Annotated in this window: 403 protein-coding genes, 1 tRNA gene, 1 other RNA gene, 3 pseudogenes and 2 riboswitches (2 of these 410 running past the window's edge); of the genes and pseudogenes, 202 read left to right on the top strand and 206 right to left on the bottom strand. The window is 60.0% G+C overall.

The features are described 5' to 3' along the window. Together nuoN and D8779_RS06450 are read left to right on the top strand one after the other, a co-directional pair. Positions 1–1,127, top strand: the 3' portion of a protein-coding gene (gene nuoN, locus D8779_RS06455; protein WP_136663615.1) for an NADH-quinone oxidoreductase subunit NuoN. Its footprint begins 349 nt before the window's first position; the window shows 1,127 of its 1,476 coding nt (coding positions 350–1,476); its start codon lies off the left edge, out of view; the stop codon is at positions 1,125–1,127. A gap of 22 nt (positions 1,128–1,149) precedes the next feature. After that, the gene (locus tag D8779_RS06450; protein ID WP_136663614.1) at positions 1,150–2,004 is read left to right on the top strand and encodes an SDR family oxidoreductase; all 855 of its coding nucleotides are present in this window, start codon (positions 1,150–1,152) and stop codon (positions 2,002–2,004) included. Between the two features lie 16 nt (positions 2,005–2,020). On the opposite strand, the gene D8779_RS06445 is transcribed toward D8779_RS06450, so the two are convergent. The 6 genes from D8779_RS06445 to D8779_RS06420 all read right to left on the bottom strand — a co-directional run bounded on the left by D8779_RS06445 (position 2,021) and on the right by D8779_RS06420 (position 7,412). Then, entirely contained in the window at positions 2,021–2,755 is a 735-nt protein-coding gene (locus D8779_RS06445; protein ID WP_136663613.1) for a putative periplasmic lipoprotein, read from the bottom strand. 48 nt (positions 2,756–2,803) lie between these two features. After that, positions 2,804–3,184, bottom strand: a complete 381-nt coding sequence (locus D8779_RS06440; protein ID WP_136663612.1) for a RidA family protein — start codon at positions 3,182–3,184, stop codon at positions 2,804–2,806. A 148-nt stretch (positions 3,185–3,332) separates the two neighbouring features. After that, positions 3,333–5,441 carry a bifunctional GTP diphosphokinase/guanosine-3',5'-bis pyrophosphate 3'-pyrophosphohydrolase gene (gene spoT / locus D8779_RS06435; protein ID WP_136663611.1) on the bottom strand — a complete coding sequence of 703 codons (2,109 nt, stop codon included), beginning with the start codon at positions 5,439–5,441 and terminating at the stop codon, positions 3,333–3,335. Positions 5,442–5,501: 60 nt separating this feature from the next. Continuing rightward, the gene (rpoZ, locus tag D8779_RS06430; protein ID WP_090240710.1) at positions 5,502–5,765 is read right to left on the bottom strand and encodes a DNA-directed RNA polymerase subunit omega; all 264 of its coding nucleotides are present in this window, start codon (positions 5,763–5,765) and stop codon (positions 5,502–5,504) included. 114 nt (positions 5,766–5,879) lie between these two features. Then, positions 5,880–6,500: a guanylate kinase gene (gene gmk / locus D8779_RS06425; RefSeq protein WP_136663610.1), complete on the bottom strand. Its 621-nt coding sequence runs from the start codon at positions 6,498–6,500 to the stop codon at positions 5,880–5,882. A 48-nt stretch (positions 6,501–6,548) separates the two neighbouring features. Then, positions 6,549–7,412, bottom strand: a complete 864-nt coding sequence (locus D8779_RS06420) for a YicC/YloC family endoribonuclease (RefSeq protein WP_136663609.1) — start codon at positions 7,410–7,412, stop codon at positions 6,549–6,551. A 140-nt stretch (positions 7,413–7,552) separates the two neighbouring features. Between D8779_RS06420 and rph the strand changes: the two genes are divergently transcribed. Next, positions 7,553–8,275 (top strand): ribonuclease PH, encoded by a 723-nt coding sequence (rph, locus tag D8779_RS06415; RefSeq protein WP_136663608.1) that lies wholly within the window; start codon positions 7,553–7,555, stop codon positions 8,273–8,275. A 38-nt stretch (positions 8,276–8,313) separates the two neighbouring features. Further along, complete coding sequence (locus D8779_RS06410) at positions 8,314–8,685, top strand: DUF4870 domain-containing protein (RefSeq protein ID WP_136663607.1); 372 nt, start codon at positions 8,314–8,316, stop codon at positions 8,683–8,685. Positions 8,686–8,743: 58 nt separating this feature from the next. Here the strand turns inward: D8779_RS06410 and D8779_RS06405 are convergent, their stop codons facing one another. After that, positions 8,744–9,523, bottom strand: a complete 780-nt coding sequence (locus D8779_RS06405; protein WP_136663606.1) for an exodeoxyribonuclease III — start codon at positions 9,521–9,523, stop codon at positions 8,744–8,746. Between the two features lie 92 nt (positions 9,524–9,615). Between D8779_RS06405 and pyrE the strand changes: the two genes are divergently transcribed. Both pyrE and D8779_RS06395 read left to right on the top strand, forming a co-directional pair. Beyond that, positions 9,616–10,257 carry an orotate phosphoribosyltransferase gene (gene pyrE, locus D8779_RS06400; protein WP_136663605.1) on the top strand — a complete coding sequence of 214 codons (642 nt, stop codon included), beginning with the start codon at positions 9,616–9,618 and terminating at the stop codon, positions 10,255–10,257. Between the two features lie 22 nt (positions 10,258–10,279). Then, positions 10,280–10,873, top strand: a complete 594-nt coding sequence (locus tag D8779_RS06395; protein WP_136663604.1) for a DUF4124 domain-containing protein — start codon at positions 10,280–10,282, stop codon at positions 10,871–10,873. Between the two features lie 121 nt (positions 10,874–10,994). Here the strand turns inward: D8779_RS06395 and argB are convergent, their stop codons facing one another. The 4 genes from argB to coaBC are packed head-to-tail and all read right to left on the bottom strand — an operon-like array spanning position 10,995 to position 16,267. Next, entirely contained in the window at positions 10,995–11,900 is a 906-nt protein-coding gene (gene argB / locus D8779_RS06390; protein WP_136663603.1) for an acetylglutamate kinase, read from the bottom strand. A 32-nt stretch (positions 11,901–11,932) separates the two neighbouring features. Next, positions 11,933–14,530 (bottom strand): phosphomannomutase/phosphoglucomutase, encoded by a 2,598-nt coding sequence (locus D8779_RS21045; protein WP_136663602.1) that lies wholly within the window; start codon positions 14,528–14,530, stop codon positions 11,933–11,935. Between the two features lie 44 nt (positions 14,531–14,574). Then, the gene (gene dut, locus D8779_RS06380; protein WP_136663601.1) at positions 14,575–15,030 is read right to left on the bottom strand and encodes a dUTP diphosphatase; all 456 of its coding nucleotides are present in this window, start codon (positions 15,028–15,030) and stop codon (positions 14,575–14,577) included. A 28-nt stretch (positions 15,031–15,058) separates the two neighbouring features. Continuing rightward, a complete protein-coding gene (gene coaBC / locus D8779_RS06375; RefSeq protein WP_136663600.1) occupies positions 15,059–16,267 on the bottom strand; it encodes a bifunctional phosphopantothenoylcysteine decarboxylase/phosphopantothenate--cysteine ligase CoaBC in 1,209 nt (402 codons plus the stop codon). A gap of 203 nt (positions 16,268–16,470) precedes the next feature. Between coaBC and radC the strand changes: the two genes are divergently transcribed. Then, positions 16,471–17,145 (top strand): RadC family protein, encoded by a 675-nt coding sequence (radC, locus tag D8779_RS06370; RefSeq protein WP_136663599.1) that lies wholly within the window; start codon positions 16,471–16,473, stop codon positions 17,143–17,145. On the opposite strand, the gene D8779_RS06365 is transcribed toward radC, so the two are convergent. Further along, complete coding sequence (locus tag D8779_RS06365) at positions 17,142–18,731, bottom strand: ABC transporter substrate-binding protein (protein WP_136663598.1); 1,590 nt, start codon at positions 18,729–18,731, stop codon at positions 17,142–17,144. The genes radC and D8779_RS06365 overlap by 4 nt on opposite strands. Before the next feature lie 346 nt (positions 18,732–19,077). On the opposite strand from D8779_RS06365, the gene rpmB reads away from it, so the two are divergent. Next, complete coding sequence (gene rpmB / locus D8779_RS06360) at positions 19,078–19,314, top strand: 50S ribosomal protein L28 (RefSeq protein WP_090240685.1); 237 nt, start codon at positions 19,078–19,080, stop codon at positions 19,312–19,314. 10 nt (positions 19,315–19,324) lie between these two features. Further along, a complete protein-coding gene (gene rpmG, locus D8779_RS06355; protein WP_007894709.1) occupies positions 19,325–19,480 on the top strand; it encodes a 50S ribosomal protein L33 in 156 nt (51 codons plus the stop codon). A 202-nt stretch (positions 19,481–19,682) separates the two neighbouring features. Here rpmG and D8779_RS06350 read toward each other — a convergent pair whose 3' ends face one another. After that, positions 19,683–20,048, bottom strand: coding sequence for a cupin domain-containing protein (locus D8779_RS06350; protein WP_136663597.1), 366 nt, complete (start codon positions 20,046–20,048; stop codon positions 19,683–19,685). A 228-nt stretch (positions 20,049–20,276) separates the two neighbouring features. On the opposite strand from D8779_RS06350, the gene D8779_RS06345 reads away from it, so the two are divergent. Together D8779_RS06345 and D8779_RS06340 are read left to right on the top strand one after the other, a co-directional pair. Next, a complete protein-coding gene (locus D8779_RS06345; protein ID WP_136663596.1) occupies positions 20,277–21,770 on the top strand; it encodes an aldehyde dehydrogenase in 1,494 nt (497 codons plus the stop codon). Positions 21,771–21,907: 137 nt separating this feature from the next. After that, entirely contained in the window at positions 21,908–23,056 is a 1,149-nt protein-coding gene (locus D8779_RS06340) for an MFS transporter (RefSeq protein ID WP_136663595.1), read from the top strand. Here D8779_RS06340 and D8779_RS06335 read toward each other — a convergent pair. Beyond that, a complete protein-coding gene (locus tag D8779_RS06335) occupies positions 23,046–24,506 on the bottom strand; it encodes an aminotransferase-like domain-containing protein (RefSeq protein WP_136663594.1) in 1,461 nt (486 codons plus the stop codon). The two genes, D8779_RS06340 and D8779_RS06335, sit on opposite strands and share 11 nt — an antisense overlap. 180 nt (positions 24,507–24,686) lie before the next feature. Between D8779_RS06335 and D8779_RS06330 the strand changes: the two genes are divergently transcribed. Continuing rightward, positions 24,687–24,932: a DUF1127 domain-containing protein gene (locus D8779_RS06330; RefSeq protein ID WP_136663593.1), complete on the top strand. Its 246-nt coding sequence runs from the start codon at positions 24,687–24,689 to the stop codon at positions 24,930–24,932. Between the two features lie 65 nt (positions 24,933–24,997). Here the strand turns inward: D8779_RS06330 and D8779_RS06325 are convergent, their stop codons facing one another. Next, positions 24,998–26,323, bottom strand: a complete 1,326-nt coding sequence (locus D8779_RS06325; RefSeq protein ID WP_136663592.1) for an NAD(P)/FAD-dependent oxidoreductase — start codon at positions 26,321–26,323, stop codon at positions 24,998–25,000. A gap of 175 nt (positions 26,324–26,498) precedes the next feature. On the opposite strand from D8779_RS06325, the gene D8779_RS06320 reads away from it, so the two are divergent. After that, the gene (locus D8779_RS06320; RefSeq protein ID WP_136663591.1) at positions 26,499–26,852 is read left to right on the top strand and encodes a YkgJ family cysteine cluster protein; all 354 of its coding nucleotides are present in this window, start codon (positions 26,499–26,501) and stop codon (positions 26,850–26,852) included. A 95-nt stretch (positions 26,853–26,947) separates the two neighbouring features. Here D8779_RS06320 and D8779_RS06315 read toward each other — a convergent pair whose 3' ends face one another. Continuing rightward, positions 26,948–27,436, bottom strand: coding sequence for a winged helix-turn-helix transcriptional regulator (locus D8779_RS06315; protein ID WP_136663590.1), 489 nt, complete (start codon positions 27,434–27,436; stop codon positions 26,948–26,950). 155 nt (positions 27,437–27,591) lie between these two features. On the opposite strand from D8779_RS06315, the gene dadA reads away from it, so the two are divergent. The 6 genes from dadA (at position 27,592) to D8779_RS06285 (ending at position 33,869) form a co-directional block, all read left to right on the top strand. Next, positions 27,592–28,890: a D-amino acid dehydrogenase gene (dadA, locus tag D8779_RS06310; protein WP_136663589.1), complete on the top strand. Its 1,299-nt coding sequence runs from the start codon at positions 27,592–27,594 to the stop codon at positions 28,888–28,890. Beyond that, the gene (locus D8779_RS06305; protein ID WP_136663588.1) at positions 28,865–29,215 is read left to right on the top strand and encodes a RidA family protein; all 351 of its coding nucleotides are present in this window, start codon (positions 28,865–28,867) and stop codon (positions 29,213–29,215) included. Before dadA ends, D8779_RS06305 begins: the two co-directional genes overlap by 26 nt. 128 nt (positions 29,216–29,343) lie before the next feature. Beyond that, positions 29,344–30,417 carry an alanine racemase gene (alr, locus tag D8779_RS06300; protein ID WP_136663587.1) on the top strand — a complete coding sequence of 358 codons (1,074 nt, stop codon included), beginning with the start codon at positions 29,344–29,346 and terminating at the stop codon, positions 30,415–30,417. A 101-nt stretch (positions 30,418–30,518) separates the two neighbouring features. Continuing rightward, a complete protein-coding gene (locus D8779_RS06295; protein ID WP_136664441.1) occupies positions 30,519–31,067 on the top strand; it encodes a cupin domain-containing protein in 549 nt (182 codons plus the stop codon). 110 nt (positions 31,068–31,177) lie between these two features. Beyond that, positions 31,178–31,600, top strand: coding sequence for a c-type cytochrome (locus D8779_RS06290; protein WP_136663586.1), 423 nt, complete (start codon positions 31,178–31,180; stop codon positions 31,598–31,600). 124 nt (positions 31,601–31,724) lie between these two features. Beyond that, positions 31,725–33,869 (top strand): acetyl-CoA hydrolase/transferase C-terminal domain-containing protein, encoded by a 2,145-nt coding sequence (locus D8779_RS06285; RefSeq protein ID WP_136663585.1) that lies wholly within the window; start codon positions 31,725–31,727, stop codon positions 33,867–33,869. Between the two features lie 13 nt (positions 33,870–33,882). Here D8779_RS06285 and D8779_RS06280 read toward each other — a convergent pair whose 3' ends face one another. After that, the gene (locus tag D8779_RS06280; RefSeq protein ID WP_136663584.1) at positions 33,883–34,455 is read right to left on the bottom strand and encodes a xanthine phosphoribosyltransferase; all 573 of its coding nucleotides are present in this window, start codon (positions 34,453–34,455) and stop codon (positions 33,883–33,885) included. A 259-nt stretch (positions 34,456–34,714) separates the two neighbouring features. Then, positions 34,715–36,724, bottom strand: a complete 2,010-nt coding sequence (rep, locus tag D8779_RS06275) for a DNA helicase Rep (RefSeq protein ID WP_136663583.1) — start codon at positions 36,722–36,724, stop codon at positions 34,715–34,717. A gap of 265 nt (positions 36,725–36,989) precedes the next feature. Here rep and D8779_RS06270 point away from each other — a divergent pair, with 265 nt between their 5' ends. Then, positions 36,990–38,663, top strand: coding sequence for a putative bifunctional diguanylate cyclase/phosphodiesterase (locus D8779_RS06270; protein ID WP_136663582.1), 1,674 nt, complete (start codon positions 36,990–36,992; stop codon positions 38,661–38,663). Between the two features lie 49 nt (positions 38,664–38,712). Here the strand turns inward: D8779_RS06270 and pbpG are convergent, their stop codons facing one another. Further along, positions 38,713–39,618: a D-alanyl-D-alanine endopeptidase gene (gene pbpG / locus D8779_RS06265; RefSeq protein WP_136663581.1), complete on the bottom strand. Its 906-nt coding sequence runs from the start codon at positions 39,616–39,618 to the stop codon at positions 38,713–38,715. Positions 39,619–39,759: 141 nt separating this feature from the next. Here pbpG and chrA point away from each other — a divergent pair, with 141 nt between their 5' ends. Then, on the top strand, positions 39,760–41,103 hold the full coding sequence (gene chrA, locus D8779_RS06260) for a chromate efflux transporter (RefSeq protein WP_136663580.1): 1,344 nt from the start codon (positions 39,760–39,762) through the stop codon (positions 41,101–41,103). Between the two features lie 144 nt (positions 41,104–41,247). On the opposite strand, the gene D8779_RS06255 is transcribed toward chrA, so the two are convergent. From D8779_RS06255 to D8779_RS20540, 10 genes are all read right to left on the bottom strand, one after another. After that, positions 41,248–42,594 carry a glutamine synthetase family protein gene (locus D8779_RS06255; RefSeq protein ID WP_136663579.1) on the bottom strand — a complete coding sequence of 449 codons (1,347 nt, stop codon included), beginning with the start codon at positions 42,592–42,594 and terminating at the stop codon, positions 41,248–41,250. 169 nt (positions 42,595–42,763) lie between these two features. Further along, the gene (locus tag D8779_RS06250; RefSeq protein WP_136663578.1) at positions 42,764–43,321 is read right to left on the bottom strand and encodes a helix-turn-helix domain-containing protein; all 558 of its coding nucleotides are present in this window, start codon (positions 43,319–43,321) and stop codon (positions 42,764–42,766) included. 72 nt (positions 43,322–43,393) lie between these two features. Continuing rightward, positions 43,394–44,683, bottom strand: coding sequence for an NAD(P)/FAD-dependent oxidoreductase (locus D8779_RS06245; RefSeq protein WP_136663577.1), 1,290 nt, complete (start codon positions 44,681–44,683; stop codon positions 43,394–43,396). A gap of 157 nt (positions 44,684–44,840) precedes the next feature. Next, positions 44,841–46,493 carry a diguanylate cyclase gene (locus D8779_RS06240; RefSeq protein WP_136663576.1) on the bottom strand — a complete coding sequence of 551 codons (1,653 nt, stop codon included), beginning with the start codon at positions 46,491–46,493 and terminating at the stop codon, positions 44,841–44,843. Then, positions 46,486–46,872, bottom strand: coding sequence for a response regulator (locus D8779_RS06235; protein ID WP_136663575.1), 387 nt, complete (start codon positions 46,870–46,872; stop codon positions 46,486–46,488). Before D8779_RS06235 ends, D8779_RS06240 begins: the two co-directional genes overlap by 8 nt. Beyond that, positions 46,865–49,756, bottom strand: a complete 2,892-nt coding sequence (locus tag D8779_RS06230; protein ID WP_136663574.1) for a CHASE domain-containing protein — start codon at positions 49,754–49,756, stop codon at positions 46,865–46,867. Before D8779_RS06230 ends, D8779_RS06235 begins: the two co-directional genes overlap by 8 nt. Then, positions 49,753–51,708, bottom strand: a complete 1,956-nt coding sequence (locus D8779_RS06225; protein ID WP_136663573.1) for an ATP-binding protein — start codon at positions 51,706–51,708, stop codon at positions 49,753–49,755. The genes D8779_RS06230 and D8779_RS06225 overlap by 4 nt, the downstream gene beginning before the upstream one ends. Beyond that, positions 51,705–56,162, bottom strand: a complete 4,458-nt coding sequence (locus D8779_RS06220) for a PAS domain S-box protein (RefSeq protein WP_136663572.1) — start codon at positions 56,160–56,162, stop codon at positions 51,705–51,707. The genes D8779_RS06225 and D8779_RS06220 overlap by 4 nt, the downstream gene beginning before the upstream one ends. 40 nt (positions 56,163–56,202) lie before the next feature. Next, entirely contained in the window at positions 56,203–57,336 is a 1,134-nt protein-coding gene (locus D8779_RS06215) for an HDOD domain-containing protein (RefSeq protein ID WP_136663571.1), read from the bottom strand. A gap of 30 nt (positions 57,337–57,366) precedes the next feature. After that, on the bottom strand, positions 57,367–57,534 hold the full coding sequence (locus D8779_RS20540; protein ID WP_167492532.1) for a hypothetical protein: 168 nt from the start codon (positions 57,532–57,534) through the stop codon (positions 57,367–57,369). Positions 57,535–57,702: 168 nt separating this feature from the next. On the opposite strand from D8779_RS20540, the gene desA reads away from it, so the two are divergent. The 8 genes from desA (at position 57,703) to D8779_RS06175 (ending at position 65,668) form a co-directional block, all read left to right on the top strand. After that, positions 57,703–58,890, top strand: a complete 1,188-nt coding sequence (desA, locus tag D8779_RS06210; RefSeq protein WP_136663570.1) for a delta-9 fatty acid desaturase DesA — start codon at positions 57,703–57,705, stop codon at positions 58,888–58,890. A gap of 75 nt (positions 58,891–58,965) precedes the next feature. Then, complete coding sequence (locus D8779_RS06205; RefSeq protein ID WP_136663569.1) at positions 58,966–59,937, top strand: GGDEF domain-containing protein; 972 nt, start codon at positions 58,966–58,968, stop codon at positions 59,935–59,937. Positions 59,938–60,391: 454 nt separating this feature from the next. Then, positions 60,392–61,657, top strand: coding sequence for an OprD family porin (locus D8779_RS06200; RefSeq protein WP_136663568.1), 1,266 nt, complete (start codon positions 60,392–60,394; stop codon positions 61,655–61,657). A gap of 217 nt (positions 61,658–61,874) precedes the next feature. Further along, complete coding sequence (locus D8779_RS06195; RefSeq protein WP_136663567.1) at positions 61,875–62,198, top strand: ArsR/SmtB family transcription factor; 324 nt, start codon at positions 61,875–61,877, stop codon at positions 62,196–62,198. Further along, on the top strand, positions 62,198–62,629 hold the full coding sequence (locus D8779_RS06190; RefSeq protein WP_136663566.1) for a YeeE/YedE family protein: 432 nt from the start codon (positions 62,198–62,200) through the stop codon (positions 62,627–62,629). Before D8779_RS06195 ends, D8779_RS06190 begins: the two co-directional genes overlap by 1 nt. Before the next feature lie 2 nt (positions 62,630–62,631). Continuing rightward, a complete protein-coding gene (locus D8779_RS06185) occupies positions 62,632–63,066 on the top strand; it encodes a DUF6691 family protein (protein ID WP_136663565.1) in 435 nt (144 codons plus the stop codon). 27 nt (positions 63,067–63,093) lie between these two features. Beyond that, the gene (locus D8779_RS06180) at positions 63,094–63,957 is read left to right on the top strand and encodes an MBL fold metallo-hydrolase (protein WP_136663564.1); all 864 of its coding nucleotides are present in this window, start codon (positions 63,094–63,096) and stop codon (positions 63,955–63,957) included. Further along, positions 63,947–65,668 (top strand): SulP family inorganic anion transporter, encoded by a 1,722-nt coding sequence (locus tag D8779_RS06175; RefSeq protein WP_136663563.1) that lies wholly within the window; start codon positions 63,947–63,949, stop codon positions 65,666–65,668. The genes D8779_RS06180 and D8779_RS06175 overlap by 11 nt, the downstream gene beginning before the upstream one ends. A 7-nt stretch (positions 65,669–65,675) precedes the next feature. Here the strand turns inward: D8779_RS06175 and mgtE are convergent, their stop codons facing one another. The 6 genes from mgtE to D8779_RS06145 form a co-directional block, all read right to left on the bottom strand. After that, complete coding sequence (mgtE, locus tag D8779_RS06170; RefSeq protein WP_240789687.1) at positions 65,676–67,298, bottom strand: magnesium transporter; 1,623 nt, start codon at positions 67,296–67,298, stop codon at positions 65,676–65,678. A gap of 121 nt (positions 67,299–67,419) precedes the next feature. Beyond that, positions 67,420–68,526: an agmatine deiminase gene (gene aguA, locus D8779_RS06165; RefSeq protein ID WP_136663562.1), complete on the bottom strand. Its 1,107-nt coding sequence runs from the start codon at positions 68,524–68,526 to the stop codon at positions 67,420–67,422. Positions 68,527–68,635: 109 nt separating this feature from the next. Further along, positions 68,636–69,517, bottom strand: coding sequence for an N-carbamoylputrescine amidase (aguB, locus tag D8779_RS06160; protein ID WP_136663561.1), 882 nt, complete (start codon positions 69,515–69,517; stop codon positions 68,636–68,638). Between the two features lie 293 nt (positions 69,518–69,810). Beyond that, positions 69,811–70,020, bottom strand: coding sequence for a ribosome modulation factor (gene rmf, locus D8779_RS06155; RefSeq protein WP_136663560.1), 210 nt, complete (start codon positions 70,018–70,020; stop codon positions 69,811–69,813). Positions 70,021–70,180: 160 nt separating this feature from the next. Beyond that, a complete protein-coding gene (gene gshA / locus D8779_RS06150; RefSeq protein ID WP_136663559.1) occupies positions 70,181–71,761 on the bottom strand; it encodes a glutamate--cysteine ligase in 1,581 nt (526 codons plus the stop codon). Positions 71,762–71,985: 224 nt separating this feature from the next. Further along, positions 71,986–74,313, bottom strand: a complete 2,328-nt coding sequence (locus D8779_RS06145) for a Tex family protein (protein ID WP_136663558.1) — start codon at positions 74,311–74,313, stop codon at positions 71,986–71,988. Between the two features lie 224 nt (positions 74,314–74,537). Between D8779_RS06145 and ompR the strand changes: the two genes are divergently transcribed. From ompR to D8779_RS06130, 3 genes are all read left to right on the top strand, one after another. Then, positions 74,538–75,272 (top strand): osmolarity response regulator transcription factor OmpR, encoded by a 735-nt coding sequence (ompR, locus tag D8779_RS06140; protein ID WP_136663557.1) that lies wholly within the window; start codon positions 74,538–74,540, stop codon positions 75,270–75,272. Between the two features lie 439 nt (positions 75,273–75,711). Beyond that, the gene (locus tag D8779_RS06135) at positions 75,712–77,025 is read left to right on the top strand and encodes an ATP-binding protein (RefSeq protein WP_136663556.1); all 1,314 of its coding nucleotides are present in this window, start codon (positions 75,712–75,714) and stop codon (positions 77,023–77,025) included. A gap of 66 nt (positions 77,026–77,091) precedes the next feature. Next, complete coding sequence (locus tag D8779_RS06130) at positions 77,092–80,862, top strand: bifunctional diguanylate cyclase/phosphodiesterase (RefSeq protein WP_136663555.1); 3,771 nt, start codon at positions 77,092–77,094, stop codon at positions 80,860–80,862. Between the two features lie 50 nt (positions 80,863–80,912). On the opposite strand, the gene rimK is transcribed toward D8779_RS06130, so the two are convergent. Beyond that, complete coding sequence (rimK, locus tag D8779_RS06125) at positions 80,913–81,818, bottom strand: 30S ribosomal protein S6--L-glutamate ligase (RefSeq protein WP_136663554.1); 906 nt, start codon at positions 81,816–81,818, stop codon at positions 80,913–80,915. Further along, positions 81,815–82,282, bottom strand: a complete 468-nt coding sequence (rimB, locus tag D8779_RS06120) for a retropepsin-like aspartic endopeptidase RimB (protein ID WP_136663553.1) — start codon at positions 82,280–82,282, stop codon at positions 81,815–81,817. The genes rimK and rimB overlap by 4 nt, the downstream gene beginning before the upstream one ends. Before the next feature lie 146 nt (positions 82,283–82,428). Here rimB and D8779_RS06115 point away from each other — a divergent pair, with 146 nt between their 5' ends. The 3 genes from D8779_RS06115 to D8779_RS06105 are packed head-to-tail and all read left to right on the top strand — an operon-like array spanning position 82,429 to position 84,142. Then, positions 82,429–82,740 (top strand): metalloregulator ArsR/SmtB family transcription factor, encoded by a 312-nt coding sequence (locus D8779_RS06115; RefSeq protein ID WP_240789686.1) that lies wholly within the window; start codon positions 82,429–82,431, stop codon positions 82,738–82,740. A 32-nt stretch (positions 82,741–82,772) separates the two neighbouring features. Beyond that, a complete protein-coding gene (locus D8779_RS06110; protein WP_205895783.1) occupies positions 82,773–83,741 on the top strand; it encodes an acyl-CoA desaturase in 969 nt (322 codons plus the stop codon). Positions 83,742–83,746: 5 nt separating this feature from the next. After that, positions 83,747–84,142 carry an RNA-binding S4 domain-containing protein gene (locus tag D8779_RS06105; protein WP_136664438.1) on the top strand — a complete coding sequence of 132 codons (396 nt, stop codon included), beginning with the start codon at positions 83,747–83,749 and terminating at the stop codon, positions 84,140–84,142. A 38-nt stretch (positions 84,143–84,180) separates the two neighbouring features. Here D8779_RS06105 and D8779_RS06100 read toward each other — a convergent pair whose 3' ends face one another. Then, positions 84,181–84,975 (bottom strand): phosphatase PAP2 family protein, encoded by a 795-nt coding sequence (locus D8779_RS06100; protein WP_136663552.1) that lies wholly within the window; start codon positions 84,973–84,975, stop codon positions 84,181–84,183. 216 nt (positions 84,976–85,191) lie between these two features. On the opposite strand from D8779_RS06100, the gene hslO reads away from it, so the two are divergent. From hslO to D8779_RS06085, 3 genes are all read left to right on the top strand, one after another. After that, complete coding sequence (hslO, locus tag D8779_RS06095) at positions 85,192–86,079, top strand: Hsp33 family molecular chaperone HslO (RefSeq protein ID WP_136663551.1); 888 nt, start codon at positions 85,192–85,194, stop codon at positions 86,077–86,079. Between the two features lie 322 nt (positions 86,080–86,401). Then, on the top strand, positions 86,402–87,943 hold the full coding sequence (locus D8779_RS06090; protein ID WP_136663550.1) for a phosphoenolpyruvate carboxykinase: 1,542 nt from the start codon (positions 86,402–86,404) through the stop codon (positions 87,941–87,943). Between the two features lie 758 nt (positions 87,944–88,701). Further along, a complete protein-coding gene (locus D8779_RS06085; protein WP_136663549.1) occupies positions 88,702–90,624 on the top strand; it encodes a RecQ family ATP-dependent DNA helicase in 1,923 nt (640 codons plus the stop codon). 10 nt (positions 90,625–90,634) lie between these two features. Here the strand turns inward: D8779_RS06085 and D8779_RS06080 are convergent, their stop codons facing one another. The 13 genes from D8779_RS06080 to D8779_RS06020 form a co-directional block, all read right to left on the bottom strand. Continuing rightward, entirely contained in the window at positions 90,635–91,321 is a 687-nt protein-coding gene (locus tag D8779_RS06080) for a TadE/TadG family type IV pilus assembly protein (RefSeq protein ID WP_136663548.1), read from the bottom strand. 6 nt (positions 91,322–91,327) lie between these two features. After that, the gene (locus D8779_RS06075; protein ID WP_167492531.1) at positions 91,328–91,759 is read right to left on the bottom strand and encodes a tetratricopeptide repeat protein; all 432 of its coding nucleotides are present in this window, start codon (positions 91,757–91,759) and stop codon (positions 91,328–91,330) included. After that, a complete protein-coding gene (locus D8779_RS06070) occupies positions 91,747–92,094 on the bottom strand; it encodes a DUF192 domain-containing protein (protein ID WP_136663546.1) in 348 nt (115 codons plus the stop codon). The genes D8779_RS06075 and D8779_RS06070 overlap by 13 nt, the downstream gene beginning before the upstream one ends. Continuing rightward, on the bottom strand, positions 92,091–92,969 hold the full coding sequence (locus D8779_RS06065) for a type II secretion system F family protein (protein ID WP_136663545.1): 879 nt from the start codon (positions 92,967–92,969) through the stop codon (positions 92,091–92,093). The genes D8779_RS06070 and D8779_RS06065 overlap by 4 nt, the downstream gene beginning before the upstream one ends. 3 nt (positions 92,970–92,972) lie before the next feature. Further along, positions 92,973–93,836 (bottom strand): type II secretion system F family protein, encoded by an 864-nt coding sequence (locus D8779_RS06060; protein ID WP_136663544.1) that lies wholly within the window; start codon positions 93,834–93,836, stop codon positions 92,973–92,975. Continuing rightward, positions 93,829–95,475 carry a TadA family conjugal transfer-associated ATPase gene (locus tag D8779_RS06055; RefSeq protein ID WP_136663543.1) on the bottom strand — a complete coding sequence of 549 codons (1,647 nt, stop codon included), beginning with the start codon at positions 95,473–95,475 and terminating at the stop codon, positions 93,829–93,831. The genes D8779_RS06060 and D8779_RS06055 overlap by 8 nt, the downstream gene beginning before the upstream one ends. Before the next feature lie 7 nt (positions 95,476–95,482). After that, positions 95,483–96,976, bottom strand: a complete 1,494-nt coding sequence (locus D8779_RS06050) for a type II and III secretion system protein family protein (protein ID WP_136663542.1) — start codon at positions 96,974–96,976, stop codon at positions 95,483–95,485. Positions 96,977–97,042: 66 nt separating this feature from the next. Beyond that, positions 97,043–99,079 (bottom strand): Flp pilus assembly protein CpaB, encoded by a 2,037-nt coding sequence (gene cpaB, locus D8779_RS06045; protein WP_136663541.1) that lies wholly within the window; start codon positions 99,077–99,079, stop codon positions 97,043–97,045. 90 nt (positions 99,080–99,169) lie between these two features. Beyond that, positions 99,170–100,162 carry a hypothetical protein gene (locus D8779_RS06040; RefSeq protein ID WP_136663540.1) on the bottom strand — a complete coding sequence of 331 codons (993 nt, stop codon included), beginning with the start codon at positions 100,160–100,162 and terminating at the stop codon, positions 99,170–99,172. Beyond that, a complete protein-coding gene (locus D8779_RS06035; protein WP_136663539.1) occupies positions 100,162–100,833 on the bottom strand; it encodes a hypothetical protein in 672 nt (223 codons plus the stop codon). The genes D8779_RS06040 and D8779_RS06035 overlap by 1 nt, the downstream gene beginning before the upstream one ends. Then, positions 100,826–101,776: a hypothetical protein gene (locus D8779_RS06030; protein WP_136663538.1), complete on the bottom strand. Its 951-nt coding sequence runs from the start codon at positions 101,774–101,776 to the stop codon at positions 100,826–100,828. The genes D8779_RS06035 and D8779_RS06030 overlap by 8 nt, the downstream gene beginning before the upstream one ends. Next, the gene (locus tag D8779_RS06025) at positions 101,773–103,794 is read right to left on the bottom strand and encodes a Tad domain-containing protein (protein WP_136663537.1); all 2,022 of its coding nucleotides are present in this window, start codon (positions 103,792–103,794) and stop codon (positions 101,773–101,775) included. Before D8779_RS06025 ends, D8779_RS06030 begins: the two co-directional genes overlap by 4 nt. Before the next feature lie 26 nt (positions 103,795–103,820). Beyond that, a complete protein-coding gene (locus tag D8779_RS06020; protein WP_167492530.1) occupies positions 103,821–104,075 on the bottom strand; it encodes a Flp family type IVb pilin in 255 nt (84 codons plus the stop codon). Between the two features lie 391 nt (positions 104,076–104,466). Between D8779_RS06020 and D8779_RS06015 the strand changes: the two genes are divergently transcribed. The 3 genes from D8779_RS06015 to D8779_RS06005 are packed head-to-tail and all read left to right on the top strand — an operon-like array spanning position 104,467 to position 107,476. Beyond that, positions 104,467–105,033 carry a putative pterin-binding protein gene (locus D8779_RS06015; protein WP_167492529.1) on the top strand — a complete coding sequence of 189 codons (567 nt, stop codon included), beginning with the start codon at positions 104,467–104,469 and terminating at the stop codon, positions 105,031–105,033. A 20-nt stretch (positions 105,034–105,053) separates the two neighbouring features. Beyond that, on the top strand, positions 105,054–106,106 hold the full coding sequence (locus D8779_RS06010) for a response regulator (protein WP_136663535.1): 1,053 nt from the start codon (positions 105,054–105,056) through the stop codon (positions 106,104–106,106). Next, positions 106,103–107,476 carry a sensor histidine kinase gene (locus tag D8779_RS06005; RefSeq protein ID WP_136663534.1) on the top strand — a complete coding sequence of 458 codons (1,374 nt, stop codon included), beginning with the start codon at positions 106,103–106,105 and terminating at the stop codon, positions 107,474–107,476. Before D8779_RS06010 ends, D8779_RS06005 begins: the two co-directional genes overlap by 4 nt. 9 nt (positions 107,477–107,485) lie before the next feature. Here the strand turns inward: D8779_RS06005 and D8779_RS06000 are convergent, their stop codons facing one another. From D8779_RS06000 to D8779_RS05980, 5 genes are read right to left on the bottom strand one after another with little or no spacing between them, the layout of a single operon-like run. After that, complete coding sequence (locus D8779_RS06000; protein WP_136663533.1) at positions 107,486–108,097, bottom strand: ABC-type transport auxiliary lipoprotein family protein; 612 nt, start codon at positions 108,095–108,097, stop codon at positions 107,486–107,488. Then, positions 108,094–109,011, bottom strand: a complete 918-nt coding sequence (locus D8779_RS05995) for an MlaD family protein (protein WP_136663532.1) — start codon at positions 109,009–109,011, stop codon at positions 108,094–108,096. Before D8779_RS05995 ends, D8779_RS06000 begins: the two co-directional genes overlap by 4 nt. Continuing rightward, positions 109,012–109,800, bottom strand: a complete 789-nt coding sequence (locus tag D8779_RS05990) for an ABC transporter ATP-binding protein (RefSeq protein WP_136663531.1) — start codon at positions 109,798–109,800, stop codon at positions 109,012–109,014. Further along, entirely contained in the window at positions 109,797–110,942 is a 1,146-nt protein-coding gene (locus D8779_RS05985) for an MlaE family ABC transporter permease (protein WP_136663530.1), read from the bottom strand. Before D8779_RS05985 ends, D8779_RS05990 begins: the two co-directional genes overlap by 4 nt. A gap of 60 nt (positions 110,943–111,002) precedes the next feature. Beyond that, on the bottom strand, positions 111,003–111,929 hold the full coding sequence (locus D8779_RS05980; protein ID WP_136663529.1) for a DHH family phosphoesterase: 927 nt from the start codon (positions 111,927–111,929) through the stop codon (positions 111,003–111,005). A gap of 189 nt (positions 111,930–112,118) precedes the next feature. On the opposite strand from D8779_RS05980, the gene D8779_RS05975 reads away from it, so the two are divergent. Further along, positions 112,119–112,460: a cupin domain-containing protein gene (locus D8779_RS05975; RefSeq protein ID WP_136663528.1), complete on the top strand. Its 342-nt coding sequence runs from the start codon at positions 112,119–112,121 to the stop codon at positions 112,458–112,460. A 40-nt stretch (positions 112,461–112,500) separates the two neighbouring features. Here the strand turns inward: D8779_RS05975 and D8779_RS05970 are convergent, their stop codons facing one another. After that, the gene (locus D8779_RS05970) at positions 112,501–113,442 is read right to left on the bottom strand and encodes a class I SAM-dependent methyltransferase (RefSeq protein WP_136663527.1); all 942 of its coding nucleotides are present in this window, start codon (positions 113,440–113,442) and stop codon (positions 112,501–112,503) included. Between the two features lie 163 nt (positions 113,443–113,605). Here D8779_RS05970 and D8779_RS05965 point away from each other — a divergent pair, with 163 nt between their 5' ends. The 4 genes from D8779_RS05965 (at position 113,606) to rhtB (ending at position 116,936) form a co-directional block, all read left to right on the top strand. Beyond that, a complete protein-coding gene (locus D8779_RS05965; RefSeq protein ID WP_136663526.1) occupies positions 113,606–114,208 on the top strand; it encodes a nitroreductase family protein in 603 nt (200 codons plus the stop codon). Positions 114,209–114,382: 174 nt separating this feature from the next. Continuing rightward, positions 114,383–115,873, top strand: a complete 1,491-nt coding sequence (locus D8779_RS05960; RefSeq protein WP_136663525.1) for a flavin-containing monooxygenase — start codon at positions 114,383–114,385, stop codon at positions 115,871–115,873. 172 nt (positions 115,874–116,045) lie between these two features. After that, a complete protein-coding gene (locus tag D8779_RS05955; RefSeq protein WP_136663524.1) occupies positions 116,046–116,225 on the top strand; it encodes a hypothetical protein in 180 nt (59 codons plus the stop codon). Between the two features lie 84 nt (positions 116,226–116,309). After that, complete coding sequence (gene rhtB, locus D8779_RS05950) at positions 116,310–116,936, top strand: homoserine/homoserine lactone efflux protein (RefSeq protein ID WP_136663523.1); 627 nt, start codon at positions 116,310–116,312, stop codon at positions 116,934–116,936. A gap of 15 nt (positions 116,937–116,951) precedes the next feature. Here rhtB and D8779_RS05945 read toward each other — a convergent pair whose 3' ends face one another. Further along, entirely contained in the window at positions 116,952–117,725 is a 774-nt protein-coding gene (locus D8779_RS05945) for an SDR family NAD(P)-dependent oxidoreductase (RefSeq protein ID WP_136663522.1), read from the bottom strand. A gap of 249 nt (positions 117,726–117,974) precedes the next feature. Between D8779_RS05945 and D8779_RS05940 the strand changes: the two genes are divergently transcribed. Further along, positions 117,975–118,436 carry a YaiI/YqxD family protein gene (locus tag D8779_RS05940; RefSeq protein WP_136663521.1) on the top strand — a complete coding sequence of 154 codons (462 nt, stop codon included), beginning with the start codon at positions 117,975–117,977 and terminating at the stop codon, positions 118,434–118,436. Here the strand turns inward: D8779_RS05940 and D8779_RS05935 are convergent. The 3 genes from D8779_RS05935 to elbB form a co-directional block, all read right to left on the bottom strand. Further along, complete coding sequence (locus tag D8779_RS05935) at positions 118,421–120,544, bottom strand: putative bifunctional diguanylate cyclase/phosphodiesterase (RefSeq protein WP_136663520.1); 2,124 nt, start codon at positions 120,542–120,544, stop codon at positions 118,421–118,423. The genes D8779_RS05940 and D8779_RS05935 overlap by 16 nt on opposite strands. Before the next feature lie 89 nt (positions 120,545–120,633). Beyond that, complete coding sequence (locus D8779_RS05930; protein ID WP_136663519.1) at positions 120,634–121,104, bottom strand: thioesterase family protein; 471 nt, start codon at positions 121,102–121,104, stop codon at positions 120,634–120,636. Between the two features lie 173 nt (positions 121,105–121,277). Continuing rightward, the gene (gene elbB / locus D8779_RS05925; protein WP_136663518.1) at positions 121,278–121,940 is read right to left on the bottom strand and encodes an isoprenoid biosynthesis glyoxalase ElbB; all 663 of its coding nucleotides are present in this window, start codon (positions 121,938–121,940) and stop codon (positions 121,278–121,280) included. Positions 121,941–122,210: 270 nt separating this feature from the next. Between elbB and D8779_RS05920 the strand changes: the two genes are divergently transcribed. The 3 genes from D8779_RS05920 to ppk1 all read left to right on the top strand — a co-directional run bounded on the left by D8779_RS05920 (position 122,211) and on the right by ppk1 (position 126,929). After that, entirely contained in the window at positions 122,211–123,446 is a 1,236-nt protein-coding gene (locus D8779_RS05920) for a sterol desaturase family protein (protein ID WP_136663517.1), read from the top strand. 246 nt (positions 123,447–123,692) lie between these two features. After that, a complete protein-coding gene (gene hemB / locus D8779_RS05915; RefSeq protein ID WP_136663516.1) occupies positions 123,693–124,706 on the top strand; it encodes a porphobilinogen synthase in 1,014 nt (337 codons plus the stop codon). Positions 124,707–124,724: 18 nt separating this feature from the next. Beyond that, positions 124,725–126,929, top strand: coding sequence for a polyphosphate kinase 1 (gene ppk1, locus D8779_RS05910; protein ID WP_136663515.1), 2,205 nt, complete (start codon positions 124,725–124,727; stop codon positions 126,927–126,929). 24 nt (positions 126,930–126,953) lie between these two features. Here ppk1 and ppx read toward each other — a convergent pair whose 3' ends face one another. After that, complete coding sequence (gene ppx / locus D8779_RS05905) at positions 126,954–128,456, bottom strand: exopolyphosphatase (RefSeq protein ID WP_136663514.1); 1,503 nt, start codon at positions 128,454–128,456, stop codon at positions 126,954–126,956. A gap of 279 nt (positions 128,457–128,735) precedes the next feature. On the opposite strand from ppx, the gene trxA reads away from it, so the two are divergent. The 4 genes from trxA to D8779_RS05885 all read left to right on the top strand — a co-directional run bounded on the left by trxA (position 128,736) and on the right by D8779_RS05885 (position 133,322). Continuing rightward, the gene (gene trxA / locus D8779_RS05900; protein ID WP_090241426.1) at positions 128,736–129,062 is read left to right on the top strand and encodes a thioredoxin TrxA; all 327 of its coding nucleotides are present in this window, start codon (positions 128,736–128,738) and stop codon (positions 129,060–129,062) included. Between the two features lie 256 nt (positions 129,063–129,318). Then, a complete protein-coding gene (gene rho / locus D8779_RS05895) occupies positions 129,319–130,578 on the top strand; it encodes a transcription termination factor Rho (protein WP_090254678.1) in 1,260 nt (419 codons plus the stop codon). Positions 130,579–130,887: 309 nt separating this feature from the next. After that, the gene (gene ubiD, locus D8779_RS05890; protein WP_136663513.1) at positions 130,888–132,354 is read left to right on the top strand and encodes a 4-hydroxy-3-polyprenylbenzoate decarboxylase; all 1,467 of its coding nucleotides are present in this window, start codon (positions 130,888–130,890) and stop codon (positions 132,352–132,354) included. After that, positions 132,354–133,322, top strand: coding sequence for a CDP-6-deoxy-delta-3,4-glucoseen reductase (locus D8779_RS05885; protein ID WP_136663512.1), 969 nt, complete (start codon positions 132,354–132,356; stop codon positions 133,320–133,322). Before ubiD ends, D8779_RS05885 begins: the two co-directional genes overlap by 1 nt. 51 nt (positions 133,323–133,373) lie before the next feature. Here the strand turns inward: D8779_RS05885 and D8779_RS05880 are convergent, their stop codons facing one another. Continuing rightward, positions 133,374–134,351: an NADPH:quinone oxidoreductase family protein gene (locus D8779_RS05880; RefSeq protein WP_136663511.1), complete on the bottom strand. Its 978-nt coding sequence runs from the start codon at positions 134,349–134,351 to the stop codon at positions 133,374–133,376. Between the two features lie 203 nt (positions 134,352–134,554). On the opposite strand from D8779_RS05880, the gene D8779_RS05875 reads away from it, so the two are divergent. Continuing rightward, the gene (locus tag D8779_RS05875) at positions 134,555–134,929 is read left to right on the top strand and encodes a flagellar basal body-associated FliL family protein (protein ID WP_240789717.1); all 375 of its coding nucleotides are present in this window, start codon (positions 134,555–134,557) and stop codon (positions 134,927–134,929) included. Positions 134,930–134,953: 24 nt separating this feature from the next. Here the strand turns inward: D8779_RS05875 and D8779_RS05870 are convergent, their stop codons facing one another. Further along, positions 134,954–135,403, bottom strand: a complete 450-nt coding sequence (locus D8779_RS05870; RefSeq protein WP_136663509.1) for an EVE domain-containing protein — start codon at positions 135,401–135,403, stop codon at positions 134,954–134,956. A gap of 173 nt (positions 135,404–135,576) precedes the next feature. On the opposite strand from D8779_RS05870, the gene D8779_RS20910 reads away from it, so the two are divergent. Then, the gene (locus D8779_RS20910; protein WP_276605881.1) at positions 135,577–135,711 is read left to right on the top strand and encodes a hypothetical protein; all 135 of its coding nucleotides are present in this window, start codon (positions 135,577–135,579) and stop codon (positions 135,709–135,711) included. A gap of 51 nt (positions 135,712–135,762) precedes the next feature. Here the strand turns inward: D8779_RS20910 and D8779_RS05865 are convergent, their stop codons facing one another. The 4 genes from D8779_RS05865 to D8779_RS05850 form a co-directional block, all read right to left on the bottom strand. Further along, positions 135,763–136,359 (bottom strand): 5-formyltetrahydrofolate cyclo-ligase, encoded by a 597-nt coding sequence (locus D8779_RS05865; RefSeq protein WP_136663508.1) that lies wholly within the window; start codon positions 136,357–136,359, stop codon positions 135,763–135,765. Between the two features lie 49 nt (positions 136,360–136,408). Then, a non-coding RNA gene (gene ssrS, locus D8779_RS05860) (6S RNA) lies at positions 136,409–136,587 on the bottom strand. Between the two features lie 42 nt (positions 136,588–136,629). Next, the gene (locus D8779_RS05855; protein ID WP_136663507.1) at positions 136,630–136,935 is read right to left on the bottom strand and encodes a cell division protein ZapA; all 306 of its coding nucleotides are present in this window, start codon (positions 136,933–136,935) and stop codon (positions 136,630–136,632) included. After that, positions 136,935–137,141: a TIGR02449 family protein gene (locus tag D8779_RS05850; RefSeq protein WP_136663506.1), complete on the bottom strand. Its 207-nt coding sequence runs from the start codon at positions 137,139–137,141 to the stop codon at positions 136,935–136,937. Before D8779_RS05850 ends, D8779_RS05855 begins: the two co-directional genes overlap by 1 nt. A gap of 301 nt (positions 137,142–137,442) precedes the next feature. On the opposite strand from D8779_RS05850, the gene D8779_RS05845 reads away from it, so the two are divergent. Genes D8779_RS05845 through D8779_RS05825 form a run of 5 tightly spaced genes read left to right on the top strand, consistent with a single transcriptional unit; the run spans position 137,443 to position 142,267 of the window. Beyond that, on the top strand, positions 137,443–137,997 hold the full coding sequence (locus tag D8779_RS05845; protein WP_136663505.1) for a YecA/YgfB family protein: 555 nt from the start codon (positions 137,443–137,445) through the stop codon (positions 137,995–137,997). Positions 137,998–138,030: 33 nt separating this feature from the next. Beyond that, on the top strand, positions 138,031–139,365 hold the full coding sequence (pepP, locus tag D8779_RS05840) for a Xaa-Pro aminopeptidase (protein WP_136663504.1): 1,335 nt from the start codon (positions 138,031–138,033) through the stop codon (positions 139,363–139,365). Between the two features lies 1 nt (position 139,366). Then, complete coding sequence (gene ubiH, locus D8779_RS05835; RefSeq protein WP_136663503.1) at positions 139,367–140,554, top strand: 2-octaprenyl-6-methoxyphenyl hydroxylase; 1,188 nt, start codon at positions 139,367–139,369, stop codon at positions 140,552–140,554. A gap of 3 nt (positions 140,555–140,557) precedes the next feature. Next, positions 140,558–141,040: a DUF4442 domain-containing protein gene (locus tag D8779_RS05830; protein WP_136663502.1), complete on the top strand. Its 483-nt coding sequence runs from the start codon at positions 140,558–140,560 to the stop codon at positions 141,038–141,040. A 9-nt stretch (positions 141,041–141,049) separates the two neighbouring features. Further along, entirely contained in the window at positions 141,050–142,267 is a 1,218-nt protein-coding gene (locus tag D8779_RS05825; RefSeq protein WP_167492528.1) for a 2-octaprenyl-3-methyl-6-methoxy-1,4-benzoquinol hydroxylase, read from the top strand. A gap of 86 nt (positions 142,268–142,353) precedes the next feature. Here D8779_RS05825 and dctM read toward each other — a convergent pair whose 3' ends face one another. The 5 genes from dctM to D8779_RS05800 all read right to left on the bottom strand — a co-directional run bounded on the left by dctM (position 142,354) and on the right by D8779_RS05800 (position 148,855). Beyond that, the gene (dctM, locus tag D8779_RS05820) at positions 142,354–143,637 is read right to left on the bottom strand and encodes a C4-dicarboxylate TRAP transporter large permease protein DctM (protein ID WP_136663500.1); all 1,284 of its coding nucleotides are present in this window, start codon (positions 143,635–143,637) and stop codon (positions 142,354–142,356) included. Further along, on the bottom strand, positions 143,634–144,266 hold the full coding sequence (locus D8779_RS05815; RefSeq protein ID WP_136663499.1) for a TRAP transporter small permease: 633 nt from the start codon (positions 144,264–144,266) through the stop codon (positions 143,634–143,636). The genes dctM and D8779_RS05815 overlap by 4 nt, the downstream gene beginning before the upstream one ends. A 96-nt stretch (positions 144,267–144,362) precedes the next feature. Next, positions 144,363–145,352 (bottom strand): C4-dicarboxylate TRAP substrate-binding protein DctP, encoded by a 990-nt coding sequence (gene dctP, locus D8779_RS05810; protein WP_136663498.1) that lies wholly within the window; start codon positions 145,350–145,352, stop codon positions 144,363–144,365. A gap of 297 nt (positions 145,353–145,649) precedes the next feature. Beyond that, positions 145,650–147,044 (bottom strand): sigma-54-dependent transcriptional regulator, encoded by a 1,395-nt coding sequence (locus D8779_RS05805; RefSeq protein ID WP_136663497.1) that lies wholly within the window; start codon positions 147,042–147,044, stop codon positions 145,650–145,652. After that, entirely contained in the window at positions 147,041–148,855 is a 1,815-nt protein-coding gene (locus D8779_RS05800) for a sensor histidine kinase (RefSeq protein WP_136663496.1), read from the bottom strand. The genes D8779_RS05805 and D8779_RS05800 overlap by 4 nt, the downstream gene beginning before the upstream one ends. 67 nt (positions 148,856–148,922) lie before the next feature. On the opposite strand from D8779_RS05800, the pseudogene D8779_RS21040 reads away from it, so the two are divergent. Together D8779_RS21040 and D8779_RS21035 are read left to right on the top strand one after the other, a co-directional pair. Beyond that, positions 148,923–149,786: pseudogene (locus tag D8779_RS21040) on the top strand (MCP four helix bundle domain-containing protein); the annotation flags it as partial. Beyond that, complete coding sequence (locus tag D8779_RS21035; protein WP_405121189.1) at positions 149,787–150,650, top strand: methyl-accepting chemotaxis protein; 864 nt, start codon at positions 149,787–149,789, stop codon at positions 150,648–150,650. Here D8779_RS21035 and rfbD read toward each other — a convergent pair. From rfbD to D8779_RS05770, 5 genes are all read right to left on the bottom strand, one after another. After that, positions 150,647–151,525, bottom strand: a complete 879-nt coding sequence (gene rfbD / locus D8779_RS05790; protein WP_136663494.1) for a dTDP-4-dehydrorhamnose reductase — start codon at positions 151,523–151,525, stop codon at positions 150,647–150,649. The genes D8779_RS21035 and rfbD overlap by 4 nt on opposite strands. Continuing rightward, the gene (gene rfbC / locus D8779_RS05785) at positions 151,522–152,067 is read right to left on the bottom strand and encodes a dTDP-4-dehydrorhamnose 3,5-epimerase (RefSeq protein ID WP_136663493.1); all 546 of its coding nucleotides are present in this window, start codon (positions 152,065–152,067) and stop codon (positions 151,522–151,524) included. Before rfbC ends, rfbD begins: the two co-directional genes overlap by 4 nt. 2 nt (positions 152,068–152,069) lie before the next feature. After that, on the bottom strand, positions 152,070–152,936 hold the full coding sequence (gene rfbA / locus D8779_RS05780) for a glucose-1-phosphate thymidylyltransferase RfbA (protein WP_136663492.1): 867 nt from the start codon (positions 152,934–152,936) through the stop codon (positions 152,070–152,072). A 10-nt stretch (positions 152,937–152,946) separates the two neighbouring features. Beyond that, positions 152,947–153,999, bottom strand: coding sequence for a dTDP-glucose 4,6-dehydratase (gene rfbB, locus D8779_RS05775; protein WP_136663491.1), 1,053 nt, complete (start codon positions 153,997–153,999; stop codon positions 152,947–152,949). 100 nt (positions 154,000–154,099) lie between these two features. Then, positions 154,100–154,753 (bottom strand): histidinol-phosphatase, encoded by a 654-nt coding sequence (locus D8779_RS05770; protein ID WP_136663490.1) that lies wholly within the window; start codon positions 154,751–154,753, stop codon positions 154,100–154,102. Between the two features lie 142 nt (positions 154,754–154,895). Here D8779_RS05770 and D8779_RS05765 point away from each other — a divergent pair, with 142 nt between their 5' ends. From D8779_RS05765 to D8779_RS05755, 3 genes are read left to right on the top strand one after another with little or no spacing between them, the layout of a single operon-like run. Then, positions 154,896–155,375, top strand: a complete 480-nt coding sequence (locus D8779_RS05765) for an RNA pyrophosphohydrolase (RefSeq protein WP_108487934.1) — start codon at positions 154,896–154,898, stop codon at positions 155,373–155,375. A gap of 18 nt (positions 155,376–155,393) precedes the next feature. Continuing rightward, positions 155,394–157,673 carry a phosphoenolpyruvate--protein phosphotransferase gene (gene ptsP / locus D8779_RS05760; protein ID WP_136663489.1) on the top strand — a complete coding sequence of 760 codons (2,280 nt, stop codon included), beginning with the start codon at positions 155,394–155,396 and terminating at the stop codon, positions 157,671–157,673. 13 nt (positions 157,674–157,686) lie between these two features. Further along, positions 157,687–158,553 carry a DUF6929 family protein gene (locus D8779_RS05755; RefSeq protein ID WP_136663488.1) on the top strand — a complete coding sequence of 289 codons (867 nt, stop codon included), beginning with the start codon at positions 157,687–157,689 and terminating at the stop codon, positions 158,551–158,553. Positions 158,554–158,559: 6 nt separating this feature from the next. Here D8779_RS05755 and D8779_RS05750 read toward each other — a convergent pair whose 3' ends face one another. Next, positions 158,560–159,306: an NRDE family protein gene (locus D8779_RS05750; protein ID WP_136663487.1), complete on the bottom strand. Its 747-nt coding sequence runs from the start codon at positions 159,304–159,306 to the stop codon at positions 158,560–158,562. A 3-nt stretch (positions 159,307–159,309) separates the two neighbouring features. Then, positions 159,310–159,678 (bottom strand): hypothetical protein, encoded by a 369-nt coding sequence (locus tag D8779_RS05745; protein ID WP_136663486.1) that lies wholly within the window; start codon positions 159,676–159,678, stop codon positions 159,310–159,312. A 121-nt stretch (positions 159,679–159,799) separates the two neighbouring features. On the opposite strand from D8779_RS05745, the gene D8779_RS05740 reads away from it, so the two are divergent. The 4 genes from D8779_RS05740 to D8779_RS05725 are packed head-to-tail and all read left to right on the top strand — an operon-like array spanning position 159,800 to position 163,315. Then, on the top strand, positions 159,800–160,582 hold the full coding sequence (locus D8779_RS05740; RefSeq protein ID WP_136663485.1) for a sulfite exporter TauE/SafE family protein: 783 nt from the start codon (positions 159,800–159,802) through the stop codon (positions 160,580–160,582). Between the two features lie 10 nt (positions 160,583–160,592). After that, the gene (gene lgt, locus D8779_RS05735) at positions 160,593–161,396 is read left to right on the top strand and encodes a prolipoprotein diacylglyceryl transferase (RefSeq protein ID WP_136663484.1); all 804 of its coding nucleotides are present in this window, start codon (positions 160,593–160,595) and stop codon (positions 161,394–161,396) included. Beyond that, the gene (locus D8779_RS05730; protein ID WP_136663483.1) at positions 161,393–162,187 is read left to right on the top strand and encodes a thymidylate synthase; all 795 of its coding nucleotides are present in this window, start codon (positions 161,393–161,395) and stop codon (positions 162,185–162,187) included. The genes lgt and D8779_RS05730 overlap by 4 nt, the downstream gene beginning before the upstream one ends. A gap of 60 nt (positions 162,188–162,247) precedes the next feature. After that, a complete protein-coding gene (locus D8779_RS05725) occupies positions 162,248–163,315 on the top strand; it encodes a transporter substrate-binding domain-containing protein (protein WP_136663482.1) in 1,068 nt (355 codons plus the stop codon). Between the two features lie 23 nt (positions 163,316–163,338). On the opposite strand, the gene D8779_RS05720 is transcribed toward D8779_RS05725, so the two are convergent. Together D8779_RS05720 and D8779_RS05715 are read right to left on the bottom strand one after the other, a co-directional pair. Then, on the bottom strand, positions 163,339–164,715 hold the full coding sequence (locus D8779_RS05720; protein ID WP_136663481.1) for a DUF3482 domain-containing protein: 1,377 nt from the start codon (positions 164,713–164,715) through the stop codon (positions 163,339–163,341). Next, the gene (locus D8779_RS05715; RefSeq protein WP_240789685.1) at positions 164,708–166,102 is read right to left on the bottom strand and encodes a DUF2868 domain-containing protein; all 1,395 of its coding nucleotides are present in this window, start codon (positions 166,100–166,102) and stop codon (positions 164,708–164,710) included. The genes D8779_RS05720 and D8779_RS05715 overlap by 8 nt, the downstream gene beginning before the upstream one ends. A 171-nt stretch (positions 166,103–166,273) precedes the next feature. Between D8779_RS05715 and D8779_RS05710 the strand changes: the two genes are divergently transcribed. The 3 genes from D8779_RS05710 to D8779_RS05700 all read left to right on the top strand — a co-directional run bounded on the left by D8779_RS05710 (position 166,274) and on the right by D8779_RS05700 (position 168,833). After that, complete coding sequence (locus D8779_RS05710) at positions 166,274–167,449, top strand: GGDEF domain-containing protein (protein WP_136663479.1); 1,176 nt, start codon at positions 166,274–166,276, stop codon at positions 167,447–167,449. 58 nt (positions 167,450–167,507) lie between these two features. Further along, a complete protein-coding gene (locus D8779_RS05705) occupies positions 167,508–168,020 on the top strand; it encodes a dihydrofolate reductase (RefSeq protein WP_205895782.1) in 513 nt (170 codons plus the stop codon). 165 nt (positions 168,021–168,185) lie between these two features. Further along, positions 168,186–168,833, top strand: coding sequence for a YitT family protein (locus D8779_RS05700; RefSeq protein ID WP_136663477.1), 648 nt, complete (start codon positions 168,186–168,188; stop codon positions 168,831–168,833). A 69-nt stretch (positions 168,834–168,902) separates the two neighbouring features. Here the strand turns inward: D8779_RS05700 and ilvD are convergent, their stop codons facing one another. The 7 genes from ilvD to D8779_RS05665 all read right to left on the bottom strand — a co-directional run bounded on the left by ilvD (position 168,903) and on the right by D8779_RS05665 (position 177,548). Further along, positions 168,903–170,750, bottom strand: coding sequence for a dihydroxy-acid dehydratase (gene ilvD / locus D8779_RS05695; protein ID WP_136663476.1), 1,848 nt, complete (start codon positions 170,748–170,750; stop codon positions 168,903–168,905). A gap of 269 nt (positions 170,751–171,019) precedes the next feature. Continuing rightward, the gene (locus D8779_RS05690; protein ID WP_136663475.1) at positions 171,020–171,877 is read right to left on the bottom strand and encodes an ABC transporter permease; all 858 of its coding nucleotides are present in this window, start codon (positions 171,875–171,877) and stop codon (positions 171,020–171,022) included. 6 nt (positions 171,878–171,883) lie between these two features. Then, positions 171,884–173,116: an ABC transporter permease gene (locus D8779_RS05685; RefSeq protein ID WP_136663474.1), complete on the bottom strand. Its 1,233-nt coding sequence runs from the start codon at positions 173,114–173,116 to the stop codon at positions 171,884–171,886. Positions 173,117–173,231: 115 nt separating this feature from the next. Beyond that, on the bottom strand, positions 173,232–174,305 hold the full coding sequence (locus D8779_RS05680; protein ID WP_136663473.1) for an ABC transporter substrate-binding protein: 1,074 nt from the start codon (positions 174,303–174,305) through the stop codon (positions 173,232–173,234). A gap of 33 nt (positions 174,306–174,338) precedes the next feature. Further along, the gene (locus D8779_RS05675; RefSeq protein ID WP_136663472.1) at positions 174,339–175,457 is read right to left on the bottom strand and encodes an ABC transporter ATP-binding protein; all 1,119 of its coding nucleotides are present in this window, start codon (positions 175,455–175,457) and stop codon (positions 174,339–174,341) included. Between the two features lie 277 nt (positions 175,458–175,734). Next, entirely contained in the window at positions 175,735–176,931 is a 1,197-nt protein-coding gene (locus tag D8779_RS05670) for a class I SAM-dependent rRNA methyltransferase (protein WP_136663471.1), read from the bottom strand. 77 nt (positions 176,932–177,008) lie between these two features. Continuing rightward, a complete protein-coding gene (locus tag D8779_RS05665; RefSeq protein ID WP_136663470.1) occupies positions 177,009–177,548 on the bottom strand; it encodes a type 1 glutamine amidotransferase domain-containing protein in 540 nt (179 codons plus the stop codon). A gap of 182 nt (positions 177,549–177,730) precedes the next feature. Here D8779_RS05665 and D8779_RS05660 point away from each other — a divergent pair, with 182 nt between their 5' ends. The 4 genes from D8779_RS05660 (at position 177,731) to D8779_RS05645 (ending at position 180,495) form a co-directional block, all read left to right on the top strand. Then, complete coding sequence (locus D8779_RS05660; RefSeq protein ID WP_167492562.1) at positions 177,731–178,540, top strand: HDOD domain-containing protein; 810 nt, start codon at positions 177,731–177,733, stop codon at positions 178,538–178,540. Between the two features lie 72 nt (positions 178,541–178,612). After that, positions 178,613–179,425, top strand: a complete 813-nt coding sequence (mutM, locus tag D8779_RS05655) for a bifunctional DNA-formamidopyrimidine glycosylase/DNA-(apurinic or apyrimidinic site) lyase (protein WP_136663468.1) — start codon at positions 178,613–178,615, stop codon at positions 179,423–179,425. Between the two features lie 76 nt (positions 179,426–179,501). Continuing rightward, positions 179,502–180,080 carry a lysophospholipid acyltransferase family protein gene (locus D8779_RS05650; protein WP_136663467.1) on the top strand — a complete coding sequence of 193 codons (579 nt, stop codon included), beginning with the start codon at positions 179,502–179,504 and terminating at the stop codon, positions 180,078–180,080. Between the two features lie 76 nt (positions 180,081–180,156). Next, positions 180,157–180,495, top strand: coding sequence for a multidrug transporter (locus D8779_RS05645; RefSeq protein WP_136663466.1), 339 nt, complete (start codon positions 180,157–180,159; stop codon positions 180,493–180,495). A gap of 82 nt (positions 180,496–180,577) precedes the next feature. Here D8779_RS05645 and ggt read toward each other — a convergent pair whose 3' ends face one another. From ggt to D8779_RS05610, 7 genes are all read right to left on the bottom strand, one after another. Then, positions 180,578–182,290, bottom strand: coding sequence for a gamma-glutamyltransferase (ggt, locus tag D8779_RS05640; protein ID WP_136663465.1), 1,713 nt, complete (start codon positions 182,288–182,290; stop codon positions 180,578–180,580). After that, the gene (locus tag D8779_RS05635; RefSeq protein WP_136663464.1) at positions 182,287–182,538 is read right to left on the bottom strand and encodes a YfhL family 4Fe-4S dicluster ferredoxin; all 252 of its coding nucleotides are present in this window, start codon (positions 182,536–182,538) and stop codon (positions 182,287–182,289) included. Before D8779_RS05635 ends, ggt begins: the two co-directional genes overlap by 4 nt. 114 nt (positions 182,539–182,652) lie before the next feature. Next, a complete protein-coding gene (coaD, locus tag D8779_RS05630) occupies positions 182,653–183,132 on the bottom strand; it encodes a pantetheine-phosphate adenylyltransferase (RefSeq protein ID WP_136663463.1) in 480 nt (159 codons plus the stop codon). Between the two features lie 78 nt (positions 183,133–183,210). Next, complete coding sequence (locus tag D8779_RS05625; protein WP_240789684.1) at positions 183,211–183,594, bottom strand: phosphopantetheine adenylyltransferase; 384 nt, start codon at positions 183,592–183,594, stop codon at positions 183,211–183,213. 19 nt (positions 183,595–183,613) lie between these two features. Beyond that, positions 183,614–185,206, bottom strand: coding sequence for a GMC family oxidoreductase (locus D8779_RS05620; protein WP_136663462.1), 1,593 nt, complete (start codon positions 185,204–185,206; stop codon positions 183,614–183,616). A 153-nt stretch (positions 185,207–185,359) separates the two neighbouring features. After that, positions 185,360–185,905: a twin-arginine translocation pathway signal protein gene (locus D8779_RS05615; RefSeq protein WP_136663461.1), complete on the bottom strand. Its 546-nt coding sequence runs from the start codon at positions 185,903–185,905 to the stop codon at positions 185,360–185,362. Between the two features lie 60 nt (positions 185,906–185,965). Continuing rightward, positions 185,966–187,408: a coniferyl aldehyde dehydrogenase gene (locus tag D8779_RS05610; protein ID WP_136663460.1), complete on the bottom strand. Its 1,443-nt coding sequence runs from the start codon at positions 187,406–187,408 to the stop codon at positions 185,966–185,968. Between the two features lie 232 nt (positions 187,409–187,640). On the opposite strand from D8779_RS05610, the gene D8779_RS05605 reads away from it, so the two are divergent. Together D8779_RS05605 and D8779_RS05600 are read left to right on the top strand one after the other, a co-directional pair. Continuing rightward, on the top strand, positions 187,641–188,300 hold the full coding sequence (locus tag D8779_RS05605; RefSeq protein ID WP_136663459.1) for a TetR/AcrR family transcriptional regulator: 660 nt from the start codon (positions 187,641–187,643) through the stop codon (positions 188,298–188,300). 80 nt (positions 188,301–188,380) lie between these two features. After that, positions 188,381–189,256 carry a substrate-binding periplasmic protein gene (locus D8779_RS05600; RefSeq protein WP_136663458.1) on the top strand — a complete coding sequence of 292 codons (876 nt, stop codon included), beginning with the start codon at positions 188,381–188,383 and terminating at the stop codon, positions 189,254–189,256. Between the two features lie 22 nt (positions 189,257–189,278). Here the strand turns inward: D8779_RS05600 and D8779_RS05595 are convergent, their stop codons facing one another. From D8779_RS05595 to D8779_RS05580, 4 genes are all read right to left on the bottom strand, one after another. Then, positions 189,279–190,268 carry a hydrolase gene (locus tag D8779_RS05595; protein WP_136663457.1) on the bottom strand — a complete coding sequence of 330 codons (990 nt, stop codon included), beginning with the start codon at positions 190,266–190,268 and terminating at the stop codon, positions 189,279–189,281. Between the two features lie 162 nt (positions 190,269–190,430). Next, the gene (gene rsmD, locus D8779_RS05590) at positions 190,431–191,036 is read right to left on the bottom strand and encodes a 16S rRNA (guanine(966)-N(2))-methyltransferase RsmD (RefSeq protein ID WP_136663456.1); all 606 of its coding nucleotides are present in this window, start codon (positions 191,034–191,036) and stop codon (positions 190,431–190,433) included. Then, complete coding sequence (locus D8779_RS05585) at positions 191,036–192,523, bottom strand: M16 family metallopeptidase (RefSeq protein WP_136663455.1); 1,488 nt, start codon at positions 192,521–192,523, stop codon at positions 191,036–191,038. The genes rsmD and D8779_RS05585 overlap by 1 nt, the downstream gene beginning before the upstream one ends. Continuing rightward, positions 192,516–193,871: a M16 family metallopeptidase gene (locus D8779_RS05580; RefSeq protein ID WP_136663454.1), complete on the bottom strand. Its 1,356-nt coding sequence runs from the start codon at positions 193,869–193,871 to the stop codon at positions 192,516–192,518. The genes D8779_RS05585 and D8779_RS05580 overlap by 8 nt, the downstream gene beginning before the upstream one ends. 204 nt (positions 193,872–194,075) lie before the next feature. Here D8779_RS05580 and ftsY point away from each other — a divergent pair, with 204 nt between their 5' ends. The 5 genes from ftsY to D8779_RS05555 all read left to right on the top strand — a co-directional run bounded on the left by ftsY (position 194,076) and on the right by D8779_RS05555 (position 198,829). Next, on the top strand, positions 194,076–195,503 hold the full coding sequence (gene ftsY, locus D8779_RS05575) for a signal recognition particle-docking protein FtsY (protein WP_136663453.1): 1,428 nt from the start codon (positions 194,076–194,078) through the stop codon (positions 195,501–195,503). Position 195,504: 1 nt separating this feature from the next. Then, positions 195,505–196,176, top strand: a complete 672-nt coding sequence (ftsE, locus tag D8779_RS05570) for a cell division ATP-binding protein FtsE (RefSeq protein ID WP_136663452.1) — start codon at positions 195,505–195,507, stop codon at positions 196,174–196,176. After that, complete coding sequence (gene ftsX / locus D8779_RS05565) at positions 196,173–197,189, top strand: permease-like cell division protein FtsX (RefSeq protein WP_136663451.1); 1,017 nt, start codon at positions 196,173–196,175, stop codon at positions 197,187–197,189. Before ftsE ends, ftsX begins: the two co-directional genes overlap by 4 nt. A 112-nt stretch (positions 197,190–197,301) precedes the next feature. Next, positions 197,302–198,156: an RNA polymerase sigma factor RpoH gene (rpoH, locus tag D8779_RS05560; protein WP_136663450.1), complete on the top strand. Its 855-nt coding sequence runs from the start codon at positions 197,302–197,304 to the stop codon at positions 198,154–198,156. A 61-nt stretch (positions 198,157–198,217) separates the two neighbouring features. After that, positions 198,218–198,829 carry a hypothetical protein gene (locus tag D8779_RS05555; protein ID WP_136663449.1) on the top strand — a complete coding sequence of 204 codons (612 nt, stop codon included), beginning with the start codon at positions 198,218–198,220 and terminating at the stop codon, positions 198,827–198,829. A 1-nt stretch (position 198,830) separates the two neighbouring features. On the opposite strand, the gene mtgA is transcribed toward D8779_RS05555, so the two are convergent. Continuing rightward, a complete protein-coding gene (gene mtgA, locus D8779_RS05550) occupies positions 198,831–199,568 on the bottom strand; it encodes a monofunctional biosynthetic peptidoglycan transglycosylase (RefSeq protein WP_136663448.1) in 738 nt (245 codons plus the stop codon). Positions 199,569–199,635: 67 nt separating this feature from the next. On the opposite strand from mtgA, the gene D8779_RS05545 reads away from it, so the two are divergent. From D8779_RS05545 to D8779_RS05525, 5 genes are all read left to right on the top strand, one after another. Next, a complete protein-coding gene (locus tag D8779_RS05545) occupies positions 199,636–200,007 on the top strand; it encodes a DUF423 domain-containing protein (RefSeq protein WP_136663447.1) in 372 nt (123 codons plus the stop codon). A 116-nt stretch (positions 200,008–200,123) separates the two neighbouring features. Further along, positions 200,124–200,324, top strand: a complete 201-nt coding sequence (thiS, locus tag D8779_RS05540) for a sulfur carrier protein ThiS (RefSeq protein WP_136663446.1) — start codon at positions 200,124–200,126, stop codon at positions 200,322–200,324. A 47-nt stretch (positions 200,325–200,371) separates the two neighbouring features. Next, positions 200,372–201,166, top strand: coding sequence for a thiazole synthase (locus D8779_RS05535; protein WP_136663445.1), 795 nt, complete (start codon positions 200,372–200,374; stop codon positions 201,164–201,166). Positions 201,167–201,186: 20 nt separating this feature from the next. Next, positions 201,187–201,906 (top strand): tRNA (guanosine(46)-N7)-methyltransferase TrmB, encoded by a 720-nt coding sequence (gene trmB, locus D8779_RS05530; protein ID WP_136663444.1) that lies wholly within the window; start codon positions 201,187–201,189, stop codon positions 201,904–201,906. Positions 201,907–202,090: 184 nt separating this feature from the next. Continuing rightward, positions 202,091–203,431: a DUF1329 domain-containing protein gene (locus D8779_RS05525; RefSeq protein WP_136663443.1), complete on the top strand. Its 1,341-nt coding sequence runs from the start codon at positions 202,091–202,093 to the stop codon at positions 203,429–203,431. Positions 203,432–203,762: 331 nt separating this feature from the next. Here the strand turns inward: D8779_RS05525 and D8779_RS05520 are convergent, their stop codons facing one another. The 14 genes from D8779_RS05520 to D8779_RS05455 form a co-directional block, all read right to left on the bottom strand. Continuing rightward, a complete protein-coding gene (locus tag D8779_RS05520; protein ID WP_136663442.1) occupies positions 203,763–204,293 on the bottom strand; it encodes a type II secretion system protein N in 531 nt (176 codons plus the stop codon). A 66-nt stretch (positions 204,294–204,359) separates the two neighbouring features. Continuing rightward, positions 204,360–206,156 (bottom strand): biofilm-associated metzincin protease Mep72, encoded by a 1,797-nt coding sequence (mep72, locus tag D8779_RS05515; protein ID WP_136663441.1) that lies wholly within the window; start codon positions 206,154–206,156, stop codon positions 204,360–204,362. A gap of 35 nt (positions 206,157–206,191) precedes the next feature. Next, entirely contained in the window at positions 206,192–206,872 is a 681-nt protein-coding gene (bamI, locus tag D8779_RS05510) for a biofilm-associated metzincin protease inhibitor BamI (RefSeq protein ID WP_136663440.1), read from the bottom strand. Positions 206,873–207,095: 223 nt separating this feature from the next. Continuing rightward, the gene (gene gspD / locus D8779_RS05505) at positions 207,096–209,345 is read right to left on the bottom strand and encodes a type II secretion system secretin GspD (RefSeq protein WP_136663439.1); all 2,250 of its coding nucleotides are present in this window, start codon (positions 209,343–209,345) and stop codon (positions 207,096–207,098) included. 296 nt (positions 209,346–209,641) lie between these two features. Next, positions 209,642–209,965: a DUF3392 domain-containing protein gene (locus D8779_RS05500; RefSeq protein WP_136663438.1), complete on the bottom strand. Its 324-nt coding sequence runs from the start codon at positions 209,963–209,965 to the stop codon at positions 209,642–209,644. Between the two features lie 32 nt (positions 209,966–209,997). Beyond that, positions 209,998–211,158, bottom strand: coding sequence for a radical SAM family heme chaperone HemW (gene hemW / locus D8779_RS05495; RefSeq protein ID WP_136663437.1), 1,161 nt, complete (start codon positions 211,156–211,158; stop codon positions 209,998–210,000). After that, positions 211,155–211,751, bottom strand: a complete 597-nt coding sequence (gene rdgB / locus D8779_RS05490) for an RdgB/HAM1 family non-canonical purine NTP pyrophosphatase (RefSeq protein ID WP_136663436.1) — start codon at positions 211,749–211,751, stop codon at positions 211,155–211,157. The genes hemW and rdgB overlap by 4 nt, the downstream gene beginning before the upstream one ends. Beyond that, complete coding sequence (locus D8779_RS05485; RefSeq protein ID WP_136663435.1) at positions 211,748–212,167, bottom strand: DUF4426 domain-containing protein; 420 nt, start codon at positions 212,165–212,167, stop codon at positions 211,748–211,750. Before D8779_RS05485 ends, rdgB begins: the two co-directional genes overlap by 4 nt. A 54-nt stretch (positions 212,168–212,221) precedes the next feature. Further along, entirely contained in the window at positions 212,222–212,827 is a 606-nt protein-coding gene (gene metW / locus D8779_RS05480; protein WP_136663434.1) for a methionine biosynthesis protein MetW, read from the bottom strand. A gap of 2 nt (positions 212,828–212,829) precedes the next feature. After that, complete coding sequence (metX, locus tag D8779_RS05475; protein WP_136663433.1) at positions 212,830–213,969, bottom strand: homoserine O-succinyltransferase MetX; 1,140 nt, start codon at positions 213,967–213,969, stop codon at positions 212,830–212,832. A gap of 97 nt (positions 213,970–214,066) precedes the next feature. Beyond that, complete coding sequence (locus D8779_RS05470) at positions 214,067–216,049, bottom strand: dynamin-like GTPase family protein (RefSeq protein ID WP_136663432.1); 1,983 nt, start codon at positions 216,047–216,049, stop codon at positions 214,067–214,069. 345 nt (positions 216,050–216,394) lie between these two features. Continuing rightward, complete coding sequence (locus D8779_RS05465) at positions 216,395–216,985, bottom strand: YggT family protein (RefSeq protein WP_136663431.1); 591 nt, start codon at positions 216,983–216,985, stop codon at positions 216,395–216,397. A 9-nt stretch (positions 216,986–216,994) separates the two neighbouring features. Further along, entirely contained in the window at positions 216,995–217,813 is an 819-nt protein-coding gene (gene proC / locus D8779_RS05460; protein ID WP_136663430.1) for a pyrroline-5-carboxylate reductase, read from the bottom strand. Between the two features lie 28 nt (positions 217,814–217,841). Further along, positions 217,842–218,528 carry a YggS family pyridoxal phosphate-dependent enzyme gene (locus D8779_RS05455; protein ID WP_136663429.1) on the bottom strand — a complete coding sequence of 229 codons (687 nt, stop codon included), beginning with the start codon at positions 218,526–218,528 and terminating at the stop codon, positions 217,842–217,844. 63 nt (positions 218,529–218,591) lie between these two features. Between D8779_RS05455 and D8779_RS05450 the strand changes: the two genes are divergently transcribed. Next, positions 218,592–219,626 (top strand): type IV pilus twitching motility protein PilT, encoded by a 1,035-nt coding sequence (locus D8779_RS05450; protein ID WP_136663428.1) that lies wholly within the window; start codon positions 218,592–218,594, stop codon positions 219,624–219,626. 106 nt (positions 219,627–219,732) lie between these two features. Continuing rightward, positions 219,733–220,878, top strand: coding sequence for a PilT/PilU family type 4a pilus ATPase (locus D8779_RS05445; RefSeq protein WP_136663427.1), 1,146 nt, complete (start codon positions 219,733–219,735; stop codon positions 220,876–220,878). On the opposite strand, the gene D8779_RS05440 is transcribed toward D8779_RS05445, so the two are convergent. Then, on the bottom strand, positions 220,844–221,722 hold the full coding sequence (locus D8779_RS05440; protein ID WP_136663426.1) for a TIGR03915 family putative DNA repair protein: 879 nt from the start codon (positions 221,720–221,722) through the stop codon (positions 220,844–220,846). The genes D8779_RS05445 and D8779_RS05440 overlap by 35 nt on opposite strands. After that, positions 221,722–222,933: a putative DNA modification/repair radical SAM protein gene (locus tag D8779_RS05435; RefSeq protein WP_136663425.1), complete on the bottom strand. Its 1,212-nt coding sequence runs from the start codon at positions 222,931–222,933 to the stop codon at positions 221,722–221,724. Before D8779_RS05435 ends, D8779_RS05440 begins: the two co-directional genes overlap by 1 nt. Before the next feature lie 158 nt (positions 222,934–223,091). Here D8779_RS05435 and D8779_RS05430 point away from each other — a divergent pair, with 158 nt between their 5' ends. Beyond that, positions 223,092–223,490, top strand: coding sequence for an NINE protein (locus D8779_RS05430; protein WP_136663424.1), 399 nt, complete (start codon positions 223,092–223,094; stop codon positions 223,488–223,490). Positions 223,491–223,544: 54 nt separating this feature from the next. Here D8779_RS05430 and D8779_RS05425 read toward each other — a convergent pair whose 3' ends face one another. The 7 genes from D8779_RS05425 to gshB all read right to left on the bottom strand — a co-directional run bounded on the left by D8779_RS05425 (position 223,545) and on the right by gshB (position 229,376). Further along, a complete protein-coding gene (locus tag D8779_RS05425) occupies positions 223,545–224,816 on the bottom strand; it encodes a dihydroorotase (RefSeq protein WP_136663423.1) in 1,272 nt (423 codons plus the stop codon). Beyond that, positions 224,816–225,826, bottom strand: coding sequence for an aspartate carbamoyltransferase catalytic subunit (locus D8779_RS05420; protein WP_136663422.1), 1,011 nt, complete (start codon positions 225,824–225,826; stop codon positions 224,816–224,818). Before D8779_RS05420 ends, D8779_RS05425 begins: the two co-directional genes overlap by 1 nt. A gap of 10 nt (positions 225,827–225,836) precedes the next feature. Further along, positions 225,837–226,343, bottom strand: a complete 507-nt coding sequence (gene pyrR, locus D8779_RS05415; protein WP_136663421.1) for a bifunctional pyr operon transcriptional regulator/uracil phosphoribosyltransferase PyrR — start codon at positions 226,341–226,343, stop codon at positions 225,837–225,839. A gap of 32 nt (positions 226,344–226,375) precedes the next feature. Further along, the gene (gene ruvX / locus D8779_RS05410; protein ID WP_136663420.1) at positions 226,376–226,819 is read right to left on the bottom strand and encodes a Holliday junction resolvase RuvX; all 444 of its coding nucleotides are present in this window, start codon (positions 226,817–226,819) and stop codon (positions 226,376–226,378) included. Continuing rightward, entirely contained in the window at positions 226,819–227,388 is a 570-nt protein-coding gene (locus D8779_RS05405; protein WP_136663419.1) for a YqgE/AlgH family protein, read from the bottom strand. Before D8779_RS05405 ends, ruvX begins: the two co-directional genes overlap by 1 nt. 72 nt (positions 227,389–227,460) lie before the next feature. Then, positions 227,461–228,357, bottom strand: coding sequence for an energy transducer TonB (locus D8779_RS05400; RefSeq protein ID WP_136664435.1), 897 nt, complete (start codon positions 228,355–228,357; stop codon positions 227,461–227,463). Positions 228,358–228,413: 56 nt separating this feature from the next. Continuing rightward, entirely contained in the window at positions 228,414–229,376 is a 963-nt protein-coding gene (gene gshB, locus D8779_RS05395) for a glutathione synthase (RefSeq protein ID WP_136663418.1), read from the bottom strand. 239 nt (positions 229,377–229,615) lie between these two features. Here gshB and pilG point away from each other — a divergent pair, with 239 nt between their 5' ends. From pilG to D8779_RS05355, 8 genes are all read left to right on the top strand, one after another. Beyond that, on the top strand, positions 229,616–230,026 hold the full coding sequence (gene pilG / locus D8779_RS05390; RefSeq protein ID WP_136663417.1) for a twitching motility response regulator PilG: 411 nt from the start codon (positions 229,616–229,618) through the stop codon (positions 230,024–230,026). Positions 230,027–230,073: 47 nt separating this feature from the next. Continuing rightward, positions 230,074–230,439: a twitching motility response regulator PilH gene (gene pilH, locus D8779_RS05385; protein ID WP_090240420.1), complete on the top strand. Its 366-nt coding sequence runs from the start codon at positions 230,074–230,076 to the stop codon at positions 230,437–230,439. A gap of 45 nt (positions 230,440–230,484) precedes the next feature. Beyond that, positions 230,485–231,021 carry a chemotaxis protein CheW gene (locus D8779_RS05380; protein WP_136663416.1) on the top strand — a complete coding sequence of 179 codons (537 nt, stop codon included), beginning with the start codon at positions 230,485–230,487 and terminating at the stop codon, positions 231,019–231,021. An 84-nt stretch (positions 231,022–231,105) separates the two neighbouring features. Then, complete coding sequence (locus tag D8779_RS05375; protein ID WP_136663415.1) at positions 231,106–233,151, top strand: methyl-accepting chemotaxis protein; 2,046 nt, start codon at positions 231,106–231,108, stop codon at positions 233,149–233,151. 68 nt (positions 233,152–233,219) lie between these two features. After that, positions 233,220–234,077 (top strand): protein-glutamate O-methyltransferase, encoded by an 858-nt coding sequence (locus D8779_RS05370; RefSeq protein ID WP_136664434.1) that lies wholly within the window; start codon positions 233,220–233,222, stop codon positions 234,075–234,077. A 177-nt stretch (positions 234,078–234,254) separates the two neighbouring features. After that, positions 234,255–241,685: an Hpt domain-containing protein gene (locus D8779_RS05365; RefSeq protein WP_136664433.1), complete on the top strand. Its 7,431-nt coding sequence runs from the start codon at positions 234,255–234,257 to the stop codon at positions 241,683–241,685. Beyond that, positions 241,682–242,701: a chemotaxis protein CheB gene (locus tag D8779_RS05360; RefSeq protein WP_136663414.1), complete on the top strand. Its 1,020-nt coding sequence runs from the start codon at positions 241,682–241,684 to the stop codon at positions 242,699–242,701. The genes D8779_RS05365 and D8779_RS05360 overlap by 4 nt, the downstream gene beginning before the upstream one ends. Before the next feature lie 13 nt (positions 242,702–242,714). Continuing rightward, positions 242,715–243,185 carry a chemotaxis protein CheW gene (locus D8779_RS05355; protein ID WP_136663413.1) on the top strand — a complete coding sequence of 157 codons (471 nt, stop codon included), beginning with the start codon at positions 242,715–242,717 and terminating at the stop codon, positions 243,183–243,185. A 126-nt stretch (positions 243,186–243,311) separates the two neighbouring features. On the opposite strand, the gene D8779_RS05350 is transcribed toward D8779_RS05355, so the two are convergent. After that, on the bottom strand, positions 243,312–244,031 hold the full coding sequence (locus D8779_RS05350; RefSeq protein WP_136663412.1) for a 16S rRNA (uracil(1498)-N(3))-methyltransferase: 720 nt from the start codon (positions 244,029–244,031) through the stop codon (positions 243,312–243,314). A gap of 146 nt (positions 244,032–244,177) precedes the next feature. Next, the gene (locus D8779_RS05345) at positions 244,178–245,584 is read right to left on the bottom strand and encodes an adenosylmethionine--8-amino-7-oxononanoate transaminase (protein ID WP_136663411.1); all 1,407 of its coding nucleotides are present in this window, start codon (positions 245,582–245,584) and stop codon (positions 244,178–244,180) included. 296 nt (positions 245,585–245,880) lie between these two features. Here D8779_RS05345 and D8779_RS05340 point away from each other — a divergent pair, with 296 nt between their 5' ends. After that, positions 245,881–246,426, top strand: coding sequence for a cytochrome b (locus tag D8779_RS05340; protein WP_136663410.1), 546 nt, complete (start codon positions 245,881–245,883; stop codon positions 246,424–246,426). A 60-nt stretch (positions 246,427–246,486) separates the two neighbouring features. Beyond that, positions 246,487–247,065, top strand: a complete 579-nt coding sequence (locus D8779_RS05335; protein WP_136663409.1) for a YceI family protein — start codon at positions 246,487–246,489, stop codon at positions 247,063–247,065. Between the two features lie 107 nt (positions 247,066–247,172). Here D8779_RS05335 and D8779_RS05330 read toward each other — a convergent pair whose 3' ends face one another. From D8779_RS05330 to ahcY, 4 genes are all read right to left on the bottom strand, one after another. After that, positions 247,173–249,071, bottom strand: a complete 1,899-nt coding sequence (locus D8779_RS05330) for an RNA helicase RhlE2 (RefSeq protein WP_136663408.1) — start codon at positions 249,069–249,071, stop codon at positions 247,173–247,175. Between the two features lie 228 nt (positions 249,072–249,299). Then, positions 249,300–250,673 carry a nucleotide 5'-monophosphate nucleosidase PpnN gene (ppnN, locus tag D8779_RS05325; RefSeq protein WP_136663407.1) on the bottom strand — a complete coding sequence of 458 codons (1,374 nt, stop codon included), beginning with the start codon at positions 250,671–250,673 and terminating at the stop codon, positions 249,300–249,302. Between the two features lie 226 nt (positions 250,674–250,899). Next, on the bottom strand, positions 250,900–251,745 hold the full coding sequence (gene metF / locus D8779_RS05320; RefSeq protein ID WP_136663406.1) for a methylenetetrahydrofolate reductase [NAD(P)H]: 846 nt from the start codon (positions 251,743–251,745) through the stop codon (positions 250,900–250,902). 158 nt (positions 251,746–251,903) lie between these two features. Beyond that, positions 251,904–253,298 carry an adenosylhomocysteinase gene (ahcY, locus tag D8779_RS05315; protein ID WP_136663405.1) on the bottom strand — a complete coding sequence of 465 codons (1,395 nt, stop codon included), beginning with the start codon at positions 253,296–253,298 and terminating at the stop codon, positions 251,904–251,906. A 22-nt stretch (positions 253,299–253,320) separates the two neighbouring features. Beyond that, positions 253,321–253,418, bottom strand: a riboswitch (S-adenosyl-L-homocysteine riboswitch). Positions 253,419–253,609: 191 nt separating this feature from the next. Here ahcY and D8779_RS05310 point away from each other — a divergent pair. Both D8779_RS05310 and D8779_RS05305 read left to right on the top strand, forming a co-directional pair. Then, the gene (locus D8779_RS05310) at positions 253,610–253,996 is read left to right on the top strand and encodes an MAPEG family protein (protein WP_136663404.1); all 387 of its coding nucleotides are present in this window, start codon (positions 253,610–253,612) and stop codon (positions 253,994–253,996) included. Positions 253,997–254,088: 92 nt separating this feature from the next. After that, complete coding sequence (locus D8779_RS05305) at positions 254,089–254,538, top strand: c-type cytochrome (RefSeq protein WP_136663403.1); 450 nt, start codon at positions 254,089–254,091, stop codon at positions 254,536–254,538. Between the two features lie 5 nt (positions 254,539–254,543). Here the strand turns inward: D8779_RS05305 and D8779_RS05300 are convergent, their stop codons facing one another. The 4 genes from D8779_RS05300 to D8779_RS05285 all read right to left on the bottom strand — a co-directional run bounded on the left by D8779_RS05300 (position 254,544) and on the right by D8779_RS05285 (position 259,001). Then, entirely contained in the window at positions 254,544–254,933 is a 390-nt protein-coding gene (locus D8779_RS05300) for a DUF1090 domain-containing protein (protein ID WP_136663402.1), read from the bottom strand. A 63-nt stretch (positions 254,934–254,996) separates the two neighbouring features. Continuing rightward, complete coding sequence (gene ligB, locus D8779_RS05295; RefSeq protein ID WP_136663401.1) at positions 254,997–256,664, bottom strand: NAD-dependent DNA ligase LigB; 1,668 nt, start codon at positions 256,662–256,664, stop codon at positions 254,997–254,999. A 118-nt stretch (positions 256,665–256,782) separates the two neighbouring features. Continuing rightward, positions 256,783–257,973, bottom strand: coding sequence for a methionine adenosyltransferase (gene metK, locus D8779_RS05290; protein WP_136663400.1), 1,191 nt, complete (start codon positions 257,971–257,973; stop codon positions 256,783–256,785). Then, positions 257,970–259,001: an ArsR/SmtB family transcription factor gene (locus tag D8779_RS05285; RefSeq protein WP_136663399.1), complete on the bottom strand. Its 1,032-nt coding sequence runs from the start codon at positions 258,999–259,001 to the stop codon at positions 257,970–257,972. The genes metK and D8779_RS05285 overlap by 4 nt, the downstream gene beginning before the upstream one ends. Positions 259,002–259,199: 198 nt before the next feature. Between D8779_RS05285 and tkt the strand changes: the two genes are divergently transcribed. The 6 genes from tkt to fba all read left to right on the top strand — a co-directional run bounded on the left by tkt (position 259,200) and on the right by fba (position 265,400). After that, the gene (gene tkt, locus D8779_RS05280) at positions 259,200–261,200 is read left to right on the top strand and encodes a transketolase (protein WP_136663398.1); all 2,001 of its coding nucleotides are present in this window, start codon (positions 259,200–259,202) and stop codon (positions 261,198–261,200) included. Positions 261,201–261,303: 103 nt separating this feature from the next. Next, complete coding sequence (gene epd / locus D8779_RS05275; protein ID WP_136663397.1) at positions 261,304–262,359, top strand: erythrose-4-phosphate dehydrogenase; 1,056 nt, start codon at positions 261,304–261,306, stop codon at positions 262,357–262,359. Positions 262,360–262,362: 3 nt separating this feature from the next. Further along, positions 262,363–263,526, top strand: coding sequence for a phosphoglycerate kinase (locus tag D8779_RS05270; RefSeq protein ID WP_136663396.1), 1,164 nt, complete (start codon positions 262,363–262,365; stop codon positions 263,524–263,526). A 121-nt stretch (positions 263,527–263,647) separates the two neighbouring features. Next, complete coding sequence (locus D8779_RS05265) at positions 263,648–263,836, top strand: hypothetical protein (protein ID WP_136663395.1); 189 nt, start codon at positions 263,648–263,650, stop codon at positions 263,834–263,836. Positions 263,837–263,848: 12 nt separating this feature from the next. Continuing rightward, entirely contained in the window at positions 263,849–264,175 is a 327-nt protein-coding gene (locus D8779_RS05260; protein WP_136663394.1) for an MliC family protein, read from the top strand. Between the two features lie 160 nt (positions 264,176–264,335). Then, positions 264,336–265,400 carry a class II fructose-bisphosphate aldolase gene (gene fba / locus D8779_RS05255; RefSeq protein WP_136663393.1) on the top strand — a complete coding sequence of 355 codons (1,065 nt, stop codon included), beginning with the start codon at positions 264,336–264,338 and terminating at the stop codon, positions 265,398–265,400. An 87-nt stretch (positions 265,401–265,487) separates the two neighbouring features. On the opposite strand, the gene D8779_RS05250 is transcribed toward fba, so the two are convergent. Continuing rightward, positions 265,488–266,162: a polysaccharide lyase family 7 protein gene (locus tag D8779_RS05250; RefSeq protein ID WP_136663392.1), complete on the bottom strand. Its 675-nt coding sequence runs from the start codon at positions 266,160–266,162 to the stop codon at positions 265,488–265,490. A 378-nt stretch (positions 266,163–266,540) separates the two neighbouring features. Here D8779_RS05250 and D8779_RS05245 point away from each other — a divergent pair, with 378 nt between their 5' ends. From D8779_RS05245 to D8779_RS05230, 4 genes are all read left to right on the top strand, one after another. Further along, complete coding sequence (locus D8779_RS05245; protein ID WP_136663391.1) at positions 266,541–267,080, top strand: hypothetical protein; 540 nt, start codon at positions 266,541–266,543, stop codon at positions 267,078–267,080. Between the two features lie 168 nt (positions 267,081–267,248). Then, positions 267,249–267,704: a hypothetical protein gene (locus D8779_RS05240; protein WP_136663390.1), complete on the top strand. Its 456-nt coding sequence runs from the start codon at positions 267,249–267,251 to the stop codon at positions 267,702–267,704. Between the two features lie 31 nt (positions 267,705–267,735). Then, positions 267,736–268,836, top strand: coding sequence for a PQQ-dependent sugar dehydrogenase (locus D8779_RS05235; RefSeq protein ID WP_136663389.1), 1,101 nt, complete (start codon positions 267,736–267,738; stop codon positions 268,834–268,836). A 74-nt stretch (positions 268,837–268,910) separates the two neighbouring features. Further along, entirely contained in the window at positions 268,911–269,435 is a 525-nt protein-coding gene (locus D8779_RS05230; protein ID WP_136663388.1) for a YgjP-like metallopeptidase domain-containing protein, read from the top strand. On the opposite strand, the gene D8779_RS05225 is transcribed toward D8779_RS05230, so the two are convergent. From D8779_RS05225 to D8779_RS05205, 5 genes are all read right to left on the bottom strand, one after another. Further along, entirely contained in the window at positions 269,418–269,651 is a 234-nt protein-coding gene (locus D8779_RS05225) for a DUF2789 domain-containing protein (RefSeq protein WP_136663387.1), read from the bottom strand. The genes D8779_RS05230 and D8779_RS05225 overlap by 18 nt on opposite strands. A 48-nt stretch (positions 269,652–269,699) precedes the next feature. Next, the gene (locus D8779_RS05220; RefSeq protein ID WP_136663386.1) at positions 269,700–270,182 is read right to left on the bottom strand and encodes a GreA/GreB family elongation factor; all 483 of its coding nucleotides are present in this window, start codon (positions 270,180–270,182) and stop codon (positions 269,700–269,702) included. A gap of 45 nt (positions 270,183–270,227) precedes the next feature. Next, positions 270,228–272,399, bottom strand: coding sequence for a YccS family putative transporter (yccS, locus tag D8779_RS05215; protein WP_136663385.1), 2,172 nt, complete (start codon positions 272,397–272,399; stop codon positions 270,228–270,230). Between the two features lie 162 nt (positions 272,400–272,561). After that, positions 272,562–274,391, bottom strand: a complete 1,830-nt coding sequence (locus D8779_RS05210) for an SLC13 family permease (protein WP_136663384.1) — start codon at positions 274,389–274,391, stop codon at positions 272,562–272,564. A gap of 85 nt (positions 274,392–274,476) precedes the next feature. Further along, complete coding sequence (locus D8779_RS05205; protein WP_136663383.1) at positions 274,477–275,661, bottom strand: BaiN/RdsA family NAD(P)/FAD-dependent oxidoreductase; 1,185 nt, start codon at positions 275,659–275,661, stop codon at positions 274,477–274,479. A gap of 132 nt (positions 275,662–275,793) precedes the next feature. On the opposite strand from D8779_RS05205, the gene D8779_RS05200 reads away from it, so the two are divergent. Then, the gene (locus D8779_RS05200; protein ID WP_136663382.1) at positions 275,794–276,531 is read left to right on the top strand and encodes a substrate-binding periplasmic protein; all 738 of its coding nucleotides are present in this window, start codon (positions 275,794–275,796) and stop codon (positions 276,529–276,531) included. Positions 276,532–276,718: 187 nt separating this feature from the next. On the opposite strand, the gene D8779_RS05195 is transcribed toward D8779_RS05200, so the two are convergent. From D8779_RS05195 to D8779_RS05185, 3 genes are all read right to left on the bottom strand, one after another. Then, complete coding sequence (locus D8779_RS05195) at positions 276,719–277,954, bottom strand: diguanylate cyclase domain-containing protein (protein ID WP_136663381.1); 1,236 nt, start codon at positions 277,952–277,954, stop codon at positions 276,719–276,721. Positions 277,955–278,014: 60 nt separating this feature from the next. Then, positions 278,015–279,394, bottom strand: coding sequence for an ATP-dependent RNA helicase DbpA (gene dbpA / locus D8779_RS05190; RefSeq protein WP_136663380.1), 1,380 nt, complete (start codon positions 279,392–279,394; stop codon positions 278,015–278,017). A 234-nt stretch (positions 279,395–279,628) separates the two neighbouring features. Further along, entirely contained in the window at positions 279,629–281,848 is a 2,220-nt protein-coding gene (locus D8779_RS05185) for a primosomal protein N' (protein WP_136663379.1), read from the bottom strand. A gap of 154 nt (positions 281,849–282,002) precedes the next feature. Here D8779_RS05185 and rpmE point away from each other — a divergent pair, with 154 nt between their 5' ends. From rpmE to D8779_RS05165, 4 genes are all read left to right on the top strand, one after another. Continuing rightward, positions 282,003–282,218 carry a 50S ribosomal protein L31 gene (gene rpmE, locus D8779_RS05180; protein WP_136663378.1) on the top strand — a complete coding sequence of 72 codons (216 nt, stop codon included), beginning with the start codon at positions 282,003–282,005 and terminating at the stop codon, positions 282,216–282,218. 26 nt (positions 282,219–282,244) lie between these two features. Then, positions 282,245–283,045 carry a thermonuclease family protein gene (locus tag D8779_RS05175; RefSeq protein WP_136663377.1) on the top strand — a complete coding sequence of 267 codons (801 nt, stop codon included), beginning with the start codon at positions 282,245–282,247 and terminating at the stop codon, positions 283,043–283,045. Beyond that, a complete protein-coding gene (locus D8779_RS05170; RefSeq protein ID WP_136663376.1) occupies positions 283,042–284,481 on the top strand; it encodes a M48 family metalloprotease in 1,440 nt (479 codons plus the stop codon). Before D8779_RS05175 ends, D8779_RS05170 begins: the two co-directional genes overlap by 4 nt. Before the next feature lie 102 nt (positions 284,482–284,583). After that, the gene (locus D8779_RS05165) at positions 284,584–285,852 is read left to right on the top strand and encodes a malic enzyme-like NAD(P)-binding protein (RefSeq protein WP_136663375.1); all 1,269 of its coding nucleotides are present in this window, start codon (positions 284,584–284,586) and stop codon (positions 285,850–285,852) included. A gap of 93 nt (positions 285,853–285,945) precedes the next feature. Here the strand turns inward: D8779_RS05165 and D8779_RS05160 are convergent, their stop codons facing one another. Further along, positions 285,946–288,360, bottom strand: coding sequence for a penicillin-binding protein 1A (locus D8779_RS05160; protein ID WP_405119177.1), 2,415 nt, complete (start codon positions 288,358–288,360; stop codon positions 285,946–285,948). 184 nt (positions 288,361–288,544) lie between these two features. Between D8779_RS05160 and D8779_RS05155 the strand changes: the two genes are divergently transcribed. The 10 genes from D8779_RS05155 to D8779_RS05110 all read left to right on the top strand — a co-directional run bounded on the left by D8779_RS05155 (position 288,545) and on the right by D8779_RS05110 (position 302,864). Then, positions 288,545–289,609 carry a pilus assembly protein PilM gene (locus tag D8779_RS05155; RefSeq protein WP_136663373.1) on the top strand — a complete coding sequence of 355 codons (1,065 nt, stop codon included), beginning with the start codon at positions 288,545–288,547 and terminating at the stop codon, positions 289,607–289,609. After that, the gene (locus D8779_RS05150) at positions 289,609–290,178 is read left to right on the top strand and encodes a PilN domain-containing protein (RefSeq protein WP_136663372.1); all 570 of its coding nucleotides are present in this window, start codon (positions 289,609–289,611) and stop codon (positions 290,176–290,178) included. The genes D8779_RS05155 and D8779_RS05150 overlap by 1 nt, the downstream gene beginning before the upstream one ends. Beyond that, positions 290,178–290,798: a type 4a pilus biogenesis protein PilO gene (pilO, locus tag D8779_RS05145; RefSeq protein ID WP_136663371.1), complete on the top strand. Its 621-nt coding sequence runs from the start codon at positions 290,178–290,180 to the stop codon at positions 290,796–290,798. Before D8779_RS05150 ends, pilO begins: the two co-directional genes overlap by 1 nt. Then, positions 290,798–291,319, top strand: coding sequence for a type 4a pilus biogenesis lipoprotein PilP (pilP, locus tag D8779_RS05140; protein WP_136663370.1), 522 nt, complete (start codon positions 290,798–290,800; stop codon positions 291,317–291,319). The genes pilO and pilP overlap by 1 nt, the downstream gene beginning before the upstream one ends. A gap of 55 nt (positions 291,320–291,374) precedes the next feature. Beyond that, on the top strand, positions 291,375–293,459 hold the full coding sequence (locus tag D8779_RS05135) for a type IV pilus secretin PilQ (protein WP_136664432.1): 2,085 nt from the start codon (positions 291,375–291,377) through the stop codon (positions 293,457–293,459). A 4-nt stretch (positions 293,460–293,463) separates the two neighbouring features. Beyond that, positions 293,464–293,982 (top strand): shikimate kinase AroK, encoded by a 519-nt coding sequence (gene aroK / locus D8779_RS05130; protein WP_136663369.1) that lies wholly within the window; start codon positions 293,464–293,466, stop codon positions 293,980–293,982. 51 nt (positions 293,983–294,033) lie between these two features. Continuing rightward, a complete protein-coding gene (gene aroB / locus D8779_RS05125) occupies positions 294,034–295,137 on the top strand; it encodes a 3-dehydroquinate synthase (RefSeq protein ID WP_136663368.1) in 1,104 nt (367 codons plus the stop codon). A gap of 10 nt (positions 295,138–295,147) precedes the next feature. After that, on the top strand, positions 295,148–296,722 hold the full coding sequence (locus D8779_RS05120) for an SPOR domain-containing protein (protein ID WP_136663367.1): 1,575 nt from the start codon (positions 295,148–295,150) through the stop codon (positions 296,720–296,722). Positions 296,723–296,962: 240 nt separating this feature from the next. Further along, the gene (gene gltB / locus D8779_RS05115) at positions 296,963–301,411 is read left to right on the top strand and encodes a glutamate synthase large subunit (protein WP_136663366.1); all 4,449 of its coding nucleotides are present in this window, start codon (positions 296,963–296,965) and stop codon (positions 301,409–301,411) included. Between the two features lie 34 nt (positions 301,412–301,445). Then, the gene (locus tag D8779_RS05110) at positions 301,446–302,864 is read left to right on the top strand and encodes an FAD-dependent oxidoreductase (protein ID WP_136663365.1); all 1,419 of its coding nucleotides are present in this window, start codon (positions 301,446–301,448) and stop codon (positions 302,862–302,864) included. 99 nt (positions 302,865–302,963) lie between these two features. Here the strand turns inward: D8779_RS05110 and D8779_RS05105 are convergent, their stop codons facing one another. After that, positions 302,964–303,725, bottom strand: a complete 762-nt coding sequence (locus D8779_RS05105; RefSeq protein ID WP_136663364.1) for a COG4705 family protein — start codon at positions 303,723–303,725, stop codon at positions 302,964–302,966. 248 nt (positions 303,726–303,973) lie between these two features. Here D8779_RS05105 and hemE point away from each other — a divergent pair, with 248 nt between their 5' ends. Beyond that, positions 303,974–305,041 carry a uroporphyrinogen decarboxylase gene (gene hemE / locus D8779_RS05100; RefSeq protein WP_136663363.1) on the top strand — a complete coding sequence of 356 codons (1,068 nt, stop codon included), beginning with the start codon at positions 303,974–303,976 and terminating at the stop codon, positions 305,039–305,041. A gap of 278 nt (positions 305,042–305,319) precedes the next feature. Here hemE and D8779_RS05095 read toward each other — a convergent pair whose 3' ends face one another. The 22 genes from D8779_RS05095 to D8779_RS04990 all read right to left on the bottom strand — a co-directional run bounded on the left by D8779_RS05095 (position 305,320) and on the right by D8779_RS04990 (position 324,514). Beyond that, positions 305,320–305,649, bottom strand: coding sequence for a c-type cytochrome (locus D8779_RS05095; RefSeq protein WP_167492527.1), 330 nt, complete (start codon positions 305,647–305,649; stop codon positions 305,320–305,322). Further along, the gene (locus D8779_RS05090; RefSeq protein WP_136663361.1) at positions 305,639–306,076 is read right to left on the bottom strand and encodes an excinuclease; all 438 of its coding nucleotides are present in this window, start codon (positions 306,074–306,076) and stop codon (positions 305,639–305,641) included. The genes D8779_RS05095 and D8779_RS05090 overlap by 11 nt, the downstream gene beginning before the upstream one ends. 78 nt (positions 306,077–306,154) lie before the next feature. After that, a complete protein-coding gene (locus D8779_RS05085) occupies positions 306,155–307,390 on the bottom strand; it encodes a beta-ketoacyl-ACP synthase (RefSeq protein ID WP_136663360.1) in 1,236 nt (411 codons plus the stop codon). Then, on the bottom strand, positions 307,390–308,118 hold the full coding sequence (gene fabG, locus D8779_RS05080) for a 3-oxoacyl-ACP reductase FabG (protein WP_136664431.1): 729 nt from the start codon (positions 308,116–308,118) through the stop codon (positions 307,390–307,392). Before fabG ends, D8779_RS05085 begins: the two co-directional genes overlap by 1 nt. A gap of 14 nt (positions 308,119–308,132) precedes the next feature. Continuing rightward, positions 308,133–308,597: a hotdog family protein gene (locus D8779_RS05075; protein ID WP_136663359.1), complete on the bottom strand. Its 465-nt coding sequence runs from the start codon at positions 308,595–308,597 to the stop codon at positions 308,133–308,135. Then, complete coding sequence (locus tag D8779_RS05070; protein ID WP_136663358.1) at positions 308,594–309,877, bottom strand: beta-ketoacyl-[acyl-carrier-protein] synthase family protein; 1,284 nt, start codon at positions 309,875–309,877, stop codon at positions 308,594–308,596. The genes D8779_RS05075 and D8779_RS05070 overlap by 4 nt, the downstream gene beginning before the upstream one ends. After that, positions 309,877–310,377 carry a hypothetical protein gene (locus D8779_RS05065; protein ID WP_136663357.1) on the bottom strand — a complete coding sequence of 167 codons (501 nt, stop codon included), beginning with the start codon at positions 310,375–310,377 and terminating at the stop codon, positions 309,877–309,879. The genes D8779_RS05070 and D8779_RS05065 overlap by 1 nt, the downstream gene beginning before the upstream one ends. Continuing rightward, positions 310,374–311,102, bottom strand: coding sequence for a class I SAM-dependent methyltransferase (locus D8779_RS05060; RefSeq protein WP_136663356.1), 729 nt, complete (start codon positions 311,100–311,102; stop codon positions 310,374–310,376). The genes D8779_RS05065 and D8779_RS05060 overlap by 4 nt, the downstream gene beginning before the upstream one ends. 11 nt (positions 311,103–311,113) lie before the next feature. Continuing rightward, complete coding sequence (locus D8779_RS05055; protein WP_136663355.1) at positions 311,114–312,358, bottom strand: NAD(P)/FAD-dependent oxidoreductase; 1,245 nt, start codon at positions 312,356–312,358, stop codon at positions 311,114–311,116. Continuing rightward, positions 312,345–313,496 carry a cation:proton antiporter gene (locus D8779_RS05050; protein ID WP_136663354.1) on the bottom strand — a complete coding sequence of 384 codons (1,152 nt, stop codon included), beginning with the start codon at positions 313,494–313,496 and terminating at the stop codon, positions 312,345–312,347. Before D8779_RS05050 ends, D8779_RS05055 begins: the two co-directional genes overlap by 14 nt. Continuing rightward, on the bottom strand, positions 313,493–315,847 hold the full coding sequence (locus tag D8779_RS05045) for an MMPL family transporter (protein ID WP_136663353.1): 2,355 nt from the start codon (positions 315,845–315,847) through the stop codon (positions 313,493–313,495). The genes D8779_RS05050 and D8779_RS05045 overlap by 4 nt, the downstream gene beginning before the upstream one ends. Next, positions 315,837–316,472, bottom strand: coding sequence for an outer membrane lipoprotein carrier protein LolA (locus tag D8779_RS05040; RefSeq protein WP_420875596.1), 636 nt, complete (start codon positions 316,470–316,472; stop codon positions 315,837–315,839). Before D8779_RS05040 ends, D8779_RS05045 begins: the two co-directional genes overlap by 11 nt. 92 nt (positions 316,473–316,564) lie before the next feature. Beyond that, complete coding sequence (locus D8779_RS05035; protein WP_136663352.1) at positions 316,565–316,990, bottom strand: acyl-CoA thioesterase; 426 nt, start codon at positions 316,988–316,990, stop codon at positions 316,565–316,567. After that, complete coding sequence (locus D8779_RS05030) at positions 316,983–318,524, bottom strand: HAL/PAL/TAL family ammonia-lyase (protein WP_136663351.1); 1,542 nt, start codon at positions 318,522–318,524, stop codon at positions 316,983–316,985. Before D8779_RS05030 ends, D8779_RS05035 begins: the two co-directional genes overlap by 8 nt. After that, positions 318,505–319,440, bottom strand: a complete 936-nt coding sequence (locus tag D8779_RS05025) for an LpxL/LpxP family acyltransferase (RefSeq protein WP_136663350.1) — start codon at positions 319,438–319,440, stop codon at positions 318,505–318,507. The genes D8779_RS05030 and D8779_RS05025 overlap by 20 nt, the downstream gene beginning before the upstream one ends. Continuing rightward, positions 319,437–320,171 carry a glycosyltransferase family 2 protein gene (locus D8779_RS05020; RefSeq protein WP_136663349.1) on the bottom strand — a complete coding sequence of 245 codons (735 nt, stop codon included), beginning with the start codon at positions 320,169–320,171 and terminating at the stop codon, positions 319,437–319,439. Before D8779_RS05020 ends, D8779_RS05025 begins: the two co-directional genes overlap by 4 nt. 107 nt (positions 320,172–320,278) lie before the next feature. Next, on the bottom strand, positions 320,279–321,961 hold the full coding sequence (locus D8779_RS05015; protein WP_136663348.1) for an acyl-CoA synthetase family protein: 1,683 nt from the start codon (positions 321,959–321,961) through the stop codon (positions 320,279–320,281). Continuing rightward, the gene (locus D8779_RS05010; protein ID WP_136663347.1) at positions 321,958–322,503 is read right to left on the bottom strand and encodes a COG4648 family protein; all 546 of its coding nucleotides are present in this window, start codon (positions 322,501–322,503) and stop codon (positions 321,958–321,960) included. Before D8779_RS05010 ends, D8779_RS05015 begins: the two co-directional genes overlap by 4 nt. Next, positions 322,503–322,763, bottom strand: coding sequence for an acyl carrier protein (locus tag D8779_RS05005; protein WP_136663346.1), 261 nt, complete (start codon positions 322,761–322,763; stop codon positions 322,503–322,505). Before D8779_RS05005 ends, D8779_RS05010 begins: the two co-directional genes overlap by 1 nt. 11 nt (positions 322,764–322,774) lie before the next feature. After that, entirely contained in the window at positions 322,775–323,035 is a 261-nt protein-coding gene (locus D8779_RS05000; protein WP_090249897.1) for a phosphopantetheine-binding protein, read from the bottom strand. Continuing rightward, positions 323,010–323,825 carry a lysophospholipid acyltransferase family protein gene (locus D8779_RS04995; protein ID WP_167492526.1) on the bottom strand — a complete coding sequence of 272 codons (816 nt, stop codon included), beginning with the start codon at positions 323,823–323,825 and terminating at the stop codon, positions 323,010–323,012. The genes D8779_RS05000 and D8779_RS04995 overlap by 26 nt, the downstream gene beginning before the upstream one ends. Next, positions 323,798–324,514, bottom strand: coding sequence for a beta-ketoacyl synthase chain length factor (locus tag D8779_RS04990; RefSeq protein ID WP_136663345.1), 717 nt, complete (start codon positions 324,512–324,514; stop codon positions 323,798–323,800). The genes D8779_RS04995 and D8779_RS04990 overlap by 28 nt, the downstream gene beginning before the upstream one ends. Before the next feature lie 228 nt (positions 324,515–324,742). On the opposite strand from D8779_RS04990, the gene D8779_RS04985 reads away from it, so the two are divergent. Next, on the top strand, positions 324,743–325,516 hold the full coding sequence (locus D8779_RS04985) for a ParA family protein (protein WP_136663344.1): 774 nt from the start codon (positions 324,743–324,745) through the stop codon (positions 325,514–325,516). A 108-nt stretch (positions 325,517–325,624) separates the two neighbouring features. Here the strand turns inward: D8779_RS04985 and D8779_RS04980 are convergent, their stop codons facing one another. From D8779_RS04980 to D8779_RS04960, 5 genes are all read right to left on the bottom strand, one after another. Further along, positions 325,625–326,425: a universal stress protein gene (locus D8779_RS04980; RefSeq protein ID WP_136663343.1), complete on the bottom strand. Its 801-nt coding sequence runs from the start codon at positions 326,423–326,425 to the stop codon at positions 325,625–325,627. A gap of 88 nt (positions 326,426–326,513) precedes the next feature. Beyond that, a complete protein-coding gene (locus tag D8779_RS04975; protein WP_136663342.1) occupies positions 326,514–326,957 on the bottom strand; it encodes a YiiD C-terminal domain-containing protein in 444 nt (147 codons plus the stop codon). A gap of 105 nt (positions 326,958–327,062) precedes the next feature. Beyond that, positions 327,063–327,497, bottom strand: a complete 435-nt coding sequence (trxC, locus tag D8779_RS04970; RefSeq protein WP_136663341.1) for a thioredoxin TrxC — start codon at positions 327,495–327,497, stop codon at positions 327,063–327,065. A gap of 70 nt (positions 327,498–327,567) precedes the next feature. Further along, entirely contained in the window at positions 327,568–328,848 is a 1,281-nt protein-coding gene (locus D8779_RS04965; RefSeq protein ID WP_136663340.1) for a bifunctional O-acetylhomoserine aminocarboxypropyltransferase/cysteine synthase, read from the bottom strand. Positions 328,849–328,970: 122 nt separating this feature from the next. Next, entirely contained in the window at positions 328,971–330,767 is a 1,797-nt protein-coding gene (locus D8779_RS04960) for an SLC13 family permease (RefSeq protein ID WP_136663339.1), read from the bottom strand. Between the two features lie 238 nt (positions 330,768–331,005). Here D8779_RS04960 and D8779_RS04955 point away from each other — a divergent pair, with 238 nt between their 5' ends. After that, the gene (locus D8779_RS04955; RefSeq protein WP_136663338.1) at positions 331,006–331,704 is read left to right on the top strand and encodes an aspartate/glutamate racemase family protein; all 699 of its coding nucleotides are present in this window, start codon (positions 331,006–331,008) and stop codon (positions 331,702–331,704) included. 192 nt (positions 331,705–331,896) lie between these two features. Here the strand turns inward: D8779_RS04955 and selO are convergent, their stop codons facing one another. From selO to D8779_RS04925, 6 genes are all read right to left on the bottom strand, one after another. Then, positions 331,897–333,357: a protein adenylyltransferase SelO gene (gene selO, locus D8779_RS04950; RefSeq protein ID WP_136663337.1), complete on the bottom strand. Its 1,461-nt coding sequence runs from the start codon at positions 333,355–333,357 to the stop codon at positions 331,897–331,899. Between the two features lie 77 nt (positions 333,358–333,434). After that, on the bottom strand, positions 333,435–336,794 hold the full coding sequence (gene mscK, locus D8779_RS04945) for a mechanosensitive channel MscK (protein WP_136663336.1): 3,360 nt from the start codon (positions 336,792–336,794) through the stop codon (positions 333,435–333,437). A gap of 165 nt (positions 336,795–336,959) precedes the next feature. Further along, positions 336,960–338,705, bottom strand: a complete 1,746-nt coding sequence (locus D8779_RS04940) for a potassium/proton antiporter (RefSeq protein ID WP_136663335.1) — start codon at positions 338,703–338,705, stop codon at positions 336,960–336,962. 141 nt (positions 338,706–338,846) lie between these two features. Continuing rightward, the gene (locus D8779_RS04935) at positions 338,847–340,649 is read right to left on the bottom strand and encodes an acyl-CoA dehydrogenase (protein WP_136663334.1); all 1,803 of its coding nucleotides are present in this window, start codon (positions 340,647–340,649) and stop codon (positions 338,847–338,849) included. 196 nt (positions 340,650–340,845) lie between these two features. Next, positions 340,846–341,889: an NAD(P)H-dependent flavin oxidoreductase gene (locus D8779_RS04930; RefSeq protein ID WP_136663333.1), complete on the bottom strand. Its 1,044-nt coding sequence runs from the start codon at positions 341,887–341,889 to the stop codon at positions 340,846–340,848. A gap of 4 nt (positions 341,890–341,893) precedes the next feature. Then, complete coding sequence (locus D8779_RS04925) at positions 341,894–343,078, bottom strand: YbfB/YjiJ family MFS transporter (RefSeq protein WP_136663332.1); 1,185 nt, start codon at positions 343,076–343,078, stop codon at positions 341,894–341,896. Positions 343,079–343,185: 107 nt separating this feature from the next. Here D8779_RS04925 and D8779_RS04920 point away from each other — a divergent pair, with 107 nt between their 5' ends. The 3 genes from D8779_RS04920 (at position 343,186) to D8779_RS04910 (ending at position 346,641) form a co-directional block, all read left to right on the top strand. Next, positions 343,186–344,076, top strand: a complete 891-nt coding sequence (locus D8779_RS04920) for a LysR substrate-binding domain-containing protein (protein WP_136663331.1) — start codon at positions 343,186–343,188, stop codon at positions 344,074–344,076. A 45-nt stretch (positions 344,077–344,121) separates the two neighbouring features. Beyond that, complete coding sequence (locus D8779_RS04915; protein WP_136663330.1) at positions 344,122–344,967, top strand: 23S rRNA (adenine(2030)-N(6))-methyltransferase RlmJ; 846 nt, start codon at positions 344,122–344,124, stop codon at positions 344,965–344,967. 63 nt (positions 344,968–345,030) lie between these two features. After that, positions 345,031–346,641: an FMN-binding glutamate synthase family protein gene (locus D8779_RS04910; protein ID WP_136663329.1), complete on the top strand. Its 1,611-nt coding sequence runs from the start codon at positions 345,031–345,033 to the stop codon at positions 346,639–346,641. Between the two features lie 37 nt (positions 346,642–346,678). Here the strand turns inward: D8779_RS04910 and D8779_RS04905 are convergent, their stop codons facing one another. Both D8779_RS04905 and D8779_RS04900 read right to left on the bottom strand, forming a co-directional pair. Further along, positions 346,679–347,935, bottom strand: a complete 1,257-nt coding sequence (locus tag D8779_RS04905) for an HD-GYP domain-containing protein (protein WP_136663328.1) — start codon at positions 347,933–347,935, stop codon at positions 346,679–346,681. Between the two features lie 93 nt (positions 347,936–348,028). Continuing rightward, on the bottom strand, positions 348,029–348,565 hold the full coding sequence (locus D8779_RS04900) for a PadR family transcriptional regulator (RefSeq protein WP_136663327.1): 537 nt from the start codon (positions 348,563–348,565) through the stop codon (positions 348,029–348,031). A gap of 127 nt (positions 348,566–348,692) precedes the next feature. Here D8779_RS04900 and D8779_RS04895 point away from each other — a divergent pair, with 127 nt between their 5' ends. Beyond that, positions 348,693–350,345 carry a phytoene desaturase family protein gene (locus D8779_RS04895; protein WP_136663326.1) on the top strand — a complete coding sequence of 551 codons (1,653 nt, stop codon included), beginning with the start codon at positions 348,693–348,695 and terminating at the stop codon, positions 350,343–350,345. Here the strand turns inward: D8779_RS04895 and D8779_RS04890 are convergent. The 3 genes from D8779_RS04890 to D8779_RS04880 form a co-directional block, all read right to left on the bottom strand. After that, the gene (locus D8779_RS04890; RefSeq protein WP_136663325.1) at positions 350,342–350,539 is read right to left on the bottom strand and encodes a putative motility protein; all 198 of its coding nucleotides are present in this window, start codon (positions 350,537–350,539) and stop codon (positions 350,342–350,344) included. The two genes, D8779_RS04895 and D8779_RS04890, sit on opposite strands and share 4 nt — an antisense overlap. Positions 350,540–350,563: 24 nt before the next feature. Next, positions 350,564–351,211, bottom strand: a complete 648-nt coding sequence (gene msrA / locus D8779_RS04885; RefSeq protein ID WP_136663324.1) for a peptide-methionine (S)-S-oxide reductase MsrA — start codon at positions 351,209–351,211, stop codon at positions 350,564–350,566. Between the two features lie 65 nt (positions 351,212–351,276). Beyond that, on the bottom strand, positions 351,277–353,919 hold the full coding sequence (locus tag D8779_RS04880) for a sensor domain-containing protein (RefSeq protein WP_136663323.1): 2,643 nt from the start codon (positions 353,917–353,919) through the stop codon (positions 351,277–351,279). 131 nt (positions 353,920–354,050) lie between these two features. Between D8779_RS04880 and D8779_RS04875 the strand changes: the two genes are divergently transcribed. Then, on the top strand, positions 354,051–354,527 hold the full coding sequence (locus D8779_RS04875) for a hypothetical protein (protein ID WP_240789682.1): 477 nt from the start codon (positions 354,051–354,053) through the stop codon (positions 354,525–354,527). Between the two features lie 98 nt (positions 354,528–354,625). Here the strand turns inward: D8779_RS04875 and aceF are convergent, their stop codons facing one another. Together aceF and aceE are read right to left on the bottom strand one after the other, a co-directional pair. Continuing rightward, on the bottom strand, positions 354,626–356,293 hold the full coding sequence (aceF, locus tag D8779_RS04870; protein WP_136663321.1) for a dihydrolipoyllysine-residue acetyltransferase: 1,668 nt from the start codon (positions 356,291–356,293) through the stop codon (positions 354,626–354,628). Between the two features lie 11 nt (positions 356,294–356,304). After that, positions 356,305–358,950 carry a pyruvate dehydrogenase (acetyl-transferring), homodimeric type gene (gene aceE, locus D8779_RS04865; protein ID WP_136663320.1) on the bottom strand — a complete coding sequence of 882 codons (2,646 nt, stop codon included), beginning with the start codon at positions 358,948–358,950 and terminating at the stop codon, positions 356,305–356,307. Between the two features lie 267 nt (positions 358,951–359,217). Here aceE and glnE point away from each other — a divergent pair, with 267 nt between their 5' ends. From glnE to D8779_RS04790, 15 genes are all read left to right on the top strand, one after another. After that, positions 359,218–362,163 carry a bifunctional [glutamate--ammonia ligase]-adenylyl-L-tyrosine phosphorylase/[glutamate--ammonia-ligase] adenylyltransferase gene (gene glnE, locus D8779_RS04860; protein WP_136663319.1) on the top strand — a complete coding sequence of 982 codons (2,946 nt, stop codon included), beginning with the start codon at positions 359,218–359,220 and terminating at the stop codon, positions 362,161–362,163. Positions 362,164–362,233: 70 nt separating this feature from the next. Then, entirely contained in the window at positions 362,234–363,157 is a 924-nt protein-coding gene (gene ilvE / locus D8779_RS04855; protein WP_136663318.1) for a branched-chain-amino-acid transaminase, read from the top strand. Between the two features lie 199 nt (positions 363,158–363,356). Then, on the top strand, positions 363,357–364,391 hold the full coding sequence (gene waaF, locus D8779_RS04850) for a lipopolysaccharide heptosyltransferase II (RefSeq protein WP_136663317.1): 1,035 nt from the start codon (positions 363,357–363,359) through the stop codon (positions 364,389–364,391). A 1-nt stretch (position 364,392) separates the two neighbouring features. Further along, entirely contained in the window at positions 364,393–365,394 is a 1,002-nt protein-coding gene (gene waaC, locus D8779_RS04845; RefSeq protein ID WP_136663316.1) for a lipopolysaccharide heptosyltransferase I, read from the top strand. Beyond that, on the top strand, positions 365,394–366,515 hold the full coding sequence (locus D8779_RS04840) for a glycosyltransferase family 4 protein (RefSeq protein WP_136663315.1): 1,122 nt from the start codon (positions 365,394–365,396) through the stop codon (positions 366,513–366,515). Before waaC ends, D8779_RS04840 begins: the two co-directional genes overlap by 1 nt. Next, positions 366,512–367,318 (top strand): lipopolysaccharide core heptose(I) kinase RfaP, encoded by an 807-nt coding sequence (gene rfaP, locus D8779_RS04835; protein ID WP_136663314.1) that lies wholly within the window; start codon positions 366,512–366,514, stop codon positions 367,316–367,318. Before D8779_RS04840 ends, rfaP begins: the two co-directional genes overlap by 4 nt. Next, the gene (locus tag D8779_RS04830; RefSeq protein WP_136663313.1) at positions 367,319–368,284 is read left to right on the top strand and encodes a glycosyltransferase family 9 protein; all 966 of its coding nucleotides are present in this window, start codon (positions 367,319–367,321) and stop codon (positions 368,282–368,284) included. Then, positions 368,281–369,015, top strand: a complete 735-nt coding sequence (locus D8779_RS04825; RefSeq protein ID WP_136663312.1) for a lipopolysaccharide kinase InaA family protein — start codon at positions 368,281–368,283, stop codon at positions 369,013–369,015. Before D8779_RS04830 ends, D8779_RS04825 begins: the two co-directional genes overlap by 4 nt. Continuing rightward, positions 369,012–369,758, top strand: a complete 747-nt coding sequence (locus tag D8779_RS04820) for a lipopolysaccharide kinase InaA family protein (protein WP_136663311.1) — start codon at positions 369,012–369,014, stop codon at positions 369,756–369,758. Before D8779_RS04825 ends, D8779_RS04820 begins: the two co-directional genes overlap by 4 nt. Further along, positions 369,755–371,215, top strand: a complete 1,461-nt coding sequence (locus D8779_RS04815) for a lipopolysaccharide kinase InaA family protein (protein ID WP_136663310.1) — start codon at positions 369,755–369,757, stop codon at positions 371,213–371,215. The genes D8779_RS04820 and D8779_RS04815 overlap by 4 nt, the downstream gene beginning before the upstream one ends. A gap of 14 nt (positions 371,216–371,229) precedes the next feature. Next, positions 371,230–372,984, top strand: coding sequence for a carbamoyltransferase family protein (locus D8779_RS04810; protein ID WP_136663309.1), 1,755 nt, complete (start codon positions 371,230–371,232; stop codon positions 372,982–372,984). Further along, the gene (locus D8779_RS04805) at positions 372,971–374,113 is read left to right on the top strand and encodes a glycosyltransferase (protein ID WP_136663308.1); all 1,143 of its coding nucleotides are present in this window, start codon (positions 372,971–372,973) and stop codon (positions 374,111–374,113) included. Before D8779_RS04810 ends, D8779_RS04805 begins: the two co-directional genes overlap by 14 nt. Next, a complete protein-coding gene (locus D8779_RS04800; protein ID WP_136663307.1) occupies positions 374,100–375,140 on the top strand; it encodes a hypothetical protein in 1,041 nt (346 codons plus the stop codon). Before D8779_RS04805 ends, D8779_RS04800 begins: the two co-directional genes overlap by 14 nt. Before the next feature lie 122 nt (positions 375,141–375,262). Beyond that, complete coding sequence (locus D8779_RS04795) at positions 375,263–376,225, top strand: glycosyltransferase family protein (RefSeq protein ID WP_136663306.1); 963 nt, start codon at positions 375,263–375,265, stop codon at positions 376,223–376,225. A 29-nt stretch (positions 376,226–376,254) separates the two neighbouring features. Further along, positions 376,255–377,352, top strand: coding sequence for a glycosyltransferase (locus D8779_RS04790; protein WP_136663305.1), 1,098 nt, complete (start codon positions 376,255–376,257; stop codon positions 377,350–377,352). Here the strand turns inward: D8779_RS04790 and D8779_RS04785 are convergent. Then, entirely contained in the window at positions 377,349–377,957 is a 609-nt protein-coding gene (locus tag D8779_RS04785) for a BUD32 family EKC/KEOPS complex subunit (RefSeq protein WP_136663304.1), read from the bottom strand. The two genes, D8779_RS04790 and D8779_RS04785, sit on opposite strands and share 4 nt — an antisense overlap. A gap of 837 nt (positions 377,958–378,794) precedes the next feature. On the opposite strand from D8779_RS04785, the gene D8779_RS04780 reads away from it, so the two are divergent. The 7 genes from D8779_RS04780 to D8779_RS04750 all read left to right on the top strand — a co-directional run bounded on the left by D8779_RS04780 (position 378,795) and on the right by D8779_RS04750 (position 388,196). Beyond that, entirely contained in the window at positions 378,795–379,952 is a 1,158-nt protein-coding gene (locus D8779_RS04780) for an O-antigen ligase family protein (RefSeq protein ID WP_167492525.1), read from the top strand. A 12-nt stretch (positions 379,953–379,964) separates the two neighbouring features. Next, positions 379,965–381,794 carry a lipid A export permease/ATP-binding protein MsbA gene (msbA, locus tag D8779_RS04775; protein WP_167492561.1) on the top strand — a complete coding sequence of 610 codons (1,830 nt, stop codon included), beginning with the start codon at positions 379,965–379,967 and terminating at the stop codon, positions 381,792–381,794. Next, the gene (locus D8779_RS04770) at positions 381,794–382,690 is read left to right on the top strand and encodes a GNAT family N-acetyltransferase (RefSeq protein WP_136663302.1); all 897 of its coding nucleotides are present in this window, start codon (positions 381,794–381,796) and stop codon (positions 382,688–382,690) included. The genes msbA and D8779_RS04770 overlap by 1 nt, the downstream gene beginning before the upstream one ends. 2 nt (positions 382,691–382,692) lie before the next feature. After that, positions 382,693–384,093 (top strand): PIG-L deacetylase family protein, encoded by a 1,401-nt coding sequence (locus D8779_RS04765; protein ID WP_136663301.1) that lies wholly within the window; start codon positions 382,693–382,695, stop codon positions 384,091–384,093. Between the two features lie 65 nt (positions 384,094–384,158). Then, positions 384,159–385,580: a bifunctional D-glycero-beta-D-manno-heptose-7-phosphate kinase/D-glycero-beta-D-manno-heptose 1-phosphate adenylyltransferase HldE gene (gene hldE / locus D8779_RS04760; RefSeq protein ID WP_136663300.1), complete on the top strand. Its 1,422-nt coding sequence runs from the start codon at positions 384,159–384,161 to the stop codon at positions 385,578–385,580. A 110-nt stretch (positions 385,581–385,690) separates the two neighbouring features. Continuing rightward, entirely contained in the window at positions 385,691–386,974 is a 1,284-nt protein-coding gene (locus D8779_RS04755) for an acyl-CoA dehydrogenase family protein (RefSeq protein WP_136663299.1), read from the top strand. 13 nt (positions 386,975–386,987) lie between these two features. Continuing rightward, positions 386,988–388,196, top strand: a complete 1,209-nt coding sequence (locus D8779_RS04750; RefSeq protein WP_136663298.1) for an acyl-CoA dehydrogenase family protein — start codon at positions 386,988–386,990, stop codon at positions 388,194–388,196. Between the two features lie 206 nt (positions 388,197–388,402). Here the strand turns inward: D8779_RS04750 and D8779_RS04745 are convergent, their stop codons facing one another. From D8779_RS04745 to D8779_RS04730, 4 genes are all read right to left on the bottom strand, one after another. After that, complete coding sequence (locus D8779_RS04745; protein WP_136663297.1) at positions 388,403–389,278, bottom strand: metal ABC transporter ATPase; 876 nt, start codon at positions 389,276–389,278, stop codon at positions 388,403–388,405. Positions 389,279–389,341: 63 nt separating this feature from the next. Then, the gene (locus D8779_RS04740; RefSeq protein ID WP_136663296.1) at positions 389,342–390,157 is read right to left on the bottom strand and encodes an aldo/keto reductase; all 816 of its coding nucleotides are present in this window, start codon (positions 390,155–390,157) and stop codon (positions 389,342–389,344) included. Continuing rightward, positions 390,157–391,329 (bottom strand): NAD(P)/FAD-dependent oxidoreductase, encoded by a 1,173-nt coding sequence (locus tag D8779_RS04735; RefSeq protein WP_136663295.1) that lies wholly within the window; start codon positions 391,327–391,329, stop codon positions 390,157–390,159. The genes D8779_RS04740 and D8779_RS04735 overlap by 1 nt, the downstream gene beginning before the upstream one ends. A 115-nt stretch (positions 391,330–391,444) precedes the next feature. After that, positions 391,445–391,777 (bottom strand): DMT family transporter, encoded by a 333-nt coding sequence (locus D8779_RS04730; RefSeq protein WP_136663294.1) that lies wholly within the window; start codon positions 391,775–391,777, stop codon positions 391,445–391,447. A gap of 87 nt (positions 391,778–391,864) precedes the next feature. On the opposite strand from D8779_RS04730, the gene D8779_RS04725 reads away from it, so the two are divergent. Both D8779_RS04725 and waaA read left to right on the top strand, forming a co-directional pair. Beyond that, on the top strand, positions 391,865–392,749 hold the full coding sequence (locus D8779_RS04725; RefSeq protein WP_136663293.1) for a LysR family transcriptional regulator: 885 nt from the start codon (positions 391,865–391,867) through the stop codon (positions 392,747–392,749). A gap of 53 nt (positions 392,750–392,802) precedes the next feature. Beyond that, a complete protein-coding gene (gene waaA, locus D8779_RS04720; protein ID WP_136663292.1) occupies positions 392,803–394,095 on the top strand; it encodes a lipid IV(A) 3-deoxy-D-manno-octulosonic acid transferase in 1,293 nt (430 codons plus the stop codon). A 184-nt stretch (positions 394,096–394,279) separates the two neighbouring features. On the opposite strand, the gene D8779_RS04715 is transcribed toward waaA, so the two are convergent. Continuing rightward, positions 394,280–395,725, bottom strand: a complete 1,446-nt coding sequence (locus D8779_RS04715; protein ID WP_136663291.1) for a TolC family outer membrane protein — start codon at positions 395,723–395,725, stop codon at positions 394,280–394,282. Between the two features lie 218 nt (positions 395,726–395,943). Next, a riboswitch (TPP riboswitch) is annotated at positions 395,944–396,050 on the top strand. 125 nt (positions 396,051–396,175) lie between these two features. Here D8779_RS04715 and thiC point away from each other — a divergent pair. The 11 genes from thiC (at position 396,176) to D8779_RS04660 (ending at position 409,063) form a co-directional block, all read left to right on the top strand. Further along, positions 396,176–398,041, top strand: a complete 1,866-nt coding sequence (thiC, locus tag D8779_RS04710; RefSeq protein ID WP_405121181.1) for a phosphomethylpyrimidine synthase ThiC — start codon at positions 396,176–396,178, stop codon at positions 398,039–398,041. Positions 398,042–398,327: 286 nt separating this feature from the next. Further along, on the top strand, positions 398,328–399,614 hold the full coding sequence (gene cytX / locus D8779_RS04705; protein WP_420875595.1) for a putative hydroxymethylpyrimidine transporter CytX: 1,287 nt from the start codon (positions 398,328–398,330) through the stop codon (positions 399,612–399,614). Positions 399,615–399,782: 168 nt separating this feature from the next. After that, positions 399,783–400,385, top strand: a complete 603-nt coding sequence (locus D8779_RS04700) for an NUDIX domain-containing protein (RefSeq protein ID WP_136663289.1) — start codon at positions 399,783–399,785, stop codon at positions 400,383–400,385. Then, entirely contained in the window at positions 400,376–400,828 is a 453-nt protein-coding gene (locus tag D8779_RS04695) for a DUF1249 domain-containing protein (protein WP_136663288.1), read from the top strand. Before D8779_RS04700 ends, D8779_RS04695 begins: the two co-directional genes overlap by 10 nt. A gap of 173 nt (positions 400,829–401,001) precedes the next feature. Next, positions 401,002–401,808 carry a 3',5'-cyclic-AMP phosphodiesterase gene (gene cpdA, locus D8779_RS04690; RefSeq protein ID WP_420875594.1) on the top strand — a complete coding sequence of 269 codons (807 nt, stop codon included), beginning with the start codon at positions 401,002–401,004 and terminating at the stop codon, positions 401,806–401,808. 63 nt (positions 401,809–401,871) lie between these two features. Beyond that, positions 401,872–402,483: a YqiA/YcfP family alpha/beta fold hydrolase gene (locus D8779_RS04685; RefSeq protein ID WP_136663287.1), complete on the top strand. Its 612-nt coding sequence runs from the start codon at positions 401,872–401,874 to the stop codon at positions 402,481–402,483. 15 nt (positions 402,484–402,498) lie between these two features. After that, the gene (parE, locus tag D8779_RS04680; protein WP_136663286.1) at positions 402,499–404,403 is read left to right on the top strand and encodes a DNA topoisomerase IV subunit B; all 1,905 of its coding nucleotides are present in this window, start codon (positions 402,499–402,501) and stop codon (positions 404,401–404,403) included. Beyond that, positions 404,403–405,386: an esterase-like activity of phytase family protein gene (locus D8779_RS04675; RefSeq protein WP_136663285.1), complete on the top strand. Its 984-nt coding sequence runs from the start codon at positions 404,403–404,405 to the stop codon at positions 405,384–405,386. The genes parE and D8779_RS04675 overlap by 1 nt, the downstream gene beginning before the upstream one ends. Then, positions 405,383–405,937: a retropepsin-like aspartic protease family protein gene (locus D8779_RS04670; RefSeq protein ID WP_136663284.1), complete on the top strand. Its 555-nt coding sequence runs from the start codon at positions 405,383–405,385 to the stop codon at positions 405,935–405,937. The genes D8779_RS04675 and D8779_RS04670 overlap by 4 nt, the downstream gene beginning before the upstream one ends. 7 nt (positions 405,938–405,944) lie before the next feature. Continuing rightward, positions 405,945–408,203: a DNA topoisomerase IV subunit A gene (gene parC, locus D8779_RS04665; RefSeq protein WP_136663283.1), complete on the top strand. Its 2,259-nt coding sequence runs from the start codon at positions 405,945–405,947 to the stop codon at positions 408,201–408,203. A 155-nt stretch (positions 408,204–408,358) separates the two neighbouring features. After that, positions 408,359–409,063: a PqiC family protein gene (locus D8779_RS04660; protein ID WP_136663282.1), complete on the top strand. Its 705-nt coding sequence runs from the start codon at positions 408,359–408,361 to the stop codon at positions 409,061–409,063. Between the two features lie 48 nt (positions 409,064–409,111). Here D8779_RS04660 and D8779_RS04655 read toward each other — a convergent pair whose 3' ends face one another. Next, on the bottom strand, positions 409,112–410,647 hold the full coding sequence (locus tag D8779_RS04655) for an AhpA/YtjB family protein (RefSeq protein WP_136663281.1): 1,536 nt from the start codon (positions 410,645–410,647) through the stop codon (positions 409,112–409,114). Between the two features lie 174 nt (positions 410,648–410,821). Here D8779_RS04655 and serB point away from each other — a divergent pair, with 174 nt between their 5' ends. Further along, complete coding sequence (gene serB, locus D8779_RS04650) at positions 410,822–412,036, top strand: phosphoserine phosphatase SerB (RefSeq protein WP_136663280.1); 1,215 nt, start codon at positions 410,822–410,824, stop codon at positions 412,034–412,036. 51 nt (positions 412,037–412,087) lie between these two features. On the opposite strand, the gene D8779_RS04645 is transcribed toward serB, so the two are convergent. The 5 genes from D8779_RS04645 to D8779_RS04625 form a co-directional block, all read right to left on the bottom strand. Then, positions 412,088–414,157 (bottom strand): EAL domain-containing response regulator, encoded by a 2,070-nt coding sequence (locus tag D8779_RS04645; protein ID WP_136663279.1) that lies wholly within the window; start codon positions 414,155–414,157, stop codon positions 412,088–412,090. Between the two features lie 64 nt (positions 414,158–414,221). After that, the gene (locus tag D8779_RS04640) at positions 414,222–416,027 is read right to left on the bottom strand and encodes a molecular chaperone (RefSeq protein WP_136663278.1); all 1,806 of its coding nucleotides are present in this window, start codon (positions 416,025–416,027) and stop codon (positions 414,222–414,224) included. Between the two features lie 231 nt (positions 416,028–416,258). Further along, on the bottom strand, positions 416,259–417,119 hold the full coding sequence (gene asd, locus D8779_RS04635) for an archaetidylserine decarboxylase (RefSeq protein WP_136663277.1): 861 nt from the start codon (positions 417,117–417,119) through the stop codon (positions 416,259–416,261). A gap of 38 nt (positions 417,120–417,157) precedes the next feature. Beyond that, on the bottom strand, positions 417,158–417,973 hold the full coding sequence (locus D8779_RS04630) for a rhodanese-like domain-containing protein (protein WP_136663276.1): 816 nt from the start codon (positions 417,971–417,973) through the stop codon (positions 417,158–417,160). Between the two features lie 45 nt (positions 417,974–418,018). Further along, positions 418,019–419,533 carry an HDOD domain-containing protein gene (locus tag D8779_RS04625; RefSeq protein ID WP_136663275.1) on the bottom strand — a complete coding sequence of 505 codons (1,515 nt, stop codon included), beginning with the start codon at positions 419,531–419,533 and terminating at the stop codon, positions 418,019–418,021. A 119-nt stretch (positions 419,534–419,652) separates the two neighbouring features. Here D8779_RS04625 and motA point away from each other — a divergent pair, with 119 nt between their 5' ends. Both motA and motB read left to right on the top strand, forming a co-directional pair. After that, positions 419,653–420,504 carry a flagellar motor stator protein MotA gene (gene motA / locus D8779_RS04620; protein WP_136663274.1) on the top strand — a complete coding sequence of 284 codons (852 nt, stop codon included), beginning with the start codon at positions 419,653–419,655 and terminating at the stop codon, positions 420,502–420,504. Positions 420,505–420,512: 8 nt separating this feature from the next. Next, the gene (motB, locus tag D8779_RS04615; protein ID WP_136663273.1) at positions 420,513–421,535 is read left to right on the top strand and encodes a flagellar motor protein MotB; all 1,023 of its coding nucleotides are present in this window, start codon (positions 420,513–420,515) and stop codon (positions 421,533–421,535) included. Between the two features lie 110 nt (positions 421,536–421,645). On the opposite strand, the gene rsgA is transcribed toward motB, so the two are convergent. Then, positions 421,646–422,677 (bottom strand): small ribosomal subunit biogenesis GTPase RsgA, encoded by a 1,032-nt coding sequence (rsgA, locus tag D8779_RS04610; RefSeq protein ID WP_136663272.1) that lies wholly within the window; start codon positions 422,675–422,677, stop codon positions 421,646–421,648. 119 nt (positions 422,678–422,796) lie between these two features. On the opposite strand from rsgA, the gene D8779_RS04605 reads away from it, so the two are divergent. Next, positions 422,797–423,570 (top strand): class I SAM-dependent methyltransferase, encoded by a 774-nt coding sequence (locus D8779_RS04605; protein ID WP_136663271.1) that lies wholly within the window; start codon positions 422,797–422,799, stop codon positions 423,568–423,570. 95 nt (positions 423,571–423,665) lie between these two features. After that, on the top strand, positions 423,666–424,208 hold the full coding sequence (gene orn, locus D8779_RS04600; RefSeq protein WP_136663270.1) for an oligoribonuclease: 543 nt from the start codon (positions 423,666–423,668) through the stop codon (positions 424,206–424,208). A 51-nt stretch (positions 424,209–424,259) separates the two neighbouring features. Here the strand turns inward: orn and queG are convergent, their stop codons facing one another. Then, complete coding sequence (gene queG, locus D8779_RS04595; protein ID WP_136663269.1) at positions 424,260–425,321, bottom strand: tRNA epoxyqueuosine(34) reductase QueG; 1,062 nt, start codon at positions 425,319–425,321, stop codon at positions 424,260–424,262. Between the two features lie 60 nt (positions 425,322–425,381). On the opposite strand from queG, the gene D8779_RS04590 reads away from it, so the two are divergent. The 14 genes and pseudogenes from D8779_RS04590 (at position 425,382) to D8779_RS21025 (ending at position 440,406) form a co-directional block, all read left to right on the top strand. After that, a complete protein-coding gene (locus tag D8779_RS04590; protein ID WP_136663268.1) occupies positions 425,382–426,881 on the top strand; it encodes an NAD(P)H-hydrate dehydratase in 1,500 nt (499 codons plus the stop codon). Then, complete coding sequence (gene tsaE / locus D8779_RS04585; RefSeq protein WP_136663267.1) at positions 426,869–427,336, top strand: tRNA (adenosine(37)-N6)-threonylcarbamoyltransferase complex ATPase subunit type 1 TsaE; 468 nt, start codon at positions 426,869–426,871, stop codon at positions 427,334–427,336. The genes D8779_RS04590 and tsaE overlap by 13 nt, the downstream gene beginning before the upstream one ends. A gap of 19 nt (positions 427,337–427,355) precedes the next feature. Then, the gene (locus tag D8779_RS04580) at positions 427,356–428,774 is read left to right on the top strand and encodes an N-acetylmuramoyl-L-alanine amidase (RefSeq protein WP_240789681.1); all 1,419 of its coding nucleotides are present in this window, start codon (positions 427,356–427,358) and stop codon (positions 428,772–428,774) included. Continuing rightward, entirely contained in the window at positions 428,771–430,648 is a 1,878-nt protein-coding gene (gene mutL / locus D8779_RS04575; RefSeq protein ID WP_136663265.1) for a DNA mismatch repair endonuclease MutL, read from the top strand. The genes D8779_RS04580 and mutL overlap by 4 nt, the downstream gene beginning before the upstream one ends. Before the next feature lie 31 nt (positions 430,649–430,679). After that, positions 430,680–431,657 carry a tRNA (adenosine(37)-N6)-dimethylallyltransferase MiaA gene (gene miaA / locus D8779_RS04570; protein ID WP_136663264.1) on the top strand — a complete coding sequence of 326 codons (978 nt, stop codon included), beginning with the start codon at positions 430,680–430,682 and terminating at the stop codon, positions 431,655–431,657. A 101-nt stretch (positions 431,658–431,758) separates the two neighbouring features. Beyond that, entirely contained in the window at positions 431,759–432,025 is a 267-nt protein-coding gene (hfq, locus tag D8779_RS04565) for an RNA chaperone Hfq (protein WP_136663263.1), read from the top strand. A gap of 14 nt (positions 432,026–432,039) precedes the next feature. Then, complete coding sequence (gene hflX, locus D8779_RS04560; protein ID WP_136663262.1) at positions 432,040–433,341, top strand: ribosome rescue GTPase HflX; 1,302 nt, start codon at positions 432,040–432,042, stop codon at positions 433,339–433,341. Positions 433,342–433,437: 96 nt separating this feature from the next. Continuing rightward, positions 433,438–434,595: an FtsH protease activity modulator HflK gene (gene hflK, locus D8779_RS04555; protein ID WP_136663261.1), complete on the top strand. Its 1,158-nt coding sequence runs from the start codon at positions 433,438–433,440 to the stop codon at positions 434,593–434,595. Next, positions 434,595–435,464 (top strand): protease modulator HflC, encoded by an 870-nt coding sequence (gene hflC, locus D8779_RS04550; protein ID WP_136663260.1) that lies wholly within the window; start codon positions 434,595–434,597, stop codon positions 435,462–435,464. Before hflK ends, hflC begins: the two co-directional genes overlap by 1 nt. A 100-nt stretch (positions 435,465–435,564) precedes the next feature. Then, positions 435,565–435,749: pseudogene (locus D8779_RS04545) on the top strand (DUF2065 domain-containing protein). A gap of 37 nt (positions 435,750–435,786) precedes the next feature. Beyond that, complete coding sequence (locus D8779_RS04540; protein ID WP_136663259.1) at positions 435,787–436,974, top strand: ATP phosphoribosyltransferase regulatory subunit; 1,188 nt, start codon at positions 435,787–435,789, stop codon at positions 436,972–436,974. A 64-nt stretch (positions 436,975–437,038) separates the two neighbouring features. Beyond that, entirely contained in the window at positions 437,039–438,334 is a 1,296-nt protein-coding gene (locus D8779_RS04535; RefSeq protein WP_136663258.1) for an adenylosuccinate synthase, read from the top strand. Between the two features lie 284 nt (positions 438,335–438,618). Continuing rightward, a pseudogene (locus D8779_RS21030) lies at positions 438,619–439,548 on the top strand (HAMP domain-containing protein); the annotation flags it as partial. Continuing rightward, positions 439,522–440,406 carry a methyl-accepting chemotaxis protein gene (locus D8779_RS21025; protein WP_405121178.1) on the top strand — a complete coding sequence of 295 codons (885 nt, stop codon included), beginning with the start codon at positions 439,522–439,524 and terminating at the stop codon, positions 440,404–440,406. The pseudogene D8779_RS21030 and the gene D8779_RS21025, both read left to right, overlap by 27 nt. A gap of 104 nt (positions 440,407–440,510) precedes the next feature. Here D8779_RS21025 and D8779_RS04525 read toward each other — a convergent pair. Further along, positions 440,511–440,597 (bottom strand) — tRNA-Leu (locus D8779_RS04525). 215 nt (positions 440,598–440,812) lie between these two features. Here D8779_RS04525 and rnr point away from each other — a divergent pair. From rnr to dnaB, 7 genes are all read left to right on the top strand, one after another. Continuing rightward, positions 440,813–443,359 carry a ribonuclease R gene (rnr, locus tag D8779_RS04520; RefSeq protein ID WP_136663257.1) on the top strand — a complete coding sequence of 849 codons (2,547 nt, stop codon included), beginning with the start codon at positions 440,813–440,815 and terminating at the stop codon, positions 443,357–443,359. Beyond that, positions 443,356–444,111, top strand: coding sequence for a 23S rRNA (guanosine(2251)-2'-O)-methyltransferase RlmB (gene rlmB / locus D8779_RS04515; RefSeq protein WP_136663256.1), 756 nt, complete (start codon positions 443,356–443,358; stop codon positions 444,109–444,111). Before rnr ends, rlmB begins: the two co-directional genes overlap by 4 nt. A 248-nt stretch (positions 444,112–444,359) precedes the next feature. Further along, complete coding sequence (gene rpsF, locus D8779_RS04510) at positions 444,360–444,782, top strand: 30S ribosomal protein S6 (protein ID WP_136663255.1); 423 nt, start codon at positions 444,360–444,362, stop codon at positions 444,780–444,782. A gap of 28 nt (positions 444,783–444,810) precedes the next feature. Then, the gene (rpsR, locus tag D8779_RS04505) at positions 444,811–445,041 is read left to right on the top strand and encodes a 30S ribosomal protein S18 (RefSeq protein WP_069519637.1); all 231 of its coding nucleotides are present in this window, start codon (positions 444,811–444,813) and stop codon (positions 445,039–445,041) included. 36 nt (positions 445,042–445,077) lie between these two features. Next, on the top strand, positions 445,078–445,971 hold the full coding sequence (locus tag D8779_RS04500) for a hypothetical protein (protein ID WP_136663254.1): 894 nt from the start codon (positions 445,078–445,080) through the stop codon (positions 445,969–445,971). 21 nt (positions 445,972–445,992) lie between these two features. Continuing rightward, complete coding sequence (rplI, locus tag D8779_RS04495) at positions 445,993–446,439, top strand: 50S ribosomal protein L9 (RefSeq protein WP_136663253.1); 447 nt, start codon at positions 445,993–445,995, stop codon at positions 446,437–446,439. A gap of 114 nt (positions 446,440–446,553) precedes the next feature. Beyond that, the gene (dnaB, locus tag D8779_RS04490; RefSeq protein WP_136663252.1) at positions 446,554–447,948 is read left to right on the top strand and encodes a replicative DNA helicase; all 1,395 of its coding nucleotides are present in this window, start codon (positions 446,554–446,556) and stop codon (positions 447,946–447,948) included. A gap of 29 nt (positions 447,949–447,977) precedes the next feature. Here dnaB and D8779_RS04485 read toward each other — a convergent pair whose 3' ends face one another. Beyond that, positions 447,978–448,679, bottom strand: a complete 702-nt coding sequence (locus D8779_RS04485) for a helix-turn-helix transcriptional regulator (protein ID WP_136663251.1) — start codon at positions 448,677–448,679, stop codon at positions 447,978–447,980. Positions 448,680–448,736: 57 nt separating this feature from the next. Beyond that, positions 448,737–449,102: a VOC family protein gene (locus D8779_RS04480; RefSeq protein ID WP_136663250.1), complete on the bottom strand. Its 366-nt coding sequence runs from the start codon at positions 449,100–449,102 to the stop codon at positions 448,737–448,739. Between the two features lie 253 nt (positions 449,103–449,355). On the opposite strand from D8779_RS04480, the gene alr (D8779_RS04475) reads away from it, so the two are divergent. Then, complete coding sequence (gene alr / locus D8779_RS04475; RefSeq protein WP_136663249.1) at positions 449,356–450,435, top strand: alanine racemase; 1,080 nt, start codon at positions 449,356–449,358, stop codon at positions 450,433–450,435. A 1-nt stretch (position 450,436) separates the two neighbouring features. Here the strand turns inward: alr (D8779_RS04475) and D8779_RS04470 are convergent, their stop codons facing one another. Continuing rightward, positions 450,437–452,353: a diguanylate cyclase domain-containing protein gene (locus D8779_RS04470; RefSeq protein WP_420875579.1), complete on the bottom strand. Its 1,917-nt coding sequence runs from the start codon at positions 452,351–452,353 to the stop codon at positions 450,437–450,439. Between the two features lie 196 nt (positions 452,354–452,549). On the opposite strand from D8779_RS04470, the gene D8779_RS04465 reads away from it, so the two are divergent. Then, the gene (locus D8779_RS04465; protein WP_136664423.1) at positions 452,550–454,865 is read left to right on the top strand and encodes a YgiQ family radical SAM protein; all 2,316 of its coding nucleotides are present in this window, start codon (positions 452,550–452,552) and stop codon (positions 454,863–454,865) included. Positions 454,866–455,120: 255 nt separating this feature from the next. Here the strand turns inward: D8779_RS04465 and D8779_RS04460 are convergent, their stop codons facing one another. From D8779_RS04460 to D8779_RS04450, 3 genes are all read right to left on the bottom strand, one after another. Further along, positions 455,121–456,392, bottom strand: coding sequence for an Hsp70 family protein (locus tag D8779_RS04460; protein WP_136663248.1), 1,272 nt, complete (start codon positions 456,390–456,392; stop codon positions 455,121–455,123). A gap of 208 nt (positions 456,393–456,600) precedes the next feature. Next, entirely contained in the window at positions 456,601–457,053 is a 453-nt protein-coding gene (locus D8779_RS04455) for a YqaA family protein (RefSeq protein WP_136663247.1), read from the bottom strand. Positions 457,054–457,076: 23 nt separating this feature from the next. Beyond that, positions 457,077–457,805 carry a VC0807 family protein gene (locus D8779_RS04450; protein WP_136664422.1) on the bottom strand — a complete coding sequence of 243 codons (729 nt, stop codon included), beginning with the start codon at positions 457,803–457,805 and terminating at the stop codon, positions 457,077–457,079. 334 nt (positions 457,806–458,139) lie between these two features. On the opposite strand from D8779_RS04450, the gene D8779_RS04445 reads away from it, so the two are divergent. Beyond that, entirely contained in the window at positions 458,140–459,090 is a 951-nt protein-coding gene (locus tag D8779_RS04445) for a substrate-binding domain-containing protein (protein ID WP_136663246.1), read from the top strand. Between the two features lie 104 nt (positions 459,091–459,194). Next, positions 459,195–459,376, top strand: the start of a protein-coding gene (locus tag D8779_RS04440) for a substrate-binding periplasmic protein (RefSeq protein WP_136663245.1). It continues 580 nt past the right edge of the window; the window shows 182 of its 762 coding nt (coding positions 1–182); the start codon lies at positions 459,195–459,197; its stop codon lies off the right edge, out of view.

The raw sequence follows: 459,376 nt of genomic DNA, 5'->3' as shown, positions 1-459,376 counted from the left end.
CGGCTGCCGGTGGCCTGGTGCTGGTCAGCGCGCAGCATCTGGCCGGGCTGTTTATCGGCCTGGAGCTGCTCTCAGTGCCGACCTACGGCATGATCGCCTACGCCTTCTTCAACAAACGCTCGCTGGAAGCCGGCATCAAATACATGGTGTTGTCGGCCGCAGGCAGCGCGTTTTTGCTGTTTGGCATGGCGCTGCTGTATGCCGAATCGGGCAGCCTGACGTTCGCCGGCATCGGCGCCCAGTTGGCCGCCGATGGCCTGCCGAGCATGCTCGCACAGTTAGGCGTGGGCATGATGCTGATTGGTCTGGCCTTCAAGCTATCGTTGGTGCCGTTCCATCTGTGGACGCCGGATGTCTACGAAGGCGCGCCAGCGCCGGTGGCAGCTTTTCTCGCCACGGCCAGCAAGGTGGCGGTATTTGCCGTGCTGCTGCGCCTGTATCAGATGTCGCCGGCGATGGCGGGTGGTTGGTTGAATGACCTGCTGACACTGATCGCCATTGCCTCGATCATCTTCGGCAACCTGCTGGCGCTGTTGCAGAACAACCTCAAGCGCCTGCTCGGTTATTCCTCCATCGCCCACTTCGGCTACCTGCTAGTGGCGCTGATCGCCAGTAAAGGCCTGGCCGTTGAAGCGGTGGGTGTGTACCTGGCGACCTATGTGCTGACCAGTCTCGGCGCCTTCGGCGTGATCACCCTGATGTCCACGCCTTACAGTGGCCGCGACGCCGATGCCTTGTTTGAATACCGTGGTTTGTTCTGGCGCCGTCCGTACCTGACCGCTGTGCTCACCGTGATGATGCTGTCGCTGGCCGGTATCCCGCTCACGGCCGGTTTTATCGGCAAGTTCTACGTGGTTGCAGCCGGTGTGCAATCGCAGCAATGGTGGCTGCTGGGTGCCTTGGTAATCGGCAGCGCCATTGGCGTTTTCTATTACCTCCGGGTGATGGTCACCCTGTTTATGGCCGAAGCCAACATGCATCGCCACGATGCGCCGTTTAATTGGGCGCAACGGGCTGGCGGGATCATGTTGCTGGTGGTGGCGGTATTGGCCTTCGCCCTTGGCGTGTATCCGCAGCCGCTGCTGGAGCTGGTGCAGCAGGCTGGATTGGTAGCTGTGCTGCCGTGAGTGACCTCAACAAGGAATGCGCATGACGCTGGGTAAAACGCTGCTAATCGCCGGTTGCGGTGATGTCGGTGGCCGTCTGGGGCAGCAGCTGAATACTGTGGGTTGGACGGTGTATGGCCTGCGCCGCTCGGTGGCGTTGCTGCCGGAGGGCATTCGTCCGGTTGCCGCTGATCTGCATGCTGACGCCTGCCCGGCCGCCTGGCCGAGCGAGGCGCTGGATTACCTGGTGTATTGCGCGGCGGCTAGTGAGCACGACGAAGCCGGCTATCGCGCGGCTTATGTCGATGGCCTGCGCCATGTGCTCGGCTGGCTGGCGCAACAGGGCCAGCGGCCTAAGCGGCTGCTGTTTGTCTCCAGCAGCGGCGTGTATGGCCAGCAACTAGGTGAGTGGATCGACGAAACCTCCCCGGCAGAAGCCGAGAGCTATTCTGGGCGGATCATGCGTGAAGCCGAGCAGATGGCCTTGCACTGCGGTCTTCCAGCCAGCGTGGTAAGGCTCACCGGCATCTACGGGCCCGGCCGCGAGTGGTTGCTCAAGCAGGTGCGCCAGGGGTGTCGGGTGGTCAGTGAGCCGCCACTGTACGGCAACCGCATTCATGTCGATGACGCGGCCGGGCTACTGGCTTATCTGCTGCAGGCCGATGCCGGTGGGGTGCTGCTGGAGGATTGCTACATCGGCGTCGACAACCAGCCAGCGCCGCTGCATGAGGTGGTGGCATGGTTGCGCGAGCAGCTGGATGTCAGCCATTGGTCCGAGCAGTCGACGGTGCGCCGTTCTGGCAGCAAACGTTGCAGCAATGCGCGCGCGCGCGCCCTGGGTTGGGCGCCACACTATCCAAGCTACCGCGAGGGTTACCGGGCGATTCTGGCGCAGTAGTAACGTTCAGCGCGGCTTAGCGCTTGACCAGCAGCCAGCGCTGCTGGCCTTTGTAGAAGTTAGGCACTTCATCGATCTGTGAACGATTGAGTGCCTGGAAGATGCGCAGCTGATTGCCTTCGCGCTCGAACAACCAGCTTTGCCCTTGGTCGCCCAGTTGCAGCCAGAGGCTGTCGAACTCACCGCTCATGGCCGCGCAATCACCGGCTAAACACAACGCATAGCGCTCGGCGCCCGGCAGACCTTGCAAGCCACCATCGGCTTGGAACACCACTAAACCGCCTTCGCCAAGCCCCTCCTTAATCAGCCAGGTGCCACCCAAGTAGGCGCTGTATAAAGCGTGCTCGAAGCTGCTGCCAAGTGGCGCAATGGGGTCGGCCGCTGCCGCTACACGGACAAAACGCTGCTCGGGCCAGGCATCACTTTGCGCCTGCAGCAGTTCGCCGTCCGTGACGCTCAGCGACTCGTGAAAATCACCTTGGAAGTGCACGCTTAGATGGCCGTCAGCCTGACGTTCAAAGGTGCCTTCGCCGCGCTCAAAACCGTTGCTGAACCGAGCCTGTTGGCGCTGGCTGTCGATCTGCCATTCCAGGTTTGGACCATAGGCGAGCAGGGCTTCACGCAGATTGCCATCGTCGACAGCCGCGTCGATAACCGCTTGGTTAACCCATGTTCCGCTGGGGTCTTGTGGCGTGCTGGCGCACCCGCTAAGCAGGGCGCTGGAGATCAAGGCAACAAATAGACCGCGCATGGGCGCATCCTCAAAAAGAGCGGGGCGGTTATGACCCCGCTGAGGGACTTATTCGATAACCAGAATAGCGTCCATTTCCACCTGTGATCCGCGCGGCAGCGCGGCAACGCCGATGGCGGCGCGGGCAGGGTAGGGTTGCTCGAAGTAACGGCTCATCACTTCATTGACCGTGGCGAAATTCGACAGGTCGGTAAGGAAGATGTTCAGTTTGACGATGTCCTTGAACGAGCCGCCGGCCGCTTCGGCAACGGCTTTGAGGTTCTCGAACACCTGCACGGTTTGGGCTTCGAAGCCTTCGACCAGCTCCATGGTTTTCGGGTCCAGCGGGATCTGCCCGGACATGTAGACGGTATTGCCCGCCTTGATCGCTTGGGAGTAGGGACCGATGGCGGCCGGGGCTTTGTCGCTGGTGATAACGCTCTTGCTCATGGGAACTCCTACAAAACGGTTTAGGGAAACGTGGCAATGACGCATTGAGTGCGTACTGCCAGTTAGATTGCCTAGGGTGGGGGAAAGCCACAGGTACTGTCAAAGTACAGCTGGGTTGAAAGTCGGCGAATGTGAGTGGTGTGATGTATCAGCCGCGGGCGCGGGTGATGCGTATAACCCCAATCAGCCCGCGCAGCTTTCTGATCACCCGTGCCAGGTGCACGCGGTCATGCACGCTAACGACGAGCTGTACGACGCTGATGCGACCATCGCGCTCATCCATGCTGATCTTCTCGATGTTGCCATCGGCGGCATTGACGCTGCCGGCTAACAGGGCGATCAGGCCGCGCTGATGCTCCAGCTCGACGCGCAGCTCGACATTGAACTCGCCGGTAACATCTTTGGCCCAGGACAGCTGAATGCACTTTTCTGGGTTATGGCGGATTTCGCCAATGTTCTTGCAGCTATCCAAATGCACCACCATGCCTTTACCGGCAGACAGATGGCCGACAATCGGGTCGCCTGGGATCGGTGTGCAGCACTTGGCGTAGCTCAGCACCAAGCCTTCGGTGCCACGAATCGCCAGTGGACCTTCACTGCTCGGCAGGGTCTCGTTGCTGTCGCTGAGCAGGCGGCGCGCCACCACATAAGCCATGCGGTTGCCGAGGCCGATGTCTTCCAGCAAGTCTTCAATGACTTCTTGATGGTATTCGCTGAGTACCGCCTGCACCCGCTCGGGCGAGAGCTTGTCGACACGGCTGTCGAAGCTGGCGAGCACTTTGTTCAGCAGGCGTTCGCCGAGGCTGATGGATTCTGAGCGGCGCTGCAGTTTCAGTGCGTGGCGAATGTGCGTACGCGCCTTGCCGGTGACGACAAAGCTCAACCAGGCCGGGTTTGGCCGTGCGCCAGGGGCGCTGACGATTTCCACCGTCGAACCACTTTCCAGCGCTTGCGACAGCGGCGCCAGGCGACGGTTGATCCGGCAGGCGATGCAGGTGTTGCCGACATCGGTGTGTACGGCGTAGGCGAAGTCGACCGCGGTGGAGCCTTTCGGCAACTCCATGATGCGGCCCTTGGGCGTGAACACGTAGACCTCGTCGGGGAACAGGTCGATCTTCACGCTCTCAATAAATTCCAGCGAGTTGCCGGCGCGTTGCTGCATTTCCAGCACGCCCTTGACCCATTGCCGCGCGCGGGCGTGGCTGCCCTTGGGCTGGTCTTCCTCGTTGGATTTGTACAGCCAGTGCGCGGCGATGCCGTTGTTGGCCAGCTCTTCCATCTCGCGGGTGCGGATCTGAATCTCGATCGGCACACCGTGCATGCCGAACAGCGTGGTGTGCAGCGACTGGTAACCGTTGGCCTTGGGTATCGCGATGTAATCCTTGAAACGGCCGGGCAAGGGCTTGTACAGGTTATGCACGGCGCCGAGTACGCGGTAGCAGGTGTCGACCTTGTCGACGACGATGCGGAAGGCGTAGACATCCATGATTTCGTTGAATGCCCGACGCTTGCCGCGCATCTTCTGATAGATGCCGTAGAGGTGTTTCTCGCGGCCCGACACCTCGCCTTCCATGCCTTCGCGTGTCAGGCAATGGGTGATCGACTCCTCGATCTTGTTGACGATTTCCTTGCGGTTGCCCCGAGCGCGCTTGACCGCTGCGCGAATGCGCTCGGAGCGCATCGGGTGCATGGCTTTAAAGCCCAAGTCCTCGAACTCGATGCGCATGCTGTGCATGCCCAAGCGGTTGGCGATCGGCGCGTAGATTTCCAGGGTCTCTTTGGCGATGCGTCGGCGTTTTTCACCGGACAGCACTTCCAAGGTGCGCATGTTGTGCAGGCGATCAGCCAGCTTGACCAAGATCACGCGGATATCGCGGGCCATGGCCATGGCCATTTTCTGGAAATTCTCGGCCTGGGCCTCGGCTTTGGTCTCGAAGTTCATCTGGGTCAGTTTGCTGACCCCGTCGACCAACTCAGCCACAGATTCACCGAACTGAGCGTCCAGGGCTTCTTTGGCGATGCCGGTGTCTTCGATCACGTCATGCAGCATGGCGGCCATCAGGCTCTGATGGTCCATGTGCATATCAGCCAAGATGCTCGCCACCGCTAGGGGATGGGTGACGTAGGCTTCGCCGCTGCGGCGGCGTTGGCCGTCGTGGGCTTGTTCGGCGTAGAAATAAGCACGACGGACCAGGTTGACCTGGTCACCGTCGAGGTAGGTCGAAAGTCTGTCGGCGAGGGCGTCTATGCTCGGCATGGGATTTCCCCTTGCCGATTCAGATAGCTCTGCGCCTGACGACGTCGACCCGGCATAGGCTTACAGAGGCTCGTTCGCCTCGTCCTCGAATGCAGCAAACAGCGGCTCTTCTTCGACGATTTCGTCTTGGGCGATGACGTCGTAGCTCATCAGGCCAGCGGCGATTTCACGCAGCGCGACCACGGTTGGCTTGTCATTTTCCCAAGCCAGCTTCGGCTCTTTGCCACCGGTAGCCAGTTGGCGCGAACGCTTGGTGGCGAGCATGACCAGTTCAAAGCGGTTCTCAACGTGATCCAGGCAATCTTCGACGGTAACGCGAGCCATGGTGTTCCTCGTAGCAAATGCGTAATAGAGCTAGGCCCAAATGGGCGAGCGGACTGAATAGTCTAAAAAATCACCAGCATTAAGGGAAGCATTGATTTGCCGGCGAGTGATAAGTCAGACCAGTAACTCGCTGAGCAGGCCACTGTGGCGCTGCTGTTGCGGGCTTTGCAGCAATTGATTGGCGCGGAAAATCGCCTTCAGATCACTCAACGCGTGGGCGAAGTCATCATTGATCAGCAGGTAGTCGTATTCGACGTAATGGCTCATCTCGCTGACGGCCTCGCGCATGCGCTGTTCGATGATTTCGCCACTGTCCTGGCCGCGATTGGTCAGGCGGTGGCGCAATGCCTCCTGGGTCGGCGGCAGGATAAAGATGGATTTCGACTCTGGCATTAGCCGGCGCACTTGTTGGGCACCCTGCCAGTCGATTTCCAGAATCAGATCAAACCCTTCGCGCAGGGTTTGTTTAACCCATTCCTGCGAGGTGCCATAAAGGTTGCCGAAGACTTCTGCGTGCTCAAGGAACTCGGTCTTGTCGAGCATGGCGTGAAACTGCTCGCGGCTGGCGAAGTGGTAATTCACCCCGTCCACTTCACCTGGGCGCATGGCGCGGGTGGTGTGCGAGACAGAAACGCGAATCTGCGCTTCGCTGTCGATCAGCGCTTTGACCAAGCTGGTCTTGCCCGCGCCAGAGGGGGCAGAAATGATGTAAAGGGTGCCGGTGGTTATGCTCATGGATCAATCCTGGAACGCGTTGTTCGAAGAGTAGCAGTGGCGTTTGGCTTACTCGATGTTCTGCACTTGTTCACGCATCTGTTCAATCAGTACTTTGAGGTTGACCGCTGCCTGGGTGCTGCGGGTATCGAAGGCCTTGGAGCCGAGAGTATTGGCTTCGCGGTTGAGTTCCTGCATCAGGAAGTCCAGGCGGCGCCCAGCTTGCCCGCCGGTTTTCAGTACGCGGCGCACTTCTGTGACGTGCGTATTGAGACGGTCGAGCTCTTCGGCAACATCGCTTTTCTGCGCCAGCATGACCAGTTCTTGCTCCAGTCGCTGCGGGTCAAGTTCGGCGTGCATTTCTGCGCAGCGGTCGAGAATTTTCTGGCGCTGAGCGGCCAGCATCTGCGGCACTAACTCGCGTAAGTCAGCTACTTGGTCAAGGATGCTGTCGAGGCGTTCGTTGAGCAGCTTGGCCAGCTCGGTACCTTCGCGTCCGCGACCGTTTTTCAATTCATTCAGTGCCTGGGTGAACAGGCTCAGAGCGCTTTGGTTGAGAGCTTGCGGATCAGCTGCGTCGGCCACTAGCACGCCTGGCCAGCCAAGCACTTCCAGTGGATTGAGTGCGGCGGGCTGCTTGATCAAGTTGGCAACGCTTTCGGCAGCGGCGACCAGCTGCGCCGCGCGCTCCAGGTCGACTTGCAGCGCTTTGCCGGCGTTGTCATCGCTAAAGCGCAGGGTGCATTCGACTTTACCGCGTGACAGGCCATTGCGCAGGGCTTCGCGCACTGCGCCTTCGAGGTCGCGAAAGGCTTCCGGCAGACGCAGGTGAGGTTCTAGGTAGCGATGGTTGACCGAGCGCAGCTCCCAGCTCAGGGTGCCGTTGGCGCTCGCCTGTTCGGCGCGGGCGAAGGCAGTCATGCTGTGGATCATGGAGCGAACCTCGCGAAAAGTCGGAATGAAAGGCGCAAGATTGTAGCGCAGTGCGTCGGTCGCTCCCAATTCGGCATGTCAGCGCAGCCTTACGGCCCTATAATGGCCGGCAGATTTTTATTCAAAGTAGGTATTTCTAAATGAAACGTCCCAGTGGCCGCGCCGCCGATCAGTTGCGCTCGATTCGTATCACCCGCAACTACACCAAGCATGCCGAGGGTTCGGTTCTCGTGGAGTTTGGCGATACCAAAGTGATTTGCACGGTCAGCGTCGAGTCGGGCGTACCGCGCTTCTTGAAAGGGCAGGGCCAAGGTTGGTTGACTGCCGAGTACGGCATGTTGCCGCGCGCTACCGGTGATCGTAACCAGCGCGAAGCCAGCCGTGGTAAGCAGGGCGGTCGTACCCTAGAGATCCAACGCCTGATCGGCCGTTCGCTGCGCGCTGCGCTGGATATGTCGAAGCTGGGCGAAAATACCCTGTATGTCGATTGCGATGTGATCCAGGCCGATGGCGGTACCCGTACCGCATCGATTACTGGTGCCATGGTGGCCGTGATCGATGCGCTGAAAGTGATCAAAAAGCGTGGCGGCCTCAAAGGCGGTGATCCGCTCAAACAGATGATTGCCGCTGTTTCGGTGGGCATGTACCAAGGCGAACCAGTATTGGACTTGGATTATCTGGAAGATTCGGCCGCCGAAACTGACCTTAACGTAGTGATGATCAGCACCGGTGGTTTCATCGAAGTGCAGGGCACCGCCGAAGGCGCGCCCTTCCAGCCCGCTGAGCTGAATGCCATGTTGGCGTTGGCGCAGAAGGGTATGAATGAGCTGTTCGAACTGCAACAAGCAGCTCTGGCTGACTGATTGAGCTTTACTACAAGCCATCACGCAGGAGAAGCACCATGAGCGAAGAGTCCCAAACGCCACAACCGGTTCCCGGCCCTGAGGCCCGCCAGTGGGCGATGTTCTGCCACTTCGCAGCCTTTCTCGGCCTGGTTTTCCCCTTTGGCAATCTACTCGGACCTTTGATCGTCTGGCAGATCAAGAAAGATCTCGATCCGTTTGTCGATGCACAGGGCAAGGAAGCGCTGAACTTTCAGATCAGCGTGGCCCTGGCCGCGTTGTTGTGTTTCCTGCTGATGGTTGTGGTGATCGGCTTTCCGCTGCTGGTGCTGGTCAGCATTGCGGCCTTGGTGTTGACCATCATTGCCGGGATCAAGGCCAATGAAGGCCAGGCCTATCGTTATCCCTTTGCTTGGCGCTTGGTCAAATAGCGTTGCGCAGATACAAAAAAGCCGGCGTTCAGCCGGCTTTTTTGTGGTCGCTAATTGGTTATACGCTGAGAATCCAGTCGTAATCGGCGATCAGCGGTGCGTGCTGCGAGAAGCGCGGCTGACGCGGCAGGCGCGCGCTACGGATGCTGCGACGCATGCCCGGTGTGAGCAGTTGATAGTCGAAGCGATAGCCCAGGTTGAGTAGCTCGGCTTGCTCACTGTCTGGCCACCAGCTGAACTGGTCGCCTTCGCGGCTGACTTCACGCAGCGCGTCGACATAGCCCATGGTGCCGACCACTTCGTCCAGCCAGGCGCGCTCGGGCGCCAGGAAACCGGGCGATTGCTGGCAGTCGCGCCAGTTTTTCACGTCGATTTTCTGGTGTGCCACGTAGAGCGAGCCGCAATAGATGTATTCGCGGCGCTTGCGGCGCTGTTTATCCAAATAATGGGTGAAGTCGTCCATGAACTTGAATTTCTGATTCAAGCTCTCATCACCCTGTTGCCCGGAGGGCATAAGCAGGGTGGCAATACTTACTTTGTCGAAATCGGCCTGCAGGTAGCGCCCATAGCGGTCAGCCGTTTCAAAACCCAGACCACTGATTACCGCCTTGGGTTGCAACCGCGAATACAGCGCCACACCACCTTGGCTTGGTACTTCAGCATCGCAGGCATAGAGGAAATAGCCATCCAGTTGGAGGGCTTGGTCGTCCAGTTCAAAGGCGGAGGCGCGGGTGTCCTGCAGGCAGATGACGTCGGCATTCTGTGCTTGCAGCCAACTGAGCAAACCACGCTCGACTGCCGCATGAATACCATTCACGTTCACACTGATGATCCGCATAAATGGCCCCAAAAATCACGTGCGTGTATGATACCCGAGCTCATCCCTATTAGCTAAATTCCTAGTAAAGCCGTGCCGTCCGGGACTTTTTCATGCAAGCGTACCAACGTGATTTCATCCGTTTTGCCATCGAGCGTGGGGTTCTGCGCTTTGGTCAGTTCACTCTGAAGTCCGGGCGTATAAGTCCCTATTTCTTCAACGCTGGGCTGTTTGATAGCGGTTTGGCCCTGGCGCAGCTTGGGCGGTTCTACGCGGCGGCGATAGTCGACAGCGGGATCGATTTTGATGTGTTGTTTGGTCCGGCTTACAAAGGTATTCCGTTGGCGGCGACCAGCGCTGTTGCGTTGGCGGAGCACCATCAGCGCGATATGCCTTGGTGTTTCAACCGTAAGGAAGCCAAAGCCCACGGCGAAGGCGGCACCCTGGTTGGTGCGCCGCTGGCGGGTAAAGTGCTGATTATTGATGACGTGATCACCGCCGGTACGGCGATTCGCGAAGTGATGCAGATCATTCAGGCGCAGGGCGCACAGGCAGCCGGTGTGTTGATTGCGCTGAATCGCCAAGAACGTGGCCAAGGCGAGCTTTCTGCTATTCAGGAGGTTGAGCGCGACTACGGTATGCCCGTGGTGAGCATTGTGTCGCTCGAGCAAGTACTGGAATATCTGGCAGAGAATGCTGAACTCAAGCAGTATCTGCCAGCGGTACAAGCCTACCGAGCTGAATACGGAATCTAACCTGTCGATAAGGTGCAGCATTGTGCATAGATCTGTCTTGACCCGCTGTTCGCTGTTGCTTGGCCTACTGTTGCCGGTTGTGGCAGGTGCGACCGAGCTGTACCGCTATGTCGATGACAAGGGTATCACCGTACTAAGTCGTCAAGGTGTGCCGCCGGAGCACATCCGTAGGGGCTATGAAGTGTTGAATGAGCAGGGCCGGGTGGTCAAAGTCATTCCGCCGGCCCCCAGTGCCGAAGAAATGAAGCACATTCTTGCCGAGCGCGCGCGCGCCAGTTCTGATGCGCAGTTGCTACGGTTGTACAGCACCCCGGAAGACGTCGAGCGTGCTCGTCAGCGCAAATTGGCCGAGCTTGATGGTCTGATTGGCGTGGCGCGCAGCAATCTGCAATCGGTGCGTACTCAGCAAGCCAACCTGCAGAGCCAAGCCGCCGATCACGAGCGCGCGGGGCGTGAAGTGCCGGCGCACCTCTTGGCGCAGATTGACAACCAAAAAGCTGAACAAGCGCGCCTCAAAAGCGACATTTTGCGCTACCAGGCTGTGCGCAAAGAGGCTGATGTCAGTTTCAATGCCGACCGTGATCGGCTCAAGGTATTGCTGGGCCGCAACCAGTAGCTCATCGTCCGCTGGCGCAGCGTCGCGTATTCGCTCTCAAGCAACTTGTCAGTTTTTGCCGCAGGCATAAGGCGTGCGAGTCAGTCGCGATCACGGCCTGACTCGCGGTTATGCCCGTGCCTTAATGACGTCGGCGGTTGCAGATCAAGGTGCCTACGCCGCTGTCAGTGAAGATTTCCAGCAACACGGCGTTAGGGACGCGCCCATCAATGATGTGTGCGCTGGTGACGCCACCCTGTACCGCCTCCAGAGCGCAGCGAATCTTCGGCAGCATGCCACCGTAGATAGTGCCATCGGCGATCAAACTGTCGACCTGCTCGGTGTTCAAACCAGTGAGAACTTCGCCCTGCTTGTCCATCAGGCCGGCAATATTGGTCAGCAGCATCAGCTTCTCGGCTTTTAACGCTTCGGCGACCTTGCCAGCCACTAAGTCAGCGTTGATGTTGTAGGACTCGCCATCCGCGCCAACACCGATCGGTGCGATCACCGGAATAAAGTCGCCCTTGACCAGCATGTTAAGCAAATCGGTATTGATCCCGGTGACTTCACCGACATGACCAATATCAATGATCTCAGGCTGGGTCATTTCCGGTGTTTGCCGGCTGACCGTGAGTTTTTTGGCGCGGATCAGCTGGGCATCTTTACCGGTCAGACCGATGGCGCTGCCGCCGTGTTGGTTGATCAGATTGACGATGCTCTTGTTGACCTGGCCGCCGAGGACCATTTCCACCACATCCATGGTCGCCGTGTCAGTAACGCGCATGCCATCGATAAAGTGACTTTCGATAGACAAGCGTTTGAGCAGGTCGCCGATCTGCGGACCGCCGCCATGCACCACGACCGGATTAATGCCCACGGCCTTCATCAGCACGATGTCACGGGCGAAGCCTTGCTTAAGCTCTTCGCTTTCCATGGCGTTGCCGCCGTATTTGATCACCAGGGTCTTGCCCACGAAGCGGCGGATATACGGCAACGCTTCGGACAGTACTTTGGCGACGTTGGTGGCGGCATCACGTTCGAGGGTCATGCAGGACTCCAGTGTAGGTATTCGCTAATCAATCAAAACGGTAGGTTGAGGTCTGGCGCCGCGCTGTAGAGCTGCGCACGAAAGACCTCCTTGATCCGCTCGAGCTCTTCTTCGGTTTCCGCCTCAAAGCGCAATACCAGCACCGGTGTGGTGTTGGAGGCGCGCACCAAGCCCCAGCCCTTGGGGTAATCGACGCGCACGCCATCGAGGTTGGTGATATTACCTTCACCCCATACGCCGTCGCGTTGCAGGCGTTCGATGATGCTGAACTTGCTCTGCTCGGTGACTTCGATGTTGATTTCCGGGGTGGAAATATCGTTAGGGAACGCGCTGAACACATGGTCGGCGTCGCGGCGGTCCTGGCTAAGGATTTCCAGCAGGCGGGCGGCGGCATAGATGCCATCGTCAAAGCCGAACCAGCGCTCCTTGAAGAAAATATGCCCGCTCATTTCACCGGCCAACAGCGCCCCGGTTTCTTTCATTTTCTTCTTAATCAGCGAGTGACCGGTCTTCCACATCACCGGGCGGCCGCCATAGCCACTGATCAGCGGGGTCAGGCGGCGCGTGCATTTGACGTCGAAGATGATGTCAGCACCGGGGTTGCGCGACACCACGTCCTTGGCGAACAGCATTAGCAGTCGGTCCGGGTAGACGATGGTGCCTGTGTTGGTCACTACCCCGACGCGATCGCCGTCGCCGTCGAACGCCAGGCCAATATCGGCTTTCTCGCTTTTAACCTTGGCGATCAGATCCACCAGATTCTCCGGTTTGCCGGGATCTGGGTGGTGGTTGGGGAAGTTGCCGTCGACTTCGCAGTACAGCGGAATCACCGAGCAGCCCAGTGCCTCAATCAGCTGAGGAGCGATCACCCCAGCCACGCCATTGCCGCAGTCGACTACCACGCGCATGGGTTTGGCCATGGCGATGTCGTCGCGAATCTGCTTGAAGTAGCGATCCAGCACGTCAACCTGCTCGACGGTGCCCACGCCGCTGGCCAGGTCATTGTTGTCGATGCGCGTTTTCAGCGCTTGAATCTGCTCATTGGCCAAGGTGTCGCCGGCGATGACGATCTTGAAACCGTTGTAGTCGCGCGGGTTATGGCTGCCGGTGAGCATCACCGCCGATTTACCAGTGAGGATGTGCCCGGCGTAATACACCACGGGTGTGGGTACCATGCCGACATCGCTGACATGGCAGCCGCAATCGAGCAAACCTTGAATGAGTTGTTGCGCCAGCTCTGGGCCGGACAGGCGGCCGTCACGGCCGACCGCGATGTTTGGCTCACCTTGGGCGATGCTTTGCGAGCCGATAGCGCGACCGATCCAGTAAGCGGTTTCAGCACTCAAGGTGCGGCCGACCACGCCACGAATATCGTAGGCGCGGAAGATATCGGCCGGCAGCTTCGGTGCTTTTACCTGCGCGGGGGCGGGAGTCGGCTCATGGAGGCCGAGTAGGTCTTGGTCTTCGTCGAGAATGTCGATGTCGAGGATGTCCGTGTCTTGAAACAGTGGGTCAACCATGGCGCTTACAGGCGCCTGCATGGCTGCGCGTTCGGGGTTCGCTGTGCCTGAACTCGCGGGTGCCGGGGCTTGTTCGCTAGCGCGGCGTGGCAGGCGTGCCAGGCTCTGCGCGAGGATATCCAGGGCCGGTAGGCTCAGGCTGAAAGCTTTGACGGCCTTACCGGCGGACAGTTCCTTGAGCATCTGGCCCAGTTGCAGCACATCGGCGTGTAAGTGACTTTGCAGGCGGCTTAGCACCAAGTAGAGGCCGACAATAGCCCCGACCAGAGCCAGCAGTCCGGCTATAGCCAGCAGCAACGGTGATAACACCGAGTTGGTTAGCGACGAGCCGGGGATGAAGCTGATCGTCCAGTTGGGGTTGCCGGTGCTGAATACCTGCGCGGTGCCCTGTGCTTGGCCGCGCTCTGCGAGTACCTGAGCGGCGGTATTGTTGAACTGCTGAATCAGCTGGATCTGGCCGATCTCTGCGGGCATTACCGGCAGGCTAGTGAGCAGGCGCTCCAGGTCTACGGCCAGCAGCAGGGTGCCATGCAGCGGCTCGCCTTCACTCAGGCGCAGTGGCGCGGCGCTGTAGACCAGCCAGCGTTGGCCCACCTTGTAGGCTTCTGGTGCGGGTGTTTGCCCATTTTCGACGCGGCGCAGCATATCCAGCGCCGCAAAGTTCATCGGTGCGCTGCGGCCCATGTCCTGCACGGCCTGGCTGCGCGCGTTGAGGTGGGCGTCGACAACCCCGTTCCAGTATGTGAGGTTGCGTTCGGCCGCGCGGATTTGCTCGATATCCTGACTTTGCACCGCCTGCAGCAACTGTGGGTTACGCGCAGCTGCCTGGGTGTCTGCGCTCAGTTGCTGCAGGGCCGACTGCAATACAGTGGCTTGGCCGCCGCCCCAGGCCTGGCTGAGCTGTTGCAGCTGTTGTTGATTGGCACTGTTGAGCGGGCCAAACCAAAGCAGTGCGCCGGCCAGGATAATGCCGAGTAACGCCGCCACCACGCCAGGCAACAGGGCATTTAAGCGGGAGTTGCGTGCTTTCGGGGCAGCGGGGGCACTGGTCAGCTGGGCGCTTGGTGTCAGCGTTTCAGCATCCTTGGCAGTGCGCTTGAAGAGTTTCATGCAGCGTCTCCTCGGCAATTCATCCTGGAATTAGGGTGGGGCAATCAGTGGCTGCCGGAGTGGCCAAAGCCACCTGCGCCGCGCTGGCTTTCATCGAACTGTTCGACCAGCTCAAAGTGAGCTTGCACCACCGGTACCAGAATCAGTTGGGCAATACGTTCGCCAATCGCGATGGTGAAGGCGCTTTGTCCGCGGTTCCAGCAGGACACCATCAGCTCGCCCTGATAGTCAGAGTCGATCAAGCCGACCAGATTTCCGAGAACAATGCCGTGTTTGTGTCCTAGGCCCGAGCGCGGCAGGATCATCGCAGCCAGGCCAGGGTCGCCGATGTAGATCGACAGGCCGGTAGGGATAAGCACGGTTTGCCCCGGCTCGAGTACCAGTTCCTGTGTGAGCATGGCGCGTAGGTCAAGGCCGGCGGAACCTGGAGTGGCGTAGTGCGGCAGGGGGAATTCGTTGCCCAGGCGCGGGTCGAGAATTTTGGCTTGTAAGGCGTGCATATCAGGCTCTGTGGTCAGTGAGTAGGCGTCAGTCGCGCGTGCAGCGTTCTGCAATAAAGCTCACCAATTGGCGAGCGATTTTGCTTTTGCTGGTCTGGGCGAAGCTGCTCTGCTGCAATTCACGGTCGATGATGGTGATGGCGTTTTCTTCGCTGTTGAAGCCGATGCTCGGGTTGGCCACGTCATTGGCAACAATCAGGTCAAGATTCTTGTCCTTGAGCTTGCGCGAGGCGTACTCCAGCAGGTTTTCGGTTTCGGCGGCAAAGCCGACGCTGAATGGCCGGTCGGCGCGGGTAGCTAGGGTGGCGAGAATATCGGGGTTGCGCACCATTTGCAGGAGCAAGCCGTCGCCGCTGCTGGGGTCTTTCTTCAATTTGTGTTGTGCGACCACTTCTGGGCGGTAATCGGCGACAGCCGCGGCGGCGATCAGGAGGTCACAGGGCATTGCCGCTTCACAGGCCGCGAGCATGTCGCGGGCGCTGGTGACGTTGATGCGGGTAACGCGTTCGGGTGTGGGCAGGTGCACCGGACCGCTGATCAGGGTGACCTTAGCGCCCGCCTCTGCGGCTGCTTCAGCCAGGGCAAAACCCATCTTGCCGGAGCTGTGGTTGGTGATGTATCGCACTGGGTCGATATTTTCTTGGGTGGGTCCGGCGGTAATCAATACATGCTTGCCGGTTAACGCCTGGTGCTGGAAACAGTCGGCGGCGCATTGCACCAGCTGTTCGGCTTCGAGCATGCGGCCCAGACCGATATCACCGCAAGCCTGACTACCAGCCGCAGGGCCGAACAGGTGCAGGCCGCGCTGTTGCAGCAGGTGCGCGTTGGCCTGGGTGGCGGGGTCGCGCCACATGGCCTGGTTCATCGCAGGTGCCAGGGCGACGGTGGCATCGGTGGCCAGCACCAAGGTGGTCAGCAGGTCATCCGCCACGCCTTGGGCCAGGCGCGCCATCAGATCAGCCGTGGCGGGGGCAATCAGGACCAGGTCGGCCCAGCGCGCCAGCTCGATATGGCCCATGGCGGCCTCGGCCTCAGGGTCGAGCAAGTCAAGGTGTACCGGATGCCCGGACAGGGCTTGCAACGTCAGCGGAGTGATGAATTCACGGCCGCCTTTGGTCATGACCACGCGCACGTCGGCATCCTGGTCCTTGAGTCGGCGAATCAGCTCAGCACTCTTATACGCGGCAATACCACCGCCTACGCCAACAATGATGCGTTTCCGATACAGCCGCTGCATAGGCCTGCCTTTTATAAAGTTGGCTTTTGTCAAAGAAGGTTATAGCGCAGCGCCGACACCTCCCCAGGCCAGGCGCGACGCAAAAGTTGGGCTACGATAGCACAGAGCCTGCAGCGGAGTAGCGCTGCCAAGTGCCTGCCAGGCTTGGCTTTGCGGTGCTTGGGTGCGACGACTTGGCGCTCGGTAATGCACAAGGAGGTGTGATGAGTATTCGTGACTGGCCGGCGGCAGAGCGCCCGCGGGAGAAACTCCTGGCCCAGGGCGCGGGCACCCTGACCGATGCCGAATTACTGGCGATTTTTCTGCGCACCGGGGTGGCCGGGCAGAGTGCGGTCGATCTGGCGCGCCATCTACTGGGCGACTTTGGCAGTTTGCGCGCGCTGTTGCAGGCGGATCTGCCGTCGTTCAGTCAACGTTTGGGGTTGGGCCCAGCTAAATTTGCTCAGTTGCAGGCCGTGCTGGAAATGGCGCGACGCCATTTGGCCGAGCAATTGCGCCGAGATTCAGCATTGGAAAGCCCACAGGCCGTGCGCGATTACCTGAAAGCGCTGCTACGGCATGAGCCGCATGAGGTGTTCGGCTGTCTGTTTCTTGATGCCAAGCACCGCGTATTGGCCTTTGAGGCCTTGTTTCATGGCTCCATCGACAGCGCCAGCGTTTATCCCCGGCAGGTGGTCAAGCGGGCGTTGGCACATAATGCTGCGGCGCTGATTTTGACTCACAACCACCCGTCCGGCGTCGCTGAGCCCAGTCAGGCGGATCGGGTGTTAACCCGTCGCCTGAAAGAGGCTCTGGAATTGGTGGATGTGCGCGTAATCGACCACTTTATCGTTGGCGACGGTGAGCCGCTGTCGATGGCCGAGTACGGTTGGCTCTAAGGCGTAAGGCGCACCTTGGAGAAGTCCTGGCGGCCGAACGGGCTGACCTGATACCCCTCGACCTGCTTGCGCGTCAGTGCGTAAGCCGTCGGGTGAGCCAGCGGCAACCATAGTGCTTGTTGCTGGATGATCTCTTGCGCTTGCTTATACAGCTGGCTGCGCTGGGCTTGATCGCTGGTGCTCTTGCCATCACTGATGAGTTTGTCCAGTTGCGGGTCGCAATAGCGGGCGAAATTCAGCCCAGACTCGAGTGAGGCGCAGGCAAATTGCGGTGTGAGGAAGTTGTCTGGATCACCGTTATCGCCGGCCCAGCCCATAAATAGCAGGTCGTGCTCGCCGGCTTTGGCACGGCGAATCAGCTCGCCCCATTCGATCACGCGAATTTCTGCCTTGATGCCGATCTTGCCCAGGTCCGCCTGTAGCAGTTGTGCGCCCAGGCTCGGGTTAGGGTTGAGCACGCTGCCGGTGGGGCGGGTCCAGATGGTGGTGCTGAAGCCATCGGCTAGGCCGGCCGACTTCAGCAATTCGCGGGCTTTTTCCGGGTTGTGGGGGTAACCGGGCAGCTCGCTGGCGTAGCTCCAGGTATTGGGCGGATAGGGACCATTGGCGGCCTCGGCGCTGTCCTCGAACACCGCCTTCAAATAGCTACTTTTATCGAAGGCCAGGTTAATGGCCTGGCGCACGGCGGGTTGGTCGAGTGGTGGGTGCTGGCTGTTGATGCCGACGAAAGCGGTCATAAAGGCGGCGGTGCGCGCGCTCTGCAGCGTGTTATCGCCGCTAATCGCCTGCACATCCTGCGGTTTCGGCGAGAGGGCTATATGACACTCACCGCGGCGCAATTTCTGTAGGCGCACATTGGCGTCGGGGGTGATGGCGAACACCAGGTTATCCACCGCGGGTTTACCCGCGAAGTACGTTGGGTTGGCGCTGTAACGCACGCTGGCATCTTTCTGGAAGCGTTTGAAGACGAATGGCCCCGTACCGATTGGCTGGCTGTTGAGTGTGTCCGGCGTGCCGGCAGCTAGCAGTTGCGCGGCATACTCGGCGGAATAAATAGACGCGAAACCCATGCTCAGGGTGGCGAGGAAGGTCGCATCTGGGCGATTGAGGCTAAAGCGCAGGCTATGTTCGCTGGTTTTCTCGATGCTGTTGATCAGGCTTGGTAGCTGCATCGACTGAGCATGCGGGTAGCCGCTCTGCGCGACCTTGTGCCATGGGTGCGCCGGGTTGAGCATGCGCTGAAAGCTGAACAGCACGTCATCTGTATTCAGCGGGCGGCTGGGGGTGAAATAGTCGGTGCTGTGAAAGCTCACATCTGGGCGCAGGGTGAAGCTGTAATGCAGGCCGTCCGGACTGACCTCCCAGCTTTTGGCAAGGCTTGACTGTAACGTGCCGCTGATCGCGTCGAAGTCCACTAGGCGGTTCATCAATACGTCGGCAGATGCGTTAGTGGTGGTCAGGGAGTTGTACTGCACCACATCGAAGCCATCCGGGCTGGCTTCGGTGCAGACGCTGAGCGTGCTGGCTTGGGCCAGAGCAGGAGCCAGTAGCGGAACCAGCAGTAGCGGTAGGAGGGCGAGGCGCATGACAAGCTCCTGAAATGAGGTGGCGCGTGTGCGAAAGCTTTACCCTAGGCCATTACTCGCTCGCGGGGCAATCAATCTTGGCGACGAGTGGTCGATGAGCGTGACCCCCCTCAATGCCTGGCTTGAGAGTGGAATACGGTGGTCGAGCGTGATTAGGTAAAGTGCGTTTAATCTTGTTGCGCCTTGAGCTTTCTGGTATAAAGCAGCGCTCTTTTGTAGGGGCCCGGTTCTTGCGCTTTCAGGTACGGCCGGTAAGACCCTCGAGATACGCGGCGCTGAGCGCCAAGATTGAATATTAGCGGCCAACCCATGCCGGGTTGGGCATGTGGTTTTAGAGGGCTGAGGCATGTCGAGAGTCTGTCAAGTTACCGGTAAGGGTCCGGTAACTGGGAATAACATTTCCCACGCAAACAACAAAACCCGTCGTCGTTTCCTGCCGAACCTGCAGCATCACCGCTTCTGGGTCGAGTCTGAGAACCGTTTCGTCCGTCTGCGCGTTTCTGCCAAAGGCATGCGTTGCATCGACAAGCGTGGTATTGACGTCGTTCTGTCCGAGCTGCGTGCTCGCGGCGAAAAGGTTTAAGGGGAAAGTCATGCGTGAATTGATCCGTTTGATCTCGAGTGCCGGTACTGGTCACTTCTACACTACCGACAAAAACAAGCGCACCACTCCGGACAAAATCGAAATCAAAAAATTCGATCCGGTTGTGCGTAAGCACGTGATCTACAAGGAAGGCAAGATCAAGTAATTGATCTGGCTCCTTGCCGAAAAAGCCCGCCTTCATGGCGGGCTTTTTCTTGCCTGCGATTTAGCGTGATAAACCTAGGTGATAAAAAACGCCGGGAGCCATTTTTTGCGTTGCGCAGTGATGGTCTGCAGAGTGGCCGCCAGGGATGGTCGGCGATAAAAAGCCCGCGCAAGGCGGGCGAAGGGTGACGCATGAATCGCTATCAGTTGCTGGTCTGCTCGAAAATCACATAGACCTTGCGGCAAGCTTCCAGCACTTCCCAGGTGCCGGAGAAGCCGGCCGGGATCACGAAACGGTCACCGGCGCGTAAGGTCTTGGCATTACCGTCTTGGTCACGCAGCACTGAGACACCCTGCAAAATTTCGCAGTACTCGTGTTCGGTGTAGCTGATGGTCCATTGGCCGATAGCGCCTTCCCAGATACCTGCATTGAATTGACCGCACGGGCTGCCGTAGTGGTTGCGCACGCTTTGTTCGGGGTCACCCGCGAGGACTTTTTCTGCAGCTGGGCGGTAATGCTCAGGGGCGGTGGTGGCGTGGGCGAAGTCGACGATCTGCTCAATGTTCATAAGAAGGTCCAGTCAGGCGTGTTGTCAGTTAAATGCTAATTTCGGCAGTCTATGTTTAATAAAGCGCACATAACAAGGTGGATTAGCCTGTATTTGTAAAAAATATTGGAACTACTCAGGCCTCTGGTTTAGTGTTGCCGGCACGATTGGGTTTGTTTAACCCATGCAGAATAATTGACAGCGCAGCGGCCGACCTGCGGCGCTTTACTAGCGATAGAGGATGTTCGAATGACTAGCCTGACTCGTGCCGATTGGGAGCAGCGCGCCAACAATCTGAAGATCGAAGGCCGTGCCTTTGTGCATGGTGAATACCGTGCGGCGGTTTCGGGTGACACTTTTGAGTGCATCAGCCCGGTCGATGGCCGCGTGCTGGGCCAGGTGGCCAGCTGTGACCTGGCTGACGCCGAATTAGCGGTAAGCGACGCCCGCGCTACCTTTGAGTCTGGCGTGTGGTCGCGGATGGCGCCGGCGCAGCGCAAGCGCATCATGATTCGTTTCGCCGATCTGATGGATGAGCACGCCGAAGAGTTGGCGCTGTTGGAAACCCTCGACATGGGCAAGCCGATCAGCGATTCACTTGGCGTTGATGTACCGGGCGCCTCGCGCGCGATCCGCTGGAGCGGTGAAGCGGTCGACAAGATCTACGACGAAGTAGCCGCCACCCCGCATGACGAACTGGGCCTGGTGACCCGTGAGCCGGTGGGCGTGGTTGCGGCCATCGTGCCGTGGAACTTCCCGATGATCATGACCTGCTGGAAGCTCGGCCCGGCGCTGTCCACCGGTAACTCGGTAATCGTTAAACCCTCCGAGAAATCGCCGCTCACGGCGTTGCGTCTGGCTCAGCTGGCCCTTGAGGCGGGTATTCCCGCCGGAGTACTCAACGTCTTGCCGGGTTATGGCCATACCGTGGGTAAAGCGCTGGCGCTGCATATGGATGTCGACACGCTGGTGTTCACCGGTTCAACCAAGATCGCCAAGCAGCTGATGATTTATGCAGGCGAATCGAACATGAAGCGTGTGTGGTTGGAAGCGGGCGGCAAGAGCGCCAATATCGTCTTCGCCGACGCCCCCGACCTCAAGGCGGCGGCAGAAGCGGCGGCGGCGGCGATCTGCTTTAACCAAGGCGAGATGTGTACCGCGGGTTCACGTCTGCTGGTGGAGCGCTCGATCAAGGATCAGTTTATGCCGATGGTCGTGGAGGCGATGCAAGGCTGGAAGGCCGGTCATTCGCTGGACCCTGAGAGCAAGGTCGGTGCGCTGGTTGACGCGGGGCACCTGAACGCGGTGCTCGGTTATATCGACGCCGGCCACAAAGACCAAGCCACGCTGCTCTGTGGTGGCAAGCGCACCCTCGAAGAGACCGGCGGCCAGTATGTTGAGCCGACTATCTTTGATGACGCACACAATGCGATGCGCATCGCCCAGGAAGAAATCTTCGGCCCGGTGCTGACAGTCATTGCCTTCGACAGTACTGAGGAAGCGATCCAGATCGCCAACGACAGCATCTATGGCCTGGCGGCTGCCATTTGGACCAGCAACCTGTCCAAGGCTCACCTGGCGGCCAAAGCGCTGCGTGTCGGCAGCATGTGGGTCAACCAGTACGATGGTGGTGACATGACCGCGCCGTTCGGTGGCTACAAGCAATCGGGCAACGGCCGTGACAAGTCGCTGCATGCGTTCGATAAGTACACCGAGATCAAAGCCACCTGGATCAAGCTATAAAACGAAGCGTCTGGGTCGGCCAGTGGTCGACTCGGTAGCGTCAAACTGGCGGTCGAGCCTCTTCTCAGAGGCTCGGCCGTTGTTTTTTCTGCGGTGTTAACGCTGGTGATTCGCTCCACGGGATGGGAGTTGGGCAAATGAGATGGGCAACCTATTTCGCCGTCAGTGCGGCTGTTGTGGTCGTTGGGCTGTCGCTGGGGGTGACGCTGCCGCTGGTATCGTTTCGGCTTGAGTCTTGGGGTTATGGCCCTTTTGCTATTGGTGTGATGGCAGGGATGCCGGCCGTTGGCGTTTTGCTGGGAGCGCGGTTGACCGGGCGCCTGGCCGGTTGGTTCGGTACGCCGCAGACCTTGCGGCTTTGCCTGGTGGCCAGTGCGGTGTCGGTGGGCTTGCTCAGTGTGATGCCGAGCTATCCGTTGTGGCTGCTGCTGCGCCTGCTGATCGGCATCTCCCTGACCGTGGTGTTTGTGCTCGGCGAAAGTTGGATCAATCAGCTGGTTGAAGACCGCCTGCGCGGTCGCCTGGTGGCGCTGTACGGCACCGGTTTTGCGCTCAGTCAGCTGTGCGGCCCGCTCTTGCTGACCCTGCTGGGTACGGAAAGTGATCGGGGTTTCTGGTTCTCGGCGGGCTTGTTGATCTTCGGTAGCCTGCTGTTGTTGGGGCGTGATGGCGCGCCCAAGGTTGATGCGCAGAGTGCGTCCGGACGCGGCATCTTGGCGTTCTGCCGCACCTCGCCGGCAATCGCCTGGGCGGTGGTGCTGTTTGCCGCCTTTGAGGCGATGGTGCTGACGCTGCTGCCGGTGTACCTGGTGCGCGAAGGTTTTGCCCAGCAGCTGGCGTTGATCATGGTCAGTGCGGTGGTGGTCGGCGATGCCGCGTTGCAGCTGCCGATTGGCTGGATGGCTGACCGTGTACCCCGGCAAACGCTGTTTCGCTGCTGCGGGGTGGTATTGCTGCTGTCGAGCCTGAGCATTCCGTCATTGCTGCACACGCCGCTGATCTGGGCGGTGCTGGTGTTGTTCGGTGCCAGCGCAGGCGGTTTGTACACCTTGTCGCTGATCCTGGTCGGCCAGCGTTACCGTGACGATGCGCTGGTGCGCGCCAACTCGCATATCGCCTTGCTCTGGGGCGCCGGCTGCCTGCTCGGGCCGCTGTCGACCGGCGCTGCCAGCCAGTGGGTCAGTGGGCATGCCCTGCCGATATTGATGGCGATTGGTGCGGCAGTGTTTGTTTGGCTGGCGTTTAAGCGCGGTGCGTTCAATGAGGTCGTGGCCGTCAGGGCGTGAGGCTGGTCTCTTCGCCGCTATGCACGAGTTGCTGCTCGGTCAGTAAAGCGGCCACGCATTCGCCGACCTGACGTATCGCCTGTTCAAGCTGCGGCGTGGGTTTGCCGGCGTAGTTGATGCGCAGGCAGTTACGGTATTTGCCGGCCGCCGAAAAGATGCTGCCGGGCGCAACCTGGATGGCATGCGGCAGCAGTTCGCGGTTCAGGCGCTGGCTGTCGAAGCCGGCTTCCAGCTCAATCCATAGCATAAAGCTGCCCTGCGGCCGGCTGACCCGCGTGCCGGCGGGGAAGTAACGGCTGACCCAATCGATCATCACATCACGGCTGCGCTGGTATTGCGCGCGCATGCGCCGCAGGTGAGGCTCGTAGTGGCCTGCTGCAAGGTACTCAGTGAGTGCTAGCTGTGGCAGTTGCGCGGTGCTGCCAGTGCCCATGTATTTCATGTGCAGCACTTGTTCCAAGTAGCGCCCGGGGGCGATCCAGCCAATGCGCAGCCCTGGAGCCAGGGTCTTGGAAAAAGAGCTGCAGAGCAGCACACGGCCATCTTCGTCATAGGATTTGATCGTGCGTGGGCGTGGGTAGCTGTAGGCCAGATCGCCGTAAACATCGTCTTCGATAATCGCCACGTCATAGCGTTGAGCCAGGGCCAGCAGGGCGCGCTTGTTGGCGTCGGGCATGATGTAGCCCTGCGGGTTGTTGCAGGTCGGAGTCAGCTGAATGGCTTTTATCGGCCATTGCTCTAGGGCCAGTTCTAGGGCTTCCAGACTGATTCCGCTGATGGGGTCGGTCGGCAGCTCCAAGGCTTTCATGCCAAAGCCTTTGAGTGCCTGCATGACCCCGTGAAAGCTCGGCGAATCCACAGCAACAATGTCGCCAGGCTGGCAGACGGCGCGTATGGCGGCGGAGAGTGCCTCGTGACAGCCCGTAGTGACGATGATGTCCTGAGGCGACAGGTTGCAGCCGGAGTCGAGCATCAGTCGGGAGATCTGCTCGCGCATGCCCAGGTGGCCGTAAATGCAGCCGTAGGTCAGGCTGTTGGCGTCCTGACGACGGCTCAGGCGTGACAGCGAGCGCAGCAGCGGTTTAAGCGTTGGGCTGTCGATATCCGGTCGGCCGCGGCTGAGCTGAAGCATGCCCTCGTGTCCGGGTTGCTGGCTGATCAGCTCCAGCACTTGATCCCACTGCGACACATCCACCGGGCGCTGAGCCATACGGCTGACCTTAGGCAGTGCCGGCATTTTTCGCGCGGCCGGCACGAAGTAGCCCGACTTCGGCCGGGGCGTGGCCAGGCCCTGATCTTCCAGGTGGCGATAGGCTTGCTGCACCGTACTCAAGCTCACGCCATGTTCAATGCTTAGGGCGCGCACCGACGGCAAGCGATCGCCAGGGCGGTACAAGCCCTGCTCGATGCGGTCGCTGAGTAGCTCGGCAAGATTGATGTAGAGCGTCATGACAGCTACCTCGCAATGCTATCGGTGTTGGTAAAACCAGTACAGATGGGCTGTAAATCTGTCATTCAGACTGTGTTATGACAAAGCTGTATGGATTTAAAAGTAGTTATTTGAATCTGTCATGCTTTTATTGGCGCGTTCATCATGAACACCTACCAGGCTTTCGGGCAGGAGCAGGCGATGAACGGGTTAAGTGATGCAAGGCTGGTGCTGAAACCAGAAGCGCTGCGGCAAGGGGCCGTAGCCGAGCATCTGTATGGTCAGAAAGATAAAAGCACTTCGGCTGTCGGCCGCTGGAGGCTGTTCTGTCGGCGCTTAGCGACGCGGCGCGCGTTGCTGACGTTAAGCGATGAGCAACTGAAGGATGTCGGCTTGAGCCGCGCGCAGGCGCAGCGTGAAGCCTTGTGTCCGTTCTGGACACTCTAAGTTGAGGCCACGCGGCCCTGAGTTGACGAGCAGCAGGGCGCAGACGGCCTGCTGGGTTGCGTGGGTTAGACCAGCTCTTTCATCCGATGCCAGAGCATGCCCAGCGCCAGCAGCGGCGAGCGCAGGTGTTTGCCGCCGGGGAAGGTCATGTGCGGCACCTTGTCGAAGAGCTCGAAGCCGCCGCCTTGCTGGCCGCTGATAGCCTCGGCCAGAAGCTTGCCGGCCAGGTGAGTGGCGTTTACGCCGTGGCCGGCGTAGGCCTGGGCGAAGAACACGTTGCTGTGCTCCGCAAGTCGACCAATTTGTGGCAGGCGGTTGGCGCCGATGCCGATCATGCCGCCCCACTGGAAGTCGATTTTCACGTCTTGCAGATGTGGGAAGGCTTGCAGCATTTTCGGTCGCATATAGCCGGCAATGTCCGCAGGATCGCGCCCGGAATAGTGACAGGCACCGCCGAATAGCAGGCGGTTGTCGGCGGACAGGCGGAAGTAATCGACCGTCACGCGCTGGTCGCACAGGGCCATATTCTGCGGGATCAGGTTGCGCGCTTGGGCTGCGGAGAGCGGCTCGGTGGCGATCACGTAGCTGCCGGCGGGCAACACCTTGCCGCCGAGTTTGCTGTTGAGACCATTGAGGTAGGCGTTGCAGGCCAGCACCAGAGTTTTGGCGCGGACCTTGCCGCTGGTGGTGTGCACCTGCACTTCGCTGCCGTAGTCGATATGCGTAACCGGCGAATGCTCGTACAGGCGCACGCCCAGGCTGGCAGCGGCTGCTGCTTCGCCGAGGGCCAGATTGAGCGGGTGCAGATGGCCTGAGCCCATATCGATCATGCCGCCGGCGTAGCGGTCGGAGCCGACCACCTGGTGCATCTGCTCGGCTTGCAGCAGGCGCAGTTCGTGGCGATAGCCGAGGCTTTCGAGCTCGGCCTTGTCTTCGGCGAAGTCGTCCAGGTGCGCCGGTTTGTTGGCCAGGTCGCAGTAACCCCAGGTCAGGTCGCAGTCGATGTTGAACTGCTCAACGCGGCCGCGCACGATTTCCACCGCCTCCAGGCCCATCAGCTTGATCTGGCGTACACCTTCGCTGCCAATCACTGAAGCGAACTGCTCGACGCCGTGACCGACGCCGCGAATCAACTGGCCGCCATTGCGCCCGCTGGCGCCCCAGCCGATCTGGTGCGCCTCCACCAGCACCACCGAGAAGCCCTTCTGGGTCAGTTCGATGGCGGTATTCAGGCCGGAGAACCCGCCACCGACAATGCACACATCGGCCAGCTCCTCACCCGCCAGCGGCGGATAGGCCAGCTGCTGGTTGGCAGTGGCGGCGTAGTAGGAGGGGGCGTGCTGATCGTTGTGCACGGCTGGCTGTTGCGGCTGGTGAACGCGGGCGTTCATGTGCGAAATCCTGTTTTATGTGTTGTTAAAATTTGACGCAGGATAAGCGCGCTACTTGTCACAAGCCAAGGGGGGAGGCGGTAAAAACTGTTTTTCCTGGGCGCCGATCGTCGTTTGCCGGCGCAGAGCAGGGGTTGGCGGTTAAGATGCGCGAGTTTTCTACCGAGCGCTGTTGATGAGCTGTACTAACCGCAAGATCGACCAACTACGTTTGCAGATCCCCAGTTTCGCCTGTGTGCCGGGCTGTCACGATTGCTGTGGCCCGGTCACCGCGTCGTCCGAAGAAATGTCGCGCCTGCCGGTGAAAAGCGACGCCGAGCACGACGCCGCCCTGGCCGAGTACAACTGCGTGCACCTCGGCCCGCAAGGCTGCACGGTGTACGAGCAGCGGCCATTGATCTGCCGGTTGTTCGGCACCACGCCGAGCCTGCCGTGCCCGCGTGGTCAGGGGCCGGAGCAGATGATCGAGCCGGCCGTGGAAGCGCATGTACACCAGTTGATCGCCAGCACCCGCCAACGTCTGGTGTAGGTTACGTCGCTGCTCTTGCGGGAGTGGCTTCAGCTACGAAAGCCCGGCAGCGCATCGCGGCTAAAGCCGCTCCCACAGAAACCGATTGCCGAGGGTTACTCGGCAATCGGCAGGCTCAGGCTCTCTTTCACTTCTTCCATAACGATATAGCTCTTCGACTCGCGCACATGCGGCAGCTTGAGCAGGATATCGCCGAGCAGCTTGCGGTAGCTGGCCATCTCGTTAATCCGTGCTTTCACCAGGTAATCGAAATCCCCCGACACCAGGTGGCACTCCAGCACGTGCGGCAGCTTGAGCACGGCGCGGCGAAACTCTTCGAACGTGTCGCCGGACTTGTAGTCCAGGCTGATCTCGACGAATACCAGCAGGCTGGCTTTGAGCTGCTGTGGGTTGAGGCGCGCGTGGTAGCCCATGATGATGCCTTCGCGCTCCAGGCGGCGGACCCGTTCGGTGCACGGCGTGGTCGACAGGCCGACGCGTTCGCCCAGTTCGGTAAAGCTGATGCGCCCATCGTCTTGCAGGATACGCAGGATGTTGCGGTCAATCTTGTCCAGTTCGCGGCGGCTCTGATGCTGGGTGCGCATGGTGGATACCCCTCTATAGAAAGCGATATTGCCAATAATTGTCGCCAAATATAGCTAGTTATATAGTGAAAAGCACTGGTCATCTCTTCCTATACTGCGATCAATTGTGATCTCAAGAATTATCCGTCGTGCTCGGTCGCGACGAGGAGAGTGACATGCGGGTTCTGGTTCTCGGTAGCGGTGTGATTGGCACAGCCAGTGCGTATTACCTGGCGCGTCAGGGTTTTGAAGTGGTGGTGGTCGATCGGCAGAACGCCCCGGCCATGGAAACCAGCTTCGCCAACGCCGGCCAGGTCTCCCCTGGCTATGCCTCGCCATGGGCAGCGCCAGGCGTACCATTGAAGGCCATCAAATGGTTGCTGCAAAAGCACGCGCCGCTGGCGATCAAGGCCACCGCCGATATCGACCAATACCTGTGGATGGCGCAGATGCTGCGCAACTGCACCGCCAGCCGTTACGCGGTGAACAAGGAGCGTATGGTGCGTCTGTCTGAGTACAGCCGTGACTGCCTCGATGAACTGCGTGCGGAAACTGGAATCGCTTATGAAGGCCGCAGCCTGGGCACCACCCAGCTGTTCCGCACCCAGGCGCAACTGGATAACGCCGCGAAAGACATCGCCGTGCTGCAGCAATCCGGTGTGCCTTATGAAGTGCTCGATCGCGCTGGCATTGCCCGCGTTGAGCCGGCCCTGGCGGCGGTGACCGACAAGCTGGCCGGTGCCTTGCGCCTGCCGAATGACCAGACCGGCGATTGCCAGCTGTTCACCAACAAACTGGCCGATATGGCCAAGGCGTTGGGTGTGGAGTTCCGCTTCGGTCAGAACATCCAGCGCATCGAGGCGGTGGGTGACCGGGTCAATGGCGTGTGGATCGACGGCAAGCTGGAAACTGCCGACCGCTATGTATTGGCTCTTGGCAGCTTCAGCCCGCAACTGCTCAAGCCATTGGGCATTAAGGCGCCGGTGTATCCGCTCAAGGGCTACTCGTTGACCGTGCCCATCACCAATGCCGCGATGGCGCCGACTTCGACCATCCTTGATGAAACCTACAAGGTCGCGATCACCCGTTTCGACAACCGCATCCGCGTCGGCGGCATGGCGGAAATCGCCGGCTTTGACCTGAGCCTCAATCCGCGCCGCCGCGAAACCCTGGAAATGATCACCGCCGATCTTTACCCGCAAGGCGGCGATCTTAGCCAGGCTGAATTCTGGACCGGCCTGCGTCCGGCCACCCCGGACGGCACCCCGATTGTGGGGGCCACCGGCTTGCGCAATTTGTTCCTTAACACCGGCCACGGCACACTGGGCTGGACCATGGCCTGTGGCTCCGGTCGCCTGCTTGCCGACCTGATGGCGAAAAAGCGCCCGCAGATCAGCGCCGAAGGCCTGGATATTTCCCGCTACAGCCGCACCCAGGAGACTCATAAACATGTCAGTACAGCGCCTGCACACTGAAACACGTCATAGCGAGATCGTGATCCATAACGGCACGGTCTATCTGGCCGGCCAATTGGCCGATGATTACAGTGGCGACATCGTGCAGCAAACCCGCGAAACCCTGGCCAGTACCGACCGTTTTTTGGCCGAGGCCGGCAGCGATAAGTCGAAGATCCTCTCCGTGACCATTTACCTGAAGGACATGGACCGCGATTACGCCGGTCTCAATCAGGTCTGGGATGCCTGGGTCGCGCCGGGTGCAGCACCGGCGCGGGCCTGCGTCGAGGCCAAGATGTACAAGCCGGAAGTTTTGGTGGAAATGACCATCGTGGCCGCTCTTTAGTCGGCTGCCCCATTTGCAATAGGTGTTTGCCCGGCGATCACACCGGGCTTTTTTATAGCCGACCATCTCTGGCGGCGATTCTTCGGGCCATTTTCAAAGCCTAAACACTGCTGATAGCCGAGAACATCATGCGTCCTGCTCGTGCCCTGATCGACCTCAACGCCTTGCGTCACAACTACCAACTGGCCCGTGAGGTGACTGGCGCGCGGGCGCTGGCGGTGATTAAGGCGGATGCTTACGGTCATGGTGCGGTGCGCTGTGCGCAGGCGTTGCAGAATGATGCCGATGGTTTTGCCGTGGCCTGTATCGAAGAAGCGCTGCAACTGCGTGAGGCCGGCATCCGCGGGCCAATTCTGCTGCTGGAAGGCTTCTTCGAGATCGATGAATTAGCGCTGATTGAGCAACATGATTTGTGGTGTGTGGTGCATTCGTTGTGGCAGCTGGAGGTGATCGAGCGCAGCCCCCTGCGCACGCCGCTGACGGTGTGGCTGAAGATGGACAGCGGCATGCACCGTGTCGGCCTGCATCCAGCGGAATATCAGGCTGCTTATCAGCGCCTGCTGGCCAGCGGCAAGGTGGAGAAAATCGTTTTGATGAGCCACTTCGCCCGCGCTGACGAGCTGGATTGCCCGCGTAGCGAAGAACAACTGGCCGTCTTCCAGCAGGCCCGTCAGGGCCTTGTCGCCGAGGTCAGCCTGCGTAACTCGCCGGCTGTGCTCGGTTGGCCGGCCGTTCCAAGTGACTGGGTACGCCCTGGCATCATGCTGTATGGCGCTACCCCGTTTGAGCAGGCGCAGGCCGTGGCCGCGCGCTTGCAGCCGGTGATGACCTTGGAGTCGAAGATCATTAGCGTGCGCGAGCTGCCGGCTGGCGAGCCGGTGGGTTATGGCGCGCGTTTTGTCAGTGAGCGGCCGACCCGTGTGGGTGTGGTGGCCATGGGTTATGCCGATGGCTATCCGCGCCACGCACCGACAGGAACGCCGGTGGCGGTGGACGGCCAACTGACTCGCTTGATCGGCCGGGTGTCGATGGACATGCTCACGGTGGACCTGACCGACGTACCCCAGGCGGGCTTGGGCAGCCGGGTCGAACTCTGGGGCAAGCAGGTGCTGGCCAGCGACGTGGCCACTCAGGCAGGCAGTATTCCTTATCAGTTGTTTTGCAATCTGCGTCGAGCACCGCTGCTCTATCTCGGGGGTTAAACGCGCGTTTGTAGATGAGTTTGAACACGAGTGTTGTAAATTCCGAACGCTATGCGATGATACGGCGACTTTTCCGTATCTATCCCAAGGGGGCTCCAGCATTGGACGTCGGTGTACGACTGCAATCCATTCGCAAACTCAAAGGCCTTTCCCAGCGTGAACTCGCTAAACGGGCGGGCGTCACTAACAGCACTATTTCGATGATCGAGAAGAACAGCGTAAGCCCCTCGATCAGTTCGTTGAAAAAGGTGTTGGCAGGTATCCCCATGTCGCTGGTGGAGTTCTTCTCCCTGGATGTGGAACCGGATAACCAGGCCCAGGTGGTCTACCGAGCCGCCGAACTTACTGATATCTGCAGCGGTGCTATCACCATGAAATTGGTGGGCAAGGCGCACCCGAGCCGGGCTATTTCCTTCCTCGATGAGACTTACCCGAGTGGCTCTGACACCGGTGACGAGATGTACGCCCATGAAGGTGAAGAGGCCGGCATGCTGGTCTCCGGCAAGCTAGAACTGACCGTCGGCAGTGAGGTGTTTATTCTCGAACCAGGCGACAGTTACTACTTCGAGAGCAGCAAACCGCACCGTTTTCGTAATCCGTTCGAGCATCCGGCACGCCTAATCAGCGCCACCACTCCGGCGAATTTCTAGATAACCCTGCGACAATACGGGTTGTTTCGGCGGCCGCAGCTTGCCGTTATACTGACCCCCGCTCGCGAAACCGTGGCCGCGAGCGAGACTAGCCACGATGAGGGTGTACCGTGAACCTGATAAAAAAGATCCTGGTAGCTCAGGCTACCGTGTTGGCCCTGTGGGCAGTGACTGCTCAGGCCACGACCGACGATGCGATTGCCGAGCGACTGAAGCCGGTAGGTCAAGTCTGCGTAATGGGTGAAGAATGCAAAGGCGTGGGTGCAGTTGCGGTTGCCGCTGGCGGTGCTGCGCGTACTGCTGATGACATCATTACTAAGCACTGCGGCGCTTGCCATACCCCGGGTATCTTGGGTGCGCCGAAAATTGGTGACACCGCTGCCTGGAAAGCTCGTGCTGATGCAGAGGGCGGTCTTGACGGGATCCTGGCTAAAGCCATTTCGGGTATCAATGCGATGCCGCCGAAAGGCACCTGCGCCGATTGCTCGGATGATGAGCTACGTGGCGCGATCCAGAAGATGTCTGGCCTGTAAGCCGACCCTGCTGATGAAAAAGCCGCCCTCGGGCGGCTTTTTGCATTTTCTGCCCGGCAGTGCAGCAACGTGGAGGACGTGATGGTCCAAACTGCATTCGCCATAAGGCCGCCAGGAGAGCCAAATGCCCAAGGTCTGTTCGATCGAGCACAGTATTGACCATGTCCTCCAGACCCTTGAGGGGCCAATACACCTTGGCTTACCGCTGGGTTTGGGCAAGCCGAACCGCTGGGTCAATGCACTGTATGCACGCCTTAAACGCTTGCCCGAGCGCCAGCTGACAATTTATACCGCTCTCTGCCTGGGGCGTCCCCGTGCGCCTGAAGGGTTGCAGCAGCGGTTTCTTGAGCCGTTTGTTGAGCGAGTCTACGGCGATTACCCCGAGCTGGACTTTCTCGCCGACCTGCACGGCAACAGTCTGCCGGCCAATGTGCGTGTCGAGCAGTTCTTTCTGCAGCCGGGTAGCCTGCTCAACAGCGCACCGGCCCAGCAGGATTACATCAGTAGCAACTACAGCCATGTGGCGCGCGATCTGAATGACAAAGGCTTGAACCTGATCGCGCAACTGGTCGCGACCGACCCCGCACACCCTGGCTACTGGAGCCTGAGCTGCAACCCGGATATCACCCTCGACCTGTTGCCCCTGCTGGAGCAGCGCCGCGCCGCCGGTGAAACGATTCTCTGCGTGGCGCAAGTGCATGAGGCGTTGCCTTACATGGCCGGCACCGCCCAAGTGCCGTGCGCTACGTTCGACCTGCAGATTGCCGACAGCGAGTGCACTACGCTGTTCTCCACCCCGAACCTGTCAGTGAGCGTGCAGGATCATTGCATTGGTTTGCACGCCAGCACCCTGGTCCGAGATGGCGGTACGTTGCAGATTGGTATCGGCGCCATCGGCGATGCCCTGACCGCTGCGCTATTGGCACGTCAGGCTGACAACGCCGGCTACCGGGCGGTGCTGGAAGCACTGCAGAAGGGACACTGGGCGCAGATGATCAGCAAAGTTGGTGGTCTTGAGGCATTTGCCCGGGGCCTGTATGGCTGCAGCGAGATGTTCGTCAACGGCCTGTTGGCGCTGGCCGAGGCCGGTGTAGTGCGGCGGGCGGTTTACCCCGATTTGCGGGTGCAGCAGTTGGCGGCGGCCGGCGCGCTGGATGAGCAAGGTCGCCCTCACAGCGTGCAAGCCTTGCGCGCAGCTGGCATCGCAAAGCAGCTGGATGAGCCGCTGCTGACATGGCTACAGAGCAGCGGTTTGCTTAACGGTGCTATTGCCCTGGACGGCGCACAGATACGTTTGCCTGATGGTCGACAGCTGTCATGCGATCTTGACGACCCTCGCACGCAGGCTGGCTTGGCCACCTATCTGGGCGCGGCGCGAGAGGGTGCGGTGTTGCACGGTGGTTTTTTCCTCGGCCCGCAGCAGTTTTACCAACGGCTTCGGGCGCTGCCGCCAGAGCAACGAAGCCGCTATGCCATGGCCGGCATCCGCTTTATCAATGAGTTGTATCAACAGGAAGAGCTCAAGCGTTTGCAGCGCCGCGAGGCACGGTTTATCAACACAGTATTCACCGTCACGCTGTTGGGCGCGGCGGTGTCCGATCAGCTGGAAGACGGCCGCGTGCTCAGCGGCGTAGGCGGGCAGTACAACTTTGTCGCCCAGGCTCATGCGCTTGATGATGCACGCTCGATTCTGCTGCTGCGCAGTTGGCGTGAAAGCGCCGGCACGGTCAGCTCGAACATCGTTTGGGATTACGGCCACGCCACCATCCCACGGCACCTTCGTGACATCGTGGTCACTGAGTACGGCATCGCCGATTTACGCGGTAAAACCGATGCTCAGGTGATTGAGGCCTTGTTGTGCATCAGCGACTCGCGCTTTCAGGCGCAGCTGATCGAGCAGGCGCAGCAGGCCGGCAAGTTACCCGAAGATTTTCAGTTACCACCGCGTTTCTGCGATAACCGGCCTGAACATCTGGATGCGTTACAGCGCAAGCACGCCGCGCTATTTAGCGAATACCCGCTGGGCAGTGATTTCAGCGCTGAAGAGCGTGACTTGGTACGGGCGTTAACCTGGCTCAAACGGCATTTCAAGCTCAGCGAGGTACTGGAGTTGGGCAAAGCCACGCTCGATGCGCCAGCGCCCGAGGCCTTTCCTCTGCACCTGACCCGCATGGGGTTGGAGGCGCCCGAGGGGGTGCGTGAAGCCCTGTATCAGCGCTTGATTCTAGCGGGCCTGCAGGCCACCGCGTCGGGGCAGCCCGCTTCGTGAGGCGCGCAGTGGGTCAGTCAATAAAGCTGACCTGGCCGTCTTTGAGCGAGCCGATGCGCGCCAACGACTCAACCCGATAGCCCTGGGCGTCCAATTCGGCGCGGCCACGCTGAAAGGACTTCTCAATCACCACGCCGATGCCAGCGATGCTTGCGCCGGCCTGGCCGATTAGGTCGATCAGGGCGCGGGCGGCGTGACCGTTGGCGAGGAAGTCATCAATCAGCAGTACGTGATCCTTGGCGGTCAGGTGCTTGGCCGAGATGGCCAAGGTACTTTCGGTCTGCTTGGTGAAGGAAAACACCTTGGAGATGTACAGGTTGTCCGTGAGCGTGAGCGATTGGTACTTACGCGCGAATATTACCGGTACACCCAGCTCCAGACCGGCCATCACGGCTGGGGCAATGCCGGAGGCTTCAATGGTGACGATCTTGGTGATGTTCTGGCCGGCGAAGCGCTGGGCGAACTCATGACCGATCTGCTGCATCAGCGCGGGATCGATTTGATGGTTGAGAAAGGCATCGACCTTGAGCACGTGCTCAGAGAGTACGGAGCCTTCATCGCGAATCTTCTGTTTCAGCGTTTCCACGCGTGTTCCTCTCATCATCAACGTAGCCCGGATGCAATCCGGGGCGGTTTTTCTGGCTTGCATCCGGGCTACCAGAGTTATGTAGGGTGGATGGCGCTTCATCCATCCACCCTTGCGATTTGGTGGATGGATGAAGCGCCATCCACCCTGCGACTGCTCGCTCTGCGTCGGGTTACTGAACAAGCCTATTTTTTATGGCCTGCCATCCTTGGCGGCCACCCTACGGGCCGTCGCAAGCGACGTTAAAAATAGCTCCCAGCTATTTTTTAAGCATGGCGCGCATATTTGCTAGCGCCGAGTTGCCGGTGGCGGCTTTGACCTCGGGCGCGGCGTCTTCCAGACCTTCCCAGGCGAGATCCTCGGGTGGCAGTTCATCGAGGAAACGGCTCGGCGCGCAGTCGATGATTTCGCCGTATTGCTTGCGTTTGGCGGCGAAGGTCATGGTCAGGTTGCGCTTGGCGCGGGTGATCCCGACGTAGGCCAGGCGCCGCTCTTCCTCAACGGTGTCGGCTTCAATGCTGGAGCGGTGCGGAAGAATTTCCTCCTCCACGCCGAGGATGTAAACAGAGGGATACTCCAGGCCTTTGGAGGCGTGCAGGGTCATCATCTGCACGCCGTCGGCACCTTCTTCTTCCTCTTGTTGGCGCTCAAGCATGTCGCGCAACACCAGTTTGCCGATGGCGTCTTCGATGGTCATGTCGCCGTCTTCGTCGCGCTCCAGGGTGTTCTTCAGCGCTTCGACCAAGAACCAGACGTTACCCATGCGCGCGTCGGCGACCTTGTCGTTGGAGGCGTTCTGGCGCAGCCAATTCTCGTAATCGATGTCCATCACCATGCTACGGATCGCCGCAATGGGATCGTTCTGCGCGCACTCCTGGCGCACCCGGTCCATCCACTTGGTGAAGCGCGCCAGGCGCTCGGTAAAGCGCGCGTCCAGGCTTTCACCCAGGCCCATCTCGCCGGCGGCGGCGTACATGCTGATCTTGCGGCTGGTGGCGTAGTTGCCGAGTTTTTCCAGGGTGGTGGAGCCAATTTCGCGGCGCGGTACGTTGATCACCCGCAGGAAGGCGTTGTCGTCATCGGGGTTAACCAGCAGGCGGAAGTAGCTCATCAGGTCCTTCACCTCCTGGCGGGCGAAGAAGCTGGTGCCGCCGCTCAGGCGATAGGGAATCTGGTGATGCTGCAGTTTCAGCTCCATCAGCTTGGCTTGGTAGTTACCGCGATAAAGGATCGCGTAGTCGCTGTAGGGGCGTTCGGTGCGCAGGTGCTCGGTGAGAATCTCCAGGGCTACCCGTTCGCACTCGGCATCTTCGTTTTTGCAGCGGATCACGCGGATCTCATCGCCCATGCCCATCTCGCTCCACAGCTGCTTTTCGAAAGCGTGGGGGTTGTTGGCGATCAAGGTGTTGGCGCATTTGAGGATGCGGCTGGTGGAGCGGTAATTCTGCTCCAGCATCACCACTTTTAACGACGGGTAATCATCCTTGAGCAGCATCAGGTTTTCCGGGCGCGCGCCGCGCCAGGCGTAGATTGACTGGTCATCGTCGCCGACCACGGTGAACTGGTTACGCATGCCCACCAGCAGCTTCACCAGCAAATATTGGCTGGCGTTGGTGTCCTGATATTCGTCGACCAGCAGGTAGCGGATGCGGTTCTGCCACTTTTCCAGGATGTCGGGGTGTTCCTGGAACAGCTTCACCGGCATCAGGATCAGGTCATCGAAATCCACCGCGTTATAGGCTTTGAGCGTGCGCTGGTAGTGCAGGTAGACGATGGCGGCGGTCTGTTCCTTGGGGTTGCGCGACGCAGCCAACGCCTGCTCGGGCATGATCAGCTCGTTCTTCCAGCTGCCGATGTAGTTCTTGATCTCGTCGGCGCCGTCATCACCGGAATACTCTTTTTGCATGATGTCCGACAGCAGCGCCTTGATGTCGCCTTCGTCAAAAATCGAGAAGCCCGGCTTGTAGCCCAGTGCCGCGTATTCCTTACGGATAATGTTCATGCCCAGGTTGTGGAAGGTCGATACGGTCAGGCCGCGCGCCTCGGGGCCTTTGATCAGGCTGCCGATGCGCTCCTTCATCTCGCGCGCCGCCTTGTTGGTAAAGGTCATGGCCACGATATGACGCGCCTGGATGCCGCAGTTCTGCACCAGATGGGCGATCTTGCGCGTGATCACGCTGGTCTTGCCGGAGCCTGCGCCGGCGAGCACCAAAAGAGGGCCGCCGACATAGTTCACGGCTTCCTGCTGCCGGGGGTTCAGTCGGGACATTGAATCAATCGTCAGGCGGAATGGGCGCGCATTTTAACAGGCCTGAGGCTTTCTGCCGCGACCATCTGGAAGTGTGTTGCAGTGCACATAATGGCAAACCGCCAGGCTTGGTTAATTTTCCTAATCCAGTACTCTGGTGCCACTTTCGGGGCCTGCCATGCCGCAGGGCGCGCGCCACTGACACAAGGATGTGCGTGATTAGACGTCGATTACGACGCATCCGAGCGGTTTCAATGCTCTTTATTTGTGCTGTGGGGGAAGTTGTTTGTCCGCGTTCGTCGAACCATTACGCTTGCTCCTGCTGGCGGAAACGCCGGGCTGGGCACAGTTGCTGCGTGAACGCCTGAGTGCGCTCGGCAGTGGCTATGCACTGATTACCGCACCGTCATGGGAGGCAGCTAGCGCGCTGTTCGATAAGCCCAGTAACGCCATCCTGCTGACCACCGCCAAGTACCTGCCTTCTTCCGGGCGCTGTGCGCTTCCTACTGTGTTGCTGTTGGATGCTGAGCCCGAAGCGGTCCCTGAGGGCGTGTGCGACTGGCTGGTGCGCGACCAGCTCAGCGGCGAGGTGCTGCGCCGCTGCCTGCGTTATGCGCGTGAGCGCGGCCACCTTAATGACACCTTGCACCGCCTGGCCGAGCAGGATGCGTTGACTGGGATTGCCAACCGTCAGGGTTTTCAGACCCTGCTCGCTGCGCGCCTGGCCGAAAACGAAGGCCGTGGCCTGACGCTTGGGCATCTTGATCTGGATAATTTCCGCCACGCCAACGATGCCCTCGGTTATCAGGGTGGCGATCACCTGATGTTGCAAGTGGTCGCGCGGATCAAGGCGCAGTTGCAGGCCGGCGATCAAGTGGCGCGCCTGGGTAGCGATGAGTTCGCCTTGTTGCTCGACAGCCGCCGTGATCCGCAGCGCGCCGAACGCCTGGCGGTGCAGATTACCGAGGCTCTCGGTGAGCCTTACTGGATTGACGGCGAAAGCCTGCTGATCGGCTGCAGCCTGGGCCTGGTCCATTCCCGTGCCGAGAGCCGCGCCGACCCATTGATGTGGCACGCACATATCGCCATGCAGCAGGCCAAGAGCCAACAGGGCTGCACCTTTCATATCTATGACGAGCGGATCAACCGCAGCGCCCGCAACCAGGCTGACCTGGAGAGTGAGCTGCGTCGTGCCCTGCGCCGTGATGAATTGGAGCTGCATTATCAGCCGCGCCTGTGTTTACAGACCGGGCGTATCGTCGGCTTGGAAGCGCTGGTGCGTTGGCAGCACCGCGAGCATGGCCTGCTGGGTCCAAACGAATTCGTGCCGTTGGCCGAGGAGAGTGGCCTGATCGTGCCACTCGGCTACTGGGTGATCTCGCGTGCCTTGCGTGACATGCAATGGCTGCGTGGGCGCGGCGTGCCGGCGCTGCATATGGCGGTTAACCTGTCATTCCGCCAGTTTCAGGACAGCCAGTTGCTGCCAACCCTGAGCCGCCTGATCGAAGAGCGCGGTGTGGACGCGCAGTGGTTGGAGTTCGAGTTAACAGAAACCGCAGTGATGCGCCGCAGCGATCAGGTGCAACAAACCATGTTGGCCTTGGCTCGTCTCGGGGTGCGTTTTTCCCTCGACGATTTTGGCACCGGCTTCTCGTCTTTCGTGCACCTGAATAACCTGCCAATCACCTTGCTGAAAATCGATAAAAGTTTTGTCGGCGGCATGAGTGAGCGCCCGGAGAATCGGCAGCTGGTGCGGGCGATGATCAACCTGGCGCACAACCTCAATCTGCAGGTGGTCGGTGAGGGCGTGGAGAATGCTGAACAACTGGCGCTGCTGCGCCAGTACGGTTGCGACCAAGTGCAAGGCTACTTGATCAGCAAAGCCTTGCCGCTCCCAGAGCTGGCGCGCTTTCTGGTATTTGGCATGCGCCAGCCGTTGCTCGGGCTGAATAACAGCTGAGCGGCGCGCTGATAGCAAAAAGGCCCGCACCTGTTGCGGGCCTTTTTGTTTACTGCGCGGCCTGGGCCTGGCGTTGCGCCAGTTTCTGCTGGCGGTAGCTGATGGCGGCGGGCGGCACGGCGGTGACTTTGCCCGTTTCCAGCCAGCGCTTGAGGCGGTTGGCGTCGGCCATGTGGGTGTATTTGCCGAAAGCATCCAGCACCACGAACGCCACTGGGCGGTTATTCATCACGGTATTCATCACCAGGCAGCGGCCGGCTTCGCCGGTGTAACCGGTTTTGCTCAGTTGCACGCTCCAGCCGGGTTTGCGCACCAGGTTATTGGTGTTGCGAAAGCCCAAGGTGTAGTTGGGTTTGCGGAATGCCTGGGTCTTTTCCGAGGTGGTGCTGAATTGGCTGATCAGCGGGTACTGCCGGGCGGCCTTGAGCATCAGCACCAGGTCGCGGGCGCTGGAGACGTTGTGCTCTGACAACCCGGTGGGCTCGACAAAGCGCGAGCTCTTCATGCCCAGGGCGCGGGCCTTGGCATTCATCGCCGCGACAAAGGCCGCGTGGCCACCCGGGTAGTGGTGCGCCAGGCTGGCTGCGGCGCGGTTTTCCGAGGCCATCAGGGCCAGCAGCAGCATGTCGCGGCGGCTCAGTTCACTGCCTACCCGTACGCGGGAGAACACCCCGCGCATTTCTTGGGTGTCGCGAATCATGATCGGCAGTATCTGATCCAGCGGCAGCTTGGCATCCAGGGTGACCATGGCGGTCATCAACTTGGTTACCGAGGCAATGGGCACCACGCTGTCGGCGTTGCGCTCGAAAAGCACTTGATTGGTCTGCAGGTCGACCAGCAGGGCGCTTCCGGCCGCCAGCTCCTGTTGCTTGGGGGCGGCGGCTTGGGTGTTCGATGCAACTACAACGCAACTGCAGATCAGCAGCAGGCTTACTATCGAGTGGCGGATTTTCACAGAGGGCTTCACGGGCAGGTTGAAGGAGGGCGTAGCGCTGCCAAGTATACGGAAATCCGCGTCTGAGCTTGAGCGCAGCAGGCTTAAATTGTCATCAAGGCGCGCTATAGTGCGACCGCTTTTATGGCTGCGAGTTGCCCCATGTCCGAATCAGCTACATCCACTGCGCCGCCAGCGGTGAGCCTGCGCGAAGCGTTCTGGTTCTGGCTCAAGCTCGGCCTGATCAGCTTTGGCGGTCCGGCCGGGCAGATTGCGATCATGCATCAGGAATTGGTGGAGAAGCGCCGCTGGCTATCCGAGCGGCGTTTTCTGCATGCGCTGAACTATTGCATGCTGCTGCCAGGGCCGGAAGCGCAGCAGCTGGCCACCTATATTGGCTGGCTGCTGCACCGCACCTGGGGCGGAGTGCTGGCCGGGGTGCTGTTCGTGCTGCCGTCGCTATTTATCCTGATTGGTTTGTCCTGGCTGTATATCGCCTATGGCGATGTGCCGCTGGTGGCGGGGATTTTCTACGGAATCAAACCGGCGGTTACCGCCATCGTCATGCAGGCGGCCTGGCGCATTGGCTCGCGGGCACTGAAGAACAACTGGCTGTGGGGCATTGCCGGCGCGTCTTTTGTCGCCATTTTTGCCTTTAATGTGCCGTTCCCGTTGATCGTGATCGGCGCAGCGCTGCTCGGCTACCTCGGTGGTCGCTTGCTGCCGCAGCAGTTCAGCCTGGGCGGCGGGCATGCGGCGTCGGATAAGTCGTATGGGGCGGCGTTGATTGATGACGACAGCCCACCGCTGGCGCACACGCGTTTTCGTGCGTCGCGCTTAGCGTTGTTACTGCTGGTCGGCGCGCTGCTCTGGTTGCTGCCGATGGGCCTGCTGACGGCGCTTTACGGCTGGGATGGCACGTTGACGCAGATGGCCTGGTTCTTTACCAAGGCAGCCTTACTGACCTTCGGCGGCGCCTATGCGGTGTTGCCCTACGTGTATCAGGGCGCCATCGGCCATTACGGCTGGCTGACGCCGACGCAGATGATCGATGGCCTGGCCTTGGGCGAAACCACGCCGGGGCCGCTGATTATGGTGGTCGCGTTTGTCGCCTTTGTCGGCGCGTACCTGCAGCCAGTGTTCGGCGGCGACTCGGGCTTTGTCAGCGGCGCGGTCGCGGCGGCGCTGGTTACCTGGTTTACCTTTCTGCCGTCCTTTCTATTCATCCTTGCCGGCGGGCCGCTGGTGGAGTCGACTCACGGCGAGCTGAAATTCACCGCGCCGCTGACGGCGATTACCGCGGCAGTGGTGGGGGTGATCCTTAATCTGGCGCTGTTCTTTGCCTACCACGTGCTCTGGCCGCAGGGCTTTGCAGGCAGCTTTGATTGGCCTTCGGCGTTAATCGCAGCGGCTGCGGCGCTAGCCTTGTTGCGCTTTAAGCGTGGGGTGATGGAAGTGCTGCTGGTATCGGCCTTGGCGGGGCTGGCGGTGTATCTGTTGCGTTGAGTCGCGCGTCCGCTGCTGAGGCAATGGGCACGCGGCACAATCGCGGTCTGACAGCCTGTAGCCCGGATAAGCTCCAGCGTAATCCGGGGCAGTTCCCGGATTGCGCCAGGGCTTATCCGGGCTACGACATGGCTGTGCTGTCCGCTAGAGAAACCAGCGATATTCCCGCGCACTGACTTCCTGCATAAAGGCCAGATGGTCCTGGCGCTTGTTCTCGCAATAGACCATCACGAACTCGCTGCCCAAGCCCTGGTTGACCACAGGGTGGTCGCGCATGGCGCTGACGGCGCTGAGCATGTCTTGGGGGAAGTCGATGCCACTGCTGCGATCTTCGTTGAGCGGGGTGATCGGCTCTTTACCGGCATCCAGACCATGCTCCATGCCGGTGAGAATGGCCGCCAAAACCAGATAAGGATTGGCGTCGGCGCCGGCCAAGCGGTGCTCGATGCGCAGGTTCTTGCCGTCTGATTCGGGAATACGGATGCACGCATCGCGATCTTCATAGCCCCAACTGGCGCGGCTGGCGGCGTTGACCATGGCGCCATAGCGGCGGAAGGCATTGTGGTTAGCGGCAAAGATCGGCATGCAGTGCGGCAGTAATTCCAGGCAGCCAGCGACAGCATGGCGCAGTGGGCGCTGCTCGTCGGCGGCCAGCAGGTTGTGGCCATTGTCGTCATACAGGCTGACATGCACATGCATGCCGCTGCCGGGCGCGTGCAGGTAGGGCTTGCTCATAAAGCTGGCGCGCTGGCCGTGCTTGAGTGCGACGCCACGGGTGCTGCGGCAGAACAGGGCGGCCCAGTCGGCGGCGCGCAGGCCATCGTCGCAGTGGCCGAAGTTGATCTCGAACTGGCCGGGGCCGAGTTCGGCGGTGATCACGTTGGCGTCCACGCCCTGTTCATTGGCGGCGTCGACGATCTCATGCAGCACATCGGAGAAGCGTGACAGGCGCTCGATGTGCATATTCGGCTGGTCATCTTCATCGCCGCACAGCGGGTCGCGGGGGAACTGCGGCAGGCCGTCTTGCAGCTTGCGGTCGAACAAGTAGAACTCCAGCTCGAAGGCCACCACCGGGCGAATACCCCGCGCGGCCAGACGCTTGAGTACGCCGGCCAACACCTCGCGCGGCTCGAATTCGATCGGCGCCTCGGTACCATCCGAGCTGATCAGCATCTGCCCCAAAGGCTGATTCTCCCAACGCATTGGCTTCAGCGTGCCGGGGATCAGACGGCGCGGTGCGTCTGGGTCACCGTCGTTGAAGCAATAGTCGCCAATCGGGTGCAGGCCACCCTGAACGCCCAGCAGCACACAGTTCTGCGGGATTTTCAGCGGGCCGCCGGCGGCCACTTTCTCCAGCATGTCGAGGGGGTAGCGCTTGCCGTAGAAGTGGCCGGGTATATCCAGGCTGATCAGGTCGACATAACGCACGTCTGGGTGAGCCGCGCGAAAGGCGCGGACTTCGCTAAGCAGGTCGGGAAATGCTGTGTTCATGTTTTGCTCTTGCTTTCATAGATACTTAAAAATTCAGATCAAAACCGTCACGAGCGAAGGTCAGGCAAGGCGAAAGCAGGCGAGGACGCGGAGTTTACAAATAGTAAATGAGCAGTCCGAGCCTGCTTTCAACGCAGCCTGGCCGAGCGCAGTAGGTTTTGGCTGAATTTCAGTTGAAGACCCAGAGGACTCGTGTGGGGGAATCGGTCAGGTTGGCGTAGCGGAACTGCGCATGCGGCGGCAGCTGGAAGCTGTCATTCGGGCCGAGGGTGACCGGCTCGGCGGCGTCGCCGTACCAGATCGTCAGTTCGCCTTCGAGGACAAAGCCGCCTTGCTCGTCGCTGTCATTCAAGTGCCCTTCGCCGCTGCTTGCGCCCGGTTGCAGAAAGCTTTCGAGCATGGAGAACCCGGCCGCGATGCTGGGGGAGACCAACACGTCGGTGATGCCGCCGGCGTAGTAGAGGGTGCGGCGCTCATCTGGGCGGGTCACCCAGGGCACGGCGCGCGGCTTGCTCAGGCTATAAAAATAGGTGGTCGGCACGCCGAGGGTTTCACTGATGGCGGTGAGGTCCGCCACGGTAGGCCGCGACAGGCCGCGCTCGACCTGGGAGAGAAAGCCCACCGAACGGTCGATGCGCGTAGCCAGCTCACCCAGGGTGAGGTTCTTATGCTTACGCAGATCGCGTATCAGGATCGCCAGACCTTCGACTTCTTCCTGCATGTCCATCGTGTGTTCCTTATGGCGTAGCCCGGATGTAATCCGGGGAGGGTGGTCCCGGATTGCATCCGGGCTACGGGATCAAATCACATCGCGCAGTCGATACCAGGCTTTGCCGACGGCTTCGATAGGCGCCGCCAGCAAGTCGCCGCCGGGGAAGCGCGGGTTGTGCAGGCCTTGATAGAGGTCGAGTAGGCTGGTGTCGCCGAGAATCGCGTCGCTGACGGCGCGGGCGGCGGCCAGAGTCGGCAGGATGCCGTGACCGGAGAAACCCTGCAGCCAGTACTTCTGCCCGCTGCGGCCGACATCTGGGGTACGGTGCATGGTGCAGTCGATATGCCCGCCCCAGCCGTAGTCGATCTGCACGCCGCGCAGTTGCGGGAACACTCGCTCCAGATATGGCCGGGTGGCTGCCGGCACATCCTTGGGGATGCCGCCCAGGTAAGTGCAGCCGCCGCCGAACAGCAGGCGGTTGTCCGGGGTGACGCGGAAGTAGTCGGGTACGAACTGGTTGTCGATGGCGCAGGTGCCACGGGGGAACAGCGAGCGCGCCAGTTCGGGGTCGAGCGGCGCGGTGGCGACTTGGTAAGAACCGACCGGCAGCAGGCGCTTCGCCAACTGCGGGTCGAGGCGGTCGATATAGGCGTTGCAGGCCAGTATCAATACGTCGCTGCGCACTTCGCCGTGCTCGGTGCGCGCGACATAGCCGTCTGTGCTTTCGCGGTATTCCAGCGCCTTGCTCTGCTCGAAAACCTGCCCGCCAGCCGCTTCGATGGCCGCTGCCAAACCCTGGGCCAGTTTCAGCGGGTTGAGGTGAGCAGCACCAGCGTCGTGCAGGGCAGCCAGATAGCGTGGGCTGGCGATCCACTCCGGCAGCTGTTCTTTAGGGATAAAGCTCAGCTGCGAATAGCCGTATTTCTGCTCGGCTTCTTCGAGGCTCTCTTGCAACTGTTTGACCCGGCGCGGCAGCACGGCGGTGTAGATGGCGCCGGTGCGGTAGTCGATGTCGAAGTTGTGACGCTTGGGCAGCTCGCACATCTCCTCGGCGGCCCAGACCATGCTGTCCCACAGGCGACGGGCGCGCTCCAGGCCGAGGGCTTTCTCGAACGGCGGCATGTCGCAAGACCAGCCCGGCAGTGCCTGGCCGCCGTTGCGTCCGGAGGCCGCCCAGGCCAGGCGGCTGGCCTCCAGCACGACCACCTTCTTGCCGGCCAGCGCCAGGCGCAGCGCGCTGTGCAGGCCGCTGAAGCCGCCACCGATAATCAGCACGTCGCATTGCAGCGGCTCCTGCAGGCGCGGGCGCAGGGGGATCTGCCCTGGGTAGGTGCCGGCGTAGTAGGTGCTGATGTGCTGGGCGGATTGCTTGAACATGGCGCGCCTCATGAAATTCTATTTAGATAATTTCATGAAAATCTACGCTATAAATTTCACAAAACCAAGCGGCGACGCCTATTAACCGCCCAGGTAATAGGTTTAGCTGACCTCAAGGCGTAAGCATCGTGCTCTGCTGCAGCCATAGCGGGCGGGTCTAACGCACTTGATTACGACCGCCATGTTTGGCGGCGTAGAGCGCGCGGTCGGCCTTCTCCAAGAAATCACCTGAGCTGGTGGGGGCGTCTGCGGTGGAGGCGATGCCGGCGCTCAGGGTGACTGAAAACTCACTGCCGCTGGCGATGAAGTTCAATTCAGCGAAACGTTGACGAATTTCATCGAGAATTCGTTTTGCCTGATCTGCTGGGCAGTCCGGCAATACCACCAGAAATTCTTCGCCGCCGTAACGGCCCAGGCTATCAATGCGGCGCAAACGCTGGCGCAGCAGGTTGGCCAGGGCACGGATAACATTGTCACCGGCGGCATGGCCGTAACTGTCGTTAACCTTCTTGAAGAAGTCGATATCGAGCATGGCCACGCTGGCGGGTTTGCCGCTGCGTTGGGCGCGCTCCAGCTCGACCGCTGCCTGCTCCTTGATGTCGGCGTGTTTGAGTAGGCCGGTCAGGCTGTCGCGCGACAGGGCGTTGCTCAGCAGACGTGCACGTTGGGCGCGGGAGAAGACGGCGGCGACCAAGGCATTGTCGGAGATTGGTTTGGTGACGAAGTCGTCACCGGCCTTGATCAACGCGTTCATCTGTCGGCCGATATCGGTTTCCGCGGACAGATAAATGATCGGCACGCGCAGCCATTCGTCGTTCATGCGGATGATCTGTGCCAGCTCCGGGCCGGTGCAATCCGGCATGCTGACATCCAGCAGTACCACTTCGGGGTTGAAGTCACGCATGCATTCGAAGATATCGGCGGGCTCGTGGAGCATTTCCACCAGCATATTGGCCCCGCGCAGGATCAGGCTGAAGCGGCTGGCCAGTTCGCGGTCATCGTCGATGATCAATACCCGGTAGGGTTCACCCTGTTGTTGGGAAAAACAGCGCTCCAGACGGTTCTCCAGCTGGGGGATATCCACCGGTTTGGTGAAGAAGCCCATGGCTCCGACCCGCACCGCTTCCAGGTGGGTGGCGAAGTCGTTCTGGGTGGTGATCACCAGCAGCGGCAGGGGTTCGTCCAAGCGCTGTTGCAGGCTGGCGGCATATGCCAGGCCGGTAAGTTCTTCGTCGGGCAAATTAACGTCGACGATCAGTGCGTCCGGCAGTTGCTGTTGCAGTGCCGCGTCGAGGTCGACGATGCGGGTGAAGTGCTCGGCCTGGTAGCCGAAGTTGTTTAGCGTTAGGCGCATGTTCTCGCCAATCGCCAGTTGATCTTCGAGGATGTAGATGCGCCGGGCATTGCTGCTGGGGCGAGGGGCTTTGGCGGCTTGGGTAGCGGGCGCCTGGGTGCTTTCGGCCTGGTACTGCTGGGTGGCGAGTTGCTGCAGGTTGCCAATGAAATCCTGCAGGCTTTGCTGTTCTTGCTGCAGGGTTTGCAGCCATTGATCGGCCTCTTGCTCCAATTCGCGAGCGCGTTGGCCGAGGCTGCTGAAACCGAAGGTGCCGGCGGCCCCGGCGAGTTTGTGTAACTGGTCACGCAGGCTTTGCAGGTGTTGCAACTGTTCGTGCTGCTCGGCGGCATGCAGCAGGCGCTCGGCGTCCTGCCCCAGCGCCGGCAGCTCTTCCTGCAAACGCAAGGCAAAGGCATTACTCAGCCGTTGCAGGTGTTGTTGCAGCTCATCGGCCGCGCTCTTGCCTTCACTCATGGGCCTGGCTCCAGATTTTGCGCACTTGTGCGGCCAGCTGCATGGGGTCGAAGGGTTTTATGATCACGTCGCGAGCGCCGAGGCTGCGGTAATGAGCGATTTCTGCGGGCTGCACTTTGGCGGTCATAAAGGCGACCGGCACGAGGTTGATATCGATCAGCCGAGCGATGCGCGCCAGGGTTTGTGGGCCATCCATGTCCGGCATCATCACATCCAGCAGGATAAAGTCCGGGGCAAAGCCCTGCAATTGATCCAGCGCGTCTTGTCCGGATGAGCAGCTGAGTACCTGAAAGCCACCCACGGCTTCTAGGGCAACTTTGGCCACAGCCTGGATCGAAGGGTCGTCCTCCACATGCAGGATGCGCTTGAGTTCAGGCATGGTGACTCTCCTTGGTTGGCAGCAGGCGGGCCAGTACGTCGAGGAAGTGCTGTGTATCGGTGCGAGATTTGGCCAGGGCTGCCTCGACCCGATTGAGTTGTTCGGTGGACAGTTCTGCGGCAGACAATATCACCACCGGCAAGCCGGGATACAGGCGATGAATCTCCTCGATCAGCTCCAAGCCGTTGCCATCGGGCAGTTCAATATCCAGCAACACCAAGTCTAGACCGCCTGCGGCCAGATGGTTGCGGGCTTCGGCCAAGTTAGACGCAGCAATGAAATCGGCCAGTGGGCGGCCCTGCTCGGCGATCACCCGCTGCAGATCAGCATCATCCTCAACATGCAGCACTCGGGGTCTGTCCGTCAGGCCCTTGAGTGACTGGTGCAGGCTAGTGAGCAGGCGTCGCGGGTCAATAGGTTTGTCCAGCCAGTCGATGCCCTGCAGGCCGCCTTGCAGGGTCAGGCGTCCCTGCTCGCTGGCGGCGGAGATCACCAGAATGGGCAGCCCTTGGCAGGCCGGATCTTGACGCAGTTCTTTGATCAGCTGCAGGCCGTTGCCATCGGGCAAACGCAGATCCAGGGTAATGGCGGCAATGACTTCGCTGGCCAGCAACTGGCGCGCCTGGGCCAGGCTATGGGCCTGTAGCACCCGATAACCGGCGCGCTGCAGTAGCAGCTGCAGCAGGTGGGAGATGTCCTCCTCGTCCTCTACTACCAGAATGCTCGGTTGTTGCCGGCTGAGCGCTGGCAGGTTGTCGGCCAGCACGGGCAGCTCAAACCAGAAGGTGCTGCCTTGGCCTTCTTTGGAATCGAAACCGACCTGGCCCCCCATGCGCTCGATCAGTTCCTTACTGATGGCCAGGCCCAGGCCGCTGCCGCCTTTCTGCCGCTGGTCACCGCTCTCGGCCTGGGAGAACTTTTGGAAAATATGGCCACGAAAATGCTCGGGTATTCCGCGCCCCTGGTCGCTGACGCTGATCCTCACTCGGCCATTACGCAAGGTGCTGTGCAGATGCACCTGGCTGCCTGGGCAGGAGAACTTGATGGCGTTGGAAAGGAAGTTGGCCAGCACTTGCTGCAGGCGCATGGCGTCGGCGCGAATGGTGGCGGGGAGGGTGGTATCCAGAATCAATTCAACCTCATGCTGATTGGCATAGGACTGGTTAGCCTGCAGGCTTTCGTGCAGCTGTTCTTCGAGGTCAAGCCTGCCCAGCTCGAAGTTGAGCTTGCCTGCTGCGAGCTTGTCCATATCCAGTAGGTCGTTGATCAGATGGCCGAGGCGCTGACTGTTCTGCTGAGCAATCTTCAGCATCGGCCGCATGGCCTCGGGTACCGCGCCAAAGGCGCCGCCGTTAATCAGGCCCAGGGAGCCTGCGATGGAGGTCAGCGGGGTGCGCAGTTCGTGGCTGACGGTGGAGACAAAATCATTCTTCAACTGCTCGATGCGCTTTTGCTCGGTGAGGTCCATGGCTGTGCCGCTGATCCGCAGTACCTGACCCTCGCTGGTGCACTGCACCAGGGCGCGCAGCAACACCGTCAGGCTCTGGCCGTCTTGGCGCAAGAGGCGGCACTCATGGTTCAGGTGGTGCTCCTGCTGGCCGGGTGGCGGTTGCAGCTGGTGCTGCAAGGCGCGCAGGTCATCGGGGTGCACAAGCTGTTGCAAGCTGCCCAGGGGCGGTTGCGGTCCTTCGTCGGGGTAGCCGAGCATCTGCCAGGCGCGGGCCGAGGCGAAGAAGCTGCGGCGGGTCATATCCAGATCCCACCAGCCGTCATGGCCACCCTGCAGTACCCGATTCAGACGCGCATCACTGCGGCGCAGCTCGTCTTGCTGTGCGCGCAGTTGAGCCGTCATGTCATGGGCGAGAGCCAGGGCTTGTTGCTGCCCGATGGCCAGGGTGCGGGCGAGGAAGAACAACAGCAGGCTGATGGCGCCGCCGAGAATCAGCAGGCTGCTTTGACCCTGCTGAAAGCTGGCGTAGTAGCCAGGCTGGGCATAGAAGGCCGCAGTCCAGGTCTGGCCGAAGAGCTGAAGCTGGGCCTGGCTAGGGGGCGCTTCGGTTTGCTCCAGGCGTGGGTGGCTGAGGTACAGGCGCTGCTCGGGGTCGAGCTGGGGGCCGGCGAACAGGGCGAAGTCGAGCTCCAGCTCGCGGCCATCGAGTATGCCGCTCATCAGGTCGTTGACCCGATAGGGACTGTAGACAAAGCCCTGTAAGGCTTGCAGCCGCTCCTGCTCGCTGCGCAGCGGGCTGCCGGGCTCATAGATGGGCACATACATCAGTAGCCCGGCCTGCACTGGGCCGTGTGTCTCCTGAACCAGGGTGACTCTGCCGCTAAGTTGGGCCTGGCCGCTGCGTGCAGCCTTGAGCATGGCGGCCTGGCGCACCGGCTCGGAAAACATGTCATAGCCAAAGGCGGCCAGGTTACGTCCGCTAAACGGCTCCAGATAGAGAATTGAGGTGTACAGCTCGCGAGGGCCTGGCGGGCGTACGGCGAAGTTGAGGAAGCCCTCGGCGCGGCGCGCTGCCTCGAACTCGGCCAGCTGGTGGGCGCGGATCACCTGGCTGTAACCCACACCCTGAATGCCGGGATAGTTGCTGCTCAACTCCAGGCGCTGGATATAGCGCTGCCACTCCTCGCGGCTGACCGCCTCACTGGCCTCGAACAAGCTGGCGCCGCCGAGCAGGATCTGCTGGTGGTTGCCCATACGCTTTTCGATGGCTTCGAGTACCTCCACGCTGAGCTGCTGGAAATGCAGCTCGGCGGCAGCCTGTTGGCTCTGGCGCAGACTGTACCAGGCAAACAGGGTGGCAATGCAGCTGCACAGCAGTACCAGCAGGGGCAGCAATCGTGGTCGGGCCTGCAGCGGTTTAATGATGCGTTTCATGCCTCAGCTGCCGCGTCGAGAGGCAGTTCGATCCAGAAGGTACTGCCCTGGCCGGGTGCTGAATCGAAGCCGATGCGTCCGCCCATATGTTCGATCAGCTCTTTGCTGATGGCCAGGCCAAGGCCGGTACCGCCCTTCTGTCGACGGTCGCTGGCATCGGCCTGGGAGAACTTCTCGAACATGCGCCCGGCAAAGTCCGCTGGTATGCCGGGCCCCTGGTCGCTGACCTGGATACGTACGCAATTGCCGTGCAGCTGGCTGAACAGGCGCACCACGCCCTGGGCCGGGGAAAATTTCAGGGCGTTGGACAGCAGGTTGCTCAGCACCTGCTGCAGGCGGAAAGAGTCGGCCACGATCTGCAGGGGCGGCCCGGGCACCTGCAGCAGTTGCACACCGTGATGCTGGGCAAAGCTTTGGTGGCTGGTGCTGCATTCGGTCAGTAGGGTGTCGAGTTCCAGCAGCTGCAGGTTGAAGTCCATCTTGCCGGCAATCAGCTTGTCCATATCGAGCAAGTCATCAATCAGCTGGCGCAGGCGCTGGCTGTTCAGCTCGGCGATGTGCAGCATTTCGGCCATGGCCTGAGGCACCTGGCCCAGCGCGCCGCCATTGACCAGGCCAAGGGAGCCGGCGATTGCGGTCAACGGGGTGCGCAGTTCATGGCTGATGGTCGAGACGAACTCACTCTTTAGCCGCTCCATATGCTTGCGTTCGCTGATATCGTTGATAAAGCCGTGCCAGATGATTGCACCATTGTCCAAGAGCTGTGGCGTGGAGCGGCCCTCGACCCAGATGAGCCCTCGTTGTGGGTGCAACACGCGGTACTCGCGGTACCAGGGCTGCAGGGAGACCGCCGACAGGGCGACGCTCTCGGTCACTACCTGCAAATCATCGGGGTGAATCAGGGCGAATGCCGGCGCTGCATCCTGGCTGACCGCTTCCGGCGTCAGGCCATAGATTATCTCGATGCCTCGGCTGGCATAGGGGAAGTAGCTGCTGCCATCGGCGCGCTGGATAAATTGATAGACCATGCCGGGTAGGTGGGCCGCTACTTTGTGCAGACGTTGCAGGGCTTCTTCGCGGTCGCTCAGGTCATGGGCGATGCACAGGTAACCCATAGGAGCTTGAGCTTCCAGGCTGATCGGGGCCAGGGTCAGCAGCACCGGCACGCTTTGACCGTTGCTGTGGCGTAACTGCACCTCATGCACCTGGCCTTGGCCTGCCAATGTTGCTAGTTGTGGGCGCTGCGGATCATCGGGCAGTTGATCGCTGTTCTGAGCCAGTAGCAGCTCCAAAGGCTGGCCCTGCAATTGCTCGGGGTTATAGCCGAGCAGGGTGGCCACGCCGGGGCTAGTTTGTTGGATCAACCCGTCCAGGTCGGTGACCAGCACGGCGGTGCCGGCGCTGCGGAACATGGCCTTGTGCAGGGCGGCTTGCTCGCGCTGGCGACGGGCTTGCAGGCGTAGCTCGAACAGTTGCACAGTCTGCTCGGCCAGCAGGCGCAGGGCGTGGCGTTGCTCGTCATTTAGATGGCGTGGCTGACGGTCGATCACGCACAGGGTGCCCAGGTTGTGGCCCTGACCATCGCTCAGGGGCATACCGGCGTAGAAGCGAATATCCGGGTCGCCGGTGACCAACGGGTTAGCGCAAAAGCGCGGGTCCAGCAGGGTGTTGTCCACCTCGAACAGGCGATCGCCGTTGATCGCATGGGCACAAAAGGCTATTTCTCGCGGCGTTTCGCTGGCATCCAGACCGACCCGGCTCTTGAACCACTGGCGTTCGGCGTCGATCAGCGAGATCAGCGCGATGGGCGTGCCGCATATCTGCGCGGCCAGTGCTGTGATGGTGTCGAACATCTGCTCGGCGGGCGTATCCAGCACCTCGAAGTCCAACAGGGCCGCCAGGCGACTGGATTCATTATGCGGGGTTAGAGGGTGACCCGGACGCCTATTCATAGGCTGGCTTCCTGTGTTGTGGCGACGCTGATGGGAAGGTCGAACCAGAAGGTGCTGCCCCGGCCCTCAATCGAGTCAAAGCCGATCTTCCCGTCCATGCGCTCGATGATTTCTTTGCTGATTGCCAGGCCCAGGCCGGTGCCGCCTGTTTGCCGAGTATCAGTGGCGTCGGCCTGGGAGAATTTGCTGAATATTCGCGGTTGGAAGTTTTCCGGTACACCGGGGCCGTGGTCAGTCACGCTGACGCGTACGTACGCGTCGTCGTGTTGCTGCACGCGAACGTCCACACGTTGGCCTCGGGGTGAGAACTTCGCCGCATTGGACAGCAGGTTGGCCAGCACTTGGGCCAGGCGCAGTTTGTCGACCCGCACGCGCGCTGGGGTCGCAGGGCCGTGCAGCTCAAGTTGAACGTGGTGGCGGTCGCCGTAGGGCTGATTTTCTAAGATGGCCTTCTCGAGCAGCGGCTGCAGCGCCTCATCCTGCAGTTCGAAGAACATCTTGCCGGCCACCAGTTTTTCCATGTCGAGCAGGTCGTTGATCAACAGGTTGAGACGCTGACTGTTGTCCTGCGCGATCTGCAGCATGTGTTGCATGCCCGCTGGCACCTCACCCAGTGCGCCGCCATTGATCAGACCGAGGGAGCCTGAGATGGCGGTCAATGGGGTGCGCAGTTCATGGCTGACGGTGGAGACGAATTCATTCTTCATTCGCTCGGTCCGTTTGCGTTCCTCGATATCGCGGATCACCGCAATAAAGCGTCGCTCGCCCTGGTAACTGATCTGCGAGACGGCCAATTCGATGGTGAAGGATTCGCCATTGCTGCGCATGGCGGTGAGCTCAACCTCTTTGCCGAGCATTTTTTGAATGCCGGTTTTCAGGAAGTGGCTGAGGTAGCGGGCGCGCATCGAGCGCTGCGGTTCCGGCAGTAGCAGGGTGGCGCGGTGCCCGGAAACTTCTAGATGGCTGTAGCCGAAAATGTGCTCGGCGGCGCGATTAAAGGTTTCGATATAGCCCTGTTGATCGACGGTGATGATGGCGTCGAGCACGTTGTCGAGCAGCGTACGCAGGTAGTCCTCGCGCTCGCGCACGGCCATTTCACTGGCAATGCGTTCACTGAAATCTTGAATCTGTGAGACGAAGTGCACGGGTTGGTTATCGCGGTTGCGTACCAGCGCCACACTGAGTAAGACCCAGATGATGCGGCCTTGGCTGTCCAGGTAGCGTTTTTCCATCTGGTAGGTATTGATCTCTCCGGCGAGCAATTCTTCGATGTGCTGCAGGTCTGCATCCAGATCGTCGGGGTGGGTGATCTGTTGGAAGGTGCTGCTGAGCAGTTGTTCGCGGCTGTAGCCGAGCATGTCGCAGAGCTGGTCGTTAACTTCCATCCACTCGCCCTGCAGTGACACCAGGGCCATGCCCTGGGGCGCAATGCTGAAGGCGTTGCTGAAGCGCTGTTGACTGAGTTGTAACTGGTCTTCGACGGCCTTGCGGTCGCTGATGTCCCAGATAAACCCGGAAATCCACTGCAGCTTGCCGTGGTTGTCGTATTCACCGCGGCCTTTTTCCCGCACCCAGACGCTGTGACCATTGGCGTGCAGCAGACGGTAGGTCAGTTCAAAAGATTCCTGGCGTTCGATGGCGGCCACCGCGCGGAAGGTGATCGGCAGATCGTCGGGGTGCACCACGCTGGAGAAGCTGCGCACGCGATTGTTGATGAACTCGTGCGCGGGGTAGCCACACAACAGCTCAATCTCATCGCTCAGGTAGCTCATGGTCCAATCCGCATCACTGCGGCAGCGGTATACCGCGCCTGGCAGGTTGGCCACCAGGCCACGGAAGCGACTCTCGCTCTTCTGCAGTGCGCGCGTGGCCTGTTGCAGTTCATTGATGTCACTGGCGATACCCAGGTAGCCACTGATGTTGTTGTGGTTGTCACGCATGGCGCTGACAGTCAGGTTGACGATGCGCGGTTCGCCGTTCTTGCGCACATAGGTCCACTGCCGGGTTTCCGGTTCGCCCTTGGCCGGTATCCAGGTGAGTGCTTCAAAATTCTTGATCTCACAGCCTTCCTCGAAGCTGAGTTGGGCGCTGCGGGCTTGAGTTTCCTCCGCTAGGTGGAACAGCGCCGGGCTGTGCTGGCCGATCACTTCGTCGCTGCGGTAGCCCAGCAGGCGTTCTGCTCCGGTGTTGAATAAGGTAATCAGGCCCTCGGTGTCGGTAGTAATGATGCTCACCCCCGTGGCCGAATCGAGCACCGCTTGCAGGAAACGCCGCGCCTCACGGGTTTGCTCTTCGTGCTGCAGGCGTTCCAGCGTGGCGCCGACCCAGCGGGCGAACAGCCGCATGAACTCTTCATCCGCATCATCGAACGCGGTGCTGCGGGCCTCACTGGCGGCATAACACAGGGTGCCGAAGCGTTGGCCGGCGACCCAGACACTGGTGCCGATGTAGCTTTCCAGGGCGAATAGCGGGTAGCAAGGGTGCGCGGCATATTCACTCTCTCCCATGGCCGCGATGGTCAGTACATCATTGCTGTGCATGGCAATGCTGCAGTAGGTGTCGCCCAGGGCAAAACACTGGTCGTCCTCTAGGCTGCCGGGCGGTGAAACGTTGACCATCACCCGATAGGTTTGCGCGTCGATCTGGCTGATGATGCCGATCGGCATGCCATAGAACTCTGCCCCCAGTTGCAGGGCCTGACGCAGCTGCTCTTTGGTACTTAACCTAGGTAGCGCGGCGATTTCGTTGAGTGCGCGCAGGGCGGCCTGCTGGCGTTGCCAGCGTTGCTGGGCCAGTTCGCGTTGGCTGTCACGGCGTAGCGCGTCAAACAGCTGGCCCAGGGTAATCAGTAGGGGCTGCAACTGGGTGGCAAAGTCGGCGTTGTACCCGCCTTCGCGATTGGCCAGGCCGAGCATGCCGAGCAGCTCGCCGTTGGCGTGAATCGGCAGGCCAGCAAAGGCTTTTAACGGCGGATGCCCGGGCGGCAAGCCGGCGCGCTTGGGGTGGTTGGCCGGGTCGTTAGTGATCAACGCCTCACCGCTGCGAATAACCTGGCCGAACAGGCTGTCGAGGCTGCGAAACTCCAGGCCCTGAGCTGCGTGGGTATCATAGAACGCGCGGGTTTCTGCATCCCAAGCGATGTTGCTAATGGCAAAGGTGCGCAGAAAGGGCGCACCGGCATCGTCTTGTAAAATTTCACCGATAAAGCCGAACTGGCTGGCACTGACGTCGAGGATTCGCCCGAGCAGTGACTCGAAGGCTTCGCGCTGGTTATGCCGGTTGATATAGGCCGCTTGCGCCTCGGCGATCAGCCCTAGCAGCTGACGCGACTCTTCAGTTTGTTGCTGCTTATCCTGCAGCTCAGCGTTATGGCGCCGCATGACGCGTTGGCTGCTGTGTTGCGTGGCCTGCAGCAGCAGGAGCAGCAGCGCTTCGGCAGCGAGCCAGGCTAGCAACCATTTGCCTACCAGCCAGCGCTGGTCTTGTTGGTGAAGGCTGTAGAGGTCGCTGATATCACGCCACGTCAGCGCCAGCACGGGGCTGTCGGTGCCGTTTGCGCCGGGTGAGTAGCCACTCAGGCGCACTTGATTGAGCAGGAAGGTGCGGCCTTGATCATCGAGCAGCTTAAAGGTGTCACCGGCTTCGGGAGCCGGCAGCTGGTGCTGCGCGTGCCAATGCTGCACCTGCACTTGGGAAAAGCCTGCCAGTTGCCAATACTCATGGCCCTCTACAGTGGCACGTAGCGCCTCACCGCCGCGGCCTGGGCCCTGTGTCAGCTGCTTGAGCAGTAAGGCAACCCCGGCACCCAGCTCGTTGTCCAGTTGTTGCAAGTTGCTCAGCACGTCAAGACTGACCTCCAGCGCACCGACATTAAGGCGGCCCTCTGCGCTTTCCACGTACAGCGGCACAATGGCGCGCATGCTCAGGTTCTGGCCATTGGCTGCCAGGCCTGCGGTAGGTGAGGATTGGCCCAGGCTGTCGAGCAGCATAGGCCGTTGCGCAGCGGGAAAGTCGGCAAACCACTGGGGTTCATGTACCCGCAATAGCACTTCGGCTGTCGGCGCCAGGTGCACATACAGGGCGAACGGACGCATGCCTTGCAAGTTGCGCCAGCGCGGCGCCAGGCGGGTGAACAACTGGTTGCGTATAGCCGTCAGGCTCAGCTCATCGGCCTGCTCGCTGCTGCGCTGTACGTAGGCCTGGCGCACCAGCTCGACCAGCCAGGCGTCGGCGGCGATGGTTTCGGCCAGCAATTGTGCTTGCTGTTGCAGCTGCTGCTGGCTGTTGCGCAGGGTCAGGCTTTGCAGCTCATGCTGTTTGGTGATTTGCAGGTTCCAGAAGGTGTCCTGCTGTTTTAGGGCAACGTTGCCGAGCACGCTAAAGAAAACCGCCAGCCCCAGGCTGCCGAGCCCCACTATCCAGTGAATCGCCGTGGCCTTGAGCGGTTTAGCCATCAGTCAGCCCCATTACAGTTGGGCGCAGCAACATGGGCGCTCAAGCCAGCCCCGCCAGCCGCCGCAAGCGTGCACATTCCGGATCGTCGGGTTCTGTGTCGAGTTCGCAGGCCGCTAGACGCATCAGGATATTTTCGCGTTTGACGTTATGGCTCGGCAGGTTGTAGCACGCGCCGATCAGTTCGCGCAGGTGCATCGGCAATTGCCATTGCGCCTTGATGCTGATGGCGAAGGGGCCGCTGAACTGATCAATGGCCTGCATGACCTGGTCTTCGCTGAAACTCTGGCCGCTGTCTTGCCACACCTGTGCTTGGTACAGCACGCACAGTTCGCCCATGCGGTGCAGCAGGGCCGCGCAATGGAACGGCGCCGGGTCAATGGCGCATTGGCGGGCAAGGTTGGTGCTGCGCTCGATCAATTGCTCAGTGCTGTCCAGGTGGGCCTGGGCAAATAGGCTCAGGATCGGGTTTTCCAATGCGCTGGATTGGCGCAGCGCCAGGCTCATGGCCAAGTTGAGGCTGTTGTTCGCCCCCAGCTTTTGCAGGGCTTCGAGCAAGTTAGAGCAAGGCTTACCGGCTGCGTTGTAAGCGCTGCTATTGGCTACGCTGAGCAGGCGCGCACTCAGCGCAGGGTCTTGCTGCCATTCGCTGGCCAGCTCACGTAGATCAATGGGCTCGCCTTTGAAACTCTGCACCAGACGATCGCGTACATGCGCCTTGAGGGGGAGTTGCAGTTCGCTACTGGGCAGACTGTGCAAGTGCGTAAGTAAGTCGTCCTGCGTGGTCTCAGGCAGTGGTTGTTGCTCATCCATGTCTGGCGGCAACAAGGCCTCCAGGCTGGTGGCCACATGCGCCGCCTGGAACGGTTTACTGATAAAGGCGTTGATCTTCAACGCGCGGACTGCCAGCACGCTGGCGCGGTCCGAACGGCCGGTGATCACCACCAGCGGGGTGCTGCTGTTGTCGCGGCGAACCTGTTCGAGCAAGCGCGTGCCAGGGCCATCCGGCAGGTTCCAGTCGGATATAACCATGTCGACCGGGCGTTGCTGCCATTCGTGCAGCGCGGCGCCGATGTTGTCCAGGCATACCACTTGGCAGCTGGGGCGCAGGCTGAGAACGATCTGCTTGAGCAGGTCGGCGATCCAGCTGTCATCCTCAAGAATCATTACACGCATGTGTTATGCCTTAGTCCGTCGTCGCGACGCTTAGCGCTCATGGGCTGCCCCGTTGTTCGGGTTTTGTCGGTTGAGCATGCCCGAAATAATGGTCATGAGCACGGTCGCCGCCGGCGGGTAGGTACCCACCAAGCGGTTCAAGGCCGTAGTCAGCCGACAGCGGCAGCCCAGGCGCCAAGCGTGTTGCGGAGTATTCATGGGGTTAGGGTCAGTCCCTTGCCTAAGACCGGCAGTATAGATGCTGCTAAGCACACGGCATTCTTATGCGAAAGACCAACTGGTTTTCTGACCCGGGTCAGGGATAATGGCTCTCGGCGTGTGCTAAAAATCAGCGGCGTCCTTCCTTCTGCACGAGGCACACGATCCATGTGGTACAACGGTTTACTTGACCTGTCGGTCTGGCAGTTGATCGCAGTCACGCTGCTGATGACGCACGTGACCATCGTCAGCGTCACGGTCTATCTGCACCGCTACTCAGCGCACCGCGCGCTTGAGCTGAACCCGGCGCTTAAGCATTTCTTCCGTTTCTGGCTGTGGTTAACCACGGCGCAGAACACCCGTGAGTGGACGGCCATCCACCGTAAACACCACGCTAAATGCGAAACCATCGATGACCCACACAGCCCGGTGGTCAAAGGCCTGCGTACTGTGCTGCTGACCGGTGCCGAGCTGTACCGCGAAGAAGCGCAAAACCCGGAAACCCTGCGTATCTACGGCAAGAATTGTCCAGATGATTGGCTGGAACGTAACCTTTACTCGCGCTTTCCGGTGGGCGGTATCGTCATCATGGGCGCGATCGACCTGGCCCTGTTCGGTGTGCTCGGTATGACCGTCTGGGCGATCCAGATGATGTGGATTCCGGTATGGGCGGCGGGCGTGATCAATGGCCTTGGTCACGCGGTCGGCTACCGCAACTTCGAGTGCCGTGATGCGGCGACTAACCTAGTGCCCTGGGGCATCTTGATTGGCGGTGAAGAGCTGCATAACAACCACCACACCTACCCGAACTCAGCCAAGCTGTCGGTGAAGAAGTGGGAGTTCGACATGGGCTGGGCCTGGATTCAATTGTTCAGTGCTTGTGGATTGGCCAAAGTGCAGCGGGTTGCGCCCATCGCCCACCGAGTTGAGGGCAAGCGCAGTCTGGACATGGACACCGCCATGGCGATCCTCAACAACCGTTTCCAGATCATGGCGCAGTACCGCAAATTGGTGATTGCGCCGCTGGTGCAGCAAGAGCTGGCCAAGGCCGATGCCTCAGTGCGCCATCACTTCCACCGTGCCAAGCGCTTGCTGTCGCGTGAACCGAGCCTGCTCGATGAAGGCCACCACGCACGCATTCAGCGCATGCTGGAGCAAAGTCAGGCGCTCAAAGTGATCTACGAAAAACGCTTGGCCTTGCAGCAGATCTGGGTCAAAACCAGCAGCAATGGCCACGACATGCTGGAAGCCATCAAGCATTGGGTCAGTGACGCCGAGGCCAGTGGCATCCAGTCGTTGCGTGAATTTGCCGAGCAGTTGAAAACCTATTCGCTGCGGCCGGCTGCAACTATGTAACTGTTCGCCTTGTCATAAGAGCCCGCCTATTTGGCGGGCTTTTTTGTGAAAACTCTGAGTAGCTCGGCGGTACTTATGGACGAAATCAGCAAGCATCAGCTTGAGCATGAAGAGCTGACCCTGGCGTTGTTACACACACGGGGTGAGGTCGCGCGCTTGCAGGAACGTGAGCAGTTGTTCAGTACCCTGCTAGGTGGCGTAAATGCAGTGTTGTGGGCGCTTGATTGGAATGCCCAGCGGATAATTTATGTCAGCCCAGCCTATGAGCGGATTTTCGGTCGTTCCGCTGCGATGCTGATGGCCGGCTATGAAAACTGGCACAACAGCATCTACCCGGATGATATGGAGTACGCCGCCGAAAGCCTGGCCCAAGTGCTGGAAACCGGAGCGGTTGAGGCGCGCGAATACCGCATCATTCGCGCGGATGGGCAATTACGCTGGCTGAGCGACAAGTGTTTTGTCAGCCGTGAAAGTGCCCCGGGCAAGCCGCCTATCATTGTTGGGATCGCCGAAGACATTACTGAGAAGAAGCTACTGGAAGGCGAGCTGCACCGTCTGGCCACCACCGATGTGCTGACCCAGAGCAGCAACCGCCGGCATTTCTTCGAGTGCGGGCAACGTGAGTTCGAGCAAGCCCTTGAATACGGCAGTCCGCTGGCCTTTTTGCTGCTCGATCTGGATGACTTCAAGCAGATCAACGACCGCCATGGTCATCAGATGGGCGATCAGGTGTTACAGCGTTTGGCTTATAGCGGTGTAACCACGTTGCGCCGTGGCGATCTCTTCGGCCGTATCGGCGGGGAGGAGTTTGCCGCGTTATTTCCGCGCTGCGAGCCGGCCTTGGCCGAGCAGATTGCTGAACGCTTGCAACGTGATGTGCGCCGCCTGAGTTTTAACCATGAGGGCGCGACCTTTGGCGTGACCCTGAGTCAGGGCCTGACCCATCTACGGCCTGAAGACACCAGCCTCGATGCCTTGTATGCCCGCGCCGATGCAGCCATGTACCAGGCCAAACGTCAGGGCAAGAATCAAATCGTAGTCGATTGATGGCGCGCGCTGCTGCAGCGCGAGAGGGCTGGCGATAACCCGCCTATGTGTTTTGCAGCATCGGCAAGAAACCGCTCATCAGCGCTTCCCCGTCCGCTCCAATCCTTCCCTTGTTAGTCATGAGAGCCGCGTAACAACGGGCTCTGCAAGCAGTTTGGGGAGGCTGGCACAGTATCTGCGTAGGGCTCCGTTCATAACGGCCAGAATCATCGGCCGACAATAAAAATGAAGAGACCTGCGCCATGACCTGTATCTGCCCGCTGTTATGTCCTCATTCCTCAGTTCGCGCTGACTGTCTTCACCTACGCCCCTGATTTTGGCCAGTGCAGGGCCGCCGCTGAGCTGCGGCCTGGCCCTGTACTGCCTCCCCGAATTCGGTGTGCGCCTGCCGCTTCATGGGCTGAAGACAGTACCCGCACCGATGTGCAACCCACACACAACTGGAGAAATCATAATGAGAAAGACCTCCCTCGCCCTGGCCGTCGCAGCCAGCACCCTGTCTCTGAGCCAGGCGGCGTTTGCCGATTTTATCGGTGACAGCAAAGCCACCCTTGAAGCGCGTAACTTCTATTTCAATCGCGACTTCCGCGAAGGCACTGGCCAGTCCAAAAGCGAAGAGTGGGCACAGGGTTTTATCCTGCGGGCTGAGTCGGGGTACACCGAAGGCACCGTCGGTTTCGGTCTCGACGCCATCGGCATGCTCGGTTTCAAACTGGATTCCGGCGACGGCACCGCAGGCAGTGGTCTGCTGACCCCGGATCGTTCCTCGGGCGGTTCGCAGGATTATTCGTCCGACCTGGCGGTCGCTGCCAAAGTCAAAGTCTCCAAGAGTGTGTTGAAAGTCGGCAGCATGCAGTTCAAGAACATGGCTATTGCGTCCAGCGACAGCCGTCTGACCCCGCAGGTATTCTCCGGCGGTCAAGTGCTGTCCCAGGAAATTGAAGGCCTGACCTTGGATGCCGCGCGCATTCGTGAAGTGAACGACCGTAACTCGGGCGACTTCCAAGACATGCGCATCAACACCAGCAGCGGCGCTAACGGCGGTACCCGTGGTATTACCACGACAGGTGGCGTAACCACTGACAAGTTCAGCTACCTGGGCGGCACCTATAAGATCAACGCGGATCTGACGGCGGCTTACTACCACTCCGAGCTGGACGATCTGTACAAGCAGAACTCGTTCAACCTGGTGCACGTGCTGCCGCTGGGCGACAAGCAATCCCTGAAAACGGATGTGCGTTATGCGCGCTCCACCGATGACGGCCGCAGCAACGTCGACAACAATGCGTTCGGCGCCATGCTGACCTACGGCATCCAAGGCCACAGCTTTGGTCTGGGTTACCAGAAAATGAGTGGCGACACGGGCTTTGCCTACATCAATGGCACCGACCCGTTCCTGGTCAACTACGTGCAAATCGGTGACTTCTCCAACAAAGACGAGAAGTCTTGGCAGGCGCGTTACGACTTCAACTTTGCCTCCGTCGGCATTCCTGGCCTGACCTTTATGACGCGCTTCCTGAGCGGCGATAACATCGACCGCGGCAGCAACGTTTCCGAGGGTAAGGAGCGCGAGCGCAACACCGAGCTGATGTACGTGTTCCAGGAGGGTTCGCTAAAGAACCTGGGTGTGCGCTGGCGCAACGCGACCATGCGTAACAACTTCGGTCGCGACATCGATGAAAACCGCCTGATTGTCAGCTACACCTTGCCGCTGCTGTGATGGCAGCTTCTGCCGGCTAAACAGCCGGCAAGCAGAGCATAAAAAACCCGGACCCTGTTCCGGGTTTTTTATGCTCTGAAAACGCTGATGGTTAACGTTTAGCGTCGTCCTGAGGTTTGAGAAATGCGCCTGAGCAAGGCTATTGAGTTGGGTATGGATGCTTGTTATTCAATATATAAAAGAATAGATTGTTTTTGTCTTAATTGAGCAGTGCGCCATGCAACCAAACGACCCTCTGTTAGATATTCAGCAGCTGCGCAGCAATGCCGATGCGGCAGGGCAGCTGCTTAAAGCCTTGAGTAATCCGGACCGTCTGCTGCTGCTGTGCCAGCTTTCTCAAGGCGAGCTGAATGTGAGCGAACTGGAAAACCTGTTGGGCATTCAGCAACCGACGTTGTCTCAGCAATTGGCGGTGTTGCGTCGCGAGGGGCTGGTGGAAACGCGTCGCGAGGGCAAGCAGATTTATTACCGTATCTGCAGCCCGGCCGCGTTGGCGGTGATCAACACGCTCTATCAGCACTTCTGCGCAGGTACCGAATGATGAGTATTGATTGGTACAACTTCACGCCCTGGAGCGCACTGCTCGGCGGCGCGTTAATTGGTCTGGCTGCGAGTGTGTTCGCGGTTATGAATGGCCGTGTGGCGGGTATCAGTGGCCTGCTTGGCAGTCTGTTAGCGCCCGGTGAGGGGCGTGGGGAAAAAGCCCTGTTTTTACTGGGAATACTGCTTGCCCCCGTGCTGTGGCAGTTGTTTAGCCGGTTGCCTGAAATACAGATCAACAGCGGCTGGCTGGCGCTGACAGTGGCCGGCTTCCTGGTTGGTATTGGCACCCGCTATGGCTCAGGCTGCACCAGTGGTCATGGCGTTTGCGGGCTGTCACGGCTATCGCCGCGCTCGCTGGCTGCCACCCTGAGTTTTATGGGCGCCGGCTTCGTCACGGTGTTTGTTTTACGTCATCTCTGGGGGGCTTGAAGATGCGCAAACTGACGGCTTTTATCGCCGGAATAATCTTCGGTATCGGTTTGTTGGCGGCGGGCATGGCCAACCCGGCCAAGGTCCTGGCCTTTCTCGACCTGAGCGGCGCTTGGGATCCTTCGTTGGCGTTTGTGATGGTGGCGGCCATTGGCGTGGCGTTTTTGCCGTTCAGTTGGGCACGGTTTCAACGTAGCAGCCTGCTGGGCGCGCCTATGCAGTTACCGGTCAAGCGTGAGCTGGACCGCCGACTGATCGGCGGCAGCTTGTTGTTTGGTATCGGCTGGGGCATTGCTGGTATTTGCCCAGGGCCGGCTGTGGCAATTTTGCTGACTGGGCGTTGGCAGGTGCTGCTGTTTGTCCTTGCCATGCTCGCCGGCATGCTGCTGTTTGCGCTGTTGCAGCGCCGAACCGCTGCGCGTGAGTCGGCATCCTAAACCTGTATCAGTCTCTCTGGAGGTTCTATGCCAGCCACTATTGAAGCGTTCTTCGATGATGCTACGTCGACCTACAGTTATGTTGTCAGCGACCCTGCCACCGCTCAGTGCGCCATTATCGACTCGGTGTTGGATTATGACGCGGCGGCCGGCCGCACTGACTACAGCAGTGCCGATAAGCTGATCAGCTATGTGCGTGAGCAGTGCCTAAGTGTGCAGTGGTTGCTGGAAACCCATGTGCATGCGGATCACCTCTCGGCTGCGCCTTATCTCAAGGCGGCCCTGGGTGGCCGACTGGCCATTGGTGAGCAGATTCGCGTGGTGCAAAACACGTTCGGCAAGCTGTTTAACGCCGGCAGTGAGTTCGCCACCGATGGTCGCCAGTTTGATGAGTTATTCATGGATGAACAGGCCTTTCAAATCGGCTCCTTGAACGCTCGTGCTATCCACACACCGGGGCATACTCCCGCCTGCATGACGTATTTGATCGGCGATGCTGCGTTTGTCGGCGACACCCTGTTTATGCCCGATTACGGCACCGCGCGTTGCGACTTCCCCGGCGGTGATGCGCGGATCCTGTACCGCTCGATTACCCGATTATTTGCCTTGCCAGCCAGCACCCGGCTGTTTATGTGCCACGATTACCTGGCTCCAGGTCGTGAGCAGCATCGTTACCAAACTACGGTGGCGGAGCAGCGTGCGAACAACGTGCACGTGCATCAGGGCATTGATGAAGACGCGTTTGTTGCCATGCGCGAGGCCCGTGATACGGGCCTGGGCATGCCTGCGCTGATGTTACCGGCAGTGCAGGTGAACATGCGCGCCGGCCACCTGCCGCCCGCCGAAGACAATGGCGTGCGCTACCTCAAGGTACCGTTGAATGCGTTATAAGTGGCCGCTACTCAACACCGTGCGCAACTACGACCGTGGTCAGGCAGGCCGCGATCTATTGGCGGCCTGCCTGATCTGCCTGTTACTGGTGCCGCAAGCCTTGGCCTATGCGCAATTAGCCGGTTTGCCAGCGGTGGCGGGGATGTACGCGAGTATCTTGCCGTTGGTGGTGTATGCGTTGATCGGTGCAAGCCCTGGGGTGGCCATGTCATTCGGGCCGGTGGCGGTCTTGTCACTGATGACCGCGGCGGCATTAGCGCCGATCGCGGTGGCCGGTAGCGAAGCTTACAGTGCGGCCGCGATCGGGCTGACGCTGCTGGTCGGTGCGCTGCTGTTGTTGATGGGGCTGTTGCGCCTGGGCTTTATTGCCAACTTTCTCAGCCATCCAGTGATCTCTGGGTTCGTCAGTGGTGCGGCAGTGCTGATTGCGGTGAGCCAGCTGCGTTATTTACTGGGGGTGTCCGTTGACGGTCTGACCTTGCCGCAGGTGCTTCCCGCGTTATACGCCCAATTGCCGGCGCTACATAAACCGACCCTGCTGCTGGGCGTGGTGAGCTTGGTGGCGCTGGTGGTGTTGCGCAATCTGAGCCTGTTGGGCGTGTCAGTTGCTTGGGCACTGCGGCTGAAGCAGCTCAGTGCCTTGTTGGTGATGCTGTTGGCCATGTCCGTAGGCGGCCTTTTGCAGCTGGAGGCCTATGGGGTCAGAGTTGTGGGGCAGGTCCCGTCGGGGCTGCCGACGTTGGGTTTACCGAACCTGGAGCTGGGCCTGCTACGTGAGCTGCTACCGGCCGCGTTGTTGATTGCTCTGGTGGGGTTTATCGAGTCCATCTCCATTGCTCAAAGCCTGGCTATGCGCAAGCGCCAATTGATCCGCCCTGATCTGGAACTGCTGGGCCAGGGCGCAGCCAATGTGGCCTCGGCCTTTAGCGGCGGGATGCCGGTGGCGGCGAGTTTTTCCCGTTCTGCGGTGGCCCGGCAAAGCAATATGGCTACGCCGCTGGTGGGTATTTTTGCGGCGGGTTTGATGTTGGCCGCGGTGCTCGGCCTGGCCCCGGTATTGCGCCATCTGCCACAGGCGGTATTGGCGGCGAGTATTCTGGTGGCGGTGCTTGGCCTGATTGATGTGCCGACCTTCCGCCACACCTGGCGCTACTCGAAAGCGGAAGGCTGCGCGCAGTTAGCCACCTTCTTCGGCGTGCTGTTACAGGGTGTGGAAGCCGGCATTATGCTCGGCGTCGCCCTGTCACTGTTGCTGTTCCTCTGGCGTACCAGCCGGCCGCATATGGCCGTTGTCGGGCAGGTGCCGGGCAGCCAGCATTTTCGCAATGTGCAGCGCTATGACACAGTGCAGAGCTCGAGTGTGCTGTCGTTGCGGGTTGATGAAAGCCTGTATTTTCCCAACGCACGCTACCTGGAGGCCCGCATCGGCGAGTTGATTGCCGTGAGTCCTGAGGTCCGTCATCTGGTGTTGATGTGCTCAGGGGTCAATCAGATTGATGCCAGTGCGCTGGACGCCCTCGAAGCAATTGCCGAACAGTTGCAAAGTGCCGAGGTGCAGCTGCACCTGTCTGAAGTCAAAGGGCCGGTGATGGATAGGTTGCTGCGTTCGGACTTTCTCGAACGCTTTGGCGGGCAGGTGTTTATCAGCCACTATCAGGCGCTGTGCACGCTAGACCCCGTGTGTGCAGTGCGTGCACTGACGCCGCAATAGCAGGCGCCTAGAGCAGTAGAATGGTCGCCAGGCCAAGAAAGGCAAAGAAGCCGATCACATCAGTGACCGTGGTCAGAATCACGCTGCCGGCCAGCGCGGGATCAATGCCCATGCGGTCGAGCAGGAGCGGAATCCCCCAGCCAGCCAGTGTGGCGCAAAGCAAATTGAGCAGAATGGCGGCGCCGAGCACGGCGCCAATTCCCCAGTTGCCGAACCACAGCACGGCCAGCAAGGCGATCACCACTGACCAGAGCATGCCGTTGAGGATGGAGATGCCCAGTTCGCGGTTGAGCAGAATGCGGATGTTGCCTTTCTGCACCTGCCCTAAGGCCAGGCCGCGGATGACCAACGTCAGGGTTTGGCTGCCGGCGATACCGCCCATGCTGGCCACAATCGGCATCAGCACGGCGAGGGCCACCAGTTGCTCCAATGTCGCCTGAAATAGGCCGATAACCCAGGCGGCGCCGAAGGCCGTGAGCAGGTTAATGCCCAGCCACAGGGCGCGGCGGCGTGCACTAACCAGTACCGGCGCGAAGATGTCGGCCTCATCGTCGAGGCCCGCCATGTGCATCAGGGCGCGGTCGGAGTCTTCGCGAATCAGGTCGATCACATCGTCCACGGTGATACGTCCGAGCAGCCGATTATGCTCATCGACCACCGGCGCGGAGAGCAGATCGTGGTCCTGAAACAATCGGGCCACTTCGTTACCGCTGGTAGTAACGGCAATACCGATGATGTCGTGGTGCATCAACTCGCTGACGCGCTGGTCGAGTTCCGCCGTGACCAACTCGCTCAGGCGCAGGGCGCCTTGGTAGTGGCCTTTACGGTCGACCACCATCAGCAAGTCGGTTTGCGGCGGCAGGCGTTCGAGCAGACGCAGGTAGCGCAACACGGCCCCGGCCTGGACATCGGCGCGCACCTGAATCGGGTCGGCGTTCATCAAGCCGCCGGCCGAATCTTCAGGGTAGGACAGCATCGACTCAAGCTGCTGACGTTGCGCCGTGCTGCTGGCATGCAGTAACTGGTTACCCAGTTTGGCCGGCAAGGCCTGGATCAGGTCGACGCGATCATCCAGTTCGAGCTGGGCTGTGGCAGCGATCAGGTCCTCAGGATCGAGTTCCAGCGCCAGCGCGGTGCGGATCTCGTCATGCAGATAGGTGAGCACTTTGCCCGCGCGCTCGGTCTCGACCATGCTCCAGGCGCGGTTGCGCTCTGCAGGTGGCATGGCTTCCAGCAAGCCGGCGACTTTGGCGGGATGCATACGGTGCAGTAACTTGCCTAACCGCTTGAGTTTGCCCTGGGCCAACGCCTGGCGTACGGCTTCCAGCTGGCTGTTGCCTGGCTCGTCACTGGCGGCAAGGCTGGCCTCGGCAGAATCACCGGCTAACTGCGCCCTGAGGCTAGGGCTCAGGTGATGCAGGGTACGTTCTTCCAGCTCGGGGCCAATCTGCTGCCACAGCGTCAGACGTTGCTCGGTGTCCAGCCGCTCCAGCAGCGCGGCAATTTTTCCGGGGTGCATGCGCGCCAGCAGTTTACGCGCGCGTTTATTCTTGCCGCCGCCCAGCGCCTGAATGATGGCATTGGAGTCGGAGAGGCTGTGTTGGGAGACGTTGTCGCTGGAAGAGGGCAAGGGTGATTTCATGGGTGCGAGAATAACACTCGCACCCTAACGCGGGAATTTGCTTGCGCGCGGGCACCCTCGCCGCTTGCTGATAGGTTGTTAAATGCCCAGCGTAGCCGGGCATCTGCGCTTAGCTGTGCTGCGGCGCGGGTTGCTGTTGGGTGATGCAATGGATGTTACCGCCGCCCAGCAGAATTTCCCGGCCCGGCACCATGACTACGCGGTGCTGCGGGAACAGGCGCTGGAGGATTGCTTCGGCTTCGGCGTCTTTGGGGTCATTAAACGTGGGCGCGATAATGCCGCCGTTGACGATCAGGAAGTTGACGTAAGAGCCGGCCAGGCGGATCGATGGGTCACGCTCCTGAGTGCCTGCGGCCAAGTCGACCCCGGCGCATTCTTCATCGCTGGCATGCAGCGGCCCGGGGATCGGCATCTTGTGCACGATCAGCTGGCGGCCCTTGGCATCACGCGTGCTTTCCAGCACGCGCATGGCGGCCTGGCAGCGCGGGTAATTGGGGTCAGTGGCGTCGTCGGTCCAGGCCAGTAGCACTTCACCCGGGCGTACGTAGCAGCAGAAGTTGTCGACGTGGCCGTCGGTTTCGTCGTTAAACAGGCCGTCTGGCAGCCAGATCACCGTGTCGATGGCCAGATGCTCGGCCAGGTACTGCTCAATCTGCTCGCGGTTCAGGTGCGGATTGCGGTTGGGGTTGAGCAGGCATTCCTCGGTGGTGATCAATGTGCCTTCGCCGTCGACATGGATTGAGCCGCCTTCGAGGATCAACTCATCGGTGCGATAACGCGCGCAGCCTTCGATCTGCAGAATCTTGCGCGCCACCTGATCGTCACGCACCCAGTTGGCGTACAGGCCGCCATTCAGGCCGCCCCAGGCGTTGAACGCCCAGTCCACACCGCGCACTTCGCCGCTGTTATTAGTGACGAAGGTCGGCCCGGTGTCGCGTACCCAGGCGTCGTCGGTGCTGATTTCGACCACGCGGATATTGGCGTGAGCGAGGCGCTCGCAGGCGTTCTCGTACTGGCCGGCGGACACGCCCACGGTGACCGGTTCAAATTCAGCAATCGCCCTGGCCACTGCGCTAAAGGCAGCCTGCGCGGGTTTGCCGCCCAGGCGCCAGTTGTCAGGGCGTTCGGGCCAGACCATCCAGGTTTGGCTGTGGCTCTCCCATTCGGCGGGCATGCGGAAACCGTCGGCGCGAGGGGTAGTGGTCAGGGTTGTCATAGGTTCACCAAAAACATTGAGCAGGGGCGGATGGAGCGAGCGTCGATACCCATCGAGGGTAATGATGGGTATCGACGCTGCGCGTCTCAACCCATCCTACGAGGCGTTTTTACTCGCAGGCCAGATGGCCGTCGAGGGTTTTTAGCGGGCCGTAGAGGTTCGGACGGCGGTCACGGAAGCTGCCCCAGGCGCTGCGGATATGCTCCAGCTGGTCCAGGTCGAAGCTGTGCATTAGCACGGCCTCGTTGGTTTCGTTGGCTTCCTGCACCTTGGCGCCGAATTGGTCGGCGATAAACGACGAGCCATAGAAGTTGATGTGGTAGTCGCCCTGGTCTTCACGGCCGATGCGGTTGCTGGCGATCAGCGGCATCAGGTTGGCTCCGGCGTGACCCTGCTGCACGCGCTGCCAATGGTCGCGCGAGCTGATGCTCGGGTCATGCGGCTCGGTGCCGATGGCGGTCGGGTAGAACAGAATCTCGGCACCGAGCAGCGCCATGCTGCGCGCGCACTCGGGGAACCACTGATCCCAGCAGATGCCCACGCCGATCTTGGCGTAACGGGTGTTCCACACCTTGAAGCCGGTGTCGCCGGGATTGAAGTAGTACTTCTCGTGGTAGCCAGGGCCGTCCGGGATGTGGCTTTTCCGATAAATCCCGAGGTTGCTGCCGTCGGCATCGATGATTGCGATGCTGTTGAAGCGCGCACGGCCGGCCAGTTCATAGAAACTGATCGGCAGTACCACTTGCAGCTCCTTGGCGATTTTCTGGAAGTGCAGGATCGCCGGGTTGCTCTCGGCGGGAGTGGCCAGTTGCAGGTAATCCGGGTTGGGCTTCTGACAGAAGTACGGGGCCTCAAACAGCTCTTGCAGCAGGATGATCTGCGCGCCTTTGGCGGCGGCTTGACGCACCAAACGCTCGGCATTGGCAATATTTGCGGCGGCGTCCCAGGAGCAAGCCATTTGGGTGGCGGCGACGGTAACGATACGGGGCATGGTTTGGCACCTCAAGAGCAGTTGGGGCGGTCATCTGACACTAGCAGAGGCCTGCGACTGTGCCATGCCTCGCGGGCGAGTCATGGCAGTGAGTGGCCTATTTATATCCGATAAAAATCGGCTTTTAAAGCAGAATTTCAGTCTGATAATGATTATTTGTCGATTTATGTCGAATAAAAATCGAATTAACGCGATGCGAGGGGAGTACAGAGCTAAGGCAAGGCGATACGCCGCTGCGCAGCTGAAGGGCCACGGGCGTGCAGGATGTGTGCAGGTGAGGGTAAGGCGAGGGATCAGGCGCTGTAGCGTTTGTGCAGCTCGAATTGCTCGTGGCCGTCGTCCCAGCCGGCTTCCCAGGCGGCAACCAGCACATCGGCGGCGAGTGCACGCGGGGTGTTGGTTTGCCCGGTTAGCCCTGCCATGTAGCCTTGTTGGTAAGCCTTGTTAAGGCTTTCCAGGCTCCAGTGCTGGTCATCTTCCGTGTTGAGGTCGGCGCAGGCCATGGTGGCAGCTCGCAGTGGATATACCTGTGCAATGCTAGCCGCATAGGCCGCGCAGGGCTGCGCCGCTGATCTCGCTTTTGCCACCGCTGGCAGTTTATGTGATGCAGTTGGCGAAATACCGGCCTGGGGGGTAGGCCGGTTATGTTCGCCAGTCGCCTGATTAGTTAGCCGGGGCGAGGATGCTGGCTTGGTAGGCGGCGGCAAAGCAGTCGAAGTCGCCTTCTTCCTGCGCCTCCAGCTCGGCCTGGTTCAGCAACGATTGGGCGGCGCTGGCCTCGAAGGCCGCTTGTTGCTCGGCGCTCAGAGGCTGGCTGCGGAAGTACTCGGCGTGCAGCTTGCTCTGGCGCAAGGCGAACTCGGTAAAGCTCAGGCCTTGCTGTAACTGCGCAAGTACCTGCGCAGACGGCGTCAGGCTGACGTCGTCGACCTTAGCCTGTTGCGCCTGCATGGCCAGCTTGTGGGCGTTGCCACCCTGGCTTTGGTCGAGCAACTCAGCCAGCGGCATGATCTGTTCGAGTAGTTCGCTGGCCCAGGTTTGCAGTGCTACGGGCTGGCCATCACGCTGCAAATGCAGCGCTGGGCGGCGACCCTCTTTGACCACGGCGAGGAAGTTGTCGGTGCAGGCATGGCACTCGGCACTTTCCAGCAGCGGGCTGTCTTGCAGCGTGCAGAACAGCAGGAAGGCGTCGAGGAAGCGCGACTCGGTGAGGTCGATACCCAGCGGCAAGTAGGGGTTGATGTCCAGGCAGCGCACTTCAATGTACTGCACGCCACGGGCCATCAGGGCTTGGATCGGCCGTTCACCGCTATGGGTGACTCGCTTGGGGCGGATATTGGAGTAGTACTCGTTTTCGATCTGCAGGATATGGGTGTTGAGCTGCAACCATTCGCCGTCCTGCTTTGCGCCGATCTCCACATAAGGCGGGTAGGGCGTGCCGACGGCTTGGCGCAGGCTGTCGGTGTAGCTGGTTAGGTCGTTGTAGCACGGAGTCAGGCCAGCTTGGGCATTGCTTTGGTAGCCCAGGTCACTCATGCGCAGGCTGGTGGCGTAAGGCAAGTAGAGTGTCTCGGCGTCCAGCTCCAGCAGCTGATGCGGGTTGCCGCGCATAAAGCCTTTGTGCAGCGCCGGCGAAGCGCCGAACAGGTACATCAGCAGCCAGCTGTAGCGGCGGAAGTTGCGGATCAGGGCGATATAGCGCGCCGACTGATAATCTCGTGCACTGCAGGTATTGCCTTCGGCCTGCTGCTGTAATTGCCACAGCGCTTCCGGCAGCGAGAAGTTGTAGTGGATGCCGGCGATGCATTGCATGGTTTTGCCATAACGCAGGGCCAAGCCTTTGCGGTAGACGTATTTGAGTTCGCCGATGTGCGAGCTGCCGTAACGGGCGATCGGGATCGTCTCTTCGTCCGGCAGGGCGCAGGGCATCGACGGGCTCCACAGGTATTCACCGTCCAGTTTGCTATAGGCAAAACGGTGAATCTGCTCCAGCTCGGCCAGGGTTGCCGCCGGATCGGCTTCGGCTGGGGTGATGAACTCCAGCAGAGATTCGGAGTAATCGGTGGTGATCTGCGTGTGGGTCAGTGCCGAGCCCAATGCAGCCGGGTGCGGGGTCAGCGCGAGCTGGCCGTCCGCATCAACGCGCAGGCATTCGCGCTCGATACCGTGCAGGCACTGGGACAGCAGGGAAAGGTTGGCGCATTCGCCAAGCTGGGCCAGGCGGCGGGAGAACAGGTCGCTCAAGATTGCATTCCTTCACGCATCGGTCGCCTCAATATGGGGGCGCCACACGTGCTCTACAAGGGGGCGAGAAAACCGGATTGAACCGGCCGATAGCGCTTTATAACCCGAGGCGGGCGAGGAGGGTTATAGCTGAGCGCTGCGCTTGTGCGTCAGGGCGACGCGCAGGCCGTAGGGCGAGTATCGGTGCTGCGCACCTCAACCCACCCTACAGGATTGGCGCGAACCTACTTTTTCAGCTGCTTGGCATTGGCAAACAACGCCGCCATGCCGCCACTGGCCGGCGCGGGTTTGTCCTGGCTGGAGTGACGTTCAGTGCGTGGTGCATTGCTGCCCGGTTTGCCGTTGCCGCGTGAGCCGCCACGTGGCCCTTCGACCTTCTCGCCGGGGGTGTCGCCCATGCGCATCGACAGGGCGATGCGGTTACGCGGGATGTCGACTTCCATCACCTTGACCTTGACCACTTCACCGGCCTTGACCGCTTCGTGTGGATCTTTGATGAATTTTTCCGACAGCGCCGAAATGTGCACCAGGCCGTCCTGGTGTACGCCGATATCGACGAAGGCGCCGAAGTTGGTGACGTTGGTTACCACGCCTTCGAGGATCATGCCCAGTTGCAGGTCGTTGAGGGTTTCTACGCCTTCCTGGAACTCGGCGGTCTTGAACTCCGGACGTGGGTCGCGGCCGGGTTTTTCCAGTTCGCTGAGGATGTCGCCGATGGTCACCAGGCCGAACGTGTCGTCGGTGAACTGTTTCGGGTCGAGGCGCTTGAGAAAGCCCGAGTCGCCGATCAACGAGCGGATATCACGACCGGTATCGGCGGCGATGCGCTGCACCAGCGGGTAGGTCTCCGGGTGCACGGCGGAGGCGTCCAGCGGGTTGCTGCCGTTCATCACGCGCAAAAAACCTGCGGCCTGTTCGAAGGTTTTGTCGCCCAGGCGCGGCACCTTGAGCAGCTCGGCACGGCTATTGAACGCGCCGTTGGCATCGCGGAACGCCACGATGTTTTGCGCCAGCGTGCTGTTGAGGCCGGAGATACGTGCCAGCAGGGCGGCGGAGGCGGTGTTCACGTCCACGCCCACCGCGTTTACGCAGTCCTCGACGACTGCATCCAGGCTGCGCGCCAGTTTGAGCTGCGACACATCATGTTGGTACTGGCCAACACCGATGGATTTCGGGTCGATTTTCACCAGCTCAGCCAGCGGGTCCTGCAGGCGGCGGGCGATGGACACGGCGCCGCGCAGCGTCACGTCCATGTCCGGAAATTCTTTGGCGGCCAGTTCCGAGGCGGAATACACCGAGGCACCGGCCTCGCTAACCATGACTTTGGTCAGGTTCAGGCCCGGCAGCTTCTTGATCAGCTCCAAGGCCAGTTTGTCGGTCTCGCGGCTGGCGGTGCCGTTACCGATGGAGATCAAATCGACGGCGTGCTTGGCGCACAGCTTGGCGAGGATCGCCAGGGTGCCGTCCCAGTCATTGCGCGGTGCGTGGGGGTAAACCGTGCTGGTTTCCAAGACTTTGCCGGTGGCATCCACCACAGCGACCTTGCAGCCGGTGCGCAGGCCTGGGTCCAGTGCCAGGGTGGCACGTGGGCCAGCTGGGGCGGCTAGCAGCAGGTCGTGCAGATTGCGCGCGAAAACGTTGATCGCCTCGTCTTCCGCCGCTTCGCGCAGTTCGCCGAACAGGTCGGTTTCCAGGTGGGTGTAGAGCTTGACCTTCCAGGTCCAGCGCACCACTTCGCCCAGCCATTTGTCCGCGGCGCGGCCACGGGCGCTGATGCCGAAGCGCTCGCCGATCATGCCTTCGCAGGGGTGCATGCTGCCTGGCAGCTCATCGCCGACTTTCAGGCTGGCGCTGAGAATACCCTCGTTACGCCCACGGAAGATCGCCAGGGCCCGGTGTGACGGCGCGCCCTTGAGCTTTTCGTCGTGTTCGAAGTAATCGCGGAACTTGGCGCCTTCGTTTTCTTTGCCAGCGACTACGCGGGCGCTGAGAATGGCGTTGTCTTTCAGGTAGCTGCGCAGGCTGGCCAGCAGGTTGGCGTCCTCGGCGAAGCGTTCCATGAGGATGTATTTGGCGCCTTCGAGCACGGTCTTGATGTCGGCAAAGCCTTTTTCCGCATCGATAAAGCGTTCGGCTTCGGTTTCGGGCGTCAGGGTCGGGTCGTTAAACAGTGCGTCAGCCAGCTCGCCGAGACCGGCTTCCAGAGCGATTTGGCCCTTGGTGCGGCGCTTCTGTTTGAACGGCAGATACAAATCTTCCAGGCGGGTCTTGGTTTCGGCCAGGTTGATTTCGCGGCTCAGCTCGGGGGTCAGTTTGCCCTGCTCCTCGATGCTGGCGAGGATGCTGGTGCGGCGCTCGTCCAGCTCGCGCAGGTAGCGCAGGCGTTCTTCCAGGTTGCGCAACTGGGTGTCATCCAGGCTGCCGGTGACCTCTTTACGGTAACGCGCGATAAACGGCACGGTGGAGCCTTCATCGAGCAGCGCTACGGCGGCGGCGACCTGTTGTGGGCGTACGCCCAGTTCTTCGGCGATGCGGTTGTTGATGCTGAGCATATAAAAAGCTACCCACACTGAAACGAAAAACCGGCCACGCAGACCACGGGCCAGACACGAAAGCCGCGCATTATAAACACTGCCCGGCAACGCACCGGGAACCGCTCGGGAAAAATCTGCTAACAATGGGCTGCACGTCGGCTGCGGCTCCTGAGCCATAATGCCGACACTTGCACACCGCCAGCGCGCCCGCGCTCGGTGGGTGCCCGGTCAAGGAGCCCTGAATGAGCAGCACTGCACTTCCTGTTGAAGGCGAAAAAATCCTGATCGTTGACGACGATGCGCGTCTACGCCGCCTGCTTGAGCGCTTCTTTGACGAGCAAGGCTACCGCGTGCGAGCGGTCGAGAACGTCGAGCAGATGGACCGTCTGCTGTCGCGCGAGCTGTTCAATCTGGTGGTGCTCGACCTGATGTTGCCAGGTGAGGACGGCTTGTCTGCCTGCCGCCGCCTGCGCGAATCCAACAACCAAGTGCCGATCATCATGCTCACCGCCAAGGGCGATGAGGCCAGCCGCATTCAAGGGCTGGAATTGGGCGCTGACGATTACCTGGCCAAGCCGTTTAATCCGCGCGAGTTGCTGGCGCGGATCAAGGCCGTGTTGCGCCGCCAGGCTCCGGTCGTACCTGGAGCGCCAGGCGCCGAGGATGAAAGCGTGAGTTTCGGCGAGTACGAACTGTCCCTGGCCACCCGTGAGCTGAAGAAGGGTGATGAGGTGCATATGCTCACCACCGGGGAGTTCGCGGTGCTCAAGGCGCTGGTGCAGCATGCTCGCGAGCCGCTGACCCGCGACAAGCTGATGAACCTGGCCCGCGGCCGCGAGTGGGACGCCCTGGAGCGCTCCATCGATGTGCAGATCTCGCGTCTGCGCCGGCTGATCGAGCCGGACCCGTCCAAACCGCGCTATATCCAGACGGTCTGGGGCGTGGGCTATGTGTTTGTGCCGGATGGCAATAAATAGTGAGGCAGGTGTGAGGCTGCGTTGCTTAACAGTCGCCCAGGTTCTGTTAATGAGCGTTGCGTCTGTTTTGTTGTTCTTAGGGCTGCATGACTCTGCCGTTGTAATCGCGGCGGAGAGAGGGCGGACGCTACGTGACGGCGTGGGCTGGGGTATTGCGGTCTATCTTGCGACCTACATATTTGCCCTGTTGGTGCTGTTGCAAAATGTTGTCGCGTTGTATTGGCCAGCGAAGCGCGTTAGGTCGGCGATACTGGCCTGGTTGGTTTTCGCCATGGCTCTCACGGCACTGTTCAATCCATTCGGTTCTTGGGCTCACCCATACCGCTTCATGCTCTTGCTGTTATGTGCTGCGATAGGCTTTTTCTTGTCGTGGATGGGCCAAAGCCTATGGCATCTCTGGCGACAGCGCTGTCTCTCCGACTCGCCGGTAGGCTGATCAATGAAAACCCCCCTCTGGTTCCCGCAAAGTTTCTTCGCCCGCACGCTGTGGCTGGTGTTGATCGTGGTGCTGTTCTCCAAGGCGCTGACCCTGGTTTACCTGATGATGAACGAGGACGTGCTGGTCGACCGCCAGTACAGCCACGGTGCAGCGTTGACCCTGCGCGCCTACTGGGCGGCGGACCTAGAAGACCGCGCCACCATTGCCGAGGCGGCAGGGCTGACGCGGGTGCCGCATGAGCAGGTGCCGGCTACCGAGCAGCACTGGCCTTACAGCGAGATTTTCTCCCGGCAAATGCAAACCGAGCTGGGGCCGCAAACCGAGGTGCGGGTGCGTGCCAAGAGCCCGCCGGCGCTGTGGGTGCATGCGCCGGCATTGGGTGATGACTGGCTGCGGGTACCGTTGTATCCGCATCCGCTGCGCGGCCAACGTATCTGGAGTGTGCTCGGCTGGTTCCTCGCCATTGGCCTGCTGTCGACGGCGGCGGCGTGGATTTTCGTTCGTCAGCTCAGTGCGCCACTCAAGCGCCTGGTATTCGCCGCCCGGCAGATCGGTAAAGGGCGGAGCGTGCGCCTGCCAGTCAGCGATACGCCGAGTGAGATGGCCGAGGTGTACCGGGCGTTTAACCAGATGGCTGAGGACGTCGAACAAGCCGCGCGCGAGCGTGAGCTGATGCTCGCCGGGGTGTCGCATGACCTGCGTACGCCGCTGACCCGTCTGCGCCTGTCCATGGAGTTCCTGCACACCGACTCTGAATTGACCGAAGATATGGTGCGCGATATCGAGGACATGGACGCGATCCTCGATCAGTTCCTGGCCTTTATCCGCGACGGGCGTGACGAACCGCTGGAACAGCTCGATCTGCTCGAACTGATTCGTGAGGTGGTCGCGCCCTACAACCAGAAGCAGGAAATGGTGCGCCTGTGCCTAGAGCCTGTGCCGGTCTTTCCGCTGCGCCGGGTGTCGCTCAAGCGCCTGCTGGTCAACCTGATCGAGAACGCCCTGCGCTACGGCGGCAATGCCGTAGAAGTGGCAGTTTCCCTGGCGGGTGATCACAGCGCACCTTACGTCGTACTCAGCGTACTGGACCGCGGCGCGGGCATTGCCCCCGCCGAGCTGGGCAGCATCATCAATCCTTTTATCCGTGGCGACCGTGCCCGCGGCGGACAGGGTGCTGGGTTGGGGTTGGCCATCGTCAAGCGCATCGCTGCGCTGCATGGCGGCAGTGTCGAGCTGCGCAACCGTTCTGGCGGCGGGCTGGAGGCGCGGGTGTGTCTGCCATTGGGGCTGTTGCTACCGCGCGACGCGGCCTAGCGCGCACGGCATACTGTTGTCACGACGCTGAACTATGCTTTATCAGCGCGATGACATGAGGTCAGCATGCCTGCAGTTCCCCACCGTCTTCCTCTATGGACTTGGCTGCTGCCGCTGCCATTACTCCATCTGACCACCTGGCTTTCCCTGGCGTCTCAGTTCGCCGATGGGGCTGCGCTCTGGTATCCGCCATTTGCGCTGGCGCTGGTCTTGACCCTGTGGTGGGGCCCGCGGGTGCTGCTGGCAGTGCACCTCAATGCCATGTTGTCCACTCCGCTCTGGGGCCTGGAGTGGCAGTGGGCTCCGCTTTATGCCCTGCCAGAAACCCTCGGCGTAGCGTTGGCCTGGCTGCTGCTGCGGTTGCGACCATTTGATCCGGCCTTGCCCGACCTCAGCCATTTACTGCGCTTTGTGCCGCTTGGGGTGTTGGTGCCGGTTATTCCCATGGCGCTGGGGGTGCAAGGTAATCTCTGGTTGTCGGGGCACGCGACGCTGCAGAGTTTTTCCTCGGGCAGCGTGACGTTGTGGCTGGCCGATAGCCTGACGACGTTAGCCATCGCCACCCCCATGCTGGTTTACCTGACGCCCTGGATGCGTCGTCGCAGCTGGTTAGCCGCGCCGGTACTCAGTGGGTGCGAGCAGGTGCCCGAGGCACTGCGCCAGTTACCGCCCTGGCCGCTGCTGTTGCTATTGCTACTTGGCTTGCCCTGGCTGCTTGGTTCACTGCCGCTGATCTTAAATTTGCCGCTGGTGGGCGTGATGATGCTCGCCCTGGCGCTGGTGTGGGGTTTTGCCGGCGGCCTGTGCGGTGCGGTGTTGAGCGTGACGATTGTATTGATTCTGCCGTTGCTGCGCGGCCAGGGGGACTCCGAGGCCTGGCTCGACCCGCAGCGCTTGGAGCTGCACTTCAGTGTGCTGCTGTTTATGCTCGCCACCTTGCTGGTGGGGCGCAGCCTGAGTGACCTGCGACAGGCGCTGGCGCGCAGTGCGCAGATGCAGCAGCAATTGGCGCTGGCCAATCTGGCGCTGGAAGCCAGCCCGTTAGGCGTGATCATCGCCGATGCCCGCCAGCCCGCTTTACCCCTGATTTACTGCAACCCGGCCTTCGAGCAGATTACCGGCTACAGCCGTGAAGAGACCGTGGGTAACAACTGGAACTTTCTGCTCCGTGATGACCAGCAACAACAGGGCCTTAGCCGCTTGCAGCAGGCGGTGCGCGAAGGCATCGGTTGCGATGTGGTGTTGCGCAGTTACCGCAAGAACGGCCAGCAGTTTTGGAATGAGTTTACCCTCGCGCCCATGCGTGACGACCAAGGCATCAGCCATTTTGTGGCCCTGCAGAGCGATGTGACGGCGCGCGAGCAACTGGCGACCCAGGTGCGCTCACAGAGTGATGAGCTGCTTAAGCAGAGCTACCTGTTCAGCCAAACCGAGCACATTGCCAACCTGGGTGGGTGGGTGCTGAACGTGGCCGACAAGAGCATGGACTGGAGTGCTGGTTGCTTTCGAATTTATGAGTTGGATCCAAAAAACGGTGCGCCTGACATGGATGGCGCCTTGAGTTATCTGGATGCCAGCGGCCGTGTACTGTCTGAGAAAACATTGCAGCAGTTGATTGATGGCCTTGAGCAATTTGATATCGAAGTACGTTTGTTAACCGCCAAGGGTAAAAGCCGTTGGCTGCGTATTCGCGGCATCGCCGAGCGCGATGGTGCGGAGTTGGTACGGGTGTATGGGGCGTTGCAGGATGTCAGCGCACGTAAATACGCCGAGCAACAATTGCGTGAGCGTGATGAACGATTACAGCTGTTCTTCGAAGCGCCGTTGATTGGCATGGCCCTGACCAGCCAGAGCTTTGCCTGGGAGGAGGTCAACGACAAGCTGTGCAGCATCCTCGGGCGCAGCCGCGAAGAGTTGCTGGCGTGCACCTGGGAAACACTGTCGCTGGAAGATGATTTGCAGGTTGAGCATTCGTTGCTTGATCAGGTACTGAGCGGCAGCCGAGAAGGTTTCGAGTTGGAAAAACGCTTTCGCCGCCCCGACGACAGCCTGGTGCACGCGCGTGTCAGTTTGCGCGTGGTGCGCCACAGTAACGGGCGGGTGCGCATGTTCCTGCTACTGGTCGAGGACATCAGCGAGCGTTTGCAGGCCGAGGCGCGCTACCGCACCATCGTCGAGCATGCGCCCGAGGCCATCATGCTGTTTGACCTCAACGGCAACCTGATGGAGTGCAATGAGAACGCCCTGCGCCTGCTGCGCTACAGCCGTGAGGAGATAGCCAGCAAGCGGGTGTTTGACCTCAGCCCGAGCAAACAGGCCGATGGCCAATTGACCGCTGAGCTTGGCGAAGTCTATCTGCGCCGGGCGCTGGCGGGTGAAGCCCCGGTATTTGAGTGGCTACACCGTGACAGCGCGGGCCGGCAAATACCCTGCGAGGTGCGCCTAGTGCGTATGCCCGGTGAGCCGGTGCTGATTCGCGGCAGTGTCACTGATATTTCCGAGCGCCAGCGTTATCAGCGCGAAATCGAACGGCTGGCCTTCAGTGACGAGCTGACCGGTTTGCCCAACCGTCGCTTGTTGCTCGACCGCCTGCAGCATGCAATGGACCGCGAGCAGCGCGAAAACACCTTGGGCGCGCTGCTGTTTATCGACCTGGATCACTTCAAAACGGTTAACGACAGCCTCGGCCATCTGGTTGGCGACAGCCTTCTGCGTGAAGTCACCACGCGCCTGGCCAGTGGTTTACGCGCCGAAGACACGTTGGCGCGGATGGGCGGCGATGAATTTGTGGTGCTGCTCGAAGGGCTCGACAGTAACCCGCAGCTGGCCGCCAAAGCGGCCGCGCGCACGGCGGAAAAACTGCTGAAAAGTCTGGTAGGCGCCTGCTGGGTGGATGGTCATGAGCTGTCGATTAGCGCCAGCATTGGCATCGCCTTGCACCCCTTCGGCGCGCAGGTGGCCTCTGATGTGCTCAAACAGGCGGATACCGCCATGTACCGGGCCAAGCAGGGCGGACGCAATGCCCTGCACTTCTTTGCGCCAGAGATGCAGGCCGCCATCGATCAACGCCTGCAATTGCAAAGCGAGCTGCGCCAAGCGGTGCAGCGTAACCAGCTGTGCCTGGTGTTCCAGCCGCAGCTGGCGCTGAGCAACGAACGCGTGACTGGGGCTGAGGTGCTGTTGCGCTGGGTGCACCCGGATCGGGGGGAAATCATGCCCGGTGATTTTATTCCGCTGGCGGAAGAAACCGGGTTGATCGAAGAGCTGGGTACTTGGGTCTTGGAGCAGGCCTGTGCTGCGCTGGCGCGCTGGTTACCGCAATGGCCGCAGATGATGTTGGCGGTCAACCTCAGCCCGCGTGAGCTGCGTCAGCGCAGTTGTGTGGCGCGCATCAGTGAGTGCCTGCAACGCCATCAAGTGCCGGCCACGGCGCTGGAACTTGAGATCACCGAAGGTGTGCTGCTGGAGGACGTTGAGCAGTGCATCAGCAATATGCAGGCGCTCAAGACGTTGGGCGTGCGTTTCGCCATCGATGATTTCGGCACCGGCTATTCCTCGCTGACCTACCTCAAACGCCTGCCACTGGATCGCTTGAAGATCGATCGCAGTTTTACCTGGGACATGGACGGTGAGGACGGTAGCGGCCTGATGTTGGTGCAAACCATCCTAGTGATCGCCCGTAATCTGGGCCTTGAATGCATTGCCGAAGGCATCGAAAGCCAGTGGCAGCTTGATTGTCTGCGTGAGCATGGCTGCTCACTGGGGCAGGGTTATCACTTCAGCCGACCGTTGCGGGAGGCGGATTTCATGACCTGGATGCAACAGCATCAGCTATAGGTTTGAGTCTGCGTTTCGGCATCCTTGCTCTGTGTTCGTCTATAGCCGGCTCAGCCCTTGCCCTTGGTTCGCGTCAGGTGTGGGCCGCCGTTTTTTTCGATGTACTGAATAATCATCCCGGCGACATCTTTGCCGGTGGTGGTTTCGATGCCTTCCAGGCCCGGAGATGAGTTCACCTCCATCACCAGCGGGCCATGGTTGGAGCGCAGAATGTCCACGCCCGCCACGCTCAAACCCATGACCTTGGCGGCGCGAATGGCGGTCATGCGCTCTTCCGGGGTGATCTTGATCAGGCTGGCGCTGCCGCCGCGATGCAGGTTGGAGCGAAATTCGCCGGGCTTGGCCTGACGCTTCATCGCCGCAATCACCTTGTCGCCGATGACCAAACAGCGGATATCCGCGCCGCCAGCCTCCTTGATGTATTCCTGAACCATGATGTTCTGCTTAAGGCCCATAAAGGCCTCGATCACCGACTCGGCAGCCTGCTGGGTTTCGCACAGCACCACGCCGATGCCTTGGGTGCCCTCCAGCAGTTTGATGATCAGAGGCGCGCCGTTAACCATGTCGATCAGGTCGGCGATGTCATCCGGGGAGTGGGCGAAGCCGGTTACTGGCAGACCTATGCCGCGCCGCGAGAGTAGTTGCAGTGAACGCAGTTTGTCGCGTGAGCGGCTGATGGCCACCGACTCGTTGAGCGGGAACACGCCCATCATCTCGAACTGGCGCAGTACGGCGCAGCCGTAGAAGGTTACCGACGCGCCTATACGCGGAATCACCGCATCGAAACCCTCCAGCGGCTTACCGCGATAGTGGATCTGCGGCTTGTGGCTGGCGATGTTCATGTAAGAGCGTAGGGTATCGACCACCACCATTTCGTGGCCCCGTGCCTGACCGGCTTCGACCAGGCGTCGGGTGGAATACAGGCGCGGGTTGCGCGACAGCACGGCGATCTTCATTGGGCACCAGAAAGGTCAGCAAGGGTGGGTTTGTTCTGCACATAAGTCAGTGCCGGGTTGACCAACAACTGCCCATCGACCAAGGCTTTGGAGCCAAGCAATACGCGGTAGCGCATGGTCTTGCGGCACGTTAGGGTGAACTCCACCGGCCACTCGCGCTCACCCAAGGTCAGGAGGGTGCGGATTACATAGCGTGACTGCGTGTGGCCATTGGAACTCTTGATGGATTTGACCGAAACCAGTTGCGCTTCACAACGATGGCGGCGTTGCACCAAGGTGCCAATGTGCGCGGTAAAACGCACCCAGGGTTCACCATCACGGTCGAACGGCTGGATATCGCTGGCGTGCAAGCAGGAAGTGCTGGCCCCGGTATCAATCTTGGCCCGCAGGCCGACCATGCCCAATTCCGGCAGATTGATCCATTCACGCAGGCCGATTACGCCAAGTTGGTCAAAAGTTTTCAAAGGTAAGCGGTTCTCCAGATGTTGCGGGCATTCTAGACAGGTCGAGTGACAACCGCATCACTACGCTGCGACCAATCCAAAAGGATTTGTCAGGTCAGAGTTAATAGAATATAAGCATTTAACTCATTGGTTAAATGAACTATTCGATGATGACTGCAGACCGCGTTTTTGAAGCGTTGGCGTCTACGCCGCGCCGACAGATATTGGCTTTCCTCTCGGCCCAAAAGTTGACGGCTGGAGAGATCGCGAGCCGCTTTGAAATGAGTGCTCCGGCGATCTCTCGACATCTGTCGATTCTCGCAGCCGCCGGCTTGGTAGTTAGTGAGCGCAAGGGGCAGTTTCTGCTCTATCGGCTTAATCCGGACAGTCTGCTTAATACCCTTCTTGGCTTTGCCTTTGAAGTCTGCCCCACGGGCAGTCAGTTGAAGCGTGAAGGCGAGGACTTGAGTAAAAAATAATCTACTGCGGCCGTTCAGGCCGAGAGGTGCATATGGATGTGGTACCAGAAAGTCTTAAGAGCCATCGCGTGCAGCAAGGGGCTGATGTCGTGCACGGCGAGGTGCGCTGGGAGCCGATCCGCTCGCTATGGTTCACCGGCATGGCTTTAGCGGCAATTGTGGGCGGTTCACTGACCTTTACTTGGGCCGCGTTTGCCTTGTTTGCAAGCTCGACTGTGCTTGTGTTGTTGCTCGGGCATTCACTGGGAATGCATCGCAAGCTGATTCACGACAGTTTTCAGTGCCCCAAGTGGTTGGAGTACTTTCTTGTTTATTGCGGAGTATTAGTTGGCCTGTCCGGCCCATTGGGGCTTTTACGTACCCACGATCTGCGAGACTTCGCGCAGAGGCAGAAAGATTGTCACGATTTTTTTGGCCACCGTCGTTCACCGCTGCTGGATGCTTGGTGGCAATTGCATTGCGAGCTGCGTCTAAGTAACCCGCCGACTATTTGCGTCGAAGCGCGTGCTGGTGATGATGTTTTCTACCGTTTCCTGCAACGCACTTGGATGGTCCAGCAACTGCCCTTGGCACTACTTTTTTATGCTCTCGGCGGTTGGGGCTGGGTGTTCTGGGGCGTGTGTGCGCGAGTTACGGCCGGGGTCTTTGGCCATTGGTTAATTGGTCATTTCGCTCATCGTCATGGCGAACAACACCATGTGGTCGATGGGGCCAGCGTGCAGGGGTTCAATGTGCCATTCGCCGCCTTTCTGACTATGGGGGAGAGCTGGCATAACAATCACCATGCTTATCCTGGCTCTGCCCGCCTTGGTCTTCACTCTGGGGAATGGGATCCGGGCTGGTGGGTGCTTCTTGGTCTACAGCGCTTGGGGCTGACTTGGGATTTGAAGACTCCAGATGATCTACCCCATCGTGCGGAGTTACGTAGGGTTGTGGTGCCGGCGGAGAGTGCTTGTGATTGTCGGGTATGGGCGTGGTTAAAACGACAGGTATGGGGCTAATGGGGTTGCACGATAAAGACGACGATAAGATTCGCCTGGATAAATGGCTGTGGGCGGCGCGCTTTTTTAAGACTCGGGCGCTGGCCAAGGCCGCCATCGAGGGTGGCAAAGTGCATCATCGCGGTGAGCGCTGTAAGCCGGGTAAAGAGCCGAAAGTCGGTGATGTTTACGTGATACGCACCGGCTTCGAGGAGCGCAGTGTGGTGGTCCAGGCGTTATCTACTGTGCGCCGTGGTGCACCCGAGGCGCAGGCGCTGTATACCGAGACCGCTGACAGCATCGAGCGCCGTGAGCTGGCTGCCGCGCAGCGCAAAGCGGGGGCGTTGGGTATGCAAACCGATGGCCGGCCCAGCAAAAAGCAGCGCCGGCAGTTGCATCAATTTCGCGATCATCAGGAGTAGTACGGCGGTTGGCTCAGGCAAACCGCCGTGGGGCCAGGTTAATGGCCGCGGATAATGCTCAATCGGCCGAGTAGCGGTACCTTGGCCAGCAGGCGAGTAATCGGCAGGGTGACTTTTTCCAGCCATTCACTGGCCTTGTAGGCAAAGGGTGTGAAACAGGCCCACGCAAGGCCCAGCAGGGCGAGGAATACGCCACCCACCAGGGCGTCCGAACCCCAGTGCGCGCCGGCCACCAAGCGCGGCAGCATAAAGACTACGGCCATTACCCAGACCAGCAGCAAATTCCAATTGCGCGCAAACAGGCTGATAAACATCGCCCATATCAACAGCACCGAGGCGTGATCGCCGGGGAAGCTGCGGGTGGCGCTGTCTTTCATGTCCCAGCGCTTTTCCCAGCCCGGGAAAATTTCGGTCAGGCGCGCGGCGCCTTCTACTACCAGCGATGCACTCGGACGCTGCCAGCCCATCAGTTTGACCAGCTCCGCGAAGCCAACGCGAAACAGCAGCATGACAACCAACGTAGCCAGGAAGGCATACAGCGCTTTGCGCACCTGTACGCCGCTGAACACCCAGTTGGCTTTTAGCATCACGGCCAACATCAGCACGCCAACGCCCATATCCACTGGGCGCATGCTGCCAATAGCCCAGGTTTTGGCCCACAGGCCGGCGGCATGCACGGGCTGATTGAGCAGGCTAAACAGTTGCAGATCGAACTGGTCCCACAGGGCACGACTGGGTGCCCACAGCCAGCTGGTCAGCAGGAGCAGGGCGACAATATGGCTAGCCAGCAATGGGCGTACACGCCATTGGTCGTTGATAAAAGAGCGGGGCATGCAATGGCATCCTTGTCATCTGTAAGGGATTAAGGCGGCGGGCATGCTAGGTATTCCCTGCTTATATTGCAAAGATTCGCCCTACCTTTTGTCGCTAACTGTGATGCCGATGGCTATCGATAGCCTTTCCCCGCAAGGCTGATAGATAAGAGGCGCTTGGTCGGAGGGGCGTTTGCGCCTAAAATCGCGGGCCGAATCACATTCAGTGAAGTTGGCATGCCTGATTTTTCCCAACGCTTCTTGTTCGATGACAGCGATATACGCGGTGAACTGGTCGGCTTAACCGACAGTTACAGCCACGTGCTGGCCAAACATGCCTACCCCCAGCCCGTTGCCCAGCTACTCGGTGAGTTGCTGGCGGCCGCCGCGTTGCTGATCGGCACCCTGAAATTTGAAGGTCTGCTGATTCTTCAGGCGCGCTCCTCCGGTGCTCTGCCGTTGCTGATGGTCGAATGCTCCAGCGAGGGCGAGTTGCGTGGTATCGCCCGCTATCACGCTGAACAGATTGCCGCCGATGCCAGCCTGCGTGGGCTGATGCCTGATGGTGTGCTGGCCATCACCGTCGACCCGAAAGCCGGGCAGCGTTATCAAGGGGTTGTTGACTTGGAAGGCGACACCCTGGCGGATTGCCTGACCAATTATTTTGCCACCTCCGAACAGCTGCCCACGCGTTTCTGGTTGAGCGCCGATGGGCAACGTGCTCGCGGTTTGCTGCTGCAACAACTGCCGGCCGACCGCCTGACCGAAGCGGATGAGCGTGAAGCCAGCTGGCAACACACCATTGCCCTGGCGGACACGGTGAAGGCTGAAGAGCTCTTGGGTTTGGATAACGAAACCTTGCTGCACCGCTTGTACCATCAGGAAGCGCTGCGCCTGTTCGACCCTCGCGCCCTGCAGTTTGGTTGCAGCTGCTCGCGGGAGCGCTCCAGTCGTGCGTTGATCAGCCTCGGCCAAGCCGATGCTGAGGCGCTGATGCAGGAGCATGGGGGCCAGGTGGAAATTGATTGCCAGTTCTGCAATGAGCGCTATCTATTCGATGCCGCCGATGTGCTGCAACTGTTTATCGATGGCAGCAGTGATGCGCCATCGGATACGCGCCACTGATTACGATCTGCTGCGCGTCGGCCCTGCTGCGTTAAAAATAGGCTCGGCAAGCCGCTTGCGGCTAACGCGCTTTAGCGCGACCCGAAGGGCGAGTGAAGCGAGTTATGCTCGTTTTTTGCCTTGCAGGGCTCTAGCTCGCTAGATCGTAAGCAGATTAGTGGGCAAATCGCACGTAAACCGTGCCGGAATGATCTGATCAGAGGCTGCACCCGCAGTCGGCTTTTTCTGGCATAATCCGGCGCACTTTTTTCGCTGTAGTAGTGCTCTACTTTCTACTACAAAACGTTCGGAAGACTCGGCCATATGGCCGACGGGGACCCACATGACGCAAGCCAACAACGCCGTGCACACCGACATCAGCGCCGCCCAACTGGTCGAAGAAGCCCTTCGTCGCGGTGAAGGTGAACTGGCCGCCAACGGCTCCCTAGTCGTTCGTACAGGCCATCGTACGGGTCGTTCTCCGGCTGATCGCTTCATCGTGCAAGAGTCGAGCACCGAGGCGAAAATCGCCTGGGGCGCGATCAACCGTCCGTTCCCCGCCGACAAGTTTGATGCCCTGTGGGACCGCGTTCAGGCGTTCTCCGACGCGCAAGACAGCTTCGTTTCCTACGTTCATGTAGGTTCTGCTGACGCCCACTACCTGCCGGTCAAAATGACCACCGCTACCGCCTGGCAGAACCTGTTCGGCCGTTGCCTTTTTATCAATCCGGAGCAGTACAACCCGGCGGGTAAGGACGAGTGGCAAGTGCTCAACGTCGCCAACTTCGAGTGTGTGCCTGAGCGTGACGGCACCAATTCTGATGGCTGCGTGATCATCAATTTCGCCGCCAAGAAAGTCCTGATCGCAGGCATGCGTTACGCCGGCGAGATGAAGAAAGCCATGTTCAGCGTGCAGAACTTCCTGCTGCCAGATGCTGACGTGCTGCCAATGCATTGCGCCGCCAACATCGGTGAAGATGGCGACGTAACCCTGTTCTTCGGCCTGTCCGGCACCGGTAAGACCACCCTGTCGGCCGACCCGAGCCGTTACCTGATCGGTGACGACGAGCACGGTTGGGGCGTTGGCGTGGTGTTCAACATCGAAGGCGGCTGCTACGCCAAGTGCATCGACCTGTCCGAGAAGAACGAGCCGGTGATCTGGAAAGCCATCCAGTTCGGCGCCGTACTGGAGAACGTGGTTCTCGACGAAAACCGCGTACCGAACTATGCCGATGACAGCCTGACCCAGAACAGCCGTGCGGCTTACCCGCTGGAGCTGGTTGAGAAGCGCAGCGAGAAAAACCTCGGTGGCGAGCCGAATGCAGTGATCTTCCTGACCTGCGACCTGACTGGCGTACTGCCGCCGGTTTCGATCCTCAGCGAAGAACAGGCGGCTTACCACTTCCTGTCGGGCTACACCGCGCTGGTTGGCTCCACTGAAATGGGCAGCGGCGGCGGCATCAAGTCGACCTTCTCCACCTGCTTCGGCGCGCCGTTCTTCCCGCGTCCGGCTGGCGAATACGCTGAGCTGTTGATCAAGCGTATCCGTGGTTTCGGTTCCAAGGTTTACCTGGTTAACACCGGCTGGACCGGCGGCGGCTACGGCGTTGGCAAGCGCTTTAACATTCCGACCACTCGCGGAGTGATCGCGGCCATCCAGAGCGGCGCGTTGATCGGTACCGAAACTGAGCAGCTGCCGATCATCAACCTGAGCGTGCCGAAGTCGGTACCCGGTGTTGAAACCAACTTGCTCAACCCGCGCAATACCTGGGAAGACAAGAACGCCTACGACGAGGCTGCTAAAGGCCTGGCCAAGCTGTTTATCGAGAACTTCCAGAAGTTCGATGTCAGCGATGCCATCAAGAGCGCCGGCCCACAGCTCTAAGCTGTAACAGCTGCGTTGAAAAAACCGCCTTAATCGGCGGTTTTTTTATGTGTGAATAATTAAGCAGCAATCTATTGGGGGCGCTTTAGCGGCGTGCTATTGAGGGTTTTCGCGGCTAAAGCGCCTCTCTAACGAATAGGGACGGCAAATACGGAAAAGCCGCCCGAAGGCGGCTTTGGGTGCGTATCTGCTTAGAGATCAGGCACGTTTGCGAGTATTGCGAGTATTGCGTGTTGCACTCTTGCTCAGGTGGCCGCTCTGCACGGCCTAAGGTGTGGCTATATGGCTGTCTCGGGCCACAGGGCTAACGGGGTTGGCAACTCAGGCGATTTCCAGGGCCTTTGTCTGCGACTGTCGACTTCAGCATGACTGGCTAGTGCCAGGTAGGTGTCGATATGTCGTGAGTGGCCGCTGGCGCTTTCGAGTTGTATGGCAGCGTTAGGTCTATGGTCTGGCACAACTTACGGCGAACCTGAGTTCTTCCGCCAGATTGCGCATCGGCCCGTTGTTCGCGTCAGCTACTCCGGTTCGACCGGGGTCTATGCTGCGCGGCCATCTGGCCTTGGTGGTGAGCGATCTAGTGGATAACCGGCAAGCTGCCGCTGAAACCAGATACCTGCATACTCATCTCCTTTTTTATTTGCATGGTTTGACTGTACGCCTGTGTTGCACGCGCTGTTAGTTGGATTGGTAATAGCTCGTCAGGTTGTAGGTCTTAATTGTTTTTTACCGCAGTGGCGGTCAATGGAGTGGCAGGTATGAGTACCCTTGAGCGCGTGTTTGGTTTTCAGCAACTGCGCCCCGGCCAGGAGCGCGTGGTGAGTGCCGTGTTGGCGGGTCGTTCGGCCGCGGCGATCTTTCCCACCGGTTCGGGCAAGTCCTTGTGTTACCAGTTGCCGGCGTTGCACCTGCCGCACCTGACCCTGGTGATCTCGCCGTTGCTGGCATTGATGCAGGATCAACTGGCCTTCCTGCATGCCCGTGGCATCAGCGCGGCCAGCATCGATTCGGCGCAGAGCCGCGAGCAGACCAACGAGACCATGGGCAAGGCTAAGAGCGGCGAACTGAAAATTCTGATGATTTCGGTCGAGCGTCTGAAAAATGAGCGTTTTCGCAACTTCATCAGCCAGGTGCCGATCTCCCTGCTGGTGGTCGATGAGGCGCACTGTATTTCTGAGTGGGGTCATAATTTTCGGCCCGATTACCTCAAATTGCCCGACTATCAGCGCCAGTTTGGGATTACTCAGGTGTTGCTGCTCACCGCCACAGCCACGCCGCCGGTGATCGCCGACATGCAGCGCAAATTTGCGATTGCCATGGACGACGTAGTCACCACCGGCTTCTACCGCGCCAACCTCAATCTACTGGTCGAGCCGGTGGCTGGGCGCGACAAGCAGCGCCGGCTGAGCGAATGGCTGGGGGCCAAGCCCGGGCAACCGAGCATCGTTTACGTTACCCAGCAGAAGACCGCCGAGCAGGTGGCCGAGCAGCTCAGTCAGCGTGGCTTTGCCGCCAGCGCTTACCACGCCGGCATGCCGCATGAGGCGCGCGAGGCGATCCAGCGCCAGTTTATGGCCGGGCAGATTAACTGCATCGTCGCCACCATCGCCTTCGGCATGGGTATCGATAAGTCAGACATTCGCAACGTGGTGCACTTTGACCTGCCCAAATCCACCGAGAACTACAGCCAGGAAATCGGCCGCGCCGGGCGTGACGGCCAGCCATCCGACTGCCTGGTGCTGGCCAACCGCGACAGCCTCAACGTGCTGGAAAACTTCGTCTACGGCGACACGCCGGAGTTGGACGGTATTCGCTGCGTGCTGAATGAGCTGTTGAGTAGCAGCCAGAATGGCGAATGGGAGTTGATGCTCAATCCGCTCTCGGAGCAGAGCAATATCCGCCAGCTGCCGCTGAAAACCTTGCTGGTGCAGCTGGAGCTGCGCGGCATTATTGCACCGCGTTACGCCTACTTTGCGGAGTATCGTTTCAAGTACCTGATTGAGCCTGAGGCGTTGCTGGGCAAGTTTGACGGTGAACGCCGCCTGTTTATTGAGGCCATAGTCGCCAGTTCGAATCGCGCGCGAACCTGGTGCTCGGTGGATTTCGACGCGCTGTACAGCCAGCATCAGGCCGAGCGCGGCCGGGTGGTCAAGGCCCTGGATTTCTTCCAGGAGCGCGGCTGGATTGAACTGGAAAGCAAGCAGATGACCGATGTCTATGCGCTGCTCGACCCGCACTTCGATCCGCTCGCGCTGAGCCAGGAGTTGCACGCCTACTTCAGCCAGCAGGAAGCCAGCGAAATCGCCCGGATTCAGGCCATGCTCGACTTGTTTGCCAGCGAGCAGTGCCTGAGCCAGCGCCTCGCCGCGTATTTTGGCGATGCCAACGCGCCGCAGCAGTGTGGGCATTGTTCGGTGTGCCGTGGGCAGGTCGCCCATCTGCCGGCTCCACCGGTTTTGCCGCCGCTGGCGGACAAGGATGCGCAGAGTCTGTGCAGCGGTTTTGTGCAGAAATACCAGGCGCTCAAAGGCGGCGAGCCCAGCGCCGAATGCCTGACACGGTTTCTCTGTGGCATCAGAGTGCCGTTGTTTACCAAGCTCAAGGCGCGCCAGCTCGGCGGCTTTGCCGCGCTGGAAGATTATCCCTACGCCGAGGTGCGGGAGTGGTTGGCGCAAGCGTAGCTCGGCTCGGTCAGGGGCAGCGCATTCTCGCGCCTGTTGAACAGTAGTCAGCGTCATTGATCGCCGCCGACTGCATGCGCACGGTCGCTTCGGATGTGATGATGAAGCCATTGCGCGCTGCGCAAACGCTGCTGTAATCCGCGCTTAGTTTTGAAACTTCACTGAAGCTGCCAACGGTTTGATCGGCATTGAACCGCGAAGCCGAACTGAGGATGTGCTCGACCATTGGCACGATCAGGCGCATGCAGTACTGCACGCGTATTTTCAGTAAGTTGGCGTCTTGAATCGACACCGGCGATTGTTGAGTCGAGCGGAACATCAGGTTGTCATTGGGGATAGCGTCTACCCCGAGGGCATCACTGGCTTCGGCAAAGGCGCCGAAGCTGGCTTGGTCGGGACTAATGCGGGTGATGAGGATAAAGTTATCCACTTCGCTGGCGGTGTGCTGCATACGGTCCTGCTGCGGGTATTGCGAGAACATGGGGTACATCCCGCGCGTTAACCCGCGGCGCATATCGCTGTATTGCGCATGATTCATCGCCCCCAGGCGGGCGGCCTGAAAGGTCGCGTAGTTCAGCCCATTCTTCGCCGAATAAATCAGAGCAGCTTGCGCTGCACCGAATATCAGCAAAATCAACACAGGAATGATGATCAGGAACTCAACCATCGCCTGAGCGGACTGTGGACGCCGGTTCATGTTGGACTACTCCGTTTCAGGGAAGAGTTCGAGTAGCTGTTCGGCGCGGCCGAGGGCTTGCTCGGCATAAGGTGTTTGCGTATTCAGATAACGCTGCATTTCGGCGGCGGTCAGTGTGGCTTCACGCAACTGCACTTGCAGTAGGTTATGCCAGCTGCGGGCGTGTTGCGGGTCGCGCACTAGCGCATCGCGGTAGCTGGCGATGGCCCCGGTGTTGTCGCCGTTGCGGGCGAGGCTGTTGCCCAGTTGATAGCGCACGCCAGCGTCGGTGGGTAATTTCTCGGTCAGGCGGCGATACAGTTCACTCGCTTGCGCATAGTTAGCTTGAGCGTAAGCGGCGTCGGCCTGCTGTTGCAGTTCGATAATCTGGTTCTTCGGTTGTAGGCCGGCGCAGCCACTCAGGCATAGGGCTAGTAGGGCAATACTCAGGACTCGCATTGAATCTGATCTCCGATGGTGAGGCCGAGCCGTTGGCATTCGCCGGCGGCCAGCTCGATCACACTTTTGGCTGGCCAGCACAGACTCATGCGCCATGGTTTGAGGTCTGCGCGGATGGCGATGATGCGTTGCGCAGAGTCGAGGTAGAGCACGTCGATGCTGAAGGCCATGAACAGGCAGTGCACTGAGTTGCAAGGTTGCAGCCAAATGCCCTGGGCGGGTGCCAGGCCGCGCCAGCCGAGCAGCCCCTTGAGGCGTGGCCACAGACGGTCAGCCTGCTCAAGCGTCAGCGTCTGACGGCTGCCATCGGCGCGGGTTACTTGGCAGGGAATCATGTCTCGCCCATGAACTTGACTACGATGGGGAACAGCAGGATCACGAAGGTCAGCGGGAAGATAAACATGATCAAGGGAATGACCAGCTTGACCGGCGCCTGCATGGCGGTTTTCTCTGCGCGCTGGAAGCGTTCTTCAAGACGCTGCTGAGCTTGGATCTGCAAGGTGTTGCGCAGGCTGCTGCCCATTTTTTCCGCTTGAATCACCGAGCGCACGAAGGTCGTCACGTCCTTGAGATTGACCCGTTGCTCCATGCGCGACAGCGCTTCGGCGCGCGGCAAACCGGAGCGGATATCGCGCAGCACGATGCGAAACTCGTTCTTCATCGCGCCGTTCGGACCTTTGTCGACGGCCTGCTGCAGGGCACCGAGGAAGTTCAAACCGGCATCCACGCACATGGTCAGGTATTCGAGGAATACCGGCAGGTTGCGCACGATGTCGCGGTCACGGCGTTTGTGCGTATCACTGATCCACATCACCGGTAGGGCGGCGCCCATGCCGGCCATTAGTAAGACCACGGACCAGAGAATGCCGCTCTGGCCGCTGGCCATGGGCAAAATGGCCAGAATCGGGAACAGCAGGGCCATGGTGATGCACAGCGCCAGGAAGTCTTCAGCGGTCAGCACATACAGGGCGCCGGTTTTCTGCAGGCGGATATCCAGCCAGTCCATAAGTCGCGGCGACAGGTTGCTGCAGAAATGATGGCTAACCAAACGCACCAATGGCCAGACCGGCCGAATCCAGCCGGGTACCGGGTCCATGTAAGCGCGGTTTTCTTCCGGCAGCAGGGACAGCAGCGAGATCAACAGTAGCAGGCTGCAGGTAACGGTGATGCCCAGGCTGGCGCCACTGAGCAGAACAAGGATTTCGTTCATGGTCTAGGCGTCGATCCGGGTGATTTTTCTGATAAAGACGAAGCCTAGAACTTCCATGATGATCATCACGGTCAGCACGAGTAGGCCGTTGCGTGTGGTGTAGAGCTGGCTCATGGCTTCAGGTTCGATAGCGCTGAGGATCCCCGCGAGGAAGATGGGCAGCATGGCCATAAAGGTGCCCTGGGCCTTGCCTTGAGCCGTGAGGCTATCGATCTTGCCTTCCATGATGCGTTTGCGCCGCAGCATGGCGGCCATGGTATTGATGGTTTCCACCAGATTGCCGCCCACCTCGCGGCTGATGCGGATCGCCGAGCTGGCCATGATGAACGACGGCAGCGGCAGGCGTTTCTCCAGCTTGAGCAGGCCATCTTCCAGGGTTACACCCAGGCGGATGTTCTTAATCAGCAGGCCGAACTCCTGATTCAGCGGCGCGGGCGACTGTTGCACCACATTCTCCAGTGCCATGTTCAGGCTGGCACCCGATTGCAGGCTGCTGGACAACAGCATGAATGCGTCGGGTAGCTGTTCTTCAAATTTCTTCAGGCGGCTTTTGCTCATCTGGTTAAGCACCAGCTTGGGCACGAATAGCATCAGCACGGCCCCGGCCACGGTAACCAAGGTGATTTGAAACACCACGTGCAGAAACAGTGGCACCAAGACCATCAGCATGGCATTGAGAATAAACATCTTGCGCCCACTGCCACTGGAGAAGATGAACATGTCGGCCATGTCCAGTTCAGCGCTGCGCGAGAACTGGCTGCGATAGAACGCCAGGTTGTTGCCGATTTTATCGGTCAGCAACATGGCCAAGGCGAAGACGGCTATGGCGATCAGCCCTGCGCAGAGGTACAGCAGTAACTCAGACATGCAGGGCCGCCGGCCGGAAGATATCCATGTTGACGTTGATCCCGCGGCTGCTCAGCGCTTCGTAGAACTCGGGAACCTGCCCAGTGGCCTGGTAAAAGCCTTTGACCCGCCCGTTCTCGTCGAAGCCTTGCTGTTGGTAGTTGAAGATCTCGTTGAGCAGAATAGTGCTCTGTTCCATACCGGTGATTTCGGTGATGCTGGTAATACGCCGTGAACCATCACCGAAGCGTGTTTGCTGCACGACAATCTGCACCGCTGAGGCGATCTGTTCACGAATCGCCTGTACCGGCAGATCCATGCCGGCCATCAGTACCATCACTTCAAGGCGTCGCATCATGTCGCGCGGGGTGTTGGCGTGGCCGGTGGTCAGCGAACCATCGTGGCCGGTGTTCATCGCCTGCAGCATGTCCAGCGCTTCACCGCCCCGGCACTCGCCGACTACGATACGGTCGGGGCGCATCCGTAGGCAGTTACGCACCAAGTCACGGATGGTTACCTGGCCCTTGCCCTCCATGTTTGATGGGCGTGCTTCCAGTGACACCACGTGCGGCTGCACCAGCTTCAGCTCTGCCGCATCCTCGATGGTAACCACGCGTTCTTCTATCGGGATGAAGTTGGAGAGAATATTCAGCAGGGTGGTCTTGCCCGAACCGGTACCGCCGGACACCACGATGTTCATGCGCTGTTCAACGGCGGTGCGCAGAAACTCCACCATCGGCTCGTTGATCGAGCCGTATGTGAGCAGATCATCCGTGGTGAGCTTTTTCTCTGAGAATTTTCGTATCGTCAGGCAGGGGCCGCGCAATGCCAGCGGTGGAATGATGGCGTTAACCCGCGAGCCATCTTTCAGGCGCGCATCGACCATGGGCGAGCTTTCATCGATACGCCGGCCGAGGGGCGAAATGATCCGCTCGATGATCGACAGTACCGCCGCATTCGAGCTGAAGTTGATCGGGGTTTTCTCAAGACGACCGCTGCGTTCGACATAAATGTCGTCATGGGCGTTGACCATGATTTCGCTGACGCTTCGGTCGGCCAGCAGGTCTTCCAGTGGGCCGAGGCCGACGGCCTCATCCAACACGATTTTGCGCAGCACCTCGGTTTTGACGCTTGCTGGCAGGCGGCTGAGCACTGGTTCAATCAGTCCGTCGATCAGCTCGGAGAGAATCACCCGAACCTCATCCGGGCCCATGCTGTCGAGGTTCATGCGGCGCAGGTCGAGCGCTCGGAACAGCTCGGCCTGGATAAACTGCGACCACTCCATGTAAGCCAAGTGGCTGTCGTTATTAATTTCTGGCGTATCAGGCGCCAGCACGACTTCCGGCATGTCGTCGCTGACGGGGAAGGTTTGCGCGTGGACCCGGATCAGGTAACCACCGATGGCGATGGCGTCTTCCGGTGCTAGCGGGCCGTGACGGCTAATCGGCTTGTCGTTGACCCGCACTTCGTAACCACGGCTGACATCTTCGACGAATAACCCGGCCAGCGATTGCTCGATACGCGCATGGATAGGCGCAACCGTCCAGCCGCGCAAGCGCACCAGCCCGGTGCGAGCTTTACCCAGTTCGCAGGAGGCGCTGGTGCAGGTCAGCTTGTCGACCGGCTTGCCGTCCTTGTAGGTGATTTCGATCTCGAACATGGGTGCCTCAGTCGATAAGCTCAATGGTGCCGAAGGATTTTTGATACTTCTCGATCATCTTGTCACTGCGCAGCTGCGCTTGTGCGCTTGGCGAGTCCGGGCCATTGGTCATCAAGCGAGGGGTGATGAAAATCACCAGTTCGGTGCGGTTGCCCTTAGCGCTCTTGTTGCGAAAAAGCGAACCAATAATGGGCAGATCCATGAGCCAGACAATGCCCTCAACTGTGGACTGACTGTCCTCGGCCACCAGACCCGAGAGCACCAAGGTTTCGCCGACTTTCAGCTGCACTTCGTTCTCGGTGCGGCGGGTTTTGAAGGCCGGGTATTCGCCGATCTGGTTGGCTTTGTCGACCTGACTGATCTCGACCAGTACGTGGGTGGAAACTTGGTCTGTGCCGTACAGTTGTGGCGCGATGTTGAGCAGCACGCCATAGTCTTTGTACTCGACAGACGGGCCGTTGATGCTGCTGGTGACCACCGGAACCTGACCACCCACGGTCAGTTCGGCTTTGCCGCCGCTGCGCGCGCCGAGGCGTGGCGACGCTAGGGTCAATGCCGAGCCGTTTTTCTCCAGCAGGTTGATGCGTGAGGTCAGCTCACTGGCAATCCCCCAGTAGGCATGCGAACCAGCGCCGCCGACAACGGAGTTCAGCGTTTCGAAGGTGCCACTTGCACTGTCGAATTGACCTCGGTATAGATTGTTGGTCCCGCCATCAGCATTAAATGCCAGGGTCGGGCCATTGATGCTGGTGCTCCAGTTAACCCCCAGTTCTTCTACATCGTCTTTGGCAAACTCAGTGATGCGCACATCGAAGTAGATCATCGGTGCGAGGAACTCAGACATTGGCTGGGCCAACACCATCACATCCGGGTAGCGCTCCTTGAGCAGGTCAATACGGGTGATATCGACCTGATTGAGGTCGCCGTCAATGACGATCTGACGACCTATCGCTTTGATCTTGATTCCCGGAATTTGTCCAAGCATGGCCTGAACTTCAGCCAGTACCTGGGCCGAGTCAGCCTTGGTGGCGGCGCCGCTCTGTTCTTCAGCAAGTACCAGCACGTTGTCGTAGAACTTCGCAGCTTCCTTAACGCGGGTGAGGTACTCCTCACTGAGGCGACCATCCAGAACAACTTGGCGGCCTACGGTGCGTATTTTCAGTCCTGGGATGTCGGACAGTAATGCCTTGAGCTCACTGATCTGGCGATAGCCATTGGCCTTGGCGACCACCACGCTCACTTGTTGGCGAGTGTCATCGTCGAACCAGATTTGCACGGTGGTTTCACCAGGCTGCTGGGCGGTGATCACCACTTCCTCGTTCTTGAGCATGGTGGCGCTAATGATTTCAACGTTACCCACAGCCACTCGCTCGACGCCGGGTGCATTGAGCACGCTGACATCACCGTCATACAGCACGATGGCTGATGGGATATCAGCGGCTTGGGCGGCGGCACCCAGACTCATGGCGCAGAGAATCTCCAATACACGTCGAATGATCATTATTGCCCCAGCGAATTTCGCAAATTTGTGTTGTTCCGCTCCGGGTACCCGGAGCGGTGCTCCAAGTTATTCCAGCCGCAGCGTTTGAATCGGGATGACCCCGTCCTTACCCGTGCCGCCGGGGATGAACTGGATCATCCGCGAGGCATCGCTACGTTTATTTTTATTCGGTGCGTTGGCTTGTGGCGGCTCCAGGCCCACGGTCACACCGCGGTACAACACGTTGCCGTTGGCGTCGACGATCTTGCCGTCGACCAGCGTGCCGAGCACCTTGCCATCGGTGCCATACACGGTGTTGCCGCGCCGGGTGCCGATGATGTTGCCGTTCGCATCGCGTACAACCTGAGCGACATCTTGTTGCAGGCTGACATTGGCCCCCTCAATGCCTTGGCCGGACAAGTCACGGATCTGACCATCTTTGACCGTGCCGACTTTGCGGCCTTGGGCATCGATGATGTCGTCGCCGACTACGCTGCCGATCACCTTGCCGTCCGCATCACGTACCACGCGGGCTGCATCGGCGATGACCTTGCCGTCCTTATCGAGCATGGCTTGCTCAACCTTGCCGATGACCTTGCCGGTACTGTCCACGACTTGGCCGTCCTTGACCGTGCCCAGCACTTTGCCGGTGCTATCCACCAGCTTGCCGTCCTTGATGGTGCCGATGACGTTGCCGTCGGCATCGCGAGCCACCTCGCCCAATGTGCCGATGACATTGTTGTTGGCATCCAGCAGCGCGGTGCTGACTTCGCCGAGCAGCTTGCCGTCCAGGTCATAAGCTTTGCCATCGCGGTAATAGCCAATCACCTTGCCGTTGGCATCGTGGATTTCGTCACCGACGCGGTAGCCAATCACCTTGCCATTAGCGTCGAGTACCACCTGGCGTTCGCTACCTTGACTCGGCGCTTGGGTCTGCACCTGCGAGCTGCGCATGTCGATCACTCGGCCATCGGCATCCAGGGCTACGTCTTTTTCCACCCGGCCCAGGCTGGCGCCATCAAGGCCCACGGCTTTGCCGTCGACGACGGTGCCGATGGCATTGCCATTGGCGTCGACCACCTTGCCGTCGACCACCCGGCCAATCACGTTGCCTTGGGCGTCACGTACAACCGTGGCTTTTTCATGCATGCGCAGAATGGGATCGTCCGGTGACAGTCCGCGCACGATACGACCCATGACTTTGCCGTCGAGGTCGACGGCCTGGCCGTCGACGATCTTGCCGATGATGCGGCCATTGGCATCCACGATATTGTCGCCAACGATACGGCCGAGCAGCGTGCCATCGGCAGCCAGCACCACATCAACGGTTTCCACCGGTGGCGGGTCGAGCAGGCTGGAGACAGTGGTCTGGCCGAGGCTGGCGCTGCTGGTGTCTTTGGGGTGGCGTAATACGGCCACCAATTCGCCGGATTTCTCCGCCAGCTCGACCCGTGCCACTTGGGCTGGGGTGAGCATCAGCGAGAGGGTGGAGAAGTTCATGTTGAAGCCGTCTGGCGTCGTACGGTCGTAGTAGTTCTCGTACTTGTGACCGTTGGCGTCTTCGCGGCCGGCGGCCAGCACGGCAATGTCTTCGAGCACGGTCATGACCACGTCGTCGGCATAATTGGGTTGCTGTTGCAGGCCCACGTCACCGGCGGAAAAACTACCTAACAGGTCAATCCGATCACCGGGGCGCAGCATGCCGTCGAAGGAGTTGATCTTGCTGACTTTGACCGTCTTGACCCGCTTGCCCAGCTCGACGTTTTCTGAAAAGCGTGACACGCCGTCCTGCTCAATCGCATCCCAAGTGATGGGGCGGCCTTTTTGCAGCGCCATGATGGTCATGCGGCCTTCCAGGCGTGCCCAATCTTCGGCCATTACGGCGTTGGACGGCAGGTACTCACTGGGCACATCGAGCGCGGCAACCTGCTCGCGCTTGAGCGTTTGCGACTTGCCAATATCCGTGTTGGGCACCACCACCGAAACCTTGACCTGGTTAACCGGGCGGTACGCGGCCTTGTACTGAGACTCCTTGGCCTTGAGGTAGGCCCAACCTAGCAAGGCTGCGAGCACGCCACAGACGATGGCAATGATCAGCAGCTTTCTTCCTGAAACAGATGACATGTCGCTCCCCGTCACTCGCCAATGCCCGTAGAGGGTGGCGTGAAGTGTTGTAAGTGTTGGCCGCGCCTGTGTTGGCCGCGTGCGTGTGGTTTATTTGCTTAACGTCCAATTGCTGGTCGAGGAATCGAGCGTGACCGTACTGCGGCCTTGGCAACTGGCGGCTTCGCTGTTGATGTAACTGGTTCCGGGTTGCGGATTGTTGAAGTTCGCGGCTTCGCCCGCCGACAGCGTGGCGCCGGAGCTGAAGTTATTGCTCCAACCCAAGGGCACTACCAGACAGGGTTTGTATTGGCTCCAGGTGGCGCTGGGCGCTGTCTGGTAAACAACACCGACCAACTCGCCGCTGGCGACCATCGCGGTGCTGAAGTCTTTGCTAGCGGGGGACAGGATGGAGCTCTCGGAATAGATCAGTCCGTTGATGGCATGCCCGGAAGAAAAGGCTTTGCCATTCTCGTCGTAGCTGATTACCGGGCGTGTTTGCACCGCCGTGAGCCCGCTGGGTTGTGGGTCCAAGCGTTTGCGCGAGCTGGCGTCGTGATACTGCCCGTTGTACAGGTAGGCGAAGCCCATCACCTGCCCGGCGCTGTTGGTCAGGGCTTGTAAAACCAGCGGCTTGCCATCGTCATCCACCCATTCGGTGTTGGTCGTGGCGCCGTTGAACACGCTATTACCATTGGCATCGACAAAGCTGCACTGGCCGCTGGCGGAGCGCATGCAGGTGGCGACTTGCTCACCACTGGCATCTACCAGGTAGCCATCTTTGACATGGCCGATGAGGTTGCCGAACTCGTCGAACACGCTTTCAACATAGGGTGGGTATTCTTGCTCGGGCACCGGTACCGGGGTGTCGGGTATCTCGTCACCGTCATCGCCGTCGTCATCTTCGCGTACGACTTCATTCTCTTGCAGCTTGGGGTTGCTGTAGATCTGCACCTTGTTCATTTCACTCGACTGCGTGCTGTAGCTTCTGTGCACGTTGTCGAACAGCGTGCTGACATCCGTGGTGGCAGCCAGCAGGCCGGCACCGGTGACGCCAACCACAACCAGGTACTCGGTCATGGATTGACCTAGTTGCTTTCTCATCAGCGGTCCATCCGGTTGAGCAGCACTTGAGTCTTGTCGGCGTGGCGCAGCAGGCCCACCGTCATCAGCTCGCGGCCTTTGCTGTAGGTGAGCACCACGGCGTTGTCCTGCTGGCTGCGGTGGTCCAGGTTCCAGTCCTGGTTGAGCAACTCGGCTTCGTACCAGGCGCGTGTGGCGTGGATGTTTTCATCATTGAGAATCAGCACCAGGCGCCCTTCGCGAATCACATCGTCGCTGCGCATGTCACTGATGACCTGGGCATCGGGCGGCACGGGCATGCCACTGCCCAGCGGCTCACCACCGCCGCCTGCTTGCGGCGGATTGGTGATGCTCATACGGCCGTAGCTGTAGCGGTCGTTTTGGGCTTTGACCTGAATCATCATGATGCAGCGTTCGTTGATGTGCAGGATCTGATCCCAGTCGTTGAACTCGCTGAAATCCACCTCGTCCGGCCACTGCTGCGCGTAGAACTCTTTCACCCGGGGGACGGTGGCGGACACCCGAAACGTCCGGCCCTGCAACGGCGTGTGGTTCCACTGCACGCTGGCGCCCAAGCTGCTGACCAGCATGCCGTCCATGCGTGGGAAGTCGTCGTAGTCGCAATCGGCGTAGGCCAGGTCGGCGCAAGCGATCAGCAGAAGGAGAGGGAGGCTGTGCCTAAGCTTAATCATCGTAGTAACAGAATCCGCTGGTCACATTGCATTTCACACCGGCATCCGGGATCGGGTCGGTGTTGACATAGCCCAGGTCGAGACTCTTGAACGACGGCTCGAAGATGCCAATAAAGCTCTGCACCGTTTCAAAAATAGGGTTTTCGGCGATCAGGTTGCCGAGCACGAAATCGTTGGCTTTCTGATCGAAGTGACTGTCTTCTCCGTCGGCGGTCTGGGCCACCCAACCGTCGGCCAATACCGCTGAACGGGCGCCGACGTTCAGTCCGTTAGTAAAGCGATCACCGAGTAACGGCTGGCCGCCCAGCTGGCTGCCGGCCATGGGCACTGGAATATTGACGGCCGTGGCATAGAAGTTATGGGTCGGATGAGCAATCTGCAGAAAGTCCTCATCGCCCTTGCCGAAGCTGAAAATGTTGACCACTTTGGCGATGCCGCCCATGGCCGAGTTGTACACATCAATCACGTCGTAGGCGAATGAAGGGGTTTTGCTGCTGGCGAGCGTCGAGCCGGCGGCCATGGCGCCTGGGGCATTCATCGACAGGCCGCCGTTGCCGTGAGTCCAGCGCCAATAGCGGTTGGCATTTTCGGTGTTCGGGGTGTCGATATCTTGCGGGGTGAACAGCTCGGGGGTTTGGGTAAAACCGAGGATGCGCCGTTCGGCGGAGTTGAGCACATCTTCGTCGCTGCGGCTCGCCAGGTAGCCGTCAGTCAGGTCAATTTGGCTCGGCAGCATTGCGTCGTCGCCGTTGGTTTTGTACCAAACGGTGCGCTCCCAGGCGGTATAGCGCGCGGCCTCCTGAGCCTTGTAGGACATGTCCGAAAGCTTGGCCACCACCGGCACCAAGACGAACAGAAGCAGCAGGCAACCGGCGGTCATGACCACGAATTCGGCCATGGCCTGGCCTTTCTGACTATTGCTTGCGTAGGCTGAACGGGTCATTCCAGCGCCCCTTTAACACTGTCGGTCATCTTGTCGAGAACCGTGTCGGTGACGCCTTCAATGGCCGGTTTTGCCACTGGCTGGATCAGCGGTGGCAGCTTAGTGAGCAGTCGGTCGCGGCCGGGCTTGATCACATAATCCAACGCCAGATCCATCAAGAACCCCACGACATAAGAGGGGTTGAGGCTGTTCAGCCCGAGGATTTGCTGGATGTCGATTTGGCCTGCGGCCACGAATTGCACGAACTTGCTCGGCTCGCGCAACCGCGCATCCCAGAACGGGCTGTATTGGTTGGGCGATTCATCGCGCCCGGACGGTGGCGCAAAATATGTCTCAGCCGAGGAGACGGTCATCATCCGTTCGCCATCGCCCCACAGGAACACCAACGGGTTATCGTCCACGCCATGGGTGTCGAGGCCGAACTTGCCCTGGGTAATGTTTAGGCTCTTGGGGTTATCGCTGGTGCGTACGCTGCTCAGCGGTTTGGCCACCGCAATGGTGAATTCCTTGCTGCGCCCAGTTTCCGCATGGTCGGCGCCTAGGGTGAAGAACGAAGGTGAGCCGCTGTAGCCCACATTCACGTCTTCCGCGGTGTTAATCCCGTGCACCGGCAGCACATTACCCCACGCCCACGTCACGGCATGCACGGGGTGCATGGCGTCGCCATAGGGGGTGTTTTCTTTCAGTAACATGCCTTGAGCGGGGTTGCCCCACTGGGGCGCAAACAGAAACTGGTCGCCAGCCTTGGTGACTAGCTGATGGGTCGCGCCGCCCAGCGGCAACCCAAAGCCGAAGCCCAGCGCTCCGTCAAAAATACTTACGCAACCAACAAGTGGCAGGCACAACTCTATCGCCAGAGTGACGTCGAGCTTGAAGCCCATGGAGCTGTAATCCAGCGAGGCCCAACCGTAGGTCGGAATGCCCTTGCTGGCGTTGGCGATGCTCAGTGGGTTGTAGACGTAAGCGGTGCCGCCGTTGTTGAACACCCCGACTTCGAAGTTGAAGCCCAGCTTGATATTGATAAAACCCAGGTAAATCGGAATTTCCGGGACGCCAAAGCCCACGGTTGCGTCGAAGTTACGCGCGGCAAGCCAGTCATTACGGTTGCTGTTGATCAGCGCTGCAAACTCCCGCCCGGCGTTGCGTGAATCAATGGTGGAGGGTGCATTGGTTTTCTGGCCGTGCACTTCGGGCGCGTTATTGACCAGCATTGAGGAGGGCACGTCCGCCCCTAGGAAGTCGTTAATGACGCTGGCTGGGGTCGAGTCGCTCTCTTCATACGCCTGGCCGCCCGGCGCCGGGCCGGGTGACGAGTTCGGGGGTGGTTCAGCTCCCGCCACTGCATCGAGCAAGGCGTCGAGCGGCAAGTAGTCGGCAAAATAGGTGAGGATAAAGTTCTGGATCAAGAACAGTTGCGAAAGCGTCGCGACTTCCAGTTCATCGTCGCTGCGGTGGGCCATGCGGTGCTGTTCAACCACCGCTTTTGGCACGGAAACCTGCGCCTCGAAGGTGGCCAGCGCAAAGGCTTTTTGGAAAAAGCCCATGATCAAGTTGAAGCTGGAAACCACCGTGGGGTAGATCGTAACCACTGGGGCCGAGACTGTGCGCACGACTTGGCCGAGAATTTGATACGGCAAGGTCACGGAGGACAGGATGTCGCTGATCATCGGCTTGGGCGGGATCAGCGCAACCGGAATCTGGTAGGCCGGGAAGCTGTTAACCCAGCGCGGGATGTTGGCGTAACGCTTAGACCATGACATGAGCGCTACAACCTGGCCGATCGACAACTCGTTGGCGATGATGGCGCGGTTGGTATAGGCGATTAGGTTCTGGTGTCGGGCAAACAGTTTGGCTTGCGAGTAGACGGCGGCGTCGGCGGCGTTCTCCACCTGCACCCGATCACGGGTGAGGACGCCCTGATTGAACATCACGATCAGGGCAATCAAGGTAATGCCGATAAAGAGCAGGCCAAACACCATGGCCTGGCCACGCTGCCGCTGTCGACTTCCCTGAATCATCGTCACCGCCTCCGTGCTGACTTAAATCAGCGTTCGGATTGCTGGTAATTGCTCAGGTTGTGAGCATCTGCTGCGCGCGTCTGGGCTTCGGTGCCTGTTGTGGCTGCCGCTTGGTTAGATTGACCACCGCCTAGCTCCGCTGCCATATCGCCGACCTGCTCGCGCACGGTGCTGCCGAACAGGTTGTAAACCACGATGGCGGAGATCGCGATCAGGGCCACGATGATGATGTATTCGGTCATGCCTTGGCCAAGTTGACGGGTACGCGATTTGATCGACATGGAATTGCCCTCGAGACTCTGCAGAGTCGTGTGTGTTTTTAAGTACAAGTAAGCGCGATAAGCGCCTGCTCGTTATTGACGAGCAAGTGCTATCGGCGGCCGATAGTTGCGCGACTTTCTTGGTCTCGAAAAGTTGCAGCCTCCCGTCGGTTTTTGACAGTAGCGCAGGCCGACATACAGCGCCCCCCCTGTTCAGATAGGTTCGGCAAAGATGGTGTGTTGGGGTGCGCGCGGGCTTATCGTGCGGCATGCTTTTTGCGCATGTCATGCCGTAATCGAGGTGTCGCGCAACAATAATGCGTTACCCTCGGCCCGCTTAAGCCAAACCAATATCGGCTGCGGTCATCACGCTATGCGCGTTACAGCACTGCATTTATTTCCTGGGGGGAGTATGTTTGGACTAAGCAATTCTCGATCAATTAAAAATCGAGATAATAGGTTTTTGGCAGCTAATTCAGCTATTTTTCGCCGATTTTCACTGATTTTTTTCCTGTGCCTGCCGTCTTTCGGGGCCGTGTCCGCGGCGCTGGATGAGAGGGGGGCGACGGCTCCACTTTTGACCCTTCGCACAGATGGACAAACGCTCGAACTGACTCAGGAGCAGCTCTTGGCATTGCCTCAGCAGCGGGTTGCCACCACTGCAGCTTGGTTGCAAGGCGCCAAGGTGTTCGAGGGGCCGCTGGTGCGCGATGTACTGGCGCTGTTGGATGTTGAGCTGGGTGCCGCGACGACTGTGACGCTGCGGACACTGGATGACTACGAGATAACGGTCAGCCTGGAGGATTATCTGAGTTGGGATGTGATCATCGCCCATAGCATGGATGGCGCTGCACTTTCGTTGCTCGACTATGGCCCTCTGTGGGTCGTTTATCCTCGCGACGACCATGCTGTATTGCAGGATTCGCGCTTCGATCATCGCTGGGCTTGGATGTTGAACAGCATCACCGTTAAACCTTAAGGAAGAGGCAGAGCGCCCCTATGTCAGCCTGTATTTTGTGCATTGAAGATGAAGCCACGCTATTGGCTGACCTGGTTGAAGAATTGAATGCTGCCGGTTACCAGGTCATCGCTGCACACTCGGCTGATGAGGCATTGCTACTGCTGGAGCAGCAGCGCCCTGATTTGGTGCTGTGTGATGTCATGCTCGGTGGTGACAGTGCGCGTGACGGTTATTTTATTTATCACTACATTCGTGAGCAGCGGACTGACTTGGCAGATCTGCCGTTTATCTTCCTTACGGCGCTGGGGCAGCGCAGTGCCTTGCTGGACGCCAAGCGCATAGGCGTCGACGACTATCTGGTCAAACCCGTCGATTACGACATGTTGCTTGCTACCGTCAGTTCGCGGCTTGCACAGGTCAAACGATTGAATGGGTATTCGCTAAGCCGCCAAGGCAGTTTTCGTGAGCGTCTGCAAAGCATCTTCGCCCAGCTGCCGGGCGCGGTGTTGTTGTGTGATCCTGCGGGCCAGTTGCTGTATGCCAACCCGATGGCGCAGCGCTTGGCACAGGATGAGGGCGTTTGGACCCAGGACAGCCGTGGGCGATTGTGTTGGTTGGACATCACGCCCGGCTCTTTGCATACCTTTCAGCAGTACGCCACAGAGCTGAGTGCTGCTGCTTCCGGCGAGCGTCGGGTGCTGGCACTTGAGCGCTACAGTCACACAGGTGCGGTGTTTATCAGTGTGTTGAGCTTGACTTCGGAGGTGCAGGCGCTGACTGACTCGACCGACAATCTGTTGGCGGTGTTTGTGTCCTGCGCGCAAAGTCGTTCGTTGCCAGAGTTGGAGACATTGCGCCTGATCTTCGCCCTGACGCCAACTGAGGCGCGGGTTGCCTTGCTGTTGGCGCAAGGGCAGCGCACGGATGAGGTGGCGTTTGCGTTGGGAGTCTCGGCCAGTACGGTGGCGTTCCACTTGCGTAATCTGTTCTCGAAAACCGCAGTGACGCGTCAGGCGGATCTGGTCGCCCTGGTGCTGAGCGCCGGTTGGGCGCTGCCGGATTTGTCCGGTGCGGTGGCCCTTACGCCATGAGTCTGGAAGCTCAAAGTCGACAGCGGCTGCAGTGGGCGGCGGTAGCTGCCGTGCTCTGTTTTGTCGTGCTACTCGGCTATACGCTCTACAAGCTACAGCGCTTGCAGGTGGAGTTGAGTACTGATGTTGGCGAAAACATGGTGTGGGCATTAAGCCAGGCGGTTTATCAAGGAGGCATGCTGCACCAGGCAGCACTGATTCCACCTACTGCTGCCAGTCATACCGCGCAAGTTTTGCATCGCAACCTGCTCAAGGCTCGGTTAAAGATGCTCACCAGTGGTGGGCAGCGCGACTACATGACGCGGGCGGGGGTTTTATCAGAATTGCAGCGTGCGGTGAGCATGCTTGAGCAGCCGCAGCTGGACTATGGCGGCGTGCAGAAGCTGATACAGCAAGTCGGTAATAAGGTGATGCTATCTGAGCGGGATATCGCCGGTGCGCGGCGTGATGCTCACCGCACATTGATGGTTCAGGTCATGCTTGCCGTGGTGGGGGTATTGCTTGCAGGCACCTTGCTGGGCTGGCAATTGCTGAGCAGCCAGAGGCGCGCCAACGCCAGTTATGTAGAAATTGCCCGGCAACATGCGCAGGCGCGTGAGTTGCTTGAGGCATTACAGCAGGAAAGGGCGAACAAGCTGCGTTATCGCGACTTCGTTTCATTGATGTCGCATCAATTGCGCACGCCCTTGGCGGTAATCGATTCAAGTGCGCAACGTCTGCTGCGGCAGTTCCATAGCGATGGACAGGTGCAAAATGTGAGTGATCGCTCTTTGCGCATTCGCAAGTCGGTTTACCAGCTCAATCAGCTTATAGGGCGTGTACTCGAAGGGTTGCGATTGGATGAGGGGCTGGTTAGTAGCGGTGATCTGGCTTCTCTGGAGTTGCGCCGTTGTGATTGGCGAGAAGTGGTTGCAGACGCATTGGAGCGCTTCACTGAGTTGCCAGTTTCGCGCTCTATTGAGTTGAGTGGCCTAGCTGTAGCTCAGGGGGAAGACACGCTGTGGGTCGACTGCGATCGAATGTGGTGCGTGGAAATTCTTAATAACCTGTTGTCCAATGCCGACAAATACAGCCCAGCTGGGCTGCCAATAAACGTGGCGGTTGAGGTGTCTGAGGGCATCTTGTATTGCCGTGTACGCGACTACGGGCAAGGGATTGCTGAGGGTGAGTTGGCGCGTGTGTTTGAGCGTTTTTATCGGGGTGAGCAGACCCAGAACAGCGTCGGAGTCGGCTTGGGCCTCTCGATAGCGCAAACGCTTGCACACTGGCATGGCGGTAGTTTGACCGTGCGTAATACCGAGCAGGGCGGCGCGTGTTTTACCTTGGCACTGCCCGTGAGCACTGCTGAGTCAGCGCTTTTGCCGTCCTAGGTTCTGGGGTTAGGGCCTTTGTGCCGCTTGGCCTTGTTCTAAGGTCCAAGTTAGCAATTTGTCAGACAGTTTATCGCCAGCTAACCCGAAGGCGTGGACCACGGCGGGCACTGAGGTGTCGGTGGCAGCCTGGCTGACCTCGAAGCGCCGGCTGGCGAGGATGCGCAGGCTGCCGCTCTGCACCAGGCGGGCTTCGAACAGAATGCGCACCGTGGGGCGACCGTTCTGGTATTCGCTGTGGAAGGCGCGTAGGTCGCCATCCAGTTCCAGGTCGGCTTGCAGGCGGCTTTCATCGCTGCTCACGGCCTTGAGGCGACCGTCGTCGAGGAAGGCGTCGATCAGCCGGTCGCGCAGCAGCAACGGCGCGCGGTCGCTCCAACGCACACCCTGGTAGGCGCTGATCTGATCGCCGGGCGGTAAGACGGCAATCCGCGTGCTGTCGAGCAGCTGGCTGCTGTAGGGCTTGTTCACCCGCAGCGCCCAGTCGGCACTGGCGTCATGGCTGGGTAGGCTGCTGGCGGGTAGGCGGTAGATGCTCAACACCTGGCTTTTCGGCAATACCGAGCAGGCGGCCAGGCTGCCGGTCAGCAGCAGGGCGGCGAACAGGCGAAGACGACTCATGGTTGAAACTCCTTGATGGTATCGCTGCGCAGCAGGTAGCCGGCGGGGTCCTCCTCCAGGCGGCGGGCAAAGCTGCGCAGGGAGCTGAGGGTTTCGCGCAGTTCAACAATGGTCGGGCCCAGCTCGGCAACGCCCTGCATGCCGCCGTCGAGTGCGCTGCGGTTATCTGTCAGCAGTTGTTCAACCGTGTGGCTGCTGCGCTCCAGTGAGGCCATCAAGCGTTGGGCACTGTCCATCGCCTCACGGCCTTGGCCGCTGAGCAGTTGGTTGGCGTTGCGCATCAACTCAGCGGCTTCCTGGCTGGCCGTGCTCATCTGTTGCAAGGCTTGGCGCAGCTCGTCGCGCTGGTCGGCGACGCTGGCGCTGGTTTGTTCGATGTTTTCCAGGGTGCGCGAGATGCGTCCGATGTTGTCGCGCGAGAACAGCTTGTTGGCGCGGTTGAGCAGGCGGGTGACGCTGATGACCAGGTCTTCACCATTGGCCATGAGGCGTGACAGCGGCGAGCGGTCGGCGATGATCTCCGCGCGCTGATCGCCCTGGCTTTCGAGAATGGGGCTGTCCGGGGTGCCGCCGTGCAGTTGGATCAGCGCCGCGCCGGTGATTCCGGTGATCGACAAGCGTGCGCGGGTGTCCTGTTTAATCGGTGTGGTGGCACTGACGCGGATGTGTGCGCGCACTTTGCGCGGGTCTTCTGGGTCGAGGCGCAGGCTGATCACATCACCCACCTTGATCCCGCTGTATTGCACGGCGCTGCCCTGGGACAGGCCGCTGACGGCTTCGTTGAAGATCACATCAAAATCGCGCAACTCCTGATCTGAGCTGGCTTTGCTCAGCCACAGGGCAAAGCCCAGCGCGGCGGCGACCATCAGCACAGTAAACAGGCCAATCAACACGTGGTGGGCACGCGGTTCCATTCAGTTGCTCCCTGGCGCGCGGTGGGCGGCCTGTTCGGCTGCGCGTCCGCGCGGGCCGTGAAAATACTCGTGGATCCATGGATTGTCGGTGGCGGCCACTACGTCCAGGCGGTCGGCCACCAGCACGCGTTTTTCCGCCAACACCGCCACCCGGTCGCAGATGGTGTAAAGCGTGTCGAGGTCATGGGTAACCAGAAACACGCTAAGACCCAGCGCATCGCGCAGGGTCAGGATCAGTTGATCAAAGGCCGCCGCGCCAATTGGGTCGAGGCCGGCAGTGGGTTCGTCGAGAAATAGAATATCCGGCTCCAGGGCCAAGGCGCGGGCTAGGGCGGCGCGCTTGACCATGCCGCCGGACAGTTCAGTTGGATACTTGTCACCAGATTCGCGCGGCAGGCCGACCAGCGCCAGTTTGACCTGAGCCAGACGCTCAGCCGCTGCACGGTTGAGGCCGGCGTGTTCGATCAACGGCAAGGCGATGTTTTCGGTCACCGTCAGCGAGGAAAACAGCGCGCCGCGCTGATAGAGCACGCCGAAACGCCGTTCCAGTTGTGAGCGCTGCTCGGGCGGCAGGCTCAGCAGTTCCTCGCCAAATACATGCACGGTGCCGGAGTTGGCGTGGCGCAGGCCGAGAATGCTGCGCAGCAGCACCGACTTGCCAGTACCCGAGCCGCCAACCACGCCGAGCACTTCGCCACGGTAGAGGTCCAGGTCCAGGTCCTGATGCACGGTCTGGCTGCCGAAGCGGTTGACCAGGTTGCGTACCTCGATAATCGCTTCGCCCGTCACCAGCCCATCTCCATCAGAAACAACGCGGCCAGGGCATCGAGCACGATGACTACGAAAATCGACTGGACCACGCTGGAAGTGGTGCGCTCGCCCACCGACTGTGCGCTGCCGGTGACCTTGAAGCCTTCCAGGCAGCCGATCACGGCGATCAGGAAGGCGAATACCGGTGCCTTGGCCATGCCGACCAAGAAGTGCTTGAGGGCGATATTTTCCTGCAGCATGGCCAGGTACATGGCCGGCGAGATATCCAGACTCAGGGCGCAGACCACGGCGCCGCCAAGGATGCCGCTGAGCATGGCGATAAAGGTCAAAATCGGCAGGGCAATCAGCAGAGCAAACACCCGTGGCAGTACCAGCAGCTCCAGCGGGTTAAGGCCCAGGGTGCGGATGGCGTCGATTTCCTCGTTGGCCTTCATCGAACCGATTTGCGCGGTAAAGGCGCTGGCGGTGCGCCCGGCCATCAGAATGGCGGTGAGCAGCACGCCAAATTCACGCAGGAAGGAGAACGCGACCAGATCGACCGTGTAGATGCTCGCGCCAAAGTCGGCGAGCACCGTGGCGCCGAGGAAAGCCACCACCGCGCCGACCAGAAAGGTCAGCAGGGCGACGATGGGCACGGCATTCAAACCGCTCTGTTGCAGGTGCGCAACCAGCGAGGTGATGCGCCAGCGGCCGGGGCGCAGAATGATGGCGAACATCGCCGCCAGGGTCATGCCGATAAACCCGAGCAGGGCCACGCCTTGCTGCCAAAGCTCTGTCATGGCTTGGCCAATCTGCCCGAAAAATTCGCGCCAGGCAGGGATGTGTTTGACCGGCAGGGCATCGCCGGCATCGGCGATGGCCGTGCCCACCGCCTGCAACAGCGCGCGACGTTCGCTGGCCAGCCCTGGCGCATCGCTGGCCAGTTGCGCCAGGCGTTGGCTGCCAAGCAATTCCACCAGTAGCGCTGCACCTGCAGTGTCGAGCGCGCCGAGGTCATGTAGGTCAATGCTGGCGGCGTTGTTCAAGGTGCCGCGTAGTGCCAGCACCTCGGTTTCCAGCTTGGCGTAGTGGGGCAGTGTCCAGTCGCCGCCGATGCGCAAGCCCGCGGGCGCATCCGTGCGGCTGGATTCAAGCGGGGAGATGTAGGGGGCTGTGCTCATGGCCCACAGCTTAACCTTCTCGCTGGCGTTACGCTCAGTTTGGCGGCGCGGCTGCGCGCGTTAGCCGTCAGCCGTGATTTCGGCGATCAGTTCACGCAGCGCGGCTTCGGCATCTTCGTTGGCCACCTGGCACGTGCCGGCATTGGCGTGACCACCGCCGTTGTAGCTCAGGCATAGCTCGCCAACATTGGTCTGCGAGCTGCGGTCGATGATTGATTTGCCGACGGCGAACACGGTGTTCTGCTGCTTCACGCCCCACATCACATGGATGGAGATGTTGCACTGCGGGTACAGGGCATAAATGACGAAGCGGTTAACCGCGTAGATGGTCTCCTCGTTACGCAAATCCAGTACCACCAGGTTGTTGTAGACCGTCGCGCAGCGCTGAATCTGCGCTTTGGCCTCGCGCTGGTGCTCCAGGTACAGCGTCACGCGCTCATCGACATCTGGCAGCTCGAGAATTTCAGCGATGCCGTGGGTCTGGCAGAAGTCGATCAGCTGCATCATCAGCTGGTAGTTGGAGATGCGGAAGTCGCGAAAGCGCCCGAGGCCGGTGCGCGCATCCATGATAAAGCTCAATAACTCCCAACCTTGTGGGTCGAGGATGTCGTCGCGGCTGAATTGCGCGGCGTCAGCCTTGTCCACGGCTGCCATCATCTCGTCCCACTCTCGCGGGAAGGCGTCGTGGCCGCCGTAATGCTGCCACACCACACGGGCTGCCGAGGGCGCGTCGGCATCGATCAAATGATTGCTCGCCGGTTGGTTGCGAATGGTCTCGCTGAGGTGGTGGTCGAAGGCCAGGTAGCAGCCAGGCACATAGGGCAGGTTAGTGGTGATGTCGTTGCTGGTGATCGCTACCTTGCCGTCCTGCATGTCCTTGGGGTGTACGAACAGAATGTCGTCGATCAGATTGATGTGTTTGAGCAGGGCGGCGCACACCAGGCCGTCAAAGTCACTGCGGGTCACCAAGCGGTAAGAGCTGGACATAGAGCATCTCCGGAACGGACAAGCGGCGGTAAAACCACCAGACCCCCTTCAAAGTAGCACGCGGTTTCGCTCTCAGCCTGGGCGAGGCAGCTGCGCTTCCAGGCAGCTGAGGGTCGACCTCAGGACAGTGCCGACGCAGTAACGATCCTAGGCTGGCGCCTGTTGTTTTATTGCCCACAGGAGCCTTCCATGTCACCGATTACCGTACTGCGCGACACTCACCCGATTCCGTTGCTGGACGCCTGCAAGTGGACGCGCATCGCCGGCGAGCCGCACACCGTTAACCTGAATGCTTACACCTCGGCCGATGGCAGCAAAATCATGGGCACCTGGATCTGCACGCCCGGTAAATGGCAGGTGGCTTATGAAAAATGGGAGTACTGCCACTTTCAGGAGGGCTATTGCATCATCACCCCAGAAGGTCAGGAGCCGATCCACCTGCGCGCCGGCGATATTTTTATCGTCGAAGCGGGGATGAAGGGCACCTGGGAGGTGATTGAAACGGTGCGTAAATACTTTGTTTTTGCCTGAGGTCGCGCAAGCGTCAGCCCATCAGGGGGAGGTAGTTGCCCTATACCGCGTTGCTGAACACCAACGCTTTTAAGGCGCTGTCAGGCTGGCTGTCGGGGAATTCCGGTGGGTTTTCCAAGCGCTCGATAAAGCCCAGGCTCGGCGCTTCACTGGCCATGGCCTGGGTCAGGTAATCCGGGCCGATTTCCGGTTCGTTGCTGCAGGCCAGCACCACACCCTCCGCGCTCAAAAGCTCTGGCAGACGGCGTAGGACCTTGGGGTAATCCTTGCTCAGCACGAAGCTGCCGCGCTGGAAGGAGGGTGGGTCAATGATGATCAGGTCATAAGGGCCGTATTTGGCGACTTTGCCCCAGGACTTGAACAGGTCGTGGCCGAGAAACACCACCTGGCTGAGGTCATGCTGGTTCAGTCGGTGGTTGTCGCGGCCCCGGCTGAGTGCGGCCCTGGCCATGTCCAGGTTGACCACCTGCAGTGCGCCGCCAGCCAATGCGGCTACCGAGAAGCCGCACGTGTAAGCGAACAGGTTGAGCACGCGTTTGCCCTTGGCCTGTGCTTGCACCCATTGGCGACCATAGCGCATGTCGAGAAAGAGCCCGGTGTTCTGCTTTCGGCCCAGATCGAGCCGGTAGTGCAGGCCGTGCTCGCATATATCCCAATGCTCCACAGGCTCGCCGAGCAGCCATTGGGTAGGGCTGTCCGTGAGGTAACGCTGTTGCAACAACAGGCTGTGCGCGCCGCTTTGCTGCCAGGCCGGAGTATGGCTGAGGTCCATTAGCATCTCGTGCAGCGCGATCAGTGCGCTCTCGCTCAGCGGCTTGAACAGCGCGACCAGCAATATGCCTTGCAACCAGTCCACGGTGATTTGCTCCAGCTCTGGCCAGCAGCGGCCACGGCCATGAAACAGGCGGCGGGTCTCCTGGGGGGGCGTGCTGAGAGCGGCAACAAGGTGCTGGTGCAGGGTCGCGAGTGCGGCGGGAGTCATGGGTTCGGTCGCTGGGGAAAAACGGAAATGTTAACAGGCAGTCACCGTTGCCGTGTGCTGGAATCGCCTGCGTCGATGATAGGTATCGGTAAAGGCGGTTGGTATTGAGCGAAACAGATGCCTAGCATTGCCGCCTTTCTGACCATGCTCTGAAGGAGCCCCCATGCATATCGACGAAGCCATTCGCAGCCGCCGCGCCGTCAAAGGTTATGACCCCGCCTTTACCCTGAGTGATGCCGAGAAGGACGAGCTGCTGCAACTGGCACTGCTCGCGCCGTCGGCGTTCAACCTGCAGCATGTTCGCCTGGTTGAGGTCAGTGACCCGGCACTGCGCCTGCAGCTGCGCGATGTGGCTTGGGGGCAGGCCCAGGTGACCGACGCCTCAATGCTGGTGGTGGTGTGCGCCAAGCTCAACAGCTGGGAGCAGGATGTCAGCCGAGCCTGGGAGGGCGCGCCTGAGGAAGTGCAGGCCTATATGACCGGTGCTATCGACACCTACTACCGTGACAAGCCGCAAGTGCAGCGTGATGAAACCATGCGCAGCTGTGGCCTGATGGCACAAACCCTGATGCTCGCTGCGCGCGGCAAGGGCCTGGACTCCTGCCCGATGGATGGTTTCGACTTCGACGCCGTGGCCAAGCTGATCAAATTGCCGGCCAACCATGTGATTGCCCTGATGGTCGCAGTTGGCCAAAAGACCATCGAGCCGAAGCCGCGTATTGGCAAGCTGCCGTATAACGAAGTGGTACTGCGCGATACCTTCTGATCGCGGTCGAGGTTTCGGCGCGGTTTGTTCACTCTGCGCAAGAGTTGTGGTCAGCCTGGGCCTGTCGCACCACTAAAGGCGGGATGACAAAACGCTAGAGTGCGCAGATTCTGACGGGCAGGCCCGGCCGAATATTATTGGCCGGGCGCCCTAAGACGACGCGCGAGGAGCCCCATGTCTGCCGAACATCTAGATGTATTGATCATCGGTGCCGGGCTATCCGGCGTCGGTGCGGCCTATCACTTAATCAAGCGCTGCCCCGGCAAGCGCTTCGCCATCCTCGAAGGCCGCGCGACCCTCGGCGGTACCTGGGACCTGTTCCGCTATCCGGGCATCCGTTCTGACTCGGACATGTTCACCCTCGGCTACAACTTCAAACCTTGGACCAACCCGCTGGCGATTGCCGACGGCCCGTCGATCCGCAGCTATATCGAAGAAACCGCGCGGGAAAACGCTATCCAGGACAAAATCCGCTTTCAGCATAAAGTGCTCAAGGCCGACTGGTGCAGCGAGCGCGCCACCTGGACCCTGCAGGTACAGCGTGGTGATGAAGCCGAACCGATCAAACTAAGCTGCCAGCACCTGCTGATGTGCACCGGCTATTACCGTTATGAGGCCGGCTACACCCCAGAATTCAAAGGCCGCGAACAGTTCGAAGGCGAATTTATTCACCCGCAGTTGTGGCCGGAAAACTTCGATTACAGCGGCAAGAACGTGGTGGTGATTGGCAGCGGCGCCACGGCGGTGACCTTGGTGCCGGCGATGACTGACAAGGCCAAGCACGTAACCATGCTGCAGCGCTCGCCGACCTACGTGGTAAGCCTGCCGCAGAGCGATCCGATTTCCATTTTCCTGCGACGCTTTCTCCCCGAAACCTGGGTCTACCGCCTGGCGCGTACGCGTAATGTGGCGATACAGATGATTTTTTACACCCTCGCCAAAGCCTGGCCGAGCCTGGTGCGTAAGGTGTTGTTGGGGCTGGCCAAGCGTGAGCTCGGTGCGGATTTCGACATGCGCCATTTCAGCCCGAGCTACAAGCCTTGGGATGAGCGCGTCTGTGCGGTGCCCAATGGTGATCTGTTCAAGGTACTGCGTGAGGGCAAGGCCTCGGTGGTGACCGAACACATCGATGGGTTTACAGCCAAGGGCATCCGTTTGAAAACCGGTGAGGAGTTGCCGGCCGATGTGATCATCAGCGCCACCGGTCTGGAGTTGCAGTTGTTTGGTGGTATGCAGGTGGCGGTGGATGGCGTGCCGTTCGATGCGGCCAAGAGCATGGGTTATCGCGGCATCATGCTGCGTGACCTGCCCAACGCCGCCGTGGTGCTGGGTTACACCAATGCCAGCTGGACCCTCAAAGCGGACCTGTCCAGCGAGTATTTCTGCCGTGTGATTAACCATATGGACGCCACCGGCATGCGCCAATGCACGCCGCGTGATAGCGCGCGGCAGGTCAAGGATGCGCCGTTCCTCGACCTGGCTTCCGGCTATATCAAGCGCGCCGCTGACAAGATCCCCACGCAGGGCGATCGCGCGCCGTGGAAGCTCTATCAAAACTACCTACTGGACCTGGCGCTGTTGCGTTACGGCAAGGTCGAGGATGCTTACTTGGTGTTCAGTTCACCACAGGTCGGTGAACCTACCGAAGCTGCCACCGCGGTCTAAACTGCTAGGTGATGTAAGTCAAACGCTATGACTTGTTCGAGCGTTATGCCTACAAGCATATGGCCATTCAGCGCTTTTGATGAGGGCATAAGGCCACTAAGCTTTGTGACAGGAATCACGGATGGGTAAGCCAGGTTTCCCTGGCTGCTGTTACAAAGGAGTCCTGCAGAGGATGAGCAGAATGGAATCGCTTCAGCAAGAACAACGCTACCTCCCGGCACTAAGGGCACATATCGACAAGCTACTGGCCAAGGGCTGGGTGATTGCCGAGCGCAGCCCTCTGACCCTTCAGTCTGGGCGCAAGACCTATAGGGTTGTGCATGGAATGTTGATTGGAGATGCGATTTTCTGAATGCATAATCCTCGTTTCCCGGGCCGCTGCGGATCATGACTGATCGGCAGCGGCCTTTTTGGTTGTTCTGTTTGAGGTTTCGTCATGGCGCTGGAAACGTGGCTTGCATTCTTTCTCGCCTGTTGGGTGATCAGCCTGTCGCCGGGCGCTGGGGCGATTGCTTCGATGTCGGCGGGTTTGCAGTACGGTTTCTGGCGCGGGTACTGGAACGCCCTGGGCCTGCAACTGGGCTTGGCGTTGCAGATCGCTATTGTGGCTGCGGGTGTCGGCGCGATTTTGGCGGCTTCGGAGCTGGCCTTCAGCCTGATCAAGTGGTTTGGCGTGGTGTACCTGGTGTACCTCGGCTATCGCCAGTGGCAGGCGCTGCCCAGTGAGATGACGGCGCAGGCCGAGCGGCCCATTGGGCGGCCGCTGACCTTGGTGCTGCGCGGCTTTTTGGTCAATTTCAGCAACCCCAAGGCGATTGTGTTTATGCTCGCGGTGCTGCCGCAGTTCCTCAACCCGCAGGCGCCGCTGCTGATGCAGTACCTGGTGATGGGCGTGACCATGATCTGCGTCGATTTGATTGTGATGGCCGGCTACACCGGTTTGGCGGTGCGGGTGCTCGGTGCGCTGCGTTCACCGCGGCAACAACTGCTGATGAACCGCACCTTTGGCGCCTTGTTTGTCGGCGCCGCCGCCTTGCTCGCCAGCGTGCGCCGCGCGGCTTAACGGGCGATAAGTGCGTTACCAGGCAATCGGCTCGCCATCCCATCCCCAGAATGTGCCGGTGTGTTCGGGACCATGCCGCTCAACCTGGGCCAGTAGGCATTCTGCGCTATAGCTTGGGCTGAATAGCTGAGCTGCCGGCACATTGGCCTGAAAGGGCTTCGACAGCTCGGTATCGGTGGTGCCGGGGTGCAGGCTGAGTATGCAGCTGTTGGGGTTTAATCGGCTTAGTTCGATGCTGGCGGTGTGCAGCAGCTGGTTAAGCGCCGCCTTGCTAGCGCGGTAGCTGTACCAGCCACCGAGGCGGTTGTCGCCAATCGAGCCCACTCGCGCTGACAGCGCGGCTATTGTGCAGGGGTGCCGACCGCGCAGCAGGGGTAGCAGATGTTTGAGCAGTAGGATCGGTGCAAAGCTGTTGCGCTGAAACGTCGCGAGAAGCCCTTCAAGGCTTACCTGCGCTAAGCCCTTCTCGGCTTTTGCTGCACCGTCCTGCAGAACACCCACCGTGCACAGCAGCAGGTGCACGCGTGGCAACGCCTTACGCAGCTGGGTGGCCATCTCGCTCAACGCCTGCTCATCGCATACATCCACATCCAGGCAGTGCAAACGCTGGCCATGCAGTGCGGCCAAGGCGAGCAACTCTGGGTTTTGGCTGGCGTGACGAGCGATGGCCCAAACCTCGGCTACCTCAGTACGGGCCAACAGCTGCGTGGTCAGCGCCAGGCCTATGCCGCGGCTGGCACCGCAGACCACGACATGGGCTGGTTCTTCCAAACGTTGCCAAAAGTTCATCGCGTCACTCCTGCGGCGTTGCACGACCTATCGCGTGCCAGGGTTGATCAAAGGGTGAGGGAAGTCGTTAGGACGATCGCTATCTAATCCCATCTATCCGTATTTGAAGCCAGCGTTTGTACGACAGCCGTGCTGTTTACGGCGCGTGGCTGCAGTCGCCCACTTAGCGCCGTGCCACCTATCTAAGCACACGGCAAAGCGGGCATGGCTTAACATGCCCGTTTTGCTAGCTGCGGAGAACAGTGCGCGATGCGAGTCTGGATCGATGCCGATGCCTGCCCTAAACCGGCCAAGGATCAGGTGGTCAAGTTTGCCTTGAAACGGCGTTTCGAAGTGCTGCTGGTGGCCGGCCAGGCTCAGGTCAAGCCGGCGTACAGTTGCGTGCGTTTGATTGTGGTGCCCAGTGGTCCGGATGCCGCCGATGATTACCTGGTCGAGCACGCCCAGCCCGGTGAATTGGTGATTTGCAGTGACGTGCCGTTGGCTGATCGTCTGGTGAAGAAGGGTGTGGCCGCCCTCGATCCGCGTGGTCGCGAGTTTGATGAGCGCAACATGGGTGACAAGCTGGCGGTGCGTAACCTGTTTACCGAGCTGCGTGAGCTGGGCCAAGTGGGGGGCGGTCAGCCGCCTTATGGTGAGCGCGACAAGCAGGCGTTCGCCAACTCATTGGACCGAATCCTCACGCGCTTGCAGCGTCATACCGAAACGTAGCGCTGGCGGTAATGACCGCTGCCGAGCCAGGTGTGCAATTGGTTTAATGGCAGCGGTTTGCTAAACAAGTAGCCCTGCAGCAGGTCGCACTGTTGTTCTTGCAAAAAGCGCATCTGTTCGATGTTTTCCACGCCCTCAGCCACCACCCGCAGATTGAGCTTGTGTGCCATGGCGATAATCGCCGAGGTAATCGCCATATTGCTGCTGGATCCGGGGATTTCACGGATAAAGCTGCGGTCAATCTTCAGACTATCCACGGGCAGACGGCTGAGGTATTGCAGCGACGAGTAGCCCGTGCCGAAGTCATCGATGCTGATGGTCATCCCCATCGCGCGCACTTTATCGAGCTGTGCTTGTGCTGCACCCAGGTCATGCATCAGGGCGTTTTCCGTAACTTCCAAGGTCAGTGAACTGAGCGGTAGGTCGGCGCGCTGCAACTCGATCTGAATGGCCTTGACCAAGTGCGGTTGCAGCAGACTCAGCGCTGAACAATTGACCCCAAGGTGCAAGTGGCGATGACCGTTGTTCTGCAGCCACTTGAGGTCGCTACAGGCACGTTTCAGTACCCAGATATCCAGCTCGTGAATGAAGCCGTGTTGCTCGGCAATTTTGACGAAACGCTCTGGACTGATGCTGCCTAACTCTGTGTGCTGCCAGCGTACCAGGGCTTCGAGGGCGACTACCTGTTCGCCGTTGCCCGCCAATATGGGTTGGTAATGCACCTCCAACCGATCGCTGTGCAGCGCCAGGCGTAGCGATTGCTCAAGGTTCAGTTCCTGTTGCGCATCTTGCTCCAGTTGCGTACTGAAACCGAGGTTCTGGTTACGACCCTGGCGCTTGCAATGACCAAGGGCGATCCCTGCTTGTTTGAGCAACTGGCTGGCGTTGGTGGCGTCCTGTGGGTAGCGGCTCATGCCGATGCTGGCCGTCAGGCTCAGTTGACCGCTTTCCAGGCTAAAGGGCTGGCGAATCTGGGTGAGAATCAGCTCGGCGAGCTGCCCGCTGTTTTGCAGCGGCACATTTAACGCAAACGCGCAGAACTCATCACCGGAAAAACGCGCGAGGAGGTCTTCGCGTCCCAGAACACTGCGGATGCGTTGGCCAACCTGTTGCAGCAGCTCGTCCCCCCGGCCGTGGCCGAGGCTGTCATTGATGCGCTTGAAGTTGTCCAGGTCGATAAACAGCAAGGTCGCACCGTGCGGCGGTGACGTGGCCAAGGTGGTGTTTAGCATTTGGCTGAACGCCTGGCCGTTGAGTAAGCCGGTCAAGCCATCGTAGTGAGTCAAGGTGTCCAGTTGTTCGGTGAGGTGCCGCAACTGCCCGCGCTCTTGGCGCAGGCGCTGGTCGGCCCAGCCCGCCAGTACACCAATCAGGATGATCAGCAGAGCAATCAGCGCAATCGTGGTGCCGAGCAGCTGATGCCCGTCCTGGCTGGCGGCTATTTGCAGCGGGTGATTCAGCGGAACCGCCAAGGTCAGGGCCGCCATGCCAGTAAAGTGCATTGAAGCAATGGCGCCGCCCATGATCAGGCTGGCCAGCAGCCGCAACCAGTTGGCCCGATTGCCGTGCTGGCCTCGGAAATAACCGGCCAGCAGTAACGCGGCGAGCGAGGCGGCGATGGCGATCAGAATCGATAGCACGAACAGGCTGGGGTCGTAGTGTTGAGTAGCCGCCGATCGGATGGCCGCCATACCGGTGTAATGCATGGTAGCGATGCCACAGCCGGCGACGATAGCGGCTACCACGGTTTGCCAGAGGCGCAGCCGATCATGGCCGATGACCCGCATCACCACGTAGGACACGGCAATGGCGATCAGCAGGGAGAAGAGGGTGATGCCGGTGTCGTAGCTGAGCGCCAGCGGTGCAGAGAAGGCCAGCATGGCGACAAAGTGCATCGCCCATATGCCGCCGCCCAGTGCCCAAGCGCCCACCCAACGCCAGAGTTCGCGGCTGTTCTCGCGGCTGACACGCTCGGCCATGTTCAGTGCGGTAAAGCCCGCTGCACTGGCAATCAGGTAGGAGAACAGAACCAGCAACGGGTCATGGCTGCAATTAAGCAAGGCCATCTGGTCGGCCCCTGGCGGGCTGAAAAAGGGCAGTGAAAGCATGCGCGGCTCCAACTACAGACGATTATTTCGCCATTGGATTTGCTCACCAGTGTAGGCCTGCCGTGGATGGATGCCCACTGGTGTCTGCCTTAGCCGCAGAGGTAAGTGCCAGTGCCGACCGCGACCAGGGTGCCGTCATCGCTGTGTAGCTCGCTGCGCACCACCGCCACCTTATTACCGCTGCGAAGCAGCACGGCGGTGGCAGTAAAGCGTTGACCGCGGCCGGGGCGCAGGTAATCGATACGCAGGTCGATGGTGCCCAGTTTGGACAGCCGTGCCATACGCTCGGCGCTGGACAAGTGTTGATGCTTATCGAACGCACCAATCAACGCCATAGCCCCGCCGGCCACATCCAGCAGCGAAGAAATTACTCCGCCATGCAGGATGCCGTGCATAAAGTTGCCGATCAGTTCGGGCTTCATGGGCAGGTGCATGGTGACGCGCTGGGCGCTCAATTCATCCAGCTCGATGCCGAGCATTTGGTTGAACGGAATCCGCTGGAAAAAGCTGCTCACCGCTTGCTGCAACTCAGCGGTCAGTTCGAAAGGGGGTTGGCTCATGGGGTGCGCCTTGGTTGAGGAAGGCTCAACCTGACGTACTGGCGGCAATCTGGCCAGTGGCGCGGCCGGAGTACCGCGCGCATTGGCATGATTGGCTTGCTGTGAGGTTGTTTCCACCGATTAAGCGGTCGGGTTTACCGCGGCGGTGGCCCCCCAATTAATGTTTCGCGGTCTCAGGCGGGATGACTAAGCGCCAGCACCCGATCGACTAATTTATTGATCCCTGAAGCGGCTTCGCTGATCGATTGCGCCAGCATATAGGCCGGGGTGCTCACCAGTTTTCGTTCACTGTCTTCGACAAGCTCGCTGACGACGCACTCATGATGCTCCACGCCCATCTGCACCAAGGCTGCAGCGGTGTCAGGGTCGTTGCCGATGGTGCAGATTACGCCTGGGCCGAAGATCTTGGCTGCCAGCGCCGGCGCGATACACATCAGGCCAACCGGCTTGCCGGCACTGACGAAAGCCTGGGCAGCACTCAGCACATCGGGCTGCACCGTGCAGTTGGCGCCGCTGATGGCAAAATCGGAGAGGTTTTTCGCCACGCCGAATCCGCCGGGCATGATCAGCGCATCGAAGTCGCCAACATGCAGCGCTTTGACGTCTTTGATGTTGCCACGAGCAATGCGCGCGGACTCAACGAGCACGTTGCGCGTTTCGTCCATTTCGTCACCGCTGTAGTGGTCGACCACGTGCAGTTGCGCCACGTTGGGCGCGAAGCACTGCACCGCCGCACCGCGCTGATCGAGACGTAGCAGGGTGATCACGCTTTCGTGAATTTCTGCGCCATCGTAGACGCCACAACCAGAAAGAATCACCGCGACTTTCTTGTTCATCAAGTTCTCCTGAATTGCTGAGTCGTACTGGATTGATGGGTGCTCTTTGAGCTTTATTCACGATCTCGCGAGCTAGAGCGCTGCGAGCCTGTTTTAACGCAGCAGGGTCGGCGCGCAGCAGGTCGTAGCAGGTTTTCGTTGTCGCCATATGCCACCCAGGTTGGCATGGTGCGCCGCGAGGGCGGAGCCGTGCTGGGCTAGGATTGATTGAGCAATCCTAGCCGTTAGCCGCGTGCAGCGATATGGCGGTTCTATACAACGGGTGAAACCATGAATTACATCCTCTACGCCGTACCCTTCTTCTTTGTACTGATTGCCTTGGAGCTGTTGTTTGACCGTTGGCGCGGGCTCAGCACCTATCGCTTCTCTGATGCCATCAACAGCCTCAGCGCCGGTGTGCTGTCCACCACCGTGGGGCTGTTGACCAAGGCCGTGGGTCTGCTGACCTACACCTTGGCCTGGCAACAGTTGGCGTTGTTTGAGCTTTCTTCCGATAGTTTGTGGGTCTGGTTGCTGGCCTTTGTCTTCTATGACTTTTGTTACTACTGGAACCATCGCCTGGGCCATGAGCGAAACGTGCTGTGGGCCGCGCATTCGGTGCATCACCAGAGCGAGGACTACAACCTCTCCACCGCGCTGCGTCAGACCAGCACTGGGTTTATCTTTGGCTGGATTTTCTACCTGCCAATGGCGATAGCCGGCGTGCCGCCGCTGGTGTTTCTGACCGTGGCGGCGCTGAATCTGCTCTATCAGTTTTGGGTGCACACCCGTCATATCCCTAAGCTGGGTTGGTTTGAGTGGGTGTTTATTACACCGTCCAATCATCGCGTGCACCATGCGCAGAATACTGTCTATATGGATCGCAATTACGGCGGTGTGTTCATTCTCTGGGACCGTTTATTTGGCACCTTCCAGGAAGAGCTGGACGAGGAGCCGGTGATCTTCGGGGTAACAACGCCGCTGGCCAGCTGGGACCCGCTGTGGGCCAATGCGCAGTTTTATGTGGCGCTGTGGCGTGATGCGGTGCGCGCCGAGTCCGGGTGGGACAAGTTGCGCATCTGGTTTATGCGCACCGGCTGGCGCCCGGCCGATGTGGCGGCCAAGTACCCGCAGAGCAAGCCGGACCTGAGCCAGTTCGTCAAATTCGATGTGCCGCTAAGCTTGGCGCAGAAGCTCTACGCCGGCGTGCAGTTCAGCCTCTATGTGGCGGGCGGCACGTTGCTGCTGGGCATGGGCGGCGAGCTGAGCCTGGCGCAAACGCTGTTGGGCGTGACCTGGATGGCGGTGGGCCTGTACATCATTGGCATCTGGCTGGAAAACCGCCCCAGTGCCAAACGCCTTGAAGTGCTGCGTTTGCTGTTGAATCTGCCGTTGGCCTGGCTGGCACTGCAAGTGGGCCTGCTACCGGCCCAGCCGCTGATTTGGGCGTTGCTACTGGCTTACAGCCTCCTGAGCCTCGGGGCGCTGTTCTGGACGCCGCGTGGGCAGGGTGCCGTTGCGGCCTGACAGCTCTTCATGGTGGGGCCCCATAACGGTGGACAGGCGCGGGCCTGCTCCACCGTTATGCTTTCAGGCTCGAGAAAGCGCGTATGGACGCATGCGCGTGCAACATATTTTCGCCATAGTGGCGGCGCTATGCTGGTTGCGCTTGCGGCACGCGGTCGCAGTGCTGTCGTGCGCTGTCATACTTTGGTCATAATGGCCGCTTATAACTGTCACACTCGCCCGTCGCTACGGGCTTCGGAGCCTGCCGTGAGCTTTACCCCTGCCAGTCGCCTGTTTCCCGCCACTCGTTTGCGCCGTAATCGCCGTGATGATTTTTCTCGACGTCTGGTGCGTGAGAATCGGCTGAGTGTCGATGACTTGATTTTGCCGGTGTTCGTCCTCGATGGCGAAAACCGCCGTGAAGCGATTGCCTCGATGCCTGGTGTCGAGCGTCTGTCCATCGACCTGCTGCTCCAAGAGGCCGAGCATTGGGTGGCGTTGGGTATTCCGGCGCTAGCGCTGTTCCCGGTGACGCCGCTGGAGAAGAAATCCCTGCTGGCTGAAGAGGCCTGGAACCCTGAGGGTATTGCCCAGCGTGCGATCCGTGCCCTGCGCGCGAAATTCCCCGAGTTGGGGGTGATCAGTGACGTAGCGCTGGACCCGTTCACCACCCACGGTCAGGACGGCATTCTCGACGCCGACGGTTATGTGCAGAACGACATCACCGTCGATGCGCTGGTCAAGCAGGCGCTGTCCCATGCTGACGCAGGCGCACAAGTAGTCGCACCGTCAGACATGATGGATGGCCGTGTACAGGCGATTCGCGAAGCACTGGAACTGGCCGATCACACTAATGTACGCATCATGGCCTACTCGGCTAAGTACGCCAGCGCTTACTACGGCCCGTTTCGTGATGCGGTCGGTTCGGCGGCCAACCTGGGTAAGGCCAACAAAGCCAGCTACCAGATGGACCCGGCCAATGGCGATGAAGCCTTGCATGAGGTGGCTGCCGACTTGGCCGAGGGCGCGGATATGGTCATGGTCAAACCAGGCATGCCCTATCTGGACATCCTCTATCGGGTTAAAACGGAATTCAAAGTGCCGACCTTTGTCTATCAGGTCAGCGGTGAGTACGCCATGCATATGGCGGCGATCCAGAATGGTTGGTTGGGCGAAGCGGTGATTCTTGAATCACTGACCGCCTTCAAACGTGCGGGTGCCGATGGCATCCTGACTTATTTCGCCGTGCGCGCGGCAGAACTGTTGAAGCAGGGGCACTAGCCCCGCCAGGATTTTGTAATGAACACCGAAGGACTCAGTGCCCCTGAATTGCAAGACGCCCAACCGGTCGTCGATGAGGTTGTAGCCGTGGAAGCCCCTGTTGTTGAAGTTCCTGTGCCCGTCGCTCCGGCGCCTGTTGTGGTGCACAACCTGGATGACAGCAGCCTGTATATCCACCGCGAACTGTCGCAGCTGCAATTCAATATCCGCGTGCTGGAACAGGCGCTGGATGAGTCCTATCCGTTGTTGGAGCGGCTGAAGTTCTTGCTGATTTTTTCCAGCAACCTGGATGAGTTCTTCGAGATCCGTGTGGCCGGCCTGAAGAAACAGATCACCTTCGCTCGCGAACAGGCCGCCGCCGATGGCTTGCAACCGCATCAGGCCCTGGCGCGGATTGCCGAGCTGGTGCACGAGCAGGTCGAGCGCCAATACGCGATTCTTAACGACAACCTGTTCCCGGCGCTGGCCAAGCATAACGTCAACTTTATCCGCCGGCGCTTCTGGACCACCAAGCATAAGGCCTGGGTACGGCGCTATTTTCGTGATGAGATCGCGCCGATCATCACCCCGATTGGCCTCGACCCGACGCACCCGTTCCCGTTGCTGGTGAACAAGAGCCTGAACTTTATCGTCGAGCTGGAAGGCGTCGATGCCTTTGGCCGTGACTCGGGTTTGGCGATCATCCCAGCGCCGCGCTTGCTGCCCCGGGTGATCAAGGTGCCGGAGGATGTGGGTGGCCCCGGCGCCAACTACGTGTTCCTCTCCTCAATGATCCATGCCCACGCCGATGACCTGTTCCAGGGCATGAAGGTCAAGGGCTGCTATCAATTCCGCCTGACCCGTAACGCCGATCTGTCGGTGGACACCGAGGACGTCGAAGACCTGGCCCGCGCCCTGCGCGGCGAGTTATTCAGCCGCCGTTACGGTGATGCTGTGCGTTTAGAGGTGGTGGATTCTTGCCCACGCCCCTTGCTCGATTACCTGCTCAAGCAGTTCAACTTGAGCGAGAGTGAGCTGTATCGGGTTAATGGTCCGGTCAACCTGACGCGCCTGTTCAGTATTACCGGCCTGGAAAGTCATCCCGAGCTGCAATACACCCCCTTTACGCCGGTGATTCCCAAGCTGTTGCAGAACGCCGAGAACATTTTCAGTGTGGTCAGCAAGCAGGACATCCTCTTGCTGCACCCCTTCGAGTCGTTCACGCCAGTGGTCGATTTGCTGCGCCAGGCGGCGAAAGACCCGCACGTGCTGGCGATCAAACAGACCCTCTACCGCTCCGGAGCCAACTCGGAAATTGTCGATGCGCTGGTCGACGCCGCGCGTAACGGCAAGGAAGTCACCGCGGTCATCGAGCTGCGTGCGCGGTTTGACGAAGAGTCCAACCTGGCGCTGGCCAGTCGTCTGCAAGCGGCCGGCGCGGTGGTGATCTATGGCGTGGTCGGTTTCAAGACCCACGCCAAAATGATGCTGATTCTGCGCCGTGAGAACGGCGACATCGTCCGCTACGCGCACCTTGGCACCGGTAACTATCACGCCGGCAACGCCAAGCTGTACACCGACTACAGCCTGCTCACCGCTGACGTGGCGCTCGGTGAGGACGTTTCCAAACTGTTCAGCCAGCTGATCGGCATGGGCAAGACCCTGCGCATGAAGAAGCTGCTACACGCGCCGTTCACGCTGAAAAAGACCCTGCTCGACATGATTGCCCGTGAGACCGCGCAGGCGGCCGAAGGCAAACCGGCGCATATCATGGCCAAGTTCAACTCACTGACCGATGCCAAGATCATCCGCGCGCTGTACAAGGCCAGCCAGGCTGGGGTGAAGATCGATTTGGTGGTGCGCGGCATGTGCTGCCTACGGCCTGGTATTGCCGGGGTCTCGCACAACATTCACGTGCGCTCGATCATCGGCCGCTTCCTTGAGCACACGCGGGTGTTCTATTTCTCCAATGGCGGCGAAGAACAGATTTACCTGTCCAGCGCCGACTGGATGGAGCGCAACCTGGATAAGCGTGTCGAGACTTGCTTCCCGGTGGAGGGCAAGAAGCTGATTCTGCGGGTCAAGAAGGAGCTGGAAAGCTACCTCACCGACAACACCCAGGCTTGGGTGCTGCAATCGGATGGGCGTTATCTGCGCATCAGCCCCAGTGGCAACCAGAACCCGCGCAGCGCGCAGGCTGGTTTGCTGGAGAAGCTCACCGCACCGCTGATCAGTGCACGATAAACAGAGCAGCAGAGGGCGTGAGCGTCAGCTCACGCTCAGTTCGATACCGATACGTTTGAGCCACTCCGCTTCCTGGGTGAAGTCGGCCTGGGTTAGCGGGTTGTTTTCCAGCCAGTCTTGCGGGAACTGAATCTCCAGGCGTTGCCCAGCGGCCTTGAGCTGCACGTTGGGCATTTCCTGGGTGCCACGAATGTGGTGAAACAGGATGGCGAAGCGCAGCAGCACGCACAGGCGGATCAGCTTTACGCCCTCCGCGCCAAAGTCGGCAAATTTGTCTTTGGGGATATTACGCCGATGGCCGCGCACCAGAAGCGCCAGCATCTGTTGATCCTGGCGCGAGAAACCGGATAAATCCGAGTGCTCGACCAAGTAGGCACCATGCTTGTGGTACTGGTAGTGGGCGATATCCAGGCCGACTTCATGCACTTTGGCCGCCCAGCGGAGCAGCTCGCGGTGCCAGTCGTCCTGCAATTGCCAGTCCTGGGCGACGCTGTCCAGCGCCGAGAGCGCCTTGCTCTCGACTCTTGCGGCCTGCTCAAGGTCGACGTGGTAGCGCTCCATCAGCGAGCTGAGGGTGCGCTCGCGCACATCTTCATGTTGGTGGCGACCCAGCAGGTCATACAGCACGCCTTCGCGCAGTGCGCCTTCTGAATGGCTCATGCGTTGAATATTACAGGCGTCGAAAATGGCTTCGAGAATCGCCAATCCTGCCGGGAAAATACCCCGTCGATCCGGCTTGATGCCGTCGAGGTCGAGTTTTTCCGCCTCGCCAATCTTGAAAACTTTGCGCTTCAGCCAGGCCAGTCCCTCGACGTTGACCTCGCCCGTACCGAGACCCGCCGCTTGGATGGTCAGGCCGATGGCCTTGATGGTGCCGGATGCGCCGACCACATCTTCCCAGCCCAGTCGGCGTAGCGCGTGTTCGATGCCCATTATTTCGAGGCGCGCCACCGTGTAGGCCTGGGCGTAGCGGGCCGGGGTGATCTTGCCATCCCTGAAGAAGCGTTGGGTGTAACTCACGCAGCCCATTTGCAGGCTTTCGCGCAGCAGCGGCTCGAAACGCTGACCGACGATGAACTCGGTGCTGCCGCCGCCAATGTCGGCGACCAGGCGCTTGCCGGGTGTATCGGCGATGCTGTGCGAGACGCCGAGGTAGATCAGTCGGGCCTCTTCACGCCCGGAGATGACTTCAACCGGATGGCCGAGGATTTCTTCGGCGCGGCGGATAAACTCGTCACGATTACGCGCCTCGCGCAGGGCATTGGTGCCGACCACGCGCACTGCTCCTTCCGGCAGGCTGGCGGTCAGTTGGGCGAAGCGGCGCAGGCAGTCGAGCCCGCGCACCATCGCCTCTTCGCTGAGCAGGCGCTGCTCGTCGATGCCAGCGGCTAGCTGGACCTTGTCGCCGAGGCGCTCAAGGATGCGGATCTCGCCGTGATCGGCTTTGGCCAGCACCATATGGAAGCTGTTGGAGCCCAGGTCGATAGCTGCAATCAAAGGAAAAGACTCGGCAGGGGTATGCGGCATGGCAGAACCATCTCAATGCGTAACCGCGTCATCGTGCCACGATAGGCGGGCCTCGCCAACGCATACTGATGTCGCAGGCCCGCGCCTAGGCTGATGTGCTAGCGCACACGCAGCGTTAGGGCTGGGCTTGCCGGCTGTCTGAATAAATTGCGGCATGGGCGTCTGTGCGCCTTCTTTGTGTTCAAGCGATAGATAAGCTCAATTGCCATCGCCTTCCTGTGTGGGGAAAGCCGGGCTATGATGTCGCCCATCTTTTGCTTCTGAACACGGAGACTTTCCATGAGCGAATTCATCACCAATGTCAGCGATGCCAGCTTCGATCAGGATGTACTTCAGGCCGAGGGCCCTGTGCTGGTCGACTACTGGGCTGAGTGGTGCGGCCCGTGCAAGATGATCGCGCCGGTGCTCGATGAGATCGCCCAGACCTACCAGGGCAAGCTGAAAGTGTGTAAGTTGAACATCGATGAAAATCAGGACACCCCGCCAAAGTTCGGCGTGCGCGGCATCCCGACCCTGATGCTGTTTAAGAACGGCAACGTTGAAGCGACCAAAGTTGGTGCATTGTCCAAATCGCAGCTGGCGGCTTTCCTCGACAGCAACATCTAAGCGTTCAGGCGGCAATAAGCACTAGAAGCCCCGCACATTGCGGGGCTTTTTTCTGTTTGGGCGCTAGACGTATGAATAAAACCGGTGTTACATTCGGCCTCGCTGCATTTCCTATGCAGCCCCCTGCAAGCCGTCGCCGACGCATTCCTATCCGAATCCTTCGATACATCAGCAGGCGATCAACTCGCCTTCTCTGCGGCGCGGGCTCCCAAGCTAAATAGCTTATTTCCCCTCCCTTATGAATTACGTCATTCCTATGAATCTGACCGAACTCAAGCAAAAGCCGATTACCGAACTGCTGGAACTCGCTGAACAACAAGGCCTGGAAAACATGGCCCGTTCGCGTAAGCAGGACGTGATTTTCTCCCTGTTGAAAAAACACGCTAAAAGCGGTGAGGAAATCTCCGGTGATGGCGTGCTGGAGATTCTCCAGGACGGTTTCGGCTTTCTCCGCTCTGCGGATGCCTCATACCTCGCTGGCCCCGATGACATCTACGTCTCGCCGAGCCAGATCCGCCGCTTCAACTTGCGCACGGGCGATACCATTGTCGGCAAGATCCGCCCGCCGAAAGAAGGCGAGCGGTACTTCGCGCTGCTCAAAGTTGACACCATCAACTACGACCGCCCGGAAAATGCCAAGAACAAGATTCTCTTCGAGAACCTGACGCCGCTGTTCCCGACCAAGCGTCTGGTCATGGAAGCCGGTAACGGCTCCACCGAAGACATCACCGGTCGCGTGATCGACCTGTGCGCGCCGATTGGCAAGGGCCAGCGCGGCCTGATCGTGGCACCGCCGAAAGCCGGTAAAACCATCATGCTGCAGAACATCGCGGCCAATATTGCGCGCAACAACCCCGAGTGCCACCTGATCGTGTTGCTGATCGACGAGCGCCCGGAAGAAGTGACCGAAATGCAGCGCACCGTGCGCGGCGAAGTGGTTGCTTCGACCTTCGACGAGCCGCCAACTCGCCACGTACAAGTGGCCGAAATGGTGATCGAGAAGGCCAAGCGCCTGGTTGAGCACAAGAAGGATGTAGTCATCCTGCTCGACTCCATCACCCGTCTGGCGCGTGCCTACAACACCGTGATCCCAAGCTCCGGCAAGGTCCTCACCGGTGGTGTTGACGCCCACGCTCTGGAGAAGCCGAAACGCTTCTTCGGTGCCGCGCGTAATATCGAAGAAGGCGGTTCGCTGACCATCATCGCTACCGCGCTGGTAGAAACCGGCTCGAAGATGGATGAAGTGATCTACGAAGAGTTCAAAGGCACCGGCAACATGGAGCTGCCACTCGACCGTCGGATCGCCGAGAAGCGTGTGTTCCCAGCGATCAACATCAACCGCGCCGGCACCCGTCGCGAAGAACTGTTGACCGCCGATGATGAACTGCAGCGCATGTGGATTCTGCGCAAGCTGCTGCACCCGATGGATGAAATTGCTGCCATCGAGTTCCTCACCGACAAGCTGAAAGCGACCAAGACTAACGAAGAGTTCTTCCAGTCGATGAAGCGTAAGTAAGGGGATCTACTGCGCTCGGTGATGCGGCGTTAAAAACAGACTCAGAAAGCTGCTTGCGGCTAACGCACTTTAGTGCGGCCCCGAAGGGGTGAGCGGAGCGAGTCATGCTCATGTACAAAAGTACACTCCACTTCTTCGCCTGTTTTCGCCTTGCCTCACCTTCGCTCGCTACGATCCTAAATATGCGCTAATTACAAAAGCCGGGCACGCCCGGCTTTTGTGTCTCTGGATATTGGCTTTCCCTTCTGAAAGACCGAGTTCGGCGCTAAACTTTGCGCCCCATTGTTCGGCCCGAAACGAGGCATCTGCATGCAGTATCGTGATCTGCGCGATTTTATTCGCGGCCTGGAACAGCGCGGCGAACTCAAACGCATCCAGACGCCGGTTTCCCCGGTGTTGGACATGACCGAAATCTGCGACCGCACCCTGCGTAAAGGCGGTCCCGCATTGCTGTTCGAAAACCCTACCGGCTTTGATATGCCGGTGCTGGGAAACCTGTTTGGTACGCCCAAGCGCGTCGCCTTGGGCATGGGCGCAGAAGAGGTCAGCGAACTGCGCGAAATCGGCAAACTGCTGGCTTTCCTCAAAGAGCCTGAGCCGCCGAAAGGGCTGAAAGATGCCTGGTCGAAGCTGCCGATCTATAAAAAAGTCTTTTCTATGGCGCCGAAGGTGCTGAAAGACGCGCCCTGCCAGGAAGTGGTTGAAGAGGGTGATGATGTCGACCTTGGCAAGCTGCCCGTGCAAACCTGCTGGCCGGGCGATGTCGGCCCGCTGATCACCTGGGGCCTGACCATTACCAAGGGCCCAAATAAAGAGCGGCAGAACCTTGGTATCTACCGTCAGCAGGTTATTGGTCGCAACAAGGTGATAATGCGCTGGCTCAGCCACCGTGGTGGTGCGTTGGATTTTCGCGATTGGTGCGAGAAGTATCCAGGCCGCCCGTATCCCGTGGCGGTGGCGTTGGGTGCTGACCCAGCCACCATTCTTGGAGCGGTCACGCCGGTACCCGACACCTTGTCTGAATATGCTTTTGCCGGGTTATTGCGTGGCCACCGTACCGAGTTGGTCAAGGCGCGGGGCAGCGATCTGCAAGTTCCAGCCAGTGCCGAGATCGTTCTTGAGGGCGTGATTCATCCAGGCGAGATGGCTCCCGAAGGTCCCTATGGTGATCACACCGGTTACTACAACGAGGTCGATAGCTTCCCGGTGTTTACCGTCGAGCGCATTACCCGTCGGCAGAAACCGATCTACCACAGCACCTACACCGGACGTCCGCCGGATGAGCCAGCCATTCTCGGCGTGGCATTGAACGAAGTGTTCGTGCCGATTCTGCAGAAGCAGTTCCCGGAAATCACCGACTTCTACCTGCCGCCGGAAGGCTGCTCGTATCGCATGGCGGTGGTGACCATCAAGAAGCAATACCCCGGCCACGCCAAACGCGTAATGCTGGGTGTCTGGTCGTTTTTGCGACAGTTCATGTACACCAAGTTCGTTATCGTCACTGACGACGATATCAACGCACGGGACTGGAATGACGTGATCTGGGCCATTACCACGCGCATGGACCCTAAGCGCGACACGGTGCTGATCGACAATACGCCGATTGACTACCTCGACTTCGCCTCGCCGATCTCTGGCCTTGGCTCGAAGATGGGCCTGGATGCCACGCACAAATGGCCAGGCGAAACCACTCGCGAGTGGGGCCGGGCTATCGTTCAAGATGAAGCGGTCAAACAGCGCGTTGATGCGCTGTGGTCTGAGTTGGGAATTGATTGATGAAAGTCACCCTGAACCCTTCGGGTGTCGTACTTGACGTGCAGCCCCGCGAGCGCATTCTCGATGCCGCCCGGCGTTTGGGTTACGACTGTCCGCAGAGCTGCCGCAATGGCAATTGCCATATCTGCGCAGCGCTGTTGGTGGAGGGGCGTGTGCAGCAGAGTGGTGTTGAGCTGGACCACGGCGAATTGTTTACCTGCCTGGCCGAGCCGTTGCAGGACTGTGTGCTGCACTGGGATGGCGTGCTCGCGCCCGGTGAGTTACCGGTGCGCGAGCTGGCTTGCCAAGTGGTCGGCTGCGATGAGCTGGGCGGCGATGTGTTCCGCCTGCGCCTGAACGCCCCGGCCGGTAAGGTGCCGCGCTATCACGCCGGGCAATACCTGCTGCTGCAGCGCGATGCTGACGATTACGCGGCCTTCTCCCTGGCCTCGGCCCCGCACAGTGGGCGTGAGCTGGAGTTGCATGTGCTGGCTCGCGATGAGGCCACAGTCAGCCTGATCGCCGAGTTGCGCCGTAGTGGCCTGGTGCGGGTGAAGATGCCGTTTGGTGATACTCACCTGGCCGAGTTGCCGGATGGCCCGCTGGTATTGATTGCCGCCGGCACAGGTATGGCGCAGATGCACAGTTTGATTGAGCATTGCTGCGCCAGCGGTTTTGCTCATCCGGTGCATCTGTACTGGGGGGCGCGCCGTCCGGAGGATTTTTACGCCTTGGAACATTGGGCAAAGTGGCAGCAAGTGCCCAATCTATTTCTGCACCAAGTGGTTAGTGATCAGTGCGGCTGGCAGGGCCGCTGCGGCCTGCTGCACGAGGCGGTGCGTGAAGACTTCGCCAATCTTAATACGCTGCACGTCTACGCCAGCGGTTCGCCGGCGATGGTCTATGCCACTCTGGATGCCTTGGTTGAGGCCGGTATGGATGCTCAACAGATGCGTGCGGACGTATTTGCCTACGCGCCGCGCGGTTAGTCGAAAGAATCAAAAAAGCCGCCCTCGGGCGGCTTTTTTGATGTGGCGTACTTAACGTACCGTCACGACCACTTTGCCTACGGCTTTACGCTGACCCAACATGTTGATTGCGTCTGCAGCCTGCGCCAGCGGGAAGGTTTGTGACACCAGCGGCTTGAGCTTGCCCTCGGCGTGCCAGGCAAACAATTGCTGGAAGTTGGCGGCGTTGTCCTGTGGCTGGCGCTGGGCGAAAGCACCCCAGAAGACGCCGACCACGGCAGCACCCTTGAGCAACGTCAGGTTGACGGGCAGCTCGGGGATACGCCCGCTGGCGAAACCAACCACCAGTAGGCGGCCGTTCCAGGCGATGCTGCGGATGGCCATATCGAACAGGTCGCCGCCGACGGGATCGTAAATCACGTCCGCGCCCTGGCCGCCGGTCAGACGTTTCACTTCATCCTTGAGGTTGCTCTCGCTGTAGTTGATCAGCTCGTCGGCGCCAGCGGCCTTGGCCACTTCAAGCTTCTCGGCGCTGCTCGCGGCGGCGATGACTTTGGCGCCCATGGCTTTGCCGATTTCCACGGCGGCTAGGCCCACGCCACCGGATGCACCGAGCACCAGCAGGGTTTCCCCTGGCTGAAGATTGGCGCGCTGCTTGAGCGCATGCATCGAGGTGCCGTAAGTCATGCCGAAGGCGGCAGCGCTGGCGAAGTCCATGCTTGATGGGATCGGCATGACGTTGTAGCCCGGTACCGCGACCTGCTCGGCGAAGCTACCCCACCCCGTGAGAGCCATCACCCGGTCGCCGACTTTCAAGTGGCTGACTTTTTCACCGACCGCGCTGACCACGCCAGCGGCTTCGCCGCCTGGTGAGAACGGGAAGGGCGGTTTGAACTGGTATTTGCCTTCGATGATTAGGGTGTCGGGAAAGTTGACTCCGGCCGCATGCACGTCGAGCAGAATTTCGTTCTTCTTCGCTTCGGGGCTGGCGATTTCTTCCAATACGAGGGTTTCGGCGGGGCCGAAGGCTTTGCACAGCACGGCTTTCATCGGGCTTTTCCTCTGCGGTTAATGGTCATGCAGTGTAGGTGCGGGTGGTGCCCGGTCAACGAGCATGCTTGTGCCTGATGGTTCTGCATAAGCTTGGGGCTTGGGCCGCCGCCTGACTGTGGCTATGCTAGGGGCTGAACTCTTGAGGAATACCGCCTGTGAAAGCCTGGATCGCATTGCTGTTGGCCCTGTCCCTGCCGTTGATGGCGCAGGCTTCGAGCGACAAAGAAGCCGAGGAAGGCAAAGAAGGGGCCGCCCCGGTGGTGTCCTATGTCACCCTAGTGCCGGCGCTCGTGGGCAATTTTGGTGAAGGCCCCAAGCTCAAGTTCTTCAAAGCTGACCTGTCTCTACGGGTGACCGGGGCTGACGTAGAAGCGAAGGTCAAACATCATGAGCCACTGATTCGCAATCAGCTGGTCATGCTGTTCTCCCAGCAAACCGAGGTTGCTATGGCGGCTCCCGACTCTCGGGAAAAGCTGCGGGCCGAAGCGCTCAAGCAGGTACAAGACGTGCTTACTCAGGAGGAAGGTAAACCGCTGGTTGAGGATCTACTGTTCAACAACCTGATCATTCAGTAAGTGCTCGCCCAGTCATGCCCTATTTCAGCGCAGTGCTAGAACGGCTGCCCATTCTTCGGTGCTGACCGGCATGACCGATAGGCGGCTGCCCTTTTGCACCAGCGGTAATTCCAGCAAGGCACTCTGGGTTTTTAGCTGGGCCAGTGGAATGACCCGCTTGAACGCTTCAACAAAGGCTACATCAACTGCGCTCCAAGGATTCTTGGCCGTGCTGGCCTTGGCATCGAAGTAGTGGCTGCCAGGCTCTAGCGCGGTGGGGTCTGGATAATGCGGCGCGTTGATGCGGGCAATTCCGGCGATACCTGGTTCTGGGCAGCTGGAGTGGTAGAAGAAAAACAGATCCCCTGGTTGCATGCTGCGCAGGAAGTTACGCGCCTGATAATTACGCACGCCATCCCAGCGCGCGTGTTGCAAGCGCTGCAGGTCATGGATCGAGAGTTCGTCGGGCTCTGACTTCATTAGCCAATAAGGCATGAACTTTGCTCCTGTAATTAAGTCCTTTAGCGGGCGGAGCTGTTTACGCGTGTAGTGCGCGGTGTACTGCTATTTTGTATACCGGCGCGTGTAAACGGACGCTGCTGTGGGATCCATAAAAATAATCGCCGCGTATACAGCGTGCGCTATGCCTTGCAAGGGGGAGGCATTCAATGAAACGTAAACCAGATGTGTTGTGGGTATTGGTCATTTTGTTCAGTCTTGGCGTGGTCACTACCGGTTATACCCAGAGTCTGTGGGACCGTCCGGCCGGTGCACCCATCAGCCAGTCGCAAGCAGCTGATTGAGCCAGCCGAGTACCGCAGGGAGCGCGGTACAGCCTGTACGACAAGTCTGAATCAATACCACGCCTTATCCGTCACTGTGGCTTGCAGTGGCACATCCCAGCTGGCCATGGCCAGTCGATCCACCTGCTGACACTCATGGGCAAGGCCGAGTAACGTCGGATTGTGCCAATTTTTGCGCATGCTGCGGTAGGCCAGGCTGCGATCATAAAACCCGCCGCCCATACCCAGACGTGCACCGTGGCGGTCAAAGCCGACCAGCGGCAATAGCATTAAATCCAGTGTCCAGACTTTGCGCTGCGTTTTGCAGTTGCGCCTTGGTTCGTAAATACCCAAACGGTTCTTCAGCAAGGGTTCACCGGCGCGGATACGTTGAAACACCATCTTGCTCCGCGGCCATGGGCTGAGTACTGGCAAGTAGGTCGCCTTGCCACGCTGTTGCGCTGCGCGTAGCAGCGGGCGTGGGTCGATCTCGCCGTCATTGGGCAGGTACAAGGCAATGTGCTGCGCGCGGCGAAATAGCGGGTGTTGCGCCAGTTGTTTATATAGCCCGAGGGCGGCCTGTTTTTGGGCTTGGCGGCTAAGCGCGCGGCGCTGCGCACGCAACTTACGACGAAGCTGCGCGCGACTTAGCGCTGTTGTATCGAGCATGGCTTATTGCTGCGGCGATTGCCGCGGACGGGCAACCGGCTGGAAAGAGTGACTCCCCGACGTGCCGCTGTCGGCTTAGCCCTTGAACCCGAAAGTTCAAGGTGGAAGTTGCAGGAGACGTTAAGGCTTTCCGTCAGGCGGACATGCACACCGGTCTCAACGTGCAACCTCCGGGGTTGTGCGAATCGGCTCAGGGACATGACCAACTGGCGCACACTCCAGGGAGCGGTGGCCAGTATACCCGAAACCTCCCGCGTGCAATCAGCCGCCTTACTCATCGGTGTCCTGAGCCAGCGCGTTGTCGACGCGATTAAGCAGGCTACGCACCTGTTCACGGTTGGCGCCGGCCTGTTGGTCAAGGTGTTGCTGTTTGTGTAATAGGTCGTGGGTGATGTTCAGGGCTGCCATCACGGCAACGCGGTCGGCACCGACGACTTTGCCGCTTGAGCGGATCTCCCGCATCTTGCCGTCCAGGTAGCGCGCGGCGCTTTCCAGATTGCTGCGTTCATCGCTTGGGCAAGCGATGCAATATTCTTTGTCCAGAATCTGGACAGTCAAGGTATTCGACTGGGTCATTAATCCTGCTCCAGGGCTTTGAGGCGCGAAATCATGGATTCGACCTTGTGCCGGGCCATTTCGTTCTTTTCAATTAAATGGGCGCGCTCTTCGCGCCAGGCCTTTTCGCCTTTCAGAAGCTGTCGGTTTTGCGCCTTGAGCTGCTCAACACGCTGGATCAGCAAGTCCAGCTTGGTTGTAAGAGCCTGCAGGTCGACGTCTTCCATGGTTCTCTACTCGTGGCTAGGTGAGTGGGCTGGCAGGTGAAAATAGCGTCTTTAAGGCGTCTTCGACAGTGCCAAGCGGTGTCGCGTGCTGGCGAATGGCGCGTTTGGTAGTGTGGGGCAGATCGGCGCGTTAGAGGTTGATGCAATTCACCCGCAGTTCACGGGGTGGCAATTTTTACGCTGGGCTCGCGTCTGTCTGTGTGCGCTCCGTCGAGCCGCTTGAATAGTCTTGGCGTGCTTGCCAGTGCTAGGATACAAGGCCTCCATTCTAGTGATTGCGCCGCTTGGCGCCTAGTTATCTATGCCAACTTCAACTTCGCCGTACTCCGCTTTTACCGCCCTGCTGGTTAGCAGTGGCCACACCGTTTCCCCCGCCGAGCTGCATGGTCTTCTACTCGGTCGCAGCTGCGCCGGTGCGGGCTTTGAAATCGACGCCTGGTTAGTGGATGCCGCCGAGCTGCTCGGTGCTGCCCCGCAAGACACTGTGCGCCAGGCGCTGATCGGTCTGCAGGAAATGGTTAAGAGCGAACTGACCAGTACCGATGTCACCGTGGTGCTGTTATTGCCTAACGACGAGGCGCCGCTGAGTGAGCGTGCCGTGGCGCTGGGGCAATGGTGCCAGGGCTTCCTCGGTGGCTTTGGGCTGACTGCCCGTGACAGCGCCCTGAGCGCTGAGGCCATGGAAGTGCTGCAAGACCTCGCGGCGATTTCCCAGGTGCAGAATGCCCTGGAAGAATCCGAAGACGGTGAGAGCGACTACATGGAAGTGATGGAGTACTTGCGCGTTGCGCCGCTGCTGCTGTTCAGCGAGTGCGCCAAGCCTGAGGTGGCGGCGGTAAAACCGTCGCTGCATTGATTCTCATCCCATAGAAGTGGACTTAACCTGCCCATGATCAGCATCCCCAAGTCGGAATACGCCCGTCGGCGCAAGGCGCTGATGGCGCAGATGGAACCCAACAGCATCGCGATTCTGCCGGCGGCGCCGGTGTATATCCGTAACCGCGATGTTGAGCACATCTACCGCCAGGACAGCGACTTTCAGTACCTCTCCGGCTTTCCCGAGCCGGAGGCGGTGATTGCGCTGATTCCCGGCCGTGAGCATGGTGAGTACGTGCTGTTCTGTCGTGAGCGTGACCCGCTGCGCGAGATGTGGGATGGCCTGCGTGCCGGCCAGGATGGCGCGATCAGCCAGTACGGCGCCGATGATGCGTTTCCGATTGGCGACATCGACGACATCCTGCCGGGCCTGATCGAAGGGCGTGACCGGGTCTACTCGTCCATGGGGACTAATCATGAGTTCGATCGCCAGCTGATGGAGTGGATCAACGTGATCCGCTCCAAAGCGCGCCAGGGTGCGACCCCACCCAATGAGTTCATCACCCTCGAACACCTGCTGCACGACTTGCGTTTGTACAAGTCGGCGGCGGAAGTCAAAGTCATGAAGGAAGCGGCAGATATCTCCTGCCGCGCCCACGTGCGCGCCATGCAGGCCAGCCGAGCCGGGCTGTTTGAGTACCACCTGGAAGCCGAACTGGATTACGAGTTCCGCAAGGGCGGAGCAAAGATGCCGGCTTACGGCTCTATCGTCGCGGCCGGTAAGAACGCCTGCATTCTGCATTACCGTGAGAATGACGCAGTGCTGAAAGATGGCGACTTGGTGCTGATCGATGCCGGTTGTGAGATCGACTGCTATGCCAGCGATATCACCCGTACCTTCCCGGTCAGTGGCACGTTCTCGCCTGAGCAAAAAGCTATCTACGAGCTGGTGCTGGCATCCCAGGAAGCCGCGTTCAAGCAAATCGGCCCCGGCAAGCACTGGAACCAGGCCCACGAAGCCACAGTGCAGGTGATCACCGCTGGGCTGGTGGAGCTGGGCCTGCTGCAAGGTGAGGTTGCCGAACTGATCACCACTGAGGCCTATAAACCTTTCTACATGCACCGCGCCGGCCACTGGCTGGGCATGGACGTGCACGATGTCGGCGAGTACAAGGTCGGCGGCGAATGGCGTGAGTTGGAAGTCGGTATGGCCATGACCGTTGAACCGGGCATCTATATCGCCGTGGACAACCTGGATGTGGCAAAGAAGTGGCGCGGCATTGGCGTGCGCATCGAAGACGATGTAGTGGTGACCAAGAACGGCTGCGAGATTCTGACCAACGGCGTGCCAAAAACCGTGGCCGAGATTGAAGCGCTGATGGCGGCCGCTCGCAGCGCGGCGGCTTAGTATGCCGCGAGTGGATATTGCGATTGTCGGCGGCGGCCTGGTCGGTGCCAGCCTGGCCGTGGCGTTGCAGGCCGAAGCTCGGCTGCGCGGTTGGCGCATTTGCCTGATTGAGCCGTTCACGCCGGGTGCGGGTTATCAGCCCAGTTATGACGCGCGCTCCACCGCCTTGTCGTTCGGCTCGCAGCAGATTTATCAGCGCCTCGGCCTGTGGTCGCAGATCAGTCAGCGCGCCGAGCCGATCAAACAAATCCATGTTTCCGACCGTGGCCGTTTTGCGGCTGCGCGCCTGAGCGCCGAGGAAGAAGGCGTGCCGGCGCTGGGCTACGTGGTGGAAAACGCCTGGCTCGGTGAATGCCTGTGGCAGGCGCTGGATCAGCAGGTGGTGAGTTGGCGCAGCCCGGCTCAGGTCACGCGTATGCAGGCCTTGGCCGATGGCTACCGCCTGACCCTGGACGATGGCAGCGAGCTCGAATGCAACCTGGCGATTATGGCCGAGGGCGGTCGCTCCGGCCTGCGTGAGCAACTGGGCATTACCGTCAGTAATACGCCTTATGGGCAGAGCGCGCTGATCGCCAACGTCAGCCCGCAAGACGCGCACAATGGTCTGGCCTTCGAGCGCTTTACCGAAGAGGGGCCAATGGCCCTGTTGCCGCTGGCAGATAACCGCTGTGCACTGGTGTGGACGCGCGCGACAGACGAGGCCGAGCGGTTAATGGGGCTGGACGATGCGGCGTTTCTCGCTGAGTTGCAGCAGGCGTTTGGTTATCGCCTGGGCAGCTTGCGTCAAATTGGCGCGCGACACCTTTACCCGCTGGCCCTGACCGCAGCCCAAGAGCAGGTGCGCCAGCATCTGGTGGTGCTGGGCAATGCCGCGCACAGCCTGCATCCGATTGCGGGGCAGGGCTATAACCTGTCGCTGCGTGATACCTGGGTGCTGGCTGAGACCCTAATGGCGAGCACTGCGCCGCTCGGCGATCTGGCCACCCTGCAGCGCTACCTGAGCAGCCAGCAGAGCGATCAACAGCTGACCGTGGGTTTCTCCGATCAGGTCACCCGGCTATTCAGCACCGGTCAGCCGCTGCTGGCGGCCGGGCGCACTCTCGGTCTACTGGGCCTGGATCTGCTTCCACCGGCGAAACGCTGGTTCGCGCGCCAGGCCATGGGCCTCGGCACCCGCTCGGAGCATTGATGCATGCCCGCGAATAAATTGGCGCGCAAAGCGCGGCTGCTGCGCTGGGCGATGAACTTGTATCCGCCTTACTTAGGCGCCGGTGTACGGGTGCGGCAGATCAGCGCGGACTTTCGCCACGTGCAGGTGAAAATGGGCCTTGGCTGGTATAACCGCAACTATGTCGGCACCCAGTTTGGCGGCAGCCTGTATTCGATGACTGACCCGTTCTTTATGCTGATGATCATGGAAAACCTCGGGCGCGATTTTATTGTCTGGGACAAAGCCGCGCGGATCGACTTTATCGCCCCTGGCACCGGTCCGGTGTATGCCAACTTCAGCATCGAGCAAACGCTGCTTGATGACATTCGCGCGCACACCGCAGGCGGTGACAAGTACTTGCCCGAGCTGCATGTGGACGTGCGCGACGGCAGCGGCACCCTGGTGGCGCGCGTGCACAAAACGCTCTACGTGCGGCTCAAGCCGCGCGTCCGACAGGCCGCCTAAGGAATGGATATGCACGCAGATTTGATCATCGTCGGCGCTGGAATGGTTGGCAGCGCTTTGGCGTTGGCCCTTCAAGATCAGGGGCTGGAAGTCCTGCTGGTTGATGGCGGCCCGCTGAGCGTCAACCCCTTTGATTCGCAAGCCGCATTCGAGCCGCGAGTCAGTGCCTTGTCGGGTGCCAGCCAGCGCATTCTTGAGCGTCTGGGCGTGTGGCAGGGTATCGTCGCGCGGCGCGCCAGCCCTTACGGCGAGATGCAGGTGTGGGACGGTTCTGGCACCGGGCAGATCCATTTCAGCGCCGCCAGCGTGCACGCCGAAACCCTCGGTCATATCGTTGAGAATCGTGTGGTGCAAGATGCGCTACTGGAGCGCTTGCACGACAGCCCGATTGGCCTGCTGGCCAATGCGCGCCTGGAGCAACTGCGCCGCTCCGGCGATGACTGGTTGCTGACCCTGACCGATGGCCGTGAGCTGCGTGCGCCGTTGCTGGTTGCCGCCGACGGGGCCAACTCGGCCGTGCGCCGGCTGGCGGGTTGCGCCACCCGTGAATGGGATTACCTGCATCACGCCATCGTCACCAGTGTGCGTTGCGCCAAGCCGCATCAAGCGACTGCTTGGCAGCGCTTCACCGATGACGGGCCGCTGGCCTTTCTGCCGCTGGTTGGTCCTGAGGGTGAGCATTGGTGCTCCATTGTTTGGTCGGTGACTCCGAGCGAAGCCGAACGGCTGATGGCGCTGGATGAAGCCGGTTTCCGCCGCGCCCTGGGTTTTGCTTTCGAGCATCGCCTGGGTGAGGTGCTGCACATTGATAAGCGTTTGTGCATCCCGCTGCGTCAGCGCCACGCCAAGCGCTATATCGAAGACGGCCTGGCGCTGATTGGCGATGCGGCGCACAGCATTCACCCGTTGGCCGGGCAGGGCGTCAACCTGGGCTTTCTCGATGTCGCGGTGCTGGCCGAGGTGCTGTTGCATGCCGCACAACGCGGCGAGCGTCTGAGCGATGTGAAGGTGCTCAGCCGTTACGAGCGTCGGCGCATGCCGCACAACCTGGCGATGATGGCAGCGATGGAAGGCTTCGAGCGGTTGTTCCAGGCCGACCCATTGCCGCTGCGCTTGCTACGTAACAGCGGTTTGAACTGGGTGGACGGCTTGCCGGAAGCCAAAGCGCTGTTTGTGCGTCAGGCGCTGGGGTTGTCGGGGGACTTACCCGAGTTGGCGCGGCTATAGCGGCCAGCCCGTTTAGTGACAGGCAAAAAAAGCCCGGCACCAAGGCCGGGCTGAAAGTGTGTAGGGAAATACACACGGAGTCGCTGTCAGTTCATGCCCAGCCAGCTGGGCAAGGCCATGGATACGGCAGGGATGTAAGTGATGATCATCAGGAAACCCAGTAGCAGCATCAGCCATGGCCAAGCCGCTTTCACCACGGCGGTCAACGGCATCCCGGTCACGGCTGAGGTAACGAACAGGTTGAGCCCCACCGGCGGGGTGATCAGTCCGATCTCCATGTTCACCACCATGATGATGCCCAGGTGAATTGGGTCGATGCCCAGCTGCACGGCAATCGGGAAGAGGATCGGCGCAAGAATCAGGATGATCGCCGACGGCTCCATAAAGGCCCCGGCCACCAGCAGCACGATGTTCACCACCAGCAGGAACTGCCATGGCTGCAAGCCCATCTCAATCACCCAGGCGGTGATGGTCTGAGGGATTTGCTCGGTGGTCAGTACGTGGGCGAAGAGCATGGCGTTGGCGATGATGAACATCAGCATGATGGTCAACTTGCCGGAGTCCAGCAGCACCTTGGGGCACTCGCGGATGGTCAGGTCTTTGTACACAAACAGCGCGACGAAACCGGCATAGACCGCTGCCACAGCGGCTGCTTCAGTCGGGGTAAACATGCCGGTGTAGATACCACCGAGGATGATCACCATCAACAGCAGACCCCAGATCGCCTCGCGGGCCGAGCGCAGGAATTCACGCAGGGTGGCGCGCGGCATGGCCGGCAGGTTCATCTTCCGCGCGACGATATAGATCGCCACCATCAGCGCTACGCCCAGCAGTAAGCCCGGCACGACGCCGGCCATAAACAGCTTGCCCACCGATTGCTCGGTCGCCGCGGCGTACACCACCATCACGATCGACGGCGGAATCAGAATACCCAGCGTGCCGGCGTTACACACGATGCCGGCGCCAAAGGCTTGCGGGTAACCGGAGCGCACCATGCCGGCGATGGCAATCGAGCCGACCGCCGCAACTGTGGCCGGCGATGAACCGGACAGGGCGGCGAACAGCATGCAGGCCATGACGGCGGAAATCGCCAGGCCGCCACGGATATGACCGACGCAGGCGTTGGCGAAATCAATCAAACGCTTGGCCACACCGCCGGTGGTCATAAAGGCGCCCGAGAGCAGGAAGAACGGAATGGCCAGCAGGGTGTAGTGCTCGGAGGTTTCAAACAGCTTGATCGCCAGCGAGCGCACCGAGTCCGGGCTGAACAGCATGATGGTCACTGAGCCGGCCAGGCCCAGGGAGGCAGCAATCGGCACGCCAATAAACATCAGCAAAAACAGCAGGAAAAAGAGGAACAGAATGGTCATTGCTTGTGCTCCCCGTGTTCATTGATCTTCAGTGCGTCGGCCGCTTCATCGGCCAGGCCTAAGCCGGTCTGCTCATTGCGCAGAATGCGTATGAAGATTTCAGAGAAACGGATAAATACCATGGCGTAACCGAACGGCACGATCAGGGTGATGTGCCATTGCATGACGCCGTAATGACCGAGGTCCTCGGCGCCAATGCCGGCAGTGAACAGGGTTTTCACCCAGTCGAAACTGGCCACGGCTATCAGCCCGGCATAGCCCAGGCAGCACAGGCAGGCGATCAGGCCGATAGCCCGTTGCACCGGTTTGCTCGCCAGTTTTACCAGCGCATCGACACCGATATGGCCTGCAGTACGCACACCGTAGGCCAGGCCGAAGAAAATCAACCAGGCGAATAACGCCTTGGTCAGGGCAATGCTCCAGGTCATCGACTGGGCCATGCCGAGAATGCTGTCGCCAATGGCGAAGAAGAACTCACTGCTGCCCTCCCAGCGATCGGCCAGGGTATAGAACAGCGTGTAGAGGTTGTTAAGGATCACGTAGACGAAGGTCACCAGCGTCATGGTAGCCAGCAGGAAAGCAATAAAGGCTTCCTCGAAGTGGTCCCAGACGCGCCGCAAGGCGTTCATCATTAGAGTCTCCAGAGTGATGGGCGGTACACCCGGGCACAGTGGCCCGGGTGCTCAGTGAAGGTGAATGCGAGCCGCAGAGCGGCCCGTTCGGCCTTACTGGTTGGCGGCGTCAGCCGCTTTAATCAGGTCTGCCCCGATTTCCGCTTCGAACTTGCCCCATACCGGCTTCATGGCGGCACGCCACTCAGCACGCTGCTCAGGTGTCAGAGTGATGATCTCGGTGGTTTTCGCGTCGAGGATGCGCTGCTTGTCGCCATCGTTCAGCGCGCCAGCTTGCTTGTTCACCTCGGCAGTCACTTCCACCAGAATCTTGTCCAGCTCGCTGCGCACGTCTGCAGGCAGGCCGTTCCAGAACGTGGTGTTGGTGATCAGCATGTAGTCCAGTACACCGTGGTTGGATTCGGTGATGAACTTCTGCACTTCATGCATCTTCTGGCTGTAGATGTTCGAGTAAGGGTTCTCTGCACCGTTAACCACGCCGGTCTGCAAGCCTTGGTAAACCTCGGCGAAGCTCATTTTGCGTGGGTTGGCTTTTACTGCCTTGAATTGCTCTTCCAGTACGGCGGAGGCCTGCACGCGGAACTTCAGGCCGCGGGCATCTTTCGGCTCACGCAGGGCTTTGTTGGCGGACAGCTGCTTGAGGCCGTTGTGCCAGTAAGCCAGCCCGGTGATGTTCTTTTCTTCCATGGATTTCAGCAGGGCCTGACCTTCTGGGCTCAACTGGAAGCGGTCGACAGCGGCCATGTCCTGGAACAGGAACGGCAGGTCGAAGACCTGGATTTGCTTGGTGTACTGCTCGAATTTGGCCAGCGATGGGGCGATCAGCTGCACGTCACCGAGCAGCAGTGCTTCCATTTCCTTGCCATCGCCGAACAGCGAGGAGTTCGGGTAGACCTCGACCTTGACCTTGTCGCCCAGACGCTCTTCGGCGAGCTTCTTGAACAGCGCAGCGCCCTGGCCTTTGGGGGTATGGTCGGCGACCACGTGGGAGAACTTGATCACGATCGGATCGGCCGCTTGGGCCATGCCGGCGATGCTCAGCGACAGGGCGCAGGCAAGCGCTTTGGCAGTCAGTTTGAACATGGAGTCTTTCCTCTTGTTTTTGTACTGGGTGAGATGCGCCGTGGCGCGACAAGTCGGGCGAACATGCTCAAGTTTAGGCGGCCTACCAGAAAGTGGCGGACGCCGGGCCGCGATGGCCCGAGCAAGAGCGTGAGTATTCGCTTGGGTTAGGCTAGAGCAACCGCCATGCCAGGCGCTGCTCGGGCCGGCTTGATTACGGGGGAAGCCCCGTGGCAGAAAGGCTCAGCGAGTTATTACAAGACGTATCACAGCCCCGCGAGGGCGGGGTGGGGGTGGGTGTTGGCGGAAAACCGCCAACTAATCGAGGTTGTCTGGCGAGCTTCCGCCAATATCAGCGAAGCTCAACCCGTGCTTGCGCAGTTTGTCGTGCAGGGTTTTACGTGGCACGCCAAGGGCTTCTGCCAGGCTGCGTAGCGAGCCGTGAGTGCGCCCCAGTTCGGCGCTGATCAGGCTGCGCTCGAACGCCTCCACTTGCGCATTCAGGCCGCTGTTGCTGCCACTGTCCAGTTCAGGCACGGGTGCCACATTGGCTTGCAGGTCGAGGTCCAACTCCAGGCCGAGGGCAAAACGTTCGGCGGCATTCTGCAATTCACGCACGTTGCCCGGCCAGGGATGGCGCAGGAGGGCCGCCCGTTGGCTGGGTTGCAGGTTGCGCTCAGGCAGGCCGTGGCGGCTGCTGGCGGCTTCGGCAAAGTGCTGGAACAGCAGCAAGGCATCCTCGCCGCGTTCGCGCAGGGCCGGAATGCGCAGCGGCGCAACATTCAAGCGGTAATACAGGTCGGCGCGAAAACGCCCCTGATCGGCGGCCTGACGCAGGTCTTCCTTGGTGGCGGCGATTACCCGGATATCCAGCGCAATCTGCTGGTTGCCGCCCAGGCGCTCGACCACTCGCTCCTGCAACAGGCGCAGCAGTTTGACCTGAACATCGAGGCTCATGCTTTCGATTTCATCGAGGAATAGGGTGCCACCGTTGGCAAACTCGAACTTACCGATGCGGCGTTTCGATGCGCCGGTGAACGCGCCTTGTTCGTGGCCGAACAGCTCGCTTTCCACCACCGATTCCGCCAAGGCGCCGGCGTTGATCGCCACAAACGGACCGTTACGTCGGCTCGACAGGTCGTGCAGGGCACGGGCGACCACCTCCTTGCCCGCGCCGGTTTCACCGAGGATCAGCACGTCACTGTTGATGCTGGCCAGGGCACCGATCTGTTCGCGCAAGCGCAGCATGGCCGGCGACTGCCCAACTAAGCGCGCCGACAGGGTATGGCGGTCGGCCAAAGCCATGCGCAGGCTGCGGTTATCCAGTACCAGACGCCGCACGTCGAGGGCGCGGCGCACGCTGTCGAGCAGATCATCGCTGGCGAAGGGTTTTTCCAGAAAGTCATAAGCCCCGGCGCGCATGGCTTGCACGGCCAGGGGGACATCGCCGTGACCGGTAATCAGCAGCACCGGCAGCTCTGCATCCTGCGCTTGCAGTTGCTGCAGCAGTTGCAGGCCGTCGATGCCGGGCATGCGGATGTCACTGACCACCACGCCGGGCCAGTCGTGCTCGATTTTCGCCGCTACGCCATGGGCATCGGCCAGGCTGCTGACCTTGAGCCCGGCCAGGTCGAGGGTTTGGCTCAGCGCCTGACGCAGGTGGGGGTCGTCGTCGATCAGCAGCACCTGGGTGCGGGAGTCGATCATGCTCATACAACAAAGTCCTCTGGCGACTGCGGTTTGATGCCCTGATCTGCCGCACGCAAACGCAGGGTCAGCTGTGCACCGCCGTTGGGGTGATTGGCGAACAACAGTTCACCACCCAGGGCACGCATCAGGGTATCGCAAATGGCCAGGCCCAGGCCGAGGCCTTGGGCGCTGGTCTTGGTGGTAAAGAATGGCTCGCGGGCACGTTGCAGCGCGTCTTGGCTAAACCCTGGGCCGTTGTCACGCAGGTGCAGTTCAACGCCGTAGTCGCTGCGTTCGGCGCTTAACCATAGGCGGCGTGGTTGCGGCACTTCACTCAGGGCGTCGAGGGCGTTCGCCAGCAGGTTGCCGAGCACTTGGCGCAGGCGGGTTTCACCGGCCTGAACCCACAGGGTAGCGTCCGGGAGGTCGCGGATCAGCTCCACGTCCATGGCGCGGCGGCGCTTAGCCAGCATCGCCAGGGCGTCGTCGAGGGCGGGTTGCAGGGCGACACTTTCTGGCGCGTGACGGTCGCGACGAGCAAAGGCGCGCAGGTGCGAAATAATCGAAGCCATGCGCTCGGTGAGCTGGCTGATCAGCTTGAGGTTGGCGCGGGCATCGTCGCTGCGCTGATGGTCGAGCAGCACACCGGCGTTATCGGCGTAGCTGCGGATCGCCGCCAACGGTTGGTTGAGCTCATGGCTGATGCTGGCACTCATGGTGCCTAGCGCAGACAGCTTGCTGGCCTGTACCAGTTCGTCCTGGGCCTGCACCAGCTCTTGCTGCGCCTGTTCGCGTTCAAGTACTTCCTGCTTTAGCCGGCTGTTGAGCCGCTCCAGATCCAAGGTGCGCTCCAATACGCGCTGCTCCAGCTGTTGCCGGGCTTGGGTATCGAGGGCGATGCGTTCCAAATAATGGCGGCGGCGCTGCATCAACAAGCCAATCAGCAGAATCAACGCCAATAGGGTGCTGCCGCCGACCGCCAGGGTGGTGCGCACCGGTTGATCGAGTTGTGAGCGCGGGGTGAGGATGCTGACTGTCCAGCCGATCTCATTGAGTTGTTGGCCCTGACGCAGCCAGGCCTTGGGGTTGAGTTGCAGAGGCGGTGGCGACTGGATGCGATAGGGCTGCGTATCGGCAATCGCCGCCCGTTCGGCGTTATCCAATTCGCGGGTGGCGTGAAAGCGCCAATCGGCTTGCGAGGTCAGAATGACCACGCCGTAGTTGTCGGTGACGAGCAGATGCTCCGGGCGTTTGCCCCACAGGGTTTCGGTGTGATCGAGGTCAACTTTAACCACCATAACGCCGAGGATTTTTTCGCCCTCGCGAATGGCCGCGGCAAAGAAGTAGCCGCGCTTGCCGGAAGTCGTGCCCAACCCAAAAAAGCGCCCGGTACGGCCCTGCATGGCCTCGCGAAAGTAGGGGCGATAGGAGAAGTTACGCGTAACGAAGGAGTCTTCCTGCTGCCAGTTTGACGCGGCCAGGGTGGTGCCATCGGTGCCCATCAGGTAGATAACGTCGGCCCCCGTTTGCTGGCGGATCTGGCTGAGTAAGTGGTTGGCCGTCGTGCGCAGCTGGGGTTGCTCGGGGCTTTGCAGTGCGCTGCGCAAGGCCGGTAGATCCGCCAGGATGGGCGGTAAAACTTCATAGCGGCGCAGGGTCCCCAACAAGTTGGCCACGTAGAGATCGAGGGTTTGCCTATTTTGCTCGGCCAGCACCGCGCGGTAGTAGCGCTCGGTCAAGTGTTGCAGTGGCCACAGTAGCGGCACCAGCAGCAAGACAAGAACGCCTAGGCTTCTCCAGCGTGGACGGCGAGGGTGGGGTAGCGGGGTGGGCATGCGCTTACTCGGTGATGGGCGTTTGTTGAGAGTGGCGGTTATGCAATAAGCGGGCAAGCTCGCCGATATGGGTCAATACTCAAAATGTTCGGCATCGCCCTGGAGTAATGGTGCCGCCCTATTTGCGCCCTGCATGGACGACTGCGCCTTAGTCCCTAGAGATACTCCGATGCTGGCTCAATTGACGGTTAGGGCGCGGCTACTGCTGTTGGCAGTGGTACCGTTGCTGGTGCTGATTGTGGTCATCGGCATGGCGTTGTCCAACGCCAGTAAGCTGAATGGAAAATTTGATGAGCTGTTTACCGACCGCATGCGGCCGATCAGCCAGCTTAAAGTGGTGTCCGACGCTTATGCGGTGGCGATGGTCGACGCCTTACACAAGTATCGTGCGGGGATATTCGATGAGCCCGCGCTACGCAAGGCCTTCAGTGAGGCCCGCAGCCGCGGTGACAAGGCCTGGGGTGAGTACATTGCCACGCGCCTGACCGCCGATGAAAGCCGCCGGGTCGAGCGCGCTAAATCGCATTTGCAGCGCGTGCAGCAATTGGCTGACCAATACATGGGGCAGCTCGCCAGTGGCCAGTTGCGAGCTGCTGAGGCAGGGGCATTCAATCGAACCTTGTACGACACCTTCGATCCGCTGGGCGGCGAATTGGAGGGGTTGATCAGCCTGCAATTAAGCGAAGGCGAGCAGCTTAATGCTGAAACCACGGCGCAGTATCAGTCGATCAGCAACACCTTTATTGTCATCGGCGGTATCGCGATGCTGTTGGTGTTGGTCGCGGCGCTGTTGATCAGCCTCTCGATTATTCGCCCGCTGGCAGGGCTGCGCAGCCTGATCAACGAAGTCCAGCAGTCTTCTGATTTGACCTTGCGTGCTGATGCCAGCGGTCGGGATGAGGTGGCTGATACGGCGCGCGCCTTCAATACCATGCTGGAGCACCAGCAGGCGCTGATTCGTCACCTGATGGACACTGCAACCCAGCTCGCGGCGGCTTCCGAGGAGATGAGTGCGATCAGTGTGCAGGTCAGCCAGGCCGCTACGGCTCAGGGTGACCAAACCAGCATGGTTGCCACCGCCGTGCACCAGATGAGCGTGGCGGTGCAGGAGGTGGCGCGCAATGCACAGTCCACCGCGAGTAATGCGGCGGACGCGAACAAAGAAGCGCGCCAGGGCAGTGAGCTGGTGCAGTCCAACCTCAAGTCGATTCAGGGTCTGTCGGTGTCAGTGGAAAAAGCCGGCGAGGTGATCGACACCCTGCACAATCAGAGTGATGAGATCAGCAAGGTGCTCGGGGTGATCCAGAGCATTGCCGAGCAGACCAACCTGCTGGCGCTCAATGCCGCCATCGAAGCAGCGCGCGCCGGTGAGGCCGGGCGCGGCTTTGCCGTGGTGGCCGATGAGGTGCGCAGCTTGGCCAGCAATACGCAGAAAGCCACCGAGTCGATACGCGGCATGATCGATGCCCTGCAAGGCGGCGCGCGCAGTGCGGTCAGCGCCATGCAGCTATCGCGCGAGCAGGCGCAGAACAGCGTCAGCCATGCCCGTGAAGCCGGTGAGGTGCTCAATCATATTGTCCATGCCATCGAGGGTATCGCCGACGGTAACGTGCAGATTTCAGCGGCCACCGAGGAGCAGACGGCTGTGGCCAACGAGATCAGCCAGAACATCAGCAGCCTTAACGACAGCATTGGTGAGGTGGTCAATGGTGCCGAACAGAGTTCGCATGCCAGTCGCGATCTGGCGCAGCTGGCCAGCGGCTTGCAGCAGCAGATTCAGCGCTTCAGGGCTTAGCGGCTCAGTTGTTTAGTCGCTAAGCATTCGGCCAGCGCCTGTTGCCAGGTCGGCAGTTGAACCTGCCAGTCCTGCTGCAGGCTGCTGCAATCCAGGCGTGAATTAAGCGGGCGCTGCGCCGGGGTTGGGTAGGCGCTGCTGGGGATCGAGTGCAGCGTCGCCACGGGTTTACCCTGGCTGTGCAGGTGCGCGGCAATCGCGCTGGCGAAACCGAACCAGCTGGTTTCGCCCTGTGCGGTCAGGTGATACACGCCCCACGGGCCGCCATGGCCGGTGCGCCACTGCTCGATCAGTTGCGCCGTGGTCTGCGCAACAGTGCCGGCCCAGGTCGGTGCGCCGATCTGGTCGGCCACCACGGAAAGGCTTTCGCGCTCCTGCAGCAGGCGCTGCATGGTCAGCAGGAAGTTCTTGCCGTGCTGCGAATAGACCCAGCTGGTGCGCAGAATCAGATGCATGCCCCCCGCCGCCTGAATCGCCTGTTCCCCAGCCAGTTTGCTGCGCCCGTAAACGCTCAGCGGGTGTGTGCTATCGCTCTCGCGGTAAGGCTCGGCCTGGCTGCCGTCGAACACATAATCGGTGGAGTAGTGGATCAGCGGAGCGCCCAGCGCGGCCGCCTCCTCAGCCAGGATGCCGGGGCCAGTGGCGTTGATCGCGAAGGCCAGTTCCTGCTCGCTCTCGGCCTGATCGACCGCCGTATGCGCGGCGGCATTGATGATCAGCTCGGGGCGCAGGCGTTGCACATGTTGGCGAATCAGCTCGGCCTGGGCCAAATCCAACTGTTCGCGGCCCAGTACCGTCAGTTCATCTGCGCCGTGCAGGGCGCGCTGCAGTTCCTGGCTGATTTGGCCGTGCTGGCCGAGCAGGAGAATCTTCATGGGAAAACTGGTGCATCGGCGAAGCTGAGTCCGGCCTGATCCTTGGCCGATAGTTGCGGCGCGCCATCCAGTGGCCAGTCGATGGCCAGGGTCGGGTCATCCCAGCGGATGCAGCGCTCATGCTCAGGGGTGTAGTAGTCGGTGGTTTTATAGAGAACCTCGGCGAACTCGCTAAGTACCACAAAGCCATGGGCGAACCCCTCCGGCACCCACAGCTGGCGGTTGTTTTCGGCGGACAAGTGCACGCCGACCCAGCGGCCAAAGGTAGGCGAGCTGCGGCGTAGATCAACGGCGACGTCATAGACTTGGCCGGTTATAACTCGCATCAACTTGCCTTGGGTCTGCTGCACTTGGTAGTGCAGGCCGCGCAACACACCGCGTTGTGAGCGCGAATGGTTGTCCTGGACAAATACACACTGCAGGCCGGTGGTCTCGGCGAAACGGCGGGCATTGAAACTTTCAAAGAAGAACCCACGTGGATCGTCAAACACCTTGGGTTCGAGAATCATCACGCCGGGTAGGTCGGTGCTAACAGCCTGCATGCTCATTCCTCGGCCAGCTTGAACAGGTACTGACCGTAGCCGGTTTTGCCGAATACCGTGGCTTGTTCCAGCAGTTGCTGGCGATTAATCCAGCCCTGCTGATAGGCGATCTCTTCTAAGCAAGCGACTTTCAGGCCCTGGCGATGCTCGATGGTTTGCACGTACTGCGAGGCATCCAGCAGGCTGTCGTGGGTGCCTGTATCGAGCCAGGCAAAGCCACGGCCGAAGCGCTCGACGCGCAAATCACCACGTTGCAGGTAGGCGTTGTTGACGTCGGTAATTTCCAGCTCACCGCGCGGTGAGGGTTTAACCGCCTTGGCGATCTTGATCACGTCATTGTCATAGAAGTACAGACCGGTCACAGCGTAGTTGGATTTAGGTTGTGTGGGCTTTTCTTCGATGGCAATGGCTTTGCCTTGGGCGTCAAATTCGACCACACCAAAGCGTTGCGGATCATTAACCCAATAGCCAAAAATCGTGGCGCCCGAAGGTTCGGCGGCGGCGCGTAGGAGCTTCTCGGTGAAGTGCTGACCGTGGAAGATATTGTCGCCGAGGATCAGGCACACCGAGTCCGTGCCGATAAAATCTTCGCCCAGAATAAAAGCCTGGGCCAATCCGTCCGGCGAGGGTTGTTCGATGTACGCGAAGCGCACGCCGAACTGGCTGCCATCACCGAGCATCTTGCGAAAGTTTGGTAAGTCCTGCGGGGTGGAGATGATCAGAATGTCGCGCACCCCGGCGAGCATCAGCACCGAAATAGGGTAGTAAATCATCGGCTTGTCGTAGATCGGCAGCAGCTGCTTGGAAACGCCCAGGGTAATGGGGTGCAGGCGGCTGCCGGAGCCACCGGCGAGAATGATGCCTTTCATGGGTCGCTCCTTAAAGTGCGCCGAGGCGTTCGCGCTGGTAGCTGCCATCTTGCACGCGGCGACACCAGTCAAGGTTGTCCAAATACCAGCGTACGGTTTTACGCAGGCCGCTGGCGAAGGTCTCGGTGGGTTTCCAGCCCAGTTCGCGTTCTATCTTGCTGGCATCGATGGCATAACGCAGGTCATGGCCGGGGCGATCGCTGACGAAGCTGATCTGCTCTTTATAGGAACCGCTTTGGCGTGGGGCCAGCTCGTCCAATAGGGCGCAGATACTTTCCACAACATGCAGGTTCTTCTGCTCGTTGTGCCCGCCGATGTTGTAGGTTTCGCCGACCTTGCCTTCGCTTACTACCGTTAACAGCGCGCGGGCATGGTCTTCCACGTACAGCCAGTCACGCACTTGCTGGCCGTTGCCGTATACCGGTAGCGGCTTACCATCCAGGGCGTTGAGGATCACCAGCGGAATCAGTTTTTCCGGGAAGTGATAGGGGCCGTAGTTGTTGGAGCAATTGGTCAGCAGTACTGGCAGGCCGTAGGTGCGTTGCCAGGCGCGTACCAAGTGATCAGATGCAGCCTTACTTGCCGAATAGGGTGAGCTGGGCGCGTAGGGCGTGGTTTCGCTGAACAGGTCATCCACACCATGGAGGTCGCCATACACTTCATCTGTCGAAATATGGTGAAAGCGAAACGCCGCCTGGCGCACTGCATCCAGTTGCGACCAATAACTGCGCGTGGCTTCAAGCAGTGCATAGGTGCCGACAATATTGGTCTGGATAAAGGCTGCTGGGCCGTCGATGGAGCGATCGACATGGGATTCGGCAGCCAGATGCATGATTGCGTCCGGCTGAAAGGCGTTCAGTGCCGTGCCCACCGCCACGCTATCGGCAATGTCTGCTTGCAGAAAACTATAGCGTGGATGCTCCGCAACACTGACCAGCGACTCAAGGTTGCCGGCATAGGTCAGTTTGTCGAGGTTGAGTACCTGGTGTTCGGTGTGATTCAGCAGGTGACGAATCAACGCCGAACCGATAAAGCCGGCACCACCGGTAATAAGGATACGCAAGGGCCTTCACCTTCTTTCGGTCAGGTGGTCGATGAACATTGCTGGGCAGTGTTACAAGCCGCGCCGGGCTGGGCAAGCCTGTGTGTGATCGCCCGGCGGCTTAGCGCAGGGAGATCACCGGCCAGCCGCGCTTTTCAGCTTCGGCGCGCAGCGTCGGGTCGGGGTCGACGGCGAATGGGCGGGTTACCTGTTCCAGCAGCGGCAGGTCATTCATCGAATCGCTGTAGAAACTGCTGTCAGTCAGGCTCATACCGGTTTCGCCGAGCCAGCGATTCAGGCGGGTGACTTTGCCTTCTTTGAAGCATGGCACGTCAGTGGTGCGTCCGGTGTAACGGCCATCTTGCATCTCGCACTCGGTGGCCAGCAGGGTGTCGACGCCCAAGCGTGCGGCGATGGGCGCAGTGACGAAGCGGTTGGTGGCGGTGATGATCAACAGTTTGTCGCCAGCTTCACGGTGTTCAGCCAGCAGCGCCTCGCCTTTGGCCAGAATGATCGGCTCGACGCAGTCACGCATAAACTCGCCGTGCCACTGTTCCAGCTGAGCCATCTCCGTGCGGCCAAGAATTTCCAGGCTGAAATTCAGGTAGTCGGTGATATTCAGGCGTCCGGCCAGGTAATCCTGATAAAACGCGTCATTGCGCGCTTTATAGGCAATGCCGTCGAGGATGCCGCGCTCACAGAGGTAATCGCCCCAGGCATGGTCGCTGTCGCCGCCGAGCAGGGTGTTATCGAGATCAAATAAAGCCAAACGCACGGGGCACCTATCATCGCAAGGGGTGAGGGCGCTGAGAATAACGGCTTTTATGGGCCATTCCTATTACGCACACCGCTCGCGTTGCTGCTGCCGCGGCCTTTGTGGAACAATGCCGGAACATGCGTTTACGAGGTTGTGCGCCGTGATCGATCCTGATGGTTTTCGCCCTAATGTCGGCATCATTCTGACCAATGATGTCGGCCAGGTGCTGTGGGCGCGTCGGATAAACCAGGACGCTTGGCAGTTCCCGCAAGGCGGGATCAATGACCATGAGTCGCCGGAAGAAGCGCTGTACCGCGAATTGAACGAAGAAGTGGGGCTGGAACAGCAGGATGTAAAAATTCTCGCCTGCACCCGAGGCTGGTTGCGTTATCGTCTGCCACAGCGTCTGGTGCGCACGCACAGTCAGCCGCTGTGTATCGGCCAGAAGCAAAAGTGGTTCTTGTTGCGTTTAACCGGCGCCGAGGATCGCGTACGCATGGATTTGACCGGAAAACCCGAGTTCGACGGCTGGCGCTGGGTCAGTTACTGGTACCCGCTGGGCCAGGTGGTCACCTTCAAGCGCGAGGTTTACCGTCGCGCCTTAAAAGAACTTGCCCCGCGCCTGTTGGCGCGGGACTGATACAGGCTAGAGCCAAGCATGCTCAATACGCTGCGCAAGATTGTCCAGGAAGTAAACGCCGCCAAGGACCTTAACGCGGCGCTGGGTATTATTGTGCAGCGGGTGCGCGAAGCCATGGGCAGCCAGGTCTGCTCGGTTTACCTGTTGGACCCAGAATCCAATCGTTTCGTGCTGATGGCCACCGAGGGCTTGAACAAGAAGGCCATTGGTAAAGTCAGCATGGCGCCCAACGAGGGCCTGGTGGGCCTGGTCGGTACCCGCGAAGAACCGCTCAACCTCGAACACGCATCTGAGCACCCGCGTTACCGATACTTTGCTGAAACCGGCGAAGAGCGTTATGCCTCCTTTCTCGGCTCGCCGATCATTCACCACCGTAAAGTGATGGGTGTACTGGTCATCCAGCAGAAAGAGCGTCGCCAGTTCGACGAAGGTGAAGAAGCTTTCCTGGTGACCATGAGTGCACAGCTCGCCGGGGTAATCGCCCATGCCGAGGCCACCGGTTCTATTCGCGGGCTCGGCCGTCAGGGTAAAGGCATTCAGGAAGCCAAGTTTATTGGGGTGCCGGGTTCGCCCGGTGCCGCGGTGGGCACTGCCGTGGTGGTGCTGCCGCCGGCTGACTTGGACGTGGTGCCAGACAAAACGGTTGATGACATTGCTGCCGAACTGACGCTGTTCAACAACGCGTTGGAGGGCGTGCGCCGCGATATGCGCGCGCTTTCGGCGAAGATGGCCACCCAGTTGCGCCCAGAAGAGCGTGCGCTGTTTGACGTCTACCTGATGATGCTCGAAGACGCGGCGCTGGGTAACGAGGTGGTCAAGGTCATCAAGACCGGTCAGTGGGCTCAGGGCGCGCTGCGCCAGGTGATCGGCGAACATATCAATCGATTTGAGCTGATGGACGACGCCTACCTGCGTGAGCGCGCCAGCGACGTCAAAGACCTCGGCCGTCGCCTGCTCGCCTATTTGCAACAGGCGCGGCAGCAGACCCTGGTGTACCCGGATAACTGCATCCTGGTGAGCGAAGAGCTGTCGCCGGCGATGCTCGGCGAAGTGCCAGAAGGCAAGCTAGTAGGTTTGATCTCGGTACAGGGTTCGGGCAACTCGCACGTGGCGATTTTTGCCCGCGCCATGGGTATTCCCACGGTAATGGGTGTGGTCGACCTGCCGTACTCGAAGATCGACGGCATCCAGTTGATCGTCGACGGCTACCACGGCGAGGTGTTCACCAACCCCAGCGAGCTGTTGCGCAAGCAATACGCGGAAGTGGTCGAAGAAGAACGCCAGTTGGCCCAGGGCCTCGATGCACTACGCGCCTTGCCCTGTGAGACGCTCGATGGCCACCGTATGCCGTTGTGGGTCAACACCGGTCTGCTTGCCGATGTGAAGCGTGCTCAGGAGCGCGGAGCCGAAGGCGTTGGCCTGTACCGTACCGAAGTGCCCTTTATGATCAAGGAGCGCTTCCCCAGCGAGAAGGAACAGCTGGCGATCTACCGCGAGCAGCTGGCGGCCTTTCATCCATTGCCGGTGACCATGCGCAGCCTGGATATCGGCGGTGACAAGGCGCTGAGCTATTTCCCGATCAAGGAAGACAACCCTTTCCTCGGCTGGCGCGGCATCCGCGTGACCCTCGATCACCCGGAAATCTTCCTGGTGCAGACCCGTGCCATGCTCAAGGCCAGCGAAGGCTTGAATAACCTGCGCATCCTGCTGCCGATGATTTCCGGTATTCAAGAGCTGGAAGAGGCGCTGCACCTGATCCACCGCGCCTGGGGTGAAGTGCGCGATGAAGGCACCGATGTACCGCTGCCGCCGGTTGGAGTCATGATCGAGATTCCCGCAGCGGTCTATCAGGTGCGCGAGCTGGCCCGCCAGGTCGATTTTCTCTCGGTTGGCTCAAACGACCTGACGCAGTACCTGTTGGCGGTCGACCGCAACAACCCGCGCGTCGCTGATCTCTATGACTTCCTCCACCCTGCGGTGCTGCAAGCACTGCAAATTGTGGTGGCGGGTGCCCATGCTGAAGGCAAGCCGGTGAGTATCTGCGGTGAGATGGCCGGTGATCCGGCGGCGGCGGTGCTGTTGATGGCGATGGGCTTCGATGGCCTGTCGATGAACGCCACCAACCTGCCCAAGGTTAAGTGGTTGCTGCGTCAGATCAGCCTGGGCAAGGCCAAGGACTTGCTGGCGCAGATCATGACCATTGACAGCCCGCAGGTGATCCACAGCACCCTGCAGCTGGCCCTGCGCAATCTCGGCTTGGGCCGCATGATCAACCCGGCGTCAGATATCCAGGCGTGAGTACGCGCGCCGCGTGCTAAACCTTGCGGATAACGTCCTGGCGCTGCGCCAACTGGCCAGTCTGCGCCTGTCAGCAGCCAGCGCCTTGGTGTGTCAGGGGCAGAGCCTCTGGTTATTGGCAGACGATGCCCTGGTTTTGCAGCGCTACAGCCTGAGTGGCGACTGGCAGGCCGAGCAGATCCTGCTGCCCGGCACGTTGCCCGTCGATGCAAAGCAGCGCAAACCCCTTAAGCCTGACTTCGAGGCACTCTTGTCCTTACCCGACGATCGCCTGTTGGCGCTGGGTTCGGGCTCGACTGAGCGGCGTTGTCGTGGTTGCCTGGTTGAGGCTGACAGCGTGCGCGTTATCGACCTGAGTCCCCTGTATCAGGCGCTCGCCGGGCACTTTCAAGAGCTGAATATCGAAGGTGGCGTGGTTTGCCGCGGGCAGTTGCTGCTGGCGCAGCGTGGCAATGGCCGTGGTCGGGAAAATGCCGTGGTGCTGCTCGATTTATCCCGGGTGCTGCGCGATCTTGAGAATGGGCAATTGAGCGCCGCCTTGCTACAGATTGTGCCGCTGCAGCTGCCGGAGTTAGACGGTGTGCCGCTGAGCCTGACCGACCTCAGCGTGGCGCCCAGTGGCGCGCTGTATTTCAGTGCGACCGCAGAGGCCACTGAGTCGAGTTATCTGGACGGTGCCTGTGTCGGCAGTGTGCTTGGGTGTTTGGATGAGCACTTGGCTATTGTCGAGCTGACCTTGCTGAGGCCGGCGGTGAAGATCGAAGGGTTGGCCTTCCAGGCGGACGGCCGCCCGTTGCTGGTCGCCGATGCCGACGATCCGGCCGTTGCCTCGCCACTGTTTACCCTGGATGGATTGAGCGAACCCGCCCGCAGTAACTGAGCGGCATCAACAGTGCAGAACAACCTCTCCCAAACAGTTGCCATTGCTGCCGAACGTGCGCTCGGCCAGCACGCGGCTGCCGTCGGCATTGACGATTAAGGCGGTGCTGGCGCGGGTGCCATAGGTGACGCTGGCAATAAACACGCTGGAGAGCAGGCGTTCGCCGGTCAGGCCGATGCCGGTTTGCGGCAGCTCAGCGTCCGCTGCGCGTGTGGGGTCGGCGAGCAGCTTGAATAGCATCTGTGGATGCGGCTCATGCAGTCCGTTGTGCAGCGCTTGTTTGGCCCGCTGCAGCTTGGGCCAGGGCGTATCCAGGTCGGCATTCGACAGGCCGTGCAGGCCTTCCGCCAGGGGCCTGGCGCGTCCGGTCAGGGAGTTGAAGTGCCAGAGTTGCTGGCTGTCTCCTAGCAGCAGGTTAAAGCCGCTGTAGTGCCGGCGCCGCTCGTGCAGGTCATGCAGAAAGTCTTCGACGCTATGGTTGCCGGTGAGAAAGGCCACCGGCAGTTCGCCCCGCGAACGGCCGCCTTGAGCCTGGCCGGGGTCGCGAATATTGGTCAGCGCGGCAAATCGCCCGCCAGGTCCGACGCCTAGCCAGGTGCCGGCGGCCTGCAGGTCGCGCCCAGCGAGCACGCCCGGCATATCAGGCCATTCCGCCAGTGGCTGGCTTGGGCGTTCGTAGAATTCATCTCGATTGGCTGCCAGCAGCAGCGGCTGGGCATGGCCCGGTCGCCAGGCCAGAACGATCAGGCACATGGGTTAACCCCTTAATTTTGCCAGTACACCGGCGCTGTCCAGTTCTGCTCCCATATACAAGCGCACCTTACGTGCTCCGCAACCCAGGCCGAGCTCCAGCAGGATGCGCTCTTCGACCTGTGACAGGCCGCCTTCCAGGCGCTCCAGCGGTTGAATCAGCAGTTGCGGTGGTCTGCTAAATCGCAGAAAACGTTTGGGCAGAATTTCATCGACGCCGCGTTGCAACAATTGCTGCGCGGCCGCAAAGTCGGCCACTAGCAGGCGTTGGTTGCTGAACGCCGGGTCAGCCTGCAGGTGCAGCACGCGGTCACTTTGCAGATGCGTCAGGTGCATCTGGTTACAGCTCAGTTTCAGGTACAGGGTCGGGCGCATGTTGGTCTATTCCACAAGCGATGGGAGCACTTTACGCAAAGCCAGGGCGGACATCCATCGCCCAAAGTAGAGTCATGCCCCGTGCATCCGTTACCATGCCGGATTGTTTGCGGGGGTGCTGATGGAACTGCTGCTGTATTTAGTCTTAGGGGCTGCAGCCGGAACGCTTGCCGGGTTATTTGGCGTGGGTGGCGGCATTATTATCGTGCCGGTACTGGTATTGAGTTTTGCCGCGCAAGGCTTTGATCAGGCGGTACTGACCCACTTGGCGGTCGGCACTTCGCTGGCGACCATTATTTTCACCTCAATCAATTCGGTGCTCGAACATCAGCGTAAAGGCGCGGTGCTGTGGCCGGTATTTGCCTGGATGACCCTGGGGATTCTGCTCGGCGCGGGCCTGGGCGCTATGACCGCCGCAGCGATTCAGGGGCCTATGCTGCAGAAGATCATCGGCGTGTTTGCCATCATCATCGCCGTGCAAATGGCCCTGGAACTGAAACCCAAAGCCAGTCGCACGGTCCCAGGCAAGCCTGCGTTGGCACTGGCCGGGGGTGTGGTTGGCTGGGCTTCGGCGATTTTCGGGATTGGCGGCGGCTCGCTGACTGTGCCGTTTCTGACCTGGCGCAGCGTACCGATGCAGAAAGCGGTGGCCACTTCCTCGGCCTGCGGTCTGCCGATTGCGCTGGCCAGTGCCCTGAGTTTTATCTGGTTGGGTTGGCATAAACCTGAGCTGCCGCAGTGGAGCTTAGGGTTTGTCTACCTTCCGGCGCTGGTCGGGATTGCCATCCCCAGCATGTTTTTTGCCCGAGTAGGCGCGCGTCTGGCGCACAGGTTGTCGCCGCGTCTGCTCAAGCGTTTATTTGCCCTGCTGTTATTCAGCGTGGGCCTGAGTTTCCTCGTTTAAGGAGTTTTTGATGCTGCCTTACCCGCAGATCGACCCGGTTGCCCTGGCCCTTGGCCCGCTGAAAATCCATTGGTACGGCCTGATGTACCTGATCGGTATTGGCGGCGCCTGGTGGTTGGCCTCGCGCCGCGTCAATGCCTTCGCGCCAACCTGGAACAAGGAAAAACTCTCCGACCTGGTGTTCTGGGTGGCGATGGGGGTGATTCTTGGGGGGCGTCTCGGTTACGTGCTGTTCTACGACTTGGCGGCCTATATCGCCGAGCCGGTGCGCATGCTGCGTATCTGGGAAGGTGGCATGTCGTTCCACGGCGGCCTGATCGGCGTGATGTTGGCCACCTGGTGGTTCGGCAAGCGCAACAATAAGAGCTTTTTTGAGCTGATGGACTTTATCGCGCCACTGGTGCCGATTGGTCTGGGCGCGGGGCGCATTGGTAACTTTATCAACGCCGAACTGTGGGGTAAGGCCACTGATGTGCCGTGGGCGATGATCTTCCCCACTGACCCGCAGCAACTGGCGCGCCATCCCTCGCAGCTGTATCAGTTCGCCCTGGAGGGCGTGGCCCTGTTCACCATCCTCTGGTTCTATTCGCGCAAACCGCGGCCGACCATGGCGGTGTCTGGAATGTTTGCGGTGTGCTACGGGATCTTCCGCTTTATTGTCGAATTCGTCCGCGTGCCGGATGCCCAGCTGGGTTACTTGGCAGGCGGTTGGCTGACCATGGGCCAGGTGCTCTGCGTGCCGATGGTGCTCGGCGGCCTGGGCTTGATCGCTTACGCCTACAAACGTCAGGCGGCGCAGGAGGCTGTGCAATGAAGCAGTACCTCGACCTGATGCGCCTGGTACGCGACACCGGCACCTTCAAGAGTGACCGCACCGGCACCGGCACCTACAGCATTTTCGCTCACCAGATGCGCTTCAACCTGGCAGATGGCTTCCCGCTGGTGACCACCAAGAAGTGTCACCTCAAATCCATCATTCACGAGTTGCTGTGGTTCCTTCAGGGCGACACTAACATCAAGTACCTGAAGGATAACGGCGTACGCATCTGGGACGAATGGGCCGACGAAAACGGCGACCTCGGCCCGGTGTACGGCTACCAATGGCGCAGCTGGCCCGCGCCGAATGGCGAATCGATCGACCAGATCAGCAAGCTGATCGAGATGATCAAGACGAACCCGGACTCACGCCGACTGATCGTCTCCGCCTGGAACCCCGCGCTGGTCGAGCAGATGGCCCTGCCGCCGTGCCACGCGCTGTTCCAGTTCTATGTGGCTGACGGCAAGCTCAGCTGCCAGCTGTATCAGCGTTCGGCGGATATCTTCCTCGGCGTGCCATTCAATATCGCCAGCTATGCGTTGCTGACGTTGATGGTCGCCCAGGTTTGCGGCCTTCAGCCGGGCGATTTCGTCTGGACCGGTGGCGATTGTCACCTGTACGCCAATCACATCGAACAGACCGATTTGCAGCTGAGCCGCGAACCGTTGCCGCTGCCCACCATGAAGATAAACCCCGAAGTGAAAGACTTGTTGGCCTTCAAGTTCGAGGACTTCGAGCTAGTCGGTTATCAGGCCCATCCGCATATCAGCGCACCCGTCGCGGTGTGATTGCGGGACTATTGGCCTGTGTTTGTTACCCTGAAGCTTGGTTATACGGGGGAGAAACACATGCTGAGAGTTCTGATTGTCCTGTGGCTGGCGCTGCTTGGGCTGAATGTAAGCGCTGCACAACCGAGTGAGCCGGTACTGCGAGTGGGCATCACCGAGGTGCCGCCATTTGTGATTAAAGAGCCGGATGGCAGCTGGCGCGGCATTAGCATCGACCTATGGAACACCGTCGCTAAAGAAGCGGGTTATCAGTTCGAGTTGCTGCCCATGCCGTTCGAGCGTCTGTTGCCGAGTCTGGAAGACGGCCAGCTTGATGTGGTGGTCGGCGCGCTGACCATGACTGCTGAGCGCGAAGACCGTGTTGACTTTACTCATCCGTTCTATCGCACGGGTTTGGCCATTGGCGTGCCACTGGCCAGTGAAGGGGGCGGCTGGACAGTGCTCAAGGGTTTGCTGTCCTGGCAGTTCCTCAGCCTGGTGCTGGGGTTAGCGGTGTTGCTGTTACTGGTGGGCGCGGCGCTCTGGTTGTTTGAGCGGCGTGGCAACAAGGAGCAGTTTGGCGGCACGCCGGTGCAAGGGCTCGGCTCCAGCTTTTGGTGGGCCGCTGTAACCATGACCACGGTCGGTTATGGCGACAAAGCCCCGGTCACGCTGGGCGGCCGACTGGTCGGGTTGGTGTGGATGTTTGCCGGTTTGATCATGGTGTCGACCTTTACCGCGGCTGTAGCCAGCGCCCTTACCGTGGGCAATCTGCAAGGTGGCATTCAGGGCGCTGAGGATTTGCGCCGGGCCCATGTCGCGACCATCGACAAAACCGACAGTGCGCGTTATCTGTCCAGCCAACGCATCCGTCACACGGATTATCCCAACTTGCTGGAGGCCATGCTCGCTGTGCAAAACGGTGATGCCGAGGCGGTGGTGTATGACCAGCCAATCATGCAGTACCGCAATGGTGAGATGAATAAGGGCGGCCTGCGGCTGCTGCCCGGCACCTTCGAGAACCAGTCTTATGCTTTTGCCCTGGCAGACGGCAGCCCTTATCGCGAGCGCATCAATCTGGAGCTGCTGCGTGCCATCAGTGGTTCGGATTGGCGCAAGCTGCAACAGCTGTACTTGGGCGTGCCGTAAATTGTGTCTAGCGCCTCAGCGAACTAGCCCAGTATCAGCAGGCTGGCCGCTAATGCGTTGATCTGCTCCTGGCGCTCGCTGTCTTCCAGCGCTGCGCCGGGGTTGAGTGATGACCATTCAGGGTGGGCGCGGGCTTTGCGCAGGGCGTCCGGTAGGCTGCCTTCGCGCCAGCTAGGGTCGTTCGGAAGGCTCATCTTGATGGCTGCGACAGCCGCGTGGCCACGAGCCTCCAGCGCTTGCAACAGCAACTGTTGACGCAAGGTCAGCAGGCGTAGCACGGCGTCATCCACCGTCAGTTCGCGTTGACCTTTGAGTTTGTCTTTTAGGCGCGAGCCGTAAGTACGTATGGTTTGTGCGCTGCCACCGATCAGCGCGCCGAGTGCGGCGGCTGCACCGAGGGTAATGCCGCCCACCAGCAGATCGACGCCTAGGCCCGTAGCCGCACCCGCCGCCATCCCGCCGCCCAGGTTGAGGCCGAGCTGCTTGAGGGTTTCCGGGTTGAACAGGTCGTCGCCCCAGCGGCCGTCGAGTAAGGGGAGGTCTGTGGCGTGCGCATCGTCTTGGCGGAAGGCATACAGGCGCAGCAGGGCTTCCACGCAGCGTTGCTCGCGCTGGCGGATGGCCTGGTGCAAATCACGGATCGCGCCTTGCTCAAGCTCGCTCTGGGCGGCCACGCTGCGGCGGCAGGCGGCGCAGTCCAGCAGCAGTTCGGCGATCAGTCGTGCGCCGCTGCTGCGGCGTAGCTGGCGCTGTGTCTGGTGATCATCAATCAGCCGTTGCAGTTGCGGGCGGGCTTTTTCCAGCAGCAAGGCGAGGCTGTCGTACAGGCGGCGCTCACCATCCAGCGGCGGCGCCACGCTGTCGAAGCACACCAGCGCATGCAGACCGAGGCGGGCCAGGGTGTCGCGCCACTCCTGTTCGCGGTGCTGGCTGCCGCTGACGAAGTTCAGCACCGGCAGCAGTGGCCGGCCGCACATGCTCAGCACGGCCAGTTCATCGCGGTATTTGGCCAGCACCGGCTCGCGTGCGTCGATCACATACAGGCCGGCGGCGGAGGCGAGCAACTGACGCAGCACCTTGGCTTCCTGCTCGAAACGCTGGCGTGCTTCGCTGCTGTCGAGGAAGCGCTCTAGCCGTGCCGGGCCGTCCAGGCGTTCGCCGGGGCGATCCAGGCGCTCCAGATAGTCGAGCAGGGCGATGGCGTCTTCCAGGCCGGGGGTGTCGTACAGCTCTAGCAGCGCTTCGCCGTTGACCGAGAGGCGCGCGCCTTCAACATGGCGGGTGGTGCTGGGGCGATGCGACACTTCACCGAAGCCGACATCGCGGGTCAGGGTGCGCAGCAATGAGGTCTTGCCGACATTGGTGTGGCCGACCACGGCCAGTTTTAACGGTTTAGTCATGGCCATGCTCCAGCCAGCTGAATGGCGCACTGTCGCTATAGCTGAGCTGCAATTGCTCCAGCGCCTGGTGCCAATCGCTGAGTCGTTCACTGTCGAGGGCTTCGCCTGCAGGTGGTTGCAGCAGCCAGATACGGGTGGCGCTGGCCGTACGGGACAGTTCGCCGAGTAACGCCAGGCTGCCGCGATCCGGCGAACGGCGAGGGTCGCAGGCAATCAACAGGCGGGCTGGCGGGAAACGGCTCAACTGATCGAGCAGCTGATTACGTTGTTCACGGCTGTCGATCACCCCGGCGTCGCTGATACCTTTGGGCAGTGTCGGTGGCCAGTTGCGCTGTGGGTCCAATTCGATGGCCAGAATCACGGCGCCCTGGCTCTGAGCCAACTGGTTGCCAGCATGCGGCTGATAAAGCTGCGGGGGAGCTGCATCGCTGATGCCCAAGCGTTCGCTGCTCGGTTGCAGGCGTTCGCGCAGCAGGCTGTAGCCGGGCAGGCTGAGGTCCAGGCTCAGTGCAATGCAGCCTCGTTGCCAGCGCCACAGGCAGAAAAGCAGTAAGGCCAAGCGCGGCAACAGGCCGTAGACCACCAGCACCCCCACCAGCCAGCCGGCCCAGCTTAATCGCGCGGTTTCGTTGGCCAGTGCGCTGTCGCCGCTGGCGCGAATCAGCTCGGCATCCGGCAGGCTGAAGCCGAGTAACGCTGGCAGGCTGCCGAGGGCTTGAGTGAGGGCGATAAAGCTGTCGCCGCCGAGCAATGTGCTTTCCCAGACAAAACCGTAACGGCGGGTAGCCAGCAAGGCGAGTAGGGTCAGTAGTGCGGTGAGCAGGGTCAGCAACCAAAAGCCGTGCACGAGTATGCCCAGCCCCCAGCGACTAAGGCGCTGGCGTTGCAACATCAGCAGTAAGGCTGGAGCCAGCTGCGCCGCTTGGACATCGCGAGCGAGCTTGGCGCTCAGCCATAACCACAGATGGCCGAGTGCACCTGCGCTGTCGCGGCTCAGCAGCAAGCCCAGCGTCCAGCCCACGAGCAGGATTAGGTTCAGCCCGAGAAGGCTACCTAAGGCCCAGAACACATTGACCGGACGCTGGCCGTCGCCCAAGGCTGCGACGGCCAGGCCGCTGCCGCTGAGGATGCAGAGCAGTAGCAGCAGCAGTGCGGCCAGACGTGCGCCATGCAGCCAATGCTGCAGCGCCTGCACCTGGCCGTCGCGCTCACCCAGCAACCAGGCGCGGGTCTGGATGCGCTCGCCGAGTGCGTCGCCTTGTAGCTGAACGCGGCGATTGATCTCACTGTCTTCCAGCGGTCCGGCATGCTCCTCGCGCAGGCGGATGGTTTCACTGAGCCAGAGGCGATGCAGGCGGTTGGGCGTCGGTTGGTCGAGTGGGCTCACGCGATGTTCCATAGACGAGTGGAAACCAGAGCATAACCGCAGCGGCTGGCACATGGCACAGCTGCGAGCGCGTGTACTCCTGTCGCCAGTCCAGCTAGGCTGGTGGTGACGGGCGGCCGTGTGCCTCGACCAGCAGCCTCTGAACGCTTAACAATAAAAGCGAGTGCCATCGTGAAATTACCGCATCTGGAGTGGGTCAATCAGGATTCACCGTACCTGCGTCAGCATCAGCAGGGCTTTCGTGGTCTTCGTTTTGATGATGAGCTGGAGCAGACGTTCAAGCGTTATCACGCCAATGTGTTCCTGCGTCGCATGCGCTGGGCATTGTTGGTGGCTACCCTGCTGGCGATGCTGTTTGTGCTGCTGGATGCGATCAATATGCCAGACCCCTTGCGAGGTCAGGTGCTGACCCTGCGCCTGGGGGTTATTCAGCCGCTGCTGTTGTTGGCCTGGGTGGCGACCTATCAACGGAGTCTGCGCGATCACTTGCAGTGGGTGGGTGGCCTCGTGGCGTTGCTCTCCGGGCTCGCAGTGGCGGGCATTATCGGCTTGGCCCGTTATCACAGCTTTGCCCTACCTTATGAGGGCATCATTCTGGTCACGGTGTTCTTCTATTTTCTGACCGGGCTGCGTTTTACCACCGCAGTATTGTGCGGCTGGTTAACGTTGCTGGCGTACCTGGCGGTAGAGTTGAGCGTGGGCTTGGCGGGTGAGCTGCTGCTGAGCAATGTGTTGTTTTTGACCCTGGCCAATATCATCGGCTCGGTAGGCTGCTACTCACTGGAATACGCCACCCGGCAGAACTTCCTGGCCCATGGCTTGCTGCAGGACCTGGCCGAGAAGGATTTCCTCACCGGGCTGCTCAACCGCCGCGCCTTTACCGAACGTGCAGAACTCAGCTGGCGGCAAGCGCAGCGTGAAAAGCAGGCGCTGGGCGTGGTGATGATGGATGTCGATTTCTTCAAGCGCTACAACGACCACTACGGCCATGCCGCGGGTGACGAGGCCTTGCGCCAGGTCTCTCGGGTAATTGGTGAGCATGCCCGACGGCCGCTCGACTGCGCCGCGCGTTATGGCGGTGAGGAGTTTGTCGGGATTTGGTATGGCCTGACGGAGGAGCAGCTGCTGACGATTATGGAAAATATCCGAGCCGGTATCGAGGCCCTGGCATTGAGTCATGTCGGCTCGGATGCGGCTAACGTCGTCACCCTCAGTCTCGGCATGGCCTATGTGACTCCGCAGACCCACCAGAGTCTGGAGGATGCCTTGCGTTTGGCAGATGTCGCGCTCTACCTGGCTAAGGAGCAAGGGCGTAACCGCGTAGTGGCCAAGAAACAAGCGAGCTAGCTCAACTGAACGCAAGGACGGCTTCAATGATTCATGCGCAGACGGTATTCTCGCGCCTATGAAAACTTCACTCCCCCTCTGCATCATCGCCGCCCTCGCGGAAAATCGCGTGATTGGTCGCAATAACCAACTGCCTTGGCACCTGCCGGCGGATCTCAAGCACTTCAAGGCGCTGACGTTGGGTAAGCCGATCATCATGGGTCGCAAGACCTGGGACTCCCTCGGTCGCCCTTTGCCGGGCCGGCTTAATCTGGTGGTCAGCCGCCAGCCGGATCTGCAGTTGGAGGGTGCTGAAGTGTTCACCAGTCTGGAGGCCGCCCTTGAGCGTGCTGAAGCCTGGGCCCGTGAAGAAGATGCCGAGGAGTTGATGCTGATTGGCGGTGCCCAGCTGTACGCGCTGGGTCTGGCTCAGGCCCAGCGTCTGTACCTGACGCGCGTCGCTATCAGCCCTCAGGGTGACGCTCATTTCCCCGCGTTTGCCGAAGCCGAGTGGCATCAGTCTTCCGCCATTGAACATCCGGAAAGCCTTGAAACTCCCGGCTATGTGTTCGAAGTGTGGGATCGCAAATAGCCCGTCCGGGTTGAATTTTCTGTGCTGCATTGATCTGCGCCAGGGTGAACGTCGGTATGGCGTACCACCCAGCAGGTCGTTGCTGCGTCGCGTTAAAAGCGTCCCGGCGTTGTCTTGCTGGCCGCTACGCTGTTTATTGCCGCTTGCCCTCTACAGGTGTTTCCCATGCATGACGCTGATGCCGATCAGGCCGAGCCGGACCGTATTGCCGCGATCTTTATTCGTCACCCTCTTTGGGAAGACGGCCTGGCCCTGGTGCTGGGAACTGCCATGGTGGCCTTGGGAATTACCCTCTACAGCCAGGCGGGGTTGTTGACCGGTGGCACCGTTGGTTTGGCTTTTTTAATGAAGTACTTGCTTGGCTGGCCGTTCGGCCTGGTGTTCTTTCTGATTAACCTGCCGTTCTATGTGCTGGCCATTTGGCGCATGGGTTGGCCGTTTACCCTGCGCACGTTTTGCGCGGTGGGCATGGTTTCTTTATTGGCGGAGCTGACCCCGCACTGGATTGGCTTTACCCACCTGAACGTGGTCTATGCCGCGCTGTTTGGTGGTTTTGCCATGGGCTTGGGCTTGCTGATGCTGTTTCGTCACCGCGCCAGCCTAGGCGGGGTGAACATTCTCGCGCTGTACCTGCAGGAACGTTTCGGCCTGCGCGCGGGCAAGGTGCAGATGGGTATCGATGTGCTGATCGTGCTGGGCGCGGTACTGGTCGTGCCGCTGGATAAAGTGGCGTTGTCGATTCTCGGCGCGCTGGCGCTGAATATGGTGCTGGCAATCAATCACCGCGCTGGGCGCTATATGGGCGTGAGTTAACGGCCGTCGACTCCTGAAAGCAAAAAAGCCCGGCACTCAGTGCCGGGCTTTCGTGTGTACTGATGCGTGTTACGGCATCAGTTTGTCCAGCATGGCCTTGTCGCGTACCGCGCCTTTGTCGGCGCTGGTGGCGAGCAGGGCGTAGGCCTTGAGTGCGGTGGTCACTTTACGTGGACGCACTTCAACCGGCTTCCAACCCTTTTTGTCCTGCTCGTGACGGCGATGGGCGATTTCTTCATCGCTGACCAGCAGGTTGATGGTGCGGTTAGGAATGTCGATCAGCACCTTGTCGCCATCTTTAACCAAGCCGATGGCGCCGCCAGCAGCGGCTTCTGGCGAAGCGTGACCGATGGACAGGCCTGAGGTACCGCCGGAGAAGCGGCCGTCGGTAAGCAGGGCGCAGGCTTTGCCCAGGCCTTTGGATTTCAGGTACGAAGTCGGGTAGAGCATTTCCTGCATGCCCGGGCCGCCTTTCGGGCCTTCGTAACGGATGATGACGATGTCACCTTCCTTCACTTCGTCGGCGAGGATGCCGCGCACGGCGCTGTCCTGGCTTTCGAATATTTTCGCGTTGCCTTCGAAGACGTGGATCGACTCGTCAACGCCGGCGGTTTTCACCACGCAGCCGTCGAGGGCGATGTTGCCGTAGAGCACGGCCAAGCCGCCTTCTTGCGAATAAGCGTGCTCGACACTGCGGATACAACCGTTTTCGCGGTCGTCGTCGACTGTGTCCCAGCGCGTGCTTTGGCTGAACGCGGTTTGAGTTGGGATGCCGGCCGGGCCTGCGCGGAAGAAGGTGTGCACGGCTTCATCGTCGGTCTGGGTGATGTCCCACTTGGCGATGGCTTCGGCCATGGATTTGCTGTGCACAGTCGGCAGGTCGGTGTGCAGCAGGCCGCCACGGGCCAGCGAACCGAGAATGCTGAAGATACCGCCGGCGCGGTGCACGTCTTCCATGTGGTACTTCTGGATGTTCGGTGCGACTTTGCACAATTGCGGCACTTTGCGCGACAGGCGGTCGATGTCGCGTAGGTCGAAATCGATTTCGCCTTCCTGGGCGGCGGCCAGCAGATGCAGGATGGTATTGGTCGAACCGCCCATGGCGATGTCCAAGGTCATGGCGTTTTCGAACGCCTTGAAGTTGGCGATATTGCGCGGCAGTACCGAGTCATCGTTGTCGCCGTAGTAGCGTTTGCACAGCTCGACGGCAGTGCGCCCGGCTTGCAGGAACAGCTGCTCGCGGTCGCTGTGGGTGGCCAGGGTCGAACCATTGCCGGGCAAGGCCAGGCCGAGGGCTTCCATCAGGCAGTTCATCGAGTTAGCGGTGAACATGCCGGAGCAGCTGCCGCAAGTCGGGCAGGCGCTGCGCTCGTATTCGGCTACCGTCTCATCGCTGGCGCTGTCATCGGCAGCAATCACCATGGCGTCGACCAAATCGAGGCCGTGGCTGGCCAGCTTGGTTTTACCGGCTTCCATCGGCCCGCCGGAGACGAAGATCACCGGGATGTTCAGGCGCAAGGAGGCCAGCAGCATACCGGGGGTGATCTTGTCGCAGTTACTGATGCAGACGATGGCGTCGGCACAGTGGGCGTTAACCATGTACTCCACGGAGTCGGCGATGATCTCGCGGCTCGGCAGCGAATAGAGCATGCCGTCGTGGCCCATGGCGATGCCGTCATCGACCGCAATAGTGTTGAATTCTTTCGCCACGCCGCCGTGCTTTTCGATCTCGCGGGCGACCAGCTGGCCCATGTCTTTCAGGTGCACGTGACCGGGCACGAACTGGGTGAAGGAGTTGGCGATGGCGATGATCGGCTTCTTGAAGTCTTCATCCTTCATCCCGGTGGCACGCCACAGGGCACGGGCGCCGGCCATGTTACGGCCGTGGGTGGAGGTCTTCGAGCGGTAATCAGGCATGGCGATAAATCCTGCAAAGGCTAATCAGGTCACGCGTTCACAGGCACTGGCGCTGTGCGGGCAACGGGCTGTTGGTACGTATGGTGAGCCGGGATCAGGCCGAAGGCAAATGCAAGTGTGCATTTACTGGGCTGTGGGGTGCTGCTGACGCAGGGTGGGCGCCAGCGTGGCCGGGCTACAAGTCTGCCTAGATGTGGCAGGAGAGTGGCGATTCTAATCCCCGGCGGCTTGTGGCGAAAGCCGCCGGCTGCTTATTCACGCACGTCGATTTATTCGATCGTTTCGATGCCGCGCATGCGGGTGGCGCGTCGGCGCAGCAGCTCGATGGTGATCAGCAGCGCAATCGACATCAGAATCAGCAGGGTGGCGATGGCCAGAATGCTCGGACTGATCTGCTCGCGCAGGCCCGAGAACATCTGCCGCGGGATGGTGCGTTGCTGTGGGCCGGCCATAAACAGAATCACCACCACCTCGTCGAACGAGGTGATAAAGGCGAACAGTGCCCCAGAAATCACCCCCGGACGGATCAGCGGCATGATGATGTCAAAGAACACCCGCAATGGCGTGGCACCCAGGTTCAGCGCGGCGCGGGCCAGGCTGTAATCGAAACCGGTGAGGGTGGCGGTCACTGTGATGATGACGAAGGGGGTGCCAAGGGCCGCGTGAGCAATGATCACGCCGAGGTAATTGCCAGCTAAGCCGAGGTCGGAATAGAAGAAGAACATGCCGGCGGCGGTGATGATCAGCGGCACGATCATCGGTGACAGCAACAGTGCGGTGATCAGTCGCCTTGCCGGCATATCGTCGCGGGCCAAACCAACAGCTGCGCAGGTACCGAGTACGGTGGCCAGCAGGGTGGCGAAAAAGCCGATCAAGAAGCTATTTTTTATCGCCAGCAGCCACTTGTCGTCGGTGAAGATGGCGGTATACCAGCGCAGCGAATAAGCCTCGGGCTGAAAGGTGAGCATGCCTTCGGTAAAGCTGAAGAACGGCTCGACGTTGAACGACAGCGGGATGATCACCAGGATCGGCATGATCAAAAACAGCAGCACCAGCCAGGAGCTGGTTTTTAACAGCCAGCTACCCAGGTGGTGCCAGAAGCCATAGTAGGCGGGAATCTTGGACATATCAGCTCATCCCAGTTTGATATTGCTGGCGCCGACAAAGCGGTCGTACAGCCAGTACAGCAGCAGGATCAGCGCGAGCAGCAAGGAGCCAAGCGCGGCGGCTAGTTCCCAGTTGTTCGAACGCTGCATATGGAAGGCGATGATGTTGCTGATCATCTGCCCATCGGTGCCGCCGACTAACGCCGGGGTGATGTAGTAGCCCACAGAGATAATGAACACCAGCAGGGCGCCCGCACTCAGGCCCGGTAGGGTCATCGGGAAATAAATGCGGGCGAACGCTGGAATCGGCCGAGCGCCCAGCGACAAAGCGGCGCGCAGGTAGCTGGGGTCGATGCCACGCATCACGCTGTACAGCGGCAAAATCATGAACGGCAGCAGGATATGCGTCATCGCCACCACCGTGGCGAACGAGGTGTAGAGCATCTCGATAGGCTGATCGACAATACCCACACTCAGTAGAAACGAGTTGATCACGCCGTTGGTCTGCAATAACGCGATCCAGGCCGTGGTGCGTACCAGCAGTGATGTCCAGAACGGCAGCAGCACCAGCACCAGCATCAAATTGGCGCGATTTTCCGGCAGGTTGGCCAGGTAGTACGCCAGTGGATAGCCAAGTAGAGCGCAGAACAGCGTGATCACCAGCGCCATGCTCAGGGTCTTGGTGTAGAGCTGGACATAAATCTGCGTGTCCTCACGCACCTGAATGCCTTGCTCTGGGTCTAGTTCAAGGTCGAGCGCGGTCAGGTAGTAGTCATAGGTGTAAAGCTTGCCCGCGCGCTGGATGGCATACCAGATGGCCGGGTCGCTCCACTTGCGATGCGCTTTGAGCAGGGTCTCAGCGCCTTGTTGCGTGAGTTGCTCGGCATTCAGGCGTGAGATTTTTCGGGCGGTGGATTTGACCACGCTGGACATGCCAGCCGTGGCACGGTTGATCTCTTCGGCTAGCTTGCCGGACTGGCGTTGTTTGGCCAGGTCGTGCAGCTCCTGGGTAAATACGCTCAACGTTTGCTGATCGGGAACCGTTTTGCCGTCCCAGCGTTGTAGCTCGCTTAGGGTCAGCGGAATTAGGGTGGCCACCGTCGGGTGATGGACACTGCGCCAGAGCATGCTGGCGATGGGGGCAACGAAGCTCAGCATGATGAATATCAGCAACGGCAGCACAAACATAAACGCGGTCAGGCGTTTCTTGCGTCGCCCACTGGCGGCTTGACTGGCTTCGATGCTGGTGAGAGAGGACAAGACATGACTCCGTGTAGGGTGGGTTAGCCGCGCAGCGGCGTAACCCACCATCAAGACCACAGGTAACAGCGGTTGGTGTGGTGGGTTACGCCTTCGGCTAACCCACCCTACGTAGTTACTTCAGCAGCCACTCGTTGAATTTTTCTCCGAGGGATTCACCGTAGTCAGCCCAGAAGTCCGAACCGGCCTGGATGCCTTTGCTCAGGTGAGCGGTAGGCAGGTGTGGTGCGGCGCTTTTATCGGCCAACGGCATGGACGACTTGCGAGTCGGGCCGTAGGCCACGTCCGGCATGCCGGCCAGCGGCTTGGAGCCGGTGGCGTAGGCGATGAACTTCATAGCCAGGTCTTTCTTCTTCGAGCCTTTGACGATGGCCCAGGCATCGAGGTCGTAGACGTGACCGTCCCAGACGATGACAAAAGGCTTCTTCTCTTGGCGGATGGCGTCATAGAAACGGCCGTTAGCCGATTGCACCAGTACCGCACCGCCGTCGTTCAGCAGTTGCGGCGCCTGGGACCAGGAATCAAACCAGACGATGTCCTGCTTGATGGTGTCCAGTTTGGCAAACGCACGGGCTTGACCTTCTGGAGTGGCCAGTACTTCATAAACGTCAGCCGGTTTTACGCCATCAGCCAGCAGCGCCCATTCCATGTTGACCTGAGGGCGTTTGCGGAGAGCGCGCTTGCCGGCAATTTTCTGGGTATCGAAGAAATCAGTGATGCTGGCGGCCTTGGTGTCGCCGATGGTTTTCTCGTTATAGGCGAAAACCACCGACCAAACGATATTGCCAACCGCGCAGTCGCTGGACAGGGCTTCGGGGATAAAGTCTTTGTCGGCGGCTACGCCGTCGATGCCGGCGGGCAGAACGCTGTGATCCAGGGTTTCTAGCAGCCCTTCGGAGCAGGCGCGTTCAAGGTCGATTACTTCGAAGTCGACCACGTCCCACTGGATGTTGCCGGACTCGACCTGGGCTTTGATCTCGGCCACACCGCCGGTGTAGTCCTCGAACAGTACCTTGTTGCCGGTGTCTTTCTGGAAAGGGTCAATCACGTGCTTTTGCTGGGCTGCGCCATAGGCACCACCCCATGACACTACCGTGAGAGTTTCCTCGGCGCTGGCGGCAAAACTTGCCGTGCCTAGCGCGGCAGCTAAAGCGAATGTGGAAAAGCGGGTGGTCAGTGTTCTAGCCATGCTGTGCTCCATTGCTTTTTAGTCTTAGGGTTATTAGAGCGCCTGGGGAACATCCGGTCGGTCCAAGGCCTGGCTGTCTTGCGGTAGCCAGGCTAGGGCGACTTCATCCTTGGCGCTGAGTTGCGGTGCAGAACTGTCATTCATGTTTTTCACCACCAGTTCGGTACCGTCAGCGGTTTCGAAGTGGTAGCGAATGTATTCGCCGACGTAATGCCGGGTGACGAAGCGCGCCATGACCTGATTGCCGGTGCTGCCAAGGCGCTCGGTAAAGCTGAGTTTTTCCGGGCGAATTGACACGGTGGTCGGCAGGCCGACTTGTGTGCAGTTGGCTTTTTGCGCGTTGATTAAGCTGCCATCTTCTAGGCGCACCTCGACGGTGTCCTCGCCGACGCTTTCGATCACACCCTTGAGTTTGTTGCTCTCGCCAATAAAGTCGGCGACGAACAGGTTAGCCGGGCGCTCGTAGAGCACATTGGGCGGCGCGCACTGCTGAACGATGCCGCTTTCGAATACGGCAATCCGATCACTCATGGTCAGGGCTTCAGTTTGATCGTGAGTCACGTAGATCACGGTGAAGCCGAGCTGCTCATGCAGGCGCTTGATCTCGAACTGCATCTGTTCGCGCAGTTTCTTATCGAGCGCACCGAGGGGTTCGTCCATCAGCACGATATCGGGGGCAAAGATCAGCGCGCGAGCCAGGGCCACACGTTGGCGCTGGCCGCCCGAGAGTTGCCCGGGGAAACGGTTGCCGAAATCCAGCAACTCAACCAGCGACAGGTACTCATCGACCTTGGCGTTGATCACGTCTTTGGGCTGCTTGCGGATTTTCAACGGGTAAGCCAGGTTCTCGCGCAGGGTCATATGCGGGAACAGCGCGTACTGCTGGAACACCATGCCGATATTGCGCTCGTAGGGCGCGATGCTGGTGACCGAGCGGCCGTTGATCAGGATTTCGCCGCTGGTTACATCCTCAAATCCGGCGAGCATCATCAGGCAGGTGGTTTTACCGGAGCCGGAAGGACCAAGCAGGGTTATGAACTCGCCCTTGGCCACATCCAGGTTGAAGTCTTTGACCACCAGGTTCTTGTGATCGTAGGTTTTCTTGACGTTAGTGAATTGCAGGAACGGTGTGTCCCCAGCCAGGTCAGCCATACCCCTCCCCAAATGTGCTCTGAACAGACAGCCGCTTGTGGCCGCTATCTGAATGCTTGAATTCGCCGGCCCGCTTTTATGATTCGACGGGTACTTGTTTGAATGTTCAAGTTACGCAAGCACTGTGCCAGTACGCCGTCAGAGCAGCGCGAGCGCGGCGGTGCTGGGGTCTAAGCCTAGCCCAGGCGTGGGGTTGCGCCAGGCGAGTGTGGGGAGTGGTAACAACGCGGGAGAGAAAGAAGCACCTGCCGAGACGCACTCGACAGGTGCGTGGTGCTCAACTGTTGGGCAGTAAGCGCACGGTCAGGCTCTTGATATAGCGGGTTTCAGCAATGGCTGGGTGCACTGGGTGATCCGGGCCCTGGCTGCCGCGTTCAAGCAATTGCATATTGCGGTCTAGGTGGCGTGCGCTGGTCAGCAGGATGTTCTGCAGGTTGTCCTCTTCCAAGTGCATGGAGCAGCTGGCGCTGATCAGGATGCCGTCCTTGTTGAGCAGGCGCATGGCCTGTTCGTTGAGGCGACGGTACGCACCTTCACCGTTTTTCTGGTCTTTTTTGCGCTTAATAAACGCCGGCGGGTCGGCGACGATTACGTCGAAGCGCTCTTCCGAGGCTTTCAGCTGCTTGAGGGCTTCGAACACATCACCTTCAACACAAGCGACTTTATCGGTCAGGCCGTTCAACGCGGCGTTGCGCTCAACCCCATCGAGAGCGAAGCTTGAGGCGTCCACACACATCACGTCGCTGGCACCGAACGCTGCGGCTTGCACGCCCCAACCGCCGATATAGCTGAACAGGTCGAGTACGCGTTTGCCTTTGACGTAAGGGGCTATACGCGCACGGTTCATGCGGTGGTCGTAGAACCAGCCGGTCTTTTGCCCTTCGATGACCGGAGCCTCGAACTTCACGCCGTTTTCTTCCAGGGCGACCCATTCCGGCACTACACCGAAAGGGGTTTCGACATAGCGTGGTAAACCTTCGGCGTCACGCGCGGCGGAATCATTCTTGAGCAGGATGCCGCTGGGCTTGCACACCTGAATCAGCGCAGCGAGTACGTCTTCTTTGTGCTGTTCCATGGTGGCGGAAGCCAGCTGGACCACGAGGATGTCGAAGAAACGGTCGACCACCAGCCCCGGCAGCAGGTCGGAGTCGCCGAATACCAAGCGGTAGCAGGGTTTATCGAACAGGCGCTCACGCAGCGACAGAGCCACATTGATGCGGTGCACCAGCAAGGATTTGTCCAGTACGTGTTTGACATCACGCGACAGCAGGCGTGCACAGATCAGGTTGTTCGGGCTCATCGCCACGACGCCCAACGGCTTGCCGCCCGCCGCTTCGAGAATCGCTTGGTCTCCGGCGGCGAAACCACCGAGCGGGGTGGCGGCAACGTCGATTTCGTTGCTGTAAACCCACAGGTGGCCGGCGCGCAGGCGTCGATCGGCGTTGGCTTTAAGGCGCAAGCTAGGCAAGGACATCGTGGGTACTCCGCAGAAAAGAGCGGAATTATAGCCCAGGCGACGCAGCCTTCGCTGGGGCGCCTGGGCGGCAGCGGTTAAGCAGCGAGCAACTCGATCAACTGACGATTAAATGCGGGCAGATCATCCGGTTTACGGCTGCTGATTAAGTTGCCATCTTTGACCACCGCCTTATCGATCCAATGCCCGCCGGCATTGCTAATGTCATCTTTCAGCGAGTTCCAGCTGGTCAAAGTTCGACCTTTGACGAGGCCAGCGGATACCAGCAGCCAGGCGCCGTGGCAAATAACCGCAATGGGTTTCTCCTGCGCGGCAGCCTGTTTAACCAGTTCTTGAGCCCGCGGGATGCTGCGGATCTGATCAGCGTTCATGACCCCGCCGGGCAGTATCACTGCGTCGTAATCATTGATTCTGGCGACCTCGAAAGTCTTGCTGACTTTAAACGCGTCAGCGGGTTTGTCGTGGTGCCAGCCGCGCACGGTATCAATGGTGTCGGACAGAATATCGACAGTTGCCCCGAGCTTTTCCAGTGCTTCTTTAGGGCCGGTCAGCTCAACTTGTTCGAATCCGTCGGTTACTAGCAGTGCGATGTGTTTACCTTTGAGGGAGGGCGTCATGTCGTTCTCCTTGTTCGTGGGTGTTCAGATTCGAAGGCGCAGCCACTACAAAAGTTCACCGAAACTAAAGTTGCGGGACGGTCGGCGACCGTTAGACTGTTGAGCACCTCCACGTATGAATTCAGGTCATGGCTCAAGAACTCTCTGCCGAATATATCCAGCAAGTGCTGCAGGGCATCAGTGTGCCGCCGCAGCCGCAGATCATGGTGGATTTGCAGATGGAGCAGGTCATGCCCAACCCGGACCTGCGCGCCATCGCCAAGCTGATCAGCCAAGACCCCGGCCTATCCGGGACGCTGTTGAAGGTGGTGAACTCGCCGTTTTTTGGCCTGGCTAACCGCATTGCTTCGATTCAGCAGGCGGTCAACCTGCTGGGCTGCAATACGGTGATCAACCTGATCAATGCGCAGTCGATTCGTGGTGAATTGACGGATGAGGCGATTGTCACCCTCAACCGTTTTTGGGACACCGCTCAGGACGTGGCCATGACCTGCCTGACCCTGGCCAAACGCATCGGTTATCACTCGCCGGATGAGGCGTACACCCTTGGGTTGTTTCACAACTGTGGCATCCCGCTGATGATCAAGCGCTTCCCCAATTATATGGTGGTGCTGGAAGAGGCCTACGCCAATGCCACCGACGAGCGCCGTGTGGTGGACACTGAGAATCGCTTACTCAATACCAACCATGCGGTAGTCGGTTATTTCACCGCCAAGTCGTGGAATCTGCCGTTGCACCTGTGTGAAGCGATTGCCAGCCACCACAATGCGTTGGCGATTTTCACCGAAGATTCCAGTCGTGACGCGCAGCTGAAAACCCTGTTGGCGATTCTGAAAATGGCTGAACACATCTGTGCCAGTCATCAGGTGCTGGGCAATCAGCCGGATGACCATGAGTGGCAGAGTATTGAGCGGTTGGTTCTGGAGTATGTCGGCTTGTCTGAGTACGACTTCGAGAACCTGCGCGAGAGCATTCGCGATATGGGCGCGTAATCACGCATATCGTCGCTCTTGGGCATTCCTGCTAAGGTGAGTGCCCGTCCGATTCCTGCCTGATTTGCTGCTATGCCCGAACTCCCTGAAGTAGAAACCACCCGCCGTGGCATCGCGCCGTACCTTGAAGGCCAGCGCGTCAGTCGCGTGATCGTCCGTGAGCGGCGTTTGCGTTGGCCGATCCCGGAAGACTTGGATATTCAGTTGTCCGGGCAGCGGATCGAATGCGTTGAGCGGCGCGCCAAGTACCTGCTGATCAAGGCTGAAACCGGCAGCTTGATCAGCCATCTGGGCATGTCCGGCAGCTTGCGTCTGGTCGAGGCGGGCTTGCCCGCTGCCAAGCATGAGCATGTGGATATCGTGTTGGAGTCTGGCCTGGCCCTGCGTTACACCGACCCGCGCCGCTTCGGCGCGCTGCTCTGGAGCGCGGAACCCCTGAACCACGTGCTACTCAGCAAGCTGGGGCCGGAGCCTTTGACCGATTTGTTCGATGGCGAGCGTTTATTTCAACAGTCCCGTGGCCGGGTGATGGCGGTTAAACCGTTCATCATGGATAACGCCGTCGTGGTCGGGGTTGGCAATATCTATGCGACGGAGGCGCTGTTTGCCGCCGGCATTGATCCGCGTCGCGAGGCCGGTTCGTTGTCGCGGGCGCGCTATCTAAAGCTGGCGAGCGAGATCAAACGCATTCTTGCCCACGCCATTGAGCGGGGCGGTACCACGTTGCGCGACTTCGTCGGCGGCGACGGCCAGCCCGGATATTTTCAGCAAGAGCTGTTCGTTTACGGACGCGGCGGCGAGTTTTGTAAGCTCTGCGGCAGCACGTTGCGTGAGGTCAAGCTGGGCCAGCGCGCCAGCGTTTATTGCCCGCGCTGCCAGCGTTAGGTCGCGATGACTGAGTTAATGGCTGGAGCCTGCTACCAGCAAGGTATGCACAACAATAAGAAAGGCCGAGGTATTGATGTCCGGTAACTATCTGCCCCGTAACCCGCTGGCTGAATGGGTGGGGCGCGTGGCGCTGAAACTGATGGGTTGGCGCATTGAGGGTGAGCTGCCGAAGCTCGACAAATTTGTCGTGATTGGTGCGCATCACACCTCTAATTGGGACTTTGTGATCTTTATTGCACTGAAGTTCGTTCTGCGCCTGAATGCCCGCTGGTTTGGTAAGCACACCATCTTTAACTGGCCCTTTGGCGGGCTGATGCGCGCCTGGGGCGGTATCCCGATTCATCGTGAGCGTCAGGGCAATACCGTGGAGCAGGCGGTGCGCGCTTTTAGCGAGCATGAGCAGTTCATGCTGATTCTCTCGCCGGAGGGCACGCGCAAGAAGGTCGAGCGCTGGAAAATGGGCTTCTATCACATCGCTCTTGGGGCGGGTGTGCCGATCGTTCTGGGTGCGTTGGATTACCCGAAAAAACGGCTATTGATCGGGCCGACATTTATGCCGACGGGAGATGAAGTGGCTGACCTCAAGGCGATTCTGGCGTTTTTCCGGCCCTATATCCCGAAAAAACCTGAATATGCCTTTCGTGGCGATTGACGGCCGTCACGCTGACAATTATCAATGCGCTGTTATAGTTAGTCTTACTGCCTCCTAATAGCTGAAGGATCGCCCCATGAAACTGTTCCGCTCGACCGCTGCTGCACTGGCGCTGACCACTGGCCTGCTGGCGCTGCCAGCCCTTGCTGACGTGGCGCAGCAGAACACCAGCGGCGACCCGCTTTATACGGCGAATGCACCTAAGGCATTTTCGATGATTGGTGATCTGCTCATCGCGCGCCCACTGTTGATCGGCGCAACCGCCATCGGTGCAGTGGCATTCGTGGTGAGTCTGCCGTTCACCGCAGCAGGTGGGAATATTGGCGAGGCTGGCCGTGCATTGGTCGTTGAGCCCGGCAAAGAGGCCTTTGTACGCTGCCTAGGCTGCACGACCAGCGGTTATAAGCAGAACTAATAGCTTTCTGCTTCCGGGCTGCCGCGATTTTGGCTGGGCAGCCCTGTGGGGTTCTGCGCTCTGATGAACCCTGTAATACGAGTTATCGCGTTATGACAGGCGTGACCACCGCAGTGCCTATGCCGCGTGGGTCGCTTGCTGCTTCGACCTTCCCATCTTGCTTGTTCCAGAGCAGCACCTGCTGATTGCCGTACTGCCTGCCTGTCGACTTCAATTGATGCCCTAATGCTTCTAGTGCGGAGATTTCTGCAGCGCTGAAGGTCTGCGGTTCATGCTCGATCTGGTCTGGGCGAAATTGGTGGTGATAGCGCCCGACACTGGGCCAGCGCTCAATCGGCTGTTGATCCAGATACTGCAGCATCGCCAGCAGGACCATGCTGGGTATACGGCTGCCGCCTGGGGTGCCAAAACTGGCGAAGTCCTCGGCACTTTCAATAAAGCTTGGGCTCATGCTCGACAGCGGCCGTTTGCCGGCGGCAACGCTATTAGCCTGGCTACCACTTAGGCCGTAGGCATTGGCGCCTTGTATGTCGGCTGCAAAGTCATCCATCTCATTATTGAGCAGCACCCCGGTACCGGGCACGGTAAAGGCTGCACCGAACGGCAGATTGACCGACAGTGTTGCGGCGACCGCGTTACCTTCTGCGTCGAGTACTGAGAAATGGGTGGTGTGATCCCCCTCTTTCCAGGCCGCTGCAGGTGGCAAGCTGTCACTCGACGTGGCGTGTTGCGGGTCAATGCTGCTGGCCAGCTGTTTTAGATAATCAGGGGCAAGCAGTCGCTGGGTGGGGTTAGCGACAAAGTCGGGGTCGCCCAGCAGGCCGCGATCACGGTAAGCACGCCGCAGGGTTTCGACCACCAAATGGGTGCGCTGTACGGCGTTAGCCTCTTGCCAGGGCAGTGCTTGCAGCATCAGCAGGCTTTGCCCCAGTGCCAGGCCACCGGCTGAAGGCGGTGGCGCGCTGATCAGCTCGCGACCCTGGTTAAGCTGAACGCGCAGCGGCTGGCGCTCGACGATGCGGTAGTCGGCCAGATCCTTGAGTGACCAGATGCCGCCGGCTGCTTGCACCGCGCTGACCAACTTGTTGGCCACTGCTCCGGTGTAGAAGCCTCGGTGGCCTTGCGCGCCGAGTTGTTCGAGCGTGTGGGCCAACTCTGGCTGGCGCAACAGTCCAAATGCTTCGGGAACTTCACCTTTGTCGAGGAACAGTCGCGCGGTCTCCGCGTCCTGGCGCATGGCTTCGAGGCGCCAACCGGCGCGTTCACGGTAAACCCGGTCGATACTGACGCCGCTGCGCGCCAAGCGTATTGCCGGTGCCAGCGAGTCGCGTAGGGGCAAGCGACCGAAGCGTTCGGCCAGCTCTACCAGCGCGGCGGGCAAGCCGGGGATCGCTGCGGCCAGCGCGCCATTCAGTGAAAGATCTTTACGAACCTCGCCATCGACTTTGTACAGGTCGGCGTGAGCGGCCAGTGGCGCACGCTCGCGTGCATCGAGAAAGCGGTAGCTGGGTGAGTCGCCTGCTTCGCGCAGAAGGAAAAAACCACCACCGCCGAGGCCTGAACCATAAGGCTCAACGACGGCCAGTGCCGCGCTGATGGCAATCGCCGCGTCGAAGGCGTTGCCACCCAGAGCCAGAGTTTCCTGGCCTGCAACCGTGGCCGCTGGATGCGCTGTGGCAATAGCAATGCGCTGAGGCTGTGCCGCCGCCTGCAGCTCAATGGCACAGAGTAGGGCAAGCGCACCGGCAAGGGCGCGCCAGAAGGAAAAGCCGCGGTTCAGACGGCCGGCGCTCATGCTTTACCGGTAATGATCAGGTACTTCTGCATCAGGTCATCCTTGCTTTCGACATTGTTCTCATCGAGCGGGATGCAATCAACCGGGCAGACCTGCTGGCATTGCGGTTCGTCATAGTGGCCGACGCATTCGGTGCACAGGTTGGGGTCGATCTCGTAGATTTCTTCGCCTTGGGAGATGGCGGCGTTGGGGCATTCAGGCTCGCAGACGTCGCAGTTGATGCAATCGTCGGTGATGATCAGGGACATGAAATAACCACTCCTGCTGCAACACGGGATTGCAGCCTTGAAAAGCGCATAGAGGCGATGCAACAAATTGTGCCGCATCAGGGCCGCGCATGCACGCGGCCCGGCACGAATGACTCAGCGCTTGAAGCGTTCGGTCAGCGCGGCGGCCACGGCCGGGTGCACGAAGTTGGAAATATCACCGTCTAGCGCCGCTATTTCGCGTACCAGAGTCGAGGAGATAAAGGAATATTTTTCCGACGGGGTGAGGAACAGGCTTTCCACGTTCGGCGCCAATTGACGGTTCATATTGGCCAATTGGAACTCGTACTCGAAGTCGGACACCGCCCGCAGGCCGCGCAGAAATACGTTCGCACCTTGCTCCTTGGCAAAGTGTGCAAGCAGCGTGGAGAAGCCCACGACTTCAACGTTTGGCAGGTGTTGAGTGACTTCTTTAGCCAATGCCACACGTTGTTCCAGGCTGAATAACGGGTTTTTCTTTGGACTGGCGGCGACTGCGATGATCACGCTGTCGAACAACCGTGCGGCACGCTCGACCAGGTCGCCGTGCCCCTTGGTGATGGGGTCGAAGGTGCCTGGGTATAACACTCGATTCATCGTGACGTCCTGGCGGGTCCGTTGGGGAGTCGGATGGTAGCGCAGCAAGGCACTGCGGCCAAGTCGGTGCGTTTGGCCTCAGGTTCTGTTGCGGGCCAGAAAAACCAGCAAGGCAGCGATCACCAGGCAGGCCAGCGCCACCCAGTCGGCGATTACAACCCGGCGTAGCGCCTCGTTGTAGCCGGGAGTACTCCAGGCCAAGTAAAGAAAGCTCAGCACGCTAAGCAGTCCGCCGATCAGGGCGATGGGCTGCAGTGCCGGGCGGAACGCAGCGTAGACCAGCAAGGCGCCGAGCAGGCCAAACAGCACGGCGCGACTGCGCATCAGTAAAAGCAGGTTGGGCTCCTGGAAGGTCAGGCCGTAGAGTTGCGCCAGGCGTTCAGCTCCTAAGACGCCGCTGAGCGGCAGCAAGTGAATGATGCCGGCGATGATCAGCAGCACGGAAACCACTTTCTGCAGCATGGACAGGCTCCTGGGTGGTCTAGGCGTGCAGCCGCTCAGCCAATTGGCTGGCCAGCTTGGCCGTCAGGCCATAGATCGACAGCTGCGGGTTGGCGCCGATACTGGTGGGGAACAGCGAGCCGTCATGAATCGACAGGTTTGCCAACTGATGGTGGCGGCCAAGACTGTCGGTCACGGCCAGTTGCGGGTCTTCACCCATGGCGCAACCGCCCATCACGTGGGCGCTGCCCAGGCGGGTGCGGTACAGCTCCAGGCTCAGGTTGTCGATCAGGCGCTTGGCTTCACTCAGCGTCTTCACGTAGCCGGCGTCGGTGTGCAAGGGCAGTACGGCCTTGGCACCGGCGGCGAATTGAACCTCTGCCATGGTATGAAAGGCGCGGCGTACGCCGTCCCAGGTGTAGTCGGTCATCTGGTAATCAAGGACCGGGCTGCCATCGCCGCGCAGCTCGACTTTGCCTTCGGCGCTGTCCGGGTGGAAACCGTCGCGCAGCAGCGCCAGCATGACGTTGGTGTTGGGCAGTTGCTCCATGCGCATGGCGTTATCGATGCCGAAGCGGCCGAGCAGGGTGGCGGTCAGCGCCGGTTGTAGAGGGGGTACTTCCAGCTTGTAAGAAAGACGCCCTGCCGCGCCGTCATCCCACTGGAAGTGGTCGGAGTAGATCGATTGTGGCGCCCCGTAGAACGGGTTGATCACCTGCTCGAAGAGGGCGGCAGAGAAATTCACCAAATGCAGGTAAGTGCGCTTGCCAGTGCGTTTATGCGGGTCGGGAGCGCCTGAGCGCAGAAGAATGCCCGGCGTGTTTATGCCACCACCTGAGAGCACATAATGCTTGGCCTTGACCGTTATTTTGCGGCCGTTGGGCGCGACGCTGCGTTCGTCCATGCCCAGACATTCAATGCCAGTGACTTTGTCACCGTCGAGCAACAGACGCTCGGCACGTGCCAGATACAGCAACTCACCGCCTTTTTCCAGGGTTGCCGGAATGGTGGTGACCAGCATGGATTGCTTGGCGTTGGTCGGGCAGCCCATGCCGCAATAGCCGAGGTTCCAGCAGCCGCGCACGTTGCGTGGAATGACTTGCCACTCGTAACCGAGCTTTTCGCAGCCCGTGCGTATCACTTCGTTGTTGGCGTTGGGCGGGACGGCCCAGGGGGCAACGCCCAGGCGCTGTTCCATCTGCGCAAACCAGGGGGCCATTTCTTCGGCGCTATGGCCTTGAACGCCATGCTCCTTGGCCCAGTGTTCCAAGGTCGGCGTGGGTGTGCGAAAGCTGGAGGTCCAGTTGATCAGCGTGGTGCCGCCGACGGCCCGACCCTGCATGATGGTGATTGCGCCATCTTTGCTCATGCGACCGATGCCTTCCTGGTAGAGGCTGGCGTAGGCCTGGTCTTCGAGCATTTTAAAGTCGCTGCTGGTCTTTAGCGGGCCTTCTTCAATCAGCAGCACCTTGTAACCCGCCGCGCTGAGAATTTCTGCGGTGGTGCCGCCCCCTGCGCCGCTACCGACGATGGCCACGTCCGCTTCAAGCGTTAAGTCGCCGTCCAGCTGCGAGCCGTTATAGGTTTTCCAGCCACGGGCCAGGCCCTCTTTAAAACTATCGGGTACAGGCATTTCAGATTCTCTTTTTTATGATCGCGCTGCATAAAAGGTTGAGCGAGCTAGAGCCAGGCTAGGCGCAGATGCGCGAGGACGCGGAGTTTACGAGTTGTAAATGAGCAGTCCGAGCGCATCTGCAACAACGCCTGGCCGACGCGCAGCCAGCCGTCAGACTGTAGGCGGGCCGGGGTAGCCGCAGTGCGCCCAGGATTCGGTGCGGCTGTACCAGCTCATCATCACCAGCTGGAGCAAAGAGGCGTGGCCCATTTTCAGCAAACCGATCGAGCTGTTCTGCCAGCGTTCGAGAAAGGCCTGCACGTCGGCGGGCGCTGCGGTTTCCCAGCTGCCCCAGACCCCGGTCAGCGGGCCTCGGGTGATCGGCATGGCCAGCACGTCGAACAGTTGCACGGTCAGCTTTAGCAGTTCTGGCGAGACGTGATTAAGGCTGTAATCGAGGTTGGTGAGGGTGCCCGCCACCGCTTGCGGCATTTTCTCGGGCGTCACCGCACCGGCCAGCATCACCGGAATCAAGGCGTTCAGGAAGGCCAGGTCGGATTCGCGGATCACCGCAAAACCGGCTTTTGGCGTGCTGGCCGAGCAACCGCTGAGGCTGGCGGTAAGCCCGGCCGTGGCAAGCAAGGCCGAGCCCATCAGGCCGATTTTAAGCAGGCCGCGCCGTGACAGGCCGGGTGCTGCGAGAGTGCTGTCGTGCATGCTGTGATCACCGCTAAAGGCGTTCGTAAGCGCGGGGTGTGCCCGCGCCTACAGGGAGGGTTAGCGAACGAAAAATTTGTAGACCAGTTTCTGGATCGCCTTGCCATAAGGCGGGTAAATCATTTTGGCGGCATTGAAGCGCTGTTTAATAAACACCCCCTTGGCCTTGCTGAAGGTCAGGAAGCCTTCATGGCCGTGGTAGTGGCCCATGCCGGAGGGGCCAATGCCGCCGAACGGCATGTCATCCTGGGCCACGTGCAGCAGGGTGTCGTTAATGCACACGCCACCAGAATGGGTTTCGACCAGCACGCGCTGTTGCTCGCTTTTGTCGTAACCGAAGTAGTACAGCGCCAGCGGCCGGTCGCGCTCGTTGATAAAGGCGAAGGCGTTTTCCAGGGTGTCGTAGGGGATGATCGGCAGCAGCGGACCGAAAATCTCGTCCTGCATCACCTTCATCTCGTCCGTTACATTCAGCAGTACGGCATACGGCATGCGGCGGCCCTGGGCAGCGGGGTATAGCGGGATGACAGTCGCGCCCTTGCTTTCGGCGTCCTGCAAATAACCGTTGAGGCGTTGCTGCTGGCGCTCGTTGATGATGGCGGTGTAGTCGGGGTTATCCGCAAGCGTTGGGTAGAAACCCTGTACGGCATTGCGGTAGGCCTCGACAAAACCGTCGACGCGGTCTTTCGGCACCAGCACGTAATCTGGGGCGACGCAGGTCTGGCCGGCGTTCATGGTCTTGCCAAACGCGATGCGTTCAGCCGCATCGGTTAAGGGCACGTCGGCGGAAACGATGGCGGGTGATTTGCCGCCCAGCTCCAGGGTTACCGGGGTGAGGTTCTCGGCCGCAGCGCGCATCACGTGCTTGCCGATGCTGGTGGCACCGGTGAACAGCAGGTGATCGAACGGCAACTTGGAGAAAGCCATGCCGACTTCTGCCTCGCCCAACACAACACTTACCAGGTCCTCGGGGAAGACCTTGGCCAGCAGGTCCTTGATCAGCAGCGAGCTGGCCGGGGTCGACTCACTCATCTTAATCATGACCCGGTTGCCGGCAGACAGCGCGCCTACCAGCGGACCAATGGCGAGAAACAGTGGGTAGTTCCACGGCACGATCACCCCGACCACGCCCAGCGGCTGGTAGATCACCTTGGCGGCTGCGGGCATAAATTGCATGCCAACGCTGCGCCGCGACGGCTTCATCCACTTTTTGATGCGTTTGGTTGCGTAATGAATGCCGTGCAGGCTGGGCATCAGCTCGGCAAGCAAGGTTTCATCCGCGCTGCGGTTACTAAAGTCCTGGGAAATCGCCTGGACCAGCGGCTCGCGCGAATCGCTGAGCAGTTGCGCGAGCGCTTTCAGCCACTGGATGCGCTGTTCGGCCGAGGGCATGGGGTTGGCCTTGAATGCCTGGCGCTGCCGGGCAAAGCTGCTCTCCAACTGGCTGAGCTGTTGTTGGCTGTTTTGCAGGCTTTGTTCCAGATACGTGACATCGGCGACCATGGTCTTGCTCCTCGGCATTCCAGCATGCAGTGCGTCAAACAAGCTCGCGCACTGCAGAAAAGGTGTGCTGGATTTTTAGAGCAATTGCTCTAATCTGTCAAATAGCATGACGCAGTCAGCCGACGAGCGCAGCCCAACGAAACGTTAGCGCGTTGTTGGGCCATGCTCGGCTAGCACGTTAAGCGTTTCTGCCTGTACCTTTGCCGGGCTTTTGAATCGAGAACGAGTCGTTATGTCAGCCCCACTGAAAACCCGTGAACGCATTATTCAGGAGAGCCTGGGGCTGTTTAATGCCCAGGGTGAGCGCAACGTCACCACCAACCATATCGCCGCCCACCTTGGGATTTCACCGGGCAACCTGTACTACCACTTTCGCAACAAGCAGGCGATCATCGCCGAGCTGTTCGCCCTCTATGAAGGCCAGGTAAGCACCTTTCTGCGACGCCCCGAGGGTCGCGCCCTGACGGTGCAGGATAAGACCTTCTACCTCGAAGCACTGCTGGCAGCCATGTGGCACTACCGCTTCCTGCACCGCGACCTTGAACACCTATTGGACAGCGACGCCGAGCTTGCCGAGCGCTACCGGCTATTTGCCCAGCGTTGCCTGGTGCAGGCGCAGAGCATTTATCAGGGCTTTGTCGAAGCCGGCATTCTGTTGATGGACGCCGCGCAAATCGAAGCGTTGACCCTCAATAGCTGGATCATCATGACGTCTTGGGTGCGTTTTCTCTGCACCACGCGTGGCAACCCAGGCGATCTCAGTGAAGAAATGCTCCGCCGTGGTGTTTACCAAGTGCTCGCGCTGGAGGGCGGCTACATCGCGCCGCCAGCACGTGAGGCAGTGGAGGCGTTATACGCCAAGCTGCATGTGCCGCTCGATCAGGTGATTTGACCAGGCGCTAGCTTGCAGGTAGTCCTCCCGGCCGCATCAGCCGCGTACAATTAACCTCCAATTGCAGTGAGTTTGGGTGTATGCGCAAGATCAGGGCTTTGCTGGTGTTGCTTGGCTGTCTCTTTAGCGCGACTGCCCCTGCGGATAGCGGGTTGCGGGTCTGCCAGCATGACGCGGAGAAATACGCGTACCGGATTGAGCTCGGTCAGCTGATTCTTGATCGTACTGCTGAGCGCTATGGCGCGCGGCAAATCCTCCCCGGCGATGGTCCAGACCCATCGCAAGAGCGCTGCCTTGCGTTGCTCGGTAAGGGCTTAGTCGACCTGGCCTACGTGCCGCCAACAGAGGCGCGCCAGCGCGACTTTCTGACGCTGCCGTTCGATCTGCACAACGGCATGCTCGGCTACCGTGTGTTGTTGATTCATCGCGCCGATGCCGCGCGTTTTGCCCAGGTCAATAATCTTGATGATCTGCGCCAATTGCTGGGCGGTTTTGGTAGCCAGTGGGGCGATTTCGCGTTGTTCGCGCGCAACCGTTTGCCGGTGATAGGGGTGGTTAACCCGGACAATCTTTTACCGATGCTCAATAAGCGTCGTTTTGCCTATTACCACCGCGGCTTGCACGAAGCCTGGAAAGAACTCGCGGCCCATGCCGAGCAATACCCGCAGCTGATGGTCGAGCCTCATCTGGCGCTGGTCTACGACCTGCCGGTGTTCTTCACCTTTAATCGCGATAACCCGCAACTCCTGCAGCGGTTCGCCGAGGGGCTTGCGTTGATCCGTGCCGATGGTAGTTTTCGCGCGTTGTTCCAACGTCACTTTGGTCAATTGGCCGAGCGGGCGCAGTTGCAGCAGCGCACGATGATTCCCCTCGATTACCCAGCGTCCCCTGGCTTGCCTGCTCGCGATACCCGCCTATGGCTGACGCCCGTGGAAGCGCCTGCTCTGGCGCCATAAGGCGGCGTGTGGACATGCGTGCTTAGGTCCGGGTGCGCTCGACCAGCCACTGTGGGATGCGCTGTTCTAGGTAGTAAACCGGCTTTCTTAGGCTGCCTGCGACAAAACCGACATGGCCGCCGTGGGCGTGCAGTTCGAATTCGATGCTCGGCGACAGCTCGCTGGCTTCGGGGAGGCTGTGGGGGAACACAAAGGGATCGTCGGCGGCCTGGATGATCAGCGTGGGTGTTTCAATCCGGCCCAGGAAGTAGCGGCTGGAGGCGCGCCGGTAGTAATCCTGAGCATCGTCGTAACCGTGCAGGGGCGCGGTGATGCGCCCGTCGAAGTCCCAGAAGGTACGCATGCCATCCAGGGGGCCGAGTTTTTCCAGGGTGGACAGCCGGTCCGCCATGCCCTGATGGGCGAACAAGCGCTGCTTGTCTTTCACATAAGCCACCATCTCACGCATAAAGCGGCGTTGGTAAACACGTGAAAAGCCCATGCCAATACGGTCGGCGCACTGATCCAGACGAAACGGCACTGACACAGCCACTGCGCCCTGCAGCTGGCTGCCTGCGCCCGTTTCCCCGAGGTACTTGAGCAGCACATTACCGCCCAGCGAATAGCCCACGGCATACAGCGGCGCCATTGGCCGCTGGGCGCGCAGGTGACGCACGGTTTCCGCCAAATCTTCGCTGGCGCCCGAGTGGTAACCGCGGGCCAGCAGGTTGGGCTCACCCGAGCAGCCGCGCCAGTTCAACGCCACACTGGCCCAGCCTTGAGCCGCCAACTGCTGTTGCAGGCCCAGTACATAGAGTGAGCTGGATGAGCCAGTCAGGCCATGCAGCACCAGCACCAGCGGTGCGTCCGCCTGATGCGGGCCGTGCCAGTCGAGGTCGAGAAAGTCACCATCCTCCAGCCACAACCGCTCACGCGTGCGCTCAAGTTTCGCGGGCGTGCGGCACATCGGGTTCCACAGCGTTTGCAGGTGCGGGCCGGGCAGCCACCAGGCGGGTTTGAAGGGCGTTTTCATGGCGGTTATCAGTTGGGAAAGCGCTCAGGCTAGAGCCAGGCGCGGCGCAACGGAAGCTAAATGAAGCACCTGAATGGCAGAGCCTGGCCTAGGGAGGGCTTTATAGCGCCTGGTCTATTGCCTGGTGGGTTACGCCGCAGGCTAACCCACCCTACAAAAGCTTTAGCCGGCCGTACGCTGCCACAGTGCGTAATACACCTGGCCGGCCTTCTGTTCGCGGTGCAAGCGCCAGTTGCCGGGCATGCCGAGGCTGGAGGGGGCGTTTTCGCTTTCGGTATAGACCCAGGCGTCGGCGGCCAGCCAGCCGTTCTGCTCTAGCAAATTACAGGCGGGAAGCAGCAGATCCTGACTGAACGGCGGATCGAGAAACACCAGGTCGAAAGGCGTGGCGGGCTGATTTTGCAGAAAGAGCAGGGCGTCGATCTGCTGCAGTTGGCCGTTGTCGCAGTTCAGCGTTTGCAGGTGGCCGCGCAGGCTGGCGATGGCAGCTGGATTAAGGTCCAACGCCAGGGCGCTGCCGGCGCCGCGCGACAGTGCTTCAAGAAACAGCGCGCCGCTGCCGGCGAACAGGTCGAGTACTTTGGCGCCTTCGACATAGGGCGCCAGCCAGTTGAACAAGGTTTCCCTTACCCGGTTTGGTGTTGGGCGCAGGCCTGCTGCCATGGGGAAGTTGAACTGGCGTGAGCGCCATTGCCCGCCGATGATCCGCAGTTGGCCATCGCCACTGTGGGCGGGGTTGGCTTTTGGCGCCTTGGGTCGCTTGCTCATCAGTGCTCCGGGATGGCAGAAGGTTGCTCGGCGGGGTTGTCGGTCGGCGGCGGCAGTTCTTTCTGTGCCACGGTCGGGCCGGCGGTGACGATCACCAGGGCTTGCGGGTCGAGGTGTTTGGCCATGGCGGCCTTGACCTGCTCGACGCTGAGCGCTTGCACGTCACGCATAAAGTCTTCCAGGTAGCTTAATGGCAGATTGTAGAAGCCCATGGAGCCGAGCTGGCCGACGATGGCGGCGTTGCTCGCGGTGGACAGCGGGAAGCTGCCGGCCAGCTCGCGCTTGGCATTGTCCAGCTCCTGCTCGGTCGGGCCGTTCTTGATGAAGTCGGCGAGCATGCTCTTGACCAGCTGCAGGGTACCGTCGCTGAGTTCGGCGCGGGTTTGCAGGTTGATCATAAACGGCCCGCGCGCCTGCATGGCGGTGAAACCGGAGTAGACGCCGTAGGTCAGGCCGCGTTTTTCACGCACCTCGGTCATCAGGCGAGTACCGAAACCGCCGCCACCGAACACCTGATTGCCCAGGTAGAGCGCGGCGTAGTCCGGGTCACGGCGGTCGATGCCGAGCTGGGCAACCATCAGATGGGTCTGGTTCGATGGAAACTCGATATGCTGCAAACCGGCTTTTGGCTCTTCAGGCTGAGCGATACGTGGCAGCGCCGGACCTTTTGGCAGGGCCGCGGAAACCTGGTTGGCCAGGGCCTCGGCATCGCTGCGCGAGAGGTCGCCGACCAGGGCGATAATCGCGTTGTTGGCGCTATAGGCCTTGGCGTGGAAGGCCTGCAGCTGCTCACGGCTAATGGCCGGGATCGACTCGGAATTGCCATCGCTGGAGTGCGCGTAAGGGTGGTTGCCGTAGAGGCGCTCGAACAGGGCCAGGCCGGCCAGTTTCGCGGGGTTCTGCTTTTGGTATTCGAAGCCGGCCAGCAGCTGGTTCTTGATGCGCGCCAGTGAGTCTTCCGGGAAGGTCGGTTGACCGAGTACCTGATTGAACAGCTGCAGGGCCGGTTCGCGCTGCTCGGCGGCACTCAGGCTGCGCAAGCTGGCAATGGCCATGTCGCGAAATGCACCGTTGCCGAAGTTAGCGCCGAGGTTCTCGAAGCCGGCGGCGATTGCGCCGACATCCTTGCCCGGTACGCCTTCGTTGAGCATGGCGTTGGTCAGCATGGCCAGCCCCTGTACGCCGTCATCATGGCTGCTGCCGGCGGCGAAGGTCAGTTGCAGGTCGAACATCGGCAGCTCGCGGGCTTCGACGAACAGTACCTTGGCGCCTTCGGCGGTTTGCCAGGTCTGGATATTCAGGTCGCGCCGGCTGGGCGCTTGATCACCCAGGGCGGCGAGGGATTCAATGCGAGTGGATTCCGCAGCGGGCGCTGGGGTAGCTGCTTGGCTGTTGGTCGGACGGTTGATCACCAGGGCCAGCAACGCCAGCAGTATTAGTAGCCCTAAGCCGAGCAGGCCATAACGTAGGCCATTGCGCTCACTCATTGCCCTTCTCCTCAGGTAAAACGTGGGCGACGCTTAAGCGGTCGCGGGTAAAGAAGGTGCTGGCGGCTTGTTGAATATCCGCCGGGGTGACGGCTTCCAGTTCGGCCAGCTCTTGATCGATCAGTTTCCATGACAGGCCGACGGTTTCCAGTTGGCCGATGGCGGTGGCCTGGCTGGTAATCGAGTCACGCTCATAGACCAGGCCGGCGATCACTTGCGCACGCACACGCGCCAGCTCCTCGGCGCTTGGTGGGGTGGTTTGCAAGTCTTTAAGTTCGCGCCACAGGCCCGCTTCGACCTGCTCCAGGGTCTTGCCGGTTTGCACGTTGGGGGTGGCGGAAAGAATGAACAGGCTGTCGCCACGGGAAAAACCGTCATACCAGGCGGATGCGCCGGACACCAATTCTTCGCCACGCTCCAGGCGTGTGGGCAAGCGCGCGCTGTAGCCACCGTCGAGCAAGGCGGCAGCCAGGCGCAGGGCATGCACCTGACGCGGCTGCTCGGCGGTAGCCAGGCCGGGAACGTTGAAGCCCATCATCAGGCTCGGTAACTGGGTTTTCAGGTGCAAGGTAATGCGTCGCTCGCCGGGGGCCGCCAGTTCACGCGGGATCTTTGCCGGCGGTACGGCGCGTTTGGGAATGGCGCCGAAATAACGCTGGGCCAGGGTCTGTACTTCATCCTTGGTCACATCGCCCACTACCACCAGGGTGGCGTTGTTCGGGGCGTACCAGGCTTGGTACCAGGCGCGCAGCTCTTCGACTGTCATGCGGTCGAGGTCGGCCATCCAGCCAATAGTCGGGGTGTGGTAGCCGCTGGCGGGGTAGGCCATGGCCTTGAAACGCTCATAGGCCAAGTTCGACGGTTTGTCGTCGGTGCGCAGGCGGCGCTCTTCCTTGATGACCTCGATTTCCTTGGCGAACTCATCGGCCGGCAGTTTGAGGCTGGCCAGGCGGTCGGCTTCCAGCTCCAGGGCGATGGCCAGGCGGTCACGGGCTAATACCTGGTAGTAGGCGGTGTAGTCGTCGCTGGTGAAAGCGTTTTCTTCCGCGCCAAGCTCGCGCAGGATGCGTGACGCGTCGCCGGGGCCGAGTTTGCGGCTGCCTTTGAACATCATGTGTTCAAGGGCGTGGGACAGGCCGGTTTGGCCCGGCGTCTCGTAGCTGGAGCCGACCTTGTACCAGAGCTGGCTGACCACCACGGGGGCGCGGTGGTCTTCGCGCACGATGACCTTGAGGCCGTTGTCCAGGCTGAATTCGTGGGTCGGTTGCGGCGCTGCGGCAAAGGCCAGCAACGGTGTACAGAGCACGCCGAGCAATAAAGCGGCGGTGCGTTGGGCAATCATAGGCATAGAATTTTGACCTGTCGGACGGGCCCGCTTGGTCTTAGCGTCGGCGGGCGCGGAGGTGCTAGGATACGCATCCGTTTTACTGGCGACCACGCCTGCTATGGCATCTGGATATTACAACGCACACTCTTCAGCTTTTTAGCGCTGCGTGAGTCACGCCCCCAGAGCCGTTCGCTGCGTGTCGCACCTTTGAGATAGCCGGCCTCCATGTTTGGTTCCAACGACGACAAGAAGACCCCCGCGCCTCTAGCGCCGACCTCTGCCGAGAAATCTGCCGAGAAAAAAGACCTGTTCGGCTGGCTGCGCAAGAAGCCGCAAACGCCGGCCGATCCTGAGCCGCAACGCGCACCTATAAATGAGCAAACCGCGGCACCGGCACCGGCACCTGAAGTCGAGGCGCCTGCTGCGGTAGTTGCTGTTGTGCCTGTGAGCGAACCCGCTGCGCCCGACGTCCTGCCTGTGAGTGCGCCAGCCGCTGAACCGTCTGCGCCGGTCGTGGCAACGGCTCCGCTTGAGCCGTCCGCGCCTGCTGTGCCCACAGGGCCGCAAGCCAGTGAAGCAACGCCGCCGCGTCCGTCGCGATTCCGCATCAATGCCGGCAGTGAGGTGTTGCATGCGCATGTCGAGGTGCCGGTGGTGGTTGAGCCGGTTGTCGAGCCGCCCGTGGTGGCTGCGCCAGTGGTTGAGCCAGTTAAAAGCGCCGAAGAAACCCGTGCAGGCTTTCTCGATCGCCTCAAGCAAGGCCTGTCGAAAACCAGCGCGAGCCTCGGTGAAGGCATGGCCAGCCTGTTTCTCGGGAAAAAGGCGATCGATGACGATCTGCTGGAAGACCTGGAAACGCGCCTGCTGACCGCCGACGTCGGTGTAGAAGCCACCACCGCCATTATTGGCAACCTGACCAAGCGTGTGGCGCGCAAGGAGCTAGCCGACAGTGGTGCGCTGTACAAGGCACTGCAAGGCGAACTGACCGCGCTGCTCAAACCGGTCGAGCAACCGCTAAAGATCGACAGCAGCAAGCAGCCCTACGTGATTCTTGTTGTTGGCGTGAACGGCGCCGGCAAAACCACCACCATCGGCAAGTTGGCGAAAAAGCTGCAGCAAGATGGCAAGAAGGTCATGTTGGCCGCCGGCGACACCTTCCGCGCCGCCGCCGTTGAGCAGCTGCAAGTGTGGGGTGAGCGTAACCAGATTGCGGTAATTGCCCAGCACACCGGCGCTGATTCCGCCTCGGTGATCTTCGATGCCGTGCAGGCCGCCAAGTCGCGCGGCATGGATGTGCTGATTGCTGATACGGCCGGACGCCTGCACACCAAAGACAACTTGATGGAAGAGTTGAAGAAGGTTCGCCGGGTGATTGGCAAGCTCGACGATACCGCGCCGCACGAAGTGCTGCTGGTGCTGGACGCTGGCACCGGGCAAAACGCGATCAGCCAGGCCAAGCAGTTCCACCAGACCGTCAACCTCACCGGCCTGGCGCTAACCAAGCTGGACGGCACCGCCAAGGGCGGGGTGATCTTCGCCCTGGCTAAGCAGTTTGCCTTGCCGATTCGTTACATCGGCGTCGGCGAGGGCATCGATGACTTGCGGACTTTCGAGGCCGAAGCCTTCGTTCAGGCCCTGTTCGCGGAGAAATAGGATGATCAAATTCGAGCAGGTCGGTAAGCGTTATGCCAACGGTCATGTCGGGCTGCACGAGCTGAGCTTCCATGTGCGCCGTGGCGAGTTTCTCTTCGTTACCGGGCATTCCGGGGCGGGCAAGAGCACGCTACTGCGCCTCCTGCTGGCGATGGAGCGGCCGAGCAGTGGTAAATTGCTGCTGGCCGGGCAGGATCTGTCGCATATCACCAATGCGCAGATCCCCTTTCTGCGGCGGCAGATTGGCGTGGTGTTCCAGAATCATCAACTGTTGTTCGACCGTAGCGTGTTCGACAACGTGGCCCTGCCGATGCAGATTCTTGGCTTGTCCAAGGAGGAAATCGGCACCCGTGTGCGCACGGCGCTGGAGCGTGTATCGCTGGCCGACAAGGCTGATCAGTCTCCTGGTGACCTGTCCACCGGTCAGCAACAGCGTGTCGGTATCGCCCGCGCCGTGGTTCATCGTCCGGCTTTGCTGTTGGCGGATGAGCCCACGGGCAACCTTGACCCGCGGCTGGCCGCCGAGATCATGGGCGTGTTTGAAGACATCAACCGCTTGGGCACCACCGTGCTGATTGCCAGCCACGACCTGGCGCTGATTGCCCGTATGCGCCACCGCATGCTGACCTTGCAGCGCGGCCGTTTGATTGGTGATGGGGAGGCTTTCGTATGAGTGCTACGCGCATGCCGCCGCCGCAACCGGCGCAACGCGTCGGTGCGGCCGCGAAAAAATCCGAATCGCCGACGCCGGACGACGGCCCAAGTTTTTCCAATCAGGTGCATGCGTGGTTGGAAAACCATCGTGCCAGCCTCGTCGATAGCCTGCGCCGGTTGGGTAAGCAGCCGATCGGCAGCTTTTTTACCTGCCTGGTGATGGCCGTCGCCCTGAGCCTGCCTATGGGCCTGGCCCTTCTGCTGGATAACGTCGAGCGACTCGGCGGCTCTTGGCAGCGCGCGGCGCAGATTTCGCTGTTCCTGCAGATCGACGCCAGTGAGGCTCAGGGCCAAGCGTTGCGTGAGCAGATTGGTGCCATGGATGATGTCAGCGATGCCGAGTGGATCAGTCGTGAGCAGGCTTTGGCCGAATTCCAGCAGCAGTCGGGTCTTGGTGAGGCGCTGAAAGAACTGCCGGATAACCCGCTGCCCGGCGTGATCGTGGTCACCCCGCATGAAGTCGACAAGGCCGCCCTGGAAGCCTTGCGCTTGCGCCTGGCTGAGCTGCCCCAGGTGCAACAGGCGCAGCTGGATCTGCTGTGGGTCGAGCGCCTAAGTGCCATGCTCAAGCTAGGTGAGCGCTTTGTTTTTGGCTTGACCCTGTTGCTGGTGATGGCGCTGTTACTGGTTATTGGCAATACCATTCGCCTGCATATCGAGAATCGCCGCACCGAGATCGAGGTGATCAAGCTGGTCGGCGGCACCGACAGCTATGTGCGTCGCCCGTTCCTCTATATGGGTACGCTGTATGGCCTGGGTGCTGGCCTGCTGGCCTGGCTGTTGTTGGCTTATGGGTTGGGTTGGCTGAACGATGCAGTGGTGCGCCTAGCCGGTTTGTATGGCAGTGACTTTGCCTTGGGTGGTGTGCCATTAGCCGATGGTCTATCTCTGCTGCTCGGCGCGGTGCTGTTGGGCTATATTGGCGCCTGGCTGGCGGTCGCTAGACACTTGAGTGAGCTGGCCCCTAGGTAGTAAGTTATTGTTTTGATTGATGTTGACTATGTGTAAGGGAACTTGTGCCTATGCACAAAGTCCCATGGGGCAGTGCTAAACTGCGTCACGATTTGTTAGTCGGAGGATTCAAATGTCCACTTCTTTGCAACCTGTTCATGCTCTGGTTCCGGGTGCCAACCTAGAAGCATACGTGCATGCGGTAAACGGCATCCCGCTGTTGACCCCTGAGCAGGAGCGCGAGCTGGCGGAAAGTCTCTTCTATAAGCAAGACTTGGAAGCCGCCCGGCAGATGGTGTTGGCTCACCTGCGTTTTGTGGTGCATATCGCCCGTAGCTACTCGGGTTATGGCTTGGCCCAGGCTGACCTGATTCAGGAAGGCAACGTTGGCCTGATGAAGGCGGTCAAGCGCTTCAATCCGGAAATGGGCGTACGCCTGGTGTCGTTCGCCGTGCATTGGATTCGTGCGGAAATTCATGAGTTCATTCTGCGTAACTGGCGCATCGTCAAAGTCGCCACCACCAAGGCGCAGCGCAAGCTGTTCTTCAACCTGCGCAGCCAGAAGAAGCGCCTGGCTTGGTTGAATAACGACGAAGTACACGCCGTGGCAGAAAGCCTGGGTGTTGAACCGCGTGAAGTGCGTGAGATGGAAAGCCGTCTGACTGGCCATGACATGGCCTTTGACCCGGCTGCCGAAGCGGACGATGAAAGCGCGTTCAAATCGCCCGCGAACTACTTGGAAGATCACCGCTACGATCCGGCGCTGCAGTTGGAAGATTCCGACTGGAGCGACAGCTCCACCGCCAACTTGCATGTGGCGCTGGAAGGTCTGGATGAGCGCAGCCGTGACATTCTCTACCAGCGCTGGCTGGCTGAGGAAAAAGCCACGCTGCATGACCTGGCTGCCAAGTACAACGTATCCGCTGAGCGTATCCGTCAGTTGGAAAAGAACGCGATGAACAAGCTCAAAGGTTCGATCGCCGCGTAAATCGCGCTACTGTCAAAAGCCGCACCCAGGTGCGGCTTTTTTCTGTCCAAGGAAAACCCTGATGAAATTGCCGCCCATACGCCTGCAGCACGGGCTTGTTTTTGCCGTGATTGCCGCTTTGTTCTTTGCTTGGGGGGCATGGCTGATGCGCCCGCAGCCGCCGGCACAACCCCTGCCTTGGCTGGCCCAGTGGCAGGCCGATGTGCTCACGCCGCTGGCGGATGATCGCTTGAGTTTGGTGCGTCTGCGTGACGCGGTAGAGGGCGAGTTATGGCTGCAGCCCAACCTGGACGGTGCCCGTTTGCTTTACCGCGGTGAGCTGCAGGACGCCGACGGCAACTGGTCTGTAGAGGCCGAAGTGGGGCTGGACAACGCCGAGCGCGAAAGTTTGCTGGCAGCGGCCGGGCTAAAGCCGGCGGACAAGGAACAACCGCTCGGTAATCAGCTGCTGCAGCCACTGGCCAACCACGCGATTGTCGCCATGACGCTATTGCCGACAGCGCCGCTAGACGTGGCGCGATTGGCCGCGAGCATCGGCCAGCCGCGCCTCACGCTGGAGCTGGCGGAAGGTCAGGCCTGGGTGTACCCGGAGCTGGGCGTGACCGCGCATTTACAGGGTGACGAGTTGTACTTTCTGTATGCGGTGCCGCGGCATTTGCTTAAACAGCGATGAGCTAGAAGTTCTTCAACTCATCCGGCCACCACTCGGGGCGGCTGGATTGCAGGCGGTTGAGGTAATGGCTGCCGCCCAGTTGCAGCATCTGCTGGCGAATCCAGTTAGCGCGGCGGCTGATGCGGGCGCTTGGGCGGCTGGCGCTCCACTTGCGTGGGTTGGGTAGCACGGCGGCCAGTAAGCTGGCCTGTTGACGGGACAGGTAAGGCGCGCCGACGTTGAAGTGGTGGCGTGCCGCCGCCTCGGCGCCGAACACGCCGTCGCTCCATTCAACGCTATTGAGGTACACCTCAAGAATCCGCTGTTTGGGCCATAGCAGCTCAATCAAACCGGTAAACCACACCTCAAGACCTTTGCGCAGCCAGCTACGGCCGGACCACAGAAATAAGTTTTTGGCGACTTGCTGGCTAAGTGTGCTGGCCCCGCGTAGCGAGCCGCCTTGCTGGTTGTGCTCCAGGGCTGCTTGTATTGCCGCGACATCGAAGCCCCAGTGCTCGGCGAACTTCTGGTCTTCGCCGGCGATGACGGCCATTTTCAGGTCGTCGGGCAACTCCTTCCAGGGGCGCCAGCTGCGCTGCAGGTCGATCGGCTGATCATCGACCCAGGATTCGATCTTGCGCTCAACCATCAGCGCAGCACCCGGTGGCGGTATCCAGCGCAGCGCCAGCACCAGCAGCGCCGAGCCGATCACTAGATAGAGCACGAATTTAAGCAAGCGGCGGGCGATGAATCGGAGCATGCGTACTTGGCCGAGAAGACATTGCCGGCCATTATAGCCAGCCCTGTGCTGATAGCTGGAGTGATGCATGGCGCGTCTATGGTTATTGCTGTCCACCTGTGCCGGTTTTACCGGTGTCGCCCTAGGTGCTTTTGCCGCGCATGGTTTGAAGAGTCAGCTGACGCCAGCCTATTTGGCGGTCTTTCAAACCGGCACGCACTACCAGCTGATTCACGCGTTGGCTCTGTTGGGTGTCGGGTTATTGGCTTTGCTGCGGCCGGCGCGATTGGTCAATTGCGCCGGTGCGCTATTTACCCTGGGTATCGTGCTGTTTTCTGGCAGCCTGTATGCGTTAACCCTGAGCGGTATTGCTGGGTTGGGAGTGATCACGCCTTTCGGTGGCCTTGCCTTTCTTGCCGGCTGGCTGTGTCTCGGGTTAGCGGTCTGGCGGCTGAAGTAGCGTGGTACGCCTGACCCATAAGTCAGAAAGCAGGACGAGTGGCCGTCTTCAACCTTGGTCAACGCTCACGATCAGGCTAGAATGCCGGCCCTTTTCCCAGTTGTGACCGAGCCGTCATGCATATTCAGTTAAACGGTGAACCATTTGAATTGGCCGACGGTGTCACCGTCGCCGGGTTGATCGATCGTCTGGATCTGGTTGGACGCCGCGTGGCGGTTGAACTCAATCTGGATATCGTGCCGCGCAGCCAGCACGCCACCACCGCCCTGCGCGAAGGTGACCAGGTTGAAGTGGTGCATGCCATCGGTGGCGGTTGAAGTCAGCTGCACGCGCTGACTGCCCGCCCACTTCAAGAGGATTTCCCATGAGCCATGTTCGCAACGACAAACCCTTTACCTTGGCCGGCCGCACCTACAAGTCGCGTTTGCTGGTGGGTACCGGTAAGTACAAGGACCTCGAAGAAACCCGTTTGGCCATCGAGGCCTCGGGTGCTGAGATCGTCACCGTAGCGGTACGCCGGACCAATATCGGGCAAAACCCGGATGAACCGAATCTGCTCGATGTCATCAGTCCCGATAAATACACCATCCTGCCGAATACCGCAGGCTGCTATGACGCCGTGGAAGCCGTGCGCACCTGCCGGCTGGCTCGTGAGCTGCTCGACGGCCACAAGCTGGTCAAGCTGGAAGTGTTGGCCGATCAGAAAACCCTGTTCCCCAATGTGATCGAAACCCTCAAGGCCGCCGAAGTGCTGGTCAAGGACGGTTTTGATGTGATGGTTTACACCAGCGACGATCCCATCATCGCCCGTGAACTGGCGGCGATGGGCTGTATCGCGGTGATGCCGCTGGCCGGTCTAATCGGCACTGGGCTGGGTATCTGCAACCCTTACAACCTGCGCATTATTCTCGAAGAAGCCACAGTCCCAGTGCTGGTCGATGCCGGCGTAGGTACCGCTTCTGATGCGACTATCGCCATGGAGCTGGGCTGCGAGGCCGTGCTAATGAACAGCGCCATTGCCCACGCGCAAAACCCGATTCTGATGGGCGAGGCCATGAAGCACGCCATTATCGCTGGGCGTATGGCCTACCTGGCCGGGCGCATGCCGAAAAAACTCTATGCCAGCGCCTCGTCGCCGCTGGATGGCCTGATCAAGTAAACGCATTCTAAGAGCACAGCATGACTGATTTGCCACAACAGCCCGAGCCGGCTGAAGACACTTCCAAGCACCGCGCGATCAAGAGTTTCGTGATGCGTGCCGGGCGCATGACCGAAGGCCAGCAACGTGGCCTCGATCAGGGCTGGCCGAAGTTCGGCCTGCAACTGGAGGATGGCTTGCGCGATTTCGACCAGGTATTCGGCCGCAGCGCGCCGCGTACCTTCGAAATCGGTTTTGGCATGGGCCACTCGACCCTGGAAATGGCCGCCGCAGCGCCTGAGCAGGACTTTATCGGGGTTGAGGTGCACCGTCCGGGTGTCGGCGCACTGCTCAATGGTCTGATGACGCAAAACCTCAGCAATATGCGCGTCTACAGCTGTGATGCGCTGGAGGTGCTGCGAAATTGTGTGGCTGACGCCAGCCTTGAGCGGGTGCTGCTATTCTTCCCGGACCCGTGGCACAAGGCCAAGCATAACAAGCGCCGTATCGTACAACCGGCCTTTGCCGAACTGGTGAGGCAGAAGCTCAAGATCGGTGGTGTGCTGCACATGGCCACCGATTGGCAACCTTATGCCGAGTACATGCTGGAGGTGATGAACGTAGCCCCCGGTTACCAGAACCTGGCTGAAGATGGCCAGTATGTACCGCGCCCAGCGGAGCGCCCGACTACCAAGTTCGAGCGTCGCGGCGAGCGCCTCGGGCACGGCGTGTGGGATTTGAAGTTCCAGCGCATCAGTTGATTGATTCGCGCGCTGAGTTTCTGGCGCAGTAAGACCCTAAGCACAAGGATGATTGCACAAGATCGGAATAATCCGACGTCCGCCAGGATGGCTCCTCACCAAGACGGCACACAAACCCAGGCCCTGATAGCCTGGGTCATAAAAACAGCAGCCCTGCCTCTGGCCAGGCTGCGAGGAGATCGCTGTGTTGAGAACGCTTGCAATTCTGCTACTGGCTACGTGTGCGCTACAGGCACAGGCCAAAGTCGACAGTACCCAGGCCGCGCGTCTGGGTCAGGACCTGACTCCGCTGGGCGGAGAGCGCGCGGGTAATACCGCTGGCACCATTCCCGCTTGGGATGGAGGCCTGGCACAACCGCCGGCCAACTACCAGCCGGGTATGCACCATCCGGACCCTTACGCTGCCGATGCCATGCTGTACCAGATCAACAGCCAAAATATGGCGCAGTACCAGGCGCAGCTGCCTGCGGGCTTGCAAACCCTGCTGACGAAAAATCCGGATTATTTCCTGCGAGTTTTCCCCACCCGTCGTAGTGCGGCTGCACCGCAACGTATCTATGATGCTACGCGCTTCAATGCGCAGAACGCTGAGTTGATCTCGGGTGGCAACGGTGTCGACGGTGCGGCAGCGGGTATTCCTTTCCCTCTGCCTAAAACCGGCCAGGAAGCCATCTGGAACCACATCATGCGTTACCGCGGGGACCAGATCAGCTTTGTCACCAATCAGGCGGCTGTGCTGTCCAGCGGTGCTTTCAACCTGCTCAAACTGGAGCGTGATGTTTACTTCCTCTATGGCCGTGAAGGCGTCAGCCCGCAGGACTTGGACAACACCCTGTTTTACTACAAGTACAAAGTAGTCGCGCCTTCCAAGCTCGCCGGCTCGGCATTGGTGGTGCAGGAAACGCTCGATCAGGTACTGGCGATCCGCAAGGCTTGGCGCTTCAGCCGCGGTGAGCGCCGCGTTCGCCGCTTGCCAATGTTGGCCTATGACTCCATGCAGCCCGATACCAATGGCATGGCCACCGCTGACGTTGTCGACTCCTACAACGGTGCCCCCGATCGGTATGAGTGGAACCTGGTAGGCAAGCAAGAAATGCTGGTGCCGTACAACAGCTATGCCGTGCACCAGAAGGGCATTCCTTACGACAACATCGTGCGCAGTGATGCGCTTAATCCCGAGTTGCTGCGCTACGAGCTGCACCGGGTGTGGGTGGTCGAGGCCGATTTGCGCAAAGGCTTCAGTCATCCGTATGCCAAGCGCCGTTTTTATATCGACGAAGACAGCTGGCAGATTCTCGCTGTTGATCTGTACGACAAGAACGGTGAGCTGAGCGGCCTGCAGGAAAGCCACCCGATCAGCTACTACGACGTGCCAATGTTCGGCAGCACCCTGGAGACCATCTACGACTTCAAGGGGGGGCGCTACTTCGTTGATGGCCTGGATAACAATGAGCCGATGTACGACTTCAACGCCAAGCTATCGCCGCGCGACTTCACCCCGCAAGCGTTGCGCCTAGGCAACTGAACCTCGGTAGCACTGAAAAAAACCGCCTCTTCGCAGGCGGTTTTTTTATTTGTGGGTAACTGCAGTAGTTCATGTTGGTCGGACTATTTTGCTTTGTGCCGGCTATCAATCTCTTGGTTATGCAGGGCATGTCAGGGGTGTGCTGAGCCAGTGTCTATTGCTGGTTGCGATGCTGTGAAGTGGTTTGCCACAACTGGGGCAAGAGTATTTATGGCCGGGGCTATCAGCGCGGTCAGCCGGTGCGTTTGTCGTCGCCGGATCGCACGCGGTTCGGCTGGCTTTTCATCAGGCCGGTCGAGGTTGTGCCGGTTGAAATTTTCACGGCGGCTGTTTAGTCGCGACTGATGGCTTGGCTGATCAGCGCTGTCGTGACAGGTGTGAGGGTGGCTGTCAGCTGCTGGGTGGATTTGTCTGGGAAGTGCAGGCTCTCGCGGCGGCCATGGCGGCGCAGGGTCACGTGCTGGCGTTGGACGCTGTCGAGGGTCACACCTCGAGCGATGGTTGCGCCCACCATAAAACGCTCAGCGGTCTGGCCGGCTTGGCCGATGATGGCGCTGGAGCGGCTGCTTTGCGGGTGATTGAAGGCGGCCACCAAGGTCAGTTGCAGGGAGGTGGCTGGAGCCGGGCCACTCGTGTCGAGAAGAGGGGCGCCGAACAGCGCTGCCAACTGCTGCTGATCGATAACCGGTTGCACCGGGGCGTGCGCCACGGGCGCTAAGTTGATCGGGCTATGCAGTAGTCGCCAGAAGGCCGCGCCCTGATAGGCCAGGCTGAGGCTGCCGGCCAGCAGTAGCAGCAGGCACAGGCCTGCGATCAGATGCTCCGAGGCGATAGGCAGGGCTGTTTTGCTGGGCGGCAACATAGAAACTCCTTAATGAAAAAGCCCATGACTGCTGAGGCAGCCATGGGCTCGGGTGCTACTGGGTGTTTACAGCTTGCCGATGCTGACGTTGTCGATAAACAGCGACTCGCGACGTTGGGTGCCCAGGATCAGCAGGTCAACGCGGCGCAGGGTGCCGGCTGGCAGTTGTACCTCCTGCTGCAGCTTGCTCCAGCTGCCACCACGGGTGGGACGCTGGCCAAGTGACAGATACTGGCCGCGGCCGTTGCCATCCTCGACATACAGGTAGGCGTAGGCGATGGCGCTAACCGCACTGCTACGGCCAATGCTCAGATCGGCCGAAACGCGATAGCGATTACCGGCCTGGACATTGCCGAGCAGGCTGACGCTGGCTCCGGCGCCTTCGTACTGGCGCTGGTAGGCTTCCAGGGCCTGCCGGCTGCCGCTGGCGAAGGTGCTGGCGCGAGCGCTGCCATGGAAGCCAGACCAGCCACCAATGCCATTCTCGAAGTTCCAGCCGAACTGGGTTGGTGCCGGTGGTGTAGGAGGCGCAGCGGCCTGGACTTCTTGCAGTTCGACTTCATCAACCAGCAGGCTGCTGCCGCTGTCGCTCCAGATCGCCACATACAGATTGCGCACGTTGCTTGGCGTTGTGTAAGTGAAGGATTTTTCCAGGCGGCTGAACTCGTTGCCAGTCACGGACAGGCTGACAGTCTGTTCGGCGCTGTAGGTAAAGCGGCCATCGGTGCTTTCCTGCAGGATCGCCACGCGCACGTTTTCACGGTTGTCGCGGACCTTGAGCATGGCCTTGGCTTTCAGGCGATATTGCGCGCCGGCAGTCAGGCCGGTGACCGGTGTGGCCAGTACGTCGAAGGACTGCGCGTCCATTTGCAGCGCATTGTCGCGGCAGTTCAAGGCCACATTGACCAGGCTCAGCTGAGCCTGGCCGAACAGCGCACGCCAGCCTTCGTTGCTATTGAACTCGCCGTTGCTGACCAGACCCTTGAGCGCAGGTTTGCTGCACCAGGGTAGTTCGGCCGGTGGCGTGGTCGGGTTGCCTGTGCCGGGGTTAGTGGTGATCGGTACCTGGGTGGCGCGGAAGGTAGCGATCTGCCCGGCCATGGTGTTAAGCGAGCGCACGGCATCGGAGCGATCGGGCATGCCGCAAGGCTGGTTTGCGCAGTCGGCGTCATTCAGCTGCGGGTTGGAGAATACCGGCGCCTGACGGCGCGCGCCGAAGACCTGCGGGTACGCCATGATGGTGCTGAACTGCCCCTGGACGCCATAGCCACGGCTCCATTCGTGGGTGCCGTTGTGGCCGTTGGCGCTGTAGTAGCCTTCCTGCTGGTCCTGCTCGTAGGAATGGCGCAGGCCCATATTGTGGCCGGCTTCATGGGCGAAGGTGCTGAGGCTGCAGTCGACACCGGTTAGGCCATAGGCCATTTCCTTGGCACCGCTGTTGAAGCGGTCGCTGTTCTTCGCCCCAGTGCCCATCCAGGCGATACCGCAGACGCCATAACCCTGGCCCTGGGTGGTGCGGTTGATCAGCTGTACCACGTCGGCGCCGTATTGCTCGCGCAAGCGCTTTACCTGGGCGTCGTCGGTGAACTTGTTCAGGGTGGCGCTGGACACGTCGTAGTAATTGGCCCAGTCGAGCAGCTGCTTGTGCACCAGGCGCAGGCGGATGTTCACCCCGCTTTTGGCGTAGGCCGTGTTGGTGTATTCGATATAGCTGGCGATGCGTGCGTCGATATCGCGGCCGTTGGGCAGGCTCTGCGCGTCTTTGGTGTAGAGCACCATGATGTCGACGGTTTCCGGGTTGGCCTGAGCGCTATGGGCGGTCAGGGCCAGTGCGAGGGCGGAGAGCCATTGCACTTTTTTCATATCAGCATTCCTTGTGCGATGTGGGTAAGCGGTGATCAGCCCTGGGTGGGCGGTGGCAGCGGAGCCAGTTCTTTATGGTCGTAGTGCAGGCTGTCGTTGGGATCGGCCCGCATTACCAGCTGGTTTTCATCGGTGATCACCGTCTTGCCGGTGGCGTTATCGATGATGATCGACAGGCTGCCGTCGAGCGTGGCGACGGTGATATGGGTCTCCAGCGCGCCCTTCACCAGGGTCATGCTTTCCACCTCGTCGCCATCGATCAGGCTGCCTTGCCATACGGCGCTGCCGGCGGTGTTGCGAGTTTCGCCGAGGGTGGCGCGGGTTGGGCTGCTACGTCCCGGGAGTGCCAGGGAGACCACCTGACCGACTGCAAGGTTGCTGAGTTGCTGTGGGTCGACCAGGGTCAGGTGCTGAGTGATGCCATTGCTTTCGGTTTCCTGCAGCGAGTCTGCGTCCCAGAGCGTGGCCTGTGCGGCGCTGCTGGTGGTCACGGGCGGTTTGGCCTGCAGGGTGGAGACGCCGCTGGCGCCTTGGCTGGCTGCCTGGCTCGCGGGCGCGGCTGTGCTCTGGCTGGGCGCGGGCGATTTGCCGCCCTCGCTGTTGTTCGATGCTGCCTGGGTTGGCTTTGGCTGCTCAAGGTCAGCCGAGAGCACGACCCCTAAGACGCCGCCGACAATGGCGGTGGCGACTGCGGCTGTAATCCAGCGTTTTGACATGCGACTGCTCCATTAGTCTGGAAAGTTGAAGCAGCGCAGTCTAGGTAGAGCCTTTGCGGTTATTCGCTATGCAGTTCACAGGCAGAGGGTATGGGCAGGGCCAGCTTATCTAATTTGGACGCTGGTCTCATATGGAGGGTGTGCCACGTCTCGCTGGAAATGGGGCACAGTTCCAATCAGCTCGGCTATGGCGTTGCTGCGCGGTGCCGCAACGCCTCTTGGCTTACTCGGGCAGGGCGCTGGCGCCGCGTCTGGGCAGCTGTTCAGGCAAAACGGCCAGGGCTTTGAGCGCTGTCTCGCGGTTCGGGTAGCTGCCATAGAGCACGGCGTAGCGGGTTTCCCCGGCCTGCGTGCTCTCGGCCAGACGCAGGGGCTGCTTGGGGTGGCGTTCAAGCAGGGCCTGCATAAATTCGCGGCTGCTGCCTTCGACCAGCTGGATGGTGTGGCGGCGCGCTGCAACCTTGGGTTTGCTTTCGCCGCCACGGCCATCGCCCAGGGTGGCCGGGTCGACAGGTTTTGGCGTTTCGATCAGGGTCTTGCTCGGTTTTGCCGGGATGGCTTTTGCCGGCTGGCGCAAGTCGGTTGCGGCTGCCTCAATGCCCTGGTCGAACAAGGCATGGGCCTGCTGCGGTAGATGGTCGTAACCGTTGGCCTGGCCGAGCAGGCGCAGGTCACGGTATTTGCCCAGGCTCAGGTTGGCCAGGCCGACGCCGTCGCGTGCCACGGTCGGGCGCAGGAACACCATCAGGTTGCGTTTTTGCCGCGCTTCGCGGGTTGAGCGGAACAGCTTGCCGATCCCTGGGATATCGCCGAGCAGCGGCACCTTACTCTCGCTGCTGGTGATGTCGTCCTGAATCAGACCGCCGAGCACGATCACCTGGCCATCATCGGCCAGCACGGTGCTCTTGATCGAGCGTTTGTTGGTGACCAGGTCCACGGCTTGGGCATTCAGCCCAGTGCTCGGGGCGATGGACGAGATCTCTTGCTCGATCTCTAGGCGCAGGGTCGAGCCTTCGTTGATATGCGGGGTGACCTTGAGAGTAACGCCGATATCCTTGCGTTCGATGGTGGTAAAAGGGTTGCTCGAACCGGCGGCGTCGGTGGTGTAAGAACCTGTTTGGAACGGTACGTTTTGCCCGACCAAAATCTCGGCAGACTGGTTGTCCAGCGTTAGCAGAGTTGGGGTGGACAGCAGGTTACTTTTGCCGGTCGACGACAGTGCCGTAATCAGTGCGCCAAAGTTATCGTTACCAACCCCGAAGATCGCCCCGTTGGGCAGTGTCTTAGCCAGATCGCCTGTCTCTTTGCTGGCAATGGCGCCGAGTAGGGTGCCGACGGATAGCCCGGTATTGCTGAAGTTGACCCCTCCTAGGCCACTGCCACCGCGGCCATCAATGGCCCACTGCACGCCGAGAGCGTCACTGATGTCACCGGACATCTCGACAATAGCGGCCTCCACCAGCACTTGGGCGCGGGGGATATCCAGCTGGCGCACCAAGTCTTCAAACATATTGACGGCGTCGGCTTCAGCCATGATGACGATGGCGTTGAGGCTTTCGTCAGCGCGAATCATCAGCTTGAGCGGCGCGGCGTTTTCGTTGCCTTGACTCTGGCTCAGGTTGTCGCCGAAGTCGCCGAGGGTCTTTGCCATTTCCTTGGCATCGCCATGGCGTAGACGGATAACGCGGGTATTGGTCGAGCGCGAGCTAGGCGTGTCGAGGCTCTGCGCTAGTTTTAACAGGCGCGCGCGGGCGTCGCTGGGGCCGAGTAGCAGCAGACGATTGGCGCGGGTATCGGCAATCACTTGGGCGCCGCTGGCCTGGGCGTTTTTCAGTGAGCTGTTGATCACCGCCGCCAATTCATGAACCCAGGCATGGCGCAGGTCATAGACGCTGAAATCGTCCTGATTCTGGCTGTCCAGCTGGCGGATGATTTCGTCGATGCGGGCGATATTGGCCGGCGTGTCGCTGATGATCAGGCTATTGGATGAAGGCACGGCGGCCAGGTGACCATGGTTGGCCACCAGCGGACGGATCAGCGGCAGCAGGTCGTTGGCGGCGCCGTGTTGCACCTGCAGTACACGAGTTTCCAGGTTGCCGTTGCTGCCGGCGGTGGTCTTGGCCTCGCTGCTGGGGATGATGCTCAGCTGATTGCCCTGCGGCATCACGGCGAAACCATGGGTGCTCATCACCGAGAGAAACAGCTTGTAGACCTCGGCGATGTTCATCGGCTGCGGGGCAATTACGGTGACCTGGCCTTTTACCCGCGGGTCAATAATAAAGGTCTGCCCGCTGATGCTGGATATCTGCTCGATAAAGTCGCGAATTTCCGCGCTCTGCATATTGATGGTCCAGCTGTCCTCGCTCTGTGCAGGCGCTTCGGTCGAGGCATTGGCTTGGTTAGCGACACCGAGCAGCAGCGCGGTGTGCAGCAGTAGCAGGCGGAGAAGTGGGCGCAGGGCAGGCGTGGTCATGACGAAGGCATCAGTATGTGTGGCCGTAATGCACTGCCGCAGCCGACGCAAGGTCGGACAAGGAAAGGCTGGAGGCGCTGTTTGGATGGGAGGAAACGGCTGCAACCAGCACTGCGAGCAGTGTTGGGCGCGCAAGGCTAATGAAAAAAATCGGCGTTTGTTGAGGCGTGATGGCGATCTGCGATGATCGTCACAGTCGCTCGGCAATTTGTTGCCAGGGCGTGATGGGTGTCAGTTGGCGGTTGCACCTGTAGCCGGGAGCCCGTGGCCAGGCTCCCGATCCGTTCGCCAGCAGCCTAGCTGCGGTCGGCGAGAATGCCGATGATGAGGAACACCAATATCAGCACTGGCGCCAGGGTGAAGTTGTTGAAAAAGCCCAGGCCTTTGGCCAGATATGGTGTCGCAAAGACAATCAACAGCCCATAGCCCACGGCGCAGAGCAGGACGAAGATCAGCGTGCGGAAGATAAAGTTCATGCTGCTGGTATTGCGCTGCACCCAGGCGTTGATGCCCGGGCCGAACAGCACCAACAGGGTGGCCATGATCGCGAGGGAAATATCGTAGAGGTGGCTGCGGCTCCAGCGTGACAGGGTGACGATCAGGTCGAGTAACAGATCCATCCGGTTTCCTTCGTCTTCAGGGTAAAAAGGGTTCAGGGAAGAAAGTGTTGCAGCAGGTCATTGAGAAACAACTGACCTTCGCGGGTGGCGCTCAGGCGCGTTGGATCACTGTGCAGCAGGCCGCGTTGTTGGGCCTCTGTGCGTGCCGCTGCGAGCTGGCTCAACGGCAGGCCGGTGCGCTGAGTGAATAGCTCGCTGGCGACGCCGTCTGTGAGACGCAGCACGTTCATCAGAAATTCGAAGGGCAGCTCATCGGCACTCAGTACGCGCTCGCCGGCGTTGAAGCGCTTGCTGCTGTCGAGATAGTCCTTGGGCAGACGGGTCTTCCAGCTGCGGCTGATGCTGCCGTCGGGCCTGCTCAACTTGGCGTGGGCGCCGGCACCGATGCCCAGGAAGTCGCCAAAGGTCCAGTAGTTGAGGTTGTGCCGCGCCGCCTTGCCGGTCTGGGCGTAGGCAGAGACTTCGTACTGCGCATAGCCTTCGGCGGCCAGCAGGGCCTGGCCGGCTTCCTGAATGTCCCAGAGAATATCGTCCTCGGGCATCACTGGAGGCTGGTTCCAGAACACCGTATTGGGCTCCACCGTCAGCTGGTACCAGGAAAGATGCGTCGGACCCTGGGCAATGGCGATGCGCAGATCGCTGAGGGCATCCTCGATGGACTGATCCGGCAGGCCGTGCATCAGGTCCAGGTTGAAATTGTCGAAACCGGCGGCGCGGGCCATGTCCGCCGCCCGCACGGCTTCATCACCGTCGTGGATGCGGCCGAGTGCGATCAGCTTGGGCGGCTGGAAGCTCTGCACGCCGATCGACAGGCGATTGATGCCGAGGCTGCGGTAGTCGCGGAACTTGGCCTGCTCGAAGGTGCCAGGGTTGGCTTCCAGGGTGATTTCGATATCGGCGGCAAACCGTACACGCCGCTCCACGCCTTCAAGCAGGCGGCCAAGGGCCTTGGCTGAAAACAGGCTGGGCGTACCGCCGCCGAAGAATATCGAGGTCAGTGGTCGGCCGTGAACCTGAGCCAAGTCGGCGTCCAGGTCGGCGAGCAGGGCGTCGACATAGGCCTCTTCTGGCAAGTCCGGTCCGGCGGCGTGGGAGTTGAAGTCGCAGTACGGGCACTTCTTCACGCACCAGGGGATGTGCACATAGAGTGCAAGCGGCGGCAGCTCGAAGCCGCCGCCGGACGCGTTGTTCATGCCAGGCCCAGCCGCTGTTTCAGTAGGGCCATGGCGCGAGCGCGGTGGCTGATCTGGTTCTTCTCCGCTGCTGGCAGTTCGGCGCTGGAGCACTCGCGCTCGGGTACCCAGAATAGGGGGTCGTAGCCAAAGCCTTCCACGCCTTGCGCCGTGTGCAGAATGCGCCCGTGCCAGAGGCCTTCGCAGATGATCGGTAAGGGATCATCGGCATGTCGCACCAGCGCCAGGCAGCAAACGAACTGTGCGCCACGTTCGGCGTCCGGCACGGCCTTCATTACCTCAAGTAGTTTGGCGTTATTGGCCGCATCACCCTGGCCATCGGCATAGCGCGCCGAATAGATGCCCGGTGCGCCGCCGAGAAAGTCCACCGCCAGGCCCGAGTCGTCCGCCAGTGCGGGTAAGCCGGATAGCCGCGCGGCATTGCGCGCCTTGAGAATGGCATTTTCGATAAACGACAAACCGCTTTCCTCCGGTTCGACCGTGGAGAACTCGCCCACCGAACGCACGCGCACAGTGCTGCCGAGCATGGCTTGCAGTTCTTTGAGTTTGCCGGCGTTGTGGCTGGCCAGCACCAGTTCGTTGAAGTGGATCATCGGTCTGGGAAGAATTCCTGGTTGAAGTCGATGCTGTGCGCTGCGCCATCGGCTGTGGTTACGGTGATGTTGAAGCGCAACATTTCCTGCTGGGTAAAGGGGAACTGGGCAAGGTAATAAATAGCCGCCCCTTCGGTCACGCGTTTGAAACTGAGCGGATGGCTGCGGCCGACCAGGTCTTTAACTTCACCGCTCACGTTGGCGTTGCTGGCTTTACCGCCCTTGAGTAGGGATATATTCACCACGCCCTGGGTTTTGCTGCGCACCAGGCCGTTAGCGGCCGCGATATCGGGCTGCAGAAAGCTGGAGTTGAACGCGATGTAGTGCACGTCGAGATCGCCAAAGCTTTGCTTGCGTTCAGCGAGTGCTGGCACGCTCAGGCACAGGGCGATAAACAGTAATGCTAGACGGCGCATGATGATTCTCCGGGTAGATAGCGAGCCCTGATAGGGCCGCGCCAGTGGCGGTTTTTACAGGTTGAGCGATCGGCCGCTGATCCGGTAAATACCGATCTCACCTAACAGATTAGGCCAAATGCGGCTGGCCCAGCCGTGCCGATGGTCGCGGTCTACTGCCAGGCGATCTTTGATTGTGGCGCCCTGGTCGTGGCACAGGTTTTCGAAATCCTCGAAGGTGCAGAAGTGGATGTTCGGCGTGTTGAACCAGGTGTAGGGCAGAAAATCCGACACGGGCATGCGGCCTTTACTGGTGAGGTACCAGCGGCAGCGCCAATGAGCGAAGTTGGGGAAGGTGATGATGCAGGTCTTGCCGACGCGCAGCATTTCCGCCAACACCTTGTCGGGGTAGTGCAGGGCCTGCAAAGACTGGGTCATCACCACCACATCGAAGCTGCTGCTGGCGAAGTTGCTCAGGCCTTTATCGAGGTTCTGCTCAATCACGTTAACGCCCTTGCTCACGCACTGGGCGATATTGTCCGCATCAATCTCCAGGCCGTAGCCGCTGACCTGTTTGTGCTCTGTCAGCCAGGCGAGCAATTCGCCATTGCCGCAGCCGAGGTCGAGTACCCGACTGCCGGCGGGAATCCACTCTTGAATGATTTCTAGGTCCGCGCGCATGGCTACACCTTAATCCGTTTCATATAGCTGTCGAAAGCCTGCAGGTAGCGCGGAATAGGGATCAGGAAGGCGTCGTGGCCTTGGGGCGCGTCGATCTCCAGGTAGCAGACGTTTTTCCGCGCGGCGGTCAGGGCATCGACAATTTCCCGTGAACGCAGCGGCGAGAAGCGCCAGTCCGTGGTGAAGGACATCACGCAGAAATCGGCGGTCACCCCAGCCAGGGTCTTGGCCAGGTCGCCATCGTGATTTGCCGCCGGGTCGAAGTAGTCGAGCGCCTTGGTCATCAGCAGGTAGGTGTTGGCATCGAAGCGGGTAGAGAACTCTTCGCCCTGATAACGCAGGTAGCTTTCCACCTGGAACTCGACGCTGTGGAAGTCGTAGTTGAGCTTCTCGCTTTTCAACCCGCGGCCGAATTTCTCGCCCATGGCGTCATCCGACAGGTAGGTGATGTGCCCAACCATGCGCGCCAACATCAGCCCGCGCTTGGGGATCACACCTTGTTCCTGGAAGTGCCCGCCGTGAAATTGTGGATCGGTGAGGATTGCCTGGCGCGCCACTTCGTTGAAGGCGATGTTCTGCGCCGACAACTTGGGTGCCGAGGCAATCGCCAGGCAATGGCGCACCCGCTCGGGGTAGCTGATGGTCCATTGCATGGCCTGCATGCCGCCGAGGCTACCGCCGACGACGGCGGCCCACTGGCGGATGCCCAGGCTGTCGGCCAGGCGTGCTTGGCTGTGCACCCAGTCTTCTACGGTCATCACCGGGAAGTCCGCACCAAACGGCTTGCCGGTGGCCGGGTTAAGGCTGCTGGGGCCGGTTGAGCCGTTGCAGCCGCCAAGGTTGTTGAGGCTGACGACGAAGAACTTGCGGGTGTCGATCGGCTTACCGGGGCCGATGCAGCTGTCCCACCAACCCGGTTTACGGTCTTCCGCGCTGTGGTAACCGGCGGCATGGTGGTGACCGGACAACGCATGACAGATCAGTACCGCGTTGCTGGCCGTGGCGTTGAGCTCGCCATAGGTCTCGAATATCAGTTGATAGTCAGCCAGGCTGCGCCCGCAGGCCAACGCCAGCGGCTCTGCAAATTGCATAAGCTGCGGAGTGACCAGGCCAACAGAGTCTTGGGGGAAGGCAGTTGGCATCGACCCTGCTCGTAATAAAAGAAGAGCCGCAGTCTAAAGAGCCCCGCCCCAGGCGGCAAGCGCATGGGGCGGGGAGCTACGCCGTGAGGGTTTGCGCTTACTCGCCGATGCTGTGCGGGCGCGCCATGCCGGGCAGGTTCACCACCTTGCCTTGGCGTTGCACCGGTGCCGGGCGGCGTAGGGTGCGTAGCATCTCGTTGGCCTGGCTCAGTTGCAGCTCCAACTCGGCACTGTAGCGTGCCAGCTGCTGGCCGCGCTGGCGCGACTGTTGGGTTTCTTGGGCCAGGGCTTTGAGGCGCAGCATGTGCGTTTCCAGCAGCTGCTTGTGCTCCAGGGTGTGCTGCATCAACGGCATCAGTGCATCACTGGCCCATTGCTCGGCTTCGTGACGCATACGCTGGTGCAGGCCGATCACTTCCTGCACCAAGGTGGCGAAGAAGCGTTTGGTCAGGCTGCGTTGCTCAGTCAGCAGGGTTTTCAGCTGCAGGCGGAACTGGTCGGCCTTGGTCTGCTGCTGTTTGAGTTCACGCAGGTAGCGGTTGACGTTGAACTGCGGAGCGTCGACGCCATGCAGCGGGTTCTCTTCGTTATGCCGGCGGTAGACGGCGGCGACCATTTTGTTGGCCATCTCCGCTTCTTGCGCCAGGTTGTGCAGATCCTGCTCCACGCTACGGAAGAAATGCAGGATGGCTTGGTTGATGCCCAGCGTGGTCCAGCTGCCGGTGAGGTTCTTGCGCACTTTATTCAAGTGTTCGTCCAGGCGCTCACTGCGCGAGGCCTGACGTAGCAGGTCACCCTGGCGTTTAAGCAGCCGTTGGTTGGTTTTCAGGCCCAATAAGCGCTTGTGGTGCAGGCTGTGGTCTTCCTTGGTCTTGGCGGTCAGCTCGAAGAGCATCTGGCCATTGTCGTGCTGGTGGTTGCTCAACAGCGCCTGTTGTTCGTTGACCTTTTCCAAGCGTAGGTTGAGCACGTGCTGGCTATTTTGCAGAAGCGCCAGTACCTGATTGACCACACGGTCTTCAAGCAGGCGTTCTTTCTGCGCGATGATGCGCTCGCACAACAGATTTTCCAGGTTGCTCATCAGGCTGCGGGCCAGCAATTCTGGGTCCTTGCGAACCTTGGCCAGCATCGCTTGTTTGGCCGACAGCGGCAGCACGTCCTCGACACGGATGCCGAGCTGGCGTGCGGTGCTGGTTTGGATCTGGCGGATGGCATTCTGCACAAAGGCTTCGCCGGCCAGGTCATCCCAGAGCACGTCGATCTTGTTCAGCACGGCAAACAGGCTGGTCTGGGTGTCTTCATCAAGCTGGCGAATATGTTGCTGCCACACGGCCATGTCGCTGGCCGTGACGCCGGTGTCGGCAGACAGTAAGAAGATGATGGCCTGAGCGCTGGGCAGCATCGAAAGCGTCAGCTCAGGCTCGCTGCCCAGGGCATTCAGGCCTGGGGTGTCGAGGATGCGCAGGCCTTGGCGCAACAGCGGGTGGTCAAAGTTGACCATGGCGTGACGCCAGGCCGGCACCAGCACTTCGCCGGGCTTGCTGGTGCTTTCCAGCATGTCCGGGTGAAAGCCCAGGGCAATCGCCTGTTCGACCGGCATGGGTTTGGTGCGCGCGACCTGATTAAAAGCTTGAACCATGTTGTCTGGGTCGCTGAGGTCCAGCGGGATGTTCACCCAGTGCCGCGGAATACGCTTGAACTGCGCGACGCTGGCTTCGGACACACGGGTCTCGATCGGCAGCAGGCGGATATAGGAGCGTTCCGAGCGTGGGTCGAAGAACAGCTCGGTGGGGCACATGGTGGTGCGCCCAGCCTGGGATGGCAGCATGCGCTGGCCATAAGAGGAGAAGAACAGGCTGTTAATCAGCTCTGTTTTGCCGCGCGAGAACTCGCCGACAAACGCCAGGGTGATGTGGTCGGTACGTAGCAGTTTCAGGGCGCGCTCAAGCTTGGCTTCCACCGCCTCGGAGTTCAGCCGGTTGTTCACCAGCCAGCTGCGATAGCGGGTGATCTCGCGCATCAGCTCGCGCTTCCAGGTGACGTAAGCATCGACCTGCTGACTGAGACGTTCCATGCTCATCCTGGGGTTTCCTCTGGTGGCGCATCCATTGTGGACGACTGGGGTTATACGGCACCCTGGTGAAGTCGGGCACACAACAATGCCGCCCAGTAGATCAACGCGGCACATAACGCTTTAAAGCCTGTGTAATTACGCCAGACCCACGACATCCGCAGATCAAGCTGCTTGGCATTATGCGGGTAGCAGCTATGGCGTCAATTGCATGTCGTCGCACGCCCGCCTTATGGTCGGTCAGGGTGACCCAGCGGTCAGCTTCAATTCGCTCGGGAGCTGCTGCGGGCTTTTGCTGGGCACAGGCTTTTGTCGACTCGGCTCGCCCCTTTCCAGGTTCACAGGTGTTGGCGATCAGATCGCCAGGCTGAGGCCTTTGTACATACCGGTCATGACCGCCAGGTTGCGGATCACCAGCATGTCGATCAGGTTGAGAATCAGGAAGGCCACGATCGGTGACAAGTCCAGCCCGCCCATGCCTGGCAGAATGCGGCGAATCGGCGCCAGCAACGGTTCACAGATCTGATTAACCAGTGCCACAGTCGGATTTTGGCTGCCTTGCGCGACCCAGGAAAGAATGACGCTGATAATCAACGCAAAGAAGAACACCTTGAGAAACAGAGCAGTGACACCAATGATCGACCAGATCAGCAGTTGTACCGGGTTGTCCAGGCCATAGCCGAGCAGCATCAGGGTCAGCGCCATCAGCACCAACTGCACCAGAATCGCCAGTACCAGCGAGGCCAAATCGAGACCGGCCAGGCTGGGGATGATCTTGCGCAGGGGTTTAAGCAGCGGGTGGGTGGCGCGCACGATGAACTGGCTGAGCGGGTTGTAGAAGTCCGCCCGCACCAGTTGCAGGATAAAGCGCAACAACACGATCAGCAGGTACAGGCTGCCAATGGTTTGCAGGATATAAACAGCGGCGGTGTTGAGTCCTATCATGGTTGTTCCTTATTGGCCCAGTTGTTCAGCCAGCTCGGCTGAGCGGTGGGCGGCGGCGTTAAGGGCTTTTTCGACCAAGGCTTCAAAGCCGTTAGCTTGGAAGGTGTTGATGGCGGCTTCGGTGGTGCCCGCCGGCGAGGTCACGCGACGGCGCAGCTCACTGGCGTCAACATCACTGGCCACGGCCATGCGTGCGGCACCAAGCGCGGTGTGCAGGGTGAGCTGGGCGGCAGTCTCACGCGGCAGACCAAGCTTCTCGCCGGCGGCGGTCATCGCCTCGATCAGTAGGAAGAAATACGCGGGGCCGCTGCCAGATACGGCGGTCACGGCATCGATCTGTGCTTCAGTATCGAGCCAAAGCGCCAGGCCAACGGCGCTGAGCAGTTGTTCGGCCTGCTGGCGCTGAATCGAGGACACGTGCGCATTGCCATACAAGCCACTGACGCCCTGGCGCAGCAGTGCCGGGGTGTTGGGCATGCAGCGCACGATGGCCCGTGGGCCTAGCCACTGCTCCAAGCTGGCGCAGCTGATGCCGGCGGCAATCGATACCACTAACTGTTGCGCGCTGATATGCGTAGCGAGGTCCAGGCAGACGTCCTTCATGACCTGCGGTTTAACCGACAGCACAATCACGTCGGCATCCTGGATGGCATCGGCGTTGCTCGCGAAGGTTTCGATGCCATGCTCGGCGCTGATCTTGCTACGTTGTTCGGCTCCGCGGTCACTGGCGCGAATGGCGCTGGCGTCGATGCCCTGGGCGCGCAGGCCGCCGATCAGACTGGCGGCCATATTGCCTGCGCCAATAAAGGCAATGCGGGGAGTGCTCATAACGGGCTTCCTTAATAAGGCTGAAGATTCAGGTCGCGCTGTAGTTACGCGCGCCAAACAGGGCGGTGCCGATGCGGACCCAGGTCGCGCCTTCGGCAATAGCGGCTTCGAGATCGTCGCTCATGCCCATGGACAGTGTGTCGAGATCCAGGTTCAGGCTGACTTGCAGCTCGCGCAGGCGAGCAAAGGCGGCGCGTTGTTGCTGCGGGTCGTCAGTCGGCTCGGGGATTGTCATTAATCCGCGCAGGGTGATGTTGGGCAGTTGTGTAACGGCGTGTGCCAGCGCCGGCAGTTCTTCGGGGGTACAACCCGCTTTGCTGGCTTCTGCGCTGATATTCACTTGCAGGCAAATATTCAGCGGCGGCAAATGTGCTGGGCGCTGAGCAGACAGCCGTTCGGCGATCTTCAGGCGATCCACCGAGTGAACCCACGCGAAGTGTTCGGCGATCGGTTTGGTCTTGTTCGATTGAATGGGACCGATGAAATGCCAGGTCAAAGGCAGTGCGACCAACTCGATCTGCTTTTCCAGGGCTTCCTGCAGGTAATTTTCGGCAAAATCGCGCGCGCCAGCGGCAAACGCCTCGCGAACGGCTGCCGCCGGTTTAGTTTTGCTCACTGCGAGCAGGCCGATAGACGCACAATCTCGCTGCGAGGCTTGCGCCGCCTCACGGATGCGCACTCCGACCTTTGCAATATTCTCTGCTATCGTGGACATTACTTGCGCCCGCCGCCTGGGTTTCGCGGCATTCTACCTGCTTGTCTGTCATTAGGGAGTCCCATGGATATCACTGAATTGCTGGCCTTCAGCGCCAAGCAAGGTGCATCGGACCTGCACCTCTCCGCTGGCCTGCCTCCGATGATTCGGGTCGACGGTGATGTTCGCCGGATCAATTTGCCTGCACTCGACCATAAACAAGTGCACGCGCTGATCTACGACATCATGAACGACAAGCAGCGTAAGGATTTCGAGGAGTTCCTCGAGACCGACTTCTCCTTCGAAGTGCCGGGTGTAGCGCGTTTCCGGGTTAACGCCTTCAACCAGAACCGTGGCGCTGGCGCCGTATTCCGTACCATTCCGTCGAAAGTGCTGAGCATGGAAGATCTCGGTATGGGTGAGATCTTCAAGAAGATTTCTGATGTGCCGCGTGGCTTGGTGCTGGTCACCGGGCCCACCGGTTCGGGTAAGTCGACCACCTTGGCGGCGATGCTCGACTATATAAATAGCAATAAGTACCACCACATCCTCACGGTGGAAGACCCGATCGAATTCGTTCACGAATCGAAAAAATGCCTGATTAACCAGCGCGAAGTGCACCGCGACACCCTCGGCTTCTCCGAAGCCTTGCGCTCGGCGCTGCGTGAAGACCCGGATATCATCCTGGTGGGCGAAATGCGCGACCTGGAAACCATTCGCCTGGCGCTGACTGCCGCGGAAACGGGTCACTTGGTATTTGGCACTCTGCACACCACCTCAGCGGCTAAAACCATCGACCGGGTGGTCGACGTATTCCCCGCCGAAGAGAAATCCATGGTGCGCTCCATGCTCTCGGAGTCCCTGCAGTCGGTGATCTCGCAAACCCTGTTGAAAAAGGTTGGCGGCGGCCGTGTGGCGGCACACGAGATCATGATTGGTACGCCGGCTATCCGTAACCTGATCCGTGAGGACAAGGTGGCGCAGATGTATTCGGCCATTCAGACCGGTGGCTCGCTGGGCATGCAAACCCTCGATTCCTGCCTGAAGACTCTGTTGTCCAAGGGCATCGTCAGCCGCGAAGCCGCGCGGGAAAAAGCCAAAATTCCGGAAAATTTCTAAACCGACAGTGCTCGACTGGCCATGGTCGGTCGGGCTCAGCCCAGCGGCAGTACACGCGCGTGTCGCTGGCTTTGCATAACCGCGTGATGCACATGGGCGAACAACGATGGAATTCGAAAAACTGCTGCGCCTGATGGTGGAAAAGGGCGGCTCTGACCTGTTTATCACTGCCGGTGTACCGCCGTCGATGAAGGTCAATGGCAAGATCATGCCAATCACCAAGACGCCCATGTCGCCTGAGCAGACGCGTGAAACTGTGCACTCGGTGATGAATGAGCAGCAGCGCCGCGATTTCACGGAGAACCATGAGTGCAATTTCGCGATCAGCGCCCGCGGTGTGGGTCGTTTCCGCGTCAGTGCCTTTTACCAGCGCAACTTGGCCGGTATGGTGCTGCGCCGCATCGAGACCAATATCCCGACGTTGGACGAGCTGAAACTGCCGGAAATTCTCAAGAAACTGGCGCTGACCAAGCGCGGTCTGGTGTTATTCGTGGGAGCCACCGGCACGGGTAAGTCGACCTCGCTGGCAGCAATGATTGGCTACCGCAACAAGAACAGCAGCGGTCATATCATTTCCATCGAAGACCCGATCGAATACATCCACCAGCACCAGAGCTGCATCGTCACTCAGCGTGAGGTGGGCATCGACACCGAGTCGTTCGAAGTAGCGCTGAAGAACACCCTGCGCCAGGCGCCGGACGTGATTCTGATTGGTGAGGTGCGCACCCGCGAGACCATGGACCACGCCGTGGCGTTCGCTGAAACCGGCCACTTATGCCTGGCCACGCTGCACGCCAACAACGCCAACCAGGCGCTGGACCGCATTATCAACTTCTTCCCGGCGGACCGACAGAACCAGGTGTGGATGGATCTGTCGCTCAACCTCAAAGCCATCGTTGCTCAGCAACTGATCCCAACGCCGGATGGTAAGGGCCGCCGTGCGGTGATCGAGGTGTTGATCAATACGCCACTGGCTTCCGATCTGATCCGTAAGGGTGAGGTGCATGAGCTCAAGGCGTTGATGAAACGCTCCACCGAGCAGGGCATGCAGACCTTCGATCAGGCGCTGTACAACCTATACAGCCAAGGCGAGATTACCTACGAAGACGCGTTGCTTTACGCTGACTCAGCCAACGACCTGCGTCTGATGATCAAGCTGGGTTCTGAAAGTGACGGTGATCACTTGAGCAGCATGGCTCAGGGGCTGTCGCTGGAAGTCAGTGAGGAAGATCCGGGTCGGCGCTTCCGCTGACAGGCGATTCTTGCACGGCGCTGTAGTGAATACGTTTACCGCCCTGGCGTGCGACGGCCTCGGCTTGGCCATCGCGCTGGGCGCCGGCGCGGGCCTGGCTCATGAGTTGTGGAATCAGCGGGCCTTCAGGGAGATTTTTCCAGAAGCGTACCGGCAGGCTGGTTTCCAGAGCGCTGCGGTTTAGCCGTGCTGGGTTGAAGGTGCTGGCGTAATACGCCAGCCACAGCGCCTCGCCGTTATCCTCAGGTGTTTGTGCCAGGCGTTGCCACTCGCTCGGGCAGGGCTGCTGGTAGTGCAGGCGCTGGCCATCCCAGTACACGCCGTCATCGGGTGTGGCAATCAACCAAGTAGTGCGCCCCAGGCGTTCGGCAAAGTGCCCGCTGGCGCTGGCCAGAATGTCGTGGGCGGGTTCATGCCAAGCCACCAGTTGTGGCCCTTCGGCGTTTTTCGGACGTGGATGAAAGCGTAGAAAGGCATGCAGGTGATGGGCCTCGCGGCGTACCGCCTTGAGCCGTTTATGCAGCTGGCTGCCGTCTATATCACCCGACAACATGGCCGCGCGATCACCCTGGGCGACCCGCCACAGAATCCGATAGAGCAGGCTCCAGCGCTCCTCGACGCGAAAGCGTGCGGCGCTCTGCAGCAGTTCAAGCAGCTGTTTGGGGATACGCGGTGCCGGCGTAGCCACTTGGGTGCTGCTGGGCGTAGGTGTCTGGTCGAACAGCCCGCCGCTGTCGCCGGCACCCAGCCAAGTGACCTGGTGCGGCGGCACGCCTTGCTGCAATAGGTTTCTGGAAACTTCACGCCAGCCAGCAAAGCTGCCATCGAAGTGCGCGCTGTGCATCACCACAGCGCCATCTGTGCGGGCGTTTCGCTGAGCTGCTGGCGCAGCAGTAGGGATTCGCGGGTAGCCTGCAAGGGCCGATAATCCTGGGTGATGATAAACGGCTTGGCTTTTTCCAGGGCGCAACGCAGGCGCGTCAGGTCAGCGAAGCGAATGCGTTTTTGCCGGCGCAGGGCAACCAAACGTTTGGCGCTGAGCACACCAATACCGGGTACGCGGGCGATCATCGAGGGTTCGGCGCGGTTGAGGTCAACGGGGAAGTGCTCGCGGTTGTTCAATGCCCAGGCCAGCTTCGGGTCGATATCCAGGGCCAGGTTGCCGGGGCCGCTGAGCAGCTCGCTGGCATCGAAACCGTAACCGCGCATCAAGAAGTCGGCCTGATACAGGCGGTGCTCGCGCAGCAGCGGCGGCGCTTCAAAGGGTACGGTATTCGGGCTTTGCGGAATGGGGCTGAACGCTGAGTAGTAGACCCGGCGCAGGCGGTAGTCGCTGTAGAGTGAGGCGGCGGTGTGCAGGATGGTGCTGTCATCGGTGGCGTCGGCACCAATGATCATCTGCGTGCTCTGGCCGGCGGGGGCGAAGCGCGGTGCGCGCTTTTCGGCGCGGGCCTCGCTCTCGCCTTGGTGTATCGAGTGCATGGCCTGCTTGATGGTGCGCACCTGTTTTTCCGGGGCTAAACGGATCAGGCTGGCTTCAGTCGGCAGCTCAATATTCACACTGAGGCGGTCGGCGTAGCGCCCTGCTTCGGCTATTAGCAGCGGGTCTGCGTCGGGAATGGTTTTTAGGTGGATATAGCCGCGAAATTCATGCTCTTCGCGCAGCAATTTGGCCACGCGGATCAGCTGCTCCATGGTGTAGTCGGCGGAACGAATGATGCCGGAGCTGAGAAACAACCCGCTGATGCAATTGCGCGTGTAGAAGTCGAGGGTCAGGGTCACCACTTCTTCCGGGGTAAAACGCGCGCGCGGCACATCGCTGGAGCGACGGTTGACGCAATACTGGCAGTCATACAGACAAAAGTTGGTCAGCAGAATTTTTAGCAGCGCCACGCAGCGACCGTCGGGCGTAAAGCTGTGGCAGATGCCCATGCCGTTGGTTGAGCCGATACCGGTTTTACTTTTGGAGCTACGCGTAGGGGCGCCGCTACTGGCGCAGGACGCGTCGTATTTAGCGGCGTCGGCGAGCACGGTGAGTTTTTCGATCAGCTGCATGATGACGCTCAAATATACTGTTTATATGTACAGTATTTAGTAATCTTAAGTCGGCTTCAAGTGCTGATCGGGCGTTCTGCGCAGTAGATTTCCCTGCGTAGCGAACCTTGGATAGAGTGTGGCGTCAGATAGAGTTCAAGCCATCAGGAGGCACGCATATGCAGCGACAGGATACGCACAGCAAGCTTATCGGTTACCTACTCTGGATCTTTGGCTTTCTCGGGGCGCACCGTTTTTACTATGGCAAGCCGGTCACGGGCACCATTTGGTTCTTCACCTTCGGCCTGTTCTTTATTGGCTGGATCATCGACCTGTTCCTGATTCCGGCGATGGATCGTGAGGCGGACCTGCGTTTTACCGCGGGTGATACTGATTACAACGTAGCGTGGATCCTACTGACCTTTCTGGGGCTTTTTGGCGTGCACCGTATGTACCAAGGCAAGTGGATTACCGGAATCATTTACCTGTGTACCGGTGGGTTGTTCTTGGTGGGCGTGCTGTATGACTTCTGGACACTGAACAGTCAGGTGTCGATCAAAAACGCTGAGCGCGCCTGAGGTTTAGGCATGAAAAAGCCCGCCAATCGGCGGGCTTTTTCATGGGGCGCGGGTTCAGGCCTGGTAGCTGATATGCCCATCAACCAAGGTGTAACGCACTGCACCCGGCAAGCAATGACCGATAAACGGGCAGTTGGCACCTTTTGAGTACCAGCTTTCACCGGCCAGGGTCGAGGCCTGTGGGTCGAACAGCAGCAGATCGGCGGGCGCGCCCACGTTCAGGCGGCCAGCCGGTAGGCGCAGTGCGTGCGCCGGGCCACTGCTCAGGCGGGCGAGCAGGGTGGGCAGGTCAAGCAGGCCGTCTTGTACCAGGCTCATGGCCAGCGGCAGCAACAGTTGCACGCTGCTGATGCCGGGTTCGGTGGCACCGAAGGGCGCCAGCTTGGCGTCGCGCTCATGGGGTTGGTGGTGGCTGGAAATGGCACCAATCACGCCACTTTTCACGGCGGCACGTAGGCCGTCACGGTCAGCGGCGGTGCGCAACGGTGGTTGCACGTGATACAGGCTCGAGAAACCTTCCAGTGCCTCATCTGTGAGAATCAGCTGATACAGTGCCACATCGGCAGTTACCGGCAGACCACGGGCCTGAGCGTCGGCGATCAGCTGTGCGCCACGGGCGCTGGTCAGTTGGCTGAAGTGCGCACGCACGCCGGTCTGCTCGACCAGCAGTAGATCACGGGCCAGGGCCACGGTTTCAGCGGTCTCTGGGATGCCCGGTAAGCCAAGGAAGCTGGCCATGGCGCCTTCATGCGCCAGGCCGCCTTCGGCCAGATCATGATCCTGGGAGTGGAAGATTACTGTCAGGTCGAAGGTGGCGGCGTACTCCAGCGCGCGACGCAGAGTGCGGTTATTGCGGAAACTGTCCAGGCCGTTGCTGAACGCCACGCAACCCGCGTCGCGCAGTGCAACCAGTTCGGCCAGCTGCTCGCCTTCCAGGCCTTTGCTCAGGGCGCCAATCGGGAACACCTTGGTATGCCCGGCTTCGCGAGCGCGGTCGAGGATCAACTCGGCGACAGCGGGGGTGTCCACTATTGGTTTAGTAAACGGCGGGCAGCACAAACTGGTGACGCCGCCTGCTGCGGCTGCGAGTGTCTCCGTGGCGATGCTGCCCTTGCGGCTAAAACCCGGCTCGCGCAGGGCGACGTTGAGGTCGACCAAGCCTGGACTGGCAACCAAGCCTTGAGCGTCGAGAGTTTTATCGGTGGTGAAGCCGGCGGGGGGCTGGCCGATAGCCGCAATCTTGCCGTTCTCGAGATAAAGGTCGGTGATCTGATCAACGCCGCTGCTGGGGTCGATCACGCGGGCACCGAGGATACGGATGCGCATCAGTTTTGCTCCTCGGCATCTTGATTGAGTTGGCGCTGCGCGGCTTGGCCGCTCATGGCCATAGACAGTACCGCCATGCGGATGGCGATGCCGTAGGTTACTTGGTTGAGAATCACCGACTGCGGGCCGTCAGCGACGGCTGATTCGATCTCCACGCCGCGGTTGATTGGCCCTGGGTGCATGACCAGTGCGTCCGGCTTGGCCAGCTTGAGGCGTTCTTCTGTGAGGCCGAACAGGCGGTAGAACTCGCCCTCGCTGGGCAGCAGGCCGCCGGTCATGCGTTCACGCTGCAGGCGCAGCATGATCACCACATCGACATCCTTGAGGCCTGCGGTCATGTCGCTGTAAACCGTCACGCCGTATTGCTCGATGCCGACTGGCAGCAGCGTTTTCGGTGCGATCACGCGGATGTCCGGGCAGCCGAGGGTCTTCAGCGCGAGCATATTCGAGCGCGCCACCCGCGAGTGCAGGATGTCGCCGACGATGGCCACTGAGAGGTTTTCGAAGCTGCCTTTATGTCGGCGAATGGTGAGCATGTCGAGCATGCCCTGGGTCGGGTGGGCGTGCCGGCCGTCGCCACCGTTGATGATTGCCAGGTTCGGGCACACATGTTCGGCGATAAAGTGCGCGGCGCCGGAGTCACCGTGACGTACGACGAAAATATCGGCGGCCATGGCTTCGAGGTTGCGCAGGGTGTCGAACAGCGTCTCGCCTTTGCTGGTTGAGCTGGTCGAGACATTGAGTGTGATGACGTCGGCGGACAGGCGCTGCGCCGCCAGTTCGAAGGTGGTGCGGGTGCGCGTGGAATTCTCGAAAAACACGTTGCACACGGTCTTGCCGCGCAGCAGCGGTACTTTCTTGACGGCGCGTTCGCCGACTTCAAGGAAGGAGTCAGCGGTGTCGAGGATTTCTGTCAGCAGTTCGCGCGGCAGGCCGTCGATGGACAAAAAGTGACGCAGTTGGCCTTGGTCATTGAGCTGCAATGGGCGCTTGGTGGCTAGGGTCGTCATTGGGCGAGTCTCAGTTGGCAAGCGTCTGAAGTTCGAGGGTCAGCGGGGTAGGGCCGGATAATTTTACCCGCTGGTCTTCCGTTAGCGACAGCGTAGCCCCGACCACATCCGGACGGATCGGCAGCTCGCGGGCATCCAGGTCGAGCAGGCTGACCAGGGTCACACTGGCCGGGCGACCGTAGTCGAACAGCTCGTTGAGCGCCGCGCGGATAGTGCGCCCACTCATCAGCACATCGTCGATCAGCACCAGGTGTTGGCCTTCGATCTCGAAGGGTAGCTCGGACGGTTGTACCTGTGGGTGCAGGCCGTTCTGAGTGAAGTCGTCGCGGTAGAAGGACACATCGAGAACGCCCAGTGGATCCTGGCGGCCGAGGGTTTCAAGGAGTGCCTGGGCCACCCAAACACCGCCTGTGCGGATGCCGATAAAGCGCGGTTCATTGATCCGTCGTTTATTCAGGTGGCTGGTTAGCGCGGCGGCCATTTGCGGCAACAATTCGGCCGGGTTGGGTAAGCTCATGACAACACTCCAGATACAGATTCGACGGGTCGTTAGCCCGAGCAGTTTTCTTCTAACCAGCCTTGCAGCAGCAGCGCCGCAGCAAGGGCGTCGACCGGGCGCTCGCGGTAGCCGCTGTTCTGCCCTTGTTGCAGGCGCTGGCCCTTGGCTTCGTATGTGGTTAAGCGTTCGTCGTGGGTGTGCACGGGGAGGTTGAAGCGACCGTTGAGCCGGCGGGCGAATTTCTCCGCGCGGTCGCTCATCTCGCTTTTCGTGCCGTCCATATTCAGCGGCAGGCCGACAACGATGGCGTCCGGTTGCCATTCCTTGATCAGGGCTTCGACTTTCTGCCAGTCCGGCACGCCGTTCTGCGCTTTGAGAATGCACAGCTCGCGGGCCTGGCCGGTGATGATCTGGCCGACGGCCACGCCGATCTGTTTGCTGCCGTAATCGAAGCCCAGTAGCAGGCGCAGCGGCTTTGCCTTGGTTTCAGACATCAGCCGTGTCCCGCTTGTGAGGTGAGCAGGCTGAGGTTGACGCCCAGGCGTGCGGCAGCGGCATTCAGGCGCTGGTCGAAGGGCAGGTCGAAAAGGATGGTGTTGTCGGCTGGGCAGGTCAGCCAGGCGTTGCCCACCAGTTCGGCTTCCAGTTGCCCGGCTTCCCAGCCCGCATAGCCAAGGGTAATCAGGTATTTATCAGGGCCACTGCCATCGGCAATCGCAAACAGTACGTCCTGCGAGGTCGACAGACCCAGCTCACCCAGCTCAAGAGTGGCCTGAAATTGCGGGCCGCTGGGGTGCAGGACAAAGCCGCGATCGGTTTGTACCGGGCCGCCGGTAAAGATCGGCAGACTTTGGCACAGCACCGGCGGCTCTTCGTCCGGACGCAGCTGTTCGAGTACGTCAGCCAGGTTGAGGCCGTTGGGTTTGTTGATCACCAGGCCCATGGCGCCGAACTCGTTGTGGTCGATCAGGTAGGTGACGGTCTGCGCAAAGCGCGGATCGGCCATGTGCGGCATGGCAATCAGAAAGTGATGCTTGAGATAGCTGGGGCTGGCGTCTGTCATGGGCGTTAGTTTCAGGCTTCAGGCCATCGGCTTCAAGCACGACGCGGCATCGGTCTGTAAAAGCCTGTGTGATTAATTGCTCGACAGGCGGTCGCCGCGCTCAAAGCGCCAGGTGCGGATAATTTCCAGGCGGTCGACATCGGCGAGGTCGCCCGTAAACGGCGCAAATGGCGCGGCCAGGCGCACGATGCGCAGTGCCGCCTGATCGAGCGTGCGCTGACCGGAGGACTCCAGCACCTGCACTTCATACAAAGTGCCGTCGCGATTGATCGATACCAGCAGGCGCAAGCTGCCATAAATGCCGGCTCGGCGGGCTTCGTCTGGGTAGTTAAGGTTGCCGACGCGCTCGACCTTTTTGCGCCACTCATCCTTGTACCAAGCCCCCTTGTCACGCATGGTTGAGGCAGCGTTAAGACGATGGATTTTTGGGCGCTTGGCGTATTGCTGCACTTCCATGGCCAGCTCTGCTTCTAGGCTGGCGATTTCCGAGGACAGTTGGGCGCTATCAAATACTGGGGTGGCACGGGTTTGCGGGGTGGGCTTGGCTTCTTCGCGTTTGACCGGGGTTTTCTGTGGTTGCGGGGTGCGAGTGGCGACGGCAGCCTTGGGTGCTTGCTGGTGCACAGCGGGTTGTTGCGCGGCTGCGGGTGGTGTGACGCGTTTGACTTCGCTGTCTTGGAATAAGGCTTGCTCAGTGGTTTTCGGAGCCGCCTTGTGTTCCAAGGTGCCGCTGCCTTGCTGGTTGTCCTGGGCGAGAAAGTCAGCCTCTTTGGGCTTTTCCTCACTTTTGAAGGTGGACAGGGTGATTTCCAGCGTTTTGCTGATCTGGCTGGGCTCGGCCAACGTGAAGCCCAGGCCGAGAATCAGCGCGGCATGCAGTACGGCTGCGAGGAAAATGGTAAAGCCCAGTCGATCCGCCGGCTGCACGCCGGCGCTGGAAAGTTCGGGTAGTTGGGCTGCTGCGTTCATCGCATGTCGGGTCTGCTCAAGTTGCCGCGCAGTCTGCCGAGCGCGCATGGAAAAGTCTATGAAGCACTGCGCGCATTGAGCTTCTCGGCAATCTTGTCCATTAACTGTTCTGCGATGCGTGTGCCGAAGGCGGCATCAATTTCGCGAATACAGGTCGGGCTGGTGACGTTGATTTCGGTAATGTGCTCGCCAATTACGTCTAGGCCGACAAACAGCAGGCCTTTCTCGCGCAGTGTTGGCCCAATTGCAGCGGCAATTTCGCGGTCGCGCTCGGTCAGTGGGCGGGCTTCGCCACGGCCTCCTGCGGCCAGGTTGCCACGCGTTTCGCCGGCAGCCGGAATGCGCGCCAGGCAGTAGGGCACGGGCTCGCCGTCGATTAACAGGATGCGCTTGTCGCCGTCCTTGATGGCGGGCAGATAACCCTGGGCCATGATTTGCTGCTGGCCATGGTTGGTCAGGGTTTCGAGAATCACGGAAAGGTTGGGGTCACCCTCGCGATGACGAAATATCATCGAGCCGCCCATGCCATCGAGGGGTTTGAGAATGATGTCACGGTGCTCTTTGGCAAATTCGCGCAGAATGTCGGCCCTGCGGCTCACTAATGTCGGCGGGGTGTATTGGCTGAATTGAGTGGCAAAGTACTTTTCATTACAGTCGCGCAGGCTTTGCGGGCGGTTAACTACTAGAACGCCCGCCTGCTCGGCTTGTTCCAACAGGTAAGTGGAGTAGACAAATTCGTTATCGAACGGAGGATCCTTGCGCATCAGGATCACATCCAGCTCGCTTAGCGCGATGTCCTGCTCATTACCCAGTTCAAACCAGCGCTCTGGGTCGTTGTATACGCTAAGCTCTGAAAGCCGAGCGCGTGCTTCACCCTTGGCTTGGTAAAGGTCTTTCTGCTCCATATAGAAGAGGGTCCAGCCCCGCGCTTGAGCGGCCAGCAGCATGGCCAGTGAGCTGTCCTTCTTGAAGGCGATCTGGGCGATGGGGTCCATAACAATGCCGAGGCGGACGCTCATGGCGGTGTTCTCCGTAAATTGGCAACGATTAAAGTGTGCTAAGACGTGATGTGGCGTCAGGGTGGCGCTGACAAGTCGGGGGGTCAAGGAAAAACCGTGGTCCCGCGCGGCTTATAGATTGCATCTGGAGAGTGTGCTAAAAAGGCCCGACGATTGGGTTGTAGCCCGTCGGTGACAGGGCCTCAGGCGCACTGATAAAACGCAAAATAACGACTCACCGAGGCGATGGTAGGGCAAACATGGAACAGCATTCCGAGGGTTTGAGGGTGATGGTGATCGACGATTCGAAAACGATTCGTCGTACCGCGGAAACCCTGCTGAAAAAGGTGGGCTGCGAGGTAATTACCGCAGTTGACGGTTTCGATGCTTTGGCAAAGATCGCCGATACCCATCCAAACATCATTTTTGTCGACATCATGATGCCGCGGCTCGATGGCTATCAGACCTGTGCCTTGATCAAGAACAACAGCGCTTTCAAATCCACCCCGGTGATCATGCTGTCCTCTAAGGACGGTCTGTTCGATAAAGCCAAGGGGCGCATCGTTGGCTCGGATCAGTACCTGACCAAACCCTTCAGTAAAGAAGAGTTGCTCGGTGCGATCAAAGCCCATGTGCCTAATTTTACGCCGGTGGAACAACAAGCGTCCTGACGCCCCGCTGACCAGCTGGGCGCCTTTTTAAAGTATTGGGAAACACCATGGCTCGAATTCTGATTGTTGATGACTCGCCGACTGAAATGTACAAGCTGACCGCTATGCTGGAAAAGCATGGCCATCAGGTGCTAAAGGCGGAAAATGGTGCCGATGGCGTTGCGCTGGCGCGTCAGGAAAAGCCGGATGCTGTGCTGATGGATATCGTCATGCCTGGCCTTAATGGTTTTCAGGCGACGCGTCAGCTGACCAAGGATGCTGATACCAGTCACATCCCGGTGATCATTGTCACCACCAAAGATCAGGAAACCGACAAGGTCTGGGGTAAACGCCAGGGCGCGAAGGATTACCTGACCAAGCCGGTTGATGAAGCAACCCTGGTTAAAACCTTGAATGCGGTACTTGCCGGTTAACGCCGGGTTTGTCCGCAATTAAAAAAGAATAAGGCCGCAGCTGGCATGTCGGACGCGCAAACACCTTTTCAAACCCTTCAGGATATCGACAGGCTTTGTCGTTCGCTTGCGGCAGGCTTGCCTTCGCAGCAAGCGGTCGTGCAGACCTGGAGTGGTATCGGTTTTCGCATGGGCGAACGTTTTTTTGTTGCGCCCATGGGCGAGGTTGGCGAGGTGTTACATGAGCCGCGCCATACGCTGTTGCCCGGTGTTAAAAGCTGGGTCAAAGGCGTGGCCAACGTGCGTGGCCGTTTGTTGCCGGTGATGGATCTGTGTGGTTTCTTCGGCAATGAGCTGTCGCCGCTACGCAAAAAACGCCGAGTGCTGGTGGTTGACCATCAGGAGGTCTTTGCCGGCCTCACGGTCGATGAAGTATTCGGTATGCAACATTTTCCTGTGGACACCTTTTCCGAGCAGCTACCGCCGCTCGAGGCGTCCATAACACCTTTTATCCACGGAGTATTTCAACGTGAACAGCCCTGGTTGGTGTTCAGCCCACACGCGCTGGCCCAGAATCCGGGTTTTCTCGACGTGGCGTATTAACAGTTTATCGGTGGGGTCGGCATTGCCGGCCTTTTGGCGTTACATGGGAACCGTAGTGCGGTCGGTCCAGGCGGGGGCCAGTAAATGAAAAAACTAAATGCAGGTAATTTGTTAGCAGGTGCGCGCAGTAGCACATTGATCGCTGGGCTGTTTATCGTCCTGATTGTTTCGATCGTGCTGTTGTTCGCCAACTTCGCCTACATCAACACCCAGTCCAACTACGACACGGAGTACATCGGCCACGCCGGTGAGCTGCGCGTACTGTCCCAGCGTATCGCGAAAAACTCCACCGAAGCGGCGGCCGGTACGGCTGAAGCGTTCGGTTTGTTGCGTGATGCACGTAACGATTTCCAGGCGCGTTGGGGTTATCTGACCGACGGTAACGAGGAAACCGGGCTGCCCGCAGCACCGGAATCCTTGCAGCCTCAGATTGCTGTTGTGCAGCAAGATTGGGATACGTTGCGGCAGAACACCGACGCCATCTTGGCCAACGAACAGACTGTACTGTCGTTGCACCAGGTAGCGGCCACGCTTGCGGAAACTATTCCGCAGCTGCAGGTCGAGTACGAGGAAGTGGTCGATATTCTGCTGGAAAGCGGCGCGCCGGCAGCTCAAGTATCGGTTGCTCAGCGTCAATCCTTGCTGGCAGAACGTATCTTGGGCTCGGTAAACAAGGTACTGGCCGGTGACCAGGATTCGGTGCAAGCCGCCGACATGTTCGGTCGTGATGCCAGTCTGTTCGGTCGTGTATTGAGCGCGATGCTCGAAGGCAATGCCGCCATGGAAATCGCTCAGGTGAGCGATGAGGAAGCGCTTGAGCGTTTGGCGGAAATTTCCGAACTGTTCGAGTTCGTATCCGGTTCGGTGGACGAGATTCTCGAAACCTCACCTGAATTGTTCCAGGTGCGTGAGTCGGCTAACGTTATTTTTACCGTTTCCCAGACCCTGCTGGATAAAGCTTCTAATCTGGCTGTCGGGTTTGACGATCTGGCCACTGGGCGTGCGATTAACACCCTGATTGGTTATGTGCTGGGTGCTTTGGCGCTTGGTTCGATCATTCTCATCGGCCTGGTGATGGTGCGGGAAACCAACCGTCGTCTGGCGTCCACCGCTGAGAAAAACGAACGTAACCAGGCGGCGATTTTGCGACTGCTCGACGAAATCGCTGACCTCGCCGACGGTGACTTGACGGTGGCGGCGACGGTAACCGAAGACTTTACCGGTGCCATCGCTGACTCCATCAACTACTCCATCGACCAGTTGCGTGATCTGGTAGCCACCATCAACCTGACCGCTGTTCAGGTAGCGGGTGCGGCCCAGGAAACCCAGGCCACGGCGATGCACTTGGCTGAAGCTTCCGAGCACCAGGCTCAGGAGATTGCCGGTGCTTCCGCGGCCATCAACGAAATGGCTGTGTCGATTGACCAGGTATCGGCGAACGCCTCGGAGTCGTCCGCGGTAGCAGAACGTTCCGTAGCCATCGCCAACAAGGGTAACGAAGTCGTACACAACACAATCACCGGCATGGATAACATCCGTGAGCAGATCCAGGACACCTCGAAGCGAATTAAGCGCCTCGGTGAGTCGTCCCAGGAGATTGGTGACATCGTTAGCCTGATTAATGACATTGCTGACCAGACCAACATCCTCGCACTGAACGCCGCGATCCAGGCCTCCATGGCGGGTGACGCAGGCCGAGGCTTCGCCGTGGTAGCGGACGAAGTACAACGCCTCGCAGAACGTTCTTCTGCTGCAACCAAGCAGATCGAGGCGCTGGTTAAGACGATTCAGACCGACACCAACGAAGCCGTTATCTCGATGGAACAAACGACGTCCGAAGTGGTGCGCGGTGCTCGTCTGGCGCAGGACGCCGGGGTGGCACTGGAAGAGATCGAGAAGGTATCCAAGACCCTCGCGGCCTTGATTCAGAACATCTCCAACGCGGCTCGCCAACAGGCATCGTCGGCGGGCCACATTTCCAACACGATGAACGTCATCCAGGAAATTACCTCGCAGACCTCGTCCGGTACCACCGCAACCGCCAAGAGCATTGGTAACTTGGCCAAGATGGCCAGTGAGATGCGCAAGTCGGTATCCGGCTTTACCTTGCCGGGTGGGGAACAGGCTTAATCAGGTGCTATGCGGCAGGCTGAAAAGTTTGCCGCAAAAGGACTATGGCCGTGAGCGAGGGGCACGACATGCAGTCAGGCGTCTGGGCCTTGCAGCCTCTAGCAGATATGACAGCCACGGAATTCCGTGACTGGCAGGTGCTGCTAGAGGAGCGTACCGGGGTCGTTCTCAATGAGCGGCGGCGAGCGTTTTTGCAAACCAATCTAAGTGCACGGATGCGCGAGCTAGGCGTTATGGATTACGCCGCGTATTACCGGCAGGTCACCGATGGTCCCCGCGGCGCGGTGGAATGGTCGACCCTGTTGGACCGGCTGACTGTGCAGGAAACCCGTTTTTTTCGTCACCGCCCATCCTTTGATGTGCTCGAGAGCTATTTGCGTGGGCGATTGCAGCAAGGGGTGACGCAGCCATGGGAGCTATGGAGCGTGGGGTGCGCCAGTGGTGAAGAGCCATATTCACTGGCGATCAGCGCTGCCGAGGTTTTACGTGAAAGCGAGCATCCGGATCACTTCGGGGTAACAGGCACGGATATCAGCCTGAACGCCCTGAGTAAGGCGCGTGATGGCCAATATGGTGCGCGTCGCCTTGAGCAGTTGGAAGCCGATTTGTGCCAGCGTTATTTCCTGGCTCAGGACGATGGACGCTTCAAAGTGGTGCCGAATTTGGCTGCGCGGGTGTGTTGCGCCCGACTTAATGTGCTGGAGCTGGCCAAGGCACCTATGTCCGGAATGGACGTTATTTTTTGTCAGAACTTGTTGATCTATTTTCGTCGCTGGCGTCGCCGCGAGATCCTCAACCGCCTGGCCGAGCGCTTGGTGCCCGGAGGACTGCTGGTGGTGGGAGTGGGCGAAGTAGCAGGTTGGCAGCATCCGGAGTTAATCCCGGTGGCCGACGAGCGAGTACTGGCGTTTACCCGCAAGGGATAACAGGCTGTTGATAAACGTAAGCGAGGCGGCCAGTGCAAGGCAAAAGCAGGCGAGAACGTGGAGTTTACGAGCTGTAAATGAGCAGTTCGAGTCTGCTTTTAACGCAGCAATGGCAACGCAGGTAGTTTTTCAGCAGCTTGATAAGGCAGAAGAGCCAAGTATATGAGTGGAGTGGCTATGGGTGATCGGCACGATTATGTCGCCCTGGAATGGGTTAAAGGCGAGATCGCGGAAACCCTGAAACAGGCGCGTCAAGCGTTGGAGGCGTTCGTTGAGAACCCCCAGGATGCTACGCGCATGCGTTTCTGCCAGACCTATGTGCATCAGGTGCTCGGCACCCTGCAGATGGTCGAGTTTTTCGGTGCGGCATTGCTAGCTGAGGAAATGGAGCAGCTGGCTGGCGCCTTGATCGACGGCCGGGTGACTAACCAGGGTGAAGCCCTGGAAGTGCTGATGCAGTCGATTCTGCAGCTGCCGGTGTACCTCGATCGCATCCAAACTGCCCGCCGCGACCTGCCAATGGTCGTGCTGCCACTGCTCAACGACCTGCGTGCTGCTCGCGGGGAAAAGCTGCTCTCTGAAACCAGTCTGTTTGCTCCGGATATGTCCGGGCGCACCCCCGTGTTGCCGAGTGAGTCACTTGATCAGCTGCGTACAGCTGAATTACCCGGCTTGCTGCGCAAGTTGCGGCAAATGCTGCAAGTGGCGCTGGTTGGGGTGATCCGTAATCAAGATCTGCCAACGAATCTTGGCTATATGGCACGCGTATTTGCGCGCCTGGAAAACCTGTGTAAAGACTCCCCTCTAGGTCCGCTGTGGCAGATCGCTTCGGGTGTCGTTGAAGGGCTAGCGAACGGTAGCGTGGCCAATGGCTCCTCAGTCCGTACCTTGTTACGTCAGGTGGATAAAGAGCTTAAGCGTCTACTTGAGCAGGGCGCGGATGGTCTCAACCAAGCTGCTCCGGACGAGCTGAGCAAGAATCTGTTGTTCTACGTTGCCAAGTCCTCGGCGCAGTCGCCGCGGGTACGCAGCCTGCGTGACCAATACCGCCTTGATGATGCACTGCCGGACAACGATGTTGTCGATGAAGAGCGTGCCCGTTTGGCCGGTCCTGATCGCGATGCCATGCGCTCTGTGGTCGCCGCACTGTGTGAAGAGCTTGTGCGGGTCAAGGACAGTCTCGACCTGTTCGTGCGTAGTGATCGTACCCAGGTCGCTGATCTGGACGCGCTCGCTGGGCCGCTTAAGCAGATTGCCGACACTCTGGCCGTGCTTGGTTTTAGTCAGCCGCGCAAAGTCATTGTCGACCAGCTCGATGTTATCAATGCTCTGGCCAAGGGCCAGGGTGAGCCGAGTGATGCGGTGCTGATGGATGTGGCCGGCGCTCTGCTGTACGTCGAAGCCACCTTGGCTGGCATGGTCGGTCCCGCGCAGGACGGCGGCCGCGAAGAAAGTCATCTGCCCACCACTGATGTGGCGCAAATTCACCAGTTGGTAATCAAAGAAGCACGCAATGGCCTGGAACAGGCCAAAGACGCGATCATCGAATTTATTGCTTCGCAGTGGAACCACGAGCACCTGGCCCGCGTGCCTGAGTTGCTGACTCAGGTGCGTGGCGGCTTGGCGATGATTCCGCTGCAGCGCGCTGCCGATCTGTTGAATGCCTGCAACCGCTATATCCAAGAACAACTGCTGGCCCGCAAGGCCGTGCCCAACTGGCAGAACCTCGACACGTTGGCGGATGCCATTACCAGCGTCGAGTACTACCTCGAACGACTGGCCGAAGACCATGCCACTCAGGGCGACCTGATTCTCGATGTGGCCGAAGAAAGCCTGGAGAACCTGGGCTACCCGCTGAAAGAGAAGCCGTCGATTCTGGACTGGGTCGCGCCCCCTGTGGAGTCTTTCGCGCCATTGGCTGATCCGCTCGACGACATGGAAGTGCTAAGCGCGGAACCGGAACCGGAACCGGAACCGGAACCGGAGGCCGAGATTGAGCCGAGCTCGGAGCCGCTTGACGACGAGTCGATGAGCGTAGACCTAGCAGAAGATTTCAGCGCTGAGTTTACCGACCTGGATTCGACCGTAATTGAAGCGGCGCCCAGCGACGCTGAGTGGTCGAATGAAGTGCCCTCTGCCGATCTTGATCAAGCCGATTTTAATATCGACCTGGCCGACGTCGACGCGTTGCCACAAGCTGAGAACCCGCACGCGCAACCCTTTGCTGGTGAAGAGCTGCAACTCGGTAGCTTTGAGCTGGATGAAAACGACAGCCCAGCCAACTGGAATGAAGCCGAGATGGCTGCGCTCGAGTTGCCTGAGGTGGAGTTACCCAGTGCCCCGCTGACTGAAGAGTCCGTGCAGCCGGTTGCGGAAAAGCCCCTGTCGATGGCCGACGTAATGGCTGCGCCGGTGCAGGCCATCAACCCGCCGGCTCATGATGTACCGCCTAGCCTGCTGCCACCACCGGCTGATGAAGAGCCGATTGATGAAGAGCTGTTGGAAGTCTTTACCGAAGAAGTTGGCGAAGTACTCGAAACCATTGGCGAGTATTTCCCGCAGTGGTGCGCCGACACTGAGAATAAGGACGCTCTAAGCGAAATCCGCCGTGCTTTCCACACCCTTAAGGGCAGTGGGCGCATGGTTCGCGCTCTGGTTATTGGTGAGCTGGGCTGGTCAATCGAGAACCTACTCAACCGCGTGCTCGACCGTAGCATTCAGCCCGGTGCAGAGGTGCAACAGGTTATCGCTGATGTCGTAGCGCTGATGCCCTCCCTGGTCGATGAATTTGCTAATAAAGCGCAGCGTCAACGCGACGATGTTGATCATCTGGCGGCGACAGCCCACGCCCTCGCTAAAGGTCGAACCCTCCCAAAACCTGAAGCCCCGGTTGAGCTGGTAGCAGAGCCCGAGGGCTTGCCAGCTGCTACCGCCCAGAGCGATGAGGACGACGAAGGTCTGGACCCGCAATTGCTGGAAATTTTCCGTAATGAAGCGGAAATGCACCTCGATACCTTGGTCAGCTTCCTCGCGGACTGTGCCCAGGAGTTGCCGCAGCCGGTTACCGATGACCTCCAGCGCGCCTTGCACACGCTCAAAGGCAGTGCCTCGATGGCCGGTATTCTGCCTGTGGCAGAGATCGCGTCGCCGCTGGAAAAACTGGTCAAGGAATTCAAAGCCAACCTGATTCCGATGGACCTTGCCGAAGCTGAGCTGCTGAGCAGCGCCGAAAAACTCTTCCGTTTAGGTCTGGAGCAGTTGGAAAGTCAGCCATTGGGCGTGCTTCCGGGTGCTGCTGAGTTTCTTGAGCGCGTGCACAAGCTGCACAGCGATCGTCTTGAGCATGCCGAGAACAGCCGCCAAGACGGGCAGGGTGAGAAGCGCGATCCGCAGATGATCAGCATCTTCTTGGCTGAAGGCATGGATATCCTGCTGGATGCCGAAGATCTGCTGCGTAAGTGGCGTGAGCACCCGTCGGAACGTCAGGAACTCACTTCGCTGCTGGATGAGCTGACCACGCTTGGCCGTGGCGCCGAGATGGCAGATCTGCCGCAAATTGATGAGCTTTGCGAAGCCTTGCTTGACCTCTATGGTGCGGTTGAAGAAGGCCGTTTAGCTGTCAGTGAGCGCTTTTTCAGCGAAGCCGAACAAGCTCACGAAGCCCTCATCGGCATGATGGATCAGGTCGCTGCTGGCTTGCAGGTGAGCGCTGCTCCTGAGCGTGTGACAGCCCTGCGTAACTTGATGATGGAGGCGCTGGACCCTAATACTCTGGCGCTGTTGTCTAACAACGGTGCTGCCGGTATCGAGGTTGTTGAGCTGACTGACGCCACTGCTGCGCTGGAAGAACTTAGTCTGGCTGAGCCGGATGAAGTGATCGAGCCGTTGCCGTTCGACGCGCCGCCAGTCGACCAGCTGCCTGAGTCTATTGAGCCCGTCAGCGAGGCGCTGATTGAGCCGCCAGCTGCTTCGCTGTACGAATCGCTCGACGAAGAAATGGTATCGATCTTCCTCGAAGAAGCGGTCGATATTCTTGAGAGTGCAGGTCAGGCGCTGGAACGCTGGTTGGGCGATCCGGACAACAAGGCCGCGCTGTCCTCGTTACAGCGCGACTTGCACACCCTCAAAGGTGGTGCACGCATGGCCGAGATTCGCCCGATTGGTGATCTCGCTCATGAGCTCGAATCGTTGTATGAAGGTCTGGTTGATCGCCGTTACAGCTTCTCGCAGCCGCTGGCGAGTTTGCTGCAGCAAAGCCATGACAGTTTGGCCCAGCTTTTAGAGCAGTTGCAGGCGCGCGTGGCCATGCCCTCGCCGGTGGCGCTGATCGAGGCCATTCGTAGCTTCCGCCAAAGTGGTGGGCAGAGCTTGCCAGTAAGTACTGCGAACGCAGAGCCTGTTGCCGAAGCCGAAGCCGAAGCCGAAGCCGAAGCCGAAGCCGAAGCCGAAGCCGAAGCCGAAGCCGAAGCCGAAGCCGAAGCCGAAGCCGAAGCCGAAGCCGAAGCCCTGCCGATGATCGAGTCGCTTGATCTGGTAGAGCCTGAGTCAGAAGCACTGGAAGAGATTGAAGAAGAGATCGATTTTGGCATTCTGGCGGATGTGCCGCAGGAGCCACTGGATCAAGCTCCGTTGGCGACGGAGCCGTTAGAAATGGAGGCGGTCGAGTTGCCTGCTGGCGAGCTCGACGAGCAACCGCTGAGCGACTCGGCTACTGAACACGAGATCGAGCCAGCTGCGGTTCCGGCCATTGAGCCTGAGCCGATGGCGGTTAACGCTCCCGCCGTACTTGATGACGACCGCGATCCTGAATTGGTGGAAATCTTCCTTGAGGAAGGCTTCGATATCATCGACAGCGCCGGTGCAGCCTTGCAGCGCTGGATGGGCGACGTCCATAACAGCCTTGAGCTGGAATCGTTACAGCGTGATCTGCACACCCTCAAGGGTGGTGCGCGCATGGCCGAAATCCGCGAAATTGGCGACTTGGCTCACGAGTTAGAATTCCTCTACGAAGGACTTGGGCAAGGGCGTTTGCGGGCTAGCCAGGATCTGTTCACCTTGCTTCAGGCCTGCCACGACAACCTCGCCGAGATGCTTGAGGCGGTGCGCGACAAACGCGACGTCCCCAGTGGCGATGCGTTGATCGAAACAATCAAACGCTTTCGCGCCAACCCCGATGAGCAGTTGAGCATGCCCTCCGCCGTGGCGCTCAAGGCTGCTGTCGAGAACCAGGATGACGATGCCGAGTCCGAGATTCTCGATATCTTCCTCGAAGAGGGTGACGACCTGCTGGAGGCAATGGAAGTCGCCATCGGCCGCTTGGAAGCTGATCGCGAAGACCCTAATGCCATTGATGACATGCTGCGCATCCTGCACACCCTCAAGGGCGGAGCCCGGCTGGCTGGACAGAAAAACCTGGGTGATCTGACTCACAGCCTCGAACAACTCCTGACTGAAGCGCAGACCCAAGGTGCGCCTTGGCCACAAAGCCTGTTTGTCGATGTGCAGTCGGGTTTCGAAGGTTTGCAGCAGGAGCTCGATGGCCTGCGTCAACGCCTGAACGACAGCATGGTCGCGGATGAAGCACCGGCCAGTCACGCCAGTGCGCCAGAGCCGACGGCACGTCTGCCGGAACTGAGCTCACCTATTGTCGCGGCCAGCGCCATGCCCAAGCAGGAGCTGGTGGCCAAGGTCTTGCCGTTTGTGCGTCGCGCTCAAGAAGCTGCCTTGGAAGCAGCATCCCGTCGCGCGCCACAGGAGCTGGTCAAGGTGCCGGCCGAATTGCTTGAAGGCCTGGTTAACCTGGCCGGTGAGACCTCGATTTTCCGTGGTCGGGTCGAACAGCAGGTCAGTGACTTCGGTTTCACCCTGAGTGAGATGGAAGCCACCATTGACCGTGTGCGCGATCAGCTGCGCCGCCTGGATACCGAAACCCAAGCGCAAATCCTCAGCCGTATCGAGGCCGAAGCCGAGCGTATGGGTTATGAGGATTTCGACCCGCTGGAGATGGACCGTCACTCGCAGTTGCAGCAGCTCTCGCGCGCACTGTTTGAGTCGGCGTCCGACTTGCTTGACCTGAAGGAAACCTTGGCCGCGCGTAACCGCGATGCGGAAACCCTGTTGCTGCAACAGGCGCGGGTCAACTCAGAGTTGCAGGAAGGCCTGATGCGTACGCGCATGGTGCCTTTTGACCGCTTGGTGCCGCGTTTGCGTCGTATCGTGCGGCAAATTTCCGGCGAGCTGGGCAAGCAGGTTGAGTTCATCGTCGGCAACGCCGACGGTGAAATGGACCGTACCGTACTCGAACGTATCGTCGCGCCGCTGGAGCACATGCTGCGCAACGCGGTCGATCACGGCATTGAAGCTGCTGATGTGCGTCGTGCCGCCGGCAAGCCAGAGCAGGGCACCATCCGCTTGGCATTGGGCCGTGAGGGCGGCGATATCGTCCTGACCCTTGCCGACGACGGCGGTGGTATTCGTTTGGACGCGGTGAAGCGCAAAGCCATCGAGCGTGGCTTGATGGATGCCGACTCCGACCTGACCGACTACGAAGTGCTGCAATTTATTCTTGAAGCAGGGTTCTCCACCGCTGAGAAGGTTACGCAGATTTCCGGGCGTGGCGTGGGCATGGATGTGGTCCACTCCGAGGTCAAGCAGCTCGGTGGCTCGATGAGCATCGAGTCGAATCCGGGCACTGGCACCACCTTTACCATTCGCCTGCCGTTCACCGTATCGGTCAACCGCGCACTGATGGTGCTGTCGGGTGAAGACCTCTACGCCATTCCTTTGAACACCATCGAAGGTATCGTGCGAGTTTCCCCGTACGAGCTGGAAGCCTATTACGCACCGGATGCGCCGCGCTTCGAGTACGCCGGGCAGAGCTATGAATTGCGTTACTTGGGCGACCTGTTGAACAACGGTCAACAACCCAAGCTGGTCGGCCAAAGCCTGCCGCTGCCGGTGATTCTGGTGCGCTCCAAAGAGCACGCCGTAGCCGTGCAAGTCGACTCCCTGGCGGGTTCGCGCGAAATCGTGGTGAAGAGCCTCGGCCCGCAGTTCGCCGGGGTTCACGGAATTTCCGGTGCAACCATCCTCGGTGATGGTCGCGTGGTGGTGATCCTCGATCTGCTGGCAACCATTCGCGTGTTGCATGCGCATTTACTCAACCAACTGCAACCGCGCCTCCTCAAACAGTCGGCGACAGCGGCAGAGATTGAAGCGGATCGGCCGACCCTGGTCATGGTGGTCGATGATTCGGTCACCGTGCGTAAGGTCACCAGCCGTCTATTGGAACGTAACGGTATGAACGTATTGACGGCCAAGGACGGTGTGGATGCCATCTCGCAACTGCAGGAACGCAAGCCCGACATCATGTTGCTGGACATCGAAATGCCGCGCATGGATGGCTTCGAAGTCGCAACCTTGGTCCGCCATGACGAAGGTCTTAAAGACCTACCGATCATCATGATCACCTCGCGTACCGGTGAGAAACACCGGGAGCGAGCCATGAGCATTGGTGTCAACGAGTACCTTGGTAAGCCCTACCAGGAGTCTTTGTTGCTCGAAACGATTCAGCAACTGGTGGGCCGTCGCCCGGTAAGCCGCACATGACTGAGAAAACTGCAGCCCGTATTGCGGTGATTGCCGACACCTCGCTGCAGCGTCACGTGCTGCAGCAGGCTCTGACTAGCAGTGGCTATCAGGTGGTGATGAACAGTGATCCCGCACGTCTCGATCAGGAAACGCTGAACGCGTGTGAGACCGACTTATGGCTGGTCGATCTGGCGCAGTCGGAAGATTCGCCGCTGGTCGATAGCCTGATGGAAAACGCTTCGGCGCCGGTGCTGTTTGGTGAAGGGCATGCGCCCGAACGGCATTCGGAAAACTACCCGCGCTGGGAACGACGCTTGTTCGGTAAGTTGAAGAAATTGGTCGGTGACCCGTCGCAGGCGGTTGGCCCAAGTTTGGAAGCCTTACTGGCTGAAGCGCAGCGACCGTCACGCCTGGACCTGCCTGCCGCGCTGGCAGACACGCCCTTAGAAGCCGGTGAGCCCGCTCGCCAGGTTTGGTTGTTGGCAGCCTCTTTGGGCGGCCCCGCAGCAGTTAAAGCCTTTCTCGATGCGTTGCCGGGCGGTTTGCCGGTGGGGTTTGTCTACGCTCAGCACATTGATGCCAGTTTCGAAGGTGCATTGCCGCAAGCGGTGGGCCGGCACAGCCAATGGCATGTTAACCCTGCCCGACATGGCGACCCAGTGCGTTGCGGTGAAGTGGTGGTGGTGCCGATCAGCTATGAGCTGGGCTTCAGTGATGAGGGCCAGATGCTCATAGCGGAGCGTGGCTGGCCGGAACCCTATAGCCCCTCGATCGACCAGATGATGCTCAACCTGGCCCAGCATTATGCTGCGCTGAGCGGCGTGATTGCCTTTAGTGGCATGGGCAGTGACGGTACGGCCGCCGCGGGTTATGTGCGGCGCCAAGGTGGTTTGATCTGGACCCAGCGCGCCGACAGCTGCGCGTGCCCAAGCATGCCGGATAGCTTACGTGAAGGTGGTTACAGCAGCTTCAGCGGTGACCCGCGCGAGCTCGCTGAGGCTTTGGTCAACCACCTGGCCGAGCAGTGCCGTTAATTAGGATATTTTCATGAGCCAAGCCGTCGCCACGCAGAACAGTACCAACAACCTTACGGGCCTGTTGATGCCGCTGTCTGACCGTACTCTGCTGCTGCCTAACGTGGCGGTCGCCGAGCTAATTCCCTACCGTGCACCGCAGGTCAGTGAAGGCATGCCCAATTGGTTTCTCGGGCAGATTGCCTGGCGCGACCTGCGCTTGCCGCTGTTGTCGTTCGAGGCTGCTTCGGATGGTCAAGCGACTGTCAGCCCAGGCTCTCGGGTGGCGGTGATCAACGCCCTCGGTGGTCGTCCAGCGGTCAAGTTTATTGCCGTGCTGGTGCAAGGTATCCCACGCTCGATCAAGGTCGGCGCCGAACTGGTGCGCGCCGATGTCGCCCTATCGCCGTTGGAGTTAGATGCGGTGCAATTTGGCGAGGCAGTGCTGAAGATTCCGGATTTGGTTGGTTTGGAACAGAAACTGGCAGATGCCGGGCTGATCTGATCCTTTGCACATAAAAAAGCCCGCTGATGCGGGCTTTTTTATGGCTCGAGCTTAGAGCTTTTACATGATCTCGCGAGCCGACTTTTACCCAGTTGGGTCGAGGCGCAGCAGATCGTAAGAAAGTGCTTAGAAATCGCCCCACAATTGCTGCGCCACGCTCAGGGCCACCACCGGCGCAGTTTCTGTACGCAGTACCCGTGGGCCTAGGCGGGCGGCGTGAAAGCCTTGATCCTTGGCCTGAGTGACTTCGTTCTCGCTCAGGCCGCCTTCCGGCCCGATCAGAAAAGCTAGGGATTTTGGCTGTGGATGACTGGCCCAAGGCTCAGCGACCGGATGCAGCACCAGCTTTAGATCGGCCGTTGTTTGCGCGAGCCATTCGACCAAGCTGATGGGCGGATGAATAGTTGGGATCACCGAGCGACCGCACTGCTCGCAGGCGCTGATGGCCACTTGCCGCCAGTGCGCCATGCGCTTGTCGGCGCGTTCGTCTTTCAGGCGCACTTCACAGCGCTCGCTGACAATCAGGCTGATTTCATTGGCGCCCAGTTCGGTGGCCTTTTGGATCGCCCAGTCCATCCGCTCGCCGCGTGACAAACCCTGGCCCAGATGGATATGCAGCGGTGATTCGGCCTGGCCGGCGAAGGCCTCGCGCAAGTCGACGCGTACGTTCTTCTTACCCACCTCAATTAACTCGCCGCGAAATTCCTGGCCGCTGCCATCGAACAGCTGTACGGCATCACCCACAGCGTGGCGCAGCACGCGGCCGATGTAGTGGGCTTGGGCTTCCGGCAGCTCATGCTGGCCGAGGGACAGGGGTGCATCGATAAAGAAGCGGGATAGGCGCATAAGACGTGAACCTAGAGTAAAGGCGCGAATTCTAGCCTTAGGGTGCGCCGTGCGCATTGATATCCGTAGGGTGGATGACGCTCTTTTCATCCACCAGGCTAGCGCAACGGTGGATGGCTAAAGCGCCATCCACCCTACTTTTGTATTTAGCCCGGATCGCGAAAACCGGGGTAATTAGTATTGCCTTGCGCCACGCTGACCGAGGTGCGGGTCGCGATGTCGATGCCTTCGCTGGCCACCTCTGCGAGAAAATCGATTTGCTCCGGGGTGATCACATAGGGCGGCAAAAAATACACCACGCTACCCAGTGGACGCAGTAGCGCGCCACGTTCGAGGGCGTGCTGGTAGACCTTGAGGCCGCGACGCTCCTGCCAGGGGTAGGCGGTTTTGCTGGCTTTGTCCTGCACCATCTCGATGGCCAGGGCCATGCCGGTCTGGCGCACTTCGGCGACATGCGGGTGATCGGCTAGGTGCGCGGTGGCGCTGGCCATACGCGCCGCCAAGGCCTTGTTGGCCTCGATTACATTGTCTTGCTCGAAGATGTCCAAAGTTGCCAGGGCTGCCGCACAAGCCAGCGGGTTGCCGGTGTAGCTGTGCGAATGCAGGAAGGCGCGCAGGGTTGAATAGTCGTCATAGAACGCCTGATACACCTCATCGGTGGTCAGGCACGCCGCCAGCGGCAGGTAGCCGCCGGTTAGTGCTTTTGATAGGCAGAGGAAATCCGGGCGGATGCCGGCTTGCTCACAGGCAAACATGGTTCCGGTGCGGCCGAAGCCCACGGCGATCTCATCGAGAATCAGATGTACGCCATAGCGGTCGCAGGCTTCGCGCAGCAGCGTCAGGTAGATCGGGTGATACATGCGCATGCCGCCCGCGCCCTGAATTAGCGGCTCGACGATGACCGCTGCGACTTCATGGCCGTGCTCGGCCAGGGTCTGCTCCATGTGGGCGAACATGGTTCGTGAGTGCGCTTCCCAACTCATGCCGTCGGGGCGGTAATAGCAATCTGGGCTGGGCACCTTGATGGTGTCCAGCAGCAAGGCTTTGTAGGTATCGGTGAACAGGGCCACATCGCCCACCGACATCGCTGCGATGGTTTCGCCGTGGTAGCTGTTGCTCAAGGTGACGAAGCGCTTTTTCGCCGGCTTACCGACGTTGAGCCAGTAGTGAAAGCTCATCTTGAGCGCGACTTCGATACAGGATGAGCCGTTGTCGGCATAGAACACCCGATCGAGGCCGGCCGGTGTCAGCTTTACCAGGCGCTCGGACAGCTCGATGACGGGCTGATGGCTGAATCCGGCGAGGATCACATGTTCCAGCTGGTCGACCTGGTCTTTGATGCGCTGATTGATCCGTGGGTTGGCGTGGCCGAAAACGTTGACCCACCAGGAGCTGACCGCGTCGATATAACGCTTGCCATCGAAGTCCTCTAGCCACACGCCCTCGCCGCGCTTGATGGGTACCAGCGGCAGTTGTTCGTGATCCTTCATTTGCGTGCAGGGGTGCCAGAGCACCTTCAGGTCGCGCTGCATCCACTGGTCATTCAGGCTCATCGTTTTACTTATCCTCGGTACTCAATCATCTGCGCCAAGCCTATCAGAAGGACTGCCGTGGATGGACGGCACAACCCTGGGCGATTGCTGGAGGAGTGGTTGTTTTTATTTATCTAACTGCAGCCCAGTCATTGAACGTTAGCGAGGGCCGCTAGACTAAAGGGGCTAGGCAAAATGCGTAGGCAACGCATCGTATTTCTCGATATTTCAAAGCGGATTTTTTCGCTTTTCGCCGATAGGTTTGTTGTTAGTCTTGCCATCACTGATGGTTCAGCCCTTTTTACGGAACACTCGCAATGCAATGGCGTAACTCCTCCTCCCGGTACGGTTTGGTCAGCATCCTTTTGCATTGGTTGGTGGCGGCAGTGGTTTTCGGTTTGTTTGGTCTGGGCTACTGGATGGTTGGCCTGGACTACTACAGTGGCTGGTACAAGACCGCGCCGGACCTGCACAAAAGTATCGGCTTGCTGTTGTTTACCGTAATGCTCATTCGCGTGCTCTGGCGCTTCCTCAATCCATCTCCAGCGAGTTTGCCTAACCATGGACGTATGACGCGTCTGGCCAGCAAGTTTGGCCACGCGTTCCTTTACGTGGGCTTGTTCGTGCTGATGGCTTCCGGTTATCTGATTTCTACTGCAGATGGCCGTGGCATTGAGGTGTTTGGTCTGTTCGAGGTGCCAGCGAGCCTGACCAGTATCCCGGATCAGGAAGATGTCGCCGGGCTGGTGCATGAGTACCTGGCGTGGACGTTGGTGGTCTTCGCCGGCTTTCATGGCCTTGCTGCGTTGAAACACCACTTTATTGATCGCGACCGTACGCTTGTGCGCATGTTCGGTCGCTAGTTGCGTTTGTTGTTTCCGGGGCCGGATTGGCCCCATCCCATACTCACAAGGAGCATGCCCATGTTGAAGAAAACCCTCGTAGCCCTGGCGCTTGGTGGCGCACTGATGGGTGCCGGTCAGGCGATGGCAGCCGATTACGCCATCGATAAGCAAGGCCAGCACGCTTTCGTCAATTTCAAAATCAGCCACCTGGGCTACAGCTGGCTGTACGGTACGTTCAAAGATTTCGACGGTAGCTTCAGCTTCGATGCGGCCAAACCGCAGGACAGCAAGGTCAATGTAACGCTGAACACCACCAGCGTTGACACCAACCATGCCGAGCGCGACAAGCACATCCGTAGCGATGATTTTCTCAACGTCGGCGAGCACCCGACTGCGACGTTTGCGTCCACTTCAGTCAAGTCCACTGGTGAAGGTACAGCCGACATTACGGGCGACCTGACCCTCAATGGCGTCACTAAGCCGGTGGTGATTGCAGCCACGTTTATCGGCGAAGGTAAAGATCCATGGGGCGGCTACCGGGCAGGCTTTGAAGGCAGCACCACATTGAAGCTGAAAGACTTCGATATTCAAAAAGACCTCGGCCCGGCTTCCCAAGATGTTGAGCTGATCATCTCGGTTGAAGGTGTGCGCAAGTAAGTGCATAGCATGGCTTAGCCGCGCAGCGGCGTAACCCATGACTGCTTAGATGCTGCACCAACAAAAACGCCGCCCATTGGGCGGCGTTTTCGTGTGCGGCTCGCGAGTTATGACTCTTCGCGGTTACGCGTCAGCAGCGCTGGCTTCTCGCCGCGTGGACGTGCATTCGCCAGCTCGTCGAGTTGCTCCGCAGTCGGCAGGCGATCAAGGCGTGAGCCCTTGTGCACGATCACCGGCTGCTTGTCGCTGGGTGCCTTCGCGGCACCTTCGCGGCGTGGCAGCTCATCACGGTTCAGCGATGTGGTGCGGGTGTCACGCGGCGGACGTGCACGGCCGGAGCCATTACGGCCCTGACCACCCTGGCCACCAGAGCCTGCGCCCTGGCGGCGACCTTGTGCGCCGGCGCCAGCATTGGCACCACCGCCATTGCTACGCGCAGGCTTGGCTGGGCGAGCACCCATACCAACGCCATTGCTGGCGCTTGGGCCACTTGGTGCTGCAGGCGCACCGGGCCGACGGCCACGGTTCTGCTGCTTGTTTTGGTTCGGGCTTACATAGTCGGCACGGTTGCCGAAATTATCGATTTCATCGTCGCGGAACTCGTCCGGCGCACGGTCCGGAGGCAGTGCGGGCACCGCCGGTGTGCTGGCGCGGGCCGAGGAAGCACCGCGCGGCTGTTGGCTACGACCGCCCTGGGGCTTGCTGCGGTTGTTGTCACGGCCGCTGTCCTTGCCTTTGTCCTTACGCCCGCCGCTGTTGCGTTCGCCAGCACCAGTACCAGCACCTGCTGGCTTGGCGCCGCGCGGTTGGCGTGGCTTTTGTGGCTCACGCACTTCTGGGCGCTCAGCTTCGACGGTGCTGGCGTCAAAGCCAAGCAAGTCGCCATCGCTGATCTTCTGTTTGGTCATCCGCTCGATGCCCCTGAGTAGCTTCTCTTCATCTGGAGCGACCAGGGAAATCGCCTCACCGCTGCGGCCAGCACGGCCGGTGCGGCCAATACGGTGCACGTAGTCTTCTTCGATATTCGGCAGCTCGAAATTGACCACATGCGGCAGCTGATCGATATCCAGGCCGCGCGCGGCGATATCGGTGGCAACCAAGATGCGCATCTTGTTGGCTTTGAAGTCGGCCAGGGCTTTGGTGCGCGCGTTCTGGCTTTTGTTACCGTGGATTGCCACGGCCGGTAGGCCGTGTTTGTCCAGGTATTCAGCCAGACGGTTGGCGCCGTGCTTGGTGCGGGTGAACACCAACACCTGCTCCCACGCGCCAGCAGTGATCAGGTGGGCAAGCAGGGCGCGCTTGTGGCTGGCCTGGACACGGAATACGCGCTGTTCAATGCGCTCCACCGTGGTGTTCGGCGGCGTCACTTCGATGCGTTCCGGGTTGTGCAACAGCTTACCGGCCAGATCGGTGATGTCTTTGGAGAAGGTCGCCGAGAACAGCAGGTTTTGCCGCTTGGTCGGCAGCTTAGCGAGAACCTTCTTCACGTCATGGATAAAGCCCATGTCGAGCATGCGGTCGGCTTCGTCGAGGACGAGGATTTCCACGTGCGACAGGTCGATGGCGCGCTGGTTAGCCAGGTCGAGCAGGCGGCCGGGGCACGCCACCAATACGTCGACGCCCTTGGCCAGAGCCTGAACCTGTGGGTTCATGCCAACGCCGCCGAAGATGCAGGCGCTGACGAATTTCAAATCACGGGCATACAGCTTGAAGCTGTCGTGCACCTGGGCGGCCAGTTCGCGGGTCGGTGTCAGCACCAGTACGCGCGGTTGTTTCGGGCCGTGACGCTGTTCGCGATCCGGGTGACCGTTGGGGAACAGTCGCTCAAGGATCGGCAGGGCAAAACCGCCTGTCTTACCTGTACCCGTCTGGGCTGCAACCATCAGGTCGCGACCTTGCAACGCGGCGGGGATGGCCCGCTGTTGCACCGGAGTGGGTTGGGTGTAGCCGGCGGATTCGACCGCACGGACTAAAGCCTCGGAGAGACCGAGGGAGGCAAAGGACATGTGTAATCCTGTCTAGTGAGGGCATGGCCCTATGGGGTGTATTGCCTGGCTTGAATCACGCTTGGGGGGCGTAATCCCGTCCGGTACTACTGGCCTCTGGGGGCTAGCATCCGGGCGCAAGCCTGGCGGGAAGGCCCGAGTATAACAGAGCCGCCAGGCTGTGCGAGTTTCTGCCTGCTCGGTGGTCGGTGCGCCGTTGCCAGGCCCGTAACGGCGCGGGTGTATGGTTCAGGTCACCAGTTTGTAGCAAGGCACATAGGCGCTGTTGCCCGGTAGTTTCATCCGGTACTGGTCGACGAAGGCCTGCAGCAATTGGTCGAGCTGCAGCATGATGTCGCGGTCACCGGTTATTTCGTATGGGCCGTGTTGCTCGATCAGGCGGATGCCCTTGTCCTTGACGTTTCCGGCGACAATCCCGGAAAACGCTCGGCGCAAGTTGGCGGCCAGTTCATGCACCGGTTGGTTACGCGTCAGCTTCAAGCTGGCCATGTTGGTATGTGTTGGCTCGAAGGGGTGCTGGAAGCTTTCGTCGATCTTCAGCAGCCAGTTGAAGTGGAAGGCGTCGTTATGTTCACGGCGGAACTGCGTAACCGCCTTAATCCCATCGGCCATCTCCCGTGCGACCTGCTCAGGGTCGTCAATGATGATGCTGTAGCGCTGCTGCGCGGCGTCACCCAGCGTCGCGCCGATAAATTCATGCAGCTGTTCGAGGTACGCGGCGGCGCTACGTGGCCCGGTCATGATCAGCGGGAAGGGAATATTCTGGTTATCTGGGTGCATCAGAATGCCGAGAAAATACAACAACTCCTCGGCTGTGCCCGCGCCGCCGGGGAAGATGATGATGCCGTGGCCGACGCGTACGAAGGCTTCCAAGCGCTTCTCGATATCCGGCAGGATTACCAGCTCGTTGACGATCGGATTGGGCGCTTCGGCGGCAATAATGCCGGGCTCGGTCAGGCCCAGGTAGCGGCCATACAGGTTGCGCTGCTTGGCGTGGGAAATGGTCGCGCCCTTCATGGGGCCCTTCATCACGCCGGGGCCGCATCCGGTGCAGATGTCCAGGCTGCGCAGGCCCAGCTCATGGCCGACTTTCTTGGTGTACTTGTATTCTTCGGTGCTGATTGAGTGGCCGCCCCAGCACACCACAATCTTCGGTTCGGCACCGGCGCGCAGCGTGCGCGCGTTGCGTAGCAGGTGGAACACGTAATCGGTGATGCCCTGGGAGCTGTCGAAGTCGACGCGCTTATTTTCCAGTTCGCTCTGCGTATAAACGATGTCGCGCAGGGCGCTGAACAGCATCTCGCGGGTGCTGGCGATCATTTCACCATCGACGAAGGCGTCCGCGGGCGCATTGAAAAGCTCCAGACGGATACCGCGGTCCTGCTGCAGGATGCGGATTTCGAAGTTTGGGTAGGCTTCCAGAATGGTCTTAGCGTTGTCGCTGTGTGAACCGGTATTGAGAATTGCCAGAGCGCACTGGCGAAACAACGCGTAGACGCTGCCGGAACCGGTTTCGCGCAGTTGCTGTACTTCACGCTGCGAGAGGGTTTCCAGGCTGCCTTTAGGGGTGACTGAGGCATTGATCGTTTTTCGTGCGGCCATTGCGGCGCTCCATGGTTGTGATACCGCGCAAGCCTTACATGGCTAGGCGCATGCTGAAAGTATGGTCGTGGTTGAGTGGATTGACCGGACAGTGCGTTGCAAAAGGCTACCGTGGTTTGCCTGATGCGGGGTGAAAAGGCGACAACGCCTGGTGGGTGGGCGTCGCATGGCCAGAGAACTATCGGCCCGCACTGGACGTGTGGGCCGACATTACGGCGGTAACGATCTAGCGCGGCAGCTTGAGGTTGTTCCAGATCGCCAAGCTAGGTTCAGCCTGGTTCATGCTGTAGAAGTGCAAACCTGGGGCGCCACCTTGCAGCAGGCGCTCGCACATTTCAGTAATGACCTGCTCACCATACGCCTGGATGCTGTCGGTATCGTCACCGTAGGCTTCCAGTTGTTTGCGTACCCAGCGCGGAATTTCCGCACCGCAGGCGTCGGAGAAACGCGCCAGCTTGCTGTAGTTAGTGATGGGCATGATGCCCGGCACGATCGGGATCTCGATACCCAGCTTGCGCACGCGCTCGACGAAGTAGAAATAGCAGTCGGCGTTGAAGAAATACTGGGTAATCGCGCTGTCGGCACCGGCCTTGGCCTTGCGTGCGAAGTTGGCGATGTCGTCTTCGAAGTTGCGCGCTTGCGGGTGCATCTCCGGGTAGGCGGCCACTTCGATATGGAAGTGGTCGCCGGTTTCTTCGCGAATAAAGCTGACCAGCTCATTGGCGTAACGCAACTCACCGCTGGCCATGCCCATGCCGGACGGCAGGTCGCCGCGCAGGGCAACGATGCGTTTGATTCCGGCATCTTTGTACAGGTTCAGCAGGTCGCGCAGTTCAGCCTTGCTGTCGCCAACGCAGGACAGGTGCGGTGCGGCTGGTACTTTGATCTCGCCATCGAGTTGCAGCACGGTGTTCAGCGTGCGGTCGCGGGTGGAGCCACCGGCACCGTAGGTGCAGGAGAAGAAGTCTGGGTTGTAGGTGGCCAATTGGCGCGCCACATTCATCAGTTTTTCGTGCCCGGCTTCGGTTTTGGTGGGGAAGAACTCGAAGCTGTAACGGCGTTCTTGTGACATAGGAGTTACCAAGCGTAGGCGTAGGCGTAGGGAGGGTTAGCGGCGCATGCCACCTGCGTGAAGGTTCACTGTGGTGCCGGAGCGGCGCGTAACCCACCAGAGTGTTCGGTGGGTTACGCCGCTGCGCGACTAACCCACCCTACGGTCTTGTGTCGTTATCAGTAGCGGTAAGCGTGTGGCTTGAACGGGCCTTCCTGTGGCACGCCGATGTAGTCGGCTTGCTTCTGGGTCAGCTGAGTCACCACGCCGCCAAAGCCCTTGACCATTTCCAAGGCCACTTCTTCGTCGAGTTTCTTCGGCAGCACTTCCACGGTCAGACGCTCGGCTTTCTGAGCGGCAGACAGGTCGGCGTACTTCTGGCCGAACAGGAAGATCTGCGCCAGCACCTGGTTGGCGAATGAGCCATCCATAATGCGGCTCGGGTGGCCTGTGGCGTTACCGAGGTTAACCAAGCGGCCTTCCGACAGCAGGATCAGGTAATCGTCGTTGTGCGCGTCGAAGCTGCCAGCACCGGTGCGGTGAACCTTGTGCACCTGTGGCTTGACCTCTTCCCATGCCCAGTTTTTGCGCATGAAGGCGGTGTCGATCTCGTTGTCAAAGTGGCCGATGTTGCACACCACGGCGCGCTTTTTCAGCGCTTTGAGCATGTTCGAGTCGCACACGTTGTAGTTGCCGGTGGTGGTCACGATCAGGTCGATCTTGCCCAGCAGGGCTGCGTCAACGCTGGCTTCGGTGCCGTCATTGATGCCGTCTTTGTAGGCCGAAACCAGCTCGAAACCGTCCATGCAGGCCTGCATGGCGCAGATTGGGTCCACTTCGGTGACCTTGACGATCATGCCTTCCTGGCGCAGCGATTGCGCCGAGCCTTTACCCACGTCGCCGTAGCCGATGACCAGTGCTTGCTTACCGGACAGCAGGTGGTCGGTGCCACGCTTGATGGCGTCGCTCAGGCTGTGACGGCAGCCGTATTTGTTGTCGTTCTTGCTCTTGGTCACCGAGTCGTTAACGTTGACCGCTGGGATCTTCAATTCGCCCTTGGCCAACATCTCCAGCAGACGGTGCACGCCTGTGGTGGTTTCTTCGGTGACACCGTGGATGCGTTCCAGCATCTGTGGGTATTTCTTGTGCAGGATCTCGGTCAGGTCGCCGCCGTCGTCGAGGATCATGTTGGCGTCCCACGGCTGGCCGTCCTTGAGGATGGTCTGCTCGATGCACCACTCGTATTCTTCTTCGGTTTCGCCCTTCCAGGCGAACACCGGGATGCCGGCGGCAGCGATGGCGGCAGCGGCTTGATCCTGGGTGGAGAAGATGTTGCACGACGACCAGCGCACTTCAGCGCCCAGTGCCGTCAGGGTTTCGATCAGCACGGCGGTCTGAATGGTCATGTGGATACAGCCGATGATCTTCGCGCCCTTGAGCGGCTGCTCGCCGGCGTATTTGCGGCGCAAGCCCATCAGGGCAGGCATCTCGGATTCGGCGATGATGGTTTCGCGGCGGCCCCAGGCTGCCAGGGACATGTCGGCGACTTTGTAATCGTTAAAAGCGGCGCTCATAAAAAGCTCTCCATTCGTTGTCTGCGAATGGGCGCCGTTGATGCGTATGGTTAACGCCCCATCCGAGCCTGACAGGAGAGAACCGCTGGGGCTCAACCTGCTGCAGCGCCCCTCGGACGGGTGGCGGGATCGACCAGAGCTGTGCCGGTCGACTGAAGCGCAGTGATTATAGCCATGCTGGAGGATAACCCCAAGGCTTTCTGTCGGCCCAATTGGCTGTTGCGCCGTGCGTTCTGGCCGGTTCAGTCATGGCGTTTGTGCAATGCCTGAGGCAGGCTGCAGGCCTGACTGTCCCTACCTATGGAGCTGCTATGACAATTGCTTACTGGTGTGTGTTGATTGCCCTGTTTTTGCCTTACCTGTCGACCATGACGGCTAAAGCCGTCAGTGGTGGTTTCAGTCCCAAGCACAACCATGATCCGCGGGCTTTGCTGAACAATCTCAGTGGCGTCGGCCGACGCGCCAACAATGCCCAGCTCAACAGCTTTGAAGTGACGCCGGCGTTTTCCGCCGCGGTGATCATTGCGCACCTGGCCGGTGGTGCCGAGCAGGCGCTGATCGATCAGCTGGCCATGGCTTTTGTGGCCAGTCGCCTGCTCTATTTCATCTGCTACCTGGCGGACTGGGCGCCAGTGCGGTCGCTGGTGTGGTTCGTCAATATGGGCCTGATCATCAGCCTGTTTGTCGTGTCGGCTTAAGTCTGCGGCAAAACACCACGCTTGGCCGGCAGGTGGTGGGTGGCGATACTGTTGCCCATCGTGTTGTTCTTGTTGCCGTTGCTGAAGGTGTTATGAAGCTGAGAAACCTGTGTGTAGTTACTGCTGTTCTGCTGCTTGCTGCCTGCGGCGGTGTTGACCCCAACTCGCCACAAGGCCAGCGCCAAGGCATTTTCAAGCAGATGCTCAAGGTCAGCGAAGAGTTGGGCGGCATGTTGCGTGGCCGGTTGGCCTTCAAAGCGCCGCGCTTTGTGCAAGGCGCTGCAGAGCTTGATCAGCTCACGCGTAGACCTTGGCAGCACTTCCCGCAGGTTAAGGAAGAGGGGGGTGAAAGCCGCGCCAAGGATGAAGTCTGGCAGCGCCAGGCGCGCTTCCAGGCATTGGCTCGGGAAATGGAGGCCAGCACCGCTGCGCTGGTGGCAGCCACTGCCGCGCAACCGTTAAAGCCGGAGGCGCTGGCCGCGCCAATGCAGCGTGTCGAAGACAGCTGCAAGGCCTGTCATGAAGAGTTTCGTGCGTTCTGACGGGGCTATTGCATGAGTGCTTCACGGGTCTGCTGCAGCGTTGCGCGGGCTTCATGAAGTTTGCTTTGGCGCTTGCTGATGTCGTTCTGATCGCCTTTGGCCAGGGCCTCGCGTAGATCTATCTCGCGCTCGCTTACCTGCTCTTCGGCCTTTACCATCTCGGCTTCACGCTCTGTGCGCAGGTTGCTATCGGTGCAGTTGTCCTGCACTTGCTTGAGGGCTTTTTCCAGGCCAGCTTGCTGGTTACTGTTGCCCTGGCTTTTGGCAATTTCGAGTTGCGCGTTGATCGCCTGGTGCTTTGCCGCGCAGCCCGTGAGTGGGGCTGTTGCGTTTTCGGCAGCATAGACCAGTGCGCTGGTCAGCAGCAGGGCGCTGAGTAACAGGGTTCTGTGCATGATTATTCCTCTAGGCGGGTGCCAGCAGTCGACCTCAGGTGTGGGGCAAAGTTTATTGGCACTCTAGAAGCCCTCGATCCGTGCGGCGCGTAATTGTGTACGCAGCGCCTGCACCTCCGGATGTTGGAAGAATGCCCGTAACTGAATGGCGCGTTGTGGGCTAATGCCGGGCTGACGTTGCCAGTCGGTTACGCTGCGTTGCACCAGGGTGGGCCAATCGACATCACGGGTTGCCTCGCTACTGCCCGGCAACCCCAGGGCTTGAAGCCAGGTATGCCGTGGACGCTCGCGGGCGAGCGTGAAGCTCTGTTGCAAGGCGTTGGCGCTGCGCGGACCTAAACCAGGGATAGCGCTGAGTTGCTCGGTTGAGAGGTGCAGCCAGCCGAGCAGGTCTTCCAGTTGTTTGGCACGCAGTAGTTTTTCCCATGTGCCCGGCCCTACACCCGGTAATGCCAGCCCCTGCTTGCCGCTAAGCCAGGCCAGTCGAGCACGAAACTGGCTGGCGCAGGCTGTTGTGGCGCGCCAGCAGCTCAGGGCGTGAAAGGCCGCGGCGTCTGGCACCTGCAGGGCGGCGCGTTGCTGGGTGCGCCAGAGCACGCTGTCGAGGGTAGGGATGGTCAAGCCAGACAGGCGGATTACTACTTGGTCGCCGGGGCGGATGTCCAGCGTCTGCCAGCGCTGCAGGGAGTGAGCGCTGACATATTCGATGCGTCGTTCATCCAGCTTTACCGGTTGTACGCGCAGCACCGGGGTGATGCGCCCGCTGCGGCCAATGCGAAAATCCACCGCCTGCACCACCGTCAAGGCCTGGCTAGCCGGGTATTTCCAGGCCACGGCCCAGTGCGGCGGCTCAGCTTGCCAGCGTGTGGCTGCGGGTCGCTGGCCTTGGCGTAACACCACGCCATCAGTGGCGAAGGGTAAGGCGCTGTTGTACCAGCGCTCACGCCATTGAGTGGCATGTTCGACGGTACGAATCGGTTGGCTGAACAGTTGGCTGTCGGTAAAACCTAGAGCGCTTAGCTGTTGCAGACGCTCAAGCATGCTGGGCGGCCCATCGGGCCAGTCCCAAATAAACAAGCCGATGCCTGTGGCCTCTGCGGGTGACAGCGACTGTTTGTTCATGAGCCCGGCGACCTTGCTGCGTGCGCCCTGGCCACCTTGTTGGTGCTGAATGTGCTCGGGTAGTCGCCAGTACAGCTCGCCTTGCAGGGTCAATTCCAGCTGCGTGGGCAGTTGCGTTGGAATTGCTGGGAGTTGCTGAGCGCGAGCGCTCCAGTCTTGCCCGCTGCGGCCATCACCACGGCTGATCAGCTGTTGCAGCTGGCCGTTGCGATAGACCAGGCTCACGGCCACCCCGTCAACCTTGGGCTGAATCCACAGGTCTTCGCGGCTGGTAATCCAGCGAGCGACCGTGCGTTTGTTGGGTAATTTGCGCAGCCCGGTGTGGGCAACAGGGTGGCGAAGTGTCCCGTTGCTGGTGCTTAGCGGGTCTCTAGGGGGCGGGCCGGCATTGGCGAAGCAGCTGCGCCAATGCTGCAGGGTGGCGCTGGCTTGGTCGTAAAGCTCGTCAGCGACCTGGCTCTGCCCTTGGCGGTGGTAGGCGTCGTCCCAGGCGCTGACTTGCTGGGCCAGTGCACTGATCTCCAGTTCGGCGCGTGACGCGGGCCAGTCCGGGCAGGCGGCCCATAGTGGGTTGCTGAGTAGCAGTAGGCCGGCGAAGAGGGCTTTCATCATGAGCGTCCTTGCTCTGCAGATGGCCTGATGAGCCTAGTTGTTCTTGCTTGCGCGTGCTGAATCGCAGGCAATAAAAAGCCCCGCATTGAGCGGGGCTTAGGCTGTTGCCGAGTAGTTACAGGCCGGCGGCAGCGCGCAGTTCGGCTGCTTTGTCGGTTTTTTCCCAGGTGAAGGTGGTAAAGGTGTCGTCACCGACAACTTTCTGCTGCGGCGTGCGGCCGAAGTGGCCGTAAGCAGCAGTCTCCTGGTACATCGGGTGCAGCAGGTCGAGCATCTTGGTGATGGCGTACGGGCGCAGGTCGAAGAGTTCACGCACCAGCTTGATGATCACATCTTCTGCCACCTTGTTGGTGCCAAAGGTGTTGAGCGAGATCGAGGTCGGCTGGGCCACGCCGATGGCGTAGGACACCTGGATTTCGCAGCGCTCGGCCAGGCCGGCGGCGACGATGTTCTTGGCTACATAACGACCGGCGTAGGCTGCCGAGCGGTCAACCTTGGATGGGTCCTTGCCGGAGAATGCGCCGCCACCGTGACGGGCCATGCCGCCGTAGGAGTCGACGATGATCTTACGTCCGGTCAGGCCGCAGTCGCCCACCGGGCCACCGATAACGAAGTTGCCGGTTGGGTTGATGTGGAACTGGGTGTCTTTGTGCAGCAGTTCAGCGGGCAGGGTGTGCTTGATGATCAGCTCCATCACCGCTTCGCGCAGGTCGTCCAGCGAGACATCCGGGTTGTGCTGGGTGGACAGCACCACGGCGTCGATACCAACGACTTTACCGCCGTCATAGCGGCAGGTGACCTGAGATTTGGCATCCGGGCGCAGCCACGGCAGCAGGCCGGATTTGCGAGCTTCGGCCTGGCGCTCAACCAGGCGGTGGCTGAACACGATCGGTGCGGGCATCAGCACGTCGGTTTCGTTGCTGGCGTAGCCGAACATCAGGCCTTGGTCGCCGGCGCCCTGATCTTCTGGCTTGGCACGGTCGACACCCTGGTTAATGTCCGGGGACTGTTTGCCAATGATGTTGATGATGCCGCAGGTATTACCGTCGAAGCCGACGTCGGAGCTGGTGTAGCCGATGTCGCAGATTACCTTACGGGTGATTTCTTCCAGGTCGACCCAGGCGCTGGTGGTGACTTCGCCAGAGACGATGGCCACACCGGTCTTAACCATGGTTTCGCAGGCGACGCGGGCGTGTTTGTCCTGGGCGATGATGGCGTCCAGCACCGCATCGGAAATCTGGTCGGCAATCTTGTCGGGATGGCCTTCGGAGACGGACTCGGAGGTAAAAAGGGAGTATTCGCTCATCGTTCGGGTTCCTGTGAGTGACCGGTAATTGCAGCCCGTGGGCCATGAGGTAGTGAGGGTTTGGCAAAGTGCCGCACCTGAATTTGGAAGCCATTGCGCAAGCCTACATACAGGCTTTCGCAGGTATTGAGGCCGGCAGCATCAGCCCAGCGCGCCAAGTCATCTTGTTCGAAGCCCAGCCAGAGATCGCCGCACGCTTCGCGCGCCCAGCTCTGGTTGTGGCTGCACAGCTCAGTGATCAGCAGGCTGCCGCCAGGCTTCAAACGCTGTGCAAGCTGTTTGAGTGCCTCTGCCGGGGCTGCGAAATGGTGCAACACCATGTTTAGCACCAGGCAGTCGGCGGCTGGATATTCGTCATGTAACGCATCTGCTAGTTGCAGCTCAACATTATCCAGGCCTTCTTCGGCACAACGCAGGCGGGCCAATTCCAGCATCGCCGCGCTGTTATCCAGTGCGAGCACCTGCTTAAAGCGCCGCGCCAGCTCGGGGAGAAAGCCGCCGTCGCCCGGGCCGACTTCCACCGCGCAGGCGCTGGCGGCAAAACCCAGAGAGTCGAGCAACGCCAACACGCTGTCGCGGTATTGCGGCAGGCCGGCGATCAAGTCTTGTTGCGCCTGGAAGCTCGCCGCGCTGCGGGTGAAAAACGCCTGGCTGGCGGCGGCGCGCTGGCTGTGTACGGCGGCGATGCGCTGCTGTATCTCCAGCGGCAGCTGCAGGTGGTCAACTTCATCCAGCAGCGCAGCGTGCAGGCGGCTGCCGAGCTGCTCACCCTGAGCCAAGGCGCGGCGGTAGAAAATCGCATTGCCTTCGCGGCGTGTCGCCACCAGCCCGGCTTGCGCCAAGACTTTCAGGTGATGACTGATGCCCGATTGCCCGGTGGCAAAAATCTGCGCCAGTTCCAGTACGCCGAACGAGTCGTTGGCCAGTGCGCGCAGAATGTTCAGGCGCAATGAATCGCCGCTGGCCTTGCACAGGGCGGCGAGGGCGTCGACCGGCTCAAAAGCCAAATAGGAGGCGCGCATATTCATAGGTGGGGCAGTCTAGTCGGTCATTTTTCATCCAGCAACACCAATATCAAAACTTTTTGATATTGGTGTTGCTGGGCGTTAAAGCCAGAAAAGCTCGGCCTTACGACTATCTGTCATTGCCCCGACAGGCCCCAGTGGGCGAAAATAGCCGCCTTTTTCGACCCCCAGTTGCCAACGCAGCCCGTAGGAGATTCAGTGATGCCCAGCCGTCGTGAGCGAGCCAATGCCATTCGTGCCCTGAGCATGGATGCCGTGCAGAAAGCCAACAGCGGCCACCCGGGTGCCCCGATGGGCATGGCCGACATCGCCGAAGTGTTGTGGCGCGACTTCCTCAAGCACAACCCGAGTAACCCGAATTTCGCCGACCGCGACCGCTTCGTGCTGTCCAACGGCCACGGCTCGATGTTGATCTACTCGCTGCTGCACCTGACCGGTTACGACCTGGGCATCGAAGACCTGAAAAACTTCCGCCAGCTGCACAGTCGCACCCCGGGCCACCCGGAATACGGCTACACCCCAGGTGTTGAGACCACCACCGGGCCGCTCGGCCAGGGCATCGCCAACGCCGTAGGCTTCGCCTTGGCGGAAAAAGTGCTGGGTGCGCAGTTCAACCGCGACGGCCACCAGATCGTTGACCACTTCACCTACTCCTTCCTCGGCGACGGCTGCATGATGGAAGGCATCAGCCATGAAGTCTGCTCGCTGGCCGGCACCCTGGGTCTGGGTAAGCTGGTGGCGTTTTACGACGACAACGGCATCTCCATCGACGGCGAAGTTGAAGGCTGGTTCACCGATGACACCCCGGCGCGCTTTGAAGCTTACGGCTGGCAGGTGATTCGCAATGTTGATGGTCACGACGCCGACGAAATCAAGATTGCCATCGAGACGGCGCGCAAAACCAGTGACCGTCCGACCCTGATCTGCTGCAAAACCACCATCGGCTTTGGCTCGCCGAACAAGCAGGGCAAGGAAGACTGTCACGGCGCACCGCTGGGCAATGACGAAATCGCCCTGACCCGCGCCACCCTGGGCTGGAACCACGGCCCGTTTGAAATTCCGGCGGATATCTATGCCGAGTGGGACGCCAAGCAAGCCGGTGCCGCCGCCGAAGCTGAGTGGGACCAGCGGTTTGCCGCCTACGCCGCCGCCTACCCGGAGCTGGCCAGCGAGCTTAAGCGCCGTATGAGTGGTGAGCTGCCGGCTGATTTCGCCGAGAAAGCCGCTGCCTATATCCAGGAAGTCGCCGACAAGGGCGAAACCATCGCCAGCCGCAAGGCCAGCCAGAACGCGCTGAATGCGTTTGGCCCGCTGCTGCCAGAGTTCCTCGGCGGTTCGGCTGACCTTGCCGGCTCCAACCTGACCCTGTGGAAAGGCTGCAAGGGCGTGTCGGCTGCCGACGCGTCCGGCAACTACATGTTCTACGGTGTACGTGAATTCGGCATGAGCGCGATCATGAACGGCGTGGCTCTGCACGGCGGCTTCGTGCCGTACGGCGCAACCTTCCTGATATTTATGGAGTACGCGCGTAACGCCGTGCGTATGGCTTCGCTGATGAAGCAGCGCGTGCTGTTTGTGTTTACCCACGACTCCATCGGTCTGGGTGAAGATGGCCCGACGCACCAGCCGATCGAGCAGCTGGCCAGCCTGCGTGGCACGCCGAACCTCGACACCTGGCGCCCTTGCGATGCCGTGGAATCGGCGGTGGCCTGGAAGTACGCGATCGAGCGTCATGACGGTCCAAGCGCGCTGATCTTTAGCCGGCAGAACCTGCCGCACCAGAGCCGCGATGCCCAGCAATTGGCGGACGTGGCGCGCGGTGGCTATGTGCTGAAAGACTGCGCCGGTGAGCCGGAGCTGATTCTGATTTCCACCGGTTCGGAAATTGGCCTGGCCGTGGCTGCTTACGACAAACTGACTGCCGAAGGCCGTCAGGTGCGTGTGGTGTCGATGCCGTCCACCAGCGTGTTTGACCAGCAGGATGCCGGCTACAAGCAGGCCGTGCTGCCGGTGCAGGTGGGTGCGCGTATCGCCATCGAAGCCTCACACGCGGACTACTGGTACAAGTACGTCGGTCTTGAAGGCCGCATCATCGGCATGACCACCTTCGGTGAGTCCGCGCCGGCCCCGGCGCTGTTCGAGGAATTCGGCTTTACCGTCGAAAACATCCTGGAAACCGCTGCCGAGCTGTTGGAAGCCTGAGTGAGAACGACGCCGTACGGTGGATGATGCTGTTTTCATCCACCGTTACACCGCCGGTGGATCGCTGAAGCGCGATCCACCCTACGTTCATTCGAGATACCCGATGTCCAAGCGCCCTTATCGAATTGCCCTCAACGGCTACGGCCGTATCGGCCGCTGCGTGCTGCGCGCGTTGCATGAGCGTGGTGCGGGGGCGCAGCTGGAAATCGTCGCGCTGAATGATCTGGCCGATCAGGCCAGCATCGAATACCTGACGCGTTTCGACTCCACCCACGGCCGCTTTCCCGGTGAGGTCAAGGTCGAGGGCGATTGCCTGCATATCAATGGCGACTGCGTAAAAGTACTGCGCCAGGCGACCCCTGAAGGCGTTGACTGGGCTGCGCTGGATATCGACCTGCTGCTCGAATGCTCTGGCCAATACACCACGCGCGTTGATGCGCAGCGCTTTATCGATGCGGGCGCGCCACGCTTGCTGCTGTCGCAACCGATGGCCAGCGAGGCGGATATCGACGCCACGGTGGTGTTCGGGGTCAATCAGGATTGTCTGAGCGGCCGCGAGCAGCTGGTGTCGAACGCCTCCTGCACCACCAACTGCGGCGTACCACTGCTCAAATTGCTCAACGAGACGGTGGGTATCGAGTACGTGTCGATCACCACCATTCACTCGGCGATGAACGACCAGCCGGTGATCGATGCCTACCACCACGAGGACCTGCGCCGTACGCGCTCGGCCTTTCAGTCGGTGATTCCGGTGTCCACCGGTCTGGCTCGCGGTATCGAGCGTCTGCTGCCGGAACTTGCTGGGCGAATCCAGGCCAAAGCCATTCGTGTGCCAACGGTGAATGTCTCGTGTTTGGATATCACCCTGCAGACTGCCCGCGACACCTCGGCGGCCGAGATCAATGCCGTGCTGCGGCAGGCGGCTGAGAGCGGCCCGCTCAAGGGCTTGTTGGCCTACACCGAGTTGCCGCACGCCAGCTGCGATTTCAACCATGACCCGCATTCGGCGATTGTCGACGGCAGTCAAACCCGTGTCTCTGGCCCGCGGTTGGTGAATTTGTTGGCCTGGTTCGACAACGAGTGGGGCTTTGCTAACCGTATGCTCGATGTTGCTGAACACTTTCTCTCCCTGACTACTACAGCCCCCGTGAAGGACTGATATATGACTGTTCTGAAGATGACCGACCTCGACCTCGCCGGTAAGCGCGTGCTGATCCGCGAAGACCTCAACGTGCCGGTAAAAGACGGTGCGGTGAAGAGCGACGCGCGCATCCTCGCCTCTCTGCCGACTATCAAGCTGGCGTTGGAGAAGGGCGCAGCGGTCATGGTCTGCTCGCACCTGGGTCGCCCGACCGAAGGTGAATTCAGTGCTGAGAACAGCCTGCAGCCAGTCGCCGACTACCTGAGCAAAGCGCTGGGTCGCGACGTGCCATTGGTCGCCGACTATTTGGGTGGCGTTGAGCTTAAAGCCGGCGAGATCGTGCTGTTCGAGAACGTGCGCTTCAACAAGGGCGAGAAGAAAAACGCTGATGAGCTGGCCCAGCAATATGCCGCGCTGTGCGACGTGTTTGTGATGGACGCCTTCGGTACCGCTCACCGCGCCGAGGGCTCGACCCATGGCGTGGCCAAGTTCGCCAAAGTGGCCTGCGCAGGTCCTTTGCTGGCCGCCGAGTTAGATGCCTTGGGCAAAGCCTTGGGTAATCCAGCCAAGCCGATGGCCGCTATCGTCGCGGGCTCCAAGGTCTCGACCAAGCTCGATGTGCTCAACAGCCTGAGCCAGATCTGCGACCAGCTGATTGTCGGCGGCGGCATTGCCAACACCTTCCTCGCTGCCGCTGGTTTCCCGGTTGGCAAGTCGCTGTATGAAGCGGATCTGCTCGACACCGCCAAAGCCATTGCCGCCAAGGTCAGCGTGCCGCTGCCAGTGGACGTAGTAGTGGCCAAGGCCTTCGCTGAAGACGCCGAAGCCACTGTCAAGCTGGTGGCCGATGTGGCGGAAGACGACATGATCCTCGACATTGGTCCGCAGACTGCCGCGCAGTTCGCTGAGCTACTGAAATCATCGAAGACCATTCTGTGGAACGGCCCGGTCGGCGTATTTGAGTTCGATCAGTTCGGTAACGGTACCAAGGTCCTGGCTCAGGCCATCGCCGACAGCCCGGCGTTCTCCATCGCCGGTGGTGGCGACACCCTGGCGGCTATCGACAAGTACGGCATTGGCGCGCAGATCAGCTATATCTCCACCGGCGGCGGCGCGTTCCTTGAGTTTGTTGAAGGCAAAGTGCTGCCGGCTGTAGAAGTGCTCGAAACCCGCGCGAAGGGTTGAACCTTGTGGGTGGGGTGCATGGCCAATGTGGCCCTGCTAGGGTGAAGCACGAGTCTCTGTGTCGGCATGGGTAGCCCTGAGCCGTACGGGTGGTCTGATTAACCAAGCAAGGAGAGTGGCGATGGGCAGGTTTTTCATAGTGGGTGCCATCGGTTTGTTGCTGGTTGGCTGCGGCGATAACGTTCGGGAAGAGGCCTGCAAGGTCCTCAGCCCTGCGCAGATCGAAACGCCAACCAGCCAGGATGATCCGCGTATTGATGGCCAAAGCGGCAGCGGCTCTGACGGCGGAATGCCGGACCAACGCTGCTAACCGGGAAGGCGTATGAAGAATAAAGGCATCACCGCTGTAGCAGCTTCAATGCTGTTGTTGGGTGCATGTGCCGGTCAGCCAGCCCCTGATAGCGGATGGACTCGCTGGGTTTGTGACAGCCAAGCCGAAGTACAGTGGCGCTTTACCGATGGCAGCCGCGAGGTCATCGATTTGCGTTTGGGCGGCGACGATATCGTCCACCGTCTTAAGCTGGAACCCGCGGGCTCTGGTGCGCTTTACAGTGATGGAATGCTGGCCTTTCACACTAAGGGTGATCAAGGATTGGTGTACCGAGTGGCGGATGACGACCTGATCGGTCGGGGCTGTCAGGCTCAGTAATAAAGACATGCATGGCGGGCCGTATAGCCTTCCAGCTTTACCCTCGCGCCATGACGTGCGAGGCGGGACGGGATAACCCCAGTGCCCAGAAACCTGAACGTGGTCTGCCCCAGTGGCAGGCTGGCAACGATTAACGACCCTTTTGGGAGACAGGAAAACCATGGCACTTATTAGCATGCGTCAGATGCTCGACCACGCCGCCGAATTCGGCTACGGCGTGCCGGCCTTCAACGTCAACAACCTCGAGCAAATGCGCGCGATCATGGAAGCGGCCGACAAAACCGACTCCCCTGTGATCGTTCAGGCTTCTGCCGGTGCCCGCAAGTACGCCGGCGCACCGTTCCTGCGTCACCTGATTCTCGCCGCCATCGAAGAATTCCCGCATATCCCGGTGTGCATGCACCAGGACCACGGCACCAGCCCTGACGTGTGCCAGCGCTCGATCCAGCTGGGCTTTAGCTCGGTGATGATGGATGGCTCGCTAAAAGAAGACGGCAAGACCCCGGCCGATTACGACTACAACGTGCGCGTGACCCAGCAGACCGTGGCGTTTGCCCACGCCTGTGGTGTGTCCGTGGAAGGCGAGCTGGGTTGCCTGGGCAGCCTGGAAACCGGCATGGCCGGTGAAGAAGACGGCGTTGGCGCCGAAGGCATTCTTGACCATAGCCAGATGCTCACCGACCCGGAAGAGGCCGCTGACTTCGTCAAGCAGACTCAAGTCGATGCCCTGGCCATCGCCATCGGCACCAGCCACGGCGCCTACAAATTTACCAAGCCGCCTACCGGCGACATTCTCGCCATCGACCGCATCAAGGCGATCCATGCGCGCATCCCCAATACCCATTTGGTGATGCACGGCTCCAGCTCGGTGCCGCAAGAGTGGCTGGCGATCATCAACCAGTACGGCGGCGACATCAAAGAAACTTACGGCGTGCCGGTTGAAGAAATTGTTGAGGGCATCAAGTACGGCGTGCGCAAGGTCAACATCGATACCGACCTGCGCCTGGCCTCTACGGGTGCTATGCGCCGCCTGATGGCGGAGAACCCGAGTGAGTTCGACCCGCGTAAGTTCTTCGGCGCCACCGTAACTGCGATGCGCGACATCTGCATCGCCCGCTACGAAGCCTTCGGCACCGCCGGTAATGCCTCGAAGATCAAGCCGATGAACCTGGAAGCCATGTTCCAGCGGTATGCCAAGGGTGAGCTGGCCGCCAAGGTCAACTAAAAGCAGCCTTACTGCGCGATAAAAAGCCGCTCGTTACGAGCGGTTTTTTTTGCCTCCGATAGCTCCCATGGGGCAAGCAACGCGTCCCTAAAGTAACGGGAGGTGCTCGATTTTCAGTTTGTAGAACGTCGCGCTACCCGCTTCGGTTTCATAGCCGGTGTTGTCCTGGGTGTACACGCCAGCCTTGAAGTACAGCGGTTTAACAGCCCAGTCGGGGCTTATCAGAGCATTCCAGTTGCGACCGTAGGCGCTGATGCTCAGCGTCCCATTGGGCGTCAGGTGGATGTTGTAGGTGAAACGCAGGTTCAACGGCACGCCACTGGCGATGATGATGACCTGGCCGCTGACGTCGCTGGGATTACTTCGTACCTTGGCCACTATGTCCCCGCTGCCCCGCCAAGTTTTGTATTGGTACTCCAACTTGAGCAATGGGCTGGTGCTGTCTTTCGCATGGATCTGACCGATGACGATCTTGCCGGTCGAGGGAGTCTGGGTGACTTGCAGGGCAGCGCTCAGGCTGTTGTCGGCGTCGGGATATTTCCAGTTGCGCAGGCTGCCGTCGGCAAAGGTTTCACGCAGTTCGCTGCGCGGGTAGCTGGCGTTGCTGGTGGTACTGCCATTGACTGGCGCCCAGAAGAAGATGCTGGCGGCGTCAGATTGGAAGTAGTGGTCCTGATAGCCACCCACCAGCAGTGGGGTTGAGATGGTGGTTGCCGGCACGCCGACGGGAATGCTGAGGTTCCAGGTTGCGAGGTCGATCATTGACTGAGTTCTCTACTGAGAACTTTCAGTCGGGCATATCTCATCCGCGAGTTAGTAGCTATGTACTCGGCATTCCGGCCTGTGCGCTCGAACTAAAAGTTAGGGCTAGGGGGAAGCGGCAGTGTTGCCACCTCGCTCGGAGGCCAAGGAGCCGCCGAGCAGGGGCTTTATACGTGTGAAGTCCGTGCGTGCTAATGTTTTTTTGGCGCCAATAAAATGCTTTTTACCGCATGGCCATTATATGGCCAGTAATAATGGGTGCATAAAATTGGGTGCGTAAAAAATCGCACCTTGATAACTAAGGAGAGTTTTTTGCGATGGGCGTCATTTTTTTGGAAGAAAAACGCAGGTGAGTGTTTTTTTGCACGGAACTATCCGATGAGTGGGTGGCATGCAGGAGTAGTTCCGTCGCGTAGCTACGGGGGTGCCCAGTTGTTTCTGAGTGGTAAGGCAGTATTGCGTCACCCTGGGAATTGCGGGCGTGGCGGCATCAGGGCATTTCTGACGCTGGCTCTGTGCGCCTTTCTGGTGGGTTGTGCCGGGCAAACCCCCTTGCCGGCAGCGCCGTCGATGCCGAGCGTCCCGCTGGTGAGCGATGTACAACACTGCTTGAGCCGCGCCGAGTGCTCTACCAAGCTGTCGCGCACGCTGTTGTTTGTCTTTGACTACGCGGCGGCCGGGGCGCCGCTGGTGCAGCGCGAGGGACCGTTATTGTTCACCCCTGTCGATGCGCCGATGTCGGACTGGCCGGCGCTGACTATCCGTCTGGCCGAAGCCGAGCAGAGCGCCTTTGCTTTTAATGCGCAGTGCCGGGCAACGGCCTGTCGCCTCACGGTTGAGCAACTGCTGCAGATCTACCACAGTTACCTGGCGGACCAGCCCTGTGCTTTCAGCGTGGCCGTCTGCTCTCTGGAGTAATGCGTGTGGTCTTGAGCGAGAAGCGTGCGGCGCTGCATGCATATAACGTTGGCAGCTGCGCCTATCGTCTATCCGGGGGCTTGGTAAAACCATGTAAAACTCCGGCGATATGCAGCTAGGCGTACTGGTCCATACTCGGGCCACTGTTGCCTCTGGAAATCAGTCCGTATGTCGAGTAAATCCCGTACCTTGCTGTACTTCCTCCTCGCCGTCTTGCTGGCGAGCGTGCTGGGCACTGTGTTGCAAACCCAGTTCAATCTGGCCAACTTACAAGCCCTCGGTGCGCCCATGCCGATGGCGGTTCGCCTGCACACCACCTGCCTGGACCTATTGGGGTTTAGCCCAACCTTTGCGGTGCTGGTGATTCTTGGGTTTATCTTTGCCTTGCCCGCCGCGAGCCTGCTGGCGCTTCGCTGGCCTGTAACGCGCTGGGCCGTTTTTGCCCTGGCCGGTGCGCTGGCGGTGCTGGCGGCGATGACGCTGGCCAATGCACTGTTACCCATGCCGACACTGATCGGCGCCAACCGTAGCTTGGCGGGCACCCTTGGGCTGATGGCCTGCGGCAGCGTCGGCGCATTGCTCTTCGCCACTTTAGCGCGGCGTACGCCTGCTGCTCACGCCTGATGTTCCCCTCTTCAACGAAAAGGCCCGTGCCATGCTGAATACTTCCCGCGCTCTGTTATTGCTTGGCCTGCTTGGCAGCAGCCTGGCGCAGGCCATGGACTACCGCATCGAAACCGTGACCAGCGGCCTGGAGCATCCGTGGTCAATGGCCTTCCTGCCAGATGGGCGCATGCTGGTCACCGAGCGGGTGGGGCGCCTGCGCATCATCGAGCCGGACGGCAGCCTCAATCCGCATCCGGTTGGTGGTTTACCCGAGGGCTTTGTCGCGTCTCAGGCCGGGCTGATGGAGGTCATGCTTGACCCCGACTTCGCCAGTAATCAGCAGCTGTATTTCAGCTACGCCTACGGCACCACGCAAGCCAACAACACCCGGTTGGCCAAAGCGCGTTTGGTCGACGGACAGCTGCAGAATGTTCAGGTGCTCTTCAGTGCACTGCCGGCCAAGGCCGGAGCCGCGCATTACGGTGGGCGCATGGCCTTTCTCCCAGACAACACATTGGTGCTGACACTGGGGGATGGTTTTGATCTGCGCGAGCAAGCCCAAGACACGAGCAACCACCTGGGTAAGATCGTGCGCCTCAACCGCGATGGCAGCATCCCTGGGGATAATCCACTGGTGGGCCAGGCAGGTGCCGCTGAGGAAATTTACAGTTTTGGCCATCGAAATGTGCAGGGCATCGTCTATGACGGCGAGCTGCAGCGTCTGTACAGCCACGAGCATGGCCCGCGCGGTGGCGACGAGCTAAATCTGATCGAGGCGGGCAACAACTATGGCTGGCCGCTGATCACTTACGGCATCGATTACAACGGTGCGCAGATTTCACCTTACACCGAGTTGCCGGGCCTGCAGCAGCCCCTGCTGCACTGGACGCCGTCGGTGGCACCGTCAAGCTTAACGCTGTACCGCGGCGCCTTGTTTCCACAGTGGCAGGGTGATTTGTTTGCCTCGACCCTGGCTGAGCGCAGCGTGCGCCGTATTCGCATGCAGGATGGCAAGCTCGCCGGTCAGGAGGTGTTGTTCGATGAGCTTGATGAGCGCATCCGTGACGTACGCGGCGGCCCCGATGGCGCCTTGTACCTGCTTACCGACAGCGCCGAGGGGCGTTTGCTGCGCGTGGTGCCGAGCCAGTAGCGCTAAAAGCCGCAGCTCGATGAGTGCGGCTTGCGGCATAATCAACGGCCTTATTGCGCCCCTGCACATCGCCCATGACCCCGCTTAAATACCTGCAAGCTTACCCCGACCATCTGCAAGAGAAGATCCGTCAGCTGATCGCGGAGCAGCGCCTGGGTGATTACCTGGCGCGTTCTTACAGCGCTAAACACGGGATTCAAAGCGACAAGGCGCTGTATGCCTATATCCAGGGCCTCAAGCAGGAACACCTGCGTAATGCACCGGCCATCGACAAGGTGCTTTACGACAATCGTCTCGACCTAACTCATCGCGCCTTGGGTTTGCACACGGCGATCTCGCGGGTGCAGGGCGGCAAGCTCAAAGCCAAGAAGGAAATCCGCGTGGCCTCGTTGTTCCGCGAGGCCGCGCCGGAGTTTTTGCAGATGATCGTGGTACACGAGCTGGCGCACCTGAAAGAAGCCGAGCACAACAAGGCCTTTTACAAACTCTGCGAATACATGCTGCCCGGTTACCATCAGCTGGAGTTTGACCTGCGTGTGTACCTGACGTGGCGCGAGCTGCCCGGCAGCGCGGTAGGCCTTTTAGCCCCGCAACAATAGGTTGAGTTGGTCAACCACCTCAGCCCAGTCGGCGTCTTCACGGATCTCTTCACGCAGAAAGCTTGCTTGGGCGGTGTCCCAGAAAGGCGCGTCGGCCAGTTTGCAGTCTTCTGCTAAGGGCGAATGTTGCTCAATAAAACGTTCGATACCAGCGGTGTCATGGGCTAAGCCAAGTTGTTTGAATAAGCTGGGTAGGTCGTGATTTTGCGGGTACATAGGTGACTCCTGAGCGGTTTCGGAGCGGCCTTTCAGTTATAGCCGCTATCAGTCGACCGAGAGAACTTCCAACAGTTGCACGCCGCTGGCCAGTTGCAGGGTGATTTCCTCACCAACCTGCTTGCCGAGCAGTGCACGCCCCAGCGGCGCTTGGGGACTGAGCACTTGCACGCTGTGCCCCGCCTGCTGCAGCTTCATCGAGGCCCCGTTTGGGCCGAGAAAAAGATGCTGGCGATTGCCTGCGTCATCACTCACCTCCACCAGTGCACCGAGACCGATACCCTGCTGGTCGCTGTAGGGGCGCAACAACAGTTGCTTCCAGCTGTTCAGCGTTTGCGCAATGGTCTCTGCGCGGCGGGCCTGTCCGGTAGCCAGGTAAGACGCCTCAAGGCCGAGCGTGTCATATTTATTTTCGGCAATATTTTCTTCGTGCGTCGCCGTCTCATAGGCCGTTTGAGCGGCTTGCCGGGCTTGCAGAAGATCACTTTGCAAGCGTTCGAGCACTTGGTTGAGCAGTTCGGTCTTGTTCATGTCGAGTCTATTCCGAGCACAGCCGCGCGAGGCGGCTAATACGGTTTAACGCTGCGGTTTGAGCAGGTGGCCAGCCAGCGTACGCAGCGGCCCTAGCTGCCGGCAGATAAGTGCCAGCTGGGTTTGTACCAGCCGCTGTTGGTCATCCAGGTTCTCGCTGAGTCGCTCCAGCTCAGCGGCCAGCTGCTCTTCAGCATCGCTGTGAATCGCCACTGGGCGCTCGTTATGCAGGCAGTTGGCAATTTCCTCCAGGCTGGCTGCCATCTGGCTGGCGCTGGCCAGCAGCGGATGGTCTTGGCCACTCAAACTGGTTTCGCCACGGTGTGCGCCAAGGCCTGAGAGGTAACTCAAGAGCGTGTGCGACAGCACCAGGAAGCGAAAGCCAATATCCGCTTCCTTACGGAAATGCCCGGGCTCCATCAGCATATTGCCGAGCGTGGTCGACAGCGTGGCGTCGGCGTTGTGTGCGTTACGCCGAGCCAAGCGGTAGGCCAGGTCGTCGCGCTTGCCGCTGGCGTACTGCTGGATTATTTGTTGCAGGTAGCGGCTGTTGCAACTCAGGGTATTAGCCAGTAAGCGATTCAGGCGCCGGCCTTGCCAGTCCGGCAGAATCAATAGCACCGCCAACCCGGCGATGAGGCTGCCGAGCAAGGTGTCGACCAGGCGCGGGATAAACAGGCCATAACCATCGCCGACCTGGTTGAAACAGAACAACACCAGCAGGGTAATGGCCGCGGTGGCCAAGGTGTAGCGGCTGCTGCGCAGGGCGAAGAACGCCACCCCGGCCGCCACCGCAAACAACGCTTGCATCAGTGGGTTGGGGAACAGGTCGAACAGTGCCCAGCCGAGCAATAGACCGAGCACTGTGCCGGCGATGCGCTGCACCAGTTTTAGGCGGGTGGCGCCGTAGTTGGGTTGGCAGACAAATAGTGTGGTTAGCAGAATCCAGTAGCCTTGGGTTGGGTGAATCCAGTGCAGCACGCCGTAGCCGGCCGCCAGGGCGATGGACAGGCGTAGGGCGTGACGGAACAGCAATGAGGTTGGCGTCATCTGCAGGCGCAAACGATCCCAAACATCCTTCAGTGAGTGTGGTTCGCGGTCGAGCAGGCTGCTGTCCTGCTCCTCAGCCAGGGCGTCGGGGTTGCTGGCATTGCCCAAGAGCACATCCAGGCTGTGCAGGTTACCGGCCAGCGCGCCAAGCGAGCGCAGCAGGTGGCGCCAGGCCGGATTGCTTTGCACGCGCAGGTGTTCGAGGGAGTCGTGCAGGTCGCCCAGGGCCTGGTGGCACAGTTCGCGGTATTCAAAGGGTTGGCGCAGCTCAATGGCCTGGGCCAGACGTTGGCAGGCCTCGCCGTGCAAACGTAACAAGCGCTGGCAGCGAAACAGCACATCGCTGTGGAAGAATGCTTCGGCCAGTTCGTTGTAGGGGTAGTGCGATGAGCTGGCGCGCTCGTGAATGTCCTGGGCGAGAAAGTACAGCTTCAGGTAGCGGCTGACCTTGCGCCCTGGGCGGCCGTTGCCCACGCGGTGCAGGATGATTTCTTTGGCTGCGTTGAGTGCCGCGACCACGCGACCATTCTGCTTGGCCAAGGCCAGGCGCCGCTCTTCTACATCCAGCTGGCGCAAAGGTTCGAACAGCGCCGCCTTGAGCTTGAGGTACTGACCCAGCTCGCGAAACAGTCGGGCCAGGCTGTGCTGCACCGGTTGATTGGCGAACAGCGCATTCCACAGCACCGACAGCCCGCCATACCAGGCCGCCCCGGCGACCAATAGCAGTGGCTCTTGCCAGTGCCCTGCTGCGCCGCCGCGTTGTTCCACGCCAATCATGCTGTACACCGCGAGAATCAGCGTGGCTGCGCCGAGGGTGGCGTAGCGTTCACCTAAAGCGCCGAGCATGGTCAGGGCAAAGCTGGCCAGGGCTAGCGCGCTGACAAATAACCAGGGGTAGGGGAACAGGAACTCCACGGCGTAGGCCGCCACGCTGAAGCAGGCCAGAGTCACCAGCAACGCGACCAGGCGGCCTTGCCAGCTGTCGTCGGTTTCCGCCAGGGCACTGGCGATTACGCCCAGAAACAGCGGAATCAAAGCGTGCATCCAGTCTTGCGACCAGCACAGCAGCAGCGCGCCGCTTAGGGCGATCAATACCCGCAGGCTGTAGCTGAATTTGTCCTGCGCCCAGAGGCGACGCAGCGAATGACGGAGCGAAGGTGACGACATTGAATCGGGGCCTTGGCGTGGACGTACGATGAAGACTAATGGAATAACCCGTCCAGCAGCACGTCCTCTCGCCCGTAACACCCACCAACTGCTAAAACGGTTGGCGGGGCACGCAGGACCTAACGGTTACATCGACGGGCATGCTTGCGGGCAGTCCGCTCGTTACAGCGGCCAGACCAGCAGCAGCAGAGGCACGCTGACCACCACCACGATGATTTCCATCGGCAAGCCGAGGCGCCAATAATCGCCGAAGCGAAAGCCACCTGGAGTAAGAATTAGTGTGTTGTTCTGGTGGCCAATGGGGGTCAGGAATGAGCAGGAGGCACCAATCGCCACCGCCATTAGTAGGGTGTCCGGGCTGACGCCGAGTTGGCTGGCCGCGCTCAAGGCGATGGGGCACATCACGGCGGCGGTGGCGGCATTGTTCATGAAGTCTGAGAGGGTCATGGTTACCACCAGCAGCAGCGTCAGCATTACCACCGGATTACCCTGTGCGAGATGTTCCATCAGCAGACGCGCCAATAAGTCGGCCGCGCCGGTTTCGGACATAGCCCCGGCGACCGGGATCATGGCGCCTAATAGCACAATCACCGGCCAGTCAATGGCCTCGTAGAGCTGACGGAGGGGCACCACACGGGCCACCATAAATATCAACATGCCGGCGGCGAAGGCTACGGCCGCCGACAGTACGCCGAACGCAGCCAGCGCTACGGCCAGCAGCATGACGCCCACCGCAAAGCCGGCCTGGGTCGGGTTAGGAATGCTGATGGCACGGTCGGCTAGGGGTACGCACTCATAGTCACTGGCAAAGTCGGCGATATCGCTCGCTTCACCTTGCAGCAGCAATACATCGCCGCGCTCGAACTGGGTGGAGCGCAGGCGTTTGATTGAACGGTGATTCTGCCGCGAGATCGCCAGTAGGTTGATGCTGTAACGGTGACGCAGGCGGATGTTGCTGGCGGCCAGCCCGATCAGCCGTGAGTCGGTGCGTACCAATAGTTCCTGCAGCACTCTCTCGTCATTGTGGGTGTCTTTTTTGTCGTCGGTTTTACTCTTGGCAGATTCGCTTTCGTCAGCACCTTCGTCCGCGTCAGGCGACGGCTGTTTGGCGGCCTCCAGCGTCAAGCCTAGCGTGCTGAGGACGTCGCCGAGGGATTCGGGCTCAGCCTCAATCATCAACACGTCATCTACCTGAAGAATGCGCCGCGGGTTGGGCGCCGACAGGCGCAGCTTGTTGCGCACCATGCCCACCACTTGGGCATCGGCCTCCTCCAATAGCTGTTCGACTTCACGCAGACTCTTGCCTACGGCTTTTGCGCCTTCCTTTACCCGCGCCTCGGTAATGTAGGTGCCCGTGTCGAAGCTAGCGACGCTTGCTACTTCCCGGCGCGGTACCAGCCGCCAACCGATCAGGGTAATAAACAGCACACCGGCCAGGGCAACGGCAACACCCACAGGGCTGAAGTCGAACATGGCGAATGGGCCGGCATCGGTCTTTGCGCGGAAGCTGGATACGATCAAGTTGGGCGGCGTGCCGATCAACGTGGTCATGCCGCCCAAAATGGTGCCGAAGGCCAGCGGCATCAGCAGGCGCCCAGGCGGTAAGTCTTGCTTGCCGGCAATTTTCAGGGCAATTGGCATCAGCAGGGCGAGTGCGCCGACGTTGTTCATAAAGGCCGACAATAGCGCGCCAAGCCCGGTCAGGGCTGCGATCGAGAGCATGGGGCCGGCATTGGCTGGCAACACCCGTTGCGCCATGACATCTACTGCACCGGTTCGCTGCAAACCGAAGCTGAGTACCAGCACGCAGGCCACAGTAATCACGGCAGGATGGCCGAAGCCGACAAAGGCTTGCGCGTCGGGCACCAGGCCTGCGATCACGCAGGCCAAGAGTGCGCCGAGCGCGACGATATCGTGCCGCCAGCGACCCCACAAAAACAGCCCCATGGTTGCCGCGAGAATGGCGAAAATCAGTCCTTGGTCTTGGGTCATGTTGGCAAGCGATCCTTAGAGAAGGGCTGCTGGAGGCAGCCGCTTAGCAAAATACTGTGGGTGTTGCGGTGGCATAAATGCTGGCTTAGGCGTATTGCGCGGCCGCATAGCCCGACGCCCAGGCCCATTGGAAGTTGAAGCCGCCCAGGTGACCTGTGACGTCGAGCACCTCGCCGACAAAATACAGCCCTGGCGATTTCAGCGACTCCATGGTTTTTGAGGACACCTCACGGGTGTCTACACCGCCCAAGGTGACCTCGGCGGTGCGATAACCCTCGGTGCCCGCCGGCACCAGCTGCCAGTCGCCGAGCCGTTCGGCAATGGTTTTGAGTTCAGCGTGGGTGTATTGCTTCATCGGCTTGGAAGCAAACCAGTTATCTGCCAGCAGCCCGGCCATTTTCTTGGTGAACAGCTCGGCGAGCAGGGTTTTCAACTCACTGTTGGGGCGCTGGCCTTGTTGCTGCTCTAGCCACTCGGGCAGATCAATGTGCGGCAGCAGGTTGATGCTGATGGCGTCACCCGGTTGCCAGAATGAGGAAATCTGCAGAATCGCCGGGCCACTGAGGCCGCGGTGGGTGAAGAGAATATTCTCTTTGAAACTTTGGCCGTTGCAGCTCACCACGCAGTCTTCCACCGAGGTGCCGGACAGCTCAACGCAGAGTTCTTTGAGCTGCGGATCGGTAATGGTGAAAGGCACCAGGCCGGCGCGGGTCGGCAGCAGCTCGTGGCCGAACTGTTTGGCCACCTGATAGCCAAAACCGCTGGCCCCGAGCGTTGGAATCGACAGCCCGCCAGTGGCAATCACCAGCGATTCACAACGCACGGCCCCGGCGCTGGTTTGCAGCTGGTAGCCGCTGTCCAGTTTGGTGATCTCGCTCACCGAAGTGTCCAGGCGCAGCTCGACGCCGGCGTCATCGCATTCGCTGAGGAGCAGGCCGAGGATGTCGCTGGCCTTGTTATCGCAGAACAGCTGGCCGAGTTTCTTCTCGTGGTACGCCACGCCGTGTTTGGCCACCAGACCGATAAAGTCCCACTGGGTGTAGCGCGCCAAGGCCGATTTGCAGAAGTGTGGGTTTTGCGAGAGGAAGTTGTTTGGCTCGCAGTACATATTGGTGAAATTGCAGCGCCCACCACCAGACATGAGGATTTTCTTGCCGGCTTTGTTCGCGTGATCGAGCAGCAACACTTGCCGCCCACGCGCCGCCGCCGTCAGTGCACACATAAGCCCGGCGGCACCGGCTCCGATAATCACGACCTGGGGTGTAAGCACGACTCTTCCTCGGCATGCGACGCGCGCCAGAACTGGCGCAAAACAGCGCGCATCTTAACTGATGGTCGACACCGTGTGACGAGGCCGGTGATCGGCTAGGATGAGTACTCTGCACTTTCTGGACAGTCGTTGATGAATGGACTGCGGGCCTGCCTGCTGTTGTGGATGCTATTGGTGCCATTGTGTGGTCACGCGGCGCAGACGTTGCGTCTGGTGGCCGATCCCTGGCCGCCGTTCAATGACCAGACGTTGCTGAACAACGGGTTGGCTTCCGATCTGGTAACCACAGCCTTGGAGCGGGCTGGTTACCTCACCACCTACGCTCAGGTACCTTGGGCCCGAGCGGTGCGTGGCTTGCAGCAGGAAGCCTACGACGTGCTGATCAATGCCTGGTACACCGACGAGCGTGCGGTGTATGGCCACTACTCCCAGCCGTATCTGGTTAACCGCGTGCGCTTTTTACAGCGTAAAAATGCGGGGATTAATTTCACTCAATTGTCCGACCTGTACCCCTACAGCATTGCCGTGGTGCGTGATTACGCCTATTCCCCAGCATTTGGCCAGGATGCAAAGCTAAACAAGGTGGAGGTTGTTAGTTTTGAGCTGGCCGCGCGCATGCTGCACGCCCGGCGGGTGCAGCTGACCCTGGAGGATGAGCTGGTGGCGCGTTTTCATTTGAGCCGCAGCTTGGCAGGGGTTCGCGATCAATTGGAGTTTCTGCCGCAGCCGCTAAGTGAGAACAACCTGCATATTCTGATCAGCCGCAAACACCCGCAGCATCAGCAGATTGCCGATGCTTTCAATAAAGCGATTGAGGGAATGCGTGCCGATGGTAGCTATGCGCAGATTTTTCAGCGGCATGGGCTTTAGGGTCTGTTGACGTTTAATCGTGAGCCGCGTTGCTGCGCAACCCGAAGGGCCGGGCCTGTTTTAGCGCGATGCTGCGTTTCTCGACACTCATTTGGAACAACCAAACTTCGTGTCTCGTGTCTCGTGCCTTGCTTCGCGCTAAAGCGGGCTCCGGCGCGGCCGCGAATTAAACGTCAACAGACCCTGGCTACTGCCAGCAGTTACGCCCGCGACCCTGGTTCTTGGCCTGATACAGGCGCAGGTCGGCCTGGTGCAGCAAGCTTTCCAGGTCATCCGGTGCGCCATGGTAGATGCCTGCGCTGAAACACAGCGGCGGTGCACCGATGGCGTACTTTAGGTTGGCGCAGTGGCTGCGCAACTGGTCGAGGGTGCTGCTTAGGGTGGCAGCATCCTGCTGGCTGATCATGGCGAACTCCTCGCCGCCCAGGCGCCCAAGCAGCGCGTCGGGGAAGGCGCTGGACAGCGCCCGGGAGAACGCGATCAAAGCGGCATCACCACTGGCGTGGCCGTGTTCGTCGTTGATGCGTTTGAAAAAGTCCAGGTCGAGCATCGCCACGCTCAGGTCCCGGCCGCCGCTACGCGCCAGTTGGAACAGTTGCTGGCCGTGCTCATAGAACGCGCGACGGTTATTCAGGCTGGTCAGGGCATCAAACTGCGCCGCCTGCTTGAGTGCGCGTAGCAGGTCGCGACGCTCCAGGGTCGACATGACCCGGCAGTTGAGTTCTTCCGAGCAGAAGGGTTTGCGCAGGAAGTCATCGGCGCCGTGCTTGATGAACTTGGCGCTGAGCGAGCCTTTGGTGTCGGCCGAGAGCCCGAGAATGATCAGCTCGTGACGCTTCATTTTCTGCCGTAGCAGTTTGACCAGATCAAAGCCGCTGATACCGGGCATGCTGTGATCAACCACCAGCAGGTCGATATCCGGCTGCTCTTTGAGGATGCGCAAGGCTTCGTCGCCATCGCAGGCTTCGATGATCTGATAGCGATGTGGGGTCAGGACGTGGCGAATGTAGTGGCGGGTGGCGTCGGAGTCCTCGGCGATGAGGATTTTCACCGCGCTGTTGCTTTCCAGGCGATGCAGCAGGCGGAAGGCGTACTCGTAGGAATGTTGGCTTTCCTTGAGCACGTAATCGACCACGCCCTTGAGCAGCATCTGGTCGCGGCGCTGTTCGTTGTAGGTGCCGCTGAGCACGATGCAGGGCAGGCGGTAGGTCATCACCACATCGACAATCTCACCATCCGGGGCGTCTGGCAGGTTGAGATCGACGATAGCGGCGAAGAACAGCTCGGCTGAGGTTTCCAGCATCACCTGGGCTTCGCCCAGGGAGGCGCAAAAGATCGGCTGGAACGCACTTTCCTTGCGAAACAGGTGCTCAAGAATTTTCAGCACCAGGGGGCTGTCTTCGACCACCAGAATATTGCGCAAGGAGCGTTCCTCTACCACGTGCCACATCACTGCGGCTGTCTATTTGCGTGTTGCAACCAACTATAGGGTACGCACGCGCAGTGAGCGGCCCTTGATCTTGCCTTCGCTGAGGCACTTGAGTGCCTGCATGGCCACGCTGCGCTCAACGGCCACATAGGCCTGGAAATCGAAGATGGCGATCTTGCCGACCTGGGTGCCAGGGATGCCAGCATCGCCAGTCAGTGCGCCGAGAATATCGCCGGGGCGCAGTTTGTCTTTGCGTCCGGCGCTGATGCACATGGTAATCATGGGTGGTTGCAGCGGCGCGCCGCCTTGGTGCTTGAGGCTGCTCAGTGGGTGCCAGTTGAGCGGCGCCCGTTGCAAGGTTTCGATGGCCTGGGCACGGTGACCTTCAGCCGGGGCAACCAAGCTCATGGCCAGGCCTTTCTCGCCCGCGCGACCGGTACGGCCGACGCGGTGAATATGAATTTCCGAGTCGCGCGCCAGTTCAACATTGATCACCATGTCCAGCGCATCGATATCCAGGCCGCGCGCCGCCACATCGGTGGCCACCAGTACGGACAAGCTGCGGTTAGCGAACATCGCCAGCACTTGGTCACGGTCGCGTTGTTCTAGGTCACCGTTCAGCGCGGCGGCCGAGATGCCTTTAGCGGTCAGGTGGTCGACCACTTCCTGGCACTGCTGCTTGGTAAAGCAGAAGGCTACGCAGGACTGTGGGCGATAGCAGTTGAGCAGCTTGACCACGGCTTCCATACGCTCCTCGGGGGAGATTTCATAGAAGCGTTGTTCGATCTGCGTATCGTCATGAAAGGCGTCGGCTTTGACCTGCTGCGGATCACGCATGAACTTAGCGGACAGCTGTTTGATGCCGCTCGGGTAGGTGGCGGAGAACAGCAGGGTCTGTCGACGCGTCGGGGTCTGCTCAATGATTTCGGCGATGCTGTCGTAGAAGCCCATGTCGAGCATGCGATCGGCCTCATCGAGCACCAGGGTGTTAAGGCCGTCGAGTTTCAGCGTGCCTTTGCTCAGGTGCTGCTGAATGCGCCCCGGGGTGCCGACGATGATCTGCGCGCCGTGTTCCAACGAGCCGATTTGCGGGCCGAATGGCACGCCGCCACACAGGGTAAGGATTTTGATGTTGTCGGCCGAGCGAGCCAGGCGGCGCAGTTCTTTGGCCACTTGGTCGGCCAGCTCGCGGGTCGGGCAGATCACCAGCGCCTGGCAGCCGAAGAAGCGCGGGTTGAGCGGATTGAGCAGGCCAATACCGAAGGCTGCAGTCTTACCGCTACCGGTTTTGGCCTGGGCAATCAGGTCCATACCTTTGAGCATTACCGGCAGGCTCTGCGCTTGAATCGGGGTCATCTCGGTGTAACCGAGGGACTCGAGGTTCGCCAACATGGCGGGAGAAAGCGGCAGAGAAGAAAACGCGGTGTTGGTCACGGTACAGGCCTGCTAATACGAAATGGCGTGCAGTGTAACAGGCTGGAGGTAGAGGCTTGGTTCAAAGAACCAGCACGCGACCGGCTGCGCTTCGGCCATACGGCGTTAAAAACAGCTTCGGAATGCTCATTTACAGCCAGTAAACTCCGCTTCCTCAGCTGTTTTTGCCTTGTTTGGCTCTAGCTCGCGAGATCGTAAAACACGTTCTAGCTAGACGGTCGATCTTTACGGTGCTCAGAATAAATCGATCGGGTCGACATCCAACGACCAGCGCACCGCACGGCCGCTCGGCATTTGCTCCAGGGCCAACATCCAGCTATTGAGCAGCCGATGCAGCGGCGCGCGGGCGTTGGCTTGTACCAACAATTGCGCCCGGTAGCGCCCGGCGCGGCGCTCCATGGGGGCGGGAACTGGGCCGAGCAGCTCGATGCCGCTGAGCTTTAGCTCGGTCAATAACAGCTCGGCTTCTGTGCAGGCGTCGTCAAGGAAGCCTTCGGCCTGGCCCGGCTTGTGCGCCTCGGCGCGCAGCAATGCCAGATGGCAGAACGGCGGCAGGCCTGCGCTGCGGCGTTCGCTGAGGGCCTGTTCGGCGAAGGCGAAGTAGCCCTGTTCGGTCAATTGCACCAATAAAGGATGGTCGGCCAGGTGGCTCTGGATAATCACTTTGCCCGGTTCTTCGGCGCGGCCGGCACGCCCGGCGACCTGGACGATCAGCTGGGCCATCCGTTCGCTGGCGCGAAAGTCTGCCGAGAACAGGCCGCCGTCAGCATCCAGAATCGCTACCAGGGTGACGCGCGGGAAGTGATGGCCTTTGGCGAGCATCTGCGTGCCGACCAGGATGCACGGCTCACCGCGCTGCACGGTGTTGAACAGGGTGGTCATGGCCTCTTTGCGTGAGGTGCTGTCGCGATCAACGCGCAATACCGGTACCTCGGGGAAGAGGATCTCCAGGCGCTCTTCGGCACGCTCGGTACCCGCGCCTACGGGGCGCAAGTCGACGTTCTGGCACTTCGGGCAATTGCTCGGCTGGCGTTCGCTGTGCCCGCAATGGTGGCAGCGCAGTTCGCGCGAGCGCTGGTGTACGGTCATGCGCGCATCGCAGCGTGGGCATTCGGATAACCAACCGCAGTCATGGCACAGCAAGGTCGGAGCAAAACCGCGGCGGTTGAGGAATACCAATACCTGCTGGCCGGCCGCAAGTGTCTGGGCGATGGCCTGCTGCATAGGGCCGGAGATACCGGAGTCCAGTGGTCGGCTTTTTACGTCCAGGCGCAGAAAGCGTGGCTGCTTGGCCCCGCCAGCGCGCTCGCGCAGGTGCAGCATGGCGTAGCGACCGCTGTGGGCGTTGTGCAGGCTTTCCAGTGACGGCGTGGCTGAGCCGAGCACAATCGGGATGTTCTCCTGGCGGGCGCGCACCACGGCCAGATCGCGAGCGTGATAGCGCAAACCTTCCTGTTGTTTATAAGAGGCGTCGTGCTCTTCATCGATGATGATCAACCCCGGGCGCTGCATGGGGGTGAACAGTGCCGAGCGGGTGCCGATGATGATGTCGGCCTCACCATCGCGGGCCGCCAGCCAGGCATCCAGGCGTTCGCGGTCATTGACCGCCGAATGCAGCAGGGCGATACGGGCGTTGAAGCGCTGCTCGAAGCGCGCCAGGGTCTGCGGGCCAAGGTTGATTTCGGGGATCAGCACCAAGGCTTGCTTGCCAGCCTCCAGGGTTTCGCGGATCAGCTGCAGGTAAACCTCGGTCTTGCCGCTGCCGGTGACCCCCGCGAGCAAAAAGGCATTGAAGCTGCCAAGGCCTGAGCGAATGGCGTCGGTGGCGACGCGTTGCTCGGCATTCAGTGGCAGCTCTAGCTGCGCGAGCCAATTAGCGTGGCGCTCGCTGGGGGCGTGACGGCGGACTTCCACCTGAACCAGACCCTTTTCCAGCAGCAGGTCGAGGCTGTCCTTATTCAGCTGCAGTTTGCTCAGCAGCGGATGGGGCACGCCATGGGGGTGTTGGGCCAGGGTTTGCAGCGTGTCTCGTTGGCGTGGCGCACGGCTTAGGCGCGGATCATCCAGCTGCGCACCCTCAACGGCAGACCAGAAGCGCTCCTGACGCGCTTCGGCCGGCTCGCCCTGGCGCAGCAGCACCGGCAGCGCCCAACTTAACGTGTCGCCGAGGCTGTGCTGGTAATACTGCGCTGTCCACAGGCACAGCTTGAACAGCGCCGGCGGCAGCGGTGATTGTGCGTCGAGCAATTGCAGGGCGGGCTTGAGTTTGTCTGCCGGCACGTCGCTGTGATCCGTTACCTCAATCAGAATGCCGATCATCTCGCGCCGCCCAAACGGCACACGCAGCCGCGCACCTGGCTGTAGCGCGCTACGCGGCACACCGGCGGGCGCGCGGTAGTCGAACAGGCGGCGCAGCGGCGAGGGCAGGGCGAGGCGCAGAATGACGTCGGGCACGCAAAGGCTCCAGCACAAAGGGCGCGATCTTAGCATGCAGTCAGTCGACGACCGGCCTTGCGTCACTGCGATGCTCTGTTATTATCGCCGGCCTAATTCCGTGCGGTACCTGACAATAGTGTTTGGTGGCGGCACGACAGCCTGAGGAATTACCATGAAAGCCGATATCCACCCGACTTATGAAGCCCTGACTGCTACTTGCAGCTGTGGCAACGTGATCGAAACGCGCTCCACTCTGGCCAAGCCACTGAGCCTGGACGTGTGCAACGAATGCCACCCGTTCTACACCGGCAAGCAGAAAATGCTGGATACCGGCGGCCGTGTTGATCGCTTCAAGCAGCGTTTCGGCATGTTCGGCGCCAAGCAGTAAGCTTGCGCGCAGCGACGGAGACCCGCATGGGTTGCCCCGCGCTACTGAAAAAGGCGTCCCTTGTGGGCGCCTTTTTCATTTTCGGCGTTTATTTCGAAGCGGCCCTGGCGTACTGCCCTGCACCCGGCACGCTGCCGAGCGTCAAGGTGCAGCGCGTGGTCGATGGCGATACCTTGCGCCTCGTCGATGGCCGCAGCGTGCGTTTGATCGGGTTGAACAGCCCGGAAATGGGCCGCCAAGGCCGTTCTGCCGAACCCTTTGCCGAGGCCGCGCGCAAACGCTTGCAGGCGCTGGTGGCTGCAAGCGATGAGCGCGTCATGTTGCAGTACGGCAAACAGGCTAAGGATCACTACGGACGCACCCTGGCGCACGCTTATGACAGTCGGGGGCGTAACCTGGAGGCGCAGCTGCTGGCCGAAGGCCTCGGTTACCTGGTGGCTGTCGCGCCCAACCTGGCGCTGGTGCAGTGCCAGCAGGCTGCTGAACGCAAGGCCCGGCAGGCGCATGTCGGGCTCTGGCAGCGTTCGCCGGTGCAAGCGCCCAAGCAGCTGAGCCGTGGTGGCTTTGCCCTGATTCAGGGCCGGGTCCAGCGTGTCGAGCGTAATGGCGGTGGGCTGTGGCTGGAAATGGGCGATTCGCTGGTGCTGCATATCGCGCCCCGTGCGTTGGCTAATTTTGATCTGCGCGCGGTCCAAGGCCTTAACGGTCGTAAGGTCGAGGCCCGCGGCTGGGTCATCGACCGCTCTAAGCGCGGAGGCTTGCGTGCGGGACAGGCGCGCTGGATGCTGCCGTTGACCGATAAAGCCATGTTGGAGGTGTTGCCATGATCCTGCGCGTACTGACGTTGTTCGTTCTGCTGGTGCAGCTGGCAGGCTGTGCGGTCAATCCGGCCACCGGGCGCAGCAACTTCGTGATGATGAGCGAGCAGCAGGAGCTCGATCTTGGTCGCCGCTACAACCAACAGATACTCAAGGAAAACCCGCGCTACGCCGACGAGAAACTGCAGGCCTATGTGCAGCAGGTCGGTGAGCGGGTGGCGAAGAACAGCCACCGCAATCAGCTTAATTATCAGTTCACCGTGGTCGACAGCCCCGATATCAATGCCTTTGCCTTACCGGGCGGCTACATCTATATCCACCGCGGCTTATTGGCCTACCTCAGCTCGGAGGCCGAACTGGCCGCTGTACTCGGTCATGAAGTGGGCCACGTGACTGCACGGCATAGCGTGCAGCAGCAAAGCCAGTCCACCGCTTGGGGTCTGCTCGGTCAAGCGGTAGCGATTGGCACGGGTGTTGGGGCGGCTGCCGATGTCACCAGCGTACTGGGCAGCACCGTTGTCCGTGGTTATGGCCGCGACATGGAGCTTGAGGCTGATGGGTTGGGGGCCGAGTACCTGGCGCGCAGCGGCTATGACCCGCAGGCCATGATTGAAGTGGTCAAAGTGCTGAAGAACCAGGAAGACTTTGCCCGCGATCAGGCCGCCGCGCGCGGTGAGGCGCAGCCTGCTGGGGGTTACCACGGGCTATTCGATACTCATCCGGATAACGACCGCCGTTTGCAGCAGGTACTGGGCCCGGCGCGGGCTTTGGTGACTGGGCAGCAGGAGGTTAATCGCGAGGCCTTTCTCAAGCGCCTGGAAGGTTTGCCCTTTGGCGACTCTGCTGAAACCGGTGTGCGTCGCGGCCAGCGTTTCTATCATGCCGATCTGAACTTTACTCTGGCGTTTCCCCAGGGTTGGAGTTTGCTCAATCGCCCGGATGCGCTGATCGGTCACACCGCCGATCAGCAGGCATTTATTGCCATGACACTGGAAGACAATCCGCAGAATTTGCCCCCCGCTGAGCTATTGCGCCAGCGCGTGGGTGGTCAGCGCCTGGTCGCGGGTGTCGAGCTGCAGCAGGCCGGCCTGCCGGGCTACAGTGCAGTGATCCCGGGCAGCGCTGCCAAGCGCGTGGCGGTGATTCAGCATGGCGCGCGGGCTTATCTATTCGTTGCCGCCGTACGGGGGCGTGCGTCGCTGGAAAGCCAGGATGAGCAGTTCTTAAGCGTGATCAAAAGCTTTCGGCCGATGACCCGTGCCGAGAAGAAAGAGGCCCAGCCGCTGCGTCTGCACCTGCTCAAGGCTAAGCCGGGACAAACCTTGGAGGCGCTGGCCAAGGGCAGCAAATTACCGGGCGATGCGCTGAAGGCCTTGCGTCTGTTGAATAACCTCTACCCGGCAGGTGAGCCGCGTGCTGGCGACTGGCTGAAGGTCGTGCGCTAGGGCCTGCGTGCCCATCCGGACTTGCCAGTCTTGTGCAGCTGTATACAACTTGCGTATCCTCGGCCGCCTGCCTGTTAAACAGCCCAAAGCGGAAATGCCCCCATGTCTGATTTGAAAACAGCCGCTCTCGAATATCACGCCCATCCCCGTCCGGGTAAGCTGAGTGTCGAGCTCACCAAGCCCACCGCAACCGCACGCGATCTGTCCCTGGCCTACAGCCCGGGTGTCGCTGAGCCTGTGCGCGAAATCGCGCGTGATCCGGAGTTGGCCTATCGCTACACCGGCAAAGGCAATCTGGTGGCGGTCATTTCCGACGGCACCGCAATTCTCGGTCTCGGCGATCTCGGCCCGTTGGCTTCCAAGCCGGTGATGGAAGGGAAGGGCGTGCTGTTCAAGCGCTTTGCTGGTATCGACGTATTTGATATCGAAGTCGAGTCCGAGAGCCCGCAGGCCTTTATCGACACCGTACGCCGCATCTCGATCACCTTCGGCGGCATCAATCTGGAAGACATCAAGGCGCCTGAGTGCTTTGAAATCGAACGCACGCTGATCGAACAGTGCGACATTCCAGTGTTCCACGATGACCAGCACGGCACCGCTATCGTGACTGCGGCCGGCATGCTCAATGCGCTGGAAATCGCCGGTAAGGCCCTGCCAGACGCGAAGATCGTCTGCTTGGGTGCTGGCGCTGCCGCCATCTCCTGCATGAAGTTGCTGGTGAGCATGGGCGCCAAGGTTGAGAACATCTTTATGATCGATCGCAAAGGCGTGATCCATGCCGGCCGCGACGACCTGAACCAGTACAAGGCGGTATTCGCCAGCGAAACCACCAAGCGCACCTTGTCTGATGCTCTGGAAGGTGCGGATGTATTCGTCGGCCTGTCGGGCGCCAACCTGCTGGCACCTGCAGACCTCAAGCGCATGGCGCCGAGCCCAATCGTGTTTGCCTGCTCCAATCCGGATCCGGAAATCAAGCCGGAACTGGCCCATGAAGTGCGTGATGACGTGATCATGGCTACCGGTCGTTCCGACTACCCGAACCAGGTCAACAACGTCTTGGGCTTCCCGTTCATCTTCCGTGGTGCTCTGGACGTTCGCGCAACCCGCATCAACGAAGAGATGAAAATCGCCGCTGCTCTGGCGCTGCGTGACTTGGCCAAGCTGCCAGTACCGCAGGAAGTCTGTGATGCCTACGGTGGCATTGCGTTGTCGTTCGGTCGTGAGTACATCATTCCGAAGCCGATGGACCCGCGTCTAATCACCGTAGTCTGCGATGCAGTGGCCAAGGCTGCCATCGAGAGCGGTGTGGCTACTTTGCCGTATCCGAAGCATTACCCGTTGCAGTCGGTTAACGACGTGTTCAACGGCTAAGCGCTCGGTTAACGAGCAATAAAAAACCCGCTATGGCGGGTTTTTTATTGGCGCTATTTCGGTATTCAGTTACCACTGCGCGTGTTGAATCATTTAGAACAGATCGATCGGCGCGGCCTCATCGGCGGGCAATGGGCTGCCAGGGATGTACATGCCTGGCTCAAACTCGCCCATCGGTGGTGGCGAGTCCTCACTTTTAAATAGCTCGAAATAGGCCGCAGGGGTATCCGGCGAGGCCGCTCTGCCGCTGTGTGGATCGATGCGCAGGGTCAGTATGCCTTCAGGTTCTGGTAGCACGTGGCTGGGCTTGTCCTTTAGCGCTGCCGCCATATAACTCATCCAGATCGGCAGTGCCACGGTGCCGCCATATTCATTACGACCAAGGCTTTCCGGTTGGTCGAACCCCGCCCAGACCGTGGTGATGTAATCCGCGTTATAACCGGAGAACCAGCTGTCTTTTGACTCGTTAGTGGTGCCGGTTTTGCCCGCCAGGTCATCGCGGCCCAAGGCCATGGCGCGGCGTCCGGTGCCGCGCTTGATTACATCCTGCAGCATGCTGGTCATGATGTAAGCGGTGCGACCATCGATGATTTGTTCAGCCTGCACGGGCTCGGGCGGCAAAGGCTGATCACCAACGCTCAGTTGCAGGGGGCTATTCTGTTCCGCGCGCTGAGTGATCGCTGTTGGCGTCTGTGCGGGGTTGGCGTTGAACAGTTGCTTGCCGGTACGGTCTTCGATCCGTTCAATCAGGTAAGGCTCGGTCTTGTAGCCGCCGCTGGCAAACACACTCCAGCCTTCGGCGATTTCCATCGGTGTCAGGCTCGCGGTGCCTAGAGCCAAGGACAGGTTGGGCGGTAGGTCCGTCTTCTCAAAACCAAAGCGCTCGATGTAGTTCAGGGTGCTGGCAATGCCGAGGTCTTGCAGCAGGCGAATGGAAACCAAGTTGCGGGAGCGGTACAAGGCTTCGCGCAAACGAATCGGGCCGAGGAAGGTGTTGTTGTCATTCTTCGGCCGCCAGACCTGCGAGAGTGCGTCATCGGCAAACACAATCGGCGCGTCATTCACCAGGGTGGCTGCGGTGTAGCCTTTGTCCAGCGCGGCGCTGTAAACGAATGGCTTGAAACTCGAGCCCGGTTGACGCTTGGCTTGCGCGGCGCGGTTGTAGTTGCTCTGCTCGAACGAGAATCCGCCGACAAGGGCGCGAATAGCGCCGCTGTTAGGGTCTAGTGATACCAGTGCACTCTGCGCGGCGGGTAATTGGACAAAGCGCAGGCTGCCGTCTTCCTGACGCTGAACGCGGACCAGGTCACCAATTTGGCTGACATCAGCAGGCTGCTGTGGGCGTGGCCCGAGGCTGTTGGTGTTCAGGAAAGGCCGCGCCCATTTCATGCTGTCCCAGGCCACGACGTGCTCTTCACCGTTGCGCAGTAGCACCAAGATGCCGCTTTTCTCAACGCTTGTAACAATGGCGGGTTCCAGGCCGCCGAGAGACGTTTGCTTGCTCAGCTCGGTCTGCCAGTGTTCCTTGGTCATTCCAGGCAGGCGGCTTTCCGGGCCGCGATAACCGTGACGCTGGTCGTACGTAATCAGGCCTTCGCGTACGGCGCTATTGGCAGCCTGCTGCAGGTCGCTGGGCACCGTGGTGGTCACGTTAAAGCCATCGGTATACGCCTCGCTTCCGTAGCGCCCAACCATTTCCGCTCGCGCCATTTCAGCAATGTAGGGGGCGGCCAGCTCAGGTGTAGGCACGTGGTAGCTAACATTAATTGGCTCGGCCAGTGCTTCCTCATAACGCTGTTTATCGATACGACCAAGGCTGTGCATGCGGCCGAGGATCCAGTCACGGCGTTCCATTGACCGCGTTGGGTTAACCAGCGGGTTGTAGCGGGAGGGGGCTTTGGGTAGGCCGGCGATCATGGCCATCTGGGCTAGGCTGGCCTCACGAATGGACTTGCCGTAATAGACCTGCGCGGCGGCTTCGATGCCATAAGCGCGATTGCCCAGGTAAATTTTATTCACATAAAGCTCAAGAATTTCGTTCTTGCTGAGCTCTCTTTCAATTTGCAGGGCAAGAAGTATCTCGTTGATCTTACGAGAGAAACTCTTCTCATTGGTGAGGAAGAAGTTCTTCGCCACCTGCATAGTGATGGTGCTTCCGCCGGTTTGAATCTGCCCGCTTTTCAAGATTTGCGTTGCAGCGCGCATCAGGCTGGTAAGGTCAACGCCATAATGGTTGGCAAAGTTATCGTCTTCGGCAGACAACAAGGCATCGATGAAGTCCTGCGGAATATCGTCGAAGGCTATGGGCGAACGGCGCATCTCGCCAAATTCGGCAATTAACTTGGCGTCACTGCTATAGACGCGCAAAGGAATCTGCAGCTGAATGCTGCGCAAAGATTCGACGGATGGGAGGCTAGGGCTAAGATAGAGGAAGGCCCCGCTGAAACTGAGTACCAGGCCACAAAAAGCGGCGAGGCAAGACCAGCAAAAAAAACGCAGAAGACGCATCAAGGTTTTTGGATTTCCAGATAAAAGAACGGGTTAAGCGAAACACAAGGTTAAAAGAGAAAAACTGATCACATTATAAGCGGTTTTTTTGCTGGGTAGCCATTTGCGCTTCTGTCAAGACTGTTATTTAATGTGAAAAAACATAAATAGTCCGTAAGTCGCGGATGCCAATAGGAAATCGGTCGTGCTAGGGCTCTTCAATAAGAAAGCGAATACGCTACTCGGGATCGATATCAGTTCGACCTCCGTCAAGCTCCTCGAATTGAGCCGCTCCGGAAGCCGCTACAAAGTAGAGGCTTACGCAGTCGAGCCGCTCCCACCAAACGCGGTGGTCGAAAAGAACATCGCCGAGTTGGAGGGGGTGGGGCAGGCCCTTTCACGCGTGCTCGCCAAAGCCAAAAGCGGTGTGAAAACCGTGGCGGTGGCGGTGGCGGGTTCGGCTGTGATTACCAAGACCATCGAAATGGAGGCTGGGCTTTCTGACGATGAGCTGGAAAATCAGCTGAAGATGGAGGCCGACCAGTACATTCCTTATCCACTGGAAGAAGTCGCTATCGACTTTGAGGTTCAGGGTGTGTCTGCGCGCAATGCAGATCGTGTCGAAGTGCTGCTTGCCGCTTGCCGCAAAGAAAACGTTGAGGTCCGTGAGGCCGCGTTAGCCCTCGCGGGTCTTACCGCCAAAGTGGTTGATGTTGAGGCGTACGCACTCGAGCGTGCATATGGCTTGCTGATCGATCAGCTCGGCGGCGGTCGCGATGAGTTGACCGTTGCGGTTGTTGATATTGGCGCAACTATGACCACCCTCAGTGTTCTGCACAATGGCCGCACCATTTACACGCGAGAACAGCTATTCGGCGGCAAACAGCTGACCGAGGAAATCCAGCGACGTTATGGTTTGTCCGTTGAAGAGGCGGGTCTTGCCAAGAAGCAAGGCGGATTGCCGGATGATTATGACAGTGAAGTACTGCAGCCATTTAAAGAGGCTGTGGTTCAGCAGGTTGCTCGTTCTCTGCAGTTCTTCTTCGCCGCAGGCCAGTTCAATGATGTTGACTACATCTTGTTGGCAGGTGGTACCGCGTCAATTCCCGATCTCGATCGTTTGATCCAGCAAAAAATAGGCACCCAGACGCTGGTCGCCAATCCATTCGCTGAGATGGCGCTGAGTAGCAAGGTCAACGCCGGCGCGCTCGCCAGTGATGCGCCTGCCTTGATGATTGCTTGTGGTCTGGCGATGAGGAGTTTCGACTAATGGCGCGCATTAACCTTCTACCCTGGCGCGAGCAGTTACGCGAAGAGCGCAAGCAGCGTTTTCTGGTGACGCTCGCAGGTGTTTTTATTGTTGCGGCGGGTGCTGTTTTTCTAGGCGATCAATATCTCAATGGAGCAATAGAGCAGCAAAGCGCGCGTAATGAGTTTGTGCAGAAGGAGATCGCTGTTCTGGATGCGCGTATTAAGGAGATAAGCGAGCTTAAAACGCGCAAGCAGCAGCTTCTTGAGCGCATGAAGATTATTCAGGATCTTCAGGGTAATCGACCAATTATTGGTCGCGTCTTTGATCAGCTTGTTCGAACATTGCCTGATGGTGTTCATTTTACTGGCGTAAAAATGACTGCGAAAAATATAGCCATTGTGGGGGCTGCCGAGTCTAACAATCGTGTTTCAAACTTGATGCGTAACTTGGATGCTTCGGAGTGGTTGGCTGCGCCCAATCTTACTGAGGTCAAGTCAGTGACTGCGGGTGCGGTTGATCAGGCTAACGTTTTTCAATTGAGTGTGCAGCAGACCCAGCCAGCGCTCGCAGCAGAGGAGGCTAAGTAATGAGTCTTAATGATTCCTTAGAGAGTCTGCGGCAAATTGATTTGAGTGATCTTGACTTTAATAATGTAGGCTCTTGGCCTGCGGCAGTTAAATTTATTGCAGGCGCTCTTCTTTTGGTGGCCGTCGCTGCGCTGGGCTATAACTTCCATCTTAAAGACCTACAAATTCAGCTCGAAAGTAAACAGGCCGAAGAGATTGCCCTCAAAGAGCAGTTTTCAAGTAAGGCTTTTCAAGCTGCGAATCTCGATGCCTATAAAGAGCAAATGCAAGAGATGGAGGTTTCATTTGGGGCGCTTTTGAAGCAGCTGCCAAGTGATACGGAAGTGCCTGGCCTGCTGGAAGATATTACGAGGACTGGCTTAGGAAGCGGTTTGGAGTTTGAAGAGATTAAGCTTTTACCTGAGGCTGCGCAGCAGTTCTACATAGAGCTTCCTATACAAATTAAGGTCGTGGGCGCATATCATGACCTGGCAACTTTCGTTAGTGGCGTCGCAAGCCTTCCGAGAATCGTTACATTGCATGACTTTGATCTGGTGCCAGCGAGTGGCGATAGCTCATCTAAACTACGTATGAGTATCTTGGCCAAGACATATCGGTATAACGATAAGGGGGGGCAGTGATGGTTTTTTATAAGCGCAGTATCCTCTTGTCAGTTCTATTGCTATCCGGTTGTGGTGGTAGTGACTTTACAGATCTTCAAGGGTACATGGATGAAGTTCGTGCTCGACCCAAAGGTGAGATTGAGCCTTTGCCAAAATTTCAGCCTTATGAAAGCTTCACTTACAGTGCGTCTGCATTGAGAAGTCCATTTCAACCGCCGGTTAAATTAGAGATTTTAGATCGGCAGAAAGGATCTGAAAATATTAAGCCTGATGAGTCTCGTACTAAGCAGTTTCTTGAAGGCTTTAATATAGAGGCGTTTACCATGGTCGGCACTTTGGCGAATGCTTCTGGTGCTTTTGCGCTAGTAAGCGGTGCAGGCGGTGTTCATCGGGTGCGCATAGGTGATTATCTTGGGCGTAATCACGGCAGAATTCTTGCAATAGATGAATCAAAAATTGATGTAATTGAAATCGTTCCGGATGGCGAGGGTGGTTGGTTAGAACGGCCGCGCAGCTTATCCCTCAAGGAGCGCTCTTAATCGGAGCGGAGTGAATATGAAAAAGAATAACCAATCTGCTCAGTTGACTAAGATTATGAATATGTCGCCCTCTTTTTTAGCGGTTACTCTCCTGGCTACGTTTCTCTCGCCATTCGCTTCAGCTGCAGATCTAAATGCAATTGACGTTGCGGCTCTGCCAGGTGATCGGGTTGAGTTAAAGCTAACATTTGATGAGCCTGTACTAGCGCCTAGAGGTTACACCATTGAGCAGCCGGCACGTATTGCTCTCGATCTGCCAGGGGTGTCGAATAAGTTAGGTACAAAGAATCGAGAGCTTGGTATTGGCAATGCGCGCAGCGTTACAGTCGTTGAGGCCAAAGATCGCACGCGTCTCGTAATCAATTTGACTAGCCTCTCTCCGTACCACACTCGTGCAGAAGGCAACGTTCTTTTTGTGGTGGTTGGCGAGGGAGCTAAGGGAGTTTCTTCTGCTGCGCCTTCTGTCGCTAATACCGTGGTGCCTGCGAAAAAATATGCACCTAAAGCCAGGTCAATTAATGATATAGATTTTCAGCGAGGAGAGCAGGGTGAAGGTAATATTGTTATTACCTTGTCTGACGCTTCGGTAAGTCCGGACATACAAGACCAGGGTGGGAAAATCCGACTGGATTTTTCTAAAACACAGTTGCCTGACACTCTGCGTGTAAAGCTTGATGTGAAAGACTTTGCTACTCCAGTTCAGTATGTGAGTACGACTGGAGCTGCTGATAAGGTGAGTGTTGTTATCGAGTCGTCAGGTATTTATGACTATCTGGCATATCAAACAGACAATAAGTTAACCATAAGCGTGAAGCCACTTACTCAGGTAGAGGCTGAAAAGCGTAAGGCTGATAGCTTTGCCTATGCGGGCGAGAAGTTGTCTCTTAATTTTCAAGATATTGATGTTCGTTCGGTTCTGCAGCTAATAGCAGATTTTACCGACCTTAACTTAGTTGCTAGCGATACCGTGGCAGGTAATATTACGCTTCGGTTGCAGAACGTTCCTTGGGATCAAGCATTGGACTTGGTTTTAAAAACCAAGGGTCTAGATAAGCGAAAAATTGGCAATGTACTTCTTGTGGCTCCTGCAGATGAGATAGCGGCGCGTGAACGCCAAGAGCTTGAGTCGCAGAAACAAATTGCTGAGTTAGCACCATTGCGGCGTGAGCTTATTCAGGTGAATTATGCGAAAGCATCTGATATGGCTCGGCTTTTTCAGTCTGTTACCAGTGCGGATGGCACTACAGACTCCCGTGGCTCAGTTACCGTAGACGATAGAACAAACAGTATCATTGCGTACCAGACCCAAGAGCGTCTTGATGAGTTGCGGCGAATTGTGGCGCAGTTGGATGTCGCGGTTCGACAAGTGATGATTGAAGCTAGAATTGTTGAAGCTAATGTCGATTATGATAAATCGCTTGGGGTTAATTGGCGCGGTGCCAGTGTTGGGGATTCTAATTTTGTTGTTGGTGGGAGTGGTTTGGCGCGCCCTGGTGCGCCGGGGTATGGGCAGAATGCGGGCGTTCAAAATCCGGGATCAGTTCTTGGTAATTTCGTAGATCTTGGCGCCACGAATGCAACTTCTGGCCTGGGAATTGGTTTCATTACTGACAATGCAATTTTGGATCTTGAGCTTTCCGCAATGGAGAAGACGGGTAATGGCGAGGTTGTATCACAACCTAAAGTTGTCACGTCGGACAAAGAAACAGCTAAAATTCTTAAAGGTTCAGAAATACCCTATCAAGAAGCCAGCTCGAGCGGAGCGAGTACAACTTCGTTTAAAGAAGCTGCCTTGTCTCTTGAGGTTACTCCCCAGATAACGCCTGATAATCGTATTATTATGGAAGTCAAGGTTACTAAAGATGCGCCTGATTTTGGGCGGGCTGTAAATGGTGTCCCTCCGATTAACAAGAATGAAGTAAATGCGAAGGTTCTTGTTAGTGATGGTGAGACTATAGTTATCGGCGGTGTTTTTTCTAATACACAAACCAAGAGCGTCGACAAGGTGCCTTTCTTGGGTGACTTGCCCTACTTAGGCCGTATGTTCAAACGTGATATTGTGTCAGATAATAAATCTGAGCTTTTGATATTTCTAACGCCTCGTATCATGAACAATCAAGCTATCGCGGTGAGCCGTTGAATCAGTGCGCAATCTGATCCTCGTTGGCCCGATGGGTGCTGGCAAAAGCACCATCGGGCGTTTGCTTGCCAAAGAGTTGCGGTTGCCGTTCAAAGACTCTGATAAAGAGATTGAGCAGCGCACAGGTGCGGATATTCCCTGGATCTTTGATGTTGAAGGTGAGCAGGGTTTTCGTGAGCGTGAGCAGGCGGTAATCGCAGAGCTTTGCGATGTTGACGGTATGGTCTTGGCTACCGGTGGCGGTGCGGTAATGCGCGTCGAAAACCGGGTTGCTCTAAGGCGTGGTGGCCATGTGGTCTATCTGCATGCGTCTGTTGAGCAGCAGGTGGATCGCACTTCGCGTGATCGCAATCGTCCGCTGCTGCGTGCGGTGGATCCGGGTAAGGTTCTGGCTGAGCTGTTGGCAGTTCGTGATCCGCTCTACCGTGAAATCGCTGATGTAGTGGTTGAGACAGACGAGCGTCCGCCGCGTCTGGTGGTGCAAGAAATCCTTGAGCGTCTTGAGGCGCTTTCTCCCCGTTAAAGCGCAGCCTGATCTGCGCTATCCTAGGCCTCTTTGTAACTAGGGGGCTTTATGCAGACTCTTCATGTCGATCTTGGTGAGCGCAGTTACCCGATCTATATCGGTGCTGAGCTGTTGGCGTGTGATGGTGTGCTGGCTGCCCATGTGGCGGGTCGACAAGTAGCGATTGTGACCAATGAAACTGTGGCTCCCCTCTATCTGGCTGTGCTTGAGCGAGCGCTCGCGGGCTTTGCCATTACATCCATAGTCTTACCTGATGGAGAAAGCTACAAAACTTGGGAAACTCTGCAGCTGGTTTTTGACGGGCTACTGGGGGCGAGGCATGACCGGCGGACGACTGTTATCGCGTTGGGCGGTGGCGTGATCGGCGATATGGCGGGGTTTGCAGCGTCGTGTTATCAGCGGGGTGTGAACTTTATCCAGGTGCCTACCACGCTGCTGTCGCAGGTAGACTCGTCTGTCGGTGGCAAGACTGGTATCAATCATCCGCTGGGCAAGAATATGGTTGGGGCTTTTTATCAGCCGCAAGCAGTACTGATCGATACGGCTACATTGGCTACCTTGCCTGCCCGCGAGTTGTCTGCTGGTTTGGCTGAGGTGATCAAGTATGGCCTGATCTGCGATGAGCCATTCTTGTCTTGGCTTGAGCAGCATATGCCTGCATTGCGTGGGCTTGATCAAGAGGCGTTGACTGCGGCTATTGCTCACTCGTGCGCAGCCAAGGCTCGCGTTGTTGCGGCTGATGAGCGAGAGTCGGGGGTGCGCGCTACGTTGAATCTTGGGCACACCTTCGGCCATGCCATCGAAACGCATCAGGGGTATGGCGCCTGGTTGCATGGCGAAGCAGTGGCGGCCGGCACGGTCATGGCTTTGGATATGTCCGAGCGTCTCGGCTGGATTAGCTCGGCTGAGCGGGAGCGTGCCGTTAAGCTATTTATTGCTGCAGGTTTGCCGGTTGTGCCTCCTGCGGAGATGACGCCTGAGGATTTTATGCAGCATATGGCGGTCGACAAGAAAGTGCTTGATGGCCAGCTGCGGCTGGTCTTGTTACGAGGTTTGGGGGATGCGGTTGTGACCGGCGATTTTCCCCGGGAAATTTTGAATGCCACGCTGAGTGCAGATTATGCGGCGCAGCTGGATCAGCTTACGAATTAACGAGTGCCCCATGACAAGTTTGCATGCTGACGAGGCGTTTCTCGATCACTACCAGTTCACTCATGATCCCTTTGCTGCCAGGGTGCCTGGATTCAAGTTCTTCCCGGCTCAGCGCAAGCCAGTGCTTGGGCAGTTGCATCACCTAGCGCGTTACAGCCAGCTATTGTTGGTCGTCAGTGGGCCTGAGGGCAGTGGCAAGACTTTGCTGCGTCAGGCGTTGGTGGCGAGTACAAATAAGCAGGCTGTACAGAGTGTGGTTGTATCTGCCAAGGGGGCTTCTGATCCCGCCAGTATTTTGCGCCAGGTTGCGCAGGGTTTGCAGGTGCAGCGCCCTGAGTTGCCAGCAGTTTTGGCGCAGGTCGGTCAGTTGGCGCTAACCGGGCAGGAGGTTTATATCCTGGTCGACGATGCGGAAGACCTTAGTGATGCGGCTCTGACCAGCCTGCTCAGTTTGGCGGTTGGGAGTGCAGAGGGCCGCCCGCACGTTTTCCTGTTTGCGGATTCGCAGTTACTGCCGCGTCTTGAGCATGTAGCGGCAGGTGATGAGTGTTTCCATGTCATCGAGCTGCAGCCCTATGGTGAAGATGAAACACGCGAGTACCTCGCTCAGCGTCTTGAGGGTGCAGGGCAGGGCATTGAAGTACTAAGTGATGACCAGATCGTGGACATTCACGAACAGTCTGCAGGTTGGCCGGGTGTAATCAATCAAGTGGCACGCGAGTCGCTGATTGAGGCGATGTTGGCGCGGCGCGGCGCTGCGAGTCGCAATGGTTTTGCTTTTAGCTTGCCGCGTAAGCATCTGCTCGCCTTGTGTGTGGTTGCTATCGGTGTTCTGGCTGCCTGGTTCATGCAGGGGCGGGTGGTTGAGGATGTTGATGCGCCTGTTATGGCGCAGTTACCGCTCGGCGAGGCTGCGCCGCCTGCCGTGAGTGCAGAGGCCGCGCCTCCTGCTGCGCCTGCCATTCAGTTTGAGGGTGCAAACCAACCGCTGCCATTGCCGTTGGTGGGTGAGGCTCAGCCGGTTATTCGCCAGCCTCTGGCGCAGGCTGCCGGGTTGAGTGGTGCGGAAGAGGCTGATACTGAGGGCGCTGCTGGGGCTGCGGATGTCGCCCCTGAGTCGACTCCGGTGGCGTCGGTTCCGGCTCCGGCTGCCCCTGTTGTTTCTGTGCCGGTCAAGGTGGCTCCGACAGTTGTTCCGCCGGTAGCGCCCGTGGTTAAGCCGGTTGCGCCGGTGACGGCTGCCATGCCGCCACCAATAAAGCCGCAGGCGCCGGTTGCTGCGACTAAGCCTGCTGCTGGTGGTGATTGGTATGCCGCTCAGGCAGGCTCGCGCTATACCCTGCAGATCCTCGGGGCTCGTTTGGAAAGTGGTGCGCAGGCGGTTGTAAAAGCCAATGGTGCGGAATACCACTACTTCAAGAAGCAGCATCAGGGTAAACCGCTGTATGTGGTGACCTACGGTAGTTTTGCGACGCGTGATGCGGCGCAGGCGGCTTTGCGCACGCTGCCGGCCAAGGTGCAGGCGGGCAAACCCTGGCCGCGAAACTTTGCTGGTATCCAGCAAGAGATTGCTCAAGCACGCTAGCTGATACACTGCAGTGCGTGCGCTGACCGGTCGGTCGCTACCACGACCTTCCGGTCTTATCCTTCGTTTTCGCGACATAACTTTTCAAGGTTTCGTCACTTAGATTTGTGACGGCCTAGGTGGGTATGTACAATGACTGCCCTTTCGCCTGCGCAAAGCTGGGGCTTAGTCCTGCGCGCACGGTAAGTGGTTGAATTAAAAAGTAATTGCCTTGTGATAGGCCGTCTGGTGAGAGTTCCTATGAAAGCAGGTTTGTACCGTCCTGATGAGTTCAAGGATAACTGCGGCTTCGGCCTTATCGCCCATATGCAGGGTGAGGCTAGCCATCACCTGCTGCAGACCGCGATTGAAGCCCTGACATGCATGACCCACCGTGGTGGCATTAACGCCGACGGTAAAACCGGCGACGGTTGTGGTCTGCTGATCCAGAAGCCTGATGCTTTCTTGCGGGCCATGGCCCAACAGCACTTTGCCGTCGAGCTGCCCAAACAGTACGCCGTAGGCATGGTGTTCCTTAACCAAGACCCGGCGAAGGCCGAAGCTGCCCGCGCGAATATGAATCGTGAGATTCTGGCTGCGGGTCTGAGTCTGGTCGGCTGGCGCAATGTGCCGATCGATACCAGTGTGCTTGGGCGCCTTGCCCTTGAGCGCTTGCCGCAGATCGAGCAAGTGTTTATCGGCGGTGAAGGCCTGTCCGATCAAGAGTTCGCGATCAAGCTGTTCAGTGCACGTCGCCGCTCATCCGTGGCCAACGCTGCCGACAGCGATCACTACATCTGTAGCTTTTCGCACAAGACCATCATCTACAAAGGCCTGATGATGCCGGCCGATCTGCAGCAGTTCTACCCAGATCTGGGTGACGAGCGCTTGCAGACTGCCATTTGCGTATTCCACCAGCGCTTCTCCACCAATACGTTGCCGAAGTGGCCGCTGGCTCAGCCGTTCCGCTTTCTGGCGCACAACGGTGAAATCAACACCATCACCGGTAACCGTAATTGGGCGCAGGCACGTCGCCTGAAGTTTGCCAACGATCAGATCTTCGATTTGGACGAGCTTGGCCCGCTGGTCAATCGCGTGGGTTCTGACTCGTCGAGCATGGACAACATGCTTGAGCTGATGGTCACCGGCGGCATCGACCTGTTCCGTGGCGTGCGCATGCTCATTCCGCCAGCCTGGCAGAACGTTGAGACCATGGACGCCGATCTGCGCGCGTTCTATGAGTACAACTCCATGCACATGGAGCCCTGGGATGGTCCGGCCGGTGTAGTGCTGACCGATGGTCGCCACGCCGTGTGCCTGCTCGATCGCAACGGTTTGCGCCCGGCGCGCTGGGTCACCACCAAGAACGGCTACATCACCCTCGCCTCGGAAATTGGCGTGTGGAACTACCAGCCTGAAGATGTGATTGCCAAGGGCCGTGTTGGTCCGGGGCAGATTCTTGCGGTGGATACTGAAACCGGGCAGATCCTCGGTAGCGATGACATCGACAATCGCCTGAAGTCGCGTCACCCCTACAAGCAGTGGATGCGCAAGAGTGCCACGCGCATTCAGGCGACCATGGAAGACAACGACCACGGTTCGGCGTTCTACGATCAGAACCAGCTCAAGCAGTACATGAAGATGTACCAGGTCACCTTCGAGGAGCGTGACCAGGTGCTGCGTCCGCTCGGCGAACAGGGCCAGGAAGCCGTGGGTTCGATGGGTGACGACACGCCAATGGCCGTATTGAGCCAGCGCGTGCGTTCGCCTTACGACTATTTCCGCCAGCAATTCGCCCAGGTCACCAATCCGCCGATCGATCCGCTGCGCGAAGCCATCGTCATGTCGCTGGAGATCTGCCTCGGTGCCGAGCGCAATATCTTCGAAGAGTCGCCTGAGCATGCCGCTCGCGTGATCCTCAGCAGCCCGGTGATTTCGCCGGCCAAGTGGCGCGCCCTGATGAACCTGGATCGCCCAGGTTTTGAGCGCCAGCTGATCGACATGAACTATGACGAGTCGATGGGGCTGGAAGCGGCCGTGCGCAACATGGCCGATCAGGCTGAAGAAGCCGTGCGCGCCGGCAAGGTACTGCTGGTTCTGTCTGACCGTCATATTGCCCCAGGCAAACTACCGGCTCACGCCTCCTTGGTCACCGGTGCTATTCACCACCGCCTGACTGAAAAAGGCCTGCGTTGCGACTGCAACATTTTGGTCGAGACTGCTACCGCCCGCGACCCGCATCACTATGCGGTGCTGTTAGGTTTTGGTGCTTCGGCGGTCTATCCGTTCTTGGCTTATGAAGTGCTGGGCGATCTGATTCGCACCGGTGAAGTGCTGGGCGATCTGTATGAAGTGTTCAAGTACTACCGCAAAGGCATCTCCAAAGGCCTGCTGAAGATCTTGTCGAAGATGGGCATTTCTACTGTGGCGTCTTATCGCGGTGCGCAGCTGTTTGAAGCAGTCGGCCTGGCGGATGACGTCACCGAGCTGTGCTTCCGTGGTGTGGCTAGCCGCATCAAGGGCGCGCGCTTCGTTGACATCGAAGCCGAGCAGAAGCTGCTGGCAGGTGAAGCCTGGAACGCGCGTAAATCGATCCAGCAGGGCGGCCTGCTCAAGTTTGTTTACGGTGGCGAGTACCACGCCTATAACCCGGATGTGGTCAACACCCTGCAAGCCGCTGTGCAGCAAGGTAGCTACGAGAAATTCAAGGAATACACCACGTTGGTGGACACCCGTCCGGTGTCGATGCTGCGTGACTTGCTGCAACTGAAGCTGGCCGAACAGCCTTTGGCGCTGGATCAGGTTGAGCCGATGGGTGAGATTCTCAAGCGTTTCGACTCCGCTGGCATCTCTCTCGGCGCCTTGTCGCCTGAGGCCCATGAAGCCATCGCCGAAGCGATGAACCGTTTGGGTGCGCGCTCCAACTCCGGTGAGGGCGGTGAAGACCCAGCCCGTTACGGCACCGTGCGCAGCTCGAAAATCAAGCAGGTGGCTACTGGTCGTTTCGGCGTAACGCCGGAATACCTGGTGAATGCCGAGGTGCTGCAAATCAAAGTGGCCCAGGGCGCCAAGCCGGGTGAGGGCGGGCAGCTGCCTGGCGGCAAGGTTAACGGTCTGATCGCCAAGCTGCGTTATGCCGTGCCTGGCGTGACCCTGATTTCACCACCGCCGCACCACGATATTTACTCCATCGAAGACTTGGCGCAGCTGATCTATGACCTCAAGCAGGTCAATCCATCCGCGCTGGTCTCGGTCAAGCTGGTCGCTGAGGCCGGTGTTGGCACCATCGCTGCTGGTGTGGCCAAGGCTTATGCTGACCTGATTACCATCTCCGGTTATGACGGAGGCACCGGTGCTTCGCCGTTGACCTCGATCAAATACGCCGGTGCGCCGTGGGAACTCGGCCTGGCCGAAACTCACCAAACCCTGCGCGGTAACGATCTGCGCGGCAAAGTGCGGGTGCAGACCGACGGCGGCCTGAAAACCGGCCTCGATGTGGTTAAAGCGGCCATTCTCGGTGCCGAAAGCTTCGGCTTCGGTACGGCGCCGATGATCGCGCTGGGTTGTAAATACCTGCGCATCTGTCACCTGAACAACTGCGCCACCGGTGTGGCGACGCAGAACGACAAGCTGCGCAAGGATCACTTCATCGGCACCGTAGAAATGGTGATGAACTTCTTCACCTACGTCGCCGAAGAAACCCGTGAGTGGCTGGCTAAGCTAGGCGTGCGGAGCCTGGAAGAGCTGATCGGGCGTACCGATTTGTTGGAAATGCTCCCAGGCGAAACTGCCAAGCAGAACCATCTGGATCTGACCCCGTTGCTCGGCAGCGATCACATTCCGGCAGACAAACCACAGTTCTGCCAGGTTGAGCGCAACCCACCATTCGACAAAGGCCTGCTGGCCGAGAAGATGGTTGAGTTGGCCAAGCCGGCTATCGACGCGGCCAGCGGCGCTGAGTTCGAGCTGGATATTTGCAACTGTGACCGTTCCATTGGTGCCCGTGTCTCCGGCGAAATCGCCCGCGTGCATGGCAACCAAGGCATGGCCAAGGCGCCGATTACCTTCCGCTTTAAAGGCACTGCGGGTCAGAGCTTCGGCGTGTGGAACGCCGGCGGTTTGAACCTTTATCTGCAAGGCGATGCCAACGACTACGTCGGCAAAGGCATGACCGGCGGTAAGCTGGTGGTCACCCCGCCGCAGGGCAGCCCGTTCAAGACCCAGGATAGCGCCATTATCGGCAACACCTGCTTGTACGGTGCCACAGGCGGTAAATTGTTTGCCGCCGGTACTGCGGGTGAGCGCTTCGCCGTGCGTAACTCCGGTGCCCACACCGTTGTGGAAGGCACGGGCGACCATTGCTGCGAATACATGACCGGTGGTTTTGTCTGCGTATTGGGCAAAACCGGCTACAACTTTGGCTCCGGTATGACCGGTGGTTTCGCCTACGTCCTGGATCTGGACAACAGCTTCTACGACCGCGTAAACCATGAGCTGGTGGAAATTCAGCGGATCAACAATGAGTCGATGGAGGCCTACCGTAGCCACCTGGAGCGCGTGCTTGTCGAGTACGTCCAGGAAACATCGAGTGAGTGGGGCGCGTACCTGCTGGAAAACCTAGACGATTACCTGCGCAAGTTCTGGCTGGTCAAACCGAAGGCGGCAAGCCTGAAGTCGTTGCTCTCCAGCACCCGTGCCAACCCGCAGTAAGAATGCGCCTGAAGTGGTTTGATGAGGTATTGCAATGACTGAACGTCTGAATAACGACTTCCAGTTCATCGAAGTCGGGCGCAAAGACCCGAAGAAGAAACTGTTGCGTCAGCGGAAGAAAGAGTTCGTCGAGATTTACGACAACTTCAAGCCTGCGCAAGCGGCCGACCAAGCGCATCGCTGCCTGGGTTGCGGCAACCCGTATTGCGAGTGGAAGTGCCCGGTGCACAACTTCATTCCCAACTGGTTGAAGCTGGTGTCCGAGGGCAACATCCTCGCTGCGGCTGAGCTGAGCCACCAGACCAACACCCTGCCGGAAGTGTGCGGCCGGGTGTGCCCGCAAGATCGCCTGTGTGAAGGTGCCTGCACCCTCAACGACGGCTTCGGCGCGGTGACCATCGGTTCGGTGGAGAAGTACATCACCGACACGGCGTTTGCCATGGGCTGGCGTCCGGACATGTCCGGCGTAGTGCCGACTGGCAAGCGTGTGGCGGTTATCGGCTCCGGCCCTGCTGGCTTGGGCTGCGCGGACGTACTGGTGCGTAACGGCGTGACGCCGGTGGTGTTCGACAAGAACCCGGAAATCGGCGGCTTGCTGACGTTCGGCATCCCCGAATTCAAGCTGGAAAAGACCGTGCTGAGCCATCGCCGCGAAGTCTTTACCGGTATGGGTATCGAGTTCCGCCTGAACACCGAGATCGGCAAAGACATCAGCATGCAGCAGCTGCTGGATGAGTACGATGCCGTATTTATGGGCATGGGTACTTACACCTACATGAAAGGCGGCTTCCCCGGTGAAGATTTGCCGGGCGTGCACGACGCGCTGGACTTCCTGATCGCCAACGTCAACCGCAACCTGGGTTTTGAGAAGGCGCCGGAAGACTTTATCGACATGAAGGGCAAGCGCATCGTCGTCCTCGGTGGCGGCGATACGGCAATGGACTGCAACCGCACCTCGATTCGCCAGGGCGCCAAGAGCGTGACCTGCGCCTATCGTCGCGACGAAGAAAACATGCCGGGCTCGCGCAAAGAAGTGAAGAACGCCAATGAAGAGGGCGTGAAATTCCTCTTCAACCGTCAGCCTATCGCCATCGTTGGTGAAGATAAGGTCGAAGGCGTGAAGGTGGTCGAGACTCGTCTCGGCGAGCCGGATGCCCGTGGCCGTCGCAGCCCTGAGCCGATTCCGGGCTCTGAGGAAATCATCCCGGCAGAAGCCGTGCTGATCGCCTTCGGTTTCCGTCCGAGCCCTGCGCCCTGGTTCAGCGATTTCACCATCGAAACCGACAGCCAAGGCCGTGTGGTGGCGCCGGAGCAGAGCCAGTTCAAACACCAGACCAGCAACCCGAAAATCTTCGCCGGCGGCGACATGGTCCGGGGTTCTGACCTAGTGGTGACGGCGATCTTTGAAGGCCGCAACGCCGCTGAAGGCATCCTCGACTACCTCGGCGTTTAATCACCGAGTAGCGATGCGGCAATAAACAAAGCCAGCCCTAGGGCTGGCTTTGTTGTTTCTGCTGCTGGGTAACGTGCCATCACACGCAAGCATGCGCTTTTAGCGAGTTGGCGCGGCCGCGAAACTCATGGCGCGTTCGCGGCGGGTGCTCCATACCGCGCCTGCTACCAGCACGATCAGGGTGACCGCCAGCGCAGCGGACGAGCCTACCGTGCCAAAACCCAGGCCACCGTGATCCAACGGCTTGCTGAGGAAGTCGCCCAGCGTGGCGCCGAATGGGCGGGTCAGCACAAACGCCAGCCAGAACAACACAACATGGGAGATACGTGTGACGTATTTAGCCGCCACCACCGCGGCGATCAGGCTGCCGATCAACAGTGCGCCACCGGCAAAGCCCAGGCCTGAATCATCGGCTAAGTAGTCGCCCAGTGCGGTGCCCAGGGTGTTGGAAAACAGAATCGCCACCCAATAGAACAGCTCGCCGCGACGGCTGTCGATGTGATCAACCGACAGGGATTTCTCGCTCAGGTACCAAATCGCGAAGATCGCAATCAGCAAGGTCACCAGCAACGCAGAGCCAGTGGCGTAGCCCAGGCCCAAGGTGCGGTCCATAAAGTCGGAGATGGTGGTGCCGGCGGTGCTGGTGGCCAGAATTACCGTCCAGTACAGCGCTGGGTTATAGCTGCGCGCACGTAGTTGACCGATCAGGGTGAGGAGAAACAGGCTGATAAGGATCAGTGAACTCAGCGCATAACCGACATCCAGCGTCATGGAGAGCAGATCCCCGGCGGTTTCGCCTAAGGTGGTGGCACAGATCTTCATCACCCAGAAGCTCAGGGTAATGGCAGGGAGTTTATTCATCGAGGGCATCCGTCAGGGCAGGAGGGTTATGAGCTGCGGTGCCTAACGTAGGGTGCTGAGTGTGAAAAGCCCGTTAAGAACTCATCAGTGATTCGTCATTCGCGCGGTCTTTTTTCGCGTAATCGACGGCTATGGTGCGAGGCAAATCGTCGCAATCAACAAAAGGCATGACCCTCGCCGTGCCTTTTGCTTGGCGCTCTGCGAAAATGCCCGCACTTTTTTACCGATTACTATGCTCGGGAACTGCCATGACCTCCCTGAAGAACGACCGTTTCCTCCGCGCCCTGCTCAAGCAACCTGTCGATGTCACCCCCGTGTGGATGATGCGCCAGGCCGGTCGTTACCTGCCGGAATACCGCGCCACCCGTGCTAAAGCCGGCGATTTCGTCAAACTGATGAAAAACCCTGAGCTGGCCTGTGAAGTCACTATTCAGCCGCTGGACCGCTACCCGCAGCTGGATGCGGCGATTCTGTTCTCTGACATCCTGACCATTCCCGATGCCATGGGCCAAGGCCTGTATTTCGAGACGGGCGAAGGCCCGCGCTTCAAGAAAGTCATCAGCAGCATGGCTGATATCGAGGCGCTGCCGATTCCTGATCCGGAGCAGGACCTGGGTTATGTTATGGACGCCGTGCGCACCATTCGTGGTGAGCTAAATGGCCGCGTGCCGCTGATCGGCTTCTCCGGCAGCCCGTGGACCTTGGCCACCTACATGGTCGAAGGCGGCTCGTCGAAAGACTTCCGCAAGACCAAGGCCATGCTCTACGACAACCCGCAGGCCATGCACGCCTTGCTCGACAAGCTGGCGCAGTCGGTTACCGCTTACCTCAACGGCCAGATCAAGGCCGGCGCGCAGGCGGTGCAGATTTTCGACTCCTGGGGCGGTTCGCTGTCGGCGGCGGCGTACCAGGAGTTCTCCCTGGCCTATATGCAGAAGATCGTCGATGGCTTGATTCGCGAACACGACGGTCGCCGTGTGCCGGTGATTCTGTTCACCAAAGGTGGCGGCCTGTGGCTTGAGTCCATGGCTGATACCGGTGCCGAGGCGCTGGGCCTGGATTGGACCTGCGACATCGGCAGCGCCCGCGCCCGCGTTGGCGACAAGGTCGCTCTGCAGGGCAACATGGACCCAAGCGTGCTCTACGCCAACCCGGCGGCAATCCGCGCCGAAGTGGGTCGTATTCTCGCCGCCTACGGTCATGGCAGCGGCCAGGTGTTCAACCTCGGTCACGGCATCACCCCGGAAGTCGACCCGGCTCACGCTGGCGCGTTTTTCGAAGCGGTGCATGAGTTGTCCGCGCAGTACCATCAATAAAACCTGCACAAAACAAAGGCCGCATTAGCGGCCTTTGTTTTGTCTGCGTTTCTTAGAACCTGACTCGGATCTCGCGAGCTAGAGCGAGACAAGGCGCTACGTTAGTAACAGCCTTCGGCTGGTCAAAATGGCCGAGGAAGCGGAGTTTACTGGTGTAAATGAGCATGACTCGTTTCACTCGCCCTTCGGGTCGCGCTAAAGCGCGTTAGCCGCAAGCGGCTTGCCGAGGCCATTTGTAACGCCGTATCGCCGACGCGCAGCAGATCCGGGGCAGGCTCTCAGGGCTTACGCAAACCGCGCACGGCCTTTACCAGCGCCAGTTGTTCAGCTTCGCTGAGCTTGTCAGCATAACTGGGCATGGCACCGGGGCCTTCCTGAATGGCATCGAGGATATCGTTGTCGCTGTTGTTGTCCTGCCACTTGGCCTGGCTCAGGTTCTGCGCGAAGTACAGCCAGCCGCGCAGGGTGTTGGCGCGGCCATCTTCGGCGTGGCATTTGGCGCAGTGCTGACGGTACAGCTGCGGGCCATCTACTTCGGCCCGCATAGGCAGGCTGGCGAGCAGTGTCAGCCCGCCGAGCAGGCTGAGCAATGCCGACTTACTTAACATTGGCCAGGTTTCCCTTGAGGGCGACACCGGCCATGATCGCGCCAGCGTGGCACTCGTACTTCTGGCTGTCTTTGTATTCGACATTTTTATAGTTGCTGGCCAGGTCGACCACCGCATTGGCACCCGCGGCCTTGGCGGCGCTCTGGAAGCGAATCAGTGCGGACTGCAGTGCCCAGCTACAAGCGGCTTCATCAGTCTTGTTGAACGCGTTGGTTTTCTGGCTGGTGGTGACGCCCGACTTGACGATACTGGCCTTGACCGGATTGCCAGCCAGATAGAACTTCACGCTGCCATCGAGACGGCCAGCCTGCAGGGCTTCCTGCACCACGGCGTCAAACGGCAGGTAGTGGGTGGTGTCACGGGCCTGGCTGACGGCCGGAAACAGGCTGATGCAGGCTGCTGCGAGAATCCAGGTTTTGGCGTTCATGAGTTGCTCCTTGTGATGAGGCTTTGCTGGGAACTGCGTATGGGTGGGTAAAAGCTGCCAGTGTAATTGAGCAGATTGTTAGCTCCAGCGTTTGAAGATCAGCGACGTATTAACGCCACCAAAGGCGAAATTATTATTCATTACGTATTGGTTGTTCATCTGGCGGAACTCGCCGCGTAGGTAGTCCAATTCACCACAGGCCGGGTCGATATTGTCCAGGTTGAGGGTTGGCACATAGCTGTCGGCGTTCATCATTTCGATGCTGAACCACGACTCCAGCGCGCCGCACGCACCCAGGGTGTGGCCGAAGTAGCTCTTCTGCGAGCTGATCGGCATCTGGCTGCCGAACAGCTCGGCGGTGGCCAGGGTTTCGGCAACATCGCCCTGCTCGGTGGCGGTGCCGTGACCGTTGACGTAGCCGATGGCTGATGGCTCCAGCCCGGCATCTTGCAAGGCCAACTCCATTGCTCCGCGCATGGTCGCTTGTACGGGTTTGGTGGCGTGCTGGCCGTCGGCGTTGCAGCCAAAACCGACGATTTCGGCATGGATGGTCGCCCCACGAGCCAGGGCGTGCTCTAGCTCTTCGAGAATCAGGATGCCGGCGCCTTCGCCGATCACCAAGCCATCACGATCGCTGTCGTAGGGGCGCGGGGAGGTATGCGGGGCATCGTTCTTCAGGCTGGTGGCGTAGAGCGCATCGAAGACCATGGCTTCGGTCGGGCAGAGTTCTTCAGCGCCGCCGGCGGCCATCATCTGCAGGCGTCCGAACTTGATCGCCTCATAGGCGTAGCCAATGCCCTGGCTGCCGCTGGTGCAGGCGCTTGAGGTCGGAATCAGACGACCCTTGAGGCCGAAGAAGATGCTGATATTGGCCGCTGTGGTGTGCGGCATCATGCGGATATAAGAGTTGGCGTTAAGACCATCGGCCACCGAGTTGAGCAGCATGTTGCCGAAGGCTTTGACCTCCTCGGTGCTGCCGGTTGAGGAGCCGCAGGCCACGCCCATGCGTCCGTCCTGGATACACGGGTCACCGAGCAGACCGGCGTGTTCGAGAGCGCGCTCGGCGGCGTACACCGCGAGTTTGGAAACTCGGCCCATGCTGCGGGTTTGCTTGCGCGTCCAGCGCTTGGGCGCTTCGAAGTCATCCACCGGTCCGCCGAGGCGGGTGTTCAGCTCGCTGAAACGGTCCCACTCGTGCATATAGCGAATGCCGCTGTTGCCGGCTTTAAAGTTGGCCTCGATGGTCGGCCAATCGCTGCCCAGTGAGGTCACGCCGGCCATGCCGGTGACTACAACCCGTTTGCATCCAGTCATCAGCACAGCCCGCCGTTCACTGCGAGGACCTGGCGGGTGATGTAAGCCGCCTCCTCAGACATCAGAAAATTCACCGCACCGGCCACTTCTTCCGGGGTACCCATGCGTTGCGCCGGCACCATCTTGAGGATTTCCTCAACCGGGACATCGGCATCCAAAATCTCGGTATCGATCAGCCCTGGTGCCACGCAGTTAACGGTGATCTTGCGCTTGCCCAACTCAATCGCCAAGGCCTTGGCGGCGCCGATAATGCCGGCCTTGGAGGCGCTGTAGTTGACCTGGCCACGGTTGCCGATCAGCCCGGACACCGAGGTGATGCAGACAATGCGCCCGGCCTTGCGCCGCCGCACCATGGGCATGGTCAGCGGATGCAGGACGTTATAGAAACCGTCGAGATTGGTGCGCATGACGATGTCCCAGTCATCCTCTGAGAGTGCCGGGAAGGCGCCGTCACGGGTTAAACCTGCGTTGCACACCACGCCGTAATACGCGCCGTGTTGCTCGACATCGGCTTCCAGCGCGGTGCGGCAAGCGGCGCGGTCGGATACATCGAATTGCAGAATGCGCGCCTGCTGACCCAGCGCCACAATCTGCGCTTGTACGGCCTCGGCTTCGTCACGCCGAGCTCGGCAATGCAGCACGATATCGTGTCCACTTTTGGCCAGGCGTAAGGCAATGGCGCGGCCGATGCCGCGGCTGGAGCCGGTAACTAGAATGGTTTCGCTCATGACGGCTTGGTTGCTCATGGCTGTGATCCTTGAAATTCTTCCTGAAGATAGCTCGCCACTTGGGGCGGGCGGAATACGTTGAGGCGCGCGCTGACCTCGATCCCGGGGCCGCGCAGATGACATTCGAAAACGCCCATACCGTTGTCATCCTGCAGCGTACGGGTCGCGTGGATATGTAGCTCGGCTCCTGCCGGAAAACGTTCGACATTGCACTCGTACTTGCGCGTGCCGAGCAGAAAGCCCAGCTCCACCGGCTCGCCGAGCAGGCGCGCTTGGCAGCCGGCGTAGGCTGCGACGCTCTGCGCCATTAGCTCGATACCAACCCAGGCCGGCAGGCTACCGTCGGCCTGATTGAACAGACCTTCAGGGCGAACAATGAGCTGGGTTTCGATGTCCTCGTCGCCAAAGCGCAGCACCTGATCGATGAGGATCATGTCGGCGGCGTGGGGAACCAGTTCGGCAATGGGCCATTGCTTCATGCGCGTTCTCCTGGCGCTTCGCTGTGTTCTTCATTCGGCTCTTCACCCATCTCTTCACCCAAGAGCAGGCTGATATTGTTGCCGCCGAAGGCGAAAGAATTACTCATCAATCGGCGCGGACGGTTAACGGCTATATGAGTGCCAGCTTGCACCAGGTTCAGCGCCGGTAAGCTCGGGTCAGCCTCACCGTCCCACAAATGTGGGGGCAGCAAATGCTCTGGGTTGTATTCGCTCAAGGTCAGCCAGCAGAAGGCGGCTTCCAGCGCACCAGCCGCGCCTAGGGTGTGGCCGACCATGGGTTTGCTGGATGAGCAGGGCACGCCGTGCGGGAAGATGGCCTGCACCGCCAGGCTTTCCATGGCGTCGTTGTGAGTGGTGGCGGTGCCGTGCAGGTTGAGGTAATTAACCTGGGTGGCGCTGATGCCTGCCGCCTGCAACGCTTTGCGCATAGCGGATTGAGCGCCATGGCCATCGGGTTGCGGTGCGGAAATATGGTGGGCGTCGCAGCTGGCGCCGCCACCAAGCAAGGCGATTGCTGTGGCACTCCGGGGTACGGTTGCTGCGCCATCTAGCGGCGCTCTGCTCATGGGTTCTTTAGTCATCAGAAACAGTGCCGCACCTTCACCGATATTGATGCCGTGACGGTTGACTGAAAACGGGTTGCAGCGTTCGGCCGAGACCGCTTCCAGGGCGGAAAAACCGTTGAGGGTTAGGCGGCAAAGGCTGTCTACGCCGCCACAGATCACCGCATCACACACGCCCAGGTTAAGCAGGCGCTGGGCGCTGAGCAGGGCCCGCGCGCCCGAGGTGCAAGCGGTGGAAATGCTGAAGCACGGCCCGCTCAGGCCCAGCCAGTCACTGAGGAAATTCGCCGGCTCAGCCAGTTCCTGCTGGGCGTAGTCATAATGCGCGGGCAGCTCGCCCTGCTTGAAGTACTCGGCGATGCTCTGACTGGCTTCTTCGATACCTGAGGTGCTGGTGCCAAGGATAATCGCGACGCGCTCGGTGCCGAATTGAGCGATGGCGGCACGCAACGCGGGCTCGATTTCCAGCGCGGCAGCCAGCAGCAGTTGGTTGTTGCGGCTGGGAGGATGGCCCGGCAGCTTGGGTAACTCAGGCAGGTCGCCTGGCACCGAACCGACGGTCAGCGCGCGCTCAGTCACCCAGCCGCTTTGCGCCTGCATGCCGCTGCTATCGCCGGCGAACAAGGCCGTCGCTACCGCCTGCTTGCCTTGGCCGAGGGCGCAGTTAAGGCCCAGTGCGTTGAGGTAAACCGGCATCAGGGAATCTCTTTGTCGGCGAGGGCATAGACCCGGTAACTCAGCACCTGAGCCTGGCTCAGGGTGAAATCCAGCGGCGCGTGGTAGTCGATCAGCCAGTGCGGGTTCAGTCGGCGCTGGCCGTTGGCCAGTTGCTGCCAGGTGTCCGGCGCGTAGCTGGCAGGCAGCTTGTCGAGTGGAGTCAGGGCGAACAGCAGGGCGGCGAACAGCTCCTGCGCTTCGCTATTGGGCGGTAGCAAGCCGTCAGCGCGCCACTGACCATCTACCAGCAGCTGCCGTGCCAGGGGCATGCCGAGCGGATCGAACAGCGACCAGCGCAGTGCCGACTGTTCAGCCTGCACCACCAGCCACCAGGTCTGTTGATCTGCGCCTTGCTGGCGCTCAACGCGCAGCGCCGCCGGCAGTGGTGCGCCAAAGGTTGGCGCGCTTAGCGGCAGCGGCGTGCGGGCGGCGCAGGCGCTGAGTAGCAGGCCGAGGCCAAGCAGGATGAAGCGCTTCATGCCGAAGTTGCCTCCAGTGGCTTGCGCGCCACCACATTGACCAGGGTTTCATTGCGCTGGCCGGCCGGCTTGGGCTTTAGCAGCCCCCAGCGCTCCAGCAGGCCGAAATCCTTGGAGCGGCTCCACCACAGATAGGGGTAGGAGATGTTCTGGGCTGCGAACGCAAAGCCTTGGCCGCGCAGCATATCCAGATAGCCATCAGCCGTTTTCTGCACGTGCATGGGGTGACGGAATAGCCAGCGGATCACCCAGGTATCGATGTAGTACTGGGTGGATTCGGCAAACAGCAGATAACCGCCGGGCTTGAGTACGCGCCAGAACTCGGCCAAGGCTTGTTCCTGCTCAACCAGATGGTGGAAGGTCTGGTGGCAGAACAGCAGGTCGACGCTGGCATCTGGTAGGTCGATGGCGGCGCAGTCACTGGCGATCAATTGCACCTCCAGGCCCAGGCGCTCGGCCTCGGCACGCGAGCAATCAAGGCTATGCGGGTCGGCATCCAGGCCGATTATTCGCGCCGGTTTGAACGCCTCATTGAGCAGGCCGAAGGACTTCCCCTGGCCGCAACCGACATCCAGCAACACCGGCGCTTCTGGTAGCGGGCCTGCGAACAGGCTGCGCAGGTCATTGATTGCCACGCGCAGCACATGGTGCTGCCAGACGTGGCTCTGCAAGAACCAGAAACCGAAGCGGGTTTCCTCGACGTAGGTGGCGGCCGGGTTGCTCATAAATATCCTTATTAATTAGTGGCGCAGAGTTCGGCAAGCACCCGCAGGCGGCGGCGCGGCTCGGCGACGTAAGGGTTTTTCTCATCCCAGGCGTAACCGGCGAGAATCGAGCTGATCATCCGGCGGATTTCCGGCTGGGCCTTCTCGAAATAGATCACGTCCTGGAAGCTGCCGTCATACCAACCCTCGACATACACGCGAAAGGTGTCGACGCCGCGCTTGAGCGGGACGGCGAAGTCAGCTTCCCAGTCCACCGCCTCACCGCTCAACTGACGATGCAGCAGGCCGGCGGCCATGCTCGCAGAGCGCATGGCGATGGTCACGCCGGAGCTGAACACCGGGTCGAGAAACTCGGCGGCATTACCCAGCAGGGCAAAGCCTGGACCGTGCAGGGTTTTGACGTTGGCTGAGTAGCCGCCGATGGTCCGCGCCGGAGTGTCCCACACAGCGTTTTTCAGCACCTTGTGCAGGCTGGGCGTCTCTTCAATGAATTGCTTGAGGCAGGCATCCAGATCTTCCGGACGACCCTGATAGCGGGTGGCATCGGCCACCACGCCCACCGAGCAGCGGCCGTTGCTGAACGGGATGGTCCAGAACCACACATCGCGCAGTTCGGGGTGGGTGCTGATCAGAATCTTCTCGCGGTCGAAGTTGCTACCTTCGCTGCGGTCTTCAACGTGGGTGAATACCGCTTGGCGCACTGGGAAGTTGGACGGCAAGTCGAGATCGAGCAGGCGCGGCAGCACGCGGCCATACCCGCTGCCGTCGAGGACGAAGGCGCATTCGACCTGATATTCATGGCCATCGGCCAAGCGCCTTACGCTGAGGCGCGGGCAATCAGCGCTGAAGTCGACGGCGAAGATTTCTTCTTCATAGCGGATTTCCACGCCCTGCAATTCGGCCTGGTCGGCCAGCAGCTTGTCGAAGTCGGCGCGCAGCACCTGATAGGTCGAGCCTTGGCCTTTGGTGAAGGTGTCGCGAAAATCGAACTCGGTATAACGCTCGCCCCAGCCAAAGGCCGCGCCGTGTTTGGTCTGAAAGCCTGCCGCACGCACCGCGTCGAGCATCCCGGCTTCTTCGACGAAGTCCAGGCAGTGCGACAGCAGGCTCTCGCCAATTGAGAAGCGCGGGAAGCGTTGGCGCTCCAGTACCAGCACGTCATGGCCGTTGCGCTTGAGCAGCGCCGCGGCAATCGCCCCGGATGGCCCGGCGCCGATGACTACAACTCGGCGTTGTTCGACTTCAAGAGACTTCATAGCGGCTTCTGGCCTCATGCGTGACGGCGTTTGGGTAAGCACCGGCCAGGGCCGGTAACAGGGTCGAAATCAGGCCCATCAGCATCAGGGCGAAATACAGTGCTGGGCTGATTATCTGCTGTTGCAGCAGCAGATTGATAAAGATGATTTCAGTCAGGCCGCGGGTATTCAACAACAGGCTTTCGCGCCACTGCCCGGCATAAGCGTGGCGTTGTCCGGCGGCCCAGCTCAGCCCTAGCCAGTTACCGACCAGTTTGCTGATGATGGGGAGTAGCAACAGGGCTGCAAACTGCCAGGCAGAATACCCCAGCCAAGCGTCGTGCCAGTCGATCTGCAGCAGGCCAAAGGCCAGAGTCAGCGGCACCGCCAGCCAGGTTTGCAGCCAGCGCAGTAATCCGGCGGGTAGCGGCAAGCGCAAAGGCAAACGCAGGGCCGTGAGCAGTAACAGGTAGGCGATGCCGAACACCAGGGCATTCAGCTGCAGTTGCTGCATCACCAGCAACAGGATGAGAAAGCAGCTGCCATTGAGCCGCGCCGAACGCAGCGGCAGCAGCTTCAACAGCAGCGGTAGGGCGGCGGCCAGCAGGGGCCAGAGCAAGGAGGTCGGGTCGCTGCTGCCCTGGGCCAGGCCGAAGATCAGCCAACACAGCACATCCATGATGATGGCCGCTTGCAGCAACTGGCGAATCTTGGCCGCTGGGTAGCCGAGGTGTTGCAAGTAGAGAAACAGCACCGGAATGGCGGTTAGGGCAAACAGCAAGCCCACGGCGATATCGGCCAGGCCGCTCTGCGCCGGCAGCAGCCAGAAAGCGCAAGCCAGGCCGCAGAAGAAGGGGATGAAGAAGCTCGGCAGGGCGATCTGCAGGCTACCGGGTTCAAGTTGCAGGTCGACCACATCACTGAGGATATGCCCCAGCAGCAGACAGAAGGCCACGCCATACAAGGGCTCCAGCCACACCGGTGCGAGCAGCTCGCGGGCGCCCAAACCCAGCGGCGTGGTCCACAGCATCAGCAACGGCAGGCCCAAAGTGGCCAGCAGCAACTGGCTGACAATCGGGATCAGGCGCAGGTGTTTACCCAGCCAGGTCGCCAGGGCAAACAATGCGAGCAACGCCAGCCAGGCCAGAGCGATGGTCATGTCGTTTGCGCCTGGTTATGTCGGGCTTGCTGGGTGCCGGCCCAAGGCGCGAGCAGAAAGCAAAACAGCAGGCCGAGGCTGATCGCCAGGCCGAAGTTGGCAATCGCTGGTGTATCGCTGATCAGCAGCAGGCCGAACGACAGCCAGCTGGTCAGCGCCGAGAGCAGGGTGCCGAGCAGGCTGACGGCCGGCCCGCCGATGTTCTCGCGCATGAGGATGGCGTAATCGACGCCGATGGCGGTGATCAGCAGCAGGCCGAACAAACTGAACAGCGTTAGCGGCTGGCCCAGCCAACCGAGGCAGGCCAGCGCCGCCAGCGCCGCCAGCAGTGGTAGGCAGACCACCCGCAGCGCGCCGCCGAGGCCGAATGGCAGGCACAGCAATAACAGGATGGCGATTGAGGACAGCAGTTTCAGTTCAGCGGCGCTAAGTTGGGTGGCGCTAAACAGCGCGTTGAGTTCGCTGATCCGATCGACCAGCTGTACGCCTGGCAGGCCCTCGACCAGCGGGTTGAGGCGGGTGCTGTTGCTCAGTCCTTGCAGGCTGACCAACCCGGCCACGCTCTCGGCTCCGTCTTCACTATGGTTCCCCAGCCAGAGCGGTCGCCAGGCCTCACCCAGGGGGCTGGCAAGGGCTTGCTCCAGGCTCGCCTGGTTGTTCTGTTGGAGCGCCAGCAGTTCGCTGTGCAGCGCGGCTGGCGGAATGCCCAGGTCGAGCAGGGGTTGCCAGTGCTGCGGCAGTTCGCGCAGTGCGGCGCGCAGCTCCTGCAATTGGCTGTCGGGTGCGACCAGCTGGCTAAGGGCGCGGTAGTCGCGTAACTGGCCGTTCTGTACCGCCTGATCGAGGCGCTGGCTTAGCGCCGCCTGACGCTCCAGCAGTTGCTGCATATTGGCGGCGCGCACCAGGAAGAACTGGCTGGTGGGCTGTTGGCCGGTGAGCTCGGCGATGCGCTGAGCTTCGGCGAGCAATTGCGGCTCTTTACCCAACCATTGACGCAGGTCGTTCTGGCTGTGCAACTGCCACAGGCCGCCGGCGCAGAACAGCAATAACAGCGCTAGTAGCGGTGCGCTGCCTATTTTGCCTAACAGGCGTGCCCGACTGGTCAGCAAGCGTTGGCTAAGGCTGAGCAGGCTGGGCGATGGGCGTAGACGCAGCCCCTTGAGCCAGGCTGGCAGCAGGCACACCGAGCAGAGGTAGGCGGCGATCAATCCGGCGGCCGAGAACAGGGCGACCTGGGTCAGCGCCGGAAACGGAGTAAAAGCCAGCGCCAGGTAGCCGATCAGATTGGTGCCCAGGCTCAGGCTCAGGCCCGGCAGGGTGGCACGCAGCGCGCCCCAGCTGCTCCAGCCTTCGCTGCCTTCGGCGTTGCTCCAGCTTTTACTCAAGTAGTGTTGCGGGTAGTCGGCGGCGACCCCGACCAGGCTGGCGCCCAGCACCAGAGTCAGGGCGTTGATCTGGCCGAACACCAGCACGCAGGCGGTGCAGCCAGCCAGTAGCGCCATGCCAATCGGCAGCAGACTGATCAGCACGCGCACGCGGCGGAAGGCCAGCAGTAAGAGCAGCAACGTACCGAGGGTGGCGCCGCCGCCAATCAGGCTGATCTCGCGGGTGGCTTTGGCCTGGCCAGCGGCGGCGTATAGCACGCCACCGGCGGCTAGCAGTTGTCCGCCGGCGGTTTCGATCTGCGCGCGGGTAGCGGCGACTTGCGCGGCAATCAGCGGCGGTTCTTGCATATCAAAGGCGCTGCCCTGGGCGCTGGCGCGTAGCAGGGCCCAGGTCATGCCCGGCTCTTCTAGCAGCAGTGCACCGCTGCTCAGGTCGGCCTGGATGCGGCTGCCGGGGTTCAGCGCCTGCTGCGCACGCACGCCCAGGCCCAGCCAATCTTGTTCGATGGGCAGCAGGCTGAAACCGGCGAATGTATCGAACAGCTGGGCGGCGCGTTGTTCGAGTAGTTGTTGCGGGTGTTCCAGCAACAGTTGGCGATCTGCTGTCGGCAGCAGGGCCAGGCGGTTGCTGCGCAGGTAATCGCGCAGCGCCGCGAGGTCGCTGTCGACGCTCCACTGCACCTGAGCGAAGCGCCCACTGCCGCGCCACTGCTCGCCCACCTGCTGCGCGAGGGCAATCGCCTGCTCGCGTTGCGGGTGACCGATCAGTAGCAACAGGTCGCGGTTGAGCGGCTCCTGCATACGCTGCTCGGCCTGTTGCACCAGAGCGTCGCCGCTGCCAGCGGGCAATAGCGCGAGCATATCGGCGGCTACGGGCGGGCCGTTACGCCACTGCCAGACGGCAAGCGCCAGCAGGCCGACGAGCAGCAGCAAAAAGCCACGCGGCAGCCAGCGCTCACTGCGCAAAGTCGCGTTGCTCCTGCTCGCTCAAAGCATCGCCGGCCTGGCTTTCAGGCAAGCGCAGCACGCTGTGGTCGCCCTGGGTTTCATGCAGCTCGATGCGCTGCACCAGCGCGCCGCCGTCGATCTGGATGCGGCTGAATATCTGTTTGAGCAACACCGAGTTCGGCACCAGGCGTAGCTGCCAGGCTTCAGATGTGCCGCTCAATTGCAGCTCGAAATCCCGCGCCAGGCCACTGTGATCGCCCTTGAGTACGGCGAGAAACAGCCGGCTCTGTTGCGCCGCGACATCCTGTCCGGGCTGCTGTTGCCAGCCACTGGACGTGCGCTTGGCAATGCCCTGGTTGTCGATGCGGTAATCCTGCTTGAGCGGGCTTTGCAGCTGCCAAAGCAGGCCGAGATCGCGGCTGAGAACGAACTGGCCACGGCTGGTCAGCGGCTGCGGCAAGGCGCGCAGGTGTTTTTCCTGAATCAGCGGACCGCGCACCACGGCCGGCTTGGCCAGCTGGGTGCTGAGCTGGTCGAGGTCGAAGGCATAAGCATCGGATGCCAGAAGCAGCAGAAACGCCAGCTGTAGCCCGGATGCAATCCGGGAGCGGGGTAAGGCCGGAGAACGTTTCCCGGATTTCATCCAGACTACGAGGCCAGCACCGCGTTGGGTATCGCGACGCTCAACCCAACCTACGGTGCTGAGCGCACGGCTTAATCCGGCCCAAAGATTGTTCACGCCAGCACCTTTTCAACGGCGTCGGTCAGCACCTTGGGTGAAACAAACTGCATCTCGCGGGTGGCGATTTCCACTGCTACTTGCACGCTGCTGCCGCGAGTCATGCGCTCGCCTGTAGCGGCGTCGCTGACCAGGTAGTTGATCTTCAGGCGGTTTTCCCACTCCACCAGGTCGGCGCGCACGGTGATGCGCTGGCCGAATTGCGCGCCACGGATATAGCGCACCTGCAGGTCGATGACCGGCCAGGCGTAGCCGGCGTCGCGCATTTGTCGGTAGTTGTGGCCGAGTTTGTCGAGTAGGGCGCAGCGCGCCTCTTCGAAGTATTTGACGTAATGGCCGTGCCAGACCACGTCCATCATGTCGACGTCGAAGAACGGCACCACCAGCTCGATTTCGGTCTGCAATACGCCCTTGCTACGCATAAAGGCCCCAATGCTGGTCGCGGATACGCACCAGACACAGGCGTAGCTCGGCTTCCAGGGCGCGGTCTTCGATCACCGGGTGGAAGTCCACGGCCAGCTGTTCACGCATGGCGGCGACCGGCGCCGGGATGTTGATTTTGCCGTCGCGCTGGCGTAGCCACACGCCCTGGTTGGCGGCCAGCAGGGTGGCGGCGGCGACCTGTTCGGTCAGCTCCAGGCTGCGTAGGGCGTCGCGGGCGGCGATGGTGCCCATGCTCACTTTGTCCTGGTTGTGGCACTCGGTGGAGCGTGAGAACACGCTGGCCGGCATGGTGTTTTTCAGCGCCTCGGCGGTCCAGGCGCTGGTGCCGATCTGCACAGCCTTGAAGCCGTGGTTGATCATGGCGCTGACGCTCGGCGCACCCGACAGATTGCTCGGTAGGCCATGGTTGTAGCGGGTATCGACCAGCAGGGCGAGCTGGCGGTCGAGCAGGTCGGCGACGTTGCCCACCAGGTTTTTCAGGCTGTCCATGGCGAAGGCGATATGCCCGCCGTAGAAGTGTCCGCCGTGCAGCACGCGCTCGGCCTCGGCGTCGATCAGCGGGTTGTCGTTGGCGCTGTTCAGCTCGATCTCGATAAATTGGCGCAGCAGGCCCAGGCTGTCGGCCAGTACGCCGAGTACGTGCGGTGCACAGCGCAGCGAGTAGCGGTCTTGCAGGCGGTGCAGCGGCGCGGTCGGTGCGTCGATGGCCAGGTCTTGACGCAGCCAGGCGGCGACTTGCATCTGCCCCGGATGCGGCTTAGCGGCGAACAGGCGCTCGTCGAAGTGTTCCGGGTTGCCTTCCAGCGCCACCACATTGAGTGCGGTGATGCGCGTGGCCAGCTTGAGCAGGTAGTCGGCGCGCGAATAAGCCTGGCAGGCCAAAGCGGTCATCACCGCGGTGCCGTTCATCAGCGCCAGGGCTTCTTTGGGGCGCAGGGTCAGCGGCGTCCAGCCAAGCGCGGCATGCACGTCGGCGGCGCTGCGGCGTTCGCCTTTGAACATCACCTCGCGCTCACCGCTGAGGGTGGCGGCCACGTAGGACAGCGGCGTGAGGTCGCCGCTGGCGCCGACCGAGCCTTCTTCCGGGATCAACGGCAGCACATCAAATTCGATAAAGGCTTGCAGGCGTTCGAGCAATTCCACACGCACGCCGGAAACGCCCTGACACAGCGACTGCAAACGTGCCGCCAGGACCGCGCGGGTCGCTTGCTCATCCAGCAGTTTACCCAGGCCGCAGCCGTGGAAGGTGTAAAGGTGACGCGGCAGCGCTTCGACCTGATGCAGTGGTACGGCCACCACGCAGGAGTCGCCGTAGCCGGTGGTGACGCCGTAGATCACCCCCTCCTTGTCCAGCAGGCTGTCGAGGAAGCGCGCACCTTTAGCGATTTTTTCGCGGTAGGCGGCATCGCTTTGCAGTTGAGAAGGGGCGCCGCGGCTGGCCAGGGCGACAACCTGCTCGATGCTCAAGGGGCGTTCGCCAAACACGATGGGATCAGGCTGATGTGTCGTCATCTTCATTCCAAAACGGGTAGAAATTGAACCATTGCAGAGGCGCATCCAGGCAGCGTTGTGCCAGCTGGTCGGCGTAGCGTTGGGTCCAGTGGCGGATCACCTCATCACGTTCGCTACGCTTCCATTGCAGGCGCTCGGCGAAGGGTTCGATGATCACTTGATAACGGTTGTCGATTTTCAGGCAGTGGATCAGGCTGACCGGGCATTGCAGTAGCCCAGCCAGCAACCACGGGCCTTGCGGGAAGGCGGCGGATTTTCCGAGAAAGTCTACATTGGCCTTGCGGCTGCCCTTGAGTGGCACACGGTCGCCGGCAATCGCCAGCCACTCACCGCGTTCCAGGCGTTCGGACAATTGCAGCATGATCGCCGCATCCAGCTCGCTGACTTGGATCAGGCGCAGGTGGGTGGAGCCGGCCTCGCCGAGTAGGCGGTTGAACTGCTCAGCATGCTTGGTGTGCACCAGCACATTCATGGTCACCTGCTCGCCGAGTTCGGCCAGGGCGCGGCAGACTTCCAGATTGCCTAGGTGCGCGGCCACCAGCATCTGCCCACGGCCTTGCTGGTGCAGCTGGGTGCAGGCATTGCTGGGGTCGACCAGGGTGACCTGCTCCAGGCCAAGCTTGCCATTCCATACATCGAGCTTGTCGAGTAGGGCGTCGGCGAAGCTCATAAAGTGGCGCAGCACGGACAGGCGGCTGGGGTGCAGCTCTGCGCGACCGCTCCAGTTGGCCAGGTTGCGTTGATACTGACGGATGCTGCGCCGCGCTTTGGCGCCGAACAGGTAGAAATACAGCACGATCAGGTACAGCAACGGGCTGATCAGCCGGCGCCCAAGCACACGGGCCAACCAGGCAGTGAACTTCATCAGGATAAAGCTGCCGCGTTCGCGCTGCCCGGCCCAGTGCTGCGGGTTCATCTGCGCCACCTGCGCCAGAGGATCTGCGGCGCGCGCAGCAACATGCCGAAAAACAGCTTGGTGTGCATCTTCGAGATCAGGGCATTGTCGTGCCACAGACGAAAGTGCGAGAGGCCGTCCAGCGGGTAATGCACCTTGGTCGGTAGCCACTGCATGGGCTGGTTGCGCCAGGCCAGGCGTACCAGGACTTCGGTGTCGAAGTCCATGCGTTTGCCGAGGCTGACCGAGTCGATCAAGGCGAGGGTGGCCGGCAGTGGATAGACGCGAAAGCCACACATGGAGTCGCGGATGCTCAGCGACAGGGTGTTGATCCACACCCACACGTGGGTCAGGTAGCGGGCATAGAGGCGACCCTTAGGCACGCTCTCGTCGTACTGCGGGTAGCCACAGATCAACGCCTGGGGTGCGACTTGCGAGGCTTGGATAAAGCGCGGCAGGTCACTGAGGTCATGCTGGCCGTCGGCGTCTACCTGTAAGGCATGGCTGAAACCCAAGTGCGCGGCTTCACGCAGGCCGGCCATAACCGCACCGCCCTTACCCTGATTGACGGCCAGACGCAGCAGGTGGGTGTCGGGCTGTGTGGCCAACTGATCCATCACCGCCGCGCAAGCCGGGCTTGAAGCGTCGTCTACCAGCACACAGGGCAGGCCGGCCGCGTGCAGGGCCGCGACCACCACGGGCAGCGCGTGCTCGTGGTTGTAGACCGGGATCACCGCGCAAGGCTTATGCATCTATCGCCGCCCCGTAGGATGGATCGGGCCGCGCAGGCTGAGCCGCGCGATACCCATCGCCACTCTGTTGGGTATCGCTGCGCTCAACGCCAACCTACCAAAGCACTTCATTGAGCTGGCCCCAGCAGAATCCGTCCGGACGAGCAGGCGGCTTCGCCGTTGCGGAAGGTGAAGTACAGCTTGTTGCGCTGTGCGTCGAAACGCAGGGTCAGTTGCAGGCGGTCACCGGGGCGAACCAGTTGCTGAAATTTCAACACTTCCATACCGCTGAAGCGTGGCGGCAGATCCGTAATCAGCTGGCGCGCCAGCTGTTGCGCCCAGTCAACCTGGACTACGCCTGGCAACACCGGGGTTTGCGGAAAGTGGCCGGTGAAATGTGCGAGGTCGAGCGGTACATCCAGCTCCAACAACCATTCACCGTCCTGCTCGACTGCCGACAGCGGTTCCACCTGGGTCGGCCGCGGTTCGGCCAGCAGTGCTTCCACCGATGCTTGCGCCAGCTTGCCCTGGTTGTTGTAGGGCAGCTGCGCGAGCAGCCGCCAGCGACGCGGCAGGGCGATGGCTTCGCAATGGTCGGCCAGGTGGCGGCGCAGGGTTTCGGTGACGGTCTTGCGGCCCTGGTTGCGCAGCGCATGCAAGCCGGCCGGGCTCAAGGCCACCAGCGCGCCAAGGTAGGCGCGGCCTTCCTGCACCACGCCCAGGCGCGCATCACTGAGCCATTCATGGCGGCTCAGCGCCTGTTCGAGCATGGGCAGGGAGATACGCTTTTCTTCCAGTTTGATAATCCGGTCCAGGCGGCCGCGCAGGGCGAAGCGACCATCGGCCTGCAACTCGACCGCATCGGCGGTTTGCTCGCGATGGCCGGCTGGCAGATAGGGCGACGTCAAGTGCAGCGCACCTTCGGCGTTTTGCCCAAGCTCGACATCGGCGAATGGCGTCCATAGCTCGCCGCCCTGACGCCAGGCAATGCCGCCGGTTTCCGAACTGCCGTAGATTTCCGTGGGCCATTGACCAAGTAGGCCGTGCAGTTCGGCAGCGGTTTCAGCTGGCAGCGCGCCGCCAGAGGAAAACACCTGGCGCACCGCACGCAGCTCCGGCCAGTTGAGGTTATCGCCCATTCTTTTTAATAGCGCGGGGCTGGCCACCCAGACGAAAGCAGTGCCGGTTGCCAGGCTTTCGCGCTGCAAATCTTCGGGGAACGGCTGGGCACGGCGCAGAAAGGCGCGGCCGGCGCACAGCGGCCACAGCACGCGAAACAGCAAGCCATAGATATGTTGGGTGGCGACGCTGCCAAGGATGGTCGCGCTGCCCAGTTGCTCGCCCCACAGTTGTTCCAGGGCCGTGACTTCATTGGCTAGCTGGCGCAGGGATTTGTCGATCAGCTTGGCTTCGCCGCTGGAACCGGAGGTGCACAGGGTCAGCCGGCACTGGTCGAGATCAAGCGGGGCCGGCGGCAGCGCAGCGCTGTCGGCGTTAAGCAGGCCATCAAACGTAGCGACGCCTGAGCTGTCCAGCCACAGGTCGCATTGCGTACTCATGCGCTGGCGGGTCTGTGGCTGGGCATCGGCGGGCAGCAGCACGGTAATCCCGGCACGCCAGGCGGCCAGCAGGGCAATTGCCAGCTCAGCGGCATCGTCGAGGTACAGCGCCAAGCGCTGTACGCCACGGCTTTGCAGCTCAGCCGCCAGCTGCAGGGCATGCTGGCGCAGCTGGGCGTGATTCAGATCCGCGGTTACTGCGCGACCTGGGTAGGCTTCGAGCAGCAGGTGCTCAAGGGGCAGCCAGTTCATTCATGTCTCCTTACACGCTGGCGCACCAGCCACTCTCCGGCAAACAGCAGGCCCATCAGCCCGTAGGCAATCAGCCCGGTATACAGCGTCCACCAACTCAGCGGGGCCCAAAAATTCAGCGCCACCACCACCAGGCCGTTGGCCAGGAAGAACCCGGCCCAGACGGCGGTAACCAGGCGCGTGTAGCGCACGGCGACGTCCGGCAGCTGCGGCTCGGTCAGGCGCGCCAGGCGTTCGATCAGCGGCGGGCCGAATTTCAGGCTAAGGCCAAACAGTGCCAGCAGCAGGCCGTTAAGCAACACCGGGTACCAGCGCAACAACGCGGGATCGCCCGCGAGACCGAGTAGCAGGCAGAAACCCAGGGCCATGGCGGTCATCCAGCGGTTGCCCGGCTTGCCCCATTGGCTCAACGCGCGCACCAGCCATAGGCCGCCGAGCACCACAGCGAATAGGCGTGGCGAGAGGTGCTCCATGCCGTAATACACGGCAAACGGATAGAGCAGCCCGGCCAGCAGCAGGAGCAGGCCAAATAGGCGACTCATTATTCGCTGGCTGGGGCGTTGACCAGCTGCAGCACCGCCTCGACCACGTCACCGACGGTGCGCACGGCCTTGAACTCTTCGGCCGCGAGCTTTTTGCCGGTTTGGCGTTTGATATGGTCGATCAGGTCCACGGCGTCAATGCTATCGATCTCAAGGTCCTGATAGAGGTTGGCTTGTGGCGTAACGCGCTCAGCATCCAGTTCGAACAGCTCAACCAGAGCGTCGCGCAGGGTGATGAAAATCTCTTCACGGGTTTGCATCGGTGGCTTCCTCAGGCGGTCTGTTGCGATGACACGAATGCCGCCAGGCTGGCTACGTTGGCAAAGTGCTTGCGGGTGTCTTTGGCTTCGGCGTCGATCTTGATGCCGAAGCGTTTCTGGATGGCCAAACCGAGCTCCAGGGCATCTACCGAGTCCAGGCCCAGGCCTTCGCCGAACAGGGTCAGGTCGGCGGCAATGTCTTCGGCTGCCATGTCTTCAAGGCCCAGGGCATCGATGATCAGGTTCTTAATCTCTAGTTGTAAATCGCTCATCTTTAGCGAGCTCCTTAATAAAGTGTTGATGCAGAAAATCGTTGAGTTTGCGTGAGGCAATTGGCGGCGGCCCCATGGCATTGAACTGTTGAGGGTCAATATCCTCGCCTACGCGCAAACGAAAGTGAAAACGGCGCGACGGAATGCTGTACCAAGGCTCGGCCTTGGTCAGGGTGGTGGGACTGACGCTGATCACCACTGGGGTGACGATGCGCGCACCACGCAGGGCAATAGCCGAGGCGCCGCGATGAAACTCAGGGTTTTGCCCGGGGGTGGTGCGCGTGCCCTCGGGGAAAATCACCAGGGTTTGGCCGCCTTGTAGGGCGCCGGCCGCCTCGTCGAGCATGTCCATGCTGCCGCTGTTGCTGATGTAGTGTGCTGCGCGCAGTGGCCCGCGCATGCTCGGGTTGTCCCACAGGCTTTGTTTGACCACGCAATTGGCGTTGCGAATAAAGGCGATCAGCACCACCACGTCGATCAGCGAGGGGTGATTGGCAATCACCATCTGGCCGGGGCGGCCGAGGCGTTCGATCCCCTCGACCTCGTAGGTCAGCACGCCGCTGCGGTACATAAACTGCACGAACAGATAGAAGGTTTTGCTGACCACCGCGCGGGCGCGGGTACGCCGGCTCAGGGCATCGCCTGGCAGCAGAGCGAGCAGCGGGAAGATCAGCACGCGCAGCAGCACGCCGCCGATACCGAACAGGCTGAAGCTCAGGGCTGTGGCAATCAGGCGCCACCAATAGGGCGCGCTGTACCGGCTCAGGCCTTGTTGCGTGACCAGGTCCATTGTCGGCTCTTCCAGTGGTGCTGCAGGGTCGGCTGGTTGCTGCACAATGCGCGCACCAGGTTGAGGGCGTGGGGCCATTCGCTGCGGGCGCCGTTGGCGCGTCTCAATTGCAGCTGCCAGTCATCACCGGGCGTCAGCAGCAGGCCAACAGCATAGGGAAACGGCACGTCATCGATAAAAGGCCTGTAAAGCTCGGGCGGGGTTTCTTCGGCAATCACCAGCAGCACCGCAGGCGCGCCGTCATGGAGCATGCCGCAGGCCTCCAGTACGGCGTTTTCCAAACCATCATGCGCGCCAGCCAGGGCGGTCATTTCGCTGTGATCACCGCGCTGGATCGACCACAGGCCGATGATCGCGTTATGCACCGAGAGGCTGAATTGAGTGGGCGACAGCGGCTCGTCATGGGCCAGGTCATTGAGGATGGTCAGGGTGCGCGGGGTTTCGCCGTGGCGACTGGCGAACACCATGGGCAATTGCGGGTGCGCCTCGGCCAGCGGCCAGGCAACGTGGAAGGCCATCCGCGCCAGACGGCTCAAACGCCTGCGTTGCATGGCCGGGAGCACACTGACATCCGGCTGTTCGCCCGCATCCACCAGGCGCGCCGGTGCCTGATGCCAGGCGCACCAGTCAGCCGTGCTGTCCAGGCCAGGGGCCCAGGCACGCCATTGTTCGATCCTGAAATATGTCACGCGGTGGGCGTCCGTGTCGGCTGCCGCCAGCCGCAACCAGCGTAGGCTTGGCAGCAGGAGTGGCGAAGTGCTGGCATTATCCAGACCGCGCGGGTCGTGCGCAAATCCGCAGCCTGCCGTTCTGACCAGAGGTGGCCACCCATTTGCCGAAAATCTCGCCCTTGTCACGTACTTTGCATAGAATCCAAGCCCGTTTCGGGGCTTATGTGGGATTCAGGAGGGAGTTTTATGCGGCGCGTGATCTTCAATCAGAAGGGCGGGGTGGGTAAATCCAGCATTGCCTGCAACCTGGCCGCGGTCAGCGCTTCCCAGGGCTATCGCACCCTACTGATCGACCTGGACGCCCAGGCCAACTCGACCCATTACCTCACCGGCTTGACCGGCGAGGACATTCCCATGGGTATCGCCGAATTCTTCAAGGGCACGCTGTCGTCCACGCCGTTCGGTAAAAAAGGCAGTGTGGATATCTACGAAACGCCGTTCGACAACCTCCACGTGGTCACTGCCACCGCCGAGTTGGCCGACCTGCAGCCCAAGCTTGAGCAAAAGCACAAGATCAACAAGCTGCGCAAACTGCTCGAAGACCTTGGCGAAGATTACGACCGCATCTACCTGGACACCCCGCCGGCATTGAACTTTTACACCGTGTCGGCCTTGATCGCCGCTGACCGCGTGCTGATCCCGTTCGACTGCGACAGTTTTTCGCGCCAGGCGCTGTACGGCCTGCTGCGTGAGATCGACGAGCTCAAGGAAGACCACAACGAAGGCCTGGAAGTCGAAGGCATCGTGGTCAACCAGTTCCAGCCGCGCGCCACCTTGCCGCAGCAGCTGCTTGATGAGCTGATCGCAGAAGGGCTGCCGGTGTTGCCGGTCAACCTGATGAGTTCAGTGAAAATGCGTGAATCGCACCAGGCCTGCATGCCGCTGATCTACCTGGACCGCAGCCACAAGCTGACCCAGCAGTTTGTTGAGCTGCATGACCTGCTGAATAGTGCCGACTGAATCGATGCTGAAAACAAAAAAGCTGCCTAGGCAGCTTTTTTTGTCCGCTGGTTCCGAGCCTGCTTTCAACGCAGCAGGGCCGACGCGCAGCAGATCGTAAGCCTGCTCCTAACGGACGACGTAAATGTCGCAAGGCGCCTTGTGCAGGAAGTGCTGCGCCAAGCTACCCAGCAATGCTTGCGACAGCGCGCTACGGCCGTGACTGCCGAGTACCAGCAGTTCGGTCTGGGTGCTTTTCAGATGGGCTTGCAGGCAGCGCAGAATGCCGCCTTGCTGCACCGAGTGGCTCAGGCTTGGGCCCGTTGCCGGTAGATTCTGCGCTTCATCCTCAAGCAGCTGGCTAATCAGGGCTTTTTGCGTGGTCAGCTGCGCTTCAACCTGCTTGGGTGTGCCCTTGTTTGGCTCGAATACATGCAAGGCATGCAGGTCGGCGCTCTCTGGCAGCAGGCGATAGGCCTGGCCCAGGGCGCTGCAGGCACAGAGCGAGAAGTCGATAGCCGCCAGGGCGCGTTCGTAAGGACGGAAGTCATTGCGCGCCACCAGCAGCAACGGCACCGGACAGTTTCGGGCGATGCGGTCGAGGCTGGTGCCGGAGAAAAAATCGTGGCGTTGATGATGGCCGCCAAGTACCAGTAGATCGCAACCCAGTGCGTTGAGCTGCTGCAGCACCGTTTCCGAAGGTTTAATGCCTGTGCGTATCAGCAGTTGGCTGCCGGGCGGGGCGTACTGGGTCAAGCTGCGATCCAGGGCCTGCTTGGCCTGCTCATGCTCCTGGCTGCTTTTGCTCGGGTCGAGTACATGCAGGATGGTCAGTTTTGCATTGAACTGCTTGGCCAGTTGCGCGGCGCGGCACAATGCCATGTCAGCGGTGTCGCGCAGGTCGTGGGCAATAAGAATATGACGGGGCATGGGCGGCGTTCTCCTGCCGATGCATGTCGGCACATTTATTGTGACCTCGAGTCATAGCCGGACTTTTGACCTAGGGCAAGGTCAGGCGTCAGCGGGCACGTAATTGGTACAAGCCACGACTCTCGACCACTACTTCACCACTGTCATCGGTCAGCTGCAACTCTAAAACGTATTCGGCCTTGCCTTCTTCTGTTGCCTGCTTTTGCAGGCGCTGAATTTGCTCAGCGCCAAGGCGCGCCTCGACGCGAATATCACCGGTGGCCGGGCGGCGAAAGCGCAGGTTCATTTCCTTAATGATGGGGTAGAAGCGCTGTGCGTCGAAGCTGGTGAGAAACAGCGCACCGCCGGGGATTTCTGCCAGGGTGAACAATGCGCCGGCATACATGCTGCCGATATGGTTCTGGTTATCGGCGATCGGCATCAGCAAGCGCACATGGCCTATTTCCAACACCTCGGCTTTGAGACCGCTGCGTTTAACGAAGGCGATCTGTTCTTCAGTAAGCTGGCGCACCAGCGCTAGAGGCATGTGCATTGTTGGGCTCCATGGGTGGTTATGGAACCAGCCTAAAGCGTGGTGGGTGCGGGGGTAATGACCCTAAGCCGCCGCGAGATTGACCGATTCGCTCAAATCAAGCGGTCAGATACCCTGCTGACGCAGCCATCCCAGTAATTGCGGCAAGGGTAAGGCGCCGCTCTGGCGGGCGACTTCCACCCCGCCCTTGAGTAGGATCAGGCTGGGGATCGAGCGAATGCCCATTTCGGCGGAGAGCTGCGGATTGGCTTCGCTGTCCAGCTTGCTTAGGCGGCAGTGCCCCTGTAATTGCTTGGCGGCTTGCTCGTAAATCGGCGCAAAGCTGCGGCACGGGCCGCACCAGCTGGCCCATACATCGATCAGCAGCGGTAAATCGCCTTTGTTCTGCGCGTCGAAGCTGGCCTGGGTCAGCTCGAAGGGTGTGCTGGGCAGCACCTCAGCCTTGCAGCGGCCGCAGCGTGGGGCATCGCTCAGGCGCTCAGCAGGAATGCGATTGAGGCCGTTGCATTGGGGGCAGGGGATCAGCAGAGGATTGGGCACGGGCGACTCCAGATTCGGGATAGTCCTTATCTGGAGTCGCGGGCGCAGATATCAAGTGCGCCGTGCCCGCTTAGATAATTTGCGCCGCCTGTAGCGCCTGGCTGAGGTCGGCGAGAATGTCGTCACAATGCTCGATGCCGATCGATAAGCGCACCATGTCACGCGGCACGCCGGCGCGCTCCAGCTCCTCATCATTGAGCTGACGGTGGGTGGTCGAGGCCGGGTGGCAGGCCAGTGACTTGGCGTCGCCGATATTCACCAGGCGCACCACCAACTGGAGTGCATCGATAAAGCGTGCACCGGCCTCCTGCCCGCCGACAATGCCGAACGAGAGGATTGAAGCGGGCTTACCCGCGCAATACTTCTGCGCCAAGGCGTGCTCGGGGTGGTCCGGCAGGCCCGCGTACTTGACCCAGGCCACCTGCGGATGATCGTGCAGGTAGTGCGCTACTTTGAGGGCGTTCTCGCAATGGCGCTCCATGCGCAGCGCCAGGGTTTCCAAACCTTGCAGAATCAGGAAGGCGTTGAACGGTGACAGCGCCGCACCAGTGTTGCGCAGCGGCACCACGCGGCAGCGGCCGATAAAAGCGGCAGGGCCGAAGGCTTCGGTGTAAGTCACGCCGTGGTAGGACGGATCCGGTGTATTGAGCAGGGCAAAGCGTTCTTTATTGTCGGCCCAGGGGAATTTGCCGGAGTCTACGACGATGCCGCCGATGCTGGTGCCATGGCCGCCGATGTATTTGGTCAGTGAGTGCACGACGATATCCGCGCCGTGCTCGAATGGCCGGCAGAGCATCGGCGTGGCCACGGTGTTATCGACGATCAACGGCACGCCATGGCGGTGCGCGGCCTCGGCCAGCGCTTGCAGGTCAACGATATTGCCGGCAGGGTTGCCGATGGATTCGCAGAAAACGGCCTTGGTTCTGTCGTCGATCAACGCTTCCAGGGCGGCGATGTCGTCATGGGCGGCGAAACGGGTCTGGATGCCGAAGCGCGGCAGGGTGTGGGCCAGCAGGTTGTAGGTGCCACCGTAGAGTTTGGCCACCGAGACGATATTGTCGCCCACTTCAGCCACGGTCTGAATCGCGTAGGTGATGGCCGCCATGCCGGAGGCCACGGCCAGCGCGCCGACGCCACCTTCCAGCGCCGCTACGCGCTCTTCGAGCACGGCGTTGGTTGGGTTCATGATCCGCGAATAGATGTTGCCCGCGACCTTGAGGTCAAACAGGTCTGCCCCGTGCTGGGTGTCGTCGAAGGCAAAGGAGCTGGTCTGGTAGATCGGTACCGCCACCGCCTTGGTGGTTGGGTCAGGGCTATAACCGGCGTGGATGGCCAGGGTTTCCAGTTTCATTCGCGCGTTCCTTCAGGGCAGATAGCAAGGCACGCAGCATGGCTAAAGCAGCAAGGCCCGGTCAATGCGCTTGAGCAATGAACCGGGCCTTGGTTTGCAACACCAGTGATTGAGCCTATGCCTTATACCGGCACCAGAGGCCAGAACCACGGGATAACAAAGCTGGCCACGATCCACAGAATAATATTTAGCGGGATGCCGACCTTCATAAAGTCGGTGAAGCGATAACCGCCGGCGTTGTAGACAAAGGTGTTGGTCTGGTAACCGATCGGCGTGGCGAAGCTGGCGCTGGCCGCGAACATGACCGCCACCACAAAGGCGCGCGGATCAACGCCCAGGTGTTGCGCGACGCCAATGGCGATGGGGGTGACCAGCACAGCCACGGCATTGTTCGAGAGCATCTCGGTGAGGACCGAGGTGAACAGGTAGATGAACGACAACATCAGCAACGGACCGGCCCACGGCATCATGGTCATGGTGTTTTCCACCAGCAGTTTGACCAGGCCGACCTTATCCATGGCGATGCTGATAGCCAGCATGCCGAAGATCAGGCTGAGAATCTTCCAGTCCACCGCTTTGTAGGCGTCTTCCACGTCCAGGCAGCGTGTGGCCAGCACGGTGACCGCGCCGATGATCGCCAGGCCTTCGATGGGCATCACGCCGAATGCGGCGAGGATCATCACAGACAGTGTGGCGATAATCGCAATCGGTGCCTTGTCGCGGCGAAAGGCGCGTTCTTGCACGGCGTTGAGGCTGATCAGTTCGCCGTTATCAGCGAAGCGTTTGATCTGCGTCGGCGTGCCTTCCACCAGCATCACATCACCGAACTGCAACTCGAAGTCATCGAGGTTGCCTTGAATATTCTCATCCTGACGGTGCACGGCGAGTACGGCGATGCCATAGCGCGCGGTGAGGTCGAGGTCGCGCATCGGCCGGTGGCTGTAGCGCGAGTTACGCCCAACGATGGCCTCGGCGAGGATCACGTCGTGGCTGCTGATGGTTTCAAACGCGTCGCTGCGGTTAAAAATCAGATGGCCGCTTTCGCGCAGTTCGACCACATCTTTGACCTGCCCATGCAACACCAGCTGATCGCCAGCAAGCAGCTGGGTGTCGTTATCGGGCTCGGTGAGCTGCTGCTCGTCGCGGAAGATTTTTAGCACCTTTAGCCCGCTACCACCGTTGAGGTTGGCTTCGTGCAGGGTCTTGCCGATCACCGGCGAATTTTGCGGCACCAGCAGTTCGGTCATGAACGTTCGGGCCAGGTCCGGGCGCAGTTGCTTGGACAGGGTTTCGCGGTCTGGCAATAAGTGGCGGCCGATAGTCAGCAGGTAAGCCATGCCGGCGGCAGCCAATATCAGCCCGGCGCCGGTGATTTCAAACATGCCGAAGGGCTCTAAACCGGCCTTACGCGCCACGCCGTCAACCAGGATGTTGGTCGAGGTGCCGATCATGGTCAGCGTGCCGCCGAGGATGGTGGCGTAAGACAGTGGAATCAGTAACTTGGATGGCAGGGTGCCGGCGCGGCGGGCTAGAGAGATGGCCACCGGCGTGAGGATGGCCACCACTGGGGTGTTATTCAAAAAGGCCGAGATCACCAGTGCGGTAATCGTCAGGCCGGTAAGGACGCGAATCGGGCTGGTACCGACCAGATCGCCAAGCCAGTTACCGAGGGCGTCGATGCAGCCGGTGCGCTCAAGTGCAGCGGATAACACGAACATGCAGGCGATGGTCACCGGGGCTGAGTTGCTCAATACGCTGAGCACTTCCGCAGGCGTCAGCAATTGGCTGATCAACAGCGCCGCCACGGCGATAGCGGCAACAATGTCCGGGCTCCACTTTTCGCGCACAAAAGAGTAGAGCAGCCAGACCAGCAGGGCGGCTACGAAGAGCAGAGGCAGGGGCAGCGAGTCCCAGAACATGGACATCCTTAACGTGCGAATCTCGTGTGAGGTATCGGGCGCGACCCATTCAGACGGGAGGGCCGGCAAGGCGGAGAAGATAAGGGTTGCTGCTTAGAGAGTCTAAGAATGTTTGGGAAGGTTTATATGCCTTTTCGATTTAATAGATAAGGCTGTACCGACGGCTCTAGCGCGCACTGTATCTGTGCGTCGGCGCATAAGCGGCTTAGGCTCAAGGCTTTACTGAAGGGGAGGTGGTATGCGCCAGTTAGGCATCTTGGGCGGTATGAGTTGGGAGTCCACGGCCAGCTATTACCGGCTGCTCAATCAAGGCGTGCGCGAGCGCCTGGGTGGGTTGCACTCGGCGCCCGTGTTGCTGCATTCGGTGGATTTTGCTGAAATCGCCGAGCTGCAGCGACGTGGCGACTGGCAGACGGCAGCCACGCTGTTGGCCAGCGCTGCGCTTGGCTTGCAACAGGCCGGGGCCACGGCCTTGCTGTTGGCCACCAATACCATGCACAAAGTTGCGCCTGCATTGGAGGCAGCGCTGGATATACCGTTGCTGCATATCGCGGATGCGGTCGGCCTGACGCTGCAACGCCAGGGGGTAAAGCGTGCGGCCCTGCTCGGTACGCGCTTCACCATGCAGGAAGATTTTTACCGGCAGCGCCTGGCTGAGCGCTTCGCGATTGAGGTGATCATCCCGACGCCTGCGCAGATGACGGAAATCGATCGAGTGATTTTTGCCGAGCTGTGCCAGGGCCAGTTTCTTGAGCCCGCTCGCGACTTCTATCTGGAATGCTTGCGTGAGTTGCAGGCCCAGGGCGCTGAGGTGGCCATTTTGGGGTGCACCGAGATTGGCTTGTTGCTCGATGACCTAGACGCGCCACTACCACTGCTCGATAGCACCAACGTGCATGTGGCGATGGGGCTGGAGTGGATGCTGGGTAGCTCGTAGGGTCGCCGCCTATCCTGCTGTTTGAGGTGATGCTGCGTGGGAGGCGCTTCAGCGGCGACAGTCGCGGCTAAAGCCCCTCCCGCACTGGCTTAGATCCGGCTCTTGACTGACAGGTTCGTAGGGTGATGGCGCTCTATCCATCCACTGGGGCAGTGGGTGGATGAAAAGGCGTCATCCACCCTGCGGCTCTGTTCAGGATGAGCAGCTGATTTCCAGATGCTTACCCCATTCCGGCGGGCGCTGGGCGTAGTGTTCGAAGCCTGGCTGCTCGTCGAAAGGGCGGGACAGCACCTGATGCAGTTCGCGCACCGGTGCGTAGTCGCCTTGTTCCGCCGCCTCAATCGCCTGCTGCGCCAGGTAGTTGCGCAAGATGTACTTGGGGTTGGCCGCATGCATGCGTTCAAGGCGCTGCGCGGGTTCATCATCATCCTGAGCGCTGCGTGCCAGGTAATCCACCGCCCAGGCGTCGAAGCCGGCCAGATCGGTAAAGTCGTCACGCAGGCGCGCTACGCCTTGGTCGGCTGGGCTGTTGCCGAGTTCGCGGAAGAAGTTGTTGTAATCCAGCGCACTGCCTTGCATCAGCTGCAGCAAGCGTTGCACCAGGGCTTCGTCGCCGTCATCGGCGCTGAGCAGGCCCAGGCGTTTGCGCATCAGGTCGAGGTAATGCGCCTGATACAGCGGCAGGAATAGGCTGAGGGTTTCGCGCAGGGCGTCCACCTCCACCAGCGGCACCAGCGCCTGGCCGAGGGCCGCGAGGTTCCATTGGGCAATCGGCACCTGGTTACTGAAGCTGTAGCGGCCGCTGTCGTCGGAATGGTTACAGATAAAGTTGCCGTCAAAATCGTCGAGGAAGGCGTACGGGCCGTAGTCGAAGGTGATGCCGAGGATCGACATATTGTCGGTGTTCATCACCCCATGGCAAAAACCGTAGGCCTGCCAGTAGGCGATCATCGTGGCGTTACGTTCAACAATTTCACGGAACATCGCCAGGTACGGCTGCTCCTGTTGTGCGCACGCGGCGTAGTGGTTGTGCAGCACATGCTCGGCCAGCTGTTTCAGCGATTCATGCTGCTGGGTGTAATAGAAGTATTCAAAGTGGCCGAAGCGCACGTGACTGGGCGCTAGGCGCAGGACCATGGCCGCGCTTTCCTGCTTTTCGCGCCACACCGGGGTACTGGAGCCGGTCACGCACAGCGCCCGTGAGCTGGGGATGCCGAGGGCATGCAAGTGTTCGCTGGCAAGAAACTCACGGATCGATGAGCGCAGCACCGCGCGGCCATCGCCCATGCGCGAGTAAGGTGTTTGCCCGGCGCCTTTGAGGTGCAGGTCCCAGTATTCGCCAGATTGGTTAACCACCTCGCCCAGCAGCAGACCGCGGCCGTCACCCAAGCGCGGGTTATAGCCGCCGAATTGGTGCCCGGAATAGACCATGGCGCGGGGCTCTGCAGCGCTCCACAGGGTGTGCCCGGCAAACAGTTTGGCGAACACTTCGCTTTCGGCTTCAGCGGGGTCGAGGTCGAGCAGGGCCATAGCGGCCGCACTGGCGACAACCAGGCGTGGCTCGGCAATCGGCTCGGGCAGCACATGGCTGGAAAAAACGTCGCCAAGGCGGGCGAAACGGTTGTCGAATTGCAGCTCGATGAGCGACTTCACGGTCAGGCTCCAGCCGGGCATAACAGGCCCGGCAGTGTCAGGGTTCAGACTTGCATTGGCAGGTCGAGTAGCGGGCTTTATAGCGGGTCCACGCTGGGCGCCGGCGGCAGTTGATCTTGTTTGGCCGCGGCCGCCGCACCGGCTTTCATGATTTCACCGCTGCTCAGGTTGAGTTCGTGGCCTTGCAGGTTTTTGATCATCACTTCGACCTGATTGAACGCCATCTCGACGTTGTTCTCACGGAAGCTGGTAGCGATGCGCGTGAGGATTTCGTCGGTGGCGGCGTTGCGGTCGCCCAACTCGCGCACATGGAAGCGCAGCTCGTAGTCGAAGGTGCTGGCGCTGATGGTCAGGAAGAACAGCAGCGGCTCAGGGTCGCGCAGCACTCGCGGGTTTTCCGTGGCGGCTTGCATCATCAGTTTGCGCGCCAGCGGCAGGTCGGTTTCATAAGCTACACCGATCTTCACGATGACCCGGGTGACGGTGTCGTTCAGTGACCAGTTGATCAATTGATCGGTGACGAAGGTCTTGTTCGGCACGATAATTTCTTTACGGTCGAAATCGGTAATGGTGGTGGCGCGGATGCGGATTTTGCTCACGGTGCCGGACAGATTACCGATGGTCACCACATCGCCGATACGCACTGGGCGTTCAAACAGGATGATCAGGCCAGAGATAAAGTTGGCAAAGATTTCCTGCAAACCAAAACCCAGACCCACCGAGAGTGCGGCCACCAGCCATTGCAGCTTGTCCCAGCTGACGCCGAGGGTCGACAGGGTGATGACAAAGCCAATCCCAACAATGGCGTAGGACAATAGTGTGGTGGTGGCGTAGGCGCTGCCTTGGGCCAGCTTCAGTCGCGACAGCACCAGCACCTCAAGCAGGCCTGGCAGGTTGCGCCCCAGCGCTACTGTGATGCCGATGATGATCAGGGCACCCAGTACATCACTGAGGCTGATCGGCACCTGGGTAACGGCATCGCCGGCGCCACTGCTGTATTCGTATAGAACGATGTTATCCAGGTAGGTAAACACTGAAATCAGGTCCGCCCAGACCCAGTACAGGCCCGCGATAAAGGTGCCGAGCAGGGCCAGGCGGATCAAGCGCAGTGATTGCTGATTGACCTGTTCGATATCCAGGGTCGGCTCCTCGACCACGGTTTCCGTGCCTTCGCCGCCATCCTTGCTCTGCGCCTGGCGTTTGGCCAGTGCACGCTGGTAGGCCAGGCGGCGTGCAGCAACGCCCAGGCCGCGAACGAAGGTGGCTTCGATAATCAACCAGATCACCAGCAGGTACAGCGTATTGATCAGGCGATCGCTGAGTTTCAGCGCGGTGTAGTAGTAGCCAAAACCGACCGCCACGATCAACGCCAGCGGTAGCAAGCTCAGAGCGATGCCGATCAGCATGCGGAAGGGCGAGGCATGTTCGCGGGCCGGGCCGCTGAGCAGCAGTTTGTGTAACAGCCAAACCATCAGGGCGTAGCCGCTCAGCACTACGCTCAGGCCGATTACGTCATCGCCCAGGCCTGCCGGCTGATGTTTGGCAACTGTCACCACGGCCACCAGGGCCATCACCACGAGGCCGAGGCGGCGCACTTGGCGGTGCAGAAAGTCGACTTGCGAGCGACCCCAGCGGAAGTGCAGCTCGGCCACGCCACCGTCGGAAAGGATGCGATACAGGGTGTAGAACACCAGCCAGGCCTGCGCCATTTGGAACAGCGCTTCACCCAAGTTGGCGTTTTGCCCGCGGGCGTCCATCTGCAGAGCAAAGCCGCACAGCGCTAAGAATAGGGTGCCGGGGAGCGCTAATAACAGATTGAGCATGATGGCCATCGGCGTGTGCAGCTGGCTGTCACGCTTGAAGTGGCCGATGTCCTGGTGGAGTTCGGCGAGCTTGCGATACAGGTAGCCGCGCCGCCATAACAACACGGCAATCAGTAACAGCAGGGGCAGGAACAGCAGCGGGCGCTCGGTTAAGCCAGCACCCAGCTGGCGCAGGTTAGCGCCCCAGGCTAGTTCGGCAATCTGCCGCTCCAATAAGCGCGGTACGGATTTGAACCAGTCCAGGTCCAGCGGTTTGTTGCTGGGGATCCAGAACATTTGCTCGTCGAGGGTGTTGCGCAGGGTTTCGGCGGTGCTTTTCAGTTGTTTCTGGTTGAGCTGCAGCGTGATGGACTCATTGAGTAGGGCGTTCAGCTCACGGTTCAGGCGGTCGACCAGTTCGCGGCGGGTATTGATGATATCCATCAGGTCATTGCGCAGGGCGAGTTTATCGACTGCGCTGCCTGGGGCTGCGTCGAGTAGTTGGTCAACATACACGCTGGGGTTGTTGATGTTCTCGCGCTGCTGGTTGAGTTCAAATTGGTACAGGCGCAGATCGGCAATTTGATCCGGCAGGCTGCTGTCGATCTCCAGCGTCGGTAGGGCCTGTTGTTGCTTATAGAGGATGCGCGAAAGCAGCAGGCTGCCCTGCAGCACGCTGATCTGCTCTTCCAGTGCCTGGTCGCTCTGGCTCAAGCTGTCGAGTTGTTGCTTGGTCTGCAGGTTCAAGCGAGTCAGCTCGTTAAGCCGGTCGGTGGCGCGCAGCAGGTAATCGGAAAGCTTAAGGTTCAGCGCACTTTCACGCGCCAGCAGGTTGTCAGTGCCGGCTTTCTTGGCTTCGCGCGATTGCTCGGCGACGGTCTGCTCGGACAGGTTGCGGCGCTTCTCGTTGATCAGGCTCTGTAGATCGAGCAACTCTTGCTCAAGGCGTTTGATGCGCTCTTCCAGCAGGCTTCTGCGGCTGTTGCCGAGCTCCTGCAGCAGGCTATTGCCCGCTAACTCCTGGCGGCGCAGCTGGGTTTGTGCCTCGAGCTTGGCCAGTTCTGCATTTAGCTGGTCACGGCGCTCTTTGCTCAGCGATTTGTTGGAGTCACGGCCGTTTTTCAGGATGTTATTGATTTCCTGGCTGCGGGTTTGGTTGCTGCTGATTTCTCCCTGCGCGCGTTCTGGCCGGGTTTGCGCGGTGATTACTAGGCTGTTGGCCTCGATAATTTGTTTTTGCCATTCGTTCAGCTGCGCGTTGCGTTCGGCCAGTAGCTGTTCGAGCTGGGGCAGCGTGCTTTTGCCATAGCGCTGGTTAACCTGGGTTGGTGGGCTGGCTTTGAGCCGCTCAAAGTCGCGTTGCGCCTCGTTCGTCAGGCGCGGTGCTTGTTGCCGCTGCTTTTCCAGGTCGCTCAGGCGCTGCTCGCTGTCGGCCTTCTCGTTCAGCAGCGCCAGGGTTTTCTCCAGCGTCTGCTTGACGGCCAGTTGCTCGGCTTCTGGCAGCTTTCGGTCGGCCAGATTGTCCAGGCTTTTCTGCACGTCCTCACGGCTCGGCGGCTCGGTGGCATGCAGTAGGGAGGTGCTCAGGCACAGCCCAAGCAGAGCGATAGCTAGATACGTGCGAAGAGAGGGCATAGTGACGATCGTGGGCTCGAAAAGAAGCTGAGTTTAACAGGCGCCTGGCGAAGCGCCTGTGCCGTGTAAAACGGCTTATTAATTAGAGTCGGTTTACGGTTTCGCGAGCTAGAGCCCTGCTTTTAACGCAACAGGGCCGACGCGCAGCAGATCGTAAACAGACTCTTAAAGGAAGAGCCCTGGTCCTGGGCCATTGCCTTCGGGGAATCTGACGCCGACTTTGCGGATCTTGTTCCCGTCCATCGCTGCCACTGTCCAGGTCAGGCCTTGCCATTCCACTTGGTCACCGATCACCGGCGAGCCGCCAATCTTGTGAGCGATAAAACGGCCCAGGTGCAACTGGCCTTCGGCGCCTTGCAGTTTCAGGCCATAGAGTGCGGCAATGGCCGCCAGTTCGGCGTCGCCTTCGAGGACGAAATCGCCGAAGAAGCGCAGGTCCTGGCCCCGTGTTGGCGCCTGGCTGAACAGCTTGCCGAGGGCCTGTAGGTCGTGTTCGTGACCGACCACGCAGAGCAAGTCACCGGCTTCTAAGGTGGTGCTACCGGAGGGGTGCAGCAGCTCTGTCTGACGGAACAGCGCGGCGATACGGGTGCCTTCGGGCATTTTTAATTCGCGCAGAGGCGCGCCGATGCACCATTTTTCCGCGCCGAGGCGGTAGATAAACAACTCCCACTGGCTGGTCGGGTGCACATCCAGGCCGGCCCGTGAGACTGGCGCCGGCTCTGGCGGTACGGTGACGCGCAACAGTTTGGCCGCCCACGGTAGGCTGGTGCCTTGCAGCAGCAGTGAAACCAGCACGATAAAAAACGCCACATTGAAGAACAGTTGAGCATTGGGCAGCCCCGCCATCAGCGGGAACACCGCAAGAATAATCGGCACCGCGCCGCGCAGGCCGACCCAGGCGATAAACGCCCGTTCGCGGTCATGAAACGCGCGAAATGGCAGTAACCCTAGAAACACCGACAACGGCCGCGCGAATAGAATCATCCACAACGCCAGGCCCAGTGCCGGCAGGGCAATCGGCAGCAGTTCATGGGGGGTGACCAGCAGGCCGAGGACCAAGAACATACCGATTTGCGCCAGCCAGGTGAGGCCGTCGAGCATATGCAGGATGCCGTGGCGCGAGCGGATCGGGCGGTTGCCCAGCAGCAGGCCGCACAGGTAGATCGACAAAATGCCGCTGCCGCCCACGGCGGTGGTGATGGCGAAAATGATCAAACCGCCGCTGACCACCAGCAGCGGGTACAAGCCGTTGGCCAGCTCCATGCGGTTGATCAGGTTAAGTAGTAGCCAGCCGCCGCCAAGACCGAACAGGGCGCCGATGCCGAACTGTTGCAGCAGTTGCACCAGCAGGTCCCAGCTCATGCCGTCCTGGCCGCTGGCGAGCATGGCGATCAGGGTGACGGTGAGAAACACCGCCATAGGGTCGTTACTGCCGGATTCGATTTCCAGGGTGGCGCTGACCCGTTCGTTCAGGCCGCGGCCACCGAGCAGGCTGAATACGGCGGCGGCATCGGTGGAGCCGACAATGGCGCCGATCAGCAGGCCTTCCATCCAGGTCAGTTCAAACAACCAGGCAGCGGCAACGCCGGTGAGCCCTGCGGTGATCAAAACCCCGACAGTGGCCAGCGACAACGAGGGCCACAGCGCCACGCGAAAGCTGGAAACCCGCGTGCGCATACCGCCGTCGAGCAGGATGATGGCCAATGCCAGGTTGCCCACCAGGTAAGCCAGCGGGTAGTTGTTAAAAATGATACCGCCGGGGCCATCGGTGCCGGCAAGCATGCCGACGCCAAGAAATATCACCAGAATGGGGATGCCGAAGCGCGATCCGAAAGCACTGACCAAGATGCTCATGGCCACCAGCATTGCACCGATCAAGAACAGATTATTGATGGTGCTGGCATCCAAAGGCGCTTACTCCGTGCGGGTTGGTGAGCGCGCCACTGTGCAGGGCGCGTGCTCGCGATTCTAACCGCTGGCTGGTTCAGTCGCTGAAAAAAAACGCCCCGCATTAAGCGGGGCGTCGGTGCTGCTGGCCTCGAGGCCGCGTTAGAACCAAGCCTCCTGCATGCCCAGACAGGTGTCGTCGCGGGCTTCGAGGATGGCCAGGTCGTGGTGGCAGCTCGGCACTTCCCAGGTCAAGAAGTAGCGCGCGGCCTGCAGTTTGCCCTGGTAGAAGTCGCGATCAGCCGGGTTACCCTTCGCCAGGCCTTCTTCTGCGCGGATTGCCTGCTCCAGCCAGCGCCAGCCGATTACCGTGTGACCAAACACTTTCAGGTACAGCGCCGAGTTGGCCAGGCCCTGATTGACCTTGCCGCTCATCAGGTCGCCGAGCAGTGCCAGGGTGACCGCTTGCAGGCGCGCCAGCAGTTGTTCCAATGGCTGGCGCAGTGACGTCAGTGAGTCATGGGCTTCGGCGCGCTGACAGGTGCCGTGGATCAGTTTGAGCAGTTGCTTGAGCGCCGCACCACCATTCATCGATACCTTGCGGCCCAGCAGATCCAGCGACTGGATGCCGTGGGTGCCCTCGTGAATCGGGTTAAGGCGGTTATCGCGGTAATACTGCTCCACCGGGTAGTCGCGGGTGTAGCCGTGGCCGCCGAGAATCTGGATGGCCAGCTCGTTGGCTTTGAGGCAGAACTCCGATGGCCAGGATTTAACGATTGGTGTGAGCAGATCCAGCAGCTCCAGGGCCGTGCGACGCTCCTCTTCAGACGCCAGTGTGAGGGTGTCGTCGAACAGGCGCGCGGCATACAGGCCGAGGTCGAAGGCGCCTTCGACATAAGCTTTTTGGGTCAACAGCATGCGCCGTACATCGGCATGCTCGATGATCGCCACCTGGCTGGAGGTCGGGTCTTTACCGTCGGGCAGGCGGCCCTGTGGACGCTGGCGTGCATAGTCCAGCGAGTACAGGTAGCCGGCGTAGCCGAGCATCACCGCACCCATACCCACGCCAATACGCGCTTCGTTCATCATCTGGAACATATACGCCAGGCCGTGGTGTGGCTTGCCCACCAGATAACCGACACAGTCAGCGTTATCACCAAAGTTCAGCGCGGTGGAGGTGGTGCCGCGCCAGCCCATCTTGTGAAAGAGCCCAGCCAGAACCACATCATTACGCTTGCCCAGGCTGCCATCATCGTTAACCAGAAACTTCGGCACGATAAATAGCGAGATGCCTTTCACTCCAGCCGGGGCGTCCGGAAGCTTGGCCAGCACCATGTGCACAATGTTTTCGCTCAGCGGGTGGTCGCCACCGGAGATAAAGATTTTGTTGCCCTTGAGTCGGTACGTTCCGTCGCCAGCCGGTTCGGCGCGGGTGCGGATGTCCGACAGTGACGAGCCGGCATGCGGCTCGGTGAGGGCCATGGTGCCGAAGAAACGTCCATCAATCATTGGCTGCAGGAAGCGCTGCTTCTGTTCATCGCTGCCGAAATTTTCGATCAGGTTGGCCGCGCCCATGGTCAAGAACGGGTAGGACGTGGTGGCCGCGTTGGCCGATTGAAAATGCGCGAAACAGGCTTGTGACAGCAGGTTAGGCAGCTGCATGCCGCCAGCGTCGAACTCGCGCGTAGCATTGAGGAAGCCGGCTTCGAGGAAGGCATCTACCGCTGGTTTGACCTCGGGGATCAGCACGGCGGCGCCGTCGACATACTCCGGCTCGTGCTCATCATTCTTGCGGTTGTGTGGCGCGAACAGGTTTTCCGCGATGCTGCGCGCGGTGTCGATGGCAGCGTCAAAGGTTTCGCGGCTGTGCTCGGCAAAACGCTCGCGCTGGGTCAGGGCTTCGGCGTCCAGCACTTCGTAGAGCTCGAAGGCCAGGTTGCGGGAACTGAGCAGGGTCTCGGACATGCGGATATCTCCGGTGGCAATGGGCTGAGTCTAAGCAGCTGCAGGCGGAGCTCCCAGCATTATCAATAAGGGTGATAGCGAGCTGTTGGGCCGAGGGGTTGTGTAGGGTGGATGGCGCTTTATCCATCCACCAGGCCGCATTGGTGGACGGGTGAAGCGTTATCCACCCTACGAGGTTGTGCAGTAGCTGTCGTGTTTATTGGGTAAAACCTCGGGCCAGTTCGGCGGTCAGCGTGGCGGCGCTGATGGCCTTGCAACCGCTGACATTCTGCCCGGCCCAAAGGGGTGAAAAATCACCGCTGCCCTGGCTTTCCGCTTTGGTCCGTAGGGGTGCAATGGCCGCCGTGGCCAATGGGAAGCTAGGTGTGGCCGCGCTGATCGGGCCCAGTTCGCGCATCACCCGGTTTACGATGCCGCGTGCCGGGCGGCCGCTGAACAGGTTGGTCAGGGCGGTATGTTGCGCCGCTGGGCTGTGCAGCGCAGCGCGATGGATGGCGCTGGTGCTGGCCTCCGGGCAACACAGGTAGGCTGTGCCAATCTGAACGCCGGCCGCGCCCAGGCTCATGGCGGCGCGCACGCCTTGTGCATCGGCAATGCCGCCGGCGGCAACCACGGGCAGGCTCACCGCCGCGACAATCTGCGGCAGCAAGGCGAAGGTGCCGAGCTGGCTGGTTATCTCATCGGTCAAAAACATGCCGCGATGACCGCCCGCCTCCAGGCCTTGGGCGATGATTACATCGGCGCCATGCGCCTCCAGCCACAGCGCTTCGGCGACCGTGGTGGCTGAGCCGAGCACCTTGGCGCCACAGGCTTTGACCCGTGCCAGCAGTTCAGGCGAGGGTAAGCCGAAGTGGAAGCTGACCACGGCGGGGCGAAACTCATCGAGCAAATCGGCCATTTCAGCGCTGAATGGCTGGCGGCCAGGGCCGCTGGCAATGCTTGCCGGGTCGATATCCAGCTCGGCGTAATAAGGTGCCAACGCTTCGCGCCAGATGGATTCTTGCTGCGGCTGAGGGGCGGGCGGGGTGTGACAGAAGAAGTTGAGGTTGTAGGGCTTGCTGGTTTTCTCGCTCAGCGCCGTGAGTTCTTTGCGCAAGCCGGCAGCGTCGAGCATGGCGCAGGGCAGCGAGCCGAGGCCGCCGGCATTGCATACCGCGGCGGCCAAGCCATGTAGCTGTACGCCAGCCATCGGCGCCTGAATTAGGGGAAGGTCGATATTTAGCAGGGAATTGAGATCCATCTGTTTAAGCTCCCGTGTGGCGAGTCGAATGTGAGGGGATAAACCAGCTCCAGACCAGTGCCCAGAGAATGGCCAGGGTGCCGAAGGCGAAGCTTTGCTCAAGATTGCCGCCATGTCCCAGCCACAAGCCCGCGAGCCATGGCCCGGCCAGTTGCGCGACGCCATACAGGGCGATCAGCGCGGCAGATAGGCGTATGCCTTGGTGTGGCTGCAGGATGCGCGCCAGTCGCTGGGTTAGCAGAACACTGCCCATGAATGTACCGCCGACCAGCACCGCGCACAGTAGTAAGCCGATGGTACCGGGCATGAGCAATGGCGCAGCACAGCCGATTGCCTGTAGCAGGTAGGAGCAGAGTAGAGCACGGCGATCTCCGAGGTGGCTGCCTAGGGCGTTCCATAGGGCGATGGAGGCCAGGCAGGCTAGTGCTGTCCAGCGCCAGGCACCGCTCAGCAGGGGATCGTCGGCCGGCAGCTGCTCGCGGGCCAGGGCCGGCAGAAAGGTCATCGGCAGGATGTAGCCGAGACCGGCACCGGCGTAGGCGAGAAACAGCGGTGTGCTGGCTTGATCGAGCAGTGCCGACGCGGGGAGCTGGATCGCAGCCGGCTGGGTTTGCAGGGTCAGGCGCGCGAGCAGGCAGGCGCTCAGTGCGGCCAGCGGCAAGGCCAGCGCGGCCACTGGCCACCAGCGTGCGGCACCGTCTAACCATGCGGCCGGCCAGTCCGCCACGCCGCTGGAGAGCAGCAGCCCGCCGCCCAGGCCGAGGTAGACCAGGCCGCTGAGGCGCGTGCGTTGCTGCTGCGCCAGCCATTCCAGGACCAGCGCGGGTGCCTGGACGAACACCAGGCCGTTGCTGATGCCGTTGGCCAGGCGTAGCCAGAGCAGGCTGGAATAGTTCTCGGTAAATCCTTGGGCGAGGGTCAGCGCGGCGTTCAGCAATAGCGCCATAGGCAGCGCCACGCGCATCTTCGTCGGCGCGTGCAGGGCCAGGGCGAGCAGGGCACCGAGCAGGTAACCTATGTAGTTCCAGGTCGCCAGGCGCGCACCCTGTTCCAGGCTGAGCAGGCCGTCGGCGATCAGGTGTGGCAGCAAGGGGGGGAAGGCGAAACGGCCAAGCCCATGCACCACCATCAGCGCACTGGCACCGGCTAGCAGGGCGAGGAGGATATGACGGGGCTGGGCTGAGGGCATGGGGCGACGCCTTGATCGAGGCTTGGCACCTTAGTCGTTGTGTTTGCGTGACTGGTAATGAAAAATACTGAGCATGTTTTTCACTTTTAGTGGTTGTGAGGGCTGTCATGTCGCCTTGGGAACGTCTCAATCCGCAGTTGTTGCGGCATTTTCTCGCGCTCAGTCGTGCCGGCTCACTGAGCGCGGCGGCGGCGCAGCTGCATTGCGTGCCGTCGAATGTCTCGGCGCGGCTGCGCCAATTGGAAGCCCAGCTGGGCGCGGTATTGTTCCAGCGGCAAGCCCAGCGCCTGCGCCTGACGCCCGCCGGCGAGCGCCTGCTGCCGCATGCCGAGCAGCTCGAGCAGCTGTGCCAGCAGGCCTGGCGCTGCGTGCAGGAGGATGTCTGGGCCGGCGAATTGCGCCTGGGCTCGATGGAAACCACTGCGGCCGTGCGCCTGCCCGAGGTGCTTGCGGCCTTTCATCGGGATGCGCCGCGGGTCGATGTCAGCCTGCTGACCGGCACCAGTCGCCACCTGGTCGAGCAGGTTCTGGCCGGGAACCTAGACGCCGCGCTGATTGGTGGCCCCTTCGAGCATCCGCTGCTGGATGCCGAGGTGATCTGGCGCGAGGAGCTGATGCTGGTGTTGCCCGCCAGTAGCAGCGCCGAGACGCTGCTGCAGGGGCCGGTGACCTTGCTCGGTTTCCCCAATGGCTGCCATTACCGCGAGCGCCTGGAGCGCTGGAGCGAGCGCCATGCGCTGCAGGTCGCGACGCGCCAGAGTTACGGCTCGATCGACGCGATACTCGGCGGCATCGCCGCCGGGATGGGTGTCGGCCTGTTGCCGCGCAGCCTGTTGCAGCTGCATCCGCGTGGCCGTTTGGTGAGCACGCGCGCCATCGAGACGGATCTGGCAACGGCACCGACCTTGCTGGTGCGCCGCGGCGATGCGCCGGCACACCCGGCGCTGGAGCATTTGCTTGAGTTGTTACGTGTACAGCCGTTGCAATCGGTCATTTAAGAGACGCGGCAACCGAGTAAACTGGCCGGCTACAGGAGCCCGCACATGAACTATCGCCACGCCTTCCATGCCGGCAACCATGCCGATGTGATGAAACACTATGTCCTCAGCCGTCTGATTGCCTTGCTATCACGCAAGGAGGCGCCCTTTGCCTACCTCGACAGTCACGCCGGCATTGGCCTGTATGACCTGCGCGGCGATCAGGCCAGCCGAACCGGCGAGTGGCTCGAAGGCATCGCCCGTTTGTGGCAAGCCAAGGATGTGCCGGACCCGCTGCTGGATTATCTGGAAGTGATCCGCGCGATGAACCCCGATGGCGAGCTGCGCCATTACCCCGGCTCACCTGAGTTGGCGCGGTTGCTGACCCGCGAGCAGGATCGTCTGCACCTCAATGAGAAACACCCGGAAGACGGCCGTCTGCTCAAGGAAAATATGCACGGAGATCGCCGTGTGGCCGTGCACTTGGGCGAAGGCTGGTATGTGCCGCGCGCCTTGTTGCCGACCCGCGAGAAGCGCGCGTTGTTGCTGATTGACCCGCCGTTCGAGCAAGCCGATGAAATGGAACGCTGCGTTGAGTCCCTGAGCGAGGCGATCGGCCGTATGCGTCAGGCGGTGGTGGCGATCTGGTACCCGATCAAAGACCTACGCCAGCTGCGGCGGTTTTTCAGTGGTCTGGAAAAAAGCAAAGCGCCCAAGCTGCTGCGTGTGGAGCTTTATGTGCATTCCACCGATGAGCCGACACGTTTGAATGGCTCTGGTTTGGTGATCAGCAATCCACCCTGGGGGCTGGAGGAGGAGCTCCAGCAGATACTGCCCTGGTTGGCGAAGTTGCTTGGGCAGACTCAGGGCGGTTGGCGCATGGATTGGTTGATCGAGGAGCAGTCGGCCTAATCTCAGCCTGCCTAGGCAAGACAGCACGCACACCTTAAACGCCGCCTACCGCAAGGAGCTTGTATGAGTTTGTCGTTGTTGAATCGCTACGCTTTCTTTGCCTTTTGCGTGCTGTTCACCTTGGGCAGCTTGCCATTTGTTGTGGGGCATTCCTGGCTGTGGGCGCTGGTCGTGCTGACGGCGCTGCTCAGTGCGGTCGGCCTGAATGACTTATTGCAGAGCCGCCATGCGGTACGGCGTAACTACCCGATCCTGGGCAATATTCGTTACCTGGTCGAGGGCATTCGCCCGGAAATTCGCCAGTACCTGCTGGAGTCCGACAGCGAGCAGCTGCCGTTTTCCCGCTCACAGCGTTCACTTGTGTATGCGCGGGCCAAGAACCAGAGTGCCGACAAGGCTTTCGGCACCTTGGCCAACGTGTATCAGAGTGGCTTCGAGTTTATCGGCCACTCCATGTTGCCGGCCGCGCACGCCGACCCCAGCGAGTTTCGCGTAACCGTGGGCGGGCCGCAGTGCACACAGCCTTACTCGGCGTCGGTGTTCAATATCTCGGCCATGAGTTTTGGCTCGCTCAGTGCCAATGCCATTCGCGCGCTCAATCAAGGGGCCAAGCTCGGCGGTTTCTATCACGACACCGGTGAGGGCAGCATCAGCCCCTATCACCGTGAGCATGGTGGCGATCTGGTCTGGGAGTTGGGTAGCGGCTACTTCGGCTGTCGCCAGGATAATGGCCAGTTTGACCCGCAGCGTTTTGCCGAACAGGCCGCTAACCCGCAAGTGAAGATGATCGAAATCAAGCTCAGCCAGGGCGCCAAGCCCGGTCATGGCGGCATTCTGCCCAAGCACAAGATCACCGCTGAAATCTCCCAGACCCGTGGGGTGCCCATGGGGCAGGACTGCGTGTCTCCGGCCAGCCACAGTGCGTTTTCCACGCCCATCGAGTTGATGCAGTTCATCGCTCAGTTGCGCGAGTTGTCGGCGGGCAAGCCGATCGGCTTCAAGTTCTGCCTGGGCCACCCCTGGGAATTTATGGGGATCGCCAAGGCCATGCTGGAAACGGGCATCCTGCCGGACTTTATCGTGGTCGATGGTAAGGAAGGCGGTACGGGTGCGGCGCCTGTGGAATTCACTGACCATATCGGTGTACCGCTGCGTGAAGGCCTGCTGTTTGTGCACAACACCTTGGTCGGTACGGGCCTGCGCGACAAGATTCGGATTGGCGCCAGCGGCAAGATCATCAGTGCGTTCGATATCGCCAGCGTACTGGCGCTCGGCGCTGACTGGGCCAACTCGGCGCGCGGCTTTATGTTTGCCATTGGCTGCATTCAAAGCCAGTCGTGCCATACCAACAAGTGCCCAACCGGTGTCGCCACCCAGGATGCTTTGCGCCAGCGTGCGTTGGTGGTGCCGGACAAGGCCGCGCGGGTGCACAGCTTTCACCGCAACACGCTCAAGGGCTTGGCCGAGATGCTTGCCGCCGCCGGCCTGGAGCGTCCTGCACAGGTCGAAGCCAAACACCTGGTGCGGCGTATGTCGGCGAGTGAGATCAAGCTCTACTCGCAGCTGCACGTCTTCCTTAAACCGGGCGAATTGCTCAGTGGCGAGGTGTCCGGGGCGTTCTATTCGCGAATGTGGCACATGGCGCAGGCCAGCAGCTTCGCGCCAGCGCAGTGAGGCCGCTTGAGCGCAGAAGCCCGCGGGGTGTGCAGCGCTAGCGGCGGCTTTGGCCGGGTTCGACAAAGTAGCTCAGCTGCTGGCGCGGGTTGAGGTATTCAAGCACCTCGCGCGGCAACTGTGCCGGGCGCAGGCTCTTGACGATGCTCAGGTGTGGCTCCTGCTCAAGATCAACAATCAGTGCTTCGTGCTTGGGTACATCGGCCGCGTAGACAATCAAGGTGGGTTTCAACGGCTGGTTTGGGTTCATGCCGAGCACCAGGCCGTAACGCTGATCATCCAGCTGCACCAGACTGCCTGGTGGGTAGATGCCCATTACCCGGATAAAGGCCTTCAGCGCCACCGCATCGAAGCGCGCGCTGTATTGCTTGAACATCAGGGCGATGGCCTCGTGGGGGCTCAGGGCATCACGCGGGTTGAGCGGGTTGCACAGGTTGTCGAACTGGTTGGCGATGCACACCAGGCGGCTCAGCCGGCCGATGGCCGCTTCGCGTAACTGGCGTGGATAACCGCTGCCATCACAGTACTCATGGTGCTCGTTGATGATGCGCAGCACCTCGTCGTCGAGCATCAGCTTATGGCCCATGCGCAGGCCGAACTCGCAGTGCAGTTGTAGCAGTTGTTGCTCTGGGCGGGTCAGCGGCTCGCTTTTCAGCAGAACCTTGCTCGGTACTTCCAGCTTGCCGATATCGTGCAGCAGCGCACCCATGCCGAGGATGTGACAGGCCTCGCTGTCTAGACCGAGTTGGCGGCCGAGTAACAGGGCCAGCACGGTGACGTTCAACGAATGGAAGTAGCTGTCTTCGGCCGTCTTGCTGTTGATGCTGTGCAGCACCACGCCGCTGCCACCGAGCAGGGTTTCGACCATTGCGCCGACAATCTCGCCCGCCTGTTTGCTGGCATCTTCCGGGCGGCTGCGTAGGGTCTGGTTGAGGGTCTTGACCTGCTGGCTGGCCTGGACAAACGAGCGGTCGACTTCGGCCAGACGCTTGCGCAGCGCCTTGAGTTTTTCGGCGCGCTGCTGGCTAGCCTGTTCGGCCGGGCTGGGCGTGCTGACCGCCGGTTGTTCCGGGGCAGCGGGCTGGAAGGGCGCGCTGAGTGGAGGCACGTCGCTGCGTGCCGGGTCATAGCGCAGGCGTTCCAGCCCCAGTGCGCGCAATGCCTTGATCTGGCCCTCGTCCTTGATCTTGAAGTTGCTGAAGGCGAAGTTGTGCTCCCACCAGGCCAGCTCGAGCTGGATATACAGGCCGATACAGAGCTGTTCCGGGGATATGTAGACAGACGCTGCAGGCATGCGGTTATCGGCGATGGTGGCTAATGGCTTGCAGTCTAGCGCTTTGCCGAAGCGCTGGCAGCAGTGAGCCGCTTCATACTCGCTGCGATTGACTTAGTCGTGCGCCAGTTCCTGGGCAACTTCAGCGGCCCAGGCCAGCCAGGATTGTTCGCCGAGAATGCCACGGCGCAACGTCAGGTAGGGCAGGCGCATGGCGGCGCGCTGTTCGTCGGGCAGTGCGTGAAAGTCTTTTTCGATCTGCAGCAGGCTGTCCAGCGTCTTGCGGTGCACGGCGACGTGGCGTTGCATTTCTTCGCGCAGGTTTTCCAACGAGGTGTGCGCGCCGGCGTAGAGCTTTACCAGCAGCGCATCGTTGATTTTGTTCGGCTGCACCGGCTCGCCTAACCAGCGCAGCAGTTCGGCATGCCCGGCGGGTGTCAGGCGATAGTTTTTCTTATCCGGCCGGGTGTCCTGGGCCTGCGCTTCAAATTCCAGCCAGCCGGCTTCACTGAGCTTCTTCAGCTCCAGGTACACCTGCTGGTGTTTGGCATTCCAGAAATAGCCAAGCCCATCCTTGAAACGCTTGAGCAGGTCGTAGCCGCTACCGGGTTCGCTTTCCAGCAGAATAAGAATGGCGTGTTTGAGCGACATAAGCAGGTTTCACGGGTTGGCTAAGCGATGCGCGGCAGTATACGGAGTATGCAAAAAGTTGCATGCGTCTTGAGAGTGAGTCTATTATGCAAAAAGTTGCATAACAAAAATAACGCTGGAGCACCTCATGAAACGTACTGGTACCCGCTTCCGTCCGCGCCTGGTTCAGGGTGACTACGACGCCATCATCATCGGCTCCGGCATGGGTGGCCTAACCGCCGCCGCGTTACTGGCCAAGCTTGGCAAGCGTGTGTGCGTGCTGGAACAGCACTACACCGCCGGCGGTTACACCCACAGCTACGAACGCGAAGGTTATGAGTGGGACGTGGGCGTGCATTACATCGGTGAGGTGCACAAACCCTGGTCGATGATCCGCCGGGTGTTCGATGTGATCAGCGACGGCAAGCTCGAGTGGGCGCCGATGGATGCGCGCTATGACCGCATTGTGCTGGGCGATAGCGTGATCGATTACGTGGCCGGTCGTGACGAGTTCAAGGCCGAGATGAAGTTGCACTTCCCTGACGAGGCCGCAGCCATCGATCGTTATGTCGAGTTGCTCAGCGAGGTTAGTGCCAAGGTCCCGCGCTTCTTCGCCGGGCAGGCGCTGCCGCGCTCGCTGGGCATGCTCTACAGCAAGCTACGGCGCTGGTGGTTGCCGGATTATTTCTTTAAAACCACCCGCGAGGTGCTCGAAGGTCTGACTCAGAATCAGCGTCTGATCGGCGCGCTGACGGCGCAGTGGGGTGACTACGGCCTGCCGCCGGCGCAAGCGGCTTTTGTCATGCACGCCATGGTCGCCAAGCACTACATCACCGGCGGCAACTACCCGGTGGGCGGCGCGACGAAGATTTCCGAAACCATTATCCCGGTGATCGAAGCGGCGGGCGGCCATGTATTCACCTATGCCGGCGTCGACAAGATCCTGATCGAGAACGGTCGCGCGGTCGGCGTGCGCATGCAAAAAGATGGTTTTGAGATCCGTGCGCCGCAGATCGTCAGCTGCGCTGGCCTGGTGCCCACTTACACGCGGCTGCTGGAGCCGCAGGTGGCCAGTGAATATGGATTGCTAGAACACATGCCCAAGGTCGAGCTGTCCGCCGCGACCCTGTGCCTGTATGCAGGTTTTAAGGGCAGTGCCGCTGAGCTGAAATTGCCGAAGACCAATTACTGGGTCTATCCAACCTTTGATCACGACCTCAACGTTCGCGCTTTCAAAAACGGTGATAGCGAGCAGACGCCGCTGACCTATATCTCCTTCCCGTCCGCCAAGGACCCGGCGTGGGATGCGCAGTATCCAAACAAGGCCACGGTGGAAATCGTCGCCCTGGCGCAGCCCGAATGGTTCGCCCAATGGAAGGGCAGTACGTGGGGTAAGCGTGGCGCCGAGTATGAAGCGTTGAAAGCCAAGCTCACCGATGGCTTGCTGGAAACCCTGTATCAACAGCAGCCACAGTTGCGCGGCGCACTGGATTTCTGCGAGCTGGGCACACCGCTGTCCACCGAGTGGTACCAGTGGAATGAGCAAGGTGAAATCTATGGTATCGACCACACCGTGCAGCGTTTTGAGCAGCATTGGATTCACAGCCAAACGCCAATCAAGGGGCTCTACCTGACGGGGGCTGACACGGTAACGGCGGGGGTTGGCGGTGCGCTGATGGCCGGGGTACTGACCGCTTCACGCATGCTTGGCTGGCGTGGTTATAAGGTGGGCAAGCTGTTGAAAGGCTGGAAGCCGGAAACGGCTAGCGAGACGAGTGCAAGGGCGGATGTGGCGGGCTAAACCGTCAGGTCGACGCTATTGCCCAGGTTCGGCGGGTTGCTCGGCGCGCTGGCCGGCGTGGCGGCCTGCACCAAGCCGCCGATGCTGGCGGCCTGCAGTTCCAGGGTCTTGCGCAGCAGCAGGAGCGATGCCAGGGCCGATGCCTGCGCTGCCGCCTGGGCGGAGACTGAGCTGGTCAGGTTGCTGATGTCCATATTGACGCTCCTCTTCTGGCGAACTTAAACGGGCAAACACACCCCAGTGCCGCCCAGGCCGCAGTAGCCGCCTGGATTCTTCGCCAGGTACTGTTGGTGATAAGCCTCGGCGTAATAGAACGGCGGCGCCTCGCGCACCTCAGTGGTGATCGGGCCGAAGCCGGCTTTTTCCAGCTCAACTTGGAATGCCGCTTGGCTGGCAGTGGCTGCCGCCAGCTGTTCGGCGCCATAGCAATAGATGGCTGAGCGGTATTGACTGCCCGTGTCGTTGCCCTGGCGCATGCCCTGGGTTGGGTTGTGGGCTTCCCAGAACACCTTCAGCAAGGCCTCGTAGGAGGTGAGCTGCGGGTCGAATACGACTAACACCACCTCGGTGTGGCCGGTAAGGCCTGAGCAGGCTTCATCATAGGTCGGGTTGGGTGTATGGCCGCCGGCATAGCCAGCGGCGGTACTCCATACCCCTGGCTGTTGCCAGAAGCGCCGTTCCGCACCCCAGAAGCAGCCCAGCGCAAACACCGCCTGTTTAAGACCGGTTGGAAATGGCCCCTGCAATGCGTTGCCGTTAACGAAGTGGGCAGCCGGCACCTGCATGGCCTCGCTGCGCCCTGGCAGCGCTTGTTCCGCCGTGGGCAGTTCGAGTTTGTGGGCAAGAATTTGCGAGCGCAGAACCATGAGCCATTTCCTCAGCAGATACATAAGTGCATAGACCGTGAGCGCCCCGGATTGTTACAGGCGCATCAGCCGCGATTTGGGTAGCGCTTCAGGCTTTCCAACAAAACGCGTCCGGCGATAGGTTTGTCAAACAGGTAGCCTTGGCCGATATCACACTGCTGACGGCGCAGAAAATTCAGCTGTGCGGCGGTTTCGATACCTTCAGCCACCACCTTGAGTTTCAGGTTGTGGGCCATGGCAATCACCGCAGACGTAATTTCCATGTCGTCCTGGCTCTGCGGGATGTCTTTGATAAAGCTGCGATCAATCTTGATCACGTCGATGGGGAATTTTTTCAGGTAGCTGAGTGAGGAATAGCCGGTACCAAAGTCATCCATGGCCAGGGTCAGGCCAAGGTCTTTAAGGCTGCTGAGCTGCTGGCGCGTGTTATCGGTGGCTTCCATGAGCAGGCTTTCGGTCAGTTCCAGCTCAAGCAGGGTTGGGTCGAGCCGTTCTTCCTGCAGAATCGTCGCAATCTCGCCGACCAAATCTGGGTCAGAGAATTGCTTGGGTGACAGGTTGATAGCCATTTGCAGCGGTCCATAACCGACGGCAATCAACTGCTGGCTCATGCGGCAGGCCTGACGCGTCACCCACTTGCCAATGGGGATGATCAGGCCGGTTTCCTCCGCCACGCTGATGAATTTATCCGGGCTGATCATGCCCTTTTCCGGGTGATGCCAGCGCAGCAGCGCTTCCAAGCCTAATAATTTGCCGCTCTTTAGGCACAGCTTGGGCTGATAGAACACTTCCAGCTCGTTCTGCATCAGCGCGCGGCGCAGGTTGCTTTCGACGAACAGCTTGTAATGCGCTTCAGCATTGAGCGCTTCGGTAAAAACCTGCAGCTGGTTTTTGCCGTTGGCCTTGGCTTTGTGCAGGGCCAGCCCCGTGTGTTTCATCAGAGTTTGCGGGTCGTCGCCGTGCTCGGGGGCGCAGGCTAAGCCGATGGAGCCCGTGACGCTGATCAGCTGGTTATCGACAAACAGGGGTTTGTCCAGGGTGTGCAGCAGGTTCTGCGCCACCCGTACGCTGTCGGCCTGGTTGGTGTCGAGCAGTACCGCGAACTCGTTGCTGGCAAAGCGTGCCAGCACATTGCTGGGTGCCAAGGTGTTGCGTAACCGGCGCGCCAGGCTGACCAGCAATTTGTCACCGGTCTGGTGGCCGAGGCTGTCGTTAATCCGTTTGAAGTTGTCGATGTCTACCAGCAGCAAGCTGATTGGCTTGCCCGGGTGCTCGCTGAAATGACTATCCAGTGAGCGGATAAAGGCATAACGATTGCCTAGCCCGGTGAGGTTGTCGCGAAAGGCCAGGCGCTCAATATGTTGTTGCGCCTGTTTGTTGGCCGTCACGTCTTCGTAAATGCCGATGTAGTGGGTCAGGCTGCCATCGTCGGCGTGCACCTTGGACAGCGACAGTTGCCCCCAGTAAGGTTCAAGGTTTTTCCGGCGGCTCTTGAACTCGCCCTGCCAGCTGTTGTGTTCGGCCAGACTGGAGCGGGCGTCGAACAGCAGCTCGCTGAGGTTTTCCAGCGCGGGAATGCCTGACAGACGACGGCCCTGTACTTCGCTGGCGCTGTACAGGGTGATGGCGGTAAAGCTTGGGTTGACGTACTCCACCAGGCCTTCGCGGTCGAGCAGAATAAACGCACTGGAACTCTGCTCGACCGCACGCTGGAATAGGTACAGGGCATTGGTCGCAGAGCGGCGTTGCTGGTTGGTCAGCGCCTGGGCGTATTGATCGGCGAGCTCGCCGGCAAAAGCGATTTCATCGGGATGCCAGGTGCGTGCAGAGCCAATGTGCTCCATGCACAGTACGCCCACCACCTCACCATCGATGCGGATGCCGGCGTCGAGCATGGCGGTAATACCCATCGGACGCAGGTAGCTCTCGCTCAGCTCGCGTGTGCGCGGGTCATGCTGGGCATCGTGTGCATCCAGGGCGCGACCACTGTGCAGGGCGCGTAAGTAGACGGGGTAGGGGCTGGCATCAATGTCGGCCTGGGCGATGTGCTTGCCTTGATCCTGTTGATACAGGGCCACGGCTTGCAGCATGTGGTCATTGAGGTTCCAGATGCCCACACGGCTGACGCCATATAACTCGCAGGCACGTTTGCTGATCAGTTCGGCGGCCTCGCGCAACGGCTCGTTTTCGCCGTAATGGTGGCGGGCGAGGGCGACGATCAGTTGCTGCTGGGCTTGCGCGCGGCGTTGCTGCGCCTGCAGGTCGAGCTGGTTAGACGGGGGCAGATCGAGACGCTGGGAGGGCGCTGCGATGGGTTCGTTCATCACCAACAAATAACCGCGCAGCAGGTGTCTGCCACGTTGTTTGAAGGCTTCACCAACTTCCATCAGACTCAGGCTGCCACGCGGAGTATGCAGGCGGTATTGCACGCTGTAATGCCGACGTTCAGCAAGCTGTTGCGCAATGCTGTCATGCAGTTGATAGCGAGCAGTCGGTTCCATCAAGCTGGCGTAAGGCGCGTCGAGCAGCGAGCAGAGTTCTTGAGCCGGTAGGCCAAACGATTGTTCGCAACCGGAATCGAGGTACAGCAGGGTCCAGCTGGCTTCATTCAAGCGCTCGAAACGCAGCAAGCCAAGGCGCGAAGGCACTGGCAACTGCGTCACAACCTCGGCCGCTAAACGACTCGCGGCATCGGGATGGCTTTTCATTCGGTGGCTGGCTTCCAGTATGCTGATCGAGGCGGTAATCGACTCACTTCATTTATAGCGTCGGGTAAGGGTGCATCATGCAATTGCGACTGACAAGAAAACTAATATCCGCAGTGCTGTTGAGCAGCTGTATGGCCGCCTCACCGGTGTTCGCCGTAGAAACTGACGCCGGTTTGAGCAGTGCCGAACAGGGCAACTATCTGCTCGAACTTAAACGTTTGTACTTGACCCAAAATGACCGCCAGGCCTTGTTGGCGCATTGTAATGACCTGCTAAAAACCTATGCCCTGCGGGCGGCCTATCAGGTGGGGCAAGCGCAGCGCCAAGACCTGCTGTATCAAGTGCGCCAGGGCGAGGCGGGTGAACTGTTGCTGCGTGAAGAAACGCGTGGCCAGCAGGGCACCGATATCGCCGTGCGTAACCAGCGGGTCCCCCTGTTTGGGGTCGACCCGTTTGTGCGCTACGAGTGTCCGACCAGCGGCATCAGTTGCGTACTGCGCAACCCTAATGATGGTAGCCCGCTGCTGACTATTGTGCGTGATCATCAGGGAGCGGCCGAACTGGCCAAGGCGCTGAGCTTTTTGATCCGCAATCTGCAGAAAGGCTGACCGCTTCGCGTAATTTCTACCGCTGCCGTAAACCGAAAAAAAACCCCGCCGAATGGGCGGGGTCGAGGTGCGAGCGTGGCTGCTCGAAAGTTGAAGCGTTACAGCAGCATGGTGCGAATGTCCGTCAGTACGTCACCCAGGCGCTTGGTAAAGCGCGCGGCAGCGGCACCGTTGATCACCCGGTGGTCGTAGGACAACGACAGCGGCAGCATCAGCTTGGGCTGGAAGGCTTTGCCATCCCAGACCGCCTGGATGGTGGCCTTGCTTACACCAAGGATCGCCACTTCCGGCGCATTGACGATCGGCGTAAAGCCGGTGCCGCCAATGTGGCCGAGGCTGGAGATGGTGAAGCAGGCGCCCTGCATGTCATCAGCCGACAGCTTTTTGCTGCGTGCCTTTTCCGCCAGTACGGCGGCTTCGGCAGCCAGCTGCAGCAGGCTCTTCTGATCGACGTTCTTGATTACCGGGACCAGCAGGCCATCCGGGGTGTCCACGGCGAAGCCGATGTGCACGTATTTCTTGCGGATGATCGCCTTGCCGCTCGGTGCCAGTGAGCTGTTGAAGTCCGGCAGTTCCTTGAGTAGGAAGGCGCAGGCCTTGAGCAGCAGCGGCAGTACGGTGAGTTTCACTCCAGCTTTTTCCGCCACGGCTTTCTGCGCGACGCGGAAGGCTTCCAACTCGGTGATGTCAGCCGAATCGAATTGGGTCACGTGCGGTACGTTGAGCCAGCTGCGATGCAGGTTGTTGGCGCCGACCTGCATCAGGCGGGTCATGGCCACTTCTTCGATTTCGCCGAACTTGCTGAAATCCACCACCGGAATCGGTGGGATACCGGCACCGCCAGTGGCGCCGGCGGCAGGTGCTTCCTTGGCCTTCTGCATCATCGCTTTGACGTAAAGCTGCACGTCCTCTTTGAGGATGCGGCCTTTAGGCCCGGTGCCGGGTACGACCGCTAGCTCTACCCCAAACTCGCGCGCCAATAAGCGTACGGCTGGCCCGGCATGCACCTTGGCGCCGTCACGCTTGGGCGCGGCGGCAACGCTGGCGGCTGCGGCTGCCAGCGAGGCAATCGCGCTGACCTCAGCGGCGACCGCCGGATGTGCGCCGGCCGGAACCTTGTGCACATCATTGGCCGGTGCAGCGGCCGGTGCTGTTGCTGCGGCAGTAGCTGGAGCCGCAGCGGCGCCGGCCACTTTCAGCTTGAGGATGAAGTCGCCCGTGCCGATTTCGTCTTCCAGTTTGACGCTGATGCTTTCCACCACGCCGGCAGCCGGCGAGGGGATTTCCATGCTGGCTTTGTCGGATTCCAGGGTGATCAACGACTGGTCGGCCTCGACGGTGTCGCCGACCTTGACCAGGATTTCAATAACCTTGGCTTTACCGTCTGAGCCGATATCCGGCACGTGTATATCCTGCACGCTGCTGGCGGCCTGTGCAGCCGGCGCGGGTGCAGCGGCGGGCGCTTCTGCTGGCGCTGCTTTGGCCGCTTTTTCCGCGGGTGCGGCAGTGCTGTCTGGTGCTGCAGGGGCGTCGCCTTCAACGTCCAGTTCGAGCAGCTCATCGCCTTCTTTCAGCGTGTCGCCAAGCTTCACTTTCAGGCTTTTCACCACGCCGGCTTTCGGCGCGGGAATTTCCATGCTGGCCTTGTCCGACTCGAGGGTCAGCAGGCTCTGGTCAGCTTCGATGCGGTCGCCGACCTTCACCATCAGCTCAATCACTTCACCCTCACCACCACCGATGTCGGGTACGCGAATCAATTCACTCATCGTTTCGCTCCTTAGCAGTCCAGTGGGTTGAGTTTTTCCGGGTTGATGCCGAACCGGACTATGGCCTCGGCCACCACCTTAGGTTCGATATCACCGCGGTCGGCGAGGGCTTCCAGTGCGGCCAGAACCACCCAGTTGCGGTCCACTTCGAAGAAGTGGCGCAGTTTCTTGCGGCTGTCGCTGCGGCCAAAGCCGTCGGTGCCCAGAACTTTGAATTCCTTGCTCGGTACCCACTGACGAATCTGTTCGGCGAACAGCTTCATGTAGTCGGTGGAGGCAATCACCGGGCCTTTACGGCCGCTCAAGCACTCTTCCACGTAGGTCTGCTTGGGTTTCTGCCCCGGATGCAGACGGTTGCTGCGCTCCACGGCCAAGCCGTCGCGGCGCAGCTCGTTGAAGCTGGTCACGCTCCATACGTCAGCGGCGACGTTGAACTCGTCACGCAGGATCTTCGCCGCCTCGCGCACTTCACGCAGGATGGTGCCGGAACCCAGCAGCTGCACGTGGTGCGCGGCTTCCTTCTTGTCCTCTTCGAGCAGGTACATGCCCTTGATGATGCCGTCTTCGACACCAACCGGCATGGCGGGCTGCTGGTAGGACTCGTTCATCACAGTGATGTAGTAGAAAACGTCCTGTTGCAGTTCGGTCATCTTCTTCATGCCGTCCTGAATGATCACCGCCAGCTCGTAGCCGTAGGTTGGATCAAAGGTGCGGCAGTTAGGGATGGTCGCGGCCAGGATGTGGCTGTGGCCGTCTTCGTGCTGTAGGCCTTCGCCGTTGAGCGTGGTGCGTCCGGCGGTGCCACCGATCAAAAAGCCGCGGGTGCGGCTGTCGCCAGCGGCCCAGGCCAGGTCGCCAATGCGCTGGAAACCGAACATCGAATAGAAGATGTAGAACGGCAGCATCGGCTGGTTGTGGCTGGAGTACGAGGTGCCTGCGGCAATGAAGGAACTCATGGCGCCGGCTTCGTTGATGCCTTCTTCGAGGATCTGGCCCTTCTTGTCCTCGCGGTAGAACATCACCTGATCTTTATCGACTGGCTCATAGAGCTGGCCGACCGAGGAGTAGATGCCGAGCTGGCGGAACATGCCTTCCATGCCGAAGGTGCGCGCTTCGTCCGGGATAATCGGCACGATGCGCGAGCCAATGTCCTTGTCCTTGACCAGCTGCGCAAGGATGCGCACAAAGGCCATGGTGGTGGAGATTTCACGGTCGCCCGAGCCATCGAGGATGGCCTTGAGGGTTTCCAGCGGCGGCGTCGGGATGCTGAAGCTCTTGGCCCGGCGTTGCGGCACGAAACCACCGAGAGCCGCGCGGCGCTCGCTCAGGTAGCGCGCTTCGGCGCTGCCTTCTTCCGGCTTGATAAACGGCAGGTTTTCCAGCTCGTCATCTTTCACCGGGATGTCGAAGCGGTCGCGGAAATGCTTGAGGCTCTCGACATCGACCTTCTTGGTGTTGTGCGCGGTGTTTTTTGCTTCACCGGCGCCGGTGCCATAACCCTTGACGGTCTTGGCCAGGATCACGGTCGGCTGTTCTTTGTGGTTGACCGCCTGGTGGTAGGCTGCATACATCTTGTACGGGTCGTGGCCGCCGCGGTTGAGCTTCCAGATCTCGTCGTCGGACAGGTCTTCGACCATCGCCTTGAGTTCTGGCGAGTTGAAGAAGTGCTCACGTACGAACGCGCCGTCTTTGGCTTTGTAGTTCTGGTATTCGCCGTCGATGACTTCGTCCATACGACGCTGCAGGATGCCGTCGACGTCTTTGGCCAGCAGTGGGTCCCAGAAGCGACCCCAGACCACCTTGTTAACGTTCCAGCCACCACCACGGAACACGCCTTCGAGTTCCTGGATGATCTTGCCGTTACCGCGTACCGGGCCGTCGAGGCGCTGCAGGTTGCAGTTGATGACGAAGATCAGGTTGTCGAGCTTTTCGCGGCCGGCCAGGGAGATCGCGCCGAGCGATTCCGGCTCGTCGCACTCGCCGTCGCCCATAAAGCACCAGACCTTCTGCTTGCCGGCCGGGATAAAGCCGCGCGCTTCCAGGTACTTCATAAAGCGTGCCTGGTAGATCGCCTGAATCGGGCCCAGGCCCATGGATACAGTCGGGAACTGCCAGAAGTCCGGCATCAACCAGGGGTGTGGATAGGACGATAGACCTTGACCATCGACTTCCTGACGGAAGTTATTCATCTGGTCTTCAGTGATGCGGCCTTCCATAAAGGCGCGGGCGTAAACGCCTGGGGACGCGTGGCCCTGGAAGAAGATTAGGTCGCCGCCGTGCTCCTCGGTGGGCGCTTGGAAGAAGTAGTTGAAGCCAATGTCATACAAGGTTGCCGAGGAGGCGAAACTGGAGATGTGGCCGCCCAGGTCCGAATCTTTCAGGTTGGTGCGCATTACCATGGCCAACGCGTTCCAGCGCACCAGCGAGCGAATGCGGCGTTCCATAAACAGGTCGCCAGGCATGCGTGCTTCGTGGGTCAGCGGAATGGTGTTGCGGTAGGGTGTGGTGATCGCATACGGCAGCTGTGAACCACTGCGGGTGGCCAGCTCGCCCATACGGGTCATCAGGTAATGTGCGCGGTCTTCACCCTCGTTATCGAGGACGGACTCAAGGGCGTCCAGCCATTCCTGGGTTTCGACGGGATCGAGGTCTTGCATGGCTTGCTCCAGGGCGGAAAGGCTTCCAGAATCGGAGGCCAGGTTTCGTGGCCGACTTCGTGAGTGGCCGCGTGAATTCTTGGATTGACCGGGGGTAGGACCGGCTGCGTGTAGTTTTACTACATTCCGACGCCGATTTCAGCCTTTTGGATACAATCTTTGGTAGTAAAACTACAATTATTTTTCTGCCAGTGATTCGGCCCGCTCTAGAGTGGGGTGGTGCCATCCATGATCGCTGCACTGGCAGATCGCTAAAAAGGATAGACCATGAGCCTGCCCGCGCTGGCCTCTTTGCCTGCTGCCTTGTCCCCCCTTGCACTGCGTGCCGAACAATCCCTGCAACAGGCATTTGCCGGTCTCTCCAGCGAGGCGGCCGCTGCGTTCGCGGGCTGGCCGGGCGAGCGCCTTGAGGCTTTGCGGCGGGTAACTGCTGCCAGTGACTTCGTCGTGCACCAGGGGCTGCGTGATCCACAAATGCTGCTCGACTTGGCCGCCAGCGGTGAGCTGGAACGCAGCCTTGTCGCGGGCGAGCTGCGTAGGCAGCTGATTGACGGGTTGGCCGAGTGTAATGATGAGGACGAGCTGGGGCGGCGCTTGCGGCGTTTTCGCAATCGCCAGCAGCTACGCATTATCTGGCGTGACATTAGCCGTCAGGCGGATCTGATCGAAAGCTGCCGCGATCTCTCGGACTTGGCCGATGCCTGTATCGACCAGGCGTACCAGTGGCTTTATCTCCAGCATTGCGCACAGTTCGGCACGCCGGTCGGGCTGCGCAGCGGCCAAGCGCAGCACATGGTGGTACTGGGCATGGGCAAGCTGGGCGCGCATGAACTGAACCTGTCCTCGGACATTGACCTGATCTTCGGCTTCCCCGAAGGCGGCGAAACCGAAGGCGTGAAGCGTCCGCTGGACAATCAGGAGTTTTTTATCCGCCTTGGTCAGAAGTTGATCAAGGCGCTGGACGTGATCACCGTCGAAGGCTTTGTGTTCCGCACTGACATGCGCCTGCGCCCCTACGGCTCCTCCGGTTCGCTGGTGTTCAGTTTCAATGCGCTGGAGCAGTACTACCAGGACCAGGGCCGCGATTGGGAGCGCTACGCAATGATCAAGGCGCGGGTGGTCGGCGGCGATCAGGCGGCAGGTGCGCAATTGCTGGAGATGCTGCGGCCGTTCGTTTATCGGCGCTATTTGGACTTTTCCGCCATCGAAGCGCTGCGGGCGATGAAGCAGTTGATCCAGCAGGAAGTCCGCCGTAAAGGTATGGCCGAGAACATCAAGCTGGGCGCGGGTGGCATTCGCGAGGTGGAATTTATCGCTCAGGCCTTCCAGCTGATTCACGGCGGGCGCGACCTGAGCTTGCAGCAGCGCTCGCTGTTTGCGGTGCTCAACACCTTGCGTGATCAGGGCTATTTGCCCGTGACGGTGACCGATGAACTGCGCGATGGCTATGCCTTTCTGCGGTATGCCGAGCATGCGTTGCAGGCCATTGATGATCGGCAGACGCAGATGCTGCCGGACAATGAGCAGGACCGTGCGCGCGTGGCCTTTATCATGGGCTTCGACAATTGGCAGGCGTTTCACGAGCAGCTGATGCATTGGCGCGGACGGGTCGATTGGCACTTCCGGCAGGTTATTGCTGATCCTGACGAAGAGGAGGGTGCTGCGACCGAGGAGGCTGTGGGCTGTGAATGGCTGCCGCTCTGGGACGATGTGCAGGATGAAGAGTCGGCTTGCCGGCAACTGGCTGAAGCCGGCTTTGCCGAGCCGCAAGCGGCCTGGCGACGCCTGTTGGGGTTGCGCAACGGTAACCAGGTGCGCGCCATGCAGCGTCTCGGGCGTGAGCGCCTGGATGCCTTTGTTCCGCGTCTGCTGGCGCAGGCGGTGGAGCATGCCAATCCCGACTTGGTTTTGGATCGGGTATTGCCATTGATCGAGGCGGTGGCGCGGCGCTCGGCTTATTTGGTGCTACTCACGGAAAACCCCAGTGCGTTGCAGCGCTTGTTGACCCTGTGCGCCGCCAGCCCGTGGATTGCTGAGCAAATCACCCGCTTCCCGCTGTTGTTGGATGAGCTGCTCAATGAGGGCCGCTTGTTAAACCCGCCGCTGGCCCCCGAGCTGGCGGCTGAGTTGCGCGAGCGATTGATGCGCATCCCCGAGGAGGACCTGGAGCAGCAAATGGAGGCGCTGCGTCACTTCAAGCTGGCGCACCGTCTGCGCGTGGCGGCCTCGGAAATTTCCGGCACCCTGCCGTTAATGAAAGTCAGTGATTACCTGACCTGGTTGGCCGAGACGATTCTCGATCAGGTGCTGGCGCTGGCCTGGCACCACACGGTGAGCCGATATGGCGCACCGCGACGTGTAGATGGCAGTCTTTGCGCCCCGGATTTCGTCATAGTCGGTTACGGCAAGGTCGGCGGAATCGAGCTGGGCCACGGCTCGGACCTCGATCTGGTGTTTATCCATGACGGCGATCCGCAGGCGGAAACCGACGGTGAGAAGCCCATCGATGGCGCGCAGTTCTTCAACCGCCTGGGCCAGCGCATCATCCATCTACTGACCACCCAAACCAACTCCGGCCAGCTTTATGAGGTGGACATGCGCCTTCGGCCTTCGGGGGCGTCTGGGTTGCTGGTCAGCTCGCTGGGTGCTTTTGAGCGCTATCAGCAGGGCGAGGCTTGGACTTGGGAGCATCAAGCTTTGGTGCGCGCTCGGGTGCTGGTGGGTTGTGCGCGGGTTGGCAAGGCCTTTGAAGCGGTGCGCGCGGGCGTGTTGGGGCGCGAACGCGACCTGGACACGCTGCGCAGCGAAGTCAGCGAGATGCGCACGAAGATGCGTGACAACCTCGGCAGCAGGGTCACGGCGGCAGGCACAGCGGCAAATGCCTTCGAGGCCACGGCCCCCTACGACCTCAAGCAGGACGCTGGAGGTATCGTCGATATTGAATTTATGGTGCAATACGCGGCCCTTGCTTGGTCGCGTCAGTACCCGGAATTGCTTGAGTTCACTGACAATATTCGCATTCTGGAAGGGCTGGAGCGGGTGGGGTTGTTGGCGGGCGAAGATGCTCGGTTACTGCAGAATATCTACAAAGCCTACCGTTCGGCGGCCCATCGCCAGGCCCTGCAAAAGCAGCCTGGGGTGGTCAGCGGTGAGCAGTTTGCCGAAGAGCGGCGCACGGTCATGCGCATCTGGCGAGCTCTGGGCTTGAACTGAATATGAGGATGCCGGGCGCTCAGGGTGGCCGGCCAATGCTGTACCAATCGAATGTGAGGAGCAGGCAACTATGTCGATGGCCGATCGTGATGGCGTGATTTGGTATGACGGCGAGCTGGTGCCGTGGCGCAATGCGACCACCCACGTGCTAACCCATACCCTGCACTACGGCATGGGCGTGTTCGAGGGTGTACGCGCCTACAACACGCCACAAGGCACTGCGATCTTCCGCCTGCAAGCGCACACCGATCGCCTGTTCGACTCGGCCCACATCATGGGCATGAAGATCCCGTTCAGCAAAGACGAAATCAACGAAGCCACCCGCGCCGCCGTGCGTGAGAACAACCTGGAAAGCGCCTATATCCGTCCGATGGTGTTCTACGGGTCTGAAGCCATGGGCTTGCGCGCCAGTGGCTTGAAAACTCAGGTGATCGTGGCCGCCTGGAGCTGGGGAGCCTATATGGGTGACGAAGCCCTGCAGGTCGGGATCAAGGTGCGCACCAGCTCCTTTACCCGTCACCACGTGAATATTTCGATGACCCGCGCCAAGGCCAACGGCAACTACATCAACTCGATGCTGGCCTTGCAGGAAGCCATCTCCGGCGGCGCCGACGAGGCCATGCTGCTGGACACCGAAGGCTATGTGGCCGAGGGGTCGGGGGAGAACATCTTCTTGGTGCGCAATGGTGTGATCTATACCCCGGAAGTGACCTCCTGCCTGAACGGCATCACCCGTAACACCATTCTGACCCTGGCGGCCGAGCACGGCATCGAAGTGGTTGAGAAGCGCATCACCCGTGATGAGGTGTACATCGCCGACGAAGCCTTCTTCACCGGCACCGCCGCTGAAGTCACGCCGATTCGTGATGTCGATGGCCGGCAGATCGGCGCAGGGCGTCGTGGGCCGATCACCGAAAAGCTGCAAACTGCGTATTTTGACCTGGTCACGGGTAAAACCGACGCCCACGCAGAATGGCGTACATTGGTTAAATAAGGCCTGAATTAGGTAAAGCGAGGGAGGCGATCAGGCTGTTTGGAAGCGTTGCGAGCGACGGCGAGGCAAGGCAAAAACTAGTGAGTGGCGCAGTTGACTCTAGTCAATGAGCCAGCGATTCAGTTTTTAACGCAGCACCGCCGAGCGCAGTAGCTTCCAAACAGTCTGATAGGCCTCCCCGGTCGTTTCTGGAAAAGGCATGAAAATACTGATCGTAGGACCCAGCTGGGTAGGCGACATGGTGATGGCGCAGACGCTGTTTCAGTGCCTGCAGCAGCGCCACCCTGGCTGTGCAATCGATGTGTTGGCCCCGGAGTGGAGCCGGCCAATTCTCGAGCGCATGCCCGAGGTGCGTCAGGCCCTGAGTTTTCCTCTCGGCCATGGCGTGCTGGAGCTGGCGACGCGTCGCAAAATCGGCAAATCCCTGGCGGGTCAGTACGATCAGGCGATTCTGTTGCCCAATTCGCTTAAATCTGCGCTGGTGCCGTTTTTCGCCGGTATCCCTAAGCGCACCGGCTGGAAGGGCGAGCTGCGCTACGGCCTGCTCAACGACATCCGGATCCTCGATAAAGAACGCTACCCGCTGATGATTGAGCGCTTTATGGCGCTGGCCTTCGAGCCGGGTGCTGAACTGCCGCAGCCTTATCCACGGCCAGCGCTGCAGATCGATGCGCAGAGCCGCGATGCGGCCCTGGCTAAGTTTGGTCTGAGCCTGGATCGCCCGGTGCTGGCGCTGTGTCCCGGGGCCGAGTTCGGTGAAGCCAAGCGCTGGCCGAGCGAGCATTACGCCAAGGTCGCAGAAATTAAGATTCGAGCGGGTTGGCAAGTCTGGCTGTTTGGCTCGAAGAACGATCATCCTGTGGGGGAAGATATCCGTTCGCGGCTGATCCCCGGCCTGCGTGAGGAAGCGGTAAATCTGGCCGGCGAAACCAGCTTGGCTGAAGCGATTGACCTGCTCTCCTGCGCCACGGCGGTGGTCTCCAACGACTCCGGGCTGATGCATGTGGCAGCCGCACTGAATCGCCCGCTGGTGGCGGTCTACGGTTCGACCTCGCCGGGGTTCACTCCGCCGCTGGCCGAGCAGGTGGAAGTCGTTCGTCTGGGGCTGGAATGCAGTCCGTGCTTCGACCGTACTTGCCGTTTTGGCCATTACAACTGCCTGGGCCAGCTCAAGCCGCGCCCGGTGATCGAGGCGCTGGATCGCCTGGTCGGCGATCCGGTCGAGGTTGAATAGCTTGCGGGTCTTGTTGATCAAAACGTCTTCATTGGGCGATGTGGTGCACACCTTGCCCGCACTGACCGATGCCGTGCGCGCCATCCCTGGCATCCAGTTCGACTGGGTGGTGGAAGAGGGTTTTGCCGAGATTCCGGCCTGGCACCCAGCCGTGGCCCAGGTCATCCCTGTTGCCATTCGCCGCTGGCGCAAACGCCTCTGGCAAACCCTGAAAAATGGCGAGTGGACGCGTTTCAAACAGCGTCTGGGCGAGACCCGTTATGACTTGGTGATCGATGCCCAGGGTCTGCTGAAAAGCGCCTGGCTGACCCGCTACGTTAACGCGCCAATTGCCGGTCTGGATCGTGATTCGGCCCGCGAGCCGCTGGCCAGTCGCTTTTATGATCGACGCTATGCGGTGCCGCGCGAGCAGCATGCGCTTGAGCGCACCCGCCAGTTATTCGCCCAGGCATTGGGTTATGCGCTGCCAACGGGGCTCGGCGATTACGGCCTGAACCGTGCGCAGTTGGCAGCTGCCCACGCCCAGCCGTATTTGTTGTTTCTGCATGGCACTACCTGGGCCAGTAAACACTGGCCAGAAGCCAATTGGCGTGAGCTGGCTGCGCAAATGAGCGCGCAAGGCTGGGCCGTGCGCCTGCCTTGGGGCAATGAGGCCGAAAAGGCCCGTGCCGAACGCATTGCTGAGGGCATTGAAAATGCTGCGGTGCTGCCCAGGTTAAATCTTGCGGGGGTAGCCAAAGTGATTGCTGGGGCCAGCGCCTGTGTGGCGGTGGACACCGGCCTGGGCCACCTGGCTGCCGCGTTGGATGTGCCGAGTATTTCGCTGTACGGCCCGACCTTGCCGGGCCGGGTTGGCGCTTATGGTCGTTCGCAAATTCACCTGTGCGCCACCGGGCCGAATGCGGGCAGTGGCGATCGTCATCAATTCTGCTTCGAAGGGTTGGATGTCGAGCGCGTCGCCACCGAGCTACAAGCCCTGCTGCTGGCCGAGGAAACCGTCTAATGCAACTCGCTTTTATCCTCTATAAATATTTTCCCTTCGGCGGTCTGCAGCGCGACTTTATGCGCATCGCTCTGGAGTGCCAGGCGCGCGGTCACGTGATCCGCGTCTATACGCCGATCTGGGAGGGTGAGGTGCCGGCAGGCTTCGAGGTGGTGGTGGTGCCGGTCAAGGCGCTGTTCAACCATAAACGCAACGAAAAGCTCACCGCCTGGGTTGAAGCCGATCTGGCCAAACGTCCGGTGGATCGGGTAATCGGCTTTAACAAGATGCCGGGTCTCGACGTTTATTACGCCGCCGATGGCTGTTACGAAGATAAGGCGCAAACACTGCGCAACCCGCTCTATAAGCGTTGGGGGCGTTACAAGCACTTTGCCGATTACGAGCGGGCGGTCTTCGCCCCCGAATCGAAGACCGAAATCCTGATGATCTCGGAGGTGCAGCAGCCGCTGTTTATCAAGCATTACCACACCCCCTTGCAGCGCTTTCACCTGCTGCCGCCGGGCATCGCTCAAGACCGTCGTGCGCCGGCCAATGCTGCTGAGATTCGCGCCGAGTTTCGCGCCGAGTTCAAGTTGGCAGATAGTGACCTGCTGCTGGTGCAAATCGGTTCCGGCTTCAAGACCAAGGGCCTGGATCGCAGCCTCAAGGCGCTGGCCGCCTTGCCCCGTGAGCTGAAAAAACGCACCCGATTAATCGCCATAGGCCAGGACGATCCGCGCGCGTTCCAGCTGCAGGCCAAAGCCTTGGGCGTGTCCGATCAGGTCCAAGTTCTTAAAGGTCGCAGCGACATTCCGCGTTTCCTGCTTGGCGCCGATCTGCTCATTCACCCGGCCTATAACGAGAATACCGGCACTGTACTGCTGGAGGCGTTGGTGTCCGGTTTGCCGGTGCTGGTGACGGATGTTTGCGGCTATGCCCACTACATCGCCGAGGCGGACGCCGGGCGAGTGCTGAGCGGCCCGTTTGAACAGGCAAAGCTCGACCATCTACTCGCCGATATGCTGGCCGATGCATCACGTCGAGCGTTCTGGGGGCGTAATGGTCTGGCTTACGCTGAGCGTGCTGACCTGTATTCAATGCCGCAGCATGCGGCCGACATCATTCTGGCGACACGCCCATGAAGCTGGTACTGGCTGAACCCTTTAAAAGCCTGTGGGCTGATCGCGATGCGTTTGTGGCCGTCGAGGCCTTGCAAGGGCAGGTGTTCCGCGAGCTGGAAGGCCGTCGCACACTGCGCACCGAAGTGGCTGGGCGCGGTTACTTCGTCAAGATTCACCGTGGCATCGGCTGGGGCGAGATCGTCAAGAACTTGCTCACCGCTAAGCTGCCTGTTCTCGGTGCGCGTCAGGAGTGGCAAGCCATCGAGCGCTTACAGCGAGCGGGGGTGGCGACCATGACTGCGGTGGCCTATGGCGAGCGCGGCAGCAACCCGGCGGCGCAGCATTCGTTTATCGTCACCGAAGAGCTGGCGCCGACCACCGACCTTGAGCAGCTGAGCCTGAACTGGGCGCAGCAACCGCCCGAGCCGAGGCTGAAGTGGGCGTTGATCAAGGAAGTGGCGAGCATGGTTGGCACGATGCACCGCGCGGGGGTCAATCACCGCGACTGCTACATCTGCCATTTTTTGCTGCACACCGATAAACCGGTTACCGCCGACGATTTTCGCTTGTCGGTGATCGACCTGCACCGCGCTCAGGTACGCAATGAGTTGCCTTTGCGCTGGCGCAATAAGGACCTGGCGGCGCTGTACTTCTCCGTGTTGGATATCGGCCTTACCCGGCGTGACAAATGGAGGTTTTTGCGCAACTACTTTCAACAACCCTTGCGTCAGATCCTTCAGGAAGAAGGCCGTCTGCTCGCTTGGCTGGAATCTAAGGCGGCCAAATTGTACGGCCGTAAACAGCGTTATGGAGATCGACTGTAGATGTCGGAGAAAAAGGCGTTTATCGGCCCGGGAGTGAGGGTTGCCCTTGTTCCGTGTCCTGCATTGGGCGACACCACGCTGTTCTTGCGCCTTGCCTGGCGTCTCCAGGCAGCCGGCGCGAAGGTCACCTTGGCTTCGGTGTCGCTGTCATCAGTGAGCGAGTACCTGCCCGGGCTGAACATTCTTGGGGCAACGCCTGATGTGCCTGCACTGGCGGGCTGTAACGATTTGGTTATCTGTGCGATTGATTGGTTTGTCGATGTCCCTCTGAGTAATGTGGCGTACCTGGCCGGTAAGAAACTCCCCGTTAAGCTCAGGTCCGAGCAGTCATCTGTATGGCTTGATGGTTGTCGCATTGAGGGAGCGCACAACGTGATTTGTCGCGACCCGAAGGCCGGAAAGACCATGGTGCAGTGGATCGATCTGTACGCCGAAGAGATCCTGGGGCTGGATCTGTCCACGTCCATTGCGGGGTTGCATATCCCGTCTCGTGACGCCGGCGCTGCCGTGCGGCGTGTGGCCATTTTTCCGACCACGCCGCATGCCAGTAAGAATTTCTCGACGTCTGGGTTTCGTCGCCTTGCTCGCCATTTGGTTGCCAGGGGCTGGCAGGTCGAGTTCGTCGGTATTCCGGCCGAGCAGCAAGCCTTGAGGGGGCAGTACCCAGGTCACTGCGTGCATGCATTCAATGACTTGAAGGGCCTCGTCGACTTTTTGCTGACATGCTCCATCGTCATTAGTAATGACTCGGGGGGCGGGCATCTCGGTTCGCTGCTGGCGTTGCGGACATTCACCATTACGCGCCGGCGCACCGATTTCACCTGGCGGCCCGGCTTCAATGAGCTCAATAGCGTGATTAATCCGGTCCTGAGCTTCAAATGGCTGGGTAAAACAGTCTGGCGACCGTTCATTCCACTGCGCCGCATCGTCAGTGCGCTTCCTGACTTAAACAGGACGCAGCCATGACAGCTTGGAAGCATGACCTGCACGATCCGATTTTGCTCAGCGCTTTCGGAACCCTTGAGGCTGTATTTGCACTTGAAGGGGAGCGTTTGACCTCTGACCCCTTGTCTGAGGTCATTCGTGTGGAGTTTGGCGGGGTGCGTTATTACGTCAAACGCTACTGGGGCGCTGGCAAAGGTCTACGACGCTATCTTGGTCGCCCGCGGGTCAAGGCTGAGTGGCAAAACCTCAAGTTGTTCGCCAAGTGGGGAATCCCCACCGCGCCGATTATTGCCTATGGGCTTGAGCGCAGGGTGGGTGCTTTTGTACGAGGGGCTCTCGTCACTCGCGAGCTTGAGGGAACGCTTGATCTGGCCGAGATTGCGAATCGGCAGGATGCGCGGTTGACCGACCCTCGTTGGGTCTTGCAGGTCAGTCAACAGTTAGCCAGGGGGGCTCGGGCGCTGCATGATCACCATTTCACACACAATGACTTGAAGTGGCGCAATCTGCTGGTTAATGAGCGCGGTGAGCTTTTCTTCATTGATTGCCCGACTGGAACCTTTTGGTGGGGGCCTTTGCTGCGCTACCGCATCATCAAGGATTTGGCGTGTCTGGATAAAGTCGCACACAAGGTGCTTTCACGTACCCAGCGTTTGCGTTTTTATCTTCAGTACCGTGGCCGTCAGCGCTTGAATGCTTCCGATAAGAAACGCATCCGTCAGGTCATTGCGTTTTTTGAGGGGCGGGAATGAGTGCTTTTATTGCGGCACAAGATCGCGCCCTACTGGAGCGTCACGGTCTTGCCAGTTTTGAGGCGCTGTGGGCGTTGAAACTTGAAGCCGTTGATGAACCCAACACTGAACGTGGCGGCTGGAGCAGCGTCTACCGGCTCGAGCTGGACGACGCGGCGTTCTACCTCAAGCGCCAGAGCAATCACCTGACCCGCACCCTGCGTCATCCTTTTGGTGAGCCGACCTTTGCCCGCGAGTTTCGTAATATTCAGCGCTACGCGGCGTTGGGAATTCCCGCATTGCAGGCGGCGTTTTTTGCCGAGCGCCAATTGCCGGGTGAGCGGCGTGCTGTGTTGCTGACTCGAGCTCTGGATGGTTGGCAGGATCTGGATGCCTGGTTACCCGGTTGGGCTGCGCTCGAAGAGGCCCGTCGTGCGGCAATTCTCAAGGCCTGTGGTGAGCTGGCGCGGCGCCTGCACCAAGCCGGGCAGATGCATGGCTGCTTTTATCCCAAGCATATTTTTCTGCGCGAGACCGCTGACGGCTTCGATGCACAGCTGATTGATCTGGAAAAGACCCGCCCGTTGCTGTTCGGTCAGCGTGATCGAGTAAAGGATCTGGAACCGTTGTTGCGCCGCGCCAGTGTGTGGAGCGAGGCGGAGGTCGGCGTGTTGCTGGTGGCCTATCTCGGCGAATCGGCTGATCTCGGCAGCTGGAGTGAGCGTCTTGGTGCCCGCAGGCGTCACAAGGAAGCGCGGCGATGAGTTTGGCGAGCCTCCGTGAGGCTGGACGCTCACCCAGCTTACCTCTGGTTATTGAGCTCGCCGATGCGGCCGGCTCGGCCGAATTGGTGGTGCAGCGTCTGTTACGTGTATTGCCGGGGCAGCGCTACGTCGCCCAGGCCGTATGGCGTGGTCGACCGGTGCTGGCCAAGCTGCTGGTCGGCGATAAGGCTGCGCGGCACTTTCAACGTGAGCTGACGGGCGCGCGTCTGCTGGCTGAGCAAGGGCTTTCTACGCCGCCGCTACTGGCCGACGGTTTGCGTGAAGGCGAAGGCGGTTGGCTGCTGTTTGAGTACCTAGATGGTGCCGAGAGCCTGTGGGATGCCTGGCGCACGGTGGAAAATCAGCCGCTGTTGAGTGCCGAGCAACAGGCAGTGCTGGCTGACGCGTTAGTCAGCATCGCGCAGATGCATGCCCAAGGCTTATGGCAGGCCGATCTGCACTTGGACAACCTGCTGCGGCACAACAGCCAGTTATTCGTTATCGATGGGGGCGGTGTGCAGGTTGAGGTGGCCGGTCAGCCGCTATCGCGCGCGAAGGTGCTGGAAAACCTTGGGGTGTTCTTTGCCCAGTTGCCTGCCGAGCTGACACCCTTTATCGAGGAGCTGTTGGTGCATTACCTATTGGCTAATGGCGAGCACGCGTTGCCTCTCGAGGCTTTACTCCGTGAGGTGGAAAAGGTCTGTAAATGGCGTTTACGCGATTATCTACGCAAGGTCGCCCGTGACTGCAGTCTATTCTCCGCGAAAATGGGGGCTTTCGGCTTGCAGGTCGTGCGCCGCGACAACCAGGCTGAGCTGCAGCCCCTGCTGAAGAACCTGGATCAGCTCACCGAGCAAGGCCATGTCTACAAGACTGGCGGCGCGGCCACCGTGGCGCAGGTGCAGCTGCAAGACCGGCCGCTGGTCGTCAAACGCTACAACATCAAAGGTGCTGCCCACTGGCTGAAACGCTTTTGGCGACCCAGCCGCGCCTGGCATAGCTGGGTTGAGGGCAATCGCCTGCAGTTGCTGGGTATCGCTACGCCACAACCCTTGGCCGTGCTAGAGCGGCGCTGGTGCTGGTTGCGCGGGCGGGCCTACCTGATTACCGAATACTGCGGCGGGCAGGATATAATCGCGCGCTTTAAGCCATACCATGACGTATCACCCCCGGAAACGGAGCTGTTAGCGCTGGATCGCTTGTTCGCGGCGTTGCTGCGCGAGCGCATCAGCCACGGCGATTTCAAGGGGCACAACTTGTTTTGGGATGAAGATTTGGCTCGCTGGTCGCTGATCGACCTCGATGCCATGCAGCAGCACCGCAGTGCGCGCAGTTTCGCTAAGGCCTATGCCCGCGACCGCGCCCGTTTCCTGCGTAACTGGCCAGCCGATTCGGCGTTGCACCAGTTGCTCAACCAACGCATACCGCTGACGCCCGCCGTCGGCTCAGCAGACTAAAAGAGGCAAAACCAGTGGCACTGACCATTCTCGGCCTGTCCGGCGCCCTCAGCCATGACCCTTCCGCCGCCCTGTATATCGACGGCAAGCTGATCGCGGCCGTCGAAGAAGAGCGCTTTGTGCGCGACAAGCACGCGAAGAACCGCATGCCCTACGAGTCGGCCAAATTCTGCCTGGAGCAGGCCGGGATCAAGCCGTCCGATGTTGATGTGGTGGCCATTCCGTTTGCACCGATCAGCATTTTCGAGAAGGCGCGCTGGCAGTACGCCAAACGCTACTGGTACGCGCCGGACCGCGCGCTCGACGCCATCCTCATGGGTAATCGCCGCTACAAGCGCTACTACAAGCACATCCAGTGGTGTCTGCAGCAGCTCGGCTTCGACCTGAAAAAAATCAAGATTGAACCGGTCGAGCACCACCTGGCTCACGCCGCCAGCGCCTATCACTGCTCGGGCTTTACCGAGAAGACCGCGATCCTTGGCATTGACGGCAAGGGCGAGTACGCCACGACCTTCTTTGGTTACGGTGAGAACGGCAAGATCCACAAGATCAAAGAGTTCTTTGACCCGGATTCGCTGGGTGGGCTGTACGGCGCGATTACCGAGTTCCTCGGTTTCGAGATGCTCGACGGCGAGTTCAAAGTGATGGGCATGGCGCCTTACGGCGATGCCAGCAAATATGATTTCTCGCGGTTGGCCAAATTCGAAAATGGTGAGTTGATCATCAATACCGAGTACGCCAACGTCATTGGCCTGCGCCGCTATAAAGAAAACGGCAAGGGCTTCTATTTCTCGCCAAAATTGATCGAATGGCTAGGGCCTAAGCGTAACGGCGACATCGCCGACGACCCCTACATCCATTACGCCGCCAGCATGCAGGCCTTGTTCGAGAAGCTGGCACTGCAGATGATGGAGCACTATCTGGGCGACATCATTCGCGAGACCGGCAAGATTGCCTTCGCCGGCGGCTGCGCGCTGAACGTCAAACTCAACCAGAAGATCATCGCTCGCGATGATGTGAAGGAGCTGTTCGTGCAGCCCGCTTCCGGCGACGCAGGCACTGCAGTCGGTGCCGCCGCTTACATCTCGCACCAGCGCGGTGTGCCGGTGGAAAAGATGGAGCACGTCTACCTTGGCCCGTCGTACACCAACGAAGACGTAATTGCCGCCTGCGCCCGTCACCCGAGCAAGCCGGTGTTCAAGCAGATCGACAACATGCCGCAGCGTATTGCCAAGATCATGGTCGAAGGCAACCCGGTCGCCTGGTTCCAAGGCCGCATGGAGTTTGGCCCGCGCGCCTTGGGCGGTCGTTCTATCATCGGCTGCCCGAGCATTCCGGGCGTGGCCAATCGCATCAACGAGCAAATCAAATTTCGCGAGCGCTGGAGGCCTTTCTGCCCGTCGATGCTTGATACCGTCGGGCCGCAGATGCTCAAGGTGGATCACCCGAGCCCATTCATGACATTCACATTCGAAGTGAATGAAGAGTGGAAAACCCGTGTCAGTGAAGTGGTACATGAAGACGGCACTTCGCGCGCCCAGGTGCTCAAACGCGAATACAACCCGCGTTACTACGACATGATGCTGGAGCTGGAAAAGCTCACCGGCAACGGCGTGTCGCTGAACACCTCGCTCAACCGCCGCGGTGAGGCAATGATTTGCTCACCCACTGACGCGTTGAACATGTTCTACGGCTCGGATCTGCAGTACCTGATCATGGAAGACATTCTTGTGGTCAAGGACGGCAAGGATTGGTATGACAACGTCTGAGGACTTTGGGACTGATCAGCCGTGGGTGTTGCAGTTCTGCCACGGCTACGACGGCCCCTTCCTCGATTGTGCGCGGCAGTACGCCGCGCTCTTTGCCGGTACCCGTTATAAAGTCTGCACGGTGTACCTGACGGGCAAACCGAGCGCGGCAGTCGAGCAAGGTTCGGCGTCTGACGAGGTGATTTTCCTCGATTATTCCAGTCGCGACGTGCGCGGTCTCAAGCTAAAAGCGATCCGCGACCTCAAACGCATCGCTGCTTTGCGCGACTTTAATTTCTGTATCGCCCATCGTTTTAAGCCGATCTATGTCGCCCTGCTGGGCAGCGATCTACCGGTGATCGGCGTGCACCACGCGTTTGGCGACTACAAACGGCGTACCCGTCAGCTGTTTGCCAACTTATTCAGCAAGCGTTTGGCTTTGCTCGGGGTTTCCAATGCGGTGCGTGATGATATACGTGCGTGCTTGCCGAACTGGGCGCCGGAGCGTATCGAGACGCTGTACAACCGCATTGATCTTCACGCTGTTCAGTCTGCGCAGGTTTCGCGCGAAGCCGCGCGTGAGCATCTGGGCTTGCCGCACGATGCCTGGGTGGTTGGTAATGTCGGGCGCCTACACCCGGACAAGGATCAGGCAACATTGATCCGCGGTTTTGCCGAGGCCCTACCGCAGCTGCCAGTTGGCAGCCTGCTGGCGATTATGGGCAGTGGTCGGCTGGAGGTACCGTTAAAAGCGCTTGTACGCGAGTTGGGTGTGGACGCGTCGGTGCACTTTCTCGGTCAAGTGGCCGATGGCCGTAACTATTTCAAAGCTTTTGATGTGTTTGCCCTGACTTCAGATCACGAGCCATTCGGAATGGTGCTGCTGGAGGCGATGGCGGCCGATATGCAGGTTCTGGCTACGGATTGTGGTGGGGCGCCTGAGGTGGTCGGCGAGTCTGGGGCATTGTTTGCGTTGGGTGATCACGCGGCGCTGGCCGCTCGACTGCGGGCTGCGGCCGGTGGCAGGCTTGGCCTGCGCGGTGCTGGGCGGGTGCAGGCTGTTTTTACGGATGAGATTGCCCGCGAGCGTTTCTGGTCATGGCCTGGTGTGAGTGCATCGTGCAGGAGGCAAAGTGATGATCAGTCGTGAACCTAAGCAGCTTGTTTACCTAGTGTATGGGGGTAAGCCCGAGTATCACCGGGAGGCCAAATACAGCATTCTTTCTGCTTTGTATCATGCGCGTGGTGAGTGCCCACGAGTCCTGCTTTACACCGATGAGCCGGCACAGTTCAGCGGCTGGCCCGTTGACCTGATCGAGCTTGATGCTGCGACCTTGGCGAACTGGACAGGGTCTGCTGCTTATCTGCACCGGCGTAAGGCTGCAGCTATTCGCGATGCGTTGGCGTACGCCGATCAAAGCATATTCATTGATACGGATACCTTCTTTCTGGCCTCTCCGGTCAAGCTATTTGAGCGTCTCGCGGGCTCATCTTGGCTTGTCGATGAAATTGAAGGTGTCTGGAAAGAGTACAAGGGGGATGTCATGTATGACGTCCTTGCGCCTTACCTGGCAGAGCATCACGGTGTCGATCAACAGATGTTGCTCATCAATTCGGGCGTCCTGGGTTTTCGGGTCGAGGCGTCACGCCTGATGGATGAGACCTTGGCCTTGATCGATGTATTGCATCCGATGGTCCCCAAGATTCACGTTATCGAGCAATTTGCCGTGGGCGTGGCTGCCAGGCACTTGGGCCGACCTGCGCAGGCACAAGGTGTAGTAATGCATTACTTCTCGGGTAAGAACTACTGGCGCCACATGATCGCTGCATTTTTTCAGCGCTATGGTGAGGAATTTTCTGCGCAGGCCGTACAGGCGGTGCGCGAAGTCCCGACCTCTAAACCCAGGCCTGTCTGGTGGCAGCGTCTCGACTATCGCGTGAGAAGTTTATTTCTTCCAGCCAAAACCCGTTCGTTTGCCAAGCTTGCCTATTACGCCGCAGTGATGCGCGCCGACCCTTATGCTGAAGCCTGTGGTTGCGGTTACGCAGATGAGCTGCGGCGAAAAGCCGTAGCCAAAGGTGAAGCGCTGAGCAATCAACCCTGGAGTAAAGTGCTCAGCAGTCGGCATAAACAGCGTTTGGCCGAGCTGTTGCAGATACCTGATGGAACGCTCTAGCGGATTCAACGATAGGCTCTGCTTCTATCCCAATGAGCAGTAACTTTTCTGTATGGATGCTTTTGGGCAGCTATTGCGCTGTTCTCGTAGCAGATTCTTAGTACTGTTTTCGAGGTGTGTCAGTGAACGTGCTTTTTCTGGTCCAGGCCGAGCAGCGTGCAATATTGGACAGGCTGTATGACGGCATCGCTGAGTCATGCGACAGCTGCGACATTCGTTGGCTGAGTAGCGATGAACAGGCCAATTTGAAGCGCTATTTTCGCGAACACATTGATCTGTCCCGCTACGACAGGGTGCTTTTTTTTCTGCGCTTCAAGAAAGAGATGCGTCAATGGCGCTTCATTCGCACGCTGCCCAACGTGGTGATTCTCGAGCATGACGCCTACCAGAACTATATTCCGTGCAAATACACGGGGATGTTCAGTGCCCACTACCGGCATATGCCCTGGGTGCGCATTATCAGCTCTGGTGCCCAGGTCAGCCAGCGCCTCCGTGCCGAGGGTTTCGATGCCGTTTTCGTGCCTAAAGGTTACGACCAGGGCCTGATGACCTATCAAGAGCTGACGCGTGATATCGAGTTGGCATTTATTGGTAGCACCAAAAGCGTGGCGTATAGCGGGCGCAAGGCGCTGTTGGATGAGTTGGCGTCTGTCGAGAATCTGTTGGTAACCAAGACGCGATCAGGGCAGGAATATAACGACACACTCAACCGCATCCGCTTCTTCGTAAGCGCTGATGTCGGGATGGGTGAATACATGATCAAGAACTTTGAGGCGATGGCCGTGGGTTGCGTATTGCTCGCCTATGACCAGGGTGCTGAAGAAAATGCTGCGCTGGGTTTTGTCGATATGCAGAACCTCGTGCTTTACCGCGATATTCCTGAGTTGCGTGAGAAGCTTCGCATATTGCGCGCCGACCCTGAAAAAGCACAGGCGATTGCAGAGGCCGGTAGAGTGATGGTGGAGCAGTGTTACAGCTTTGCAGCGATCGGGCATGCAATCACCGAGGCCATGCGCCCTACATTGCGTGTTCACAGACATTTGCCGTGGTTTCTTCGTCTGCTGGCCCGGTGGAAGTTGATCTGAGGGCCTGTCTGCCCAATTAAGGAGTGATCGTGAGCGTTCTGAACGTTATGTGGAGCGGTGGTGGAGCCTTCGTGTCCGTTCATAAGGTGCATCGGCAGATTCTCCAGCTGTGTAAGCCTGGTGAAGCTATAGAGACGCTGCTATTGCAGTCGGGCGATGCCGCGCCTCTGTCTGACGTTGGGTGTGTTACCTCTTTAGGACTTTCCTCTGCACGAATCAAAGGTGCTGGTTTGGTGGGGGCGCTACAGCGTGTGCTGGACCGACGGCGGCTGGCCAAGCGGCTGGTGCAACGACCGTCTCGCTTGGTACTTATCGATGGTATCGGTGTAGCGGCTTTCATTCTCCCGTTGTTGACAAAGTTGACCGCTACCCGAGTGGTGGTGCTGTTTCATGGTTCGAAACGGCTAAAGGCGGAGCATATTGCCCTCTTGAGAGGCTTTCCTGCGGATCGTCTGGATCTGGTTGCCGTTTCAGCCACATTGGCCGCTGAGCTTGAAGAGCAGGTCGGGCGTAACGTGTTGAACGGGCGTGTAGCTATTGAGCCCGCGGCATTTCGATCCTCGTTATTGCCGAGAGAAACTGCACAGCGTGTCCTTGGAGTTCCGGTAGGAGCTGGGCGAACCATTGGTGCAGTGGGCCGCTTGGTGCCAGAAAAAGGCTTTAGCCGTCTGGTGACCGCTATTGCAGGTTGGCTCCTGAATAATCCCGAGGATCGTCTTGTGATTGTCGGTGAGGGTGTTGAGCGCGAGCATTTGAAAGCCCTTGCTGAAGAGTTGGGCGTGCTCAACCAGATTCATTTGGTTGGTCATCATGCTGAAGCCCCGCGACTCTACTCTGCGTTTGACCTGATATGCATACCGTCTGAGCAGGAGGGGTTGGGGTTGGTCTTGCCTGAGGCGGTGATTGCGTGTGTACCGGTTTTGGCGAGCGATTTAGCTGTCTTTCGTGAACAGCTCAATGGCGCTGCAGGGCTTTTGCCATCAGTTACTGAGGTGTGGCGAGATGCGCTCAATTCGGTGCTGGTAGAAGACCTTGACTCTCTGGCCGATGTGCAGCGTGCTGGTATGGATGCCGAAGTCGTTTGGGCGCGCTTCGAGGCTTTTTACCAGCACTTGCTTGCACGTTAGTCTGCTAAAACGGCTGCCGATAATTCGGCCATTGGAAAGCGCTCTGTAATGTCCATTTGTTGTAGCAGTCGGGCGAAGTGCTTGAGGTTGCGTGCCGCCTTGGCTTGTGAAAGAGCCCGCCGATGAAATGCCAGGTCGGCAACATCGATAAGCCCCAAGGTGTTTTGTGGGGTGAGTACGATGTTGCCTAGGTGAAGTGAGCGGAAGTAAATGCCTTTTCTATGAAGTGTGCGGATAAAGTCACAGAGAACGGGCAGGCGTGCGGTGAAGCTCTCGGGGTTCTGTAGGTATAGCTCCTTGAGCGTCTGCCCTGGAAGCGGTGCATAGAGAACGGCGCTGAGTTGCTTTTCAGCGAAGGTGTACAGCGTCATAGGCGTCAGCGTTGGAATGTCTAGCTCTGCCAAGCGCTCTGCATTTTGATAGAAGCGCACTGAATAGGGTCTAAGTAAGGCTGAAGAAATCAAGCGCTTGCGTCGGAAAAGCTTAAGGAAGTTACCGTTGGCGAGGCGGTAAACCTTGGGGCCCAGGCTGTCCTCTTCGAGAACTTTTGCGTCAGCGGTCAGTGTCGCCAGCGCGCTATCGTTCAGGTGTTTTGTACTGAGCATCGTGTGTCCTTTACCTTAAACGGCCTGATTGGCTTTGAGGCGACCTAGCAGGTGGGCGTGCATGACGTGATAGTGGCTGCCTGCTAATAGTTTTAACAATGGGTCCGCAGCCATAGCGTTATTTGCTCGATGTTAAGCAGCTTTCCCTGTCGGTCCTCCATGTTGACTAAAGCTTTGTCCCACCAAGCAGCTGCGCAGGCCTGATCAAATTCGTTGGAATAGTCGTGGCCCCCATATTAATGGAGTGTTCGAGAACCCCTTTGTCAGTCGTGATCAGGCCGATTCTACCAGCGTTCGTCTGCCGCACATTCGTCTCCAAAAGTCCCGTCTGCTCTAGGTGGCTGGGAAGCGATGGTGATTCTCCGAGAGGAGCTCCGATAGCACTGCAGAGCAGATGACCACCGGTAACAGGAGGGGTACGGAAAAACGTGTCAGTGTCAATCGCACAGCCTTTTCATATTCACTGAGGCCGTTAAGCAAGACTGCGTGCTTGATCCTGAAATGGTAGCGGTGAGGGCCGTCCCAGTTGGGGTCTATGGTGCAAGTTGTGATAGAGGGCCTCGTGTAACACTGGGTGCTGTCGGTAAAGGCCTGAATCTCAAACTGACGATCACTTGCGCAGAGGGCTGAATGGGCGAGCTCACTGGCTATGCTGAGAACCGCCTCGTGTTGGTCAATGTCTGCGCCAAAGGTGGGATAGACAAATTGTGGGGTGGCGTTCATTACGTAAGGCAGCGAATGTTAGATACAGCATAGAATACCCCTTTTTAGGTTGAGCCGCCCACTGAGTGCCCTGGGCGTTGGGAGTTAATGTTGAGGATTCCGGTGACAGGAATAATGCTGCTGATAACCTGTGGGTATTTGTGGTTTCTAATGGGGATTGCATGGGCCCCGAGCAATAAAATTTATCAGCAAGCTTTGGTTGTTTTGCTTTGGCTACCCGGTTTGCTGTCAATGGTTATCTTCCATAAACGCTTGCTTAGCGTTTGGCGCAACAGTCGGGTTTTCTGTTCGTTTTTATTGATCTTTTTGGCCTGGGCTGCTCTGAGCACCTTGTGGACTGGTGCTGATGAGCCCCCACGAGAATTGAAGCGCGTGTTTTATGTAGGGGTTTTTCTTGCTTCTCTGGCGTTATTGTCCTCTCAGTATCCTGAGCGGATCTGGCAAGGGCTGGCTGTCGCCTTTGTAAGCTTGGCACTTGCTTGCTCAGCGAGCATTTACCTCTTTTATATCCGCGATGCACAGCCTCTAATTGCTCGGCTTGAGGGTATAGGGCAGGTGGGGCACCCGATTCTCGGCGCCTATGTCATGGCGCTTGTGGTGATTTGGGGGGTGCGGTTCAAACCTTCTGGTGTCTGGCGGAGCCTTTTGTGGGGCATGCTGATGCTATGCGCTCTAGCGTTTGTTCTGCTGGGCCAGAGTCGCGGTGCCATGGTGGCATTGATAGCCGGTTTTTTTGCCCTGCTCTTGCTTCGTGGCGGGCGTTTTGTGTGGGTAGGCGGCATAGTTATCGTGCTTGTATGCTGGGTCGGTTATGAGCTTTTCGCGCCGTTCATTCTCGCGCGCGGACTGTCGTACCGGCCAGAAATTTTCCAGGCCAGTCTAGACATGGTTATGCAAAAGCCCTTTTTGGGGCTGGGAATTGGCACGGATTACCGTGTTGTGACGTCCAGCTACCCCGAGGGGTTCGATCACACGCACAATAGTTTCACCCATGTCGCGGTTGAGCTGGGTATACCTGGTGTAGTCATGTGGGTCGGTCTGTGGTTGAGTGCATTTCATATTGCTTGGCAACATCGCTTCTCCGTCGAAGGGAGGCTGGTATTTGGAACTTTGGTTGTCTCGCTGACAGCGCTTCAGTTTGACGCGGCCAGCCTATGGGGTACCCCCAGGGCAGAGTGGTTCGTAATCTGGCTTCCTTTGGCCTTTACGCTTGCTCTCATTGCACAACCACAAGGTGCTAGACTGCGGCCCGCCTGTATCGAAGTGAGTTAACTCGTGAGTGATGTGAGAAATGACGCGGCTCAGCCTAGTAGTTTGAAAATCTACTTTCGGCTGCTGGGGTACGTGAAACCCTACATTGGCATGTTTTTGATCAGTATTTTTGGGTTTCTGATCTTCGCTTCCACTCAGCCAATGCTTGGCTACATCTTGAAGTTTTTTGTGGATGGGCTGAATAATCCGAATGTCGGGCTCTTTGCTGGGGTTCCATGGGTGCAGGCGCATGCGCCCTGGCTTGCAGAGCTTAAACTGCTCCAAGCAGTCCCCCTCCTTATCGTGCTAATTGCTCTTTGGCAGGGGGTTGGTTCATTTCTCGGTAATTTTTACCTTGCCAAAGTTTCTATGGGCTTGGTTCAAGATCTGCGTATTGCGTTATTTAATAATCTTCTAACGCTGCCTAATCGGTATTTCGATAGCCACAACTCTGGTCACCTGATTTCCAGACTCACTTACAATGTAACCATGGTCACTGGCGCTGCCACTGATGCCATCAAAGTGGTGGTGCGTGAGGGAATGACGGTGGTCTTTCTCTTTGCAACTTTGTTATGGATGAACTGGAAGCTCACGCTGGTCATGGTTGCGATATTGCCGATCATTGGTCTGATGGTATCCAGTACCAGTAAGAAATTTCGTAAGCAAAGTAAGAAGATTCAAGTGGCGATGGGCGACGTCACCCATGTGGCTTCGGAGACAATTCAGGGGTATCGAGTTGTCCGTAGTTTTGGCGGTGAGCGTTATGAGCAGCAACGTTTCCAAGCCGCCAGTGAGGATAATCGCCTCAAACAGCTGAAAATGGTTAAAACAGGTGCGGTCTACACCCCAAGCCTGCAGCTGGTGATCTATAGCGCCATGGCCGTATTGATGTTCCTCGTGTTGTTGTTACGTGGTGATGCCAGTGCCGGTGATTTAGTGGCTTACATCACGCTGGCAGGATTGCTACCCAAGCCAATTCGTCAGCTGTCTGAGGTAAGTTCGACTATCCAAAAAGGGGTGGCTGGGGCCGAGAGTATTTTTGAGCAGCTGGATGAGCAGCCTGAAATTGACCAGGGCACGCAGGAGCGCGAGCGGGTTACAGGTCGTTTGCAGGTCATCAATCTCAGCTTCCAGTATCCGACCAGTGAAAGGCCTGTGCTCAACAACATTTCTTTTGTTGCCGAGCCAGGTCAGATGGTGGCGCTGGTGGGGCGTTCAGGCAGCGGCAAGTCCACGTTGGCGAGTTTGATTCCGCGTTTCTATCACCATGAACAGGGTCAAATTCTGCTCGATGACCTGGATGTAGAAGATTACGCACTGCGTAACCTACGCCGCCATGTTGCTCTGGTGACCCAGCATGTCACTCTGTTCAATGACACCGTGCGCAACAACATCGCGTATGGTGATTTGTGCGATGCACCCTTGGATGCGGTCAAGCGTGCTGCAGAGGATGCTTACGCTGTCGAGTTTATCGAGAAGATGCCTCAGGGGTACGACACGCTGGTTGGCGAGAACGGTGTGTTGCTTTCGGGGGGGCAGCGTCAGCGGTTGGCGATTGCCCGTGCACTGCTCAAAGATGCGCCATTGTTGATTCTGGATGAAGCCACCTCGGCTCTGGACACTGAGTCCGAGCGGCACATTCAGGCTGCGTTGGATAAGGTTGTTGAAGGGCGTACCACCATCGTGATTGCCCATCGGCTGAGCACGATCGAGAAAGCCGATCTGATTCTGGTGATGGAGCAGGGCGAAATCGTTGAACGCGGTACTCATGCGCAGCTGTTGGCACTCAATGGCTATTACGCGCGTCTACATGCCCGAGACTTTGCAGAAGATACCGACCTGAATATGGAACCTAGCGCCTGATGCTCAGTCATTTGCGCGCCTGGCGTGAGCGTGGCTGGACGCCGATTGATGCAGCCGAGTATGCCGATGCTTGGCAGCGCTTTGGCGGCAGCGTCGCCACCCATCCACAGGTCGTCGAGCGTCTGGCGGGCTTAGCGGGTATTGCAGTGCGGTACCTTGGCTGGTTCACCGATGGTGGGCTGCAAGCGGCCATGCCGACCTGGGGCCGACATTTGGCATTGTCCAAGGACGTCCTGAAACAGCATGATAAGCGCGGGTTGTTTGATCTGGGCAATGCCGAGATCATCTTGCCAATGGCTGCAACAGCCCAAGCGCCCGTGCGTCACCGCGCGCGTTACCTGTCGTCCTTGAATGCTACGCAGGTGCTCGGGCTACGTGAGCAGCCCGAAGGCTTGGCCTTGGCCCGTGAGCCTGAGCAATACAGCAAAAAATTTCGCTACAACCAACGCCGTGAGCAGCGCTTACTGGAAGAAGCGGGTGGTCTTGTGCGGCCGATGCTGGAGTTGTCCGCTGCCGAGCAGGCGGTGATTTATGCCGATCTGTTCCAGCGCCGTTGGGGTTTTGAGGCGACCGGCAAGGCGCATTTGGCCGAGGTGTTCAGCTTGATGCGCGATTTCATGACCGGCTCGCTGATCTACCTGAATGATCAGCCGGTAGCCATTCAAGTGCTTTACCGTGTCGAGGCTCCGCAGTGGGTCAGCCTGGAGTACATCAACGGCGGCGTTGACCCGCAGAATCGCGAGTTCAGCCCTGGCAGCGTACTCAGCTTTATCAACACGCAAACGGCTTGGACTGAAGCGCGGGCGCTCGATAAACCGCTTCGTTATTCCTTTGGCCGAGCTGATCGCGAATACAAAGATCGCTGGTGTAACCGCGTTCCGGTTTATCAGGTTTAACGATGTCTGGACGTAAACAGGCACTTCTCAAGCAGCACCGTCGGCAAAAGCGTATTGCTTTGCTGCTGGCCCTTGTCGCGTTGCTGATGGTCGGAGTACTGGTCACCTGGTGGTGGATGCCGATCCTTCTAGTGGTCGGCTGGGTGGCGCATGAGGCCTGGTTTGCCGACCACCTGTTCTATGCCCCGGGCGATGATTACAGCTACGCCTTTGCCGGTGATGTGCCTGTATTGACCGGGCGCATCGAGGCGGGGCGCCTCGTGCTTGACGGCGATGTTGGCGCTGCCGATACGCTCATTTTGCAGGTGCAACTGCATGCCGGTTGGCTGGGGCGCTGGTTAGATCCATATGTGGTCATAGGTGCGGATCGGCAAGATTTTGAGCGAGGCGTGCAGGGGCGGCGTTATCTGAACTTATCAGGCCAGCACGTGCAGCTGGCGAGTGGCGACCTGTCGGTGCGTGGCCGCTTCTGCCGTATTGAACCCGCCGTCACCCTGTATGCCTTGAGCAATCCTGATTACGCCGAACAACGGCTGATGGTGATTGCGCCCCATGCCGACGATGCAGAACTGGCCGCGTTCGGTCTGTATAGCCGGGCGCGTGATGTCAGCATCGTGACCCTGACCCAGGGCGAAATTGAGGCTGAAGCCTATCAAGCGTTGGGCTTGGACCCGGCAGGGGCCGCTCTGCTCAAAGGGCGTTTGCGCGCGTGGGACAGTCTTGCTATTCCGCTCTGGGGCGGTGTGCCGCAGAGTCAGTGCCTGCAGCTGGGCTATTACTGCCTGCAATTGCCGGCGATGCAGGCGCAGCCCGAGGCGGCTTTTGCTTCGCGCGAGTCGGGCGCAGGGGATATTCGCAGTGCGCGCGCAGCTAATTCAATCCAGCTTCCTGGCGATGCTGATGGCTTGCCCAGCTGGCAAAACCTGCTGGCCGATTTAGTGGCGTCCCTCGAACATTTTCGGCCTGAGGTGATCGTTACGCCGCATCCGCAGCTGGACCCGCACAGCGATCATGTCGCCAGCACCCAGGCTTTGCTGCAGGCCATCGAGCTGAGCAGCTGGAAACCGAAAACCCTGCTGCTGTATGCCAACCACTTGCATGACAACGACCGCTGGCCAATGGGGCCGGCTGGGTTCGGCATTGCTCTGCCGCCAGCCATTGAAGCGCTACCGGACGATGGCTTGTGGAGTCCCACCCTGGATGCTGCCCAACGACTGGATAAGGCCATGGCCTTGGCCATGCAGCATGATTTACAAGGCCCATTGCCGCTCAAGCGGCGCATTCGCCGGTTGATCCAGTTCGTGCTGGCGGGCCGTCGTTGGCCAGCAACTGGAGAGGATGAGTTCTTCCGCAAAGCGGTGCGCCGTCACGAACTGTTTTGGGTGCGTACGCTCGACGGTTAATCCGTGTATTTACCTGCCAATGTTATGATTTGCGGCGATTCGTTTTAGCCGCTTCTGGAGTGTTTATGAAATTGTCCATGCCGCGTTTCGACCAGGCCGCCGTTCTGGTGGTGGGCGATGTCATGCTCGATCGTTATTGGCATGGTGGCACCTCGCGGATTTCTCCGGAGGCCCCGGTGCCGGTGGTCAAGGTCGAGCAGATTGAGGATCGTCCAGGCGGGGCGGCTAACGTTGCGTTAAACATTGCTGCCCTCGGTGCACCCGCCACATTGCTCGGTGTGACCGGCGAGGATGAGGCCGCCGACAGCCTGCGCAACAGCCTGCAGGCGGTTGGTGTAAAAACCTTTTTCCAAACGATCAAAGATCAACCGACCATCGTCAAGTTACGGGTGATGAGTCGTCATCAGCAGCTGTTGCGCATGGATTTCGAAGAGCCGTTTCGTACCGATACAGCTGCCCTGGCGGCCAATGTCGAGGCGCAACTGGATGGAATCAAGGTGCTGATCCTCTCCGATTACGGTAAGGGCGCGCTGCAGAATCATCAGGCATTGGTGCAACTGGCGCGCAGCAAGGGTATTGCCGTACTGGCCGACCCTAAAGGTAAGGATTTCTCCATCTACCGTGGCGCCAGCCTGATTACCCCCAACCTGCACGAGTTCGAAGCCATTGTCGGCCCTTGCCACGATGAGGCTGAATTGGTGGCCAAAGGCGCGGCCTTGATGACTGAGCTGGAGTTGGGCGCGCTATTGGTGACCCGTGGGGAGCATGGCATGACTTTGCTGCGCCCCGAACATCCGGCGCTACATCTACCCGCACGTGCCCGTGAAGTGTTCGATGTGACCGGTGCTGGCGATACGGTGATTTCCACCCTGGCTGCCAGCCTGGCTGCTGGTGAGGAGTTGCCGCATGCCGTCGCCTTGGCCAACCTGGCTGCCGGTATCGTGGTCGGAAAACTCGGTACCGCGGCGATCAGCGCTCCAGAACTGCGCCGTGCGATCCAGCGCGAGGCCGGTTCTGAGCGTGGCGTGCTGAGCCTCGATCAATTGCTGCTGGCCATCGAAGACGCCCGCGCCCATGGCGAGAAAATTGTCTTCACTAATGGTTGCTTCGACATTTTGCATGCTGGGCATGTCACCTACCTCGAACAGGCGCGCGCTCAGGGCAACCGTCTGGTATTGGCGGTCAACGATGACGCTTCGGTTAGCCGCTTGAAAGGCCCAGGTCGACCGATTAATGCGGTGGACCGGCGCATGGCCGTGCTGGCCGGCCTTGGTGCAGTGGATTGGGTGGTGAGCTTCAGCGAAGACACCCCGGAAAACCTGTTGCGCGCGGTCAAGCCGGACGTGCTGGTCAAGGGTGGCGATTACGGCATCGAGCAGGTGGTGGGTGCTGATATCGTCACCGCTTATGGCGGCGAGGTGCGGGTCCTGGGCCTGGTGGAAAACAGCTCGACCACCGCCATCGTCGAGAAAATCCGCAGTAACTAAACCTCATCAGTGACTGGCTGTTTTGCCAGTCACTGGCGTCGGCGCGGTCATAGGCGCGTGCGCTGACCGCGCGCATGATCATCGGCATCCCCCGTATGGAGCGAGATGCCATGACTTCCGATGTACAGGGCCGTGCCCTGGCAATGCTCAACCGCTTCGCTCAGGCCGACTGGCCGGATCGCCTGAAGCTGCGCAAACCTGTCGAGAAACTGATCTACACCGGCAGTCGCGCGAGCTTTCGTGCGGCCGCGCAGCGTGCGGGAAAAACCGCCAAGGTGGCGCGCCCGGCTGACCTTGACGCGCTGTTCGACCTGTCCCTCTCCGATGAGCAGCAGATGCTGGTGGAAATGCTCGAAGCATTCGCCGGCGAAGTGCTGCGCCCACTGGCCCATGATGCTGACGAACAGGCCGTGCTACCGGCCGCGTTGCTTAACCAGGCGCATGAGCTGGGGTTGACTCACTACGCCGTCAGCGAAGCCCAGGGCGGCATGGCGGGCGAGCGCACCACCTTGAGCAACGCGTTGATCGCCGAGGCGCTGGGCAAGGGTGATCTGTCTCTGGCTGCCGCATTATTGGTGCCCTTGTCGGCGGCCAACTGCATTCGCCGCTGGGGCAATGCTGCGCAACAGGCACGCTGGCTGCCGGCCTTTGTTGGCGACGACCCCGCGCCGGTAATGGCTATTGCGGTCAATGAACCGACCCCGCTGTTTGACCCACACAAACTGGCCACGCGGGCGCGCAAGCGTGGCAAGCACTACGTGCTCAGCGGTGAGAAGAGCTTAGTGCTGCGTGGCCTGGATGCCAGCCAGTTGATTGTGGCGGCGCAAGCGACTGACGGCCCAGCGCTGTTTATTGTCGAAGCCGGAGCTAAGGGCCTGCAGCGCAGCTCGCAACCGGGCATGGGCCTGAAAGCGGGCGGCACTGCGCGCTTGCGCCTGAACAGCGTCAAGGTGCCGCTGGATGCGCGTCTGGCGGCTGAGGATTTCAACTACCAGAGTTTTCTCGATTACGCCGGCCTGGCCTGGTGCGCCCTGGCCGTGGGCACGGCGCAGGCGGCGCTGGATTATGTGGTGCCTTATTGCAACGAGCGTGTGGCCTTTGGTGAGCCGATCAGTCATCGCCAGGGCGTGGCTTTTATGGTCGCGGATATGGCCGTGGAGATTGATGCCATGCGCCTGATGGTCTGGCGCGCCTGTGCCCGCGCCGAGCAGGGTTTGCCGTTCCAGCGTGAAGCCTATCTGGCACGCCTGTTGTGCAGCGAAAAAGCCATGAAGATTGGCACCGACGCGGTGCAACTGCTCGGTGGCCATGGTTTTACCAAAGAACATCCAGCCGAGCGCTGGTACCGCGATTTGCGTGCGCTGGCGATTATGGCCGGCGGCCTCCAGCTCTAAGGGCGCCTCAAAAATGAATCTGGAAACCCCAAAGAAATTCCGTGGCCTGGTCAATCAGGCCCATCAGGTGGCGGAGCACTATTTTCGGCCGATTTCGCGCAAGTACGACAAGGCCGAGCACGCCTATCCCAAGGAGTTGGACCTGCTGGCGGCGTTGCTCGACGGTATGAATGCCGGCTCGCCGGACGCCATTGGTGCCACCTCCGCAAGCAAGCGCGGCGCGGCCCGTGAGCAGCAAGAAGGCATCAAGAATGGCGGCAACATGTCTGCCCTGCTCGGGGTGATGGAGCTGTGCTGGGGCGATGTCGGCCTGCTCCTGGCCATGCCGCGCCAAGGCTTGGGCAATGCGGCGATTGCCGCGGTGGCTAATGATGAGCAATTGGCGCGCTTCGGAGGCACCTGGGCGGCCATGGCGATTACCGAGCCGGGCTGCGGCTCGGATTCGGCGGCGATTCGCACCACGGCGATCAAGGATGGCGATCACTATGTGCTCAACGGCGAGAAAATCTACGTCACTTCCGGCGAGCGCGCCGACTCCGTAGTCGTCTGGGCCACGCTGGACAAGAGCCTAGGGCGTGCGGCAATCAAATCCTTTGTGGTGGAACACGGCACGCCGGGGATGAGCGTCACACGCCTGGAGAAGAAGCTCGGTATCAAGGCTTCCGACACCGCCGCGATCAGCTTTAGCGACTGCCGGGTGCCTGCGGCCAACCTGCTCGGCAACCCAGAGATCGATGTACAAAAGGGTTTCGCCGGCGTGATGGAAACCTTCGATAACACCCGTCCGTTGGTAGCCGGCATGGCGGTAGGGGTGGCCAAGGCTTCGCTGGACCGCACCCGCGAACTGCTGAAAAAAGTGTGCAAGCTGGATTACCGCGCGCCGCTGCTGAGTGTCAGCCATGCCGAAGCGACGCTGTATCGCCTAGAAGCCGAATGGGAAGCCGCGCGCCTGTTGACCCTAAAAGCTGCCTGGATGGCCGACAACAAGTTGCCCAACTCCAAGGAAGCGTCCATCGCCAAGGCCAAGGCTGGGCGCGTGGCCAATGAGGTGACGCTGAAATGCGTCGAGCTGGCCGGCGCCTTGGGCTATGGCGAGGATGAGCTGCTGGAGAAGTGGGCGCGTGATTCGAAGATTCTCGACATCTTCGAAGGCACTCAGCAGATCCAGTTACTGATCGTCGCGCGGCGTTTGCTGGGCAAGAGTTCCAGCGAGTTGAAGTAGTCGTTTATGCAGGCGGGGTGAAACTCAGCCTGCATGCTTGAAGCATCCCTTTTGCCCTGCTTAGGTGGGGCTTTTTTGCGTCTGCGCGAGCCAGTTGTAGGGTGGATGGCGCTTCACCCATCCACCGATCCGCGGTAAAGGTGGATGAAAAGAACGTCATCCACCCTACGGATTTGGCCCGTTGCAGATTGCATCCGCGCCTGCGTTCAAATTCCTTGCAGGCTGAGCCAATCCTTCCAGCGGATACGTTCATCGCGTACCAGCCAGCCATCCTGTGGCGCAAAGCTTTCCGCCAACCACAGGCCGCGGGTGCTGGCAGGTGATAGTTGGCCTTGCTTAAGGGTCAGTAGCTCGGTGGTCGGGCGGCCCTGATCCAGCGGGATCAGAAACAGGTCGGGGCGGGCGCGGTTGAGGCGGGCGATCAGTTGGCCGCCCTCAAGGTGTTCGTCGACGTGCAACAGGCTGAGTTCACGCGTTTCCTTGGGCAGGTCCAGGCGCAGGTCATACACCAGTTGCAGTGAGGCGGTTGGCAGGTGCACATAGGCGCGTGGGCGTTCAAGTAACTTGAGGTTGCCGCATTGCACCGGCCGCGCTGCGCCGGACAGTGAGCGCAGGTTGAAGTGGACGCTTTCCCGGTAGCGGAGGCTGCTCTGGTAGGGGGTTGGCAGCCAGGTGTCGCCAAAGCGGCCGCTCAGCCAGCCGTCTGGGGTTTCCAGCAGACATTCTTCGGCCACTTCCTGGATCGCGGTGAGCAGCGGCAGGTTGAGTTCATGGGCCGGCACGTAGCCGGAGATCAGTTTGAGCACCACGTCGCCACGGTCGGCCCGGCGCTGACGCACCAGCACCCAGTATTCTCGGCCTTGCCAGCTGAGGGTCAGACGCACCGAAACACCCAGGTTAGCCAGCTCCACGCTAAAGCGCTGGTTATCGGCTACCGTCACCGGTTTGCGCTTCTCCAGTACCTGGGCAAAGTTGAGCGGCATGCCCATACCCTGATAGCTCAAGCCTTCCGGGCTGGCTTCGACCAACAGTTGCAGGGTCTTGAAGTTGCTGGGGTCTTTTCGGGTCAGGGTGCGCGGCATCGCAACTCCTCGCGGGCATGGGTACGGCCTGTGAGCTTGGCACAGATGAGCGGGCCTGAATGGTTAAGCAATATCCTGAATTACAGCGGCGGCGCTGGCGACGTTATGCGCCAGATGCTGCGGGTTGATGGTGCCGATAATCGCGCTGGCGGCGGCGGGGTGGCCAAAAATCAACTCGAAGCTGGCCCGCACAGGGTCGGTGCCGGCCAGGCAGGCGTGGCCGCTGGCCAGGGCTTTTTTGATCAGGATGCCTTTGCCATGCAGGGCCGCGTAATCCAGCACGGCCTGTTCGGCCTGCTCATTGAGGTTGTAGGTGACCATCGCGCAGTCGCCCAGCTCCAATGCCAGTAGGCCACCTTCGACGGTTTTTCCGGAAAGGCCGAAAGCGCGAATTTTGCCTTCGCGTTTGAGTTCGGCGAGGGTTTCGTACACGCCACTGTCGCGCAAAATCGCCACATCATTGCCGTCAGAGTGCACCAGTACCAGGTCGATAAAGTCGGTTTCCAGGCGCTTGAGGCTGCGCTCCACCGAGAAGCGTGTGTGCGTCGGGCTGAAGTCGAAATGCGACTGGCCAGCGTCGTACTCTTCACCGACTTTGCTGGCTATTACCCAATGTTGGCGCTGCCCCCGCAGCAACGGGCCGAGGCGCGTTTCACTGGTGCCGTAGGCTGGCGCGGTGTCGATCAGGTTAATGCCCAGGTCATGAGCCTGCGCCAGCAGGTCGCGCGCCGCGGCATCACTGGGGATGGTAAAGCCGTGGGGGTACTTCACCCCTTGGTCACGCCCTAACTTGACGGTGCCCAGGCCCAGTGGTGAGACCCGTAAGCCGGTTGTGCCCAGTGGGCGGTGCAGGTTGTGCAAACTGTGCAGTGGGTGCATCAGAACAGTTCCTCCCAGGCCGGGGCGGCGACGATCGGGCGTGGCAACGCCGGCAGTGGCGAATGCTGTGCGGGCTGAATACCGTCACGGTTAAGGGCGGTCAGTACGCGGTCGGCGAAATCCGGGGCTAAAGCCAGTTTAGTTGGCCAGCCCACCAGCAGTTTGCTCTGTTCGTGCAGGAAGGCGTTATCGGGGCGGACTAGGCCCGACTGCGCCGGCTCGGCGCGTTCCACTCTTAGCGTGGCCCATTGCGCGGCCGACAGGTCGACCCACGGTAGCAGCTCGGCCAGCTCTTTCTGCGCCGCCTGGATTTGCGCCGCCTCATTGCGGGCCACACCCTCTGCTTCGGCTAAGTCGCCACCGAGGTACCAGACCCATTGGCCATCAGCGGCGGGGTGGGTGGTGATGGTCACGCGCGGTTTCGGCCCACCGCCTAAGCAGTGGGCATACAGCGGCTTCAACGTCGGCCCTTTGACCAGAACCATATGCAGCGGTCGTAGCTGCTGGGGGGGTTGGCTCAGGCCGAGGCTGCTCAGCAGTTCGGCATTGCCGCGACCGGCGCTGAGCACGATGCGCTGCGCACGTATCTCGCGCCCATCGACGATCAGCCCGGTCAGTTCGCCCTGTTCTCGCAACGGTTCGATGCGCTCGGCGGCCATCAGGCCATCGCCGGCCAGCGCGCTGAGGCGGCTGATCAGGCTCGGTACATCCAGCACCAGCTCGGCCAGGCGATAGACCTTGCCCTTGAATTTTGGGTGTTGCAGGGCGGGAGGTAATTGCTCGCCCTTGACCTGATCAACCCGGCCGCGCACGGCCTTGCTGGCAAAGAAACTGGTGATATTGCCGGCCAGGCTGCCGGGCGACCACAGGTAGTGGGCGTCGGAGAGCAGGCGTACGCCCGTGAGGTCCAACTCGCCGCTACCGGCCAGGGCCTCGCGCCAACGCCGTGGCATATCGGCGATGGCTTCGGAGGCGCCGGTCAACGCGCCATGCAGCGCGTACTTGGCGCCGCCGTGGATGATGCCTTGGGATTTCACGCTCTGCCCGCCGCCGAGGCGGGCATTTTCCACCAGCACAGTGGCAAAACCCTGGCGGCGTAAACGCGCATTTAGCCAGAGGCCTGCCACACCGCCGCCAATGATCAAAACATCAGTGCTTAATGCCTGGGACATGCATGCGTCTCACCGAGAAAACAGGCGCGCAGTATAACCCGCTCGCGCTGCCGCCTTGCCTCGAAGCCTGTTTTTAACGCCACAGAGTCGACGTGCAGCAGGCGTGAGTCGGCTCTCAGTGGCCGACGCTCTGCGAGAACAGCTGAATCACTACCACGCCGGCGACGATCAAGCCCATGCCGAGCATGGCGGGCAAATCGAGGCGCTGCTGGTAAAGAAACACTGCCGCAATACTCACCAGCACGATGCCTAAGCCCGCCCATACCGCATAGGCAACGCCGACCGGAATGGTCTTTACCACCAGGCTGAGCATCCAGAACGAAATGCTGTAGCCGACGATGACCAGTAACAGTGGTAGAGGTTTGTTGAAACCATCCAGGGCTTTCATCGACGTAGTGGCGATGACTTCAGCGGTGATGGCAATTGCGAGATAGAGATAGCCGCCCATGGTGTGGCCTCCTGTGTGGTCTGCACGCCATTCTAGATATTTAGCGGATAGGATAAAGTCATTACCTATCTGAATTGGAGATGGGTTATGCAGTGGAACCTGGAGCAGATCCGCCTGTTTGTCAGCGTCGCCGAAGGGCACTCGTTTTCGGCTGTTGGCCGCCAGATACACAAGGCGCAGTCGGCGGTGAGCAATGCGATTGCCTTGCTTGAGGCGGATCTGGGCGTGCTGCTCTTTGAGCGCAGCAGTGGCCGTCAACCGCGCCTGACGGATGCCGGTGGGGCGTTGCTGGAGGAGGCGCGTGAGGTGTTACGTCAATGCGAGCGTCTTGACGGGCGGGCGTTGGGGCTGGTGCGCGGCGAGGAGGTGCGCCTGCGTTTGGCGCAGGATGAGGCCATGCCTTATCAGCCGGTGCTCGACAGCCTGGAGGCGCTGGCCCAGAAGTTCCCGCTGTTGGAGGTGCAGCTGGCCAGTGGCGCCCAGGGCGATGTGGCGCGCAAGCTGCTGGAGCATCGCGCCGACCTAGGCCTGCTGTTCCACCACGAACACATGCCCGACGCGCTTGAGCGCCAACGTCTGGGCACCATCGAGATGGTGACGGTGTGTGGTGCAGGGCATGCCTTGGCGCATTTCGAACATGTTGATCGGCGAGAGCTGGCACGCCATCGCCAGCTGCTAATGGCGCCGCAGGACAGCCACTACCCCGGCGGTGAGCAGCTCAGTCCGTCGGTCTGGCGTGCTGACAGCTTCTACGTCATGGCCGAGCTGCTGATGCGTAATTTGGGCTGGGCTTGGTTGCCGCGTCACGTGGTGCAGTATCCGACCTATCAGAATCAGTTGGTGGAGTTGAGCAGCGATTGGACCCCGCCGCCGCTGGTGGTGGAGCTGGTCTGCAGGCGGGATGAGGCGCTCGGGCCGGCGGCGTTGTGGCTGGCGGAGTGCTTTGCCGAGCATCTACAGGCGATTGGCTGAGGAGGCCTGCGCCTGGCTCGACGATAGTGGCCAAAGTGCATAAGCTGCGCGCCATGAATAGAAGCCTCTACACCCTGCTGTTTCATCTCGGCCTGCCACTGGTGGCCGGGCGTTTAGCCTGGCGTGCCTGGCAGGCGCCGGCTTATGCCAAGCGTATCGGCGAGCGCTTTGCCCTTGGCTTGCCGCCGTTTAAAACCGGTGGCATCTGGCTGCATGCGGTGTCGGTGGGCGAGAGCATCGCCGCCGCGCCGCTGGTGCGCGAATTGCTGATGCGCTACCCGGATATGCCGATCACCATGACGTGCATGACCCCGACCGGCTCGGAGCGTATTCAGGCGCTGTTCGGCGGCGCGGAGTATGCCGGCCGCGTGCAGCACTGCTACCTGCCCTATGACTTGCCGTGGGCGGCGGCGCGGTTTCTCAAGCGGGTGCAGCCTAAGCTGGCAGTGATCATGGAAACCGAGTTGTGGCCCAACCATATTCACCAATGTGCCAAGCGCGGCATCCCTGTGGCGCTGGCCAATGCGCGGTTGTCCGAGCGCTCGGCACGGGGTTACGCGCGCTTTGCCAAGCTCACCGCGCCAATGCTCGCTGAGCTGGATTTGCTTGCCGTGCAAACGGCACTAGAAGCCGAGCGTTTTCGCAGTCTTGGCGCTCGACCGGAGTGCGTCGAGGTCACTGGCTCGATCAAGTTCGATCTAACCATTGATCCAGATTTGCTCACGCGCGCCGCGGCCTTGCGTGAGCAATGGCAGGCTACGCAGCGCCCGGTATGGATAGCTGCAAGCACGCATGCCGGTGAAGACGAGATCGTTCTCGCAGCTCACCGTGAGCTGCTCAAGCACAAGCCCGATGCATTGCTGATTCTGGTGCCGCGTCATCCTGAGCGTTTCAACGCGGTGTTTGAGCTGTGCCAGCGGCAAGGCTTCAGCACTTTACGTCGCTCTACCGGCGAAGCAGTGCAGGTCACTGATCAAGTGCTGCTTGGCGACACCATGGGCGAGCTGCTGTTTCTCTACGCCCTGGCCGATATCACCTTTGTCGGCGGCAGCCTGGTGGCCAATGGTGGGCATAACCTGCTGGAGCCGGCCGCGCTGGGTAAGCCGGTGTTGAGCGGGCCGCATCTGTTTAACTTCTTGGACATTGCCGCGCAGTTGCGTGCTGCTGGTGCGTTGAGCGAAGTGGCAGATGCTGACGCGCTGGCGCAGCGTGTTGCTCAGTTATGGCGTGAGCCTGAGGCGGCGCAGGCCATGCGTAATGCGGGATTGGCGGTGATGCAGGCTAATCAAGGTGCGCTGGCGCGTTTGTTGGCTGGGCTGGGGCAGTTGATGAAGAGCAAGCAGTGAGATAGGAGACGGGCACCTATTGGTGGGAGGGCCTTTCGTCGCGACAGTCGCGGTTAACCGCTCGCCGCTAAAGCGCCTGCCACTGATGCTGTGGCCATCTTTTTGCGTTGCGGCCAAGGTCGCGAAAAAGAGCTACCCAAGAAAAAGCCCGCTGAATTCAGCGGGCTTTTTCTTCATGCTCAACTCAGTATTGCGGGTTACCGCGCAGCTGGGCTTCGGCAGCCTTGGCCAGGTCTGGCGGCAGGAAGTCTTTATCCGGGTTGTAGTCGGATTTCAGGTACTGCTCCAGGGCAGCTAGGTCGTCCGGGCTGAGAGTGCCGGCGGCCTGCTTCAAACGCAGGTTGTTGAGGATGTAGTCGTAACGCGCGTTGTTGTAGTTGCGCACCGAGCTGTACAGCTGGCGCTGAGCATCGAGCACGTCAACGATATTGCGCGTGCCAACTTGGTAGCCGATTTCAGTGGCTTCCAGGGCGCTCTGGTTGGAGATGATCGACTGCTTACGCGCCTGCACGGTTTCCACGTCGGTGTTGACCGCGCGGTGCAGGTTGCGGGTGTTCTGCACCACTTGGCGGCGCAGGCTTTCACGCAATTGCTCACTCTGATTCAGGCGCTGATACGACTCACGCACCTGCGAGCTGGTCAGGCCGCCGCTGTACAGCGGGATATTCAGTTGCAGGCCGATGGAGCGTTGTTCAACGTCACCACCGAAGCGCGCCTGGCCAGGCGCGCCCGAGTTGCTGAAGCCCAGGCTGTCGTTGTCGCCTTTCTGGTAGCTGGCTACGGCATCCAGGGTCGGTGCGTGGCCGGACTTGCGTTGGCGCAGGGTCTCTTCGGCGGCTTCGACGGCGTAGTTGCTGGCCTGCAGGTTGAGGTTCTGCGCCGCGGCGGTATCGACCCAGGCTTTGGCGTCGTTAGGCGTGGGTGCGAGAATCGGCAAGCTGTGCTCGATGCCTTCCAGAGATGCGAAATCGCGGTTGGTCAGGGTGATCAGAGCCTCGAAGGCATCTTCCACCTGTTGTTGGGCGATGATGCGGTTGGCGCGGGCGGTGTCGAAGCCGGCTTGGGCTTCCAGTACATCGGTTTTATCCGACAGTCCCACATCGAAGCGCTCGTTGGACTGATCCAGTTGGCGCTTGAATGCGGCTTCTTCAGCCTTGGTCGATGCCAGGTTGTCTTGCGCGCGCAGCACGGCGAAATACGACTCAGCACTTTGCAGAATAAGATTTTGTTCGGTTGCAGACAGCTCTAGCGCAGCTTGCTCGTCGGTGGCTTGTGCGGCTTGCAGCTGGAACCAGCGATCAGCACGGAACAGCGGCTGGCTGAGGTTGGCCTGGTACACCGTACCGCTGCGCGAGCTGGTGTTGGCGGGCGAGTCAACCTGGGTGCGGGTGTCGCTCATGTTGGCGCCGGCCGATAGGTTCGGCAGCAAGCCGGCACGGGCCTGAGGAACCACTTCACGGCGCGCGGCATAGTCAGCACGGGCAGCGGCCAGATCAGCATTGTTGGCAGCAGCTTCCTGGTAAACCGTGACCAGGTCAGTTTTGGTGGACAGTGGGGCTTGTTCAGCAGCCCAGGCCATTCCGTTGGACGCGGCGGCCACGGCGAGAGCCAGAGAGAGTCTGCGCAACATGAGGGTGATCCTGAATTTGGCGGTAATCAGCAAGGCTAAGGGGCCGTGCCCAGAGGGTCAAGGGCCGTTGTGGCGGCTGCAGTGTAGTTTGCAACAAGCTATGTTGCCTGAGGGTAATAAATTAGGTGGCTTTGCTCGCGTCGTCATTATCCGACGTGTGGGTCATGAATATTTGACTCGCGGGTTGGTTTTCTTGCGTGGGGTTGATTAGACTGACGCCGTTCTTGTCGGGGTGCCCCAATTGCGGGGCTGAGATTGGCAGCTGCCGGATCCCGTTGAACCTGATCAGGTTAAAGCCTGCGTAGGGAACAAGATGGGCTCGCCTTTTCTCGGCCGCGCCCTCTGGCACCGCCCCAGGTGCGCCTCACGCTGCTCATCCCTCCCAGGTTCGCTCCGACATTCAGCCCCGGAGAGCCGCCGATGAGCACACAAGAAAAAAATCTGAACCCGATGTTGAGTGAATCCGCCCAGGTCGACCAGCAGTCGATCCAGCCCTTCACCCGTTCGCAGAAAGTCTATGTTCAGGGTTCGCGCCCGGACATTCTGGTGCCAATGCGGGAAATCAGCCTGGATGTCACCCCCACCGACTTCGGCGGTGAGATTAACGCCCCGGTAGTGGTCTACGACACGTCCGGCCCGTACACCGACCCGAACGTGATCATTGATGTGCGCAAAGGCTTGGGCGATGTGCGCTCTCCGTGGATTGAATCCCGTGGTGACACCGAGCGTTTACCGGGTCTGAGTTCGAACTTCGGCCAGCAGCGCCTGGCCGATGCCGAGCTGACCAAGCTGCGTTTCGCTCACGTGAATAACCCGCGCCGCGCCAAGGCCGGCGCTAACGTCAGCCAGATGCACTACGCGCGCAAAGGCATCATCACCGCCGAGATGGAATACGTCGCCATCCGCGAGAACATGAAGCTGGAAGTGGCGCGCGCCGCCGGCCTGCTCGAGCAACAGCACCCCGGTAACAGCTTCGGCGCCAGTGTGCCGAAAATCATTACTCCGGAATTCGTGCGTGACGAGATCGCCCGAGGTCGCGCGATCATCCCGGCCAACATCAACCACACCGAACTGGAACCGATGATCATCGGCCGTAACTTCCTGGTGAAGATCAACGGCAATATCGGCAACTCGGCGCTGGGTTCTTCGATTGAAGAGGAAGTGGCCAAGCTGACCTGGGGTATTCGCTGGGGTTCGGACACGGTCATGGACCTGTCCACCGGCAAACACATTCACGAAACCCGCGAGTGGATCATCCGTAACTCGCCGGTGCCAATCGGTACCGTGCCGATTTATCAGGCCCTGGAGAAAGTCGGCGGCGCCGCCGAAGAGCTGACCTGGGAGCTGTTCCGCGACACCCTGATCGAGCAGGCCGAGCAGGGCGTGGACTACTTCACCATCCACGCCGGTGTGCTGCTGCGCTATGTGCCGATGACCGCCAAGCGCGTCACCGGCATCGTTTCGCGCGGCGGCTCGATCATGGCCAAGTGGTGCCTGGCGCACCATAAAGAGAACTTCCTCTACACCCATTTCGAAGACATCTGCGAAATCATGAAGGCCTACGACGTCAGCTTCTCGCTGGGTGATGGCCTGCGTCCGGGTTCGATTGCCGACGCCAACGATGAAGCGCAGTTTGGCGAGCTGGAAACCCTCGGCGAGCTGACCAAGATCGCTTGGAAACACGACGTGCAATGCATGATCGAAGGCCCGGGCCATGTGCCGATGCAGTTGATCAAAGAGAACATGGATAAGCAGCTGGAATGCTGTGATGAGGCGCCGTTCTACACACTCGGCCCGCTGACCACCGACATTGCACCGGGCTACGACCACATCACCAGCGGCATCGGTGCGGCGATGATCGGCTGGTTCGGTTGCGCCATGCTCTGCTACGTCACGCCCAAGGAGCACCTCGGCCTGCCGAACAAGGATGACGTCAAGACCGGCATCATCACTTACAAGATCGCCGCCCATGCTGCGGACTTGGCCAAGGGCCATCCGGGCGCGCAGATCCGCGACAACGCATTGAGCAAGGCGCGCTTCGAATTCCGCTGGGAAGACCAGTTCAACCTCGGCCTCGATCCGGACACGGCGCGCAGCTACCACGACGAAACCCTGCCGAAGGATTCGGCCAAGGTCGCGCATTTCTGCTCCATGTGCGGGCCGAAGTTCTGCTCGATGAAGATCACCCAGGAAGTGCGGGTCTACGCTGAAGAGCAGCGTATCGCCGCACTGGAGCTGGATGAGGCGGAGTTGGGCATGCAGGCCAAGGCGGCTGAGTTCAAGTCGCAGGGCAGTGAGCTGTACCACAAGGTCTGAGAGCCAGGTCAAAGTCTGCTGCGCGTCGGCCATCCAGCGTTAAAAATGACCTCGGGATGCTCATTTACAGCCCGTAAACTCCGCTCCCTCGGTCATTTGACTCGCTGGCGCTCACCCTGCGGGCCAGCCTAGCGGCTGTTACTCCCGCTGGTCGTTGTGCCTTGTCTGGCTTTAGCTCGCGAGACGTTGAGCAGGCTCTAAGGCGTAAGTCTGGTTTGATCGAAACACCACCCAGGGTTTGCGCCCTGGGTGGTTTTTATTTTTTTCTGAGGTGGTTTTTATCGTGATGACGACCAACACCTACTCCCCGCACCAAAGCGTGGGCAGTAACCAGCGTGTGCTGGGTGCACGGGACATGTTCTCCCTGTGGTTCTCCCTGGGTATCGGCTTGATGGTCTTGCAGCTCGGGGCCTTGCTGGCGCCGGGGTTGGGCATGAGTGGCGCGTTGCTGGCGATTGCCTGCGGCACGGCCGTTGGCGTGCTGTTGCTGGGCGCTGTGGCCGTGATCGGCAGTGATACCGGTCGCTCCAGCATGGCCGCTTTGAAGCTCAGCCTGGGCAGCAAAGGGGCGCTGTTGCCGGCCTTGCTCAATGTGTTGCAGCTGATTGGCTGGGGCGCGTTTGAGATCATCGTGATGCGTGATGCCGCCGGTGTTTTGGCTGAGCGCGCATTCGGCGCGGGCACTGGTTGGAGCAACCCGCTGCTGTGGACGCTATTTTTTGGCGCGCTGGCCACATTGCTGGCAGTCACCGGGCCGCTGACCTTCGTGCGCAAAATATTACGCAAGTGGGGCATTTGGTTGTTGCTCGGGGCGTGCCTGTGGCTGACCTGGAACCTGTTCGATAAGGCTGATCTGGCCAGCATCTGGGCGCGTGGTGGTGATGGTTCGATGCCCTTTGCCCTGGGCTTTGATATTGCGATTGCCATGCCGCTGTCTTGGTTGCCGCTAATTGCCGACTATTCGCGCTTCGGCAAGAGTGCGGTGCGGGTGTTTGGTGGTACGGCGCTGGGTTTTTTCCTGGGTAATGTGTGGCTGATGAGCCTGGGCGTGGCCTATACCCTGGCGTTTGCCAGCGGTGCCGAGGCCAACGCGCTGCTGCTGGCGCTGGCTGGTGCTGGTCTGGGCATTCCGCTGCTGCTGATTCTGCTCGATGAGTCGGAAAACGCCTTCGCCGACATCCATTCGGCCGCAGTTTCCGCCGGGATCGTGCTGCCGCTGCGGGTTGAGTCATTGGCCCTGGCGATCGGAGTGTTGTGCACTCTGATTGCTTGGCTGGCACCGCTGGCCGAGTATCAGAATTTTCTGCTGTTGATCGGCTCGGTGTTTGCGCCGCTGTTTGGTGTGGTGTTGGTTGACCACTTTATTTTGCGCCGTCGCCGAGCCGAGCTGGCTCCCGTTTGCGCCTGGCGTGGCGATACGATGCTGGCCTGGGGCAGTGGGGCGGTGATTTATCACCTGCTCAGCCATTATGCGCCGGACATCGGTGCCACCTTGCCCGCGTTCTTAGTGGCGGCGGGGCTACAGTTAGTACTGGGGCATCTGAGTCGTAAGCGCCGCACGGTTATCCGCTGAGCGCGTCGGTCGGCGCGTAGTGGTTACGGCATAAAAAGTGCGCCTGTTTGCAGTACAGTCGAGGCGGTAGCTTGTCAGGCCTGTGCAGGCAGCGTGTAAGCTGCGCCGAACACGCAGGCCGCTAAGGCCTGCTGTTGCTTAGGTCCGTACAGTCTGTTGGAGTTTGCGATGAATGCTCAAGATGATGTCCAAGTGCTGGAGCGCGAGACCTGTTTTAGTGGCTTCTACAAGCTTGAGCGCCTGCGCCTGCGCCATCGTCAGTTTGCCGGTGACATGGGGCCGGAACTCAATCGCGAGCTGTTCGTGCGACATGATGCCGTCTGTGTGCTGCCCTACGATCCGCAGCGTGATTGTGTGGTGTTGATCGAGCAGTTCCGCGTTGGCGCGCTGAGCAAGAGTGCCAATCCCTGGCTGCTGGAGTTGGTGGCGGGCCTGATCGACAAGGACGAGCAGCCGGAAGAAGTGGCCCGTCGCGAAGCGCTGGAGGAAGCCAATCTACCGTTGAGTTCCTTGTGGCCCATTACCCAGTACTACCCGTCGCCCGGTGGCTCGAGTGAGCGCGTGCATCTGTTTATCGGCCGTTGTGACAGCGAAGGGGCGGGTGGCGTGTATGGCCTGGCTGAAGAGGGCGAGGATATTCGTGTGCATGTTTGGCCGCTCGAGGATGCTTTGGATGCAGTCAAGGACGGGCGTATCGACAACGCCGCCAGCATCATTGCGCTGCAATGGTTGGCGTTGAACCGTGTTGAAGTGCGGGGGCTGTGGTCGTGAACCTGCTGCGCGAGCGCTATCGGGTCGACCTGGTCGAGCTGCAGGCCGCTTGCGAGGCTAATTATGCGCGGCTGATGCAGCTGTTGCCGGCGATGCGCGAGGGGGCGGCGCCGCGCCGTGTGGCCTTGAGCCAGGGTGAGCGTTTGCTTGGCGTGCTGGCGCTGGAAGTGCTGGAAAGCTGCCCCTACACGTCGACGCTCTCCGTGCGCCAGGAGCACAGCCTGGCATGGCTGCCGGTGCCGCAGATGGAAGTGCGGGTGTATCACGATGCACGCATGGCTGAAGTGATTGGGGCGCAAAGCGCGCGGCGCTTTCGTGGGATCTATCCGTATCCCAATGCGGCGATGCATCAGCCGGATGAAAAGACCCAACTCAATCTGTTTTTGGGTGAATGGCTAAGCCACTGCTTGGCCTGTGGACATGAGCTGGAACCTGTCCGTTAGTTCAGTAAATCCAGGGTGATAAGCCGTCCTAGGCAAGCTAGCCTTAAAGGCAGTCGCTGGATTTACAGCGGACGTTCTGTGACCTATTCCCCTTTCACGGGTTTACCGTGGGCCGGGCTAGCCAGCATAATCCACGCATTCCGCTCAAGGAGAAGGTCTTGCCGGGCGCGCCGATTAAAACCACTGCTGTTGATCGCTCGGTACTGCTGGTGCAGTTATCCGACAGTCACTTGTTTGCCGACGCGGCAGGCAAGCTTTTGGGTATGGATACTCAGGACAGTTTGCAGCGGGTGATTGAGCGTGTGCTGCAAGAGCAACCGCAGATTGACCTGGTCCTGGCCAGTGGTGACCTCTCGCAGGATGGCAGTGCCGAGTCGTACCAGCGATTCCGTGAGGCGACCGCCGTCATTCCCGCGCCAGCGCGCTGGTTCCCCGGCAACCATGATGAAGTGCCGGCCATGCAGGCGGCTTGCCACGGCAGTGACCTGCTCGATCCGGTAATTGATCTGGGCAACTGGCGTGTGACCTTGCTCGATTCCTCGATCCCCGGTGCGGTACCTGGCTATCTCAGCGATCAGCAGCTTGCCTTGCTGGAGCGTGCGCTCAGCGAAGCGCCGGAGCGTCATCACCTGATTTGCCTGCATCACCACCCGGTGTCCATCGGTTGCAAATGGATGGAGCCGATCGGTTTACGCAACCCCGATGCTCTGTTTGCCGTGCTGGCGCGTTTTAACCAGGTGCGTGCGGTGCTCTGGGGGCATATCCATCAAGAGCTCGATCAGCAGCGTGGCCCGATTCGTCTGCTGGCGTCGCCCTCGACCTGCGTGCAGTTTGCACCAGGTAGTGAGGAGTTTCAGGTGGATAAAACCGCGCCTGGCTATCGCTGGCTGCGCCTGTTCGACGATGGTCGCCTGGAAACCGGGGTGTCGCGGGTGACGGGCATCACGTTCGAAATCGATTACACCATCAAAGGCTATTAAGGCCTTTGCAGTGCTCGGCTAACCGGTTGCAGCCGGTTGCCGCAACCGGTTAGCCTCCCGCCCATGACCACATCCATTCTCTATATTCACGGGCTTAATAGCTCGCCGACATCGCTCAAGGCCAGCTTGTTGCAGCGCGCGATGCAACAGCTGGGTCTTGGTGCGCAGCTGCGGGTGCCGGCTCTGCATCACCATCCGCATCAGGCGATTGTCCAGCTGGAAGCCCTGATTGCCGAGCTTGGTCGCCCCGTGCTGGTTGGCAGCTCGCTGGGCGGCTACTATGCGACCCACTTGGCCGAGCGCCATGGGTTGCCGGCGCTGTTGATCAATCCCGCCGTGCGCCCGCATCTGCGTTTCGATGGTTACCTCGGCCCACAGAAGAATTATTACAGCGATGAAACCTGGGAGCTGACCGCTGATCACGTATCGGCGTTGGCCGAGCTGGATGTGCCGGCTTTGTTAGACCCCGCGCGTTATCAGGTGTGGCTGCAAACCGCCGATGAAACCCTCGATTATCGTGACGCCCAGAGCTATTACCGCGCCTGCGCGCTGCGTATCCAGGCCGGCGGCGATCACGGCTTTCAGGGCTTTGCCGAGCGTTTGCCGATGCTCTTCGCTTTCGCCGGTATTGCCCGCCATCTGTGGCAGAATATCGACTTTTCCGCTCTCAATTGACGAACAAGAGACCCCATGGCCCAGCAAGGTTCTAGCTCTTACAACGCCGATGCCATCGAAGTCCTGTCCGGCCTCGACCCGGTGCGCAAGCGTCCGGGCATGTACACCGACACGTCGCGGCCCAACCATTTGGCCCAGGAAGTCATCGATAACAGCGTCGACGAAGCGTTGGCCGGGCATGCCAAATCGATTCAGGTGATCCTCCATGAGGATAACTCCCTGGAAGTGCTCGACGACGGTCGCGGTATGCCGGTGGATATTCACCCGGAAGAGGGCGTGCCAGGGGTTGAGCTGATCCTCACCAAGCTGCATGCGGGCGGCAAGTTCAGCAACAAGAACTACCAGTTTTCCGGCGGCCTGCATGGCGTGGGTATCTCGGTGGTCAACGCGCTGTCGACCAGCGTGATCGTCACGGTTAAACGCGACGGCAACGAGTATCAGATGAGCTTTGCTGACGGCTACAAGGCCAGCGATCTGGCCGTCGTCGGCACGGTGGGCAAGCGCAATACCGGCACCAGCGTGCACTTCTGGCCGGACCCTAAATATTTTGATGCCTTCAAGTTCTCGGTCAGCCGCCTCAAGCATGTTCTCAAGGCCAAAGCCGTGCTCTGCCCTGGTCTGGCGGTTAGCTTTGAGGACAAGGCCAGCGGCGAAAAAGTCGAGTGGATGTATGAAGACGGTCTGCGCTCCTACTTGGTCGATGCCGTCAGTGAATTTGAGCGCCTGCCGAGCGAGCCGTTCTGCGGCAGCCTGGCGGGTAACAAGGAAGCGGTAGATTGGGCGCTGCTGTGGCTGCCGGAAGGCGGCGACGCGGTGCAGGAAAGCTACGTCAACCTGATCCCCACCGCTCAAGGCGGTACCCATGTAAACGGTCTGCGCCAAGGCTTATTGGATGCCATGCGCGAGTTCTGCGAGTTCCGCAGCCTGCTGCCGCGCGGGGTCAAGCTGGCGCCGGAAGATATCTGGGAGCGCATCGCCTTCGTTCTGTCGATGAAGATGCAGGACGCACAGTTCTCCGGGCAGACCAAAGAGCGCCTGTCTTCGCGTGAGGCGGCCGCGTTCGTATCCGGAGTGGTCAAGGATGCGTTTAGTCTGTGGCTTAACGGCCATCCAGAACTCGGTCAGCAGCTCGCCGAGCTGGCGATCAGTAACGCCAACCGCCGCCTCAAGGCCGGCAAGAAGGTCGAGCGTAAACGCATTACCCAAGGCCCCGCGTTGCCTGGCAAGCTGGCCGATTGCGCTGGGCAGGACCCAATGCGTTCCGAGCTGTTTCTGGTGGAAGGTGACTCCGCCGGTGGCTCGGCCAAGCAGGCGCGAGACAAAGAGTTTCAGGCGATCTTGCCGCTGCGCGGGAAGATCCTGAATACCTGGGAAGTCGATGGTAGCGAAGTGCTGGCCAGCCAGGAAGTGCATAACATCGCCGTGGCAGTAGGCCTCGATCCAGGCTCAAGCGATTTGAGCCAGCTGCGCTACGGTAAAATTTGCATCCTCGCCGACGCCGACTCCGACGGGCTGCACATCGCCACCTTGCTCTGCGCTTTGTTCGTCCAGCATTTCCGCCCGCTGGTGGATGCCGGTCACGTCTATGTGGCGATGCCGCCGCTGTACCGGATCGACCTTGGCAAAGAGATTTTCTACGCCCTGGATGAAGCCGAGCGCGACGGTATCCTCGACCGCTTGGTGGCCGAGAAACGCCGTGGCAAGCCGCAAGTCACCCGCTTTAAAGGCCTGGGTGAAATGAACCCGCCGCAGCTGCGTGAAACCACCATGGACCCCAACACCCGGCGTTTGGTCCAGCTAACGCTGGAGGATTACCCCGGCACTCAGGAAATGATGGACATGCTGCTGGCGAAGAAACGCGCCGGTGACCGTAAATCCTGGCTGGAGTCCAAGGGCAACCTGGCCGAGGTGTTGCTCTGATGCAGCGGCGGTTAGCTGCCTGCCTGTTGCTCTGTGTACCGTTGCTGGCCAATGCGGCGGCACTGGATGAGTTGAAGTTGCTGAGCGAGCTACCGGTTAGCGGTGTCAGTGGCGGTAACCTGTCCGGGCTGGCCTGGTGCGACGGCGCGCTGTGGGCAGTGTCTGATCGTGATGATCAGCAGCTGTATCGGCTGGAGTCGGACGAGTCGCAATGGCAGGCCACCGCCGAGACCTTTGTCGCGCCACCTGCGCCGGATGTGCGTTTGCCCTGGGGATTGCGCATGCGCAGCTGGGTCGCCGGTCTGGTGCGCGGAGGCGAATTAGACTTCGAGGGGCTGAGTTGTGATGCCGCCGGTAATCGCTATTTGCTCAGTGAGGCCAAGGCTGCCGTGCTGCAGCTACCGGTTGTTGGTGAGCCTAATTGGCTGAAACTCCCTCAAGGCCAGGTGCGCCAGGCGCGGGCCAGCGGCATGTTGCTGCATTACAACTCGCTGCTAGAAGGTATTGCCGTTGATCCGGCGGGTGAGCGCCTGTACCTGGCGGCCGAGCGTATGCGTCGCGGTTTGCTGGTGGTGCACAAGCAGCGCAGCACGTGGCGGTGTACGGGTGGTTGCGTGCTATTCAGCGAGGCCGGTACTGAGCCTGCGCCTGCGCAGCTAGGGGAGAAAGAGCAACCGCGGGACTTTTCGGGGCTGTCCTTCCATAACGAAAAACTCTTCACCCTGGAGCGTCAGGCGCACCGTATTTGTCGGCGCAGCCTGGGCAATGGCCAGGTCGAGCGCTGTTGGTCATTTGCCGCTGAGGCATTGACCCCGGAGCGACGCTATCCGCCGTCCTATGGCCTGGCTGAGGCGCTGTGGGTGGATCAGGGCGGGGCCTGGATCGGGGTCGACAACGGTCGTTTCAGCCGGGCCGACGGTGAGTCGCGACCAATTATTTGGCGCTTTGCCGCACCTAAAGGCGGCTGGGGCAGCCGGCCGTGAGCAGTCAACCTGCTGGGAAGCGTGCCGGCCGTGTGATGCTGGTGCTGGCCTGGGGGGCGGCTCTGTTGCTGGCGACCAAGTTTTTCGGTGACTGGGAAGACGCTCAGCGTAACCCCAACCGTACGCCTGAATCTGTGCACGGCAGCGGCTATGTGGAGGTGCGCTTGGCCAGCAGCCGGCAGGGCCACTATATGGCCGACGGCAAGATCAATGGGCAGACCGTGACCTTTCTTCTCGATACCGGTGCGACTTCGGTGGCGGTGCCGGTCGAGGTGGCGCAGCGCTTGGGCTTGCAGGCCGGTGCAGCGATCACCATCAACACCGCCAATGGCCGCGCCACGGCGCACCGTACGCGCCTGCAGCGCTTGCAGTTGGGCGATATCGTGCTGACTGATGTGGATGCACTGATTGCCCCTGGCATGGGCGGCGATGACGTATTACTGGGCATGAGTGCCCTCAAGCAACTCGAATTTACCCAGCGCAGCGGCACCTTGATGCTGCGCCAGACAACATCGCAGCAACCCATTTCGCAACAACCCACTTTGAAATGAGGCACGCATGAGCGACTCCCTCGATTTGAGCCTGGACGGTGTTGAGCGCCGCTCTCTTGCCGATTTTACCGAGCAGGCTTACCTCAACTATTCCATGTACGTGATCATGGACCGCGCGTTGCCGCATATTGGCGACGGTTTGAAACCGGTGCAGCGGCGCATCATCTACGCCATGAGCGAGCTGGGCCTGGACGCTGACTCCAAGCACAAGAAATCGGCACGTACCGTCGGTGACGTACTCGGTAAGTTTCACCCGCATGGTGACAGTGCCTGCTACGAAGCCATGGTGCTGATGGCGCAGCCGTTCAGCTACCGCTACACCTTGGTCGATGGCCAGGGTAACTGGGGGGCGCCGGATGACCCCAAATCCTTTGCCGCCATGCGTTATACCGAGGCGCGTCTGTCGCGCTATGCCGAAGTGCTGCTTGGCGAGTTGGGGCAGGGCACCGTGGATTGGGTGCCGAACTTCGACGGCACTCTGGACGAGCCGGCGACGTTGCCGGCACGGCTGCCCAATTTGCTGCTCAATGGCACCACCGGTATTGCCGTGGGCATGGCCACCGATGTGCCGCCGCACAACCTGCGTGAAGTGGCGACGGCGTGCATCCGTTTGCTGGACGAGCCGAACGCCACGGTTGAGCAGCTCTGCGAACATGTCCTCGGGCCGGACTACCCGACTGAAGCGGAGATCATCACCCCGCGTAGCGACCTGCTAAAGATCTATGAAACTGGTAAAGGCTCGGTGCGTATGCGCGCCGTGTACCGTATTGAGGATGGTGACATTGTCGTCACCGCGCTGCCGCATCAGGTGTCCGGGGCCAAGGTGCTGGAGCAGATCGCCGCGCAAATGCAGGCGAAGAAGCTGCCGATGGTCGCTGATCTGCGCGATGAATCGGATCACGAACACCCGTGCCGTATCGTTATTATTCCGCGCTCCAACCGGGTGGATGCCGGCGAGCTGATGCAGCACCTGTTTGCCACCACGGAGCTTGAGTCCAGCTATCGGGTCAACACCAATGTGATTGGCTTGGACGGCAAGCCGTCGGTGAAAAACCTGCGCACTTTGCTCACCGAGTGGCTGACGTACCGGGTTAATACCGTGCGCCGGCGCCTGCAGTTCCGCTTGGACAAAGTCGAGCGTCGCCTGCACCTGTTGGAAGGCTTGCTGACTGCCTTTCTCAATCTCGATGAAGTGATCCACATCATCCGCACCGAGGACCAGCCCAAGCCGGTGCTGATGGCGCGTTTCGGTCTCGATGATATTCAGGCCGACTACATCCTCGACACCCGTCTGCGTCAGCTCGCGCGCCTTGAGGAAATGAAGATCCGTGGCGAGCAGGACGAACTGGCCAAGGAGCGCGCCAAGCTGCAGGCGTTGCTCGGCAGTGAAGCCAAGCTGAAAAAATTGGTGCGCCAAGAGATTCTCGAAGACGCCGAAAAATATGGCGACGACCGTCGCTCGCCGATTGTCGCCCGCGCTGAAGCCAAGGCGCTGAGCGAAACCGAGCTGATGCCGACTGAGCCCGTCACTGTGGTGATTTCGGAAAAAGGCTGGGTACGCTGCGGCAAAGGTCACGATATCGATGCCACCGGGCTGTCGTACAAAGCCGGTGATGGCTTCAAAACCTCAGCCCCTGGGCGTTCCAACCAGTTCGCCGTGTTTATCGACTCCACCGGACGCAGCTATTCGCTGGCGGCGCATTCGCTGCCATCGGCGCGCGGCCAGGGCGAGCCGTTAACCGGGCGCTTGCAGCCGCCGCCGGGCGCGACCTTCGAATGCGTACTGCTGCCCGATGACAGTGCGCTGTATGTGATTGCCTCTGATGCGGGTTACGGTTTTGTGGTCAAGGGTGAAGACCTGCAGGCCAAGAACAAGGCTGGCAAGGCACTGCTTAGCCTGCCTGCCGGCGCGCTGGTGGTGCCGCCGAAACCGCTGGGCAACCGTGAAGAAGATTGGCTCGCGGCGGTGACCACAGAGGGCCGTCTGCTGCTATTCCCTGTGCGCGATCTGCCGCAGCTGGGTAAAGGCAAGGGCAACAAGATCATTGGCATCCCCGGTGAGCGCGTGGCCAGCCGTGAGGAATACCTCACTGACCTGGCGGTGTTGCCTGTTGGTAGTACCTTGGTCTTGCAAGCCGGTAAGCGCACCTTGTCGCTCAAGGCTGATGATCTAGAGCACTACAAGGGCGAGCGCGGGCGGCGCGGTAACAAGCTGCCCCGTGGTTTCCAGCGTGTCGACAGCCTATTGGTCGAGGTCCAGGGCTAAGCGTTAGGCCCCACTCCGTTAGGCCCAGCGTGCTGGGCTGGAGTCGCGGGCGGCTTTCAAGGATGATACGCGGCCGTAAGGCGGGATCGGTTTAAGCGGCCCGCCGACACCTAATTTGTATGCACGCCGGCAGTCTTGCCGGCTGGATGAGAGAGATGACTGCACAGCGTTTACCCGCAATTTTACTGCTGGCTGGCCTGCTTGGCCTGGCGGGCTGTATGCGCTATCAGCAAGCGCCGTTGTACCAGCTCGACAGCGGCGATATCCGCGTGCCTTCAGCGGAGCAGGGCATCGCCGTGTTGCTCGGGCCGGTGGCGATTGCTGATTATCTACAGCGTGAAGCCCTGTTGCAGCGCCAGGCCGATGGTAGCCTGACCGCTGCCGACGATGCGCGTTGGGCCGGTAGCTTGGCGGCAGATCTGGACCAGCAGTTGCTGCGTCAGCTGGCCTCGCGGCTGGACAGCCAGCGACTGGTGCTAGCACCTGCCACCGCCGGTTTTGTGCCGCAGGTGCGTCTAGGGTTATCGATTACGCGCCTGGACTCCGGTCCGCAGCGCCCGGCCGTGCTGGAAGCGCAGTGGCGGCTTGCAGGAGCGGATGGCAAGTTGCTTGACGGGCGTTTGGTGCACCTGGAAGAAGGCCACAATGGCGGCATCGTCGATCAGGTGCGAGCGCAGAGCCTGGTGGTGCAACAACTGGTCGAGCAATTGGCCGTGGCCGTCGAAACGCACGGCACTCCGGCCCCGCAAGCGCCCGCGCCGACCCGCAAGCCTGCGCCGATAAAGCCCGCGCCGCCTGCTGCGCCGCGTATTCCAGTGGTTGAGCCAATGCGTGATGAAAGCGAAGTGTTCCGCTTTTAGCGATTAAGCACTCGCGCCTGTTTGAGTCGTTCAGTCAGGCGCGTGCGCTTAAATGCTTTCGTGCATGCGCGCCAGTTGGCGTTCCAGTAGCGATGGGTAGGGTTCTAGCAGGCGCTCAACGCAGCAGGCGCCTTGCGGGCTGGCGATGGCGCGAATGCGCGCGCGCTGGCTCACCAATGGATCGTCGGCAATGCTGCGTTCGACCAATAGTAGGTTGCGGCTGTGCTGTGACAGCGCCAGGGCACTTTGAGCCGTCTCGCTCAGCAATAGGTCGCCCTGGCTAAGATCACTGAGGTTTTCGCCCAGAGTCAGGCCAAGCTGCAGTTGCAGGGTGATGCCACTGTCCGCCACTTCGATCTGCAAGGCATGACCCAGGGCGCGCATCAGTTCGCCACAGCAGATGGCATGGGTCAGGTAGTCCTCGCCAATATCCAGCTGGTGGAACAGCATCAGGCTGCTGCCATCACTAAGGGTGTGTAACTCACCCTGATACAGGCTGGCAGCCCGGTCCAGGCAGTCGCGGTAACGCTGCAGCAACTCCATTAGGCGGCTGCGCGGCAGGCGGCGCAGCTGTTCCTGCGCACCCAGCTGGATCGCCAGTACAGCGCTGGGCAGGGGTTGCTGTGTGACAGGCGCTAGAGCGGGAGTGGGCTCAGGTTCGGCTTCATCGCGCAGCTCGGAAAATGGATCATCCAGCGTGCTGTCGGTGTAAGAGGTGGTGCGAGTATGCAGGGGCTCGGCGACGTCATCCCCCTCATCGAAGCGTTCATCGTGCAGATTGCGCACTTCGAAGTCCGGCTCATCGTCGAACGATTCAGGCAGGTAGTCGTCATCGTCCTGGGCGATCGGCTCGTCGTCATAGAACGGCTCTTCTTCCGGTTGCGCAGGCGTTTCTGGTATCAGACGAGCTTGTAGCTGGCGCGCCAGGTCGCCGATTTCATCTTGGCGGCCGGCGCCAGGTGCAGGGTCATCCGGGTCACGCAGCCATACCCGTAGTTGCAGCAATGGGGTGGAGATATGCCGGCCCAGACGCATGCTCAAGGACAGGGTAAGGGCCAGCAGGATCAGGCTGAGAATGCCCATGCTCTGCAGGCTGATGGTCATTGGTTGCTGGAATTGCTGCATGTCCAGGCTGATGCGCAGCTGCCCGGCGATGACTTCTTGGAAGGTGATCGGCGTCGAATACAGCCCCTCGGTTTCACCGAGCATGCTCTGGCTGGGGCGTGAGCCCGCTTCTGCGAGGATGCGGTTGTCTACGCTGTAGATCGCAGCGTGGGCTACCAGCGGATTTTTCACCAGATTATTGAGCAGCACATTGAGGCTGAGGATGTCGTTAGACACTAACAACTCTGTCGCCGAGGCGGCCGTCTGGGTGATCAGGCTGGTGCCCAGGGCTTCGGCCTGTTGCTGCATGGCATGTTTGAACTGCATGCCGATGACCCAGCCATAGATCACCAGTGCCAGGGCCACCAGCAATAAGCTGTGGCTGACAATGCGCAGCGCTAGGGGTATGCGCCGTTGGCGCAGGGCCTGGAACAGCAGCAGGAAGAAGTTATCGGGTTTTACGGGGGTAGGCCGGTTCACAGAGCTCGGCTCATGTTGACTGTAGGTGGCGCGCAGTATAACGGCGCCCCGACAGTGGGCAAAGCGCCGTGCGTGGCTGTTTACCCGTGAAAATGGGTAGAATGTGCGCCTTTCTTACGGCCTGTGATCTATTCAACAGGTCGCTGGCCCCGACACTGCCCCGGAGACCGAGCCTTGCGCGAAATCGTCCTGATCAATATCACTGGCGAAGATCGCCCTGGTTTGACTGCTGCCATCACCGGCGTCCTGGCCCAGGGCGGGGTGAATATCCTCGATATTGGCCAGGCGGTGATCCATGACACCCTGTCGTTCGGCATTCTGGTCGAGATTCCGGATACCGAGCGCGCCTCGTCGGTGCTCAAGGACATCCTGTTTACCGCCTACAAGCTCGACCAGCAGGTGCGTTTTACTCCGGTGTCGGAGGCCGATTATCAGCAGTGGGTCAGCGGTCAGGGCAAGGCCCGGCACATCGTGACTCTGCTGACGCGCAAGGTCACCGCCGAGCAGCTGCAGCGCGTGAGTGCGATTACCGCCCGCTACGACCTGAATATCGACCACATCGATCGCCTCTCCGGGCGCATGCCGCTGGATATGCCCGCCGAGCAAGGCAAAGGCTGCATCGAATTTTCAGTGCGCGGCGAGCCGGCTGATCCAGCGGCATTGCGCGCCGAGTTTCTGAGTGTGGCGCAGGAGTTGAACGTCGATATCGCCTTCCAGCAGGACTCGCTGTATCGGCGTAATCGCCGCCTAGCGGTGTTCGACATGGACTCGACGCTGATCGAAGCCGAGGTCATCGATGAGTTGGCCAAGGCAGCCGGCGTCGGTGAGCAGGTATCCGAGATTACCGAGCGCGCGATGCGTGGTGAATTGGACTTTGCCGCCAGCTTTCGCGAGCGCTTGGCGCTGCTAAAAGGCTTGCCGGAAACGGTGCTGGCCGACATCGGCGCCTCTCTGCGCCTGACCGAGGGGGCGGAGACGCTATTCAGCGAACTGCGTAGGCTGGGTTACAAAACAGCGATTCTATCTGGCGGCTTCACCTATTTTGCCAAGCAGTTGCAGGCCAAGCTGGGTATCGACTATGTGTTCGCCAACGAGTTGCAAATCGTCGATGGCTTGGTCACCGGTGTAGCGGTCGAACCGATCGTCGATGCGCAACGTAAAGCCGATCTGCTGCGTCAGCTGGCGGCCAAGGAGGGTTTGCGTCTAGAGCAGACGATTGCCGTGGGCGATGGCGCCAATGACCTGCCGATGCTGGCGATTGCCGGGCTGGGTGTGGCGTTTCGCGCCAAGCCACTGGTGAAGCAGTCAGCCAAGCAGGCGATTTCGACCCTGGGGCTGGATGGCATCCTCTATCTACTCGGTTTTCGCGACCGCGACGGCCTGGAGTAGATAACGGGCAAACAAAAGCCGCCCTCGGGCGGCTTTTTCATTGCAGCGGGATTACTCGTCTTCAGCCGAGAAGTCGTAGTCCATCGATTGGCTCGGGCCCTGCAGATAGTGGCCCTGGATATAGTTGACTCCGGCCTGCCACAGTGTGGCTAGCACGCTGGCACTCTCGACGAATGGCACGATGGTCAGCTTCGCCTGGGAGTGCAGGCTGGCCAGCATGGTTTTCAGTGCTTCCTGATTTTCAGCGCTGCTCAAGTCTTGGGAGAACGAGCTGTCGACTTTGACAAAGTCGATATGCAAGTGTTTGAGCGTATTGAAAGGATTGAGCGAGCAGCCGAACTGGGTCAGTGCTGTTTTGCAATGCAGCTGATTGAGGCCTTGGGTAATGGTTTTGGCCTGTTTCAGGTAGGCAATTGCATCCGGCTCATTGAGCTGGAACACCAGCGAGTCCGACGGCAGGCGTGCGGCTTTTAGGGCCACGCTCAGCCACGGTAGAAGGGTCTGGTCCTGCACGCTGGCGCTCGATAGGTGGACGAACAGGCGCGTGTTGTGACCTTTGCTGCGGTGGTCCGCGAGCAGTTTGATGGAGTTGAGAATTACCCAGCGATCAATTTTTTCAGCAAGCCCCGCGTCTTTAGCGGCACTGAACAATTCTACGGGTGGAATTTCTTCACCCTGAGGGCCGATCAGGCGCAACAGCGCTTCATAGTGTTCAAAGCTGTCGCCGCGCAAGCTGATGATCGGCTGGAACAACAGGCTGAAACTGTTTTTCTCCAATGCCTGTTGCACCATCGCGACAATATTGCCGCGACTCGCGGCTGCTGCCAGCTCGTCGGCCGGGTTGAACAGTTTGATGGCGTTGCCATCGCTCAGCTCATCGGCGCAGCGGTGGGCGCGGTCGACCACGTCCTGAGCCTTGGTGGTTCTTTCGTTGAGCCCGGCGACCCCTATCGATAGGGTGCTTTGCACGGTACGGCCGCTGACGTCGAACAGGTGGCTCTCGACCTTTTTCAGCAGATCACTCAGGTTCTCACGGGTGCTTTCCGGGCTGACTCCGGGTTGCAGTACGGCAAATACGTCATCCCCAAAGCGCGCCAGCTGAGCGTCGGTGCTGAAGTAGGCCCGTAATAGATTGGCCAGGTCGGTGAGCAGAATATCGATGCCTGCCAGGCCAATGTCGGCGAGCAGGGTGGCGTAACTATCAACTCGGATGTAGGCCAGCGTGGAGGGCTGACCGGCATTCACCGCACGCTCAGCCGCGCTGTCCATCAGTCCGAGGAAGTGGGTGCGATTGAACAGGCCGGTGACCAGATCCTGGCTGCTGATTTCGCGCAGTTTTTCTTCCAGTTCGGCGTTGCCGGTTTCGGCGCGAATCACCACTTGGATGCAGGGCTCACCATCGTAGGTGGCCGGTGAGAAGCTCATTTGCGCCGGGAAGCTTTGGCCGTTGGCTTTTAGTCCGTTGCAATTGAGCTCGGCATGGCCTTCGGCGCTGTGATAGCTCTTCAAGAAGTCTTTAAAGCCGGCCTGGTCGCTGCTGCCGATCAGGTCGATCATCGGTATGCCTTCGAGCTCGTCCGCGTCTTCGTAGGCGAACAGCTCAAGGTAAGCGCGGTTGGCATAGATGTGCATGCCGTCATGCACATAGGTGATGGCATCGACGGAACTGTCGAGCAGCAGCTGGCAGCGCTTTTCTGCTTCGCGCAGCGCCACTTCAGAGGCGCGGCGTGCGCGGCGCTCTTCCAGATTCGCCAGCTCGCGCTTAGCTACCAGTACCAGGCGCTCGTCTTCACCTTGCGGTAACGCGTCCTGGGCACCGAGCATCAAGGCTTCGGTGATGCTGTCGGAATCGTTGTCGGCGAGCAGCTGAATGACCGGAATATCCTTGGCCTGACGGCGAATCGCACCAATGGCTTCACTCGGCGACAGTTGTTCGCTGCTTGGTGCGCAAATCAGCAGGTCCCAGCTTTGCTGCAGGGCCTCGTTGAGGTCGTCGCTGGAGCTCAGGCGATGCACGCGGGTTGCCCGCCCTGCATTACGGAACAGGCTGACCAGACGCTCGGCCTCGTTCTGCGAGTCTTCGAGTATCAGTAGCCGAATGGTTTTTTTTTCTATGGCCATGGTGTGGTATCAAATCTGCGCCGAACGGGCGCGAAAAGGCGACAAAAGGGAGTGCGTCGGCAATCTACAGCGACTTCCAGAGTGAGTCAAAGTCTTCCTCCCCGCCTGGCATCCGGCTTTTCGGTGCTGTGACAGGCTTCCCTTGCTCACTGCTGATTTGCTCGACGCCACGGTACTCAAACTGGTTGAAACTGCCGGTGCTGGTTTGTCGGCGGCTGAGCACTGCACGGTGCTCGCTGCCATTGAGATTAATGCTGACCTTGTTGCCTTCCTGGAAGGGTAGGCGGGCCGTAATCAGGCTGGCGGGTCGTGAAATGGCGCTTATTTCTGGCAGTAGAAGGGCGCGCAGATACTGGCTGTTTTGCTCGGCCTTACGTACTAACTGCAAACCGCAGGCCTGCGCATGCGGGGCAATCAGCTCAATGCCCATTTGCGTGCCACCACCACGCACTTGGCGAATCCAGCGCACCACGGCAATGCTCCAGCCTTGCTGAGGCAAACCTTGTATGCCGAGCAGTTCGCCGGCTTGGAGTTGGCTGGGGACATCCTTGGGCCACGACAGGCAATAACCACCGGGGCTGATGTTGACGATTGTCACGTCGAAGGTCGGGTAGCTTTCAGGGCTGTTGCTGTCGGTATTCGCGCCGCTTCTTTCAGGCTTGTTGTACTGGATTTCTTCGAAAGGTAGACCGTTTTCCCAGTGGTTACTCTTTTGTGCATCGAAAGCGTTTGACCAGACATCAGGCGCCCCTGTGTCGGCCTTGAACACGGCTGCGTTGGTCGTCACGGGTACTTGCAGCACGTCGTTGAATGCGCGCTTGCCCGCCAGGTAGAAATGCAGCGCGCTCATGCCGATGCACAGGGTCAGGGTCCCTTGGCCTTGGCTGCGCTGGAAGGTGCGTTCAGCGATATCACCCCAGGCGGCGGCCAGGTGTTGAAGCATGTCATGGCTGAAACCTTCGGGGACAATCAGGCGCGATGGTGCAGCGCCCTCGGCCGGGAGTAGCAGGTGTTCTTTGATGGCGTCCACGAGCTGGCTGGGATCGATGCCCACTGCACTGTGCAGTTGATTGGGCTGGAACAGCGAAATATAGCGGGGCGGGCCGTCGAGTTGCGGAGCAACTGCGAACAAGCTTGTGGGGTCGTTACCTGCCTGCAAGGTGGCAAGTGCACTCCAAGGCTCAAGCACTTCGGCCAGGCGTGCAATTGCGCTCTGGCGCATTTGGTTGCAGCGCGCGCAACCAAGCAGTAGGGCGACTAGGTAGCTTTGTTCGGTGCTCAAGCCTTGGGTGTGTGAGGCCTGGCTATCACGAATAATGGTCTTTTGCAGGTCGCGCGCCAGGGCAATCTGGTACAGCTGGTGCAATTCGATCCACAGCCCTTCAGGTACCGGGCAATAAAGTTGGCTGGCACGGATTAGCGGGCCGCACAGGCTGTGGGTGGCCCGCTGCAGGGCGACTGCAAGCAGCTGGTGGCGTTCGCGGCCAGGTTGGGCGGCCAGGCGTGCGACGATCAGCTTGTAACCAATGGCCATGTGGTTTTGCAGGGCCTGGCAAAGGTTCGCGACCTTGCGCGGACGCTCATCGAGAACGATGGCCTGGCTGAGGAAGTGTTTCTCCAGCTGTTTGCAAACGAAATAGACTTCCGGCCGAAGGATTTCCAGCAATTGCAGGCGGTTTTCCGAGGGCGTTAGTAGCTGATTGAGTTCGACAAGTGCCTGGTACAGCTGGCGTGCAGTTTCACCAATATTGGCTTTGGGCAGGCCATCGACCCATTTTTTCAGATCACGAGGGCTGGCTTCGCAGAATGACAAGCTTTGCTTATCCGGCGTGGTAACGCGCAGTAGCAAGTGAGAATTCTGTTTATCCATCTAAATCGGATACTCCAGCGCACAGGCAGGGCAGGTGAGTCTAAGAATTATGTTTCGACTCTAGCAGCATCTCGCGTGGCCCGCAGCCATGTCCTTGGGCGTATTGCCAAGCCGGTGCGGCACACAAACATCTGGAAGTCATTGTTGTGACTGGTTTTCATGTTCAGAGGTTCACTCTGGCCTGTGCCCTCGGTGCTGCCCATATGGGTTGACAGCACCGAAGTGGAATCGCTAGCTGCGTGGTAAGCCGAGACGCTGGCCCATTTTTACCGGGCTATTGGCGGCCAACTCTTCGGCCCACTGGACCTGCTCTGGGCCAAATAACACGACAGCTGTGGAGCCCAGCTTGAAGCGTCCGAGTTCTGCGCCTTTCTCCAGCACGATTGGTGCACGCGCCGTTTCGTCGTAACGGAATGTTTTTAAGGCGCGCTTGGGAGGGGTGATCAGGCCCGCCCATACAGTCTCAATCGATGCCACGATCATCGCGCCGACCAGCACTACAGCCATTGGGCCGCGTTCGGTATCAAACAGGCAGACCACACGCTCGTTGCGAGCAAACAGCTCAGGCACATTCTCCGCAGTGGTCTGGTTAACCGAGAACAATCGGCCAGGCACATACACCATTTCTTTCAGCGTGCCAGTCAGGGGCATATGCACGCGGTGATAGTCTTTAGGCGAGAGGTAGACGGTGGCGAAGTCCCCACCCATAAATGGCGCTGCGCGCTGGCTATCGCCGCCCAGTAGTTCGATCACGCTGAAGCTGTGGCCTTTGGCTTGGAAAACCCGGCCTTGCTCGATTTTTCCAAGTTGGCTGACAGCGCCGTCGGCAGGTGAAAGTACGGCACCGGACGCGGTGTCGAGCGGACGTGCACCGTCTTTCAAAGCTCGGGTGAAGAAGTCATTGAAGTGGGCGAATGCCGTCAGGTCTTCGACCTGGGCTTCGCTCATGTTGACCTGGTACTGCTGAGCAAACCAACCAATCAGGCGGTTTTTGAACCAGCCCACGCGGCATTCGGCGGCGCAGCCGATCAGGCGCGAGAGCAGGTGATGCGGTAGTAGGTACTGGCTGAGGATAAACAGGCGATCTTTCATGTACGTTCCTTAACAGTGGCAGGCGATCAGGCGGATGCTCAGCGCTCGACCGGGGTGTCTGGGTGGTTGCCCCACTCGCCCCAGGAGCCGGCGTAGGCTTTTACCCGTGGATAGCCGAGGACTTTGGCGGCCAGGTAAGTGAAGCCGGAGCGGTGGTGGGTTTGGCAGTGGGTGATGATTTCTTTGTCGGCAGTGATGCCGAGGTCATTGAGCTGTGTTTGGAGGTCATCGCGAATACGCAACGCGCGTGATGGGTCCATACCGGCGGTCCATTCGAAATTGATGGCGCCAGGGATATGTCCGGCCTTCTGCGCCAAGGCTTTCTCACCGTTGTATTCGCTGGGCGCGCGCGCGTCCCAGATTGCCAGGTCGGCAGCGCCGAGACGGCTTTGCAGGTATTCACGGGTGGCTGTTGGTGCCGACTGCAAGATTAAGGTGGCGGTCTCTGTGTGTGCGACGGGAACTGTTGTGCTGAGGCCGCGCTCCTCTGCCAGCCAGGCCGGTAGGCCTCCGTTTAGATAGTGATAGCGTGAGTGGCCGATCACATCCAGCAGCCAGATAAAACGCCCAGCCCAGCCGCCCCCTTCATCGTCATACACCACATAAACTGCTTCAGGGTTATGCCCGAGCTCGCCGAACAATTGTTCAAGCTGTGCATGCTCTGGTAGCAGGCCAGGTGCTGGCGGCTGCCCTAACTGAGTGCGTTTGGGGTCGACAAAATACGCGCCAGGGATGTGGCCGGCGGCGTAGCGGGCGCTACTAGTCAGGTCAATCAGGATCAGCTCGGGAACATTCAAGCGGCTGGCCAGTTGGGCGGGTTCAATCAGCAAGGGCAACTCAGCGAAGGCGGTCATGCCGGGCCTCTTTTGACAGGAAAGGGACGGATTGTAGCGGAAAGCCTAGCGCCCGCGGTTGGCAAAGCTGGCCAGGGCTCGCTCAATGCATTGCACGGTTTTGCCAAAGCCTTGCACGCTGGCATCGCTTAACGCCTGACCGTTTTGGTCGGCGAACACCAGCATGACCACGCGGTTGTTGCTGGCGATTGAGCGGATTAGCAGGTGCTCGCTGGGGAACAGGCTTTTCAGGGCGCCGGGCAGCATTGCCGAGAACTGCGCCATATTGGCCGGGCTTAGTTTTAGCTGTGCAGGTGCGCTGAGCAGGCGGCGCAGCACTTGGCTGTGTTGTGGGTCAAGGCTGAGGCTGGCCGCCGCTTTGTCCAGGCCGCTTTGTTGCTGGGCAATCAGGCGGGTGTGGTTGCGATCTGCCAGTAGGATCAGCACGCGCTGCATGCCGCCGGCCTGCAGTGCCTGATTGGCGCAGGCGGTGAGTTGCAACACGTTGGTAAATGCGCTGGGTTGTGCGAGTAGTTGCCCGCATTGTTGTCGCCATTCGCTCACGACGGCGGCTTTTGGGGGCTCAATAGTGGCTTGCAGGTGCCGGGCCTGCCATGGCCACAGCAGGGCTTTGGCTGGGTGCCAGAGGTCTGTGGTGGGCAGTTGGCGGACGCTGCTTACTGCGTTCTGGTGCAGCAACTGCTGCACGTTATCGAGCGGCAGTTGCAGGAATAAGCCTGCCAGACGTTGCCAGCGCAGGCTGTGTGGGCTGTTCCACGCATAGTGCGCTGAAATCGCTAGGCCGTTGGCCAGCAGAATGCTGTTGGCTGGTTGAGTTAGCCAGCGGCGCAGGTTGCTGTCGGCATCAAGGATTTGTTGCTGGTGCAGTGGATGTTCATTGTCACGTGCGATATGCAGCGCCTTGACCAGCAGGCGGCGGTCGCTGACCAGCAATCTGTAGCCCTGAGTAACCCATTCGGGCAAGTGCCATTGCTCGCTCAGCGCCAGGCACAGTTTCAGCAGCGGTACCCCCAGCAGTTCCTGTTCGACCTTGGTAGCGGCTTCGCCCTTGACCAGTACCCGCTGCTCCCAGACTTCAAACAGTTCCGGGTGGGCGGCGAGCAGCGTCCAGATCGGCGCCAGAAACAGCAGGCTGCCCCAATGCACTTCCTGCCACAGTCGTGCCAGCCGCCCGGCAAACAAACCATTGGCCTGCTGGCTGGCATGCTGGCTGATTAACTGGATTTGCCGGAGCGCTCTGGGCAGTTCCAGCTCGGGCATCGCCGGCAGGCGGTTGAGCAGCTCTTCGGTGCGTTTGATGCCGAGGCGACTGATGGCAGCCTCGAGGCTTTCAGTTTGCTCGTTGAGCCCGCTGCTTGTGCGATTGGCCTCGCGCAGCACGCTGAGCGCCAATGCTGGGCAGCCCTGCATCAAATCTGCCAGTTCGCGCATCGAGCGATTGCTGTCCGCCAAGGCGTGCCGCAGTTTTTGTTGGCTGTCACTGGAGGCAGGCAATAGCTGGCTGTCCAGCTGCTTGAGCCAGTCGGTCAGGGTGCGCGGATAGTGAATGGGCTTTGGCATGCGGGTTGAGACAAGCTGGCTTTTGACCTTAACTGGCTATAGTCTCGCGCAAAACTTCCGATAAATAGAAGGGTTGTTTTGCAAAGCCCCTTTCTACCCTCTCTGGCAAGTCTCTTTCTATGGCAAAAATCATCGGCATCATTGTTGTATTCGCCAGCGTTTTAGGGGGGTTTATCCTCTCCGGCGGTAAGTTTATGGCGTTGGTCCACCCCTTCGAAGTGATGATCATTGGCGGCGCCGCGTTGGGGGCATTTCTGCAGGCCAACCCTGGCAGCATGTTCATGCAGGTGTTCAAGAAGTCGCTGAGCATGTTCAGCTCGCGCTTCACTCATCATTACTACCTGGATGTGCTGAAGCTGCTTTATGAGATTCTCAACAAGAGTCGCCGCGAAGGCATGATGGCCATCGAAGCCGATGTTGAAGACCCTGCCGCCAGTCCAATATTCAGTAAGTACCCTGGCATCCTCAAAGATCAGCGGATGATCGCCTTCATCTGCGACTATTTACGCATCATGTCGTCCGGCAACATGGCTCCGCACGAGCTTGAGGGCTTGTTTGATATGGAGATCACCAGCCTTAAGGAGGAACTTGAGCACCCCGCGCATGCCGTGGCGAAGGTTGCCGATGGCATGCCGGCCATGGGTATTGTGGCGGCCGTGCTGGGCATCGTGATCACCATGTCGATCCTCGCCGAGGCTGATAACGCAGAGATTGGTGAGAAGGTCGGTACCGCTCTGGTAGGTACGTTCCTCGGGATTCTGGCGTCCTATGGTTTCTTCGGCCCGTTGGCTGGTGCGCTGGAGCACGATGCCAAGGAAGAGCTGAATGTCTATGAGGCAATCAAGGCCGGGCTGGTTGCGTCGGCCTCCGGTATGCCGCCTTCGCTTGCCGTGGAGTTCTCGCGCAAAGTGCTCTATCCAGCGCACCGCCCAAGCTTTGCCGAGCTTGAGCAGGCCATGCGTGGGGGCTAACGCGAGCCATGGAGAATAACCAGCCGATTATCGTCAAGCGGGTCAAGAAGATTGCCGGTGGCCACCACGGTGGCGCCTGGAAAATCGCCTTTGCTGACTTTGCCACCGCGATGATGGCGTTCTTTATGGTGATGTGGCTGATGTCGTCGGCCACGCCTGAGCAGAAGAAGCTGATTTCGGGTTACTTTCAGGACCCGGTAGGGTTCTCCGAGAGTGCCAGTCCTTATGTGATTGATCTGGGTGGAACGCCCACGCCATCGCCGGACAGAACGCTCAATGATGTCCCGCAGGAGGAGAAAACCCCTGCTGAAGATGACCAGGCTGACCTCAATAAGGAACAGGCCGAGTCGGTAGCCGAAGAAGTCGAGCGCGAGCGCCTGGAGTTGTTGCTGCAGGAATTGCAGAACAAGGTTGAGGAAAACCCTCAGCTGCAGAATTTTAAAGACCAGATTCTCTTCGAAATCACCCAGGATGGCCTGCGCATCCAGATTATGGACGCCGAGAATAGGCCGATGTTTGCCTCGGGCAGTGCGCGTCTGCAGTCCTATTTCGAAGATATCCTGCTGGCCATGACCGACACTATTGCGGCGGTGCCTAACAAGATAAGCGTCAGCGGCCATACCGATGCTGCGCCCTTTGTCGGGCGTGGAGGGTATGGCAACTGGGAGCTGTCCTCCGATCGCGCTAATGCGGCGCGGCGCGTGCTGATTGCCGGCGGTTATGATGACGACCAAGTGGCGCGGGTGGTGGGCTATGCGTCGTCGGCGTTGTTTGATCGGGATAAGCCGCTCAATCCGGTCAACCGGCGTATCGATATCGTGGTGCTCACTAAGAAGGCCCAGCGTGCCATTGAGGGGGCGCAAAGTGACTCTGCAGATCCGCCCACTGAGACACCTGTAGGTGATCCAACGGCTGCCCCCGTCATCGAGCCGCCCGTTGCCCCAGGTGACCCGCTGCCCGGCGGGCAGTTACGTGAGCGGCTGAATATTTTTGAGGACGGCGTGTTGCAGTTCGATCAGCCCACAGAATAAGCGTTGGCTGTAAATGAAAGGCCGCGACTGTCGCGGCCTTTTTTGTTGATGGCCTGCCATTCCTGCGGGCCGTCGCGGGGCGACGTTAAAAATCGCACCCGGCGATTTTTTCAGTACTCGTTTTCCGGCAGGCTGGCCAGAATTTGTCGGTAACTGGCCATGCGCTGCGGGTGCAGACGACCATCTTCAAGGGCTTTGAGCAGGGCGCAGCCGGGTTCGCGATCATGTTTGCAGTCGCGGAAGCGGCATTGACCGATCAGCTCACCGAACTCGATAAAACCGGCCTCGACGTCATCGCGACTGACATGCACCAGGCCGAACTCGCGAATCCCAGGAGAATCAATCAGTTCGCCGCCGCCGGGAAAGTGGAACAGGCGTGCAGTGGTGGTGGTGTGAGTCCCCAGCCCGGACTGCTCCGAAAGTGGGCCAACACGGGTGTCGATATCGGGTAGTAGGCTGTTAACCAGTGATGACTTGCCGACCCCCGATTGGCCTACGAACACACTGATGTGGCCGTCGAGTTGCTGTTGCAACTGTTGCATGCCGTCGCCGCCGTGGGCGGACACTTCCAGCAGCGGATAACCGAGCTCGCGGTAAACCCCGAGCATGCGATTGAGGGCCACGGCGTTCTGCTCATCCAGCAGATCGGTCTTATTCAGCAGCAGCAGCGGGCGAATGCCTGCGTGTTCGGCGGCCACCAGGTAGCGGTCGATCAGGTTGGCATGCGGCTCGGGCAGCGGCGCGAAAACGATCACGATCAGGTCGACGTTGGCCGCTACCGGCTTGAGTTGGCCGCGGGTATCTGGGCGGCACAGCTCGGTGCTGCGCGGCAACTGCGCCACAATCACACCAATGCCTTGGTTGCCGGCGCGCCACACCACCTGGTCACCGGTGACCATGGTCGGTAGGTTGGCGCGTAGGTGGCAACGGAATACCTGGCCGGCCAGTTCGCCATCCAGTGCTTCAACCTCGATCTGCACGCCGAAGTGGGCGATCACCAGGCCGGTCTGTTCCGGGCCGAGGTCGCCGCCTTCAAGAATCTGTACAGCCTGCGATTCGCGCTTGGCGGCGCGGGCGGCACGCTCGCCCTGGATTTTTTCGATACGCCAGTTTTGCCGGCGGTTAAGTTGGCGTTTGGCCATGGGTCTTCCGAGAGTTGAATTGCGCAATAAACGGTCGCGAGTCTAGCACGGGCTGCCTATTGAGCTGCTGGCGCAGCTAAACTGCGGCGCATCATCGGTCGGACGGTTCAGGAGTCTGCATGCTGCGCGTTGTTCGCCACTATCCGGCGTTACTGGCCTTGTGTGCCCAGTTGGGCGCGACTGTGCTGATTGGCCTGGGGCTGTATCTAGTCGCTCAGCTGTCGCCCTGGCGACCGACTTGGCTGGCCGTAGGTCTGCTGCAAGGCTTGCTGGCTGCCACTCTGGCACGTTACGTGGGACTGTCGCGCTGGTGGTGTGGGTTAAACCTGCTGTTCGTCCCTGCACTGCTGCTGGCCAGTGGTGCGCCGCTGCCGTCCTGGGTGTTTCTTGGCGGATTTGTCCTCTTGTTGCTGCTCAACTGGAACAGCTTTGGCGAGCGAGTGCCGTTGTATCTGACGGGTGCCGGCGCCCGCCAGCATCTGCTCGGCGTACTGAGCGAGCAACCCGAACACTTTCGCTTTATCGATCTGGGCTGCGGCCCTGCAGGCACCCTGCTGACCCTGGCCCGGCAGTTCCCGCAGGCGCAGTTTGTTGGGGTGGAAACCGCGCCGCTGTCCTTTGTAATCGCCTGGTTGCGTGCCTTGCCCCAGAGCAATTGCCAGATCCGTTATGAAAACCTCTGGCGCAGCGACCTGTCCGCGTTCGATGTGGTGTATTGCTTCCTCTCACCTGCGCCGATGCCTGAGTTGTGGGTCAAGGCCTGCGCGCAGATGCCGTCCGGCAGCTTGCTGATCAGCAACACTTTCGAGGTGCCTGGGCAGCCGGCCGATCAGCAGATCGAACTGCACGACTGGCGCAAGTCGCGGCTCTTGTTATGGCGCATGCGCGGCTGATTTATTTATTACAGGCCGGCATCAACACCGCATAGCCGAGCGCTGTAGTTTTTCGGCGGCCTGTTAAACTGTCGGCCTTAGTCGAGGAGCCGTGCATGCAGAACGCCAATAACCTGATTTGGATCGACCTGGAAATGACCGGTCTTGAGCCCGAAACGGACGTCATCATCGAGATGGCCACCATCGTTACCGACAGTGAGCTGAACATCCTTGCTGAAGGGCCGGTGATTGCCGTGCATCAGAGTGATGAGCTGCTCGCCGGTATGGATGAATGGAATACGCGCACCCATGGTGGTAGCGGTCTGACTCAGCGGGTGCGCGAAAGCACGATCGGCCCTGCCGAAGCTGAGGCGATGACCATCGCTTTTCTTGAGCAGTGGGTGCCTAAGGGTAAATCGCCGATCTGCGGCAACAGCATTGGCCAGGATCGGCGTTTTCTGTGCAAGTACATGCAGAATCTGGATGCCTACTTCCACTACCGCAATCTGGATGTGTCGACCCTTAAAATTCTCGCTGGCCTGTGGGCCCCACAGGTTAAAGAGTCGTTTCAGAAGCAGGGCACGCATAAAGCGTTGGATGATATCCGTGAGTCCATCGCTGAGCTGCAACATTACCGTCAGCACTTGCTGAAAGTGTGATGCCGCAAAAGCCCGCTTCGGCGGGTTTTTCTTTGGGTAACGGTTGCCGGGTTAGAGGTCGTGCTGCGCCAGCGCCCATTCAACATGTTCGCGCACTAATGCTGAAGGGTATTCGCGGCGCGCTTTGAGTGCTTCCAGTACCGGAATGCTTGAGGGCGCGTTACCTAAGCCGACTGCCAAGTTGCGTAGCCAGCGCTCATAGCCTGCACGTCGCAGCGGCGAGCCTTCGGTGCGGCTGAGAAACTCGTCCTCATTCCAGCAAAACAGTTCGGCCAACTCGGCGTTGTCCAGGCTGTGGCGCGGTTGAAAGTCACTTTGTTCGGTAGGTTTGGCAAAGCGATTCCACGGGCAGACCATCTGGCAATCATCGCAGCCGAACACCCGATTGCCGATCGGTGCGCGTAGCTCTTCTGGTATCGAGCCTTTGAGCTCGATGGTCAGGTAGGAGATGCAGCGCCGCGCATCCAGCACATAAGGGCCAACGAAAGCTGCGGTGGGGCAGATGTCCATACAGGCGGTGCAACGGCCGCAGTGCTCGCTGCTGTGCGGTTCATCGACGGGCAGGGGTAAGTCGACGAACAGTTCGCCGAGAAAAAAGTAACTGCCAGCTTTGCGGTTGAGTACCAGGGTGTTCTTGCCGATCCAGCCGAGCCCGGCCTGCTCGGCAATAGCCTTTTCCAGCACCGGTGCGCTGTCGACGAAAGCGCGAAAGCCGAAGGGGCCGATCTGCTGTTGAATGCGCTCGGCCAGTTGCTGCAAGCGCTTGCGGATCAGTTTGTGGTAATCGCGGCCCAAGGCGTAGCGCGATACATAGGCTTTTTCGGGCTGGCCGAGACGCTTGGCCATCTGTGTGTCGCCAGGTAGGTAGTCCATGCGCAACGAGACCACGCGCAAGGTGCCGGGCACCAGTTCGTCCGGGTGCGAGCGTTTGCTGCCGTGGGCGGCCATGTAATCCATCTCGCCCTGGTAGCCGGCCTCCAGCCAGCGCTGCAGGTGCATCTCGTGCTCGCCCAATTGCACGTCGGCAATCCCGACTTGCTGAAAGCCCAGCTCACGGCCCCAGTCTTTGATCGACTGGGCGAGGGCTGCAAGGTCTAGGGCATTACTGTTCATATGAGCGCGGGTAACCGGGGCGGAGGTGGGTATAATTCTGCCAGACATCGGAGCCCACGCATGCCGCATTCTCCTGACAATCTTCCTTTGGCGCTCTACAGCGCTGCACAAGTGCGCGAGCTGGATGCGCGGCTGATCGCTGCCGGCACGCCAGGGTTTGAGTTGATGAGCCGCGCCGCTCATGCCATTTGGCGGACCTTACGCCGCCGTTGGCCGGATGTCGGTGTACTCACAGTGCTGGCTGGGCGTGGCAATAATGCCGGCGACGGTTATCTGGTGGCGGCTTTAGCGCTGCGCGCGGGCTGGCGGGTGCAGGTGTTGGCGGTGGGGGATGCGGCGCAGTTGCAGGGCGATGCCGCGTTGGCCCGTGATCAGGCGCTGGCTGCCAGCGTACCGGTGCAGCCTTGGCGCGAAGGCGTCGAGTTGCAAGGCGTGGTGCTTGACGCTTTGCTTGGTACCGGCCTGCAGGGCGCGGTGCGTGAGCCATATGCCCTGGTCATTGGTGTGCTGAATGCCAGCGGCTTGCCTGTGCTGGCGGTGGATATACCTTCAGGGCTCTGCGCCGACACGGGGCAGGCGTTGGGCGTTGCGGTGCGCGCTGAGCTGACGGTCAGCCTGATTGGTCTGAAGCTAGGCCTGTTTACCGGCCAAGCAGCGGAGTATTTGGGCGAGCTGCAGTTTGATGATTTACAGGCTGATGCCGCTTTAGTCGCCGCGCAAACTTTTACCGTGCAACGCCTGGCGCCAGCCAGCCTGCCGCAGCTGCCCGCGCGTTCGCGCAACGTGCACAAGGGGCAGTTGGGGCATGTGTTGGTGGTGGCTGGTGACCGGGGGTATGCCGGCGCGGGTTTGCTGGCGGCGCAGAGCGCATTGCGTACCGGCGCCGGGCTGGTCAGTCTGGCAACCCGCAGCGAACATCTGCCGGCGGCGCAGGCGCGTTTGCCTGAGGTGATGGCGGCAGGTGTTGCTTCAGCTAACCAGTTGTTGGCATTAGGCGTGAATGCCAGTGTTTGGGTGGTGGGGCCTGGCTTGGGGCAGGCGGCCTGGGGGCGTAGCCTGGTGTCGGCGGCGGCGACCTGCCACGTGGCGCAGGTGTGGGACGCCGATGCGTTGAATCTTCTGGCCCAGGGCTTAGTCGAATTACCGCCCGGCGCGGTGCTGACGCCGCACCCTGGTGAGGCCGCCCGTTTGCTTGGGATTAGCAGTGCAGCCGTGCAGGCGGATCGGCCGGGCGCTGCCCGGGCGCTGGCACAGCGTTATCGGGCGGTTTGTGTGCTCAAAGGCGCGGGCAGCCTGATTGCCGATTGTGATGGGGCGCTTTGGCTGTGTGAGCGCGGTCATCCGGCCATGGCTGGCGCGGGCTTGGGGGATGTGTTGGCAGGTGTTATCGGAGCGCTGCTCGCCCAGGGGCTGGCGGCATTGCCAGCGGCTCAACTGGCTGTTTATCTACACGCCTGCGCCGGCGAACGGTTAGCGCTGCAAGGTCGTGGCCTGGCAGCAAGTGATTTGTGTGAGGTTATTCGTGAACTTTTGCAGGAGCAGTCTGCGTGTCTGAGTTAGAACTGTTTGCCGCCGACGAAGAAGCGATGCTGGTGCTGGGGGCGCGCATTGCCGCCGTGACCGGCGGCATTGGCTTGATTTATTTGCATGGCGACCTGGGTGCCGGCAAAACCACCCTGTCGCGCGGCATTATTCGTGGCCTGGGGCATGTAGGGGCGGTGAAAAGCCCGACCTTTACCCTGGTTGAGCCCTACGAGATTGGCGCGTTGCGCGTTTTTCACTTCGATCTTTATCGTTTGGTGGATCCCGAAGAGCTGGAGTACCTCGGCATCCGTGATTATTTCGACGGGCATGCATTGTGTCTCGTCGAATGGCCTCAGCGAGGCGCAGGCGTTTTGCCAAAGGCTGACCTGGACATTACCATTAGCCCGCAAGAGGCCGGCCGGGTGCTGCGTTTGCAGGCGCACGGCGAGCGCGGCACCGCTTGGTGTGCCACTTTGGCCGTCGAGGCATGAATTAATTATGGGGTTGGCTATGCGCATAAGCGCGCGTTTCATCGCAATTGGAGTGGCATTGGTAGGCATGGCCGCCGATGTAATGGCCGCTTCGGATGTGCGCAGTGTGCGGCTGTGGCGTGCGCCGGATAACACTCGCTTGGTGTTTGACCTGTCCGGGCCGGTGCAGCACAGCGTGTTTCTGCTCTCTGCGCCTAATCGCATTGTTATTGATGTCAGTGGTGCCAAGCTGGCCACGGGCTTCGATCAGTTGACCCTGAGTAATACCCCGATTACCGGCGTACGTTCTGCGCAGCGCACGCCGGAAGACCTGCGGGTGGTGATTGATCTTTCTGCCGCCGTGACGCCGAAGAGTTTTACCCTCGCCCCCAATCAGCAGTACGGCCATCGTTTGGTGGTCGACTTGTTTGATCAGGATGGCAGCGGCGCGCCAAGCCTGCCCACCACCATTGTGGCCACCGCGCCGCAAGTGCCGGTGACACCGACTCAAGCCCCGCCCAAACTGACCCCGATACCCAATGGTAAGCGCGATATTGTGATTGCTATTGATGCGGGCCACGGCGGTGAAGACCCGGGCGCCCTGTCGCCGGTCAAAGGCCAGTATGAGAAGCATGTGACCCTGGCGATTGCCAAAGAGCTGCAGCGCCAGGTCAATGCCGAGAAAGGCTTCCGGGCTGAGTTGGTGCGTACGGGCGACTACTTTATCCCCCTGCGCAAACGCACCGAGATCGCCCGTAAAAAGGGCGCCGATCTGTTTGTTTCCATCCATGCCGATGCCGCGCCTCGGGCTGCAGCATTTGGCGCGTCGGTGTATGCGCTATCGGACCGTGGGGCGACCTCGGAAACGGCGCGTTGGTTGGCCGATTCGGAAAATCAGTCGGACCTGATCGGCGGCGCCGGTAATGTCAGCCTGGATGATAAGGACCGCATGCTCGCCGGGGTATTGCTCGACCTGTCGATGACCGCCTCGCTGTCATCCAGCCTCAATGTGGGCAACAAGGTGCTGGGCAATATGGGCCGGGTCACGCCGCTGCATAAGCGCCGCGTAGAGCAGGCCGGTTTTATGGTGCTGAAATCGCCCGATATTCCCTCGATCCTGGTCGAGACGGGGTTTATCTCCAATCCCAATGAGGCCCGCAAACTTGCCTCTTCCAGCCACCAGCAGGCGCTGGCGCGCTCGATTATTACGGGCGTACGGCAGTTCTTTCATGAGAACCCGCCTCCGGGCACCCATGTGGCCTGGTTGCGTGATAACGGCAAGATCACCCTGGGTCCGCGTGAGCACGTGGTCAGCTCGGGTGAAAGCCTGGCGCTGATTGCCCAGCGTTATCAGGTCAGTCTGGCCGTGCTGCGCACTACCAATTCGCTGAAAAGCGATGTGATCAAGGTCGGTCAGCGTCTGCAGGTGCCGGCCAACGCACTGGCTGCGCAGCCATGATTGATGCTGCGCGTATCCAGCTGCTCAGTCCGCGGCTGGCGAACCAGATTGCTGCTGGTGAGGTGGTTGAGCGGCCGGCTTCGGTGATCAAGGAGCTGTTGGAAAACAGCTTGGATTCCGGTGCCAAGCGTATTGAAGTTGATGTCGAGCAGGGCGGCGTCAAGTTGCTCAAAGTGCGCGACAACGGCAGCGGCATCTCTGCGGATGATCTGCCGCTGGCATTGGCGCGACATGCCACCAGCAAGATTCGTGAGTTGGAAGACCTTGAGCAGGTGATGAGTCTCGGTTTTCGTGGCGAAGCGCTGGCGTCGATCAGCTCGGTCGCACGTCTGACCCTGACCTCGCGCACAGAAGGTGCTGAGCAGGCCTGGCAAGTAGAAACCGAAGGCCGCGACATGCAGCCACGGGTGCAGCCAGCGGCGCATCCGGTGGGCACATCGGTGGAAGTGCGTGACCTGTTCTTCAATACCCCCGCGCGGCGCAAGTTTCTCAAAACCGAGAAAACTGAGTTTGATCACCTGCAGGAAGTGATCAAACGGCTAGCCCTGGCGCGTTTCGATGTGGCTTTTCACTTGCGTCACAACGGCAAGACCATGCTCGGTTTGCATGAGGCGCCGGATGAACTCAGTCGCGCGCGCCGGGTGGCGTCGGTCTGCGGAGCCGCATTCTTAGAGCAGTCGTTGCCGATCGATATCGAACGTAACGGCCTGCATTTATGGGGTTGGGTCGGCTTGCCGACGTTTTCCCGTAGCCAGGCAGATTTGCAGTATTTCTATGTGAACGGCCGCATGGTGCGCGACAAGTTGGTCGCGCATGCGGTGCGTCAGGCCTACCGCGATGTGCTGTTCAATGGCCGTCATCCGACCTTTGTGCTGTTTCTGGAAATCGACCCTTCAGTGGTTGATGTCAACGTGCACCCAACCAAGCATGAAGTGCGCTTCCGTGATGGGCGCATGGTCCATGATTTCCTTTACGGCACGTTGCACCGGGCACTGGGTGAGGTGCGTCCGGAGGACCAATTGGCGGCTCCGGCGACGGTCAGCGAAATGCTGCGCCCTACCGGTCAGGCCGCCGGTGAGTTTGGTCCGCAGGGTGAAATCGGTTTGGCTGCCAGCCTGCTGCAGCCTGCGTCCAGCGGCTCTGTGTGGCGTTCGCCGGGTGCCGGTTATCAGGGCGCTCGCCCTGACTCCGCCTTGCCGGCCGCGGAAGCCCAAGGCGCCTATCGTGAATTTTTCGCGCCGATGGCGACGACGCCAGCTCCGGCGGGCTTGCCCGAGGCTCAGGGTGATATTCCACCGCTGGGTTACGCCATTGCTCAGCTCAAGGGCATCTATATTCTGGCTGAGAATGTACAGGGGTTGGTCGTTGTGGACATGCATGCGGCCCATGAGCGCATCACCTATGAGCGGCTGAAGGTGGCCATGGCCAGTGAGGGTTTGCGTGGCCAGCCGCTGCTGGTGCCCGAGTCGATTGCGGTGAGTCAGCGTGAAGCTGACTGCGCCGAGGAGCATGCCGAGTGGTTCTTGCGCCTGGGCTTCGAGTTGCAGCGCCTGGGGCCGGAGACATTGGCGATTCGGCAGATTCCGGCCTTGCTCAAGCAGGCCGAGGCGACACGCCTGGTGCAGGACGTGCTCGGTGATCTGCTCGAATACGGCACCACCGACCGCATTCAAGCCCACCTCAATGAACTGCTCGGCACCATGGCCTGTCACGGCGCTGTACGCGCTAATCGGCGCCTGACCCTGCCGGAAATGAATGCCTTGCTGCGCGACATGGAGCACACCGAGCGTAGCGGTCAATGCAACCATGGCCGTCCGACCTGGACGCAGATGGGCATGGATGACCTCGACAAGCTGTTCCTGCGCGGCCGCTAACCGTCGCGCCATTTAAAGAGAATTTTTGAGCATGTCCGAGCGCCTACCTCCGGCGATTTTCCTCATGGGGCCGACTGCGGCCGGCAAGACCGATCTGGCCATCGAGCTGGCACGGGCGCTGCCATGCGAGTTGATCAGTGTCGACTCTGCGTTGATCTACCGCGGTATGGACATCGGTACGGCCAAACCGGATAAGACCACGCTGGCTGAGTTCCCGCACCGCCTGATCGATATTCGTGACCCGGCCGAGAGTTATTCGGCGGCCGAGTTTCGAGCTGATGCCCTGGCAGCCATGGCCGAGATCACCGCACGCGGGCGTATCCCGCTGCTGGTGGGTGGCACCATGCTGTATTTCAAAGCTTTGCTCGAAGGTTTGGCGGATATGCCTGGCGCGGATGCGGCCGTGCGGGCTGAGCTGCAAGCGCGTGCTCAGGTTGAAGGCTGGGGCGCGCTGCACGCCGAGCTGCATGCAGTCGATCCTGAATCGGCTGCGCGTATCCATCCCAATGATCCGCAGCGCCTGGTTCGCGCTCTTGAGGTCTACCGGGTGAGCGGACAAAGCATGACTGCTCATCGGTTACGTCAGGTAGCAGAAAATACTGCAGGCGGCACATCGGCGGATTGCCAATTCCCCTATACTGTTGCGCAAATAGCCATAGCCCCGGCACAACGGCAGTTGTTGCATGAGCGAATTGCCCTGCGGTTTCGCTTGATGGTGGAACAGGGGCTGGTTGCCGAGGTCGAACGCCTGCATCAGCGAAGTGACTTGCACGTTGGGTTGCCGTCTATAAGGGCGGTGGGATATCGGCAAGTCTGGGATTACTTAGACGGCAAACTCGACGCCGAGCAAATGCAGGAGCGGGGCATTATCGCCACGCGCCAATTGGCCAAGCGACAATTCACCTGGTTACGGGGTTGGCAGCAGGATGTGCATTGGCTTGATAGTGCTGACTGCGACAATCTGCCGCGTGCCTTGAAATACCTGGCAGCGGTCTCCATATTGACCTGAGACCTTGCCGTTGGCCGTCTATCCTTGGGGGTGTGGCGGCTTTAAGCCGTTCGTTGGTTTACTTAAATTATTGAAAATTGATCCTTAAAGGAGTGCGGCACATGTCAAAAGGGCATTCGCTACAAGACCCTTACCTGAATACCCTGCGTAAGGAACGCGTCCCGGTTTCTATTTATTTGGTTAACGGCATCAAGCTGCAAGGCCAGATCGAATCTTTCGACCAGTTCGTGATTTTGCTGAAAAACACTGTCAGCCAGATGGTCTATAAACACGCCATTTCCACTGTAGTGCCTAGTCGTCCGGTACGTTTGCCGAGCGCCAGCGAAACCGAGCAAGCTGAAGCTGAAGCTGAGTCCGGTAACGCCTAATTTAGGAGGCTGCATTGTTCTTCGAGCGCCATGAAGGTGGAAATCGGGCCATTCTGGTTCATCTAGACGGCCAAAACCCCGAGGCGCGCGAGGACCCGCAGGAGTTTCAGGAGCTTGCCCTCTCGGCGGGCGCTGAAACAGCTGCGTTCCTCAGTGTTCCGAGCACTCGGCTGACCGCTAAGTACTTGATTGGCAGTGGCAAAGTTGCTGAGTTGCGTGATCAGGTGAAAGCCACCGAGGCTGACTTGGTTATCTTCAATCACGTGCTTACGCCAAGTCAGGAGCGTAACCTTGAGCGCGTTTTCGAGTGTCGGGTGCTAGATCGCACCGGGCTGATTCTCGATATCTTTGCGCAGCGCGCGCGCACCCATGAAGGCAAGCTGCAGGTTGAGCTGGCTCAGCTTGACCATATGAGCACGCGACTGGTTCGTGGCTGGACCCACCTTGAGCGGCAGAAGGGGGGCATTGGCTTGCGTGGGCCGGGTGAAACTCAGCTAGAGACTGACCGCCGCCTGTTGCGTGTGCGGATTCGCCAGATCAAGCAAAAGCTCGAAAAGGTCCGCAGTCAGCGCGAGCAAGCTCGGCGCGGCCGTCAGCGTGCCGACATCCCTTCCGTGTCGCTGGTGGGCTACACCAATGCGGGCAAGTCAACACTGTTCAATGCGCTGACTTCTTCTGATGTTTATGCGGCTGATCAACTGTTCGCCACCCTTGACCCTACCTTGCGCCGTCTGGAGCTGGATGATCTCGGGCCAATCGTGCTGGCTGATACCGTAGGCTTTATCCGTCATTTGCCGCACAAGCTGGTTGAGGCGTTTCGCGCGACGCTTGAAGAGTCGAGCAATTCCGATTTGCTGTTGCACGTAATCGACGCACATGAGCCCGAGCGCGATCAGCAAATCGAGCAGGTGTTGGCGGTGCTGGGTGAGATTGGCGCGCATGAGTTGCCGATGCTTGAGGTGTATAACAAGCTCGACCTGCTTGAAGGGGTAGAGCCACAGATTCAGCGCGATGCCGATGGCAAGCCGCAGCGGGTTTGGTTGTCGGCGCGTGACGGGCGTGGTTTGCCGTTATTGCGTCAGGCGATAGCTGAGCTGTTGGGTGATGATCTATTTGTCGGTACATTGCAGCTGCCACAGCGCCTTGGGCGTTTACGTGCGCAGTTCTTCGATTTGGGTGCGGTACAAAGCGAATCCCATGCCGAAGACGGTAGCAGCCTGCTGGCTGTGCGCTTGCCGCGGATTGAGCTGAATCGGCTGGTGAGTCGTGAAGGGCTTAAGCCGCAGGAATTTATCGAGCAACACACTTTGCAATAAAGCCTGCATCAGCGACTTTGCCGCTGGTTGCATGCATTCTGTAGCATTGGCGGGCGCGCCGCGGGCGCGTCTTTGCTTTATCAGATGGAGAGCGCTATGGCTTGGAATGAGCCGGGTGGCAACTCGAATAATCAGGACCCATGGGGTGGCCGTAAAAACGGTGACCGTAAGGGACCGCCGGATATCGATGAAGCCTTCCGCAAGCTGCAGGAGAGCCTTAATGGGCTGTTCGGTGGCGGCAAAAAACGAGGCAGCGAGACTGGCTCTGGCAATGGCGGCGGCTTTGGCTTGCTGTTCGTGGGCCTGGGGCTGCTGGCTGCGGTCTGGCTGTACAGCGCGATCTATGTCGTCGATGAGCAGGAGCAGGCCGTGGTGCTGCGCTTCGGCAAATACTACGAGACAGTCGGCCCGGGTCTGAATATCTATTTCCCGCCGATTGATCGCAAGTTTCAGGAAAACGTCACCCGTGAGCGTGCTTACAGCAAGCAGGGGCAGATGTTGACCGAGGACGAAAACATCATCGAAGTGCCGTTGACCGTGCAGTACCGGGTCAGCAACTTGCAGGATTTCGTACTCAACGTTGATCAGCCGGAAGTCAGTCTGCAGCATGCGACCGACAGCGCCGTGCGTCACGTGGTGGGTTCCACCGAGATGGACCAGGTGCTGACCGAAGGCCGTGAGCTTATGGCCAGTGAGGTCAAGGAGCGCTTGCAGCGTTTCCTCGACAACTACCGCACCGGTATCACGGTGACTCAGGTCAACTTGCAGAGTGCGGCGGCGCCGCGTGAAGTGCAGGAAGCCTTCGATGACGTGATTCGTGCCCGTGAAGACGAGCAGCGTGAGAAGAATCAGGCTGAAACCTATGCCAATGGCGTGGTGCCGGAAGCCCGTGGCCAGGCGCAGCGCCTGATCGAGGATGCCAACGGTTACCGCGATGAGGTGGTTTCTCGGGCACAGGGTGAGGCGGACCGCTTTACCTCATTGGTGACTGAGTACCGTAAGGCACCTGAGGTTACGCGTGAGCGTCTGTATCTGGACACCATGCAGGAGCTGATGACCAACACCAGTAAGGTGTTGGTGACCGGCGATAAGGGGCAGAACAATCTGCTTTATCTGCCGCTGGACAAGATGATCGATGGCCGTAGCCCGTCTGCGCCTAGCTCGATATCCGGCGCTGCGGGTGCCGCAGACGCAGGCTCGCGAGTAAATGTCGATCCGCGTCAAGTTGAGCTGCGCACAAGGGAGAGCCGTTGATGAGCAATAAATCGCTGATCGCCCTTATAGGTGGCGTCGTGCTGGCGATCGTCGCCTGGAATAGCTTCTATATCGTCTCGCAAACTGAGCGTGCGGTGCTGTTGCAGTTCGGTCGTATTGTCCAGCCGGACGTGCAGCCGGGTTTGCATGTCAAAATTCCATACGTTAACCAGGTGCGCAAGTTCGATGCGCGGCTGCTGACATTGGACTCCAGCAGCTCGCGTTTCCTTACGCTGGAAAAGAAAGCATTGATGGTCGATGCCTTTGCCAAGTGGCGCGTGTTGGATGCTGAGCGTTTCTACACCGCGACCTCCGGCATGAAGCAGATTGCTGATGAGCGTCTGGCGCGTCGCCTCGAAGCGTCGCTGCGCGACCAGTTTGGTAAGCGCACGCTGCATGAAGCGGTCTCGGGTGAGCGTGATGCCTTGATGGCGGATGTGACGGCCTCCTTGAATCGGGCTGCGCAGAAAGAGCTGGGCATTGAGGTGGTGGATGTGCGCGTCAAGGCCATCGACCTGCCCAAGGAAGTCAACCGAAGCGTATTTGATCGGATGAGTTCTGAGCGCGAGCGTGAAGCCCGCGAGCACCGCGCAAAAGGTAAGGAGTTGGCTGAAGGTATTCGTGCCGATGCCGATCGACAGCGTCGTGTGTTGCTGGCTGATGCCTACCGTCAAGCTGAAGAGCTGCGTGGTGATGGTGACGCCCAGGCGGCTGCGATCTACTCCAAGGCCTACGGCATGGATCAGGAGTTTTACTCGTTCTACCGCAGCCTAAGGGCTTATCGCGAGAGTTTCGCCGACAAGCGTGATGTGTTGGTGCTGGACCCAAGTAGCGACTTTTTCCGCTATTTGGAGAAGTCCAAGCCTTGAGTCATCACCCCGGCGAGCAGTCGTCGGGGTGACCCTTGTGGAAAACGTGGTATCATGCGGCAGCCGGGGAAATCCCGGCTTTTTTGCGTCTGTGGGAAGCATGTGGCAGGAATTAGGCATCGCGTTTTGTCTTGTGTTGGTGCTGGAAGGCATCCTGCCCTTCCTGTGCCCGCGTCATTGGCGTGAAAGGCTTTTACAACTGACGCAGTGTCTGATCGACAGCTGCGTTTGATGGGGTTGGTCAGCATGCTGCTGGGAACAACCGTCCTTTATTGGCTTCACTGAAGGCTTGTGCCGCCCGGTTCAAGAGGGGAATGGCGAAATGGCAACGGTAGACCGCTGGCTGCTGCCAGATGGCATCGAAGAAGTACTGCCGCCGTACGCGGGGCGTATTGAAGTGGCACGTCGTCAGGTGCTGGATCTGTTCCAGCGCTGGGGCTATGAATTTGTGGTCACCCCGCACATCGAGTACCTGGAGTCGCTGCTGACTGGCGCGGGCCAGGACCTGGATTTGCGCACCTTTAAGGTCACTGATCCGCTGTCCGGTAGGCAGATGGGCTTTCGTGCCGACATCACGCCGCAGGTGGCGCGCATCGATGCGCATACCCTGCGCCGCGAAGGGCCGAGCCGTCTGTGCTACGCCGGTAGCGTGGTGCATGCTCAGCCGCGTGCGCTGACCACCTCGCGCAGCCCGATCCAGCTGGGTGCTGAGCTGTATGGCGATGCCAGCCCGGCCAGTGATGTGGAGGTGATCAGCCTGTTGGTCAGCACGCTTGAACTGGCCGCTGTGCCGGATGTGCACATGGATCTGGGTCATGTCGGTATTTACCGGGGCCTGGCGCGTGCTGCCGAGTTGTCTGGTGAAGTCGAGCAGCAGTTGTTCGATGCGCTGCAGCGTAAGGCGATGGATGAGGTTGCCGAGCTGACCGAAACCCTGCCGGATGACCTGCGCAAGATGTTGCGGGCGCTCAGTGAGTTGTGTGGTGGTCGTGATGTATTGGACCTGGCTCAGGCATGCCTGGTCGATGCTCCTGATGATGTGCATGCGGCGCTGGATGACCTGATGGCGATTGCCGATGCATTGAGCCTGCGCTACCCGGAGCTGCCGCTGTATTTTGATCTCGGCGAACTTCGCGGTTATCACTACCACACCGGTGTGGTGTTCGCAGCTTTTGTCCCGGGTGTTGGCTATGCCATTGCTCAGGGTGGTCGGTATGACGACATCGGCGCCGATTTTGGCCGCGCGCGTCCGGCGACAGGCTTCTCCACTGACCTGAAAACCCTGGTCAGTTTAGGGCAGATGCAGTTGGGCGATGTGCCGGCCGGCATCTGGGCGCCAGACAACCATGATGTGTTCTTGTGGCAAGCAATTCAGCGGTTGCGTCAGGACGGTCAGCGGGTGGTTCAAGCATTGCCAGGGCAAGTTACGGCTGATGCTGAAGCCGCGGGTTGTGATCGTCAGCTGCTACTGCGTGATGGTCGCTGGCAGTTGGCTGAGCTGACAGCTTAAGCGGCCGTACCAAAAGTTTCCGTCGGCTGTAGCCGGCATCCAGTTTGCGAAGAGGGTTAGTGTTATGGGTAAGAATGTCGTAGTCCTGGGCACCCAGTGGGGCGATGAAGGCAAAGGTAAAATCGTCGACCTGCTGACCGAACAGGCTGCAGCTGTCGTGCGCTATCAGGGTGGTCACAATGCGGGCCACACTCTGGTGATCGATGGCGAGAAGACCGTTCTGCACCTGATCCCCTCCGGCATCTTGCGTGAAAACGTGCAGTGCCTGATCGGCAATGGCGTGGTAGTTGCGCCTGACGCGCTGATGCGTGAAATCATCAAGCTGGAAGAGAAAGGTGTGCCGGTGCGCGAGCGCCTGCGCATCAGCCCATCCTGCCCGCTGATTCTGCAGTACCACGTCGCCCTCGATCAGGCGCGTGAGAAAGCCCGTGGCGATGCCAAGATCGGCACCACCGGTCGCGGCATTGGCCCGGCTTATGAAGATAAGGTCGCGCGTCGCGGTTTGCGTATTGGTGATCTTTTTCATCGTGAACGTTTCGCTGCCAAGCTCGGCGAGTTGCTGGATTACCACAATTTCGTGCTGGTCAATTACTACAAAGAGCCGGCTATCGATTTCCAGAAAACACTCGATGAGTGCATGGAATATGCCGAGCTGCTTAAGCCGATGATGGTTGATGTCACCGCTGTCCTGCATGACATGCGTCGTGAGGGCAAGGACATCATGTTCGAGGGCGCGCAGGGCTCGCTGCTGGACATTGACCATGGCACCTACCCCTATGTCACCAGTTCCAACACCACGGCGGGCGGTATCGCCACGGGTTCCGGTTTTGGCCCGATGTACCTGGATTACATCCTCGGTATCACCAAGGCTTACACCACGCGTGTGGGTTCTGGCCCGTTCCCGACTGAATTGTTCGATGAAACTGGCGCCTTTCTGGCCAAGCGTGGCCATGAGTTCGGTTCCACTACCGGTCGCGCCCGCCGCTGTGGTTGGTTTGATGCGGTGATCCTGCGTCGCGCTATCGAGATCAACAGCATCTCCGGTCTGTGCTTGACCAAGCTGGATGTGCTCGATGGCCTGGAAACCATCCGCATTTGCGTCGGTTACAAAGACCAGAATGGTGACGTGCTGGTCGATGCGCCGACCGATGCCGACAGCTACCTGGGTTTGCAGCCGGTTTACGAAGAGCTGCCAGGCTGGAGCGAATCGACGCTAGGCGCTAAGACTCTGGACGAGTTGCCGGCGGCTGCGCGCGCTTATATCAAGCGCGTGGAGGAGTTGGTGGGGGCGCCCGTTGATATCGTTTCCACCGGCCCTGACCGCAACGAGACTATTGTGTTGCGTCATCCGTTTGCCTGATATTTGCAGGCCGTGCACAAAGGGTCGCCAGTTGGCGGCCCTTTGTTGTTTTAGATCTGGGTAAAAATATCCGGGCTAGTCTTCATAAATACGTTTGCCAGCCGTTATAGGCATTACCGTTGTCAGGAGTGTCTGCCGTGTTTTCCATTATTTCTGTGTTGCGCAGTCGCCTGCTGTTGCCGGTGTTTCTAGCGCTGGGCGTGGCCCTGTTGGTGCAGGTTGTCGTGGCGGTGGCGTTAACGCGCACTACGGTGGCGACGCTTGAGGCGGATTTGGCCACGGGAATGCAGGCCGATACGGCGCGTTTGGTGGATGAGCTTACGAAGGCGAGTAATGAGGTGCGTGGTGGGTTGGATAGTCTATCCGCCAGCACTCAGGCGCAGTTGGCCAAAGGCCTTTCCACTCGCCTGGCCGAGGAGCAGGCGCAGATCCGCGAGGTGCTGGACAGCAATCTCAAGCGCTCAGCGGATGAGCTGGCACAGCTACTGTCGGCTGTTGCGCCCAAAGCCATTTGGGATGCCGATGTGCCGGCGTTAACCGAGTTAGCGCGTGGGGCGCATCGCAATCCGGCGGTGTTGTTTGCGGTCTATCTCGATGCGCAAGGCGAACGCCTGACGCGTCACCTCAACCGGCAGGATTCCCGTGTTCGCGCGCTGATGGCCAAGGGGGAGGGCGATGGTGCGCTGGATAAGGTGCTGCAAGCGGCGGCCAATGATCCGGGTGTATATATCGCCGAGGCGAGCATCAGCCCGATGGGCTCTGATATTGGCAAGGTCCTGCTGGGGGTTTCTACTGCGTCGGTGGATGAGGAGCTGGCGAAGCTGGATCAGCGATTCGTCAGCCTGATCGACAGCAGTGGGCGGCTGGTTTCAGATAGTTTAAGTGGTGCGGCCACCAGCAGTGCAGACGCCTTGGCGTCCCGTTTGAGCGTTGCGCGTGAGGCGGCCGGCGGTATGGAGCAGAGCAGTCGTGAGGTTGTGCAGAAAGCTGCGGCAGGCTTGCGCTGGAATATCAGTATGGGGCTGGTGGTCGTGGCGCTGCTGATTCTGCTGGTGTTGGCCGTGGTGCTGGGGCGGCGAGTGGTCAGTAAGCTGCATACCTTGATTGCGGTGCTGAATGACTGGGCGGCGGGTGAGGGTGATTTAACGCGCCGGGTTGAGCTCAACAGCCGTGATGAGATTGGTGACATGGCGGCGGCGGTCAATCGTTTTGTCGCCAAGCTGCAGCCGATTGTGCGCGAAGCGGGTGAGGTGGCATCGCTTACCGGTCGAGAGATTGACCATCTGGCGTCGCGCAGTGCTGCTGCCGAGTCGGCTGCTGAGCGCCAGCGTGATGAGGTGGCAGGCAGCCTGCAGGCCTTGGCGGAAATGGCCGGTGAGGCGCAGGCGGAAAGTCAGGCGATGCGCGAGGCGCTGCAGCGGGTTGGGGCGATTCGTCAGGCTGCTGATGAGAATGCGGCTATTGCGCTGCGTGTGGGAGGCTCGATCGAGGAGTTGGTGCGCCGTGTGGAAACTGGCGCGGCGGTGATTGAGCGGCTGGCCAAGCAAAGTGAGCAGATTGAAGTGGTGCTGACGGTGATTCGTTCAATCGCTGAGCAAACCAATTTGTTGGCGCTGAATGCGGCGATTGAGGCGGCGCGTGCGGGTGAGAGTGGGCGCGGATTTGCCGTGGTGGCAGATGAAGTGCGGGCCCTGGCTAGCAAAACGCAGCAGTCCACCGGTGATATTCAAACCCATATCGGTGCGCTGCAGCAGGGCGCGCGCGAAGCAGTTGAGGCGATTAGTCAGGCGGGTAAGCAGGCTGATCAGGGTTTGGCTGCGTTGCGCGAAAGCGCGCGGGTGCAGCAATCGGTGCGTGAGTCCGTGGAGGATGTGCACGGGGCGATTAATGCCGCGACCGAAGCGGCTGCGCACCAGGCTGAGGGCGCGGATGCCGTGCGTGGGCGCGTCGAGGTGATTCATATTGAAGCGCAGCGTGCGGCGGAAGCGGTTGCTGCGACGGCGCAAAGCGGACGCGTGTTGGATGGGTTGGCGAAGAAACTCAAAGCCAGCCTCGGGCAATTTCGGGTTTAAATCCAGAAGAGCTGGGCGCGCCGAGCGCCCCTGCTTTGGTGGCCTTGAGTGGGTAAAAATCAGCAGGCAATAAAAAACCGAGCCAATGGCTCGGTTTTTTGAATTGGTGCCCAGGAGAAGACTCGAACTTCCACGACCGTAAGGTCACCAGCACCTGAAGCTGGCGTGTCTACCAATTTCACCACCTGGGCATTGATTGCAAAAAATGCTCATTTGCGATCAACTACAACTCGGATAACATCGTTTCCCGTCGTTGTGGCGCGCATAATACGGATCGGGTTTTTACTTGTAAACCCCTGTTGTTAAAAAATTTTATTCTGTGTGCCGGGCTGACCTGGACAGTGGTTTCGCGCTTCAATAGGCACATGGCAAACCGAATTTGTGTAGATAAGGTGAATTACCTCTAATGGCCGATTGGCAATCCCTCGATCCCGAGGCCGCTCGTGAAGCGGAAAAATACGAAAACCCCATTCCAAGTCGCGAGCTGATTCTGCAGCACTTGTCTGACCGTGGCTCCCCAGCGAGTCGCGAAGAGCTGGCCGATGAGTTTGGCATGGCCACTGATGAGCAGCTTGAAGCGTTGCGTCGTCGTCTGCGCGCCATGGAGCGCGATGGTCAGTTGATCTATACCCGCCGCGGTACCTATGCGCCGGTTGACAAGCTCGACCTAATTTTGGGTCGCGTCAGCGGGCATCGTGATGGCTTTGGCTTTCTGGTGCCGGATGACGGCAGTGATGACTTATTTCTGAGTCCTGCGCAGATGCGCCTGGTGTTCGATGGCGACCGTGCGTTGGCGCGAGTTTCCGGCCTCGACCGGCGTGGCCGTCGCGAGGGCGCTGTAGTGGAGGTGATCCTCCGTGCGCACGAAAGCATCGTCGGTCGTTATTACGAAGAAAGTGGTGTCGGTTTTGTTGTCGCCGATAACCCGAAAATTCAGCAAGAAGTGTTGGTAACGCCGGGGCGTAACGCGGGCGCCAAGCAAGGTCAGTTCGTTGAGGTGAAAATCACCCACTGGCCGACTACGCGCTTTCAGCCGCAGGGTGATGTGGTTGAGGTGGTTGGCAACTACATGGCGCCGGGCATGGAAATCGACGTTGCCCTGCGCAGCTACGATATTCCCCATGTGTGGCCAGAGGCTGTTGAGAAAGAAGCACGTAAGCTCAAGCCGGAAGTTGAGGAGAAGGACAAGGAAAAGCGTATCGATTTGCGCCACCTGCCCTTCGTTACCATCGATGGCGAAGATGCTCGCGACTTTGATGACGCGGTGTACTGCGAGAAAAACGGTAGCAACTGGCGGTTGTTCTCCGGCGGCTGGAAGCTTTATGTCGCCATCGCCGACGTTTCCCACTACGTGAAGATTGATTCGGCGCTGGACGCCGAAGCCCAGGTGCGTGGCAACTCGGTGTACTTCCCGGAGCGGGTTATCCCGATGCTGCCGGAAGAGCTGTCCAATGGTCTGTGCTCGCTGAACCCGCACGTCGATCGCCTGGCCATGGTCTGCGAGATCAGTATCTCGAAAACCGGCAAGATGACCGATTACCAGTTCTATGAGGCGGTGATTCACTCCCATGCACGTCTGACCTACAACAAGGTCAGTGCCATGCTTGAGCAGCCTAAGGGCAGCGAAGGCAAGGCGTTGCGTGGTGAGTACAAAGAAGTCTTGCCGCACCTCAAGCAGCTGTATTCGCTGTATCAGGTGTTGCTGGCGGCGCGCCACGAGCGCGGTGCCATCGACTTCGAAACCCAGGAAACCCGAATCATCTTCGGTGCTGGGCGCAAAATCGCCGAGATTCGCCCAACCCAGCGCAACGATGCGCACAAGTTGATCGAAGAGTGCATGCTGGCTGCTAACGTCGCCACTGCCGCCTTTATGCAAAAGCATGAAATTCCGGCGCTGTACCGCGTGCATGATTGCCCGCCGCCAGAGCGCGTGGAAAAACTCAAGGCGTTCCTCACTGAGCTGGGTCTGTCGCTGCACCGCGGCAAGTCCAAGGATGGTCCGTCGCCTAAGGACTACCAACTGCTGCTGGAGAGCATTCGTGGGCGTCCGGACTACCACCTGATCCAGACCGTGATGCTGCGCTCGCTCAGTCAGGCGGTGTACAGCGCCGACAATCAGGGTCACTTCGGTTTGAATTACGAGGCCTATGCGCACTTCACCTCGCCGATTCGCCGTTACCCGGATCTGCTGATCCATCGTGCGATTCGCAGTGTGGTGCGTTCCAAGCTGGACACTCCACACGTCAAGCGTGCCGGTGCGACGATCATGCCGCGTGCGCGGATCTATCCGTACGACGACGCAATTCTCGAGCAGCTTGGCGAGCAGTGCTCGATGTCTGAGCGTCGTGCCGATGAGGCGACGCGCGATGTGGTGAACTGGCTCAAGTGCGAGTTCATGAAAGACCGTGTTGGGGAGACCTTCCCCGGGGTGATTACCGCCGTGACCGGCTTCGGTTTGTTTGTCGAGTTGAAAGACATTTATGTCGAAGGGCTGGTGCACGTCACCGCCTTGCCGGGTGATTACTATCACTTCGATCCGGTGCACCACCGTTTGGCGGGCGAGCGCTCAGGGCGCAGCTTCCGTTTGGGTGACAGTGTTGAAGTGAAGGTCATGCGCGTTGATCTGGATGAGCGCAAGATCGATTTTGAATTGGCCGAAGGCAAAGCTGTGGCGCCAGCCGGTGCGCGTCGAGGCGGTTTCGAGTCCGCGGCGGGTAAAACCGGGCGTCGTGGTGAGCGTGCAGCGCCGGGTAATACCGATGTAGAGAAGAGCCGTGCACTGAAAAAATCCCTGCTCAGTGACTCGAAAAGCAAGGCAGGCAAAAGCTCGGTTAAGGGTGAGTCAGCCAAGCCCGCTGCCAAGACAGGTAAGCCTGGTGCACACCGCAAGGGTGCGGCGGCTGGTGGTGCGCCGGCTTCTGGTGGGCCACGCAAGCGTAAGGCGAAGTCATGAGTCAGTTGGAAAAAATCTACGGCGTCCATGCCGTAGAGGCTTTGCTGCGGCATCACCCGAAGCGGGTCAAGCAGGTTTGGCTTGCTGAAGGGCGTAACGATCCGCGGGTGCAGGTGCTGCTGGCCTTGGCGGCAGATGCGCGCGTTTCGGTTGGCCAGTGCGAGCGCCGCGAGATGGACTCCTGGGTCGAGGGTGTGCATCAAGGCGTGGTCGCTGATGTAAGCCCCAGCCAAGTCTGGGGTGAGGCCATGCTTGAGGAGTTACTGGATCGCAGCGAAGGTGCTCCACTGATTCTGGTGCTCGATGGTGTGACTGATCCGCATAATCTCGGCGCTTGCCTGCGTACTGCCGATGCGGCCGGTGCTTTGGCCGTGATCGTGCCGAAGGACAAGTCCGCCACGCTTAACGCCACCGTGCGCAAGGTGGCCTGTGGCGCGGCGGAGGTTATCCCGTTGGTCGCAGTCACCAACCTGGCGCGCAGCCTAGAGAAGCTTCAGCAGCGCGGTCTATGGGTGGTTGGTACTGCTGGCGAGGCGGAGATGGAAGTATACGACCACGACCTGACTGGGCCGACCGTGCTGATCATGGGTGCAGAAGGCAAAGGTATGCGCCGGCTGACCCGCGAGCACTGCGATTACCTGGTCAAGCTACCGATGGCGGGCAGCGTCAGCAGCCTCAACGTCTCGGTGGCGACCGGGGTTTGCCTGTTCGAGGCATTGCGTCAGCGCAAGGCTGGCAGCAAGAAGAAGTAGTGTAGATACCGAGCGCTCCAGGGCGCTCGGTCTACTTGAGTGGTCAGCGGTTTACTCTCTCGCTCGCGCTTAGTTGTTCAAATAATCACCAGTTCACCTTGCATGTGGCGGGGCGCCTCACTAGAATGTCGGCCCTTGCCGCTACGGCAGGCGTATTCGCGCCTTCCTGTTTCAGCAAGACAAACAAGTGAAATTCACTCCTTGCCTGACCGCATTTTGCGGCAGGCTACAACCCGTAAGGAGCATTTATGCGTCATTACGAAATCATCTTTCTGGTTCACCCGGACCAGAGCGAGCAAGTCGGCGGCATGGTTGAGCGTTACACCAAGCTGATCGAAGAAGACGGCGGCAAGATTCATCGCCTGGAAGATTGGGGGCGTCGTCAGCTGGCTTACGCCATCAACAACGTCCACAAAGCTCACTACGTGATGCTTAACGTTGAGTGCACTGGCAAAGCCCTGGCTGAGCTGGAAGACAACTTCCGTTACAACGATGCCGTGATCCGTAACTTGGTCATCCGTCGCGACGAGGCCGTTATCGACCAGTCCGAGATGCTCAAGGCCGAAGAAAACCGCAGTGAGCGCCGTGAGCGTCGTGACCGTCCTGAAAACGCCGATTCTAACGATGGCGATGACAGCGACAACAACGACAGCGACAACGCTGACGAGTAATCCACGGATCTATTGAGGAGCCACTCTCATGGCACGTTTCTTCCGTCGTCGTAAATTCTGCCGTTTCACCGCAGAAGAAGTGAAAGAGATCGATTTCAAAGATCTCAACACGCTGAAAGCTTACATCTCGGAAACCGGCAAGATCGTTCCTAGCCGTATCACCGGTACTAAGGCTCGTTATCAGCGTCAGCTGGCTACCGCTATCAAGCGCGCCCGCTTCCTGGCCCTGCTGCCTTACACCGACAGCCACGGCCGCTGAGACCAGATGTTCGACAAGAAGTAAGGGATAGATCGCATGCGCGCCTTAGCTGAATTCATTATGCGCGGCCGTATGCAGGCCACTCTTGTAGTGGTTGTTTCTGCGGCATTGCCGCTGCTGTTCTGGTTGAGTGCTGCCGCTGGAAGCCTGGTGCTTCTGCGGCGCGGTTGGAGTGATGCCATTGGCATCCTCGCCTGGGCTCTGCTGCCGGCCATTGGCTGGTGGTATTTCGGCGAACCGCGCACCTTATTGGTGTTGCTCGGTGCGTTGGGGTTGGCGTTGTTGCTACGCGCCAATTTGTCCTGGAATCGTGTGCTGCTTTGCAGTGTGGCATTGGGCCTGGTGTATGGGCTGGTTTTGGGCGCGGTGTTCCGCGAACCCATCGAGGCAATGGCGCTTGAGTTGCAAAAGCTCATGCCGCAAATGCTCGAAGGGGTCCACCAACAAATGTCGGTGGATGAGCGAGCGCGCTTGGATAGCCTGATTGCACCAGTGCTGACTGGTTTGATCGCGGCGTTGTTGCAGATAGTCAGTCTGTTGAGCCTGATGCTTGGGCGCTTCTGGCAGGCGCAATTGTATAACCCGGGTGGTTTCGGCCGTGAGTTTCGCGCGCTACGCCTCCCGACCCCGCTGGCGATGTTGCTGCTGGTAGGCATGCTGTTGGGGCCCAATCTGGGCCCGCAAATGGCCATGCTGACGCCGTTGTGCAGTGTGCCGTTAGCGTTTGCGGGTATTGCCCTGTTGCATGGGGTGGTCGCGCAAGGTCGGCTAGGCAAGTTTTGGTTGGTTGGGTTGTACATCACGCTGTTGCTGTTTATGCAGCTGACCTATCCGTTACTGGTGGTTTTGGCCATTGTCGACAGTCTGCTTGATTTTCGTGGTCGCTTTGAGCGCAAACAAGGCTCGGGCCCTGCGAACGGTGAAGGTTAAAAGTTAAGAGGTTATTACCAAATGGAACTGATCCTGCTGGAAAAAGTCGCCAACCTGGGCAACCTGGGCGATAAAGTGAACGTTAAGTCCGGTTACGGTCGTAACTTTCTGCTGCCATTCGGCAAAGCAACTGCTGCAACCCCAGCCAACGTGGCTGCGTTTGAAGCACGTCGTGCCGAGCTGGAAAAACTGGCTGCCGAGAAGAAAGCTTACGCTGAATCCCGTGCTGCTCAGTTGGCTGAACTGGAAGTCACCATCACCGCTACCGCGGGCGATGAAGGCAAACTGTTCGGCTCTATCGGTACTCACGACATCGCTGAAGCCCTGACCGCCTCTGGCGTTGAAGTGGCTAAAGCTGAAGTGCGTCTGCCGAACGGCACTATTCGTCAACTTGGCGAATACGACGTAGCCGTGCACCTGCACAGCGACGTTGAAGCAACCGTTAAGGTTGTTGTTGTAGCTGCCTAACGGGCTGCTCAACGGGCTTGCACTTAGGTGCAGGCTCGCTAACATCGGGCACGGCATTGCGAAAGCGATGCCGTGCCCTTTGTTTTTTACACCACAGAATTTTTCCCGAGCCTTATGAACGACATCAGCCTGCCCGAACAGTACGACCTGCAAACCTCAGCCCTGAAGGTGCCGCCGCACTCGATCGAGGCTGAGCAAGCCGTGCTGGGTGGCCTGATGCTCGACAATAACGCTTGGGAGCGGGTGCTCGATGCGGTGTCGGACGGCGACTTCTATCGCCACGACCATCGGTTGATCTTCCGCGCCATTTTCAAGTTGGCCGAACGCAACCACCCCTTTGACGTAGTGACCGTATCCGAGCAGCTCGACAAGGAAGGGCAGTTGTCGCAGGTCGGCGGTTTGGCCTACCTCGGCGAGCTGGCGAAGAACATTCCCTCGGTGGCCAACATCAAGGCCTATGCGCAGATCATTCGCGAGCGCGCGACCTTGCGCCAGCTGATCGGTATCAGCGGTGAGATTGCCGACAGCGCCTATGCGCCACAAGGCCGCACCGGCGAAGAGATCCTTGATGAAGCCGAGCGGCTGATCTTCCAGATTGCTGAAGCGCGGCCCAAGACCGGCGGGCCGATCATGATCAATGACATCTTGGTTAAGGCCATTGATCGTATCGATACGTTGTTCAACTCCGGGGATGCCATCACTGGGCTGTCCACCGGCTTTACCGATCTGGATGCGCAGACCAGCGGTTTGCAACCAGCGGACTTGGTGATCGTTGCCGGTCGTCCGTCGATGGGTAAGACCACCTTTGCCATGAACCTGGTGGAAAACGCCGTGTTGCGCAGCGACAAGGCGATTGTCGTGTATTCCCTAGAGATGCCAGCCGACTCCATCGTCATGCGTATGCTCGCTTCCTTGGGGCGCATCGATCAGACCAAGGTGCGTGCGGGCCGTCTGGATGATGACGATTGGCCGCGGCTGACCAGTGCGGTCAACCTGCTCAATGACCGCAAGTTGTTTATCGACGATACCGCCGGCATCTCGCCGTCGGAGATGCGCGCGCGTACCCGGCGCTTGGCCCGTGAGCACGGCGAGATCGGCATGATCATGGTCGACTACCTGCAGCTGATGCAGATTCCAGGCTCAAGCAGCGAGAGCCGGGTGAACGAGATTTCTGAAATCTCTCGCTCGCTTAAGGCCTTGGCCAAGGAGTTCAATTGCCCGGTAGTGGCGCTTTCGCAGCTTAACCGTGGCTTGGAGCAGCGCCCGAACAAACGCCCGATCAACTCTGACTTGCGTGAGTCCGGAGCCATCGAGCAGGACGCGGATATCATCATGTTCGTGTATCGGGATGAGGTGTATCACCCGGAGACCGAATACAAGGGCGTGGCTGAAATCATCATCGGCAAGCAGCGTAACGGGCCGATCGGCACCACGCGCCTGGCCTTCCTGGGCAAGTACTCGCGCTTCGAAAACCTGGCGCCGGGCAGTTATCAGTTCGACGAAGACTGATTGGCCTACCTTGAGTTGTCCGTGGGCCTTTAGCTCTTGTAGAGCGGGGCGGTCGCCTGCTCGCCTAGATAGGGTTTTAGGTAGTCATCCAGGCGTTGGCCTTCTACCGCTGCAAAGATTTCAGCGCGGTCTTGCAATTGCTCCACTCGATCGACGCGGAAATTGCGAAAGTCGCTGCGCAGTTCACACCAGCAGCACAGGGTCCAGGTTTGGCCCCAGAAGAACAGTCCCAGCGGCCACACGCAGCGTTGACTGGTCTCCCCGCGTTCATCCCGGTAGCTGATCAGCAACTTGTGGCGCTGGCGTATAGCCTGGCGTAATTGGCCTAGCCAGTGCACAGGGTACGGATTGGTTTCGGGGGCAAATAACTGGTTGCGATTGAGCTCGTCGCGCAGCTCGCTAGGCAGTACACCATGAATCTTGGCCAGTGCTGATTCAGCGGCCCGCTGAAGTTGCGGGTCTGCCCAGGCTTTGACCATGCGTGCGCCCACCAGTAGTGCTTCTATCTCCTCGCGCTCGAACATCAGGGGCGGTAAGTCCATCGGCTGGCGCAGCACGTAACCGACACCTGCCTCACCTTCCAGCGGGACTCCGGAGAGTGAGAGGTCTTGGATATCTCGATAGACAGTGCGAACCGATACTTGCAGGCGTTCAGCCAGCCACTGGGCGGTGGTTAGACGGCGGCTGCGCAGAAATTGCACGATTTGAAACAGACGGTCAGCGCGCCTCATGTTCCCTCAGATGCTTTGTGTTGCCGGGCGTGCTGTCGCGCGCCCGGTATTGTTGGGTCAGGACATGCTGTGCAGGCCTACTTCATTGCCTTCGCTGTCTTTTATCACAGCGATAAAGCCGTGGGGAGCAATGGACATCTTGCTTTGGATTATGACGCCCCCAGCCGAGGGGGTTCGGCTCACCACCGCATCCAGATGACCTTCGACGTTCAGATAAACCCGAGTACCACCAATGCCGCTTTGTTGCTCGGCCGACTCGCTCAAGCAACCACCAACACCGCTCTCTGGTGTATGTGGCAACAGCGCCATGCGTCCACCCATACCGTCCATTACCTCTAAGGGCGTTGCCAGTGCGCGTTCATAGAAGTCCTTGGCGCGCTCGAAGTTGCTGACAAATAGCTCGAACCAGTTAATCGCATTCATTTTCTCTTTCCTTGAAAGTCAGGGGTGGCAGGCCGTGGCAGTCGTTGATCGTGCGTTTTGGCCTGTGCAGTCGACTTTAGAGCAGCGCTACTGACAGCTTATTGTCAGTAGCTTTTGCCGTTACACGATTAAATTTGCTTCGCTAATTATTAGGCGCAGCGTTTGTATGTTGGCGGTGGTTGGTGACCTGGCACTTGCAGGCCGGAGGCTGAGGTTTAAGATGCTCGGCTTTCCTCTGCTGTGGAGCACTAGCATGCGTCCCCTTGTCGCCACCATAGATCTGTCCGCAATTATCCATAACTATGCTGTGGCCAAGCGCTGTGCGCCGGGGCGGCAGGCGTTTGCGGTGGTTAAGGCAAATGCGTACGGGCATGGCGTGCGCGAGGTGGTGACGGCCCTGCACGAGGTTGCGGAAGGCTTTGCCGTGGCCAGCCTGGAAGAAGCTGCAGAGGTGCGCGCGTTGCACAGTGAGGCGCGGATTCTGTTATTGGAAGGCTGTTTTGCCGCGGCTGAATATCAGTTTGCCGCGCAGTTGGGCTTGGATGTGGTTCTCCACAATGCGCGGCAGGCACAAGAGCTGCTTGCGGCCACATTGAGCCGGCCGCTGAATGCCTGGGTGAAGCTGGACAGCGGCATGCACCGACTGGGTTTCAGTGCGGTGGCGCTGCGCGAATGGCACGGGCGCTTGCACGGTGCGCCGCAGGTCGCTGAGCTGAGTGTGCTCAGTCACTTTGCCTGCGCCGATGAGCGCGGCAGTGAAGTGACCGAACAGCAGCTTGAGGCATTTCTCGATGTCTTGGATCTGGACTTCGCTCAGCGCTCGCTGGCCAATTCGGCGGCGATTCTGACGATCCCGGCAGCGCACATGGATTGGCTGCGGCCGGGCATCATGCTTTACGGCGCGACCCCTTGTGCTGATCTGACGGTGGCTGAGCTGGGCCTGCGTCCAGCCATGAGCCTGACGGCGCAGTTGATTGCCTGTCGTGAGGTCGATGTGGGGGATGCCCTAGGCTATGGCGGCACCTGGCGCGCCTCACGTCCGTCGCGCATTGGTACGGTCAGTTGTGGTTATGCCGATGGTTACCCACGCCATGCGCCGAACGGCACGCCGGTGATTGTTCGTGGGCAGCGGGTGGCGTTGGTCGGCCGGGTTTCTATGGACATGTTGATGGTTGACCTCACGGACTTACCCGACGCGGTCGAGGGTGATGCGGTTGAACTGTGGGGCGCGCAGTTACCGGTGGATGAGGTGGCGCAGGCTGCCGGCACCATTGGTTACGAGCTGCTCAGCAAGGTCACGGCTCGTGTGCCGCGGCGCTATCGCAGCAGCTGAGTCAGAGCAGGCCGCTGGGGACGCTGAGTACATCCAGGTGCAGGCGTGCTTCGCTGCTCAGTTCGCCATCCTCGCCACACACCGCTGAGCCTGAGCGGCCACGGCTCTTGACCTTGTAGAGCATCTGGTCGGCGGCCTTGTACAGCGTGGTGAAGTTGCTGGCATGGCGCGGGTAAAGCGCGACGCCGATGCTAATGGTCACGGTTAGGCGCTCTGCCCCATAGCTGACTGGCTTGGCCAGCTCGTCCAGTAGGCGGCTGGCGATGTCACGAGCATGTTGCTCGGCATCTGCACCGCAAATCAGCACGGCGAACTCGTCGCCGCCCAAACGCGCCACTGCATCTCCGGAGCGCACGTGTTCGCGCAGGCGCTGAGCGATGCTTTGCAGCATCAGGTCGCCGGCGTCGTGGCCGTATTTATCGTTGATCGGTTTGAAATGATCGAGGTCGATTAGCAGCAAGGCGGTGGCCTCACTCTGTCGCCGGGCGTTGGCCAGCGCCGCCTCACAGCGCTCGACCAAGAAGCGGCGATTGGGCAGTTCGGTTAACGGGTCGTGGAAGGCGGCGTGGCGCAAATCGCGTTCACGTTCGCAGAGTTGTTGGTTGGCGGCGGCCAGTTCGGCGGTGCGCAGTTGCACCGCATTCTGTAACTCGTCGGCACTGCCTTGCATCTGCGCCATGCGTGCAGTTTTTTCGCGGTCTGCCTGTATCAATGCTTCGGCTTTTTCCTGCTTGAGGGTTTGGATTCGGTACGCCAGTGCGAAGGAGAACAGTATCGATTCGGCGGCCACGGACAGAGGGAACACATAGGCATTCCAGGCGGCTGGTTGCACCAGGCCAGTGGCGCGCATGAGTGCCAGGCTGATGCTGCCGAGAATCAGGCCATAACCGCAGAGGTAAAGCAGCGCCGGGAAGTAGCCTTGACGCCAGCGGATCAGCGCCGAGCCCAGAGCGGCTGGGATGCTGGTCAGTGAGAGCAGGGCGATAATCCAAGCGGCAATGTTGCGTTGGCCTAGGCCTTCCAGGGCTATCGCGATGACGTAGCAAGCGCAGGCGAAGCTCAGCAGATGATGAGCCCAGCGTACATGGCTGCGGGTCTGCATTAGGCACTGGGTAAAGCGGCAGGCGCAGAAGCCCCATAGCGAGGGCAGCGTGACGCGGTCCAGCCAAAACGGTACGGGGTTGTCCGGCCACAGGTATTGGAAGCCATGACCGCTCATGCTGACAATCATCAGCAGGGCGCCGGCAGTCGTCAGCACGTACCAAAAATAGGCCGAGTCGCGCAGGCTGAAGAAGATAAACAGGTTGTACAGCAGCAGGGCGGCGATGATGCCGTAGACCACGCCGAGGGCGAGATTCTCTTCTGCTGAAGCTTGGATCAACTGATCGAGTTGCCAGGTGCGTAACGGGAACGAGTTGCCAGCCGGATCGTAACTGCGCAGGTAGAAGGTGAGGGGCGCTTGATCTAGGGGTGGAAGCTTGAACAGCATATGGCGAAAGTCGTGGTCGCGGCTTTGTTTGTAGCTCACTCGTTCGCCTGATTCACGCTCCTGCCAGTTGCCGTCTGCACCGGGCAGATAAAGGCGCAGGTCAAGTTGGGTGACGGAGCCCACTTCTAACCACCACTGGCTTGGCGAGTTGCTCTCACGTTGCAGGGTGACCTTGATCCACCAGGGGCTGGTGCTTTGGCCGACGCTGGCGCGGCCATTAGCTGGTTTGAAACGGCTTTGGACGGCGGGGTCGGCCATGTCGACAATGCTTAATTGCGCACCGCGATCCTCCAGTAGCTCGATGTCGCCATTCAGGGACATGCCGCTGCTGTCAGGTGTAAGCACGATAGCGGCGCTTGCTAGGCTGGGCCAAAGCACCACACTCAGCGTAAAGAGAATAGAAAAGGCTAAGCGTTGCACCGCGTGCACTCCTTGATCTCGGCTATTGATGGCCGATGTTATTGGGCCGAGTATAGCCCTAAGCCATTACTCTGACGCCACAAGACTGAGGCGATTTGCTGCCATTAAACCTAGCTGATTGGTCGGGTTTGGTTAATTTTTGTGCTATATTTCGCGCCCGCGATTTTTCATCCCTGTTCGCCAACGCCGGTCACTTTCCATGTCCATGCAAACCGCCAAGCCATTATTCGATTATCCAAAGTACTGGGCCGAGTGTTTCGGTCCTGCGCCTTTCCTGCCGATGAGCCGGGAAGAGATGGATCAGCTTGGCTGGGACAGCTGCGACATCATCATCGTGACCGGTGACGCCTATGTGGATCACCCCTCTTTTGGCATGGCGATCATTGGTCGGCTGTTGGAGTCGCAGGGCTTTCGCGTCGGCATCATCGCTCAGCCGAACTGGCAGTCGAAAGACGACTTTATGAAGCTCGGCGAGCCGAATCTGTTTTTTGGCGTCGCGGCCGGCAACATGGATTCGATGATCAACCGGTACACCGCCGACAAGAAAATTCGCTCGGACGATGCCTACACCCCAGGCGGCATGGCCGGTAAGCGTCCGGACCGTGCCAGCCTGGTGTACAGCCAGCGTTGCAAAGAAGCCTATAAGCATGTGCCGATCGTGCTCGGCGGCATCGAAGCCTCCCTGCGCCGCATCGCCCACTACGATTACTGGCAGGATCGCGTGCGTAACTCGATCCTGATCGACGCCAGCGCTGACATTCTGTTGTACGGCAACGCCGAGCGCGCCATCGTCGAAGTGGCCCAGCGCTTGTCCTATGGCCACAAGATTGAAGACATCACCGATGTGCGCGGCACCGCGTTTATTCGTCGTGATACGCCGCAGGGCTGGTACGAGGTCGACTCCACGCGTATCGATCGACCGGGCAAGGTCGACAAAATCATCAACCCGTACGTGAACACCCAGGACACCCAGGCCTGCGCGATTGAGCAGGAAAAGGGCCCGGTTGAAGACCCGAACGAGGCCAAGGTTGTCGAGTTGCTGGCCAGCCCAAGGATGACCCGCGACAAGACGGTGATCCGTCTGCCATCGATGGAAAAAGTCCGTGGCGACGCGGTGCTCTACGCCCACGCCAACCGTGTACTGCACTTGGAAACCAACCCGGGCAACGCCCGCGCGCTGGTACAAAAGCACGGCGAAGTGGATGTGTGGTTCAACCCGCCGCCCATCCCGATGACCACCGAAGAAATGGACTACGTGTTTGGCATGCCCTACGCGCGTGTTCCGCATCCGGTCTATGGCAAGGAGAAGATCCCGGCCTACGACATGATCCGTTTCTCGGTGAACATCATGCGTGGCTGTTTCGGTGGCTGTACCTTCTGCTCGATCACCGAGCACGAAGGGCGGATCATCCAGAACCGTTCGGAAGAGTCGATCATTCGTGAGATCGAAGAGATTCGCGACAAGGTGCCAGGCTTTACCGGCGTCATTTCTGACCTCGGCGGGCCGACCGCGAACATGTACCGCATCGCCTGCAAAACCCCGGAAATCGAATCCGCGTGCCGTAAGCCGTCGTGCGTGTTTCCCGGTATCTGCCCGAACCTGAACACCGATCACTCGTCGTTGATTCAGCTGTATCGCAGCGCCCGCGCCCTGCCAGGTGTGAAGAAGATCCTGATCGCCTCCGGCCTGCGCTACGACCTCGCCGTCGAGTCGCCGGAGTATGTGAAAGAGCTGGTCACCCACCACGTCGGTGGTTACCTGAAGATCGCCCCGGAACACACCGAGGAAGGTCCGCTCAATCAGATGATGAAGCCGGGCATTGGCAGCTATGACAAGTTCAAGCGCATGTTCGAGAAGTACTCGAAAGAGGCGGGCAAAGAGCAGTACCTGATCCCGTACTTTATCGCTGCGCACCCCGGCACCACCGACGAAGACATGATGAACCTGGCGCTGTGGCTTAAGGGCAACGGCTTTCGCGCCGATCAGGTGCAGGCGTTCTACCCCTCACCAATGGCCACTGCCACGGCCATGTACCATTCGGGCAAGAACCCGCTGCGCAAGGTCAGCTACAAGAGCGATGGCGTGACTATTGTTAAGAGCGAGGAGCAGCGTCGCCTGCACAAGGCGTTCCTGCGTTACCACGACCCGAAAGGCTGGCCGATGTTGCGTGAAGCGCTGACTCGCATGGGCCGTGCTGACCTAATTGGGCCGGGCAAAAACCAGCTGATCCCGCTGCACCAGCCGGCTACCGACGGCTACCAGAGCGCGCGCCGCAAGAACTCGACGCCGGCCGGCAGCCACAAGGTTGCCAAGGACACCACCAAGAGCAAGCCGATGCTGACTCAGCACACCGGTTTGCCACCGCGTGATACCGGTGCGGCAGGTGGCAACCCATGGGACAAGCGTGAGCAGGCCAAAGCGGCTGCGCAGGTGCGTAACCAGCAGGCCGCCAAAGAACGCTCTGATGCTGCTAAAGGCAAAGGCAAGAAGCCGGTGAAGAAGCCGGCTGTGCCGCGCTGATTCTGCCCCATAAAAAACGCCAGCCTTGAGCTGGCGTTTTTTATGGGGCTGGTTGCAGGCGTGGGGCTGCGCAGCCGTAGGATGGGTTAGTCGCGTAGCGGCGTAACCCATCAAGTCGATAGTGTGGTGGGAGATGGGTGTCGCTGTGCTCAACCCATCCTACGGTCTATAAACTTGTCGCAGCTAAAGCTCCTCCCACAGCCTGCATACATCTGTGGGAGGGGCTTTAGCCGCGAGCGTGTTAAACCACCGGTTTTAACAATTGCCGTACCGCTTCTGCGCTTCAATCGCCAAGCCACTGCCGATGCTGCCGAAGGTGTTGCCTTCAACATGCTGGGCATTGGGCAACATTGCCGCAACGCTCTGGCGCAGCGCTGGAATGCCGCTGGAGCCGCCGGTAAAGAACACCGTATCGACCTGCTCAACATTTACGCCGGCGTCGCTCAGCAACTGGGTGACGCTGGCGCGCACGCGCTCCAGCAGCGGCTCGATGGCATTCTCGAACAAGTCGCGGGTCAGCTCGGCGACTAGGCCGGGTTCAAGGCGGCCCAGGTCAATCGGTCGCGCATCCTGCTCGGTGAGGGCGATCTTGCTGTCCTCCACTTGCATGGCCAGCCAGTGGCCGTCGCGGCGCTCGATCAGTTGAAACAGGCGGTCGATGCCGGTGGGGTCGACGATGTCGTAGCGCATGCTTTGCAGCTGGCGCTGTGACTGCGCGGAATAGACCGCGTTGATGGTGTGCCAGGTCGCCAGATTCAGGTGGGTGCTGGTGGGCATCGGCGCGGCGCTTTTCATTCGGCTGCCATAACCGAACAGCGGCATCACACCTGCCAGCGAGAGTTGCTTATCGAAGTCGGTACCGCCGATGTGTACGCCGCCAGTGGCGAGAATGTCCTGGCTGCGGTCGGTGACGTTACGGCGCTCGGGGGCCAGGCGCACTAAGGAGAAGTCCGAGGTGCCGCCGCCGATGTCGACGATCAGCACCAGTTCTTCCTGGCTGATCCCCGACTCGTAATCGAAGGCTGCCGCAATCGGCTCGTACTGGAACGATACGTCTTTAAAGCCGAGCTTATGTGCCACGGCAACCAAGGTGTTCTGTGCTTCCAGGTCGGCCACCGGGTCGTCATCGACGAAAAACACCGGGCGGCCCAGTACCACTTCTTCAAACGGTCGGTCAGCAGCGCTTTCTGCACGCGCTTTCAACTCGCCGATAAAGAAACCGAGCAGGTCCTTGAAGGGCAAGGCGCTGCCGAGCACGGTGGTTTCGCTTTTTAGCAGCTTGCTGCCCAGTAGGCTTTTCAACGAGCGCATCAGGCGGCCTTCGTAGCCTTCCAGGTACTCGTGCAGGGCCAGGCGGCCGTAGACCGGGCGACGTTCTTCCATATTGAAGAACACCACGGACGGCAGGGTGATTTTGCCGTCTTCCAGAGGGATCAGAGTGTCGGCGTCTGGACGTAACCAGCCGACAGTGGAGTTGGAGGTGCCGAAGTCGATGCCGCAGGCGCGGGCGGGTGTAGAGAGAGTCATGCGGCGCGCTGTTCCTGAAAAATGACCGGGAGCGGTTTTGGTGTCGTGTGGCGATGGCCCGACGCGTGCGGTCATGGCTGGCAGACCAGTAACGCACCGGGCGCTGCATCGCGTGTAAGCCCCGATGGGGCAGCACATGGATGTGCCGAACACAAAAAACGGCCGCGCATTCTATGCGAGTCGTCAGGCGAATGCTGTGCTTATTGGGCTACGGCGCGACGAACGTTGTGCCGCCCAGTGTCAGACCTATCAACACGGCATAGCGGGCGGTTTTCGCCAAGCTGACGATCAGCAGAAAAACCCACAGGCGTTCGCGCATCATGCCGGCTACCAGCGTCAGGGGGTCACCGATAACGGGTACCCAGCTCAGCAGCAGCGACCAGCGGCCATAACGGGCATAGCCGCGTTGCGCTTGCAGCAGGCGCGCGTCGCTGATCGGAAACCAGGACCTGTGGCGAAAGTGCTCAAGGTAGCGCCCCAGCAGCCAGTTGAGCAGTGAGCCCAGGATGTTGCCGACGCTGGCGACGGCCAGCAGTGCCCAGGGCGAATACGCCGCGCTGAGCAGCAGGGCTACCAGCACGCTCTCCGATTGCAGCGGCAACAGGGTGGCGGCGCCCAGGGCCGAAATAAACAGCCCCAGATACGCTGAGAGCGTCAGCACCCGTGCTTGCCGGGCTGTGTCGCTTAGGGCTGCTTTTCCTGTTCAGCATTGGCCATCACGTCTTCCAGCTTGAGGCCGGTGAGGCCGTGGATGGTGCGCCACAGGAAATAGAAGATGGCCATCAGCATGATCATCGAAGGGATCGCGATCATCGGATAGCTGAGCAGGTTCATCCGCCCTAGCTCGGTGTTAAAGGCTTCGCTGCCGGCCGGGCTGATCACAATCCACTTGGCCAATACGTAGTTCATCACCGAGGAAAAGAAGAAGGTGCCGCTCAGCCAGTAAGTGGCCATAAGCAGGCGGGCGTCGAACTGTTCGGTGTTGCCAGCCTGCTCCAAGCGCTCATGGATCTTGTCGACATTGAGTACCGTTTTGTTGAACAGCATGGTGCGGATCAACGGGTAGCGCGTGCGGGTCGAGACCAGGACGGCGATGCCGATCAGCCCGGGGATCGCGGCTTCCTTAATCGCCAGCCACTGGTTATCCAGTTTAAGCAGGCCGATACCGCCGGTGAGCAGCACGCTGACCAAGCCAAGCAAGGCGATAAAGTTGAATTTGCGGTACTTGAGCAGCTCGAAACTGCCCCAGCCCAAGGGGAAGGCCAGCGCCAGCATGAGCGCCCCATCGGGCCCCAGCTTGGCCTCACCACTGAGCTTCATCAGAATCAGTGAAGGGATGATGATGCTGACCAGCAAATCGATCAGTGGACGGGGTTTGTGCGTGGCCTGAGTGCTTTGCGTGGTATCGGTCATGTCATTCAAGGTGCAGGAAAGAGACGCGATCATCGCCTGCCTGGGCGGCGGCTACCAGCCCAGCCGTCGCCTGGAGTGTGAAAAAAAATGACCAGACGTCATTTTGACCGTTGCTCAGCAACGGCCCCGAGCCTGGTATCAGCGCGAGCGAGCCAGAAAAAACCGTTATTCAATGATGCGCTGGCAGGTTCTCCCGCGGTTTTTCTGGCGGATAACCGGCGGTCCTGCATTCGGCGAGGCTAATGGACTGATGCTAAAGTGATATCAGTACCCTTGCAGTAACGCATGCAGTGCTGTTTGGTTCGGTGCCCGGCGTGACTAGGTTTTGGGAGTTATGTTGATGTGCAGTCGATTTTTGTCGAGAGACTCATTACTGATTCTTGCGCTATTAACCAGTTGGACGGCCTCGGTGTTGGCAAAGGATTGCGTGGGAGTGGTGGCGGCTAGCGCCACTCCTTTTTGGCTGCAAGTTGAAGCTGGCGCACGCCAGGCCGCCAGGGAGCAAGGGGTAGACATGTATTTTCGCGGGCCCAGCCGCGAAGGGCGGGTAGAAACGCAGCTGCAGTTGATCAACTGGGCTCTGGAGCACGGCTGCAAAGCGCTGGTTATTGCGCCCAGCGGTACTGAGATCATTCCGCGTATGCGCCAGTTGGCAGCTAATGGACTGACCACCATTTATTTTGACCGTGATCTACCCGGCAGCGCGGTGCGTGGTGTGGTGGCTACCGACAACTTTCTCGCGGGTGTGCAGGCCGGGCAAGCACTGGCGTTGGCGCTTGGTGGTCGGGGTAAGGTGGCCTTGCTGCGCTTACAGGCAGGTATACCGTCGACCAGTGAGCGTGAGCGTGGTTTCCGTCAGGGCGCGCAAGACGGCGGGCTGAGCATTCTGATTGATACCTACGTGGGTGAAGACAGCCAGGTTGCGGTGGATGCCTTGGCTGATCAGTTGCCACAGCTGGCGGGCGTGTTTACGCCCAATAGCACCAGTTCACGTGCGGTGCTGGCGGCGCTACGCCGGCTCGGTAAAGCCGGCAAGTTATTGCATGTGGGGTTCGATGCCGATGATCTGCTTCTGGATGCGTTGCGCCAGGGTGATATCCACAGCCTGATGATTCAACAAGCCCATGCCATTGGCTATCAGGCAGTCCAACTGGCGGCGCAAGGCTTGCGCGGAAAGCTCCCGCTTGAGCCGGTGAACGTGGCGCTGCAGGTTAGATTGGTGAATCGCGAAAACCTGGCGCAATGGGAGCAATCGCGGGAATCGGAGCTCTCGGCCAATCGCTAGGCTTTTGTGCGTATTAGCGCCTCAGATTCGCCGGCTGGTGGCCCCATGGCTATTTCTCATTGCGTTGTTATAACTCCGCATTTTATGTCTCGCAGGTGGTACCCATGACGTTGAGACTCTTGATCGGCATGTTGTTGCTAAGTTGTGGCACAGCGCTGCTGGCGGCTGAGTTGCGCCTGTATACCGAGGACTACCGGCCAATGAGCTTTATCGACAAGGGTGAGTTGACTGGCATGGCGGTGGAGGTGGTCGAGTTGCTGGTGCAGCGGACCGGGCAAGAGACGCG

The sequence above is a fragment of the Pseudomonas leptonychotis genome (genome assembly GCF_004920405.1).
Lineage (GTDB): Bacteria > Pseudomonadota > Gammaproteobacteria > Pseudomonadales > Pseudomonadaceae > Aquipseudomonas > Aquipseudomonas leptonychotis.
This window is presented reverse-complemented; position numbering and strand designations above follow the sequence as displayed.

Excerpts from the sequence above, each read along its gene's own strand:
- D8779_RS06185 (WP_136663565.1), top strand. The coding sequence starts at position 62,632 with ATGCGCAAACTGACGGCTTTTATCGCCGGAATAATCTTCGGTATCGGT.
- D8779_RS06225 (WP_136663573.1), bottom strand. The coding sequence starts at position 51,708 with ATGAATAGGCGTCCGGGTCACCCTCTAACCCCGCATAATGAATCCAGT.
- rep (WP_136663583.1), bottom strand. The coding sequence starts at position 36,724 with ATGTCCCGACTGAACCCCCGGCAGCAGGAAGCCGTGAACTATGTCGGC.
- D8779_RS04765 (WP_136663301.1), top strand. The coding sequence starts at position 382,693 with ATGTCTGGACGTAAACAGGCACTTCTCAAGCAGCACCGTCGGCAAAAG.
- dadA (WP_136663589.1), top strand. The coding sequence starts at position 27,592 with ATGCGGGTTCTGGTTCTCGGTAGCGGTGTGATTGGCACAGCCAGTGCG.
- rsgA (WP_136663272.1), bottom strand. The coding sequence starts at position 422,677 with ATGGCCAAACGCCAACTTAACCGCCGGCAAAACTGGCGTATCGAAAAA.
- hflC (WP_136663260.1), top strand. The coding sequence starts at position 434,595 with ATGAGCAATAAATCGCTGATCGCCCTTATAGGTGGCGTCGTGCTGGCG.
- D8779_RS05035 (WP_136663352.1), bottom strand. The coding sequence starts at position 316,990 with ATGCGTAGCAAGGGCGTATTGCAGACCGAAATCGAGCTGGTGGTGCCG.
- ligB (WP_136663401.1), bottom strand. The coding sequence starts at position 256,664 with ATGAAAGCCCTCTTCGCCGGCCTACTGCTACTCAGCAACCCACTATGG.
- mep72 (WP_136663441.1), bottom strand. The coding sequence starts at position 206,156 with ATGAAAAAAGTGCAATGGCTCTCCGCCCTCGCACTGGCCCTGACCGCC.
- D8779_RS04745 (WP_136663297.1), bottom strand. The coding sequence starts at position 389,278 with ATGCCGCGCACCCTGACCCGAAAAGACCCCAGCAACTTCAAGACCCTG.
- D8779_RS06365 (WP_136663598.1), bottom strand. The coding sequence starts at position 18,731 with ATGCGCCTCGCCCTCCTACCGCTACTGCTGGTTCCGCTACTGGCTCCT.
- D8779_RS06440 (WP_136663612.1), bottom strand. The coding sequence starts at position 3,184 with ATGAGCAAGAGCGTTATCACCAGCGACAAAGCCCCGGCCGCCATCGGT.
- parE (WP_136663286.1), top strand. The coding sequence starts at position 402,499 with ATGGCCCAGCAAGGTTCTAGCTCTTACAACGCCGATGCCATCGAAGTC.
- D8779_RS05220 (WP_136663386.1), bottom strand. The coding sequence starts at position 270,182 with ATGAACAAGACCGAACTGCTCAACCAAGTGCTCGAACGCTTGCAAAGT.
- D8779_RS06115 (WP_240789686.1), top strand. The coding sequence starts at position 82,429 with ATGATGACTGCAGACCGCGTTTTTGAAGCGTTGGCGTCTACGCCGCGC.
- D8779_RS04485 (WP_136663251.1), bottom strand. The coding sequence starts at position 448,679 with ATGAGGCGCGCTGACCGTCTGTTTCAAATCGTGCAATTTCTGCGCAGC.
- aceE (WP_136663320.1), bottom strand. The coding sequence starts at position 358,950 with ATGCAAGACCTCGATCCCGTCGAAACCCAGGAATGGCTGGACGCCCTT.
- D8779_RS05330 (WP_136663408.1), bottom strand. The coding sequence starts at position 249,071 with ATGTCCTTTGCCTCCCTCGGTCTCTCCGAGGCTTTAGTCCGTGCGGTC.
- pyrR (WP_136663421.1), bottom strand. The coding sequence starts at position 226,343 with ATGAGCTTACCCAACCCGGCCGAATTGTTGCCGCAAATGGCCGCCGCG.
- D8779_RS04535 (WP_136663258.1), top strand. The coding sequence starts at position 437,039 with ATGGGTAAGAATGTCGTAGTCCTGGGCACCCAGTGGGGCGATGAAGGC.
- fba (WP_136663393.1), top strand. The coding sequence starts at position 264,336 with ATGGCACTTATTAGCATGCGTCAGATGCTCGACCACGCCGCCGAATTC.
- D8779_RS04905 (WP_136663328.1), bottom strand. The coding sequence starts at position 347,935 with ATGCCTGCAGCGTCTGTCTACATATCCCCGGAACAGCTCTGTATCGGC.
- rpsF (WP_136663255.1), top strand. The coding sequence starts at position 444,360 with ATGCGTCATTACGAAATCATCTTTCTGGTTCACCCGGACCAGAGCGAG.
- coaD (WP_136663463.1), bottom strand. The coding sequence starts at position 183,132 with ATGAATCGAGTGTTATACCCAGGCACCTTCGACCCCATCACCAAGGGG.
- D8779_RS05700 (WP_136663477.1), top strand. The coding sequence starts at position 168,186 with ATGCATGACGCTGATGCCGATCAGGCCGAGCCGGACCGTATTGCCGCG.
- gshB (WP_136663418.1), bottom strand. The coding sequence starts at position 229,376 with ATGAGCGTCCGCCTCGGCATTGTTATGGACCCCATCGCCCAGATCGCC.
- D8779_RS05120 (WP_136663367.1), top strand. The coding sequence starts at position 295,148 with ATGACAAGTTTGCATGCTGACGAGGCGTTTCTCGATCACTACCAGTTC.
- D8779_RS06335 (WP_136663594.1), bottom strand. The coding sequence starts at position 24,506 with ATGACGCTCTACATCAATCTTGCCGAGCTACTCAGCGACCGCATCGAG.
- rpmG (WP_007894709.1), top strand. The coding sequence starts at position 19,325 with ATGCGTGAATTGATCCGTTTGATCTCGAGTGCCGGTACTGGTCACTTC.
- D8779_RS05520 (WP_136663442.1), bottom strand. The coding sequence starts at position 204,293 with ATGTTGCCGCCCAGCAAAACAGCCCTGCCTATCGCCTCGGAGCATCTG.
- D8779_RS05935 (WP_136663520.1), bottom strand. The coding sequence starts at position 120,544 with ATGCTTTCACTGCCCTTTTTCAGCCCGCCAGGGGCCGACCAGATGGCC.
- D8779_RS05690 (WP_136663475.1), bottom strand. The coding sequence starts at position 171,877 with ATGTCCAAGATTCCCGCCTACTATGGCTTCTGGCACCACCTGGGTAGC.
- hflK (WP_136663261.1), top strand. The coding sequence starts at position 433,438 with ATGGCTTGGAATGAGCCGGGTGGCAACTCGAATAATCAGGACCCATGG.
- D8779_RS05830 (WP_136663502.1), top strand. The coding sequence starts at position 140,558 with ATGCCCGCGAATAAATTGGCGCGCAAAGCGCGGCTGCTGCGCTGGGCG.
- D8779_RS05725 (WP_136663482.1), top strand. The coding sequence starts at position 162,248 with ATGCTGAGAGTTCTGATTGTCCTGTGGCTGGCGCTGCTTGGGCTGAAT.
- rhtB (WP_136663523.1), top strand. The coding sequence starts at position 116,310 with ATGGCGCTGGAAACGTGGCTTGCATTCTTTCTCGCCTGTTGGGTGATC.
- gltB (WP_136663366.1), top strand. The coding sequence starts at position 296,963 with ATGAAAGCAGGTTTGTACCGTCCTGATGAGTTCAAGGATAACTGCGGC.
- D8779_RS04985 (WP_136663344.1), top strand. The coding sequence starts at position 324,743 with ATGCGGCGCGTGATCTTCAATCAGAAGGGCGGGGTGGGTAAATCCAGC.
- D8779_RS06015 (WP_167492529.1), top strand. The coding sequence starts at position 104,467 with ATGTTTGGACTAAGCAATTCTCGATCAATTAAAAATCGAGATAATAGG.
- D8779_RS05455 (WP_136663429.1), bottom strand. The coding sequence starts at position 218,528 with ATGTCCACGATAGCAGAGAATATTGCAAAGGTCGGAGTGCGCATCCGT.
- D8779_RS06010 (WP_136663535.1), top strand. The coding sequence starts at position 105,054 with ATGTCAGCCTGTATTTTGTGCATTGAAGATGAAGCCACGCTATTGGCT.
- D8779_RS04735 (WP_136663295.1), bottom strand. The coding sequence starts at position 391,329 with ATGTCCCAGGCATTAAGCACTGATGTTTTGATCATTGGCGGCGGTGTG.
- D8779_RS05445 (WP_136663427.1), top strand. The coding sequence starts at position 219,733 with ATGGAATTCGAAAAACTGCTGCGCCTGATGGTGGAAAAGGGCGGCTCT.
- D8779_RS05485 (WP_136663435.1), bottom strand. The coding sequence starts at position 212,167 with ATGCGCCGTCTAGCATTACTGTTTATCGCCCTGTGCCTGAGCGTGCCA.
- D8779_RS04675 (WP_136663285.1), top strand. The coding sequence starts at position 404,403 with ATGCAGCGGCGGTTAGCTGCCTGCCTGTTGCTCTGTGTACCGTTGCTG.
- proC (WP_136663430.1), bottom strand. The coding sequence starts at position 217,813 with ATGAGCACTCCCCGCATTGCCTTTATTGGCGCAGGCAATATGGCCGCC.
- D8779_RS06060 (WP_136663544.1), bottom strand. The coding sequence starts at position 93,836 with ATGTCTGAGTTACTGCTGTACCTCTGCGCAGGGCTGATCGCCATAGCC.
- D8779_RS06410 (WP_136663607.1), top strand. The coding sequence starts at position 8,314 with ATGAGCGAAGAGTCCCAAACGCCACAACCGGTTCCCGGCCCTGAGGCC.
- D8779_RS06330 (WP_136663593.1), top strand. The coding sequence starts at position 24,687 with ATGAACGGGTTAAGTGATGCAAGGCTGGTGCTGAAACCAGAAGCGCTG.
- D8779_RS05815 (WP_136663499.1), bottom strand. The coding sequence starts at position 144,266 with ATGAACGCCTTGCGGCGCGTCTGGGACCACTTCGAGGAAGCCTTTATT.
- rimK (WP_136663554.1), bottom strand. The coding sequence starts at position 81,818 with ATGAAGATCGCCGTGCTGTCGCGCAACCCGCGCCTGTATTCCACCCGA.
- D8779_RS06020 (WP_167492530.1), bottom strand. The coding sequence starts at position 104,075 with ATGTCGATCAAATCGCGTACCCGTCAACTTGGCCAAGGCATGACCGAA.
- D8779_RS04805 (WP_136663308.1), top strand. The coding sequence starts at position 372,971 with ATGACAACGTCTGAGGACTTTGGGACTGATCAGCCGTGGGTGTTGCAG.
- D8779_RS05230 (WP_136663388.1), top strand. The coding sequence starts at position 268,911 with ATGACCCCGCTTAAATACCTGCAAGCTTACCCCGACCATCTGCAAGAG.
- D8779_RS05365 (WP_136664433.1), top strand. The coding sequence starts at position 234,255 with ATGGGTGATCGGCACGATTATGTCGCCCTGGAATGGGTTAAAGGCGAG.
- D8779_RS05885 (WP_136663512.1), top strand. The coding sequence starts at position 132,354 with ATGAAAGTCACCCTGAACCCTTCGGGTGTCGTACTTGACGTGCAGCCC.
- D8779_RS05605 (WP_136663459.1), top strand. The coding sequence starts at position 187,641 with ATGTCAGCCCCACTGAAAACCCGTGAACGCATTATTCAGGAGAGCCTG.
- D8779_RS06420 (WP_136663609.1), bottom strand. The coding sequence starts at position 7,412 with ATGATCCACAGCATGACTGCCTTCGCCCGCGCCGAACAGGCGAGCGCC.
- D8779_RS05380 (WP_136663416.1), top strand. The coding sequence starts at position 230,485 with ATGTCGGACGCGCAAACACCTTTTCAAACCCTTCAGGATATCGACAGG.
- D8779_RS05705 (WP_205895782.1), top strand. The coding sequence starts at position 167,508 with ATGAAAACTTCACTCCCCCTCTGCATCATCGCCGCCCTCGCGGAAAAT.
- D8779_RS05720 (WP_136663481.1), bottom strand. The coding sequence starts at position 164,715 with ATGACTAAACCGTTAAAACTGGCCGTGGTCGGCCACACCAATGTCGGC.
- D8779_RS04640 (WP_136663278.1), bottom strand. The coding sequence starts at position 416,027 with ATGGATAAACAGAATTCTCACTTGCTACTGCGCGTTACCACGCCGGAT.
- D8779_RS04785 (WP_136663304.1), bottom strand. The coding sequence starts at position 377,957 with ATGCTCAGTACAAAACACCTGAACGATAGCGCGCTGGCGACACTGACC.
- motB (WP_136663273.1), top strand. The coding sequence starts at position 420,513 with ATGGAGAATAACCAGCCGATTATCGTCAAGCGGGTCAAGAAGATTGCC.
- D8779_RS05800 (WP_136663496.1), bottom strand. The coding sequence starts at position 148,855 with ATGCCCACCCCGCTACCCCACCCTCGCCGTCCACGCTGGAGAAGCCTA.
- D8779_RS05165 (WP_136663375.1), top strand. The coding sequence starts at position 284,584 with ATGTCTGATTTGAAAACAGCCGCTCTCGAATATCACGCCCATCCCCGT.
- aguA (WP_136663562.1), bottom strand. The coding sequence starts at position 68,526 with ATGACAACCCTGACCACTACCCCTCGCGCCGACGGTTTCCGCATGCCC.
- D8779_RS05545 (WP_136663447.1), top strand. The coding sequence starts at position 199,636 with ATGGCGCGTCTATGGTTATTGCTGTCCACCTGTGCCGGTTTTACCGGT.
- D8779_RS04820 (WP_136663311.1), top strand. The coding sequence starts at position 369,012 with ATGAGTGCTTTTATTGCGGCACAAGATCGCGCCCTACTGGAGCGTCAC.
- D8779_RS06215 (WP_136663571.1), bottom strand. The coding sequence starts at position 57,336 with ATGCGTGTAATGATTCTTGAGGATGACAGCTGGATCGCCGACCTGCTC.
- asd (WP_136663277.1), bottom strand. The coding sequence starts at position 417,119 with ATGAAAGATCGCCTGTTTATCCTCAGCCAGTACCTACTACCGCATCAC.
- D8779_RS04840 (WP_136663315.1), top strand. The coding sequence starts at position 365,394 with ATGCAACTCGCTTTTATCCTCTATAAATATTTTCCCTTCGGCGGTCTG.
- D8779_RS05970 (WP_136663527.1), bottom strand. The coding sequence starts at position 113,442 with ATGACTCCCGCCGCACTCGCGACCCTGCACCAGCACCTTGTTGCCGCT.
- msrA (WP_136663324.1), bottom strand. The coding sequence starts at position 351,211 with ATGGTTCTGCGCTCGCAAATTCTTGCCCACAAACTCGAACTGCCCACG.
- queG (WP_136663269.1), bottom strand. The coding sequence starts at position 425,321 with ATGAACAGTAATGCCCTAGACCTTGCAGCCCTCGCCCAGTCGATCAAA.
- D8779_RS06180 (WP_136663564.1), top strand. The coding sequence starts at position 63,094 with ATGCCAGCCACTATTGAAGCGTTCTTCGATGATGCTACGTCGACCTAC.
- ubiH (WP_136663503.1), top strand. The coding sequence starts at position 139,367 with ATGCCGCGAGTGGATATTGCGATTGTCGGCGGCGGCCTGGTCGGTGCC.
- D8779_RS05135 (WP_136664432.1), top strand. The coding sequence starts at position 291,375 with ATGAATATGTCGCCCTCTTTTTTAGCGGTTACTCTCCTGGCTACGTTT.
- yccS (WP_136663385.1), bottom strand. The coding sequence starts at position 272,399 with ATGTCGTCACCTTCGCTCCGTCATTCGCTGCGTCGCCTCTGGGCGCAG.
- D8779_RS05305 (WP_136663403.1), top strand. The coding sequence starts at position 254,089 with ATGAAGCTGAGAAACCTGTGTGTAGTTACTGCTGTTCTGCTGCTTGCT.
- trmB (WP_136663444.1), top strand. The coding sequence starts at position 201,187 with ATGACTGATTTGCCACAACAGCCCGAGCCGGCTGAAGACACTTCCAAG.
- D8779_RS06130 (WP_136663555.1), top strand. The coding sequence starts at position 77,092 with ATGCCTGCAGTTCCCCACCGTCTTCCTCTATGGACTTGGCTGCTGCCG.
- metW (WP_136663434.1), bottom strand. The coding sequence starts at position 212,827 with ATGCGCGCGGACCTAGAAATCATTCAAGAGTGGATTCCCGCCGGCAGT.
- D8779_RS04725 (WP_136663293.1), top strand. The coding sequence starts at position 391,865 with ATGCAGTGGAACCTGGAGCAGATCCGCCTGTTTGTCAGCGTCGCCGAA.
- D8779_RS04800 (WP_136663307.1), top strand. The coding sequence starts at position 374,100 with ATGATCAGTCGTGAACCTAAGCAGCTTGTTTACCTAGTGTATGGGGGT.
- D8779_RS04480 (WP_136663250.1), bottom strand. The coding sequence starts at position 449,102 with ATGAATGCGATTAACTGGTTCGAGCTATTTGTCAGCAACTTCGAGCGC.
- D8779_RS05070 (WP_136663358.1), bottom strand. The coding sequence starts at position 309,877 with ATGCCGGTTTACCTCAACGCACTGGGCCTTAACTGCGCCCTCGGCCAA.
- D8779_RS05920 (WP_136663517.1), top strand. The coding sequence starts at position 122,211 with ATGAATTACATCCTCTACGCCGTACCCTTCTTCTTTGTACTGATTGCC.
- elbB (WP_136663518.1), bottom strand. The coding sequence starts at position 121,940 with ATGAACAAGAAAGTCGCGGTGATTCTTTCTGGTTGTGGCGTCTACGAT.
- D8779_RS05595 (WP_136663457.1), bottom strand. The coding sequence starts at position 190,268 with ATGAAAACGCCCTTCAAACCCGCCTGGTGGCTGCCCGGCCCGCACCTG.
- D8779_RS06065 (WP_136663545.1), bottom strand. The coding sequence starts at position 92,969 with ATGAACGAAATCCTTGTTCTGCTCAGTGGCGCCAGCCTGGGCATCACC.
- aroB (WP_136663368.1), top strand. The coding sequence starts at position 294,034 with ATGCAGACTCTTCATGTCGATCTTGGTGAGCGCAGTTACCCGATCTAT.
- D8779_RS06030 (WP_136663538.1), bottom strand. The coding sequence starts at position 101,776 with ATGACCCGTTCAGCCTACGCAAGCAATAGTCAGAAAGGCCAGGCCATG.
- D8779_RS21025 (WP_405121178.1), top strand. The coding sequence starts at position 439,522 with ATGGCGGCGGCGGTCAATCGTTTTGTCGCCAAGCTGCAGCCGATTGTG.
- D8779_RS05745 (WP_136663486.1), bottom strand. The coding sequence starts at position 159,678 with ATGCGCCCGACCCTGTACCTGAAACTGAGCTGTAACCAGATGCACCTG.
- D8779_RS05405 (WP_136663419.1), bottom strand. The coding sequence starts at position 227,388 with ATGACAGACGCCAGCCCCAGCTATCTCAAGCATCACTTTCTGATTGCC.
- D8779_RS05235 (WP_136663389.1), top strand. The coding sequence starts at position 267,736 with ATGCTGAATACTTCCCGCGCTCTGTTATTGCTTGGCCTGCTTGGCAGC.
- spoT (WP_136663611.1), bottom strand. The coding sequence starts at position 5,441 with ATGCCGAGCATAGACGCCCTCGCCGACAGACTTTCGACCTACCTCGAC.
- coaBC (WP_136663600.1), bottom strand. The coding sequence starts at position 16,267 with ATGCAGCGGCTGTATCGGAAACGCATCATTGTTGGCGTAGGCGGTGGT.
- D8779_RS06085 (WP_136663549.1), top strand. The coding sequence starts at position 88,702 with ATGAGTACCCTTGAGCGCGTGTTTGGTTTTCAGCAACTGCGCCCCGGC.
- D8779_RS04630 (WP_136663276.1), bottom strand. The coding sequence starts at position 417,973 with ATGACCGCCTTCGCTGAGTTGCCCTTGCTGATTGAACCCGCCCAACTG.
- miaA (WP_136663264.1), top strand. The coding sequence starts at position 430,680 with ATGTCCGAGCGCCTACCTCCGGCGATTTTCCTCATGGGGCCGACTGCG.
- D8779_RS05960 (WP_136663525.1), top strand. The coding sequence starts at position 114,383 with ATGTCTGCCGAACATCTAGATGTATTGATCATCGGTGCCGGGCTATCC.
- D8779_RS04460 (WP_136663248.1), bottom strand. The coding sequence starts at position 456,392 with ATGACTCTCTCTACACCCGCCCGCGCCTGCGGCATCGACTTCGGCACC.
- D8779_RS04895 (WP_136663326.1), top strand. The coding sequence starts at position 348,693 with ATGAAACGTACTGGTACCCGCTTCCGTCCGCGCCTGGTTCAGGGTGAC.
- D8779_RS05500 (WP_136663438.1), bottom strand. The coding sequence starts at position 209,965 with ATGGATCTGTTACTCGACCTGATCGTCACCCTGTCACGCTGGAGCCGC.
- D8779_RS06040 (WP_136663540.1), bottom strand. The coding sequence starts at position 100,162 with ATGAGAAAGCAACTAGGTCAATCCATGACCGAGTACCTGGTTGTGGTT.
- D8779_RS05855 (WP_136663507.1), bottom strand. The coding sequence starts at position 136,935 with ATGACCCAGTCGAATACCTTGACTGTCCAGATTCTGGACAAAGAATAT.
- D8779_RS06055 (WP_136663543.1), bottom strand. The coding sequence starts at position 95,475 with ATGTTCGAGATCGAAATCACCTACAAGGACGGCAAGCCGGTCGACAAG.
- desA (WP_136663570.1), top strand. The coding sequence starts at position 57,703 with ATGTGGTACAACGGTTTACTTGACCTGTCGGTCTGGCAGTTGATCGCA.
- ruvX (WP_136663420.1), bottom strand. The coding sequence starts at position 226,819 with ATGTCTGAAACCAAGGCAAAGCCGCTGCGCCTGCTACTGGGCTTCGAT.
- D8779_RS06195 (WP_136663567.1), top strand. The coding sequence starts at position 61,875 with ATGCAACCAAACGACCCTCTGTTAGATATTCAGCAGCTGCGCAGCAAT.
- D8779_RS20910 (WP_276605881.1), top strand. The coding sequence starts at position 135,577 with ATGAAACGTAAACCAGATGTGTTGTGGGTATTGGTCATTTTGTTCAGT.
- pyrE (WP_136663605.1), top strand. The coding sequence starts at position 9,616 with ATGCAAGCGTACCAACGTGATTTCATCCGTTTTGCCATCGAGCGTGGG.
- D8779_RS06315 (WP_136663590.1), bottom strand. The coding sequence starts at position 27,436 with ATGCGCACCCAGCATCAGAGCCGCCGCGAACTGGACAAGATTGACCGC.
- D8779_RS05470 (WP_136663432.1), bottom strand. The coding sequence starts at position 216,049 with ATGAGCATGGAACGTCTCAGTCAGCAGGTCGATGCTTACGTCACCTGG.
- D8779_RS04995 (WP_167492526.1), bottom strand. The coding sequence starts at position 323,825 with ATGGACCTGGTCACGCAACAAGGCCTGAGCCGGTACAGCGCGCCCTAT.
- D8779_RS05000 (WP_090249897.1), bottom strand. The coding sequence starts at position 323,035 with ATGAGCGATTTACAACTAGAGATTAAGAACCTGATCATCGATGCCCTG.
- D8779_RS05345 (WP_136663411.1), bottom strand. The coding sequence starts at position 245,584 with ATGAGCCTGAATGACCAGTGGATGCAGCGCGACCTGAAGGTGCTCTGG.
- D8779_RS04625 (WP_136663275.1), bottom strand. The coding sequence starts at position 419,533 with ATGCCAAAGCCCATTCACTATCCGCGCACCCTGACCGACTGGCTCAAG.
- rph (WP_136663608.1), top strand. The coding sequence starts at position 7,553 with ATGAAACGTCCCAGTGGCCGCGCCGCCGATCAGTTGCGCTCGATTCGT.
- pilH (WP_090240420.1), top strand. The coding sequence starts at position 230,074 with ATGGCTCGAATTCTGATTGTTGATGACTCGCCGACTGAAATGTACAAG.
- D8779_RS05850 (WP_136663506.1), bottom strand. The coding sequence starts at position 137,141 with ATGGAAGACGTCGACCTGCAGGCTCTTACAACCAAGCTGGACTTGCTG.
- D8779_RS04955 (WP_136663338.1), top strand. The coding sequence starts at position 331,006 with ATGCGCCAGTTAGGCATCTTGGGCGGTATGAGTTGGGAGTCCACGGCC.
- cytX (WP_420875595.1), top strand. The coding sequence starts at position 398,328 with ATGACGACCAACACCTACTCCCCGCACCAAAGCGTGGGCAGTAACCAG.
- D8779_RS05645 (WP_136663466.1), top strand. The coding sequence starts at position 180,157 with ATGAAACTGTTCCGCTCGACCGCTGCTGCACTGGCGCTGACCACTGGC.
- motA (WP_136663274.1), top strand. The coding sequence starts at position 419,653 with ATGGCAAAAATCATCGGCATCATTGTTGTATTCGCCAGCGTTTTAGGG.
- D8779_RS06405 (WP_136663606.1), bottom strand. The coding sequence starts at position 9,523 with ATGCGGATCATCAGTGTGAACGTGAATGGTATTCATGCGGCAGTCGAG.
- D8779_RS05750 (WP_136663487.1), bottom strand. The coding sequence starts at position 159,306 with ATGTGCCTGATCGTTCTGGCCTGGCGACCGGGCCATGCCCAGCCGCTG.
- D8779_RS05680 (WP_136663473.1), bottom strand. The coding sequence starts at position 174,305 with ATGGCTAGAACACTGACCACCCGCTTTTCCACATTCGCTTTAGCTGCC.
- D8779_RS05665 (WP_136663470.1), bottom strand. The coding sequence starts at position 177,548 with ATGACGCCCTCCCTCAAAGGTAAACACATCGCACTGCTAGTAACCGAC.
- D8779_RS04755 (WP_136663299.1), top strand. The coding sequence starts at position 385,691 with ATGACTTCCGATGTACAGGGCCGTGCCCTGGCAATGCTCAACCGCTTC.
- D8779_RS06250 (WP_136663578.1), bottom strand. The coding sequence starts at position 43,321 with ATGGACATGCAGGAAGAAGTCGAAGGTCTGGCGATCCTGATACGCGAT.
- D8779_RS05170 (WP_136663376.1), top strand. The coding sequence starts at position 283,042 with ATGATCCTGCGCGTACTGACGTTGTTCGTTCTGCTGGTGCAGCTGGCA.
- D8779_RS05225 (WP_136663387.1), bottom strand. The coding sequence starts at position 269,651 with ATGTACCCGCAAAATCACGACCTACCCAGCTTATTCAAACAACTTGGC.
- D8779_RS06050 (WP_136663542.1), bottom strand. The coding sequence starts at position 96,976 with ATGATCATTCGACGTGTATTGGAGATTCTCTGCGCCATGAGTCTGGGT.
- D8779_RS06005 (WP_136663534.1), top strand. The coding sequence starts at position 106,103 with ATGAGTCTGGAAGCTCAAAGTCGACAGCGGCTGCAGTGGGCGGCGGTA.
- ppnN (WP_136663407.1), bottom strand. The coding sequence starts at position 250,673 with ATGGCCGCACGAAAAACGATCAATGCCTCAGTCACCCCTAAAGGCAGC.
- D8779_RS04780 (WP_167492525.1), top strand. The coding sequence starts at position 378,795 with ATGCTGCTGATAACCTGTGGGTATTTGTGGTTTCTAATGGGGATTGCA.
- D8779_RS05580 (WP_136663454.1), bottom strand. The coding sequence starts at position 193,871 with ATGCCTATGATTGCCCAACGCACCGCCGCTTTATTGCTCGGCGTGCTC.
- D8779_RS05635 (WP_136663464.1), bottom strand. The coding sequence starts at position 182,538 with ATGTCCCTGATCATCACCGACGATTGCATCAACTGCGACGTCTGCGAG.
- D8779_RS04935 (WP_136663334.1), bottom strand. The coding sequence starts at position 340,649 with ATGTCCGAGACCCTGCTCAGTTCCCGCAACCTGGCCTTCGAGCTCTAC.
- D8779_RS06320 (WP_136663591.1), top strand. The coding sequence starts at position 26,499 with ATGAGCTGTACTAACCGCAAGATCGACCAACTACGTTTGCAGATCCCC.
- D8779_RS05150 (WP_136663372.1), top strand. The coding sequence starts at position 289,609 with ATGGCGCGCATTAACCTTCTACCCTGGCGCGAGCAGTTACGCGAAGAG.
- D8779_RS05975 (WP_136663528.1), top strand. The coding sequence starts at position 112,119 with ATGTCACCGATTACCGTACTGCGCGACACTCACCCGATTCCGTTGCTG.
- D8779_RS05740 (WP_136663485.1), top strand. The coding sequence starts at position 159,800 with ATGGAACTGCTGCTGTATTTAGTCTTAGGGGCTGCAGCCGGAACGCTT.
- pilO (WP_136663371.1), top strand. The coding sequence starts at position 290,178 with ATGAGTCTTAATGATTCCTTAGAGAGTCTGCGGCAAATTGATTTGAGT.
- D8779_RS05600 (WP_136663458.1), top strand. The coding sequence starts at position 188,381 with ATGCGCAAGATCAGGGCTTTGCTGGTGTTGCTTGGCTGTCTCTTTAGC.
- argB (WP_136663603.1), bottom strand. The coding sequence starts at position 11,900 with ATGACCCTCGAACGTGATGCCGCCACCAACGTCGCCAAAGTACTGTCC.
- D8779_RS05285 (WP_136663399.1), bottom strand. The coding sequence starts at position 259,001 with ATGAATATGCGCGCCTCCTATTTGGCTTTTGAGCCGGTCGACGCCCTC.
- D8779_RS05965 (WP_136663526.1), top strand. The coding sequence starts at position 113,606 with ATGCATATCGACGAAGCCATTCGCAGCCGCCGCGCCGTCAAAGGTTAT.
- D8779_RS06445 (WP_136663613.1), bottom strand. The coding sequence starts at position 2,755 with ATGCGCGGTCTATTTGTTGCCTTGATCTCCAGCGCCCTGCTTAGCGGG.
- D8779_RS05370 (WP_136664434.1), top strand. The coding sequence starts at position 233,220 with ATGCAGTCAGGCGTCTGGGCCTTGCAGCCTCTAGCAGATATGACAGCC.
- D8779_RS05335 (WP_136663409.1), top strand. The coding sequence starts at position 246,487 with ATGTTGAAGAAAACCCTCGTAGCCCTGGCGCTTGGTGGCGCACTGATG.
- D8779_RS06350 (WP_136663597.1), bottom strand. The coding sequence starts at position 20,048 with ATGAACATTGAGCAGATCGTCGACTTCGCCCACGCCACCACCGCCCCT.
- D8779_RS05085 (WP_136663360.1), bottom strand. The coding sequence starts at position 307,390 with ATGACTGGATGCAAACGGGTTGTAGTCACCGGCATGGCCGGCGTGACC.
- D8779_RS04645 (WP_136663279.1), bottom strand. The coding sequence starts at position 414,157 with ATGGCCATAGAAAAAAAAACCATTCGGCTACTGATACTCGAAGACTCG.
- metF (WP_136663406.1), bottom strand. The coding sequence starts at position 251,745 with ATGTCACAAGAACGCCGTTACAGCTTCGAGTTCTTCCCCACCAAAACC.
- D8779_RS06245 (WP_136663577.1), bottom strand. The coding sequence starts at position 44,683 with ATGTTCAAGCAATCCGCCCAGCACATCAGCACCTACTACGCCGGCACC.
- radC (WP_136663599.1), top strand. The coding sequence starts at position 16,471 with ATGAGTATTCGTGACTGGCCGGCGGCAGAGCGCCCGCGGGAGAAACTC.
- D8779_RS05430 (WP_136663424.1), top strand. The coding sequence starts at position 223,092 with ATGCAGCGACAGGATACGCACAGCAAGCTTATCGGTTACCTACTCTGG.
- hldE (WP_136663300.1), top strand. The coding sequence starts at position 384,159 with ATGAAATTGTCCATGCCGCGTTTCGACCAGGCCGCCGTTCTGGTGGTG.
- D8779_RS05585 (WP_136663455.1), bottom strand. The coding sequence starts at position 192,523 with ATGAGTGAGCGCAATGGCCTACGTTATGGCCTGCTCGGCTTAGGGCTA.
- dctM (WP_136663500.1), bottom strand. The coding sequence starts at position 143,637 with ATGACCATTCTGTTCCTCTTTTTCCTGCTGTTTTTGCTGATGTTTATT.
- D8779_RS06230 (WP_136663574.1), bottom strand. The coding sequence starts at position 49,756 with ATGAAACGCATCATTAAACCGCTGCAGGCCCGACCACGATTGCTGCCC.
- D8779_RS04715 (WP_136663291.1), bottom strand. The coding sequence starts at position 395,725 with ATGTTGCGCAGACTCTCTCTGGCTCTCGCCGTGGCCGCCGCGTCCAAC.
- D8779_RS04465 (WP_136664423.1), top strand. The coding sequence starts at position 452,550 with ATGCAAACCGCCAAGCCATTATTCGATTATCCAAAGTACTGGGCCGAG.
- D8779_RS05615 (WP_136663461.1), bottom strand. The coding sequence starts at position 185,905 with ATGCACGACAGCACTCTCGCAGCACCCGGCCTGTCACGGCGCGGCCTG.
- D8779_RS06175 (WP_136663563.1), top strand. The coding sequence starts at position 63,947 with ATGCGTTATAAGTGGCCGCTACTCAACACCGTGCGCAACTACGACCGT.
- bamI (WP_136663440.1), bottom strand. The coding sequence starts at position 206,872 with ATGTCAAAACGCTGGATTACAGCCGCAGTCGCCACCGCCATTGTCGGC.
- D8779_RS05620 (WP_136663462.1), bottom strand. The coding sequence starts at position 185,206 with ATGCCTGTACCCGATAGTTTTAAAGAGGGCCTGGCCCGTGGCTGGAAA.
- D8779_RS05610 (WP_136663460.1), bottom strand. The coding sequence starts at position 187,408 with ATGGTCGCCGATGTCACGTATCTGGAACAAAGCCTGCAAAACAGCCAA.
- D8779_RS05055 (WP_136663355.1), bottom strand. The coding sequence starts at position 312,358 with ATGAAGTCTCTTGAAGTCGAACAACGCCGAGTTGTAGTCATCGGCGCC.
- D8779_RS06190 (WP_136663566.1), top strand. The coding sequence starts at position 62,198 with ATGAGTATTGATTGGTACAACTTCACGCCCTGGAGCGCACTGCTCGGC.
- pilP (WP_136663370.1), top strand. The coding sequence starts at position 290,798 with ATGGTTTTTTATAAGCGCAGTATCCTCTTGTCAGTTCTATTGCTATCC.
- D8779_RS05450 (WP_136663428.1), top strand. The coding sequence starts at position 218,592 with ATGGATATCACTGAATTGCTGGCCTTCAGCGCCAAGCAAGGTGCATCG.
- rfbD (WP_136663494.1), bottom strand. The coding sequence starts at position 151,525 with ATGAAGATTCTCCTGCTCGGCCAGCACGGCCAAATCAGCCAGGAACTG.
- D8779_RS06345 (WP_136663596.1), top strand. The coding sequence starts at position 20,277 with ATGACTAGCCTGACTCGTGCCGATTGGGAGCAGCGCGCCAACAATCTG.
- D8779_RS04590 (WP_136663268.1), top strand. The coding sequence starts at position 425,382 with ATGCCGCATTCTCCTGACAATCTTCCTTTGGCGCTCTACAGCGCTGCA.
- rpsR (WP_069519637.1), top strand. The coding sequence starts at position 444,811 with ATGGCACGTTTCTTCCGTCGTCGTAAATTCTGCCGTTTCACCGCAGAA.
- D8779_RS05420 (WP_136663422.1), bottom strand. The coding sequence starts at position 225,826 with ATGACGACCCTAGCCACCAAGCGCCCATTGCAGCTCAATGACCAAGGC.
- hemE (WP_136663363.1), top strand. The coding sequence starts at position 303,974 with ATGACCTCCCTGAAGAACGACCGTTTCCTCCGCGCCCTGCTCAAGCAA.
- parC (WP_136663283.1), top strand. The coding sequence starts at position 405,945 with ATGAGCGACTCCCTCGATTTGAGCCTGGACGGTGTTGAGCGCCGCTCT.
- D8779_RS05825 (WP_167492528.1), top strand. The coding sequence starts at position 141,050 with ATGCACGCAGATTTGATCATCGTCGGCGCTGGAATGGTTGGCAGCGCT.
- D8779_RS05465 (WP_136663431.1), bottom strand. The coding sequence starts at position 216,985 with ATGATAGGACTCAACACCGCCGCTGTTTATATCCTGCAAACCATTGGC.
- D8779_RS05350 (WP_136663412.1), bottom strand. The coding sequence starts at position 244,031 with ATGCGCCTATCCCGCTTCTTTATCGATGCACCCCTGTCCCTCGGCCAG.
- waaF (WP_136663317.1), top strand. The coding sequence starts at position 363,357 with ATGAAAATACTGATCGTAGGACCCAGCTGGGTAGGCGACATGGTGATG.
- rfbC (WP_136663493.1), bottom strand. The coding sequence starts at position 152,067 with ATGCAGGCTGTTAGCACCGACCTACCCGGCGTGATGATTCTCGAACCC.
- rsmD (WP_136663456.1), bottom strand. The coding sequence starts at position 191,036 with ATGAGCAAGCGACCCAAGGCGCCAAAAGCCAACCCCGCCCACAGTGGC.
- rpmB (WP_090240685.1), top strand. The coding sequence starts at position 19,078 with ATGTCGAGAGTCTGTCAAGTTACCGGTAAGGGTCCGGTAACTGGGAAT.
- trxA (WP_090241426.1), top strand. The coding sequence starts at position 128,736 with ATGAGCGAATTCATCACCAATGTCAGCGATGCCAGCTTCGATCAGGAT.
- D8779_RS05200 (WP_136663382.1), top strand. The coding sequence starts at position 275,794 with ATGAATGGACTGCGGGCCTGCCTGCTGTTGTGGATGCTATTGGTGCCA.
- rfaP (WP_136663314.1), top strand. The coding sequence starts at position 366,512 with ATGAAGCTGGTACTGGCTGAACCCTTTAAAAGCCTGTGGGCTGATCGC.
- aguB (WP_136663561.1), bottom strand. The coding sequence starts at position 69,517 with ATGCCCCGTATCGTTACCGTCGCCGCCACCCAAATGGCTTGCTCCTGG.
- thiC (WP_405121181.1), top strand. The coding sequence starts at position 396,176 with ATGTTGAGTGAATCCGCCCAGGTCGACCAGCAGTCGATCCAGCCCTTC.
- D8779_RS05160 (WP_405119177.1), bottom strand. The coding sequence starts at position 288,360 with ATGCGTCTTCTGCGTTTTTTTTGCTGGTCTTGCCTCGCCGCTTTTTGT.
- D8779_RS05535 (WP_136663445.1), top strand. The coding sequence starts at position 200,372 with ATGAGCCATGTTCGCAACGACAAACCCTTTACCTTGGCCGGCCGCACC.
- D8779_RS06235 (WP_136663575.1), bottom strand. The coding sequence starts at position 46,872 with ATGCCTGAACTCAAGCGCATCCTGCATGTGGAGGACGACCCTTCGATC.
- D8779_RS06220 (WP_136663572.1), bottom strand. The coding sequence starts at position 56,162 with ATGGCTAAACCGCTCAAGGCCACGGCGATTCACTGGATAGTGGGGCTC.
- D8779_RS05875 (WP_240789717.1), top strand. The coding sequence starts at position 134,555 with ATGGCGCAGGCTTCGAGCGACAAAGAAGCCGAGGAAGGCAAAGAAGGG.
- D8779_RS05175 (WP_136663377.1), top strand. The coding sequence starts at position 282,245 with ATGGGTTGCCCCGCGCTACTGAAAAAGGCGTCCCTTGTGGGCGCCTTT.
- ggt (WP_136663465.1), bottom strand. The coding sequence starts at position 182,290 with ATGAGCGCCGGCCGTCTGAACCGCGGCTTTTCCTTCTGGCGCGCCCTT.
- pepP (WP_136663504.1), top strand. The coding sequence starts at position 138,031 with ATGATCAGCATCCCCAAGTCGGAATACGCCCGTCGGCGCAAGGCGCTG.
- D8779_RS06100 (WP_136663552.1), bottom strand. The coding sequence starts at position 84,975 with ATGCCCCGCTCTTTTATCAACGACCAATGGCGTGTACGCCCATTGCTG.
- gspD (WP_136663439.1), bottom strand. The coding sequence starts at position 209,345 with ATGACCACGCCTGCCCTGCGCCCACTTCTCCGCCTGCTACTGCTGCAC.
- D8779_RS06070 (WP_136663546.1), bottom strand. The coding sequence starts at position 92,094 with ATGATTCCCTGCCAAGTAACCCGCGCCGATGGCAGCCGTCAGACGCTG.
- D8779_RS04910 (WP_136663329.1), top strand. The coding sequence starts at position 345,031 with ATGAGTTTGTCGTTGTTGAATCGCTACGCTTTCTTTGCCTTTTGCGTG.
- D8779_RS04750 (WP_136663298.1), top strand. The coding sequence starts at position 386,988 with ATGAATCTGGAAACCCCAAAGAAATTCCGTGGCCTGGTCAATCAGGCC.
- D8779_RS04915 (WP_136663330.1), top strand. The coding sequence starts at position 344,122 with ATGAACTATCGCCACGCCTTCCATGCCGGCAACCATGCCGATGTGATG.
- D8779_RS05210 (WP_136663384.1), bottom strand. The coding sequence starts at position 274,391 with ATGACCCAAGACCAAGGACTGATTTTCGCCATTCTCGCGGCAACCATG.
- D8779_RS06110 (WP_205895783.1), top strand. The coding sequence starts at position 82,773 with ATGGATGTGGTACCAGAAAGTCTTAAGAGCCATCGCGTGCAGCAAGGG.
- rpoZ (WP_090240710.1), bottom strand. The coding sequence starts at position 5,765 with ATGGCTCGCGTTACCGTCGAAGATTGCCTGGATCACGTTGAGAACCGC.
- D8779_RS05400 (WP_136664435.1), bottom strand. The coding sequence starts at position 228,357 with ATGAACGCAGCAGCCCAACTACCCGAACTTTCCAGCGCCGGCGTGCAG.
- D8779_RS04685 (WP_136663287.1), top strand. The coding sequence starts at position 401,872 with ATGACCACATCCATTCTCTATATTCACGGGCTTAATAGCTCGCCGACA.
- glnE (WP_136663319.1), top strand. The coding sequence starts at position 359,218 with ATGAGCCTGCCCGCGCTGGCCTCTTTGCCTGCTGCCTTGTCCCCCCTT.
- ftsY (WP_136663453.1), top strand. The coding sequence starts at position 194,076 with ATGTTTGGTTCCAACGACGACAAGAAGACCCCCGCGCCTCTAGCGCCG.
- D8779_RS21045 (WP_136663602.1), bottom strand. The coding sequence starts at position 14,530 with ATGAAACTCTTCAAGCGCACTGCCAAGGATGCTGAAACGCTGACACCA.
- D8779_RS04580 (WP_240789681.1), top strand. The coding sequence starts at position 427,356 with ATGCGCATAAGCGCGCGTTTCATCGCAATTGGAGTGGCATTGGTAGGC.
- D8779_RS04450 (WP_136664422.1), bottom strand. The coding sequence starts at position 457,805 with ATGACCGATACCACGCAAAGCACTCAGGCCACGCACAAACCCCGTCCA.
- rnr (WP_136663257.1), top strand. The coding sequence starts at position 440,813 with ATGGCCGATTGGCAATCCCTCGATCCCGAGGCCGCTCGTGAAGCGGAA.
- gmk (WP_136663610.1), bottom strand. The coding sequence starts at position 6,500 with ATGAGCATAACCACCGGCACCCTTTACATCATTTCTGCCCCCTCTGGC.
- D8779_RS05250 (WP_136663392.1), bottom strand. The coding sequence starts at position 266,162 with ATGATCGACCTCGCAACCTGGAACCTCAGCATTCCCGTCGGCGTGCCG.
- chrA (WP_136663580.1), top strand. The coding sequence starts at position 39,760 with ATGTCCGAATCAGCTACATCCACTGCGCCGCCAGCGGTGAGCCTGCGC.
- ptsP (WP_136663489.1), top strand. The coding sequence starts at position 155,394 with ATGCTCAATACGCTGCGCAAGATTGTCCAGGAAGTAAACGCCGCCAAG.
- D8779_RS05015 (WP_136663348.1), bottom strand. The coding sequence starts at position 321,961 with ATGAACTGGCTGCCCCTTGAGCACCTGCTGCTCGAAGCCTACCCAGGT.
- D8779_RS06285 (WP_136663585.1), top strand. The coding sequence starts at position 31,725 with ATGCCCAAGGTCTGTTCGATCGAGCACAGTATTGACCATGTCCTCCAG.
- D8779_RS20540 (WP_167492532.1), bottom strand. The coding sequence starts at position 57,534 with ATGAATACTCCGCAACACGCTTGGCGCCTGGGCTGCCGCTGTCGGCTG.
- D8779_RS05110 (WP_136663365.1), top strand. The coding sequence starts at position 301,446 with ATGACTGAACGTCTGAATAACGACTTCCAGTTCATCGAAGTCGGGCGC.
- D8779_RS04980 (WP_136663343.1), bottom strand. The coding sequence starts at position 326,425 with ATGCCCCGTCATATTCTTATTGCCCACGACCTGCGCGACACCGCTGAC.
- D8779_RS06000 (WP_136663533.1), bottom strand. The coding sequence starts at position 108,097 with ATGAGTCGTCTTCGCCTGTTCGCCGCCCTGCTGCTGACCGGCAGCCTG.
- rpoH (WP_136663450.1), top strand. The coding sequence starts at position 197,302 with ATGTCCACTTCTTTGCAACCTGTTCATGCTCTGGTTCCGGGTGCCAAC.
- dnaB (WP_136663252.1), top strand. The coding sequence starts at position 446,554 with ATGAACGACATCAGCCTGCCCGAACAGTACGACCTGCAAACCTCAGCC.
- D8779_RS04770 (WP_136663302.1), top strand. The coding sequence starts at position 381,794 with ATGCTCAGTCATTTGCGCGCCTGGCGTGAGCGTGGCTGGACGCCGATT.
- D8779_RS04700 (WP_136663289.1), top strand. The coding sequence starts at position 399,783 with ATGAATGCTCAAGATGATGTCCAAGTGCTGGAGCGCGAGACCTGTTTT.
- D8779_RS05375 (WP_136663415.1), top strand. The coding sequence starts at position 231,106 with ATGAAAAAACTAAATGCAGGTAATTTGTTAGCAGGTGCGCGCAGTAGC.
- ubiD (WP_136663513.1), top strand. The coding sequence starts at position 130,888 with ATGCAGTATCGTGATCTGCGCGATTTTATTCGCGGCCTGGAACAGCGC.
- D8779_RS05980 (WP_136663529.1), bottom strand. The coding sequence starts at position 111,929 with ATGTCCAGCTCTTACCGCTTGGTGACCCGCAGTGACTTTGACGGCCTG.
- D8779_RS05310 (WP_136663404.1), top strand. The coding sequence starts at position 253,610 with ATGACAATTGCTTACTGGTGTGTGTTGATTGCCCTGTTTTTGCCTTAC.
- D8779_RS04925 (WP_136663332.1), bottom strand. The coding sequence starts at position 343,078 with ATGCCCTCAGCCCAGCCCCGTCATATCCTCCTCGCCCTGCTAGCCGGT.
- ftsE (WP_136663452.1), top strand. The coding sequence starts at position 195,505 with ATGATCAAATTCGAGCAGGTCGGTAAGCGTTATGCCAACGGTCATGTC.
- D8779_RS05030 (WP_136663351.1), bottom strand. The coding sequence starts at position 318,524 with ATGACGACACATCAGCCTGATCCCATCGTGTTTGGCGAACGCCCCTTG.
- D8779_RS06255 (WP_136663579.1), bottom strand. The coding sequence starts at position 42,594 with ATGAACACAGCATTTCCCGACCTGCTTAGCGAAGTCCGCGCCTTTCGC.
- D8779_RS05555 (WP_136663449.1), top strand. The coding sequence starts at position 198,218 with ATGAAATTGCCGCCCATACGCCTGCAGCACGGGCTTGTTTTTGCCGTG.
- D8779_RS05650 (WP_136663467.1), top strand. The coding sequence starts at position 179,502 with ATGTCCGGTAACTATCTGCCCCGTAACCCGCTGGCTGAATGGGTGGGG.
- D8779_RS06450 (WP_136663614.1), top strand. The coding sequence starts at position 1,150 with ATGACGCTGGGTAAAACGCTGCTAATCGCCGGTTGCGGTGATGTCGGT.
- D8779_RS04975 (WP_136663342.1), bottom strand. The coding sequence starts at position 326,957 with ATGCACATGCCTCTAGCGCTGGTGCGCCAGCTTACTGAAGAACAGATC.
- D8779_RS04540 (WP_136663259.1), top strand. The coding sequence starts at position 435,787 with ATGGCAACGGTAGACCGCTGGCTGCTGCCAGATGGCATCGAAGAAGTA.
- D8779_RS04960 (WP_136663339.1), bottom strand. The coding sequence starts at position 330,767 with ATGTTCTGGGACTCGCTGCCCCTGCCTCTGCTCTTCGTAGCCGCCCTG.
- D8779_RS04740 (WP_136663296.1), bottom strand. The coding sequence starts at position 390,157 with ATGCACCCACTGCACAGTTTGCACAACCTGCACCGCCCACTGGGCACA.
- D8779_RS06025 (WP_136663537.1), bottom strand. The coding sequence starts at position 103,794 with ATGATTCAGGGAAGTCGACAGCGGCAGCGTGGCCAGGCCATGGTGTTT.
- metK (WP_136663400.1), bottom strand. The coding sequence starts at position 257,973 with ATGAGCGAATACTCCCTTTTTACCTCCGAGTCCGTCTCCGAAGGCCAT.
- D8779_RS04605 (WP_136663271.1), top strand. The coding sequence starts at position 422,797 with ATGCTGCGCGTTGTTCGCCACTATCCGGCGTTACTGGCCTTGTGTGCC.
- fabG (WP_136664431.1), bottom strand. The coding sequence starts at position 308,118 with ATGAGCGAAACCATTCTAGTTACCGGCTCCAGCCGCGGCATCGGCCGC.
- D8779_RS04965 (WP_136663340.1), bottom strand. The coding sequence starts at position 328,848 with ATGAAACTGGAAACCCTGGCCATCCACGCCGGTTATAGCCCTGACCCA.
- D8779_RS21035 (WP_405121189.1), top strand. The coding sequence starts at position 149,787 with ATGCTGGAGCACCAGCAGGCGCTGATTCGTCACCTGATGGACACTGCA.
- D8779_RS06305 (WP_136663588.1), top strand. The coding sequence starts at position 28,865 with ATGTCAGTACAGCGCCTGCACACTGAAACACGTCATAGCGAGATCGTG.
- ilvE (WP_136663318.1), top strand. The coding sequence starts at position 362,234 with ATGTCGATGGCCGATCGTGATGGCGTGATTTGGTATGACGGCGAGCTG.
- ahcY (WP_136663405.1), bottom strand. The coding sequence starts at position 253,298 with ATGAGCGCCGCTTTTAACGATTACAAAGTCGCCGACATGTCCCTGGCA.
- mutM (WP_136663468.1), top strand. The coding sequence starts at position 178,613 with ATGCCCGAACTCCCTGAAGTAGAAACCACCCGCCGTGGCATCGCGCCG.
- D8779_RS05245 (WP_136663391.1), top strand. The coding sequence starts at position 266,541 with ATGAGTGGGTGGCATGCAGGAGTAGTTCCGTCGCGTAGCTACGGGGGT.
- D8779_RS05730 (WP_136663483.1), top strand. The coding sequence starts at position 161,393 with ATGAAGCAGTACCTCGACCTGATGCGCCTGGTACGCGACACCGGCACC.
- D8779_RS04890 (WP_136663325.1), bottom strand. The coding sequence starts at position 350,539 with ATGGACATCAGCAACCTGACCAGCTCAGTCTCCGCCCAGGCGGCAGCG.
- D8779_RS06145 (WP_136663558.1), bottom strand. The coding sequence starts at position 74,313 with ATGCTCAGCATCAACAACCGCATCGCCGAAGAACTGGGCGTACGCCCA.
- D8779_RS05675 (WP_136663472.1), bottom strand. The coding sequence starts at position 175,457 with ATGGCTGACCTGGCTGGGGACACACCGTTCCTGCAATTCACTAACGTC.
- D8779_RS05240 (WP_136663390.1), top strand. The coding sequence starts at position 267,249 with ATGTCGAGTAAATCCCGTACCTTGCTGTACTTCCTCCTCGCCGTCTTG.
- D8779_RS04445 (WP_136663246.1), top strand. The coding sequence starts at position 458,140 with ATGTTGATGTGCAGTCGATTTTTGTCGAGAGACTCATTACTGATTCTT.
- rfbA (WP_136663492.1), bottom strand. The coding sequence starts at position 152,936 with ATGAAAGGCATCATTCTCGCCGGTGGCTCCGGCAGCCGCCTGCACCCC.
- epd (WP_136663397.1), top strand. The coding sequence starts at position 261,304 with ATGTCCAAGCGCCCTTATCGAATTGCCCTCAACGGCTACGGCCGTATC.
- mutL (WP_136663265.1), top strand. The coding sequence starts at position 428,771 with ATGATTGATGCTGCGCGTATCCAGCTGCTCAGTCCGCGGCTGGCGAAC.
- D8779_RS05020 (WP_136663349.1), bottom strand. The coding sequence starts at position 320,171 with ATGCATAAGCCTTGCGCGGTGATCCCGGTCTACAACCACGAGCACGCG.
- dut (WP_136663601.1), bottom strand. The coding sequence starts at position 15,030 with ATGCACGCCTTACAAGCCAAAATTCTCGACCCGCGCCTGGGCAACGAA.
- D8779_RS06205 (WP_136663569.1), top strand. The coding sequence starts at position 58,966 with ATGGACGAAATCAGCAAGCATCAGCTTGAGCATGAAGAGCTGACCCTG.
- D8779_RS05005 (WP_136663346.1), bottom strand. The coding sequence starts at position 322,763 with ATGCAAACCCGTGAAGAGATTTTCATCACCCTGCGCGACGCTCTGGTT.
- D8779_RS05090 (WP_136663361.1), bottom strand. The coding sequence starts at position 306,076 with ATGAACGCCAAAACCTGGATTCTCGCAGCAGCCTGCATCAGCCTGTTT.
- D8779_RS05040 (WP_420875596.1), bottom strand. The coding sequence starts at position 316,472 with ATGAAATCCGGGAAACGTTCTCCGGCCTTACCCCGCTCCCGGATTGCA.
- D8779_RS05025 (WP_136663350.1), bottom strand. The coding sequence starts at position 319,440 with ATGAACCCGCAGCACTGGGCCGGGCAGCGCGAACGCGGCAGCTTTATC.
- D8779_RS06325 (WP_136663592.1), bottom strand. The coding sequence starts at position 26,323 with ATGAACGCCCGCGTTCACCAGCCGCAACAGCCAGCCGTGCACAACGAT.
- D8779_RS05270 (WP_136663396.1), top strand. The coding sequence starts at position 262,363 with ATGACTGTTCTGAAGATGACCGACCTCGACCTCGCCGGTAAGCGCGTG.
- D8779_RS04930 (WP_136663333.1), bottom strand. The coding sequence starts at position 341,889 with ATGGATCTCAATTCCCTGCTAAATATCGACCTTCCCCTAATTCAGGCG.
- ppk1 (WP_136663515.1), top strand. The coding sequence starts at position 124,725 with ATGAACACCGAAGGACTCAGTGCCCCTGAATTGCAAGACGCCCAACCG.
- D8779_RS04825 (WP_136663312.1), top strand. The coding sequence starts at position 368,281 with ATGACAGCTTGGAAGCATGACCTGCACGATCCGATTTTGCTCAGCGCT.
- D8779_RS05010 (WP_136663347.1), bottom strand. The coding sequence starts at position 322,503 with ATGAGTCGCCTATTTGGCCTGCTCCTGCTGCTGGCCGGGCTGCTCTAT.
- ilvD (WP_136663476.1), bottom strand. The coding sequence starts at position 170,750 with ATGCCTGATTACCGCTCGAAGACCTCCACCCACGGCCGTAACATGGCC.
- tkt (WP_136663398.1), top strand. The coding sequence starts at position 259,200 with ATGCCCAGCCGTCGTGAGCGAGCCAATGCCATTCGTGCCCTGAGCATG.
- D8779_RS06340 (WP_136663595.1), top strand. The coding sequence starts at position 21,908 with ATGAGATGGGCAACCTATTTCGCCGTCAGTGCGGCTGTTGTGGTCGTT.
- rmf (WP_136663560.1), bottom strand. The coding sequence starts at position 70,020 with ATGGCCTGCGCCGACCTCAACACGGAAGATGACCAGCACTGGAGCCTG.
- D8779_RS04500 (WP_136663254.1), top strand. The coding sequence starts at position 445,078 with ATGCGCGCCTTAGCTGAATTCATTATGCGCGGCCGTATGCAGGCCACT.
- D8779_RS05300 (WP_136663402.1), bottom strand. The coding sequence starts at position 254,933 with ATGCACAGAACCCTGTTACTCAGCGCCCTGCTGCTGACCAGCGCACTG.
- rplI (WP_136663253.1), top strand. The coding sequence starts at position 445,993 with ATGGAACTGATCCTGCTGGAAAAAGTCGCCAACCTGGGCAACCTGGGC.
- D8779_RS05440 (WP_136663426.1), bottom strand. The coding sequence starts at position 221,722 with ATGCACAGCGCGCACTTCGATGGCAGCTTTGCTGGCTGGCGTGAAGTT.
- D8779_RS05425 (WP_136663423.1), bottom strand. The coding sequence starts at position 224,816 with ATGCGCATCCGTATCCTCGGTGCCCGCGTGATCGACCCCAGCAGCGGC.
- D8779_RS05050 (WP_136663354.1), bottom strand. The coding sequence starts at position 313,496 with ATGACCATCGCTCTGGCCTGGCTGGCGTTGCTCGCATTGTTTGCCCTG.
- D8779_RS04815 (WP_136663310.1), top strand. The coding sequence starts at position 369,755 with ATGAGTTTGGCGAGCCTCCGTGAGGCTGGACGCTCACCCAGCTTACCT.
- D8779_RS05805 (WP_136663497.1), bottom strand. The coding sequence starts at position 147,044 with ATGAGCATGATCGACTCCCGCACCCAGGTGCTGCTGATCGACGACGAC.
- D8779_RS05880 (WP_136663511.1), bottom strand. The coding sequence starts at position 134,351 with ATGAAAGCCGTGCTGTGCAAAGCCTTCGGCCCCGCCGAAACCCTCGTA.
- mscK (WP_136663336.1), bottom strand. The coding sequence starts at position 336,794 with ATGCCCTCTCTTCGCACGTATCTAGCTATCGCTCTGCTTGGGCTGTGC.
- D8779_RS04660 (WP_136663282.1), top strand. The coding sequence starts at position 408,359 with ATGACTGCACAGCGTTTACCCGCAATTTTACTGCTGGCTGGCCTGCTT.
- D8779_RS04830 (WP_136663313.1), top strand. The coding sequence starts at position 367,319 with ATGTCGGAGAAAAAGGCGTTTATCGGCCCGGGAGTGAGGGTTGCCCTT.
- D8779_RS05845 (WP_136663505.1), top strand. The coding sequence starts at position 137,443 with ATGCCAACTTCAACTTCGCCGTACTCCGCTTTTACCGCCCTGCTGGTT.
- D8779_RS05360 (WP_136663414.1), top strand. The coding sequence starts at position 241,682 with ATGACTGAGAAAACTGCAGCCCGTATTGCGGTGATTGCCGACACCTCG.
- rho (WP_090254678.1), top strand. The coding sequence starts at position 129,319 with ATGAATCTGACCGAACTCAAGCAAAAGCCGATTACCGAACTGCTGGAA.
- pilG (WP_136663417.1), top strand. The coding sequence starts at position 229,616 with ATGGAACAGCATTCCGAGGGTTTGAGGGTGATGGTGATCGACGATTCG.
- metX (WP_136663433.1), bottom strand. The coding sequence starts at position 213,969 with ATGCCAACTGCCTTCCCCCAAGACTCTGTTGGCCTGGTCACTCCGCAG.
- D8779_RS06035 (WP_136663539.1), bottom strand. The coding sequence starts at position 100,833 with ATGATTAAGCTTAGGCACAGCCTCCCTCTCCTTCTGCTGATCGCTTGC.
- D8779_RS05865 (WP_136663508.1), bottom strand. The coding sequence starts at position 136,359 with ATGCTCGATACAACAGCGCTAAGTCGCGCGCAGCTTCGTCGTAAGTTG.
- orn (WP_136663270.1), top strand. The coding sequence starts at position 423,666 with ATGCAGAACGCCAATAACCTGATTTGGATCGACCTGGAAATGACCGGT.
- D8779_RS05625 (WP_240789684.1), bottom strand. The coding sequence starts at position 183,594 with ATGCTGCAGAAAGTGGTTTCCGTGCTGCTGATCATCGCCGGCATCATT.
- ftsX (WP_136663451.1), top strand. The coding sequence starts at position 196,173 with ATGAGTGCTACGCGCATGCCGCCGCCGCAACCGGCGCAACGCGTCGGT.
- D8779_RS05260 (WP_136663394.1), top strand. The coding sequence starts at position 263,849 with ATGAAGAATAAAGGCATCACCGCTGTAGCAGCTTCAATGCTGTTGTTG.
- D8779_RS06080 (WP_136663548.1), bottom strand. The coding sequence starts at position 91,321 with ATGAACCGGCGTCCACAGTCCGCTCAGGCGATGGTTGAGTTCCTGATC.
- D8779_RS06075 (WP_167492531.1), bottom strand. The coding sequence starts at position 91,759 with ATGCGAGTCCTGAGTATTGCCCTACTAGCCCTATGCCTGAGTGGCTGC.
- rlmB (WP_136663256.1), top strand. The coding sequence starts at position 443,356 with ATGAGTCAGTTGGAAAAAATCTACGGCGTCCATGCCGTAGAGGCTTTG.
- D8779_RS06200 (WP_136663568.1), top strand. The coding sequence starts at position 60,392 with ATGAGAAAGACCTCCCTCGCCCTGGCCGTCGCAGCCAGCACCCTGTCT.
- D8779_RS04880 (WP_136663323.1), bottom strand. The coding sequence starts at position 353,919 with ATGAAAAGCCATCCCGATGCCGCGAGTCGTTTAGCGGCCGAGGTTGTG.
- dctP (WP_136663498.1), bottom strand. The coding sequence starts at position 145,352 with ATGTTCAAACTGACTGCCAAAGCGCTTGCCTGCGCCCTGTCGCTGAGC.
- D8779_RS05340 (WP_136663410.1), top strand. The coding sequence starts at position 245,881 with ATGCAATGGCGTAACTCCTCCTCCCGGTACGGTTTGGTCAGCATCCTT.
- D8779_RS05065 (WP_136663357.1), bottom strand. The coding sequence starts at position 310,377 with ATGAAGCGCTTCATCCTGCTTGGCCTCGGCCTGCTACTCAGCGCCTGC.
- hemW (WP_136663437.1), bottom strand. The coding sequence starts at position 211,158 with ATGAACAACGCGTCCGGCGGCGGCTTCGAGCTGCCGCCGCTTGCACTC.
- D8779_RS05095 (WP_167492527.1), bottom strand. The coding sequence starts at position 305,649 with ATGTTAAGTAAGTCGGCATTGCTCAGCCTGCTCGGCGGGCTGACACTG.
- cpaB (WP_136663541.1), bottom strand. The coding sequence starts at position 99,079 with ATGTCATCTGTTTCAGGAAGAAAGCTGCTGATCATTGCCATCGTCTGT.
- D8779_RS04730 (WP_136663294.1), bottom strand. The coding sequence starts at position 391,777 with ATGGGCGGCTATCTCTATCTCGCAATTGCCATCACCGCTGAAGTCATC.
- hfq (WP_136663263.1), top strand. The coding sequence starts at position 431,759 with ATGTCAAAAGGGCATTCGCTACAAGACCCTTACCTGAATACCCTGCGT.
- D8779_RS05940 (WP_136663521.1), top strand. The coding sequence starts at position 117,975 with ATGCGAGTCTGGATCGATGCCGATGCCTGCCCTAAACCGGCCAAGGAT.
- D8779_RS04875 (WP_240789682.1), top strand. The coding sequence starts at position 354,051 with ATGGCCGCCTCACCGGTGTTCGCCGTAGAAACTGACGCCGGTTTGAGC.
- D8779_RS05930 (WP_136663519.1), bottom strand. The coding sequence starts at position 121,104 with ATGAGCCAACCCCCTTTCGAACTGACCGCTGAGTTGCAGCAAGCGGTG.
- ompR (WP_136663557.1), top strand. The coding sequence starts at position 74,538 with ATGAGCAGCACTGCACTTCCTGTTGAAGGCGAAAAAATCCTGATCGTT.
- waaA (WP_136663292.1), top strand. The coding sequence starts at position 392,803 with ATGAATAGAAGCCTCTACACCCTGCTGTTTCATCTCGGCCTGCCACTG.
- D8779_RS05435 (WP_136663425.1), bottom strand. The coding sequence starts at position 222,933 with ATGCAGCTGATCGAAAAACTCACCGTGCTCGCCGACGCCGCTAAATAC.
- aceF (WP_136663321.1), bottom strand. The coding sequence starts at position 356,293 with ATGAGTGAATTGATTCGCGTACCCGACATCGGTGGTGGTGAGGGTGAA.
- D8779_RS05870 (WP_136663509.1), bottom strand. The coding sequence starts at position 135,403 with ATGCCTTATTGGCTAATGAAGTCAGAGCCCGACGAACTCTCGATCCAT.
- D8779_RS05075 (WP_136663359.1), bottom strand. The coding sequence starts at position 308,597 with ATGAAGCAATGGCCCATTGCCGAACTGGTTCCCCACGCCGCCGACATG.
- thiS (WP_136663446.1), top strand. The coding sequence starts at position 200,124 with ATGCATATTCAGTTAAACGGTGAACCATTTGAATTGGCCGACGGTGTC.
- rpmE (WP_136663378.1), top strand. The coding sequence starts at position 282,003 with ATGAAAGCCGATATCCACCCGACTTATGAAGCCCTGACTGCTACTTGC.
- D8779_RS06135 (WP_136663556.1), top strand. The coding sequence starts at position 75,712 with ATGAAAACCCCCCTCTGGTTCCCGCAAAGTTTCTTCGCCCGCACGCTG.
- D8779_RS05955 (WP_136663524.1), top strand. The coding sequence starts at position 116,046 with ATGAGCAGAATGGAATCGCTTCAGCAAGAACAACGCTACCTCCCGGCA.
- D8779_RS05060 (WP_136663356.1), bottom strand. The coding sequence starts at position 311,102 with ATGAGCAACCCGGCCGCCACCTACGTCGAGGAAACCCGCTTCGGTTTC.
- D8779_RS06240 (WP_136663576.1), bottom strand. The coding sequence starts at position 46,493 with ATGAGTGAAGGCAAGAGCGCGGCCGATGAGCTGCAACAACACCTGCAA.
- D8779_RS05945 (WP_136663522.1), bottom strand. The coding sequence starts at position 117,725 with ATGAACTTTTGGCAACGTTTGGAAGAACCAGCCCATGTCGTGGTCTGC.
- D8779_RS05355 (WP_136663413.1), top strand. The coding sequence starts at position 242,715 with ATGAGCCAAGCCGTCGCCACGCAGAACAGTACCAACAACCTTACGGGC.
- alr (WP_136663249.1), top strand. The coding sequence starts at position 449,356 with ATGCGTCCCCTTGTCGCCACCATAGATCTGTCCGCAATTATCCATAAC.
- alr (WP_136663587.1), top strand. The coding sequence starts at position 29,344 with ATGCGTCCTGCTCGTGCCCTGATCGACCTCAACGCCTTGCGTCACAAC.
- hslO (WP_136663551.1), top strand. The coding sequence starts at position 85,192 with ATGCCTGATTTTTCCCAACGCTTCTTGTTCGATGACAGCGATATACGC.
- D8779_RS05995 (WP_136663532.1), bottom strand. The coding sequence starts at position 109,011 with ATGGAACCGCGTGCCCACCACGTGTTGATTGGCCTGTTTACTGTGCTG.
- D8779_RS05105 (WP_136663364.1), bottom strand. The coding sequence starts at position 303,725 with ATGAATAAACTCCCTGCCATTACCCTGAGCTTCTGGGTGATGAAGATC.
- mtgA (WP_136663448.1), bottom strand. The coding sequence starts at position 199,568 with ATGCTCCGATTCATCGCCCGCCGCTTGCTTAAATTCGTGCTCTATCTA.
- ppx (WP_136663514.1), bottom strand. The coding sequence starts at position 128,456 with ATGCCGCATACCCCTGCCGAGTCTTTTCCTTTGATTGCAGCTATCGAC.
- D8779_RS04900 (WP_136663327.1), bottom strand. The coding sequence starts at position 348,565 with ATGTCGCTCAAACACGCCATTCTTATTCTGCTGGAAAGCGAACCCGGT.
- rdgB (WP_136663436.1), bottom strand. The coding sequence starts at position 211,751 with ATGATCCACTTCAACGAACTGGTGCTGGCCAGCCACAACGCCGGCAAA.
- D8779_RS05985 (WP_136663530.1), bottom strand. The coding sequence starts at position 110,942 with ATGAGCACAGCCCCCTACATCTCCCCGCTTGAATCCAGCCGCACGGAT.
- D8779_RS04920 (WP_136663331.1), top strand. The coding sequence starts at position 343,186 with ATGTCGCCTTGGGAACGTCTCAATCCGCAGTTGTTGCGGCATTTTCTC.
- D8779_RS06090 (WP_136663550.1), top strand. The coding sequence starts at position 86,402 with ATGACGCAAGCCAACAACGCCGTGCACACCGACATCAGCGCCGCCCAA.
- D8779_RS05265 (WP_136663395.1), top strand. The coding sequence starts at position 263,648 with ATGGGCAGGTTTTTCATAGTGGGTGCCATCGGTTTGTTGCTGGTTGGC.
- lgt (WP_136663484.1), top strand. The coding sequence starts at position 160,593 with ATGCTGCCTTACCCGCAGATCGACCCGGTTGCCCTGGCCCTTGGCCCG.
- D8779_RS05670 (WP_136663471.1), bottom strand. The coding sequence starts at position 176,931 with ATGTCCTTGCCTAGCTTGCGCCTTAAAGCCAACGCCGATCGACGCCTG.